Annotated in this window: 357 protein-coding genes, 8 tRNA genes, 3 rRNA genes and 20 pseudogenes (2 of these 388 only partly in view); 239 read left to right on the plus strand and 149 right to left on the minus strand. The window is 45.1% G+C overall.

The genetic code is table 11. The annotated features are described in order from the left end of the window. The 3 genes and pseudogenes from XBJ1_RS00795 to XBJ1_RS00800 all read right to left on the minus strand — a co-directional run. Positions 1-1,471, minus strand: the 5' portion of a protein-coding gene (locus XBJ1_RS00795; protein ID WP_012986797.1) for a type VI secretion system baseplate subunit TssF. It extends 287 nt beyond the left edge of the window; 1,471 of the gene's 1,758 nt are visible here — the first part of the coding sequence; it begins with the start codon at positions 1,469-1,471; its stop codon lies off the left edge, out of view. Between the two features lie 294 nt (positions 1,472-1,765). Further along, positions 1,766-1,998, minus strand: a pseudogene (locus XBJ1_RS21120) (IS6 family transposase); the annotation flags it as partial. Between the two features lie 68 nt (positions 1,999-2,066). Beyond that, on the minus strand, positions 2,067-4,409 hold the full coding sequence (locus tag XBJ1_RS00800; protein WP_012986799.1) for a Tex family protein: 2,343 nt from the start codon (positions 4,407-4,409) through the stop codon (positions 2,067-2,069). 240 nt (positions 4,410-4,649) lie between these two features. Between XBJ1_RS00800 and greB the strand changes: the two genes are divergently transcribed. From greB to XBJ1_RS00885, 17 genes are all read left to right on the plus strand, one after another. Continuing rightward, entirely contained in the window at positions 4,650-5,132 is a 483-nt protein-coding gene (gene greB, locus XBJ1_RS00805; RefSeq protein WP_012986800.1) for a transcription elongation factor GreB, read from the plus strand. 160 nt (positions 5,133-5,292) lie between these two features. Next, positions 5,293-6,012: a two-component system response regulator OmpR gene (ompR, locus tag XBJ1_RS00810; protein WP_012986801.1), complete on the plus strand. Its 720-nt coding sequence runs from the start codon at positions 5,293-5,295 to the stop codon at positions 6,010-6,012. After that, positions 6,009-7,010, plus strand: coding sequence for an ATP-binding protein (locus tag XBJ1_RS00815; RefSeq protein WP_038198216.1), 1,002 nt, complete (start codon positions 6,009-6,011; stop codon positions 7,008-7,010). The genes ompR and XBJ1_RS00815 overlap by 4 nt, the downstream gene beginning before the upstream one ends. A 184-nt stretch (positions 7,011-7,194) precedes the next feature. Next, the gene (gene pstS / locus XBJ1_RS00820) at positions 7,195-8,235 is read left to right on the plus strand and encodes a phosphate ABC transporter substrate-binding protein PstS (RefSeq protein ID WP_038198217.1); all 1,041 of its coding nucleotides are present in this window, start codon (positions 7,195-7,197) and stop codon (positions 8,233-8,235) included. Between the two features lie 102 nt (positions 8,236-8,337). Beyond that, complete coding sequence (pstC, locus tag XBJ1_RS00825; RefSeq protein WP_012986804.1) at positions 8,338-9,294, plus strand: phosphate ABC transporter permease PstC; 957 nt, start codon at positions 8,338-8,340, stop codon at positions 9,292-9,294. Between the two features lie 58 nt (positions 9,295-9,352). Continuing rightward, positions 9,353-10,204, plus strand: a complete 852-nt coding sequence (pstA, locus tag XBJ1_RS00830) for a phosphate ABC transporter permease PstA (RefSeq protein ID WP_143827704.1) — start codon at positions 9,353-9,355, stop codon at positions 10,202-10,204. Positions 10,205-10,249: 45 nt separating this feature from the next. After that, positions 10,250-11,026: a phosphate ABC transporter ATP-binding protein PstB gene (gene pstB / locus XBJ1_RS00835; protein ID WP_012986806.1), complete on the plus strand. Its 777-nt coding sequence runs from the start codon at positions 10,250-10,252 to the stop codon at positions 11,024-11,026. Positions 11,027-11,043: 17 nt separating this feature from the next. Continuing rightward, positions 11,044-11,760: a phosphate signaling complex protein PhoU gene (phoU, locus tag XBJ1_RS00840; RefSeq protein ID WP_012986807.1), complete on the plus strand. Its 717-nt coding sequence runs from the start codon at positions 11,044-11,046 to the stop codon at positions 11,758-11,760. Between the two features lie 157 nt (positions 11,761-11,917). Beyond that, positions 11,918-12,766 carry an ABC transporter substrate-binding protein gene (locus tag XBJ1_RS00845; protein ID WP_012986808.1) on the plus strand — a complete coding sequence of 283 codons (849 nt, stop codon included), beginning with the start codon at positions 11,918-11,920 and terminating at the stop codon, positions 12,764-12,766. 76 nt (positions 12,767-12,842) lie between these two features. Beyond that, positions 12,843-13,580, plus strand: coding sequence for an amino acid ABC transporter permease (locus XBJ1_RS00850; RefSeq protein WP_012986809.1), 738 nt, complete (start codon positions 12,843-12,845; stop codon positions 13,578-13,580). 1 nt (position 13,581) lies between these two features. Continuing rightward, positions 13,582-14,331 carry an amino acid ABC transporter permease gene (locus XBJ1_RS00855; RefSeq protein WP_012986810.1) on the plus strand — a complete coding sequence of 250 codons (750 nt, stop codon included), beginning with the start codon at positions 13,582-13,584 and terminating at the stop codon, positions 14,329-14,331. A gap of 379 nt (positions 14,332-14,710) precedes the next feature. Continuing rightward, on the plus strand, positions 14,711-18,427 hold the full coding sequence (locus XBJ1_RS18930; protein WP_158304276.1) for an inverse autotransporter beta domain-containing protein: 3,717 nt from the start codon (positions 14,711-14,713) through the stop codon (positions 18,425-18,427). Positions 18,428-18,909: 482 nt separating this feature from the next. Further along, a complete protein-coding gene (locus XBJ1_RS00865) occupies positions 18,910-20,490 on the plus strand; it encodes a hypothetical protein (protein WP_012986814.1) in 1,581 nt (526 codons plus the stop codon). A gap of 144 nt (positions 20,491-20,634) precedes the next feature. Continuing rightward, positions 20,635-22,212 carry a hypothetical protein gene (locus tag XBJ1_RS00870; RefSeq protein WP_012986815.1) on the plus strand — a complete coding sequence of 526 codons (1,578 nt, stop codon included), beginning with the start codon at positions 20,635-20,637 and terminating at the stop codon, positions 22,210-22,212. Between the two features lie 399 nt (positions 22,213-22,611). Continuing rightward, complete coding sequence (locus tag XBJ1_RS00875; protein ID WP_143827609.1) at positions 22,612-23,295, plus strand: hypothetical protein; 684 nt, start codon at positions 22,612-22,614, stop codon at positions 23,293-23,295. A 343-nt stretch (positions 23,296-23,638) separates the two neighbouring features. Further along, a complete protein-coding gene (locus tag XBJ1_RS00880) occupies positions 23,639-24,289 on the plus strand; it encodes a hypothetical protein (RefSeq protein ID WP_012986818.1) in 651 nt (216 codons plus the stop codon). A 339-nt stretch (positions 24,290-24,628) separates the two neighbouring features. Beyond that, positions 24,629-25,966, plus strand: a complete 1,338-nt coding sequence (locus XBJ1_RS00885; RefSeq protein ID WP_012986820.1) for an NCS2 family permease — start codon at positions 24,629-24,631, stop codon at positions 25,964-25,966. A 57-nt stretch (positions 25,967-26,023) separates the two neighbouring features. Here the strand turns inward: XBJ1_RS00885 and XBJ1_RS00890 are convergent, their stop codons facing one another. Further along, entirely contained in the window at positions 26,024-27,493 is a 1,470-nt protein-coding gene (locus tag XBJ1_RS00890) for a glycosyltransferase family 39 protein (protein WP_012986821.1), read from the minus strand. A 147-nt stretch (positions 27,494-27,640) separates the two neighbouring features. On the opposite strand from XBJ1_RS00890, the gene yihI reads away from it, so the two are divergent. Together yihI and hemN are read left to right on the plus strand one after the other, a co-directional pair. Continuing rightward, positions 27,641-28,159 (plus strand): Der GTPase-activating protein YihI, encoded by a 519-nt coding sequence (yihI, locus tag XBJ1_RS00895; protein ID WP_012986822.1) that lies wholly within the window; start codon positions 27,641-27,643, stop codon positions 28,157-28,159. Positions 28,160-28,373: 214 nt separating this feature from the next. Further along, positions 28,374-29,747: an oxygen-independent coproporphyrinogen III oxidase gene (gene hemN / locus XBJ1_RS00900; RefSeq protein ID WP_012986823.1), complete on the plus strand. Its 1,374-nt coding sequence runs from the start codon at positions 28,374-28,376 to the stop codon at positions 29,745-29,747. A 16-nt stretch (positions 29,748-29,763) separates the two neighbouring features. Here hemN and glnG read toward each other — a convergent pair whose 3' ends face one another. From glnG to XBJ1_RS00940, 9 genes are all read right to left on the minus strand, one after another. Continuing rightward, a complete protein-coding gene (glnG, locus tag XBJ1_RS00905; protein ID WP_012986824.1) occupies positions 29,764-31,194 on the minus strand; it encodes a nitrogen regulation protein NR(I) in 1,431 nt (476 codons plus the stop codon). A gap of 24 nt (positions 31,195-31,218) precedes the next feature. Then, positions 31,219-32,268 carry a nitrogen regulation protein NR(II) gene (glnL, locus tag XBJ1_RS00910; RefSeq protein WP_038198219.1) on the minus strand — a complete coding sequence of 350 codons (1,050 nt, stop codon included), beginning with the start codon at positions 32,266-32,268 and terminating at the stop codon, positions 31,219-31,221. A 186-nt stretch (positions 32,269-32,454) separates the two neighbouring features. After that, positions 32,455-33,864, minus strand: coding sequence for a glutamate--ammonia ligase (gene glnA / locus XBJ1_RS00915; protein WP_012986826.1), 1,410 nt, complete (start codon positions 33,862-33,864; stop codon positions 32,455-32,457). 511 nt (positions 33,865-34,375) lie between these two features. After that, positions 34,376-37,330: an autotransporter outer membrane beta-barrel domain-containing protein gene (locus XBJ1_RS00920; protein ID WP_012986827.1), complete on the minus strand. Its 2,955-nt coding sequence runs from the start codon at positions 37,328-37,330 to the stop codon at positions 34,376-34,378. Positions 37,331-37,986: 656 nt separating this feature from the next. Beyond that, positions 37,987-39,813: a hypothetical protein gene (locus tag XBJ1_RS00925; protein ID WP_038198220.1), complete on the minus strand. Its 1,827-nt coding sequence runs from the start codon at positions 39,811-39,813 to the stop codon at positions 37,987-37,989. Then, positions 39,803-41,362 carry a hypothetical protein gene (locus XBJ1_RS00930; RefSeq protein WP_012986829.1) on the minus strand — a complete coding sequence of 520 codons (1,560 nt, stop codon included), beginning with the start codon at positions 41,360-41,362 and terminating at the stop codon, positions 39,803-39,805. The genes XBJ1_RS00925 and XBJ1_RS00930 overlap by 11 nt, the downstream gene beginning before the upstream one ends. A gap of 101 nt (positions 41,363-41,463) precedes the next feature. Beyond that, positions 41,464-42,981 carry a hypothetical protein gene (locus tag XBJ1_RS00935; protein ID WP_012986830.1) on the minus strand — a complete coding sequence of 506 codons (1,518 nt, stop codon included), beginning with the start codon at positions 42,979-42,981 and terminating at the stop codon, positions 41,464-41,466. A gap of 38 nt (positions 42,982-43,019) precedes the next feature. After that, positions 43,020-43,157: a hypothetical protein gene (locus XBJ1_RS21695; RefSeq protein WP_158304277.1), complete on the minus strand. Its 138-nt coding sequence runs from the start codon at positions 43,155-43,157 to the stop codon at positions 43,020-43,022. Continuing rightward, positions 43,138-44,733 (minus strand): hypothetical protein, encoded by a 1,596-nt coding sequence (locus XBJ1_RS00940; protein ID WP_012986832.1) that lies wholly within the window; start codon positions 44,731-44,733, stop codon positions 43,138-43,140. Before XBJ1_RS00940 ends, XBJ1_RS21695 begins: the two co-directional genes overlap by 20 nt. A gap of 468 nt (positions 44,734-45,201) precedes the next feature. Here XBJ1_RS00940 and XBJ1_RS00945 point away from each other — a divergent pair. From XBJ1_RS00945 to XBJ1_RS00960, 3 genes and pseudogenes are all read left to right on the plus strand, one after another. Beyond that, positions 45,202-45,575 (plus strand): annotated as a pseudogene (locus XBJ1_RS00945) (IS630 family transposase); the annotation flags it as partial. Between the two features lie 285 nt (positions 45,576-45,860). Next, complete coding sequence (locus XBJ1_RS00955; RefSeq protein ID WP_041573280.1) at positions 45,861-46,898, plus strand: IS630 family transposase; 1,038 nt, start codon at positions 45,861-45,863, stop codon at positions 46,896-46,898. Next, a complete protein-coding gene (locus tag XBJ1_RS00960) occupies positions 46,899-48,008 on the plus strand; it encodes a hypothetical protein (protein ID WP_012986836.1) in 1,110 nt (369 codons plus the stop codon). Between the two features lie 213 nt (positions 48,009-48,221). Here the strand turns inward: XBJ1_RS00960 and XBJ1_RS21130 are convergent. Continuing rightward, a pseudogene (locus tag XBJ1_RS21130) lies at positions 48,222-48,418 on the minus strand (IS6 family transposase); the annotation flags it as partial. Between the two features lie 750 nt (positions 48,419-49,168). Here XBJ1_RS21130 and typA point away from each other — a divergent pair. The 4 genes from typA (at position 49,169) to fabY (ending at position 53,417) form a co-directional block, all read left to right on the plus strand. Beyond that, a complete protein-coding gene (typA, locus tag XBJ1_RS00970) occupies positions 49,169-50,992 on the plus strand; it encodes a ribosome-dependent GTPase TypA (RefSeq protein WP_012986838.1) in 1,824 nt (607 codons plus the stop codon). 257 nt (positions 50,993-51,249) lie between these two features. Beyond that, positions 51,250-51,867 (plus strand): glucose-1-phosphatase, encoded by a 618-nt coding sequence (gene yihX / locus XBJ1_RS00975; protein ID WP_038198231.1) that lies wholly within the window; start codon positions 51,250-51,252, stop codon positions 51,865-51,867. A gap of 81 nt (positions 51,868-51,948) precedes the next feature. Beyond that, on the plus strand, positions 51,949-52,386 hold the full coding sequence (gene dtd / locus XBJ1_RS00980) for a D-aminoacyl-tRNA deacylase (protein WP_012986840.1): 438 nt from the start codon (positions 51,949-51,951) through the stop codon (positions 52,384-52,386). A gap of 113 nt (positions 52,387-52,499) precedes the next feature. Further along, the gene (fabY, locus tag XBJ1_RS00985; RefSeq protein WP_012986841.1) at positions 52,500-53,417 is read left to right on the plus strand and encodes a fatty acid biosynthesis protein FabY; all 918 of its coding nucleotides are present in this window, start codon (positions 52,500-52,502) and stop codon (positions 53,415-53,417) included. Here the strand turns inward: fabY and XBJ1_RS00990 are convergent. Continuing rightward, positions 53,407-55,218, minus strand: coding sequence for an AsmA family protein (locus XBJ1_RS00990; protein WP_012986842.1), 1,812 nt, complete (start codon positions 55,216-55,218; stop codon positions 53,407-53,409). The genes fabY and XBJ1_RS00990 overlap by 11 nt on opposite strands. 203 nt (positions 55,219-55,421) lie before the next feature. Next, positions 55,422-56,807, minus strand: a complete 1,386-nt coding sequence (locus XBJ1_RS00995) for a nucleobase:cation symporter-2 family protein (RefSeq protein ID WP_012986843.1) — start codon at positions 56,805-56,807, stop codon at positions 55,422-55,424. Between the two features lie 242 nt (positions 56,808-57,049). Between XBJ1_RS00995 and gltS the strand changes: the two genes are divergently transcribed. Continuing rightward, entirely contained in the window at positions 57,050-58,264 is a 1,215-nt protein-coding gene (gene gltS, locus XBJ1_RS01000; protein WP_012986844.1) for a sodium/glutamate symporter, read from the plus strand. A gap of 122 nt (positions 58,265-58,386) precedes the next feature. Here the strand turns inward: gltS and recG are convergent, their stop codons facing one another. The 5 genes and pseudogenes from recG to gmk all read right to left on the minus strand — a co-directional run bounded on the left by recG (position 58,387) and on the right by gmk (position 63,727). Beyond that, positions 58,387-60,468 (minus strand): ATP-dependent DNA helicase RecG, encoded by a 2,082-nt coding sequence (recG, locus tag XBJ1_RS01005; RefSeq protein ID WP_012986845.1) that lies wholly within the window; start codon positions 60,466-60,468, stop codon positions 58,387-58,389. Between the two features lie 22 nt (positions 60,469-60,490). Continuing rightward, positions 60,491-60,646: pseudogene (locus XBJ1_RS19210) on the minus strand (tRNA (guanosine(18)-2'-O)-methyltransferase TrmH); the annotation flags it as partial. Beyond that, on the minus strand, positions 60,647-62,755 hold the full coding sequence (spoT, locus tag XBJ1_RS01010) for a bifunctional GTP diphosphokinase/guanosine-3',5'-bis pyrophosphate 3'-pyrophosphohydrolase (RefSeq protein ID WP_012986847.1): 2,109 nt from the start codon (positions 62,753-62,755) through the stop codon (positions 60,647-60,649). Between the two features lie 18 nt (positions 62,756-62,773). Then, entirely contained in the window at positions 62,774-63,049 is a 276-nt protein-coding gene (gene rpoZ, locus XBJ1_RS01015; RefSeq protein ID WP_012986848.1) for a DNA-directed RNA polymerase subunit omega, read from the minus strand. A gap of 54 nt (positions 63,050-63,103) precedes the next feature. After that, a complete protein-coding gene (gmk, locus tag XBJ1_RS01020; protein ID WP_012986849.1) occupies positions 63,104-63,727 on the minus strand; it encodes a guanylate kinase in 624 nt (207 codons plus the stop codon). 306 nt (positions 63,728-64,033) lie between these two features. Here gmk and ligB point away from each other — a divergent pair, with 306 nt between their 5' ends. Then, the gene (gene ligB, locus XBJ1_RS01025; protein ID WP_012986850.1) at positions 64,034-65,893 is read left to right on the plus strand and encodes an NAD-dependent DNA ligase LigB; all 1,860 of its coding nucleotides are present in this window, start codon (positions 64,034-64,036) and stop codon (positions 65,891-65,893) included. Here ligB and XBJ1_RS01030 read toward each other — a convergent pair. Next, positions 65,868-66,485 (minus strand): trimeric intracellular cation channel family protein, encoded by a 618-nt coding sequence (locus XBJ1_RS01030; RefSeq protein WP_012986851.1) that lies wholly within the window; start codon positions 66,483-66,485, stop codon positions 65,868-65,870. The genes ligB and XBJ1_RS01030 overlap by 26 nt on opposite strands. A gap of 139 nt (positions 66,486-66,624) precedes the next feature. Here XBJ1_RS01030 and XBJ1_RS01035 point away from each other — a divergent pair, with 139 nt between their 5' ends. Then, positions 66,625-67,926: a DUF3748 domain-containing protein gene (locus tag XBJ1_RS01035; RefSeq protein ID WP_012986852.1), complete on the plus strand. Its 1,302-nt coding sequence runs from the start codon at positions 66,625-66,627 to the stop codon at positions 67,924-67,926. On the opposite strand, the gene XBJ1_RS01040 is transcribed toward XBJ1_RS01035, so the two are convergent. The 4 genes from XBJ1_RS01040 to XBJ1_RS01055 form a co-directional block, all read right to left on the minus strand. Continuing rightward, the gene (locus XBJ1_RS01040; RefSeq protein ID WP_038198235.1) at positions 67,927-68,274 is read right to left on the minus strand and encodes a YceK/YidQ family lipoprotein; all 348 of its coding nucleotides are present in this window, start codon (positions 68,272-68,274) and stop codon (positions 67,927-67,929) included. It lies immediately after the preceding gene. A 363-nt stretch (positions 68,275-68,637) separates the two neighbouring features. Beyond that, a complete protein-coding gene (locus tag XBJ1_RS01045) occupies positions 68,638-69,675 on the minus strand; it encodes an IS630 family transposase (protein ID WP_041573280.1) in 1,038 nt (345 codons plus the stop codon). A 470-nt stretch (positions 69,676-70,145) separates the two neighbouring features. Next, entirely contained in the window at positions 70,146-71,402 is a 1,257-nt protein-coding gene (locus XBJ1_RS01050) for a valine--pyruvate transaminase (protein WP_038198238.1), read from the minus strand. 199 nt (positions 71,403-71,601) lie between these two features. Beyond that, the gene (locus XBJ1_RS01055; RefSeq protein WP_038198241.1) at positions 71,602-72,180 is read right to left on the minus strand and encodes a DNA-3-methyladenine glycosylase I; all 579 of its coding nucleotides are present in this window, start codon (positions 72,178-72,180) and stop codon (positions 71,602-71,604) included. Between the two features lie 213 nt (positions 72,181-72,393). Between XBJ1_RS01055 and glyQ the strand changes: the two genes are divergently transcribed. The 10 genes from glyQ to XBJ1_RS01105 all read left to right on the plus strand — a co-directional run bounded on the left by glyQ (position 72,394) and on the right by XBJ1_RS01105 (position 84,537). Beyond that, positions 72,394-73,302: a glycine--tRNA ligase subunit alpha gene (glyQ, locus tag XBJ1_RS01060; RefSeq protein ID WP_012986856.1), complete on the plus strand. Its 909-nt coding sequence runs from the start codon at positions 72,394-72,396 to the stop codon at positions 73,300-73,302. A 9-nt stretch (positions 73,303-73,311) separates the two neighbouring features. Next, positions 73,312-75,381 (plus strand): glycine--tRNA ligase subunit beta, encoded by a 2,070-nt coding sequence (gene glyS / locus XBJ1_RS01065; RefSeq protein WP_012986857.1) that lies wholly within the window; start codon positions 73,312-73,314, stop codon positions 75,379-75,381. A gap of 199 nt (positions 75,382-75,580) precedes the next feature. Beyond that, positions 75,581-75,657, plus strand: a tRNA-Pro gene (locus tag XBJ1_RS01070). Between the two features lie 678 nt (positions 75,658-76,335). Continuing rightward, a complete protein-coding gene (gene dppA, locus XBJ1_RS01075; protein ID WP_012986859.1) occupies positions 76,336-77,946 on the plus strand; it encodes a dipeptide ABC transporter periplasmic-binding protein DppA in 1,611 nt (536 codons plus the stop codon). Positions 77,947-78,089: 143 nt separating this feature from the next. After that, the gene (gene dppB, locus XBJ1_RS01080; RefSeq protein ID WP_012986860.1) at positions 78,090-79,109 is read left to right on the plus strand and encodes a dipeptide ABC transporter permease DppB; all 1,020 of its coding nucleotides are present in this window, start codon (positions 78,090-78,092) and stop codon (positions 79,107-79,109) included. A gap of 10 nt (positions 79,110-79,119) precedes the next feature. After that, entirely contained in the window at positions 79,120-80,022 is a 903-nt protein-coding gene (gene dppC, locus XBJ1_RS01085) for a dipeptide ABC transporter permease DppC (RefSeq protein WP_012986861.1), read from the plus strand. Positions 80,023-80,032: 10 nt separating this feature from the next. After that, a complete protein-coding gene (dppD, locus tag XBJ1_RS01090; RefSeq protein ID WP_012986862.1) occupies positions 80,033-81,013 on the plus strand; it encodes a dipeptide ABC transporter ATP-binding protein in 981 nt (326 codons plus the stop codon). Continuing rightward, complete coding sequence (dppF, locus tag XBJ1_RS01095; RefSeq protein WP_012986863.1) at positions 81,010-82,041, plus strand: dipeptide ABC transporter ATP-binding subunit DppF; 1,032 nt, start codon at positions 81,010-81,012, stop codon at positions 82,039-82,041. Before dppD ends, dppF begins: the two co-directional genes overlap by 4 nt. A gap of 193 nt (positions 82,042-82,234) precedes the next feature. Next, the gene (locus XBJ1_RS01100; RefSeq protein WP_012986864.1) at positions 82,235-82,942 is read left to right on the plus strand and encodes a HAMP domain-containing protein; all 708 of its coding nucleotides are present in this window, start codon (positions 82,235-82,237) and stop codon (positions 82,940-82,942) included. Positions 82,943-83,052: 110 nt separating this feature from the next. Next, entirely contained in the window at positions 83,053-84,537 is a 1,485-nt protein-coding gene (locus XBJ1_RS01105; protein WP_012986865.1) for a M16 family metallopeptidase, read from the plus strand. A gap of 69 nt (positions 84,538-84,606) precedes the next feature. Here XBJ1_RS01105 and XBJ1_RS01110 read toward each other — a convergent pair whose 3' ends face one another. After that, positions 84,607-85,497: a LysR family transcriptional regulator gene (locus tag XBJ1_RS01110; RefSeq protein ID WP_012986866.1), complete on the minus strand. Its 891-nt coding sequence runs from the start codon at positions 85,495-85,497 to the stop codon at positions 84,607-84,609. 86 nt (positions 85,498-85,583) lie between these two features. On the opposite strand from XBJ1_RS01110, the gene XBJ1_RS01115 reads away from it, so the two are divergent. Together XBJ1_RS01115 and XBJ1_RS01120 are read left to right on the plus strand one after the other, a co-directional pair. Then, complete coding sequence (locus tag XBJ1_RS01115) at positions 85,584-86,933, plus strand: MFS transporter (RefSeq protein ID WP_012986867.1); 1,350 nt, start codon at positions 85,584-85,586, stop codon at positions 86,931-86,933. Beyond that, on the plus strand, positions 86,930-87,334 hold the full coding sequence (locus tag XBJ1_RS01120) for a hypothetical protein (protein ID WP_012986868.1): 405 nt from the start codon (positions 86,930-86,932) through the stop codon (positions 87,332-87,334). Before XBJ1_RS01115 ends, XBJ1_RS01120 begins: the two co-directional genes overlap by 4 nt. Before the next feature lie 88 nt (positions 87,335-87,422). Here the strand turns inward: XBJ1_RS01120 and XBJ1_RS01125 are convergent, their stop codons facing one another. The 5 genes from XBJ1_RS01125 to XBJ1_RS01145 form a co-directional block, all read right to left on the minus strand. Further along, positions 87,423-87,629: a 2-hydroxymuconate tautomerase family protein gene (locus tag XBJ1_RS01125; protein WP_012986869.1), complete on the minus strand. Its 207-nt coding sequence runs from the start codon at positions 87,627-87,629 to the stop codon at positions 87,423-87,425. A 23-nt stretch (positions 87,630-87,652) separates the two neighbouring features. Further along, on the minus strand, positions 87,653-88,510 hold the full coding sequence (gene yhjD, locus XBJ1_RS01130) for an inner membrane protein YhjD (protein WP_012986870.1): 858 nt from the start codon (positions 88,508-88,510) through the stop codon (positions 87,653-87,655). 161 nt (positions 88,511-88,671) lie between these two features. After that, entirely contained in the window at positions 88,672-93,120 is a 4,449-nt protein-coding gene (locus tag XBJ1_RS01135) for a hemagglutinin repeat-containing protein (RefSeq protein ID WP_012986871.1), read from the minus strand. A 99-nt stretch (positions 93,121-93,219) separates the two neighbouring features. Further along, a complete protein-coding gene (locus tag XBJ1_RS01140; RefSeq protein WP_012986872.1) occupies positions 93,220-94,890 on the minus strand; it encodes a ShlB/FhaC/HecB family hemolysin secretion/activation protein in 1,671 nt (556 codons plus the stop codon). 716 nt (positions 94,891-95,606) lie between these two features. Continuing rightward, complete coding sequence (locus XBJ1_RS01145) at positions 95,607-96,125, minus strand: Hcp family type VI secretion system effector (RefSeq protein ID WP_012986874.1); 519 nt, start codon at positions 96,123-96,125, stop codon at positions 95,607-95,609. Between the two features lie 921 nt (positions 96,126-97,046). On the opposite strand from XBJ1_RS01145, the gene tssB reads away from it, so the two are divergent. The 22 genes and pseudogenes from tssB to XBJ1_RS22230 all read left to right on the plus strand — a co-directional run. Then, entirely contained in the window at positions 97,047-97,544 is a 498-nt protein-coding gene (gene tssB / locus XBJ1_RS01150) for a type VI secretion system contractile sheath small subunit (protein ID WP_012986876.1), read from the plus strand. 20 nt (positions 97,545-97,564) lie between these two features. After that, positions 97,565-99,043: a type VI secretion system contractile sheath large subunit gene (gene tssC / locus XBJ1_RS01155; RefSeq protein ID WP_012986877.1), complete on the plus strand. Its 1,479-nt coding sequence runs from the start codon at positions 97,565-97,567 to the stop codon at positions 99,041-99,043. A gap of 2 nt (positions 99,044-99,045) precedes the next feature. Next, a complete protein-coding gene (gene tssE / locus XBJ1_RS01160) occupies positions 99,046-99,486 on the plus strand; it encodes a type VI secretion system baseplate subunit TssE (protein ID WP_012986878.1) in 441 nt (146 codons plus the stop codon). After that, positions 99,487-101,319: a type VI secretion system baseplate subunit TssF gene (tssF, locus tag XBJ1_RS01165; protein ID WP_012986879.1), complete on the plus strand. Its 1,833-nt coding sequence runs from the start codon at positions 99,487-99,489 to the stop codon at positions 101,317-101,319. Beyond that, complete coding sequence (gene tssG / locus XBJ1_RS01170; protein WP_012986880.1) at positions 101,283-102,335, plus strand: type VI secretion system baseplate subunit TssG; 1,053 nt, start codon at positions 101,283-101,285, stop codon at positions 102,333-102,335. Before tssF ends, tssG begins: the two co-directional genes overlap by 37 nt. 5 nt (positions 102,336-102,340) lie before the next feature. After that, on the plus strand, positions 102,341-103,636 hold the full coding sequence (gene tagH / locus XBJ1_RS01175) for a type VI secretion system-associated FHA domain protein TagH (protein WP_012986881.1): 1,296 nt from the start codon (positions 102,341-102,343) through the stop codon (positions 103,634-103,636). Then, the gene (gene tssJ, locus XBJ1_RS01180) at positions 103,620-104,174 is read left to right on the plus strand and encodes a type VI secretion system lipoprotein TssJ (RefSeq protein WP_012986882.1); all 555 of its coding nucleotides are present in this window, start codon (positions 103,620-103,622) and stop codon (positions 104,172-104,174) included. Before tagH ends, tssJ begins: the two co-directional genes overlap by 17 nt. A 2-nt stretch (positions 104,175-104,176) precedes the next feature. Continuing rightward, the gene (gene tssK, locus XBJ1_RS01185) at positions 104,177-105,529 is read left to right on the plus strand and encodes a type VI secretion system baseplate subunit TssK (protein WP_012986883.1); all 1,353 of its coding nucleotides are present in this window, start codon (positions 104,177-104,179) and stop codon (positions 105,527-105,529) included. A 2-nt stretch (positions 105,530-105,531) separates the two neighbouring features. After that, entirely contained in the window at positions 105,532-106,299 is a 768-nt protein-coding gene (icmH, locus tag XBJ1_RS01190) for a type IVB secretion system protein IcmH/DotU (protein WP_012986884.1), read from the plus strand. Positions 106,300-106,308: 9 nt separating this feature from the next. Further along, complete coding sequence (gene tssH, locus XBJ1_RS01195) at positions 106,309-109,023, plus strand: type VI secretion system ATPase TssH (protein WP_012986885.1); 2,715 nt, start codon at positions 106,309-106,311, stop codon at positions 109,021-109,023. Further along, positions 109,023-109,817, plus strand: a complete 795-nt coding sequence (locus XBJ1_RS01200; protein ID WP_012986886.1) for a Fis family transcriptional regulator — start codon at positions 109,023-109,025, stop codon at positions 109,815-109,817. The genes tssH and XBJ1_RS01200 overlap by 1 nt, the downstream gene beginning before the upstream one ends. Next, the gene (vasI, locus tag XBJ1_RS01205) at positions 109,814-110,479 is read left to right on the plus strand and encodes a type VI secretion system-associated protein VasI (RefSeq protein WP_012986887.1); all 666 of its coding nucleotides are present in this window, start codon (positions 109,814-109,816) and stop codon (positions 110,477-110,479) included. The genes XBJ1_RS01200 and vasI overlap by 4 nt, the downstream gene beginning before the upstream one ends. A gap of 5 nt (positions 110,480-110,484) precedes the next feature. Further along, the gene (gene tssA / locus XBJ1_RS01210) at positions 110,485-111,921 is read left to right on the plus strand and encodes a type VI secretion system protein TssA (RefSeq protein ID WP_012986888.1); all 1,437 of its coding nucleotides are present in this window, start codon (positions 110,485-110,487) and stop codon (positions 111,919-111,921) included. Then, positions 111,918-115,487, plus strand: coding sequence for a type VI secretion system membrane subunit TssM (gene tssM / locus XBJ1_RS01215; protein WP_012986889.1), 3,570 nt, complete (start codon positions 111,918-111,920; stop codon positions 115,485-115,487). The genes tssA and tssM overlap by 4 nt, the downstream gene beginning before the upstream one ends. A gap of 82 nt (positions 115,488-115,569) precedes the next feature. Then, positions 115,570-116,961 carry a VasL domain-containing protein gene (locus tag XBJ1_RS01220; RefSeq protein ID WP_012986890.1) on the plus strand — a complete coding sequence of 464 codons (1,392 nt, stop codon included), beginning with the start codon at positions 115,570-115,572 and terminating at the stop codon, positions 116,959-116,961. Positions 116,962-116,976: 15 nt separating this feature from the next. Beyond that, positions 116,977-119,175 (plus strand): annotated as a pseudogene (locus XBJ1_RS01225) (type VI secretion system tip protein VgrG); the annotation flags it as partial. Positions 119,176-119,562: 387 nt separating this feature from the next. After that, the gene (locus tag XBJ1_RS22225) at positions 119,563-120,048 is read left to right on the plus strand and encodes a lysozyme (RefSeq protein WP_038179876.1); all 486 of its coding nucleotides are present in this window, start codon (positions 119,563-119,565) and stop codon (positions 120,046-120,048) included. Then, positions 120,042-120,407, plus strand: a complete 366-nt coding sequence (locus tag XBJ1_RS18935; RefSeq protein ID WP_012986892.1) for a hypothetical protein — start codon at positions 120,042-120,044, stop codon at positions 120,405-120,407. The genes XBJ1_RS22225 and XBJ1_RS18935 overlap by 7 nt, the downstream gene beginning before the upstream one ends. A 268-nt stretch (positions 120,408-120,675) precedes the next feature. Continuing rightward, positions 120,676-121,131, plus strand: a complete 456-nt coding sequence (locus tag XBJ1_RS01240; protein ID WP_012986893.1) for a DcrB-related protein — start codon at positions 120,676-120,678, stop codon at positions 121,129-121,131. 548 nt (positions 121,132-121,679) lie between these two features. Continuing rightward, the gene (locus XBJ1_RS01245) at positions 121,680-125,723 is read left to right on the plus strand and encodes an RHS repeat-associated core domain-containing protein (RefSeq protein ID WP_232503297.1); all 4,044 of its coding nucleotides are present in this window, start codon (positions 121,680-121,682) and stop codon (positions 125,721-125,723) included. Continuing rightward, positions 125,716-126,150: a hypothetical protein gene (locus tag XBJ1_RS01250; RefSeq protein WP_143827611.1), complete on the plus strand. Its 435-nt coding sequence runs from the start codon at positions 125,716-125,718 to the stop codon at positions 126,148-126,150. The genes XBJ1_RS01245 and XBJ1_RS01250 overlap by 8 nt, the downstream gene beginning before the upstream one ends. 88 nt (positions 126,151-126,238) lie before the next feature. Further along, a pseudogene (locus XBJ1_RS22230) lies at positions 126,239-126,397 on the plus strand (DNA primase); the annotation flags it as partial. A gap of 29 nt (positions 126,398-126,426) precedes the next feature. On the opposite strand, the pseudogene tnpC (XBJ1_RS01260) reads toward XBJ1_RS22230, so the two are convergent. From tnpC (XBJ1_RS01260) to tnpA, 5 genes and pseudogenes are all read right to left on the minus strand, one after another. Continuing rightward, positions 126,427-127,161: pseudogene (gene tnpC / locus XBJ1_RS01260) on the minus strand (IS66 family transposase); the annotation flags it as partial. 30 nt (positions 127,162-127,191) lie between these two features. Further along, positions 127,192-127,886, minus strand: a protein-coding gene (locus tag XBJ1_RS20425; RefSeq protein WP_143827612.1) for an IS1 family transposase whose coding sequence is annotated in 2 segments (ribosomal slippage) — positions 127,192-127,631 and positions 127,631-127,886 — 696 coding nt in all. Because the reading frame shifts where the segments join, the coding sequence is not laid out codon by codon here. A gap of 59 nt (positions 127,887-127,945) precedes the next feature. Continuing rightward, positions 127,946-128,722: pseudogene (tnpC, locus tag XBJ1_RS01265) on the minus strand (IS66 family transposase); the annotation flags it as partial. 70 nt (positions 128,723-128,792) lie between these two features. Further along, positions 128,793-129,113 carry an IS66 family insertion sequence element accessory protein TnpB gene (tnpB, locus tag XBJ1_RS01270; protein WP_158304278.1) on the minus strand — a complete coding sequence of 107 codons (321 nt, stop codon included), beginning with the start codon at positions 129,111-129,113 and terminating at the stop codon, positions 128,793-128,795. A gap of 29 nt (positions 129,114-129,142) precedes the next feature. After that, a complete protein-coding gene (gene tnpA, locus XBJ1_RS01275; RefSeq protein WP_143827613.1) occupies positions 129,143-129,517 on the minus strand; it encodes an IS66 family insertion sequence element accessory protein TnpA in 375 nt (124 codons plus the stop codon). 267 nt (positions 129,518-129,784) lie between these two features. On the opposite strand from tnpA, the gene XBJ1_RS01280 reads away from it, so the two are divergent. From XBJ1_RS01280 to XBJ1_RS01335, 12 genes and pseudogenes are all read left to right on the plus strand, one after another. Continuing rightward, on the plus strand, positions 129,785-130,312 hold the full coding sequence (locus tag XBJ1_RS01280; protein WP_012986904.1) for an SMI1/KNR4 family protein: 528 nt from the start codon (positions 129,785-129,787) through the stop codon (positions 130,310-130,312). Between the two features lie 76 nt (positions 130,313-130,388). Further along, positions 130,389-131,453 (plus strand): annotated as a pseudogene (locus XBJ1_RS01285) (RHS repeat domain-containing protein); the annotation flags it as partial. Continuing rightward, positions 131,425-132,012: a hypothetical protein gene (locus XBJ1_RS01290; protein WP_012986906.1), complete on the plus strand. Its 588-nt coding sequence runs from the start codon at positions 131,425-131,427 to the stop codon at positions 132,010-132,012. The pseudogene XBJ1_RS01285 and the gene XBJ1_RS01290, both read left to right, overlap by 29 nt. 80 nt (positions 132,013-132,092) lie before the next feature. After that, positions 132,093-132,886 (plus strand): annotated as a pseudogene (locus XBJ1_RS22235) (RHS repeat domain-containing protein); the annotation flags it as partial. 401 nt (positions 132,887-133,287) lie between these two features. After that, positions 133,288-134,019, plus strand: coding sequence for a hypothetical protein (locus XBJ1_RS01300; protein WP_038198258.1), 732 nt, complete (start codon positions 133,288-133,290; stop codon positions 134,017-134,019). An 89-nt stretch (positions 134,020-134,108) separates the two neighbouring features. After that, entirely contained in the window at positions 134,109-134,249 is a 141-nt protein-coding gene (locus XBJ1_RS19245; protein ID WP_080515930.1) for an IS1 family transposase, read from the plus strand. 40 nt (positions 134,250-134,289) lie between these two features. Beyond that, a protein-coding gene (locus XBJ1_RS20435; protein ID WP_143827614.1) for an IS1 family transposase occupies positions 134,290-134,984 on the plus strand; the annotation gives its coding sequence in 2 pieces (ribosomal slippage) (positions 134,290-134,542 and positions 134,542-134,984; 696 coding nt in all). 38 nt (positions 134,985-135,022) lie between these two features. Next, positions 135,023-135,544: pseudogene (locus XBJ1_RS01315) on the plus strand (DUF4291 domain-containing protein); the annotation flags it as partial. Positions 135,545-135,583: 39 nt separating this feature from the next. Beyond that, positions 135,584-135,871: a hypothetical protein gene (locus XBJ1_RS01320; RefSeq protein WP_012986913.1), complete on the plus strand. Its 288-nt coding sequence runs from the start codon at positions 135,584-135,586 to the stop codon at positions 135,869-135,871. 15 nt (positions 135,872-135,886) lie between these two features. Further along, on the plus strand, positions 135,887-136,912 hold the full coding sequence (locus XBJ1_RS01325) for a DUF2169 family type VI secretion system accessory protein (RefSeq protein WP_012986914.1): 1,026 nt from the start codon (positions 135,887-135,889) through the stop codon (positions 136,910-136,912). Positions 136,913-136,968: 56 nt separating this feature from the next. After that, positions 136,969-137,274 (plus strand): PAAR-like domain-containing protein, encoded by a 306-nt coding sequence (locus tag XBJ1_RS21155; RefSeq protein WP_012986916.1) that lies wholly within the window; start codon positions 136,969-136,971, stop codon positions 137,272-137,274. A 171-nt stretch (positions 137,275-137,445) separates the two neighbouring features. Next, a tRNA-Gly gene (locus XBJ1_RS01335) sits at positions 137,446-137,521 on the plus strand. A gap of 179 nt (positions 137,522-137,700) precedes the next feature. Here XBJ1_RS01335 and XBJ1_RS01340 read toward each other — a convergent pair. Then, on the minus strand, positions 137,701-138,345 hold the full coding sequence (locus tag XBJ1_RS01340; RefSeq protein ID WP_012986919.1) for a TetR family transcriptional regulator: 645 nt from the start codon (positions 138,343-138,345) through the stop codon (positions 137,701-137,703). Between the two features lie 308 nt (positions 138,346-138,653). On the opposite strand from XBJ1_RS01340, the gene XBJ1_RS01345 reads away from it, so the two are divergent. Both XBJ1_RS01345 and XBJ1_RS01350 read left to right on the plus strand, forming a co-directional pair. Beyond that, a complete protein-coding gene (locus XBJ1_RS01345) occupies positions 138,654-145,808 on the plus strand; it encodes an amino acid adenylation domain-containing protein (protein ID WP_012986920.1) in 7,155 nt (2,384 codons plus the stop codon). Continuing rightward, entirely contained in the window at positions 145,795-146,976 is a 1,182-nt protein-coding gene (locus XBJ1_RS01350; RefSeq protein WP_012986921.1) for an FAD-dependent monooxygenase, read from the plus strand. The genes XBJ1_RS01345 and XBJ1_RS01350 overlap by 14 nt, the downstream gene beginning before the upstream one ends. Positions 146,977-147,191: 215 nt before the next feature. On the opposite strand, the gene XBJ1_RS01355 is transcribed toward XBJ1_RS01350, so the two are convergent. Further along, positions 147,192-150,560, minus strand: a complete 3,369-nt coding sequence (locus XBJ1_RS01355) for an indolepyruvate ferredoxin oxidoreductase family protein (protein ID WP_012986922.1) — start codon at positions 150,558-150,560, stop codon at positions 147,192-147,194. Positions 150,561-150,894: 334 nt separating this feature from the next. On the opposite strand from XBJ1_RS01355, the gene XBJ1_RS01360 reads away from it, so the two are divergent. Both XBJ1_RS01360 and XBJ1_RS21160 read left to right on the plus strand, forming a co-directional pair. Further along, positions 150,895-150,970 (plus strand) — tRNA-Gly (locus XBJ1_RS01360). A 328-nt stretch (positions 150,971-151,298) separates the two neighbouring features. Next, complete coding sequence (locus XBJ1_RS21160) at positions 151,299-151,562, plus strand: hypothetical protein (protein WP_232503298.1); 264 nt, start codon at positions 151,299-151,301, stop codon at positions 151,560-151,562. Between the two features lie 449 nt (positions 151,563-152,011). Here the strand turns inward: XBJ1_RS21160 and queG are convergent, their stop codons facing one another. Next, positions 152,012-153,169 carry a tRNA epoxyqueuosine(34) reductase QueG gene (gene queG / locus XBJ1_RS01370; protein ID WP_012986926.1) on the minus strand — a complete coding sequence of 386 codons (1,158 nt, stop codon included), beginning with the start codon at positions 153,167-153,169 and terminating at the stop codon, positions 152,012-152,014. 205 nt (positions 153,170-153,374) lie between these two features. Between queG and tsaE the strand changes: the two genes are divergently transcribed. The 19 genes from tsaE (at position 153,375) to cysQ (ending at position 171,255) form a co-directional block, all read left to right on the plus strand. Further along, positions 153,375-153,839 (plus strand): tRNA (adenosine(37)-N6)-threonylcarbamoyltransferase complex ATPase subunit type 1 TsaE, encoded by a 465-nt coding sequence (gene tsaE, locus XBJ1_RS01375; protein ID WP_012986927.1) that lies wholly within the window; start codon positions 153,375-153,377, stop codon positions 153,837-153,839. Positions 153,840-153,853: 14 nt separating this feature from the next. Then, positions 153,854-155,179, plus strand: coding sequence for an N-acetylmuramoyl-L-alanine amidase AmiB (gene amiB / locus XBJ1_RS01380; protein ID WP_012986928.1), 1,326 nt, complete (start codon positions 153,854-153,856; stop codon positions 155,177-155,179). A 25-nt stretch (positions 155,180-155,204) separates the two neighbouring features. After that, positions 155,205-157,148, plus strand: a complete 1,944-nt coding sequence (gene mutL / locus XBJ1_RS01385) for a DNA mismatch repair endonuclease MutL (protein WP_012986929.1) — start codon at positions 155,205-155,207, stop codon at positions 157,146-157,148. After that, entirely contained in the window at positions 157,141-158,082 is a 942-nt protein-coding gene (gene miaA, locus XBJ1_RS01390) for a tRNA (adenosine(37)-N6)-dimethylallyltransferase MiaA (protein ID WP_038198273.1), read from the plus strand. The genes mutL and miaA overlap by 8 nt, the downstream gene beginning before the upstream one ends. A gap of 108 nt (positions 158,083-158,190) precedes the next feature. After that, positions 158,191-158,493: an RNA chaperone Hfq gene (gene hfq, locus XBJ1_RS01395; protein WP_012986931.1), complete on the plus strand. Its 303-nt coding sequence runs from the start codon at positions 158,191-158,193 to the stop codon at positions 158,491-158,493. Positions 158,494-158,590: 97 nt separating this feature from the next. Continuing rightward, positions 158,591-159,871 carry a ribosome rescue GTPase HflX gene (gene hflX / locus XBJ1_RS01400; protein ID WP_012986932.1) on the plus strand — a complete coding sequence of 427 codons (1,281 nt, stop codon included), beginning with the start codon at positions 158,591-158,593 and terminating at the stop codon, positions 159,869-159,871. 96 nt (positions 159,872-159,967) lie between these two features. Beyond that, positions 159,968-160,099: a hypothetical protein gene (locus XBJ1_RS22720; RefSeq protein WP_268987512.1), complete on the plus strand. Its 132-nt coding sequence runs from the start codon at positions 159,968-159,970 to the stop codon at positions 160,097-160,099. Between the two features lie 79 nt (positions 160,100-160,178). Next, entirely contained in the window at positions 160,179-161,423 is a 1,245-nt protein-coding gene (hflK, locus tag XBJ1_RS01405; protein ID WP_012986933.1) for an FtsH protease activity modulator HflK, read from the plus strand. A 2-nt stretch (positions 161,424-161,425) separates the two neighbouring features. After that, positions 161,426-162,436: a protease modulator HflC gene (hflC, locus tag XBJ1_RS01410; RefSeq protein WP_012986934.1), complete on the plus strand. Its 1,011-nt coding sequence runs from the start codon at positions 161,426-161,428 to the stop codon at positions 162,434-162,436. Between the two features lie 247 nt (positions 162,437-162,683). Then, the gene (locus XBJ1_RS01415) at positions 162,684-163,982 is read left to right on the plus strand and encodes an adenylosuccinate synthase (RefSeq protein WP_012986935.1); all 1,299 of its coding nucleotides are present in this window, start codon (positions 162,684-162,686) and stop codon (positions 163,980-163,982) included. Positions 163,983-164,202: 220 nt separating this feature from the next. Next, entirely contained in the window at positions 164,203-164,622 is a 420-nt protein-coding gene (gene nsrR / locus XBJ1_RS01420; protein ID WP_012986936.1) for a nitric oxide-sensing transcriptional repressor NsrR, read from the plus strand. Between the two features lie 55 nt (positions 164,623-164,677). Further along, the gene (gene rnr, locus XBJ1_RS01425) at positions 164,678-167,110 is read left to right on the plus strand and encodes a ribonuclease R (RefSeq protein WP_012986937.1); all 2,433 of its coding nucleotides are present in this window, start codon (positions 164,678-164,680) and stop codon (positions 167,108-167,110) included. 86 nt (positions 167,111-167,196) lie between these two features. Beyond that, complete coding sequence (gene rlmB, locus XBJ1_RS01430) at positions 167,197-167,934, plus strand: 23S rRNA (guanosine(2251)-2'-O)-methyltransferase RlmB (RefSeq protein ID WP_012986938.1); 738 nt, start codon at positions 167,197-167,199, stop codon at positions 167,932-167,934. A 206-nt stretch (positions 167,935-168,140) separates the two neighbouring features. Continuing rightward, complete coding sequence (gene rpsF, locus XBJ1_RS01435; RefSeq protein WP_012986939.1) at positions 168,141-168,539, plus strand: 30S ribosomal protein S6; 399 nt, start codon at positions 168,141-168,143, stop codon at positions 168,537-168,539. A 5-nt stretch (positions 168,540-168,544) separates the two neighbouring features. After that, the gene (gene priB, locus XBJ1_RS01440) at positions 168,545-168,862 is read left to right on the plus strand and encodes a primosomal replication protein N (RefSeq protein ID WP_012986940.1); all 318 of its coding nucleotides are present in this window, start codon (positions 168,545-168,547) and stop codon (positions 168,860-168,862) included. A 4-nt stretch (positions 168,863-168,866) separates the two neighbouring features. Next, positions 168,867-169,094, plus strand: a complete 228-nt coding sequence (gene rpsR / locus XBJ1_RS01445; protein ID WP_012986941.1) for a 30S ribosomal protein S18 — start codon at positions 168,867-168,869, stop codon at positions 169,092-169,094. 38 nt (positions 169,095-169,132) lie between these two features. Beyond that, complete coding sequence (gene rplI / locus XBJ1_RS01450) at positions 169,133-169,585, plus strand: 50S ribosomal protein L9 (RefSeq protein ID WP_012986942.1); 453 nt, start codon at positions 169,133-169,135, stop codon at positions 169,583-169,585. Positions 169,586-169,750: 165 nt separating this feature from the next. Beyond that, a complete protein-coding gene (locus XBJ1_RS01455; RefSeq protein ID WP_012986943.1) occupies positions 169,751-170,371 on the plus strand; it encodes a peptidylprolyl isomerase in 621 nt (206 codons plus the stop codon). 143 nt (positions 170,372-170,514) lie between these two features. Beyond that, a complete protein-coding gene (gene cysQ / locus XBJ1_RS01460) occupies positions 170,515-171,255 on the plus strand; it encodes a 3'(2'),5'-bisphosphate nucleotidase CysQ (protein ID WP_012986944.1) in 741 nt (246 codons plus the stop codon). A 94-nt stretch (positions 171,256-171,349) separates the two neighbouring features. Here cysQ and XBJ1_RS01465 read toward each other — a convergent pair whose 3' ends face one another. Next, entirely contained in the window at positions 171,350-171,907 is a 558-nt protein-coding gene (locus XBJ1_RS01465; RefSeq protein ID WP_038198274.1) for a YtfJ family protein, read from the minus strand. 321 nt (positions 171,908-172,228) lie between these two features. Here XBJ1_RS01465 and XBJ1_RS01470 point away from each other — a divergent pair, with 321 nt between their 5' ends. After that, positions 172,229-172,435, plus strand: a complete 207-nt coding sequence (locus XBJ1_RS01470; protein WP_012986947.1) for a DUF1107 domain-containing protein — start codon at positions 172,229-172,231, stop codon at positions 172,433-172,435. A 99-nt stretch (positions 172,436-172,534) separates the two neighbouring features. Here XBJ1_RS01470 and XBJ1_RS01475 read toward each other — a convergent pair whose 3' ends face one another. Then, positions 172,535-173,866: a hemolysin family protein gene (locus tag XBJ1_RS01475; RefSeq protein ID WP_038198275.1), complete on the minus strand. Its 1,332-nt coding sequence runs from the start codon at positions 173,864-173,866 to the stop codon at positions 172,535-172,537. A gap of 155 nt (positions 173,867-174,021) precedes the next feature. Continuing rightward, the gene (gene msrA / locus XBJ1_RS01480; protein WP_012986950.1) at positions 174,022-174,669 is read right to left on the minus strand and encodes a peptide-methionine (S)-S-oxide reductase MsrA; all 648 of its coding nucleotides are present in this window, start codon (positions 174,667-174,669) and stop codon (positions 174,022-174,024) included. A gap of 136 nt (positions 174,670-174,805) precedes the next feature. On the opposite strand from msrA, the gene tamA reads away from it, so the two are divergent. The 3 genes from tamA to XBJ1_RS01495 are packed head-to-tail and all read left to right on the plus strand — an operon-like array spanning position 174,806 to position 180,662. After that, positions 174,806-176,548, plus strand: a complete 1,743-nt coding sequence (tamA, locus tag XBJ1_RS01485) for an autotransporter assembly complex protein TamA (protein ID WP_012986951.1) — start codon at positions 174,806-174,808, stop codon at positions 176,546-176,548. Next, positions 176,545-180,312 (plus strand): autotransporter assembly complex protein TamB, encoded by a 3,768-nt coding sequence (gene tamB / locus XBJ1_RS01490; protein WP_038198277.1) that lies wholly within the window; start codon positions 176,545-176,547, stop codon positions 180,310-180,312. Before tamA ends, tamB begins: the two co-directional genes overlap by 4 nt. A gap of 2 nt (positions 180,313-180,314) precedes the next feature. After that, the gene (locus XBJ1_RS01495; protein WP_012986953.1) at positions 180,315-180,662 is read left to right on the plus strand and encodes a gamma-glutamylcyclotransferase family protein; all 348 of its coding nucleotides are present in this window, start codon (positions 180,315-180,317) and stop codon (positions 180,660-180,662) included. 69 nt (positions 180,663-180,731) lie between these two features. On the opposite strand, the gene ppa is transcribed toward XBJ1_RS01495, so the two are convergent. Both ppa and fbp read right to left on the minus strand, forming a co-directional pair. After that, positions 180,732-181,262 carry an inorganic diphosphatase gene (ppa, locus tag XBJ1_RS01500; RefSeq protein WP_012986954.1) on the minus strand — a complete coding sequence of 177 codons (531 nt, stop codon included), beginning with the start codon at positions 181,260-181,262 and terminating at the stop codon, positions 180,732-180,734. Positions 181,263-181,676: 414 nt separating this feature from the next. After that, positions 181,677-182,681: a class 1 fructose-bisphosphatase gene (gene fbp, locus XBJ1_RS01505; RefSeq protein WP_012986956.1), complete on the minus strand. Its 1,005-nt coding sequence runs from the start codon at positions 182,679-182,681 to the stop codon at positions 181,677-181,679. Positions 182,682-182,852: 171 nt separating this feature from the next. Here fbp and mpl point away from each other — a divergent pair, with 171 nt between their 5' ends. Next, entirely contained in the window at positions 182,853-184,223 is a 1,371-nt protein-coding gene (mpl, locus tag XBJ1_RS01510; protein ID WP_012986957.1) for a UDP-N-acetylmuramate:L-alanyl-gamma-D-glutamyl-meso-diaminopimelate ligase, read from the plus strand. 126 nt (positions 184,224-184,349) lie between these two features. On the opposite strand, the gene argR is transcribed toward mpl, so the two are convergent. After that, positions 184,350-184,820, minus strand: coding sequence for a transcriptional regulator ArgR (gene argR, locus XBJ1_RS01515; protein ID WP_012986958.1), 471 nt, complete (start codon positions 184,818-184,820; stop codon positions 184,350-184,352). Positions 184,821-185,348: 528 nt separating this feature from the next. Between argR and mdh the strand changes: the two genes are divergently transcribed. Next, positions 185,349-186,287 carry a malate dehydrogenase gene (mdh, locus tag XBJ1_RS01520; RefSeq protein ID WP_012986959.1) on the plus strand — a complete coding sequence of 313 codons (939 nt, stop codon included), beginning with the start codon at positions 185,349-185,351 and terminating at the stop codon, positions 186,285-186,287. Between the two features lie 112 nt (positions 186,288-186,399). Here the strand turns inward: mdh and XBJ1_RS01525 are convergent, their stop codons facing one another. Then, positions 186,400-186,666: a helix-turn-helix domain-containing protein gene (locus XBJ1_RS01525; RefSeq protein ID WP_012986960.1), complete on the minus strand. Its 267-nt coding sequence runs from the start codon at positions 186,664-186,666 to the stop codon at positions 186,400-186,402. A gap of 187 nt (positions 186,667-186,853) precedes the next feature. On the opposite strand from XBJ1_RS01525, the gene XBJ1_RS01530 reads away from it, so the two are divergent. Next, complete coding sequence (locus XBJ1_RS01530) at positions 186,854-187,201, plus strand: DNA-binding protein (protein WP_012986961.1); 348 nt, start codon at positions 186,854-186,856, stop codon at positions 187,199-187,201. Positions 187,202-187,276: 75 nt separating this feature from the next. Then, a complete protein-coding gene (locus XBJ1_RS01535) occupies positions 187,277-187,657 on the plus strand; it encodes a DNA-binding protein (protein ID WP_012986962.1) in 381 nt (126 codons plus the stop codon). Positions 187,658-187,684: 27 nt separating this feature from the next. On the opposite strand, the gene ispB is transcribed toward XBJ1_RS01535, so the two are convergent. After that, positions 187,685-188,656, minus strand: coding sequence for an octaprenyl diphosphate synthase (gene ispB, locus XBJ1_RS01540; protein ID WP_012986963.1), 972 nt, complete (start codon positions 188,654-188,656; stop codon positions 187,685-187,687). Positions 188,657-188,908: 252 nt separating this feature from the next. Here ispB and rplU point away from each other — a divergent pair, with 252 nt between their 5' ends. The 3 genes from rplU (at position 188,909) to cgtA (ending at position 190,803) form a co-directional block, all read left to right on the plus strand. Beyond that, positions 188,909-189,217, plus strand: a complete 309-nt coding sequence (rplU, locus tag XBJ1_RS01545) for a 50S ribosomal protein L21 (protein ID WP_012986964.1) — start codon at positions 188,909-188,911, stop codon at positions 189,215-189,217. A 20-nt stretch (positions 189,218-189,237) separates the two neighbouring features. Then, the gene (gene rpmA / locus XBJ1_RS01550) at positions 189,238-189,495 is read left to right on the plus strand and encodes a 50S ribosomal protein L27 (protein ID WP_012986965.1); all 258 of its coding nucleotides are present in this window, start codon (positions 189,238-189,240) and stop codon (positions 189,493-189,495) included. Between the two features lie 129 nt (positions 189,496-189,624). Further along, positions 189,625-190,803: an Obg family GTPase CgtA gene (gene cgtA / locus XBJ1_RS01555; RefSeq protein WP_012986966.1), complete on the plus strand. Its 1,179-nt coding sequence runs from the start codon at positions 189,625-189,627 to the stop codon at positions 190,801-190,803. Positions 190,804-190,862: 59 nt separating this feature from the next. Here the strand turns inward: cgtA and dacB are convergent, their stop codons facing one another. Beyond that, the gene (gene dacB / locus XBJ1_RS01560; protein WP_038198278.1) at positions 190,863-192,311 is read right to left on the minus strand and encodes a serine-type D-Ala-D-Ala carboxypeptidase; all 1,449 of its coding nucleotides are present in this window, start codon (positions 192,309-192,311) and stop codon (positions 190,863-190,865) included. A gap of 274 nt (positions 192,312-192,585) precedes the next feature. Between dacB and greA the strand changes: the two genes are divergently transcribed. Then, positions 192,586-193,062: a transcription elongation factor GreA gene (gene greA / locus XBJ1_RS01565; RefSeq protein WP_012986968.1), complete on the plus strand. Its 477-nt coding sequence runs from the start codon at positions 192,586-192,588 to the stop codon at positions 193,060-193,062. 154 nt (positions 193,063-193,216) lie between these two features. On the opposite strand, the gene yhbY is transcribed toward greA, so the two are convergent. Further along, positions 193,217-193,510, minus strand: a complete 294-nt coding sequence (gene yhbY / locus XBJ1_RS01570) for a ribosome assembly RNA-binding protein YhbY (protein ID WP_012986969.1) — start codon at positions 193,508-193,510, stop codon at positions 193,217-193,219. 134 nt (positions 193,511-193,644) lie between these two features. On the opposite strand from yhbY, the gene rlmE reads away from it, so the two are divergent. From rlmE to XBJ1_RS01650, 16 genes are all read left to right on the plus strand, one after another. After that, positions 193,645-194,274, plus strand: coding sequence for a 23S rRNA (uridine(2552)-2'-O)-methyltransferase RlmE (rlmE, locus tag XBJ1_RS01575; protein ID WP_012986970.1), 630 nt, complete (start codon positions 193,645-193,647; stop codon positions 194,272-194,274). Between the two features lie 48 nt (positions 194,275-194,322). Next, positions 194,323-196,239 (plus strand): ATP-dependent zinc metalloprotease FtsH, encoded by a 1,917-nt coding sequence (gene ftsH / locus XBJ1_RS01580; protein WP_012986971.1) that lies wholly within the window; start codon positions 194,323-194,325, stop codon positions 196,237-196,239. Positions 196,240-196,358: 119 nt separating this feature from the next. Further along, entirely contained in the window at positions 196,359-197,216 is an 858-nt protein-coding gene (gene folP, locus XBJ1_RS01585; RefSeq protein ID WP_012986972.1) for a dihydropteroate synthase, read from the plus strand. A 35-nt stretch (positions 197,217-197,251) separates the two neighbouring features. Continuing rightward, positions 197,252-198,589, plus strand: coding sequence for a phosphoglucosamine mutase (gene glmM, locus XBJ1_RS01590; RefSeq protein ID WP_012986973.1), 1,338 nt, complete (start codon positions 197,252-197,254; stop codon positions 198,587-198,589). Between the two features lie 178 nt (positions 198,590-198,767). Next, the gene (secG, locus tag XBJ1_RS01595) at positions 198,768-199,106 is read left to right on the plus strand and encodes a preprotein translocase subunit SecG (protein WP_012986974.1); all 339 of its coding nucleotides are present in this window, start codon (positions 198,768-198,770) and stop codon (positions 199,104-199,106) included. A 101-nt stretch (positions 199,107-199,207) separates the two neighbouring features. Next, positions 199,208-199,297, plus strand: a tRNA-Leu gene (locus XBJ1_RS01600). Positions 199,298-199,354: 57 nt separating this feature from the next. Next, positions 199,355-199,431 (plus strand) — tRNA-Met (locus tag XBJ1_RS01605). A 223-nt stretch (positions 199,432-199,654) separates the two neighbouring features. Continuing rightward, positions 199,655-200,107: a ribosome maturation factor RimP gene (rimP, locus tag XBJ1_RS01610; RefSeq protein WP_038184663.1), complete on the plus strand. Its 453-nt coding sequence runs from the start codon at positions 199,655-199,657 to the stop codon at positions 200,105-200,107. A gap of 21 nt (positions 200,108-200,128) precedes the next feature. After that, the gene (gene nusA / locus XBJ1_RS01615) at positions 200,129-201,637 is read left to right on the plus strand and encodes a transcription termination factor NusA (protein ID WP_012986976.1); all 1,509 of its coding nucleotides are present in this window, start codon (positions 200,129-200,131) and stop codon (positions 201,635-201,637) included. 25 nt (positions 201,638-201,662) lie between these two features. Beyond that, positions 201,663-204,437 (plus strand): translation initiation factor IF-2, encoded by a 2,775-nt coding sequence (gene infB / locus XBJ1_RS01620; protein ID WP_012986977.1) that lies wholly within the window; start codon positions 201,663-201,665, stop codon positions 204,435-204,437. Positions 204,438-204,503: 66 nt separating this feature from the next. Then, positions 204,504-204,914, plus strand: coding sequence for a 30S ribosome-binding factor RbfA (gene rbfA / locus XBJ1_RS01625; RefSeq protein ID WP_012986978.1), 411 nt, complete (start codon positions 204,504-204,506; stop codon positions 204,912-204,914). Continuing rightward, positions 204,914-205,861 carry a tRNA pseudouridine(55) synthase TruB gene (gene truB / locus XBJ1_RS01630; RefSeq protein ID WP_012986979.1) on the plus strand — a complete coding sequence of 316 codons (948 nt, stop codon included), beginning with the start codon at positions 204,914-204,916 and terminating at the stop codon, positions 205,859-205,861. Before rbfA ends, truB begins: the two co-directional genes overlap by 1 nt. Before the next feature lie 204 nt (positions 205,862-206,065). Beyond that, positions 206,066-206,335 carry a 30S ribosomal protein S15 gene (rpsO, locus tag XBJ1_RS01635; protein ID WP_012986980.1) on the plus strand — a complete coding sequence of 90 codons (270 nt, stop codon included), beginning with the start codon at positions 206,066-206,068 and terminating at the stop codon, positions 206,333-206,335. Between the two features lie 237 nt (positions 206,336-206,572). Beyond that, entirely contained in the window at positions 206,573-208,717 is a 2,145-nt protein-coding gene (gene pnp / locus XBJ1_RS01640; protein WP_012986981.1) for a polyribonucleotide nucleotidyltransferase, read from the plus strand. A 129-nt stretch (positions 208,718-208,846) separates the two neighbouring features. Beyond that, the gene (gene nlpI / locus XBJ1_RS01645; RefSeq protein ID WP_012986982.1) at positions 208,847-209,731 is read left to right on the plus strand and encodes a lipoprotein NlpI; all 885 of its coding nucleotides are present in this window, start codon (positions 208,847-208,849) and stop codon (positions 209,729-209,731) included. 170 nt (positions 209,732-209,901) lie between these two features. Next, entirely contained in the window at positions 209,902-211,890 is a 1,989-nt protein-coding gene (locus XBJ1_RS01650) for a DEAD/DEAH family ATP-dependent RNA helicase (protein WP_012986983.1), read from the plus strand. Positions 211,891-211,995: 105 nt separating this feature from the next. On the opposite strand, the gene btsR is transcribed toward XBJ1_RS01650, so the two are convergent. From btsR to XBJ1_RS01665, 3 genes are all read right to left on the minus strand, one after another. Continuing rightward, entirely contained in the window at positions 211,996-212,715 is a 720-nt protein-coding gene (btsR, locus tag XBJ1_RS01655; protein WP_012986984.1) for a two-component system response regulator BtsR, read from the minus strand. A 2-nt stretch (positions 212,716-212,717) separates the two neighbouring features. Beyond that, a complete protein-coding gene (locus XBJ1_RS01660; RefSeq protein ID WP_012986985.1) occupies positions 212,718-214,415 on the minus strand; it encodes a sensor histidine kinase in 1,698 nt (565 codons plus the stop codon). Between the two features lie 175 nt (positions 214,416-214,590). Next, positions 214,591-217,578 carry an inverse autotransporter beta domain-containing protein gene (locus XBJ1_RS01665; protein ID WP_012986986.1) on the minus strand — a complete coding sequence of 996 codons (2,988 nt, stop codon included), beginning with the start codon at positions 217,576-217,578 and terminating at the stop codon, positions 214,591-214,593. An 890-nt stretch (positions 217,579-218,468) separates the two neighbouring features. Between XBJ1_RS01665 and XBJ1_RS01670 the strand changes: the two genes are divergently transcribed. The 4 genes from XBJ1_RS01670 to XBJ1_RS01685 all read left to right on the plus strand — a co-directional run bounded on the left by XBJ1_RS01670 (position 218,469) and on the right by XBJ1_RS01685 (position 222,062). Further along, a complete protein-coding gene (locus tag XBJ1_RS01670) occupies positions 218,469-219,062 on the plus strand; it encodes a tyrosine-type DNA invertase (RefSeq protein ID WP_012986987.1) in 594 nt (197 codons plus the stop codon). Positions 219,063-220,210: 1,148 nt separating this feature from the next. Continuing rightward, the gene (locus XBJ1_RS01675) at positions 220,211-220,444 is read left to right on the plus strand and encodes an FG-GAP repeat protein (RefSeq protein WP_012986988.1); all 234 of its coding nucleotides are present in this window, start codon (positions 220,211-220,213) and stop codon (positions 220,442-220,444) included. Next, entirely contained in the window at positions 220,434-221,222 is a 789-nt protein-coding gene (locus XBJ1_RS01680; protein ID WP_012986989.1) for an SDR family NAD(P)-dependent oxidoreductase, read from the plus strand. The genes XBJ1_RS01675 and XBJ1_RS01680 overlap by 11 nt, the downstream gene beginning before the upstream one ends. A gap of 54 nt (positions 221,223-221,276) precedes the next feature. Then, positions 221,277-222,062 carry an SDR family NAD(P)-dependent oxidoreductase gene (locus XBJ1_RS01685; protein ID WP_012986990.1) on the plus strand — a complete coding sequence of 262 codons (786 nt, stop codon included), beginning with the start codon at positions 221,277-221,279 and terminating at the stop codon, positions 222,060-222,062. A gap of 48 nt (positions 222,063-222,110) precedes the next feature. On the opposite strand, the gene XBJ1_RS01690 is transcribed toward XBJ1_RS01685, so the two are convergent. Next, the gene (locus XBJ1_RS01690) at positions 222,111-223,019 is read right to left on the minus strand and encodes a LysR family transcriptional regulator (RefSeq protein ID WP_012986991.1); all 909 of its coding nucleotides are present in this window, start codon (positions 223,017-223,019) and stop codon (positions 222,111-222,113) included. Positions 223,020-223,143: 124 nt separating this feature from the next. On the opposite strand from XBJ1_RS01690, the gene XBJ1_RS01695 reads away from it, so the two are divergent. The 5 genes from XBJ1_RS01695 to XBJ1_RS01715 all read left to right on the plus strand — a co-directional run bounded on the left by XBJ1_RS01695 (position 223,144) and on the right by XBJ1_RS01715 (position 227,932). Continuing rightward, positions 223,144-224,319, plus strand: coding sequence for an MFS transporter (locus XBJ1_RS01695; protein ID WP_012986992.1), 1,176 nt, complete (start codon positions 223,144-223,146; stop codon positions 224,317-224,319). 524 nt (positions 224,320-224,843) lie between these two features. Beyond that, positions 224,844-225,833 carry an iron-containing redox enzyme family protein gene (locus XBJ1_RS01700; protein WP_012986994.1) on the plus strand — a complete coding sequence of 330 codons (990 nt, stop codon included), beginning with the start codon at positions 224,844-224,846 and terminating at the stop codon, positions 225,831-225,833. A gap of 1 nt (position 225,834) precedes the next feature. Next, complete coding sequence (locus XBJ1_RS01705; RefSeq protein WP_012986995.1) at positions 225,835-227,007, plus strand: hypothetical protein; 1,173 nt, start codon at positions 225,835-225,837, stop codon at positions 227,005-227,007. A 47-nt stretch (positions 227,008-227,054) separates the two neighbouring features. Then, entirely contained in the window at positions 227,055-227,435 is a 381-nt protein-coding gene (ubiT, locus tag XBJ1_RS01710; RefSeq protein WP_012986996.1) for a ubiquinone anaerobic biosynthesis accessory factor UbiT, read from the plus strand. Next, positions 227,429-227,932 (plus strand): GNAT family N-acetyltransferase, encoded by a 504-nt coding sequence (locus XBJ1_RS01715; protein ID WP_012986997.1) that lies wholly within the window; start codon positions 227,429-227,431, stop codon positions 227,930-227,932. The genes ubiT and XBJ1_RS01715 overlap by 7 nt, the downstream gene beginning before the upstream one ends. Here the strand turns inward: XBJ1_RS01715 and XBJ1_RS01720 are convergent. After that, positions 227,901-228,245 carry a GIY-YIG nuclease family protein gene (locus XBJ1_RS01720; protein WP_012986998.1) on the minus strand — a complete coding sequence of 115 codons (345 nt, stop codon included), beginning with the start codon at positions 228,243-228,245 and terminating at the stop codon, positions 227,901-227,903. The genes XBJ1_RS01715 and XBJ1_RS01720 overlap by 32 nt on opposite strands. A gap of 276 nt (positions 228,246-228,521) precedes the next feature. Here XBJ1_RS01720 and bhsA point away from each other — a divergent pair, with 276 nt between their 5' ends. Continuing rightward, positions 228,522-228,773: a multiple stress resistance protein BhsA gene (gene bhsA, locus XBJ1_RS01725; protein ID WP_012986999.1), complete on the plus strand. Its 252-nt coding sequence runs from the start codon at positions 228,522-228,524 to the stop codon at positions 228,771-228,773. A 116-nt stretch (positions 228,774-228,889) separates the two neighbouring features. Beyond that, the gene (locus XBJ1_RS01730) at positions 228,890-229,321 is read left to right on the plus strand and encodes a YhbP family protein (RefSeq protein WP_012987000.1); all 432 of its coding nucleotides are present in this window, start codon (positions 228,890-228,892) and stop codon (positions 229,319-229,321) included. Positions 229,322-229,445: 124 nt separating this feature from the next. Here XBJ1_RS01730 and ridA read toward each other — a convergent pair whose 3' ends face one another. Together ridA and pyrI are read right to left on the minus strand one after the other, a co-directional pair. Beyond that, entirely contained in the window at positions 229,446-229,832 is a 387-nt protein-coding gene (ridA, locus tag XBJ1_RS01735; protein WP_012987001.1) for a 2-iminobutanoate/2-iminopropanoate deaminase, read from the minus strand. Positions 229,833-229,975: 143 nt separating this feature from the next. Continuing rightward, positions 229,976-230,440 (minus strand): aspartate carbamoyltransferase regulatory subunit, encoded by a 465-nt coding sequence (pyrI, locus tag XBJ1_RS01740; protein WP_012987002.1) that lies wholly within the window; start codon positions 230,438-230,440, stop codon positions 229,976-229,978. 8 nt (positions 230,441-230,448) lie between these two features. Here pyrI and XBJ1_RS22240 point away from each other — a divergent pair, with 8 nt between their 5' ends. The 4 genes from XBJ1_RS22240 (at position 230,449) to XBJ1_RS01755 (ending at position 235,763) form a co-directional block, all read left to right on the plus strand. After that, on the plus strand, positions 230,449-230,586 hold the full coding sequence (locus XBJ1_RS22240; RefSeq protein WP_012987003.1) for a hypothetical protein: 138 nt from the start codon (positions 230,449-230,451) through the stop codon (positions 230,584-230,586). 294 nt (positions 230,587-230,880) lie between these two features. After that, positions 230,881-231,594 carry a M15 family metallopeptidase gene (locus XBJ1_RS01745; RefSeq protein WP_038198284.1) on the plus strand — a complete coding sequence of 238 codons (714 nt, stop codon included), beginning with the start codon at positions 230,881-230,883 and terminating at the stop codon, positions 231,592-231,594. A 73-nt stretch (positions 231,595-231,667) separates the two neighbouring features. Further along, positions 231,668-232,885 (plus strand): DUF819 domain-containing protein, encoded by a 1,218-nt coding sequence (locus XBJ1_RS01750; RefSeq protein WP_012987005.1) that lies wholly within the window; start codon positions 231,668-231,670, stop codon positions 232,883-232,885. A 559-nt stretch (positions 232,886-233,444) separates the two neighbouring features. Further along, a complete protein-coding gene (locus XBJ1_RS01755; RefSeq protein ID WP_012987006.1) occupies positions 233,445-235,763 on the plus strand; it encodes an FdhF/YdeP family oxidoreductase in 2,319 nt (772 codons plus the stop codon). A gap of 140 nt (positions 235,764-235,903) precedes the next feature. Here XBJ1_RS01755 and pyrB read toward each other — a convergent pair whose 3' ends face one another. Beyond that, on the minus strand, positions 235,904-236,845 hold the full coding sequence (pyrB, locus tag XBJ1_RS01760; RefSeq protein WP_012987007.1) for an aspartate carbamoyltransferase: 942 nt from the start codon (positions 236,843-236,845) through the stop codon (positions 235,904-235,906). Positions 236,846-237,415: 570 nt separating this feature from the next. On the opposite strand from pyrB, the gene XBJ1_RS01765 reads away from it, so the two are divergent. Next, entirely contained in the window at positions 237,416-238,162 is a 747-nt protein-coding gene (locus XBJ1_RS01765; protein WP_012987008.1) for an HAD-IIB family hydrolase, read from the plus strand. Between the two features lie 484 nt (positions 238,163-238,646). Here the strand turns inward: XBJ1_RS01765 and XBJ1_RS01770 are convergent, their stop codons facing one another. The 13 genes from XBJ1_RS01770 to rtcR form a co-directional block, all read right to left on the minus strand. After that, positions 238,647-239,384: an ester cyclase gene (locus XBJ1_RS01770; RefSeq protein WP_012987009.1), complete on the minus strand. Its 738-nt coding sequence runs from the start codon at positions 239,382-239,384 to the stop codon at positions 238,647-238,649. Between the two features lie 377 nt (positions 239,385-239,761). Next, entirely contained in the window at positions 239,762-240,205 is a 444-nt protein-coding gene (locus XBJ1_RS01775) for a hypothetical protein (protein ID WP_012987010.1), read from the minus strand. A 112-nt stretch (positions 240,206-240,317) separates the two neighbouring features. Continuing rightward, a complete protein-coding gene (locus XBJ1_RS01780) occupies positions 240,318-240,740 on the minus strand; it encodes a carboxymuconolactone decarboxylase family protein (RefSeq protein ID WP_012987011.1) in 423 nt (140 codons plus the stop codon). A gap of 75 nt (positions 240,741-240,815) precedes the next feature. Further along, positions 240,816-241,931, minus strand: a complete 1,116-nt coding sequence (locus XBJ1_RS01785) for an FAD-dependent monooxygenase (RefSeq protein ID WP_012987012.1) — start codon at positions 241,929-241,931, stop codon at positions 240,816-240,818. Positions 241,932-241,976: 45 nt separating this feature from the next. Next, positions 241,977-243,338, minus strand: coding sequence for an aldehyde dehydrogenase family protein (locus XBJ1_RS01790; RefSeq protein ID WP_012987013.1), 1,362 nt, complete (start codon positions 243,336-243,338; stop codon positions 241,977-241,979). A 34-nt stretch (positions 243,339-243,372) separates the two neighbouring features. Next, positions 243,373-244,104 carry an SDR family NAD(P)-dependent oxidoreductase gene (locus tag XBJ1_RS01795; RefSeq protein ID WP_012987014.1) on the minus strand — a complete coding sequence of 244 codons (732 nt, stop codon included), beginning with the start codon at positions 244,102-244,104 and terminating at the stop codon, positions 243,373-243,375. Position 244,105: 1 nt separating this feature from the next. Next, on the minus strand, positions 244,106-245,722 hold the full coding sequence (locus tag XBJ1_RS01800) for a class I adenylate-forming enzyme family protein (protein ID WP_012987015.1): 1,617 nt from the start codon (positions 245,720-245,722) through the stop codon (positions 244,106-244,108). Positions 245,723-245,834: 112 nt separating this feature from the next. Beyond that, complete coding sequence (locus tag XBJ1_RS01805; RefSeq protein ID WP_012987016.1) at positions 245,835-246,431, minus strand: anthranilate synthase component II; 597 nt, start codon at positions 246,429-246,431, stop codon at positions 245,835-245,837. Positions 246,432-246,451: 20 nt separating this feature from the next. After that, positions 246,452-247,954 carry an anthranilate synthase component I family protein gene (locus XBJ1_RS01810; protein WP_012987017.1) on the minus strand — a complete coding sequence of 501 codons (1,503 nt, stop codon included), beginning with the start codon at positions 247,952-247,954 and terminating at the stop codon, positions 246,452-246,454. Beyond that, on the minus strand, positions 247,941-249,551 hold the full coding sequence (locus tag XBJ1_RS01815; RefSeq protein ID WP_012987018.1) for an AMP-binding protein: 1,611 nt from the start codon (positions 249,549-249,551) through the stop codon (positions 247,941-247,943). The genes XBJ1_RS01810 and XBJ1_RS01815 overlap by 14 nt, the downstream gene beginning before the upstream one ends. 22 nt (positions 249,552-249,573) lie before the next feature. Then, positions 249,574-250,758: an iron-containing redox enzyme family protein gene (locus XBJ1_RS22130; protein WP_080515989.1), complete on the minus strand. Its 1,185-nt coding sequence runs from the start codon at positions 250,756-250,758 to the stop codon at positions 249,574-249,576. Positions 250,759-251,282: 524 nt separating this feature from the next. Further along, complete coding sequence (gene rnz, locus XBJ1_RS01830; protein ID WP_012987020.1) at positions 251,283-252,197, minus strand: ribonuclease Z; 915 nt, start codon at positions 252,195-252,197, stop codon at positions 251,283-251,285. A 12-nt stretch (positions 252,198-252,209) separates the two neighbouring features. Then, complete coding sequence (gene rtcR, locus XBJ1_RS01835) at positions 252,210-253,787, minus strand: RNA repair transcriptional activator RtcR (RefSeq protein WP_012987021.1); 1,578 nt, start codon at positions 253,785-253,787, stop codon at positions 252,210-252,212. Positions 253,788-254,827: 1,040 nt separating this feature from the next. On the opposite strand from rtcR, the gene XBJ1_RS01840 reads away from it, so the two are divergent. The 6 genes from XBJ1_RS01840 (at position 254,828) to XBJ1_RS01865 (ending at position 260,004) form a co-directional block, all read left to right on the plus strand. Continuing rightward, complete coding sequence (locus tag XBJ1_RS01840; RefSeq protein WP_430515363.1) at positions 254,828-255,913, plus strand: slipin family protein; 1,086 nt, start codon at positions 254,828-254,830, stop codon at positions 255,911-255,913. An 11-nt stretch (positions 255,914-255,924) separates the two neighbouring features. Beyond that, on the plus strand, positions 255,925-257,151 hold the full coding sequence (locus XBJ1_RS01845) for an RtcB family protein (RefSeq protein ID WP_038198290.1): 1,227 nt from the start codon (positions 255,925-255,927) through the stop codon (positions 257,149-257,151). 26 nt (positions 257,152-257,177) lie between these two features. Then, positions 257,178-257,975, plus strand: coding sequence for a nucleotidyltransferase domain-containing protein (locus tag XBJ1_RS01850; protein WP_038198279.1), 798 nt, complete (start codon positions 257,178-257,180; stop codon positions 257,973-257,975). A 43-nt stretch (positions 257,976-258,018) separates the two neighbouring features. Beyond that, the gene (locus XBJ1_RS01855; protein WP_012987026.1) at positions 258,019-258,564 is read left to right on the plus strand and encodes an RNA 2'-phosphotransferase; all 546 of its coding nucleotides are present in this window, start codon (positions 258,019-258,021) and stop codon (positions 258,562-258,564) included. Between the two features lie 22 nt (positions 258,565-258,586). Then, the gene (locus XBJ1_RS01860) at positions 258,587-259,210 is read left to right on the plus strand and encodes a LysE family translocator (RefSeq protein ID WP_012987027.1); all 624 of its coding nucleotides are present in this window, start codon (positions 258,587-258,589) and stop codon (positions 259,208-259,210) included. A gap of 329 nt (positions 259,211-259,539) precedes the next feature. After that, a complete protein-coding gene (locus XBJ1_RS01865; RefSeq protein ID WP_012987029.1) occupies positions 259,540-260,004 on the plus strand; it encodes a GNAT family N-acetyltransferase in 465 nt (154 codons plus the stop codon). A gap of 29 nt (positions 260,005-260,033) precedes the next feature. On the opposite strand, the gene XBJ1_RS21170 is transcribed toward XBJ1_RS01865, so the two are convergent. Further along, on the minus strand, positions 260,034-260,408 hold the full coding sequence (locus tag XBJ1_RS21170) for a hypothetical protein (protein ID WP_143827615.1): 375 nt from the start codon (positions 260,406-260,408) through the stop codon (positions 260,034-260,036). Positions 260,409-260,455: 47 nt separating this feature from the next. Here XBJ1_RS21170 and XBJ1_RS01875 point away from each other — a divergent pair, with 47 nt between their 5' ends. Together XBJ1_RS01875 and XBJ1_RS01880 are read left to right on the plus strand one after the other, a co-directional pair. Beyond that, positions 260,456-260,725 (plus strand): type II toxin-antitoxin system Phd/YefM family antitoxin, encoded by a 270-nt coding sequence (locus XBJ1_RS01875; RefSeq protein WP_012987031.1) that lies wholly within the window; start codon positions 260,456-260,458, stop codon positions 260,723-260,725. Between the two features lie 963 nt (positions 260,726-261,688). Beyond that, positions 261,689-262,762 (plus strand): PfkB family carbohydrate kinase, encoded by a 1,074-nt coding sequence (locus tag XBJ1_RS01880; protein WP_012987033.1) that lies wholly within the window; start codon positions 261,689-261,691, stop codon positions 262,760-262,762. Positions 262,763-262,803: 41 nt separating this feature from the next. Here the strand turns inward: XBJ1_RS01880 and argF are convergent, their stop codons facing one another. Continuing rightward, entirely contained in the window at positions 262,804-263,817 is a 1,014-nt protein-coding gene (argF, locus tag XBJ1_RS01885; RefSeq protein ID WP_012987034.1) for an ornithine carbamoyltransferase, read from the minus strand. A gap of 233 nt (positions 263,818-264,050) precedes the next feature. Here argF and rraB point away from each other — a divergent pair, with 233 nt between their 5' ends. Beyond that, positions 264,051-264,482, plus strand: coding sequence for a ribonuclease E inhibitor RraB (gene rraB, locus XBJ1_RS01890; protein ID WP_012987035.1), 432 nt, complete (start codon positions 264,051-264,053; stop codon positions 264,480-264,482). Positions 264,483-264,561: 79 nt separating this feature from the next. Here rraB and XBJ1_RS01895 read toward each other — a convergent pair whose 3' ends face one another. The 6 genes from XBJ1_RS01895 to XBJ1_RS01920 all read right to left on the minus strand — a co-directional run bounded on the left by XBJ1_RS01895 (position 264,562) and on the right by XBJ1_RS01920 (position 269,963). Further along, positions 264,562-265,065, minus strand: a complete 504-nt coding sequence (locus XBJ1_RS01895) for a GNAT family N-acetyltransferase (protein ID WP_012987036.1) — start codon at positions 265,063-265,065, stop codon at positions 264,562-264,564. A 244-nt stretch (positions 265,066-265,309) separates the two neighbouring features. Beyond that, entirely contained in the window at positions 265,310-266,083 is a 774-nt protein-coding gene (locus XBJ1_RS01900; protein WP_012987037.1) for an amino acid ABC transporter substrate-binding protein, read from the minus strand. Positions 266,084-266,164: 81 nt separating this feature from the next. Beyond that, positions 266,165-266,929 (minus strand): amino acid ABC transporter ATP-binding protein, encoded by a 765-nt coding sequence (locus tag XBJ1_RS01905; protein WP_012987038.1) that lies wholly within the window; start codon positions 266,927-266,929, stop codon positions 266,165-266,167. Further along, complete coding sequence (locus XBJ1_RS01910; RefSeq protein WP_038198281.1) at positions 266,913-267,620, minus strand: amino acid ABC transporter permease; 708 nt, start codon at positions 267,618-267,620, stop codon at positions 266,913-266,915. Before XBJ1_RS01910 ends, XBJ1_RS01905 begins: the two co-directional genes overlap by 17 nt. Positions 267,621-268,064: 444 nt before the next feature. Beyond that, a complete protein-coding gene (locus tag XBJ1_RS01915) occupies positions 268,065-269,048 on the minus strand; it encodes an IS30 family transposase (protein WP_012987041.1) in 984 nt (327 codons plus the stop codon). A gap of 141 nt (positions 269,049-269,189) precedes the next feature. Then, positions 269,190-269,963, minus strand: a complete 774-nt coding sequence (locus XBJ1_RS01920; RefSeq protein ID WP_012987042.1) for an amino acid ABC transporter substrate-binding protein — start codon at positions 269,961-269,963, stop codon at positions 269,190-269,192. 512 nt (positions 269,964-270,475) lie between these two features. Between XBJ1_RS01920 and XBJ1_RS01925 the strand changes: the two genes are divergently transcribed. After that, the gene (locus XBJ1_RS01925; RefSeq protein ID WP_012987044.1) at positions 270,476-271,156 is read left to right on the plus strand and encodes an AzlC family ABC transporter permease; all 681 of its coding nucleotides are present in this window, start codon (positions 270,476-270,478) and stop codon (positions 271,154-271,156) included. A gap of 17 nt (positions 271,157-271,173) precedes the next feature. Then, the gene (locus XBJ1_RS22850) at positions 271,174-271,485 is read left to right on the plus strand and encodes a hypothetical protein (protein WP_012987045.1); all 312 of its coding nucleotides are present in this window, start codon (positions 271,174-271,176) and stop codon (positions 271,483-271,485) included. A 232-nt stretch (positions 271,486-271,717) separates the two neighbouring features. On the opposite strand, the gene mazF is transcribed toward XBJ1_RS22850, so the two are convergent. Both mazF and XBJ1_RS01940 read right to left on the minus strand, forming a co-directional pair. Then, positions 271,718-272,056 carry an endoribonuclease MazF gene (mazF, locus tag XBJ1_RS01935; RefSeq protein ID WP_012987047.1) on the minus strand — a complete coding sequence of 113 codons (339 nt, stop codon included), beginning with the start codon at positions 272,054-272,056 and terminating at the stop codon, positions 271,718-271,720. A 101-nt stretch (positions 272,057-272,157) separates the two neighbouring features. Then, the gene (locus XBJ1_RS01940) at positions 272,158-272,403 is read right to left on the minus strand and encodes an AbrB/MazE/SpoVT family DNA-binding domain-containing protein (RefSeq protein WP_012987048.1); all 246 of its coding nucleotides are present in this window, start codon (positions 272,401-272,403) and stop codon (positions 272,158-272,160) included. A gap of 91 nt (positions 272,404-272,494) precedes the next feature. Between XBJ1_RS01940 and XBJ1_RS22245 the strand changes: the two are divergent. Then, positions 272,495-272,638 (plus strand): annotated as a pseudogene (locus XBJ1_RS22245) (recombinase family protein); the annotation flags it as partial. A gap of 107 nt (positions 272,639-272,745) precedes the next feature. Here the strand turns inward: XBJ1_RS22245 and XBJ1_RS01945 are convergent. The 3 genes from XBJ1_RS01945 to pepA all read right to left on the minus strand — a co-directional run bounded on the left by XBJ1_RS01945 (position 272,746) and on the right by pepA (position 277,790). After that, on the minus strand, positions 272,746-275,643 hold the full coding sequence (locus XBJ1_RS01945) for a valine--tRNA ligase (protein WP_012987050.1): 2,898 nt from the start codon (positions 275,641-275,643) through the stop codon (positions 272,746-272,748). Positions 275,644-275,656: 13 nt separating this feature from the next. Then, positions 275,657-276,121: a DNA polymerase III subunit chi gene (locus XBJ1_RS01950; RefSeq protein WP_012987051.1), complete on the minus strand. Its 465-nt coding sequence runs from the start codon at positions 276,119-276,121 to the stop codon at positions 275,657-275,659. 160 nt (positions 276,122-276,281) lie between these two features. Beyond that, positions 276,282-277,790, minus strand: a complete 1,509-nt coding sequence (pepA, locus tag XBJ1_RS01955) for a leucyl aminopeptidase (RefSeq protein ID WP_012987053.1) — start codon at positions 277,788-277,790, stop codon at positions 276,282-276,284. Positions 277,791-278,070: 280 nt separating this feature from the next. Here pepA and lptF point away from each other — a divergent pair, with 280 nt between their 5' ends. Together lptF and lptG are read left to right on the plus strand one after the other, a co-directional pair. Continuing rightward, positions 278,071-279,171: an LPS export ABC transporter permease LptF gene (lptF, locus tag XBJ1_RS01960; protein WP_012987054.1), complete on the plus strand. Its 1,101-nt coding sequence runs from the start codon at positions 278,071-278,073 to the stop codon at positions 279,169-279,171. After that, a complete protein-coding gene (gene lptG / locus XBJ1_RS01965) occupies positions 279,171-280,247 on the plus strand; it encodes an LPS export ABC transporter permease LptG (protein ID WP_012987055.1) in 1,077 nt (358 codons plus the stop codon). The genes lptF and lptG overlap by 1 nt, the downstream gene beginning before the upstream one ends. Positions 280,248-280,343: 96 nt before the next feature. On the opposite strand, the gene ampH is transcribed toward lptG, so the two are convergent. Then, entirely contained in the window at positions 280,344-281,561 is a 1,218-nt protein-coding gene (gene ampH, locus XBJ1_RS01970; RefSeq protein WP_012987056.1) for a D-alanyl-D-alanine-carboxypeptidase/endopeptidase AmpH, read from the minus strand. A gap of 393 nt (positions 281,562-281,954) precedes the next feature. Between ampH and XBJ1_RS01975 the strand changes: the two genes are divergently transcribed. Continuing rightward, positions 281,955-282,039 (plus strand) — tRNA-Leu (locus XBJ1_RS01975). Positions 282,040-282,166: 127 nt separating this feature from the next. Then, positions 282,167-282,928 (plus strand): annotated as a pseudogene (locus XBJ1_RS01980) (tyrosine-type recombinase/integrase); the annotation flags it as partial. Positions 282,929-283,078: 150 nt separating this feature from the next. Here XBJ1_RS01980 and XBJ1_RS01985 read toward each other — a convergent pair. The 7 genes and pseudogenes from XBJ1_RS01985 to XBJ1_RS02020 all read right to left on the minus strand — a co-directional run bounded on the left by XBJ1_RS01985 (position 283,079) and on the right by XBJ1_RS02020 (position 292,578). Next, complete coding sequence (locus XBJ1_RS01985) at positions 283,079-286,252, minus strand: helicase-related protein (protein ID WP_232503299.1); 3,174 nt, start codon at positions 286,250-286,252, stop codon at positions 283,079-283,081. Then, entirely contained in the window at positions 286,218-288,014 is a 1,797-nt protein-coding gene (locus XBJ1_RS01990; protein ID WP_012987060.1) for a phospholipase D family protein, read from the minus strand. Before XBJ1_RS01990 ends, XBJ1_RS01985 begins: the two co-directional genes overlap by 35 nt. Continuing rightward, the gene (locus XBJ1_RS01995; protein WP_012987061.1) at positions 288,008-289,234 is read right to left on the minus strand and encodes a DUF6361 family protein; all 1,227 of its coding nucleotides are present in this window, start codon (positions 289,232-289,234) and stop codon (positions 288,008-288,010) included. Before XBJ1_RS01995 ends, XBJ1_RS01990 begins: the two co-directional genes overlap by 7 nt. A gap of 343 nt (positions 289,235-289,577) precedes the next feature. Next, positions 289,578-290,093: a hypothetical protein gene (locus XBJ1_RS02000; protein WP_012987062.1), complete on the minus strand. Its 516-nt coding sequence runs from the start codon at positions 290,091-290,093 to the stop codon at positions 289,578-289,580. Positions 290,094-290,252: 159 nt separating this feature from the next. Then, positions 290,253-290,973 (minus strand): annotated as a pseudogene (locus XBJ1_RS02005) (IS5 family transposase). A gap of 283 nt (positions 290,974-291,256) precedes the next feature. Continuing rightward, positions 291,257-291,951 (minus strand): IS1 family transposase gene (locus XBJ1_RS20450; RefSeq protein WP_143827617.1). Its coding sequence is split into 2 segments (ribosomal slippage): positions 291,257-291,696 and positions 291,696-291,951, totalling 696 coding nucleotides; the frame shifts between segments, so codons are not numbered across the junction. 306 nt (positions 291,952-292,257) lie between these two features. Beyond that, positions 292,258-292,578 carry a heavy metal-binding domain-containing protein gene (locus XBJ1_RS02020; protein ID WP_012987068.1) on the minus strand — a complete coding sequence of 107 codons (321 nt, stop codon included), beginning with the start codon at positions 292,576-292,578 and terminating at the stop codon, positions 292,258-292,260. A gap of 991 nt (positions 292,579-293,569) precedes the next feature. On the opposite strand from XBJ1_RS02020, the gene XBJ1_RS22855 reads away from it, so the two are divergent. Both XBJ1_RS22855 and XBJ1_RS02025 read left to right on the plus strand, forming a co-directional pair. Continuing rightward, positions 293,570-293,755 carry an IS3 family transposase gene (locus tag XBJ1_RS22855; protein ID WP_071822424.1) on the plus strand — a complete coding sequence of 62 codons (186 nt, stop codon included), beginning with the start codon at positions 293,570-293,572 and terminating at the stop codon, positions 293,753-293,755. 228 nt (positions 293,756-293,983) lie between these two features. Beyond that, a complete protein-coding gene (locus tag XBJ1_RS02025) occupies positions 293,984-295,597 on the plus strand; it encodes a hypothetical protein (protein ID WP_038198297.1) in 1,614 nt (537 codons plus the stop codon). Between the two features lie 86 nt (positions 295,598-295,683). Here the strand turns inward: XBJ1_RS02025 and XBJ1_RS02030 are convergent. From XBJ1_RS02030 to XBJ1_RS22075, 3 pseudogenes are all read right to left on the minus strand, one after another. Further along, positions 295,684-295,956: pseudogene (locus XBJ1_RS02030) on the minus strand (DNA replication protein DnaC); the annotation flags it as partial. A 43-nt stretch (positions 295,957-295,999) separates the two neighbouring features. Continuing rightward, a pseudogene (locus XBJ1_RS20455) lies at positions 296,000-296,210 on the minus strand (PTS fructose transporter subunit EIIBC); the annotation flags it as partial. Continuing rightward, a pseudogene (locus tag XBJ1_RS22075) lies at positions 296,183-296,407 on the minus strand (hypothetical protein); the annotation flags it as partial. The pseudogenes XBJ1_RS22075 and XBJ1_RS20455, both read right to left, overlap by 28 nt. A gap of 706 nt (positions 296,408-297,113) precedes the next feature. On the opposite strand from XBJ1_RS22075, the gene potA reads away from it, so the two are divergent. The 4 genes from potA (at position 297,114) to potD (ending at position 301,122) form a co-directional block, all read left to right on the plus strand. Next, positions 297,114-298,229, plus strand: coding sequence for a spermidine/putrescine ABC transporter ATP-binding protein PotA (potA, locus tag XBJ1_RS02035; RefSeq protein ID WP_012987076.1), 1,116 nt, complete (start codon positions 297,114-297,116; stop codon positions 298,227-298,229). Continuing rightward, positions 298,213-299,073 (plus strand): spermidine/putrescine ABC transporter permease PotB, encoded by an 861-nt coding sequence (gene potB / locus XBJ1_RS02040; protein ID WP_012987077.1) that lies wholly within the window; start codon positions 298,213-298,215, stop codon positions 299,071-299,073. The genes potA and potB overlap by 17 nt, the downstream gene beginning before the upstream one ends. Beyond that, positions 299,070-299,849, plus strand: coding sequence for a spermidine/putrescine ABC transporter permease PotC (gene potC, locus XBJ1_RS02045; protein ID WP_012987078.1), 780 nt, complete (start codon positions 299,070-299,072; stop codon positions 299,847-299,849). The genes potB and potC overlap by 4 nt, the downstream gene beginning before the upstream one ends. Before the next feature lie 220 nt (positions 299,850-300,069). Continuing rightward, complete coding sequence (gene potD / locus XBJ1_RS02050; protein WP_012987079.1) at positions 300,070-301,122, plus strand: spermidine/putrescine ABC transporter substrate-binding protein PotD; 1,053 nt, start codon at positions 300,070-300,072, stop codon at positions 301,120-301,122. Between the two features lie 60 nt (positions 301,123-301,182). Here potD and XBJ1_RS20460 read toward each other — a convergent pair. Together XBJ1_RS20460 and XBJ1_RS02055 are read right to left on the minus strand one after the other, a co-directional pair. After that, positions 301,183-301,717: pseudogene (locus XBJ1_RS20460) on the minus strand (hypothetical protein); the annotation flags it as partial. A 188-nt stretch (positions 301,718-301,905) separates the two neighbouring features. Then, on the minus strand, positions 301,906-303,330 hold the full coding sequence (locus XBJ1_RS02055; RefSeq protein ID WP_012987082.1) for a membrane lipoprotein lipid attachment site-containing protein: 1,425 nt from the start codon (positions 303,328-303,330) through the stop codon (positions 301,906-301,908). 421 nt (positions 303,331-303,751) lie between these two features. Between XBJ1_RS02055 and XBJ1_RS02060 the strand changes: the two genes are divergently transcribed. Continuing rightward, the gene (locus XBJ1_RS02060) at positions 303,752-305,152 is read left to right on the plus strand and encodes an RtcB family protein (protein WP_012987083.1); all 1,401 of its coding nucleotides are present in this window, start codon (positions 303,752-303,754) and stop codon (positions 305,150-305,152) included. A 445-nt stretch (positions 305,153-305,597) separates the two neighbouring features. Here XBJ1_RS02060 and XBJ1_RS20465 read toward each other — a convergent pair. After that, positions 305,598-306,415 (minus strand): IS5-like element ISXbo1 family transposase gene (locus XBJ1_RS20465; RefSeq protein WP_143827618.1). Its coding sequence is split into 2 segments (ribosomal slippage): positions 305,598-306,055 and positions 306,055-306,415, totalling 819 coding nucleotides; the frame shifts between segments, so codons are not numbered across the junction. A gap of 67 nt (positions 306,416-306,482) precedes the next feature. On the opposite strand from XBJ1_RS20465, the pseudogene XBJ1_RS02075 reads away from it, so the two are divergent. Next, a pseudogene (locus XBJ1_RS02075) lies at positions 306,483-306,950 on the plus strand (helix-turn-helix domain-containing protein); the annotation flags it as partial. Positions 306,951-307,024: 74 nt separating this feature from the next. Here the strand turns inward: XBJ1_RS02075 and XBJ1_RS02080 are convergent. Together XBJ1_RS02080 and XBJ1_RS02085 are read right to left on the minus strand one after the other, a co-directional pair. Continuing rightward, positions 307,025-307,942 carry a DMT family transporter gene (locus XBJ1_RS02080; protein ID WP_012987087.1) on the minus strand — a complete coding sequence of 306 codons (918 nt, stop codon included), beginning with the start codon at positions 307,940-307,942 and terminating at the stop codon, positions 307,025-307,027. Continuing rightward, positions 307,932-308,711: a hypothetical protein gene (locus XBJ1_RS02085; protein ID WP_230578682.1), complete on the minus strand. Its 780-nt coding sequence runs from the start codon at positions 308,709-308,711 to the stop codon at positions 307,932-307,934. Before XBJ1_RS02085 ends, XBJ1_RS02080 begins: the two co-directional genes overlap by 11 nt. Positions 308,712-309,246: 535 nt before the next feature. On the opposite strand from XBJ1_RS02085, the gene XBJ1_RS02090 reads away from it, so the two are divergent. Next, positions 309,247-310,221 (plus strand): threo-3-hydroxy-L-aspartate ammonia-lyase, encoded by a 975-nt coding sequence (locus XBJ1_RS02090; RefSeq protein WP_012987089.1) that lies wholly within the window; start codon positions 309,247-309,249, stop codon positions 310,219-310,221. A gap of 82 nt (positions 310,222-310,303) precedes the next feature. Here XBJ1_RS02090 and XBJ1_RS02095 read toward each other — a convergent pair whose 3' ends face one another. Then, positions 310,304-311,578, minus strand: a complete 1,275-nt coding sequence (locus XBJ1_RS02095; RefSeq protein WP_012987090.1) for a bifunctional O-acetylhomoserine aminocarboxypropyltransferase/cysteine synthase — start codon at positions 311,576-311,578, stop codon at positions 310,304-310,306. Positions 311,579-312,071: 493 nt separating this feature from the next. Between XBJ1_RS02095 and XBJ1_RS02100 the strand changes: the two genes are divergently transcribed. Then, positions 312,072-312,659 carry an Ail/Lom family outer membrane beta-barrel protein gene (locus XBJ1_RS02100; RefSeq protein ID WP_012987091.1) on the plus strand — a complete coding sequence of 196 codons (588 nt, stop codon included), beginning with the start codon at positions 312,072-312,074 and terminating at the stop codon, positions 312,657-312,659. Positions 312,660-312,750: 91 nt separating this feature from the next. On the opposite strand, the pseudogene XBJ1_RS22860 reads toward XBJ1_RS02100, so the two are convergent. The 9 genes and pseudogenes from XBJ1_RS22860 to XBJ1_RS02140 all read right to left on the minus strand — a co-directional run. After that, positions 312,751-313,085: pseudogene (locus XBJ1_RS22860) on the minus strand (transposase); the annotation flags it as partial. A 48-nt stretch (positions 313,086-313,133) separates the two neighbouring features. Continuing rightward, positions 313,134-314,516 (minus strand): TolC family outer membrane protein, encoded by a 1,383-nt coding sequence (locus XBJ1_RS02105; RefSeq protein ID WP_012987092.1) that lies wholly within the window; start codon positions 314,514-314,516, stop codon positions 313,134-313,136. Between the two features lie 5 nt (positions 314,517-314,521). After that, positions 314,522-315,859 carry an HlyD family type I secretion periplasmic adaptor subunit gene (locus tag XBJ1_RS02110; RefSeq protein WP_012987093.1) on the minus strand — a complete coding sequence of 446 codons (1,338 nt, stop codon included), beginning with the start codon at positions 315,857-315,859 and terminating at the stop codon, positions 314,522-314,524. A 72-nt stretch (positions 315,860-315,931) separates the two neighbouring features. Then, positions 315,932-317,659: a type I secretion system permease/ATPase gene (locus XBJ1_RS02115; RefSeq protein WP_012987094.1), complete on the minus strand. Its 1,728-nt coding sequence runs from the start codon at positions 317,657-317,659 to the stop codon at positions 315,932-315,934. 83 nt (positions 317,660-317,742) lie between these two features. After that, positions 317,743-318,072, minus strand: a complete 330-nt coding sequence (locus XBJ1_RS02120) for a protease inhibitor Inh/omp19 family protein (RefSeq protein WP_012987095.1) — start codon at positions 318,070-318,072, stop codon at positions 317,743-317,745. Positions 318,073-318,243: 171 nt separating this feature from the next. Continuing rightward, the gene (locus tag XBJ1_RS02125; RefSeq protein ID WP_012987096.1) at positions 318,244-319,674 is read right to left on the minus strand and encodes a serralysin family metalloprotease; all 1,431 of its coding nucleotides are present in this window, start codon (positions 319,672-319,674) and stop codon (positions 318,244-318,246) included. Between the two features lie 317 nt (positions 319,675-319,991). Continuing rightward, a complete protein-coding gene (gene rlmM, locus XBJ1_RS02130) occupies positions 319,992-321,089 on the minus strand; it encodes a 23S rRNA (cytidine(2498)-2'-O)-methyltransferase RlmM (protein WP_012987097.1) in 1,098 nt (365 codons plus the stop codon). Further along, a complete protein-coding gene (locus XBJ1_RS02135; RefSeq protein WP_012987098.1) occupies positions 321,082-321,477 on the minus strand; it encodes a DUF423 domain-containing protein in 396 nt (131 codons plus the stop codon). The genes rlmM and XBJ1_RS02135 overlap by 8 nt, the downstream gene beginning before the upstream one ends. Before the next feature lie 55 nt (positions 321,478-321,532). Continuing rightward, complete coding sequence (locus tag XBJ1_RS02140; RefSeq protein ID WP_012987099.1) at positions 321,533-322,453, minus strand: transcriptional regulator GcvA; 921 nt, start codon at positions 322,451-322,453, stop codon at positions 321,533-321,535. 786 nt (positions 322,454-323,239) lie between these two features. Here XBJ1_RS02140 and XBJ1_RS02145 point away from each other — a divergent pair. From XBJ1_RS02145 to XBJ1_RS02155, 3 genes are all read left to right on the plus strand, one after another. Continuing rightward, positions 323,240-324,586, plus strand: coding sequence for an NCS2 family permease (locus XBJ1_RS02145; protein WP_012987100.1), 1,347 nt, complete (start codon positions 323,240-323,242; stop codon positions 324,584-324,586). Between the two features lie 262 nt (positions 324,587-324,848). Continuing rightward, positions 324,849-326,498 (plus strand): Na+/H+ antiporter, encoded by a 1,650-nt coding sequence (locus XBJ1_RS02150; protein ID WP_038198300.1) that lies wholly within the window; start codon positions 324,849-324,851, stop codon positions 326,496-326,498. 3 nt (positions 326,499-326,501) lie between these two features. Beyond that, the gene (locus tag XBJ1_RS02155; protein ID WP_012987102.1) at positions 326,502-327,401 is read left to right on the plus strand and encodes a carboxylate/amino acid/amine transporter; all 900 of its coding nucleotides are present in this window, start codon (positions 326,502-326,504) and stop codon (positions 327,399-327,401) included. On the opposite strand, the gene metR is transcribed toward XBJ1_RS02155, so the two are convergent. After that, positions 327,286-328,242 carry an HTH-type transcriptional regulator MetR gene (gene metR, locus XBJ1_RS19285; protein WP_012987103.1) on the minus strand — a complete coding sequence of 319 codons (957 nt, stop codon included), beginning with the start codon at positions 328,240-328,242 and terminating at the stop codon, positions 327,286-327,288. The genes XBJ1_RS02155 and metR overlap by 116 nt on opposite strands. Before the next feature lie 107 nt (positions 328,243-328,349). On the opposite strand from metR, the gene metE reads away from it, so the two are divergent. The 12 genes from metE to hemB all read left to right on the plus strand — a co-directional run bounded on the left by metE (position 328,350) and on the right by hemB (position 340,741). Beyond that, entirely contained in the window at positions 328,350-330,644 is a 2,295-nt protein-coding gene (gene metE, locus XBJ1_RS02160) for a 5-methyltetrahydropteroyltriglutamate--homocysteine S-methyltransferase (protein ID WP_012987104.1), read from the plus strand. 560 nt (positions 330,645-331,204) lie between these two features. Then, a complete protein-coding gene (gene udp, locus XBJ1_RS02165; RefSeq protein ID WP_012987107.1) occupies positions 331,205-331,960 on the plus strand; it encodes a uridine phosphorylase in 756 nt (251 codons plus the stop codon). A gap of 128 nt (positions 331,961-332,088) precedes the next feature. Next, positions 332,089-332,871, plus strand: a complete 783-nt coding sequence (locus XBJ1_RS02170; protein ID WP_012987108.1) for a tyrosine-protein phosphatase — start codon at positions 332,089-332,091, stop codon at positions 332,869-332,871. A gap of 77 nt (positions 332,872-332,948) precedes the next feature. Then, positions 332,949-333,479 (plus strand): DedA family protein, encoded by a 531-nt coding sequence (locus XBJ1_RS02175; protein ID WP_012987109.1) that lies wholly within the window; start codon positions 332,949-332,951, stop codon positions 333,477-333,479. A gap of 119 nt (positions 333,480-333,598) precedes the next feature. Then, complete coding sequence (gene rmuC / locus XBJ1_RS02180; protein WP_012987110.1) at positions 333,599-334,954, plus strand: DNA recombination protein RmuC; 1,356 nt, start codon at positions 333,599-333,601, stop codon at positions 334,952-334,954. Between the two features lie 75 nt (positions 334,955-335,029). Continuing rightward, positions 335,030-335,785, plus strand: coding sequence for a bifunctional demethylmenaquinone methyltransferase/2-methoxy-6-polyprenyl-1,4-benzoquinol methylase UbiE (gene ubiE / locus XBJ1_RS02185; RefSeq protein ID WP_012987111.1), 756 nt, complete (start codon positions 335,030-335,032; stop codon positions 335,783-335,785). Between the two features lies 1 nt (position 335,786). After that, a complete protein-coding gene (gene ubiJ, locus XBJ1_RS02190; protein WP_012987112.1) occupies positions 335,787-336,437 on the plus strand; it encodes a ubiquinone biosynthesis protein UbiJ in 651 nt (216 codons plus the stop codon). Then, positions 336,427-338,055 carry a ubiquinone biosynthesis regulatory protein kinase UbiB gene (gene ubiB, locus XBJ1_RS02195; protein WP_012987113.1) on the plus strand — a complete coding sequence of 543 codons (1,629 nt, stop codon included), beginning with the start codon at positions 336,427-336,429 and terminating at the stop codon, positions 338,053-338,055. The genes ubiJ and ubiB overlap by 11 nt, the downstream gene beginning before the upstream one ends. An 87-nt stretch (positions 338,056-338,142) precedes the next feature. After that, positions 338,143-338,391: a twin-arginine translocase TatA/TatE family subunit gene (gene tatA / locus XBJ1_RS02200; protein WP_012987114.1), complete on the plus strand. Its 249-nt coding sequence runs from the start codon at positions 338,143-338,145 to the stop codon at positions 338,389-338,391. Between the two features lie 3 nt (positions 338,392-338,394). Continuing rightward, positions 338,395-338,823 carry a Sec-independent protein translocase protein TatB gene (gene tatB, locus XBJ1_RS02205; RefSeq protein ID WP_012987115.1) on the plus strand — a complete coding sequence of 143 codons (429 nt, stop codon included), beginning with the start codon at positions 338,395-338,397 and terminating at the stop codon, positions 338,821-338,823. Positions 338,824-338,826: 3 nt separating this feature from the next. Further along, the gene (tatC, locus tag XBJ1_RS02210; RefSeq protein ID WP_012987116.1) at positions 338,827-339,606 is read left to right on the plus strand and encodes a Sec-independent protein translocase subunit TatC; all 780 of its coding nucleotides are present in this window, start codon (positions 338,827-338,829) and stop codon (positions 339,604-339,606) included. A 118-nt stretch (positions 339,607-339,724) separates the two neighbouring features. Further along, a complete protein-coding gene (gene hemB / locus XBJ1_RS02215; protein WP_012987117.1) occupies positions 339,725-340,741 on the plus strand; it encodes a porphobilinogen synthase in 1,017 nt (338 codons plus the stop codon). A 65-nt stretch (positions 340,742-340,806) separates the two neighbouring features. On the opposite strand, the gene rfaH is transcribed toward hemB, so the two are convergent. Next, positions 340,807-341,295: a transcription/translation regulatory transformer protein RfaH gene (gene rfaH / locus XBJ1_RS02220; RefSeq protein WP_012987118.1), complete on the minus strand. Its 489-nt coding sequence runs from the start codon at positions 341,293-341,295 to the stop codon at positions 340,807-340,809. Positions 341,296-341,679: 384 nt separating this feature from the next. On the opposite strand from rfaH, the gene ubiD reads away from it, so the two are divergent. Continuing rightward, positions 341,680-343,152 (plus strand): 4-hydroxy-3-polyprenylbenzoate decarboxylase, encoded by a 1,473-nt coding sequence (ubiD, locus tag XBJ1_RS02225; RefSeq protein ID WP_012987119.1) that lies wholly within the window; start codon positions 341,680-341,682, stop codon positions 343,150-343,152. A gap of 10 nt (positions 343,153-343,162) precedes the next feature. Continuing rightward, a complete protein-coding gene (gene fre / locus XBJ1_RS02230; protein WP_012987120.1) occupies positions 343,163-343,864 on the plus strand; it encodes an NAD(P)H-flavin reductase in 702 nt (233 codons plus the stop codon). Between the two features lie 152 nt (positions 343,865-344,016). Here fre and fadA read toward each other — a convergent pair whose 3' ends face one another. Both fadA and fadB read right to left on the minus strand, forming a co-directional pair. Beyond that, entirely contained in the window at positions 344,017-345,180 is a 1,164-nt protein-coding gene (gene fadA / locus XBJ1_RS02235; protein WP_012987121.1) for an acetyl-CoA C-acyltransferase FadA, read from the minus strand. Positions 345,181-345,191: 11 nt separating this feature from the next. Next, entirely contained in the window at positions 345,192-347,378 is a 2,187-nt protein-coding gene (gene fadB / locus XBJ1_RS02240; protein ID WP_012987122.1) for a fatty acid oxidation complex subunit alpha FadB, read from the minus strand. Positions 347,379-347,652: 274 nt separating this feature from the next. Here fadB and pepQ point away from each other — a divergent pair, with 274 nt between their 5' ends. The 9 genes from pepQ to rrf all read left to right on the plus strand — a co-directional run bounded on the left by pepQ (position 347,653) and on the right by rrf (position 357,225). Next, positions 347,653-348,987 (plus strand): Xaa-Pro dipeptidase, encoded by a 1,335-nt coding sequence (gene pepQ, locus XBJ1_RS02245; RefSeq protein WP_012987124.1) that lies wholly within the window; start codon positions 347,653-347,655, stop codon positions 348,985-348,987. Beyond that, complete coding sequence (locus XBJ1_RS02250) at positions 348,987-349,598, plus strand: IMPACT family protein (RefSeq protein WP_012987125.1); 612 nt, start codon at positions 348,987-348,989, stop codon at positions 349,596-349,598. The genes pepQ and XBJ1_RS02250 overlap by 1 nt, the downstream gene beginning before the upstream one ends. Positions 349,599-349,635: 37 nt before the next feature. Further along, positions 349,636-351,087, plus strand: a complete 1,452-nt coding sequence (trkH, locus tag XBJ1_RS02255; protein WP_012987126.1) for a Trk system potassium transporter TrkH — start codon at positions 349,636-349,638, stop codon at positions 351,085-351,087. Between the two features lie 36 nt (positions 351,088-351,123). Beyond that, positions 351,124-351,672 carry a menaquinone-dependent protoporphyrinogen IX dehydrogenase gene (hemG, locus tag XBJ1_RS02260; RefSeq protein WP_012987127.1) on the plus strand — a complete coding sequence of 183 codons (549 nt, stop codon included), beginning with the start codon at positions 351,124-351,126 and terminating at the stop codon, positions 351,670-351,672. Positions 351,673-352,065: 393 nt separating this feature from the next. Next, positions 352,066-353,608 (plus strand): 16S ribosomal RNA (locus XBJ1_RS02265). Between the two features lie 65 nt (positions 353,609-353,673). Then, a tRNA-Ile gene (locus tag XBJ1_RS02270) sits at positions 353,674-353,750 on the plus strand. 125 nt (positions 353,751-353,875) lie between these two features. Next, positions 353,876-353,951, plus strand: a tRNA-Ala gene (locus XBJ1_RS02275). A gap of 162 nt (positions 353,952-354,113) precedes the next feature. Beyond that, a 23S ribosomal RNA gene (locus XBJ1_RS02280) occupies positions 354,114-357,023 on the plus strand. Positions 357,024-357,109: 86 nt separating this feature from the next. Next, positions 357,110-357,225 (plus strand): 5S ribosomal RNA (rrf, locus tag XBJ1_RS02285). Together the 16S, 23S and 5S rRNA genes with 2 tRNA genes alongside form the textbook arrangement of a ribosomal RNA operon. A 55-nt stretch (positions 357,226-357,280) precedes the next feature. Here the strand turns inward: rrf and XBJ1_RS02290 are convergent. Then, the gene (locus XBJ1_RS02290; RefSeq protein ID WP_038198303.1) at positions 357,281-357,940 is read right to left on the minus strand and encodes a GntR family transcriptional regulator; all 660 of its coding nucleotides are present in this window, start codon (positions 357,938-357,940) and stop codon (positions 357,281-357,283) included. 352 nt (positions 357,941-358,292) lie between these two features. Here XBJ1_RS02290 and XBJ1_RS02295 point away from each other — a divergent pair, with 352 nt between their 5' ends. The 5 genes from XBJ1_RS02295 to XBJ1_RS02315 are packed head-to-tail and all read left to right on the plus strand — an operon-like array spanning position 358,293 to position 364,020. Further along, complete coding sequence (locus XBJ1_RS02295) at positions 358,293-359,543, plus strand: NRAMP family divalent metal transporter (RefSeq protein ID WP_012987129.1); 1,251 nt, start codon at positions 358,293-358,295, stop codon at positions 359,541-359,543. A gap of 10 nt (positions 359,544-359,553) precedes the next feature. Then, complete coding sequence (locus XBJ1_RS02300) at positions 359,554-360,321, plus strand: LamB/YcsF family protein (RefSeq protein ID WP_012987130.1); 768 nt, start codon at positions 359,554-359,556, stop codon at positions 360,319-360,321. Positions 360,322-360,352: 31 nt separating this feature from the next. Further along, entirely contained in the window at positions 360,353-361,951 is a 1,599-nt protein-coding gene (locus XBJ1_RS02305) for an urea amidolyase family protein (RefSeq protein WP_012987131.1), read from the plus strand. Continuing rightward, positions 361,948-363,726, plus strand: coding sequence for an acetyl/propionyl/methylcrotonyl-CoA carboxylase subunit alpha (locus XBJ1_RS02310; protein ID WP_012987132.1), 1,779 nt, complete (start codon positions 361,948-361,950; stop codon positions 363,724-363,726). The genes XBJ1_RS02305 and XBJ1_RS02310 overlap by 4 nt, the downstream gene beginning before the upstream one ends. A 60-nt stretch (positions 363,727-363,786) precedes the next feature. Beyond that, positions 363,787-364,020 carry a hypothetical protein gene (locus XBJ1_RS02315; protein WP_012987133.1) on the plus strand — a complete coding sequence of 78 codons (234 nt, stop codon included), beginning with the start codon at positions 363,787-363,789 and terminating at the stop codon, positions 364,018-364,020. A 36-nt stretch (positions 364,021-364,056) separates the two neighbouring features. On the opposite strand, the gene frdD is transcribed toward XBJ1_RS02315, so the two are convergent. The 4 genes from frdD to frdA are packed head-to-tail and all read right to left on the minus strand — an operon-like array spanning position 364,057 to position 367,360. Then, positions 364,057-364,413: a fumarate reductase subunit FrdD gene (gene frdD, locus XBJ1_RS02320; protein WP_173346405.1), complete on the minus strand. Its 357-nt coding sequence runs from the start codon at positions 364,411-364,413 to the stop codon at positions 364,057-364,059. Between the two features lie 13 nt (positions 364,414-364,426). Next, positions 364,427-364,822, minus strand: coding sequence for a fumarate reductase subunit FrdC (gene frdC / locus XBJ1_RS02325; RefSeq protein WP_012987135.1), 396 nt, complete (start codon positions 364,820-364,822; stop codon positions 364,427-364,429). A 14-nt stretch (positions 364,823-364,836) separates the two neighbouring features. Further along, positions 364,837-365,571 carry a succinate dehydrogenase/fumarate reductase iron-sulfur subunit gene (locus XBJ1_RS02330; RefSeq protein ID WP_012987136.1) on the minus strand — a complete coding sequence of 245 codons (735 nt, stop codon included), beginning with the start codon at positions 365,569-365,571 and terminating at the stop codon, positions 364,837-364,839. Next, on the minus strand, positions 365,564-367,360 hold the full coding sequence (gene frdA / locus XBJ1_RS02335) for a fumarate reductase (quinol) flavoprotein subunit (RefSeq protein WP_012987137.1): 1,797 nt from the start codon (positions 367,358-367,360) through the stop codon (positions 365,564-365,566). The genes XBJ1_RS02330 and frdA overlap by 8 nt, the downstream gene beginning before the upstream one ends. A gap of 848 nt (positions 367,361-368,208) precedes the next feature. Between frdA and epmA the strand changes: the two genes are divergently transcribed. Next, entirely contained in the window at positions 368,209-369,186 is a 978-nt protein-coding gene (gene epmA, locus XBJ1_RS02340; protein ID WP_012987139.1) for an elongation factor P--(R)-beta-lysine ligase, read from the plus strand. Positions 369,187-369,326: 140 nt separating this feature from the next. Here epmA and glpQ read toward each other — a convergent pair whose 3' ends face one another. After that, positions 369,327-370,403, minus strand: coding sequence for a glycerophosphodiester phosphodiesterase (gene glpQ / locus XBJ1_RS02345; RefSeq protein WP_012987141.1), 1,077 nt, complete (start codon positions 370,401-370,403; stop codon positions 369,327-369,329). A gap of 535 nt (positions 370,404-370,938) precedes the next feature. After that, a complete protein-coding gene (gene glpT, locus XBJ1_RS02350; protein WP_012987142.1) occupies positions 370,939-372,294 on the minus strand; it encodes a glycerol-3-phosphate transporter in 1,356 nt (451 codons plus the stop codon). A gap of 930 nt (positions 372,295-373,224) precedes the next feature. Here glpT and XBJ1_RS02355 point away from each other — a divergent pair. Then, positions 373,225-376,461: an amino acid adenylation domain-containing protein gene (locus XBJ1_RS02355; RefSeq protein WP_012987143.1), complete on the plus strand. Its 3,237-nt coding sequence runs from the start codon at positions 373,225-373,227 to the stop codon at positions 376,459-376,461. Continuing rightward, positions 376,409-376,564: an MbtH family NRPS accessory protein gene (locus XBJ1_RS19290; RefSeq protein WP_071822426.1), complete on the plus strand. Its 156-nt coding sequence runs from the start codon at positions 376,409-376,411 to the stop codon at positions 376,562-376,564. Before XBJ1_RS02355 ends, XBJ1_RS19290 begins: the two co-directional genes overlap by 53 nt. Before the next feature lie 262 nt (positions 376,565-376,826). Here the strand turns inward: XBJ1_RS19290 and XBJ1_RS02360 are convergent, their stop codons facing one another. Further along, complete coding sequence (locus XBJ1_RS02360; protein ID WP_012987144.1) at positions 376,827-377,927, minus strand: glycerol dehydrogenase; 1,101 nt, start codon at positions 377,925-377,927, stop codon at positions 376,827-376,829. A 223-nt stretch (positions 377,928-378,150) separates the two neighbouring features. Beyond that, positions 378,151-378,819, minus strand: a complete 669-nt coding sequence (locus XBJ1_RS02365) for a 7-cyano-7-deazaguanine/7-aminomethyl-7-deazaguanine transporter (protein ID WP_012987145.1) — start codon at positions 378,817-378,819, stop codon at positions 378,151-378,153. Positions 378,820-378,995: 176 nt separating this feature from the next. Here XBJ1_RS02365 and tusA point away from each other — a divergent pair, with 176 nt between their 5' ends. Next, positions 378,996-379,250 carry a sulfurtransferase TusA gene (tusA, locus tag XBJ1_RS02370; RefSeq protein ID WP_038198306.1) on the plus strand — a complete coding sequence of 85 codons (255 nt, stop codon included), beginning with the start codon at positions 378,996-378,998 and terminating at the stop codon, positions 379,248-379,250. Between the two features lie 213 nt (positions 379,251-379,463). Here tusA and XBJ1_RS02375 read toward each other — a convergent pair whose 3' ends face one another. The 3 genes from XBJ1_RS02375 to rsmD form a co-directional block, all read right to left on the minus strand. Next, complete coding sequence (locus XBJ1_RS02375; RefSeq protein ID WP_012987147.1) at positions 379,464-381,752, minus strand: zinc/cadmium/mercury/lead-transporting ATPase; 2,289 nt, start codon at positions 381,750-381,752, stop codon at positions 379,464-379,466. Positions 381,753-381,994: 242 nt separating this feature from the next. Further along, on the minus strand, positions 381,995-382,264 hold the full coding sequence (locus XBJ1_RS02380; RefSeq protein WP_012987148.1) for a DUF1145 family protein: 270 nt from the start codon (positions 382,262-382,264) through the stop codon (positions 381,995-381,997). A 20-nt stretch (positions 382,265-382,284) separates the two neighbouring features. After that, positions 382,285-382,884, minus strand: a complete 600-nt coding sequence (gene rsmD, locus XBJ1_RS02385) for a 16S rRNA (guanine(966)-N(2))-methyltransferase (RefSeq protein ID WP_012987149.1) — start codon at positions 382,882-382,884, stop codon at positions 382,285-382,287. Positions 382,885-383,213: 329 nt separating this feature from the next. Here rsmD and ftsY point away from each other — a divergent pair, with 329 nt between their 5' ends. The 5 genes from ftsY (at position 383,214) to XBJ1_RS02410 (ending at position 388,639) form a co-directional block, all read left to right on the plus strand. Further along, positions 383,214-384,611, plus strand: coding sequence for a signal recognition particle-docking protein FtsY (gene ftsY, locus XBJ1_RS02390; RefSeq protein ID WP_012987151.1), 1,398 nt, complete (start codon positions 383,214-383,216; stop codon positions 384,609-384,611). Between the two features lie 6 nt (positions 384,612-384,617). Then, positions 384,618-385,283: a cell division ATP-binding protein FtsE gene (gene ftsE, locus XBJ1_RS02395; RefSeq protein WP_012987152.1), complete on the plus strand. Its 666-nt coding sequence runs from the start codon at positions 384,618-384,620 to the stop codon at positions 385,281-385,283. Further along, positions 385,276-386,256, plus strand: a complete 981-nt coding sequence (gene ftsX / locus XBJ1_RS02400) for a permease-like cell division protein FtsX (protein ID WP_012987153.1) — start codon at positions 385,276-385,278, stop codon at positions 386,254-386,256. The genes ftsE and ftsX overlap by 8 nt, the downstream gene beginning before the upstream one ends. Positions 386,257-386,483: 227 nt before the next feature. Then, on the plus strand, positions 386,484-387,341 hold the full coding sequence (rpoH, locus tag XBJ1_RS02405; protein WP_012987154.1) for an RNA polymerase sigma factor RpoH: 858 nt from the start codon (positions 386,484-386,486) through the stop codon (positions 387,339-387,341). 161 nt (positions 387,342-387,502) lie between these two features. Further along, positions 387,503-388,639 (plus strand): glycerate kinase, encoded by a 1,137-nt coding sequence (locus tag XBJ1_RS02410; RefSeq protein WP_012987155.1) that lies wholly within the window; start codon positions 387,503-387,505, stop codon positions 388,637-388,639. Here the strand turns inward: XBJ1_RS02410 and panM are convergent. Then, complete coding sequence (panM, locus tag XBJ1_RS02415) at positions 388,630-389,031, minus strand: aspartate 1-decarboxylase autocleavage activator PanM (RefSeq protein ID WP_012987156.1); 402 nt, start codon at positions 389,029-389,031, stop codon at positions 388,630-388,632. The two genes, XBJ1_RS02410 and panM, sit on opposite strands and share 10 nt — an antisense overlap. 539 nt (positions 389,032-389,570) lie before the next feature. Between panM and XBJ1_RS02420 the strand changes: the two genes are divergently transcribed. From XBJ1_RS02420 to XBJ1_RS02450, 7 genes are all read left to right on the plus strand, one after another. Continuing rightward, positions 389,571-391,313 (plus strand): type VI secretion system baseplate subunit TssF, encoded by a 1,743-nt coding sequence (locus tag XBJ1_RS02420; RefSeq protein WP_012987157.1) that lies wholly within the window; start codon positions 389,571-389,573, stop codon positions 391,311-391,313. A gap of 12 nt (positions 391,314-391,325) precedes the next feature. Further along, positions 391,326-393,335 (plus strand): type VI secretion system tip protein TssI/VgrG, encoded by a 2,010-nt coding sequence (gene tssI, locus XBJ1_RS02425; RefSeq protein WP_012987158.1) that lies wholly within the window; start codon positions 391,326-391,328, stop codon positions 393,333-393,335. Beyond that, positions 393,335-394,546, plus strand: a complete 1,212-nt coding sequence (locus tag XBJ1_RS02430; protein ID WP_012987159.1) for a DUF4123 domain-containing protein — start codon at positions 393,335-393,337, stop codon at positions 394,544-394,546. Before tssI ends, XBJ1_RS02430 begins: the two co-directional genes overlap by 1 nt. A gap of 18 nt (positions 394,547-394,564) precedes the next feature. Then, entirely contained in the window at positions 394,565-397,690 is a 3,126-nt protein-coding gene (locus XBJ1_RS02435; protein ID WP_012987160.1) for a toxin VasX, read from the plus strand. After that, on the plus strand, positions 397,691-398,647 hold the full coding sequence (locus tag XBJ1_RS02440; protein WP_041573259.1) for a hypothetical protein: 957 nt from the start codon (positions 397,691-397,693) through the stop codon (positions 398,645-398,647). It begins immediately after the preceding gene. A 157-nt stretch (positions 398,648-398,804) separates the two neighbouring features. Next, the gene (locus tag XBJ1_RS02445; RefSeq protein WP_012987162.1) at positions 398,805-399,485 is read left to right on the plus strand and encodes a hypothetical protein; all 681 of its coding nucleotides are present in this window, start codon (positions 398,805-398,807) and stop codon (positions 399,483-399,485) included. Next, positions 399,482-400,450 (plus strand): hypothetical protein, encoded by a 969-nt coding sequence (locus tag XBJ1_RS02450; protein WP_012987163.1) that lies wholly within the window; start codon positions 399,482-399,484, stop codon positions 400,448-400,450. Before XBJ1_RS02445 ends, XBJ1_RS02450 begins: the two co-directional genes overlap by 4 nt. Before the next feature lie 568 nt (positions 400,451-401,018). On the opposite strand, the gene XBJ1_RS02455 is transcribed toward XBJ1_RS02450, so the two are convergent. From XBJ1_RS02455 to queF, 12 genes are all read right to left on the minus strand, one after another. Then, positions 401,019-402,896: a glycosyl hydrolase family 18 protein gene (locus XBJ1_RS02455; RefSeq protein WP_012987165.1), complete on the minus strand. Its 1,878-nt coding sequence runs from the start codon at positions 402,894-402,896 to the stop codon at positions 401,019-401,021. A 94-nt stretch (positions 402,897-402,990) separates the two neighbouring features. Beyond that, positions 402,991-407,097, minus strand: a complete 4,107-nt coding sequence (locus XBJ1_RS02460; protein WP_012987166.1) for a neuraminidase-like domain-containing protein — start codon at positions 407,095-407,097, stop codon at positions 402,991-402,993. Next, on the minus strand, positions 407,090-410,644 hold the full coding sequence (locus tag XBJ1_RS02465) for a Tc toxin subunit A (RefSeq protein WP_012987167.1): 3,555 nt from the start codon (positions 410,642-410,644) through the stop codon (positions 407,090-407,092). Before XBJ1_RS02465 ends, XBJ1_RS02460 begins: the two co-directional genes overlap by 8 nt. A 93-nt stretch (positions 410,645-410,737) precedes the next feature. Then, a complete protein-coding gene (locus XBJ1_RS02470; protein WP_012987168.1) occupies positions 410,738-412,378 on the minus strand; it encodes a glycosyl hydrolase family 18 protein in 1,641 nt (546 codons plus the stop codon). Between the two features lie 983 nt (positions 412,379-413,361). Further along, complete coding sequence (locus tag XBJ1_RS02475) at positions 413,362-413,664, minus strand: helix-turn-helix domain-containing protein (RefSeq protein ID WP_012987169.1); 303 nt, start codon at positions 413,662-413,664, stop codon at positions 413,362-413,364. Between the two features lie 1,548 nt (positions 413,665-415,212). Then, entirely contained in the window at positions 415,213-416,136 is a 924-nt protein-coding gene (locus XBJ1_RS02480) for a GNAT family N-acetyltransferase (RefSeq protein WP_038198313.1), read from the minus strand. Beyond that, positions 416,133-417,404 (minus strand): phenylacetate--CoA ligase family protein, encoded by a 1,272-nt coding sequence (locus XBJ1_RS02485; RefSeq protein WP_012987171.1) that lies wholly within the window; start codon positions 417,402-417,404, stop codon positions 416,133-416,135. The genes XBJ1_RS02480 and XBJ1_RS02485 overlap by 4 nt, the downstream gene beginning before the upstream one ends. Before the next feature lie 44 nt (positions 417,405-417,448). Next, positions 417,449-419,854 (minus strand): acyl-CoA reductase, encoded by a 2,406-nt coding sequence (locus tag XBJ1_RS02490; protein WP_012987172.1) that lies wholly within the window; start codon positions 419,852-419,854, stop codon positions 417,449-417,451. A gap of 1 nt (position 419,855) precedes the next feature. Beyond that, a complete protein-coding gene (locus tag XBJ1_RS02495) occupies positions 419,856-420,986 on the minus strand; it encodes an acyl-protein synthase (RefSeq protein ID WP_012987173.1) in 1,131 nt (376 codons plus the stop codon). 921 nt (positions 420,987-421,907) lie between these two features. Further along, positions 421,908-422,663, minus strand: coding sequence for a flap endonuclease Xni (gene xni, locus XBJ1_RS02500; protein ID WP_012987174.1), 756 nt, complete (start codon positions 422,661-422,663; stop codon positions 421,908-421,910). Between the two features lie 69 nt (positions 422,664-422,732). Beyond that, positions 422,733-424,100 (minus strand): nucleotide 5'-monophosphate nucleosidase PpnN, encoded by a 1,368-nt coding sequence (ppnN, locus tag XBJ1_RS02505; RefSeq protein WP_012987175.1) that lies wholly within the window; start codon positions 424,098-424,100, stop codon positions 422,733-422,735. Between the two features lie 38 nt (positions 424,101-424,138). Further along, a complete protein-coding gene (queF, locus tag XBJ1_RS02510) occupies positions 424,139-424,984 on the minus strand; it encodes an NADPH-dependent 7-cyano-7-deazaguanine reductase QueF (protein WP_012987176.1) in 846 nt (281 codons plus the stop codon). Positions 424,985-425,520: 536 nt separating this feature from the next. On the opposite strand from queF, the gene syd reads away from it, so the two are divergent. The 4 genes from syd (at position 425,521) to XBJ1_RS02530 (ending at position 428,200) form a co-directional block, all read left to right on the plus strand. Next, positions 425,521-426,072 carry a SecY-interacting protein gene (syd, locus tag XBJ1_RS02515; protein WP_012987178.1) on the plus strand — a complete coding sequence of 184 codons (552 nt, stop codon included), beginning with the start codon at positions 425,521-425,523 and terminating at the stop codon, positions 426,070-426,072. 560 nt (positions 426,073-426,632) lie between these two features. Next, positions 426,633-426,959: a YqcC family protein gene (locus XBJ1_RS02520; RefSeq protein WP_012987180.1), complete on the plus strand. Its 327-nt coding sequence runs from the start codon at positions 426,633-426,635 to the stop codon at positions 426,957-426,959. Position 426,960: 1 nt separating this feature from the next. Further along, entirely contained in the window at positions 426,961-427,713 is a 753-nt protein-coding gene (gene truC, locus XBJ1_RS02525; RefSeq protein ID WP_012987181.1) for a tRNA pseudouridine(65) synthase TruC, read from the plus strand. 34 nt (positions 427,714-427,747) lie between these two features. After that, positions 427,748-428,200, plus strand: coding sequence for a flavodoxin (locus XBJ1_RS02530; RefSeq protein ID WP_012987182.1), 453 nt, complete (start codon positions 427,748-427,750; stop codon positions 428,198-428,200). A gap of 56 nt (positions 428,201-428,256) precedes the next feature. On the opposite strand, the gene XBJ1_RS02535 is transcribed toward XBJ1_RS02530, so the two are convergent. The 4 genes from XBJ1_RS02535 to map form a co-directional block, all read right to left on the minus strand. Beyond that, on the minus strand, positions 428,257-428,643 hold the full coding sequence (locus XBJ1_RS02535; RefSeq protein ID WP_012987183.1) for a DUF3461 family protein: 387 nt from the start codon (positions 428,641-428,643) through the stop codon (positions 428,257-428,259). A gap of 78 nt (positions 428,644-428,721) precedes the next feature. Next, positions 428,722-429,546: a 2,3,4,5-tetrahydropyridine-2,6-dicarboxylate N-succinyltransferase gene (gene dapD, locus XBJ1_RS02540; RefSeq protein WP_012987184.1), complete on the minus strand. Its 825-nt coding sequence runs from the start codon at positions 429,544-429,546 to the stop codon at positions 428,722-428,724. A 41-nt stretch (positions 429,547-429,587) separates the two neighbouring features. Beyond that, positions 429,588-432,242: a bifunctional uridylyltransferase/uridylyl-removing protein GlnD gene (gene glnD, locus XBJ1_RS02545; protein ID WP_012987185.1), complete on the minus strand. Its 2,655-nt coding sequence runs from the start codon at positions 432,240-432,242 to the stop codon at positions 429,588-429,590. Positions 432,243-432,399: 157 nt separating this feature from the next. Continuing rightward, the gene (map, locus tag XBJ1_RS02550) at positions 432,400-433,197 is read right to left on the minus strand and encodes a type I methionyl aminopeptidase (RefSeq protein ID WP_012987186.1); all 798 of its coding nucleotides are present in this window, start codon (positions 433,195-433,197) and stop codon (positions 432,400-432,402) included. A gap of 382 nt (positions 433,198-433,579) precedes the next feature. Between map and rpsB the strand changes: the two genes are divergently transcribed. The 19 genes from rpsB to tilS all read left to right on the plus strand — a co-directional run bounded on the left by rpsB (position 433,580) and on the right by tilS (position 455,635). After that, the gene (gene rpsB / locus XBJ1_RS02555) at positions 433,580-434,305 is read left to right on the plus strand and encodes a 30S ribosomal protein S2 (RefSeq protein WP_012987187.1); all 726 of its coding nucleotides are present in this window, start codon (positions 433,580-433,582) and stop codon (positions 434,303-434,305) included. Positions 434,306-434,452: 147 nt separating this feature from the next. Next, positions 434,453-435,310: a translation elongation factor Ts gene (gene tsf, locus XBJ1_RS02560; protein WP_012987188.1), complete on the plus strand. Its 858-nt coding sequence runs from the start codon at positions 434,453-434,455 to the stop codon at positions 435,308-435,310. A 130-nt stretch (positions 435,311-435,440) separates the two neighbouring features. Then, positions 435,441-436,169, plus strand: coding sequence for a UMP kinase (pyrH, locus tag XBJ1_RS02565; RefSeq protein ID WP_012987189.1), 729 nt, complete (start codon positions 435,441-435,443; stop codon positions 436,167-436,169). A 132-nt stretch (positions 436,170-436,301) separates the two neighbouring features. Continuing rightward, positions 436,302-436,859 (plus strand): ribosome recycling factor, encoded by a 558-nt coding sequence (gene frr, locus XBJ1_RS02570; protein WP_038198323.1) that lies wholly within the window; start codon positions 436,302-436,304, stop codon positions 436,857-436,859. A 140-nt stretch (positions 436,860-436,999) separates the two neighbouring features. Further along, entirely contained in the window at positions 437,000-438,196 is a 1,197-nt protein-coding gene (gene ispC, locus XBJ1_RS02575) for a 1-deoxy-D-xylulose-5-phosphate reductoisomerase (protein WP_012987191.1), read from the plus strand. Between the two features lie 308 nt (positions 438,197-438,504). Continuing rightward, on the plus strand, positions 438,505-439,200 hold the full coding sequence (gene ispU / locus XBJ1_RS02580) for a (2E,6E)-farnesyl-diphosphate-specific ditrans,polycis-undecaprenyl-diphosphate synthase (RefSeq protein ID WP_012987192.1): 696 nt from the start codon (positions 438,505-438,507) through the stop codon (positions 439,198-439,200). A 9-nt stretch (positions 439,201-439,209) separates the two neighbouring features. Further along, entirely contained in the window at positions 439,210-440,073 is an 864-nt protein-coding gene (gene cdsA / locus XBJ1_RS02585; RefSeq protein WP_012987193.1) for a phosphatidate cytidylyltransferase, read from the plus strand. Positions 440,074-440,082: 9 nt separating this feature from the next. After that, on the plus strand, positions 440,083-441,435 hold the full coding sequence (gene rseP / locus XBJ1_RS02590) for a sigma E protease regulator RseP (RefSeq protein WP_012987194.1): 1,353 nt from the start codon (positions 440,083-440,085) through the stop codon (positions 441,433-441,435). 34 nt (positions 441,436-441,469) lie between these two features. Beyond that, the gene (bamA, locus tag XBJ1_RS02595) at positions 441,470-443,851 is read left to right on the plus strand and encodes an outer membrane protein assembly factor BamA (protein ID WP_038198316.1); all 2,382 of its coding nucleotides are present in this window, start codon (positions 441,470-441,472) and stop codon (positions 443,849-443,851) included. A gap of 98 nt (positions 443,852-443,949) precedes the next feature. Next, positions 443,950-444,447, plus strand: a complete 498-nt coding sequence (gene skp, locus XBJ1_RS02600) for a molecular chaperone Skp (protein ID WP_012987196.1) — start codon at positions 443,950-443,952, stop codon at positions 444,445-444,447. Between the two features lie 4 nt (positions 444,448-444,451). After that, complete coding sequence (lpxD, locus tag XBJ1_RS02605) at positions 444,452-445,480, plus strand: UDP-3-O-(3-hydroxymyristoyl)glucosamine N-acyltransferase (RefSeq protein WP_012987197.1); 1,029 nt, start codon at positions 444,452-444,454, stop codon at positions 445,478-445,480. Positions 445,481-445,604: 124 nt separating this feature from the next. Next, positions 445,605-446,057, plus strand: a complete 453-nt coding sequence (gene fabZ / locus XBJ1_RS02610; protein WP_012987198.1) for a 3-hydroxyacyl-ACP dehydratase FabZ — start codon at positions 445,605-445,607, stop codon at positions 446,055-446,057. A 3-nt stretch (positions 446,058-446,060) separates the two neighbouring features. Continuing rightward, positions 446,061-446,858: an acyl-ACP--UDP-N-acetylglucosamine O-acyltransferase gene (gene lpxA / locus XBJ1_RS02615; protein WP_012987199.1), complete on the plus strand. Its 798-nt coding sequence runs from the start codon at positions 446,061-446,063 to the stop codon at positions 446,856-446,858. Between the two features lie 4 nt (positions 446,859-446,862). After that, positions 446,863-448,047: a lipid-A-disaccharide synthase gene (gene lpxB, locus XBJ1_RS02620; protein WP_038198318.1), complete on the plus strand. Its 1,185-nt coding sequence runs from the start codon at positions 446,863-446,865 to the stop codon at positions 448,045-448,047. Next, a complete protein-coding gene (rnhB, locus tag XBJ1_RS02625) occupies positions 448,047-448,637 on the plus strand; it encodes a ribonuclease HII (protein ID WP_012987201.1) in 591 nt (196 codons plus the stop codon). The genes lpxB and rnhB overlap by 1 nt, the downstream gene beginning before the upstream one ends. A 16-nt stretch (positions 448,638-448,653) precedes the next feature. After that, complete coding sequence (gene dnaE, locus XBJ1_RS02630) at positions 448,654-452,136, plus strand: DNA polymerase III subunit alpha (protein ID WP_038198319.1); 3,483 nt, start codon at positions 448,654-448,656, stop codon at positions 452,134-452,136. A 12-nt stretch (positions 452,137-452,148) separates the two neighbouring features. Continuing rightward, complete coding sequence (accA, locus tag XBJ1_RS02635; protein WP_012987203.1) at positions 452,149-453,108, plus strand: acetyl-CoA carboxylase carboxyl transferase subunit alpha; 960 nt, start codon at positions 452,149-452,151, stop codon at positions 453,106-453,108. A gap of 227 nt (positions 453,109-453,335) precedes the next feature. Beyond that, the gene (locus XBJ1_RS02640) at positions 453,336-454,253 is read left to right on the plus strand and encodes a DMT family transporter (protein ID WP_012987204.1); all 918 of its coding nucleotides are present in this window, start codon (positions 453,336-453,338) and stop codon (positions 454,251-454,253) included. Positions 454,254-454,285: 32 nt separating this feature from the next. After that, positions 454,286-455,635: a tRNA lysidine(34) synthetase TilS gene (tilS, locus tag XBJ1_RS02645; RefSeq protein WP_012987205.1), complete on the plus strand. Its 1,350-nt coding sequence runs from the start codon at positions 454,286-454,288 to the stop codon at positions 455,633-455,635. Positions 455,636-455,972: 337 nt separating this feature from the next. Here tilS and rof read toward each other — a convergent pair whose 3' ends face one another. Continuing rightward, positions 455,973-456,230, minus strand: a complete 258-nt coding sequence (gene rof, locus XBJ1_RS02650) for a Rho-binding antiterminator (protein WP_012987206.1) — start codon at positions 456,228-456,230, stop codon at positions 455,973-455,975. A gap of 323 nt (positions 456,231-456,553) precedes the next feature. Here rof and nlpE point away from each other — a divergent pair, with 323 nt between their 5' ends. Further along, complete coding sequence (nlpE, locus tag XBJ1_RS02655; protein ID WP_232503316.1) at positions 456,554-457,246, plus strand: envelope stress response activation lipoprotein NlpE; 693 nt, start codon at positions 456,554-456,556, stop codon at positions 457,244-457,246. 85 nt (positions 457,247-457,331) lie between these two features. Here nlpE and proS read toward each other — a convergent pair whose 3' ends face one another. From proS to XBJ1_RS02680, 5 genes are all read right to left on the minus strand, one after another. Then, positions 457,332-459,053 carry a proline--tRNA ligase gene (gene proS, locus XBJ1_RS02660; RefSeq protein WP_012987208.1) on the minus strand — a complete coding sequence of 574 codons (1,722 nt, stop codon included), beginning with the start codon at positions 459,051-459,053 and terminating at the stop codon, positions 457,332-457,334. A gap of 115 nt (positions 459,054-459,168) precedes the next feature. After that, entirely contained in the window at positions 459,169-459,876 is a 708-nt protein-coding gene (gene tsaA / locus XBJ1_RS02665; protein ID WP_012987209.1) for a tRNA (N6-threonylcarbamoyladenosine(37)-N6)-methyltransferase TrmO, read from the minus strand. A gap of 20 nt (positions 459,877-459,896) precedes the next feature. After that, a complete protein-coding gene (rcsF, locus tag XBJ1_RS02670) occupies positions 459,897-460,289 on the minus strand; it encodes an Rcs stress response system protein RcsF (protein ID WP_012987210.1) in 393 nt (130 codons plus the stop codon). 157 nt (positions 460,290-460,446) lie between these two features. After that, positions 460,447-461,262: a MetQ/NlpA family lipoprotein gene (locus XBJ1_RS02675; RefSeq protein WP_012987211.1), complete on the minus strand. Its 816-nt coding sequence runs from the start codon at positions 461,260-461,262 to the stop codon at positions 460,447-460,449. Positions 461,263-461,288: 26 nt separating this feature from the next. After that, on the minus strand, positions 461,289-461,373 hold the 3' portion of the coding sequence (locus tag XBJ1_RS02680) for a methionine ABC transporter permease MetI (protein ID WP_012987212.1). The gene runs 569 nt beyond the window's last position; only the last 85 of its 654 coding nucleotides appear in the window; the start codon falls outside the window, past its right edge — the gene reads right to left on this strand; it ends in the stop codon at positions 461,289-461,291.

Consider the following 461,373-nt stretch of genomic DNA (forward strand, 5'->3'; position numbering starts at 1 on the left):
TCAGCGGACGATTGAGTTCGGCGTAAGGGTCAAACAGGCGGAGGAAATGTTTCAGGCTTTCGGTAGTAAATAACAACATCGGCGGGCTGGAGAGGCAGGAAAGCAGCGGCCAGCCGGAATTATCCTGTAACATCGACGGGTAATCGGTGGCGACCGGCGTAATATTGTGCACATTGAGATGGGACGGGGAACCTTCCTGCATCACGGTGAGGGTGCCTTTTTCCAGCGCAATGGCCTGTTCATGGTAACCCCAGGAATGACAGGCGACGGCGATCTCCGGTAAGTTCACGGCGGGTCGGCCGGTCAGGTCAAAAAAATGGAGCTGGTGCGTCAGCCTTCCCGGCAAATCACGCGCTGTCTGGAGCAGGTAGTAAAAAGTGTCAGCTTCCCCGTCTTCTGCCAGCCAGCCCATTGCCGGGGTAAACTGGTCAATGGGCAGGTAGCGGTATGGCGTGCCGCGTTGCTGTTTCTCATCAGGCTGCTGAATAACCTGAATATCGCGCAGCCGGAACAATCGCACGGACTCCCCGAGCGGCAGGGGATAGCGATGATTTTCTGGCGTCAGCGGAATGGGGAGGCTGGTCAGATTTTCCAGATGAATGGCCGGGACGCAGCCCAGCATAAAGGCATCATCAACGTCTTCCAGTGGCAATTCGCCTTCAAAACGAAAAATGAGTTCAAAGGTGCCGTCGGCATTCAACGGCACCTCACGGCAGTAGTCACTGATATCCACCGTCATAAAGTTATAAAGCTGGGGCAGCGCATAATATTCAATGAGAGACTGAAGCCCGGCATAAGTGTGTTTTTCCATCGGCAGGATGGGGGTATCGAACAGATTGTGCCAGCCATAAGGAAAACAGCTCAGTTCTCGCTGTTCACCCCGGACTCTCAGGCTGACGTCACTGATATGTTGATCCAGCCACAGGCTTAATAGCGCCGCCTGTTCACTGTCCGTACCGAGGAAAAAAGACAGTGACCCGCTTTGCCAGACGGGGGAGGGAATGCCTGTCTGGCAAAGCGTCAGCACTATCTCACTGTGTGTGCCGGTTTTCTTCACCGCCCTGTCCAGCACGATAAGGGGTTCGATATGCAGGGAACGGCAGGTTTTAAACGTGAGTAACTGCCCGTTGACATGGGCAGAAACCGGCGTGCCTGCCGGGATATCAACGGCGCCCTGATGTTCTCCGTCGGTGGGATGAAATTGCATGACCGTCGTAGGCGGAATGGGACTCAGGGCCAGCGGCCAGATACGGGAAAGAATGCCGTGGGTAATTTCGGGGAAATCATCCTCAAGTTTATCCCGTAAGTGGGCGATCAGCAGGGCAAACGCTTCGAAGACACGTTCAATATCCGGATCATGAGAGGCAAGCAGAAAGTCGGCCAGGTGAGGCGATTCTTTCGCCACGCGTTGAGCCAGTTCCCTCATATAGGCTCTTTCCCGCAGGTACATAGACTCCTTGTTGTTTTTCATTAGCTTTCTCTTTTTATCCTAATGTACCGATGAATAATTCATCGGCATGTTATGCGTAAAGTTTATATAAAATCAGTATCCTGCCAGAGGTTGGGGGTTTATTGTACGGGCTTATCAATTATCATTCTTAATGAACTTTGATTTTTTTATGATTTAGGAAAAGTCTTACTAACGATATCCATCATGGTTGAAAGGGTACTGAGGCCGGATAGCAGAGTTGTCTGGCTGGATGCGCCTGAACGGTTCTATCGCATTAACAGAGAAAGTTTGTACGGAGGTGGGGATGATGACTATTTATGGAGTCAATCGATAAAACATCTCTGCCGGTGACAATGTCTTATCTTCGGGTTGTGAGTATTGCCCTTTACGCAGCATCGAAACGAGTTCTATCCCCGCTAAAATCGTTTGTGCGCGGCGGTATTGGCCCCACTTTTATCGATAGTCACGACGGCGGGTCTGCCGTGCTGGCGTATTGCTTTACGGAAAAAACGCAGGGCTGCCGTTGCATCGCAGCGGGCTGTCAGTATCAACCGCCCCGTAAAGGTCTTTCGTCTAACTGGCTCAGGTGAGCCAGTTAGACGATGATTATCCCGAATTAACGCTTTTTGCCGAATGCAGCAGCCAGAGCATCACTCATGGCGCTGTTGGACAATGCCGTTGATCCCGGAGAGCGGGAAGTCTGGCGGTTTCTGCCATTACCATTGCGCTCGTTGCTATTACGCGGGTTACTGCTCTGAGAACCGCTACGACGTGCCGGAGCTTCGCCGGGTTGCTCATCAAGACGCATAGTCAATCCGATACGCTTGCGGTTCAGGTCAATGTCCATCACCTTCACTTTCACGATATCGCCAGTCTTGACCACGGTATGTGGATTTTCCACAAAACGATCAGACAGTGAGGAGATATGGACTAAGCCATCCTGATGTACACCGATATCCACGAAAGCACCGAAATTGGTAACGTTAGTGACCGTTCCCTCCAGAATCATGCCGGCGCGCAGGTCCTTCATGGTTTCGACGCCATCAGTGAAAGTCGCTGTCTTGAATTCAGGACGCGGGTCACGGCCGGGTTTTTCCAGCTCTTTCAGGATATCCGTAACGGTCGGGATACCGAATTTATCCGTGGTAAAGTCCTGTGCCTGCAAACCACGCAGGGCGCCAGGATTGCCCATCAGTTCAGACAGGGACTGTTCGGTAGTGGCCAGGATCTTCTCGACAACCTGATAGGTTTCAGGGTGAACGGTTGAGGCATCCAGCGGGTTATCACCCTGATTGATGCGTAGGAAGCCGGCACATTGCAGGAACGCTTTTGGCCCCAGACGATTCACTTTCAACAGTTGATTACGGTTGTCGAAGCGGCCGTTTTCATCACGCCAGTTCACGATATTCTGGGCAACCGACTTGGATAGCCCTGCGACGCGGGTCAGCAGAGCGACTGATGCGGTATTCAGGTCAACACCGACGCCATTTACACAGTCCTCAACCACGGTATCCAGCTTTTTGGCAAGCTGAGTCTGGCTGACATCGTGTTGATACTGACCAACACCAATAGATTTTGGATCGATTTTCACCAGTTCTGCCAGCGGATCTTGCAGGCGACGGGCAATGGAAACGGCACCACGCAGTGAAACATCCAAATCAGGGAATTCCAATGCTGCCAGTTCAGAGGCGGAATAGACGGATGCACCTGCTTCACTGACTATCACTGCCTGAGCCTTGACGTCAGGGTATTGTTTCTGGATGTTAGCAAAGAAGCGTTCCGTTTCACGGGATGCCGTACCATTACCAATGGCGACTAACTCGACTTGATATTTGGTGCACAGAGCGGCAACGGCAGCAGCAGCTTTGACTTCTTGCCCGGTATGCGGGTAAACGGTATCTGTGGCAATCAGCTTGCCTGTAGAGTCTACGACGGCAACTTTCACCCCAGTCCGTAACCCCGGATCTAATCCCATCGTGGCGCGCATACCCGCAGGGGCGGCCATCATCAGAGCGTTCAGGTTACGGGCGAAAACGTTGATCGCTTCATCTTCGGCTTTCTCGCGCAGCGTCCCCATCAGCTCAGTTTCCAGATGCAGCAGCACCTTGATGCGCCATGTCCAGCTCACCACGGCTTTACGCCAACTGTCAGCCGGCGCGTTATTCAGCCGCAGGTTCAGGTGATCGGTGATAATCTGTTCGCAATAGCTCTCTTTAGGAGCTTCCTCAAATTGAGGATCGGCATTCAGAGCCAGTTGCAGGATGCCTTCATTGCGCCCACGGAACATGGCCAGAGCGCGATGGGATGGAACGGTGGCAATCGGTTCATGGTGATCAAAATAATCACTGAACTTGGCGCCTTCCTCTTCCTTACCTTCGACAACTTTGGCGGCCAGATGCGCATTCTTCCACAGATATTCGCGCACTTTCACCAACAGAGCCGCATCTTCGGCAAAGCGTTCCATCAGGATATAACGTGCGCCATCCAGTGCAGCCTTGGTATCGGTAACGCCTTTGTCGGCATCAACATAGGCGGCTGCCGCCAGTTCTGGCGTTTGTTGCGGATCTTGCCACAGCAGGTCGGCCAGTGGCTCCAGCCCGGCTTCAATGGCAATTTGCCCACGGGTGCGGCGCTTGGGTTTATACGGTAAGTACAGATCTTCCAGTTCGGTTTTACTCTGCGTGGTATTAATCGCCTCTGCGAGCTCAACGGTTAACTTTCCCTGTTCCTCAATAGATTTCAGAATAGTCTGACGGCGATCTGATAGTTCGCGCAGATAACCCAGGCGGCTTTCGAGTTGGCGAAGCTGAGTGTCATCCAAACCTCCGGTGGCTTCTTTACGGTAACGGGCGACAAAGGGAACGGTATTTCCCTCATCGAACAGAGTAATGGCGGCGAGGACTTGCTGTGGTTGAGCCTGTAACTCACCGGCAATGATTCGACTTAAAGATTCATTCATAGACTGTTTTCTTCAACTTTCTTAGCGGCTGTAGATATCATCAGAATTGCACAGACAGTGCCAGATTCATCTAACATAATAATGGCATGGTTCAAACTGGCTCCATTTATACGTGCAGAGCGCGATAATTTCCAGTTTAGCGCGATATTTCGGTCATGTTGAGACAGATTTCATCGAATATCTTATGGGTTAAGATATAGTACTCCGCCATTAATCATATTTTCTCAAGTGGGTTTTTTCATGGCGAAGAGTAACTACATTACCCGAGAAGGCTGGCATGCGCTTGATCAGGAGCTGAAATATCTCTGGAAAGTCGAACGCCCCAACGTAACTCAGGCTGTTTCCGATGCTGCGGCACTGGGAGACCGTTCGGAAAATGCCGAGTACATTTATGGCAAAAAAAGATTAAGAGAAATTGACCGTCGTGTGCGATTTTTATCCAAGCGACTTGATGCACTGCAAATTGTTGATCCTGATCCGAGACAGGAAGGCAAAGTCTTTTTTGGTGCATGGGTGAAAGTCGAAAACGAAAAAGCCGAAGAACATATTTTTCGTCTGGTGGGGCCGGATGAATTTGAACCTGCCAAAAAGTGGATTTCTATTGATTCACCTGTGGCCAGGGCGCTGCTTGGCAAGCAGGTGGATGATGAAATCACCGTCATGACTCCCAATGGTATGGCGATTTACTGGATTCTGGAGATTGGCTACCAGCCGTTGGGGTAAACCACGGAGATAGGGAGCAAGGATGGCAGGCAGAACCATAAGCAATTGTTGATAATGCCGTAAACAGCCTTAAAATACATGAAGTTAGTCTCTACTGAAGTTTGGGGTTTCTGTGAGAGTAATGGATATGGCGGGCATGGAGCATCTTGGGAGCTGAAACATGCAAGAGAGTTATAAAATCCTTGTTGTTGATGATGATATGCGCTTGCGGGCGTTGTTGGAGCGTTATTTATCAGAGCAGGGTTTTCAAGTTCGTAGTGTAGCAAATGCAGAACAGATGGATCGCTTATTAACCAGAGAATCCATTCAATTGATTATACTGGATTTAATGTTGCCAGGCGAAGATGGCCTATCTATCTGTCGAAGATTGAGAAGCCAGCATAACCCGATCCCCATTATCATGGTGTCAGCGAAGGGGGAGGAGGTTGACCGGATTGTTGGCCTTGAAATCGGCGCTGATGATTATCTCGTCAAGCCTTTTAACCCGCGTGAACTGCTGGCTCGTATGCGAGCGGTGATGCGCCGTCAGAGCCATGAGTTACCGGGGGCACCAACGCCGGATAATGCGGTAGTGAAGTTTGGCAAATTCAAACTCGATCTTGGAACGCGTGAAATGTTCCATGAAGATGAGCAATTGTCCCTGACCAGCGGCGAATTTTCTGTATTGAAAGTTTTAGTTTCCCACCCTCGCGAGCCACTGTCGCGGGATAAATTGATGAGTCTGGCACGGGGAAGGGAATATGGTGCAATGGAACGCTCCATTGATGTACAGGTTTCCCGTCTGCGCCGCTTGATTGAAGAAGATCCTGCCCATCCCCGCTATATTCAGACGGTCTGGGGGCTGGGATACGTTTTTGTGCCTGATGGAAGCAAGGTATGAAAAGGCTCTGGCTCTCTCTGCGCGCTTTGTTCTCCCATGTTATTTATTTAACTTTGGTAATTGTGCTGGGCAGCCTGATGATCAGTTATCTGGCTGCCCAGAGACTGGTCGAGATGGAAAAACTCTCATTCGCCATCGTGTTCTTTTATGTCTTTGCCAGTGTTTTCACGGCGGCTTCGGCTGTTTCTATCACCTTCTGGTTTTACCTACGCGCCCAGAGACAGCCATTGAGAACGATGCAGAAAGCAGTGAGAGAGATGGAAAAAGGGAAAATAGCAGCACCACTCCCCGAAGCGGGAGCTCCTGCCATACGTTCGCTGATCAGGGCGTTTAATCAAATGTCGACAGCGCATAAAGCGCTGGAGACGGATCGCGCTAGCTTGATAGCGGGTGTGAGTCATGACTTGCGCACACCATTGACTCGCATACGGCTGGCGCTGGAACTGATAGAAGGGAAAGACAATTTTCTTCGGGAATCTATCAATCGTGATATTGAGGAGTGTAATGCGATGATCGATCAATTTATCGATTATCAGCGGTCTGGGCAAAATATGCCAATGTTGTGCTGCGAGTTGAATGGGTTGCTTGATGAAGCGATAACTGTAGAAAATGACGGCGTCGGGAATATTGAAAATCATCTGTCAGCCAACCCGGTTGTCATTATGGCTAATCCCCTGTCAATCAAACGCGTCTTGAGCAATATGTTCACTAACGCCCATCGCTATGGACAGGGATGGATTCGGGTCAGTAGTGGCGTTACGGAAAAGTTTGGCTGGTTTCAGGTGGAAGATAATGGCACAGGGATGACAGAAGAAGAAAGCGCTACCCTGTTCCAGCCCTTCACACAGGGGCAACGCGTTCACAATAATGGGGGGGCAGGTCTGGGGCTTGCCATCATCCGACGCATCGTTGATATCCATGATGGTTACATCGAAGTCGGAAGAAGCGAAAAAGGCGGGTTGTCCATGCGCGTTTATATCCCACGGGTGACGAAATAATAATGTCCCTTCAAAAGAGGCTGTCATAAAAATGTCATAATTAATACATTTTGCTGTCATTGAATTAACTTATTTTTCCCCTGAATCCTTTTTTCAGATAAAAATTATTCAGATACAGGCAAAGTTGTTGACGTAGTTTGACGCTTGTTTTTAATTAATGATGCGTATCCCAGCAGGAGGGAGTATGAAACCAATGCGTACCACCGTGGCAAGCATCATGGCAGCAGCACTTGCCATGACATCTCTGTCTTCGTTTGCTGCTTCCAGTCTGACGGGAGCGGGGGCGACATTCCCGGCACCGGTATATACCAAGTGGGCAGATTCCTATCAAAAAGAAACGGGCAATAAAATCAATTATCAGGGTATTGGCTCTTCGGGTGGTGTGAAACAGATTATTGCCCATACCGTTGATTTTGGTGCATCTGATGCCCCGCTTTCTCATGAAAAACTCGAAGCTGATGGCCTGTTCCAGTTTCCAACGGTGATCGGTGGCATTGTGCTGGCCGTGAATATTTCTGGTATTAAATCCGGCCAGTTGGTCTTGGATGGCAAAACCCTCGGTGACATTTATCTGGGCAATATCAAGAAATGGAATGATCCGGCGATTACAAAACTGAATCCCGGCCTCAGACTCCCCGATCAGAATATCGCCGTCATTCGTCGTGCGGATGGCTCTGGTACTTCCTTCGTCTTCACCAGCTACCTGTCCAAAGTGAATAGTCTCTGGAAGGAAAAAGTCGGGGTGGGTTCGACGGTTAAATGGCCGGCCGGCTTGGGGGGCAAGGGTAACGATGGCATTGCCGCGTTCGTCCAGCGTTTGCCCGGTTCCATCGGTTATGTCGAATACGCCTATGCGAAACAAAATAACCTCGCTTATACCAAATTGATTTCGGCAGACGGCAAAGTCGTTGCGCCTACTGAAGCGAATTTCAGTGCTGCGGCGAAAGGGGCGGATTGGAGCAAAAGTTTCGCTCAGGATCTGACAGCCCAGAAAGGTGACAATGTGTGGCCGATCACTTCAACGACTTTTATTCTGATCCACAAACAGCAGAAAAATGCGGCGAATGGGATTGAAGTGCTGAAATTTTTCGATTGGGCTTATGAGCAGGGCGGAAAACAGGCGAAAGATCTGGATTATTCTGTCCTGCCGCAAGACGTCATTGGACAGATACGTGCAGCATGGAAGCGCGACATAAAAGACAGCAGTGGTAATCCGCTGTACTAAAATTATCTTTATATTAACCGTTGTTGAATCGGTCACTTTGATTCATTCCCCCTTTGCGCCCTTTTGCTGAGGGGGAAATTAACCCAAATGAGAATTAAGCGTATGGCCGAACGTAAAACGGCACTGAAAGCACCAAGCAAAAATGGCGATATTATTTTCAGCGCACTGGTTAGACTAGCTGCGCTGATGACGTTATTTCTGCTGGGGGGCATTATCATTTCGCTGATTATTGCTGCCTGGCCGAGTATCAAAACTTTTGGTTTTGGTTTTCTATGGAACAAGGATTGGGATGCGCCGGCAGAGCAATTTGGCGCACTGGTGCCGATTTATGGCACATTGGTGACCTCACTGATTGCCCTGATTATTGCCGTTCCTGTGAGTTTTGGTATTGCCCTGTTTTTGACGGAACTGGCACCTAACTGGTTGAAACGTCCGCTGGGCGTGGCGGTTGAACTACTGGCCGCGATCCCCAGTATTGTTTATGGCATGTGGGGGCTGTTTGTCTTTGCTCCTCTGTTCGCCACTTATTTCCAGCAACCTGTCGGTGATGTGCTGTCGAGTATTCCCATCGTGGGAGAACTGTTCTCCGGCCCGGCTTTTGGTATCGGCATTCTGACGGCAGGCATCATTCTCGCCATCATGATTATTCCTTATATCGCTTCCGTTATGCGTGATGTGTTTGAGCAAACGCCGGTCATGATGAAGGAATCCGCCTATGGGATCGGCTGTACAACCTGGGAAGTGATTTGGCGTATCGTCCTGCCTTACACCAAGAATGGCGTGATTGGCGGCGTCATGTTGGGGCTTGGCCGGGCGTTGGGGGAAACGATGGCGGTGACCTTTATTATCGGTAATACCTACCAACTTGACAGTCTCTCTCTCTACATGCCGGGGAATAGCATTACGTCCGCCCTGGCCAACGAATTCGCCGAAGCGGAATCCGGCTTGCATACCGCAGCATTGATGGAACTGGGACTGATCCTGTTTGTGATCACCTTTATTGTGCTGGCGTTGTCGAAATTGATGATCCTGCGTCTGGCAAAGAATGAGGGGCGCTGAGATGACCACGGGTAATAATCCTCAGCCACGTGCGGTTGGCGCGATAAATACGGCGGAGATGAACAACCGCCGCCGGATGCAGGCATGGCGCCGACAGAAAAACCGTATTGCCCTGTTGTTGTCTATGGCAACGATGGTATTTGGCCTGTTTTGGTTGATCTGGATTTTATTCTCCACCGTCACCAAAGGCATTGATGGCATGTCGCTGGCGCTGTTTACTGAAATGACACCCCCGCCTAATACCGAAGGTGGCGGGCTGGCAAACGCCATCGTCGGCAGTGGGCTGCTGATTTTCTGGGCAACCGTGTTTGGCACGCCATTGGGTATCATGGCCGGCATCTATCTGGAGGAGTATGGCCGCCGCTCATGGCTGGCTGAAGTGACCCGCTTTATCAACGATATTCTGTTGTCAGCACCTTCGATTGTCGTCGGATTGTTTGTTTACTCGGTGATTGTGACAAAAATGCAGCATTTTTCCGGTTGGGCAGGGGTTATCGCATTGGCGTTGCTCCAAATTCCCATCGTGATCCGCACGACCGAAAACATGTTGAAACTTGTCCCGGATAATCTGCGCGAAGCCGCTTATGCGCTGGGTACACCGAAATGGAAAATGATCTCTGCCATTACGTTAAAGGCTTCGATATCCGGCATCATGACCGGTGTCTTGCTGGCGATAGCCCGTATTGCAGGGGAAACCGCGCCTTTGCTGTTTACCTCGCTTTCCAATCAGTTTTGGAGCACCGATCTCAGTCAGCCGATTGCGAACCTGCCCGTTACCATCTTCAAGTTTGCCATGAGTCCTTTCTCTGACTGGCAGCAACTGGCGTGGGCAGGAGTCTTGCTGATTACCTTGTGTGTACTGCTGATCAACATTGTGGCGCGTGTGCTGTTTAAGAATAAAAAGCACTGATATTTTCAATATGCAATGAAAAGGCATTTAAGAGAGAAGCAACTGATGAATAAGGCTAACGACATTGCAGGAAGCAAAATTCAGGTACGTGATCTGAACTTCTATTACGGCAAATTTCACGCGCTGAAAAACATCACACTGGATATCGAGCAGAATAAGGTGACAGCCTTTATCGGCCCGTCGGGGTGCGGCAAGTCCACGTTACTGCGCACTTTCAACAAAATGTATGAACTGTATGGCGAACAGCGGGCAGAAGGCGAAATTATCCTGGATGACACCAATATTCTGACCGATAAACAGGATATCGCCCTACTGCGTGCCAAAGTCGGCATGGTGTTCCAAAAACCAACGCCATTCCCGATGTCCATTTATGACAATATTGCTTTCGGTGTGCGTTTGTTTGAGAAACTGCCAAGGGCTGAAATGGATGAACGCGTCCAATGGGCGCTGACAAAAGCCGCATTGTGGAATGAGACCAAAGACAAACTGCACCAGAGTGGTTATAGCCTTTCCGGTGGTCAGCAGCAGCGTTTATGCATTGCCCGTGGTATCGCGATCCGCCCGGAAGTTTTGTTATTGGATGAACCGTGCTCGGCACTTGACCCGATCTCCACCGGACGCATTGAAGAGTTAATCAGTGAATTGAAATCGGAATATACCGTGGTGATCGTCACCCATAACATGCAGCAGGCCGCGCGCTGTTCTGACCACACTGCATTTATGTACCTCGGAGAGTTGATCGAGTTCAGTGACACAGACACGCTGTTTACCACACCCAGAAAGAAACAGACTGAAGATTATATTACAGGCCGTTACGGTTGATATGGGGCATATAGCGTATGGACAATCTGAATCATAGCAAACACATTTCCGGCCAGTTCAATGCAGAGCTGGAACATATTCGCACGGAATTAATGACAATGGGTGGGCTGGTGGAAGAACAGCTCAGTAAGGCGATTCTGGCGATGCACAATCAGGACGGAGAGCTGGCTCGGCAAGTCATCGAAGATGACCAGAAAGTGAATATGATGGAGGTGACGATCGATGAAGCCTGCGTCCGTATCATCGCCAAGCGCCAGCCGACCGCGAGTGACTTGCGCCTGATTATGGTGATCTCTAAGACCATTGCAGAGCTGGAACGCATTGGTGACGTTGCGAATAAAATCTGTCAGACGGCGCTGGAAAAATTCTCGCATCAGCAGCAGCCCTTGCTGGTCAGCCTGGAATCGTTGGGACGCCATGCTATCCAGATGCTGCACGATGTACTGGATGCTTTTGCCCGTATGGATCTGGAAGAAGCCATCCGCATCTACCATGAAGATAAAAAAGTCGATCAGGAATACGAAGGGATCGTCCGCCAGTTGATGACTTACATGATGGAAGATCCCCGCACTATTCCAAGCGTCATGACCGCGCTTTTTTGTGCCCGCTCCATTGAACGTATCGGGGATCGTTGTCAGAACATTTGTGAATTTATTTTCTATTACGTCAAAGGGCAGGATTTCCGTCACGTTGGCGGCGATCAACTAGAAAAACTGCTCACTAAAGACCAATGATCTTAACTGCCTGAAACGCGGGAATTTTATTCCGGCGTTTTTGGCTTTCTTATTCCTAAAAATGATAAACATATCATTTTATATTATTTCAAGTGCTATATTGAAATTGATAGCTTCTGTCGGACAATAAATATTTTATTACCAACAGGGGTGTTCAATGAAATTTCGCAATCAATCCCGCGTAGCGACTGTTGCGCTGCTGACCAGTCTGGCATTGGTTTCTGGTGTGGCGAAGGCAGATAAACTTGATGATATTAAAAAAACCGGTACGGTACGGATTGCGGTATTCGACAGTAACCCACCGTTTGGTTTTATTGATCCGCAAACGAAAAAACTGGCGGGCTATGATGTGGACATCGCCAACGCGGTTGCCAGTGATCTCGGTGTAAAACTGGAATTACGTCCGACTAACCCAGCCAACCGTATTCCTCTGCTATCTTCCAAGAAAATTGACTTAATTGCCGCTAATTTCACGATCACCGATGAACGTGCCAAACAGGTCAATTTTTCCATCCCTTATTTTGCCACCGGACAGAAGTTCATTGCCCGCAAAGGTGTTCTGAAAACCCCGGATGATATCGCTAAGCTGCGTATTGGGGCAGATAAAGGCACTGTACAGGAGATCACGCTGCGTGAGCGTTATCCGACAGCAAAAGTCATCTCTTATGACGATACTCCACTGGCATTTGCGGCCTTAAGGAATGGTAACGTTCAGGCGATCACGCAGGATGATGCGAAATTGGTTGGTTTGCTGGCAAACGTACCGGAAGCGCAAAAAGCAGATTTTGAAATTTCACCCTTCAGCATTACCCGTGAATATCAGGCGGTAGCCGCTACCAAAGGAGAAGATCGGTTGATTAATGCGGTTAACCAGACGCTGCTGAAACTGGAAAAAGACGGTGATGCAGAGAAGATCTACAACCGTTGGTTTGGTGCTGAGACGAAATCGGCTCAGCCGCGTGGTGATTTTAAATTCGCCCCATTAGACAGTCAGGCAAAACCTTAATCTACTTTAGGAAAATAACGCCTGAAACTAGCCCCGTTTTTGCGGGGCTTTGCTGTTTTTTTATGCGGTGAATGATATGTTTGAGCAATTTATTACCGAACACTTACTGGCTCCTGAATATCTGCGATGGCTCTGGCAGGGGTTCCTTATCACCTTATGGCTTTCTGTCTGCACCATCATTTCTTCTACCTTGCTGGGTTTTATGATTACTGCAGCGCGGGACAGCCAGATCAAACCGTTGCGTTGGCTGGTTACGGCTTACACCACCGTATTCCGCAATACGCCACTGTTGGTACAACTGTTTTTCTGGTATTTCGCTTCCGGTCAAATTTTACCTCAGGCCGCCATGATTTGGCTGAATACCTCCCATGAAATCCCCATTGCGGGTCTGACACTGGCATGGCCATCCTTTGAATTTTTGGCGGGGTTTATTGGCTTGACGCTCTATTCCGCGCCTTTTGTGGCTGAGGAACTGCGGGCAGGCATTCAGGGCATCGGCCGTGGGCAAAAATACGCCGCGCATGCATTGGGGCTGACGGACTGGCAGGCCATGCGCTATGTCGTATTGCCGCAGGCATTGAAAATCGCCATGCCACCCCTGTTGGGGCAATATATGAATATCGTCAAAAATTCCTCATTGACGATGGCGATTGGTGTGGCAGAGCTTTCCTACGCTTCCCGTCAGGTGGAGACGCAATCACTGCAAACCTTTGAGGCGTTTGGTGTCGCGACGGTACTTTATATCGCCGTCATTGCCATCATGGAAGGTTGGGGACAGTGGCGTCAACAGAGAATACTGGTGAGGGGATACTGATATGGACTTTACCGTTATTACGGAAAATTGGCGCTACTTGTTGCTCGGCACCTTTCCTGATGGGCCGTTGGAAGGCGCGGCGCTAACCTTGGTGATCAGTATCATGGCAGGGGTGATTTCCATTGTCTTGGGTACGGTGGCGGGGGTTGCGCTGGCGATGCTGCGTGGCTTCTGGGTTAACCTGCTCGCGGCAATATTGGGCTTCTTCCGTGCCATTCCCGTGATTATGCTGATTTTCTGGACTTACTTTCTGCTGCCGGTGGTACTGGGAATGGAAATTCCCGAAATCACCACTGTGGTCTGTGCACTGGCGTTGATCACCTCCGCTTATTTGGCGCATGGCGTCAAAGCGGGCATTCTGGCGATTGGTGAAGGTCAATGGCGTGCAGGGTTATCGCTGGGCTTCAACCGTTGGGAAGTGTTGTGGTATATCGTCTTGCCGCAGGCATTGAGAATGATGGTGCCGTCATTTATTAACCAATGGATTGCCTTAATTAAGGATACTTCATTGGCCTATATTGTGGGTGTGGCAGAATTATCATTTTTAGCAACACAGGTAAATAACCGTAGCATGGTATATCCGATGGAAGTCTTTTTATTTGTTGCGCTGGTTTATTTTGTCATGTGTTTATCACTGGAGCTCATTGCCAACTCTGTCGCCCGCCGTTTTTCGATGCAACGGCAAAGAACAACACTGTTCGGTTTCTGGCGTAAAAAAACATTGATAATGATTCCGAAAATTAATATCTGAGCCTGATCAGATATTTTATGGTTGTATTAATTCCCTGCTGTTAAAGGCAGGGGATTTTTTATATCACTATCTTTTAAGATGGCTATTGGGTAATGAAATAAGTTAAGAAATGTTTTATTTGTAATAATAAATTAATCCAGAATTTCAAAAAGCAATAATTTTTTCTTATCGGCTGATAACTATTTTTCATTAATAGATATTTAATAATTTCTTCTAATATATCAAGATGGAATAATAGCATTATCTTTTTTCTACATGGATATTTGGTGATGAGATTTTGTTGCTTATAGACATTCTGAGGTTCTCATATATGTTTTCATATTTTAGTAAAATCATTCGTTTTGTTATTGTGTTATATGTATTAATTCTACCGTCTACAATGATGAATGCCTTTGCGGATGGCAATGTTCTGATTGAAAAAACAGATAATCATCACGTAAGTAACAAAACGTCTGATATAGACTTTTCGGTTAATGATTCAAGTAAAAAATTCTTGAATTCGACGACCAATAAAAAGGATACCATACAAAAAAACGAGGATATCTCAGAACCCGATACACCTAATAGCATTGCAAGACATCTTCAGACCGCAGGCAACATGCTGTCCTCTTCTCCTTCGCAATTGGCCGAACAAGCTAAATCTTATGCCTTGGGAAAATTAAATAGTACCGTCAATAATGAGGCACAAAAATGGTTATCTCAGTTCGGTACGGCCAGAATTAATTTTGCGCTGGATAAAAAGGGAAAGCTAGAGAACAGTGCGTTTGATATATTATTCCCCCTTTATGACAATAAAGCGGACTGGTTGTTATTTTCTCAAGTCGGTTATCGGAATAAAGACAGCCGGAATACACTGAACTTCGGTTTGGGAGGCCGTTATTTTCAGAATAACTGGATGTATGGCCTGAATACCTTTTTTGACCATGATTTCACCGGCAAAAACAGACGATTGGGATTGGGCGGGGAAATCTGGGGGGATTACCTGAAACTCTCGGCCAACGCGTATTATCGCTTAAGTGACTGGCAGCATTCACGGGATCACAAAGACTATTACGAACGTCCCGCCAATGGTTATGACATTAACGGGGAATTCTTCCTGCCGGCTTATCCCAATCTGGGCGCCAAGCTGACCTATGAACAATATTTCGGTGATAACGTGACCCTGTTCAACCGGGATACTAAACAGAAAAACCCTAGTCTGGCAAAGTTAGGGCTGACGTATACCCCCATTCCGCTGGTGACGATAGGAGTGGATTATAAACAGGGGGGAAGCGGGCATACCGAAACCCAGTTTTTAGCGAATTTTAATTACAGACTAGGCGTCCCGCTCAGTGTGCAGTTATCCTCGGATAATGTCGCATCTATGCGTACGTTGGCAGGCAGCCGTTATGATTTGGTTGAGAGAAATTACAATATTGTTCTGGATCATCAGAAAAAACAAAACCTGCAATTGTCCCTGCCGGGAGAGATTGTGGGTTATAGCCATGAACAGAAGACAGTCACAGCTAAATTCCACGATTCATCTATTAAGAAGGTTGAGTGGATATCTAATGGCACGTTTACCGACAATAAAGGCCAACTGTCTGACAACAAAGATCATACTGCGACCATTACTTTTCCCAAATATTCACCTGATGGTAATAACAATTACCCAATCCTTGCGATTGGAATGCTGGAGAACAACCAGAAATTACCCCCCGTTCAGATGCATGTGATTGTCAGGCCGTTTGTGGTGAAAAAAGCGGAAGAAGGCACATCATACATCACCCCCGCAGGGCCATTACCCGCCAGTGGTAAAGATAAAGATGCCTATACCATTACGCCGGTGATTACTTTTGATACCCCGGTAGGCGCCCCGGTAAAAAATGCCACGATTGATGATGTCAAATGGATAACTGAGCCGCCTGCTGATGGTAAATCTGGGCTGAAGTTGAGTTGGGAAAAACAAGAGACAACTAAGACGGATGAGAATGGAAAGTTACAGGCCGTGACTTTAACCAGTACTAAACCCCAGCAGAATGTAAAAGTTTATTTGCAGATGGGCGATGCTGATAAAGAGAAGCAATTAGTGGGAACGGTGAGTTTTGGGGAAGATACCGCGCGTTTTCATGTAAACAGTATTCAGGTTGAACCCAAAGAAACGCTGACTGCTGACGGAATTCAAGCCTATACATATACGGCGCTGGTATTGGATGGCAACAATCAGCCAGTGAAAAGGCAGAAAATTGATAAGGTTCACTGGGATCATGATAAGGAAGATAAAACGGGATTGAAATGGAAGAGCAGGGGAGATACTACCGACGAAGAGGGGAAATTAACCGCGGAATTAATCAGCTCTGATCCGGTAAAAGATGTCATGGTCACGTTATCCATAGAAGGGAATACGGATAAATCTGCAAAAGCGGATAAATCGGTTTCTTTTGACGCAGCAAACGTCAATTTGGGACTTTCAAAAGTCAGCCCGATATTGGTGCGTGATACTTATACTTTGAAGGTAACGGCTAAGGATGCCAGTGATAATCCTGAGACAAATAAAAAGGTGACATGGCCGCAAAGTCAAAGTCTGCCGCAAGGGGTAATACTGACTCCAGCGAGTAGTATTACTGATGGTAATGGGGAGGCGACTGCGACATTAACCAGTACTGAGGAACAGACTGTGGATGTCACGGTTTCTGTAGAGGGTGTCGGAGAGAAGAAAACGAGCGTGGAGTTTAAATGGCCAACGATTACGTTCCAGCCTGCTTCGCCAAAAAATGGTGTTGTTGCTGATGGGAAGAAAGGCTATCAATTTATCGCAAAGGTCGTGGGCGCTGATGGACAAACACCTTATACGGATAAGGTGTTTCAATTTAAGTGGCATCTTCAGCTTTCACAGGATGCTGTTCAGGGAAAGACCTATTTATTGCATGAAGTCACAGATAATCAGAATAAAACATGGACAGCTCAACTAGCCAGTACCCAGACTCAGCCAAAACCCGTTGAAGGTGCAAAAGTTTGTTTGGCGATTGAGGGAGGGCCATCGACATCAATGGCTTGTTCAGAGCCAGTGAGTTTTGTTCCACTTCCCGCGAATGTTGAAATCAAATCTATTGAAGTTAATTTTGACCCTCAAAAACCATTAAAAGGTAATTGGAGTGATTCATATCTCTATAAGGCGTTGGTTTTTGATAAGAATACAAAGGAAAAACTGGCTAACTATAAATTTAAACCCAGTGAAATACATTGGAGCCGTGATCCAGACTCCGGCAAGGTTGATGATCAATCTCTTGCTTTATTTGACCAAGATCTTGAAACAGATCCCGATGGTTATTTAACGGTGAAACTGAAAAGCTATGTGGGGATTAAAGGCGTTAAGGTGAAATTGATGATATCTACTCTGTATGGTAATGAGCCTGGGGCAGCTGAAACAGCAGTCGATTTTGAAGTTGCACCACAGTTAGCTGGGCTTTATCTCTTTAAGAAAAGTGATCCAACAAATGTTAATAAGTTCTTTCCTGAACAGGAAAGACCTTACAATGCCATTGGTGGTGATATGAGAGGGGAGCTAAGAACGCTGGATAATAAGCCTCTTGATAACCCGGAATATACATGGGAGCCCAAAAGCACAGATACAATTCTACCCGGTGAAAATAAAGGTACATTTATGATCAACAATTTTGGAAAAGTGACAATCAATGCTCAAGTTAAAACATCCTATGGAAATAATTTATTTTATGAACGATGGTATGTATATAAAATTAATATGCTTAGACTTTTTAATAGGGCAGGTCAGAGAGATTCACTTTATGATCTTTTTGACGAGAAAATAAGGTGTGAAAATATTGCTTCCTCAAAAGCATATACACCCAATCTAAAAAATATCAAAGGGTCAGGAAAGGGTGAAGCGCTTTCTGAGGAGTTTCCTAATGCTTATTCTTGGGGATTATTTGATGGTTTAGACTTTCCTAATACGAGGGAAAAAGAATATTTTGCTAGATTCAGAGTTGATAAAGGTGAATCACCAAGTAATGGGTATGAGCTCTATAATGCTGCCTATGATAAAATGATGGACAGTAGCATTACTAGTGCCTTTTTAATTTGTGTGACTGGTCATTAATCTATGTATTTTACGGAAGAAAATCCAGACACAGATTTAATCTCATTGACCATGTGCTTGGTTAGATAAGCCTGATTAATATCAGATTTTATGAGAATATTTTCATTCACATATGTTGCTAGAAAAATAATATTTATTTATTATGTTGATGAATGTAAATATTAACAATGTAAATTGTTTATGGTGTTGTTTTTTGTAATATTGTTCTATAAATATGTGATAAAAAATAGTTATCATGTGATAACTATTTTTCATTATATTTTTTTAATTTAATATTGCATATTGTGTGTTAAATTTTGATAAAATTAATAATATGTGAATAAAGATTTCATTATAAATAAAACCATATAGGGAGTAAAAATATTTCTTGATAAAATTAGAGTAAAACTCTATGAAATACTGCAACTTATATATTATCTTAAAGTGCTAATGTTTATTTAAATAAACATTATTTTTTTGAAGATTAAAATGAGATTATCATTATGGCTAGTAATATAACAACATCTCCTGCTAGTAAATCAAAAATAATTGTAGGTCAATTACTAACGGCTAATATTACTTTTGAATCTGATATAGCAATGTCAACTAATATTTCTTTTGAATTAACTAATCCAGTCAATCTTACAATATCTAATACTGATTTTTCAGTGTTAGATAACTCTAAGAGTTTTACTGTTACCACTAAATTTCATATTAGCGAAAATATAAATGAAGGTGATACAGTTAGTTTTTTGATTAAACCTAATGATCATGCAATTGCACTTGGTTTTAAAAAACAAACAATTAGTTATTTTCCTCATGATGTAGACAGACATTCATTAAATATCCATTTTGATCAAACCGTCGTGGATGCATTAACTACAGATAAGCCGAATATACCACCGAATGGTCAATCATATAGTTTAGCTACTGCATTAGTCACAGATAGAAAAGGTAAGCCTCTTGCTGGAGAGACTATTACGATCATAGGAGGGTTTGCGGCTAATTTAGATAAGGTAAGAATATTTAGTTCCAATAAGAATGTGCAATCAGAAATAAAAAAGAATTCACTTTATGGTCAGTCGTCTATTGATATAAATACTGACAAATACGGAAAACTTGAATTTTATGTTTATCCAAGTGATAAATCACAATTTGTATTTGACTTACAAGCTAGAATAACAGATGCAACACAGTTTGTGTATTCAGAAGATAGGTTATATATTTTGAATGACGATCAGGGTGACCCATTTAATGCTGATCAACAGACATTAGCTCCTCCTGATATTTTAGAACGTCAAGGAGATAAGCTAACTGAAAGTGATGGCTCATCTACATTTACCGCTTTAATTGACAATTATGAAGGTGAAAGCGAGAATGATAGTATACTATTTTTTGTTGATGGAAAATATGCTCATCAACAATTTTTAACTAGCAAGAAAAAATATAATCATGGTTATACTTTCCAATTGCCTTATAGCATTTTACCATTAAATAAGTATGCTGGTTTTTCTTATATTATAGTTACTGTCGATGGAAACCTTAAATTTTCGGCTGGAATGGACATAATGTATAATGGTGGTTCAAAAAATCAGCCATTGGATAATGTACCAAGAGTTTATGACATGTGTACTGTATATTCTAGTTTTGGGTATTCCAATGCATCTGATTTAGTACTATATAATGATATGGTTAATTGTTTTACAATATCCCGCCATTTGAAGACTAAGCTTAAAGCGGGGTTATATGTTGCAATTACTGGCACCAATGATCCTACAGATAAAACTAAAGTACCGTTTGGAACTGAGGTGACATTGACTTTATACATCGATTCTTATAAGAAAAAAACAAATCAGATATTTAAAATAAAAATGCCAACTCAGCCTGATGAAGGTAGCAAAAACATAGCAACATATATAATCCCAATTCCTTATAAATATGTGAATGATGTTGTGACATTTCCTAATGGTGCGGCTGGGAGTATTTATTTTGATTATCAAATCAATGAGTCAGGTAAAATATCCTACGGAAACATTTGGATGGCATCTATTGATACGACTCTTTGTATAGACCCGGATGATTGAAAAAGTAGTTATTAGTTTTTAATATAATATGAGTGATGTTTGAAAGTGGTTGGTTGTTTTAGGTGACTCAATATTATTTTTGTAAATAAGATTATATCTTTATAAAATAAAATGAGTCATCTAAATTATAATGAGGATGGTATAATGTCTAATACGATAAACGTGTCAGTAGATGATAAATCAAATATAGTAATCGGACAGGTGTTAATTCTTAATGTTGTTTTTAAGTCTGATTCAAATATACCCATTAATTCTAAATTTGAACTCAAAAATTTAATGAATGCCACGGCATCTAACATATGTTTTTCAATAAAAAATAGCGATAATTATCATTCAGTTACTACTGAATTACATATTGATAAAAATCTCAGAACAGGTGATATAGTTAGCTTTGATATTGTACCTAACGCTCATGCTGTTGGCTTTTCGACAAAAACGATTAATTATACTGCTCATGAGGTGGACTTGGATTCATTGGGTATTTATTTTGAGGAAGATGTTATACCCGCATTGATGACAGATGAAGTTAATATACCTCCAAATGGGAAATTATATACTCGGGCCATTGCAATGGTCAAAAACATAAACGGTTATCCACTTTCTGAAGTGCCAATTACTATCATTGGAGGATATTTACCTAATTTAGATAAAGTCAAGATATTCCTTTCTAATCAAGATCCAAATACAGAGGTATCGAAACAGTCGTTATACGGAGAGCAGTCTATTGTTTTAAACACAGATAAAAGTGGCAAACTGGAGTTTTATATCTACTTAAGTGATAAGTCTCAATTTGTACTTGATTTTAAAGCGAGAGTGTCCGGTAAAACAGGTTTTGTATTTTCAAGAAATAAGTTATATATTATTGATGACGATCCTGGGGCGCCATCCAATATTGCTAAACAGACGTTGAACTCTCCTAATATTATAGATTATAGCGGTGAGCTTAGGGGAAATGATAGTTCTTCTACATTTTTGGTTTCAATTGATAGTTATAATAATGCGAAAGAAGACGATACTATATTATTTTATGTAGATGGAAAGTATTCCCAACAGAAGATTGTTGTTAATGATATCAAAAATTTACATAATTATTTTATTCATTTGCCCTATACTATTTTTCCACTAAATAAGTTTGTTACTTTTTCTTACGTTGTTGTCTCTATTAATGGAAATATCCAATCTTCAGCTGGATCATATGTTAAATATGTTGGTGGAGGAAAAAATCAACCACTGGATGATTTGACAAGAGTTTATGATATGTGTACTGTATATTCCAGCTTTGGTCCTTTTATCCCATCTAATTTGGTCTTTAAAGACGATATAGTACACTATTTTACAATATCTCGTTACATGAATAATAAAGAGCATGATGGATTATTTGTTGTCATTACAGGAACCAATGATCCTACAGATAAAACTAAAGTGCCATTTGGTTCTGAGGTTACATTAAGTTTTCGCATCGACTCTTATAAAAAACAAGTCTATAAAACATTCACTAAAACAATGCCAACTCAGCCAGATCAGGGAAGTAAGAATACAGCAACATTAATTTTTGGTATTTCTTATGAGGATGTTAGTCATGTAGAGTCAGATTCTAATAGTGTAGCTGGCCGTATTTATTTTGATTATCAGATTAATGAGTTAGGTAAAATAACTTATGGTAAAATTTGGAAAGCAAGGATAGATACTGTACCTCCTAGTCCTGATGGCGATACTGATTAAGGAGGTAGTAATTAATTTCTAATGTGGCATGAAGAAATAAACTTTATGATTTATTCATTTTTAATGAGCAGCCCAAATTCGTGAACGAAAAACCATGAGATGGGCTGCATACTATATCAATAGTATTAAAAATATTTTCTTCTGTAAGAAATTATGAGCAATTTTATAATTGTCATAATCCTGGGATTTCTAATCGAGAAATAAAAAATTTAATCAATACACTTTCTTCAGGTGGTGCTTTCGCTGGTAGTGGAATGACTGGAGTAATCAGGAATCCCGAAAGTATAGTTACATCAGGTAATTATATAATTGGTGCAATTTATTCTATTGCTGTTGAAAAACCTGCGGGTTATATTTCAAATGGATATTAATAAAAAGAGTGATAACATGAGGATCTTCATGAGTATAAAAGAATTCATTTATAATGTTAGATTGAATTCTCTTTTAATAGAATTGATGAATCTAGATCATAGATTGAAGATAAATGATTCATCATTAAAAGAAGAAATCGGATATAAACAATTTAAATATCATTTTAATCCAGTTACGTCGAAAGTGTATTTTTTATTGGGGATAATTGGATTTAGTTTGGTCTTATCATCTTCAATGCTTTTGGCGGTTCTGATTTCTTATGTAATAGATAGTGGAGTTAATAAGTTAGCTATCATCACATGTATGTTATTGGTTTTTTCTATTCTTTCATTAATATTTTTTGGTTTTTTATCTTTAGGTAAGGGAAATAAGGAAGGGATTTACATACATCGTATACTATATCAATCTACATTAGTCATTAGTGTTTTATTATTATTATTTGATAGTTCGCCATTTTTGCATTTTTTCTATTATGCATTAGTTATGGTTTTTTCTTTATTAATTAAATTTATTATGAATAGTTATTTTTATTTTAATGCGGTAAGAGATATGAAGCTTTTCAGAATTACTCATATTTTTTTGACTAAAGATACACAAGAAATATTAAACATGACTCGGAAAGAGTCTAAAAAACGTATTAAAGAAGTTGAATTTCAGAGACGGCGTGAGATTAAAGAGAAGAAAAGAGTCAAAGAAGCAGCAGGAAAATAAAATTTATATACCTATCGTCATTGGAGATGCTTGATTTCTCATTCAAATCAGATAATGTTAACCAAGCAATTAAAGATAGGATAGAACAGGGTGGTACATTAAACGTTATCTTATAGAATCTATACAGAAGGCATTGCGGAACCATCTGAGAGACTCTCTCATCGCAACTGGTGGGTTTGTAGGTAGAGGAATGACAGGAACAATTAGGAATTCAGAAAATATATTAACGTCAGGTAATTATATGATTGGTTCTATTGTCTCTGTTGCTTACGAAAACCCTGTTAGTTAGTTATCTGAATAATTATATTGATTGCATTAATACATTGATTGTGATAACAACTATATGAATATGAAAGATTTTATTTTAAATACAGAATTTAAAAAACTTTTGGGTAAGGCTAAGGATCTGGAAGCAAAAATAAAAAATGCTGATCCAGTGTTAAAAAATATCACGTTGAATGATCTTAGTTATAATAAATATTTTTCTTACCCTGGTCGGTTTAAGATAGGTTTTATAATATTTTTTATTATGATAGTTTATATGGCTTTCTTTTCAGGTGTAGCGGTAGCTATACCTAGTTTATTAATGGAAAATCCAAGTTATGAAATAAAAGCATTTTCTTTTATTTTGTCATTAATAATTAGTGCTTTTATTTCATTTTCTCATATTGGGCTTACTTTGAGTGGTTATTATTATGGTCCTGTTGTCCAAAAATATACAAATACTGTTGTATTCTTTTTTAGTTTGTTTATATCTTATTTGAAAGGAGTGTATGACTCTGATTTCTTCTATTTTTCTGCTATAGCGTTATGTTGTTTGTTTATCAAGTTAATGTTGAATAGTAAATATTATTCTGGTTTTATATTGGCTAAAATGTTCATCAGGGTTGAACGTGTTATTTTTAATGATGAATTGGATAAAATAAAAGGATTTAATAAAAAGCAGTTAAGGGAATATTCAAGATCTATAAAATCGAAAAATCGTAAGAAATAATAGATAAAAAATAAAGAAAATAGAACCGAATAGGGAAAGCTAAATGGACATAAAACATATATTAACTAACAACCAATTCAGAAGTATTTTGACTCTGTATAAAATCACAGATAATAGAATCAGAAATAGTGATTCTTTACTTGTCGACGAACCGGATATCGTCAGGATTAAGGATAAAATAACGTCTGCCAATGAATCCGCACAAAAATCATTATGTTATTTAACTCATTGATTATGCTTGCCGCAATCGTTTACTTTTTTTATCTTTTCAGGGTAACGATTTGAATAAGTTTCCTGTAGGATAGGTCGAAAACTTCGTTTTTTGGGAATAAATATCATATGAGCACACTTAATTCTGGTCCTGCAAATCAACAGGGTCTGCTTCAGCGCGTGTTTAAGTTAGAGGAACATGGCACGACGGTTCGTACTGAAATGATCGCCGGGTTTACAACCTTTCTGACTATGGTTTACATCGTCTTTGTCAATCCGCAAATTTTGGCGGTGGCGGGAATGGATATCAAAGCCGTATTTGTTACCACCTGCCTGATTGCCGCATTTGGCAGCATTATGATGGGGTTGATGGCCAATCTTCCTGTTGCTGTTGCACCTGCAATGGGGCTGAATGCGTTTTTCGCTTTTGTCGTCGTCGGAGCGATGGGCATTTCGTGGCAGGTCGCGATGGGGGCGATTTTCTGGGGCGCGGTAGGGTTGTTGATCCTCACCATTTTTCGCGTTCGTTATTGGATGATCGCTAATATCCCTTTGAGCCTGCGCATCGGTATCACTAGCGGTATCGGGCTTTTTATCGCCATGATGGGGCTGAAGAATGCGGGCATTATCGTGCCAAATCCAGACACTATCGTCTCAATCGGCAATTTCGCTTCCCATAATGTTCTGCTGGGAACATTGGGCTTTTTTATCATTGCCATTTTGGCAGCGCGTAATTTTCATGCCGCCGTGCTGGTCTCCATTGTCGTCACAACCGTCATCGGCCTGATGATGGGTTATGTGGAGTATCACGGTATTTTTGACCTGCCGCCAAGCGTGATGAGCGTTGTCGGAAATGTCGATGTCAAAGGTGCATTGGATATCGCATTGTCCGGTGTGATTTTCTCTTTCATGCTGGTTAACTTGTTTGATTCTTCCGGTACGTTGATTGGGGTAACGGATAAAGCGGGTATTGCAGACAGTAGTGGTAAGTTTCCTCGCATGAAACAGGCGCTGTATGTGGATAGTATCAGTTCGGTTGCGGGTTCTTATGTCGGAACGTCTTCGGTGACAGCCTATATCGAAAGCTCTTCTGGGGTTTCTGTTGGCGGACGTACCGGGCTGACGGCTATTGTGGTGGGTATGCTGTTTCTGTTGGTGATGTTTGCTTCCCCGCTGGCTAGTATGGTGCCGGCGTATGCCACCGCAGGAGCGTTGGTTTATGTTGGCGTATTGATGACATCGAGCCTGACACGAGTGAAGTGGAATGATCTGACTGAATCCGTTCCCGCTTTTATCACTGCGGTCATGATGCCATTCAGTTTCTCTATTACAGAAGGTATTGCGCTGGGGTTTATCGCTTATTGCGCTATGAAACTGGGAACGGGGAAATGGCGTGAAATCAGTCCTTGCGTTATCGTCGTAACATTATTGTTTGTGCTGAAAATGGCGTTTGTCGATGCTCACTAAATAGCAGGGATGATAAGAAAAAGCCGGATATGCACTACCCGGCTTTTTTAGTTATCGTTACTGATTATTTTCAGGGGTAACGAAACCGATACAGACGGTTTCAGTTTTGGCACTCGGCTGTGGCCGGAAGGAGAATTCTTCCTTGTAGCTGATGACCAACACTGGCCATTGCTTGAGTGTAGACTGGAAGTTTTCCTGTTCGCAGCTCTTACCTTTCTCTCCCACCAATAACGCACCCTCTTTCACAATACTGCTCTCTTTGATATGGCGATTATACACATTAGGGGGCTCACCATTACCTAACTCCCAAGGCTGTATTGTTTCTGGGCGGTAATGACTGTAAAACGTCAGCCATTGATGCAGATATTCTCCGCCAACATAACGCAATGGAGTCGGATAAAGCTCATTCCAGCGCTGATCCAGTTGGTTAGCGAACGTTTTTATACCAACGAACTTTTGCCCGGCACCACGGACATTGGTTATCATCACACCGACATAGCCAATCCAAACCAATACCGCAAAGACTGCCAAACCCCGTAGTGTGTTTTTCAGGGGCTTGCGGGGGAGTACCGTCAGTGAACCGACGAGCAGCGCAGGTGCTACCGTCATAAATGGTTGTAGCCACTCGGTCATTCGCCCGCCCTGATTGAAGGAAAACCAGCCATAAATCAGCAGCAGGGGCAGCAGGATAACGATATTGGCCAGCGCGTTGGATTGCTGTTTCGGCCAGCCAATCCGTCCGCCTGACAGGTAAATGAACGCACCAACGATGAGCAAGGGATAGAACACGGAAAGTACCGCTCGCGTGGTGTGCAGGTTAAAGCCTTGCTGAATCTGGGAGTCGACCCATTTAAATGCGGCGAAGTCGTTATGCACCAGCCACCAGACGTTGGGCAATATCAGCATGAACCAGAGTGCGATAGCGAGATAAAACAGGGGCTCTCTATAGCTACGGCGTACTCTGGGTACGAACAGAGAGAGCAAAAATACGGAGCCAATGATAGAAAGTGAAGAATATTTTCCCATCGTTGCCAGCCCTGTGGTGAGGGCGAATGCCAGCCACCATTTGGGATGATCGTCAATGGCTCGTAGGAAAAACAGTAGTGCCCACGGCCAGAGCATGACTAACAGGTAATTATCATTATAAGGAATGATATCGAAGTTGATGATGCCGGACAGATTCAGTGTCAGCATGGCAAGCCACGCCAGTTCAACTTTGCCTGTCAACCGGAAAGCTAATCGCCAGACACCCAGCATTCCGATGGCAATGGCAAGAAAGTGGGTCAAATACCAGTAAAAACTGAGGGAAATTGTGCTGATGTGAATGGCGGGTAGCATCACTGAGCCCACTAGCCACGGATTTTTGGGTGATCCCCATTCTCCATTTATACCCCAATTTAAGGCTTCGACAGCATCATAAGGTACAGTAGGGTCGAGTGTGTAGCTTGCGACTACCCACAAAAGCGCATAGCCCGTGATCCAAAGAAACAACGGCATGCGATAAGACGAAGTATCAAAAAAACGCATAGCGGCAAATGATCATATTGATTGAGTTAAAGTTCCGTAGAATATTAGCTGAATTTTGAACAATTAGTGAATGACATTGGATGTTATAGGTGGTTTCTGTTAGATTCCGCGAAAAATATTCTGATTAAGCGAGTAGGATCACAAGCTATGAACCAGTTAAAGAAAAAGTCACCAGCGAAATTTTCGGCTGGTAAGCAAAAAAGAAAAAGCCGTGAAGAGTTGAATGCTGAAGGGCGTGAGCGTAAACGCCAGAAAAAACACAGTGGTCACCCATCTGGTAACCGTAATCACGGTAATGACAGTAACAAGAATCGTTCTGGAGACAAGCAGGGGCAAGATCCGCGTATCGGCAGTAAGGTTCCGGTTCCTTTGATTATTGGCGAAAAAGTCGTGGTAAAACCGGTTGTGGAAAAACCGAAAGCCAGCCAGAAGCCCCGTCTGTCACCACAGGAGGAGCTGGCAATGCTGGAGCAGGATGAGTATCTGGATGAGTTGCTGGCACGTCTCGAGAAGGGTGAAGAACTCTCTCAGGAAGAAAATGCTTATGTTGACGAGAAGCTGGATCGTATCGATGAGTTGATGGAAGAACTGGGCATCAATCTGGAAGAAGATGACAGCGAAGAAGAGAAGAAAGAAGATATCATGCAGTTGCTGAAGGGTAAGTAATTTCAGCATAAATTTGTCGCGATCATAAAGGTAGATTCATTCTGATAACCTTACTTATAACCACAGTATTAGTATGTTATTTATTGTGGTTATTGGGTAAACTATGGCAGCTATTGAGACGTAAAAATTGGTTGACTCGTGCCATCGGAACACAGCGCTGTAATTCAGTAAAAGCGTTGCGTTTCGGGGGGCGAAAACAACGGAAGGAATCAGTATGTCAGAGCCAGTCATTGTTTGGGATTTACCTTTGGTTCAGAAATATAACTATTCAGGGCCTCGTTACACTTCATACCCAACAGCTCTGGAGTTTAACCAGCAGTACGATAATACTGCTTTTGCACAGGCCGCCGCGCGTTATCCCGATCGTCCACTTTCCCTCTATATCCACATTCCGTTTTGCCACAAGCTCTGTTATTTCTGTGGCTGCAATAAATTGGTCACTCGCCAGAAGCATAAGGCAGATGACTATCTGAATATTCTGGAAAAAGAAATCACGGCACGAGCCAGATTATTCTCCCAGCGGAAAGTCAGCCAAATGCATTGGGGTGGCGGGACGCCAACTTATCTCGACAAAACACAGATCAGCCGATTGATGTCGGTGCTGCGTAGCCACTTTGATTTTCTGCCGGAATCCGAGCTTTCTATTGAAATTGATCCACGTGAGATCGAGCTGGATGTGATTGACCATCTGCGCCATGAGGGTTTTAACCGCCTGAGCATGGGAGTACAGGATTTTAATAAGGAAGTGCAGCATCTGGTTAATCGTGAGCAGGATGAGGATTTTATCTTCGAACTGGTCAATCGCGCCCGCGAAACGGGTTTTATTTCGACCAGCATTGATTTGATTTATGGCCTGCCGAAGCAGACATCAGAGAGTTTTGCCTTTACATTGCAGCGGGTGCTGGCGTTGTCTCCTGATCGCCTGAGTGTGTTCAATTATGCTCACCTGCCGGACTTGTTTGCGGCGCAGCGTAAAATCAAGGAGCATGATTTACCGAGTGCGGAACAGAAGCTGGATATTTTGCAGGGCACCATTGCTACCCTGACGGGCAATGGTTATCAGTTTATTGGGATGGATCACTTTGCCCGCCCTGATGATGAACTGGCGATTGCCCAGCGGGAAGGTGTTTTGCACCGCAATTTTCAGGGATACACCACTCAGGGAGAGTGTGACTTATTGGGCATGGGCGTTTCTGCTATCAGCATGTTGGGCGATAGTTATTCCCAGAACCAGAAAGATCTCAAAATCTACTACGCGGCGGTGGAAGAACAGGGTCATGCTTTGTGGCGTGGTTTAGTGCTGACACAGGATGACTGTATTCGCCGTGATGTGATCAAAGATCTTATCTGCAACTTTCGGCTGACTTTTGCGGATATCGAACAGCGTTATGGGTTGAATTTTGCCAACTATTTTGCCGAAGACCTGCAACTGTTGGCTCCGCTAGTGGAAGATGGGCTGGTAGATATCACGGAGAAGCAGATCCAGGTATTGCCAAAGGGACGGTTGCTGATCCGCAATGTCTGTATGTGTTTTGATAGCTACCTGCGTAATCAGATGCGTCAGCGGCAGTTTTCACGGGTGATATGAGCCAGTAAATTGATAATTACGCGATCCCTAACTCCTTCAATTTCCGGGTAATCGTATTCCTTCCCCATCCCAGCAAACGTGCGGCTTCTTGTTTATGACCGTTCGTATATTCCAACGCACAATTGAGTAAGGTACGCTCCAGCAACGGCAAAGCATCGGAAAGGAGATCAGTGCGTCCTTCTTTTAAGGCGTTCTGTGCCCACTCAGCCAATTGTCGCGGCCAGTGTTCAGGCAGTGCAGAACAGGAGGAGGGAAGATTGCCGATTTGTTCCGTTGGAGGGTTCTCAATCAGATCGGCAGGCAAATCCTGTACCAGCACTTCTTTGCTGGCTGCCATCACTGTCAGCCAGCGGCAGACATTCTCCAATTGGCGGACATTCCCCGACCATGACAGGCGCATCAGAGCGATTTCGGTATCGGGATGCAGCACTTTGGCCTCAACGCCCAATTCTTTGGCAGTCTGTTGCAGAAAATGGTGTGCCAGACGGGAAATATCTTCCACGCGATCCCGCAAAGGGGGTAATTGAACACGGATCACATTCAGCCGATGGTAGAGATCTTCGCGGAACTTACCTTCCGTCACACGCTGTTCAAGGTTCTGGTGGGTGGCGGCAATAATGCGCACATCCACTTTCACCGGCGCATAGCCACCCACCCGATAAAACTGCCCTTCTGCCAGCACTCGCAGTAAGCGAGTCTGGATATCCAGCGGCATATCGCCAATTTCATCCAGGAATAGCGAGCCACCATTAGCTTGCTCGAAACGCCCGTGTCGGACTTGATTGGCACCCGTAAAAGCGCCTTTTTCATGACCAAACAGTTCTGATTCAATCAAGTCTTTCGGGATCGCCGCCATATTTAAGGCAATAAAAGGGGATGAAGCTCGTGGGCTGTGGCGGTGCAGCGCGTGGGCGACCAACTCTTTGCCCGTTCCCGATTCACCATTGATTAAGACACTGATGGAGGAACGAGAAAGCCGGCCGATAATCCGGTATACCTCCTGCATGGAGGGGGCTTCCCCAATTATCTCAGAAACAGAGGCTGCCACTTGCGGATTGCGCGATGATTGATGTTGTTCGCGGTAATGACTCAATGCCCGCTCAACCAATGTGACAGTTTCATCAATATCGAAGGGTTTTGGCAGATAATCGAATGCACCTTGCTGATAGGCACTAACGGCAGCATCCAGATCGGAATGAGCCGTCATGATAATGACGGGAAGCTGTGGATGGCTCTGTTTTATCTGGTTAAGCAGATTCAGGCCATCTAAACCCGGCATACGGATATCCGACAGCAGAACTTCCGGGCAGTTCTGTGAGAGTGCTGTCAGCACGGAATCGGCATTTTCAAAACTGACGCACTCCAGACCTGCGCCACTCAGCGCCCGTTCAAGTACCCAGCGGATAGAACTGTCATCATCAACGATCCAGACTTTTCCTCGTTGCATTATTATCCCCTATTTCTTGCTCGGTTATTTCTTGATAGGCAGGTAAATGGAAAATTCCGTGTGACCCGGCCAACTGGTGAATTCGATTTTGCCAGCGTGTTGATCGATAAGGTTACGGGCGATGGATAACCCAAGTCCAGTTCCTCCTTCATGCCCACTGACCATGGGATAAAATAGCGTATCCTGAATGTTGGGAGGAATGCCCGGGCCGTTGTCTTCAATATCAATTCTGGCTACCAGACGATAGCGTTCACCATGTAAGGTAATTTGGAACGCGGTTCGGGTTCGCAGGATGATCGTTCCACCTTTTTCCCCCAGAGCCTGTAGTGCATTGCGGGTCATATTCAGTAAAACCTGCTCAATTTGATCTGGATAATGCGCCAGCTCTGGCAGGCTGGGATCATAATCTTTGATCAAAGTGACATTGGCGGGCATTTCCAATGATACCAACTGATAAACCCGTTCAACAACATAGTGGATGCTCTGGCTGATTCGGGTTCCCGGATGCTGTGGACCCAACAATCGATCAACGAGGGCGCGCAGCCTGTCAGCCTGCTCAATAATCACTTGGGTATATTCCCGCAGGGAGGGATCGGGCAACGCTTTTGCAAGCAGTTGCGCCGCTCCCCGCAGTCCTCCAAGGGGATTTTTTATTTCATGTGCCAGCCCCCGAACCAATTCCCGCGCAGCCGCCTGCTGTGCCTGTTGTATCTGCTCTTGGCTTAAACGACGCTGGCTATCCATAGGAGCGAGTTCCAGCAGAATAAACTGTTCGGAAATGGGTTGGGCACTGAGCGACATTACATGAGAGTGATTGTTGATCACCAATATCACTTCGTTATCGGTAAAACCATGACCCCTAATCAAACTGGAACGCATCAATTCTGTGTCCAGTGAGAGATAGCTGAATAGCACCGGAAGGGGAGTACCGAATAATTTACGCGTACTTTGTGCCAGTAGTTGCATGGCTGAATGGTTGGCATAGCGGATAATCAAATCGTTATCCAGTACCAAGACACTGTTAATCAGTGAGTCGAGTATGTGTTCTGCTTTGGGAAAATCAACCATCATCATCCAACCTTTGCACTTTTTTGGTGCATTGTACCTTAGTTAAGCATAAACCGGGCAGTCTCTCCGTGCAGTCTGTGATTTGTTTATCAAGTGTCATCTGCCGTCGCAAATGTGCAGGAAAAGGACCCATCCGAAGATGGGTCAAAAGTTTCACGGCAACAAAAAGGGCAATTGTGATGCTATCAAGTATTACACGCTGTAATACAGTTCAAATTCCAGCGGATGTGGCGTCATGCGTACTCGTTCGATTTCACCATGCAGTAATTTGATATAAGCATCAATGGCATCATCAGTGAAAACACCACCACGAGTCAGGAATTCCCGGTCTGCATCCAGAGCGGCTAACGCGTCATCCAGAGAAGAGGCGACGGTTGGGATCTCTTGAGCTTCTTCTGCCGGCAGGTCATATAGATTTTTGTCCATCGCATCGCCAGGATGGATTTTGTTGATGATGCCATCAAGACCTGCCATCAGCAGGGCAGAAAAGGACAGATAAGGGTTTGCGGCCGGATCAGGGAAACGCACTTCAATACGGCGGGCTTTGGCGCTTGCCACAACCGGAATGCGGATGGAGGCAGAGCGGTTACGGGCTGAGTAAGCCAGCATCACTGGCGCTTCAAAACCCGGAACCAGACGTTTGTACGAGTTAGTGGTTGGGTTGGTAAAGGCATTCAATGCACGGGCATGTTTGATTACGCCGCCGATATAGTAAAGCGCCAGTTCGGACAGGCCACCATATTTATCACCGGCGAATAGATTAGTACCATTTTTGGACAGCGACATGTGGCAGTGCATACCAGAGCCGTTATCGCCTACCAGCGGTTTCGGCATAAACGTTGCGGTCTTACCGAATGAATGGGCCACATTGTGCACTACATATTTGTAAATCTGGGTTTCATCCGCTTTTTTGGTCATAGTATTAAAGCGGGTCGCGATTTCATTCTGGCCTGCGGTCGCTACTTCATGGTGATGAGCTTCAACCACCAGCCCCATTTTTTCCATTGTCAGACACATGGCTGAACGCAGATCCTGAGAGGAATCCACGGGAGGAACCGGAAAATAACCGCCTTTGATGCCCGGACGATGACCTTTGTTACCGCCTTCATAGCGTGTCCCACTGTTCCATGCAGCTTCAATATCATCGATATGGTAATAACTGCCCGAAATGGAATTGCCGAAACGAATGTCGTCAAACAGGAAAAACTCAGGCTCTGGCCCAAACAGGACAGTATCGGCAATATCACTTGCACGCAGGAAATCTTCCGCGCGTTTGGCAATCGAACGCGGGTCACGGCTATAACCCTGCATGGTACCGGGTTCCAGAATATCACAGCGCAGGATCAGCGTGGCGTCATCAAAGAAGGGATCTCGCATTGCGGTCGTTGGATCTGGCATTAACACCATGTCAGATTCATTGATCCCTTTCCAGCCACCGATCGATGAACCGTCAAACATTTTGCCATCTTCGAAGAAATCTTCATCAATCTGGTGGGAAGGAATGGTGATGTGCTGTTCTTTACCTTTGGTATCAGTAAAACGTAAGTCAATAAACTTCACCTGATGTTCTTCAATCATGGACAAAACATGTTCAACGGACATACTGAGTTCTCTTGGTTGACGTCAGCCTGATAATTCGGCGCAAGGGACATGCGGCGTTATCTAATGGGCTGAAATGGGCTGATGATGTGTGTCTCTGTATAGGGTCAATGTTTATAAAATTGATGCTTATGAGAAGAGTATTGCGAGAAGTGTGCCAACTTTTTAAAAGTCTTTAAGATCAGCGGATGAGTGGGTTAGTGGGTAAAAACGGAAGAAATCACAGTCAAGTTTTAAGTAAAATTGCACTAATTTAGTGAAGTAGGTGAGCAAAAAAACAAATTTGCACCATTATAGTGAAAAATAAGGGAAGTGCAGACCATTTTGACTGATAGTTTATGCTTAGTGCTACAGACGAAAAGATTGCATAATCAATTTATTAGAAGCTGAATATACGGGCGCAGTCATGATCTCAACTAGAAACATTGCTCTTGCTCATATAAAAACTCTGAAAATGCTTACCGTGGGAGGCCATTCCCACGGTTTTCTGTTAATTCCGGTGGCATTTTCTTAATTACCACGTTGTCCTTAGTCCGACTTGGCCCTTCAGATCGTAGCTGTCTGCAAAATTATTCAGGCTGGTGCTGGCTGAAGCCTGAGCATAGACGAAAGATTTTCCATTATCCCAACTATAGGAACCACCCGCCCCTCCGTCTCCCCAAGTGCGATCATTGCCACTGATAAAGGCAACATCGGCGACTTTAGCCGAGTCATTTCTTCCCAAAACCTCTTGATTAATATTGAAAAAACCATATAAACGTGTGGCTTTTTGACGATAGTCTATCGTCGTGCCTACACGAAGTTTCAGACTTTGGCTTCGGTCAAAACGGATTTTGGCTCCAAACGGATCATGAAACCCATTCATATTTATGGAAGAATATACGAGTTGTGCTTGTGGGGTCATTGACCATTTCTGATTCAAGCCAATCTCTTGTCCTGCTTCCAGACCCAATGCATACCCCAGCGCGGATTTACTATTTCCCAAAGCTCGGCCGGCAGTCTTTGAATGCAGATCGTTGTCAAAGTAGGTCATCTGGGCTAAGCCATCCACATAAAACTTATTCTTGCCGTACCACGTACTGGTCGCACCAAACGTATAACCATTTGCACGAATGTTACCGTCACCATGCGGAGAGCCTACGTCTGCATCAATCTTCGAATATTGCAGGAAGCCACCGCCCGTGACTGAACCCTGGTTATTTTCATAAAAACGTTTGTCCATACCAATCTGAGCACGAACCATGTTATAGGTGGTTGCATTCGCATCGGATGTAGAGACACGTGGCGACAATTTACCGTAAGAAGCGGTTATTCGCCCCCATACCCCAGTGGGCATCTGGCTTGTACTATCGTCAGTGCTGTCTTCGGCAGCAGAGCTTCTGAATTCACCTGTGCCAAGCACCCGATCCTTACGTCCTCCGGTTCGGTCACGCAAGGACTCTGGCGCATTCATAATCTGCAACATCCGTCCATAACTCTCGTAAACGCTAACGCCTGCCTGATATGTGGGTTTTGAATTATCCGACGATGAGCGCAGATACAACGAATTGTCGGCGCTATTCTTATAAAGACGGTAGGCATGAGCACCCGTTACAAGAGTTGGATTACCCTTATGGCTATAGTCACCAGCCAAACTGAAATTTCCGCCCGCTGCACCTTTCATATCAACAACTTTGATACCTTCGTTCGTTTTGGCACCCTTTCCACCAACATTTTTGATCACGAGATGAGTTGTACCCGATGTTTTGCCATTCACCACAAGTCTGTCAGTCTTTGAGCTATCATCTCCCAATACAGTTGATAAACTCACCGTACCGTTATTACTTCTATAGTCACCCGTAATCGTCAGCATACTCCCTACAGCGTTGCTATCTCCGCCCATCACGACTCTACCACTGTTATTTAAAGCGGGAATTGTCGTATTAAATCCCCCCATATCAAGCGTACCACGTTGCCCGATTGTATAGGATGATAATGGGCTGAAAGACTTCTCTGCGCCTTGGAGAAGTGTTCCTTGTTGGACTGTTGTCGCGCCTGCATAGTTGTTTGCCCTCTGAAAAATGGTTGTGCCGCTACCCACTTGGTGAACAGAGCCTGCACCGCTTATATTATGACCATAAATCACTTTATCGCTGCGATTGAAATAAAACTCTCCATCATTAACTATATTGCCAGAAATTTTTCCCGTTGTATGTCCGTCGCCTAAACGTAACTTATTTCCCGATGATATCTTAACAGTTCCGACATTCATGTTGTGGGTGTATGTAAAATCTAGATTTTTCGCTTTATCAGTACGGTTCATATTCCCAATAGTAACAATCGAATCTTTCGTCCCAGAAACATCTCCTTTAAGGATTGCCTTCGGGCCAGACAGATAAAGTCTGGCGCTTCCAAGCTCGACATTGCCGTCAATCGTGCCCGCATTATCAATGCCGTTGGTGATAGTTCCCTTATTATGGATAGAGAATATAATCCCTTTTATCACGCCTGTATCCGTATTCGTGATTGTCTCAATAACACCTTTATCGTCGACATAAATACCTTTTGTATTTCCATATATGGTGGAAGCGTTGGTAATCTTTTTAATTCTGGACGGCTGGATTTTCTTACTATCACTAGCCGGGCCTTGCCCAGTAACTTCAATGGCATTCACACCGGCAATTATTCCTTTACTCCCAACCTGATTATTGAGGCCTTTGAGAGTCGACCCTTGGCTAACTATAATGCCTTTATTGGATACAGCCACTGTTCCATAATTATTGAAAATTCCGACATCAGCGCCGTATGCAGCAGTCAAAGCTCCGGGAGGCAAGAAGTTACTACTACTCGACTGAGACAATATTCCATAATTATTAAGATTTGTAAGTGTTCCCCCGTTCATAATGATCCCCTGAATCGATCCTCCCTTCTGATTCTGGATGGTATCTATTTTTCCGTAATGAGGATTTTTAATAACAAGCTCAGGTATGATAAATATTGAACCACCAGCACCAGCAGGGTCTATGATTGAACCATAATTCTCCAGTGTCTTCAGGGTACCAGCAACAGTTACACCTGATAGTGCAGGGCCGCCGCTTATGGTGCTTATGGTTCCACGATTAACCAGTTTTTCAACAAGACCACTGGGAGTTACTACGAGTCCATTAGTTCCTTTCAAAATTCCGTTATTTTCAATGTTATGAACCGTAATAAGCGGATCCTTAATATCCTCATTACCGACATTGACAGCAGAGGTTTTCCCAGAGTATTTATCATATTGGCTTGCCATGAACCCTTCTGTGGGAACAATAATTGATACACCTTTATCGATAGTAAGATTTTCATTATTTGAGAGATAACAGGGTGTCGTCCTATTTTGGGAAATTGTGGGTCCACATGTTGATGCAGCTATTGCATTACCGCTTATTCCAGAAAAAAATAAAGCTACTTTAAGAGCCATTGGCAATACAGCGTATCTGTATATTTTCATAAGAGAAGTTCCTAAAAAACCTATGTTTCGTTTAAGTCAGGGAATTACGCACCTGATGTGTACTACCACCCTCAGCCAATATAATTGTGCTTGAAACTCATTATTTGGGTAATGGGCGTATAACTCGTTCTATCTTATGTGGTACATGTATCAGTATTATAGCAATTGCTATATATGCAACATTTAGACAATTATTTTAAAGCGTTAATTTAATATTTTTTTATTTTTTAATGAGATATCATCATGGCTGTTACGATAGAAGTGACTTATTGATATTGCGACCAAGCTGAATCTGTACGCAAACACGGAACAGGTAAGGCCGGCTTCCCTCGCTACTTAAAATATAATATTTAATTTTATATTGAATGACAGACAAGCTGCATAGTGGCTTTTCTGATTATTGATAATGTGTACTTGTGCAGATTCACTCTGGTAGTTATCAAATTGTGTGTCAGATCAAGTTACTATTAACCTGAATCAGGCTCTCCTTTCTTCCTTAAAATACTAATTGAACAGTAAAAAGTGCACCAACATTAATAAATTATTTAATATCAATATATGTAAGTAATAAGGCGCAATCTGTCATATAACATCAACGTTGATTGCGCCTTCTGGTTTAGAGTGAACTAACTATTATTCTGGTATCAGATATCATATTAATCCATATAATAGGTCAGCTTACCCTGTAATAGTGCTTGTACTTCATTGCTATCTCCACCACCATCAGAACCACCCCAGGTATGGACTTTGTTATCTGCTGTCAGAGCAAGAAATGCTGTTCCTGTTGAGTAGATGGCTCTTACATTCTTTATTTCAGGTTGGGGTATAAAGTTAACGTTACTAGGTTCAGCATTTTGCCAGGTTAATACGGTACCATCTTGACGTAATGCCGCAGATGCATTAGCTGAGCAAGTTATTTGAACCACATCTTTGAGAGCCATAAATTCTTCGAACACTGGGCCGTCGTTATAATTCTGTATTCCATCCCAATATATTTTTCCATGTGGAGGGGTGCCTCCTGGCATAAGAAATTTTTGTTTAGTGGTTGCTATATCTACTCCATTACTACATGAATCGCCATCGGAGCTGCTGGCTGGAACCGACCAAGCATATAATGTACCATCACGGTGAACTGCGTAATTACCGAATGGGACGTTAAAATTCATAAGAAAGGGAGTAATTGAAGCAGCTTGTATGAAATCCTGATGTGAGGGATTAAAGCCGACAAATACACTTGAATCACCCCAAGTAGAAAGATCACCACTTTCGTCTATAACGGCGAATCCCCTTGCCATTGATGTAATGTAACGTGGTTTCGAAACAGAAGAATAACGTGGATCTGGATCTAACTGCCAGTTCTCCATTGATGAGCCCCACAAACTTTGTATCTGTTCCGTACCGGGATTATATATAGTAATAGCAAAACTATTTCCTACAAAAACATTCTTTCCATCTCCAGGATAATTAAAAATACCCGTCATTGCTCCCCAGGCTTCCATCTGCTGGTTAGTGTGCGAGATAGCAAAAAAGCTATTTCCACCTGCCCCCACATCATCAAAGGAACCAGTAGGGAAGTTAGAGTGATTAGAATCACCGTGATACCATAATGTCCCTGAATCCACATTAAGCCCAGCATAAGAGGGGCCATTTGTAGTAATGGTTTTAACTCCAGATTGAGTATAGGAATTACCGAAGGTTCCTCCCCAACCAACCATGGTGTTGTCATTGAGCAGCACAGCAAAAGCAGAGGGATATTGCTCTTCCAATGGATCGTTAAAATCTGCCTTTGGAAGACCTAGCGTACCACCATTACCAAACACATTGATTGGGTTTATTTTGAGCTTGTTACCTTGCTCGTCTTGAACTGAAATGGGGAGCCACGGAGCAGAATCATAGAAAAATGGGGAATTAATATGTGAAAAAGGAGAAGTAAATGATGGTGTTCCACCTATATAAGTCCATGTTACTGGATGTGGCTTACCCTCTTTAGTCCAGGCAGTCAGCCTCTGTGGTGTTTTAAGCCCATTAGCTACAGCAAGGTCAGCATAACGAGCACCCATAACGATAAAGGGTTCTTTGTCTGATGGTGGGGTTGTCGGTGTGCCATCGATAACTTTTATGTGAGTTATGGGAGAATACGATATATTATCGTCATTATTTATTACAGTATAATGAACCAAGTATTGGCCAGGCGAAATTTTATTTTTGGGTATTTTAATCTCAAAATAAGATTCAGTATAATTACGGACTGTATAAGATTCCCCACAAATAGTGTTGAAACAGGCCATAATACTATCACGATCAAAGAAGACTTGAGCGCTGTTGTCTATTTTTATAATAATATCACCCTCAATTTTTTTTAAATCTAAAGTATCATTATTGATTTGTGGCAAAATTGGGGCTGGAAGTTTATTACTCATAATTTTCTCTCTATTATATTGTTGATATGATAATGTATTAATATCAATTCTATTAACAATCATCCTCTCCGGTAGAGGCGGTATCTATTCTTCCTATCCAAGTCTGAGAATGGGTATTTTCTGATCGTACTTGATAGCTAAACTCGATACGGCCAGCCGTGCAGTCCTTAAATTCATGGCAGTCCCTAACAAATTTTCTGGCAATATTTATAGTAGTAGTTGTAGTTTGACCATCAGGGCCAGCTACAGAAGGTATCTGTTTAGAATAAGTTTTTATTACAGTTCTAGGATTAGATTTTATATGCAATGTTAAGTCTACCATACTACCTAATGGTGGCTTGGTCTTATCAGTGATATCATTTGTTCCAGTAATTTGAACAAATAATGCGGGATCATCAAGGTCATGACTTTTAGAGATTGCTTTACAATTCACAGTATTATGTGAAGTGGCGTGCTCACAATCTTTAGGGTCTGCTTCTTCTATAATATTATTGGGATCATTAACCCCAAAACTAGAATAAACTACGCATTTGTCATAATAAACTGGCTTAGGCCATGACTCTCCTGTATATGTTAGTGTAAGGGATCTTGAATATAACGTATCTCTGCCTTGGCGAAAAACTACGTAGGAAAAGGTAGAAACTGCGCCTACTGTAAAGGCAAAATAAGGCATTGAAAAAGAAGAGTAATTCCCAAGCTCACTTAATTGCAAAAGAGGATATTCATATATTGTACTGACATTATTAATGCGAATTTTAATCATATCTCCTTTTTGCGCACCGGGGTAAGGAGGAATATCTATTAAGAAATTTGTTTGTCCATGGTTTGTTAGTTCTCCGCCATTATCATACCCTTCAATTCCAGGAGCGGCTAAATAATCATTCGGATTTTCTGGTTTATCATTTACAATATTCAATGCACTATCAGCAGGAATCTCATTCGTAATACCAAATATTCTTGTATAAAATTCAAGAGATATAGGCTGCAGTTCTTTAGCATAAATATAAAAGACTAAATTACCGTGCCAGTCGGTGGACAGAAAAATCCCTTCGTCGTTAATATTTTTTTCTATTCCTATTTTTGTTTTGTTGTCAGATTGATACAAATTGACTTTTTCTATATCTTTTGGATTTAAAGAAGAAATAAATACAAAGACTTTAGGTATAGGGTTACCTTGCTCATCTCTAACTGTTGCCATAACTCTAGTCCGTGATTTACCCTCATTTCCACTAGGTGGATAATTTGGTTGAGTTGGCACCTCTAAAGCATTTTTGTCATAAGAAAGTGTTAATGAATCATTTTTTAATGTTCTTCCAGTATACATAACTGTTGTATTTGGGAAGGAAACGTTACTTGATATATATAGTCCAAAGTTGATGCTATCCCCATCATTTATATCTGGAGATATTTCTAAAAAAAGCGTAAATAACCCAGAATCCTCATCTGAACGGGAAGAGTCTAATAATGTAACCTTATTATCTGCATTTATAATTTGAATATAAGTGTTATCTGATATTTTAACATCAGATGTCAGAGTTACATTCAAATTCAATCTTTGACCTATTATAACGCTAGAACCATAAGGGACAGAAAGAGAAACAGGACTACTCATTACATTACCTCATTATTTCTATTTTTAAGTTTGATTTTTAATGAATAAATTACCAATAAATAACAATTGTTTCATGAGTCATTTATACACTAGATTGCTTATCAATCAATAATTGGGGTGTCTATACGTCCTTGCCAGACTTTACCATATGTGAGATCATCGTCATTATCAAATCCAATTTGATAATCAAAGTAAATATCACCGCCTCTATCTGGATAAGCTAAACAATCAATTAAACAGCTATGGGGTATATTAAATATTAACTTTGCCGAATTATTATTTCCGTCTGGTAAGTTTTGCATTGTTTTTTTAAGTGAATGATGAACTGTTTTAGTACTAGAATTAATATATAAATTTAGAAAAACCTCTGAACCAAGAGGCACGTTTGAATTGTCTTTTAGATCGTTGGTTCCCATAATTTGAACAAATAATCCAGCATTGTCAGGATTGTTCCTATAGTTAGATATTTCAGTGCTATCAACATAATCCATTTCTTGTAGAATGTTATCAGGGGAAATACCAGCACTATTATAAACTACACAAGTATTGTATATTCTATTGATGTCTGGCTGGGGTGTATTAGGAACTCCTCCTTTAAAAACAATACTCAATGGATATGAATAATAAACATTTTCGTTAACAGAAAAAATAATATAATAAAATGAGCAAGCGACGTCTTTATATTTCTCGAAAATTTTATAGGGTAGTTTTATAGAATACCCACCTAAATCATCAATGCTTTCGATAGTAAATGCATAACCAGTAAATATATTGTTAACAAAGAACAATATTGTGTCTTGAGATTTTGCATTATCATACTGGTCTACTTTGGTTTTGAATATAAAAGAATTAGGCGATGTCAAGTTTTCTCCATGTATATTTTCAATATCAGGGGGATCTAATAAGCTATCATTACCTTGAGGTTGGCTACTGGCAACATATAATTCGTTCATAGAATGAATAGAAGATGTTGCATTATAAATCATTGAATCTAAAGTTATCTTAGTAGCGACTCCTATATGAGGATAAACATAAAATATCACTTCACCCTTTTCATTTGAGTTTATAAAAAAACCTTTCATAGGAGCAGAAGTAACTTCAATTTTATTTTTCTCAGAGTCATAGATATCGAAATCCTTAAAATTATATAGATAAGGAATAAATATTGGCGTTCCAGATAATGGTTGTCCATCTGAAGATTTAATAGTTGTCATGACCTTACTGCAGATTTCTCCTTGTGAAGGAAAATTAGGTTGATCTGGTGTAGGTAAATATTTTTTATAAAATTTAAGAGATAATGTTTCTTGTTGTATATGTTTAGCTACATATTCAACATGTTTTGTGCCAAAATATGAGGATTTGATATCAAAAGAAACAAGCTCACCTGAGGTGATCTTATCAGATACCAATAATCTGACAAAAAATGATCCTGATGTATTATTATAAGATGGGGTGAAGGACGAAATTTTTCCAACAGGGGAGATATAACTCGTATTTTCTAAAGAGATGGAAATAGAATTATCTATAGGTATATTGGATGTTAATTTTATTTCTGCTATGAATTCTTGACTGATGATTACATCAGAGTTTGGTTTTACAGAAACACTAACTTTAATCATATATTTATTCCTTTAAAATTAATGCATTACGTTATGAGTCATTCTTCTTTTTTAAATAAAATAGATTTAAAAATGAATTTAGGTTTATATTCTATTGTTTTTTCTTCTTCAATTTTTATGGTTGTAATAATTGTTTTATTTTTAGTAATCTTTAATTTAAGGTCTTTCTGTGTCAATTTTTCCTTGCCAAATTTTCCCATAATATTTAGTTCCAGAGTTTCCTGGGTCAGATGGATCATAAGCATAATAGTCAAAATAGATGTTTCCAGCAGAACTATTAGGATATGACTCTATATTATTTAGATAATCAATAGGAATCTCAAATATATGTGTTGCTGTATGACTGCTGTGTGGAACAGGGGTTGCAGGCATAGTAATAACTTTAAATGAATGTTGAAATTGTTTGTTATAAGAATCTATATATAATGTCACTACAACATTATAACCCAGTGGTACTTTGGTTTTGTCAGTAATATCATTAGTCCCTTCTATTTCAATAAATAACGCTGTGCTTTTTTTCTTATTAGAATCATGAGATATAGAGAAATAATTTATTAAATCACCTTGATGGATTAGAGCCGTTCCTTGTGAAGCACCAAAACTAGAATAAACAACACATGGATCGTAAATCCTATTGATATCATCAAGAGGTGCGCTCTTACCTCCTCCACTGTAGGTGAATCCTAGTGATGCTGATTTTTTTATTTTTGCATCATGTGTAACAACGATATAAGATAATTCAATATTTTCATTTTTGGGTATAATCGAGTAAGGTAAATCAATAAAATAATTACCTAGATTATTTTTATTTTCAACAATGATTTTTTGATTTGAGTAACTCCCATTGACATAGAATAATATAGTATCATTTCTATTTGGATGATTGTATGGATCAACTTCAACAGAAAAAGTTGTTGAATCAGGGTCTCCTATTAACGCACCATCTGATACTTCTAGAATAGAGGGAGGGGCTAAAAAATCAGTATTAATATTTGATAGATTACCCGGATTAGTTGGATCATCATCAATAACAAATAAACTGTTTTTTGATAGTTGAAAACTTTGTGTGTCAGTTACTCTGGCTTGTAAATTAAGTATAAATTCGGTATTGTTATCCGGATATACATAAAAAACAACCATACCATCTTGTTCTGTTTCTAAATAAAAAACTGGTCTGTTATATAAGGTTTTTTTTGTTATTTCAGATGACTGACTTTTATTTTCTCTGAAAGTTCTAACATTATCTAAACTAGTATTATGATCTGACATTATAGTGATAGGAATTCCAGATACACTTTGACCACCGTTTTTAGCTTTTATTGTGGCAAAAACTTTAGAGTATATTTTACCAGTTGGTGGAATATTAGAACTAACATTTTCTACTTTAGTTATGGCATTTAAATATTCATTTCCAAAGGTAAGGGATAATGAGTTATTGTCTATTTCCACAACAGTATAACTAAAAGATGTTGTAAGAAATCCACTTGCATTATGAGGTACAATATCAAAACTAACTGTACTTCGGTCTGCTAATTCTTTTTCAAGAGTAAATGCAATCTCTATTGAGCCTCCTGTCTGTATTGTATAACTAGGATGTACTGGCTTAAGATTAACTGATTTTATGATGTCAAATGAGGCATTAGGTGAAAAATTTCCTTCAGGAGTTTTTAAAAAAGTAATTGTCATTTTTAGTAATTGGACTTTGGCTATATTTGATTTTGTTGGTATTGATGAAATTATAGTATTTTCCACTGTATAATCCTATGATTTATAATTAAATAACAATGTTAATTTGTATTGTTTTCGGTAAAAGATTCACTATGTTTACATATTAATTTATATTAATGCACTGAATCTCATAAAGATCCCTTACTCCTCGCTCAGTGGGGAGTAAGGAAGTGTCCTGTAATTTTGAAATGTTATTAGATATTAAAATATTTTCAGCAGTTTTTTATCTATAATCATTAGATAGCCAATTTTCTTGTTGACTAAATTATTCAATATTTATCTATTTGTATAATGAAAAAAAGTTATCAGTTGATAACTAAATACTATTGGTTAGGGGAAATTCTACATTGTTCGTAACTCAATTAAATATAAGTTCATTGTAAAATTCTCTAAATAGCTGTTCCAAATAATAGATCACTTGCAGAGAACTCAATCCGAATTGGACGATCTGATTAATCGCTAAACCAAAAAAAGCATCCATCGGACTGAGTTATTCCAATCATCACATCGATACCGCGCAATGAGCGCCGTTTAATGCAAAAAACTATTCAGAAAACCCGCGATAAAATCATGCCCAAAGAATTATCGCCATACTCATGCTGTATCGCGGAGACACCGTCAGCTATGTCACGCGCTCGCGTGCAGTCGTTCTTCTGGCGCTCGCTGGATACACTTTATGGCCTGGAAGGCTTGAAACCACTCTCTTCTGGTCGTCCACGACGTTGGCCATTTGAATTGATTTGTTCTTTGCTACGTCACCTTATTTCAGATTCTCCCGACGTATTGGGTTATCAACGCTCACGCGGGGTCATTGATATAATCAATTATAAATCAATGAGATAACCGGATGGTGTTCTGCTAATGCAACAGAACCCTAAAAATAGCTTTTTAGATAAATCACCATACCCATAAAATAACTTTTAGTTATCAATTGATAATTATCTTTCATCACAATAATAAAAATATTTTCTAATATTGAGGATTAGGCTGTTAATCATAATTTGATGTACTTTTGGGTGGTTATATATGTCATCATATATTTGTAAAATCATTGGTTTTTTTATCTTTATTTGTCCATTATTTATGCCTTCTATACCCGTCGTCATTGAAGATGCTTGATTTTTCATTTGTATCAGATCATGATTGCGCCCATGAAAATTAATCTAACAGATGCCCAAAAAGACGCCCTCGAATTGATGCATGATACGACTCGCGATGGACGAGTACGTGACCGCATCAAGGCCGTGCTTTTGGCCTCAGAAGGCTGGACTGCCCAGATGATTGCTCAGGCTTTGCGGATCCATGAAAGTACGGTGAGCCGCCATCTGAAAGATTACTTCTCTGAGGAAAAACTCGCCCCTGAAAATGGGGGCTCTGAAAGCCGTTTGTCTGCCGAACAAACAACAGAATTAGTTGAGTATCTGATGGCAAATTTGATGCACACTACCGCACAAATTGTGGCCTATGTTCGGGCACGATGGCAGGTGACTTTCACTGTCGCAGGAATGACGAAATGGCTTCACCGTCAAGGTTTCAGCTACAAGAAGCCAATGGGTGCTCCGCATAAATTTGATGCGGATAAACAGCAACAGTTTATTGAAACCTACAACGCGCTGAAAGAAGAATGTGGCCAGAATGCGCCTATTTTATTTATTGATGCGGTTCACCCGACCCTGTCCACAAAATTAAGTTATGGCTGGATGAAGAGCGGGCGGAAGCACGTCAAAGTGGTTGAAACCACAGGCAGTCGTACTCGACTCAACATCATGGGTGCCCTTAATTTACAACGGATTGAAGAGACTATTGTTCGTGAATATCCGACGATTAACGCGAAAAATGTCGTCCTTTTTTTCGGCTCAATCCGGGAAACCTATCCACTTTCGCAAAAAATCCACATTATTCTGGATGGTGCGGGTTATCACCGTTCCGGAGTCGTCCAATTTTTTGCCGAGGTTTTGAATATTGAGTTGCACTACCTGCCGCCTTACAGCCCTAATCTCAACCCGATTGAGCGATTATGGAAGTATGTGAATGAGCAGGTACGAAACAATGTCTATTTTCCGGATACCAAAACATTCCGTGAAACGCTGCGCCACTTTTTTCATGTCACATTGCCAGAAAAAGCGAAAGAACTCACCACTCGGTTGACTGATAACTTCCAGATTTTAAAACCCGCATCTTCAAGTTAATTGCGTATAGATTCAATTAATTTTAAACCCCTACCAATAGATTTTGAAATTGAAAGCATTGAAGTCACTAATTTTACTAGTCAGCACTCATTACCCGGTGATGGAAACAGTGCATATGAATACCGAGCTAAAATTATTAATAAAACAAATGGTAAAAAGATATCTAATTATTCATTTGATCCTAAGCAAGTGAATTGGAGTCGAGAACCCAAAAGAAGTCCTAAATTAGTAGATGAAAAAGATCTCGTTTTATTTGACCCAGAATTTACAACTAATAGCGAAGGTTACTTAACAATAAAGCTAAAGAGTTTAGTTGGTATTAAAAATATTGAGGTTAATTTAAATATAACTTCACCACACGGTGACGTATCAAAGAATGCAAAATTGGTGGACTTTGAGGTTTCACCACAACCGGCGGGGCTTTTCATGTATAGAGAGGGTAAAAAAGACACAATTAATCTCTTCACTAAGGAGCAAGAAAGGCCATATAACGCAGTTGGTACTTTACATAATGGAGAATTAAGAACAAAAGATAATAAACTTCTTAGTAATAGCGAAAATGGTAAATTAGTAAAAGTGCATGATTATGAGTATGATGATCCAGATGGTATACTTTCGTATAATAATAAACACGATCCCAATTTTGCATTTGAAAACGTGGGAAAAGCAACAGTCAAAGCTCTAGTACAAACATTAAACCGAGATAATGAAGTAGTTTATGAAAGATTATATGCATATAACTTCAATATACTTAGACTTTTTACCGCAATAGATCAAATGAATGACCCTTATGTTCCTGGGATAAGTAATATAAGCTGTGAGAGTGATAATAAGATGGGGGGTAAAACACCAAAATTAAGCGATGTTATAGGGCCAAAAACTCTTTCTGACGAATTTAGAAATGCTTTTTCATGGGGGTTATTTCACAGAGTACAATTACCTCATGATATAGATAAAAAGGATTTTGCTAAGTTTGCAATAATAGATGAAAACGCTCCTCCGAATAATCCCTATGCTCCATATTCTATTTATGATGCAGTACATGGTAACATAATTGATCCTACAAATTCGAATGTATTATTAATTTGCCTATGGAAACAAGGGGGGTAAATTATAATTAAATAACCTATACAAGATAGAATTATATCCAATAAATTTCGATTTTCAGTGCGGCGGCAAGAGAGTAGATCTCAGGAGCATAGATAGGGTTGCGTTGCATTACGGGTTGAAAGTTATCAGAAAGTCGGTTGGCTGATTTTTTAGGCTGCTAGCAGATAGAATGGTTGTGCCGATGACAATCCTTGCCCGCATCGAGGACGTCTACCGCCGCTCCACGGTGCGCTTGTGTTGGCGTAACGCCTTATTCAGCAAAGAAATTAACCTAATGACCCAGCGATAAAGGGTTGAATGATCAATGACAATACTCCGCTCAGCCATGATTTCTTCAAGATCGTGCAGGCTGGGCGCATAGTTCAGAAACCCCGGACGCATTGGGCAATAATATCAGTGGGATTATGCAAACGTTTGAACGTTTTTCAGATAGGAGAGTATGTCGGGTTCCATCCTGAGTTTTCACAACCATAAACCAAAATGCACGTTAATGCGACAGAACCATTAATTATCAAATAGTTATTTTCTTTTGCTAATAATGAGTTATCCCTCTTGATATTTGTGTTTAGATAAATGTGATTAGATCTTTAAAATAATGAAAGTAGTATAAATCTATTTAATGGCCAATTAAAATAAACTATCACTACTGAATCTGAAAATTTCTTTCCTATTTGTTCAGTGTAAAAAATGAAATTATATTAAATTATATTTTGTTGATGACATCGATATTAACTCGTGCAAAGACATATAAATAACCCTGTAAACCACAAAAAGATATTCTTACTATCCTTATTTTAAATATTGTTATTTCTTATAAAAACCGACTGAAATAATAATATTTTAAATTAATGATTTAGTTGATTTTAATTAGTTATCACGATAGAAAAAATCTAGTGGTGCAAAGGTCAAACAGAGCAGGTATCATTAAGCCCACCGCAGAACTGTATCTTGTTGACGTTCTAGATGTACTGATTACATCCTCTCATCATGGTATCTCTTCCTGTACAGACAAACTTCTAGGGTGATGAGCTTCACATTTATTTCACTCTGTAGATATAACGTGTAAAATAACAGCATATTTGTGTTAGATGAATGCGCGTTGCGTTCTGCACGCTGTATCCGTTTAATATTTTCTCAAATAGTTAAAATGGTAAAAATACTTGTCAATTAATAACTTAAGAAACATCGCCATCATCGCTCACGTCGACCATGGCAAAACCACGCTGGTTGATAAACTCTTGCAGCAGTCGGGTACATTTGGCGAACGCGCAGCAACGACTGAGCGTGTAATGGATTCCAATGATCTGGAAAAAGAGCGTGGCATCACCATTCTTGCAAAAAACACCGCCATTAAATGGAATGATTACCGTATCAACATCGTAGACACCCCAGGCCACGCCGACTTTGGTGGTGAAGTAGAGCGTGTGATGTCAATGGTTGACAGTGTGCTGTTGCTGGTTGATGCGATGGATGGCCCGATGCCACAAACTCGCTTCGTAACCCAGAAAGCCTTTGCCCACGGCCTGAAACCTATCGTTGTTATCAACAAAGTTGACCGTCCTGGCGCACGTCCTGACTGGGTCGTCGATCAGGTATTTGACCTGTTCGTCAACTTGGGTGCAACTGATGAGCAACTGGACTTCCCGATCGTCTATGCTTCTGCACTAATGGGTATTGCTGGTAATGAACACACAGACATGGCGGAAGACATGACCCCGCTGTATCAGGCGATTGTTGATCACGTTGAACCGCCTAAAGTTGATCTGGATGGCCCATTCCAGATGCAAATCTCGCAGTTGGACTACAACAACTATGTTGGGGTTATCGGCATTGGCAGTATTAAGCGTGGTACTGTAAAACCAAACCAGACCATCACCATCATTGACAGTGAAGGCAAAACCCGTAACGGTAAAGTCGGTAAAGTCTTCAGTCATCTGGGTTTGGATCGCATTGAATCAGCTCAGGCGGAAGCAGGCGACATTATTGCGATTACCGGTCTGGGCGAGTTGAGTATCTCTGATACGCTGTGTGATACCAGTGCCGTTGAAGCTTTGCCAGCACTGGCGGTTGATGAACCTACTGTCAGCATGTACTTCTGCGTAAACACCTCACCTTTCTGTGGTCGTGAAGGTAAATACGTGACTTCCCGCCAGATCCTTGATCGTCTGAGAAAAGAACTGGTACACAACGTGGCACTGCGTGTTGAAGAAACCGAAGATCCAGATGCATTCCGCGTTGCAGGTCGTGGTGAACTGCACCTGTCCGTCCTGATTGAAAACATGCGTCGTGAAGGCTTCGAGATGGGCGTTTCCCGTCCAAAAGTTATTTACCGTGAAATCGATGGCCGTAAGCAGGAACCATTCGAGCAGGTAACACTGGATATCGAAGAGCAACATCAGGGTGATGTGATGCAGGCTCTGGGTGAGCGTAAGGGCGAAATGCGTGACATGCTGCCAGATGGCAAGGGGCGTGTACGTCTGGATTACTCTATTCCAAGCCGTGGTTTGATCGGCTTCCGTACAGAGTTCATGACCATGACTTCCGGTACGGGTCTGCTCTATGCGACATTCAGTCATTATGATGATATTCGTCCGGGTGAAATCGGTCGCCGTCAAAACGGTGTGATGATTTCTAACGGTCAGGGTAAAGCGGTTGCTTACGCACTGTATAGTTTGCAGGATCGCGGCAAGCTGTTCCTCGGTCACGGTACGGAAGTTTATGAAGGCCAGATTATCGGTATTCACTCTCGTTCCAATGACCTGACTGTGAACTGCCTGACAGGTAAGAAACTGACCAACGTTCGTGCATCAGGAACAGATGAAGCAACGACACTGTCTCCATATCTCAAGAAAACACTGGAGCAGGCGCTGGAATTTATCGATGATGACGAGCTGGTTGAAGTGACTCCACAGTCGATTCGCCTGCGTAAACGCCATTTGACTGAAAATGATCGCCGTCGCGCAAATCGCGGCAAAGAAATGTAATTTCACCGCTGCTTAATTGTGTGTGCAAATTGCGTATGAATAGCTTAGGGTGCTTCGGCACTCTGAGTTTTATTGGCGTTTCTTCCGATTAACCTCCACGCTATTAACCTGCCTGTACCTCTATTCAAAAAATTGTTAATTTTTTCAACAACTTTTAATCAAAAGCGTAATTTGTCTGTTTTTTTATCATTTCACTCTTTTTTCTTAACAAAATTATGATAAAAGTACAAAACGACAATCGTCAGTCAGGAGGGATTATGCTGTATATTTTCGATATGGGTAATGTGATTATTGATATTGATTTTAAAAGAGTACTGGCTGTCTGGAGTAACCTGAGTGGAACACCACTGGCAACATTGACCACACGATTTTCAATGGGAGAGGCTTTTGAGCAACATGAATGTGGGCAAATAACGGATACTGCGTTTGCAGAAGCGTTGTGCGATGAAATGGAGGTCTCGCTCAGTTTTGAACAGTTCACAGAAGGCTGGCATGCGCTCTTTATTGATGTCAGACAGGATGTTATTGAACTGATGAATAAATTGCGTGAACAGGGACATCGAGTTGTTGTACTGTCAAATACAAACCGCCTGCATTTTGATTATTGGCCACATCATTACCCTGAGATTGCAGCATCTACAGATTTCCTTTATTTATCCCAAGATCTGGGCATGCGCAAACCGAATTCTGACATTTTTAAATACGTGCTTGGAGCAGAAGGTGTGACCGCTGTACAGGCTGTATTTTTTGATGATGTTTTGGTAAATGTTGAAGCTGCAAGAAAAATAGGCATCAATGCTATTCATGTGACTGACAGGAGCGTGATTCCTGATTACTTTAAGGCACATGATTTCTCCCTTCCCTCAGAAACGTAACTTCTTCTGCCCTTGCCGAGGCGGTTTACCTCACTTTCCTTGCCCGTTTTGGGCAAGGATGACATGGATAACAGACAAAAAATGATTGCATTAATTCAGCGCGTAACACAGGCGAAGGTTGTTGTTGAAGATGAAACTATTGGGGAAATTGAGCAGGGACTGCTGGTTTTACTCGGCGTTGAGAAAGAAGATAACCAGCAAAAAGCGCAGCGTTTATGTGAAAAAGTAATGGGGTATCGGGTATTCAGTGATGAGCAGGGAAAAATGAATCTGAATGTGCAGCAGGCTAATGGTAGTTTGCTGGTCGTTTCCCAATTTACCTTGGCTGCAGATACCCAAAAAGGTTTAAGGCCGAGTTTTTCTGGCGGTGCTGAACCGCAAAAAGCAGATGAATTTTATCGCTATTTTGTTGAACAGTGCCGTGTAACTGGTGTAAAAACAGAAACGGGGCAATTTGCCGCAGACATGAAAGTGAGTCTGATAAATGATGGGCCGGTGACTTTTTGGTTGCAGGTATGATGTGCAGACTCACTTCAACAGAGTGACTGGTATAACAAGAAAAAAACTCATCGTTTGCTGCATGCGCTCTCCTGACTACACATGACAACACGTATAAACAAGGGGTTGTTCCTATGTACCATCTGAGAGTACCTCAAACAGAACAAGAGCTGGAAACCTATTATCAATTTCGTTGGGAGATGCTGCGCAAGCCGCTTCATCAGCCTATCGGTTCAGAAAAAGATGGTTACGATTCGATGGCTCATCATCAAATGGTGGTGGATGAACACGGTAATCCGGTTGCTGTTGGGCGTTTATATATCAATGCAGACAGTGAAGGCGCTATTCGTTTTCTGGCTGTTCATCCCAATGTGCAGCAGAAAGGGTTGGGTACATTGATCGCGATGGCATTGGAATCAGTTGCCAGGCAAGAAGGTGTGAAACGGATTGTTTGCAGTGCACGGGAAGATGCCGTTGATTTTTTTAATAAACTGGGATTTAAAAACCGGGGTTTGATCAATGGTGCCAGAACGTCTCCCATTAACCATTTCCTGATGATCAAGCCTATCATGAGTCTTGATGATATTCTGCATCGTCCGGACTGGTGTGCGGAGTTGCAGCAGGCATGGTATCAACAGATCCCTCTGAGCGAAAAGATGGGCTTACGCATTACCCAGTATACAGGGCAACGCTTTATTACAACGATGCCAGAAGCAGGGAATCAGAATCCGCATCATACCATTTTTGCGGGTAGCCTGTTTTCACAGGCCACACTGACAGCATGGGGGCTGATCTGGCTGTTGTTACAGGAACGCCAGCTGGGGGGGAACATCATTCTGGTCGATGCCAATATCCGCTACCGACAGTCTATTACGGGGCGTCCCAGTGCAATCGCTGATTTTAATAACATGAGCGGCGATTTGGCTCGTCTTGCCCGTGGCAACAAGGCACGGGTTAAACTGGAAGTACAGGTCAGCGGTGAACAGGGCGTTGGTAGCGTGTTCACCGGCACTTATCTTGTGCTGCCTGTCGAACGCTCTGTTACAGTTTAATTTTGAGGCAGGTTTTACTCTCGGCAGTTTCACTTTCTGCGCGGGTATTACCTGCCTCTGCGGTATGAGCTTCCGTTGAAGGTGCTATTGCAGCGCCATCTACGGTTCCAGCTGGAGAGCAGTTACTGCTTAAAATTAGCCCCTGAACAATGGATTGTGAATCTTTGTTTGATGATTTATCTTCAGCAGTCAGTGTGCCATTGATGGTGCCTTTAATATCATCAGCAGAGAGATTACCTGTCAGGGCGAGGGAAAAATTTCCCTCTCCCTGCATAGTAAGTGGTATCCAACCCCATCGTGGCAGGATGCCTAAATCCGCATTCATGCCCTTGAAATTAAGCTCAAAAGGTTTTTGGGCAGTTTGCTGTTCAGCTGAACCGCTAGCTTGTAGTAATCCATGACCGTTGAAAGCGTTCAGTTTATCAATCGTTAGCCTGTCATCTGTCGCGTGTAATTGCAGATAGGGACGAGTTATTTCAATTTTATTAAATGTTCCGCTGGCTGCCTGCAAAGATGCCTGACCCTCCCATAATCCCCACCTGCCATTTTTCAGAATATTCATGGTATCCACATGGCCTGAGAGAGTGGTGAGCTGAAATGGGAAATCCGGATTAACATCAATCAGCAGAGTATTATTGACGCTGATATCATTTAATGTCAGTCCTGAAATCCATCCCGGTGCGGCGTTTTTGATATCGTTCCGCCATGTGGGTGGCAGGTCATAAACTAGCCCGGTTACTGAGCTGTTATTGAACGTCAGTTGACGGTTTTTGCGATCCCACTCGGATTGGATATTGAATAATCCTTTTTGGTAGTGGGTCGTCAGATGAGCGACAGTAAAAGTATCACCAGAAAAATGGAGTTGCCCCAGCGTGTTGCTGAACTGAGCGTTATTGAATGCCATATTCATGACATTGAAATCAATCAGCCCATCTTTAGCTTCCCAGCTTCCATTCACCAGTCCCAGGTTTTTGATGGTGGTATCCAGATAATCGACAGACCAATTTTTCCCTTGCAGCTTGGCATTAGTGATATTGAGGTCTTTAACATGAATGGCCGGAAGATGACGGGTTTTTTCTTGCAACGTGCTCAATGTCATCGGTGATTGCCAGCGTATATTGCTGATCAGGAGATTATTCCAGCGCCAGCTGCCGTCAGATAATTGCCGGCCATCCCCAGAGATAGCCCCTTGCAGAAATGCTGCACCAAAAGTGTCGATAGTCAGAGTCTTATTCTGATAGCTGCCCTGCATGATAACCTTTTCAAAGGGAATACCATTGAAACTCATAGTACTGGCACTAAATTGATACTGCCCATTGCCAAACGGGTTTCCTGCGGCAGGCATCCAAGGGGTGATGCCACCCGTGATATTTTCCCCTTTAATTTGTGTGTGGGGGTTCTCTAACTGAATATTCATCTGGTTTAGTTGCAGAATGTCTGCTTGCAAGAGGGGGGGCAATTGATCGCCTGCCAGTATCAGTTTCCCTTGTTGCAATGTCAGACGGTGGAGGTTACGCGGTGTCAGCAAGTGTTGCCATTTGAGATCCAGATTAACGGTACTGACATTGAGTGAGAAAGCGCTTTGCTTATCATGGATATTCACATTGTTGAGCGTCAGTGTCGCAGGTTGCAGCCAGTTATGACTGATGCTATCAATGCTGATCTCATAGTGGCCTTGTCTGTTGAGCCATTGGTTTAATTGTTTGGTTCCCCAGTGCGTCTGGACAACAATATAAATGACGATAATTGCCAGAATCAGCAACAGCAAAAGAGTAACAAAAAATTTCCCTAACCACTTCATGATCTCACCTCAGCATGACCCCCTGATAAAGACTCTTTTATGCCGTAAAACGGATATTCACACAATAGAGATAGATTGATAATCAATCAATCAGTGTGTTTATGAAGAAATTCATGTTGATATTGCGAGGGGTTATGCAAAAAAATGAAAAAACTCCCACTGAAAAAGCGGGAGGGGAAATCAGAGGAATGAAAATCTGGCCGCTATTTTTCCTGCGGAAAAATCAGGTTCAGAAGAATTGCAGTCAGCCCACCAGCGGCAATGCCGGAAGATAGCAGATTTTTCATCCACTCAGGTGCAAACTGTAAAATCAAGGGTTGTTGGGATACGCCTAAACCAACGGCCAGCGACAACGCGATGATCATAATGGCGCGACGGTTCAGTGGCTCGCGGGAAACAATTCTGACACCGGATGCGGCGATAGTCCCGAACATGACAATAGTGGCGCCCCCTAACACGGGTTCAGGAATATGTTGTACAAATCCGGCCACGGCGGGGAACAGCCCCAACAGGATCAGCATAGACGCGATAATGTAACCAACATGGCGGCTGGCAACGCCGGTCAGTTGTATCACACCATTGTTCTGGCCAAAACAGGAATTCGGAAATGTATTGAATACTGCGGAAACTATCGAATTAAGACCATTTGCCAGTACACCTCCCTTAATGCGTTTCATATATAACGGGCCACTGATTGGCTGCTCTGAAACATCGGATGTCGCTGTAATATCGCCGATGGTTTCTAACGACGTCACCATAAAAATCAGGATAAGGGGGATCAGTAGATTCCAGTCAAAAGACAGTCCGTAATAGAACGGAGAGGGAACGGTGATAACGGGTGTGTCTGTTCTGGGTGTCGCATGAGGTAGCATACCCATGTACCAAGCCAACAGATAGCCTACCGCCATAGCAATGACCAGAGAAGCCACTCGCAGGTAGGGATTACGCTGGCGATTCAGTAGCACGATAACGGCAAGAACGGCTCCTGCCAGCAGCAGATTTTCAGGCACACCAAACGTACCATTTTGAATGGCAGAGTAACCGCCGCCGATGGAAGTCAACCCGACTTGGATTAGCGACAGACCGATAATCATCACGACAATACCGGAAACCAGCGGCGTAATGATTTTTCTGGCCAGATGCAACACGCGGGACAGCAGCACTTCGGTGATTGCCGCCATCATCAGCGTACCAAACAGAGCGGCCATCATGGTTGGGATATCTGCTCCTCCATTTTTAAGAGCCAGTCCTCCCATGATTAGTGGCGCAACAAAATTAAAACTGGTTCCCTGAATGGAAAGCAAGCCAGAGCCGACAGGCCCCCAGGAGCGGATCTGGATAAGCGATGCTACCCCTGATGCGAACAGAGACATGCTGATAATGCGTTGTGTATCCAGTTCAGGAAGCCCCAGAGCCTGACAAATCAACATGGCGGGTGTGATAACGGCAACAAACATCGCCAGCAGATGTTGGCTGGCTGCAAACAGTGCGTGTAGAAGTGGCGGTTTATCTTCTAGACGGTAAATCAATTCGCTGCCTGATGCCTCAGGTGCTTCTGATGTAGAGTGCTCACGGGATGAGGTAACCATGGTGTGAAATTCCGGATGGGAAAAAAAAACTATTTTAATGATCTGCCTTATTAAGGCAATCGTTTGCGCTAAATTTTTATAATGAATAACGATTTGATTTCGTCACATTCTTAAATTTTTTAACTTGTGTTTATCAGTAATTTTTTTTCTAATCCACCCCTTAGCTGCTCTTGGCGTTTTTATAGGATGATTATAACGTCGCATTAAATTCACATAACTTTAACAATAGATGGGGTACATCGATGTATCAGATGGATATTTATGGCACGCTCGTTGCGGCTACGCTGGTTTTGCTACTGGGAAGAAAACTCGTACAATCAATTCCATTCCTTGAGAAATATACCATCCCTGAACCGGTTGCAGGCGGGCTATTGGTCGCTATCGTTTTACTGGCCGTTAAGCAGTCCACAGATTGGGAAATCAGTTTCGATTTATCTCTCAAAGATCCCCTCATGTTGATGTTCTTTGCCACCATAGGCTTGAATGCGAACCTTGCCAGCCTGAAAGCAGGTGGAAAATTTCTGGTACTTTTTGTCTTTGTCGTGATTGGGTTGCTGTTGGTGCAGAACACCGTGGGTATTGCACTGGCGAAAATGCTTGGACTTGACCCATTAATGGGATTATTGGCTGGTTCCATCACACTTTCAGGCGGACACGGCACCGGCGCCGCTTGGGGTAAAGTATTCTCCGAACGCTATGGTTTTGATAATGCGACCGAAGTAGCAATGGCCTGTGCGACATTCGGTTTGATATTGGGTGGTTTGATTGGTGGCCCTGTGGCTCGTTTTCTGGTGAAAAATACCAAAGCGCCGGGCTTGGGGGTAGATGATGCCGAAATTCCTACTGCGTTTGAGAAACCTTATACCGGCCGCATGATTACACCATTGGTTATGCTGGAAACCATCGCCTTAATCTCTATCTGTTTGTTGGCAGGTAGTTATATTGAGAAACAGCTAGAGCATACGATGTTTGAATTACCAACATTTGTATGCGTATTGTTTGTCGGGGTAATCCTGAGTAATGGCCTATCGCTGCTTGGCTTTTATCGCGTATTTGACCGAGCGGTATCGGTACTGGGCAACGTCAGCCTGTCATTGTTCCTGGCTATGGCGTTGATGAGTCTGAAACTGTGGCAGTTGGCTTCACTTGCATTGCCAATGTTGGTGATCCTCGTGGTGCAATCGATAGTGATGGCATTGTATGCGATTTTCGTGACTTATCGCGTGATGGGCAAAAATTACGATGCTTCTATTTTGTCGGCTGGTCACTGTGGTTTCGGTTTGGGAGCGACACCGACGGCTATCGCAAACATGCAGGCAATTACGGATCGATGTGGGCCATCACATATGGCATTCCTTCTTGTGCCAATGGTAGGTGCGTTCTTTATTGATATTGTTAACGCTGCCGTTATCAAAATTTATCTATTGTTACCGATATTCCCGTCTATAGCAGGTTAATTTGATTCGTTTTTAATCTTGCCAGATAACTTGGCTAAAAATGCCGCTGAAATATTCAGCGGCATTTTTTTGCTTACATTGCTGCGGGTATTTTGGTCTTGCTGGTGCCTTGGGTATCGATATCAGGCATGACTGTATTGTGAGCGATCAGGCAGCCAGCGCTCAATCAGTGCCTTGGCATGTTCAGGATAATGCTGATGGATATAGCTGGAGATGCGCTGAACTTCAGACAGCATTCCCTGATCCCGCAGTAAATCGGCGATCCTGAATTCAGCATTGCCTGTCTGACGAGTGCCGAGCAATTCACCCGGCCCCCGGATTTCTAAATCTTTCTGGGCAATCACAAAACCATCGTTACTGTCGCGCAGAACTTGCAGGCGTATTTTCGCGGTGTTGGTCAGCGGGGTTTTATACAGCAGAACACAATGTGAAGCCACTGCTCCTCGACCCACTCGTCCACGAAGCTGGTGCAATTGAGCCAGCCCCAGCCGTTCAGGGTTATCGATGATCATCAGGCTGGCATTGGGTACATCAACACCGACTTCAATGACCGTGGTAGCAACCAATAACTGTAACTCTCCCCGTTTGAAGGCATCCATAATGGTCTGTTTTTCTGCGGGTTTCATTCTTCCGTGCACCAGACCGATTTTCAGATCTGGCAATATCAGAGCCAGTTCTTCGCTGGTGGCTTGAGCGGCCTGCGCTTCCAGAACTTCAGAATCCTCGATGAGAGTACATACCCAATAAGCCTGACGTCCTTCATCCAAACAGGCACTTTTGATGCGCTGGATAATTTCATTTCTGCGGGTATCTGGAATGGCAACAGTTGTTACTGGTGTTCGCCCCGGCGGCAGTTCATCAATGATCGAAGTATCCAGATCGGCATAAGCCGTCATTGCCAAGGTACGTGGAATCGGTGTGGCGGTCATGATTAACTGATGAGGGTGAAAGCCTTGCTCACATCCCTTCTCCCATAATGCAAGGCGCTGGTGAACACCAAACCGGTGTTGTTCATCGATGATAACCAGTGCCAGACCTGAGAATCTGACCTGCTCCTGAAACATCGCATGTGTCCCGACCACCATACTTACTTGACCGTTTGCGATAGCTTCCTGCTGTGCCTGACGCGCTTTGCCCTTTTGTTTGCCTGCCAGCCAACCCACTTGAATGCCAAGTGGTTCAAACCATTGACGGAAGGTATTGGCATGCTGTTCAGCAAGCAGTTCAGTGGGTGCCATTAATGCAACCTGCTTACCGTGAACGAGCGCCCGTAAAGCGGCCAGTGCGGCTACCAGTGTTTTGCCAGAACCGACATCCCCTTGTATCAAGCGCATCATCGGAACATTTTTTTCCAAATCTTGCTCTATCTCTGCGACTACTCGTACCTGTGCACCTGTCGGAACAAAGGGCAATTGGCTAATAAGTTGCTGTTTTAAAGAATTATCTGCGGTGAGCTGCTGGGCATGAAAGCGTTGAGCACCGGCCCTGACTGCCAGCATACTTAAATGGTGCGCCAGCAACTCTTCCAGAATCAGCCGGCGTTGAGCAGGGTGTCGTCTATTATCCAAATCAGTCAGCGAAACATCCGGCGGGGGACGATGCAAAGTATGCAGTGCGTTAGGAAGGCTGATAAGCTTGCGGCTAAACTCTTCCGGCAATAACTCGTTAATGACACAGGTATCAAGAAGTTCCAGCGCTTGCTCGATTAACTTACGCAGTGTTGTCTGACGCACTCCCTCTGTCGTGGGATAGATGGGAGTCAATGTGTCCTGCAACTGAATGCGTTCAGCGTGTTGCTGGGTTTTATATTCGGGATGAATAATCTCAGGTCCCTGATTCCCGCGCCGGATTTCGCCATAGGCAATGACGTGCTTCCCTTCTGCTAAATTATTCTTCATGGCGGCGGTGAAATTGAAAAAGCGCAGGGTCAATACGCCGGTTCCATCACTGATTTGGCAGGTCATGATGCGACGACGCCCAAAAGTGACATGGGTACGCAAGACCTCACCCGTCACGGTGGCATAAACACCGGGCAGTAAGTCATTGATGGAATATAGACGGGTTTGATCCTCATAACGGAGAGGCAGATGTAGCAGCAAGTCCTGTAGATTGACCAGCCCTAATTTGGCGAGCTTAGTGACCTGGCTGGCTCCAACTCCACGCAAGGTGGTTAAGGGGATAGCATCAAGTAGTCGGCCTTTCATGCGATTTCTCCGTCGGTGTGATTTATTTCCCTGTTAATGGTGCAGTCGTTGCCTGCATTGCTGCCCACCATGATTCACTTGCGATGATTTGCCCCTGCTGATCAATCAGTGGCTGTTCCGGCCTCTTATGGCGTGAAACTGCCGCCAATGCGGGATATCCTTCTTCGAAAAGTAACCTTTAGTTTCGGTTACGGCTGACTCGCATCACATCTGGCATAACGCGTATCTTACGCATAATATTCGCCAACTGAATGCGGTCTTGGGTCGTCAGCCTGATGAAAGCACAATAAACGCGACCATCTTTTTCCTCCGTATTCATGCTCTGAATGCTGGAGTTAGCATCGTTGATGGCCGCCGTCAGATTCGCCAGTGCGCCTTGATGGTTAAACATATCAACTTTAATTTCGGCGATAAAATCGCTGTTGACATCTTTATCCCATTCGACAGGCATGAATTTTTCCGGCTCTTTCTGGTATCCACGGATATTACGGCAGGATTCGTGGTGAATAACCAGACCTTTTCCCGGACTGATATGAGAAATGATCGGGTCGCCAGGAATTGGACGACAGCACTTTGCAAAGGTAATCAGAATGCCGTCAGCCCCTTTGATGGGCAGTTTACGGGTGCTATTGTTGTTGTTTGGAATCTTTTCCGTTGCACCCAGTAAATTCCGTGCAACAACCACACTCATAGCATTACCCAGCCCAATTTCAGCCAGCAAATCATCCAATGTGGCAAGTTTCATTCTTACCAGCTCTTTGGTGATACTTTCCTGCGGAATATCGGTAATTTTCTTTCCGTTGCCAAGCGCATGGTTGAGCAGACGACGCCCCAGACCAACCGAATCATCCCGTTTAAGATTTTTCAATAACTGGCGAATTTTGGCGCGAGCTTTGGAACTGACGACAAAGTTCAGCCATGCTGCATTCGGGCGCGCACCTGGCGCCGTAATAATTTCGACGGTCTGCCCACTACTAAGTGTTTGCGACAGTGGATAAGGCTGGCGATCAACACGTGCTCCAACGCAGGCATGACCGATATCGGTATGAACGGCATAGGCGAAGTCAACCGGGCTTGCCCCCGCCGGTAATTCAACAATCCGCCCTTCTGGCGTAAAAACGTAAATCTCATCGGGAAATAAATCAGATTTAACGCTTTCAATAAATTCAAAAGAGCTTCCTGCACTTTGCTGAAGTTCCAACAGGCTCTGCATCCAGCGTTGAGCGCGGATTTGAGCTGTAGTGCCTGATTCGCCCTGCTCTTTATATGCCCAGTGTGCCGCCACCCCCATTTCTGCCATCTGATCCATATCTTCGGTACGGATCTGGACTTCGACAGGGACGCCGTGTGGGCCGATAAGAGAGGTATGCAGGGATTGATAGCCGTTGGCTTTGGGAATGGCAATATAATCTTTCACTCTGCCAGGACGAGGCTTATACAGGCTGTGCATTTGCCCCAGTACGCGATAGCAGGTATCAAGATTGTTGACGATGACGCGAAAGGCGTAAATATCCATGATGGAGTGAAAACGCTGTTCTTTCAGGTGCATCTTGCGATAAATAGAGTAGAGGTGTTTTTCCCGTCCACTAACGGTGCATTGGATGCCAGCGTCCGTTAATCTGCCTTCAATTTCCGACAGAATTTTCTGGATCATCTCCTTGCGATTGCCGCGAGCAGCTTTAACAACCTCTTTAATCACACGATAACGGTTAGGGTGCAGTGCTTCAAATCCCAGCTCCTCCAGCTCCGTTTTCAGGTGATGAATACCCAGACGGTGAGCTAGTGGGCTGTAGATTTCCAGCGTTTCCCTGGCGATGCGCCGCCGTTTGTCAGGGCGCAGGGAGCCAAGGGTTCGCATATTGTGTGTACGGTCTGCCAGTTTGATCAGAATGACGCGGATGTCCTGCACCATTGCCATGATCATTTTGCGGAAGTTTTCAGCTTGTGCTTCCTTCTTGTTGCGGAAGTTCAGCTTATCCAGTTTGGAGACACCTTCCACCAACCCGGCGACAGCCGTGCCGAATAGCTGTTCGATATCCTGAAATGTCGCTGGCGTATCTTCAATCACATCATGCAGAAGTGCCGCCATGAGTGTCTCATGGTCAAGACGCATTTCGGCCAGAATACAGGAAACAGCGACAGGGTGAGTAATATACGGCTCACCACTGGAGCGGGTTTGCCCTTCGTGGGCATCCCGCGCAACAACATAGGCCTGTTTCAGTAGAACTATCTGATCTTCAGGCAAATATTTGAGAACAAGCTGATTCAGGCTTTCAAACAGGTACAAGGCAGACCTACCGTAAAATTAGCGACGACCTTCAGCGATGACAGAAACCGCTTTAATTTCTGCGGCATCTTGCTCTTGTTGCTCCTGACGATCACGAACATCAAGAATTTTATTGTTGATGAGGCCTTGTTCGATTTCACGCAGAGCGATAACAGTCATCTTATCGTTTTCTTCTGCTACGAGAGGATCTTTACCGCCTGATTGCAATTGGCGTGCTCGGCGAGCAGCGACCAACACCAGGTCAAAACGGTTACCAATTTTTTCTACTGCGTCTTGAACAGTTACGCGTGCCATATGTGTGCTACTCCACAGATAAATAAATGACTGGGCATAATACTGAAACTTGGTTCAGCCTGCCAATAATTTGCTGATTAAGGCATCATGCCGTTGAGCCTGACGATCTAATCGTATACGCTCTGAACGAATAATGGATTGTAAATCGGCCAGTGCCGTATTGAAATCATCATTGATAATGACGTAATCATATTCGCCGTAATGTTCCATCTCCGCGACCGCCTGAGACATTCGTTTGTCAATGACTTCATCGCTGTCTTGACCGCGACCCCGCAGGCGACGGAGTAATTCTTCCTTCGATGGCGGAAGAATAAAAATGCTACGGGCTGCCGGCATTTTCTGCCGAACTTGCTGCGCACCCTGCCAGTCAATATCAAGAAAAACGTCAACGCCACTGGCTAGCGTATCTTCGATAATTTTGCGGGATGTGCCGTAATAGTTACCAAAAACACCAGCATATTCCAAAAATTCATCATGGCTGATCATATTCTGGAATTCATCAACAGTGACGAAAAAATAATGCTCACCATGATTTTCGCCAGGACGCGTTGGGCGCGTTGTATGTGAAACAGAAACCTGAGTGTCATACAAAGGCTGAGTTTTTAATAAAGCCTGAATAAGGCTTGATTTGCCTGCTCCACTCGGCGCAGAAACAATATATAACGTTCCTTGGTTCATGATGATTTCTTGACTGATTGGGTATTAATAAATGCAAGCGCAGGAATATAAAATCCCACATAGTATACACGGATACGTCAACCCATGCAGCGTTACAATACATGCCAACGGACATTTCAACAAAATTTTTTCTTAACCCACTGACATTAATGAATCATTTTGCGAAACAATTTCAGGAAAAATAAACGGTTGCAGAAAATGATTATGTATTTTTCGAAGCGTTTCGCAAATTAGTCTTTTCCTGCTTGGTAAAAGTTCCACTGTTTTTTATTCTTTGCTCGTGTTTAAGGGACGTGTGGAGCAGGGATGCTTAATTTTCTCATCATGATATTGGCGCTGTTGTTTGGAATACCTGTGGCATTAGCGGGAATGGCAGAGCAGGTGCCAGCAGAATTTACTGAAAGCGTAGAAACCGGTAGTACAGGAAACATGGCGGATTGTCCTGTTTGGCCACAGGAGAAAATCCAACGTGAAATGCAGCACCTGACACGGCAGATGGCGGAGTGGGATCAGCTTTATCGTCAACAGGGTATCAGTGAAATCGATGACGAATTCTATGATCAACTATTGGAAATCCTGACACTTTGGCGAACTTGTTTGCATCAGACGTCAGACAGCACGTTTTCTGTTGCTGTGCCACGGGAAGGAAAACAACCTCATCCTGTGCAGCATACCGGATTAAACAAGCTGAAAGGGGTAAAAGAAATTCACCAGTGGCTACAGGGACGGTCGGTTGTTTGGCTGCAACCCAAAGTGGATGGTGTTGCGGTCACGTTGGTTTATGAAAAAGGCCGACTGGTGGGGTTAATCAGTCGTGGCAATGGTTCGGAAGGAACGAACTGGATGGATAAAAGTTCATTTATTACCGACATTCCCAAACAGATAAAAAATGCACCAGAGCGCTTGGTGTTACAAGGTGAGTTGTTCTGGCAGCAAGATAACCACCGCCAATCTGTTGCAGGTGGTCAGGGGGCGCGCAGCAAGGTCGCAGGGCTGATGATGCGCAAGTCATCTGCGCCAGAACTTGGTCAGATAGGAATATTTATCTGGGGCTGGCCAGATGGGCCAAATGAGATGGCGGTAAAGCTGGAGCGATTGGCATCAATGGGGTTTCCCACTGCACAGCAATATAGCCACCGAATTTTCAGTGCGGAAGATGCTGAAAAAAGGTGGAGCTCCTATTTTATCCAGCCACTTCCTTTTGCCACAGATGGCGTTGTCTTAAGACAGGAAACTGAGCCTACTGGCCGGCAGTGGCGTGCAGGCTCAAACAGTTGGGCGATTGCCTGGAAGTACCCATTACAGCAGCAATTGACAACTGTGAGAGATGTCAATTTCAAGATAGGCCGGACAGGAAGGATTTCCGTTTTGCTGGAGCTGGAAAAAGTGAAGCTGGATGACAGGCAGGTCAGGCGGGTCAATCTTGGTTCAGTCAGTCGCTGGAGACAGTGGAACGTTTATCCGGGAGATAAAGTTACGGTAGCGCTGGCGGGGCATGGCGTTCCGAAACTCGATAAAGTGGTATGGCGTATTGCTGAACGGCCTGATATTCAGCCACCGAATGCGCAGGACTTTCATTCGCTGAGTTGCCTTGTATCCCATGATAGTTGCCAGCAACAATTTATTGCCCGTCTGACATGGCTTGGGGAAAATCTGAACATGCAAGGCATTGGGCAAGGAACATGGGCCGCTTTGGTGAAACATGGGCTGGTGACACATTTAACGGATTGGCTGGCGCTGGATATTGCACAACTTACTGAAGTGCCAAACATAGGGATCAAACGTGCCGAGTTGATTTTTGCTCAGTTCCAGCAGGCAAGATTACAGCCGCTTTCGTCATGGCGTGAAGCGATAGGGTTGCCTTATGCCAATCGATTTACGGATGAAATGGGCTGGCAACAGGATTTACTGTTATCCAAAACAGGCGCGAAGAATTCATTAACGACAAAACAGACCGCAAAAATTGCAGCTTTTTTGCAGCATCCGGAGATTAAAACGTTAGTCCATGCATTAACTGTACATGGAATTGGAGAAAAACAGGAAAGTGAGGAAAATACGGTTGGGGAGAAGAAAGAAGTGGAGTCGGTAAGTTATTCAGAAGCAAGGGAGCAAGAACATGCCTCCGATGCTCTTAATAATGTCAGTGCTCAGAACCCTCATAATTGAAGATGGGTAAACCAAGACGATAACGGATAGCAATCAATCGAGCCGCCAGCCCTGCGGTAAGCGTAATCAGAACCACGCTGTTCGGGTGCAATGGCGTGTGTAATAACCCGATATATAGCCAAGCGGCAGCGAAAGAAACACCCGCATAGATCTCTTTCTGGAATACCAGCGGGATAGTATTACAAAACATATCGCGCAGTACCCCGCCAAAAACCCCCGTAATCACGGCAGCAATGGCGGCGATGATCGGGCTGTGGTTCATATCCAGAGCAATTTGTGCACCAATAATGGAAAAGACAATCAGACCAATGGCATCGAGAATGAGAAATAAACGGCGCAGATGTTTCATCATGGGGGCAACCCAGATAGTGATCACCGCAGCGCAGGCAACAGTCACGATGTAGGCTGGATTTTCTACCCAGCCAAGTGGGTAATGACCCAGAATAATGTCACGGACGGAGCCACCACCAATGGCCGTCACGGAAGCAATAATGATAACGCCGAACACATCCATTTTCCGGCGACCTGCGGCTAAGGCGCCTGTCATGGCTTCAGCCGTGATACCAATGATATAAAGAACACTAAGTAGCATAAGTTTGATCAAATGGAATAATGTAGAAGTAAAGTTAAAGTGTAATGTTGAAATAATAACGTCTCGACTGAAATTTTTTAGCCATATTTACATAAGATTAGTTTTTATTATGCGAAACTCCGCAAAATAAGGTAGAAAAATGGTCTTTAAGGAACGCCAGATTACATTCGACAACCGTAGCCATCAGATAACTAATATAAATATCTGGACTCCTGATAGTCAATGGCTGGTATACGACGTTCGCCCCAGTGGTGCGTCTTTTACGGGTCTCACGATAGAAAAAATTCATGTCGGCAGTAGGCAGGTAAAAGTGATTTATCAGGCGCAGGATGACGCGCATGTTGGCGTTGTGACGGTAAATCCACAGGAGCCTGTTCGCTATGCGTTCATCCACGGCCCAGAAAAGCCAGATACGCAGTGGCAGTATGATTTTCATCATCGCCGAGGCGTGATTGTCTCTGATGCCCAGCCAAATGTAGCCGTCAACATTGAGGCGCTGGATATTACTCCACCTTATACATCCGGCGCTCTGCGCGGTGGTACGCATGTTCACGTTTTCAGCCCTGATGGTAACCGTTTGAGTTTTACTTATAACGACCATGTGATGCATGAACGAGATCCCGCGCTTGATTTACGCAATGTTGCCGTGGCTATTCCTCTGAGAGCAGTCATTCCACCGAAAAAACATCCCAGAGAATATGATGGTAGTTATTTTTCAGTTATTGTCAGCCGTACAACACCGCAGCCACGTTCTGGCAGTGATGAGATCAATCGGGCTTATGAAGAAGGCTGGATTGGGCAGCGGGGATATCCCAAAGAAAATGGTCAGTGGCAGCGTTGGGCGCTGGCTTTTATTGGTGATACCTGTGCTGAGAACGGTGAAAAGATACCCGAAATTTATCTCGTTGATTTACCGGATAATAATGAGGATTATGCCATTGAGGGCAAACAGCCTTTGGCAGGAACAGAAACCACACTGCCAGCACCACCAGCAGGTGTGAAACAGCGCCGTTTAACTTTTACCCATCAAAATCGCTGGCCGGGAGTGGTAAATGTTCCCCGACACTGGCTGAGAACATCACCGGATGGCAGCAAAATCGGCTTTCTGATGAAAGACGAAGCGGGTATCGTTCAGTTATGGTACATCTCGCCAAATGGTGGCGTGCCAGTGCAGATCACTCACAGTACACATCACATACAGTCGGCATTTAACTGGGACAGACGTGGCCGATTCATCGCCTTTGTTTGTGACAACAGTATCATGCTCTGTGATAGCCAAAATGGCGAAATGCATCGGCTGACAGCACGTACTGATGATGCACCTTCTGCGGATGCGATTGTGATATCACCGGATGACCGATATGTGGCTTTCATGCGTGATATTGATGGTTATCGGCAAATTTTGGTTGTCGAAACTGGCATCACTGATGTGGGGGAATAGCTATGTTTCACTGTTCGTATTTTCTGGAGCTGTTGCTGTGGCAGTTGAGCGTTGTTCCAGTTTTTCAAGGCGATGCTTAGGTGAGTGTTCAGCTTGGTCTTTGCTGGAACGGGTATAATCATAGGGGAACAGGAGCGTATCCAGAAAGGCAGAGAACGGGAGATCTACGGCAAGTAACGGTTTCATGACCCACCCAGTACTGTCATCTTTCAGCATGCCAATGCTGGCTTTTGCTCCAGAGTAATAACCTTGATAAGGCCCGCTGTGGGTCATTATGCTGGAGCAGCCAGTGATAAGTGACCATCCCAGTGTGGTACACAACAATAGAAGCATTTTATGGTTCTTCATCGTTTCCATGATCTCAGTGAGTTAATTTGTGGATGCTCAGATGCTTTATGTGCGCTTTAACATTGTTTTTTTCAAAGCATGAAAATAAACCTTCGATACTATTTACTATAGTCAGGTAATACTCAGTTTGCTATAGCATTTATCGTTAAACTTAACGATTTTTTGTGACGGAAATTTAAATTCCACTTTCATGTTTGTTTAAATGTAAGCATAAAGGCAAATTATTGAATAATTCATTAACAATACGAATAAATTATTCAATTTAATATCGATTTAAACTATTTATTTATATTTAATGAATGTTTGGCTAAACCAATTTTTTTATTAAACAAGTAAAGTCTTTTCCAAATCGTATATACGCAATTAACTTGAAGATGCGGGTTTTAAAATCTGGAAGTTATCAGTCAACCGAGTGGTGAGTTCTTTCGCTTTTTCTGGCAATGTGACATGAAAAAAGTGGCGCAGCGTTTCACGGAATGTTTTGGTATCCGGAAAATAGACATTGTTTCGTACCTGCTCATTCACATACTTCCATAATCGCTCAATCGGGTTGAGATTAGGGCTGTAAGGCGGCAGGTAGTGCAACTCAATATTCAAAACCTCGGCAAAAAATTGGACGACTCCGGAACGGTGATAACCCGCACCATCCAGAATAATGTGGATTTTTTGCGAAAGTGGATAGGTTTCCCGGATTGAGCCGAAAAAAAGGACGACATTTTTCGCGTTAATCGTCGGATATTCACGAACAATAGTCTCTTCAATCCGTTGTAAATTAAGGGCACCCATGATGTTGAGTCGAGTACGACTGCCTGTGGTTTCAACCACTTTGACGTGCTTCCGCCCGCTCTTCATCCAGCCATAACTTAATTTTGTGGACAGGGTCGGGTGAACCGCATCAATAAATAAAATAGGCGCATTCTGGCCACATTCTTCTTTCAGCGCGTTGTAGGTTTCAATAAACTGTTGCTGTTTATCCGCATCAAATTTATGCGGAGCACCCATTGGCTTCTTGTAGCTGAAACCTTGACGGTGAAGCCATTTCGTCATTCCTGCGACAGTGAAAGTCACCTGCCATCGTGCCCGAACATAGGCCACAATTTGTGCGGTAGTGTGCATCAAATTTGCCATCAGATACTCAACTAATTCTGTTGTTTGTTCGGCAGACAAACGGCTTTCAGAGCCCCCATTTTCAGGGGCGAGTTTTTCCTCAGAGAAGTAATCTTTCAGATGGCGGCTCACCGTACTTTCATGGATCCGCAAAGCCTGAGCAATCATCTGGGCAGTCCAGCCTTCTGAGGCCAAAAGCACGGCCTTGATGCGGTCACGTACTCGTCCATCGCGAGTCGTATCATGCATCAATTCGAGGGCGTCTTTTTGGGCATCTGTTAGATTAATTTTCATGGGCGCAATCATGATCTGATACAAATGAAAAATCAAGCATCTTCAATGACGACGGGTATACGATGGTTTATCCACTGGTGATGTTTTTGATGATTATGTTACCTCAAATATTGGCGATTATTTTCTAGGCGATGTGATGTTTAAAAATGATTTTGAATAATTAAGGAAATTTTCTTGATTCATTAAATGTGCTTTAGATCACACAATATGGCTCAATCGTCTCAATTTCACATAGTAAAGGCAATTTAAGGCAAAAAAAACTTTCTTATTCAAGTTATTAGATTCTTACTTTTCTGATTAAATAGACTCAGTTCAGGGAAAGAGTATAAACAGGGATTGTTTTCCTTTCCTAATTGTGTGTGAAGAATTCTTTTTGGATTCTAATAACTACTGTCCTGTTCACAGGTAAAAGTCCTCGTTATCATCTTGCTCCCTCCCCCTAAATGAGGGAGCTTTTTTTTGTGCCCAAATCAGCGGGTCGCTTCTCTATGTGCGATCTCAATCTCTTCCGACAGAATGCGAATGCCCTCTTCGATCTTTTCCAAATCAGGTACATAGTTCATGCGCATACATTGGTGGGCATGCGGCCAGTTGTGCTCCAGACCTGGGAAAAAGAAATGACCCGGCACCATTAACACTTTCCGTTTCTTCAAACGCTGATAAAGCACTTCCGTGGTGATTGGCAGGTTTTTGAACCAGAGCCAGAGGAATATTGCACCTTCCGGCTTATGGATAAGGCAGAGATCTTCTGACATATGGCGACGAATGATCTCAATCACGTTGTCTACCCGCGTTTTATAAAATGGCTGGATGACATTTTGAGACAGGCGGAATAAATCATTGCGTCTGATCATTTCCAACGCGATAGCGGGGCCTACACCGCCCGGTGCGAGGCTAATAACACCATTCATATTACTGACGGCACTGATGATTTTTTCATTAGCGATGATAATCCCGCAGCGGGAACCCGGCAGGCCAAGTTTGGACAGGCTCATGCACAGGATAATATTGGGATTCCACAGTGGTGTCGCGTCATTGAAGATAATTCCGGGGAACGGTACACCATAGGCATTGTCGATTAACAGCGGGATCTGATGTTGTTGAGCTAGCCCATCTAAGCGCAGTAACTCTTCGTCAGTAATGACATTACCGGTAGGGTTGGTTGGACGGGAGACGCAAATCAGGCTGATATCTTCGGAAATATTCAGGTGATCGAAATCGACCCGATACTTGAATTGGCCATTGGGCAGCAACTCAATATTTGGTTTATTGGCGACAAACAGCCCTTCATCCAGACCAGAATCGGAATAGCCGATGTATTCAGGTGCAAGAGGGAATAAAACTCGCTTCATCGAGCCATCTTCACTGCGGCCAGCCAGTAGATTGAACAGGTAGAAAAAGGCGCTTTGGCTGCCGTTGGTCAATGCGATATTTTGTGGATGGATCTCCCAACCGAGCTTTTCCTGTAACTCTTGGGCCAATGCCGCTATCAGCGTATTTTTCCCTTGTGGTCCATCATAGTTGCACAGGGTTTCGGTCAATTGGCCGCTTGACACCAGATCAGCCAATATCTGCTGGAAATAATCATCCATTTCAGGAATATGGGCAGGATTGCCACCACCTAGCATAATGGTGCCAGGTGTTCTCAGGCCTTGGTTGAGATCATTCATCAGGCGGGTAATTCCTGAATCTTGTGTGAATTTGTTTCCGAATTGAGAAAATTTCATAACGGCGTTTGCGTCTGTTGTTTTATAGGAGAAGGGGACACCATACCCCGCCCCTTATTGGGGCGCAATGGGGTAAAGTCTGTTCTCTGTGTTGTTATATATTATAATATGATGATTCATTGAATATTCATTGAATTTAAACACTGGGTCTTTTGAATTTCTCCAGCTTTATATTTTAAAGTAAATTTATCACCTATCTTTATGCATTGATTTCAATTTTTCGGCACAGGCAACTCGTGAGGTGATCATTGACTAAACCTGCCGCTTGCATAAACGCATAGCAGGTTGTGCTGCCAATAAATTTGAAACCCCGTTTTTTCAGTGCATTTGACAGGTCATCAGAAATGGGGGTTCTGACAGGAACGTCTGTCCGTGATTTCCAGTGATTAATGAGTGGGGAATCATCAACAAAATGCCAGATAAATGAACTGAAATCCTCTCCTTGATCGGCCATTTGCAGGTAAATACGGGCATTGTGGATAATGGCATTGATTTTGGTACGATTGCGCACAATAGCAGGATCTTTGAGCAGTTGTTCGACATCGTTTTCATCCATGCCGGCGATTTTGACCGGATCAAATTGATGGAAGCATTTCCGGTAGCCCTGCCGTTTTTTTAGAATCGTCAGCCATGATAACCCCGCTTGCTGCCCTTCAAGGCAGAGCAGTTCAAAGAGCTGCTGGCTATTCTTCAGTGGCTTGCCCCACTCATTATCGTGATAGGCAAGATAATCCGGATCGGCGGTGACCCAACCACAGCGAATACTTTCCTTGTTGATAAATTCCATATTTTTACTCCCACAGACGATGGTGAATAATTGAACTTATATTAACTGTATAAATATACAAGTAAAGAGGCTCGGATAAGATTTTTTTATACTGCGGCAAAATTGGCGGGTGATCAGTGCTGTATATCTTACGGTCAAAGGGTATACTGACCGCTTTCGTTTAAATTCATATGTATCGCGTGATGTATCGCGTGTGGATTCAACATGCAAAAGTTTGATACCAAAACCTTTCAGGGGCTCATCCTGACATTGCAGGATTACTGGGCGCGTCAAGGCTGTACCATTGTCCAACCACTGGATATGGAAGTCGGCGCAGGAACTTCTCACCCTATGACCTGCCTGCGCGCTTTAGGGCCAGAACCCATTGCGGCAGCTTATGTGCAACCTTCCCGTCGTCCAACTGACGGTCGTTACGGTGAAAACCCGAATCGCCTTCAGCACTATTACCAGTTTCAGGTCATCATCAAGCCATCTCCGGACAACATTCAGGAGCTTTATCTTGGTTCGTTGAAAGCGTTGGGGCTCGACCCTACCGTTCACGATATCCGTTTTGTTGAAGACAACTGGGAAAACCCAACGCTGGGCGCATGGGGGCTGGGTTGGGAAGTTTGGCTGAACGGTATGGAAGTGACTCAGTTCACTTACTTCCAGCAAGTCGGTGGTCTTGAGTGCAAACCAGTTACTGGTGAAGTCACTTACGGTCTGGAACGTCTCGCGATGTATATTCAGGGCGTGGACAGCGTTTACGATCTGGTGTGGAGCGATGGCCCACTGGGTAAAACGACTTATGGTGATATTTATCACCAGAATGAAGTTGAACAGTCTACCTATAATTTCGAACACGCTGATGTGGATTTCCTGTTCACTTGCTTTGAACAGTATGAAAAAGAAGCACAGGAGCTGTTGGCGTTGGAAGCACCACTGCCACTGCCAGCTTATGAGCGTATTTTGAAAGCCGGCCATACCTTCAATTTGCTGGATGCTCGTAAAGCGATCTCCGTGACTGAACGTCAGCGCTATATTCTGCGTATTCGTACCCTGACCAAATCGGTTGCTGAAGCATATTATGCCTCCCGCGAGGCGCTTGGCTTCCCTATGTGTAAGAAGAATTGAGAGGCCATCATGATTCAACAGACTTTCCTTGTGGAAATCGGCACAGAAGAGTTGCCACCAAAGGCGCTGCGCTCGCTGGCTGAGTCCTTTGCGGCCAATTTTGAAGCAGAACTGAAAAACGCCAATCTGGGTCATGGTGAAATTAGCTGGTTTGCAGCCCCTCGTCGTCTGGCACTGAAAGTGGCAAATCTGGCTGTGGCACAGGCTGATCGCGAAGTGGAAAAACGTGGCCCGGCTATTGCTCAGGCATTTGATGCGGAAGGCAAGCCAACTAAAGCCGCGGAAGGCTGGGCGCGTGGCTGTGGTATCACAGTTGATCAAGCCGAGCGCATGGTAACGGATAAAGGCGAATGGCTGCTTTATCGTGCGCAGGTTAAAGGCCGTGAAGCGAAAGAACTGCTGGCGGATATGGTGAGCAGTTCGTTGGGCAAGCTACCGATCCCTAAACTGATGCGCTGGGGCGATAAAGAAACCCAGTTTGTCCGCCCTGTGCATACGGTCACGATGCTGCTGGGCAGTGACGTGATTGACGGTGAAATTCTGGGCATCAAATCTGATCGTATTATCCGTGGTCATCGCTTTATGGGCGAGGCGGAGTTTGCGATTGATAATGCAGAGCAATACCCGACGATTTTGCAGGAACGTGGCCGTGTTATTGCGGATTATTATGCACGTAAAGCGTTGATCAAACGTGATGCAGAGCAGGCAGCGATGCAGCTTGGCGGTGTGGCAGATCTGACCGACAGCCTGCTGGAAGAAGTGACTTCTTTGGTGGAATGGCCAGTGGTTCTGACAGCGAAATTCGAAGAGAAATTCCTTGAAGTGCCTGCCGAAGCGCTGGTTTACACCATGAAAGGCGATCAGAAATATTTCCCGGTTTACGATAAATCCGGCAAATTGATGGCAAACTTTATTTTTGTTGCCAATATTGAATCGTCTGATCCACAGCAGATCATTTCGGGTAACGAAAAAGTGGTGCGCCCACGGTTGGCAGATGCGGAATTCTTCTTTAAGACTGACCGCAAGCAGCGTTTGGAAGATAATCTGTTGCGTCTGGAAACGGTACTGTTCCAGAAGCAGCTGGGTACACTGCGTGACAAAACGGATCGTATTCAGGCTCTGGCTGGCTGGATTGCCGAAAAAATCGGTGCAGATGTCACTCATGCGACCCGCGCGGGTCTGTTGTCCAAATGTGATCTGATGACCAACATGGTATTTGAGTTCACGGACACTCAGGGCGTGATGGGAATGCACTACGCTCGCCATGATGGTGAAGCGGAAGATGTGGCTCTGGCACTGAATGAACAGTATCAGCCGCGTTTCTCTGGCGATGAGTTGCCATCCACGGCCGTTTCCTGTGCTGTGGCGATTGCCGATAAAATGGATACCCTTGCTGGTATCTTCGGTATTGGTCAACATCCGAAAGGGGATAAAGATCCATTTGCACTGCGTCGTGCGGCACTGGGTGTTCTGCGTATTATCGTTGAGAAAAAACTGCCGCTTGATCTCCAGACCTTGGCAGAAGAAGCCGTGCGTTTGTATGGTGACAAACTGACCAATGAAAACGTGGTGGATGATGTGGTTGAGTTCATGCTCGGCCGTTTCCGCACTTGGTATCAGGAGCAGGGTTACAGCGTTGATGCTATTCAGGCAGTGCTGGCGCGTCGTCCGACTCAACCGGCAGATTTTGATGCCCGAATGAAAGCGGTAACGCATTTCCGCACACTGGATGAAGCGGTTTCACTGGCAGCCGCTAATAAGCGTGTTTCCAACATTCTGGCGAAGTCAGAAGAGAAGTTGAATGACTGTGTTCTTGCTTCTGTATTGAAAGCCGCAGAAGAGATCCAACTGGCGACCCATCTTGTGGTGTTGAAAGATAAGCTGGCTCCTCTGTTTGCGGAAGGCAACTATCAGGATGCGCTGGTTGAACTGGCTTCTCTGCGTGAAGTGGTGGATGCGTTCTTCGACAACGTGATGGTGATGGATGAAGATCAACAAGTCAGAATTAATCGCCTGACACTGTTGAGTGAATTGCGTGAGTTGTTCTTGCGCGTGGCAGATATTTCATTGCTCCAGTAAATATTGCTGCATTGTTTGATTAAAAGCCTCGCCCGTTGTGGTGAGGCTTTTTTTTGCTTGTCGATGTTTTTTATCGCCACTAAGTGTCACTGATGATATTGCATTGTGCGTGTTCTGGTTGGTTTATCATCAATTAAACACTTATCTTTAAAAAGATATTGACGGTTTACGGCGCTGGCAGTAAGATGCGCTTCGTTTTCGGCGAGTAGCGCAGCTTGGTAGCGCAACTGGTTTGGGACCAGTGGGTCGGAGGTTCGAATCCTCTCTCGCCGACCAGCATTCAGAAACCCCGCTCTTTGAGCGGGGTTTTTTCGTATGTGCTAAATAAAAACTCGGCGTTAACTCATTCCTTGATCCCTATTTTAAACATCGACGTTATATCACGGTCGGTTTGATAAAATTGTTCATCTATCTGGATTTCATCTCTGAAACTGTCGGTAATTCGCTCAGGAACTGAATTTCCCTGATTCGATAATTCATTATCTTTCTCCTTGTTCATAAATTAAATTTACTCAATAAAGTGTTTCTTTAATGAATAACACGATTATTTTTATATTAATTGGTTAAATTTAAAACATTTCTTCTTTTCTATCCGTACCCGCATCTTATATTGTCCCGTCTTTTTCATAAGGCAGATTGTTCATTTTTTAAGTATTCAGTCACAAATTTCAAATTATCGCCAATAGAAATTAATTCTTTATATATCCGATATTTTCAGTGGTTTTATCTGTTAAATATGCCGACTGTCATATTTTTACATCGCAAGTGTTAATTATTTTTTTATTTTATGTTTTTTTAATGTTGCCAGTGTTATATGTGATTATGTTGACGTCAAGCATAACAATTGGTTAATTGATAAACGAACAACAATAACGCGGGTCGGGACGGCATCATTTAGGTGGAAACGCTGGACTTGGCCAAGACACGATAAACATCACAAACGGAGTTTAAGTAATGGCAACCTCCAGTAAGAAAAAGTTCAGTTTACTGAAACTGGGCATTGGCCTCGTTGCGTTAGCAGTAACAGCAAGTGTTCAGGCAAAGACACTGGTTTATTGCTCTGAGGGTTCTCCAGAAGGTTTTAATCCACAGTTATTCACTTCCGGCACAACTTATGATGCAACTTCCAGACAGATCTACAACCGCTTGGTGGATTTCAAGGCAGGTACGACAAATGTCATTCCCAGTTTGGCTGAACGCTGGGATGTGAGTGATGATGGCAAAGCCTATACTTTCTATTTGCGCAAGGGCGTGAAATGGCATAGCACTAAGGAATTCAAGCCAACTCGCGATTTCAACGCTGATGATGTGATTTTTACTTTTATGCGCCAGAAAGATAAAAATCATCCGTACCACAAAGTTTCAGGTGGCAGCTACGAATATTTTATTGGCATGGATCTGGATAACATCATCAGCAAAATAGAAAAAGTTGATGATTACACCATCCGTTTTGTGTTATCCCGCCCTGAAGCGCCTTTCCTTGCCGACCTTGCGATGGATTTTGCCTCGGTTCTGTCCAAAGAGTACGCTGATGTGATGATGAAGGCGGGAACACCGGAGAAAGTTGACTTAGATCCGATTGGCACAGGCCCGTTCCAATTGCAGCAATATCAGAAAGACTCCCGCATTCTTTATAAAGCATTCAAGGATTACTGGGAAGGCCCGGCGAAAATTGATCGCCTGGTGTTCTCCATTACGCCTGATGCCTCTGTACGTTATGCCAAATTGCAGAAAAACGAATGTCAGGTCATGCCGTATCCAAACCCTGCCGACATTTCCCGTATGAAGCAGGACAAAAATATTGTTCTGAAGGAGCAGGCTGGCATGAACGTGGGTTATCTCTCTTTCAATGTCGATAAAAAACCGATGGATAACCTTAAGGTTCGTCAGGCGCTGGCGATGGCGGTGAACAAAGATGCCATCATCGATGCGGTCTATCAGGGCGCTGGGCAAAAAGCGAAAAACCTGATCCCACCGACCATGTGGAGCTATGACGATGACATCAAAGATTATGCCTATGATCCCGCTAAAGCGAAGGAACTGCTGAAAGAAGCCGGCTTCCCGAATGGTTTTGAAACGGATTTGTGGGCAATGCCAGTACAGCGTCCGTATAACCCGAATGCCCGTCGTATGGCCGAAATGATTCAGGCTGACTGGGCGAAAATTGGCATCAAAGCCAAGATCGTCAGTTATGAGTGGGGAGAATATCTGAAACGCGCTAAAGATGGTGAACCGCAGACGGTGATGATGGGATGGACGGGGGATAATGGTGATCCCGATAACTTCTTCGGCACTCTGTTTAGCTGTGCGGCCAAAGAGAAAGGCTCTAACTATTCGAAATGGTGTTACAAGCCATTTGAGGACGTTATCAAGCCAGCCCGTGAAACGGCTGACAATGCCAAACGTACAGCGCTTTACAAACAGGCACAGGTTGTAATGCATGAGCAAGTACCCGCATTGATCGTTGCCCACTCCACGGTTTATGAACCAATCCGTAAGGAAGTGAAAGGCTATTTGGTTGATCCGCTTGGTAGGCACCTCTTTTACAACGTGACTCTCGACTAATCCTGCTCTTGATTTGTTGTGATTAACCATCCCCCAGATTGTTCTGTGGGGATGGTTTCGCTTCTCTGACAGGCAAGTTGACCCTTGTATTACACCAAACAGCCTGAGAGCTGTAACTGGTAATTAAAAAGAGAACCCAGGATATGCTGCAATTTATCCTCCGACGTTTGGGAATGGTAATTCCTACGTTTATTGGTATTACACTGCTAACTTTCGCTTTTGTACACATGATCCCCGGCGATCCGGTGCTGATTATGGCGGGAGAACGCGGTGTTTCTGCTGAGCGTCATGCCGAATTGATGGCTGCTATGGGGTTGGATAAACCTCTCTGGGAGCAATATTTTCATTATATTAATGGCATATTTCATGGTGATTTGGGCATTTCTCTAAAAAGCCGCATTCCTGTGTGGGACGAGTTTGTGCCCCGATTCAAAGCGACATTAGAGTTAGGGGTCTGCGCCATGTTACTTGCGATCTCTGTTGGTATTCCGGTCGGCGTACTGGCAGCGGTCAAGCGTGGATCTGTTTTTGATCATACGGCTGTCGGGGTATCACTGACGGGCTATTCCATGCCGATTTTCTGGTGGGGGATCATGCTCATTATGTTGGTATCCGTTCAATGGAATTTAACTCCTGTTTCCGGCCGGATAAGCGACAGCGTATTTCTTGATGATAGTTACCCGCTGACGGGATTCATGCTGATTGATACTCTGTTCTGGGGCGAAGAGGGCGACTTTATTGATGCTGTGATGCATATGCTCCTGCCTGCGGTTGTGCTGGGGACGATCCCACTGGCTGTGATTGTGCGCATGACCCGTTCCGCGATGTTGGAAGTGTTGGGGGAAGACTATATCCGTACCGCCCGCGCAAAAGGCTTGAGCCGTATGCGTGTCATTATTATCCATGCTCTGCGTAATGCCTTGCTGCCAGTCGTCACTGTCATCGGCCTGCAAGTGGGGATTATGCTGGCAGGTGCCATTCTGACAGAAACCATTTTTTCATGGCCGGGGCTGGGACGCTGGTTGATCGATGCCCTTCAGCGTCGTGATTATCCGGTGGTGCAGGGGGGAGTATTGCTAGTGGCGACCATGATTATTCTGGTCAACCTTGTGGTTGATTTGCTGTATGGCGTCGTCAACCCACGTATCCGTCATAAGAAATAAGGAGCACGTGATGACTCAAACTACTGAGCCAGCGGTATCCGGTGCGCCGAAATTGATGACGCCGATACAGGAGTTCTGGCATTATTTTAAGCGTAACAAGGGTGCGGTCGTTGGTTTTGCCTATATTGTCCTGATGCTGCTAGTGGCGCTATTGGCGAATGTGTTGGCACCCCACGGCCCGGCAGAGCAGTTCCGTGACTCTCTGTTAGTTCCACCGATATGGCAGGACGGAGGAAGCTGGCAGTTTATCCTCGGTACTGACGATGTGGGGCGCGACATTTTATCCCGTCTGATGTATGGCGCACGCCTCTCTTTGCTGGTTGGCTGCCTGGTTGTGGTGATGTCGCTGGTGATGGGCATCATATTGGGGGTATTGGCCGGTTATTTCGGCGGCCTTGTCGATACGATCATCATGCGTATTGTCGATATCATGCTGGCATTGCCAAGCTTACTATTGGCATTGGTACTGGTTGCTATTTTTGGTCCGTCGATTGTCAATGCTTCACTGGCGCTGACTTTCGTCGCCTTGCCTCACTATATTCGTCTGACAAGGGCGGCGGTACTGGTTGAAGTGAACCGAGATTATGTAATGGCTTCACAAGTGGCGGGTGCAGGAGCCATACGTCAGATGTTCATCAATATCCTGCCAAACTGTCTTGCTCCCTTGATTGTGCAGGCATCATTAGGTTTTTCAAATGCCATTCTCGACATGGCCGCCTTGGGGTTTTTGGGCATGGGGGCGCAGCCACCCACACCAGAATGGGGAACCATGCTGGCCGATGTCTTGCAGTTTGCCCAGAGCGCGTGGTGGGTCGTGACCTTCCCGGGGCTGGCTATCCTGCTGACCGTATTGGCATTTAACCTGATGGGGGATGGGCTGCGTGACGCACTCGATCCTAAGCTCAAGCAGTAGGGGTATTGAAATGGCATTGTTGAATGTAGATCAATTATCGGTGCACTTCGGTGAAGAAAATGCGCCATTCCGCGCCGTTGACCGTATCAGCTACAGTGTGGAGCAGGGACAGGTTGTCGGGGTTGTTGGAGAATCCGGCTCAGGTAAGTCCGTCAGTTCACTGGCAATTATGGGGTTGGTTGATTATCCGGGCAGGGTCATGGCAGAAAAACTGGAATTCAATGGCCGTGATCTGACAAAAATTTCTGAGAAAGAGCGTCGCCAGTTGGTCGGTGCGGAAGTGGCTATGATCTTCCAAGATCCGATGACCAGCTTAAATCCGTGCTATACCGTGGGATTTCAGATTATAGAAGCGCTTAAAGTACATCAGGGGGGGAGTCGCAAAACCCGTTACCAGCGGGCGGTTGATTTGTTGACGCTGGTGGGTATTCCTGATCCGGCTTCCCGTCTGGATGTCTATCCACACCAATTGTCTGGTGGGATGAGCCAGCGCGTCATGATTGCTATGGCGATTGCCTGTCGTCCTAAGCTGCTGATTGCCGATGAACCTACGACGGCACTGGATGTAACTATTCAGGCACAAATCATCGAATTGCTGCTGGAGTTGCAACAGCAGGAAAACATGGCGCTGGTCTTGATCACGCATGACTTAGCGTTAGTGGCGGAAGCGGCTCATCATATCATCGTGATGTATGGCGGGCAGGTAGTGGAAGCGGGCAAGGCAACTGAAATCTTCCGTGCGCCCCGTCATCCTTACACACAGGCATTATTACGGGCGTTGCCGGAATTTTCGACGGATAAATCCCGTCTGGCGTCGTTGCCCGGTGTGGTTCCGGGCAAATATGACCGCCCGACAGGGTGTCTGCTCAATCCCCGTTGCCCCTATGCGAATGAACATTGCCGTCAGGTAGAGCCAGCATTGAAAACAGTTGGGGAAAGTCAGGTTAAATGTCATATGCCGCTGGATGATGAGGGGAGACCGACAGTATGAGTGAGCAAAACATTCGTAATCAAAACAGGCGCGAACAGGAAAAGGCCACTGCCCCTTTACTCAAAGCCACCGAGTTAAAGAAATATTATCCGGTGAAGACAGGGATGTTTGCGCCTGAGCGCATGGTTAAAGCGCTGGATGGTGTTTCATTCGAGCTGGAAAAAGGCAAGACGCTGGCGGTGGTAGGGGAATCTGGCTGTGGCAAATCCACACTTGGCCGCCTGCTGACCATGATTGAAAAACCGACGGAGGGTGAGCTTTATTATCAGGGACAGGATTTATTGGTGCCAGATAAACAAGCAGAAAAATTGCGGCGCCAGAAAATCCAGATCGTCTTCCAAAACCCTTATGCCTCTTTGAATCCGCGCAAAAAAGTGGGTCAGATACTGGAAGAGCCGTTGCTGATCAACACGTCGCTCGCCGCAGCGGAACGCAAGGAACAAGTGTTGAAGATGATGGAAAAAGTGGGATTAAAACCGGAATATTATCAGCGTTATCCGCACATGTTCTCCGGTGGCCAGCGTCAGCGCATTGCCATCGCCCGTGGATTGATGTTAAATCCGGATGTGTTGATTGCCGATGAACCGGTTTCTGCGCTGGATGTTTCGGTGCGGGCGCAGGTCTTGAACCTGATGATGGATTTACAGCAGGATCTGGGGTTGTCTTACGTGTTTATTTCTCATGATCTCTCGGTGGTTGAACATATCGCTGATGAAGTCATGGTGATGTATTTGGGGCGTTGTGTTGAAAAAGGCAGTAAGGACCAGATTTTCAATAATCCTCGTCACCCTTATACACAGGCGTTGCTGTCTGCGACACCTCGTCTGAATCCGGCACTGCGTCGTGAGCGCATCAAGCTGACAGGGGAATTGCCAAGCCCGATGAATCCGCCTCCGGGTTGCGCCTTTGCCGCCCGTTGCCGTCGCGCATTTGGTCACTGTACGCAATTCCAGCCTAAGCTAAGGAAATATGACGAGCAACTGGTCGCCTGTTTTGCAATTGAACAGGACGAAAATTCATCCAGATAATCGTCTTTGACCGTGATATAACGTGGATATGATATGGATAATGCAAACGTTATTAAACATAAACGTTATGTTGCGGTCATTCTTCTGTTTTGAACTCATCAAAATAAGACGACCGCCAGAAAAATCAAGTATACTCAGTCACATTATTAAGGTGTGATAGCTCGTATTTTTTGCAGGTATTAGTTTGGATAAGATGAAATTGCGTGTCAAACGTTCATTAACTATTAAACAAATGGCCGCAGTGACAGGAGTCGCTTTGATAACTATTGCCATTTTCATTACTATCCAGTTATCACACCTGTTACAGCAGCGGAAAGATGATTATATCAGCCAGCTCAATAATGCGGCTGCACAGGTTCAAGTTCCTCTGGCAGAAGCGCTGCTGAATTCAGACCTCAATAAAGCGAAAACGCTGTTGATTGGGTTAAAGACATCAGGCATTCTGGGGCGGGCTGATGTGGTATCACCGAATAATGCCCGGGTGATGAGCTTGGATTTCGCGACTTATCGCCCTATACCCGAATTGGCAAAGCAGATTTTTGGTATTCCCGTTGAGGTACAGATCCCTTTGCATATCTATGGTATTACCCCGCAAACCGAAGCGTCACAGGGATACCTGATCTTGCAGGTCGATTCTAACCGAGTATACCGATTTGCCTTGAATACACTTGCATTAATGTTGACCACCTATTTACTACTCGCACTTATTCTTACGGTGGCGATAAGTTGGTGCGTGAATCGCATTATCATCCATCCACTACGCGATGTTGCGCGTGCTCTGAATGAAGAACAGCCGACTGCGCCCATACTTTGTCCCAAAAACCATCAGGATGATGAATTGGGGTTACTGGTTAAAGGCTATAATCGTCAGATTGATAAGCAGAAACTGCGATTAAAATGAAGCCTTGTTGATTAGTAGTGGGCATTAATGGTTTGGCATGAATAGTTAAACTGTGGCAGGTGAAGCCAGGGATAACAAGGATAAAACTAAATAGGTAGGGGTAAGTGAGAATGCAGGGCAAGAAAATCGGGTATCTTATTGGTGGCGCCATTCTGGCTACGTCTTATTTAGCACAGGCAGAGATTTTGCAGCCTGATCCGGCTTGGCAACAAGGTAAACTTGAAAATGGATTCAGTTGGCAAGCCCTGCAAACTCCACAGCGTCCCAATGACAGGATACAACTGCGTTTAATCGTGAAAACCGGTTCACTGGCAGAGAAAACGCAACAACACGGCTACACCTACCTTATTCCAAAAGTCGTATTGTTCAGCAGCAAAGATTTGTCATCGCAAAAACTGGAAAATCTATGGCGCAACGCGATTGATAGCAAAAATCCCCTTCCTCCTGCCATTGTTTCATATGATTTCACGCTTTATAGCCTCAGCCTGCCAAATAACCGCCCTGATTTACTGAAAGATGCACTGGTATGGCTGTCGGATATTGCGGGTGGTGCGGTTTTTACGCCAGAAACCTTGGCACAGGCGATGAAAGCGACCGATCATTCCGTCGCGACTTTACCCGCAGATATACAAGATCCTGTGTGGCGGATGCGGCTGCAAGGCTCGACATTGCTCGATCATGATCCGGGTGCGAGCGTATCAATGCCTGTAGATGTCAAAAAAATTGAAGCATTTTATCGGCAATGGTACACGCCAGATGCGATGACGCTGTATGTTGCTGGTCATGTTGACAGCCGGGTACTGTCAGAGCGCATTAATCAGGTGTTTTCGCCATTAAAAGGAAAACGGCAGACACCGGTAGCCGTTGCGACGTTGTTGCCGCTGAAATCAGAAACGCTTGGCGTAGTCAGTGATAAAGCTCAACAAGATCGGCTGTCTTTAGTCTGGAACCTGAACTGGCAACCGATTAACGATTCGCAGACCCTGCTTCAGTATTGGTTAAACGATTTGGCTCGTGAAGCGCTTTATCGCTACCTGCAATTGGGGCGGGAAGAAAAGCAGGCTGACATGAAGTTAGATCTGGATTGTCGCATATTGTACCAGCGGGCAAATTGCTTCTTGAATATGGATACTTCTTCGGACAAGCTGACAGAATCTACACTTTATCTGGCTTCTGAGCTGGCATCATTGCGTGAGAATGGCCTGCCACAAGAGCAATTTGATGAACTGTATGCTCAAAAACGGCTTCAACTGCAACAGCTCTTTGCGGTCTATGCCCGCACAAATACTGATCTATTGATTAACCAGCGCCTGATTTCACAGCAGAATAATGTGGTCGATATTGCACCGGAGCAATTTCAACGCTTAAGGCAGACGTTTTTATCTTCTCTGACACCACCGCTTTTGAACAAAAAACTGAAAGAGATGTTGTCTCAGGACATCTCCTTTATTCTGGTGCAGCCAAAAGATGAAACGGCCGTTAATGTGAATCAGCTCAGAAACGGTTTTAACCAGATTATGCGGCCGGGTCCCGTGCCGGAAACACCAGCCATTGATACCAAGCAAGATGCTGATATCAAAAAAGGGGCGGAGTAGCTTTAGGTTTGATAATAATCTGGTTATTATTTGACCTTGTGATGCGGTTTACGGCGAGATAGCTAAACATCATAACTTGAGTTTATCTATCAGGTAATCAATAAACACTCGGCATTTACGCTGAATCTGGTGTCCATTTGGGTATACGATTGTGACGGGCTGTTTTGGCAGTGAATATTCAGGAAAAAGTCGCACTAGATTGCCTGATTGCAGCTCGGTTTCTATCATCCATTCGGGTAAGACAGTCACACCGAACCCCGCAATAGCCATTGTTTTTATTGAGGTCGAAGAGTTGGCGTTGAATCTGGCTTTGGCTCGTATATCAATTGACGGTAAGGTGGAGTGACTTAATTCCCAGTGTGTAGGTGTTTGCAAATTACTGTTAGCAATCCAATCAACATCCTTGAGATCATTGACTGTTTCCAGTTTATTTTTTTCAAGCCAGTCAGGTGATGCCACCATATAAATTTTAAAGTCAGCAATTTTACGACTTTTAAGCGAAGAATCTCGCAATACCCCCAACCTGATGGCTAAATCCAGCCTGTCTGAAATAAGGTCATTAAGAGCAGAGCCAGCGTCATAGCTGACATTAAGTTGCGGATGTATCTTACAGAACTCGCCAATCAGAGGAAGGAGAAACCGATCACCGAACTCGATTGTTGATGTGATATGTAGGGTGCCAGAAAGTGAAAGATACTGTTCAGCCACATTATCTAAGCTGGACTGAATATTAATAAAAATTTCACTAAATTCATTGTAAAGAAACTGACCTGCTTCCGTCAGCGCAACTCCTCTGGAATTACGAATCAATAACGGTATGTTTAATGACTCTTCCAGCCGCTTAACGTGAATGCTGGTCATTGCTTTGCTGATCAACAGTCGTTCTGCTGCCCGTGTGAATGATCCACAATCCACTACAGCAATAAAGGTTTGAATCCGGTTTAATTGGTTATTCATCATGGTTAATTACAGCTAAACGGAATGTTCAATTTATATTCATAGTCTTAACGGGTCAAGAAAGCCTAAACTCCGCAGTGGAGGGCATAATGACTTATCGTTATCGTATTGCAATAATTTTTCTGGTTGGTTTTTTTATAGACTGTATCAACATTTTTATGTCAGCTATAGCTTTACCGGATATCGCACGTAATTTATCAGTTTCGGAATCAACAGTGACCTGGGTTGCGAATAGTTACCTATTGGGATTGACTCTCATTATTCCTATCAGTAACTGGTTGGCAAGTCGGTTTGGTACCCGCCAAATCATGACTGCATCCATGTTGGTTTTCTCAATAGCCGCGTTCTTTGCGGGTATGGCGACGCATTTTTTCAGCCTGGCACTATTCCGTTTTATACAAGGTCTCGGTGGAGGGTTGTTGATTCCTGTTGGACAGGCTCTGACTTTGAGCCTGTTTAAAAAACAGGAAAGAGCAAAGATTTCAACGATTATCATGGCGGTCGCATTAATCGCCCCAGCAGTCTCTCCGGGAGTGGGGGGGATAATCGTAGATCATTTCTCTTGGCATTGGGTGTTTTTCAGCAATATTCCTTTTAGTCTTATCGCAGCTCTGTTGTCATTTCTTTGGATTAAAACGGAAAAAACAACGGCTCCTAAACCTGATTTGAGTGGTCTATTTTTGGTAAGTTTGTCGCTGGCTTCTCTTTTACTCGGTTTGTCGCTCTATGCTGAAGCAAGCACTAAATTAGTGCCTTACATATTGGTTATCACAGGAGTCTTGTTTGCTTTACTTTATGTTCGCCATTACCGCCGCATCAATAATCCGGTACTCGATTTAAACATTCTGACCAACATCCGGATGCGTTTTTCAATATGGGTCTATTACGCTGTACCCGGTGTATTTACCGGAGTGAACCTGCTCAATATCTTCTATCTGCAACAAGAACTGAATTGGTCTGCGGAGAAAGCCGGATTGCTGATGCTTTTTTATGCAGCCGGTTCCTTCTGTGCGATATTAATCTGTGGCCGAATATATAACCAGTTGGGATCGGTACGTTTGTTCTTTGCCGGTCTCGTCTTACATGCCGCAGGAATTGCCATACTCGTTACTGTAAATACCCCTCAGGATCAGCCTCTTCTGATTATGGCATACCTTTTGATGGGAATCGGTGGGGGGATAGGCGCAAATACCGCGCAAACCACGGCGATGCTGGATTTTGAAGGCGAGAATTTATCCCGTGCCAGCACGATCTGGAATCTCAATCGCCAGATATGTTTTAGTATTGGCGCCACTATTTTTGCCATGATTTTTAATGTATTGCAGCATCAAACTACTCCGGCAACGGCTTACCATCTCACCTTTATTATTGCGGCAATTTCAGGTTTATTGCCCCTGTTAAAATTGCGCCAACTGGCTAAGAGTCGGGAGACTGTATGAACAACCAAAAAGAGTTAATTGCGCATCAAAGCATCATGGAACTTCACCAATGGATAGAAGACGTATTTACCAATGATCAGCAAAAAGGCGCTGTGTCTCTGGAAAAACTGCTTTCTTGCTTCAGCCCTGAATTCAGCATGATTACAACCCGTGGGCATATTGCTTTTTTTGTTCAGGTCAGTGAGCTGTTTCATCAGAATATAGGCTATAAACCCAGTTTAAAGATTGAAATCGATTCTATTAAGACACTGGTTAATACTGGCGATACGGTGGTATGCCAATACAGGGAAACACATTGCATGAATGGCATAAACCAATCACGTTGGTCTGTTGTCATCATTGAATTTAAAGAGGGAAATGCGTTATGGCGTTACCTTCATGAAACCTCGATTGTGGTTTAAACATGATGCAGTACCAAATGAGTAAATTTTCCCAAAAAGGGCGAGCAAATTCGCCCTTTACATCGATATACTATCCGTCAATTGTCGGCTACTTTTTCGCAGCAGCCCTGACTTCAGTTACACTTTTACCGCCAATGCCCCAGTTATCCGTTTCAACTTCATCAATAATGACAAACGTCGTCGCCGGATTTTTACCCAGTACATCCACCAGCAGCTGGGTTGCACCTTCAATCAATTGCTTCTTCTGCTCGGCAGTCGCACCTTCGCGGGTGATTCTGATGTTTACAAATGGCATACATGACTCCTTTTTTTGGTTTGTTATGATGTTTTCTCTGCCGTGGCAATCCAAGCAGCACAAAACAGTGTCAGACGGGCAAAGAAATAGAAAAATGCCATCAAGCCAATGACCGAGCCGAAGGCGGCGCCAGAAGGTGAACTGGCAAGTTTTGGCAACATGATCGTCATAATATATTTAATGATCTCAAACCCAATTGCGGCCATTAAGGTGCCCTGAAACAGCGCTTTCCGCTCAGGTTGATGCCGGGGTAAGATCCACAATATCCACAGAAATAACAAATAATTGGCAGAAATGGAAATGGTCATGCCTATCAGTGTCCATGCAGGGCGCAGCCATTCAATACCTTCTAATCCAAAGGCATGAACGAGGGTTGCCTGAGCAGATCCGGCGATAGAGGTCAGAGAAAGCGTTATCACCAATGCGAACAGCAGACCAAATAGGGAGAAAAAATCGCGGATATACTGAGAGTAGATTTTTTCTTTTTCTGCATGATGACGTTCCCAGACATCGCGGGATTGGGCGAGGATGGCTTCGCGTAAGTTGCCTACCCAGTTCACACCTGAATAGAGTGCGATTGCCAGACCCGTCAATCCAACCGTCGTTCTTTGATTCACCGCAGTATCAACACTGTTTTTCAGCGTGTTAGCCAGCGATGGGTCACTGATGCTGTTAGCAATACCATTGATCAACCTTGTCAGCAAATCAGGATTGGATGCCAGTACAAAACCGGCGATGGCAAAAGAGAGCATCAAGATTGGGATGAGAGATAGAAATGAAAAATAAGTAATGGCGGCACCGAACTGGCTTCCCATCCGATCATTGAAGCGCTGGGCAGCCCGAATCAAATGGGCAATAAATGGAACAAAATCTCTTGGCATTACATTCCCTTAATTCTGGTTTTGCCTAGTGTACTCATTATGTTAGCGCTATGCGCTAAATGGGTATGTGGAAAAAGAGTAACAGGCAAAACAGAAAAGGCAACAAATACGGTAGCCGCATGATGGGCTACCGTACTGAGGAACAATCGAATAAATGCTGATTAATCTAATTGATGGCCTTTGATCCCACTGTGGGTAGCAGGAGTTGCTGTATCGTGGCTCTCATTTTTTACGAAAGGAATTTTTCCGGAAAAAATATCTTTTTGTGCAGCACCGGCAAGACCTACCATGGAATCTGGCAGATTAACACCGAGGTTTCTCCCCTTATCGTATCCAGTCACAGGCTGATGCCCAATCTGCTGGGTATTCACTGATACCGTCCCTTGTGCACTGTCAATTTTACCACCGACTAAATAGGTTTTTCCTGCAACATCCAGATTAACGCCGTGAGTACCGGTCAGGGTGGATTGCTCACCAGTGGCTTCTCTGTCTAGCGTATCGTAATTGCCTTTCAGTTTACCGCTGTAACCTTTGAAAGCGGCGGTCAGTTGGTCTTTCAGTCCCGGCACCTCTTTTTTACCATCTGCTGCTGCGGTTTCAGGCGCTGTTTCTGATGAACTGCTATTGGCGGTCGGTACAGGAAGTGTAGCTTTATCGTCCCCTTTGACTGTTTTGCTGTAACCCAAACCAGCATCCAGACCGACATTCAGGCTATGTGTACTGTCTTTAAGGCTTTCAACATTGAGGTTGCCGCCGACATTACCTGTCACGCGATCGGCAGTAACATTGGTGCCTTTGAGTGAAGTATCGCCACCGCTGGTCAGCGTGACGTTACCGCCGGACACATGGCCGTTATGGTATGTCATTGTATCCAGACGATTGACACCGAATTTCACTTCACCACCAATGTTATATTTGTTATCGATGATTTTGTTGCCAGCCTCACTGCTGCCAGTGGAATTGTCAGTTGCCGCATTGACACTTCCTGCGCTATCCCCGCTTTCATTGTTTCGGGCCTTGCTGGACATACCCCCTTTGCCCTTGAGACCAACATTCCAGCCATTGTTGTTGATGGTGTCCTGAGCGGAAGTCAGTTCAATTTTCCCACGTTGTGCAGTTAAATCGACTTGCTTACCAGAGACATCAGAACCTTTCAGTGCCAGATTATTGCCTGCATTCAGGTTTACACCCTGTCCCGCTGTGAGGGTACTGGTTTGAGCCGTCGTGCTGGTCTGCTGGTCAGTGTTATAACCACCGCCAGCGCTGGCACTGAAATTCTTACCATCCGGGTTGGTTCCCACGGTCAGAGAAATCTCTCCATTGTGACCTGTACGGTTTTGCTCGTTGCGGTTAGTGGCTTGATCAAACTGGATATTTTCTTTCGCATTGATGTTTGTACTGCCACTGCCAGCATTCATGGAGGTGCCTTGGTAACGGGCGTCTCTGGTCACTTGGATATCAATACCGTTTTGTGCCTGAACCCCGCTGGTCACGGCATTAGCACTGCTGTTGGAGGTTGCCTGATAACTGCCATCACCTTTGCCATTAACGGAAATATCACTGCCGGTTGAGGTGTAAACGCGCAGACGGGCGTTGCCAGTGGTGTCAGAAGAATGGCTATCTTTACGATTGTAGGCGGCTTCACTGGTATGACTGCCGGCTGTCAGTGACACGTCTCCTGTATTGGCTTGATATTGGGTTCCTTGATCGTAAACATCACCGTTAGTGGTGACTTTGACGTTACCCGCCTGGATTGAAGTGACGACTGCGTTTGACTGGCTATTGCCGGTATAATGGCTGTTGCCTTTGGCCGCTAACTCAAGGCCGGCATTCGGTAAGCCAATTTTGGCAATGGAAGTATCCAATTTCTTCTCACTGGCCGCTTTGGCTGTTTTTTCTGCCGGACGAGTCGTTGCACTGTAATCGGCTGAACCACTGATTTCACTGTCCACCTGCAACTGATTAGTGGAGTTTGATTCCGTATTTTCTGTCGCCAGATTTTTGATGCTCCCGGCATTGGCCTGATAAACACCATTGATCTGATGCTGAGTGCCTTGCTGCTTTAACTCTCCTGTTGCATTCAATTCAAGATTGCCGGTAACTTGAGTCTTTGACACTACAGCCGTGGTTTGGTTTTGGGACTGGCCATGACTTGCGTAACCACCTTCAATACCACCACCGAGCCTATCCATACCACCGGTCAAGAACAGACCGCCACGGCCTTTTACTTGTGAGTTTTCGGTTGATGTCCTGTTTTCCCCAGAGAGTAAATTGATATTGTTCCCGGTGACTTTGGCATCCCCTTGTGTCGTCACTAATTTGGAGCCGGTGACGGTGACATTTTCGCTTGCATTGAGGGTGAGGTTGCCACCGTTCAATTCTGATGGACGCTGCGTTGTGACATCGGTTTTCTGACCATCACGCGTGTGCTCTAGGCCGATACCGACACGGTACTGCTTGTCTTCTGCTTCATGGGCGTAATATTGCCAGTTTAGATCGGTCTTTTCCTGATGATGGCTATTCTGCTCACCATAAGCCAGCACATTGATGTTGCCTGATGTATTCATTTGCAGCTCACCCGCACTTTTCACCAGACTACCAATGATATTGATATCTTTATTACTGAGTAATTTCAGGTCGGTATCGGAAACCAGCTGACTATTGGACGTGGTCTGCTGTGTATTGTGTTCTTGGTTCGAATTTTTGGTGATGTTAAATATCGTACCGGTTCTTTCATTCACTTTCTTATAGGAGTTGTTAACCACGTTATCAATGATTAATTGCCCATCATTTGCTTCAACATAAGCTCCCTGTTGTGCTCTCACTTTACTGCCGGTAATAGTGACACCATTCATTCCCGACAGCAGCAAATGTCCGTTCGCGTTGATATCAGAGATATGATGAGTTTCTTCTTTATTGAGGTTATCTTTGTTACTGCCGCCCGCAATGCCACCCCAGTATTTTTTATTCTTAGCAATGCTTTGATTATCAACAAGAGATTGAGCCGTGATTTTCGCCTGCTGACCGGCAGAAACAATCAGGTTTTTGCCGGAATTGACCTGAGAACCGATAATTTCAGCATTTGCCCCTGCATTGATGCCTAAATCTCCCCCTGCACTCAATTCACTGCCGATGCTTCTCTGGGCAGTATGGTTTTTGTTCCAGTTTCCGGTCTGCAAACCAACAGTGTGGTTCTTCTTATAGCCTTTCTCGGCTGTTACTTCTGATTCCAGCAGACCCGCCAGTTTCACATCTTTCCGGGCGGATACGGACAGTTTATTGCCAGCGCTGATTTTACTGCCAAGCACTTCTGCATTACCTTCGCTGGCTGTCAGGTGGACATTTTCATGCGCCTTGATGGTATTGCCTTCATGATGGTATTTTTCACTTTCTTCAGTAACATCGTACTGCCAGGATAATTTCCATTCATTTTTGGTGTTGCTGGTAAGCTGGTGGAGTTGCTGTCCATCCAGTTTTAGATCAGCACCGGTCAGCGTGACATTATCCCCTACAATATCGGTCGCCATAACGCGGTTATTCTGCTTGGCCACCAGCGTAATATTCTTGCCTTCCAATTGGGTACGGGCAATGGATTCACTGATTTGCTTCTGTTGGGCATAAAGACCACTGAAACTGCCTTGGTGGTTGTCACTGCCGTCTTTGTCTGATGAGGATTGATTGAGGCGTCCTTGGGACAGAACATTGTTGCCTTGCAATGTGATATCCCCGCCTTTCAGATTAGCGGCCTGCAAATTCACATCCCCGTAAGACTTAATATCAATACTGTCATTGGCCGTCATCTTGCCTTGCAGATTGACGCCGCTGCCTTCTGCGGTATTCAGCAGGCGAATACGTCCGGCCTGCATACTGCCGAGGTAATAACTGTCGAGCACACCAACATCTGCTTGTTGTGATGCCAGAATTTTTCCATCGGCTGAAATCTGGTTATTACCTGTCGTGATATTGATTATTTTGGCGGTGATTTCCCGACCATGACTATCAATTTTGGGAGCAATCAAGTTCAGAACGTCAGTATGTGACAAGCCATTGTTTTTGATACTCAGCGCATTTTGGTTGTTAAAAGTATTGAATCCTTGCAGAACGCCATTTTCAACTAACGGATTACCGACAACCAGAGAGGCCTGATTGGTATTGATAAAACCGCAGCCGTTGCAGGTAATACCATTAGGGTTTGCCAGCACATAATCGGCGGCTATCCCGAAAATTTCTTGTTGACCGAGCAAGAGTGAAGGGTTGCGGCTGATCACTTCATTTAAAATCACACTGGCGGCCTGCCCATTCAGATTGCTGTTGGCCGATAACTGGCCGGCTAATTCTGATGAGCCATCGATCAATGAGTTATTTAATACCGCCCCCATCTGATTAACGTTGAAATCCTCATATTGGTTATGGGACAGCCCTGAGTCAGAAGGTGCTACGATATTCACTACCGTAGCACCTGTATCCGCGAGGGTAACATCAGGGCGATGTCCTGCATCACCTCCGGGCGTGATTCCGTTGGCAAAACTGACTGAACAGGTTGTCAGAATAATTGCCATGGATACGGCAAGTTTTCCCGTAGGAGATAACTTGAATTTTTTTTCTTGCATATTATTACCTCTGTTTACTTTCTTCTATTGCCATGTGCAGCCCCCTGAGAATAAAACCCCAAGTTGACTACGGTTAAAAAATGCTAATTGCTACAAAAATTAAAAGGTGTAAGAAACGCGTGTTAACAATTGCATGGACTCATCCTTGTCTCTATTTTGATGGGATAATAATTTGCCTCGGCTGACCTCGATATCGGCAAGCAGACGCTGATAGCGCCATGTCAGGCCAGTACTTAATCCGGCACTACTTTGCCAGCCATTCTGACTGAGATAACCTTTGACCCGTCCGATGTCCACTCCTGCCCGCAGGTCAAGCGAACCTTTGAGTATCGGTATTGAGTGGGATAAGGTATTTCTCAGATACCAGCCGTTATCACCGGATAACGTATTTTTACTGAATCCTCGTACTGCATTGCGGTCGGTGATATTGAGCCACTCAACACCGGGTAGTCCGTTTGGGCTGTACTGGGTATAAAATTGGTTATTGAGCCGGTAGGACATATCAAATAGTCTGAAGCGCTGCTGTAAATTGACGGATAACTTTCCTTTGGTAAATTGCTTATTCAAGTTGTCGGTTGAGGTTTGCGCACTGAACCACGGTGTTCCCTGTTCAATGCCTGCGTCAAAAGTGATAAGGCCATTCGCAATGATTTGTAAGTGGCTTATGCCCAGTGAAAACACGGTTAATGTTTGACTGCTGTGACTGAGTTTGGCGCTATCGAAGTAGTTGTTGAAATTCTTGTAAACAAGCTGGGTATTCAATGTCGAGATTTGTGATTGATTGCGGTGGAATACCCAATCCATACGCATACCCGACTGCTGTGAATTCCCATACAGTTTGTGCACATTATGCTGTAGCTTTGGATGGCTGATATATCGGGAATAGCTGGTAAAACCGCTGAAAGTCGCAGCACCGTATGGAAGTGAATAGAACAGAGTCGCCGCCCGATTATATTGGGTGTCGGGGTTATCGACGGTACTGATGCCGCTGAGACTGATAAAGTCGGACAACCCCAATGGGCTGTCCATGCTGGCATTCAGTCGGCTTATCCATTTACCTGTGCTTTTTTGCCCGTAGTTATCGGTTATTGTAGATATTCTCCACGGGGTGGAATGCTGGTTACTCAGCCTGATGACTGAACCGCCATTGACCTTACCGGGCAGAATATCGAGCGTTGCTTTATTTGATTGCAGACGATTCGCCTGATCCAGCCCTTGATCAAGCTGACTAAGATTCAGTGGCTTATTCGTCAGATGAGGAAACAGCATCCGGCTATTGATCCAGCGATCACCACCTTCAATGGCCTCAATAAAACCTTCGACAACATTAATTCCCAATTCCCCATGATGGCTGGGAGGAATAAATTGCACCCGCGCCGTAATATAGCCCTTGGCAATATAGAGGTTAGTAATTTCTGCTGACAGTTTATTGATATCATTGCTGGTAATACAGTTGTCAGGCAATGTGCTGAGTGTATTCAGATCAGTCAGAGTCAGCAGCGTAATGCCCTGGAGATAGACGCCGCGGATATCCAGACATACTGGCGCTTCTACCAATACTGGAGAGACGGTCTGAGGCGAAAGGGCACCGGAACGATTGACTAATCCTTGGTGACGGCGTTGTTCAATTAACTGGTCTATTTCCCTTGAACTGTCTTGTAAAGTCCTTCTTGTCTCATCTGTCGGTAATATGACATTGAGTTCTTCAGGTGACGCTTTTACCTGAAGGGCGGTACATAATAAGATAAAAATTGCCGTCTTTTTAATCATGGGAATACCCAAATGACAATGGTTGATCCGAAAACGTACAGTGTTAGATTAGGTTTAAGTATGATTTGTTAATTAAATATTAAAGCATAGAAAATATTTTATTTTTCTCCGATTGATGTATATATTTTGCCCAATCTTGTGGTTTGTAATTATATATTTACCTTAATGATTTATTATGAATCGTTTTGGTTATGTCCTATATTATTTTTAAGGACTAAGTCAAATGCAATTCGTGCTTAATTGAAATTTCAGTAGGATAGCGATAAAACAACAAAGTCCTTTTATTACTTTGTATTTTTAATTTAAAAATTTCACTTATATCACTTTGATTGCATGTTATGGGAAGGCGTTGACATATCACTGTGTTCAATGAATTCAGCGTGGATTTTAGAAAAATTTGAGGTCAGAATGTTATATGCGGTTTTGGTGCGATTGTTCAATAAATCATCATGCAAAAGTGGGTGCTGGCGTAAAGCAGTATCAACAAGATAGCATCAGTCAGATTGGTTACGTACGTAATCATGTATTTATGCATCTCTGTTTAGCATAAAAATAATCACTATATAAAAATCTGACATTTATAGAAAATCAAAGAAACAAATATGAAAAAGAAAAATAAGAATTGACGGATGAAATAATAAGTTATTCATTTATTCAGCCAATGAATAGTATTCATTGGCTGAATGGTTATTACTTAATACTTAATTAATAAGATATTAAGCAACAATTGGCGCACGCCAGTCATCAGAACCAGAAGTACCTGCTGTAGTGTGTTCCCAGTTAATCTTACGATAAGAAAGAGACACACGAATTAATTGAGTAAATTCTGCTTTTGATGGATCTTGGCAATGTGGCATTTTGCAATCAATGTCAACAATAGTTGCATCTTCAAGTTTGGTCGTGAAGAAATGCTCTTGTTTACCTTCGATTGAAGTACGGTACCATTTCAATTCAACAGTAGGTAACATTTCGCCAGAAGCCAGTGCGTTGTAAAGCAGAGGAACGGCTTTGTTCAATGCAACGGTGAAGCGGAATGGTTTATGCGCACGCTGGCCAGAAGGCTGACCTGACTGTGGATCAGTTGGGACAGTGACAATGTGGTCAAATTCTTGAACCAGCATTTCGTCTTCGTGACCTTGAACGAAAATATTACCTACTGATTCAGCAGTGAATGCACCAGCAGTAATATTGCCCTGAGTTTTTCCATTGATGGAAATATAACATGGAGTTGGCATATGAATATCCTATAAATTTTTACCAATGTATAAGTGTAAGTGCTCATTCCGTGAGTGATAGTTTCATTCTATAATTAAATAAAACTGTCGCCGCCGAACACTCGGAGCGAATAATAAAGCTGAAATCGTGTAATGCAAAGTAATTTGCAAATTGCAAGGCAAGCTCTAATTCAATGACAAATAAAAATTTTATAATCATTGCCGTTGTGAAATTTATAGCTGAGTTTTTATAAAAAACAAACCTATTTAACTGGTCAATAAATGATCTTGATTTTTTAATTAAATTTAACTAATTAATATTTATATGTTTTTCATTTTTTAATGAAATATTTTTCATGATCATTTGAAAAATGTTAACTGGATCAAAAAATTCGATTAATTCGAACTGTAATGCCGAATAATTAATCTAAATAAAATAAATATTGTTATTGATAGTAGTTATGATTCATGATTCATTGGTTGTATTTTATTCTCATAAAAATGAAAAATATTACCTTTTATACAATTGATAGGTAATTGGCCTGCATACTCATGCAGAGCGTAAAACCAAATATTTATCTATTTTCAGGAGGATAAAAACGCTTATAATTTACTACAGGTTGACATAGGGATATTAAAAGCTGGAATAGAGGGAGTTATCAATTTATGTTTAGGCTTTACATCAAAAAAATAAAATGTCAAACTCGGGCTTGACGATTTTTCATATCGATGTTACCTCCACGATTGGATAGGATATTTCTGAGTGTTTATATATAAGAAGATATAAAATCCATCCGTGACTGACAAATACGATTGTTTTTCTTAGCCTATTTTTTTTAGGGAGATGTTTTGTATTTGTTATATGGGTAAAATTAGAATAATTCTCTCACCAATAATGGGTTGTTAGACAGTTCATGGTTGTATTAGCCAAAGGATTAAAATATGAGTAAGAATAGTCCAGGTAGCGTAGCTCCGAAAGAAAGAATTAATATTAAGTATGTTCCGAATACGGGTGACCAGACCGCAGAAGTCGAATTACCGTTGAATCTTCTGGTTGTCGGTGATTTGAAAGGAAAGAAGGAAGATACGCCAATTGAAGAACGGCAAACAGTTTCAGTCAATAAGAACAATTTCAATGCCGTAATGAATGAGGCGAACATCAATCTGACTTTTAACGTCCCTAATCGTCTTGATGAAAAAAATGAAGAAGACATGCCTGTTAATCTGGAAATTAAATCACTGAGTGATTTTTCACCGGATAATATCGCAAAAAAAGTGCCTGAATTAAATAAACTTCTGGAACTGCGTGAGGCATTGGTTGCACTAAAAGGCCCTCTGGGAAATATCCCTGCATTTCGTACTCGCTTGCAGTCGCTTCTGGATGATGAATCCGTGCGTGAGCAACTCCTGAAAGAACTTGAAATCGTCAATAAAAAATAACTGGTTAAAGGAATTTTTAAATGGCTCAGCACGAAGAAAACAGCACCGCTCTTGCTTCTGGCGCAACGACCTCCCTGCTTGATGAAATTATGTCTCAGGCAAGAATCACACCAGAAAATGACGGCTACTATATCGCAAAACAAGGTATCGCTGCGTTTATCAGCAGTATTCTGGACACAGGCGCTAACGAAGAACCGATCAACAAACTCGTCGTTGATAAAATGATCGTTGAGCTTGATAAAAAGCTGAGTGAGCAGATGGATGAAATCATGCACGCGAAGCCGTTTCAGGAGCTGGAATCCTCATGGCGTTCACTGAAAATTCTGGTGGATCGCACTGATTTCCGTGAAAACATCAAAATCAACATCATTCATGCTACTAAAGATGAAATGCTGGAAGACTTTGAGTTTTCGCCTGAAATCATTCAGTCTGGTTTCTACAAACACGTCTACTCTACAGGCTACGGTCAGTTCGGTGGTGAACCTGTTGCTGCCGTCATCGGTAACTATGCATTCACCAATTCCTCACCTGACATCAAACTGATGCAATACGTCAGTGCTGTCGGTGCAATGGCTCACTCACCATTCCTTTCTTCCGTTTCACCTGAGTTCTTTGGTGTTAACAGTTTTACCGACCTGCCAGCCATCAAAGATTTGAAGTCTGTCTTCGAAGGCCCTTCACATACTAAATGGCGTGCACTGCGCGAATCTGAAGATTCTCGCTATCTGGGTCTGACAGCACCCCGTTTCCTGTTGCGTCTGCCTTATTCCAGCGTTGAAAATCCAATCAAAAACTTCAACTATCAGGAAAATGTCAGTCGTGACCACGAGCATTTCCTGTGGGGTAACACGGCTTATCTGATGGCGAGTTGTCTGACGGACAGCTTTGCTAAATATCGCTGGTGTCCAAACATCATCGGTCCACAGAGCGGCGGTACGGTGAGCGATTTGCCTGTGCATCTGTATGAGGCAATGGGTCAGGTGCAGGCTAAAATCCCAACTGAGGTTCTGATCACTGACCGTCGTGAATTTGAACTGGCAGAAGAAGGCTTTATTACGCTGACCATGCGTAAAGGCAGCGATAACGCCGCATTCTTCTCTGCAAACTCAGTTCAGAAGCCAAAAGTTTTCCCGAATACCCGTGAAGGTAAGATTGCGGAAACCAACTACAAGTTGGGTACGCAGCTTCCATACATGTTCATCATCAACCGTCTGGCTCACTACATCAAAGTATTGCAGCGCGAACAGATCGGCTCTTGGAAAGAGCGTCAGGATCTGGAGCGTGAACTGAATATGTGGCTGAAACAGTACATTGCTGATCAGGAAAACCCGCCAACTGATGTTCGTAGCCGTCGTCCGCTGCGTGCAGCTGAAATCAAGGTACTGGATGTTGAAGGTGATCCAGGTTGGTATCAGGTGGCTATGCAAGTTCGCCCACACTTTAAATATATGGGTGCAAGTTTCGAACTGTCACTGGTTGGACGTTTGGATAAGGAATAATTATGGCTGCGCTGTACAGTTGGAACAGGGGCAGCTCTGCCAGTCTGTTCGAGCGCATTCAAGGGAAGGGCTCCGGCTCTTCCCGTCAGTCAAGGATGCGTTCACTGCTTGATTCTATAAAGAAGCATCTGAAGGAAGTGCTGAATTCTCGTCCTGGTGCCTGTCAGAGTGCTATTGATCTGGGTGTTATTGATCTCAATGACGCGACGGCAACATCGGTGGATTTTAAGCAAAGCATCGAGTGGGCGATAGAAGAGTGCATCAGAAATTATGAACCCAGAATATCAGCGGTTTCCGTCAGCGCCATCAACGATGATTCAGATCCGTTGCTGTTGAGCTTTCACATCAGCGCTGAAATCTTGTTGGATGATATCAACGATATTGTGGAATTCAGCATTCAGTTGGATAACAACCGGCGCTATTGCCTGGAGCGAACTCAATAAATGTCATTTGAAAAATATTTCAGAGATGAGTTGAATTATCTGCGACAACTGGGGAAAGAAGCCGCAGTTGAGCGTCCTCATCTTGCCGCATTTCTGTCTGAACAAGGTTCTGACCCCGACGTTGAGCGTTTGCTTGAAGGTTTTGCATTCCTGACTGGCAATCTACGGGCAAAGATTGATGATCAATTCCCCGAACTGACTCATGGCCTGCTCAATATGCTTTGGCCTAATTACCTGCGTCCGACGCCCAGTATGACTATCATCGAGTACACACCCGATGAGAGCGTCGTGACGAAAGCGACACCGGTCAAGCGTGGCACGCAGATTATGAGTAACACGCTGTCAACTCATGATGATATTTATTCGAACGAAAAATCGGGTGGTAAAAGAGACGAACAAGGCCGCTGTACTTTTACGCTGTGTCGTGATGTCTGGCTTTTCCCTCTCTCCATCCAAGACATTTCTGTCAATAACAGTAATGAGCAAGGCATCATCGGCCTGAATTTTGCGTCGAAAACTGAACTGAGCCTGCATGAACTGGAACTGGACAAACTGCGTTTTTACCTGAGCGGTGATGACTATACCACTTCTCAGCTCTACTTCTGGCTCTGTTATTACTTCAGAAAAGCAGAACTGGTGGTTGGCGATAAGGTAATCCCACTACCGGATTTTGATTTTGTGCCGGTAGGGTTTGAACGGGAAGATGCCCTGTTGCCGTACCCCAAAAACGCTTACATGGGATATCGCATTTTGCAGGAATATTTCTGTTTTGCGGAGAGCTTCCTGTTTTTTGATGTGAAGGGTTTCCCAACATTACCTGAAGATCTTAAGACCAAAGATTTCAAACTGAATTTACATTTTTCTCAGGCATTACCACCAGAAGCCAAGATTCGGCATGATACTTTCCGTCTGCACTGTACACCAGCCATCAACCTGTTTCCGATGGACAGTGAAGCTATTGAACTCAATGGCAGCCAGGCTGAATATCCATTGAAGGCCAGTTATAGCCTCCCCGATAACTACGATATTTTTTCCGTCGATGGCGTTGAAAGCTGGTTGGCGGGTGAAAATGGTGAACGCAGTCGGGCACGTATCGGCGAGCGTGTCTATACACCGTTCGAAAGTTTCAATCACCAGATTGATGACGAAGATGAACGCTCAATGCGTTATTACCGCCTTCGGGTGAAAGAATCGCCTTTCCGTCGGGGGCTGGAACATTTCATCTCATTTGTACGGGGAGATGAATCGGATCTGCTCAGACTCAAACTAAAAGAAAATGTTTCTATCAGTTTGACATGTACTAACCGTGAATTGCCGTTGCAGCTGCGTGTTGGCGACATTAATTACCCATCCATCGGCAGCCCGACATTTGCGACATTCCGCAATATCACGCGCCCGTCAGTGCCACTCTATCCTCTTCTGGATGGCGGTCTGCACTGGTCGCTACTGTCAAACATGTCGCTGAACTATATGTCATTGCTGGATAAGGACGCGCTGAAGCAGGTACTGCGTACCTATGATTTCCCGAGTATCCATAACCGACAGTCCAAACGGTCATCGCAGAAACGGCTTGATGCCATTGAAAAGATCGAGACAGAGCCGACAGATCGCCTGTTTCGTGGGCAGCCCGTTCGCGGCTTGCGCTCCACGCTATATATCCGGCAACAGGCATTCAGCTCAGAAGGCGAGCTTTATCTGTTCAGTACGATTTTGTCACGGTTTTTCTCACTGTATGCCAGCGTCAACGCTTTTCATATGTTGAAGGTAATCAATTTAGATAATCAGGAGTGTTATGAATGGCCGGTACAGATAGGTCAACACTCATTGATGTAATCACTGAGCAAGATCCTGCCACACCCTTGGCATTGGACATTTCACAGTACAACTTTTATCAGTTGGTTGAGCTGCTCAATCAGCTGGCGGTAGCGTGGGAAAAAACGGGAGAGACCGATCGTCCTGATCGTGAGTCTGTTCGTTTCAGAGCCAGTGCCAGTCTGGCATTTCCGACTCGTGACGTGATCTCACTCTCGCAGACCAGACGGGGTTATTTTGAGCTGGAAGTCTCCTTTATGGGGCTACACGGCAGTCAGTCCCCGATGCCAGGTTACTATCTCGATTCGCTGGCTTGGGAAGAAGCGCAGAACGAAAACCGACTGACGGATTTTCTCAACCTGTTTAACCATCGCTTAATCACGCTTCTGCATCAGATCTGGCGGAAATACCGCTATTACGTCTGCTTTAAGAAGGGGGGAGAAGATCATTTTTCTCAGCGCATGTTTTCCCTTGTGGGTCTGGGGAGCGATGTCAACCGCCGGATGCTGAACATTAATCACAGCAAAATGCTGGCCTATGCAGGGCTGCTGGCAAGCCCCGGCCGCTCGCCGGAAGTGATATGCAGTTTGGTTTCCCACTGTTTTGATTTACAGGATGTCACCCTGCACGGCTGGCAATTCAGAAAGGTCACTATTCCCCTTGATCAGCAGAACCGCTTGGGAAGCGAAAGGAAAGGACAGGTAATCGGTGACTCTAAACTGTCCATGCTGGGGCAGAATTTCACCATTGGTTCATGGGTCGGCGATTACAGCGGGAAGTTCCTTCTCAGCATCAATAATCTGACTCGTGATCGGTTCCTGTCTTTCCTGCCGGATGGAAAGAATTATGCCCCATTGGTGATGTTTATTTCTTTCGTCATGCGCAGTCAATTTGCATGGGAATTGCGTCTTGGTCTGGCAGAAAATCAGGTCAGCGGCATGGTATTGGGGGCGCAGCAGAATAACCATCTGGGGTGGACTAGTTTTCTCGGCGAACCGGAAAAGAAACCTTTTGTCACAATTTCAGTTATGGAATAACGACTATGGAAAAACAACAACCAACGCTTTCATTGCGGGTTCTCAACAGTGAGCAACTGGAAAGTGGCAGATCCGCCAGTTGCCTGTTTTCGGCACAGGGCGGTACGGTCGGTAGCAGTGAAAGTCACCTGTGGTCTGTTCAGGATCAGCAGGGAAATATTCATCCATCACAATTCTCCGTGCAGTGGCGGGATGGTGCATTCTGCCTGCAAGTACTCGCAGAACCTGTGCAGATCAACAATGCCGCATTAACGCCTCAGTCAAGTCTGATCCGTTTGCAGCAGGGAGATCAGATTAAGGCGGGTAATCTGTCTATTAAGATCCACATCAGTTTTTCTGATGCAGATCGTGTTGATCCTTCGACGGTATCACCTGAATCCTTGGTATCGAGTTACAGCAACCCGCTGGATGCCATGATGGAAGGCGCAGTAGTACAAAAAGCCGTGTTTGCCGACGATAACAGTATTGCTCCAACGATCCAGCATAGTTTCAGCGATGACCCGCTCAGGGTACTCGATAGCGAAAGCCTGACCACGCTGAAGCAGCAGGTTGAAGCTGATGATACTGAGCAGCTTTTGCCGCCGGATCATTTCCAATCACCCCCATTTGCTAACCCTATTTCTGATAACCGAGGCAGTGTTATGGATCAGGAGTTCCTTGATTTACCGGGTATCACTTCCGAGCGGCAGTACGCAGATATGGATGTTGATCATGTTGCCATTACCCCTCTCATGCGTGGGCTGGATGCACAGTTACCTCTGCATGACAGCCAGCAGGCTAATGATTTTCTGCAAGAGATGGGCAAAACCATGAAAGCCGCCATTGAAGGGTTATTGGCTCTCCAGCGTGAACAGCATGGACTGCGTGATAAACAACTACGCCCCATCGAAGATAACCCTCTGCGCCTGAATATGGATTATGACACCACCATGCAGGTGATGTTCTCGGATCAGAAAAGCCCGGTTCACTTGTCTGCACCTGCGGCCGTCTCGGAAAGTCTGCATAACCTGCAATTGCATTATCAGGCCAATCGGGAAGCCATTTCGGCAGCATTGGACACCATGCTGGAAGCTTTCTCCCCTGATCAATTGCTCCGTCGCTTCTCACATTACCGCCGCAGCAACGAAGTCAGAAATAAAGATGCGGCCTGGGCGTGGGAAATGTACACCAACTATTACCGTGAATTAGCTTCCAGCCGCCAGCAGGGGTTCGAAAAGCTATTCCGTGAGGTGTATGAGCAGGCTTATGACCGCGCACTGCGTCAGGGCTTAGAGGACTCCAGCAATGAAACGTTCCGCTAGTCATCGTGTATGGGCTGTAGGGATTTTATTGTTGTCAGCGATGTTGCTGAATGGCTGTAGCGGTGCATGGAACGCGACAAAGAAAGTCGGTCAAGTGATCTGGGATCCTTCCACACCAGTAGGAAAACCGGATGAACAGGCTTCTGTTGCCAACATTACGTTATTGGCCGAACCGAATATCAACCCCAATGAAAGTGGTGAAGCGGCTCCTGTTGAAATGAATCTGGTTTATCTCAGTGAAGATTCTCGTTTTTTGGCTGCTGATTATGACCAGCTTGAAAGCGACAAACTCGAAAAAGCACTGGGGAAAAATTATATCGATCATCAGGATTACACACTATTACCGGGGCAATACAAGCCCCTGTCAACGCTGATATTGGAAAAGAATAACCGTTACATCGGTGTCATCGTTCACTATGCAGATGCAAATCAATCTGAATGGAAAAAGATCATCCGAGTAAAAGACATCGGCCGCCATTACAACATCTTGGTGCATGTCAGAAATAACGACGTCGAACTTAGAAAAGAGGAGGAGTAGTCATGCCAGGCAAAAATCGGGTGATTTGGCACGAAGGATTGTTCATCAAGCCACAACATTTTCAACAACAACAAAAACATAATGATTATCTGGCTCATAGCCTCGTATCGGTGTTGGCCGCTTATGGTCACGGTTTCAGCTCCTTAAGCATCAATCAGGATCTGCTCAATTTAGGGCGCATCGGCATTACCGAAGCCAGCGGCATCATGCAGGATGGCACGATATTCTCTGCACCCAGCCAAGATCTGCTGCCAAAACCGCTGGACATCGAAAGCGTCAATGACCTGAAAAGCAAAGACATCTATCTGGCATTACCAATGTCCAGCGATACCATTCGGGAAATTGCTGACAAGGAAGCGGAAATGCAAAGCGCGGTACGTTATCGGGAACTGCCGAGCGATGTCCGTGACCTGCATACCAAGGGTGGCGATTCCTTTGCCCTGAACCTTGCGCAATTGACGCCGGTTCTGATGCAAGGCTCCGAAGATATGAGTGCTTACACGGCGATCCCGCTGTGCCGTATCAAAGAAAAACAGAAGGATGGCACTATCGTTCTGGATAGCGAATTTATTCCGACCTGTCTGTCTATCTTTGTCGCTGACAAGTTAAGACGTTTTATGGTGGAAATCGACGGCCTGCTGACTGAACGCTCAAGAACACTGGCCAAACGCATTGGCTCACCGGGTCAGCAGGGCGTTGCGGATGTTGCGGAGTTCATGATGCTTCAATTGTTGAACCGCGTGCAACCTCTGTTCAACCATTACGCAAAACAGACTGTCCTGCACCCGCTGCATTTATATACCCAACTGCTCCAGACCTGCGGTGAGCTGAGAACCTTCACCGATGCGAGTCGCTTACCGGGGAATGTGCTGGCGTATGACCACAATAATCTGACGGATACTTTCCAGGACGCGATGCATGCCATTCGTGATGCACTGAACGTTGTTCTGACACCGCGTGCAACGTCAATTGTCCTGAAACAGAACGAAGGTGGTATCCGCGTGGCAACGCTCCACGACAACGATCTGCTGCGTAAAGCCGAATTTGTACTGGCTATCAGTGCAAGTACGCCGCAGGAGCAATTACGTCGTCAGTTCGTGCAGCAAACCAAAGTCACCTCGATGGAGAAAATCCGCGATCTGGTCAGCGTTCAGTTACCGGGTGTGCCACTGATTGCATTATCCGCGGCTCCGCGTCAGCTGCCGTATCACTCTGGATACACCTACTTCCGTCTGGATCAGAAGAGTCCGGCATGGAAAGAGATCCAGCAGGGGAATTCCATCGCATTCCACGTATCAGGGGATTTCCCTGACTTAGATATGCAGCTCTGGGCTATCAGGGGCGGTAAGGAATAATCATGAGTGATATCAATGTTGGCAGTCCGTCACTGGAAAAGTCTGAGACGCTGAAAACGTTTCAGCGCCAGTATCAGCTACCGTTGCGTGGTGAAAGCCTCAACCCGATGATCGATGCGGCCACTCCCTTACTGGGAATGGTTCTGCGTTTGCAGGATATGAGTGATCAGGCACTGCCAGATAAGCTTTACCAACAGGTTGTTACTGACATTCGAGCCATTGAGCAGTTTCTGCAAACCAAGGGTTATGAACCCGGCGCGATTGTTTCATTCCGTTACGTACTATGCACCTTCATTGATGAAACCGCGTTGGGGCACGGCTGGAACAGTCAGAATGGCTGGTTGAAGCAATCGTTGCTGGTTCACTTCCATAATGAAACCTGGGGAGGCGAAAAAGTTTTTGTATTGCTCGAACGCCTGATGGGGGAGACCCAGCGCTACCAGCACCTGCTGGAGTTCATTTATCTCTGCCTCTGTCTGGGTTATCGCGGACGTTACAAAGTCAGCACCCAGAAAAGCGATGACTTTGATCGCCTGTTCCGTCGCTTGCAGCAACAGCTTCACTCACTGCGTGGAGAAGCTCCGCCGACCACGCTATATGTCGATATCAACGAGCGTGATGAGCGTTATCGTCTGAGCAGACGTTGGACCATCAAGCACCTGTTTTGGATAAGTGTAGGTTTACTGGCTGCCATTTACAGTTTCTATGCCATCCGCCTCGGTGATCAGACCCAAGACATATTAAAGCAGCTAAGTAACTTATTGAGATAGGAAGTCGTCATGATTCAGATTGATCTGCCCACTCTTGTAAACCGTTTAAACCCGATGACCCGCCATGCACTGGAAGCGGCGGCGGCATCCTGTGTCAGCCAACAGCAGCCTGAAATTACTGTTGCACAACTGTTGTTTCAGATGATCGACACACCACTCAGTGATGTGCGCCTGATCCTCAATAAGGCAGACATCGATAAAGATCTGCTGAAAGAACAACTCGATCAGATGATGCCTCATCATCAGGCGATTGTACAAACCTACCCGAACTTCTCACCGATGCTGGTGGAATGGTTACAGGATAGCTGGCTGCTGGCTTCTACGGAGATGCAGCATACTGAATTACGCGGTGGCGTCATGCTGATTGCTCTGCTGTTCAGTCCAATGCGTTATCTGACTCCACAGCCCGCGCGCATGCTGGCGGGTATCAACCGTGAATTGCTGCGTCAGAACTTTACTGAATGGACGAATGGCTCTGCCGAACAGCCTTTCAGCGGCGACGATAAAAATGGGCAGGGCGTCCATCCGGCAAACAGCGACAGCCTGCTGGCGCGTTTTACCCAGAATATGACTGAACAGGCGCGTCAGGGCAAACTTGATCCTGTGCTGTGCCGTGATAACGAAATCGATCTGATGATCGACATTCTCTGCCGTCGCCGCAAAAACAACCCGATCGTCGTGGGTGAAGCGGGGGTGGGTAAAAGTGCCCTGATTGAAGGTCTGGCGCTGCGCATCATCAATGACCGCGTACCGGATAAATTGCGCCACAGTGAACTGATGACACTGGATCTGGGGGCATTGCAGGCAGGGGCTGCGGTTAAAGGTGAGTTTGAAAAACGCTTCAAAGGCATCATGGCTGAAATTAGTCAATCATCTAAGCCGATCATCCTGTTTATCGATGAAGCGCACACCCTGATTGGTGCCGGTAACCAGGCTGGCGGACTGGATATTTCCAATCTGCTGAAACCTGCATTGGCACGTGGTGAACTGAAAACCATCGCAGCGACTACATGGAGCGAGTACAAAAAATACTTCGAAAAGGACGCAGCACTGTCTCGTCGCTTCCAATTAGTGAAAGTCTCTGAGCCAAGCGCGGAAGAAGCCACTGTGATCATGCGTGGTTTGCGCGCCATTTACGAACAGGCGCATGGTGTTCTGATCGATGATGAAGCACTGAAAGCCTCTGCGGTACTGAGTGACCGTTATCTCTCTGGCCGCCAACTGCCGGACAAAGCGATTGACGTACTGGATACCGCCTGTGCCCGTGTCGCCATTAACCTGACATCGCCACCACGTCAGATCTCCTCACTGACGACTGAATTGCACCAGATGCAAATGGAAATCGATGTTCTGAAAAGAGAACAGCGGATGGGGCTGAATGAACATGCGGACAGACTGGAAGAACTGCAAAACCAGCAGGTAGAGATCCAAGAAGAACTCGTCACGCTGGAAAAAAACTGGCGGCAACAGCAAGAGTTGGTGACACAGATCATCGAATTGCGCGGCCAACTCCTGGCGGATAGCGACGAGTCAGTTGCAGCAGAAACGACGGATAAAACCATCGAAAATGCGGTTGAAGAGACGGCTCAAGACGCGAAAGAGCAGGAAGCTATTGCGCAAGACGAGCCAGAAGCCGCCGCTGATGAGCAATCCCTGATCGAAAAACTGGCTCTGCTCAACGCACAACTGACAGAGTTACAGCAGAAGCAAACGCTGGTTTCTCCCCATGTAGACAAAACGCAGATTGCCTCGGTTATCGCTGAGTGGACGGGCGTTCCATTGAACCGCCTGTCACAGAGCGAACTGTCTATCGTGACCGAACTGCCTACCCATCTGGGACAAAGCATCAAAGGGCAGGATGTTGCGATCCAGAACCTGCATAAACACCTGCTGACCGCTCGTGCAGATTTGCGTCGTCCGGGACGTCCTCTGGGCGCATTCCTGCTGGTGGGGCCAAGTGGTGTTGGTAAAACCGAAACCGTGCTGCAAATTGCTGAACTGATGTTTGGGGGGCGCCAATACCTCACCACCATCAACATGTCTGAGTTTCAGGAGAAACATACCGTTTCCCGCCTGATTGGCTCTCCCCCGGGCTACGTAGGTTATGGGGAAGGTGGTGTACTGACCGAAGCCATTCGCCAGAAACCGTACTCCGTTGTGCTGCTGGATGAAGTCGAAAAAGCGCATCCTGATGTACTGAACCTGTTCTATCAGGCCTTCGACAAAGGCGAACTGGCCGATGGCGAAGGGCGTATCATCGACTGTAAAAATGTCGTGTTCTTCCTGACTTCTAACCTTGGTTATCAAACTATCGTTGATCATGCCGAGCAGCCAGATCAACTTAACGACCTGCTCTACCCTGAACTGGCCGCGTTTTTCAAACCCGCATTGCTGGCGCGTATGGAAGTGATCCCTTACCTGCCTTTGGGTCACGAAACGCTGAAAACCATCATTCAGAGCAAGCTGGCTCGACTGGATAGCCTGCTGTCTCAGCGCTTTAACGCCGAAGTCACGATCAGCGATGACGTATCGGAAGAGATCCTGCAACGTGCCACCCGTGCGGAAAACGGCGCCCGTATGCTGGAATCCATCATTGATGGTGCACTATTACCGCCTGTTTCATTACTGCTGTTGCAGAAAATGGCCGCAGGCACCGCAATCAGTGCCATTCGCTTAACCGTAGCAGAACATGAGTTCCATGCTGAGGTTGAGGAGGCAGAATAATGAAACAGCGGCTGAAAAGCGCGTTAGCGTTATTAGATGATGACACTATAGAACAACTGGTTGACCATTTTCTGCTGGTAAGCCAGAGCTCGCGTTTTGATGCCCTGTTAGTTTTCTTGCTTAACACCAATGAAAACAGGCTGGAATGCTACAACCTGCCGGAACTCCACCAAGCCAGCTCACGCCGGCTGAATGTAGATATTGATGACGTCAATAACCCGCTGATACAGGTTCTGCGCAAGGGAACCCCGACGGTATGGGATTCCCTGAATCACGGCGCGCGTATTGACGACGTGCATTTCCGCACGTTTGTTGCGGAACTGCCGCATAACTGCGGGTTGTATGCCATTCCCCTGTTTGACTGTAACGGACAGGCCTGCGGTGTGATTGCCATTTTTGCCGAACATGTCAGCCATTTTATCAATAATGAAAACATGTTCGGCCTCTATTGCCATGTCATGCAGCACCGCCTGAAAAAGTTGCAGGAACTCGAGCAACTGCGTGGGCAGTTACGTCAAATCCGTCAGGTATTTCAGGTTCAGCAACAGAAAGAAAAACAACTGGATGAACTGCTTGCCTCCCTGAGTGGATCGAAACCCGCAGGAGTGAGCCGTATTTCTGTGGATTACAGCCACATCGATAATCTGCCAAAGGCCATCGAAGAATTTGAAAGCGCCGTGTTGGTTCAACGTCAGCGTCAGTATGGCAATGACACCCGACTGATTGCCCAAAGTCTGGGGATTGCCACGCGCACGTTGGTTTACAAACTGGCTAAATACGGGTGTAGATTATGAATATTGTATTAATTATCAGCTCATTGCTCGCGTCATTGACGGGTGATCCCAAACTGGCGAATCTGGTTGAGCCAAAGGAAGTGGTCGCACCCAAAGAAGAATACACGGACGAAATGCAAAAATGCCGTTTTGAACCGTCTCCACTTGTCCGGCTGGCGTGCTATGACCGTACGGTAAATAACCTGAAATTTAACGCCCTGCAAATCCCGATGGAAAACATGGGGCTTGTGTGGCGACAGGCGATGGAGCAGGAAATGAAACGCACCGATTACTCTACTGGCTTCATTGTGACGCAGGGAGAAAATGGTGAGGCACCCGTGATCCTGACCACACCGGCGGTGGGGGTTCCGCCTCCTCGTCCGGTCCTGATGCTGAGTTGCATTGACCGCATCACCCGTTTGCAGGTGGCGCTGCCTAAACCGATGGGATCCGGTACGGTCACTGTGACTACGGACAAAACCCAATTCAAAACCGAGTGGTTCCTGCGGGAACACGGTTACTTATGGGAATCCAGCCGCGGCTTGCCGGGCATTGAGGAAATCAAGCGCTTAATGAACAGCGATCAGATGACCATCACGGCTCGCACTGGCAGCCCGATAACCTTTAATATTTCTCAGCTGGAGCAGGCCGCGAAACCCTTACGCGATGCCTGCCGTTGGTAACCGACATGGACATCAGAACACAATTCGACTGGTTCGGCGCCCTGCTGGCGCCCCTGTCCGACGAACAGACGGGCAAGGCACTGAGTGAGAGTGATCCCGCCTGGGAATTCATCGACGGCGAGATGGTCAAATTCGGCTCGCTGTCACATGGCACGCTGGAAGTTGACGCCCTCCAGCGACAGGCCTTGCAACTTTTCAGCGAGCACAGCAAGGACTTCCGGCTGATGGTTCACCTGCTGCGGACTTTGCAGCATGCCGGCCACCCTGCCGAGCTGATTCTGGCGATAGAGCTGCTGACAGAGTACGTAAAAAACTACTGGGAAAAAGCCTGGCCGGTCAAACCGGTATTGAAGCGCCGGCTGGCACAGCAGGTGATCAAACGGTTTGAATCGGCCCAGTCGAGCTTCACTGATCAGGCCAGTAAAAGCCAGCGCGACGAGGCACAAGGCGCTCTGGCTCATCTGGCTCAGTGCTGGCACGCCAGTGAGCCCGACCTTGCGAAAGACGTCGATCAACTGCGTACCCGCTATAACCGCCAGCCAGAGGCACGAACGGCGCCGACACAGACGGCACCTACCACCCCTGAAGCGGCGTCGGTAGCTCCGTCGCCTCAGTCTCCTGAACAGGCGCCGATGCCTGAGGTGGCGGTCAACAGTTCCAGTGATAAAGCATGGAAACAAACCCTGATGACGGTGGCGGATCTGCTGTGTGAACGGTATCCCGAATCCCCGATTGGCTATAGCCTGCGCCGCCATGCGGTCTGGCACACCATTACCACGGCGCCGATGGCGAACGCCACAGGCAAAACGCCGCTGGCGCCGGCGTCGGCGGATCGTACCGCCGATTATCTGGCGCGACTGCCGACGGCGGATAACAAATTGCTGGCGCAAATTGAGCAGAGCTTAGCCCTCGCCCCTTACTGGCTGGACGGCCATGCCATTGCCGCCCAAGCGGCGGAACAACGCGGCTACAGCCGCGTTGCGCAGGCCATGCGTGACGAACTGAAGGCGTTTTTGGCTCGGCTGCCTGTACTGAAAACCTTAAGTTTTTCCGACCTGAGTCCGTTTATTTCTCCTGACACTCTGGACTGGCTCACGCCGGAACCCGACACCAGCGGAAGCCCGGGAGCCGCGTCGGCCGATCAGGAAGCCATCTGGCACTGCTTCCAGCAGCAAGGGCTGGAAGCCGCCCTTCAGATGCTGGAAGAACACCAGCAGTCACTGACGGAGCCCCGGGATCAATTCTATGGTCAGTTGTTCACTGCCCAACTGCTTGAAGAAGCGGGCATGACCGCACTGGCACACCAGCATTACCGGAACTTGTTACACACGGGACAACACATGTTACTCACTGAATGGGAACCCAGCCTGCTGACCCTGCTGGCTGAAAAAATACCTTCGCCTGCGAAGGATACTGCGTCACACAGGAGCGTTAACACATGAAATGGCCCTCTTTGTCATCCTTGGCGCCGTTGAAATCAGCCTTGCCGGCGCTGTCAAAATTTAAATCCCTGCCGCGTCTCAAGGCCACGATGGCGCTGGCTCTGGCCCTTATCCCCTGCCTGCTGCTGATCGCGGTCTGGGTGTGGGGGCCGGAATGGAAACTGCGCAACGATACCCCGCTGGACAGTCTGGCGGCGCGCTGGCTGGCGACCGCTCTCATCATCCTGATGGTGCTGCTCTGGATCGGCATCAAAGCGTGGCGTCGCCTGCGCCAGCTGGAAAAACTCAACCTGGACGTCGAGCTGAAAGGGGTTGATCCGGTGCGGGTCGATATCGAGCACCAGGCTCGTTACCTTGATCACTGGAAAGCCCAGCTACAACGCCATCTGGACAGCTATAACTACCTGTATCAGCGTCCGTGGTACATGATGGTCGGCAGCCAGCAGAGCGGCAAAACCACGCTGATCAAGGAAGGCTATAAACTGTCCGACATCGCGGCGCCGGAATACCTGCGTCAGGATGGCGACATTGCGCTGCGGCTGCGCTGCTGGCTGGGAGAGAAAGCGGTCATCATCGATCCCGATGGCGGCCTGATTGACCAGCCGGTGCCGGTCAACAGTGACAAACCGCAGATCAACAGCCGCCTGTGGGAATCCCTGCTGAACTGGCTGACGGAAAACCGCCAGCGCCAGCCGCTTAACGGCATTATTCTGACCGTCGATACCCTGCGCCTGCTGACCGACAACCGGGAGCAACGCGATCGCTACGTGCGGGAAATCCACCAGCGCCTGCAAAACCTCCGTCTGACCTTCCACAGCCAGCTGCCGCTCTATCTGGTCATGACCAAAATAGACCTGCTGCACGGCTTCGAAGCGATGTACCCGTCGCTGGATCGCCGGCAGCGTGACCAGATCCTCGGCGTGACTTTCAGCCTCAATAACCGGGATGAAAAAGCCTGGCACAGCGAGCTGGCGCAGTTCTGGCAGCAGTGGATGGCCAACCTCAACGGGGCGATGCCGGACATGATGCTCAACGGCGTCGATGCCGGCCAGCGCAGCGCTCTGTTCAGCTTTACCCGGCAGGTGCAGGGGCTGCACAGCTATATCGCGCAGATGCTGGAAGACATCCTGTACAACGATGAACACCACCGCCCGATGCTGCGCGGTGTCTACCTGACCTCCGCCCGTCAGGTCGGCCAGATGGATGACTTGTTCACCCAGTCCGCCTCAGCCCAGTATCACCTCGGCTCGCAGGCGTTCCCGACCTGGCCGGCGGGCGATACCCTGCCGTATTTTACCCAGTCCCTGTTTGAGGAAGTGCTGCTGGCTGAGCCGAACCTCGCCGCGGAAAACCGCCTCTGGCTGAGCCGCAACCGCCGCCAGCTGTACACCTTCGCCACGATCAGTGCCTTAGTCATCGCGGCCATGTGGGGCGGCTGGCATTATTTCTACCAGAAAAACTACCGGGCCGGGGAAGAAGTGCTGGCGCAGGCGAAAAACTTCCTGTCCGTGCCGCCGCCGGACGGGGATGACCGTTACGGCAACCTCCAGCTGCCGCTGCTGAACCCGATCCGGGATGCCACTCTGGCCTACGGCAACTACCACGAGAAAAAATCCTTCCTGACCGACATGGCGCTGTATCAGGGGGACGGGGTCGGGCCGTATGTGGAAGGCACCTACCTGAAACTGCTGGAGCAGCGTTTCCTGCCGTCGCTGATGCAGGGGCTGCTGGACGACCTGAATCGGGCGCCGGCCGGCAGTGAGGAAAAACTCGAGATCCTGCGGGTGATGCGCATGATGGAAGACGGCAGCAAGCGTAACAACGGCTTGGTCGGGCAGTACATGCGGGCGCGCTGGAGCAAGGCGTTCCACGGCCAGCGGGATTTACAGGCGCAGCTGCTGACCCATCTGGATTACGCTCTGGCCCATACCGACTGGAAGGGGCAGCGCGACAAGGACAATCAGGATGCCCTCGCCCGCTTTGCGCCGTTTATTAAGCCGATGAAGCAGGCCCAGCAGGAGCTGAGTGCCCTGACCATCAACCAGCGGGTTTACCAGAACCTGCGCCTGAAGGCCCAGGATACCCTGTCCGCCCCGGTTAACCTGCGTGACCAGATTGGGCCGAGTTTTGACAGCGTGTTTATTGCCGGCAACGAAAGCCGGCTGGTGATCCCGCAGTTCCTGACCCGCCACGGCCTGACGGATTACTTTGTCCGGCAGGACAAGGAGCTGGTCGAACTGACCGAGATGGACAGCTGGGTGCTGAACCTGCCGCTGAAAACCAATAAGTACAGCGACACCGATCAGGGGAATATCCAGCGTGAGATCACCGAACTGTATGTCGGGGATTATACCGCGACCTGGCGGGCGGCGATGAACAATCTGGAAGTGCGGGACTTTGAGGATCTGCCGCAGGCCATCAGCGCCATCGAGCAGGTGATCAGCGGCGAACAGCCGATCAAGCGCGCGCTGCAAATCCTCAGTGACAACACCCGGCCGCCGGAGCTGGTGAGTGGGCTGAGCGACAAGGAAAAACAGGCGCTGCTGGCGCAGTCGGATTACCGGCTGTTAAACCGCATCAGCCGGGACTTTGCGCCGGAAACCGGGGTGCTGGTTGAGCACGGCGACAAGGGCAGTGCCCTGCAAAGCGTTTACCAGAAACTGATGGCACTGCACCGTTACCTGCTGGCTATCCAGAACTCGCCGGTGCCGGGCAAGGCGGCATTGCAGGCGGTGCAGCTGCGGCTGGACCAGAACAACAGCGACGCGATATTTGAAGTGCAGCAGATGGCGAAAAACCTGCCGGAGCCGCTGAACCGCTGGGTCGGTGATCTGGCCGAGCAGGCGTGGCGGGTGGTGATGATGGAAGCGGTGCGCTCGCTGGAAGTGGAATGGAATGAGTCGGTGGTCAAACAGTATAAAACCTACCTGGCCGGCCGGTATCCGTTCAACCCGGCGGCCACCGAAGACGTACCGCTGAGTGAGTTTGACCGTTTCTTCCGGCCGGACGGCACGCTGGATACCTTCTATAAGCAGAGCCTGAAACCGTTCGTGGAAAACAACCTGACCACCGGCACCGACGGGCGTGAGCTTATCCGGGCGGATGTGCTGAAACAGCTGGCGATGGCGGACCGTATCCGCACCACCTTCTTCACCCCGCAGAACGGGCTGGGCACGGCGTTTGCCATCGAGCCGGTGAGCCTGACCGGCAACAAACGCCGCGGTCTGCTGAACCTCGACGGCCAGCTGGTGGATTACGCGCACGGGCGCAGCAACGTGGCGCATCTGGTGTGGCCGAACTCGATGCGGGCGGGCACGGAAAGCCGGCTGACCCTGATGCCGGACCGGAGCAACGCGGCGCCGCGCAGCCTGAGCTTCACCGGCCCGTGGGCGCAGCTGCGGCTGATTAACAGCGGCAAGCTGACCAACGTGCAGCCGGGGGCGTTTGACGTGCGCTTCGCGGTAGACGGCGGCGAGATAACCTACCGCATTTACGTGGACGAATCGGACAACCCGTTTGCGGGCGGCCTGTTCAGCCAGTTCAGACTGCCGGACACCCTCTACTGAGCGGCGGGTGTCAGTCAGTATTCAGCAAGAACCATCCCCCCTGCCTCCGGGCGGGGGTTTTTTAAAAGAGGAAGGCCAGAGCATGAGCGAACACCCTGAGAATTTAATCATCCGGGCCGGCGGCAGTCCGCAGAATCTGCCGGAATTTGCGGTTATCCGCGACGAAATCAACAAAATCAGCCACCCGGCGCAGCCGGAAGTGAACTGGGTGCTGGTGGAATCGCTGTCACTGACCCTGTTCCGCCGTAACGGGGTCGATTTGCAGACGGCGATTTACTACACGCTGGCGCGGATGCAGCTCAATGGGCTGGCGGGCTTTACCGAAGGCTGTGAACTGCTGGCCGGGGTGATAGTCAGTGAGTGGGACGCCCTGTGGCCGCCGCAGCCGGCGGTGCGCACGGATTTACTGGAATGGTTCCACACCCGCACCGGCAGCCAGCTGCGCCAGATGGATTTCGGCACCGGCGACCTGCGGATGATTTACCGGGCGGAGCGGGCGTTGCAGCTGATTATCGACCGGTTGCAGCAGTCCGACCTGAAACGGCTGCCGCGGGTGGAGAACCTGCTGTGGTTCTTCCAGAACGCGGCGAAAAAACTGGAAAAACCGCGGCCGGCCGCGAAACCGGTTCAGTCGCCGGTGCAGATGCCGCCGCTGGTCTACCTGTCCCAGTCCGACACCGAGCCGGAAATACCTCCGCCGTCCGCACCGCCACGGCCTGACCGCCCGCCGGAAGCGGACAGCCCGCGGGTGCGGGTGCAGTTTCCTGAGCCGCCGCGGGGTTGGAATGCGTGGCAGGGTTTTGGCCTCGGCGCAGTACTCGGCCTGCTGGTGCTGGTCGGGGGGTGGCTGTTGTTCTATAAACCGCTGCAACAGCAGCTCAGCGCTATCACGGCGTCCCCGGCGGGTGCCCGGCTGGCGTGGCTGACCGAGCCCGCCCTGGCGGGCTATCAGGGCCAGCTGGACCGGCTGGCGGAAACCCCCCTGCTGGCGACGTGGGACGCGGCCCGCACGCTGACCGGCACGGCAGCGCAGCAGTGGCCGGATTCGGCTGAGCAAAAGAACGCCACCCATCAGTGGACACAGGCGATGACCGCCCGTATCGACAGTATCCCGCTGAAAGGCAGCTGGCACACCACCCGCGACCAGCTCCAGCAACTGGCCGACAAAATCCTGTTGCAGGAGCGTACCCGGGGCAGCTTCACGCTCTCGTACCTGAAAACCGCGGTCTATGACCTCCAGCGCAGCCACGGCAGCGAGGTGCCGCTGGAAGAACTGCTGCGCCAGCTCAACGGCCGGGTGGTGAACGGGGAACCCGTGCCGCCGGTGCTGCTGAAAGGCATTGATGACCGCTTTAACGCCCTGCTCGGCCGCTATGACCGGCTGCGTCAGGCGGCCGAAAATCCGGCTGAAAAACAGGCCGGGAAACAGACCACCCACCATGAGTCCACCGTCATCCCTGACGGCGGGCATTAATCAGGGAGACAGACGATGTCGATGAAAAAGAATATGGCAAAACTGAAGAAAGGGCGGGCGCTGATCCAGCAGGGACAGCAGGCCGCCCAGCTGGCAAAACACGTCACTGGTAAGCTGGGGGGCGGCCTTGGCGGCGCAGCCGCAGGCACCGCCGGCTTAATTCCGGGCGGCGGCTTTGGCGGGGGTATCGGGGGCGGCTCAGCAGGCACCGGCGCGGCGGGCTTAATCCCGGGCGGTGGCTTTGGCGGCGGATTGGGTGGTGCCGGGGGGGGAGCCGGGCAGGGACTGGCCGCGCGGGCGGCGAGTGGTCAGAGCGGGGCGGCCAAGGCGCTGCAAAAAGCCGGCCAGTTATTGGGCGGCGGGGGGGGCATGGCCCCGAGCGGGCTGCAGTTTACCCTGACGGCGGGCGGCCTGCCGCCGGAAACCTTTGTCGTGACGGACTTCGCCCTGACGGAAGGCTTTTCCCGGCCGTTCAGCCTGCATGTCGGGCTGGCGAGTGCCGACCCGGCGATTGACTTTCCGGCGGTGCTCGACCGCAGCGCGACCCTGACCATTCTGCAGGAGGGGGTGGAGCAGCGCAGTATCACCGGGATAGTGGCGCGTTTCGAGCAGGGCAACACCGGCTTGCACCAGACCACCTACCAGATGAGCCTCTACCCGGATTTGTGGCGCACCACCCTGCGGCAGAACTCGCGTATCTTCCAGCAGCTGGACATCGCCGCTATCCTCACCACGCTTTTGAAAGAGCACGGTATCCGCGACGTGGTGTTCAGCCTGCGCCATCCGCATCCGGCGCGGGAATTCTGCGTGCAATATCAGGAAAGCGACTTTGCCTTCCTCCAGCGGCTGACCGCGGAAGAGGGCATCTTTTATTTCTTCGAATGCGGTAACGGCCGTAACACGCTGGTGTTTGCCGATGACGCCGGCTCCGTGCCGCCGGGCATTGTGCTGGCGTACCAGCCGGGGGAAGGCAGCACGACGGGCACACCGTCGGTGGGCAGCTTTACCTGCAGTGCGCAGGTGCGCCCGGCACAGGTGCAGCTCAAGGACTACACCTTCAAAAACCCGGCGTGGCCGGCAGAATTCAGCCAGCAGATGAAGGAAGACACCTTACAGCAGATGTACTACGAGCACTACGACTACCCGGGGCGGTTTAAGGACGAAGCCCACGGCCAGGCCTTCACCCGCTACCGGCTGGAAGCGCTGCGCAGTGACGCGGTGACGGGACAGGCCAGCGGGCAGGCCATTGCCGTGCAACCGGGCAAATTATTTACCCTGTTTAACCACCCGCGTGAAGACCTGAACCAGCCGTGGCAGGTGGTGGGCGCGAGCCACACCGGCAGCCAGCCGCAGGCGCGGGAAACCGCCAGCAGCGACAGCGGCACCACGCTGCACAGCCAGTTCAGCTTCATCCGCCACAACCAGCACTGGCGGCCGGCCCCGTTGCCGAAACCGACCATTGACGGCCCGCAGATTGCCAAGGTGGTGGGGCCGGCCGGGGAAGAAATCTTCTGTGACCAGTACGGGCGCATCCGGCTGCAGTTCCCGTGGGACCGATACGGAAAAAGCGACGACCAGAGTTCGTGCTGGATACGGGTGAGCCAGCCGTGGGCCGGGCAGGGCTGGGGCATGCTGGCGATTCCGCGCATCGGTCAGGAAGTGGTGGTGGACTTCCTGCACGGCGACCCGGACCAGCCGATTGTGACCGGCAGAACGTATCACGCCAGTAACATCCCACCGGGCGCGCTGCCGGGCAGCAAGACCCAGATGGCGTTCCGCTCCAAGACCCACAAGGGGGAGGGGTATAACGAACTGCTGTTTGAGGATGCGAAGGGCAGTGAAAGGCTGGCGCTGCATGCGCAGAAGGACATGCACACCACGGTGAAAGATAACCAGAGCCTGGTGGTGGAGGCGGGTGACCGCACGCTGACTGTCCAGACGGGGGATGAGCACAAAACCGTTAAACAGGGCAATCTGACGGAGACCATCTGCCAAACCCGCAGCACCGAGGCCAACGTGATACAGGTGAAGGCGAAGGCGGGCAAAGCGGGGCTGGGAACGCAGCTGTATCAGGCTGAGGATAATATCACTCTGCAGGTGGGTAAGGGTAGCATCGAGATGACACCGGAGCATATCCGGGTGGCATTTGGCTCATCGGTTATCCTGCTGAACAGCAGCGGAGTCTTTGTGGATGGCCCGGCTATTGGGTTGAACAACGGCAGTGCAGGAGCGGGACTGCCGCCGGCCGCCGCAGACGGGGGTGACAGTGCTTCGGAGAGTGGAAGTTTGCTTCCGGCAGCGGTGATGGCGGCGGGTCTGGGACCGATGGGGATGGCGGCTCTGGGATCGATGGGGCTGATTTCTTCCGCGTCGGCGGCAACGCCAGCATCAGCACCAAGACCTATGCCCACTCCCGCCGATGGGGCAGGGAGACAGGCAGCACCTGCTGACTCTCAGGCAACGCCAGCATCCGCTCCAAGATCTATGCCTGTTCCAGTCAATGGGGCAGGGCGACAAGCAGTACCTGCTGGTTCTCAGGTAGCGGCACCATCAGCACCCCCTGTATCTGCAACTAATTTAACCACCAGCACGAAAAAGACCATGGGACAAGATGGACTGGATTTATTAAAAGGTATCGAGTCATTGAGATTAAAACCTTATGATGACCAGACAGGGAAAACCGTCACCAAATGGACTAAAGGCGCTACAATTGGCTATGGTAAATTAATTGAGAAGAAAGACTGGGATACCTATAAAGACGGTATTACCGAAGATGAGGCTGAGGAGTTATTTAAAAAGACACTGGCACCTTTTGAGAAAACCGTTAATGACGGAATTACAAAAGAGATAAACCAGAATCAGTTTGATGCCTTAACCATGTTTGCATATAACATTGGTGCAAAAGGATTCAATGATTCATCTGTTCTAAAACTGGTAAATGATGAAAATGCCAAAACCGACTATGACACGCTGGATGATGCCTGGAAGGCTTGGAATAAATCGCAAGGCAAAGTTAATCAGGGCGTAATAAACAGACGCGCAGCTGAGTTAAAAATCTATAACGAAGGAGTTTATGAAAGATGGTAAAGAAATCACTTTTATCCTTCTTAGGTGTCATGTTGCTGGCATGCTCATCTATGTTATTTGCGGCTTATACTGATGTGTTCGAAACAAAGACATATCATATTACCATTAATGTGCTTTGCCCAGAAGGAAACGTCAGTTGTGACAATGTGATCTATACGGGGGTAAGAAAGAAAGATAATGCCTCCATAACACTGAAAGGAACCACTCTAAATAAAGACTGTAATACAGGAACATGCGATTTTTATGGGTATGAATTTAAAAATAAAGATGTGACATACACAATCTATCAATATGGTTCATTGGAAATTTCAAAAAAAGGAGAAGTCATTTTCTCAGAGGATAGAATTTCTAAAGAGTAATTGATATTTCTGCCAGTAGTTATCACTGGCAGATGATGATTTTTTTCTTATATGAAATCAGAATTTGAAAGAGAAAATTACGATGTTTTTTCTCCTGCTAATGAGTCTCAGATTCAACGGCGGCCTGAGCAGTTCCGAACACCATCATGATATCTAGCTGAAAACTTGCAGTCCGGCGAGCCGCAGTTCAGTCCGCCGGATATCTTGACCCGCATTAATAACATACCGATTTTTATTTTGAAACGGTAAGCAATAAAAAGGATTGACCATGAGTGACCCGCTTGACCTTTCTCCCTTCCACTTCAACGCCGGCACTATCAAATTGCCGGCCAGCTGGCAGGATTCGAGCATTCTGGTGCTGAACAGCCCGGATGATAAAAACGGCACCAGCTTTACCATTTCCCGCGACAGCCTGCCGTGGGGGTTAGCATTCAACCAGTTTGCCGAGCGGGAAATGACCGCGATTGGCAAACAGCTTAAGGACTATGAGGTTCTGGCCCACGAGGCCGGCGAACTGAACGGCCATGAAACCGAGACGTTTGAGTTCCGCTGGCGGGCGCCGAGTGGCCCGGTACATCAGCTGATGATGATGCTCAACGCGCCCGGTCAGGTGTTGATATTCACCGGCACCTGTCAGGGGGAAATGACCCCGGCTCAGAAGGCGCAGATGCAGGCGATGATGGCGACGTTCCAGCTGCGCAGTGAGCAGAAGGGCAGCGAATAACAGGGAGAGACAACATGAGTGTTTCACAGAATGTCATGATGGGGGCGGCAGCGGCACAACGGCCGTCCCCACCCCCCGCAACCAACCGCCGTCCGTCGCCGGCCCAGGGGGACAGAAGGGTGCCGGCCCCGCCCCGGACAGAAAAATCCACCTCGGATAAGACATTAGAATTCCTGCAAAGTGAGACGTTTGAGAATGCGACGCTGGCAACCAGTGGTACCTTTGCGGTTGCCACCGGGGCGGCGGTACCTTTTGCGGTGGGATTGGCGGCCGGTGCGGCCGGTGCAGCGGCGGGGGCGTATGTCGGCGATAAAATCGGCCATGCTATCGCGGCGGGCATGGGCATGAGTACGGTGGCGACAGAAGGGGAAAATCCGGCCCGGGAAGGGGATGCGATAGCGCACCAGAACAAGAATGCGGGTTTGTGGGGCGCATTGGGCGGTATCTTGTTGGGGGCGGTGGCGGCCATCGCGGTGGCGGCGCTGGTCATCGCCACCGGAGGGGCGGCGCTGGTTGTTGTGGCCGCGGCGGCGGCGGCCGGCGGCTTTGTGGGCGGGGCATGTGCGGGTATTGGCGCCGCCATCGGCCAGTATGGCAGCAATACGGGCACCATTGTTGCGGGGTCACCGGATGTGTTCTTTGAGGGCAAGCCGGTGGCCCGGGTCGGCGACCCGGTCGCGTGCAGTGACCACCCGCCCGGCGTGATAGCCGAAGGGGCCAAGACCGTCTTTGCCAATGGGCAGGGGATTGCCCGGCTGGGCCACCGCACCACCTGTGACGCCAATATCAACAGTGCGGCCGGGTCGATTTCCATTACCCAGGCCACCGATGGCAAATATCCTATCATGGAAGAAAGCAACAAAGGTTTGCAGTGGGCGGTGGTGATTGCCGGACTGCTGCCGTTGCCGCGTAATAAGAAAGGCGTCACCAAGTCTGATAAACCCAAGGAATCGACGCAAAAGAATAGTAAAAAGCCCAAGGAAGAGGATTGCTGTGGTGATCCGGTGGACATGGCGACGGGGGATTTTCTGCAACAATGGCCGCTGCTTTCCCTGCCGGGCACCTTACCGTTGTCACTGACCCGAACCTACCGCTCGACGGCGGATTTTGCCGGGCTGTTCGGGGCAAAATGGGCGGATGACTGGTCACAGCACCTTGTTCTCGACGGTGAAGCGACGCGATTTACCGATGCGGACGGTGTGGTCTACACCTTCCATACGCCGGAGGAAAAAGTCTTCTCGGTCAACCTGCATGCCGGGCATTACCTGCTGTTTGGGGAATTGCGTGGCAGTCTGCACCTGTTTGACCGCCAGACCCAGCTGACCCTGAGCTTTGAGCAGCGGGATGGCAAACGCCGTTTGTTGTCCGCTATTAGCGATCGCTATGACAACCGTATCACGTTCCATTATGACGACTTGAACGATGAGGGGATCCCTCAGTTGGCACAGGTGACGCATTCTGACGGCTACCGTCTGTTGCTGGATTATCACCAGCACCGGCTGGTGACCGTGGAGTACCTGACGGACGAACTGCGCCAGCGACTGGTCACCTGCCAGTATGACGAACAGGGCTACCTGTCGGAATGTGCGACCTTCCAGCACAGCCACCTGTGGCATGAATATGATACTCACGGTCACATGACCCGCTGGCATGATGCGGATGCGACCGATGTGTCAATGGGCTATGACACCCGGGGCAGGGTGGTGTCGGTTTCTACCCCGCAGGGCTACTGGCAGGATCGTTTTCTGTATGACGAAGTCAACCGGGTGACCACGTATCGGGATGCGGAAGGGGGTTGCACCCGCTATTGGTATAACGGGGACGGTCAAATCACCCGTAAGCTTGACCCGCTGGAACGTGAAACCGTTCTGGAGTGGGACTTGAGCCATAAGCTCTCGGAAACCGATCCGCTGGGCAGAAAAACCACGTTCGAGTACAGCCCGTACGGTGAACTGACCCAACTGACGTTGCCTGCCGGTGAGGTGTTTATCTATGATTACGATGAGTACGGCCAGCTGGTGCAGGCCACACTGCCGGCGGGCAAAAGCTGGGGGTTTCACTACAGCGAACAGGGCGCCCTGGATGCGGTGACCGACCCACAGGGACGGCGGGAAGAATACCGTTATAACCTGCATGGAGAACTGCTGCGCCGGGTATTGCCGGACGGGACGCAGTGGCGTTATGAGTATGAGCAGCACCGGTTGCATCAGGTGTTGCAACCCAATGGGTATACCACCCGTTATGATCAGGACGGGCTGGGACGGCTGCGCGGCGTGACTGATGCGCTGGGGCAGCAGACCCGTTACCAGCACAGTGCGTTTCATGCCAGCCCGGCAGGAAGTGTGACGGAAATTGAGTTACCGGACGGGGTAAAGCAGCACATCGATTATGACAGCGAGCGCCGGGTTACGGCGGTGACGGACGGTGAGGGGAACACCACACGCTATGCGTATGGGGCATTTGATTTGCTGACCCGAATGACCCGGCCGGATGGAACCACGCTGCATTTTGAGTATGACCGCCTAATCCGGCTGAACCGCGTGACGATGGCAACCGGCGAAACATATCGTTATGAACGTGATTTGGCCGGGCAGATTATTCGTGAAACGGATTTTACCGGGCGGACGGTGGAATACATCTATGACCGGGCAGGCCGCCGCACCTTGACGCGTTACCCGAACGGTCAGTTAATCCGTTTTTGTTACACCGCTGAAGACCTACTCAGCCGGCAGGAGCACTGGCTGGCGGGAGCATCGTCTTGTGAGCTGCAGGTAGCCACCGAATACACGTATGACGTCCACCGCCGGTTGACCCGCGCGGTGTCACCGGATGCGGTGGTGGAATTTGACTATGATGAGGCGGGGAACCTGACGGGCGAACGGCTGAATGGCCGGGAAATCAGTCGGGAATGGAATGAACTCACCGGCTTGCCGGCAGTGGAAACCCTTGACGGACATACCCTGCATTTTGACTATAACCGGATGGGCGCACTGACCGGCTTCCGCTTTGACCGGCACAGTCCGTTGACACTGAGCCATGACCCGCTCGGGCGTGAAACGGCGCGTGAAAGTGGTGAAGGCTTCATCCTCGCCAGCCGCTACACCGCCACCGGGATGTTAGCGCATCAGTCGGCAGGCCGGGTCACGGCGATGTTCCGTGAAACCCTGCAACAAAATGACCCCCATTTCCCGCCGCAGGCCACGGCGGTGAACCGCAGCTGGCAGTATGACCGGGCGTATAACCTCCGGGTGATTGATGACGGCCGCTGGGGGCAGACCCGCTACCGTTATAACTCAAATAACCAGATAACCGAGACCCTGTATCAGGGGGCCCGGCCGTATGAGGAGCAGTTCCGCTATGACGCCAATGGCAACCTGAGTCAGCATATTCCGGTGGACGCGCAGGGCGCCGTGACGCAAATTACCCAGCACCAGCAGGCCGGGCGGGTTATCCGGCGCGGTGATGTCAGCTACCGCTATGATGACAGCGGGCGGCTGGTAGAAAAGACCGCACAGCGCGATGGTTTCCGGCCACAAGTGTGGCGCTACCGCTGGGATGCACTGAACCAGCTGACCCAGTGTGAAACCCCGGACGGTTCCCGCTGGTACTATCAGTACGATGCTTTCGGGCGGCGTATCCGCAAACTCAAGGTGCACGACGGAAAACTGGCGGCAGCCAATTTACAGCGCTGGCTGGACGGCAAGCCGGATCTGACGCCGAAACCCCGTACCATGATGGGGCAGGATTACCTGTGGAGCGGGGATCAGCTGATTGAGGAAACGCCATTGTATGCGGATGGCACGCCCGCCGAAGATCAGCGTATCCGCTGGCTGTACGAACCGGGTAAACTTACGCCGTCGGCGCGTTATGAACGGGGTAAATTGCATTACATCGTCAGCGATCATCAGGGTACGCCCCGGGAAATGCTGAACGAGGAAGGCGGGCTGGTGTGGGCACAGCGGCTGACGACGTGGGGCAGGGCGGAGAAATCTCAGGTGCTGGCCTCCAATGATGCGGATTATCACGTTAGCTGCAACCTGCGTTTTGTGGGGCAGTACGAAGACGAGGAAAGTGGGCTATACTATAATCGTTTTCGGTATTATGACCGGGAAACTGGGCAGTACCTGACGCCGGATCCCATTGGCCTATTGGGCGGGCTGAATCCGTATGGGTATGTGCATAATCCGACGAATTTTATCGACCCGCTGGGATTAGCAGGTGAAAACTGTGGAAAACCCAAACCAAATCGACGCCAAGCCTTAAATAAAGCTAAAGATTTAGCCGGAATACCTCGTTCTCAAAAACCAGATAGACAATGGACTGTTGGAAATGATCCAAAACGAAGAGGACAAACCAATTATCAATATTCAGAAGATCTGGGTTCTCATGGTCGCTATTACGAATATAAAGATGCACATGGGCATAAAAAAGTTGTACTTGAACATACGGCTGATCCTAGAGCAACACATCCACATGCCCATGCAGGTCAAGCGAAAACAGGCGCAGACCCAAGAACGTATGACTTTAAAGAGAATAGATATCAGAAAATAACAGACCCTAAAACGGATGATCACCATATTTATTATGAATAGTAAATTAGAAGAAAAAATGCTCTTGGCAAGAGCAAAGAGGTATATCAATAACATTCAAGGGATTGAAAAGATATCTATATCTTTAAGTAATAATGATAAGGAATTTCAGTGGCATAAAGAGATAATCAATAGTATTTTAAAAGGAAAAGAAATACCTGAATGCAAGCTAGAACTTCCTGTATCTGAGGAGGATATTTACTCATATCTGCAATCTAAAATACATATTGGTGAATGTAATAGTTACTACATGTTTTTTGAAGGAATGGTAAAGTTTTCTTTCAATATTATTGATTTAAAGAGATTTTTATCTAGCTGCTATGCATTAAAGAAAACTTTTGATTTGTATGTTTTATTACTAAATCCAATGAAAGTTATTGCAATAAGTGAAGAAGAATACGAGTTAAGTTTTTACAATAAGACTATGTAAATATCATGAAATCAGCCGGAAGATCCCCGTGATCTTCCGACTTTCTTTTTTAAGAGCAGCTCATTCCCTGCCCTTAGTTGCTTTTGTCGTCGCCAAGACCCGTACCCGCCGTGACCACATGAAATATCTCACCTTGATCCAGAGTATCGCGCTGTTGCACCAATACCAGCGGGAAATCAAAACGGCAGAACATCGCGGCAAGACACTGGAATATATCGAAGTGACCAAAGACGATATCCGGCTCGCCGTAAGCGTCAACTGTAAGCGTCAACTAAACTACACCTTGCTTATCACTTTTTTCCAGGGCAGTAGTTTTTCCAGATCCGGGGTGGGTTGGCATAACTCATCCAGGCAAGTCATGACATAATCGAAAGGGATCAATCCATTGGCTTTGGCCGTTTCAATGACGCTGTAGAGGATCGCACTGGCTTGTGCACCGCGCGAGGTATGGCTGAACAGCCACGCCTTTCGCCCGATGACAAACGGTTTGATCGCCCTTTCGGCCCGGTTATTGTCGATTGACAAGCGGCCATCCTCACGATAGCGGATCAGTTTTGCCCATTGATTGCTCAGATAAGTGACGGCCTCACCCAGCTTGCTTTTGGGGATCACCTGGGATCGGGTTTTAACCAGCCAGGCCGATAACTTATCCCAGATAGGAAGCGCTTTTTCCTGGCGGATCCGGTATTTTTCTGCCGGGCTTAACCCCTTGACCTGATGCTCGACCCGGTACAGTGACTGGATCAGGCTCAGCGCGATATCGGCTTTGCCCGTTTTGTTTTTTCCCTGCGCCTGCTTCGCTTCCATAAATTTACGGCGGGCATGGGCCATGCAACCGACCAGCCGGGCACCGGTCTGCTCATAGCCTTGATAGCCATCCACCTGCAGATAACCTTGAAAACCGGCGAGATAGTCAGCAGCGCAGGTGCCTGAACGGCTGGCCTGGTGGTCATACAGCACAATATTCGGTGTGAGCGCCGCCGGTTCGGGGGTATCAGTGCCCACACAATAGGGTCATGTATTAAATGATTAGATTAGGTATTAAAAATAATGTTCACGTTCAATAAAGGTTCCTATCACTTTATCGTGCATTTCTTCCGATTTTGAATACCCAATGGTTTTTCTATTCAGCCTTTTGATTCGGGTACGATGCGTTAAATTCGTTCTCTCTATACGCTGAGTAAACGCCTTTCCAGTCAAGTGCTCTTCCTCGGGAAGTGGGTCATAAACAACATAGTCATCCGTGCAGTAAAACCGAATAGTAAAGGAAGATAAGAGGGTAAGCAGCTTGTCTAACGTTTTTCGACTGCGATCGCCAAAAACATGAGCCACTATTCGCTTCAGGCGGGGTTCCCAAGCATACCAAAGCCAGCGTTGGTTTTTCTTATTGCCGACAAACGACCATTGCTCGTCGATTTCACAGACAATCTGGATGCCACATTCCGCAAGGGGAAGTGTCGTTACGTTTCGGGGTCTGAGGTTTTTAATGTTTTCATGACGGTGGCGGTGGCGACTTTCAGGATCCGAGCGGTGTCACGAATTCCCCCGTTATTCATCGCGATATCGACAATCTGTTCTTTAACGCCGGGTTTGCAGGCCTGATAGGTATACGCCAACTGAAAGACCTTACAGCAGCTATAACAGCGATAACGAGGATGTCCGCCATTTCCTTTCCCATGTCCTTTGACCTGTTCTGATTTGTGGCAATAACGGCAATAGACATCAACTTTGGCCATACTTCATCCTTAAAAAGCCGGAAGCATATCACAGCAACTAACCATTTAATACATGACCCACAATAGACCCACATGTAATGGGTCGTTTTTTCAGACGTCACCACCTTCACCGGGGTTTCATCCGCATGGAGAACCGGTTGTTGCAACAGCATTTCCCTGAACCTGGCCACCAACGGCGTAAACAACTGCGCGGATTTTAATATCCAGTCACTCTGGGTCTGGCGGCTGAGGTCAATGCCATACTGTTTGAACACACTTTCCTGACGGTACAGCGGTAACCCATACTGATATTTATTGGTGATAAGCTGGCTGAGCAGGCTGCTGGTCGCCATGCCTTTCTTGATGGGCATCGCTGGCAAGGAGGCTTGTTTGACAGGCGTCTGAATGCCGGATTTTTCACATTCACGGCAGGCGTATTTGGGGCGGACATGCTCAACCACCCTGATTTGAGCGGGAATGAACAACAGTTTTTCACTGCGATCTGCCCCCATCTGATGCAACCTGCCGCCACAGCACACACACTGTTTTTCTTCCTCGGCGATATCATGGAACACGGTTTCGCGCGGTAAATCTTTGGGCAGGGGGTTGCGTGTCGGCTTACGGCGGGGAGGTATGAGGGTTTCCTGTGCGGCGGCCGTTTCAGCCGGCAGCGCAATTTCTTCCGCTTCGTTAAACAACTCCCCCTGGCCGGGGAACGCTTCCGAGGAAGCCCCAAACCGTTTTTGTTGGGCTAAACGGAACTGCTCTTCCAAAAAGGCCAGCCGCTGCGACTGCTTAATCAGCAGCCGTTTCAGTTCAGCGGGGTCATTGGGCAGGGCATCAATATCAATTTTCATGGGGACATTTTATGCCATCCCCGGCGAAAAAGCGTAATTAATGCCCGTTGGTTTGATGATCATCAAGGGATCAGGCGACATGGCAATCCTGTACGGAGAAGGGCTGGTGCCCGATGACATCATAACCCGATAACAACCCGTGCAGTTGCTGCTCTGTCAGGGTCAGGGAGGCACTGTTGACGGCGGTGGGCCATTTGAATTTCGCGTTCTCCAGCCGTTTGTACCAGAGCGCAAACCCGGTTTTATCCCAGTAGAGGATTTTGAGTTTATCCCGCTTCTTGTTGCAAAAGAGGAATAACGCGGTTTGCGTCGGAGACAGTTGCATTTCCAGCTCCACCCAGACCGCCAGCCCGTTGATGGATTTTCGGAAGTCGATAAATGAGCGGCACAAATACACCTCCGGCACATCCACAAACATTTTCATGCGGCGAGCCCCCGAATAATCGCAATGATAACATGCTTATCCGTGCCGGCAGGAAAACGCAGTGTGCCATGTGGTGTCTCAAATAAGATGGGGAGTATGCTGGATGAGGCGGATTTTTTCTGAGCGGTGCTGACTTTAATAAAAGCAGACGGTGAAGCCAGCCCAGACGGCTTTTCTGGTGGATGGGAGGTGCGTTGGCGGTGGTGATAGAACCGGGTTGTCGACACACCGATTTTTTGGCAAAACTGCGGGACAGTCAGTTCGGATTTTTTCTGCTGTTCAAACAGGTCCCGCCACTCGGCTTGAGTAAACCTGGATTGGCTCATGTGAGTTTTTTCCATCATCAGAATAGGTGAAACTATTTTAATCAATGGATTTATCCTGGCTAGGTGGGGTTCCCCGTACGCTTACTTAGGAACTTAGTCACCCTTCAACAACGACCTGCTAATACTCCTTTCATGAGTGGAATCGAGGGTCGAATAAGAAAAGCCTTAGAACAAGGACAAGTTGTCGAAATGAGTTCTGTTCCTATTTATAAGGACCCTTCCAGAATACCAGCTGGTATTACAATGAAGGCTGAAGGTTCGGGCGGATTCTATGAGTATGTAACTGTTCTTAACCCTCCAGGAATGTAAATAATGAGTATCGAGAGTTTAAATAATATATTGCCCTTACCTATCCATCCAAATGAAAATGGTCAGAACAGAAAATGGTCGTTGATAGATGAGCGGCACGCTTTTCCTAAAGATTATATTGATTTTATCACTCAATATGGCACGGGCAGAATTGCCGATTTTATCACTATATTTAACCCATTTAGCGAAGATGATGATCTGAATTTTTTCAGGCAGAAGGAATGGATTATTGAGGATTTTAATTCTCTTGTTGAATCTGATCCGGATTACTATCCGTTTATTCTTTATCCTAAAAAAGATGGATTGCTTCCCATAGGCGTTACTGATAACGGTGACTATATCTTTTGGGTTGTATCATCAGATGACAGTGAATTATGGAAGGTAGCCATTATTGCTGCAAGGGCACCAGAAGTTGAATATAGACAAGAAAACTTCACTGATTTTTTAGAAGGTGTTTTATCCAGAAAGATCAAGTGCATGTCATTTCCTGACGGTTTTCCACCTAACAGTATAGAATTTGACAGAATTTAAAGAATAAGCCGGAAAGATCCCTGTGATCTTCCGGCTTTATTTTTTGGACGCGCAAGGTGCCGTGACGCGAATGACCCAGAGCCAGCAGGCCGGGCGGGTTATCCGGCGCGGTGATGTCAGCTACCGCTATGATGACAGCGGGCGGCTAGTAGAAAAGACCGTACAGCGCGATGGTTTCCGGCCACAAGTGTGGCGCTACCGCTGGGATGCACTGAACCAGCTGACCCAGTGTGAAACTCCGGACGGTTCCCGCTGGTACTATCAGTACGATGCTTTCGGGCGGCGTATCCGCAAACTCAAGGTGCACGACGGAAAACTGGCGGCAGCCAATTTACAGCGCTGGCTGGACGGCAAGCCGGATCTGACGCCGAAACCCCGTACCATGATGGGGCAGGATTACCTGTGGAGCGGGGATCAGCTGATTGAGGAAACGCCATTGTATGCGGATGGCACGCCCGCCGAAGATCAGCGTATCCGCTGGCTGTACGAACCGGGTAAACTTACGCCGTCGGCGCGTTATGAACGGGGTAAATTGCATTACATCGTCAGCGATCATCAGGGTACGCCCCGGGAAATGCTGAACGAGGAAGGCGGGCTGGTGTGGGCACAGCGGCTGACGACGTGGGGGAAAGCAGAGAAGTCGCAGGTCATTGCCTCAAATGACCCGGATTATCATGTGGGGTGCCATTTCAGGTTTATGGGGCAGTACGAAGACGAAGAAAGTGGGTTATACTACAATCGTTTTCGGTATTATGACCGGGAAACTGGGCAGTACCTGACGCCGGATCCCATTGGCCTATTGGGCGGGCTGAATCCGTATGGGTATGTTGATAATCCGGTCAATTTTATTGACCCCTTTGGGCTGGCAAAATGTCACTTAGACAATCCGAAGAAAAAAGTAAATAGTGCAGATGTAGGAGATTTTGTTAGAACACCAACCTCTCACCCAGATGATTTTACCAAAATAAAAGGTGGTAATTATAAGAATAAGAATACAAATGAGATATGGAGTAAAAGTAATACTACACATAGCGATAAAGAGGGTGAGTGGAAAGTTGGTATTGGAAAAGCAGAACCTAAACCAAGACATAAAATAACTATAGGTATGAGTGATGGAAAAATCATTAAAATTGATAAATAATAATTTTTCACTAAGTGAATTTAATTTTAGTGGATTCAGTTCATCTGTAAATTGGGTTGGTTTTTTCGAAAGAAAACATGATTTCTCTTATCACCTTATTGATGAATCCATTGAGTTATTTTCTGATTTCTTTGAAGGAAAACATGCTAGTCCGACAATCATTACTGCCCTTTCGTTTGACGATGATAAAGAAGATGACATAGAGACAATTGCGAGATATCAAGAAATTTACCATAGCGTCAAAGAAAAAAACTTATTACTTCCGATGACAGAAAGCTATGAAAATTATTTGTATGGAGAAACATTATTACCAGCACATTCATTAAGTTTTAGTTTTACAAAAAATGATTTTATCGATCTTTCAAAACTTATTATGTGTCATGCGGGGGTAATAGGTCAGGTTTGTTTTTACATAAACCCTGCCCTCAATATAGGTGTTTATCCTCATGAAGATACTGGCTTTGGTTGCATCGCACTCAATGGAGAAAAGAATACATGCATTGATTTTTTAACTTATTGTAAAAAAAATGAAAATTTCAATGTTGTTATAGATAATTAACTCAGAAAATATAAGCCGGAAAGATCCCTGTGATCTTCCGGCTTTATTTTTTGGACGCGCAAGGTGCCGTGACGCAAATGACCCAGTGCCAGCAGGCCGGGCGGGTTATCCGGCGCGGTGATGTCAGCTACCGCTATGATGACAGCGGGCGGCTGGTAGAAAAGACCGCACAGCGCGATGGTTTTCGGCCACAAGTGTGGCGCTACCGCTGGGATGCACTGAACCAGCTGACCCAGTGTGAAACTCCGGACGGCTCGCGCTGGCATTACCAGTATGATGCGTTCGGGCGGCGCATTCGGAAACTCAAAGTCCATGACGGTAAACTGGCCGCTGCGAATCTCCAGCGCTGGCTGGACGGCAAGCCGGATATGACGCCGAAACCCCGTACCATGATGGGGCAGGATTACCTGTGGAGCGGCGACCAGTTGATTGAGGAAACGCCGTTGTATGCGGATGGCACGCCCGCCGAAGATCAGCGTATCCGCTGGCTGTACGAACCGGGTAAACTTACGCCGTCGGCGCGTTATGAATGGGGTAAATTGCATTACATCGTCAGCGATCATCAGGGTACGCCCCGGGAAATGCTGAACGAGGAAGGCGGCTGGTGTGGGCACAGCGGCTGACGACGTGGGGCAGGGCGGAGAAATCTCAGGTGCTGGCCTCCAATGATGCGGATTATCACGTTAGCTGCAACCTGCGTTTTGTGGGGCAGTATGAAGATGAGGAAAGTGGATTATACTATAACCGTTTTCGGTATTATGATCGGGAGACGGGGCAGTACCTGACACCGGACCCGATAGGGCTGGCGGGGGGAGTGAATCCCTACGGGTATGTGCATAATCCCACAGGATGGGTAGATCCGTTTGGGTTGGCGGGCAAAGATTGCGATAAGTTCACTAAATTATCTTCACCAAACCCAGTACCTAAGCGTTAGGGGAGAATATGAAGAGATAATCACAGGAAAAGGTACTCCAAGGGTACATAAAGATACTGGAATTCAAAAAAACCTAGAAGATAGAAAAGGAAAAACGAATAAATTCTGGATCGGAGCTAAAGAATGGCAAGTAGTTCATTCAGGAAAAGGGCTTGACCCACACCATCGCATACTAGAACAAACATTACCGAATGGTCAAAAAATATATGGATATGTATTAAATCATGATTACGAAAAAGTCTATAAATTTCCGAGTCCTTGGTACCCCGATGGTGGTAAATATCCAGGGCACAAGTCAATGAAATGATAAACATTAAATTATTCAACAGAATGGCAATACTATGATCCACAGTAAATATTGCATATATATTAATGATGTAGAATGCGCTATAGCCGATGATATTGACTTTTTTCACCTGAGTAATCATGAAAGCGATGATTTTGGATTGATTCTATTAAGATCAAAAGAAATAAAGATGCAGAGTAGTGTCAAAGTAAAAAAAGAAGACACTATTACTATATCCTATTATATCAATGGGATATGTGCATTTGAATTTAATGGTCATATAATAGACAAAGAAAATACTCTAACAAACAGCCAAGGGTTTTCATTCGTAATAAAAACTTCTGATGAGCCACCTCTTACCATTATTGCTATTTTAAAAGAGTGGGTTAAAGGAAATGATTTTATCTACTGGAAAAACAACAAATGCATAGAAGCAAAAAATCTATGGTTAACCGCATGTTTATACTGGCAGCAAATTTTCCCACCAAAACCTAATAAAATACTTAATGCCTCACTAAGCTTAGAAGGCATCAATAATTATCTTGACTTCTTTTGCATGCTTGGAGAAGCATTTTGGGGTAAAAGAGGATATATAGGTAGAGATTTTCATGGGTTTGATGATTTATTGGGTGATCTTAGCTATGAAAAGTCAGAAATTAATATTTATATTGAAAATATGAATAAATTAAAACTTTTTTTAGAAAGAATTAGTCCTCCTGATTACAATTACCATGAAATTTTCATGGGAATTTTAGTAAATAGAAAGTGTAATATTAACAAAAAATAATTACATGATTAATCCAAAAGCCGGAATGATCGGTCATGTATTAAATGGTTAGTTGCTGTGATATGCTTCCGGCTTTTTAAGGATGAAGTATGGCCAAAGTTGATGTCTATTGCCGTTATTGCCACAAATCAGAACAGGTCAAAGGACATGGGAAAGGAAATGGCGGACATCCTCGTTATCGCTGTTATAGCTGCTGTAAGGTCTTTCAGTTGGGGTCATGTATTAAATAGTTAGTTGTTATGATAATCTTCCGGTATTTCGTGGTGGAACATGGCTAAAGTAGAAGTTGATTGTCGTTATTGTCACCAATCAGAAGATGTCAAAGGACAGGGAAAAGGTCATAGAGGTTATCCCCGCTACCGCTGCTATGCCTGCAGTAAAGTCTTTCAGTTGGCATACACCTATCAAGCTTGCAAACCGGGAGTCAAAGAGCAGACTATTGATATGGCGATGAATAACAGCGGCATCCGTGACACGGCCCGCGTATTGAAGGTGGCAACAGCTACTGTGATGAAAACGCTTAAAAACTCAACCCCCGGAACGTGACGACGCTTCCTCTTGACGGGGATGACATTCATCTTATCTGTGAAGTGGATGAGCAGGAGTCGTTTGTGGGGAGTCAGAAAAATCAGCGCTGGCTCTGGTATGCCTGGGAGCCGCGTATGAAACGGATAGTGGCACATACTTTTGGGGATCACAGCAGAAAAACATGGGAAAAACTACTGGCACTCTTGTCACCCTTTAATATCCGGTTTTACTGTACGGATGATTATGCCGTTTATGATTGTCTTCCTGAAGAAGTCCATCTTACTGGAAAGATATTTACCCAACGTATAGAGAGAACCAACCTTACCCATCGTACCCGAATAAAAAGGCTGAATAGAAAAACAATCGGTTATTCCAAATCTGAAGAAATGCACGATAAAGTGATAGGCACTTTCATTGAGCGTGAAAACTATATTTAGTGAGCATTCTAACTATTTAATACACGACCCAACAATCAGTTAGAGTATATCAGGCTTATTCTGCTACTATTGCTGACAGTGCGATTAAACATAACACGTTCGTTTCTCCCCCTTTTAGCATGACGCGTATGACATGGATTAAGCCTTCATTCTTATGGATGATGTATCGTGCTGGTTGGGGAACGAAAGATAGTGGTCAAGAACGTATTTTGGCTATTGATATCACACATGAGGGATTTAGAGAAATTTTGCAGCAGGGGGTGATTAGTCATTATGACCCTGATTTGTTTTATTCTCAGGAAGAGTGGAAAAAAGAAGTTCAACAAAGTGATGTGGTTATTCAATGGGATCCTGAACGAGACATTCATTTAAATAAGTTAGAACAGAGAACTATACAGATTGGTCTGCGTAATCAAGCAGTGGAACGTTATGTAAATAAATGGATTATCAACATTGAGGATATTACGAATAGGGCACATCAGATTCATGAATTGGTCAAAATGAATAAATTGGATATGGCTTACAATTTGTTGCCAGAAGAAACAATTTATTTGGAATGATCGATTTTTATACATGAACAAGAAGTCGGAAATATCAGCATGATCTTCCAGATTTATTCTTTTTTAAGAGCGGCTCACACCCTGACCGTCGGCGGAGTCATGAATACGGCCGTCGCCTTAAGCCAGAGCGAACAGGTGGGCGTCCATAAGTCGGTTATCGTCGGTAACACCCTGTCCATCAAGGCCGGGGATGTGATTGAGCTGCAATGCGGTGCCAGTACCCTGCGCATGGACAGCAGCGGCAAAATTACCCTTATTGGCACCGAGTTTAAGTTCGAGGCGAGTGGCCCGGTACAAATCACCGGCAAAGACATCGACCTGAACTAAGGAGGATACACCGGGATGGAATTTCGTAACCTGACCCCCTTTGCAGTGATGAACTATTCAATGCTGGATGTGGCGGATACAGAGCACCGTGTGATGGTGATGAAAATCGGTTATCAGTTGCTGCCTGACCGTCGCGGCCATTGTCTGGCCGAACTGCTGCCCGCGCCGCCGCTGTGTTTACAGGATGAATACCGCGGGCAGATGAATGCCTCACAGGTGTTGCAGGAGAGTGACCTGGCCCCGTTTAAACCGCGTTGTGACGTGATTGTTAACGGCACCGCATATGCACCGGATAACCGACCCTGCACGGCGTTTCCGGTCCGGCTGCATGTGCAAAGCAAACAGGGGCAGACCCTGCTCGACAAAACCCTGACCGTGACCGGTGAACGGGAATTTATTCGTGATGCTGGCGGTCAGTGGCAACTGACCGACCCGAAACCGTTTTCAACACTGCCGCTGGATTATCGCTACGCCTTTGGGGGCGAATGCAAAATTCAGGCGGATGATAAAGCAGTTGCACAGCTTAAGGAAAGCGATCGGCTGACATCGGCACAGCGCCAGCAACACCCTGACGGAGAAAAAGCGCCGGTTGCTCACGCCGCCTGTGAAACCAATCCGCTGGGAATGGGATTTATCACGCCGTGGTATGCCAACGCCAAACCACTTACCCGTTGCCCAGCCCCCCGCATTAGCGCGCCGGAGGTACCGTTCACGGCACCGCATTTTGCGAAACAGCTGGCGGGAACATTATCTGCCGATACACCCGCCTGCCAGCCGCAGGGGCTGGGCTTTCTCGGCCGGCCGTGGCTGCCCCGCCGCCAGCTTGCCGGCACTTACGATGCCGACTGGCGGGCACCTGCATGTCACCCTGCCGGGGCATCGTCCGTTTATTTTGCTGCGGCTGCACGACGGGAGGATGTTGCCCGTGCCGATGCGCCTCGATACGTTAATGCTCGACAGCGAGGCGCTGACGCTGCATCTGACCTGTCGGCTGAATGTGAAAACCGCGCTGCCCATTCGGGTGGCGGAAGCGCGATTTGAAATCAACCCGGATGCGCCGTTGCTCAAAATGGCCCCACCAGAAGAGGAGAAAAAGGATGGCTGATAACTACATCGTCCGGACGGCCGGTGAATGGCTGATCGTCGGCCTGTTGCCGGATGTGTGTAAAACTCCGATGGGCGCATCAACCCCGCCGATCCCCTATCCGGTGGTCGCCAAACTGGCCGACAGTTCCGCACCGGAAATGTTGTGGAAAGCCTTTGTTATACAGGGCTTGAAGCTGATATCTTTGCTCGGGAGTCAACTGTCGGTACTGTCTGGTTTGTTTATGCATATCAGGCTACTATGCGGCAGGAAAATGAGGGTAACAACGGGTGTAAAATGTCCACGTCACGTCAGTTAGCATGTATTTTGAACGTTTGGTATTGGGTTGTGTGCAAAGAGCTTGCCATCTTCTCCAAACAAGTTCATAATGGCGCCCATCTTGGTACGTAAATATATAAAACTCCTTTAAATCAAATGGTTGTAGGATGTTCGTATCTAGAAATTAAGGCTGACAGTAGTCATCAGCAATGCGGGAATAGCTCAGTTGGTAGAGCACAACCTTGCCAAGGTTGGGGTCGCGAGTTCGAGTCTCGTTTCCCGCTCCAAATTCAGGATTGTAGATTTTTATGAAAGTCTGCAAGCCACAGAAAAAAGGACCGAAAGGTCCTTTTTACGTTCCAGTGATAATGACCAAAATCCATTCTCATCCAGCGCTTTTTAGTCGGTCGTTAATAACCCCCGGCCTGCGTTTACCCGAACCTTTCGGTTATCTAGGGTAAAGTCACTAGATATCCGGCTGATTGTTTGCTGGAAAGTTGAGACCATTCTCGATAATGAGAAATACTTCATCAAGAACATCTGAGTAACGCATAGAAGAGTGTTTTTTCCGCTTCCAAACGTCATATGTAGCCCAATGCGCATAATCTAAAACGCCGGCTAAGATGCCTGGTCTAATATCTATTTTAGGGTCGGTTCCCATACGTTGAGCGATTAATGAAATGATAGGGGGTTTCCGATCCTCTCCGCGCTGAAGATTTTTTGCCCGAACTAAAGGATGGTTCCTTATCAAGTCTTGAAGGGTCATGAAACAGTTTGTATTAAAGCCATAAGAACCTCCTTCACATTTTCTCATAATTTCGACAGCGGTATGCCGTAATGCTGATAACGCGGGTTCATGAGGTGGACGGCGGATGAGCGCGGCAATAAAGTCTTTGTGTTCTGCCTCTTGGTAGTCAAGGACAACATCTTCCTTTGAGGAAAAATATCGAAAAAAAGTGCGGGTAGAAACGTCAACTTTTTCAGTGATATCTTCTACTCGAGTTTCATCAAATCCCTTAATAGCAAAAAGTTCGTAAGATGTCTTAATTAGGGCATCCCTCAGCATAAGCTTCTTCCGCTCACGGCGGCCAACTTTTTCTCTATCTGTCACGCGCCTGTTTCCTCCTGTCTGGAATAAGTGATCGGTGTTTGAGCCTCCATTATCGCATAAAAGGACACTTATGTAATAGTTAACTAATGATACTATCAGTAAAATGTCATTTGACACAATATGTCACGCGGTGACATATTGTCGTTAGATGACATATTATGTCATCTGAAATAATTTTTTCGAATATTAAGAGCCGAGATGGAGCGGTTTGGCTTGGTTCAATCAAGGGGACAGCTTCAGCCCAGAAATACTCGGTTTGTGTCGTTATTCGTAGAGCTAATGTCATTAGTCTAAATGGAGTTCAAGCTATGAGTATTGCTACCGATATTGGAGAACCGACTTCGTACGAAAGGGATTTATGGGTTGAGGAGCTACATGATCCGCACTGTCATCAGTTCACAGTGGCTCTTAGTGAATTGTTACCCAGGTCTATCGATCTTGTAAATCTGAAGGGGGTTGCTGAACAAGTTCTGGAGTCGGAGCAAGCTTCCCACAAGTCTTTTCACGAGCAAGAGGGACATCTGGTTCTGAAGAAAGCTCCTGTTGTGGTTTGTGCCGAGTTATATGAATTCAAGAATGAAGACGACTTTGCCTTATTCTTCAATGAATGGTCTCGTAAGATTTGGGATCTTTCTGTTTCACCCTTGGTCGAGATTGCGATAGGCCAAACAGATCAAGCTACTATATTAATGGTACGTGCTCATCACATCGTTGCTGACGGTTGGGGTCTGAATCTGTTGTCCAAGAAAATACTAGGTGCTTATGCAGATAATCATTTAGGTCTAAATGAACAACTTAAAGGGGTGAAACGTTACGCGACAAAATATCCAACCCTGCAAGGCAGTAAACTTGATGAGGCAATCCACGACGTCGTCGTGAAAATCGCTGATACTGATCCCGTGTTATTTCCAAAATCTGGAGCGGCTCTTTCGACATCCCCCAGCTATATCAGACCATTCAAAATATCAGCGCACGAAGTTGCTCATGGTATTGAAAATGGTTTTACTCCTTTTTTGGCTGTTTCAACGGCTCTGGCAGTTCTGCTGTCAAATGCATACGGAAGCGAGAAATTTTTCATTGGGGTGCCGTTTCTTAACAGAACCGATGCAGAAATTACGTCAGTCAGTCACCGGGCTAATATTCTTCCCGTGAAAGTCGAGGTATTACCTCAAAATACACTCAGAGCAATTTACTCGCAGATCAAAGATTTTATCGTCTTTCTGAAAGACAAAGAATCGGTTCCGTTAGGGGGTATTATTTCGGCTCTGGCAAGTTCCTCTCGTCAACTTTTTGATGTAACAATGTCCTATCTGCGTTATCCAGAATGGGGGGCAATTGCTGGATTTGAAGAAAAAACCCAGAATATTGCGCACATGCATACTCAGGATGCGATAGCGATTCATCTGTACACTTATGGCAATAATGCAGATGTTTGGGGAGATGTGTGTCTGAATAGCTCAGTATTTGACACTGAGGACTCAGCGAATGCATTCTTAGATACATTCATCCATCTTATCAATAATTTTGGTAATAATGTTGATAAGCATGTGTCGGAAGTCAACCTGCTGACATCTAAGCAAATGGAGCAGCTTCGACAGTATGAGAATGGGCCAACTAAGCAATACAGCGTGAATGAAACCGTTGTTTCGCTCTTTGAGGCTAAAGCTGAACAATTTCCTGAAAATATCGCTCTTCGAGATCAAATTGGCACATCGCTTTCTTATTCTCAATTAAATGCATGGTCATCCACCATTGCCGCTGCTTTAGAAGGACGGGGAATCGGCCAGGGGGATATTGTGGCGGTGTCAGTCGAGCGATCGCCAGAGATGTTGGCTGCAATATTTGGTGTCCTCAAAACTGGGGCGGCATATTTACCCATTGATAGCGACTATCCCGAAGATCGTATTCAATATATGCTTAACGACAGCAACGCCAAGTTAGTCATTTCTAATCTACCCCACGTTATGAAATCTGATGATCCTCGTTTGTTCCGTCTGGACGCTCTGCCAACTGAGCTACCTTCTCATCATCAATACAGAAGCAAAGCTCAGCCTCATGAACCCGCATATGTGATCTATACATCAGGTTCTACTGGCCGCCCCAAGGGTGTCATTGTCGAGCATCACTCAGTGGTTAATCGTTTAGAGTGGATGCAGGAAATACATCCGTTAACCAGTGACGATGTGATCCTCCAGAAAACGTCGATATCATTTGACGTTTCTGTGTGGGAGCTTTTTTGGTGGGCGATGACGGGAGCTTCTGTCGCACTCCTGAAACAAGGTGCACAACGCGATCCCAGAGAATTGATCCAGACAATTTCTACACTCGGGGTAACGGTAGCGCATTTTGTGCCGTCAATGTTTGAACCCTATGTGCAAACTTTGACTGATGATAGACAGTCTCTTTTATCGGTTAGCAGTCTGAAATGCCTATTTACAAGTGGTGAAGCGTTAACCCCTGCTGTCGTGAATAAATACAGGAAGCTTTTCGGTCGCGATACCCGTCCACCAAGGCTAATTAATTTATATGGCCCGACGGAGGCAACGGTTGACGTAACCTACTATGAATTAAATCTGGAACAGGATTCGGATATCAACGCAGTACCAATCGGTTTTCCGATCAACAATACCTCAGTGAGAATAGCCTCATTGCATGGGGTCAGGCAGCCTATAGGTATATCTGGAGAACTACAGATTGGCGGTGTGCAATTAGCGCGAGGTTATTTGAATCGCCCCGAGCTGACGGCAGAACGTTTTATTATCGATCAGAATGACAGTTGCAGTCGCTGGTACCGAACGGGTGATCTCGCGGCTTGGGCTGAAGATGGATCCATCCTTTACCTCGGAAGGATGGATGGCCAAGTGAAGATACGCGGTAATCGCATAGAGCTTGGTGAAATCAAAAACGCCTTACTTAACCTGCCAGAGGTGCTGAACGCGGAGGTTATCGTTGAAGATGATGCTCGGGGAAAACACCTGATTGCAGTCTATGTAGGCCGACAAGACTTGAATGAGCGTGATATTCGCGCAAAGCTTGGGAAGCAGCTTCCTTCCTTCATGGTTCCTGCAAGATTTGTCCGACTGGGGGGCATTCCCCTGACACCTAATGGAAAATTTGATCGCGCCAGTGCTCTCAGAGAGGTCAGTGGAAATAAAGCATCTCCTCAGACAGTAAAACTTGATGAATCCGAAACGATTGTTGCCAAGATATGGGAGAAAGTACTCGGTCGGTCAAACATTGGTGCAGATGACGACTTCTATACGCTTGGTGGCGATTCCATCCTGATGTTGAAAGTGAGATCAGAACTGGAAAGTCACGGGTATGACGTTGGCTTATCCGATCTGGCGCAGTATACGACAGTATGTAGCTTGGGAAATGTCCTCGAAAGTGTGTCACGTGTTCTCAGTAGCCCGAAAGAAGCCCTTCCTCCTTTTGCTCTCATAAGTGCAACCGACCAAAAGATGCTGAGTTCAGTATACGATGATGCTTACCCCGTATCTCAATTACAACTTGGTTTGCTTTTCCATAGTCGTGAGATGGAAGGTGCGAGAACTTATAAAGATGTATTCCGATATACTTTAAAGTCGGCGTGGAATGAAGCCGCATTCAGATCTGCTTTGCAAGGATTGGTTCGTAGGCACCCCGCATTACGCACAGTTTTTAACCTTAGTGACTATCATTTACCCCTTCAGCTAATCAGACCCGAGATTCTAATTGATGATGTTTTATCAATTAAAACGCCTGATGTGGTTGAGTATGAGCATACAGTTCTTGCTCATATGGATAAGTGGTCACGGTATAATTATTCGTTCTTATCGGGACCACTTTTCCACGTAGCGATATTTGCTAATAGTGAATCAAACTATATCGACTTAGTTTTCAGCTTTCATCATGCAATTCTTGATGGAGGAAGCGTTGCAAACCTGATACGTGAGCTTCTTTTGTCCTATTCTCAGGGGAATGATGGCGCTAATCTCGGTTACCCTGAAGACGAATTGCCGAATCCGTCAATTTTTGTCCAAAACGAAATAGAAACCCTTGAAGCAAGTGAGTCTAAGAATTACTGGAAAGAATACCTCTCTGGCGCGACGAATACATTGCCAATAGGCTTGGCTGGATATTCAACTGCTCCAGTGAAACGTATTTTTTCTTATCGTTTCCTAATAGATCCTGTACTTGATGTTGCACTTAATCAGCTGGCAAGAACTATTCGAGTCCCTATAAAGCACCTTTATCTTGCCGCTCATTGCACCACCATTGCGTTAATGAGTGGTAAAGAGGAGATCGTCACGGGTGTAGTGACACATACACGGCCGGAAATTAAGCACTCGGAGCGTATTCTGGGGCTATTTTTGAACACACTTCCTTTGAGAGTTGATATAAAAAATTGGAATTGGCTTCAGGTTGTTGAAGGGCTGTATCGAAATGAAAAAAGAAGTCATAAACATCGGTGTTTTCCCTTAAGCCAAATCCAAGCTGACAATGAATTGCTCTCTGTCCAGACCGCTTTTAACTACGTACATTTTCATATATTGCAGGATATTTCTGCGAAGTCAGGTATTGAAATAGTCGCCTTTGATCCGAAGGAGGAAACAAATTTCGATATTCTGGTAAACGTAATGCGCGATGTTGATGGCGAACGTACGAGTGTTCGGGTGGATCTCAATGGAAGCATTTATGCCAGAGAACAAGGGGCGGTTTTTTCCAGGCTCTTTAATCGTGTGTTAGAGCGAATAGCTTATCAACCAGAATTACCCGTATCCCTCAGCCACTCGATTACTGAAGTTGGGTGCCTTGTGGAAAGGACATCGGATAAGGTATTTATTTCACTTCCAGCCATGATTCGAAATAGCGTTCAACGTGATCCGGATGCAGTTGCCATCACGTATGATAACGTAGAGTGGAGCTATCAGCAGCTATGGGATGCGGCGACAGAGATTGCTTTTTTGCTGAGTGAACGAGGGGTCCATAAACAGGATGTGGTTGGAATTGCATTACCGAGGTCGTTTGAACAAATTGCAACTGTCTTGGCTATTCTGAGGATCGGCGCTATTTGCCTTCCAATCGACTTATCATACCCAGCCAGCCGAATCGAGCTGATATTGAAAATAGCAAATCCGGCCGTAGTTGTAACCGATCATTCTATTACAGAGTTGCCCACAAGTGTGCGCATGCTTTTCCTTGAGCATGATTCAATCGCGGCAACTGCGGAAAGAGACGATGCGACGATAGATTCTGCTGATGCGGCCTACATTCTATTTACTTCCGGCTCAACGGGTACGCCTAAAGGCGTGACGATGCTGCATAGGGGATTGACCAATCTTGTTGGCTGGCAAAATAAAATAAGTAGTGGCGCCAAGGTTACCTCTACACTCCAGTTTTCGCCTTTGAGTTTCGATGTTTCTTTCCAGGAAATACTCTCCACCCTCTCATCAGGTGCCACGTTGCATCTGATTAGCGAGATGGAGCGTCGAGATCCGGTAGCTTTGGTCAGGCATCTTGATCGTAAAGGCGTTGAGCGGATATTCCTTCCGTACATCGCTTTGCAACAACTCGCTGAGACGGCCGTTATGCTGGAATTCTTTCCGAAGAAACTGCGGGTGATTGTCTCGTCCGGAGAGCAGTTGCGTGTCACCAAAGAGATACGGACGCTGGTCGATAATCTACCTGGCGGCATATTGGAAAACCAGTATGGCCCGACCGAGACTCATGTGGTGACAAGTTACACTATGAGCAGTGATCCCAGCCAGTTCCCTGCACTTCCGCCGATTGGTATCCCGATCACGGGTGTAGGCATTGTGATCCTTGACGAGAGTTCAAATGTCGTTCCCGATGGGGTTCCTGGCGAAATCTGTGTGTTCGGAGACGCTTTGGCATCGGGATATTACCGTTCGCCGGAGGAAACCAAGAAAAAGTTTATTGCACACGCCGACGTACCAGGTGGGATGTTTTACCGGACGGGGGATATTGGCATCCGTTCAGCGTGCGGCGAGATTATCAGCCTTGGTCGCAAGGATACACTGGTCAAAGTTCGTGGCTATAGAGTAGAACTCTCTGAAATCGAGTTAAAAATTCTCGAATTCTTTGAAAAAATTAAGAAAAATGTTGAAGTAGCGGTTGTCGCTCGGCCTCGTGACGATCTGGATTCATACTTGATCGCCTATCTGGTGGGTAAGGAAGATGGTATCGCGCTGGAGGAACTGAGGCAGTTTATCGGAGCTGAGTTACCCGCATATATGGTGCCGACACACATTACATGGATAAACGAGCTTCCCAAGACACCGAGTGGCAAGCGTGATGATGCGATGCTCCGGAAACTGGATATACAGCTTGTATCAGAAAAAAATTATCGTGGCCCAGCAGGCGAGTATGAAAGCAGACTTTGCGAGCTGACCGCAGAGCTCCTGAAGATCCCCGAAATAGCCCCTGAGCAGAGTATTTTTGATTGTGGTGCGACTTCTTTGACTGCAATGCGCATAGTGGTTCTTGTTGAGAAACTGTATGGCATTAACGTACCGCTTTCAGCATTTGTTAGCGCACCAACCATTGCGAAACTTGCCATGCTTATTCAAAACGGTGGTGGTCAGTTCAAATTTGACCCACTTGTTCCACTGCGCAAAGCAGGTAACAGCAGGCCACTCTTCCTGGTACATCCTATGGGAGGAAATATTCTGTCATATCTGCGAATGCTTCCGTACCTGCCATCTGATCAGCCACTTTATGCTCTTCAAGCATCGGGTGTGGATGCGGGCTCGTCACCAATAACGACTATTGAGGAGCAGGCTGCTTTTTACATTGAGGCGATCAAGAGAATTCAGCCGACGGGTCCTTATGTGATTGGTGGCTGGTCGTATGGTGGATTTATCGCCTTCGAAATGGCGAATCAGTTAATCCGATCAGGGGAAATGGTCTCTAATATTCTGATTCTTGATACGATGGCTCTGAGCTCACAGGCAAAAGGTCAGGCGAGCGATGATGCTTTGCTTAGTTGGTTCTTCTGGGAATTGCTGTGGACATCGAAGGGATCTTCGTTACCCGTTCATGTTGTTCCTTCCTATATCGAAAGCTTGCAAGAGAAATTCGAGTACATCACTGATCATGCAACCCAGATAGGAGCGATCCCGGAAGGCAGCACAAAAGCAGTCATGCAGCGCCTTTTCGAGGTGTATAGTGCTAATTGGCAAGCCGCGGCTGAATACAACGCACAATGTCCGAATCTTGATGTGACGCTTATTCGCGCAAAGCAGCCTCTTCCTCAGATATTGCAAGAGATGCACAATACTATTCGTAGTGAATATCATGATCCTCTGAATGGCTGGGGTGGCAAGACGTCTGGCCGAGTGAACTTGATTGAAGTGGATGGCGATCATCTGACTATTATGGAAGAACCTTTCGTTGGGCCAATGGTGTCGGCAATTATTACTGAAATTAATAAAGTGAAAGGGGTGAATGCTAATGTCTAGAAAACCTTCTGCGCTCATCGTCGGTACGGGTATCGGTGGGTTGTCATGCGCGATCGCATTGAAAAAAATTGGTTGGTCTGTGCGTCTCTTTGAGAAGACGGACAGTTTACGAGCGACTGGATCGGGTTTATCGGTAATGTCAAACGCCAGTTCGGCGATGAAGAAGCTGCTTGATATCGACCTCGGGTTGAAGAATTATGGTGCTGAAGTTCGAAACTTTGAGATTCGACATAGCTCAGGATTGCTCTTGAAGCGCCTCCCTGTTCAAAAGATCTCTGATGAGCAAGGCACTCCGAGTATTTGCATATCAAGGGAAAACCTCCAGAGAGCGTTGTTGGATCAGCTTGGCGATGCGGATATTAGTTTTGGTAAACGCGTAACTGGCTATAACGAAACGAGTGATGCTGTCCATATCAATTTCGAGGATGGCACTGTTTCATCGGGAGACATTATTGTCGGGGCTGATGGGTTTTATTCTGCAATTCGTGACGCGATCGGAACAGAATCTATTATTCAGGAAGCCGGTTATATTTGCTGGCTCGCCTTAGTTAAATACTCCCATCCCAAAATTACACCCGGCTACGTTGCCCATTATTGGGGGAGAGGGAAGCGTATGGGGATTGTAGATATCGGTGATGGCTGGGTGTATTGGTGGGGAACCGCGAATATGTCGAATGATGACGCCAAAAGATGGAAAGGTACGAATAGGGATGTAGCTGAGTTTTATGCGGGTTGGCCGGATCTTGTTCAAGATATCATTAACTCAACTGACAGTGAATCCATAATCACTGTAGACGCCAAAGATAGAACCTTCCCTGAACATTGGACAAAGGGACGAGTGACTCTTCTCGGTGATGCCGCTCATCCGATGCTAACCAGTCTCGGTCAAGGTGCTGGAATATCTATAGAAGATGCTGCGGTGCTGGGGTACGTGCTTAAAAATACTGAGGACTACCGTGTTGCGCTACGCCGATATGAAGCTATTCGGCAACCGCGTGCCCGTGCAATCGTCAACACCTCGCGATCTTTGAGTGATATTGAACAGCATGACCGATTTTTCCCTTGTTTAGAGCGAGACGTTAGTATGTTGCTGACATCCAAAAAGTCCATGCGTAAACGGCTTCAGGATTCGCTGTTATTTGACGATCTCGCTATTCAAGCGCAATGAATGTGGTAGAAATATCCTTCAATTAACAGGGTGATGTCATGTCAAAAAAAGCATACTGATAATGACGCATCATCTGGATTAAGCTAAACGGCTGTATGAAGACTCGCCAACAGTGGCTTCTATGTTTTCGCAGCCGTTCATTCATTAATAATATGGCAACCGCTTAACCTCACCGTACCCAAAATATTTTTTATCTGTGCTATCACTCTGTTTTTTTATAGCTTTTCCAGTAATGCCTCCTTACGCTCCATCATGTTTTTTATCGCTTTTTGCTTAACATGACCGAAGCCACGGACTTGATCGGGCAGCTCCGCGAGTTGCTGACAGATCGCTAAATTATCGCGGTTCAGTTTTTCTATCAGAAAATCAAGTAATCGCTCATATTCGAGCAGTAAATTTCTTTCCTGTCTGCGCTCTTCCTGATAGCCGAAGATATCGAACATAGTTCCACGAAGTGGCTTACATGCGGCAAGAACGCGGAAGATAGGGATGATCCATGTGCCATATTCTCGTTTTCCTCGCTCGCCTGTACGTGGATCTTTGCGATTGAAAAGGGGCAGGCTGAAGTGAAAGCGAATGTTATCCGTATTATCAAACTGTGAGCGGAGATTTTCGAAAAAGTCGCTTTTGGCATAGAGGCGCGCGACTTCATATTCATCCTTATAAGCCATTAGTTTAAATAAATTTTCAGCGACCGCTTTGGCAATTTCTTCCGCATCAATTTGTTGCGTGACCAGTTGAATCTGAGCAACGCGACTGAGATAACGCTGTGCATATCCTTCATTCTGGTAATCAACCAAAAATTGATATCGATGCATAATAAGATCATCCAGCGTCTTAATGCTTTCTTGCGGCTTGATGTGCAGGCGCTCATTCAGGATATCTGGCTGTACAGCAGCAATGCGACCGATATGGAAAGCGCGTCGTGCACTGTCTGCGGCATTGCCCAGTGCTTGAATAGTATGGTCGATAGCAGAAAGCGTGATTGGAATCTTACCGAGCTGCCATGCATAACCGATTAATACGATATTTGTTTGGTTTCGGTCACCGACCAGATCAGCGGCCATTATTTCGGCATCAATGGAATTTAATGTTTGGCAGTGTTGGTGAAGAGTCGTCATCATTTTGGGATGATCCAGATTCAGGGTGGGAGCCCGAAGCATAGTGCCGATTTGCGTTTCATGAGTATTGAGGACGCATTTCGTTGCACTTTTTGACATCACTGTCAGTGAATTTTGTCCCGTTGCGGCCACTAAATCAGCCGCGATGATGAGATTAGCGCGCCCACGGTCAATTCTGACTTGATGTAGCTTATTCATATCATGGCATAGTCGGACATGGGTGATTGCTTCACCGCCTTTTTGTGCAAAACCCGTAAAATTGAGTAGACTGACGGAATAATTATCTGCTTCGGCCGCAATCGCCAGTAAATTCCCTGCGGTGACGATACCTGTACCACCTACGCCGACGAGCAGGATCTCATAAGGGTTATCGCTAATGATCAGTATTGGCTGGGGTAATTCACGGAGTAATTTGTCTAGATCGCCTTGCGGGATTATTTTACTGAGATCATGGCGTGGATTGGCATTTTCGACGGTGACAAAGCTGGGGCAAAACCCTTTCAGACAGGATAGATCGGAGTTGCAGACGTGTTGATCGATCTTGCGTTTAGTCCCCAGTGAGGTTTTGACCGGGATCACTGCGAGGCAATTTGATTGTACCTGACAGTCACCACACCCCTCACAGACCAACTCGTTAATCACGGCGCGTCGTGTCGCTTTCGGCTCCAGACCCCGCTTTCTCTTACGGCGTAGTTCTGTGGCACAGGCCTGATCGTAGATAATTACGGTTACCCCCGCGATTTCTCGAAAACGTTTCTGCACCTCTTCGAGGTAATCACGTTGATAAAGCGTCACCTTAGCGGTTAGCAGGTTTTTATCCTGATATTTATCAATATCATCCGTAACAATAGCGACTTCTTTGACCCCTTCAGCCAGCATTAAGGCTACAATCTGCGGTATGGTAAGATTACCATCCAGTGGCTGTCCTCCAGTCATGGCCACAGCCTGATTAAATAGCAATTTATAAGTAATGTGATTGCCTGCGGCTATTGATTGGCGAATGGATAAATGGCCGGAATGGAAATAGGTCCCATCGCCTAAATTCTGAAAGAGATGGGGACGGTTAATAAAAGGTGAATGCCCGACCCAGTCGGCACCTTCCCCTCCCATTTGAACAAGACCAAATCCCGTATTACGATCCATCCAAGCCGCCATGACATGACACCCAATACCAATTTGGGCTTGGCTGCCTTCAGGTAAACGGGTTGATGTGCTATGGGGACACCCTGCGCAGAAATAAGGTGTGCGTTTGGGAAGCGTAAGATCGTGTGGTGTTGTTTTAGTTGCCCATTCCAGAGGAACCGAGAGAAACAAATCGAGTTTGTTTAGCCATCCAGAAAGCAGGGGAGTAATCAATGAAGGACGTAACTCAATGTCTGCGGGTAAAAATTGCTGGCCAAGATGATTGTGTTTGCCTATCAGCTTAATATTTTTCTGTGAATTAACCAGATGGCGTGCCAGCAGGATCTCGACAACAGCGTTCTTCTCCTCAATAACAAAAATATCAGTGACCTGTGAAGCAAGATCGCTGAGAAGCGGTGACAGAGGATAGACTAAGCGGACATGGACAAAAGCCACCCCTTGTTTGGCAAGTTGGGAAGGCGTTAAGCCTCCGGCACGTAAGGCTTCCAGCACATCTCGATGCGCTTTGCCAACGGTGACCAGCAGAGCACGCGGATGGGCGCACGGGGCAAGGAGTTGATCGATCGGATTAGCTCTGGCGAAGGCTTCAACGGCTTTAAGTTTATAGGCCAAGCGTTTCTCAATCTGTGGGCCGGGAAGATCCGGCCAACGCCAATGCAGCCCATCTGGGCCAGAATCGATTTCAGGTGTTTTATATTCAGGAAAGGGTTTGCTTTTTCTGATAGCACTACTTTCCACAACTTCACTGATTGCTTTAAACCCGACCCAAGCCCCACTCGCGCGCGATGCCGCCCAGCCCCATAATCCTACATCGTGATAGTCAGAAACAGATGCTGGATGCAAAATCGGCATACTCCAAGCCATTAAAACGAGATCAGATTGATGGGACATGGAGGAGGAGACACAACCGTGGTCATCACCGAGGATTACAAGTACGCCCCCGTGTGGTGAAGAGCCATAAGCGTTGCCATGCCTGAGCGCATCGCCAGAGCGATCCACTCCAGGTCCTTTGCCGTACCACATGCCAAAGACGCCGATAACATTCCGATCAGGATCGGATTCGACTTTTTGAGTACCGATAAGTGCAGTGGCGGCGAGATCTTCGTTGATAGCAGGTTGAAAGCGGATATTGGATTGAGCAAGTTCTTTACCATGCTGCCATAATGCCTGATCTAAACGGGCTAAGGGAGAGCCGCGATATCCAGCAACAAACCCCGCAGTGTTGAGATTATGGCTTTTATCCAGTTCAGCCTGAGCGAGTAAAAGCTCAGCAAGGGCATCAGTACCTGTGACAAATTTAGATGGATAATGTTGAGTCATACACTTGGCCCTTTTTGAGGAGCATTATTGTCTAAGATACGACCAAAACTATCTCTAATCTATTGCCCTAAAATTATTCCGACAAGCACAAATCTTATTAGAGGTTAGTTGTATGTTTAGTGTTAATTTTTAGAATCACAAATGTTTCTAAAATAGATGTGGACTCTCTTTCACGAGTGTTTTTTGAGCGCTTGGCATAAGAGTGGATGCAAAGGACTTGTCATCTTCTTTGAGCAAGTCCATAATAGCGCCTGTTCCTGATATGCAGATATAAAAATAGTATTATTTATCATAAGCATTCAGGCATTTCAGGCTAAATACAGCCATAAGCGACGCGGGAATAGCTCAGTTGGTAGAGCACAACCTTGCCAAGGTTGGGGTCGCGAGTTCGAGTCTCGTTTCCCGCTCCAATATCTTATCTATAAACTTCTACTGATTTCTTGCATGTCTCTGAAATAATAGCCTGACCCATATTTCCTATCTCAACAAAGTTCATCGAAATTTAATAACGATTAATCCTGCTAAGATTAGCAGCTATCTGATGATACCTTCTTATTATCTGGCAAGCCAAGCCTGTCGGAAAAGCGCCAACTATTCCGGCGCTGACGGTCTGGGGCTAATCACCTCTCTGATTTTCATGAAATCCTGATATTTCAGCTAATTGTCTTTGACAAGACCATAAAGAAGCAGGTCAATATTCTGGATATTGGTCACGTTTTTCTGGTCGTTGGTCATTTTATGGCGTACACATATGTACGACCACTGCTCCAGACCGTCTACAAGTTCGATAATAGCTGGATTAATCCACTTTTGTTTGCCTACGGCCTTGCTGGAATAGCGGGGAATTTTCTTTCTGGCAGCGCCGCTACGAAACAACTTCGCTGGACTCTCGTGTTTATCACAATTGGCATAACTGCTGCAGTTCTCCTTTTTTCTCCTTTGGGGGGATCTATCGCAGGGAGTAACTACCTGATCCGTACCATCTATCACTACCATAAATAAATTGTCGATAAAGCACTTGCTATCCAGATACAACAAGTCCATAATGCCGCCTCATTTTTGAATAGGCAGAGGAAAATTTCTTCACCAGCGTCTAGAATGTGTGAGTGGATTCTGGTTTTATTGCTTATTTCTGATTCTTTTCCACTGAAATACAATTACTGTTTTTTATCCACAGTATTTAACCTTACTGCCATATTGACTTGTCTGACGATGCTCTATTTGCTGCACAGAGTTATCCACAGGCGAAATTTCTGTATCTGTATTTTTTGACCCATTATTTAAAATAATAAATCATATTTAACTTATTGATAAATTAAAATAATTTATTTCATTTAAAATGACATTGATTAATATTTAAACTTTATTTGTCTGTTGATCAACAAGGCATTTTTATTTTATTCACAAGGAAATAGACGGGTTTTTTGACAATAAATTCGACTGGTTAATTATTAAGCATCTCTGGGTATTCCTTTGGTAATTGCCCGAATTAATCGCTTCTGCTGTGATGTTTGAACTTCAATCGTATTGGCATTGCGGCGAGTTATTTGTTGATCGATGGCCCAGTGGATATGTTCATCCAGTACTTCACTTAAACCGATTCTTTTTTTCAGTGCCAGCACGATATCATCCTGATAAAGAGCATTACCTAAAGCAACGGAAATATTGCGCAGCCAGCGTAAATAACCAATGCGGCGGATTGCTGATCCTTCCGTAATACGTAGAAACTTTTCTTCGCTCCAACTGAATAAATCAAGTAATTTTGGCGTGTGCAGGGCAGCACGAGGGCTGAAATCTACTTCATCCGTTAATTGTGAAAAACGATTCCATGGGCAAATAAGCTGGCAATCGTCACAACCATAAATCCGGTTGCCCATTAACGGGCGCAATTCTTCAGGGATCACACCATCCAATTCAATGGTCAGGTAAGAAATACAGCGTCGGGCATCAATGGTATAAGGCTCAACAATGGCACCTGTTGGGCAGGTCGTCATACAGGCAACGCAACGCCCGCATTGCTCCTCTTGTGGGGCATCTATGGGAAGGGGAAGGTTAATCAACAATTCTCCGAGGAAAAACCATGAACCCGATTCTCGATTTAATATAAGTGAGTGTTTACCAACCCAGCCGAGACCAGCCTTGGCCGCCAAGGGACGCTCCATGATCGGGGCAGAATCGACAAAAGGCCGAAAATTCAGAGTTCCCTGATATTCATGAGCACTGCAATAGTCTTGAATCTGTTCACCGAGTTTTTTGAGTCGCTGACGCAATAGCTTGTGGTAGTCTCTGCCCAGCGAATAGCGGCTGACATAACCTAATTCAGGATTATTCAGTGTACTGGCAAAAGCTGCTTTGGCTGGCAGGTAATTCATGCGTACGCTGATGACCCGCAAGGTGTCAGGTAGTAGTTCATGGGGACGGGCGCGCATCATACCGTGACGAGCCATCCAATCCATTTCACCGTGGTATTGCTTATCAAGCCATTCCTGTAGTTTGGGTTCTTCTGCGGATAAATCGGTGTCACAGATACCGACTTGTTGAAAGCCAAGGGAAAGGCTCCATTGTTTGATGTTTGTTGCCAGAAGATTCAGATCAAGAGGGGTTGCCATTGAATATCAAATTACTGCTGCAAAGGGGACGTAGTTTAGCACACAGCGGATTGAATACAAAAAGTGCGGTACGTGGCAGTACGGCGGAGCAGAAGATGTTAAATGATAATGGCTGAGTTATGTTATGGTTATTGGTTAAACTATTTAACTGATAAACCTAAATCTCATTAGGCTCTAATTCAATAAATAAAATAGATACTTTTCGATGAAAGAACTCGTTTTATTACTTCCAAATGAAAATGCCACGGTTGCATTGGGCAATGCAGTGGCGGCAACCGGCGATCGCGGCTATGTTATTTATTTATATGGCGATCTGGGTGCCGGAAAAACGACATTCAGTCGTGGCTTCCTACAGGCGCTTGGCCATCAGGGGCATGTGAAGAGTCCGACTTATACGCTGGTTGAACCTTATGCTTTGCTACCGCGGCCTGTCTATCATTTTGATCTTTACCGTCTGTCTGATCCTGAAGAACTGGAATTTATGGGCATTCGTGATTATTTCCATCAGGATGCTATTTGTCTGGTGGAATGGCCTCAACAGGGTGCAGGGTTTTTACCTGATGCCGATATTGAGCTGCATTTGAGCTATGACAGCGAAGGGCGGCGCGCGCGTTTTGTCGCGTTATCTGAATATGGTGAAAATCTGCTGGATAATCTGAAGTCCTTATGAAGGAATACCCGACCATGATGAATGCTTTCTTTGTGAAAGTAATAAAGAAATGGCAAGCCCATTGGGTGATGTCCTGTGTATTGTTTGTCATGTTGAGTCAACTGATCATGATGACGGCGACAGCGGCTACGTTGTCGAATATTCATGTGAATAATAGCCCATCTGAAGCTACCGTAACGTTGGGATTCACTGGCGGGCATCCTGATTATCGGTTTTTCCCTCTGCATGCTCCTGAGCGGTTGGTGGTGGATATTCGTCAGTCTGGTCATGTCATGGGACTGCCGATGCGTTTATCAGGCCAGAATCTGGTGAAAGTGATTCGAACCAGTCAGTCCCCTGATGCACAGCATAAGCGGCTTGTATTGGAATTGGCACATCAGGCTACCGCGACTTCTTCGGTGAAAGAATCCGCCAGTGAATATCAGGTGATGTTTACGTTGAAAACTAATAGTGCAACGGCTAAAAGTACAACGAATAGCACCTCAATGCTCAAGGGAAATACTTCATTACATGAAAGTAAGCAGTTATTAGCTAATAATGCTCAGTCACCGAAGCAGGAGATAAAGCAAACTCCGGCTCATCATGACCAAGGAGTGAAAAAGCAGGCAACTAAGGCAGCACAGGGAAAATATCCGATTGTGATTGCCATTGACGCAGGGCATGGTGGGACAGACCCAGGAGCCATCGGGCAAGGGGGATTGAAGGAAAAGAACGTGACCATCAGCGTTGCACGCAAGCTGGAAGTACTTTTACACAATGATCCCATGTTCAAGCCTGTTTTGACGAGGGGTGGCGATTATTTCATCTCAGTTGCCGGACGGTCTGAGGTCGCCCGTAAGCACAAAGCCAATATGCTGGTGTCTATCCATGCGGATGCAGCACCTAACCGCAGCGCCAGAGGGGCTTCTGTTTGGGTACTATCCAACCGTCGCGCAAACAGTGAATTGGGGAATTGGCTGGAGCAGCACGAGAAACAATCGGAATTGTTGGGCGGTGCGGGAGATGTTCTATCCAATGGTATTAATCCGCTATTGAGTCAGGCTGTGTTAGATTTGCAGTTTGGTCATTCCCAGAGAGTGGGCTATGACGTTGCTGTTCAAGTATTGAGCCAGTTATCTCACATTGGCTCTTTGCATAAGCGTAGACCAGAACATGCAAGCCTGGGTGTATTACGTTCCCCGGATATTCCTTCCATCTTGGTGGAAACGGGTTTTATTAGTCATTTATCGGAAGAAGAACTGCTGGGATCTAACGATTATCAGGCGAGACTGGCACAAGCCATTCACTTTGGGCTGCGCCACTATTTTCAGGCTAACCCGTTGCAGACTTCTCCAATGTAATACTAAACCGTAAAGAAGGTTGAATATGGCTATCAGGATTTTACCCCCACAATTAGCAAATCAGATTGCTGCTGGTGAAGTGGTTGAGCGCCCTGCATCGGTGGTGAAAGAATTGGTGGAAAACAGCCTTGATGCCGGCGCTACCCGCATTGATATTGAGATTGAACGCGGTGGCGCGAAATTAATCCGCATTCGTGATAACGGCTGTGGGATAGACCAGCAGGATCTGACATTAGCACTGGCACGTCATGCCACCAGTAAAATCGCTTCGCTTGATGATTTGGAGGCGATTGTCAGTATGGGATTCCGTGGGGAAGCACTGGCCAGTATCAGCTCGGTTTCACGATTGACTCTGACTTCCCGTACTGAAAGCCAGACAGAAGCGTGGCAGGCTTACGCCGAAGGCCGTGATATGGAAGTCACCGTAAAACCCGCAGCTCATCCCGTCGGTACGACGGTTGAAGTATTGGATCTGTTTTATAATACGCCAGCACGTCGCAAATTCCTGAGAACAGAAAAAACCGAATTCGGGCATCTTGATGAAGTGGTGCGCAGGATAGCTCTGGCACGGTTGGATGTGGCGATCAACCTGCATCACAACGGCAAATTGGTTCGTCAGTATCGTCCAGCGAAAGAAGAATCTCAGCATGAGCGACGTTTGGCGGCCATTTGCGGAATGGCGTTTGTGCAGCAGGCTCTTGCGCTGTCGTGGCAGCATGATTCCTTGTCTATTAAAGGATGGGTTGCTGATCCCATGAGTGATACTGTCGGGGGCGATATTCAGTATTGTTATGTCAATGGACGTATGATGCGGGATCGGCTGATTAATCATGCTATCCGTCAGGCCTATCAAGATTTGCTTCAGGGAGAGAAGCAGCCTGCTTATGTATTGTATCTGGAGATTGATCCGCATCAGGTTGATGTCAATGTGCATCCAGCGAAGCATGAGGTACGCTTCCATCAGGCACGTCTGGTACATGATTTTATTTATCAGGGTGTGGCAGCAGTATTGAAACAAAGGGGGAAAGGAGCTGAACTGGCGCTTGGTTGTGAGGAGCCGGCTGCCAGTTGGGTGCCGGAAAACCGTCTTTCTGCGGGAGAGAACCATTTTCTCCAGCAAAATACGGCTTCACTGAAGGCATCACCGCCTTCCCGCGCCGCGGCTGCCCCCTCGGTTTCATCTGGAGGGCATGACAAAGAACAGCCTCAGCTTGATCGCCCGCATTCTGGCAATGATACGCGGCAACTTCATCATGGGGAAAATTACCAGAAGAAACAGGGCGAGTTGTACCAGAAAATGATGCAATCTGCACCAGAGGAGAAACGGCCGCTGTTTCCTGAAAGAGCTGTCTCCGTGAGGGAAAAAGCCGCTCCGATTCCTGTTGGTGCCGCACTTTTGCAGGGAAAAAACATTAGTTACAGTTTTGGCAAGGTATTGAGCATCCATGCTGCCAGTTATGCCTTGATTGAGTCTCCGTTGGGGATTGGGCTACTGTCTTTGCCAGTTGCTGAACGCTGGCTGAAACAGGTGCAGTTGACGCCAGGGGAGCTGGGGCTTAAATCGCAGCCGCTACTGATCCCGCTGAAACTGTCTCTCAGTCAGGCAGAAATCGACGCTTTAAAGCAGAATAGTGAGCTATTGAAGACTTTCGGTATTGAATCTACAGTCGCACATGGAAAAGTAACTATTCATGCGGTATCGTTGCCACTGCGTCAACAGAACCTGCCGAAACTCCTGCCGGAGCTGTTGAACTATCTAGTGGAACAACCCTCGGCCTGTGCTGAACAGGTAGCGATTTGGCTCTCCCGTCACGTTGGGAGCGAACATGAAACGTGGAACATTGCGCAAGCCGTCCAGCTTTTAGCTGACGTCGAGCGTCTTTGCCCTCAATTGGTGGAATCCCCGCCAGAGGGCTTATTACAGTTAATTGATTTACAAGCAGTGGTGGCACTTCTCAATCATGAGTGATTTAAAAACTCAACATCTACCGACAGCCATTTTCATCATGGGGCCGACAGCTTCAGGAAAAACGGCGTTATCGATCGCCTTACATCAGCATCTTCCTGTTGAATTAATCAGTGTTGATTCTGCGTTGATTTATCGTGAAATGAATATTGGTACTGCAAAACCTACCGCAGCAGAGCAGGCACAGGCGCCTCATCGTCTGGTTGACATTCTCGATCCGGCTGAAATTTATTCCGCTGCTGATTTTCGCCGTGATGCTCTGAAAGAAATGGCGGATATCACGGCTGCTGGGAGAATTCCCCTCCTAGTTGGCGGAACCATGCTATATTTCAAAGCATTGCTGGAAGGATTATCGCCTTTACCCTCTTCTAATCTTGAGATCCGGGCGCAGATCGAGCAACAGGCGGCCAAACATGGGTGGGAAGCCTTGCATCGGCAATTGCAGGAAATTGACTCCGTTGCAGCAGCAAGAATTCACCCAAATGATCCACAACGTCTCACTCGTGCACTGGAAGTTTTTCGAATTTCGGGTAAAACTCTAACTGCATTGACTGAAATGTCTGGAGAAATATTGCCTTATCGTGTTCATCAATTTGCGATCGCACCTGCAAGCCGTGAAATTTTGCATCAGCGCATCGCCGCCCGTTTTGAACAAATGATCAAATCAGGGTTTGAAGATGAAGTAAAAGCACTTTATGCTCGTAGTGATTTGCATACAGATTTACCTTCCATTCGTTGTGTTGGTTATCGTCAAATGTGGTCTTACCTTTCAGGCGAAATCTCTCATGATGAGATGGTTTATCGTGGCATCTGTGCGACACGCCAGCTAGCGAAGCGCCAGATCACGTGGCTAAGAGGCTGGGACAATGTGACTTGGTTGGACAGTGACCAACCTGAACAGGCATTGAATACAGTGATGCAGGTTATTAGTACATAAATTCATTGATTGTGTACAATTGATCAGTACAAAGCGTTATTTTTGAGTAGTTACTTTTTCGAACCAACAGGTTCTTAGTTAAGAACAACAAAATAAGGAAAATATAGAATGGCTAAGGGGCAATCTTTGCAAGATCCATTCCTGAACGCGTTACGGCGTGAAAGGGTCCCGGTTTCTATTTATTTGGTCAACGGCATCAAATTACAGGGTCAGATTGAATCTTTTGACCAATTTGTCATTTTACTGAAAAACACGGTCAGTCAGATGGTTTATAAACATGCCATTTCAACTGTTGTGCCTTCCCGTCCTGTGTCTCACCACGGCAATAATCCGAACGTGACGACTGGCGTTGGAAATTATCATGCTGGCGTTAACCCAGCAGCACCACAGGAAAGTGATGGCGCTGAATAAATCAGTGTCCGTGCCTGACGTAAATAAAAACATAGGTAGGGAGACTTTACCTATGTTTTTTCCTATGGATTTCTACTTAGCCTGAGGGGTTGCACCGTTGTTTGATCGTTATGAAGGCGGAGAATTAGCCGTTCTGGTGCATGTTTTTTTCTCACAGGAAAAAGATACGGAAAATCTCAGTGAATTCGAATCATTGGTGACTTCCGCTGGTGTTTCTCCTGTGCAGATTGTGACGGGAAGCAGAAAGGCGCCCAATCCGAAATATTTTGTCGGAGAAGGCAAGGCAGAGGAAATTGCTGAGGCTGTCAAGAACAGCGGTGCTGATGTGGTCTTGTTCAACCATGCACTAAGCCCTGCCCAGGAACGTAATCTTGAACGTCTTTGCCAATGTCGTGTCGTTGATCGCACGGGTGTGATCTTGGATATTTTTGCCCAACGGGCAAGAACGCACGAAGGTAAGTTGCAAGTCGAGTTGGCACAATTACGTCATTTATCTACCCGTCTGGTACGGGGCTGGACTCACCTTGAACGTCAGAAGGGGGGGATCGGTCTGCGTGGCCCAGGGGAAACTCAGCTAGAAACTGACCGCCGCTTGCTGCGTGACAAAATCAAGCAGATTCTGGGGCGTCTCGGCAAAGTTGAAAAACAGCGCGAGCAGGGGCGTCAGGCACGTAATAAAGCTGATATTCCCACTGTTTCTCTTGTGGGTTATACCAATGCGGGAAAATCTAGTTTATTCAACCGGATAACTTCGGCTGAGGTGTATACTGCCGATCAACTTTTTGCTACCCTCGATCCCACTTTGCGCCGGATAGACGTAAATGACGTCGGTACAGTTGTTTTGGCGGATACCGTGGGTTTTATTCGCCACTTACCTCATGATTTGGTTGCGGCGTTTAAAGCTACTTTGCAGGAAACTCGGCAGGCAAGATTGCTGTTGCATGTTGTGGATGCGGCAGACAGCCGTTTGGATGAAAACATTGTTGCAGTGGACAGTGTTCTGGAAGAAATTGAAGCCAATGAGATCCCTTCCTTGTTGGTGATGAATAAAATTGACATGTTGGAAGATTTTGTTCCACGCATTGATCGCGATGAGGAAAACCGCCCGATAAGGGTCTGGTTATCCGCACAAACTGGAGCAGGTATCCCTCTGTTATTTCAGGTGTTGACCGAATGTCTTTCAGGTGAAATCGCACACTATGAATTGCATCTGCCGCCTGAGGCAGGGCGTTTGCGCAGTCGTTTTTACCAGCTTCAGGCCATTGAGCGTGAATGGATAGAAGACGGTGGTCAAATTGGTATTGAAGTCAGGATGCCGATGGTTGATTGGCGCCGACTATGTAAACAAGAATTGAATTTACTTGACTATGTTGTCTGATTGATTGGCTCAGGAAGACAAACAAGGTATCATTTTGTCAGCCATTTCAAGGCGTTTATAGTCGTGTAGTAGCTGTAATGGGATGGCGGTGATGAAATGACTGTGACAGAATCAGTACTGTCAGAAGCATCACCCAAAAATATTGGTTGCTTACAAAACGACGAAATTTGTCGTTTCTGCCCACAGAGGCCGCTGTCAGACCTGTCAGGGACAGGCAATGGCCTGTGAAGTGGGAAGCCTCATCCGTTAGGGTGGAGAGCAGTCACCTCTGAAAAACCAGTGAAAAACTAAAAAGTGGAGCTAAAACATGGCGTGGAATCAGCCCGGTAATAACGGACAGGACCGCGACCCGTGGGGAAGCAGCAATAATAATGGCGGCAACTCCGGCGGCAACAATAAAGGTGGTCGAAACCGTGGGGCAACTAATCTCGACGATCTATTCCGTAAGCTGAGTGAAAAACTCGGTGGTTTCGGTGGAAAAAAAGGTGGAAATGGTTCTGAGCAGGGTCCTAAATTTGGTGGACGTATTATTGGTCTTGCCGTTGCTGCTGCCGTTGCTGTCTGGGTTGTAAGTGGGTTCTATACTATCAAAGAAACAGAGCGTGGCGTTGTTATCCGATTGGGTAAATTTAGCCATGTTGTGCAGCCTGGCTTGAACTGGAAAATGACGTTTATCGATCGAGTCCGAGCCGTTAACGTCGAATCTGTTCGCGAACTGGCGACATCGGGTGTCATGCTGACATCGGATGAAAACGTAGTGCGTGCTGAAATGAACGTACAGTATCGTGTGACCGACCCTGCGGCTTATCTTTTCAATGTCACCAGCCCGGACAACAGCCTGAGCCAAGCGACTGACAGCGCAGTGCGTGGTGTTGTAGGCAAATACACCATGGAAAAAATCCTGACGGCAGATCGTACCATCGTGCGTAACGATACCCAGAAAGTACTGGAAGAAACCATTCGTCCATACAACATGGGGATCACGCTGCTTGATGTTAACTTCCAAACTGCCCGTCCACCAGAAGAGGTGCAAGTGGCATTCGATGATGTTATCGCAGCGCGTGAGGAAGAGCAAAAAACCATTCGTGAAGCTGAATCCTACAAAAATGCTGTCTTGCCTATGGCTAAGGGTGATGCTCAACGCATGATTGAAGATGCCAGAGCCTATAAAGTCAGTGTGGTATTGAATGCTCAGGGTGAAGTGGCAAGTTTTGCCAAAATTCTGCCTGAGTATAAAGCTGCACCGGAAATTACCCGTGAGCGTCTTTACATTGAAACGATGGAGTATGTTCTGAGTAATACCCGTAAGGTCATTGCAAACGAAAAGAGCAATAACATGCTGGTACTGCCATTGGATCAGGTTTTTCGTAAACAAGCTGAAGTACCGAAAACGCAGTCATCAGATGCCAAAGTAGCGCCAGAGAAGAGCGGCTCTACACATTTTGCACCTGAACAAGGACAAACAGGTTATAACAACTCCAGTAATAATCATTCTAGCTATGGCAATCCCAGTAGCCTGCGTGGTGAGACGCCAAGACAAGGGAGACCATAATCATGCGTAAGTCATTCGTCTTTGCTATTGCCATTATATTGGTTGTGTTGTATACGTCGATATTCATCGTGTACGAAGGTCAGCGCGGTATTGTACTGCGTTTTGGTAAGGTTGCGCGTGATGCGGAAAATAAACCACTGGTTTATCAGCCTGGTCTGCATTTTAAAATTCCATTTATTGAGACAGTCAAAACACTTGATGCCCGTATCCAGACTATGGATATCAAAGCTGACCGTTTCCTGACGCGTGAAAATAAAGACCTGATTGTTGATTCTTACCTGAAATGGCGGATTAAAGATTTCAGCAGATATTATCTGGCGACAGGTAATGGAGAAATTGCTCAGGCTGAACTGCTGCTAAAGCGTAAATTCAGTGACCGTTTGCGTTCTGAAATCGGTCGTTTGGATGTGCGTGGTATTGTGACGGATTCCCGTGGCCGTTTAACTACCGATGTGCGTAATTCCTTGAACTTGGGAACAAATGATGGTGGCACGGCAGAAACAGCGGATAATCCTGTTGCTTCGGCTGCGGCTAATGTCGGGCAGGAAACGAAAGACAAACAACCCATTCTGAACCAGAATAGTATGGCCGAGCTGGGCATTGAGGTTGTGGATGTGCGTATCAAACAGATTAACTTGCCACAGGAAATTTCAGAAGCAATTTATCAGCGTATGCGTGCAGATCGTGAAGCTGAGGCACGTCTCCTGCGCTCACAAGGTCTGGAAGAAGCTGAAAAGATCCGTGCAGTAGCAGATAAAACAGCAACTGAAATTAAAGCTAAGTCGAATAGAGAGGCACTTATCCTGCGTGGGGAAGGTGATGCGGAAGCGGCCAAGCTGTTTGCCGATGCGTTCAACAAAGATCCTGAATTCTATGCGTTCATTCGTAGCCTGCGTGCTTATGAGAAGAGCTTCAAGAATGATGGCAATAACATTATGGTACTCAGCCCAGATAGCGATTTCTTCCGTTATATGAAAGCGCCATTTAAGCAGCACAGTAATACCAATGACTGAGTCGTTCAGATAGGCGAATTGCCTTATTAATGAACAAAAAGAAATCTAACGCGGCGGAATGAATAACCGCTGCCTAAGCCACTGTAAGAAAACTTGCAGTGGCTTTTTTGTTACTAGCATCATTACGAATGCTTACTTAACAGCCCGTTAATATGACGAAACGAAATAACAGAAGTGAGAAAAAATACTGAAAGGTGCTAAATGAGATGGTAGAATCCATTTTTAAGCAACCGAGTGAACTTTTGAAATGGGTAAGAACGTTGTCGTATTGGGCACCCAATGGGGTGACGAGGGCAAGGGTAAAATCGTCGACTTGCTGACTGAACGAGCTAAGTACGTGGTTCGTTATCAGGGGGGCCACAATGCGGGCCATACACTAGTCATCAACGGTGAAAAAACCGTTCTCCACTTAATCCCATCCGGGATCTTGCGTGAAAATGTCATTAGCATTATCGCAAATGGGGTCGTTTTAGCACCAGATGCTTTGATGAAAGAAATGAATGCGCTTGAATCACGTGGGATTCCTGTACGTGAACGCCTGCTTATTTCTGAAGCCTGTCCGTTGATCCTGCCTTATCATGTTGCACTGGACAATGCCCGCGAGAAAGCGCGTGGTGCCAAGGCAATTGGTACAACTGGCCGTGGTATCGGGCCTGCATACGAAGATAAAGTAGCACGCCGTGGCCTGCGTGTAGGCGATTTGTTTGATAAAGAAACTTTCGCGGTCAAACTGCAAGAAATCATCGAGTATCACAACTTCCAACTGGTTAACTACTACAACGAGCCTGCTGTTGATTATCAGAAAACACTGGATGATATTCTGGCTGTTGCGGATATCCTGACAAACATGGTAGTTGACGTTTCTGATCTGCTCTATAAAGCAACTCAGAAAGGTGAACTGGTGATGTTCGAAGGTGCACAGGGTACGTTGTTGGATATCGACCACGGTACCTATCCTTATGTGACTTCTTCTAATACCACAGCAGGTGGCGTCGCAACAGGTTCTGGTCTGGGGCCACGCTACGTTGACTATGTTCTGGGTATTATCAAAGCCTACTCTACCCGTGTTGGTGCAGGTCCATTCCCAACTGAACTGTTTGATGAAACCGGCGAGTACCTGCGTCAGAAAGGGCAGGAATTTGGTGCGACAACTGGTCGTAGCCGTCGTACCGGCTGGCTGGATATCGTTGCCATTCGTCGTGCGATCCAAATCAACTCCTTGTCTGGTTTCTGCATGACCAAGCTGGATGTGCTTGATGGTCTGAAAGAAGTGAAAGTCTGTATTGGTTATCGTATGCCTGATGGCAGCGTGATTGACACTACACCATTGGCAGCAGAAAACTGGGAAGGTCTTGAAGCAGTGTATGAAACTCTGCCAGGTTGGGATGAAAGCACTTTTGGCGTGAAAGATCACAGCCTGCTGCCAGAAGCAGCACTGAGCTACATCAAGCGTGTTGAAGAACTGACCGGCGTTCCTGTTGATATTATTTCTACTGGTCCAGATCGTGCTGAAACCATGATCCTGCGTGATCCATTTGATGCTTGATTGCTAGTTTAATCTTTTAAGCATGTATAACCGGGCCTTATGCCCGGTTTTTTACTTTTTGGGGATAGGCTTTTGGGTGAGAGGTTATAAAACGCAGCTCGTTTTGCTTAATTTTTAAAATGCCCACATAATGTGAACAGATAATGATAAACCAATAAACATATATTTTATTTCTTGGTTCTAAATAACCGCTGTTATATCCGGTCGTCCAGAGGTAAGTGTGCAGTTAACCAGTTTTACCGATTATGGCTTGCGCGCCCTGATTTATATGGCTTCTCTGCCTGAAGGCCAGATGACTAGCATTACTGAAGTAACTGAAGTTTATGGTGTTTCACGTAATCATATGGTGAAGATAATTAACCAGCTCAGTAATTTAGGCCTAGTTAATGCTATCAGGGGAAAAAATGGCGGCATTAGTCTGGGTAAGCCTGCCAGCGAGATCAAAATTGGCGATGTAGTCCGTTCACTGGAACCGCTTTCATTGGTTAACTGTAGTGCTTGCTATATCACGCCCGCATGTCGCTTAAAATTAGTGTTGAATCAAGCGGTAGAAAATTTTTTGCAAGAGTTGGATAAACATACTTTGGCTGATATGGTCAAAGATAATCGTCCCCTTTATCAGTTGCTTCTGGCTAAGTGAAGCGAGAATGAAGCACGGGGAGCAACAGCTTGCTGATGACAACAGAGGAATTACGATGTCAAAAGATCCTTTTCAGGAACGAGAAGCTGAAAAATACGAATCTCCTATCCCAAGCCGTGAATACATCTTGGATATACTTTCTAAACACACCACTCCGGTAAGCCGTCAGGAATTAGCAAAAGAACTTCAGTTAACCAGTGCAGATGCACAGGAAGCGTTTCGACGTCGCCTGCGGGCAATGGAGCGTGATGGACAGTTGATTTTCACTCGTCGTCAATGTTATGCATTGCCGGAAAGACTGGATTTGTTGAAAGGTACGGTGATTGGACATCGTGATGGTTACGGTTTCCTGCGTGCGGAAGGCCACAAAGAAGATTTCTATCTGCCAGCAGAACAAATGAAAATGGCAATTCATGGCGATGTCATATTGGCACAGCCTTTGCAACCAGACCGTAAAGGTCGCGTTGAAGTGCGTATCGTTCGGGTATTGGAGCCAAAAAACAGTCAGATTGTCGGGCGATATTTTGTCGATGCGGGTATGGGATTCGTTGTCCCTGATGACAGTCGGCTAAGTTTCGATATTTTGATCCCAAAAGAAGAAATTTGCGGTGCAAGAATGGGCAATGTCGTCGTCGTTGAATTGACGAGTCGTCCGACCCGCCGAACTAAAGCTATCGGTAAGATCGTTGAAGTGCTCGGTGAAACGATGGGAACGAACATGGCGGTTGAAATTGCTCTTCGTACCCATGAAATTCCACATAGCTGGCCACCAATGGTAGAAAAACAGGTGGTTGATCTTGATGAAAATGTACCGGACTCGGCGAAAAAAGGCCGTGTTGACCTGCGTGGACTGCCACTGGTTACGATTGATGGTGAAGACGCCCGTGACTTTGATGATGCGGTTTATTGTGAAAGAAAACGTGGCGGCGGCTGGCGTTTATGGGTAGCGATTGCGGATGTCAGCTATTATGTTCGTCCGCAAACACCTCTTGATACAGAGGCGCGTAGCCGTGGTAACTCAGTCTATTTCCCATCTCAAGTCGTACCGATGCTGCCGGAAATTTTGTCGAATGGGCTGTGTTCTCTGAACCCAGAAGTTGATCGCTTGTGTATGGTGTGTGAAATGACCATTTCTGCCCAAGGCAAGCTGTCTTCTTATAAGTTCTATGAAGCTGTGATGAACTCTCATGCCCGTTTGACTTACACCAAGGTATGGAAAATATTGCAGGGTGATCAAGAGCTGCGTGAGCATTACCAGCCGTTGGTGACACATATCGAGTATCTGCATGAACTTTATCAGGCACTGGAGCAAGCACGGGAGCAGCGTGGAGCCATTTCGTTTGAATCTGAAGAAGCGAAATTTATTTTTAATGCAGAACGTCGCATTGAGCGTATTGAACCCGTTACGCGCAATGATGCCCATAAACTGATCGAAGAGTGCATGATTCTGGCCAATATTGCGGCGGCACGTTTTGTTGAGAAAAATAATGAGCCAGCGTTATACCGCGTCCATGATCAGCCTAGAGAGGAAAGTATCTTAAATCTGCGTTCAGTCTTCAACGAACTGGGTTTGAGCTTATTGGGTGGAATGAAACCTGAACCGAAAGACTTCGCTCAATTGATGAAAGATGTGGCTGAACGGCCGGATCATGAATTACTACAAACCATGTTGCTGCGCTCTATGAAACAGGCGATTTATGATCCGGAAAACCGTGGTCACTTTGGTCTGGCTCTGAGTTCTTATGCGCACTTTACGTCGCCAATCCGCCGTTATCCTGATCTGGCATTGCATCGAGCGATCAAATACTTATTGGCACAAGAGAATGGTGTCGTTGAACAGCATTGGACACCAACTGGCGGCTGGCATAACGATATGGACCACATGCTGCAATTGGGTAACCATTGCTCCATGACTGAGCGCCGTGCGGATGAAGCAACAAGAGACGTGGCAGACTGGCTGAAATGTGATTTTATGCAGGATCAAGTGGGCAATGTTTTCACTGGCTTGATTACTAGCGTAACGGGTTTCGGTTTCTTTGTCAGGTTGAATGAGCTGTTTATTGACGGCTTGGTACATGTTTCAACACTGGATAATGATTACTACAGATATGATAATGTTGGCCAGCGTCTGATTGGTGAGTCTTCTGGTCAGACTTATCGGCTTGGTGATGAAGTAGAGATCCGTGTCGAAGCGGTTCACATGGATGAACGCAATATTGATTTCACCTTGCTTTCTTCGACCCGAAAGGCGCGTAATCAAGGTAAGACCGCGCGCGATAAATCGAAAAGAGGCACACCAGAACGTAACAGTGGCAAAAAAGGGTATGATCATAAAAAATCAGCCAATTTTGAGCCAGACAACGCCTCCAGTAAAAAGAAAAAAGCGGAAAAGCCTAAAGCAAGCAAGAAGAAAACGTCAGACAAAACCAAAAAGATTACTGCAAAATTGAAAGCGAAACGCGTGAAAAAAACGCAGGAAAAAAGCTGACAAATACAGAGAATCAGGGCGGCTTCTGCTGCCCTCCATTTTTCAGGTATCATTTAAGATATCAGTGAGTTAGGTATCAACCAGCCATGAGTGAAATTATCTACGGTATTCATGCCGTTAAAGCCTTACTGGATCGCGAACCTCAGCGATTCATGGAAGTTTATGTATTGAAGGGACGTGAAGATCGTCGCTTAACCCCATTGTTACGGGAATTGGAAGATATTGGTATTACAGTTCAACTGGCCAATCGTCAATGGCTGGATACTCAGACAGAAAGTGCGGTACACCAAGGGATCATTGCCAAAGTTAAACCTGGGCGTCAGTATCAGGAAAGCGATTTACCGGATTTTCTATCACAGTTAGATCGCCCTTTTTTACTGGTACTGGATGGCGTTACTGATCCACATAATCTTGGGGCTTGTCTGCGTACTGCGGATGCCGCTGGCGTTGATGCAGTCATTATTCCTCGTGACCGCTCCGCACAACTGAATGCAACCACCAAAAAAGTCGCCTGTGGTGCAGCAGAAAACGTACCGCTCATTCGGGTGACCAACCTTGCCCGTACTCTGCGTTTGCTGCAAGAAAGCAATATCTGGATTGTGGGAACCGCAGGTGAAGCTACCCATTCTCTGTATCAGAGCAAGCTTACTGGCCCGGTGGCCTTGGTGATGGGTGCTGAAGGAGAAGGAATGCGCCGCCTGACTCGCGAACATTGTGATGAATTGATCAGTATCCCAATGGCAGGTTCTGTTTCTTCTCTGAACGTATCGGTTGCGACCGGGGTTTGCTTGTTTGAAATCATGCGTCAGAGAAGCGCCCAGTAATTTTTTTGTCCCGCATGATACATTTCATTGGGGCATTATTGGAATTAAGGATAAACGCGTTTTTTCTTTCACCCGTACCTTGAGTTTTTTTTATTGTGCGGGTATAGTTACGCGTCGATTTTTCAGCCGTATTCAACACGTTCCTTGCCTCCATGGGCCACGGCTGACCCTGACAGGAGGCTAATAATCCGTAAGGAGCAATGCTAATGCGTCATTACGAAATCGTTTTTATGGTCCATCCTGACCAAAGCGAACAGGTTCCGGGCATGATCGAGCGTTACAGTGCGACTATCACTAACGCGCAAGGTCAGATTCACCGTCTGGAAGACTGGGGCCGCCGTCAACTGGCTTACCCAATCAACAAACTGCACAAGGCTCACTACGTTCTGCTGAACGTTGAAGCGCCACAGGAAGCGATTGATGAGCTGGAAACTAACTTCCGCTTCAACGATGCCGTTATCCGCAGCATGGTTATGCGCGTTAAGCACGCAGTAACTGAACCATCACCAATGGTTAAAGCTAAAGACGAACGTCGTAGCCGTGACCTGGTCTTAGAAGAAGACATGGCTGATGATGCTGATGAAGCTGGGGACTCTGAAGAGTAATTACTGTGGCAGCTAATCGTTTGGTGCTTTCTGGCACAGTGTGCAAAGTGCCGATACGAAAAGTCAGCCCATCCGGTATTCCTCATTGCCAGTTTGTGCTCGAACATCGTTCACAACAGCAGGAAGCCGGATGTAGCAGGCAATCATGGTGCAAAGTGCCCGTTATTGCCAGCGGACAGTTATTACAAGAGTTCACTCACAGTATAACGGTCGGTAGCCGAATAACCGTTTCAGGATTCATTAATAGCCATCAAGGGCGTAATGGTCTTAGTAAACTGGTTCTTCATGCCGAGCAGATTGAATTGATAGATTCTGGAGACTAGCCAAATGGCACGTTATTTCCGTCGTCGCAAATTCTGCCGTTTTACAGCGGAAGGCGTTCAAGAGATTGATTATAAAGACATCGTTACGCTGAAAAACTACATTACCGAAAGCGGTAAAATTGTACCAAGCCGCATTACCGGCACTCGTGCAAAATACCAGCGTCAGCTCGCTCGTGCTATCAAGCGTGCGCGCTACCTGTCTTTGTTGCCTTACACTGATCGTCATCAGTAATAGGCTCAGTCCATTAACGACTTTGAGAGGATAAGGTAATGCAAGTTATTCTGCTTGATAAAGTAGCGAACCTGGGTAGCCTGGGTGACCAAGTTAACGTTAAAGCGGGTTATGCCCGTAACTTCTTAGTTCCACAGGGCAAAGCTGTTCCTGCGACTAAGAAAAACATCGAATTCTTCGAAGCTCGCCGTGTTGAACTGGAAGCCAAATTGGCTGACGTTCTGACAGCAGCAGAAGCTCGTGCAGCACAAATTAACGCACTGGGCTCTGTCACCATCGCTTCTAAAGCGGGTGACGAAGGTAAACTGTTCGGTTCTATTGGTACTCGTGACATCGCTGACGCAGTTTCTGCTGCTGGCGTTGCGGTATCTAAGAGCGAAGTTCGCCTGTCTAACGGCGTTCTGCGTACCACTGGTGAGCACGAAGTTCACTTCCAGGTACACAGCGATGTATTCGCACAGTTGAACGTTAACATCGTTCCTGAAGCTTAATCTTTGATTAGCTAAAGCGAACATGTGACAAAAAACGCTGGCAATGCCAGCGTTTTTTGTTTGTATTTTTTCATTACCTATCTCGATTAAAATCCTTCGCGCGTTTACCCATTCTGGCAGGGCTGTTATGCTTGAGTCTTCATTCATTTAATAACAGGTATTTTCATGACAACACCTTCTTTTGAGTCTATTGAAGCGCGGGCGAGTTACGGCATTGGTTTACAGGTTGGGCAACAATTGCAGGAATCGGGTTTACAGGGATTGGAACCAGAAGCATTACTGGCAGGTCTGTGTGATGCTCTGGAAAATCGTTCTCCGGCTATTCCTGTAGAAGAACTGCATCGTGCGTTGCGCGAAATTCATGAACGTGCTGATAGTGTTCGTCATGAACATCAGCAGACGATGGCAGAAGAAGGCAAAAAGTTTCTGGCAGAAAATGCAGAACGTGAAGGCGTCAGCAGCACAGAGTCTGGTTTGCAGTTCTCTGTTCTGACACAAGGTGATGGTGCGATACCTGCTCGTAGTGACCGTGTTCGTGTGCATTATACTGGTCGCCTGATGGATGGCTCTGTGTTTGATAGCTCCGTGCAGCGTGGGACACCAGCAGAATTCCCAGTGAGTGGTGTTATTCCTGGTTGGATTGAAGCGCTGACCCTGATGCCTGTTGGTTCCAAGTGGGAACTCTATATCCCTCATAATCTGGCTTATGGTGAGCGTGGCGCAGGCGCGTCAATTCCTCCTTACAGCACACTGATCTTTGAAGTAGAATTACTGGAAATCCTGTAATTTTATCTTTCATCCATAAAATAGCCGGTTATCCGGCTATTTTTTTGCGCGTTTTTTGAGATAAAGTATTCGCTATTCCAGTACAAAATACGCTAAAAATGTAATCTAAAGTTATAGCTGAATAATGAATGCAGAGGTGTATGATGCTACAACAGATCTGCCAATTGGCGCGGGAAGCTGGAGCTGCCATCATGGTGGTTTATCAGGATGAGCAGCCGTTGAAAGTAGAGCATAAAATGGATGATTCACCTGTTACTGCTGCGGATATTGCCGCCCACAAGATTATTAAAGCGGGGTTGATGCGTATTGCACCGGATATCCCGTTGCTGTCAGAAGAAGATCCCCCTGTATGGGAGGAGCGCAAAAACTGGCAGCGCTACTGGCTGGTCGATCCGCTGGATGGTACGAAAGAGTTTATCCAGCGAAACGGTGAATTTACCGTTAATATTGCATTGATTGAGGATGGTGTTCCGGTGATGGGCGTCGTTTATGTTCCTGTGCTGAATGTTTTGTACGCAGGGCAGGGACATCAGGCTTGGAAGGAAACCAATGGGCAGACAATTCCTATTAAGGTTGCTGCTGCAGTGCTGCCGACTGTGGTGATCAGCCGTTCTCACATAGACGAGGAATTGAAGGATTATCTTACTCAATTAGGAACCCATCAGACAGTTTCGGTCGGATCTTCACTTAAATTTTGTATGGTTGCAGAAGGAAAAGCTCAACTTTACCCGCGCTTTGGGCCAACTAATATTTGGGATACCGCCGCAGGTCACGCTGTTGCGATTGCCGCAGGTGCACATGTCACGGATTGGGAAGGTAAGAAGCTCAATTACGCGCCGCGTGAATCTTTTCTGAATCCGGGGTTCAGAGTCACTATTTTTTAGTTATTAGTTTCTTCATTATTAAGGTGATAATGGTTCCTGTTTTGGAACCATTATGACTAAATTATAATTACTAAGGTGTTAATGGAACTACAGGTTAGTTGTTCAATTCTTCTTTGATCAGATTGAGAACATGGGTGATGTCTTCGTTGCTCAATTTACCATCTTTAACAAATTTCACGTTACCGTTTTTATCCAACACGATGATTGCCGAACTTTTGGGTTCCAGACCCCAGGCTTTCTTAGCTAAACCTTCACTATCGACAATAAACTGTGACCACGGAAACTCTTTTTTACTGTCTTCGAGACTATTACGAACGAAGACGCTGGTACCAAAAATAGCATCATCAGTATTCACGATGCTGGTTGTTTGATATTTTTCCTTTGGAAGGTCGGCTTGTTTCAACGCTTGAATCAGAGGATCATTCATCTCTTTTGCAGAACTGCGGCCAGCAATATGCTGGATGGTTCTTACTTTTCCAGGAAGTTCTGTACTGTTCCAATTTTGGTAGCTGAACTTGTCATTGTTGAGCAGTAACTCACCTTTATCTGTCACGCTGACCGTAGGGACTGGCTGTCCTACTGCGATGTTATGGGCAGATGCGAATACTGAAGTTAAGCTCAGTATTGCATATAACATAATGTTTTTTATCATATTTATTCCTTATTTAGCATGGTGAAGCATGTTATCAGGGAACATCACATTCAGCATAGCGCTTGTTAACTGGTCTGTCCTCATAAAAATAAACAAATTGATAACATTTGAAACAAAATATAAGGCAATTCCATGTTAAAGCAACATAATGCTCTATATTTTCATTACGTTACGTAAAATGAGTGATTGAATCATTTAAAATCAGGGAACAAATTTCTATATGTGTAGTCTATACATCTTACACAACAGTGATGTGTCTTCACTGATGGTGTAATGCAGAAGAAATAGTATCGTAAGCAGAATGGGAGGAGAAAAAAATAAATGAAAATCTTTCACCATTATAACCCACTGAAAGTTGCTCTTTACGTAAAAACTCTATTTCGTGGGCGTTTGTATATTAAGGACATGGGCGCTTTTGAATTTAACTACGGGAAGATCTTGCCACCCAAGATAAAAGATAAACGTCACTTGAATGTAATGAGTGAAATTAATCAGCAGGTGTTGCGCCTACAGGCCGAAATGGGGTAGTTTTTCTGTAACGGCTAACTCGCCGAACGATATGTGTCAGAGTTGACAGCGCATGATGAGTATAATTAACGGCCTCGCGGCCGTTTTTGATCGGATTTTTTACTGGACCTGTGCTTGACTGCTGGGAGATGGGTTGGATTGGGCAGGCGTGTCCACAATTTTCGTCACCAGCAATTGGTCGATTTTGTAATTATCAATATCCACCACTTCAAATTTGTAGCCGCTGAATTTCACAAAATCCGTACGCTTTGGAATTTTCCGCAGGCGAAACATCATAAATCCTGCGATGGTTTCATAATTGTTGGAGTCTGGGAAATCATCGATATCCAGTACTCGCAACACATCTTCTATTGGTGTGCCACCTTCAACAAGCCATGAATTTTCATCGCGGACAACAATCTGCTCTTCCTGCCCCTGATCAACTAAATCGCCCATTAAGGTGGTCATTACGTCATTCAAAGTAATGACTCCCATCACCAATGCATACTCGTTGAGGATGATCGCAAAATCTTCACCAGCCGCTTTGAAACTTTCTAGCGTATCAGAGAGTGAGAGCGTATCAGGAATCATCAAGGCATTGCGGGTTTGAACACCATCTTTCAAGCTGAGGCTCTGCCCGTTCAGAACACGGTTGAGTAAGTCTTTGGAATCCACATAGCCAGTAACATGGTCAATACCGCCATCACAAACGAGAAATTTTGAATGCGGATGGGTGGATATTTTTTCCTTGATACTGTTTTCGTCTTCATTCTTGTCAAAATAAATAACGCTTTCACGGGAAGTCATGGCAGAAGGCACGGTACGGGATTCCAGTTCGAAAACATTTTCAATCAGCTCATGCTCCTGTTTACGTAATACACCCGCTAACGCTCCGGCTGCAACAACGGCATAAATATCATCGGAAGTGATATCTTCATTACGTGCCATAGGAATTTTAAATATTTTGAAGAAACAGTCAGCAAGGCCATTGAACAGCCATACCAGCGGGCGAAAAGTTGCCAGACAGAAACGCATTGGATTGACAATTCTCACTGCAACGGCTTCGGGCTTAATCATGCCAATACGTTTAGGAATCAAATCAGCAAGCAGAATAAAGAAACTGGTGACGATAATGAAAGAACAGATAAAGCCAAGTTGATCGGCCCATTCCTGACGCATGAAGTTCGAGAATAGTGTTTTCAGGGCGGGTGAAAATGCAGATTCTCCCACGACGCCCGCGAGGATCGCAACTGCATTCAGACCAATTTGAACAATAGTAAAGAACATGCCTGGCGTTTCTTGTAACTTAAGCACATGGGCAGCATTGAGGTTCCCTTCATCGGCCATGAGTTTTAATTTGATCCTTCTTGAGGCGGCCAGAGAAATTTCAGATAGCGAAAAAAATGCGCTGATTGCACATAGCAAAAGTATTATTAATAAACTATTTAACATAAGGCACCCGTGTTTTATCTCCAGCGGTAGGGCAGGTTTTATTTGAATAACACCGGAGGGGAGATGAAAAATTATACAAATAAAATCTTACGGCATTTTACCGTAAGATATATAAATTTAGTCTAATGATTATAACACTGAGCTGACTAAATCGGCTAGTTTTTGTGCGTAGGGAGGAGGCATACCCCAATACCACCGAGTCCACAATACCCTTCAGGATTTTTGAAGAGATACTGCTGGTGATAATCTTCCGCAAAATAGAATGGCTTCGCTGCGTGGATCTCCGTGGTGATTGTGCGCTGGTCGCCATTTTCATTCATCGCTTGCTGGAATTGTTCGCGGGTAGCGAGTGCCTGCTCATATTGTTGAGATGAAATAGTATAAATGGCAGAGCGGTACTGTGTACCGATATCACCATGTTGACGCATACCTTGGGCGGGATCGTGATTTTCCCAGAAAAGCGTCAATAACTGCCCATAAGTGATTTTGGTTGGATCAAATACGATCCTGACTACTTCGGCATGTCCGGTTAACCCTGTGCAGACTTCTTCATAAGTTGGATTTGGCGTAGTACCACCACTGTAACCCACAGAGGTCGTGTAGATACCTTCCTGTTGCCAGAACAGGCGCTCAACTCCCCAGAAACACCCCATTCCTATATAGGCTATCTCCATGTTTTCAGGAATGTCGTTTATCGAATGCTGTGTGATGACATGGTAGGGTGATACAGTTAATGGGATTGCCCTACCCAGTAATGCATCCTGTGTGGAAACATGTTGGCTTTCGTTGGCTGAATTTGGCAAGATTCTCTCCCGTTATTTATAGATTTTATGGTTATTAGTTGCTTGTATATCTTTCAAACTTTACCAGAATTAATTTATTGCAGCATTTTTATATCGTTGGATTTTACCCCCAGATAGATAAATATTAGGAGTTTGCGTGTCACGATACCCCTTCATATTTGTGCTTTGCGTGTCTGTCGCAACTCCATCGGCCTATAGTGCAAATTTACGATTGAAAGTGGAAGGTCTTTCTGGCGAACTGGAAAAAAATGCCAGAGTACAGCTCTCAAACATAAGTACCGAGGAAGTCGCTCCCGATGCGCGCTTTCAGGCCCGTGTCGAGAAAGCCATACAGCAAGGGTTAAGGCCATTGGGATACTACGATCCCACTGTTGAATTCACTTATCAGGAGAAAACACCACCTTCCCGCCCTGTTTTGACAGCGAACGTGACACCGGGTGAACCGGTACGGGTAGTCGAAGTCAATGTTGATTTGGAAGGTAGCGCAAAAACTGATAAAGATTATGCAGCACTCATCAAAAAAAATATGCCAAAGGAAGGGGCGATCCTGAATCATGGTGAATACGAACATTTCAAGGGTGCATTGAATAGTCTGGCAGTTAGAAAGGGTTATTTTGATGCTGTGATGAAAAAAAGTGAATTAGAAGTATCACAGGAGCAGCATAAATCCTATTGGAACTTCGATTTCGACAGCGGAGATCGTTACCGCTTTGGCTCCGTGAGATACCACGGCTCGCAAATTCGTGAAAATTACCTGAACAATCTTTTGCCGTTTAAACAAGGTGAGTATTACACTTCGGATCAACTTGCGGAATTCAACAGTCGTCTGGCGAATACCGGATGGTTCAATTCTGTGGTGGTCGTGCCTGATTTTAAGGTAGGCCACACGAGCCAGGATAAGTTATTGCCACTGGATGCTTTCTTGGTTCCCAGCTCTGCCAATTATGTTGAACTAGGGGGAGGTTATGCAACGGATGTTGGCCCCCGCGTTAAAGCAAAATGGAAAAAGCCATGGCTTAACTCTCGTGGGCATAGCCTGAGTACCAATATTAACCTGTCGGCACCTGAACAAGTTATTGATGCATCCTACAAAATGCCACTCAAATCTAATCCGCTTGAACAATATTATGAGTTGCAGACAGGTTATAAACGTAAAGATATTAACGATACCATTTCTGATACGGCAACATTGAACCTTTCCCGCAATTGGGATCTCTTCACCGGATGGCAATATGGTGTCAACTTACGCTGGAGTCTTAGTCACTTTACGCAGGCTAACGTGACAAATACGACGATGCTACTCTATCCGGGAGCGACTGTCAGCCGAATTCGCCAGCGTGGTGGCACTATGCCTTATTGGGGAGATAGTCAGCGTTATTCAATAGATTTTTCCGACAAAACCTGGGATTCGAATGTGGATTTCTTGGTGTTACAGGCCCATCACGTCTGGATCAGGACTTATAAGGATAAGCACCGCTTTGTGGTACGGGGTGATCTAGGCTGGATTGAAACCAATGAATTCAACAAAGTTCCACCGGGTTTACGTTTCTTCGCCGGGGGGGATCGCAGCATCCGTGGTTATAAATACCAAAAAATTTCACCGAAAAATAGTGAGGGAAAACTGACTGGGGCATCGAAACTAGCCGTTGGCTCACTGGAATATCAATACAATATCTATGGAAACTGGTGGAGTGCGTTGTTTGTGGATACTGGCGAAGCGGTGGATGATATTAAAAAGAGTGATTTTAAAACCGGCGCAGGGATTGGTGTGCGTTGGGCCTCACCCGTTGGGCCAATTAAATTTGATCTTGCGACGCCAGTAGGAGACGCAAGCAATCATGGTATTGAGTTTTACATCGGTTTAGGGGCTGAACTATGAGGTGGGTCAAAAGGCTCAGTATGACTTTTCTGCTGCTTGTTGGCCTGCTGCTGATAACCATTGTGGGATTGGTTGGCACACAAACCGGACTGCATTTTATGATTAACAGCGCAGCACGTTGGGTTCCCGGACTGGATATCGCCAATGTCAGCGGAGGATGGCGTGATTTAACCTTAAAAGGTGTTAAATATCAGATGCCGGGAGTGAGTGTTAGTGCTGACAATTTATACCTTTCGCTACGTTTATCCTGCTTGAAACACAGTCACCTGTGTGTCAATGCGTTAACTACGGAAGGCGTGGCAGTCTCGGTGAATACGGCTGATCTTCCTCCATCAGAAAAGTCGCCTGCATCAGAGCCATTGACTGAATTGAAAACACCGTATCCTATTTCACTGGATTTGCTTTCTTTGAAGAATATCCACGTCAAGGTTGACGATATAGTGATTGCGTTGGATGAATTTAAAACAGGGGCGCAGTGGCGGGAAAAACAGCTGACATTGAAACCAACGAAAATCAGCAATCTATTGGTTGCTCTGCCTAAAACGCGGCCTGAACAAAGCGGTACAGTGCAAAAGGGCAAACAAAAGCCTGAACCTGAAAAATCATTGGGTGAAACCTTGAAAGCGCTATTTGCCAAACCTTTCTTAGCTGAATTGCCCAATGTTCCTATTCCTCTCGATATTATGGCAGAAAACATTCATGGCAGTCAGCTTCGCCTGACAGGTGATACAGATATCACGATTAATGATCTACGGTTGCAAGCCAGTAATCAGGGACAGCAGGTTGATGTGAAAACCTTCAGTGTAAGTGCACCGGAAGGCTCACTTTCGCTACAGGGGACGGCGGGGCTATCTGAACAGTGGCCAGTCAAACTGGTGATTAAGAGCAATACGAATCTGAATGAACTAAAAGGACAAAAGCTTGATTTAACCCTGAATGGTGCTCTGTTGCAGCAGCTTAATCTGGCATTGCATCTTTCAGGACCTATTATTGCCAATCTGAGTGCTCAGACTGAGTTGGCGAAGGCGGGTTTGCCTGTACGCCTGACATTGGAAAGCAAACAACTTCAGTGGCCATTGACGGGTGAACCGGAATATCGACTTGATGGTGTTAAGCTTCGACTGAATGGCAAAGCCAGTGGCTACGATCTCTCCCTCCGTTCAGATATTAAAGGTCGTGATATTCCTCCTGCATTACTAATGTTGGATGCGAAGGGTAATGAAGAATTGCTCAGGCTAACCCGTCTGCGTCTGTCTGCATTGCAGGGGAAAGCGGAGATCACTGGCATCGTTGACTGGAGCAAAGCGATTAGCTGGAATGCGAACCTGATTCTGGATGGCATCAATACCGCTAAACAATGGCCAGAGTGGCCAGCCAAAATGAATGGCAAAATGGCAATACGCGGTAGCTTGTATGGCGGCAGTTGGCAACTCCAGATCCCTGAAATTGCTCTTGATGGTTATGTGAAACAGAATATCGTCAAAGCACATGGCAAGGCGTCTGGCAATGCGGCGGGACAATGGAATATTCCTCAGTTTGACCTCACTTTTGGCCGTAATAGGCTGAATGTTCAAGGGCAGCTTACAGATGAAAAGTGGAAGTTGGATGGTGAAATTAATGCGCCACAGTTAAATGGATTACTGCCAGGATTGTCCGGTGTGGTTATCGGTAATGTGAAACTGCGCGGTAACATGAAAGCACCACAAATAGTGGCAGATTTAAATGCACGTAATGTGCGGTGGCAGAATGATCTGAAAGTGGATAGCGCCACGATTAAGGGAGATGTGCGCTCGGCTGAACAGATTGAAGGACAGCTCTCAGTTGCTGTTCATCAATTGAAACAGGCGGATTTAATCATCAATAATTTGATGCTAAATGCTAAGGGCACGGAAAAGCAGCATGATTTACATTTGAACATTGAGGGCAACCCCGTATCAGGTCAATTGGCACTCAGTGGTCGCTTTGACCGCAGTCAGGAACGCTGGCAAGGAACTATCAACAATACCTACTTTGATACTCCTGTCGGTGAGTGGCGCCTAAATAAGGCGATGGTCATTGATTACCTGAATCCACAGCAGAAAGTAACAATAGGAACACATTGCTGGCTTAACCCGAATGCACAGATCTGTGTTCCCAAACCGATTGAGGCGGGAGCCAGTGGCCATGCTGAAGTGGTGCTTAAACGTTTTGATTTGGCCATGATTCAGCCATTCCTTGATAAAATGACTCAAGTTAAAGGCGTGTTCAGCGGGAATGCCAATGTCAAATGGACGGCGGGACAGGCTTTGCCACAGGCTAAAGTCGTCTTGCAAGGAAATGGGGTTCAGCTTCACCAAATGGTTGAGGGAGCTGCATTACCTGTTGATTTTGAAACGTTAACAGTGAATGCAGGACTAACAAATGGTAAGGCAAATGTGGCATGGCTATTTAAGCTGGCAGGCAATGGGCAATTAAATGGCAATGTTCAGGTGGATGATCTGGAAGGCCGCCGCAAGCTATCTGGGAATGTGGATATTCGAGCTCTTTCTTTAAAGCTGATTAAACCGATCTTGGGTAAAGACGAAAAAGCGGAAGGAGGCTTGAATGCCAACCTGCGTTTCGGTGGTAATGTAAAAAATCCGCTGTTGTTTGGTCAGCTTAAGACGGATGACCTTCAAATCGTAAGTCACTGGTTACCTTTTGATATCACTCAAGGCCAGCTAGCTATCTATTTTGATGGTGTCCGCTCTGGCTTGGAGGGTGTTATCAAAACGCCTAAAGGGCAGCTGAACCTTAACGGCAATGCTGACTGGCGTAATTTGAACGCATGGTATGCCAAAATTGCCGCGAATGGTGAAAAATTGCGTGTGACAGTGCCGCCAATGGTGAAAATTGATGTTAGCCCTAATTTGGTACTTGAAGCTACGCCTGATTTACTGAAACTTGATGGGAATGTGGATATTCCGTGGGCACGCATTACGGTGCAGGAATTACCAGAGTCTGCTGTGGGTATTTCTTCTGACGAAGTCATGCTAGATAAAAATCTCCAGCCGATAGAAAAGAAAAAATCGTCCATTCTGGTTAAAAGTAACTTAAATATTCGCATTGGTGATGATGTCCGTTTGAATGCATTTGGTCTGAAAGCTCAACTTAAGGGGGTCTTGAAAGTCATTCAGGATAAACAGGGGCTGGGGTTGAATGGTCAAATTGATATTCCAGATGGTCGTTTCCATGCCTACGGGCAGGATTTGCTGGTACGCAAGGGCACAATTATATTTTCCGGCCCGCCGGAACAGCCAATGCTGAACATTGAAGCGATCCGTAACCCCGACTCGACGGCGAATAAGGTTGTCGCTGGTGTGAAAGTTACGGGATTGGCGGATAAACCCAAAGTTGAAATTTTCTCTGAGCCAGCAAAATCACAGCAGGAAGCACTGTCTTATCTTCTGCGTGGTGAAGGTTTGGAGAAGAGTGGTTCTGACAATAACCAAATGACTTCCATGCTAATTGGTTTGGGCGTTTCCCAAAGTGGTCAATTGGTTGGCAAGATTGGTGAAACTTTTGGTGTTTCTGATTTAGCTTTAGATACTCAGGGTGTGGGTGACAAATCTCAGGTTGTCGTCAGCGGCAAGATAACCAACAACTTGCAGGTGAAATACGGTGTTGGTATTTTTGATTCTCTGGCGACCTTGACATTACGCTATCGTGTAATGCCAAGATTGTATCTCGATGCGGTATCTGGTATTGATCAGGCTTTAGATCTGCTCTATGAGTTTGAGTTTTAAAAATGCGAGTAATTGTTTATGGCAGCCTGAGGCGCAAACAAGGTAACCACCACTGGATGACCTATGCCCAACTTCTAGGAGAACATAGGTTAGAAGGTTATGAAATTTATGACCTGGGACATTATCCAGCGGTGATCCGTGGCGAAGGGACAATTGAATGCGAAGTATATCGCATTACGCCATCCATCCTGACAGAACTGGATGCTTTGAAAAAGAATTATCAGGAATACGAAAGGGAATTGATTAAAACACCTTACGGCAGTGCATGGATCTATTTATATAGACTGCCTGTTGATGGACTGCATCGGATAACATGTGGTGACTGGATCAAGCGCCACGAAGAAGAATAAATAAAAACCTCTGCCTCTATGTGGTGGCAGAGGTTTTTTATGACCAAAACTCGCTGTTATCCCTCAGGATTATTTTTTAGCAGCGCGTTCGAAAGAAGACAGGATTTCAGCTTTAGCGGCTTCGACATTGTCCCAACCGTCAACTTTCACCCATTTGCCTTTTTCCAGATCTTTATAATGTTCAAAGAAATGGGTGATTTGGGCACGCAGCAGTTCTGGCAGATCGTTCACATCTTTGATGTGATCGTATTCTTTGCTCAGTTTGGTGTGAGGAACAGCGACCAATTTCGCATCTTCACCGGATTCGTCGGACATTTTCAGAACACCAACGGGACGGCAGCGAATAACGGAACCTGGCTGTAATGGGTATGGGGTAGGAACCAGCACGTCAACAGGGTCACCATCAAGGGACAGAGTATTGTTGATGTAACCGTAGTTGCAAGGATAGAACATTGCAGTAGACATGAAACGGTCTACAAACAGTGCGCCAGATTCTTTATCTACTTCATATTTGATCGGATCTGCATTCGCAGGGATCTCAATGATGACATAGATATCTTCAGGCAGTTCTTTACCGGCCGGTACATTGTTCAGGCTCATAAAAGGTTTCCTTTAATTTCAAACCAAAATGGAGTGCGGGCTATTATAGCCAAAACAGACTTAAAGTCCCCGCATTTTTCCAGTCGTTGAACGCCATACAGCTCAGTAATTGGGTGTTATAAAATCTGTTGTATTGGATAAAAAGTGATTATTTACTTTTTTATTGTTCACATTTCTGTCTGGTTCATGAGTCATGAACAGAATGATTTCGTGAACAAATATAAATAGAAAAAGAGTATGTATAGAACTTAAGGGAACAATATAGATAATCGGCAGGAAAAAGTGACGTTAACGTTGAGAGCAAGTCGTTGCGTTAAGCGTGTTGCTCAACAAATTAAAGGATAAGTCGCGTTGTTAATAAAGAGGCGACACTTCGCCCCTTCATTAAATTAACTATTCAATCAACAAACCTACTTACTCACCTGGAAATTCAGCCATAAAGCTTTCGGCTTTTTCCACCATTGATTTTGTTCCCACGAAGAAAGGAACACGCTGATGCAGTTGGGTTGGTGTGATATCTAGAATTCGGTTTTTGCCATCACTGGCCTTGCCGCCAGCCTGCTCAGCCAAAAAAGCAATCGGGTTGCATTCATACAGCAGACGCAATTTTCCTGTTGGATTACTTGCGGTGCTTGGATAAATATAGATGCCGCCTTTCAGCAGGTTGCGGTGGAAATCTGCAACCAGCGAGCCAATATAACGGGTGGTGTAAGGGCGCTGGGTGGCTTCGTCTTGCTCTTGGCAATATTTGATGTACTTTTTCACGCCCATCGGGAATTTGATGTAGTTTCCTTCGTTGATGGAGTACATATTGCCTTTGGCAGGGAATTGAACTTTTTCATGAGTCAGGCAGAATACGCCGAGTGAGGGATCGTAAGTGAATGTATGAACTCCGTAACCTGTGGTGTAAACCAACATAGTGGATGAGCCATAGACCACATAACCCGCCGCAACCTGACGATTTCCCGGTTGCAGGAAATCGTCTTCGGTAACTGGCTGCCCAATAGGTGTAATTCTATGGTAAATTGAGAAAATAGTCCCGACGGAAACGTTTACATCAATATTCGAAGAACCATCCAGTGGGTCCATCAAAACAACATACTTCGCATTTTCTGCACGGTCGCCATCAAAGACAACGATCTCATCTTCTTCTTCAGAAGCAATACCTGCTACTTCACCGCGCGCTTTCAATGCAGCCTTCAGTTTTTCATTGGCATACAAATCCAGCTTCATCTGAACTTCGCCCTGAACATTCGATACGCCGCTGGTACCTAAAATATCCACCAGACCAGCTTTATTGATGTCCCGATGAATGATTTTGGCACCCAGTTTGATGGCAGAAAGCAGTGCGGTCAGTTCACCCGTAGCATGAGGAAAGTCTTGCTGTTTCTCGACGATGAATTCGCCTAATGTTTTCATGACGAAAGCCCTGAATTTTGTTGTGGTTTTAGAGAGCGTGCTGCACTTGCGTGTCGCACTCATGCGCGGCAGTTTAGCTAAAGAATGGGATGATTGATAGGCTATTGCATTTCTAATCTCAGCATTGATGGTTAGAATAGTGACACACTTCATGATATTGGATAGAAATAAATGCGTATTCATATTCTTGGCATCTGCGGTACTTTCATGGGAGGGCTAGCGATCCTCGCTCGTTCATTAGGTCATGAAGTTACTGGTTCTGATGCCAATGTGTATCCCCCAATGAGTACCCTTCTGGAAAAACAGGGCATTGAGCTGATTCAAGGATATGATCCTTCACAGCTCGATCCTGAGCCAGATATGGTAATCATTGGCAATGCCATGACACGTGGTAATCCCTGTGTGGAAGCGGTGCTGGATCGTGGCATTCCTTATACATCTGGCCCACAGTGGCTACATGATCATGTTTTGCCAGAACGCTGGGTGTTAGCCGTCGCTGGAACGCATGGTAAAACGACAACCGCAGGAATGTTAGCATGGATCTTAGAAGCCTGCGGTTATAAGCCGGGGTTCCTGATCGGCGGTGTGCCGGGTAATTTTGACGTTTCAGCACAAATCGGTGAAAGTCCATTTTTCGTGATTGAAGCGGATGAGTATGACTGCGCGTTTTTTGATAAGCGTTCAAAATTTGTGCATTACGGCCCCCGCACGCTAATCATGAATAACCTTGAATTTGATCATGCTGATATTTTTGAAAATTTAGCGGCCGTCCAAAAGCAGTTCCACCATCTCGTCAGGGTTGTGCCGGGAAGTGGTAAGATTCTGGTACCCGATAATGACATTAACCTGAAACATGTGATAGGAATGGGATGCTGGAGTGAGCTGGAACATGTCGGGGAAACAGGTAACTGGCAAACGAAGAAAGTCAGTCAGGATAGCAGCATCTACCAAGTGTTCCATCAAAGTGAACAGGTTGGTGAAGTGAACTGGTCATTGGTGGGTGAACACAACATGCACAATGGTTTGATCGCAATTGCGGCTGCCCATCATGTTGGTGTTCAGCCTGCGGATGCTTGTCAGGTACTGGGCGATTTTATCAATGCGCGCCGCCGTCTTGAATTGCGTGGTGAAGTGAATGGTATCTCAGTTTATGACGATTTTGCTCATCATCCCACTGCAATTTTGGTGACACTGGCAGCGCTGAGAAGTAAAGTTGGCGGTGTCGCTCGTATTCTTGCTGTGCTAGAACCGCGTTCAAATACCATGAAAATGGGCATGAGCAAAAATGATATTGCGCCTTCTCTGGGGCGTGCTGATGAAGTCTTCTTGTATCAACCTGCCAATATTCCGTGGCAGGTAGCAGAAATTGCAGAACACTGCATCCAACCTGCTCGTTGGAGTGCAGATATTGATGCTTTGGTACGTATGATTGTTGAGGCGGCACAACCGGGTGATTACATTCTTATCATGAGTAATGGTGGATTCGATGGCATTCACGAGAAGTTGCTGACTGAGCTGGGTAAGAAAGTGCACGAGGCTTGATTGTCAAAATCGTCAGAGTGGGGGGATCGCATTAGCTGTGCGATCCTCTTTAATCTATATATTCCCAGGGTTCCGTTTGTCTGCCGCCGTGCTGCAACTTGAAATCTATTGGGTTATACGACAGGGTTAAAGTTCTTGATCAAAAAGATCGAGAATAGCCTCATAGAGCTGCTTTGTTGTAAAGTCCTGTGCTGGTGTCGTAAAAATAGTGTCATCCCCTGCAATACTGCCAAGTATTCCTTCTGCTTTACCCAGGGAATCCAGTAAGCGTGCAATCAACTGTGCAGCGCCCGGACTGGTGCGAATAACCACAACACAATGATTATAATCGACATCTAAGACCAGATTTTTCAATGGGCTTGTGGCTGTGGGAACACCTAATTCTGCGGGTAAGCAGTAGACCATCTCCATTTTTGCATTACGGGTTCGGACTGCGCCAAATTTAGTCAGCATTCTGGAAACTTTAGATTGGTTAATGTTTTCAAAGCCTTCTTCCTGAAGTGCTGCGACTATTTCACCTTGAGAGCTGAATTTTTCTTCTTTCAATAAGGCTTTGAAAGCCTTGACCAAATCTTCCTGTTTCGAAGGAACACGCATATTTCACCATCATTGAATCCGTTATGAAGCTATGATTATGCGAAAGAGTGAATTTTTATTCAAGGAAGAGAAGAAAAAACTAAAATAATAATCATAATTACATTATTTTCATTCTCCCAATATATCTTTATTAGTCGTCAGTAATACTCATGTGTACATTTTCTCTGCGTTTCCTTTCCCACATTTTGAGTATGGTAAATATATTGTTAATTAAATGGTGTTGTTTGGTTTGGGAGATAAGAGTAAGGTAATCAACTAAGTTATTAATAATATAACAGGATTAATTCTCAAAAAAGTGTCCGTTATCTCATTAACAGATAAGCCTTTTGTCTAGAATAAAATAACTTTGGTGTTTCATCATCAAGCCATTAGGTAGATAATCTGTCTGTTAACAGATTGTTCTTAATACGTAGTGATCAGTGGGGCTGAGAATCTATCCCATACATGCATTGAATGTAGGGAAATAGGTTCAGGCTCTTAACCAGACAGGTTTAAGTTTTTTACAGCACTTATTTAAGGAGTATCAGGATGAAAGTTGCAGTTCTCGGTGCAGCCGGTGGTATTGGTCAGGCACTTGCCCTTCTACTCAAGACCCAGCTTCCTTCAGGTTCAGAACTTTCCTTGTATGACATTGCTCCGGTGACTCCAGGTGTGGCAGCCGATCTTAGTCATATCCCAACGGAAGTGAAAGTCACTGGTTTTGCTGGTGAAGATGCAACCCCTGCATTGGTAGGCGCAGATGTTGTATTAATCTCTGCAGGTGTGGCGCGTAAACCAGGCATGGATCGTTCAGATCTGTTCAATATCAATGCGGGTATCATCCGTAATCTGGTTCAGCAGGTAGCTAAGGCTTGTCCAAAAGCATTAATCGGTATTATCACGAACCCTGTGAATACTACTGTGGCGATAGCGGCTGAGGTTCTGAAAAAAGAAGGTGTTTACGACAGAAACCGTCTGTTCGGTATTACAACGCTGGATATCATTCGTTCCAATACTTTTGTTGCAGAACTGAAAGGTAAGAACTCTGAGGAATTGGAAGTGCCTGTTATTGGTGGGCACTCTGGTGTGACTATCCTGCCATTGCTGTCGCAAATTCAGGGCGTCAGCTTCACTGATGAAGAAGTTGAAGCGTTAACCAAACGTATTCAGAACGCAGGTACTGAAGTGGTTGAAGCGAAAGCAGGTGGCGGATCTGCAACTCTGTCTATGGGGCAGGCAGCGGCACGTCTGGGTCTTTCTTTGATCCGTGGCTTGCAGGGTGAAAGCAATGTCATCGAGTGCAGTTATGTAGAAGGTGATGGTAAATATGCCCGTTTCTTCGCTCAGCCTGTTCGTTTAGGTAAAAATGGTATCGAAGAACGTTTAGATATCGGCAAACTTAGCGATTTTGAACAGAAGTCACTGGATAGTATGTTGGGCGTTCTCAAAAAAGATATCGAATTAGGCGAGAAATTTATTAACGGTTAATTCATTTAATTTGTAATTTATTAATATACGAATTAAGTTAAATATATTAGATAACTGAAACCGCTAGCTCAAAAATAACTAGCGGTTTTTCTTTCAATAATTATATTGATAGCTAATTATTCTTTTTTTCTCTAATTTTCCTTTCTAATAGTTCTCCTGTATGTGGATCGAAATAACGACTAGGCCATATTTCAGCCGGATGTAATCCTAAGTAATTCGCTATTATCCATTCTCCCTTAGGCCATGGGCGAGAAAGTGTATTCGCCAAAGTTGATGAGCTTAACCCTGCTTCGCGTGAAACGGCAGCCAGTGTCGTTCCGCGTTTACGTAAAGCAGCAATAATATCAGCAGGATGCCAATCCGATTTCATAGAAATCATTTTTTTAATCCTTTCCTATTAAATTTGAAGCCACATTAGTGGTATAACTAAAGCGTTAGTGTGAAATTAATAACGAACACGAATCTGTTATTAAGAAAATAAAATAACATTATTTTTCCTAAAAATATTTCTAATTTTTTCTTAATAACTTCTTTTTTGAACTTGGTTACAAAAATAGAGAAACATTATGAAAAAAGAGTGGTATACGGCAATGGAGTTGACCGGTGTAGGTGAGTTACCTAGATCACCACAAGGAGTTAATGCCAGAGCAAAACGTGAAGAATGGTTGAGACAGAAACGAGCAGGTGTTCAAGGCAGGGCTATTGAATATCACTATTCTTGTTTTCCTGAATCAACATTGTCGGCTCTGGAGCTTCATGAAATATCACCTGAATATCAGGTTCAGAAACAAGATCCTCTATCCATTTGGGTGAGTGCATTTAATTTACTCTCCGATGAAGAAAAGGAGGCGATTACAGAAGTGATATTACGAGATGGCATAAGAAGTTTTTTGGAAAAAATCATAGCTACTTGAGGCAGCTTTTGAAAAGCCAAATGTTTAAAATTTGGCTTCCTCTACACTGCTCCGATGTAAAGCGAGGATAAAAAGATGAAAAAAGATTGGTATTCTGCAAAAGAACTCATTGGCCTCGCAGGTCTGCCATCGTCTCCCCAAGGCGTCAATTTGATGGCAAGGCGCGAAGGTTGGGAGCAACGCCGTAAGCGCGGAGTACAGGGGAAAGCTCTCGAATATCATGTCAACAGCTTGCCCGAAGAAGTTCTGAATGTACTGGCCGTCAGTGAAAGTTCGGTCGAGTATTATCGGAATAAGCGTCAGGATCCGTTCATGATTTGGATTGAAGCTTATTATCAATTAACCAAACCCGAAAGGGAACGCATGGTTAAGTTCATTTTGAGGAAAGGGCTGGCTAGCCTAGTCCAATACATAGGAATTCAAGAGGTTGAAAATAAAGACAGTATCCCAGATTGAGCAATCTGGGATACTGATTAGCTCAGATCAGGAAAGTCGCTGTACCGCGACATGGGCTAATCCCACAAGGGCCGCCTTATATGGAGACTCATCCAGTACTTGTAACGCTGAAATGGCTTTATCTGCTTCTTCTTCCGCCCGTTGGCGGGTGTACTTAAGTGAACCACACTGTTTCATTGTTGCTAGTACGGTATCTAACAAATGGCGGCCATTGCCTTGCTCAATGGCACTGCGTATCAGTGCAGACTGCTCCGGGACTCCATGATGCATGGCATGCAGAAGGGGCAGTGTAGGTTTGCCTTCGTTTAAGTCGTCCCCTGTGTTTTTACCGAGTGTGCTGTCATCTGAATCGTAATCCAGCAGATCATCAATCAATTGAAACGCCGTGCCAAGATAACGGCCATAGTCACGCAGTGCAGCTTCCTGCTCTGGTGTCGCACCGGATAAAATGGCCGCAGAGTGTGCCGCTACCTCAAACAGGCGAGCGGTTTTACTGTAAATCACACGCATATAATCATCTTCTGAGGTATCAGGATCATTGCAGTTCATCAACTGCATCACCTCACCTTCGGCAATGACATTCGTGGCGTCGGACATCAATTTCAGTACCCGCATAGAATCGAGATCAGTCATCATCTGAAACGATCGGGTGTAGATGAAATCACCAACCAGAACACTGGCCGCATTGCCATACATAGCGTTGGCTGTCGCTTTGCCTCGGCGCATGTCGGATTCATCGACAACATCGTCATGCAATAGCGTTGCAGTGTGAATAAATTCGATTAAGGCGGCAACTTTGATATGTTTTTCTTTTTCACAATGAAGTGCTTTTCCGGCCAGTACCGCAATCATTGGGCGAATACGCTTACCACCGCCGCTGATAATGTAGTAGCCAAGTTGGTTGATCAGCGCAACATCAGAATTTAATTGATTAAGAATGGTTTCATTAACCGCTGCCATATCATCAGCGGTAAGTTTAATTATTGATTCTAAATTCATGTTTTGGCTTTGGACTCTGATTCAGAGCTGTGCTCATTAAATTAGCATATCAACAGATATCACGATGTATCGATTGTACTTGAAAAACCGTTCAAATAAATGACAATCGAAAAACTCTGTTTTTTTCTCATCTGTTCTAATTCTGCACTTGTCTTCGAATCGGTTTTTGCGTAGAATTCGCGCCCTATTGTGAATATTTTATAGCGCGCTCTGGAAAGATATTTTAGGGGGTGCGCGGAAAGCGGAGTTTATATGTACGCAGTTTTCCAAAGTGGTGGTAAACAACACCGAGTAAGCGAAGGTCAGACAATTCGCTTGGAAAAGCTGGACATCGCAACCGGTGAAACTGTTGAGTTTGACCAGGTTCTGATGGTCGCTAATGGTGAAGATATTAAGATCGGCGCTCCAGTAGTTGAAGGCGTTAAAGTTAAAGCTGAAGTTGTTGCTCATGGCCGTGGCGAGAAAATTAAAATCGTTAAGTTTCGTCGTCGTAAACACAGCCGTAAGCAGCAGGGCCACCGTCAGTGGTTCACTGATGTTAAAATCACTGGCATCGCTTAAGATTTTAGGAGAGCAGATTAATGGCACACAAAAAGGCTGGCGGCTCGACTCGTAACGGTCGCGATTCTGAAAGCAAACGTCTGGGTGTAAAACGTTTTGGTGGTGAGTCTGTTTTGGCAGGCAGCATCATTGTTCGTCAACGTGGTACTAAATTCCATGCAGGCAGCAACGTAGGTTGTGGTCGTGACCACACCCTGTTCGCATTAGCTGACGGAAAAATTAAATTCGAAGTTAAAGGTTCAAAAAACCGTAAGTTTATCAGTATCGTAGCTGAATAAATTTTTTGAGTCTCAATCGAATCGGAAGCCCTGCAATGTGTGTTGCGGGGCTTTTTATATTCTGAATTATGCCATCTCTGGGTACAGCAGCCATCCAGCTTTACGGTGGTTATCCTACGGAGAAAAGTGATGAAATTTGTAGATGAAGCCAGCATACTGGTTGTAGCGGGAGATGGTGGCAATGGTTGTGTCAGCTTCCGTCGAGAAAAATATATTCCAAAAGGTGGGCCAGACGGCGGTGATGGTGGTGACGGCGGTGATGTTTATCTGCTGGCAGATGAAAATCTCAATACGCTGATTGACTACCGCTTTGAAAAATCCTTCCGTGCTGAACGTGGTCAAAACGGACAAAGCCGTGGTTGTACCGGTAGACGTGGCCAAGACATTACCATCAAAGTCCCAGTAGGAACCCGTGTGCGCGATATCGCGACTGGGGAAGTCCTTGCGGATATGGTGCGTCATGAGCAGCGTCAGATGGTTGCTAAAGGGGGGTTCCACGGTCTTGGTAATACCCGCTTTAAATCTTCTGTTAACCGTGCTCCCCGCCAAAAAACTATGGGGACGCCAGGTGAAAGCCGTGAGCTGATGCTGGAGCTGATGCTGCTGGCAGACGTGGGAATGCTGGGGATGCCTAATGCAGGTAAATCCACCTTCATTCGCTCTGTTTCGGCGGCGAAACCTAAAGTGGCGGATTACCCATTCACGACACTGGTGCCAAGTCTTGGCGTCGTGCGGATGGATAACGAGCAAAGCTTTGTAGTGGCAGATATTCCCGGTTTGATCGAGGGTGCGTCAGAAGGTGTGGGTTTGGGTATTCGTTTCCTGAAACATTTGGAACGTTGTCGTGTCTTACTTCACTTAATTGATCTCTGCCCGCTCGATGAATCTGATCCGGTTGAAAATGCCCGTATCATTATCAAAGAACTGCATAAATACAGCGAAAAACTGGCAGAAAAACCGCGTTGGCTGGTATTCAATAAAGTCGATCTGACCGATCCGGAAGAAGCTAAACAGCGGGCAAAAGCCATTGCTGATGAGCTTGGCTGGGAAGGTGATTATTACATGATTTCAGCTGTAAATCGTCAGGGTGTGAAAGAGCTTTGCTGGGACATCATGGAATTCATGAAAGCTCAGCCTCGCCATATGGACGTGGAGGCAGAAGCCCAGCCGGAAAAAGTTGAATTCATGTGGGATGATTACCATAAGGAACAGTTACAACAATCATCTGATGCGGATGTTGACGATGATTTGGATGATGACTGGGATGAGGGAGACGAAGAAGGCATAGAGTTTATTTATAAACACTAGATCTTCGTTCCTGATGTATAAGAATGATAAAAGGGCGCTTTTTAAGCGCCCTTTTTCGATCAATGATTTTGGTATAACGATTTATATAAATGGCTTTCGAAACGAGCCAAAGGAATACGGCGGGTACGTTGATCGTCAGGTAAAACAGAATAAGAAGAGATAAATTGGACAAAAGCAATCTTCTGCCCGCTGGCAGCGGTAATAAAGCCTGCAAGATTATAAACCCCTTGCAGTGACCCTGTTTTTGCAAAGACTTTACCATTTACACCCGCTTCATGGAGTCCCGGACGATAGGACAGAGTACCGTCATAACCTGATTTTGGTAGCATGGAGATAAAGTCGAGATCATCATTATGTTGCGCGATAAATTGCAAGATCTCCATCATGGTTGCTGGTGTGATTAAATTGTGGCGTGAAAGGCCGGAACCATCAACCATGATGGTACTGCCTAGATCGATGCCTGCTTTTTGTTTCAGTATGTGACGAATGGCATCAGAACCAGTCCGCCATGTTCCGGGCACGTTGAAATAGCGATGGCCGAGGGTGCGAAAGAGGGTATCGGCAATCATGTTATCTGATTTTTTCAGCATGGTTTTGAGCAGAACATGCAATGGAGCAGATTCATTCAAAGCGAGAATCTTCTCTGGTTGCTCAGGATCTGATTGGCGACGTAGGTGACCTTTTAGCTCAATGCCAGCGATATGTAGTTCATTTTTCAAAATGGCACCTGCATAACTAGCTCCATTCTGGATGGCGAATGCCAGTGGTAGTGGCTCACTGCGTTGTGTCAGACAGCCTGTCAGAGTAAATCTGTTTAATTCACCTGAAGTAACATCCAGTTCACAGTATTTTGCTTCTGGAGAGCCTTTAGACAGCGTTTTTACTTCACTGAATATATTGACAGGATAAAAAGAAGGAACACGGACAAACGCCAGTTCACCGGGTTGTTCTGAACTGTACAGCGAAACAGAAAAGCAGTTTTTATCGACAATTGCGGCGGCTGGAGGTGCACTGAAGCATTGGGTCATGTCATTCCACACCCAACCCGGAGCTTTATCATGGCTTGAGAAAATTGAACTGTCTATGATGAGGTCGCCATCAATCTGTTTTATGCCGGATTGTTTCAACGTTTCTACCATATTGCGCAGTTGCGAACGTGTCAGCGTTGGATCACCAACAAAACGGGCAGTTAGGTTGCCTCTCAATATCCCATCTGAAATATCAGCATTACTTTCCAGTGTGGTGATAAAACGGTAATCCTTGCCAAGCTGTAACAGGGCTGCCAATGCCGTCACAATTTTCTGCGTACTGGCAGGTAATGCCAATTGCTGCCCATTATAATCAAGTAAGGGCGTTTTTGAGCCAATTTTCTGGGCAATAAATGAGAAGTCAGTTCCCGCAGGCAAATATTGAGCATCTTCTTCTATTGAGGAAGCATTTGCACTGAAAATGCTCAGACTAAAACTGAGCATACAAGCTATTCTGCTGGTAATCTTTAAAAGAGCCATAGATCTCGCATATGAAGGTGAAAGTATTCTAAAAATATTTACATCAATAATACTAAGGTGAAATTCAGGAAAAAGTAAACGATGATCCATTATCAACTCTACGTTAGAATAATAGATTAGCAGGCAAAATAGATATGTGAACTTCAGGGTATACTGTAGTTTGCTCTCTTTTTATTGTCTGGAGACTCGCCTGATAAGGTGTGCTCATTATGCTGTTATTGCAAAAATCAGGAAGATGTTGTTTGGTCTTAGGATTGATTTAGAGGTTTGATAAATGAAACAAATTCCGATGACGGTACGTGGCGCGGATAAATTGCGCGAAGAATTAGAAAATCTGAAAAATGTACGTCGCCCTAAAATTATTACCGCAATCGCTGATGCGCGTGCGCATGGTGATTTGAAAGAAAATGCGGAATATCATGCTGCTCGTGAGCAGCAAGGGTTCTGCGAAGGCCGTATTCAGGAAATCGAAGCTAAACTTTCCAATGCGCAGGTGATTGATATCACGAAGATGATTAATAATGGTCGTGTGATCTTTGGGGCAACGGTAACGGTATTGAATATGGGTTCTGATGAAGAACAGACTTACCGTATCGTGGGTGACGATGAAGCGAATATCAAAGAGAACCTGATTTCGGTGAATTCACCTATTGCTCGTGGGCTGATTGGTAAAGAAGTGGATGATGTTGCTGTGATCAGTACGCCAGGCGGCAAAGTGGAATATGAAGTTCTGAATGTCGAGTATCTCTGATGTTGGGAAACAGTTTAATCCTGCCTGTGAGGGTGAGAAACTGTTACAGAGAAATCGTGGCAAGCGGCCATTATGCTGATATGGAAATAAAAAAGGCCTGAGATGGCCTTTTTTATCATGGTAGATATGGCACTTTTGTATAAATATGCTGTGATTATTTCGGTAAACTAATCCTGCGTTCTTTCGATGGACGGTAGAGAACTAGCATTTTCCCAATGATTTGCACATTATATGCACCAGTTTCACGAACAATCGCTTCAGCGATCAAAGTTTTGATTTCACGGTCTTCGCCTGCAACTTTGACTTTGATAAGCTCGTGATGCGAAAGAGTTTGCTCGATTTCAGCCAACACGCCTTCAGTCAGCCCGTTGTTACCAATCATAACGACAGGCTTTAATGAATGAGCGAGACTTTTCAGGTATTGCACTTGTTTCTTGTTAAGAGTCATCGTTTTTTTGCTTATGTTGGGATTGAAAACGGCCTATTCTACCGCCATCTCGTATCTATCACCATAAAAGTATGGCGTGATTTGATAGGAGAGTGCAAAAATATAGCTCTCTATTCGTATAGTTGGAAAGAACAATGGCCAATAAAAAACGCTCAGCAAGCTCTAGTCGCTGGTTACAGGAACATTTTAGTGATAAATATGTTCTTCAGGCGCAGAAAAAAGGGCTTCGCTCTCGCGCTTGGTTTAAACTTGATGGGATACAACAAAGCGACAAAATCTTTAAACCGGGTATGACCGTTGTTGATTTAGGCGCTTCTCCGGGAGGGTGGTCTCAATATGTAGTCAATCAGATTGGTGATCGTGGGCGGGTGATTGCTTGCGACCTTTTACCAATGGATCCGATTGTTGGAGTTGATTTCCTTCAAGGCGATTTTCGTGATGAACTTGTATTGAAAGCATTGCTTGAGAGAGTGGGTGATAATAAAGTCCAGGTTGTCATGTCGGATATGGCTCCCAATATGAGTGGAACCCCCGCGGTCGATATTCCTCGATCCATGTATCTGATTGAGTTAGCGTTAGGTATGTGTCGTGATGTGCTGGCCCCTGGCGGCAGTTTTATCGTTAAAGTGTTTCAGGGAGAAGGCTTTGATGAATACCTGAGGGAAATACGCTCCCTTTTTACGAAGGTTAAAATTCGTAAACCAGAAGCTTCGCGGGCACGATCGCGTGAAGTATACATTGTAGCGACAGGGCGGAAACTGTAGTACCCTGACTACTATTTGTTAACACAGTTGTAATATGAGGTTAATCCCTTGAGTGACATGGCGAAAAACCTGATTCTCTGGTTAGTCATCGCAGTTGTCTTGATGGTATTGTTCCAGAGTTTTGGTCCTGGCGACTCTAGCGGTCGTAGGGTAGATTACTCTAATTTCATCAGTGAGTTATCTCAGAATCAAGTGCGAGAAGTACGTATATCGGGTCGTGATATTGATTACAGTAAGAAAGACGACGGTAAAAAATACAGCACTTACATGCCAATTCAGGATGAGAAGCTGCTGGATACTCTACTGAATAAGCAGGTGAAAGTTATTGGTGAACCACCAGAACAACAGGGCCTGCTCGCGACTCTCTTTATTTCCTGGTTCCCAATGCTATTGCTGATTGGCGTCTGGATATTCTTTATGCGCCAAATGCAAGGTGGTGGCGGTAAAGGGGCGATGTCTTTTGGTAAGAGCAAAGCCCGCATGTTGACAGAAGATCAGATTAAAACCACGTTTGCGGATGTTGCTGGCTGCGACGAAGCAAAAGAAGAAGTGGGAGAACTGGTGGAATATCTGCGTGAACCTGGCCGTTTCCAGAAACTGGGTGGTAAGATCCCGAAAGGTATCTTAATGGTTGGTCCTCCTGGTACAGGTAAAACGTTGCTGGCAAAAGCCATCGCAGGTGAGGCTAAAGTGCCTTTCTTTACCATTTCCGGTTCTGACTTCGTTGAAATGTTCGTTGGTGTGGGAGCTTCCCGTGTTCGTGATATGTTTGAACAGGCGAAAAAATCTGCGCCTTGTATCATCTTCATCGACGAAATTGATGCTGTAGGCCGTCAACGTGGTGCTGGTCTGGGTGGTGGACACGATGAACGTGAACAGACACTGAACCAGATGCTGGTTGAAATGGATGGTTTCGAAGGTAATGAAGGCATCATCGTTATTGCCGCAACTAACCGTCCTGATGTGCTGGACCCTGCATTGCTGCGTCCGGGTCGCTTCGACCGCCAAGTCGTTGTTGGCCTGCCAGATGTTCGCGGTCGTGAGCAGATTTTGAAAGTGCATATGCGCCGTATCCCGCTGGATACCGACGTTGACGCTTCCATCATTGCTCGTGGTACACCAGGTTTCTCTGGTGCAGATCTTGCGAACCTTGCGAACGAAGCTGCCTTGTTTGCCGCTCGTGGCAATAAGCGCGTTGTTTCCATGGTGGAGTTTGAAAAAGCAAAAGATAAGATCATGATGGGTGCAGAACGCCGTTCCATGGTCATGACGGAAGAGCAGAAAGAATCCACGGCTTATCATGAAGCAGGACACGCCATCATTGGCCGTCTAGTGCCAGAACATGATCCTGTTCATAAAGTCACGATTATTCCTCGCGGTCGTGCATTGGGTGTGACTTTCTTCCTGCCAGAAGGTGATCAGATCAGCGCGAGCCGCCAGAAACTGGAAAGCCAGCTTTCAACATTATACGGTGGCCGTCTGGCAGAAGAAATTATCTACGGTGTAGACAGTGTTTCTACTGGCGCATCCAACGATATTAAGGTGGCGACATCCATTGCCCGTAACATGGTGACACAGTGGGGCTTTTCGGAAAAACTGGGCCCACTGCTGTATGCGGAAGAAGAAGGCGAAATCTTCCTTGGCCGTTCGGTTGCTAAAGCAAAACACATGTCGGAAGATACTGCGCGTTTAATTGATCAGGAAGTGAAAGCTATCGTCGATCGTAACTATCAACGCGCCCGTAAAATTCTGATGGATAATCTGGATATCCTGCATTCGATGAAAGATGCGTTGATGAAGTATGAAACCATTGATGTATCTCAGATTGATGACTTGATGAATCGAACAACAGTGCGTTCACCAGCAGGTTGGGAAGGTGACAACAATAATGGCGGTAATAACCGTCATAATATGTCATCTCCGCAGCAGACTGTGAAACCTGCGGATGGTAATCCAACCGCATAATACAGTTAACAACCTTTATCAAATTAAGGGCAATTACAGACTGTTGCCCTTGGATTTGACAGACTGTACTTATTAAACCCCAGATCTTTCTGGGGTTTTGACATTAAGGCACCCTAGCGATGAAACTGACAGCCAGAGGCAGTGTCCTCGATCTTTCCCGTCCACAAGTAATGGGGATTCTGAACGTTACTCCTGATTCTTTTTCAGATGGAGGCAATCACAGTACCTTTGATGCCGCGTTGCGGCACGCAGCCACAATGATCGAGGAAGGTGCAGCCATTATTGATGTGGGTGGAGAATCGACACGCCCTGGTGCCGTGGATGTGAGTGAGCAGGAAGAACTGGATCGCGTTGTCCCCGTGGTTGAAGCACTGGCGCGGCGTTTTGATGCATGGATCTCCATCGATACCTCAAAAGCCATAGTGATGCAGGAATCTGCTAAAGTCGGGGCTCATATGATCAATGATATTCGTTCGTTGCAGGAGTTTGGTGCACTTGACGCAGCAGTAAAGACGGGATTGCCTGTTTGCCTGATGCACATGCAGGGACAACCCAGCACTATGCAGGCAGAGCCATACTATGAAGATGCCGTTTGGGAAACCAAAACATTTTTGACGAGGCAAATTGATCGCTGTGTTGCGGCAGGCATCGCAAAAAACAAACTGATCCTTGATCCAGGCTTCGGCTTCGGGAAGAACTTATCGCATAATTATCAGCTATTGGCTCATTTGGAAGAATTCCATCATCTTGGCTTGCCTATTCTGGCTGGAATGTCACGCAAATCAATGATTGGCCAATTACTTCATGTACCACCGCAGGAGTGTGTAACAGGAAGTATCGCCTGCGCTGTGATTGCAGCGATGCAAGGTGCCCAGATTATTCGTGTGCATGATGTAAAAGAAACCGTACAGACAATGCAAATTGTTCAGGCAACACTGTCAGCGAAAAACATACTGGCTGTCAAGAACACGCTGTGAGCAAAGAACACGTTCAGCAAAGGAAGAAAAAATTTATGAGTAGCCGTAAATATTTTGGTACTGATGGTATTCGTGGCAAAGTGGGTGATAGCCCAATTACCCCTGATTTTGTTTTGAAACTCGGTTGGGCTGCGGGAAAAGTACTGGCGCGTCATGGTTCTCGCAAGATTATCATTGGTAAAGATACGCGTATTTCCGGCTATATGCTGGAGTCTGCTCTAGAAGCAGGGTTGGCAGCAGCGGGTCTATCAGCATCTTTTACTGGCCCCATGCCAACACCAGCTGTGGCCTATTTGACACGTACTTTCCGCGCAGAAGCGGGAATTGTCATTTCAGCCTCTCACAATCCTTACTATGACAACGGTATTAAATTCTTCTCTATCGATGGAACCAAACTGCCTGATAATGTTGAAGAAGCCATTGAAGCTGAAATGGAAAAACCACTGACCTGCGTAGAATCTGCTGAGTTGGGGCGTGCCAATCGGATTGTTGATGCGGCTGGTCGTTATATTGAATTTTGTAAAGGCACATTCCCGAGTGAACAAAGCCTGAATGGATTGAAAGTTGTATTAGATTGTGCCAATGGTGCAACCTATCATATTGCCCCGAACGTTCTCAGAGAGCTGGGTGCGAATGTTGTGACCATTGGCTGTGAGCCGAATGGCATCAACATTAATGAAGAGTGTGGTGCAACAGATGTTCGCTTGTTACAGAAGCGGGTACAGGAAGAACAGGCTGATGTTGGTCTGGCATTTGATGGTGATGGTGATCGCATTATCATGGTTGATCATCTGGGACAGAAAGTGGATGGAGACCAGATCCTCTATATCATTGCACGTGAGGCATTGAGACAGGGGCAACTGCGCGGTGGTGCGGTTGGTACTCTAATGAGCAATATAGGGCTGGAATTGGCTCTTAAACAGCTTGGCATCCCATTTGAGCGAGCAAAAGTGGGCGATCGCTACGTACTGGAAAAATTGCAAGAAAAAGGTTGGCGTCTAGGGGCGGAAAATTCCGGTCATGTGATTTTGCTGGATAAAACTACGACTGGCGATGGCATTGTGGCAGGATTGCAGATACTGAGCGCGATGGTACGGAATAATATGAGCCTGCATGACCTTTGCAGCGGCATGAAACTTCTGCCACAAATTTTGGTAAATGTCCGTTTTGCAGGTGACAACGATCCTCTGCAATCAGAATCTGTGCTAGAAGCCGTTAAATCGGTTGAGGCTGAATTGAACGGCCGTGGTCGAGTACTGCTACGTAAATCGGGCACAGAGCCACTTATCCGTGTGATGGTGGAAGGTGAAGATGAAGAATTGGTCACTGCATTGGCACACCGTATTGCTGATGCCGTGAAAAAAACAGGGTAATTTGTTGATTTTTTCTTCGAACAACGCCAGTATTTGAAATTAACCTTGCTTGTCTGAAACGCTTTGGTTAGTATTCACACCCGCTCAATAAGTTAATTTTTCTAATTATGAGCGGGTGATGCAGTATAACGTTGCTACAGAATTGTGGTAAATCCCCACGAGGAAACAGGTACGACATATGTATGAAGCTCTTTTAGGTGTATTCTTGCTGGCTGGTCTTGGAGTAATTGCTCTGGTTCTGCTACAGCAGGGTAAAGGTGCTGATATGGGTGCTTCTTTCGGTGCGGGTGCGTCTGCAACACTGTTTGGTTCATCGGGATCTAGTAATTTTATGACCCGTATGACGGCTATTTTTGCTACATTGTTTTTTGTTATCAGTTTGATTCTGGGTAACATGAGCAGCAACCGAACTGGTTCAGACAGTAAGTGGGAAAATCTTGCTGAGCCTGTAAAAGTTGAAAAACAAGCAGAAGTACCAGCATCGCCAGCAAAACCAAATAGTGATATCCCACAGTAATTTTCAGTAAAAGAATTAAAATGGAGTTGTTAGTTTAACCAGGTTATTAGTTTAAGCAGTAAGTATAAGCGACAGGTTGAAATAACAGTTCTATAATCAGTGCCGAGGTGGTGAAATTGGTATACACGCTACCTTGAGGTGGTAGTGCCTAAACAACGGGCGTACGGGTTCAAGTCCCGTCCTCGGCACCATAATCTAGAAACTTGCGTTTTTAGTATTATCAGCGTAAGATTTGCCACGTTTTCGAACGCGGGATGGAGCAGCATGGTAGCTCGTCGGGCTCATAACCCGAAGGTCGTCGGTTCAAATCCGGCTCCCGCAACCACTTCTTAACAACATATACCTTTTCAAGAGTTATAATTCAGCAGCCATAGAGACATCGATCCTGATTTGAAAGGTTGTTTTGATAGGTATAAAAGAAGTTGGTTGAGACCACTGGCAGTAAACAGGGTCCAGTTACATAAAGCCCCGAGTATCGGGGTTTTTTGTTATTTGACAGCAGAACTACTGGGCTAATATAGCCCTTTTTTTATGTCTTGGGGGTGGGCTTGTCCACATTAGAGCAAAAATTAACAGCGATGATTTCAGCACCAGTTGAAGCTTTGGGGTTTGAATTAGTGGGCCTGGAGTTTATCCGTGCACGTGTATCAACACTGCGGGTCTATATCGATAGTGAGGAGGGTATCACTGTTGATAATTGTGCTGATGTGAGCCACCAGGTCAGTGCAGTACTCGATGTCGAAGATCCGATCTCAGTGCTTTATAACCTGGAAATATCTTCACCAGGACTTGAACGTCCACTGTTTAAGGCTGAACATTACCAGCGTTTTATGGGTGAAGAAGTTAGTCTGGTTTTACGTATGGCAATGCAGAATCGCCGTAGATGGCAAGGTATTATTAAAGTTGTCGATGGTGAAATGATTACGGTTACGGTGGATGGAAAAGACGAAGTGTTCGCACTGAGCAACATCCAGAAAGCGAACCTGGTACCCCACTTTTAAAGTTCGGATGAGGCAACTAGGATGAATAAAGAAATTCTGGCTGTTGTGGAAGCGGTTTCTAATGAAAAATCTCTCCCTCGCGAAAAAATCTTCGAAGCATTAGAAATTGCACTGGCGACAGCCACCAAGAAAAAGTATGAGCAGGAAATTGACGTTCGTGTCTGCATCGATCGTAAATCCGGTGATTTCGATACCTTCCGTCGTTGGGTGGCGGTTGAGGAAGTAACTCTGCCAACCCGTGAAATCACGCTGGAAGCTGCAAAATATGAAGACCCAGAAATGGAACTGGGTGGTTATATTGAAGATCAAATTGAATCAGTAACTTTTGACCGTATCACTACCCAGACCGCAAAACAGGTTATCGTACAGAAAGTGCGTGAAGCTGAACGGGCGATGGTGGTTGATCAGTTCCGTGAGCAGCAGGGCGAGATCGTGACTGCTCAGGTCAAGAAAGTGAACCGTGAAAATATTACCCTTGATTTGGGTAATAACGCTGAAGCGGTCATTTTACGTGAAGATATGTTGCCACGGGAAAACTTCCGTCCAGGTGACCGTGTGCGTGGTGTCCTGTATGATGTTCGTCCAGAAGCTCGTGGCGCACAGCTTTTTATCACCCGCTCTCGTCCTGAGATGTTGGTTGAGCTGTTCCGCATTGAGGTGCCTGAGATTGGCGAAGAGATCATTGAGATTAAAGCAGCCGCCCGTGATCCAGGCTCTCGCGCGAAAATCGCAGTAAAAACCAACGACAAACGTATCGATCCAGTTGGTGCCTGCGTAGGTATGCGTGGTGCGAGAGTACAGGCCGTTTCCAGTGAACTGGGCGGTGAAAGAATTGACATTGTGCTGTGGGATGATAACCCTGCACAGTTTGTCATTAATGCAATGGCTCCGGCGGATGTTGCATCTATCGTAGTTGATGAAGATAACTGCACGATGGATGTTGCCGTGGAAAGCAGCAATCTTGCTCAGGCGATTGGCCGTAATGGTCAAAACGTCCGCCTGGCGGCACAACTGCTGAAAAAACATCGTGGTGATGACAAGTGGGAACTGAATGTCATGACTGCGGAAGAGCTGCAAGCAAAACATCAGGCAGAAGCACATGCTTCTATTGATACATTTACCAAGCATCTCGACATTGATGTAGATTTCGCCACCGTATTGGTCGAGGAAGGTTTCTCTACGCTAGAAGAACTGGCTTATGTGCCAATTAATGAACTTCTGGCAATAGAAGGCCTTGATGAGGAAACCGTTGAAGTTCTTCGTGAACGTGCAAAAGCGGCCTTGACGACGCTGGAACTGGCTCAGAAAGAGAGTCTTGGTGATCAGCAACCTGCCGAAGATTTATTGAATTTATCTGGCATGGATCGTACTTTGGCGTTTAACCTGGCTGCCCATGGCATCTGTACTCTGGAAGATCTTGCCGAGCAGGGTATCGACGACTTATCTGATATCGAAGGACTGAGTGATGAGAAAGCAGGAGAACTCATTATGGCAGCCCGTAATATCTGTTGGTTTGGCGATGATGCATAAATAAACTGTAGCAGGAAGGAACAGAATGACAGAGGTAACCGTAAAATTACTGGCAGAAGAGATCCAGACATCGGTTGAACGCCTGATCCAGCAATTCGCTGATGCTGGCATTCAGAAAACCGCAACTGACTCTGTTTCCCAGAGAGAAAAAGAATCTTTGCTGGCACACTTGAACCGCGAACAAGGCGGTTCTGGCGGCCAGCCAGGTAAATTGACACTACAGCGTAAGACTCGCAGTACACTAAACGTTCCTGGCACCGGTGGCAAAAGTAAATCGGTAGCGATTGAAGTCCGCAAAAAACGCACATATGTGAACCGTGACGCGATTGAACAATCTCCAACGGAAGAACAGGCGAAGCGTGAAGCGGAAGAGCAGGCTCGGCGCGAGGTAGAAGAAAAGGCGCGGCTTGAAACTGAAGCGAAAAAATTCGCGGAAGAGCAAGCTAAACGTGATGCTGAAGAACAGGCAAAACGTGAAGCAGCAAAGAGCGCTCAACGTGAAGCAGAAGAAAAAGCTAAACGCGAAGGGGTTGACATGACTCAGCGTGAGGCGGCGGAAAAAGAAAAAGTGACTAAGCAACATACCGAAAACAAACCAAAATCAGTTCAGACTGAGCCTGCCGTGCAAAGTGAAAAAGCGCGCCGTGAAGCCGAAGCAGCAAATTTAAAACGCAAAGCTGAAGAAGAGGTGCGCCGCAAAGTTGAAGCGGAAGCGAAACGTGTCGCGGAAGAAGCGCGTCGCATGGCAGAAGAAAATAAAGATAAATGGTCAGAAACCGCTGAACCCAGCGAAAATACTGATGATTATCACGTAACCACTTCCCAACACGCCCGTGCTGCGGAAGACGAAAATGACGCTAAAGTTGAAGGCGATCGCCGTACCCGTAGCCGTGGTGGCAAAGCTACACGCCAGAAGAAGAATAACAAACATTCTGAATCGAAAGCTGATCGCGAAGAAGCACGTGCAGTTGGCCGTAACAAAGGCAAACAGCGCAAACCGAGTACCTTACAGCAAAGCTTCACCAAGCCAGTTGCCGCGGTTAACCGTGATGTTGTGATTGGTGAAACCATTACCGTAGCTGAACTGGCCAACAAGATGGCGGTCAAAGGTTCCCAAGTTATCAAGACCATGATGAAGATGGGCGCTATGGCGACCATTAATCAAGTTATTGATCAGGAAACTGCACAGCTAGTTGCTGAAGAAATGGGGCACAAAGTTATCCTGCGTCGTGAAAACGAACTGGAAGAAGCGCTGATGAGCGATCGTGACACAGGTGAAACGCTGGCTGAGTCACGTGCGCCTGTTGTTACCATCATGGGTCACGTTGACCACGGTAAAACCTCACTGCTGGACTACATTCGTTCTACTAAAGTAGCTTCTGGCGAAGCAGGTGGCATTACCCAGCATATCGGTGCGTACCATGTACAAACTGAAAAAGGTATGATCACCTTCCTTGATACCCCAGGACATGCTGCGTTTACTTCTATGCGTGCTCGTGGTGCCAAGGCGACGGATATCGTCGTTCTGGTTGTCGCCGCGGATGATGGCGTGATGCCTCAGACCGTGGAAGCCATCCAGCATGCCAAGGCAGCTAACGTACCTGTTGTTGTTGCTGTGAACAAAATCGATAAGCCAGATGCTGATCCAGATCGCGTCAAGAATGAACTGACACAATACGGTATCATTCCTGAAGAATGGGGTGGTGAAAACCAGTTCATGAGCGTTTCTGCCAAAGCAGGTCTCGGTATTGATGAATTGCTGGAATGTATTCTGCTACAGGCTGAACTGCTTGAACTGAATGCTGTTCGTACTGGTATGGCTAATGGTGTGGTCATTGAATCCTTCCTGGATAAAGGCCGTGGCCCAGTTGCAACCATTCTGGTTCAATCAGGTACTCTGAATAAGGGCGACATCGTCCTGTGTGGCTTTGAATATGGCCGTATCCGTGCGATGCGTGACGAACTTGGTCTTGAAGTCACGTCTGCTGGTCCATCCATTCCAGTCGAAATTCTAGGTCTTTCCAGCGTACCGTCAGCGGGTGATGAAGCGACTGTGGTACGTGACGAGAAGAAAGCTCGTGAAGTAGCCTTGTACCGTCAGGGTAAATTCCGCGAAGTGAAACTGGCTCGCCAGCAGAAATCTAAACTGGAAAACATGTTTGCCAACATGGAAGAAGGTAAGGTATCTGAACTGAACATCGTTCTGAAAACCGACGTTCAGGGTACATGTGAAGCGATCTGCGACTCACTGCTGAAACTGTCTACTGATGAAGTGAAAGTGAAAATCATCGGTTCTGGTGTCGGCGGGATCACTGAAACTGATGCGACTCTTGCCGCAGCGTCTAACGCAATCATTCTGGGCTTCAACGTCCGTGCGGATGCTTCTGCACGTCGTATTATTGAAAGCGAAAGTGTTGATCTGCGTTACTACTCCGTTATCTATAGTCTGATTGATGAAATCAAACAGGCAATGAGCGGTATGCTGGCACCAGAATACAAACAGCAGATCATGGGTCTTGCAGAAGTCCGTGATGTCTTTAAATCACCGAAGTTTGGTGCTATCGCTGGCTGTATGGTGACAGAAGGCTCCATCAAGCGTAATAACCCTATCCGCGTCCTGCGTGACAACGTGGTTATCTACGAAGGTGAGCTGGAATCCCTGCGTCGCTTTAAGGATGACGTTAACGAAGTCCGTAATGGTATGGAATGTGGTATCGGTGTGAAGAACTACAATGACGTCCGTGTTGGTGACATGATTGAAGTCTTTGAAATTATTGAAATCAAACGCTCCATCGTTTAATACCATCATAGATTCATTCCATTCTTGGGGGGCTTTATGCCCCCCAAAATGTCAGGAGATAAAACAATGGCAAGAGAATTCAGCCGAACTCAGCGCGTTGCACAGGAAATGCAAAAAGAAATTGCCATCATTTTACAGCGCGAAGTTAAAGATCCCCGTATCGGTATGGCAACAGTCTCTGGTGTTGAGGTTTCCCGTGATCTGGCTTATGCCAAAGTATTTGTGACTTTTTTGAATGTGTTGGTCGAAGGGCAAGATTCGGATATGGTTAACGTGGGCATTAAGGCCTTGAATGAAGCTTCTGGTTTTATTCGTTCCTTGCTGGGCAAAGCCATGCGTCTGCGTGTTATCCCTGAACTGACGTTCTCTTACGACAGCTCTCTGGTAGACGGAATGCGCATGTCAAACCTTGTCACTAAAGTCGTGAAAAACGATGAGCAGCGTCGTGTTTCTACGGATCACAACGAGGAAAAGTGATGGGGCGTCGTCGTAGGGGCCGTGCGATACACGGCGTATTGCTGCTGGATAAGCCGCAGGATATTTCCTCTAATGATGCGTTACAGAAAGTAAGGCGGATCTTCGATGCCAGCAAAGCGGGTCATACGGGTGCGCTAGATCCACTGGCTACCGGAATGCTGCCAATTTGCCTTGGTGAAGCGACCAAATTTTCCCAGTTCCTGCTGGATTCTGACAAACGCTATCGGGTAATTGCCCGTTTGGGACAGCGCACAGACACTTCGGATTCACATGGAAAAGTCATTTGTGAACGTGAAGTGCAGATTACCCAGCCCCAGCTTGCAGCCGCATTGGATACATTCCGTGGTGATACCATGCAGGTTCCTTCCATGTATTCTGCGCTGAAACATCAGGGAAAACCGCTGTATGAATATGCCCGTCAGGGAATTGCAATTGAGCGGGAAGCGCGTCCGATTACTGTTTACGAATTGCAGTTCATTCGCTGGGAAGGTGATGAGCTAGAGCTGGAAATACACTGTTCCAAGGGAACGTATATCCGTACTATCATTGATGATTTAGGCGAACTATTGGGCTGTGGTGCGCATGTAATTTATCTGCACCGTTTGCAGGTTGCCAATTATCCTACTCATAGAATGGTGACACTGGAACAGTTGCATGAATTAAAAAAACAGGCTGAAGAACAAGAAGTTGATGCGGGAGAATTGCTCGATCCATTGTTACTGCCAATGGATACAGCGGTCGCACATTTTCCAGTCATTCAGTTGGCATCAGTTGTTGCTGCTTATCTTAAGCAGGGGCAGCCAGTTCGCAGTAAACACAGTTTAACATCCGGTGAATGGGTGAGAGTCACTGAAGGGGATGAAAACAAATTCATCGGCATCGCGGTGATTGATGATGGTGGCTTGGTGGCTCCGCGTCGTCTGGTGGTAGAAATAGAACAATTATAAAAACTAATCGCATAAATTGTGTGGTTTAAAACAGGCAATTTGGTACAGATAAGAAACAGGCAAATTGTACTGGAACGTGGAAATGATGATCACTGGGCTGTCTTGCGCTTCCCCTATTTGCAGCGTAGAATAGCGCGTCTATATGTGAGTTGCTGAATTAGAGATCGGCACTCATGATTTTTAATCTATATTTGGAGTTATACTATGTCTCTAAGCACTGAAGCAAAAGCGCAAATCGTTGCTGAGTTTGGCCGTGGCACTAATGACAGTGGTTCTAGCGAAGTTCAGGTTGCCCTGCTGACCGCTCAAATCAACCACCTGCAAGGCCACTTTTCAGAGCACAAAAAAGATCACCACAGCCGTCGTGGTCTGCTGCGCATGGTTGCACAGCGTCGTAAGCTACTGAACTACCTGAAGCGCAAAGATCTTGCACGTTATACTGCACTGATCGAGCGTCTGGGACTGCGTCGCTAATTGATGAGTTTCAGTGAAAAGGGGCCTAATAGGGCCCCTTTTCTTCTAGGAAGCGGAACGTTAAAAACTTAAGTTCTGTTTCTGAAATTTTAACCTCTTCCGTTACAGGGACTCGCGCGGCTAATGAGAGTGCTTAAGGGAATTAAGTGTTGTCATTAGTCGTGAGGGTGTAGCAAAAAGAGAATGTCTATTGTTGCTGATATTTAGAGTCGGCAACACTAACCAAGGAATATGATTTTGCTGAATCCGATTGTTCGTAAATTCCAGTATGGTCAGCATACAGTGACCATTGAAACAGGCATGATGGCTCGTCAGGCGACAGCAGCCGTTATGGTAAATATGGATGACACTGCGGTATTTGTTACCGTTGTTGGCCAGAAAAAAATGAAAGCAGGTCAGGATTTCTTCCCACTGACCGTTAACTATCAGGAGCGTACTTACGCTGCTGGTCGTATTCCAGGAAGTTTCTTTCGCCGTGAAGGCCGTCCAGGTGAAGGTGAAACCCTTGTTGCCCGTTTGATTGACCGTCCTCTGCGCCCACTGTTCCCAGAAGGTTTTCTGAACGAAGTTCAAATCATCGCAACAGTTGTTTCTGTTAATCCACTGGTGAACCCTGATATCGTTGCCATGATTGGTGCATCCGCTGCACTGGCACTGTCAGGCATTCCATTCAATGGCCCAATTGGTGCTGCACGCGTCGGTTACATCAACGATCAGTACGTGTTGAACCCAACCAGTGATGAACTGAAAAACAGCCGTTTAGATTTAGTGGTTGCGGGTACAGCAGGCGCGGTATTGATGGTCGAATCTGAAGCGGAGCTGCTGACTGAAGAGCAGATGCTGGGTGCCGTTGTCTTTGGTCACGAACAGCAGCAGATTGTGATTGATCACATCAATGCGTTAGTTGCTGAAACGGGTAAAGAGAAGTGGGACTGGGCACCAGAATCTATCAACCAGCCACTGCATGATCGCGTTGCTGAACTGGCAGAAAGCCGTCTGGGTGATGCTTACCGTATTACCGAAAAACAAGAACGTTACGCTCAGGTTAATACCATCAAAGAAGAAGTTTCTGCGATTATCGTTGCAGAAGCAGTAGAAAAAGGTGTTGAACTGGAAAAATCAGAAGTTCTTGACGTTCTGTCTGTTCTGGAGAAAAACGTCGTTCGTGGCCGTGTCCTGCGTGGTGAGCCTCGTATTGACGGCCGTGAAAAAGACATGGTTCGCGCACTGGACGTTCGTACTGGTGTACTGCCACGTACTCACGGTTCATCCCTGTTCACCCGTGGGGAGACTCAGGCGTTAGTTGCAGCGACACTGGGTACTGAGCGTGATGCCCAAGTTATTGATGAACTGATGGGCGAACGAGCCGATCGCTTCCTGTTCCATTACAACTTCCCTCCGTACTCTGTTGGTGAAACGGGTATGGTCGGCTCACCAAAACGTCGTGAAATTGGTCACGGTCGTCTGGCGAAACGTGGTGTTTTGGCTGTAATGCCAACCGCTAACGAATTCCCATATACTATTCGCGTAGTGTCTGAAATTACCGAATCTAACGGTTCTTCTTCTATGGCTTCTGTCTGTGGTGCTTCACTGGCACTGATGGATGCTGGTGTACCTATTAAGGCTGCTGTTGCTGGTATCGCTATGGGTCTGGTGAAAGAAGGGGATAACTTTGTTGTTCTGTCTGATATTCTGGGTGACGAAGATCATCTGGGTGACATGGACTTTAAAGTCGCGGGTAGCCGTGATGGTATCAGCGCATTGCAGATGGATATCAAAATTGAAGGTATCACCAGCGAAATCATGCAGGTTGCTCTGAATCAAGCCAAAGGTGCTCGTCTGCACATTCTTGGCGTGATGGAACAGGCTATCCAAAGCCCACGTAATGATATCTCTGAATTTGCGCCACGCATTCACACCATTAAGATCAATCCAGACAAGATCAAAGATGTGATTGGTAAAGGCGGTTCAGTGATCCGTGCACTGACAGAAGAAACTGGTACAACCATCGAAATCGAAGATGATGGTACTGTGAAGATTGCAGCCACTGACAGTGATAAAGCCCATCACGCTATCAGACGTATCGAAGAGATTACTGCTGAGGTTGAAGTTGGCCGCATTTATAACGGTAAAGTGACCCGTATTGTTGACTTCGGTGCGTTCGTTGCTATTGGTGGTGGTAAAGAAGGTCTGGTACATATTTCTCAGATTGCAGATAAGCGTGTTGAGAAAGTGACAGACTATCTGCAACTCGCTCAGGAAGTGCCTGTCAAGGTACTGGAGATCGACCGTCAGGGTCGTATTCGTCTGAGTATGAAAGAAGCTGTGACCAATATCACTACCGATGAAGCACTACAATCACCAGAATCATCAGTAGAATAAATTTGACGTAAAGAACGGCGTCCTGTAAAAAGGGCGCCGTTTAGTCAATTTTGGGCAGGACGCCTGAAATATACAATGTGGGTGGAGTAACAGGGCATTCTGATTAATGTCTGACTTCGGGAGTAGGAAATGAATTCTTTTCTGCGCTGGTGTTATGTTGCGGTTATCTTTCTCCTTGTGGGATGTGGCAGCACTGGATGGCGTAAAAATGAAATGATTGCTATTCCATTACAACCGACATTGCAACAAGAGGTTATCCTGGCTCGTATGGAACAAATACTTGCCAGTCGCTCTCTTACAGAAGATGAGTATGCACAGCTTTTATATGAGAGAGGTGTGTTGTATGATAGCCTCGGGCTGAGGGCATTGGCGCAGAATGATTTTTCAGTGGCTTTGTCTATCCGTCCTGATATTCCTGAAATTTTCAATTATTTAGGGATTTATTTTACGCAGGCAGGCAATTTTGATGCTGCCTATGAAGCGTTTGATTCTGTTTTAGAGCTTGATCCAACTTACAACTACGCGCGAATGAATCGCGGCATTACACTGTATTATGGTGGCCGCTATCGTTTAGCGCAGGATGATCTGCAGGCGTTTTATCAAGACGATCCAAATGATCCCTTCCGTTCGTTGTGGTTGTACCTTGTGGAAGATAAAATCGATCCCAAGGTTGCAATGACCAATTTGTCACGCCATTTTGACAAAGCGAACCGGGGGCTATGGGGCTGGAATATTGTTGAGTTCTATTTAGGCAAAATCAGTGAAAAAACACTGATGGATCGCCTGAAGGAGAATTCATCAGATAACACTTCGCTCGCTGAGCATCTCAGTGAAACTGACTTCTATTTAGGTAAGCATTACCTAAGTCTGGGGGATGAGGATAACGCGGTTGCGTTATTCAAGCTGACGGTAGCTAACAATGTCCATAATTTTGTTGAGCACCGCTATGCATTGTTGGAATTAGCGCTGCTAGGCCAGAGACAAGATGACCTATCGGAATCGAACCAACAATAGCTGACGAACATTTTCATGACAGATTTTTAAGTCCACATCTTGATAGGTGGGGGCTTGTTTGTTCGTTTAATAACATAATTTGAGCCAGTTCACATTTTAAATGAAAATGATAGAAATTCTTTTCACTGTGTTATGTAGACTGGCCGCCACGATTAATAAGGCACCATTACATGACCACTGAGACTGAAATCTCTTTTGCTGATTTAGGTTTATCAGCACCTATTCTTGCTGCATTGGGAGACATGGGCTATGAGAAGCCTTCCCCTATTCAACAACAATGTATTCCTCACCTGTTAAACGGTCGTGATGTGCTGGGTATGGCACAGACCGGTAGTGGTAAAACTGCAGCATTTAGCTTGCCTTTGCTGCACAATATTGATGCTGAGCTTAAAGCTCCACAGATCCTTGTGTTAGCGCCAACCCGTGAACTGGCGGTACAGGTTGCTGAAGCATGTTCAGAGTTTTCCAAGCAAATGCGTAGCGTAAATGTTGTTGCACTCTACGGTGGACAGCGTTACGACGTGCAATTGCGTGCACTGCGTCAAGGGCCACAGGTTGTGGTAGGCACGCCGGGTCGTCTGTTGGATCACCTGAAACGTGGTACTTTGGATCTGTCCAACCTGAAAGGTCTGGTACTGGATGAAGCCGACGAAATGCTGCGCATGGGCTTTATCGAAGATGTTGAGAACATCATGAGCCAGATCCCTGCTGAGCACCAGACTGCATTGTTCTCAGCAACTATGCCTGAAGCGATTCGTCGTATTACTCGTCGTTTCATGAATGATCCACAGGAAGTTCGTATTCAGAGCAGTGTGACGACTCGTCCAGATATCAGCCAAAGCTACTGGTCTGTACATGGCGTGCGTAAAAACGAAGCGCTGGTACGTTTCCTTGAAACAGAAGATTTTGACGCTACGATTATTTTCGTGCGTACCAAAAATGCAACGCTGGAAGTAGCAGAAACCCTGGAACGTCATGGTTATAACTCTGCGGCATTGAATGGTGACATGAATCAGGCGCTGCGTGAGCAGACACTGGAACGTTTGAAAGACGGCCGTTTGGATATCCTGATTGCGACAGATGTAGCGGCTCGTGGTCTGGATGTTGAGCGCATCAGTCTGGTCGTGAACTACGATATCCCAATGGATGCGGAATCATATGTACACCGTATCGGCCGTACTGGTCGTGCTGGTCGTGCTGGCCGTGCTCTGCTGTTTGTTGAAAACCGCGAGCGTCGTCTGCTGCGTAACGTTGAACGTACCATGAAACTGACCATCCCAGAAGTTGAACTGCCGAATGCAGAACTTCTGAGCCAGCGTCGTCTGGAGAAATTTGCGGCTAAGGTTCAGCAGCAACTGGAAAGCAGCGATCTGGATCAATATCGTGCCCTGTTGTCTAAACTGAGCACTAACGATGAGCTGGATATGGAAACGCTGGCAGCGTCATTGCTGAAAATGGCACAGGGTGAGCGCCCACTGATTCTGCCACCAGACCCAGTTCGTCGTCCTCGTCGTGAATTCAATGATCGTGATGACCGTCGCCGTGATGGTTTCAGCAGTCGTGAAAGAAATGACAGAGGTGACAGAAACGACCGTGGCGACAGAGCTGACCGTGGCGACAAAGGTGATCGTCCGCGCCGCGAACGCCGTGATGTGGGAGACATGGAACTGTACCGCATTGAAATAGGTCGTGATGATGGTGTTGAAGTGCGTCACATTGTTGGTGCAATCGCCAACGAAGGTGATATCAGCAGCCGTTATATCGGTAATATCAAGCTGTTCGCTACTCACTCCACCATTGAGCTGCCAAAAGGAATGCCGGGGGATTTGCTGTCTCACTTCACACGTACCCGCATCCTGAACAAGCCACTGAATATGCAGTTGATGGGTGATGCACAACCGTTTGAACGTCGCGAACGTCGTGGCGGTGGTAGTGGTCGCACTGGTAACGGTAGCAACGCTAGCAATGGCGGTAATGGTAGCACTGGCGGTAACGGTAGCAACGGTGGTAATGCACCACGTCGTGATCGTGAGGGTTTTGGTAATGGTGGTCGTCGTTTTAGCACTGAACGCCGTGGCGATCGTGTTAATTCCCGTGGCCGCAGTGGTGATGAGAGCAATAGCGCACCACGTCGTCGTCAAAACAGCGGCAACGCATAAGCTGATAAGACACAGTGCATTGAAATAATGCCTTGAAGATAAAGCCCCTTTTCCTAACAGAGAAGGGGCTTTTTAATATTGAAGACATTATGCCCGGAAAAATGATTAATTTAACCCCAGAACTTCTTTTAGTGGTTTTAAATACCGGCGACTGACTGGGATATGCTCATTATTTCGTAACACCAGTTCTGCCTGTCCATTTTCTCCAAAAATGATTTCCCGCAAATGAGTCATATTGACCAGATATTGGCGATGGCAGCGAGTCAAAGAAGTCCGGGTTTCTAGCGTACGCAGGGTTAACTCGGTAAAACCTTCCTGTTTATTGGCGCTCATCACATAAACTCCACTCAAGCGTGAGGTGACATACAGCACCTCATCTAACTGCATCAGCCATATCCGGTTGTGCCCTGTACAGGGAATATATTTAAGCGGTTCATCTTCCTGTTGCAGATCTGCCAGATTTTGCTTCTGATAGCCTGAACGCAGTCGCTGCAACGTTTTGCTCAGACGCTCCTTTTCCGGTGGTTTCAGCAAATAATCAAACGCGTGTTCTTCAAAGGCTTGCACTGCGTATTCATCAAAGGCCGTGAGAAAAACAATATAAGGGCGATGCTCAGGGTCAAGCAGCCCCACCATTTCAAGCCCGGTAATGCGGGGCATCTGAATATCGAGGAAAACCACATCCGGTTTCAGGCGATGGATAGCACCAATCGCTTCCACCGCGTTGGCACACTCACCGATGATTTGAATATCCGTTTCCTCTTCTAGCAGGTAACGCAGATTCTCTCGAGCCAGTGGTTCATCATCAACAATCAATACATTCATATTTACACTGCTTTGTCAGTTTCTTTTTCCAATGGTAAACATAAAATGACACGGGTAAATTTTTCTGGTTGGCAATCAACACGCATACCATAGCGCTCACCATAGCGAAGCCGAAGACGTTTATCTACCAGACTCATTCCAAGTCCATCCCCTATTTTTTTTAGACAATAAAGTCCTGCATTATCTTCAATCTCAACCAGTAATAAATTAGCTTTCTGATGGGCTCGGATAGTAACTCGGCCTGTATCCAGTAACTGTGAAGTGCCATGTTTTATGGCGTTTTCTACCATGGGTTGCAGGGAAAAGGCGGGCAATTTTGCGCAGCGCAGGGATTCAGGTATCGCTATGGCAATCTGGAGACGCTCACGGAAACGGGCTTTCTCTATTTGTAAGTAAGCATTCACATGCTCTATCTCATTTTCCAGCGTGGCAATTTCCTCTGGTCGTTTCAGATTCTTGCGGAAAAATGTTGAAAGATATTGTACAAGCTGCCCGGCCTGCTGGCTATCCCGCCGGATCACCGCCTGTAACGTATTTAAGGCATTAAATAAAAAGTGAGGATTTACTTGCGCGTGAAGTAGCTTTACTTCTGATTGCAGCAAAGATTGCTTGTTCCGCTCGTATTGTCCGGCAAGAATTTGGGCAGAAAGCAGGCTGGCAATGCCCTCACCTAATGTACGATTGATTGAACTGAATAGACAATTCTTAGCTTCATAAAGTTTGATGGTGCCAATCACCTGTTGGTTTTCTCCCCGTAAAGGGATCACCAAAGCCGAGCCGAGTTTACAGATTGGGCTGAGAGAGCAGCGATAGGGCGTTTCATTACCATCGGCATACACGACTTCATTATTTTCTATCGCACGGTGTGATTGCTCGGAAACAATGGGAGTACCAGACAAATGGTGATCGGAGCCAATGCCGATAAACGCCAGTAATTTATCCCTGTCGGTGATTGCAACCGCCCCGATCTCTAACTCCTGATAAATAACCTTTGCTACGCGCATACTGTTATCCTCATTGAACCCTTTACGCAGTATTCCTTCTGTACAGACGGCGATTTTCAGGGCTTGGGCAGAAAAGGCGCTGGTATATTTTTCAAAGATGGCGCGCCTGTCGAGCAGTATCCGAATGAACATGGCCGCTCCGATGCTATTGGCAATGATCATGGGAGCGGCGATATTTTTCACCAACTTAAGAGCATCACTGAACGGATTGGCAAGCAGCAGGATAATGCTCATCTGGATACATTCAGCCAGGAAGGTGACGATGGCGGCAGTCCACGGATTCAGCAGCTTATTGATTTGTCCCCGCTTCATCAGATAACTGTGTACAAGGCCGCCCAGTATGCCTTCTACAATAGTGGACACCATACAACTAAACGCGGTCATTCCACCAAGGGAATAGCGGTGTAATCCCCCGGTGAATCCTACCATAGCCCCGACCGCCGGCCCGCCGAGAAAGCCACCCAGTACAGCACCGATGGCGCGGGTATTGGCGATGGAATCATTGACACTCAATCCAAAATACGTCCCCATAATGCAAAAAATGGAGAAAATGACATAACACATCAGCTTATGTGGCAAGCGAACGGAAACTTGCAGCAGGGGGATAAACAGAGGCGTTTTACTCAGCAGCCAGGCGATAACCAAATAGACACACATTTGCTGAAGTAGTAACAAAACAAGATTAAATTCATGCATATTTTTCTATTTTCATTATGTGATTAATTTTTATAAATAAATTTAGAGCGCCATTATCAAAGGTTAAATTTAAGCCCGTCAATAGGACATTGGGAAGAGAAAGTCATTCTGTTGAGAAGATAGAGGATGAGCCGCCCCTTTGAGAGGCGGGTGTGTATGTCAAATATTAATTGTTTTACTGACGACAAATGACATAATCGCTGACAATGTTGTCCTCAATGGGATGTGCAAATCCATTGTCTATATTCACGGCAATATGCACTTTGTTACCCTCTGCAGGCGTTGAAGAACGATAAGAGCGATGTTGTGGCCAGCCGTGCAGATCGTGCATTTCATTTGCCGAATATGCACGATACAGGCTCTGTAAGTCCTCTTGTGTTGGCAAATTGGCATGTATTTTTCCGCAGTACCATTCAGCGCCTTTGTAAACCCGACGTGGCCATATCTCACCGCTTTCAAAAAATGTGGCCAACCCTTTCATCTTTCCTTTCAGTTCAACTTGCAACTGAGGGCGCATAAAGACAGCGCCATTGGCACCCATTACTGATTCGGACATATGTCCCCAAAAGTTTGCCAGAGGGGTATCGGGGCTGGTCGGGACGGTAAAGATGAGCTCCTGAGTTTTAGGTTTTGCAGAACCATATGCTGTTATCTTAAAAGAAGTTTTTACACCGTTCCCGTTTGGATCGGTGATAGGAATAGACAGTACGCCCTGCTCATCTGTCACGCCTTGATAAAGAGCAGGTTTGCCGCCTATCAGCACGGTAATCGTCTGAGGTTTATTCTGGCGGTTTATTGCTTGGGTCGCTTGCACCTCAACGGCCACATTTCTGACGGGTTGCCCGTGATTGAATGTCTGTACGGTCAAAGTTATTGTGTTGCTTTTTTTAGTATTATCAGTATTCACTGTGGCAGCGATATCATCCGCAATCCCTCTGACTTTTCCGCCTTCACTGCCGCCGTGAGTACGGTTGCCACTCTCTTGGCTCATGCTGGTATTAACAATCATAGTATTCCCGATGAGTCCAAGACCATTTTGTGCCTGCACTGCAACGGCTTTTACCCGGCCAGCATCTGACAGTTCCAATGTATAGTTAGGGAGCTTGCCTGATTCGACGATCGTATGACTGTTAGTAATATCGATATTACCTTTGTCACCCCATACATAGCGGGATTTATCCACTTTTTCGCCCCCATTAGGGTTAAAAGTATAAGTTGCACTCAATTTTTGCCCGATCTCCAATTTACCAACAATAGTCAGATTTTTGACAAACGGTGCGTCAGGATGCACAAATGTGATTTTTAATGGTTTGATATGAACTCCATCCACTTCAGGCGTAATTTTTAGTATCCCTATTTTTTTTCCAGCCGTGAGTATGGCTTCATAGACACCTGGTTGAGTTTCTTTTATTTTTCCGATCGTCGGATCGCTGCCTTCTCCACCCAACTGATTAGTAACCCATTTGATATCGTCGGCAACATCACGGATTGGCTTACCCTCTTTATCCTCTAAGGTTAATTTCAGCATGGTGGTGGCACGGTCATCAGCCAGCAGTTCATTATCTTTTGCTGTGAAAGTGGACTTATTGTCACGTACTGCGGCTGGCAGCACCTGTACTTGAGTTTCTACCCGCTGAGAAGCATTGCCGTGCTCATCATAGGCCACGGCACTGAGAATATAAGTATTGTTGCCCTGATGGTGGTATTCCGGCAGAGTCAGCAGATAATGAGAACCGCCTTGGCGCTCGATCTCACCCCCATCGGCAAACAGGTTTACGGCTTCCCACTGAATATTTTTCAGACCATATTTACTGACCACGGTAAGGTGAAGCGGCTTGATATCACCAGCATGTCCGGTAATCAGACGGTCCATTGTAAGATGGATAACTTCACGCTTGCGGTATTCCAGAACAATCTGGTTATTGCGGTCGACCAGATCATAGCGACTGCCTTGCAGGGTGCGCTTGAAATCCGTGGCATCGGGATCAATTTGCTTCTCCCATGGTGTACCTATTTCATAGTTCAACTCTATATTGAACAGGGTTTCTCCACCACCGGAAGTATTTTGCTTCCGATCAATGCCGAAAGTCAGCAATGGGATCGGCGTATAATTAATTCCTACGGTGAAGGCAGAAGGATCTTTCTGGCGATGATTTTGATTGAGTAACCCAACTTCATCCCCGAAGTAATGTTCATACATCAACTTGCCACCGAGTTGTGGCAAAGCAGGTACATAGCCCTGAATCCGCAGGTCAAAGCCATTAGCCGGGCGCTCATCGTAATCGGTCAGAAGAGGGGATTCTTTCCAATTGCTTAAGCGAAAGTAACCATTAGCACCCAGCTTCAGATAATCGCGGGCATATTCAGCACCAAGCCCTATTCGGGTATTCTCTCCGGTAAAGTCATAGTCAAAAAAGGCGTTGTATCCCAGCATTCCGCCGTCAAAGAAACGGCGTTGTCCAACACCGAGATTGATGGTATTGCGTTTATCCAGCCGACGCAGGCCGAATTGGGTGAACGTCAGTTGGTTCTTTGTATCATACAGGGGGAGTAGCATATCAAGCTGACTGCCATCTAATCGACCCCGATCACTTATATTTATCTGTACCCGTGCGGTGCCGTAGTGCCCCAGCCAATTCTGAATCTGCTGATTGACTTCACTGACTGCGAGACCGTTTAACTGAATTTTTGCGCTATTGCTTATGTCATTACTTTTCAACACATCGCCAACGCGAATAGCGGCATTAGACAGACGGCTATTTGTCTCATCTTTGCTGTCAGATTCGTCTAACGGAGAATAATTACAAGGCAGAAATTTATTGAGGCGAGGTCGGGGTACATCAATTTCATCACCGATACCCAATGTTGAAAAGGGTTTGCTAAAGGTACGCAATTGATTGATTTTTTTTAGATCATCGACGGTTAGGCTATAACGTTTAGCTATTAAATCGATCGTTTCCCCGGATTTCAGGATATAAGGTTTTATCGGTAGTGCCGTCAATTGTTGATCGTGAGAAGTCGTATGCGTTTTGGCTGCGGCGATAATGGGAGTAAATGTACCTGCTACTGGAAACGCCAGTTGGATGATAATGTTCGCCCAAGCCATTCGTTTCAGCAAAGGATACTGATTCTGTGGCCACGACTTATCGAATTTTCTGTGCATAGCTATACCTATAACAATAAAAAAACGCCAGTAATGCCGAAAATAGAATGCTGACCAGACGACATTGGCTGACTTGATACATCATAAGGCAGTTAACAAAATCTATTAATTAGTTAATGATTGGGTTATTTGTCTGATTTATGTCTTATATGTAGATTTTTATTCCAACATAAAATCATTTTTTGATCAATATAACTTTTGTTAGCAAACATATTAAATATAATGGAGATCAAGAAGAAGGATTTGATGGTTTTATGAAGAGTATCTTTTGATGGTAAAGATATGTTTTTTTAATTAATTTAATTAAAACATATAGTTATGTATTTATTACTCAATTGGCTGGGTATCCTGGAGAGGATAAAATAAAAACAACTTTAAATATAAATAAATATGATCAATTAAAACGGTGTGATTAATTGCTACTAATTTTTGTTTTCATTTACCAATGGCAGACAGCCCAATTTTGTCTATGAATTGTTCTATTTGACGCATAGGTTAAAATTATTTTTTATCTCTCACGATCAAACAACGAGTATTGCGTTATTTTTGAGATTAAAAAATAGACACAAAATAATATTGCTAATTTATTATGTAAGTCTGACTACACTGTTCATTGCTTTTTATAATTATTTATTGTGCTTTTTGTGATTTAGGTTTTATTTATATTCTGCAAAATTTCAAATAGGTCATATACTTACTCAAGCTAAAAATTTTGACGTAACAGATTGAAAAATGATCTCCAAACCATTGTTTACTGATGCTCATTGATCAGAGGGAAGTTTATTGCCATAAAACGGAAAACATAAAAAAATTTTTGTTGTGCTGACATTCTGCTCAAACAGAATGTATTTAATTAAAGTAGTGCTGGATTCGCTTTATTGGAGATAGTCATGAGAAAATATATAACACAAGACGAATGGAATCGTGTTTTTTCTGTATTAAACAATGGTACAAATAAAGAGCGCGATCAGTGTCTGCTATACTTAACTTATATTCATGGCCTACGTGTGAGTGAGTTGACTTCATTAAAAGTCTCCGATATCGATATCGCAGGGAAAACCATTTATATAAAGCGGTTAAAAAATGGATTTTCGACAACACACCCTATCTCAAAAACAGAAAAAGAACTTATCTTAAAATGGCTTAAAATCAGAAATAACAACTCGGTATATTGCGCTTCTTTGTGGCTGTTTCCTTCACGAAAAGGCGGAAAATTATCACGTCAGTGGGTTCATGTTTTAATGGGGCGATACGGAGAACAGGCGGGTTTATCCATTAGGTTGCACCCACACAAGTTGCGACACTCCTGCGGGTTTGAATTGGCTAATCAAGGATTAGATACCCGGCTGATTCAGGATTATTTGGGGCATCGTAATATTCGTCACACCATGCATTACACTGCCAGCAATCCAGAACGGTTTCAGAAAGCCTGGCAGCAGAATCAACAATTGAAAATTGATAGTGGTAAATATCCTGCCCCTTGATAACCGATTAAATTTAAAGCTACTCTATGATCACACCTGCATTTTTCTTTTAAATGGGCGTATCAATTTTTTTCCGAAAACAACATATATTGCCTGAATAGGGCGAATATTCTAACAGCACATAAATAAAAAATAGACCGGAAGATCACCATGATCTGTCCGGTTTTGTAGCTATTTTACACTAATGGTATCGATAAATTTAAGGAATAAGAAATGATATTTTTATAAAAAATAATTTTACTCCCAGCTATTAACTATTTGTTTGATATTATTCTATAGGGTAATTATCAGTATTTATTTACACGAAATTTGATAATGCACAGATGATATTTATTTTTATATTGTCCTAATGTCAATTAAGTACACTATTAGCAGTAAGAAATACTGATTGGAATGAATAACACGACAAAATAGCATCTATTTATTCTGTCAAATCGTTATATAAGCATTATTTTAAATAGTGATAAAATTGTAATATGAAATTTTACTGTATGATTAGTCATTATCCGTATAGTTGATTTCATCATCTCATTTGTAATGCATATCTATTTTGAATAAAAATAAATAATACCGATGTTAATTAATTTTTATTGGAAATAATTACCATTGATATGGTAATTATTGTTACACATCGTTGCTGTTTAATTATTTCTATAGTGACTATTTTGTAGTGAGGTATTTTACACGGAGATTAATCTGCATGTGTCATCTTCATTCTAGGTTTTCTGGATCATTTTTCATCCGGGGCGTTCATCGGGATATCAGCGCTACGATTGTCATAACTTGCGATCCGTTGAGTGATTTTGGATTACTGAGTAGCCCGTAAAACTGGACGAAGTTCCTTTCAGGTGATCGATTTTTTTGAAAAATAATTTATAAGATACTTCAAACCTGAGAAATGTCACCATAAGGAATGAATGCCAAAAATTGAAAATTAAATCAATGAGATTTTATTGTTTCTATTCTAAATTATATATGATGATTTTAAATTTATGATCTCATTATTTCATAACCATTTATTATTATCTTATTTTTTATTTTTATATAGAGTCTTGTGATGTATATTCATGACGAAAATTCATAATAGAAGTTCTTATATTGTAATGCAAATTTCCATGTATTTAAGTTAATATCATAAAGTTATAGAAATGCGTAAAGATGAACACTTTGATCCAATTCTTATATCCACCGGGCAGCATGATGAGATGTTATATTTTACTCTTTCGGTAGCGGCGGCGGACTTCAATCAAGATGGAAAGTTTGACTTCGCAACTATTGCCTATTCGGTGCCAAATTATTTTGTCGCAAAACAAGCACGAATCGTTGTACATATTAACCAGATCAAACGAGATGTTGCTGTAGGAGATACTGATGGAGCGTAGTTTAGCGGGTAAAGCAGTAATCATCACTGGGGCAGGTTCAGGTATTGGGCTTGCTGCTACCACGGAATTTTTAAATGCGGGGGCGTATGTTATAGGAGCGGATATTAACCTTGAGAAACTTTATGAGTTGCAGAGAGGGGAATACCTATTTCCTTATCAGTTTAATGTCAGAGATCCCTCAGATATTGATGGTCTTATCAATACAGCCATCAGCCAATTTGGGAAGATAGATATCCTGATTAATAATGCTGCATTAGTAGAACCGAGGAAAAGTTTTCTTGATGTAACCGATGACGACTGGAATTCTACAATCGAAACCAATCTGCTTGGTTACATCCGAATGGCTCGCGGTGTACTACCTTATATGTGCAATCAGAAAAAGGGTATTTTACTCCATATCGCTTCTGAAGCAGCATTAATGCCAAATTTGATTCTCCCTGATTACAGTATCTTGAAATCTTCAGTTCTAACTCTGTCTAAGGTGATATCAAGGGAGTTTGGAAAATATGGCATTCGATCTAATGTTATTTCTCCAGCTTTTATTCATACCTCTATCTACGATAAACCTGAAGGATTGATAACTCAGCTTGAACAAAAGTATAAAGTTGGACGTGAAGAAGCATTGCAACGTTATATTGAAGAAGTTGATATCGCTGTTGGTCGGTTAGGGCAACCTGAAGAAGTGGCGGTTTTACTCTTATTTTTGGCCTCAGAATCTGCTGCATTCATTACTGGGGCAAATTATTTAGTCGATGGCGGAGTGACTCCTTTTATCTAATTAAAAAATAGGTTAAGACTCATTTTGGCTGACAGAAGATGAATAGAGGGTTATATGAATATAAATTTAAAAGGGAAAATTGCATTAGTAACAGGTTCTACAGCAGGGATTGGATTAGCTATTGCTCAGGGTATGCATAAGGCTGGTGCTTCTGTCATTTTGAATGGAAGAAGTGAAGAGAGGCTCATACAGGCGGTTAATAAATTTAACTGCTTGGATCGCGTTTTTACTGTAGCTGCTGATGTTGGCACCAAAGAAGGCTGTGAACTCATTAACAAAAATTTTCCGGATATTGATATTCTGGTTAATAACGCCGGAATTTTTTCTCCTAAGCCAATTTTTGAAATTAGCGATGATGAATGGATTAATTATTTTAATATTAATGTCCTAAGTGGAATTCGTCTGGCACGTTCATACATTCCACTTATGATTGGGAAACGATGGGGACGTGTGGTATTCATCTCAAGTGAGTCAGCCTTACAAATCCCGGTAGAAATGCCACATTATGGCCTGACCAAGACGGCTCAAGTCGCAGCAGCAAGAGGATTCGCACAAGCTGCTACAGGAACAGGAGTCACTGTCAACAGCGTTTTACCTGGACCCACTGAAAGTGAAGGGGTAGAGCGATTTGTCAGAGAACTTATCACGGACCCAACACTTTCAATGGAAGAAGCAGGAAAACGCTTTATTGAAACAGCACGTCCCGCATCGTTGCTGGGTCGGTTAGCCACTGCTGAAGAAGTCGCCAATGCTGTTCTCTTTTTAGCTTCACCACTCGCTTCTGCAATAACGGGTACTGCCCTGCGTGTTGATGGTGGCGTCATTCAAAGTATTTTGTAAGATGGCAGGAACAAGTCGGGATGATTATCAGTTTACCGGCTTGTTCAGCTATTTTTCCCACGGGGGAATTCTCCATTCCTCGGTGAGAAACTCGATGAAGCTTTTGATACGCTGCGGAACAGGCCGTTTCCCGGCTCTCACTAGATTAATTGGCGAGGTTTCTTCTTGCCATTCCGGCAGTATCTGGATGAGTTTTTTTGCGCGAATTAAATCGACTACATCCCATGTTTCTCGCAGTGCTATACCTAAACCTGCCGTACACCAAGTTCGCAAGACATCACCATTATTAGCGATTAAATCACTTGAGAGTGAGATAGCTTTAGTGCCTTTCCTATCGTGTAGTGACCATATTGTACTCTTATTTCCGGAGGCGGAAAAAAGCAGGCAATGATGGTTAATCAGCTCTTCTGGGTGCTGAAGTTCGCCATGCAGTCTGAGGTAATCAGGTGATGCGACTAAAATTCGTTTGTTATCTGTTAAGCGTCTGGCAATTAAACCTGAATCAGTTAAATTTGCGACTCTGATAGCTAAATCCATCTCAACTTTATAAAGATCAACAATTTTATCTGTCAAATGCAAGATGAATCCTACTGATGGATATTTTTTTCTAAACTCTGCAATTGCTGCCGCGACATAAGTTCGACCAAGCGGTACTGGCGCGGTAAGTCTAATCAAACCTGTGAGAGATTCACTTCCATCCTTGGCAATTTCAGTCGCTTCTTCCACCAGTGTCAGCGCCGCCCTCACTTTTTCAGCGATTGCTTTGCCTTCAGGAGTAATGCGCAATGAACGGGTACTTCGTACAAAGAGAACTACGCCAAGATTTTTCTCCAGACGTGCAATCTGTTTACTGACAGTGGTGGGAGACAGTCCCAAGGCTTGAGCGGTAGCAGTGAAACTGCCTGTGTCGATGATTCTGATAAATACACTTAGATCTTCAAGGTTACGAAGTACCACTAGTGACGTCCTATCATAAGTTTTTATCCATTATGAATATTTATTGCACTAAATGGAAGCCTGATACTGGTGACTTACTTTGAATTCAGGTTGGCGCGTTTTGAGCGTATAAGGAGAATTTTTAATGCCATTCGTGATATACGTATTTTCGCTTTGTGCATTCGCGATAGGGTTTACGGAGTTCATCACTATTGGGCTGATATCGGTGATGTCAGCAAATCTTGACGCAGATGTAACCAGTATCGGGTTAACGGTGACAGCCTATGCATTAGGTGTTGTGATCGGGGCACCTATTTTGACGGCACTGGCATCTAATTGGTCGAGGAAACGCTTACTTCTTACCGCAATGTTGGTATTTACTATTGGAAATCTGATAGCAGCTGCATCAGCAAATTTGGCTCTTCTTTTAGCTGCACGTTTGTTATCTGGTTTGGCACACGGGGTCTTTTTTGCTGTGGCTTCCGGTGTTGCGACTCGGCTGGTTCCATCTGAACGTGCCGGAACAGCCCTCGCTTTGGTATTCGGTGGTGTTACCATTGCCATGTCTTTAGGGGTGCCGGCAGGAACTTGGCTTGGTAGTATATTGGATTGGCGAGTGATATTTTTAATTATCTCAGCCTGCGGGTTGCTGGGAACGCTTGGTATTGGATTTAAAATGCCAAAAGATGCCGGAGAACAGATTGTGAAGACATCTGCTAGCTGGCGCCATCTAACCATACTTTTTGATCGACGTTTACTGGCAGGGGCGAGCGTTCCAATGCTTTCCTATACCGCTTCTTTTGCTTTGTACACCTTTATTACCCCTATACTACTGAGTATTACAGGGGTAAGTGTTGAAACAGCCAGTGGAGTATTGCTTGCTTATGGTATTGGTGCTGCTGTTGGTACGGTTTGGGGTGGGCGATTGACTGATCGACAAGGAATGGATCTCGCATCACTGATTCTTCTTGTCGGTATTGCGGTTGTGCTTGCCGCTATGAGTTTCAGTCTGACCCATTCTCTACTGATGATTGGCTTGACGGCTCTACTCGGATTGGCCACTTATGGAGCAATTCCGCCATTGCAGTCAAGGATACTCATGCTGGCGAAACGTCACACACCCTATGCAATGGATATCGCGTCAGGAATGAATATCGCGGCTTTTAATGCTGGGGTCGTTTTAGGCTCTGTGATTGGTGGCGCGACAGTACGAGAGTGGGGATTAGAAACATTAACATGGATAGGGGCAGTGACGGGTGTATTGGCTATCGTATCCCTTGTCTGGCAAATGGTTATTCCATCTATGCGTGAGCAACGCTGAATCACGATAATTATTCCATTAAACTCTCCCCCAGCATATTATTTGCCGACCTCTGTACTATAGGGTCGGCTTTAATCAATAGATTGAAGTGGAAATCTGTTACATCGCGTCAATGAGGAATTGCGTAATATTCCATTTCGTATCAGGAATTTTTTCTAATGAAATTTATAAAATAAAGTCATTATTTGTTTTTATTATTTATTTAAATGATTTCACTAATTCTGATTATTATATATTTAATAGTGATGCTGTTTTTAATATAAGCATTACATTTGTTTGTGATCTGTATCTTAAATTTTAACAAAATGTTAAATCTGGTTTGATCTTTGAAATTTATATAAGTAATGTACAATTGTCTGATTGGTTCAGACAATCAAACTAGACCAAGGAGATAACTTATGAACATGAAAAAAGTAAGTAAAAAAAGTAATAAAAAATTAGGTGGAGTAATGTGCGGCTAATTTTTTGAGTTGGAGCCAGCATATTTGCTGGCTCTATATTTCATTTAATCTAGGAGCCTCATTATGGCTAGTAAGAATTATTTAGAAACACCTAAATTTATTCATAATTTATGGACTCAAAATGAAGACGATGAATATTACTTGCGTTTTACCAAAGGGTTATATGAAGTAGACAAAAATGATGCAAGAGATTTTATGACAATACGCGGATATTGCACTGGGAATAATACAATAACAGATATTCATGAAAAAACAGGAATGCCAAAAGATAGAATAGTTGACATAATTTCATCTCTTCATGAAATAGGAATGTTAAGGAATGAAGAAATTGTCAGTGAAGAAAATTTTTTTGATAAGATCATTATTGCCTGTGAGATGTGGGCAGAGCAAATAGAAGAGACACATTTATTCAATAAGTTTTTATATGGTGACGTGAGCTATAATGTCTTGCTAGGTTTTATGCTGGAAAACTACCATTATATTAAATTATTTCCGGAAACAATATCTTCTGCTATAAAAAACACGACAAATGAGAGTGTGAAAAATATATTGGAAGAGTATCGGTTACAGGAAGCTGGACATGAAATATTTATGTTGAGATGTTTATTAAAAATGGGAATGAGAAAAGAGGAAGTAGAAACGTCGATTCCTTTAGTCTCGACTTCAAATCTTATTAATATGATGAAATATTTGTTTGGTAAATATCCTGAATCTGTATTTCTGGTGGCAAAAGTTATTGAATCTCATGATTATGATGAAAATGAAGTAAAGATTGCTATTGATAATATTAATAAAACGTATAACCTTAAACAAGGTACGCTGGAACCTTTCTTTGAGCACTCTAAGATAGATTATGAACTTGGGCATTCTCAGCTTCTGGAAAAAGCTAAATCACTAATTAATTTCAATGATGTTGATAAAGTTTCATATGTTCTAAATGCAATTCATGATATTAAACATGCTATTGACTTGCAATGCTTAGAAATAGAGGAGTATTATACAAAGCAAGGGAATTATATACCTCGACAACGAGTAGACTATTTCGGTGTTTAACATGATCCCAATATTAATATCTGCATTAACATCTGGTGTATCAATGGCAGTTTTTTTTACTGCCATCTCTTGGTTTGTAGAGGGAAGTTTTCATTCAACAACGTTAGTATCTGTTGTTCTTTCGTCAGGTTATATATTGACTTTTTTTATTCTGCCAAAAATAGGTTTTTTTATTGATTCAAACTCTGCTAAGAAAGCGTTAAATAATATTTATATTCTAGGTCTTTTAAATAGCGTTGTTTTTTTATTTTTAACAAATATAAATTTGAATGAAATTGTTCTTATAGCCACCGTTATTATACTTACAAGTATATTTACATTCATTCGTTCATCCGATCAGGTAATAAGAGCAACTTACATAAAAAGAGTTGTTTCTAGCGAAGAACTTTATAACGCTAATAAAAACCTTGAATTAATTAGGCAGGGAATTACTTTTCTGTCTGGCGGTGTGGCCTTCTTTATTTTAGAAGATAAATCGATAAGTAATGTCTGTATTGTAAGTATTTTTTGTTTTTCTATTTCTATATTTATAAATGTTTGTGTTAAAAAAGATAATACAGATAAATTTGATCGTGTTATTGAAAATAATAGTAGAATTAAAAATACTTATAAAATAGGATATGATTTCTTTAATGGTGAAGTAAAAAGACACGTTGTTCTGTTGTCAATATTTCCATATATTTGTGTCGTATCATTAAATTCAATATACCCTGCTTTGTTTAATGTTATAAATTCTCAGATACAGTATTACGCGCTGTTAGTTGTTCCATATGGGGTAGGGGCTATAATGGGTAGTTTGATTGGCTCAAAGCGATCATATTTGTCACTAAAAAATAACTATATCATATTCGGAACTATCTCTATAATAGGTCTTTTTTTACCTGTTTTTTTTAATCACCTTTATTCTGTTTATTTGTGTCTTTTTCTAATTGCGTTAAGTCACTCACGTATTCGGGTAATAAGAAATACAATTATTATGAATGAAGCAGGTAATCAAATTCTAGGAAGATTATTATCATTCAATGAAATGATATTTATCACTCTTTCTGTTGGATTGAGTGTATTGCTGGGTGTATTGTCTGATTTTCTAGGTTTTTGGGTTGCATGGTTTATGGTGATTTTTTTGAATGTGACTGTGTTATTTTTTATCCTTCTTTCGAAGGATAAAAAATAGGCTTATGATGTAAGCGCGTTACTTTTCACGAAAAAGGAGTCTGAACTGTGTTAGGTAAAATCCACTCCCATTTAGTCAGTCAAGAGCCAACATTACTGCGTCTTTCATTGAAGGTGACTCCTTTTGCTTTACCGCATCAGGTGCTGGAACAACTGCTTGGCTGGCAGTTCCACGGGGTATTGGCTGAGGGAGAACTGGCGTTTTTGGAGTCTCGCAGGGAAGATCCTGATACACTGTTTTTTCAGCATCGTTTAAGGATTGAAGGAAATACAGAATTGGGACTGCATGTGAAAAATTTGGTGGATGCCATTAGGCTGGGATCCATGCCATCCATTCTCCGCTTGGGTTTATTGTGTCTGGCTGAATTTATCAAAGCGGGACAAAAAGAGGGCGTTGATCAGCACGATCGCGCATTATCGTCATGTTAATCAGGGTCGAAATTCCGGTCGATGCCATGGGTATTGATCGCTTGTTACGTCAATCCTTTGAGACATCGGCAGAAGCTGAGTTAGTTTATCGATTGAGAGAAGATGGTCTGTTGACGTTGGGTATTGTTGCGACTGACGATGAAGGTTATGTGATTGGCTATGTCGGTTTCACATCTGTTGATGTCAATGGTCAGGATCATCAATGGGTTGGGCTAGCGCCATTAGCGGTGGCTGAACCGTACCGTCGTCAGGGAATTGGTGAAAAATTGGTTTATGAAGGGCTGGATAGTCTAAATGAATTTGGCTATGGCGCGGTTGTTGTATTGGGGGAGCCTGCGTATTACCGCCGTTTTGGTTTCAGGCTTGCCAAAGAATACCAATTGCATTGCCAATGGCCAGAGTGTGAGGATCACTTCCAGATATACACGTTGGCGGATGTCTCACTGGAAGATTGTCACGGTCTGATTACGTATTCCGACCATTTTGATCATGAGTGATGACTGACTGAGCTATTTTTGGCACCAACATCTCGGACAAATAGGTTGCTATACAGACAGGTTGGAGAGTGATCAGCCTTTCTTTTTGTTTTTTACTGAGTTTCTTCACGCGATATTCCAACTTCAGGGCCATGCCTTGATCTTCCACCAAACTGTGGTAGACCAATGTTAATGGCCCTTTTCCTTTTAAGGCTTTGGCACCTTTTCCAGACACGTGCTGCATAAATCGACGGGCGATATCTGTGGTAATCCCAGTATACAGAGAATTGTTTCGAGTTCTTATCAGATAGAGATACCAGTGGGTTGATTTCATATCATTATTTATTTTAAATAATTTGCATGCTTTTATTATCCTATGAAACTCATTCATTATTTGGTGATAACCTAAATTATTACCTTTATATTATGATAACTTAATGAATTATTTTAAATTATATTCTATCTGGCATGGAATTACAGTATTATTTGTTCAAAATAATTGAAATAGTACAGCAATAATTGCTAATTATCATTTTCAGAAGAAGCGTATAACATGATCCACATCACAGAGATAGCCCCCTTAATTTAAAAGTGAACTGAGGATCGAAAGATGAAATCTGTAAAATATATCGTCTGTATTTTGGCATTAAGTGCTATTTCATTTGGCTCTATGGCTGCAACTGAAGTGCAATATGCTAAAGGAGAGAAGGTTGGGGTTGTTTCAGTTACTGGTGCAGAGACACTGGATAGTCTGACTGCTGAGTTATCCAAAAAAGCTGATAAAGCGGGTGCATCATATTTCCGTGTTATTTCAGCAAATGGTCAGAATAAACTCAGTGGAGTTGCTGAAATCTATAAATAATTTATAGTGCATCCATACTGACCCTGCATGATTATATAAATATCAGAACACGTGGCTGGCTGAATATCCAGTTGTGTTCTGATATGAACAGGTAAATATAATAGGTATGGAACTATATGGAATTAAATGAAAATTTCTTAACTATTCGTCGATATCTCGCCAAACAACATGTCTTCACTCTCTGCACTTCCTCATCACAAGATCTATGGTGTGCGAGTTGCTTCTATGCGTTTGATGCCGATAGTATGGCATTCTGGTTTATGACCGAACCGGATACCCGCCACGGCCAGATGATGCAGCAAAATCCAGTAGTTGCCGGCACTGTCGCAGGGCAAACCCGTAACATTGCCCAAATCAAAGGTATTCAATTCCGTGGTGAAATCACACCGCTGACAGGCGAAGCCGAAACTCTTGCCAGAGCACGTTATTGCCGTCGTTTTCCCGTCGCCCTCGCTGCAAAATCCCCTATCTGGCGACTCAGCCTAAGTGAAATAAAAATGGTGGATAACACCCTTGGTTTTGGCAAAAAACTACATTGGCAACGTTAATGTCAGAGTAAAAAATTGATCTAATATAAAGAAAGAATAAGTTATTTTGCCGCGCTGATGGCAGATAAGATCGAGGAAATTACAGCTCTGATACTGAAGCTATCAGAGCTGAGAGAGCAGAGAATTAGCTGCGAACCGCAATGGCTTCGATTTCGATTTTCACGTCTTTTGGCAGACGGGCAACTTCAACACATGAACGAGCAGGGAATGGCGCGTTATGTTCAGTGAAGAACGTTTCATAAGCTGCGTTTACGGTGGTGAAGTCATTCAAGTCTTTGACAAATACCGTCGTTTTCACGATATCAGCCACTTTCAGACCAGACTGTTCGATGATCGCCTTGACGTTCTCCAGAGATTGGCGAGTTTGGGCAGTAATGTCTTCAGGGATGTCACCGGTTTTTGGATCAACAGGGATCTGGCCGGAAGTGATAACCATACTGCCCAGATCAACACCCTGAACATAAGGGCCGATTGCTGCTGGTGCATTCTCGGTATGAATGGAACGTGACATGAAAAACTCCTGTTTAACGTCTGAATGAAAAAATATGAGAGCCAACCATTATAGTGACCTCCAGTCCTGCTTCAACTGGTACAGGACAGCTTATACCCTTCGTCTTGAAATCCCTTGGATATAGGGTTCATCTTGGCAGAATGCTAGTCGTTGTTAATGACTGCCTGACGGTCAAATTCCTTCTCACAGTATTTGCAGCGGACTATCACATCATCGGCGGTTGGAATGACATAAAAGCTGCTCTCAACGGGCTCATTGTGACTGATACAATTACTGTTCGGACACACGAGGACATTGTCTATCTGCTTTGGCAAATTGATGGGTATCTTCTTCACAACTTCGTAATTTTCAATATTATTGACGGTAGCATGGGGAGCATACATCGCGAGCTGGTTCGCCTGCTGCTCTGTGAGAAAGGTATTTTCAATTTTGATCAGATCTTTTCTGCCGAGTTGATTGGAAGGCAGGTTCAAACCAATGGTAATGCGCTGCTCTGTTTCTGTGAGTTTAAACAGAGACAATAATTTGAAACCGATGTGAGCCGGAATGTGATCGATAACGGTGCCACATTTAATAGCTTCTACTTGTAATTGATGGTCTTGGGTCATGTTGTGTCATGAATACCGTTCAGGTATTCCTCCTCCGGATATTAGGGGATCAAGGGCATGTACCTATTCTGTCACATAAGATTTGGCATTTCACCCTGCATAAATCGGTCTTTGACGCATCCAGCGATACCTTGTTTGAGCTGTGAACGATAGCGGATGGAATAAAAAAATATTAATTAAAAGCCCCACTTATTTGTCTCAATAATATTAGAAAAACACATGATTTATTATTATCTGTTTAATTTAATAGACTATTTTAGTTATTTGAATATGTAGAAAATAAGAATTGATGGGATGTGTTTTTGTTGCTAATCTGTAAATATATTGTTATTGGTTGTAAAGTAAAACTAACGATTTAATTCGTATTTTAAAAATAACAAATAAAAGTCTATTTATTCAAATATGACAGTATAAGGGCGAATATGTTTCTATCTATTGCTATGGAAAATAACACCGTGGATAAAATCGCTGTTGAAAAACTTTTTGATTGGGAAGTAATTAATGGAATGCCTATCAATGAATGTCATGAACCTTTAGAGATAATTACTGATACAGATAAATTAAGACAGCAATCTGCTTATTTTTTTGCTGGTATAAAAGGCTCCATTGAATATTGCACCGTAAGAGAAAATGTCGCCCGAAAATTAGTGATTGCATCACAGCTGCTACCTCCTCATTTAGGGCTTTTGGTATTAGATGGCTGGCGTTCACGGGAAACTCAGCAGGCATTACAGGAGCAAACACAGATAAAAATAGCTGACCAATATCGCCATTTATCTGTTGAAGAACAAAAGGCACTTTTGCAGCAGTTTGTGGCTCCTGCGCCTACGGAACAGCACCAAATCAGTCCCCATCTGACGGGGGGATCCGTGGATGTGACGTTATTTGATGTGGCATCTGGCAAGCCCCTGTTTCTGGGAACTGAATTTGACGAAGTGACTGAGCTGTCTTATACGGCGGCGTTAGAAAAAGAACCCGAAAAAAATATGCCGGCCATTTTATATCGTCGGTTATTGTATAACGCCATGATTCAGGTTGGTTTTACTAACTTACCTACGGAATGGTGGCATTATGATTACGGCAATTCCCTGTGGGCATTTTATAAAAACGATATTGCCATTTATGGTGCTGTGGATGGAACGCGAAACAGATAACTAAATCGTTAATTATGTAATAAATGACAAAATAAAAATTATTTTATCGACTTGAACAACACCAGGGAAAATAATGAACAATACTTTAATTACCTCTGATAATTCATTAATGCTTTGGGCCTTTATTATGATTGCGGTTGCTGTGGCAATTATGGTAGAGCAGCGATACCGATGGGCATCTAAAATACCCGGTGCAGTTATCGCACTGATCATTGCAGTATTCGCGTCTAACTTAAATATCATTCCGACAGAAGCTCCTGTTTACGATGCAGTTTGGGGATATATCGTGCCATTAGCAATCCCCTTGCTGTTATTCAAAACCAATTTACACAGTATTATCAAAGAAAGCTGGCGATTACTGATCTTATTTTTGATTTCTTCCGTTGCCACGATGATTGGCGCGATAGTTTCTTTCCGGCTTTTTAAGGAGCATATCCCGGAACTGGATAAAATCAGCGGTATGATTTCGGCTTCATATACAGGAGGTGGGGTCAACTTTGCGGCAATGGCCGCCAAACTGGAACCTTCCCAAAGTATGACGGCATCCACTATCGTGGCCGATAATATGATGATGGCAGGTTACTTTATTATCCTGATAGCATTATCTGGCTGGACAGTAGCCAGGAAGTTCTGGGGCAGTCCTCATACTGACGCGATAGATAACGATCCAGACTTGGATAAATCCCAGACTTTTGCAGCCGCTTATTGGAAGCCGAAAAATATCGCTCTGAAAGATATCGCCTTATCGCTGGCATGGTCGATTTTTATCGTTGCGCTGTCATTTCAGTTATCTACATGGCTAAAAGCCCTGCTGGGGCAACCAAACAGTATTTATCAGGAACTGCTTTTCAGTTTGATATCCGATAAATACCTGATCCTTACAACTGTGACGTTTACTCTCGTCTCGATCTTTAAAGAAACATTCAGCAAACTGAATGGCACACAGGAATTGGGGACTTACGCTATTTATATGTTCTTTGTCGTGATTGGCATTCCGGCATCAATTGAAGCCATCATTAGCCATGCACCACTGCTGTTTGCTTTTGTTTTTGTAATTGCCATGATCAACCTGTTACTGACCTTTGCTGCGGGAAAAGTGTTTAAATTTAGTCTGGAAGAGAACATTCTGGCCTGTAACGCCAATATCGGGGGGCCAACAACGGCAGCCGCTATGGCAATTAGCCGCGGCTGGGTCAATCTGGTCGGCCCGATTATGGTGATTGGTACAGTCGGTTATGTGATTGGCAACTATGTGGGGACTTTTGTGTACTTTATTGTGGGGCGGATGTAATTGAGGTTGTACTACGATAAATATCACTCATTTTTATTTAACTAAAATATTTATTGATATTTATCTAAATAATGAGAGCCTAATGGAATAGGCTAATTTTAATTTTTGAAATTATTATTTTAATCTACCATCTATAATAATAATCCATTGTTTAAATTAATTTTTTCTTTGAATTGATTAAGTAACGCCTTGAGGCCTAAACGTCTCAATCGTTATCGTAAGCATCACGAAAATCATCCCAAATTCGTAGTCAGTTATAAAACAGTTGCCTATAAAATTACCAATAGAAATAGTATGGTTAATTTGAGGAGCTGACATCGTACTCTCAATAGCAATAGATCGGTTTTTCCGTTGCCTAAGAACGGAATAAGTATCACAATGGATCATTATTAAAGAAGAAATCACGGTTTAGATTATAGCTATATCATGAATATTACTGCTCGATTCTCTCCTATGATTAAAACCGTGGTTATCCTTCAATAAGCCAACTCGGTGTTATTGGTTCACCTGCTATCATGTGGCCAATTTTTTGACCACTAGGTTAAAAATAGAGATTTTTATGAAATTCAAATCAAAAATAGAACCTTATCACTCCGCAGCGGGTGGTTGGGGTTCACTAGAGGCAACAACACGTTTTGTTTTTGATAGTAAACAAGCCTTAAAAAATATGGTTAACCTGATGCGCATGAACAAAGCCAAAGGCTTTGATTGCCCGGGATGCGCGTGGGGAGATGACAACAAAAGCCTGTTCAGTTTCTGTGAGAACGGGGCTAAGGCAATGACTTGGGAGGCGACTCGCCGGCATGTCGATCAGGCATTTTTTGCGGCTTATAGCGTCAGTAAACTCTACCAACAGAGTGACTACTTCCTTGAATATCAGGGGCGGGTTGTTGAACCGATGCGTTATAACCATCAGACGGATCACTATGAACCGATTAGCTGGGATGATGCTTTTACCTTGATAGCCAAACACATTAAGGCGATGGAAAACCCTAATCAGCTAGAGCTGTATACATCCGGTCGAGCCAGTAATGAGGCGTCATGGCTTTATCAGTTGTTTGGCCGCGTGTTGGGAACGAATAACTTTCCCGATTGCTCAAATATGTGCCATGAAGCCAGTGGTTACGGCCTGCTGAAAAGTTTGGGTGTGGGTAAGGGAACCATTCGGCTGAATGATTTTGATCATGCTGATGCCATCTTCGTTTTCGGCCAGAATCCCGGTACAAACCATCCACGGATGTTACACAGTTTACGCCATGCGGCTGAACGCGGCGCTCGGATCGTCACCTTTAATACCCTACGCGAACGGGGTTTAGAACGTTTTGCCGATCCACAAAAGCCGCTCGAAGTGATTACCCCAAAGGCAGGCGCTATCAGCCATCGTTATTATCAGCCCAAACTTGGCGGAGATATGGCGGTGGTCAGGGGAATGGTCAAGGCACTGTTAGAAACTCACAACGCATTTCTGGCGGCTGGCAAATCAGGTATTTTTGATCTGGAATTTATTTCGACTCATACGGAAGGTGTGGACGCTTATTTGCAAGAAGTTGCAGTAACGGAATGGGCATTTATTGAGAACCAATCCGGTCTGACGCAGGCACAGTTACGTGAGGCGGCCACCATTTATCAGCATGCGGATCGGGTTATCTGTACTTGGGCAATGGGGATAACTCAACATAAGCACTCTTTGGATACTGTCCGTGAAATCGCAAACCTTCAATTGCTGTTTGGGCAGTTGGGTAAAAGCGGTGCGGGGCTGTGTCCGGTGCGTGGTCACAGTAATGTGCAGGGTAATCGCACGATGGGGATTAATGAACAACCCACGAAGGCTTTCCTTGATAGCATGGCTGAACATTTTGGTTTCGAACCCCCTCGCGCCCACGGTCATCATGTTGTGAAAGCATTGAGTGCCATGCTGCGTGATGAAGTAAGAGTATTGATTGCTCTGGGAGGAAACCTTGCGGCGGCTGCGCCAGATAGCCCGCGCACAGAAGAGGCGCTTCGGCACTGTGATCTTACGGTTCATATCAGTACAAAACTTAATCGGAGTCATCTTATTACCGGTAAAAAAGAGGCGCTTATCCTGCCGGCGTTGGGGCGTACTGAACAGGATATTCAGCTCAGTGGAGCGCAGTTTATTACGGTAGAAGACTCTTTCAGCATGGTGCATGCCTCAGAAGGGCTGAACAAACCTTTATTTGATACTCAACGTTCTGAGACGGCGATTATTGCGGGCATTGCCAATGCAGTTGTAGGAAATACAGCAACGATTAACTGGTTAGAATTAGCCGGGAATTACAATAAAATCCGCGATCACATTGCTGCGACCATTCCGGGGTTTGCTGATTTTAATAAAAAATGTGAACAGCCCGGCGGTTTCTACCTTGGTAATGCAGCGGCGGAGTTACGTTTTTCTACACCAAGTAAAAAGGCGCAGTTCAGTGATGCTTCACTGCCGGAAAGTCTCTTCCCGCAACTGGGCGAAACAGACGTTCCGTTTACTCTGCAAACCTTACGCTCTCACGATCAATATAACACGACTATTTATGGCTTGGACGACCGCTATCGTGGGGTTTATGGTCAGCGGGAGGTGCTCTTTATGAATCCAGAAGATATTGCTTTATTGGGGTATCAAGCGGGGGATCGGGTTGATATCGAGACAGTATGGAATGATGGTATTGAGCGCAAAGTGTATGGTTTTAAACTGGTTCCTTACGCCATTCCATGCGGGAACCTTGCGGCCTATTACCCGGAAACCAATCCATTAGTGCCGATGGATAGTATTGGCAATGGTACGGGCACACCAACATCAAAATCTGTGCCGGTTAAATTATCACTGACTGAGATAGGTGAAGCGGAACCTCAGCGCCTTGTATAATTCTTTGTAACTCAATGAGAAATACGCCTCCAATCAGGAGGCGTTATCAGATTCGTCCAGCGTTGCTAGGGTGAGTTTCTGCTGGTCGATCATCTTGCCATTGCGCTGAAAGGCCGCTGGCGGCAAACTAACCTATCTCATCATTTTTCTATGACGACATTTTCATTCAATACCAGTGCCAGCAATGCCTGACGGGCGAAAATGCCGTTACCTGCCTGCTGGAAATAGTAGGCATAAGGGGTTTTATCGACATCTACGGTGATTTCATCGATACGTGGCAGTGGATGCAGCACTTTCAAATTCTCTTTAACATTAACCAGATCAGCGGCATGCAGCACGAACTGAGCTTTGATATTGGCGTACTCGGAAGGGTCAAGACGCTCTTTCTGCACACGGGTCATATAGAGGATATCCAGTTCAGGCATGACATCTTCAAAATTATGGTGAATGCTGTAGCTGACCTGCTTCTCATCCAGCATATGCAGGATATAGCTTGGCATGGCCAAAGCATCCGGGGCGATAAAGCAGAAATGGTTGCCGCTGAATTTTGCCAGTGCCTGTGTTAACGAGTGGACAGTCCGGCCATATTTCAAATCACCAACCATAGCAATTTTCAGGTTATCCAGCTTGTGTTGAGTCTCTTGAATGGTGAACAGATCGAGCAGAGTCTGGGTTGGGTGCTGGTTTGCACCATCACCGGCGTTAATGACAGGAATATGGCCGGAGAATTCAGAAGCAAGACGAGCGGCGCCTTCCTGTGGATGGCGCATCACAATTGCATCGGTATACTGGCTGATAATAGAAATGGTATCGGCCAGTGTTTCCCCTTTTTTACCCAAGGAAGTATTGTTGCTATCAGCAAAACCGACAACGGAAGCGCCGAGTCGCTGAATGGCTGTTTCAAAAGAGAGGCGGGTGCGTGTAGAGGCTTCAAAAAAGCAGCTTGCGATCGCCTTGTGTTTTAGTAATTCAGTCTGTGGATTGGCTTTCAATGCTGCTGCCGTCTGCAATACCAATTCCAGATCCGTGCGACTCAGATCATTAATTGAAATGATATGCTTGCGATATAACGGATTAGCCATGTTTACGTTCCTCTTTTTACTCATAGCCCTGCCTGTCCAGGCAAAAAAAAGCCCCTCAAATGAGGGGCTTTTTCAATGATCGGTTTTGCAATGGGAAAAATAATGCGCCCAAGCTGCCAGCAGGCAGTTTTTCGTTAGCTTGATGCTTTGTAACATCGTGTGTGGTGCAGTATTTCATATTTTCTCCCAGCAAATCGTCGCGCATTATACTCACGATAGCATTCATCGCAAGGTTTGCCGGAAGAAATTTTTATTCTGTATGATGTGGGGGAAGGCTGGTGATTGAGAGAGGAAACCTAAACCTACAGTCGTAAGCATTTAAGAATCAAAAAAACAAAAATCAGACTAAATTTTTTTCAAAAATTGCTATACCCGAAAAAATTTAATAAATAAAATTGATCACTTAGCTCATCGATTTATTAATGAAATTATTTTACAGAAAATTAATCCACAATTAGTTTTAATTTGAATATAACTAAACTAGTTCGCATAATATGTTGTTGCCTTCCATTTTTTTTGTTATCTTTTTTTCATTTTACATACAATGATGCTATTTATGAGAATCTGAGAATGAAAACATATATTTTTGATTTAGATGGAACCATTATTACTAATGGACAACCAATACATAATGTGATTGCCGAAAAAATAAAACAATTATGTAGTAGTGGTTCAGTTATTTTCGCATCAGCCAGACCTATCAGAGATATGCTACCGTTGCTACCGCATGAACTTCATAATTGTCTTATGATTGGGTGTAATGGAGGGATGGCTTGGCAGAATGGTGATTTTTTATTTTCACATAGTTTTAATCCAGAACATTTTTCTAGAGTTATTGCATTCTTGAAAGAAGAAAAGATACCATACGTTATTGATGGAGTATGGTATTTTTCTGTTTCTGAAATAAATCATGATTTCCACAACTATATGAGGACATTATCTACTTATGAGAAAGAAGAAAAAGAGCTATTAAGTGAAAAGATAACAAAAATTTTGGTATTAGATGGAGAAAGCAGAACTAAAATCGATCGATTTCTTGAACGTGAAGGTTTTAAATACAATATTAACCATCATAAGGCAGATAACCTATTTGATATAACACCTCAATCTGAAGATAAGTACCAATCCCTCTGTAAATTGGGTGTCGATTTCAATAATGCTATAGTTTTTGGTAATGATGAAAACGATTACGCAATGCTTGATAATGCAAAAATTTCAGTTTTTATAGGCGCAATGAAAGATTACCCTAACGCAAATTTTTATTGTCGTACAGAATATATTCCATCTATATTAGGTGAGGTCACTGATTCATTTTAAAGAGGTGCTAATAAATTTTATTTAAATAAACAACAAATCGCATTAGAATGCATAGAAAATCTTATTTATCTTCAAAAAATAGTATGTGGCTGTATCTCTTGTGAGCCAATAATAAAATTGGAATTATATTTATCTAAAATAATATCATGGAACACTGTTTAAAAAATATGGAATGGAGAATTTGATCACGTTGTGCTGGGTTTGGGGGAGTTTGATGAGGATGGCAATGTGAGTATATCTCATTTTGTTTTAGAAAAAAGAAAGCACTAAAACGACTTTCTTATATTTGTTTCCGTGCTAGTGATAAAAAAGATGTTAAATATTTAGCGGGGTAATATGAGTATTGATCAGGAATTTATTATTAATTTTTGTACTACTGCGTGGTATCGATGTTATGATTGGCATAACTCAGTCCGATCGGTGCTTTTAGTTTGGCGATTAATCAGAACGCCCCATTTGGATTGAGCCCCTCTCTGGTATTCCATTATTCGAAATAATTATTTCTTTTTATTTGAACTCTTAAAAATAAGCCTAATCGAACCAGTATTTCAATTGCTTGGCGTTCAATAATAAATTCCATAAGCATTTTTTTATTGCTAATACCGATTATTTCGAAAGCCCTTTTTAAGTGCGTTTTCACTGTGTTGCTTTCTATAGATAATAATCTTGCTATCTCTTTAATTGATGTATTCAGAGTGGAAAGAGAGAGGCATTCTATTTGTCTGCAAGATAACTGATATCCTAATATATTATTAATTAAATTATATATTTCGATATTTCTTATATCAAGTGTTGGAGAGCAGGGTAAACCTATAAGTTGTGAAATAATATTTTGAATATTTATTTTTGTATGGTAATCGATAATTTTTCCATCGTTCATAACAATTTCTGTTGTTCCCTGGCAAGTAACCTGTTTACCTGTCGCAGAAATTGAATAAAATTCACCAAGATGTTTTCCTTCGGCTTCCCAATCAATAATAATATTTTCATTATGAACGTAAAGGTTATTTTCTTTATATACCAAATTAGGAAAGGCTCTGTGCCAAATTTTCAATAGTGCTATAAAAGATTCAATTCCAACATAAGTTCCAATAGGGCTTTTGATAACTGTATCTTTTTGTATCATTTGTCTTAAAATATTTGTTGTTGTTTTTGACACCAAAATTTCATTCATGAAATCCCTGGCTTGAATTATATTCATTTCTTTTTGATTAAAAATCATAAATTTTTACTCTTTTATTATTTGTTATTCTTGTTTCTAATTAAAATATTTTATTTTTAGTTGAATTAAATATTTTGGATTATTAAAGTAATTCATATGCGTAATGTCAAGGTGTAATAATTTTATGAAATAAAACTTATAGGGTTTTATTAATTATGATGTGATTCTTATCTTTTTGAATATTAATGCTATTTTATGTTTTTTGTTATATTTTTAGTTTAAAAATTGATATGGGGATATTAATTTATATTGTAATAACTAAGTGTAATTAAATATAATTGGAATAGTTTCTATAAATAACTATAAGTAGAATGGTACTGATTTATATAATCAATACCATAGGAAGTGGATGTTGCTCTGACGTATACTAAGGAAAATTAATTTAATTGCTTTTTATCTTCACTCACTCTGAATTTTTCAAAACAGTAGAGTAGAAGTGAACAGGAAAATGCAGATAAAACGCTATAGTCAAACACGCTTTTAAGTAAGCCAGTCGTTGTCATTGTAACAGCAAAAATTAACAACAAGGCTGCGCTGACTAAAGCGGTTTCTTTGATTTTAAAACCTATTATTAGGAATATGGGTAGAGCAACTTCAAGAATAGTGGCTCCCCAACCAAAAATAGGGATCATAAAATCGGGTGCCCAAGGGGTCAAATGCTTAACAACGCCAAGGAATACCGTGAAATTACCCCACGTAATCTGTGGATCTCCATATTCACCACATAAACCAAATCTGTCAGCTACTGCGACCAGATATGCAATCGCAAGTGAATAACGTGCGATTAAAGCCGCGTATCTTAATTGAGTTCCGTTTAACATAGGCTTCTCCTGAATTTTATGATTATAGTGCTTCCTGGAAGAAATAATCCAGGAAACATATTATTCAACAGATTAATCAAGCAACTATCTTTATCAAAAGAACTATAATTTATTAGCTGTGATCACCGATGCTTATTGCCATTCTGTTTAAGGCATTCATTACTGATATGGCTGAGGTCAGATCAACAAGTTCTTTTTCTGAAAATAATTCTTCAAGACGTTCTCTAAGATCATTAAGATCTTTGTCCCTAAGACCAATGGTTAATGCTTCACACCATTCCAGTGCCAGTACTTCTTTTTGATTGTAAATACGGGAGTTAAACCAACCGGGTAACTTATCCAGCTTTTCTTCCTCAATACCTAATTTACGCCCCATTTCTGCATGGAGTCTGCAACAGTAAGCACAGCCGTTAATTTGTGAGGTTCGCATTTCAACCAAAAGAATAAGTGATTGGTCTAATTCACATTTCTGTATTTCATCATAACATTTATACAGAGGGTTCATTATTTTAGGTGAAATTTTTGCGTAATTCATTGGTGACTCCCATTTACTATTTCAATTGATATAAAAAGATGAATAAAATATAAATCTGATTCTTTGAAAACCTTATTATAACAGGTTTATGGTGAGTTCATCGCGTGATAGTCTACCACTTCTCAAAAGCAAAGATATAGAGAATTCTAATGGGTCATTTTCAATTAATGATTCAACATTTTCAAACCAAGATTGAGAACTTTGTGCTGCAATATGTAAATTAGATGATTCATTTTGACGATTGTGCTGATAATCTGTAAAGCAGGCTGAGTCCAGTTTATTGCTTGATTTCAGATTTTCTGCCAGAGCAATGGCATCACCTATTGCTAGCTTAGTCCCAGAACCAATGGAAAAGTGGGCGGAATGCGCTGCATTTCCTAATAAAACTTTTTTATCGTGAGACCAGTGTTTGCTGACTGGTGTAACAAAACGCCGCCAATAGGCTTTTTCACGGCACGTATCATTGATTTGCAATGGATGGCCGCATAAATGTCGGTGAAAGACCTTTTCAAGAAATGCAATGGTTTGTTTCTCATCCATATGTGCAAATCCTGTTTTTACCCAAGTTTCATGAGTACATTCGACAACAAATGTAGAATGATTATTCTCAAATTTGTAACAATGTGCCCAAAACCAACCCGTTTCTGTCTGCTCGAAAATAAAGTTAAAGGTATCGTTAAATAGATGTGAAGTTCCTAACCATAAATATAGGTTCTTTCCTTCATTAATGTTAGTGTCGAATTCATTTTTTAACTGATGCCTTATCTTACTGTTGGCGCCATCACTAATAACAGTCAAATCAGCGGGGAGGTTAATAAGATCTTCAGCATTCAGTGAAGAGTCGTAATTAATCTTGATACCCAGATCCAGTGCCTTTTTCCTAAGGGTATTGATCATTTCTAACCGACTGATCGCAAGGAATTGGTATCCAGATGAACGGAACGTTTTTTCTTTTATATAAATATCAATATGGTTTAATGTTGAAATATGAGGTCTGAGCTGTTCAACAATACTGGGATCGATATTGGCTAACTGCTGTAACATCGGCTCAGAAAGTACAAGCCCCCAACCCGTTGTAACATTTGATAAGTTACGTTCGTATACAACGACATCACGGTTATGATCCTGCATTTTTGCCAGAATGGAAAACACTAACCCTGCGGGGCCTGCACCAATACACTGTATCTTCATTATATCTACTTCCCAAATTACGTAAATTCGCAAGTATTAGCAAAATCAGTGTAGGCCGTGTGCGACACGTTTGATATTGACTAAGTGCTTCCAGATGATCGGATCGGTTGAATGATTGTGGCCAAAAGTCCCACTGCCTTGCATGAATGATACAGGTAGCTCAGTGGTTTCCCCGAGCATGCCCTGTGTTGCTGATGTATTCACCAAAATGCGTCCGGCAGGCATGACGGTTGAAAATTGATGAATTTCTTCTGGATCTTCGCTGTGTATTACAGCCGTATGCCCTGCTCCCTCGTTACAAATCAACGAATAGGCAAGAGAAACTCCATTTTCTTCATCAGCAGTATATAGAGTAAGTACTGGCGCCATTTTTTCATTGCTGAGAAAATCATGCCTGCCTATTTCTGCGGGTATAACAAGCAATTTAATGGGATAAGTGCGTGAAATGTTGGCTTTAGCAGCCAAAGATGCCGCGCAGACACCAATATTTTCACGGCTTACATACTGGGTTTCTGGATTAAATAACGTCTGGATAGCCTGCTCAACTTCGCTGCTTGTCAAGATTGCCGCACCATTGGCTTCCAGAGCCGAGATCAGGTCATTTTTGCTTGCAGGATGTACTATGAGGTTGCTCTCTGAGCCGCAAACGATGCCGTTATCATATATCTTGCCATTAACAATATTGGCGGCAGCTTTCTGAATGTGAGCGGAACGGCTGATATAGACAGGGACATTGCCAGGCCCTACGCCAAACGCGGGTTTACCAGAACTGTAAGCCGCATGCACCAGATTTCTTCCTCCTGTCGCAAGGATCATGTCTACACCGGGGTGCTGCATCAGCATATGGGTTTTATCATGGCTTGGAGGCGTGCAGACTTGAACCAATGAAACGGGCAATCCGTGCTCGGTAAGAACCTGTTGTACCAGACCAATAAATTCATCTGCCAATTTGCCAGTTTTACCGGGATAACTGAAAATGATGGCGTTGCGAGTTTTGATGGAAAGCATGATCTTGAAAAGCGAGTTTGGAATCGGATTTGTTAATGGGACAACGGCAAAGATCAATCCAACTGGACTGGCATATTCAATAAGCCTTTGGGTTCCACCAAGACGACCATGGGTTTTGGTGCCATATAATCCCTTAAATACTTGGTTCACTACCAAAGCTAATTTGTGTTCTTTATCGTCGGCATTGCCGATACGGGTCACAGCAAGCTCTTTTTCAGCCCATTCCCGGCAGTGAGTGGAAAATATTTTTGCCAAATGGTGAAGAACGTTATCAATATCTTCATCTGACTGTTTTTCCAATTCTTTTTGGGCGATTTTTCCCTGAACAACCAGATTGTCTATATAGGACGCTGTTTCAGTTTGCTGAACGGTGATATCGATATTTTCATTTATTGTCATGATGTTATCTCCATACATTTTTTATCTTAGGACATTACCAATCAATAGTCTGGCGAGCTGAATAAAAATGGCCGTGTTGTTCTCTGCCCTTATCTAAGGCCAGCCAAACAACCGTATCAGCACCTTCGGCAGCAGAATTTGGTGCCTGTTCTGAACTAATTTGGCTATCTAAGCCCGTTCTGCACCAACCCGGGCTGCATACACTGACAGAAATCTTCGAATCACGAAATTCTTTCGCCCATTGTAACGCGAGCATGTTCAGAGCGGCTTTGGAGGCTCGATAAGCTGGACCTTCGATTCTGTTATATTTTGAATGCGGGTCAGCAGCTTGGGATAACGCGGCAAGATCGGTAGATATAAAAATGAGTCGAGCTTCTTCTGAACGATTGAGTAAGGGTAAAAATGCTTGGGTGACGAGCCAGGGGCCAACCAAATTGACCGTCAGACTTTTATGGATGTCATCCAGAGAGGTTTCGCTGGGTTTTTGGATTGAATCCAGAAAAACACCAGCATTATTAATCAGTACATCAAGGGTCGTATTGGCGCTGAGCAGTAAATTTGCCGCAGATTTTATGGATTCTGGATCTGTGACATCCAAATGAAGCAAATCGGCGGTTATTCCCATTTGGGTCAATTGTGAAACACTATGTTCAAGCGCAGGTATATCACGGCCTGAAAGTATTACCCGATGGCCTCGTTCACCCAATTTTTTCGCAATTTCAAATCCGATGCCTCTGTTGGCACCCGTAATTAAGCAAGTTTTCATATTAATTTCCTTCTTCAGTTACCATTGAATTATCTTCAGGCATACGATCTCTGATTTTTCTTTTGAGTTTTTTCCCTGTGACGCCGAGATCGTTGTCAGCGGATTGATAAACAATATTGTCGATCAATGGCCATTGTTTTTCCTGATGACAGGCGTTGATGTTTTGTAACAGTGTGGCCGGCGAAATTTCGTGCCCTGCTTTCAGCTCGACGATAGCCGTTGTCTGTTGATCGCCATTGGGCAGGGAGGTAGCGACAATGCTGATATCAAAAATACTATCGATATTTTTCAACAGCCACTCTTCACATTGGGTACTGTAAAGTGGCCCTTGGGGAGTCTTAATCCAATCTGATGTACGATCAACGTGGTAAAAGAAACCGTCGTTGGTACGGTAAACCAAATCACCTGTTAACCAATAACCATTAACCCGGTTTTTCTCGGTCAGGAGATGGTTATTCCAGTAACCCGTGGTTACTGATTTTGAAATAACGCCCAACATACCGACTTGGTTATTGGGGAGAACATTTCCGTCTGCATCAAGTATGGCAGCATCAACCCAGGAAAAAGGTATTCCAATACAACGATCATATCTGTCTGTTTTTGGTTGATGAATATTTCTGAACATGGCAAATGCGAATTCTGAAGAGCCAAGATTGTCGATGAAGAAAGATCCACGCGCTTTTTTGCCATCAACGAAATGATGACCATAAGAAATCAACTTTCGTATATGGGGTTCGTGATTCGCGTCACCTGTGGAAACCCAGTGGGAAATAGAATTAAGATCCCAGTCATCGAGGTCTTCTCTGCATAGATCAACAAATATTTTGGGAAAAGCAGCAACGGTGTCAGGTTTAATTTGTTCAATGGAATCTAAAATGTCAAAAGCGGTTTTCTTTGATTGAATATGTATTGCCGCACCTCGTGTCAATGTCAACATGATCAATGTCATAGAGGCTCCGTGAGAGTGCGGGAACATGGATAATATTTGTTTTCCGCGTTGCTTAGCGACTTCTTTCAAAATACCGTGAAACATAGATTCATGGGTAAAAATAACTGGCTTTGGCAAACCGGTTGTGCCGGAAGTATGCCCTAACAGAATAATATCGTTTGCATGATGTTGGTAATATCTTGAAATGGGTTTTTTTAATAAATTCAATTCATTGGGAGTAACAAACTGGATGCCAGCAGCTTTATCACCCAGTGAGTGAATTCTTTCTTCCGTTGAAATAATAAATTTTGTTCCGCTATTCTGCATAAACGACATAGCAATATGACTACTGAGATCGCCATTCACAAAAATAGGAAACGAGCCTATATTGTTCAGTGCAATAAAATGAATTAAATAGTCAATAGTATCATCAAAATATAATGCCACTGGTTCCCGTTTTTGGACGCCTAGTGCAATATAAGCCCCTGACAACTGATCTGATATCTTAACAAGATCATTAATTTCAAACTGTGATTTTTCTTCTTCTGGATTATCATATGTTGGTACATCACATGTTATTTTTGGACTCATTTCTCGTTCGCTAAAATAGTTATTTAGGTGATGAATAAAGTTACCGGCACCAATATTTTCCGAACTAATAATTTTTTTTATTTCTTCTGGCGTAATCATTGGTCAATATTTCCTTTAAGATCAATGTATAAAATGATTTATTACATTATGATTATTTGTAAGACTATATAATTTATGGCAAGTATATAGCTACTGATATTGCCAGCGCGGATTATTGTATTCTATTCATCGGCTTCCATTCTTGTGTTATCTTGATGAAATTTTTAAGCATATCCAGTCCGAAATCAGAGAGAATAGATTCAGGGTGGAATTGTACTCCATATATAGGAAAATCATTATGTTTGAGTGCCATAATGTCATTGTATTCATCACATGACCTTGCTGTCACGGTTAAACATTCCGGCAAGTCATCTACTACCAATGAATGATAACAACCAACTTTAATATCTTGGGGTAAATTGGCAAATAAGTTTTTATCATTATGGGTGATTGTTGAAGTATGGCCATGATACACTTTATTGGCTCTGAGAACTTTCCCACCAAATTCTTGTGCTATACATTGATGACCAAGGCAAATACCTAAAATTGGAATTTTTCCAGCAAAATGTTGAATGGCAAGTGTTGATATTCCTGCTTCATTCGGGGTACAAGGGCCGGGTGAAATAATTAATCCAGTCGGGTTATGTTGTTCGATATATTCTAAGGTAATTCGATCATTTTTTTTGACTAAAACCTCTATACCAAGCATACCCAAATATTGGGCAATATTATAAGTAAAGGAGTCATAGTTATCTATAATGAAATACATGATTTATTTCCTATACCATTTCATAAAGAAAATTGCTCTGCTTGATATGCTGCATGCATCATCATACTATTTTTTTCGATCGTTTCTTGCCACTCACGTTCCGCTCTGGAAGCATCGATAATTCCAGCACCGGCCTGTACATACAGTTGTCCCTGATGAAGTAACCCTGTCCGGATGGTGATAGAGAGATTAATATCGCCGTTCCAAGTGATGTAACCTAAGCAACCACCATAAACGCCCCTGCCATAGGGTTCTAATTCATGAATGATCTCCAGAGCCCGGATCTTGGGTGCTCCACTGAGTGTTCCCGCCGGAAAAGTGCTGCTGATGACGTCTATTTCATCGATACCATCCATTTTTTCACCGGATACTTCCGACACTATGTGCATAACGTGAGAGAAATACTCAACACTTAACAGGTTATTGACCGTAACACTGCCTGTCTTAGCTACGCGTCCAATGTCATTGCGTGCCAGATCAACAAGCATAATGTGTTCGGCAATTTCTTTATTATCTGCAAGTAGCTCGGCTTTCAGTGCATCATCTTCTTGCTGGTTCATGCCACGATGCCGAGTTCCTGCCATCGGATGGCTGATCAATTTGTTTTGATGCAGGGAGACCATCATTTCAGGGGATGCGCCGACAATATGGCTATCTTCGACATTCATCAAATAACAGTACGGTGTGTTTGTCATACTGGTTAGTGCTTGATAAAGCTGTATGGCATTGGCTTTTAATGGTCGGGACATGGCTTGGGATAAAACAACCTGCATGGCATCACCTGCCTTGATGTACTCCTTGATCTTGTTGACGGCCATTTGAAAGTCATGCTGTGGAAAATGAGACTCCATGTCCTTGAACCAAGTCGTTCTATCAGTGGTAGTAGAAGGACTGAAGTTAGCCTGTTGTTGATAGGGGATCTTTTCCAGTTCACTGATAATCTGGTTTATTCTTAGATTTGCATCAGTAAAATTTTGAGATTTAGTTGGTTTTGCATGGACAATGACATAGATGAGATCATTTATATGATCTACAACGATCAATTCTTGACTGACTATTTGTAATATGTCCGGTAAATCAACTAATGTTTTTTTACGTGTATTGGCTTGGAGCTTAGGCTCGATGAGCCGTGTGGTTTCAAAGCCAAAATAACCAAACAACCCACCAGCATAATTGGGTAATTGATCAATTTTTGGTACACGATAGCTTGTCAGTATTTGCCGCAGAGCATCCAGTGGGGGAATATCTGTTATATGAGTCTGAGCATTATTTTCGTCAAATACTTTGATTGAATAATCTTTAATTTCGATCCGTTGATGACATGGAAGCCCAACAATAGAATAGGTTGCTCTATATTTATCTTCATATTTTTCAGATAACTCAAAAAGATAACTATAGCTTTTGTTAGCTAAGGTTTCGTAAATGCTAATAGGAGATATCTGTGTTTTTTTGATATTTTTCCATACTGGCACCAAATTATATCCTTCTTCACCATAAGCAAGAAATTCATTAAGATTGAGCATAATTAATTCTCCGAGGATGAGAAGACATATTTTGGTCAGTAATTTTTTGGCGTGCTATTTCGATCATCGACTTACGATCAATTTTACCGTTTCCATTCAGTGGGAATTGTTCTAAATTGAGATAAACATAGGGATGTTTATAACTTTCTACTTGGTGGCTGATAAAATTGGCTATCTGTTGGCTGATTGCTTCAAATTCACTGGAAGAAGTTTTCAGACATAAAACAGGTCTGCATTCTTGGATACTATCCATCCAAGGGATCATAAATGCATCACCAATTTCTGGAAAAGCGGAATGGACGAGTTTTTCTATTTCTACCGGCACCAACCAGCGTCCTAATACCTTGAACTGTTCATCTTCACGGCCGTGATAATAAAGGAATCCTTCGTCGTCTTGCGAAAATAGATCTCCAGTGCGATACCAACCGTTGGAAAACTTGATCTTTGTATCTTGATGGTTATTCCAATATCCCAGAGCTAAGGATTCTGAACTCAGCATAAGCACGCCAGTTTCCCCAGCCGGAACGGTTTTTCCATCTTTATCAACAATCTTTCCTGTACACCCGGCAATAAATTTTCCAATGCTTCCTGATCGGGATGGATGACCATAAGTTGTCGCAAAAGCATGGCATGTTTCAGTCGCGCCAAATGCATCATGTATCACTATATTGAGCCGCTGAAACCAGGATTCTTTTAGAGGTGCAGGTAACATTGAGCCAGAAGAAACGACCAGACGAAGATGGCAATTTTGTTTAAATTCATCATCTTCAAGTAATAAACGAAATATCATCGGCCCCGCCAACAGAACAGTTGGTTGAAATTGTTTAATATTATCCGTAACCCTTGTTATTGAAGGCCAAAGGCTATCTATAATTGCAGTGGCGCCGATAAATAGCGGGAAAAATAGGGTATTTCCCATACCATAACCAAAAAATGTTTTTGGTGTTGAATAGATAATGTCTGTTGTAGTTAAACCTAATTGATGTTTAGAAAAATGTTCACAGGAAGACAAAATTGATGTAACGCTGTGAATCACTCCCTTGGGTTTTCCAGTCGATCCTGAGGTATATTGAATGAAAGCAGGCTCAAAATGGGTTTTTTCCAAAAAATCATGCCATTTATCATTGGTGTTTTCAGGCATCCAATCACAGAATGCCGAAAGATCGGCACTCCTTTTAATACGGATAGTATTTTCTTTCGCTTCAGCTGCAATAGATATTTGATTATCCTCATCGAGGAAAATAAAAGGGGTATCAAATTCCCCCAGTATGTAATCAAGAGTATTAGCCGGTAATTTCGGGTTAATAACGACCGGTAACGCTCCAATTGCTAAACTGGCAAAAAAAATAATAGCTAATTCCCGGCTGTCATTGAGGCAGAGGATGACTGCTGTATTTTTTTCTATTTTTTTTAACGACATAGCAGAAGCACTTTTTTGGACAAAAAATGCAAGCTGGGAATAACTCAATGAGCCGTCTGGCCCGATAAAACAGTCTTTATCAAGAGACGAGTTTTCCATGACAAATCGTTGCGCTAAATTTATTGATTTAGTTGTGCTAGCAATAGCTTCAAATGTAGAAAATGTGGCTAATGACATAATAAATCACCTTCTTTATTAATTATTCTAATTCTTCACGAAGTGCGATGTTACCAATATTTTGTAATAAAGGAGCATTTTCACAAGCAATATAAAGGCATTGATTCTGATTCACACTGCTATGTTTATGTTCTACCCAGGATGGGATATAAATGGCATCTCCTGCTGACCAAGCAACATCATTATTTCCTATTTTTGATACGCCATCCCCTTCAATGATATAGATGACAGTTTCATAATTATGTCGGTGCAGATTCGTCGATTGTCCGGGTTCAAGATGACCTAATGTCATACTGATTGTTTTAGTGGGCAAATTGACGATATTGACTTTATGTTTTCTTTCTTCTGAAAATTTATTTTCACCATGACTATGACTGTTAATGACGTTTTTATGAATTAGTTTCTCAGGAATAGAAGGTGTTGATTTGTGGTTGACACGCCAAAAATCAGAAGAATTAAAGGAAAGATCATTTTTTTGATTATTTAAGTCGGCCTTTTCTACATTGTTCTTACGAACAATTTCACTTTCCCAGACACTATCCAGCATTTTGACGCGTTTTCTTATCATTTCACTGCCAATATTGATGGCTTTGAGGCGTAATGATTCGTCCTGCCTAGTGAGTCTATCTATGATCTCAAACATTTTAATAGCATGATCTTCATCTTCTTCAATATGGAGTGTGAAGAATTCTGTTGCATCCTTATTGTAATTCAATGTCATTAAACGATTTAATACGGGCTTATAAATTAAGGGAACGATAGCTTCTGCGCCAAGGCACATGGCTGACAGCCCCTCTAACGGATCATCTGAAAGACAGAAAGAAAACATAGCGTCAACCATAGCGGTTGTATTTTCAAAAGGTTTTTGACTATTGATATCAGCACCGACAGTCTTCAATGTTCTCTGAAAAAGCTCAGCATGAGTGATTTTGTTTTCATCCTCTAATCCCATTTCTTCCAGTAAATTGTGAAGAAGATCTTTTATATCTTCAAATACGTCTAATTTACTTATAAGCGCGATTAAATAACGTGTAAAATGACGAGAATAGTAGCAATGTTGAATTAGGAATGTTTTTAACATTTCTTCACTAGCTGTACTATCATTAAATGACTGGAGTACAGGGTGATCTGTCAGCTTTTTTAATTCTTTTTCATCAAGCCAGTCAGACCAGATATTATCTGTGTTTTCTGTAAAAATATTATACATACTTTCTTTAATATCTGTTTTTATGATTGAATTCATTATTGACTCTCTGGTTTTTTAATTAAAAATTGCGATGAAATAAGAAATTTGGATTTATTTTCCAAGTTTTTATCATCGTTATTTTGGTTGTTAGTTAATTTATTTAATGTTAATTTTTATTTATAATTTCCTTCAGTATATATATTATTTACCTACCAATAGGCGACACTAGCTAAATGCTAGCTTTGATGCTTGCATATTAAGTGGAGGTGTCATTGCGAGCATTATATTGGTTAAAAAAATGTTAATATGTCACCTAAAAATGGTGACAAAAAATAAAATGATAAAAAATGGTTTTATTATTTCATAAATTATGAATTTATTAAAATTAAGTGTTTATAAAACAATAAGTTAATGAAATATATTAAAATATGAAACTACTATTTTAAATATTATTCGTAGACTGGATCTAAGGAAAGCTTTGTATCGTTGTCGGGTAAACACATTTGATCTTGATAAGAGTATCAAATGTGCAAATTGATGCTTTATTAAACTATAAATATCGCAAAGTCTTCTGCCAAATCGGTATTGGGGAATATTTCCCGACATTCCGCTAATAATCGCGGGCAATCTTCTATACCATAACGTCCGCTGATATGTGTTGCGATAAAGTGTTTTGCTTTGGCATCGCGCGCCAGTGTCGCTGCTTGCTTTGTGGTGGAATGCCCATTGTTATTGGCCTTTTCGGCAAGTGCATCTTCCAGCGTAATTTCATGCACCATCACATCAACATTGGCCGCCAGCTTCAGTGCTTCGGGCGTTGGTGTCGTATCGCCGAAAATGGCCAGCGACTTACCGGAAATCGGTGCACCCAGATAATCTTTGCCACACACCGTACGGCCATCTTCTAATGTCACTGTACCTCCTTGTTTTAAGGTCTGCATCCACGAGCCACGGGGAATATTATCCTGATTAAGTCTCTGGGTATTTAGACCCCCGGGTTTGTCATGTTCTTCAATGCGATAGCCATAGCATTCCACGCGATGGTTAAGGGCGTAAGCCGTGACTTTCAACTCGCCATCATCAAACAGCAGTCCGGATTGCACTTCGACAATATCCAGTGGATAAGTGAGGAAGGAGCCGCTCAACTGCAATGTGGTTTCTACAAACTGCCGTATTCCCTTTGGCCCGTATAGCGTCACGGGATCGGTGGAGCCGCCCATCGAACGGCTGCACAGTAACCCCGGTAGGCCAAAGATATGATCGCCATGTAGATGGGTGATAAAAATCTTCTCCAGTTTCGGGATCTTGATAGAGGAGTTGAGGATCTGGTGCTGTGTTCCCTCACCACAATCAAACATCCACAGCGCATTGCGGATACCCCGTAAATCCAGAACCAGACTGGTGACATTGCGCTCTTTCGTAGGAACCCCCGCGCTGGTGCCTAAAAATTTCAGTTCCATTTTATTTATCTCCTAATCATTTTGAATGCTATCCCAGCCCAGACCGAATCGGGCAAGGTACTTGCGTAACCTATCGGCATCATTGGGCTGCTTCTTTTGTTGGCGGGAAACGGCGAACAGCTTGCGGCCCGCTTCGGATAAACTGGCAGACTCACGGCAGATTTTAATGACCGTTTCCAACTGTTGGCGGTCAAACAGATCAACTTCCGGCAAATGATTCGGCAGCAGGGAAGAAAGCCCATTATCCTGCCAATTCTGTTTGAGCCGCGTAATTTCCTCTTCAACCAAATGCTGATTGATGCGTCCGTTTTCGGCGAATGTTGCCATACGTGTGACGGATGCGCCTAACTCACGGAAGTTGCCCCGCCATTGCGCCTGTTCTGAACAGGCAAAATGCAGGTAAATCAGTCGCGCTTCCTTATCGAAGCGAACCTGTGTCTGCTGCATCTGTGCATATCGGGCAAGTTCATACTCAATGTTCGGCTCAATATCTTCACGACGCTGCGCCAGACCGGGGAGTTGGTAAGTCCACATATTGATACGGGCGTACAGATCTTCACGGAATTTCCCTTGTACCACCCAAGTGTGCAGATCGCGGTGAGTACCGGCAATTAACTGAAAATTACTGTGAACTTCTTTATCAGAACCATAAGGCAGGAAGCTTTTCTCTTCAATAGCCTTTAGCAGCATAGCCTGCTCATCCAACCCCAGTTCTGCCACTTCGTCAAGAAACAAAATGCCGCCATCGGCTTCACGCAGTAGCCCTGTACGCGGCTGAATGGCACCCGTAAACGCTCCTTTAACATGACCAAATAGTGTGGACATTGCATTATCACCGCGCAGGGTCGCGCAGTTTACTTCCACAAAACGGCCTTGAATCAAATGGCGGGATTGCCGCAACTGATAGATCCGGCGAGCCAGAAAAGACTTACCTGCACCTGTTGGCCCCGTCAGCAAAATTGGGGCGGAAGAACGCAAGGCGACACGTTCAACTTGGTCGATCAAGCGGTTAAAATTAGCATTGCGCGTGGCGATACCCGATTTCAGAAATGCGACCTGTTCCTGCTGTTCATGCAAAAAACGGCTGGTCAGGGTGGTATAGCGGCTGAGATTCAAATCGATAATGGTGTAGTTGCCTTCAGGATGGCTCTCACGATCGCCATTTCTAGGGGAAGTCTGGAGCAACTGGGCGGGCAGGTAACGGGCTTCGGTCAGCAAAAACCAGCAAATTTGGGCGACGTGTGTGCCTGTTGTGATATGTACCAGATATTCTTCATTTTCAGTATCAAAAGGATAACGCACGGCAAAATCAAGCTGAGCGGTATAGACTTCTTCAAAATCCCACGCGTCTTCAATTTTGAGCTCTTGCAAAACCACTTTCGTTTTTGGCGAAGTCTCTGCGATATCCTCCTTCACTCTTTGTGCTAAACCATAATCATTGGTTTGGTAGAGTAGTTCCAGCCTGTCAATCGGCAACTCCGCTTGCTGGCACATACCAATCGTAGGGCGCCATTTTGTCCAGCGATTGGCCTTTTTGCCCCGTCTATCCAACTTCGTACCCAAAATCCCAATGACAACTCTGCGTTTCATGCTCTCCCCTGTGATGCAATTATCTAATTTTATAAACAACGATATGAAAAGATAAAAAAAATCGACTGTAAAAACAATCACTAAAACAGATTCAAATAAAAATAATTAATTTTCAAATAGATATAAATATTTCTGTTTTTTTTCAAAGTTGGCATGCAATTGGCAATAACTCGTATGTCCGCACACTGAAATAGCATGGGGTTAAACCCAGCCGGTACATGGGTGATGGCATGAGGTCATTGCGCCACATGTATTCCGTCAGTAGAAAGACATTTCGTGAACAACATAGGGTTACGTTGGGTTCGAGTCCCAGGTTCACTCCATATAAGGGATATGGTCTTTTACTTTCCCGGTAAAACACAAAATAAAACGTAGAAGTAAAACCCTGTGGCTGCCCGTCGAGAGCCACCATTCTGAAGACCCGGCTGATGTCGCTGAGCCAAGGGCAGGATACTGAGCTACCGCTGTTTGAGTACCGATGTGTTCCCCCCTTGGTTTCGCCCTGATGTTCGGTTTTCCGAGTGAAGGGAATATAAAAAAGGAAAATAACAATGATGAAAAAAATCAAATTATTGCAGGGACAAATTGGCTTACTGGCAAAAGAGGGTGAATACCAACAGATTTTAACGGCGGGTAAATATCGTTTCATCGATTGGTTTAACAAGCTGAGACTGACGGTATTTGAACTTAATAGCAACGAAATTGAAGCAAAACTGGCAGAACACTTGCGCCAGTACCATACGGATTGGGTTGCTCAGCATTGTGATGATATTCAGCTTACTGAAGATGAGATCGGGCTGCTGTATGAACATGATTTACTGACCGAAATCCTGCCACCAGCGACGCGTCGTTTATATTGGAAAAACGGTGATCAGCGCCGGATTGAAGTATGCCCAACCACGGAACAAGAGGTTTCCTCACAGTTGGTTTCTCTATTACAGCCTTCAAAGATACGTAAACGCAATGTGAAGGGATTGGAAAGTGTGCTGATTACTCAAATTCCGGCATGGCATATCGGAGTTTTGAAAAGCGATGGCATCGTGCAGCAGTTGTTGCAGCCAGGCCTAAAAGGTTATTGGCGCTTTGGTCACGATATTTCTGTAGAGCTTGTCGATACTCGTTCATGGCCACAAGTTGAAGAAAGTTTGGCGGAGTATTTTCGCCATCAGCATATTGATTGGGTAGAACAGTATTGTGATGAAATCCAGATTGCTGATGATGAGATGGGGCTGCTGTATGAACACGACGTATTGGTGGAAATTCTATCCCCCGCGACCCGCTACTTATATTGGAAGAACGGTAATCCACGTTGCGTTGAGGTACTTAAGGCCTCGGAACTGGAGGTTTCCTCCGAGCTAGCTTCTGTGCTGGTGTCTTCTATGGTGCGTAAACATAGCGTGAAAGGCATAGATAGCGTATTGATTGCTCAAGTTCCAGCGTGGCATGTCGGCATTTTGAAAGTTGATGGCGTGGCGCAGAAGTTATTGCAGCCCGGCCAGGCGGGTTATTGGCAAGTTGGTCATGATGTGACGGTTGAAATTGTCGATACCCGATTACAGGCATTGGAGGTGGGTGGGCAGGAAATTTTGACCCGGGACAAAGTGAACTTGCGCATTAATTTATCTGCTAACTGGCGTTATCACGACGTGCTGATGGCTTACGAGCAATTGAGCGAGCCAGTGGCATATCTGTACCGCGAACTGCAATTTGCTTTGCGTGAAATGGTGGGAACCCGTTCATTGGATGAATTGCTGGAAGATAAACAGGCGATTGATGAACTGATAAATGAAAAAGTCCAGCGGATAACAGCGGGTTTTGGTTTAGAAGTGGTCTCTCTCGGTGTAAAAGACATTATTTTACCCGGCGAGATGAAGACTATTCTGTCGCGGGTAGTAGAAGCAGAGAAAGCAGCACAGGCCAATGTGATCCGCCGTCGTGAAGAAACTGCGGCGACCCGTTCACTGTTGAATACCGCGAAAGTGATGGAAAACAACCCGATTGCTCTGCGTTTGAAAGAGCTGGAAACACTGGAAAGCATCGCTGAACGAATCAATCAAATTTCGGTATATGGCGGTTTAGATCAAGTTCTGAATGGACTGGTACAAATTAAAGGAGAACAAAAATGACAACGATTGAAATGAAAACCAACGCTTACAATTTATTGACGCAAGAAAATGGTGCTCAAATAAAAATGTGGACTAACGGAGTCCCTGTTGATCCGAAAGCCATTACCCAATTACAGAACACGGCCAAGATGCCTTTTGTATTCAAACATCTGGCGGTAATGCCGGATGTTCATGTCGGTAAAGGATCGACCATTGGTAGCGTGATCCCAACACGTGGAGCCATCATACCCGCAGCGGTTGGTGTGGATATCGGTTGTGGAATGATTGCAGTGCGTACTTCCCTGGTGGCATCAGATTTGCCGGATAGTTTGCTGAATATCCGCCATGCCATCGAAGCGGCTGTACCACATGGACGTACTGTGAATCGTGGTGGTCGTGATAAGGGTTCTTGGCATCGCGCGCCGGAACTTGTGGATCAGCATTGGGCGACGTTGGCGGATGGTTTCAAATGTATTACCGATAAATACCCAAAATTACTGAACACCAATAACCATCAGCATTTGGGAACACTGGGAACCGGTAACCATTTCATCGAATTGTGCCTTGATGAAGCAGATCGTGTCTGGGTGATGCTGCATAGCGGTTCCCGTGGGGTGGGTAACGCCATCGGTAACTTGTTTATCTCATTGGCGCAGAAAGATATGCAGCAGCATATTGCGAACCTGCCAGACCGTGATTTGGCTTATTTCGAAGAAGGTAGTCGTTATTTTGATGATTACATGGAAGCGGTTGGTTGGGCACAGGATTACGCTCGCCAGAACAGGGAAGTGATGATGCACCACGTGCTTGAAGCTTTGTCACGCGAGATCCCAAAACCGTTTACGACACAGGAGGAAGCCGTGAACTGCCATCATAACTACGTTCAGCGTGAACAGCATTACGGTGAGGAGGTTTTGGTAACACGTAAAGGTGCGGTATCTGCCCGTAAAGGCCAGATGGGGATCATTCCGGGTTCAATGGGCGCGAAAAGCTATATCGTCCGTGGCCTTGGAAACGAAGAAAGTTTCTGTTCATGCAGCCACGGAGCGGGGCGTGTAATGAGCCGTACTGAGGCGAAAAAACGTTTCACCGTAAGCGATCAAAAGCGCGCAACTGCGCATGTAGAATGCCGTAAAGACAGCGATGTGATTGATGAGATCCCAATGGCGTACAAAGATATTGATGCTGTGATGGAAGCTCAGTCATCGCTGGTGGAAATTGTGCATACCCTGCGTCAGGTAGTTTGCGTAAAAGGATAAAAATAGTCATAGGAAAAATGGAAGTAATGGAAAAGAAAACAACAGCAGTTAGCTCTGTCATGCGTACCCGTATCAAACAGGAATTGGCTGGCATAGAGAAAAGGTATGGCGTGCAGATACTGTACGCCTGTGAATCCGGCAGTCGTGGGTGGGGCTTTGCCTCACCCGACAGTGATTACGATGTGCGGTTTATTTATGTCCATCCCGTGGATTGGTATCTCATTGTAGAAGCAGGGCGGGATGTGATCGAACTGCCGATCAGCGATGAGCTGGATATCTGCGGGTGGGAACTGCGTAAGACACTAAAGTTACTGAAACAGGCGAATCCAACTTTAATGGAATGGTTAGATTCGCCAATTATTTATCAGGCAGATCCGGCCGCTACCAATGGATTAAAAACGATGGTGCCGCATTTCTTTTCGGGTATCAAAGCGCGCTACCACTATCTTTCGATGGCAAAGAAAAACTTTCGAGGTTATCTGCAAGGTGAAGAAGTTCGGCTAAAAAAATACTTTTACGTATTGCGCCCATTACTTGCTGTTCGCTGGATTGAGATGGGGAAGGGCGTACCGCCGATTGATTTTGAAACGCTGGTGGCAGGTACAGTCGATGATCCTCAATTGAAAGCGGAAATTAGTGATCTATTGCGGAGTAAAAGATTAGCGAATGAGTCAGAATATGGCCTGCGTAAGCTGAGGGTTCACGCCTTTATTGAATCAGAACTTGATGAAACATTGTCTCGTTGCGAACTCAAGGATAAGCGTGAACGCAGCTATGCACTACTGGATGATTATTTAAGGCGTTGGGTGATGAAGCGAGTATAAAGAGACACCTTCAAACAAGAGAATTCATATTAATAGGTAAAAAATGGCTCAAGTCGATACCAAAATAAGCAAATTTTTAAGCTATGTGTTACGCCATCAACCTGAATCTATTGGCCTAACGCTGGATAATGAAGGGTGGGCAGATATCGGTGAGCTGATTAAATGTGCGGAGAAACATGGTAAGCACTTGAATTATGCGCTGATCGCAACGATCGTCGAAACCAATGATAAAAAGCGATTTGCCATTTCTGACGATCAAAAACGAATCAGAGCGGTACAGGGGCATTCAAACCAAAAGGTCAATATTAGTTACCAAGCGCAAGTCCCGCCGACGGTTTTGTATCACGGTACAGCCATCCGTTTTCTGGATTCGATTTTCCAGCAGGGATTGGTGGCAGGCTCGCGCCATTACGTGCATTTATCGGCAGATGAAGCCACAGCCATTAAAGTCGGGCAGCGTCATGGCAAGCCGGATATCCTAAAAATTAACGCCCAGTTAATGCATGAACAGGGCTTTAAATTCCATCAGGCAGATAATGGCGTTTGGTTGACAAAATCGGTGCCGGTCAAATATATAAGCTTCAATTAAATTCTTATTTTCGGAGATTACCATGTTGGTTACTGATGCTCTGCTGGCATTCATCGTTGCCGCTACATTACTCACATCAACTCCGGGTTTGGACACGGCTCTGGTTTTAAGGACAGCGGCCGTTGAGGGCGGCAAAAAAGCCCTGCACGCTGCTTTAGGTATTAATGCAGGATGTTTTATTTGGGGCGCGATGGTGGCATTTGGCCTTGGCACATTAATTGCCGTCTCCGAACAGGCATTTAATATTCTGAAATGGTGTGGTGCGCTTTACTTATGTTGGCTGGGTATTCAGATGATTGTGCGTCCCAGCCAGAGCCTTGCAGGAGAAACCGCTTCCTCCCCTGTTAAAACGCAGAACTGGTTTATCAGAGGTATGCTGGGCAATGTGCTCAACCCCAAAATAGGCGTATTTTACGTCTCCTTCCTGCCCCAGTTTATTCCTCAAGGACATTCACCCGTATTATGGATATTTGGCTTAGTGAGCATTCACATATTACTCGGCACGATATGGTCATTATTGCTGATATATGCCACCCGCCCGCTTTCCCATCTATTACGTCGTGAAAATGTTATTAAATGGATGAACCGTGCGACAGGGGGATTATTTCTGTTTTTTGCGTTTAAGTTGGTGTTGAGCCGGAGATAACATCTGAAATCTCAATTGACGTATATTTTTTGTTTCTATGGGTGGCATTCATCGTTGCCGCTCCAGCAGTTCGGGAATCTCTACAGGCAGAACAGGTGCTGAAACTCCAATTACAGGCAGAGGCATTAGCCCGACCGGAGCCTGTATAAATACGGAAGAGATCAGACCCTGACTATGGGTCAAGTATGTAGGGTTTAACCTAACTTATTCAGTAATGTCAGGTAATAGACTTTGGGTTTTCAAGGATGAAACACCCCATAAATTAACGTCTTGTAAACGCTTTTTTTAATGATATTTCAGAAAAATTATTTTTTATCTAGGGAGTTAAAATGATTGAATTAAGAGAAATGACAACTGCTGAGTTTGAATTATTCCGCTTACTTTTTATAAATGAGTATGCATTAGACTTAGCTTCAACACGAGGTTATCCGGCAGACGTATCACTTAAAAAAGCCTCTCAGTTGATTGATGTAACCCAATCCCAAGCAACAGAGAAAGTGATAAACAAATTCTGGTGTATTGTGAAATCAGATCATGAGCTGCCAGTGATTGGTTATCTATGGATAGAACTTAAAGAGAAAGCTGCGTGGGTTTGTGATTTTAGCTTATTACCCGAGTGGCGTCATAAGGGATTAGGTAAGGCAACTCTGGATAAAATGAAAAGTAATCTCATATCTATGGGTATCACAGAGGTAGGGTTGAGAGTCGCTCCCAATAATCCAGTTGCTAAAGCACTATACGAAAAAAGTGGTTTTCATATCACTGGGTTTAATATGTCTAAAACTCTAAGTTAAAGCCGCCTACTCAGGCGGCTTTAACTTTTTTAAGCACGGCCGCCCTGAATTACACTCAGGCCATTGGTAAGAGTTTCTTTATGATTATTTACCATACCTTTCCAGCCGAACTGAGGGTTTAAACGGTAACTGTGATTACGCCCGATTTTGGGTCCTTGCAATATCACATCAAGTTCGATGAGCGCCTTTACTGCTCCGTTGCTCCTGAAACTCCCACCTCCCAAAATCGGGTCAGATATTTGTTCCACAACTCCAGCAATCGAGTGCAAGCCGACTCCTGACATTTCGTGCAATCGTGTTCTGAAAATGACACTCAATATCTGGTCGAGTAGCCTGTGGGTGAGATCCTCTCGGGCTACTCGACCAGTTAGTTGGCTATTTTGCGTACTGGTTGCTCTATACACTTTTAGCTATAATAGCTATTTGAGCCATTTTAGACGGTAGGTGATGTATGGAAATTATTCCCGCACAACTGGCTAAGAACCAGTTTGGTGATCTGCTTATGAAAGTTCAGCGTGTGGCCGTGGTTATCTCTCCTGAAGAGTATGATCAGTTCACACAGCTCAAGTTACAGAATTTAAAAGCCGTTCTGGCTGAATCTATTGCACAAGCTGATCGTGGCGAATTGCATAGTATTGATGATGTATTTGCCCCGTTCACGGTTGAGTTTCCCCGTAGAGAACCACATTATTTACTACCGGGAAGTTTCGACTGGTATTGAAGTGTTGGCGGTGTTGCATCAGACGCAAGATCCACATAACCATCTATAATGGAGAGCATAAAACGTTGGGCATTTTATTTTTTATAATTTAAAGATTGATAATTTTATTTTATAGAAAATAGTTATTTAAAAAATAATGTTCTAAAAAGAATGTAGCGCAGTGACCAGATCTATTTAAAAATGTAATTTAACATTTTGTTAAAGATTATTTTTAAACAAAATTTAAATAGATAAAAACTATCATCCTCAATATGTTTATTGAGAAATTTAGTCAAACTAATTTTTTCCATGTCAAAAGGATGTGTTGAAACTTCTCTATAATAATTTTTTGTCTTTTTCAATAAGGGTTGTTTATTGAGTCTAATTCATTTTCTGAACCTTTAAAAGCGTTGCTGGTAGGGCTAGAAGCCTTTACCAAAGCATCATTATCGCAATACAGAGGGAGAACATCAGCGCTGGTTACAAGCAACACGTAAAAAATCCACCATTATTTCACCCTGTAGTACGTACGCATCCTGTGGCAGTAAAATGTGTACAGTTTTTGCTGAACAGAACAGTTTTTCTTGCTTTTCCAATAAATGTCACGAAGACGGACTTTTGCCGCAATTCAAAAAAATACCTCATTTCTGGTGTAAAAAACACTCATTTATTCGATAAAAAATTAATTCCAATGAAAAATAAACATTTGTTTGGTAATACATTTAGCTACCATAACATATTGTTATTAATGTAATAATTTTAGAATAAAATCTAATAACCTAGATGGATTTTTTTATCATGCTGATTTTTGTTAATTTTACAGAATAATACTTGTGATGAAAATCACGATTTATACCACAAAATACATCTTATAAAAATTACGATCACTTCCGCATAATAAGAACGAAATATAAAAATAATCTTTACTGTTCGTCAGAAATGAAATAAAAACATTAACACTAAAAAAATAATCAGGGGCATGATATGCCAAGCAGGGAAAACCAGATATTACGACTTATCAAGCAAGATCCTTTTATTCAGCAACAAGAAATTGCTGATATTCTTGGGGTTAGTCGTTCATGTGTAGCAGGACACATTATGAATATGAACAAAAAAGGTCATATAAAAGGCAAAGGATATATTTTTCCTAGCCCTAATAATGCTTATGCTGTCACAATTGGCGCAGCCAATATGGATTTCACCAGTTATGCCTCTGAAAAGTTAGTGTATGAAGATTCCAACCCAGGGAAAATAATATCGACGCCGGGAGGTGTCGGAAGAAACATTGCACAAAATATTGCTGCACTGAAAAGTGAAAGCCATTTCATTTCTGTTGTTGGTAATGATTATAATGGCAAGGTATTATTCGAACAAACGAAACTAGCTGGTGTTAATATTAGATATTTCCATAAATTAGATGAAGAAAAAACATCGATCTGTAATTCCATCATTGATGAAAATGGCAAATGCATAGTCTCTGTTAATGACATGGACATTATGGAAAAGCTCACGCCCACATTATTATCTCAGTCCGAAGAGTTAATCCGACGTGCTAGTGTATTAGTCATTGACTGTAATCTGACAGAAGGAGCATTGGAATGGCTATTTAATCATGCTGGAAATGTGCCGATTTTTATTGATACCGTTTCCACATTTAAGGCGACTAAGATCCGCCATTGGCTATCTTATATCCACACCCTGAAACCCAATCGATCTGAAGCTGAAATTCTCAGTGGAATAGAAATTGAGACCCAAAAAGATGCCGCTATCGCCGCATCCTGGTTCCATCAACAAGGTGTTCAACGTTTAATTTTAAGTATGGGTGCGGAAGGTGTGTACTACAGTGAACTAGATAATAAATCAGGCTATTCACGTGCGATTACCACCAGTGTGCTCAATGCCAGTGGAGCTGGTGATGCGATGATGGCAGGTCTTGCCCACTGTTGGTTACAGAGTATGTCTCTGGAAGACAGCATTCGTTACGCACAACGATGTTCTGCACTCACGCTGTCTTCAGAGGATACTTGGATACTACCCAATAAGTCGTCTATACCTTGAAAAACAAAAAGCGGTGCTTATTCGCACCGCATTAACACCCATCAAAAACTAAGTTCTTTCGCTAGCGTTGCTACCATCACTGCCTTAATCGTGTGCATACGGTTTTCTGCCTGATCAAACACAATACTGTGTTTTGATTCAAAGACTTCACTAGTGACTTCCAGCCCACCATACAGATTGAACTCCTCAGCCAGTTGCTTGCCAAGCGTTGTTTCTTCATCGTGGAACGCAGGAAGGCAGTGGAGGAACTTCACCTCCGGGTTCTCCGTCAGTTGAATGACATCCATATTCACTTGATAGGGCTTTAGCAGCGCAATGCGCTCTTGCCAGACTGTTTTGGGTTCTCCCATCGAAACCCAAACATCAGTGTAAAGAAAATCGGCATCTTTAACGCCGGTCGCAATGTCTTCTGTCAGGGCGATCCTGCCGCCGGTTTTTTCTGCCAGAGTTTGGCATTCGGCAATCAATGCTGCATCCGGCCAGCACGTTTTGGGAGCGACCAGACGCAGCTCCATACCGGTTAATGCAGCGGCTTCCAGCATTGTATTGCCCATGTTATTGCGGGCATCGCCCAAATAGGCAAGTTTGATTTCAGTCAGTGGCTTCTGGCTATGTTCTTGCATCGTCAGTAAATCGGCTAACAGTTGAGTCGGGTGGAATTCATTCGTTAAACCATTCCAGACCGGAACGCCGGCGTATTTCGCCAGCGTTTCGACAACTTCCTGACCATATCCACGGTACTGAATGCCGTCATACAGACGCCCAAGTACCCGTGCGGTGTCCTTGATGGATTCTTTATGTCCAATCTGGCTGCCATTTGAGCTTAAATAGGTGACGCTGGCACCTTGATCATGAGCAGCGACTTCAAAGGCACAGCGTGTACGGGTGGAGTCTTTCTCAAAAATCAGCGCGATATTTTTACCTGACAGTAAAGGCGACTCTTTACCTGATTTTTTATTCGATTTTAATTCACTCGATAGTGTCAGAAATACATTAATTTCTGAAGGAGTATAGTCATGTAATCTTAGTAAATTGCGTCGATAAAATGGATTCATGCTGTATTTTCTCCATTAGAGTGATATTGAATTTATATTCAATATATATCGATAAAAAATTCAATTACAACCCCTGTGATGTGTATTTGTCATTTCAATGAAATTAAAACAATTTGTCATGCCATAGTTCACGGTCTGTATTTCCTTTTTGACGAAATTGGATAGCTATATCCTTCGCAGGAAAAAGATGGGAGAATGCGCAACAGGACAGCCAAATGACGGAGGGGATTGGCATGGCAGACCCACATGCTTTAGAAGAACAGCGCGAAGAAACTCGCTTGATCATTGAAGAATTATTGGAAGATGGCAGCGATCCTGATGCGCTTTATATTATTGAGCACCATTTTTCGGCGGAAAACTTCGATCTTTTGGAAAAAGCCGCCGTTGAAGCATTCAAACTCGGTTATGAAGTGACGGATGCGGAAGAGCTGGAAACTGAAGATCGTGTTGTGCTGATGTGCTGTGACATCATCAGTGAAAGCCGTCTGGATGCTGAACTGATTAATACTCAGGTTGAGCAGCTCATGAATCTGGTTGAAAAGCTCGGTGTGAATTACGATGGTTGGGGGACGTATTTTGAAGATCCCAATGCGCCCGATGATGAAGACGAAGACGAAGACGAAGCTGAAGATTTCCCTGAGCAAGACGAACGCAAACTTCACTAAGTTTTTCTGACGAGATTGTCGAAATAAATGCCCCACTTGGTCTGTGGGGCTGACTGATTAGTGACCACCTTTGTAAGCGTTATAGCACTTTGATCATCCTGATCTCACAGTCACAGTGGCCGGTATTGCCGAGTGGCTCACCAAGATGGCTGAATCCCAGTTTTTCATACAGTTTAATGGCCGTTTGCAGGATCTCAGTCGTTTCCAAATAACAACGTTTAAAACCCTGTTCTATACCGAATTCCAGCGACTGTTTCACGATTTGTCTGGCAATACCTTTTCCCCGCAGTACTGATGAGAGATACATCTTCTGTAACTCACAGGTATCATCATCACCGCCAGCCAGTGGAGCAACGCCTCCGCCGCCAACGACTTCCCCATCCATTTCGATGACCCAGTAAGCGCTGCGTGGCTGGTTGTATACTTCGTACAATGTATCCAGAATCGGATCTGCGACGGCAAAACCTCGGTCTGCGGTCAGGCCATGTTCGGCGGATACTTGACGGATAACGGCAGCAATGCCGGTATTATCTTGTGGAGTAATGGGGCGAATGACGTAGTTTTGTGTTGTTGTTGCAGTCATTATTTCCTCTTTATATTTTTTATTTTGACTTAAAATTCTCCCGAAACAGGCAGCTTGTTGGGGGGAGATATGACTCAAGGAGGATAAGGGGATTGGAGCCACACTTGAGGATACCGTTAACTTTATAAGTCACTATCAGCTTGATATTAATTGAAAAAACAAATAAGTAAACAGGATAAATTCGCTGAATTTATTGATGAGCGGCGTGATGAAAACGCCGCTGATTGAGGAATTGAGAGGCAGGTTATTTGGAAATATCAGTGCCGAAGTATTTTTCGGAAATACGGGCATAAGTCCCGTCATCTTTCATGTCTTGTAGTGCCTTATTGATGACGGCGATCAGTTCTGGATCTCCTTTACGGAGCAGAACGGCCGATTTGCTTGCATCAGCTTGCTGGGCGACGATTTTCACTGGTGCATCAGGACGCTGTTTTTTGAAATCCAGAAACGAAAGGCGATCATTCAATGTCGCATCTGCACGACCCGTAGCGACCAAATCAATGGCTTGGTTAAAGCCGTCGGTACTGACTAAATGAGCCCCATTAGAGGTTGCTAGTTGCCCATAGTTACTGGTCAGGGACTGGGCTGAACGTTTTCCTTTGATATCAGCGAAAGTTTTAATATCACTGTTATTATCGCGAGTAATCAATACGACTTGGGAAGCGGTATAAGGAATGGAGAAACTGTACTTCGCTTCTCGTTCAGGTGTGACACCCACTTGGTTGATCACAGCATCAAAACGTTTAGCATCCAGCCCCGCAATCAAACCATCCCATTTGACTTCCATGAATTCTGGTTTGACATTCAGGCGGCGTGCAACTTCACGGGCGATATCTACATCAAAACCAGTTAATTTATTGGCCTGATCGTGATAGGTAAAAGGAGGGTATGTCCCTTCTGTTCCAACTTTAAAGACACCAGAGGCTTTTATCGCGTCCAGATCCTTTCCGGCATAACTGGGGGCGGAAATTGTAAGGGCTGTGGCACCCGCCAGTAACAAACTCAGGAATGCTTTCATTGTATTTCTCCAAATCAATAATGTGTCACTATGCTTATTTGAGCTTAACGGGTTTACGCTGAGTCTAAACGTCACAGCCCGTTATATTTCCCAATCAGGTAAAGTTTCCGTCAGGGTTGAGATAAACTCGCCAGTGCGTTGCTTATTCGGGCGGGTAAACATGGTTTGTGCTGTTCCCGATTCGACAATTTCGCCTGATTCCAGAAAGATAACATTGTGGGCAAGATTGGCGGCCAGACGCAGATCGTGTGTCGCCATTACCATGGTCGTGCCTTCTTCTGCCAAGTGTTTCAGAACAGAAACGACTTCTTTCGATAATTCAGGGTCAAGGGCTGAGGTCGGTTCATCACAGAGCAGCACTTTGGGAGAGGGAGCCATTGCTCTGGCAATAGCCACACGTTGTTGTTGACCACCGGATAATGTGTTCGGCCAGACATCTGCCTTATGGGACATACCCACTTTTTTCAGTAATTCCTGCGCCCGCTCTCTGGCGCGTTCGAGTGGCCATTTTTGTACATAAATCAGCCCTTCTATGATGTTTTCAATCACTGTAAGGTGAGGGAAAAGCTGAAAATTCTGGAATACCATGCCCGTTTGCAGGCTGAACCGTTGGATTTCCCTGTGCGGCAGGCGTTCTTTGCCGGTGAAGGTTATCTGTTCTTTGCCAATTTCCAATGTACCCGCCTGTGGGATCTCCAACAGATTGATGCAGCGTAGCAGGGTACTTTTTCCACTGCCAGAAGGCCCGATCAATGCTGTCAGGCTGCCTTCTTTAATGGTCAGGCTAATGTTTTTCAGCACCTTTTGTCCGTCGAAACTTTTTTCAATGTTAGAGAGCTGAATCATTTTTCGCTTCCTTACTGCTGCGGTGTTGGGAAAATTGTTGGGAGAATTTCTTTTCCAGACGAACTTGTAGTGCTGACAGTACTGAACTTAACAGCAAATAGAGGATAGCGGCTTCGGTATACAGGATCAGCGGTTGGTATGTGACGGCTGCAATGCGCTGTGCAGCCAGAAACATCTCTGGAACAGTGATGACGGAAGCCAGTGAGGTATCTTTTACCAATGAAATAAAGGTATTTGACAGTGGTGGAATAGAAACCCGTGCCGCCTGTGGCAGTACGATCCGGCGCAGTGACTGCCACCAACTCATGCCGATGGAGTGAGACGCTTCCCACTGCCCTTTAGGCACCGAAATCAGTGCTGCTCGGATCACTTCAGAAGTATAAGCACCGACATTAAGAGTAAAGCCGATGACGGCAGAGGTGAAAGCTTCCAGCGTAATGCCCACACTGGGCAGGGCATAAAAGATCAGAAACAATTGAACCAGCAAAGGTGTACCACGGATCAGCCAGACATAAAACCGAACGACTGCAACCAGTGGCTTTGACCCATACAGGCGGATTAAGGCGACGATAAACCCCAAAGAAATCCCCAATGCGAATGTAATCAGCGTGAGGGGAATGGTAAATGTCAGGCCAGCGTAAAGCATCGGCCAAAGGGAATCCAGCGCTAAACTGAGCCATGATGGGGTCATATATTCTTCCTGTTTATAGGGTGGATAGACATATTTATACAACATATCAGAGCCTATCTGATCAGAATAGCGGGTTTAGCTACAGAGATAGGTTGTTGTTCAAAAAGTCTTTATTTTTTGCATAGTTCTTTTAATGATGATATTGCAATACAATGCCATCTTTATATAAAATAAAGTTATAGCTTAGAACCAAGAGTAAGTCAGTGATCTTGATAAAAATGATAAATTCATCGATTATGGCAGACGTTTTTTATAGAGCTGGTTGTTGCAGTTTGAGATACAGCTAAGTTAATAATGCCTATTATGATAATATGTTTTATTGAGGGTGGGGTTAACATAATATAAAGGTGATGATTTTATTTGGTGTTTTTATTATATGTAACTTGATTAAATGATAGATCCTGTAAGAAAACCGAGATTAAAAGTGTTTCTTGGATTCACATATTAAGCGCAACACCGTAATGGACGAAGTAAATGAGAGGATATTCCTTTAAATAACTCATTCGGTGTTTTGTAATCTCGTGTTTTACGAGGACGATTATTTAATCGGTTTGCCACAAGGTTAATCTCCCGCTCTGATACCTTATTAAAATCAGTTCCTTTTGGGAAGTAATCTCTGATTAATCCATTCGTGTTCTCATTTATCCCTCTTTCCCAGGGGGAATACGGGTGAGCAAAATAAATTTTTGTCTCTAAATTTTTACTGATCAGTTCGTGTTCGGCAAATTCGAGGCCGTTATCAAAGGTCATTGTTTTAATTTTATGTTTTATCAGTGATAAATGTCTTGTTGCCGCTTTTGCGACCCCTTCTGCTGTTTTATTTTCAAGTTTAATTATGATAGTAAATAACGATTTTCGTTCAACTAATGTCAATAATGCACTTTTATGATTTTTACCCACGATAGTATCTCCTTCCCAATCACCAATACGCTGCTTTTTATCAACAAGTTTGGGACGCTTATCAATACTGACTCTGTTTTTAATTTTTCCTCTGCGCTCATAACTTCCATAGCGTTTACGATACGGTTTTTTCGCAATTCTAAGATGTTGCCATAAATTACCACCATTAATTTTATCCTTATAAATCAATCGATAAACTGTTTCATGATGCAAAGATATTATATTTTCCCTTTTGAGATAACCGACTGTTTGTTCAGGACTTAAATCTTGCCAAATTAACTGTTTGATCCACATTTCTATCTCTGGTTTCATTTTTACTGCTTTTGTAGCACACTGTCGGCGCGCTACGGCCTTAAGCTGAGCTTGTTCAGGCGTATATTTCTTTGCCTCCCGATTTCGTCTCAATTCCCGGCTAATCGTTGATGGGTTTCGATTGAGTGACTTTGAAATCTCCCGTTGTGAAAAACCGGCTTCTTTCAGGCTGAAAATCTGATATCTTTCTGTTTCGGTCAGTTGTTTATAGGCCATAGCGCATTTTCCTTTGGCGAGAAAGATGCCTACTATAGCAACTGACCGCCTTTCTTAGAAATTGCACTTATTATGCGAATCCAAGTTTTTTAATTTAAATGGTTTATGAATAATTAAAAAACACCCATAATTTTATTCTGATTATTCAGCCACCTCTCCGCCAAAATAATTATCCCAAATCTGCTGATAAGTGCCATCGTTTTTAATTTCAGTAATGGCTTTATCAACAGCGGCTTTTAATTCAGGATCACTTTTACGCAGCAGCACGGCGGTTTGTGCTGCGTTGGTATCGGCCGCTACAATTTTTACCGGTGCATCCGGGCGATGTTTTTTATAGTCGAGATAAGAAAGTTTATCATTGATAGTGGCATCTGCCCGACCTGTGCTGACCAATTCCACTTCCTGACTAAAGCCATTGGTTCCGATAATTTCTGCACCATAATGGCGGGCAATCTGGGCAAAGTTATTAGTCAGGGTATGGGAGGAGGTTCTGCCTTTTAAATCCCTGAAAGTTTTAATGTCGTTATTATCTTTTCGGGTAATCAGCACAGCCTCAGAAATGACATAGGGCAGGGAAAAGCTATATTTTTTCTCGCGTTCTGGTGTAATAGCAATTTGATTCATGACGGCATCGGAACGTCCGGCATCAAGGCCACCAATCAAACCATCCCACTTGCCTTCAATAAATTCGGGTTTTACTTTCATACGCAGAGCAATTTCGCGACCAATTTCCACATCAAAACCGGTTAACTTGCCGGAAGCATCATGATAACTGAAGGGCGCATAGGCTCCTTCTGTCCCGATTCTGAATACACCTGTGGATTGGATATTATCAAGAGTGGACTTTGCATAAGCCAGTTGGGTGATGCCTAATTGGATGATAGTTGCCAGTAGTATATTCAGAATTATATTCATTATTTCTCCAAGAGTTATAATTAAAAAATCACACTTACTATGATAATGGGAATGATAGAATTTTCGTATATAAAATAATGTTATATCTTATTTGGGATATTTTTCTCATGATTTCATCTGTTTATGCTGAAAATAACAGTAGAAATACATTCTTATTAGCGTGTTATTCAGATTATTAAACTATTTCTGTAACTAAAATATTCACCATTATTAGAATGAGTTTTGTTCATTATATATTGATTGATTATTCTCATATTGAAGTATGTCACAAATATCACTAAACCAGTTGCTATGATATTCGACCTGCTATATCTTGGCCTGTAAATGAATAACTTATTGAGTATTATGTCATTTTATAGTAAAACCTTTATGGCCATATCCTTCATCTTTCAGGTTGCTGCCGCGATGCAACCCGAAATCTATCGGGTATATATTGCTGATATAAAATTCGTCGATTATTCTACAAATTTAAATATAGGTGCCAAGTGCTGAATCCATTATTTAGGAAAGGCATGGTTGATTCTTTACCTGTCTGTATCTCCTTTTTTCTTATCTTTGCTTCGATTGGAGCGTTGTATCAACGTCACGGCATTCCATTAATGGAAACGTTGGTCGGTTCGTTGCTGATCTATGCGGCACCATTGCAGGTGGCTGCGGTAGGGTATCTTGCCGATGGGGCAGTGCTTTCTGTTATTATTTTGGCATTGCTGATCAATTTTCGCTTTTTCTTGATGGCAATGGTGATGTCACAATATTTTCAGGGTATTCCGAAGCGGAATATTTTACTGGCGATGTTAGGATTCAGTGCCAGTACTTATACCGTGGCGCATTCACATATTTCCGCAGAGAATATCAAGGGTGGAAAATCCCAGTTTACTTTCTATTTGGGAATTGCTATACCCTGTTTTGTCATTACATTTTGTGCCACCTTACTGGGATATGTTTCTGCGGAATACCTTAATTATGAATCCCTCTCGTTATTTCTGATGATGCTGGTTCCCATTCATTTTGCTTCTTTAACCGCCAAACGTGCAGGCAAGGATATGTCAGTCATGGCGACGGTTATGGGGGGGTTGTGTGCGCCATTGTTGAATGAAGTGAACATGAAATTAGTGGATCTGGTGATACCGATTTTGTGTGGAGTATTCATCGCACTATTTGAACGGAAAACCAGAAAGGATAGATCATCGTGATGCTATTAATAATAGTAATGGGATTAATTAGTTTCTTATTGAGAGTGACTCCATTTTTGATGAATAACAATAAATCATTCAAAGCCGATAGTTTGTTTATTACATCGTTGGATTATGCTATTTGTTTTATTATTGGAACTATTATCGTCAATATTTCCTTGAATAATTTATCACTAAGTGAATTAATTAATCAGTTTAATATTAATTATTTTATTTCTTTAGTCACGATTGTTTTGGCATATTTCATCAGCAAATATATGTGTTCAATATTAAAAATCCTGTTTTTTTCGCTGGTATTTTTTATCGTTATTCATTGGCTGTTGCGTTAATACAGCCTAGCCACTGCAATATTAAATGCAGTGGCTTAACTTGAATGAAGTTCATTAAACTGGTTGGCTTATTCAGAGTACAACTCCACATGGCTTTTGTATGTAAAATGGCCTATACGTTATGTTGATTATCATTGTGAAAATAGGATATTCCCGGATAAGGGGTTACCTCAGGGAATGGAGTTTAAAGCACTCTAAGCGGGTAGCATGGGTCATAACGCTCTGAAACTTATCAGCCTATTAACGCTTTAGCTTTTGCTTTAACCTCTGAAAGTACGGAAGCCGATACTTTTCCTTTTATTTTAGCATTGCGTTCGCGCCAGTCTAAACTTTTTACCTGATCAGCCAGTACTGCACTATCCCCTTCACCTTCACCTTCTACTTTTACTTCAAAAGGATAGCCTTTGATCTTAGTGGTCATGGGGCAACATAACATCAGCCCTATCCGACCATTATAAATAGCAGGGCTAAGAACCAATGCAGGGCGGTGTCCTGCTTGCTCGTGCCCTGCTTGCGGATCAAAATCAAGCCATACAATATCGCCAGCTTCTGGTACATATTTTGATTTCATTGAAACTCATCCTCTTTGCCTTTCCAACAATTTGATTACAAAACTTATTCCTTCTGAGGTTCTGATTACATCCAAAGGATTAAAACAGTGACTTATCCTAATTACAGTAGCTCCTTGCCAGTTGGTTTTCCGAAGGAAATTTCTTCATGAATATTTTCGTTTGTAACACCGGAAAGTAACGCATCAAGCGTATATTCTTTAGCGCGCACAGGTACAATCACGATACGCCCATCTTCTACAGTAATTTCAACAGTATCATCGACGTTCAGAGACGCTGCTTTCATAATTGAAACCGGAAGCCTTACTGACGGGCTATTACCCCATTTTTTAACGATAACTTGTGACATTGTTATGCCCTCACAACGTTTATGTAGTTTTTATATATTAAACAATAAACCGAACGTGTCAACATTGTCGATACATTATAGTTTGTTATCCGGTGTTCGATTTAAGAGTCTGACTGATGCTATAGATACTGGTATGTCTTCAGACCGTTCTTTCTTTCATGTGATGGCGGGTCTGGCGGAAATGGAGCGAGAACTTACAGTTGAATCTATCCGCGCAGGACGGGAAACAGTCAAAAAACATAAAATTAAGTTCATATAAACGGTCGTTAAAGTGGACTATGAAAAAAGCCACTGCAACTAAATGCAGTGGCTTATACTTGAATGAAGTTCAATCAAGAAAGATTACAGCGCAGCAATCGTCTCTTTCTGTGCCAGTAATTTCTCTTTTGCCGCATGGTTGATTGCCAGACGTTCACGCTCTTTGGCGACAACGGCCTCCGGCGCACGGCTGACAAAACCGTCGTTAGCCAGTTTGGCTTCAATAGCGTTGATTTCTTTATCCAGCTTCTCGATTTCTTTATCCAAACGTGCCAGCTCGACGTCTTTATCGATCAGACCGGCCATTGGGATCAGTATTTCTGTACCGTTGATCAGCTTGGTGACAGAAACAGGGGCTTCTTCGCCCGCCGCCAGAACGGTGACGGAAGTAAGACGACCCATCGACTGAATGAAGTTGAGGTTTTCAGCTACACGGCGTTGTGCATCCGCATTGGCATCACGCAACAGAACTTCCAGCGGTTTGCTGGGTGCGATGTTCATTTCTGCACGAATGTTACGTACCGCAATAATGGCTTCTTTGATCCATTCCAGATCGTTCAGCGCCAGCTCGTCCACTTTCGTCTGATCAAATTCAGGGAAGGGTTGTAGCATGATGGTATCTGCATTGATGCCTTTCACCACTTTCACACGTTGCCAGATGATTTCGGTGATAAATGGAATGATGGGATGTGCCAGACGTAACAGGCCTTCCAGTACTTCAATCAGTGTATGGCGAGCCGCACGAACTTCGGCCTCTGAACCTTTGTTGATAGCCGGTTTTGACAGTTCCAGATACCAGTCACAGAATTGGTTCCATGTGAATTCGTAAAGAATGTTGGCGGCAATATCAAAACGGTAGGTATCCAACGCTTCACGGTAGGTTTTCACGGTCTGGTTAAATTCAGCCAGAATCCAGCGGTCGGCCAGTGACAGGGACATTTCTCCGCCATTTTGACCGCAATCCTGCCCTTCGGTATTCATCAGCACGAAACGGCTGGCGTTCCATAACTTGTTACAGAAGTTGCGATAACCTTGCAGGCGCTTCATGTCCCAGTTGATATCACGTCCGGTAGAAGCCAGTGCCGCCAGTGTGAAACGCAGGGCGTCAGTACCGTGGGCTTCGATGCCTTCGGGGAACTGTTTTTCCGTACGTTTGCCGATTTTCTCGGCCAGTTGTGGCTGCATCATGTTGCCGGTACGTTTTTCCAGCAGATTTTCCAGCGAAATACCGTCGATCATATCCAGCGGATCGATAACGTTCCCTTTGGATTTTGACATTTTCTGGCCTTCGTCATCACGGATCAGGCCGGTCATGTACACGGTTTTGAATGGAACCTGCGGTTTGCCGTTTTCATCTTTGATGAAATGCATGGTCATCATGATCATGCGGGCAATCCAGAAGAAGATAATGTCGAAGCCACTGACCAGCACATTGGTCGGATGGAAGGTTTTCAGGGCTTCGGTCTGCTCAGGCCAACCGAGAGTGGAGAATGTCCACAGGCCAGAGGAGAACCAGGTATCCAGCACGTCTTCGTCCTGAGTCAGGGTAATATCCGCACTCAGATTGTTTTCACGGCGGACTTCTTCTTCATCGCGGCCAACATAGACGTTGCCTTGAGCGTCGTACCATGCAGGGATGCGATGACCCCACCATAATTGACGAGAGATACACCAATCCTGAATATCGCGCATCCAGGAGTAGTACATGTTCTCGTACTGTTTTGGCACGAACTGGATATCACCATTTTCAACGGCTTCAAGCGCCACTTTTGCCAGCGGAGCAGTGCGGACATACCATTGGTCAGTCAGCATTGGCTCAATTACCACGCCGCCACGGTCGCCGTAAGGTACGGTCAGATCATGAGGCTTGGTTTCTACCAGCAGACCCTGTTTTTCAAATTCGGCCACAATCGCTTTACGGGCAGCGAAACGCTCCATGCCACGGTATTCGGCAGGAATATCAGCCGAATAAACGTCAGAAGATTCACCATTGGTATCGAAAATTTCCGCTTCGTCACGGATATCGCCGTCAAATGTCAGAATATTGATCATTGGCAGGCTGTGACGCTTACCGACTTCATAGTCATTGAAATCGTGCGCTGGTGTGATTTTCACGCAGCCGGTGCCTTTCTCCATATCCGCATGTTCATCGCCTAAGATAGGAATGCGACGGTTCATCAGAGGCAGGATGATCTCTTTACCAATCAGATCCTTATAACGTGGATCTTCTGGGTTAACGGCAACGCCGGTATCCCCCAGCAGGGTTTCCGGGCGAGTTGTGGCGACAATCAGATAATCTTTACCTTCGGCAGTTTTGGCGCCGTCAGCCAGCGGGTAGCGCAGGTGCCACATGGAACCCTTCACTTCGCGGTTTTCGACTTCCAAGTCAGAAATCGCGGTACGCAGTTTCGGATCCCAGTTGACCAGACGTTTGCCACGGTAAATCAGGTCTTCCTGATACAGGCGGACAAAGGCTTCTTTAACCGCTTTTGACAGGCCTTCATCCATGGTGAAGCGCTCACGCTCCCAATCCACGGAGTTGCCCAGACGGCGCATCTGGTTGGTAATATTACCCCCCGATTCCGCTTTCCATTGCCAAATTTTGTCGATAAAGGCGTCACGGCCATAATCGTGGCGGGTTTTGCCTTCTTCGGCTGCGATTTTACGCTCAACGACCATCTGCGTTGCGATACCTGCGTGGTCAGTACCCGCCTGCCACAAGGTGTTTTTGCCCTGCATGCGCTGATAACGCACCATGGTATCCATGATGGTCTGCTGGAAAGCATGCCCCATATGCAGGCTGCCAGTGACGTTTGGCGGAGGAATGACGATGCAGAAACTTTCACGGCTGGTATCGCCATTCGGTTTGAAATAACCGTTCTTTTCCCAGTGGTTATAAAGAGGTTGCTCTATCTCTGTCGGATTATAGGTTTTATCGAGAGATGGCTCAGATTGCGTTTGATTAGCGGGTGTCTTTTCCATTTTGTCTTGATATTTAATAGGTTGGCGGTGTTGCCATGGTCAAATTAAAGCTGACGCTACGATAAACTTTATATCGTTCGCGCGCTAACTGTTTCAGATTTTCATCAATAGGGACGAAGTCTATCACTTCATGGAAAGCTGTGGCAAAGTCTGCAAAGTGAGGAAGCAGTGTTACCAGAATATCGCGGGGAGCATTGCTTCTTTTCTGCGGCCAGCACAACTCCACAGGAGCCCCATAACGAGGGCCTTCTCCGGCAAGGTTGTGTGGTACAAATTGACTTGGCTCCCGCTGCCATAGTGCTTCGTCCAGTTTTTCGGCCTGCTGCTGGCTTTCGCAAGCAATCAGAACCCGCTTCCCTGCCCGCCACTGATCAGCGGCAAGCTGGCATGCCAGCCATTCATGTGGCTGTAATTCATCAGAAGACGATAATTGTTCCTGTGAGAGCTTTTCCAATAAATAGAAGGTGGCGTTTTTCATAGTCTCATGATTACAGAGAATGGGTTACAGAAAAATGATGGGAAAAGCGATACAAAAGGGTATTGCAGCCGCAATACCCTTAATTCCGTTGATTCCCTTGATACCTCTAGACTACACCTTTTATGTCGAACTATTAGGCGACAAAAAGGGGGCAGGGGTATTAATCATCCGCATTCAGACCTGCACGATTTAACAGGAATTGTGCTAAGAGCGCAACCGGACGACCTGTTGCTCCTTTGGCTTTACCTGAACGCCATGCTGTGCCTGCAATATCCAGATGCGCCCAATTGTATTTGGTCGTAAAGCGGGACAGGAAACAGCCTGCGGTAATCGTCCCGCCAGCGCGTCCACCAATGTTTGCCATATCTGCAAAATTGGAATCGAGCTGCTCGAAATATTCGTCAGCCATTGGCAGGCGCCATGCACGATCTCCAGCCTGTTCTGAGGCATTCAGCAGTTCATGTGCCAGCGGGTTATGGTTGGACATCAGCCCGGTATAGTGACTGCCCAGCGCAATAACACAAGCGCCAGTCAAGGTAGCCACATCAATAACCAGTTCTGGATCGAAACGCTCAACGTAGGTCAACACGTCACACAGCACCAGGCGGCCTTCTGCATCGGTGTTCAGGACTTCAACTGTCTGGCCGGACATGGTGGTCAAAATGTCTCCCGGACGGAAGGCACGTCCACCCGGCATATTTTCACATCCCGCCAATACACCAATAACATTGAGCGGCAGTTGCAGTTCTGCAATAACCCGCATGACACCATAAACAGAAGCTGCGCCACACATGTCATACTTCATCTCATCCATGCCTTCGCCTGGTTTGAGAGAAATACCACCGGCATCGAAAGTCAGCCCTTTGCCCACCAGTACGATGGGTTTCGCATTGGCGTCTTTGCTGCCTTTATACTCGATCACGGACATCAGGGATTCATTCTGGGAACCTTGACCGACCGCCAGATAAGAATTCATACCCAGCTCTTTCATCTGCTCTTCGCCAATCACCTTGGTATTCAGGTTGTCGGCAGTGTCAGCAAGCTGGCGCGCCTGTGATGCCAGATATGCGGCATTACAGATATTCGGCGGCATGTTTGCCAGATCTTTCGACGCTTTGATACCCGATGCAATGGCAAGGCCATGCTGAATGGCGCGTTCGCCGCTGGTTAATTCACGGCGGGTTGGCACATTGAACACTATCTTACGCAATGGGCGGCGCAGTTCGTTTTTACTGCTTTTAAGCTGATCGAAAACATAGAGTGATTCTTTTGCTGTTTCGACCGCTTGACGCACTTTCCAGTAGTTATTGCGTCCCTTGACGTGTAATTCGGTCAGGAAACAGACCGCTTCCATAGAGCCGGTCTCATTGAGGGTACTGATGGTTTTCTGGATAATCTGCTTATACTGGCGCTCATCCAGCTCACGCTCTTTTCCGCAACCAACCAGCAAAATGCGCTCAGACAGCACATTAGGAACATGATGAAGCAACAGGGATTGACCCACTTTGCCTTCAAGTTCACCACGGCGTAGTAAGGCACTGATATAACCGTTACTTATTTTGTCAAGTTGCTCTGCGATAGGGGAAAGACGACGAGGTTCAAACACGCCGACAATAATACACGCACTGCGCTGTTTCTCCGGACTACCGCTTTTTACACTAAACTCCATGCGTTCTCCTGAATCTTAAAGACAAAGACGGATACAATCGCTAAAATATCACGTTGCGCATTAATTCATCCCAAAGAAAATTCACTGTTATGTTAAGCTCACCGCATTATTTTTTGGTACTTAGCTAACGATAAGTGTGTTCTAATTGGGGACCAATATATGGGATGCTTTGGTATCATTTTAGCAATGGGGAAGCCAAACTGATGCATATAAATGGTAGATATACGACGAAGTTAGCGACTTTCCTGCAAAAAGACAAGTTTTCACAGGCGTAATAAGCGTGATCATCATTAGATATCTAGTACGGGAAACTCTGAAAAGCCAAATCGCAATACTTTTCATCTTATTGCTGATCTTCTTCAGCCAAAAATTAGTTGAAGTATTGGGTGCGGCGGTTGAAGGAAGTGTTCCCGCAAATTTGGTTCTATCCTTGTTAGGTTTAGGTGTGCCGGAAATGGCGCAGCTTATTTTACCCCTGAGTCTGTTTCTTGGGGTATTAATGACGTTCAGCAAACTCTATACCGAAAGTGAGATTACCGTCATGCATGCCTGTGGGTTGGGCAAAGGTGTGTTGGTAAAATCGGCCTTGATTCTGGCCTTGTTCACATCAATGCTGGCGGCGGCTAACGTTCTCTGGTTCACTCCGTGGTCTTCTAAATACCAAGAGCAAGTGTTGGCGGATGCAAAAGCTAACCCAAGTCTTGCGGCCATTATGGAAGGTCAGTTTAAGCCTTCCCGTGATGGCAACATGGTGCTGTATATCGGTGACGTCAAGGGCAATAACTTTGAGAATGTGTTCCTTGCTCAGCTCCGACCGGTGAATAATCAGCGCCCTTCCGTGGTGATTGCGGATGGCGGCCATATGGAAGAGCGTCCGAATGGTAATCAGGTCGCGGTACTCCATCAGGGGGTGCGTTATGAAGGCACTGCACTGATGCGTGACTTCCGCATTACCGATTTCAAAAATTATCAGGCGGTGATTGGGCACAAAGCCGCTGATATTGATAGCGATAAAGTTGAGCAGAAGACATTCTCCCAGCTCTGGCACAAGGGTGACGAAGATTCCCGTGCAGAGCTGCACTGGCGCCTGACCCTGATTGTGTCGGTGCTGGTCATGGCGCTGCTGGTGGTTCCATTGAGTGCCGTGAACCCGCGGCAGGGGCGTGTGCTCAGTATGCTGCCTGCTATGCTGCTTTACCTGATTTTCTTCCTGCTGCAAAGTTCCCTGCGCTCCAATGGCGGCAGGGGTAAACTCGACCCCGCATTCTGGATGTGGTTGGTCAACGGAGCCTATTTTGCCTTGGCGCTGGCGCTCAATATGTGGGATACCGTACCCATGCGCAAACTGCGTTCTCGCTTTAAGAATCAAGGAGCGGCCTGATGTTTGGGGTACTGGACAGATATATTGGGCGGACTATCCTGCAAACCATTTTGATGACGCTGTTCACGCTGGTGTCGCTTTCCGGCATCATCAAGTTTGTCGATCAGCTTCGCAAGGTTGGGCAGGGGGAATATAGCGCGTTTGCTGCTGGCATCTATACGCTGTTGAGTGTTCCTAAAGATATCCAAATCTTCTTTCCGATGGCGGCGCTGCTTGGAGGGTTATTGGGTCTGGGGGCGCTGGCAACACGCAGTGAACTGGTGGTTATGCAGGCTTCTGGTTTTACTCGCCTGCAAGTGGCGGGTTCAGTCATGAAAACCGCGATCCCGTTGGTATTTCTGACAATGGTGATCGGTGAATGGGTCGCTCCACAGGGGGAACAAATCGCCCGTAACTATCGTTCCCAGAAGATGTTTGGTGGCTCCCTGATGTCCACTGCCAAAGGGATGTGGGCGAAAGATGGTAATGATTTTGTCTATATTAAGAGTGTAGACAAGGATAATGCCCTGAGAGACGTCAGTATCTATCATTTTGATGACAACAAAAAACTGCTGTCAGTAAAATATGCGGCTACGGCGGTGTATGATCAAAATAACAGGCAGTGGAAATTATCGCAGGTTGAAGAGTCTGATTTACGTCAGATTGGCCGGATCACGGGCTCACAGCGTATTTCTGCTGAATGGAAAAGCTTGCTGACACCGGAAAAACTGGGCGTAGTCGCTCTTGATCCGGATGCACTCTCCATTCGCGGGCTTCAGCAGTACATTACTTACCTGAAGCAGGGGCAACAAGATGCCGGTCGTTACCAGCTCAATATGTGGAAGAAAGTCTTTGCCCCTCTGTCTGTTGCGGTCATGATGCTGATGGCACTTTCCTTTATCTTCGGGCCACTGCGCAGTGTGGCAATGGGAGTCAGGGTCATTGCGGGTATCAGTACAGGCTTCATATTTTATGTCTTGAATGAGATATTTGGCCCATTGAGCTTGGTTTACAGCATGCCACCGCTATTGGGAGCGCTGCTACCGAGTCTGTTATTCTTTGTAGTGAGTGTTTACTTCCTTCTGCATCGAAAATAACGTTCATCACAAATCACAGCCTGAGCTTTACACTTACAAATCTCAGGCTGTGATTTTTCAAGAACATTCCTCTAACACACGATACTCACGACAGAACTATAACTTTCCATGATTTCGTGACAGTGCTGCGACCAATTCATTCACCCCGTTAGTGACACGACTGAACTTGCTTTGTTCCTTGCGCGTCATCACCACAAACACACCGATATTTTGCTCAGGGATCATCGCCATATAGGTATTGAACCCGCCGCCGCCGCCGGTTTTCTGATAGATGCCCGGCACCCCTTTTTTGGCATCCATATATACCCAGCCAAGCCCGATCCCGTCTGCTTGACCCGCGACATCCATTCCTGTGATTGACGTCAGATTTTCACGTTTAAAATAGATACCCTGCTCACGGCTGGCGGTCTTCTTCCTCAATTGATTGTGGGAGGATAAAAACTGCTGCATCCAGCGCTGCATATCTACGGGAGTCGAATAAATCCCGCCACTGCCTGCTGCGGCGATGGTACTGAGACAGGGACTGGGCTTAACCCCTTCCATTAAACGAGCACATTGGGAACGAGAGGGTGTCAGTGTCGTATCCTTCATGCGATAAGGGCGGGTGATCTCTTCTTGTAGCAGCCGGGTATAGGGTTCCCCCGTGGCTTTAGAGAGCGCATCCGCCAGTAAATCGTAAGCCAGATTGGAATACGAAGCCGTTGTACCGGGAGCGGCATTCATACCTGCTGTTTTCAGCCAAGCCCAGCGATTTGATTGTGTTGGCCAGATAAACACCGGCCGCCCCCATTTTCCGCCCGGCTGCTCTCGTGGCAGGCCGCTGGTATGGCTGGCCAGATGATACAGGCGGATCGGTTGAGTTATCGCATAATCGGGTACACGCACACCATGATAAGTGTATTTCTGCAACGGATCGGTGATCTTGAGGCGTTCCTTCTGCGCCAGCTTAATCATGACCTCGCTGGTCATCAGTTTCGTTATCGAAGCAAGGCGGATCACCGAATCCTGTCGCGGACGGGCTCCACTCCCCGGATAAGTCTCCCCGAAACTGCGATGCACCACCTGATTATTATCGATAATCACCATTGCCATCCCCAACGGATTACCTTCATCAAAGATTGACTGTGCATACTGGTCGACCAGAGATGAGGCCATTTTCTTGGTATTATCATTACCCTCAAAAACTTGCCATTTTGTGGTTTTTTTGCCTGATTGCGGAAAATTATTCTGGTGTGCATTATCGGGGGCAGCACAAGCCGAAAGCGCCCATGACAGGGCTGAAACAGCAAAAAGTTTATATAACTGTTTGTTCATTTTTTGGATTAACCAATCAGGGAGCGTTTAATTGGAACAACATTGTTATTTCTTTTTCTTAAACAGCGCGATGACAGCGCCAATAATGATACCCACAAGGATACCTATAAAAATATAGCCGATAATAGACATGATTGTTTACCTCAGAGCGGTATGTTGTTGTGGAATTATATAAGGTGTTTAAAGGTTGTCTATTGGTAGACGGGGATTGTGGGCGAATGATTTGTGCTGCTTGAAAGGAAGATGGTCGGGTTTTGAGCGTTTTTAATGGGAAAGGATTAGATATGCTTTTTTTTTCGACACTTGAACAAGATTGAAAGGATAAGTGTTGCGAATGGACTTCTGACAGGTATAATGACCTCCGTTTTCCGAGTACTTCTCGAATACTTCAGTGCCGAAGTGGCGAAATCGGTAGACGCAGTTGATTCAAAATCAACCGCCTTCGGGTGTGCCGGTTCGAGTCCGGCCTTCGGCACCATATAAATTAAGACGCTAAAAAGCGTCTTTTTTTACGTCTGAAATCCAGTCCCCGTAAAGCTCTTCCCGCTTTTCCATTCAACATAAGTCAACCTGATTCAATCTACATCAACTTACTGATGCGGGTACAACTGCGGGTAACGTTTGAAGTGGTTGCCAGAGACTGGCACGCCAGCAATCAGAAATGGTCGGCATCGCATAGCGCTCGTGTATTGAAAAGTCTCGAAGATAATATCTTCGCTGCTATCGGTAAGCGGAACATTGCAGAACTGAAAACGCGAGACCTACTTGTACCCATCAAAGCAGTCGAGTCATCCGGACGCCTTGAAGTCGCCGCCCGTTTACAGCAGCGTACTACCGCGATTATGCGCTTTGCCGTTCAGAGCGGCTTAATCGACTATAACCCTGCGCAAGAGATTGCCGGTGCGGTTGCTACAGCGAAAAGACAGCATCGTGCTGCTCTGGAACTTAATCGCATTCCTGAATTACTTCACCACATCGATCACTATTCTGGCAGGCCGTTAACTCGACTGGCAGTTGAACTCACTTTGTTGGTTTTCATCCGTTCAAGCGAGCTGCGTTTTGCCCGCTGGTCAGAAGTGGATTTTGAAAAGGCTATGTGGACGATTCCAGGTGAGCGTGAACCACTTGAAGGTGTTAAGCATTCTCAACGTGGTTCGAAGATGCGGACTCCTCATCTTGTTCCCTTGTCGCAACAGGCTCTAGCAATTTTGGAAAAGATTAAAAGCATGAATGGGAATCGAGAGCTGATTTTTGTAGGCGATCACGATCCGCGTAAACCCATGAGTGAGAATACGGTGAACAAGGCTCTGCGAGTGATGGGTTATGACACGAAAACGGAAGTATGTGGGCATGATTTTATCACACTACAGAGTGCCGGTAATACCGATTTAGATAACCTAGAGCGAAATATTCAGGGAAAAATCCAACATACGGATAATCCAAGAGAACTGGTTGCAACAGAATTGGCTCTTAACTTGCTAACTGAACAAATTGCATCATCCGATGTCCTCAGTGGATCACACCTTTGGTGGTTCAAGAGAAATGAGCCACTGTGCTAAATCCGTTAAAGACTCATCGCCAATGTGTTTCAGGCCGAACAGCAAGTCTTCCTGGCGCGGCTGGCCGAAGACAATACGGTAGAGTGCAAGTTCTCGCTTGAGCCGCTTAAACTTAATGCTCTCTTTGCTGTACGGCAGTATGGGAACCCGGCGCTCGACGCGAGAGGTTCCTTCTTCAAAAATCCAGTAGGGAATCAAATCCGACTGTCCCGCTTTGCGCTGACTTGCCGCAAGTGCGAAGAGCTGTGTCCATGGATCTGCACTTTCTGCCAGCGAATGAAGTGCACTCAAACCATAATGCTCGGCAATATTCTTCCTTACCGCATGGCCCTTATAACGATGTACTCGTCCTTCACGCTGCTCCATATCGACTGGGTTTGACGGAAGATTCCAGTGCATCACCGCGTGGCACCAGGTGTGAAAATCGAGTCCCTCTTGCCCGATTGAAGTGGAAGCCAATACAAAGGGGTGAAAGGGGGAGTTAAACGCATCTTTTACCGACTCTGCATGCGCGACGGCCTGATCCGTGTCGTCCCGCAGTTGGCCGTAGCGTAAGGCAAAGCGGCAGCGTGTGTACAAATCGCTCCAAGTATAATTACCGCCTTTCGTCTTGAGCTCATCAACGTTCAATTGCGTGGTACGCAGTGAAACCACAGCCTGAATACGGGGTGCAATAGCCGCCAGTTGCGCTTCGGCGGGTTCATGCTGCAACCCCATCGACTCCAGCAGTGTATGAACATACTCATCCAGCATGGCCTGAATGTTGCCATCGATGCCATAACGCAGCGTCAGCCGCCAGTAAGTGTCATCGCCTGAGCCGCGTAGTAGCGAAATACTCTCTGCCTGGTTGTAGAGCGAACGAAATCCTGAAGCGATCTGCGCTGCTGCGGACAATATCTCAGCCGAATCGGTTGCCAGGCCTGTGTCGATACGGCTGAGCGCCCGGAGGGCACATGTTCCGGGGCTGGCAAGCGCGAAGTCACAGAGAACCTCTGCCAGATCGTCAGGACGTGGGCCGAGGGATATCTTACCATTTGCCACCTCGGCAAACTGGTCGATATGTTCCTGGAAGTTTTCGGCAGGGTCATTTTGGGATGGCCCGGTATACCAGCCATGTTCGCCCAGCCACCAGTCTGGCGTTTCGGTACGGGCATCCAGCAACGCCGGGGCTGCCCAGTACCAGCGTTCGTCCGCACGAGACCCCGGTCCGCCATTGGGCAGTGTCTCAAGCAGCGCTTCACATTTCACCGTTGCAATTGCTCTCACGGCCTTTACACTCAGCGGCTCACCGGGGTTTTGGCGAGCAATTTCAAGCGGATCGATATGGCGGGCAAGTGTTGGTGACGGTAGCATCCAGGCTATAACGGGCATTCCGGTGAGGCGGCCATCTTTCGATGATTTTGCAAAATTGAGTAGCGATTTTACTTTTTTTTTGAACTGGCTGTGTAGAATCAGGGGAGCAGCACCAACCATTCGTCGTTCAGCTTCATAAGAGCAGACAGTGGCAATCGCATTAGGTACTGCGCTCCAGGCGGAAAAGACCAGCGTTTTGGTCAGACTCTCTTTGTTGGCATACACCCCATTTGGTGTTGTGTAAGGCAGTGAAGGTGGCATCCACAAAAGCTGCCACATACCTTTATCCAGCGTATCTTCAAACAGCATCCGCATTCGTGGATTTGCAGCATCTAATGGCTGGTAGTGTTCCCGCTTTTTTTTCGTCAGCAAGTGAGGTTTTGCTGATTTAACGAGTTTACGCAACGTATCTGAAGGAGATTTCAGTGCCTTATCTATAAGGGTACGTAATTCGTAATGTTTTAGGAAATTGAAAAGATAAGGCATCGATTTCCAGTATTCGAGGATATCGCGAGCTTGCACTTCCATGGCTACGCCATCAACGGCCGCAGCGTGATAAAGGTCGGTGGGCGTAATGATTGCTGGTTGCAAGACTTCCTTCGTCATCGCATCTAGCTTTTGTGTCATCGTTACCCGTTCGGTACGGCACATAACCTGTAATAAAGCGTGCTCAAGTGCATTTTTTGTCTCCGCTGCGTTTTCTGAGGTGTGCAACGCGGTACGGTGATCGAGCAAGTGCTGCTGAATATCTTTGATTTGACTGTCATCGTTATACAAAAACTGCAATGTACGGATAAAGTCGGCGTAATGATTATCCTCTTCGCTTTCCTGGTCGAGGGTAAACATTTTATACGGGGTCGCCGAGAGTAAGAGCACGCGTACGTCCGGCTGTTCAAAGAGTGCCTTTGCCAGCAATGCAGCTTCATCATCACCATCTAGCAAGGCTTTAAATCGCTGAAACTCATCAAGGATAACCAGATCGGGTTCCAGCGCAGATAAGCACACAGAAGCCAGTTTGCTTCTGAGTTTGCCGATCAGTGCGTAGCGCAGTTCAGAATTGTGCGTCTCGCTGTCCTCATCGTCATCGGCGAAATATTCGCACCCCTCCTTCAGCAGATCATACAGTTCGGCATCGTCTAACACCTTGCGACGAAAATCCTTTGCTAGTTCCCTGTCAATGTCGTCGACAGAAAGCTGGTCAACTGCGGAACACCAGCCATGTCGGCTAGCTGTTGCCTGGAGCAGGTTAAGCATCCCCATGCGTAAACGTTCACGACGCTCGCCTTTAGCCAGCGGTAAATCGTACAAAATGCGATACAGGATCGCGCGCTCTTCTTTATGACCTCCACGGCTGCGGGTGTGATCAAGGGCGGTGTTCGGCGTCAGGCTGATAAAATTAATTCTGTTTTTGCGCAGAGACCGTACCTGTTTTGGTAGGAATGTCAGTCGCGTTGAGTGTGAAAACTGCGTTTCATTGCTGACGTTTAGGCGCTTGATATTCTGCGTTGCGATGGCCGCATTTGAACAGATATAAATAATGTCGATACGGTCGACTTTATCCTGCAAATGTTCGATTGTTTTGGCGATGATGCCCCGAGCAACCATCGTTTTTCCCAGACCCACTTCATCAGCTACCAAAAAGCGATTTTGCTGTCTATCACCGTAAAATTGCTGAAAAACATAATTCACAGTGCGTTGCTGAAAATCTTTCAATCCCGTTAGTGGGGCGATAATACTGGGATGCTTATCGGCCATATCGTCCTCCCATGGCTGATTCAAATACGGCCCACAGAGCAAGAAAATCTTGCGGAATCATGTCGTTCTTCCCTTTTCGCATATTTTCCACCAGCGCGGCGATATCGTTTAAACGTTCGGGTTCGCGGCTATAGATACGTGTCAGCTCTTCCAGAACGCTGAATTCCTCTCCATTGGCTAGCCCTGTAAAGAAATGACCATCACCGAAGGTATTTTCGGCAAAGAAGGATTGATGCCCCGTTTCACCTATCAACATCAACAAGTAACGTAGAAAATCCTGATTCCGCATGCTGCTTTGTAAAATCATTGCGTTGTGATCGGGGGGTAAGGAATCAATTGGCAGATTGAGAACGAACCTGAGCGATACGTCTGGGTGCGATGTTTTAAGGGAAAACGCTGTCAGTCCGGTAATTGCTTGGACTGAAAACTCTCCGAGTTCTCTTTTATTCTCCTTATTCGGGTCCTGTAGATTGCAGCTTAACACTTCTGATACCGTTATGGGCCATGCTGTTGCCTGCACAACTCCCGGTAACTTAGGAATCTCGCCAATAAGCCACAATGCCCAGCTTTGGTCGTTTTGACCGGGGTGACCATGAAGACTCAATGTAGCTTCAGCAAGCAACGTACGCGCCTGTTCAAGATGGCATTCTGCTTTGACACGCAGGGCATCGGGCTCAAACGGCTGGGCAGGGTCGAAATCTTGCAGATAGCTTCCCATCCCGTCGCTGCTAAGGAGGTCATCAATAGTGCCCGTGTGCTTTTTCTTACCCTTGAGCGAGACTAAAATTTCGCAGTTTGTTTTCCCCAGTAGCGCCGCGCTGGTGGCGTTCGCTGAGCCCAGAACCAGTTCGCTGTCTCGGCCATTTTCAAATAGATACGCTTTGGCATGCAGACCGGAGGCAATGATCTCATCAGGTGAGCTCTCGTCGTGCATCTGCCCTTCGGCTGCGTCGTCAAGATGAAGCTGGCGCGTGAAAAGGTTGAGCGTCTTTTTACTCAAGGCGAGCAGGGTGTCAGGTCTTGAAATCAGGGCATCAGCTTGTTGGCAATGTTCCACGATGTGGCGCAGGGCCTCATCGGTGCAAAACGGTGATATAACCACCGCACGATCCGCTTCGGGTGGCTTCCATTCGTAACCTTCTCCGGGCAGGAAAAACGCGACTTTATCAAAACCAGCGGGACATTCCCATTCAATATACAACAGTTCATCTGCGAAGCGCTGCGCCTGCTTCCGGCGATGTTTCGCCATTTTTCCCGTCGCCCGTTTGGGCAATACGGAGAATAAATGCACCAGTGCTTTATTGGCACTTTGCTTACGTTTTACAGGGTAGCCGTCCAACTGCAAAGAGAGGTCCCAGGACGAATCAGTGGTTAAATTTCGGCTCAGTACTACCAACCGATACATGACTTCGTCTGTTTCAGGATTGATAAAACGAATCGCCCAGATTTTGGGGTGAAAGACCCCGCGGCCTTTGGCTTTTGATTCAACAATCATATCTTCAAGCAACCCGAACAAAGGGTTGGGCTTGAGCTTTGTGGGAACTTGAATGCGGCCTTTTTGAACGTATACCGTGATACGTTCGGAATAACGACGAATGGCTTCAAAAATGGATAGCGGATCCTGAGCGCGATTGCTGTCGGTTGCTGTGAAAGCCAAATAGACCGGTGCCTGCAGTAAAAATGCCGGGTCGAGTGAGAAGCTTGTAGCTATGGCTTCGTCAAACACCATACCGGGAGGAGAAGTCAGTGCCGAAGTATATAAGCTGCGATTGTTGGGATTTAGCATTCTTCTCTCCTGAGGCCGTGCGCCAGATCCTTAAGAACTATTTGGACGTTATGCCAGCGGTAAACCAGCCGCAGGGTTCCGGCATAGCCACTCCATTGCTCCAGAGAGCGTCTGTTTTTGAAGCGCGAACGTGGGCCTTTGAGGGTTATTTCGCGAGCACGGATTAGATCACAAGCTTCTTTACTGGTGAGTAATGTCACAGGGGACTGTTGGATAAGAGCAATCCACTGTTCCACAAAGCGGCGGGTTTTTAGGCTAATGCTATAGCCCGGTTCGGCGGTGAGTTCCCACATGCGGCCGAGCGACCAGGTAGCGATTTCCTTACGTGGGAGTGCAGTAAACCAGTCGACGAAGTTGTTATTGTGTTGAGACAGAAGGTCGTTATCTGAACGCTCTTTGGCGAGCAAATAGTTATAAAGCAGGGCTGCACCGTGCATCGTATAAGAAAAAAGCCGCGCGTGAGTCAGCAGTTCCTTGAGTTCATCTGGGAACCTCGCGTAATCAGGGTGTTCCCATGGTGAACTCACATCTGCCGGTTCGCTATGCAGCGTCAGCCAGGCCAACAGACTGCCTTTGCATGACAATTGAATACGATCGCGAAGAAAGCTGGCTTCCTGGCGTGTTAGTGCAAACGTTGCATCATTAGGAAAGTTGGGCGGTGGCGCAGGCAGGCTGGAGTGCCAGCTCTGGGCTGGTTTATACGCGCTTGTGTCGCCCATATCACCCCGATTTTTTTCAAGGTATTCTCGCTCGCTGATTTCCGTACGTTCGCGATACAATTCATCCACACGCCGATGATATTCTTCCTGCGACCACATAGTCTCGCGAATACCCCAGCGCCGCAGCCCGGACCAGTAAACGGAGCTGGGCAAGCGTTTAAGCTTCTCGCGTGAGTTTTTACCAAATGTACCGGCCGAATCTTCGAGCCGGGAGAGTGTGATAATTAAGGCGCGTTCGTCACGGTCGGCCTGAGTACCAAAGTTTGCGGCGGGTATGCGTTTATTCTCGAGGCGCAGATAGATCCATGGAACAAAAAGCATGTAGCGTAAACGGGTCTGGATGGTGCTGGTTCCTGGAAATAACTGTTCAGCAAAACTATCTCGGATCGAGCCAATACCCAATTCATCACGGCTCTCTTTTTGTTGAAAGAGCGCAAGAATATTTAACGTTTTAGCCTGTGTGTCTGCATCGTGATCAAGCCAACCTAACGCGGATGCCATATCTAATTCCTTGGTTAAATTTATTATCTGTTGCTTGCTTTTGCATGCATTTCCAACCGCTCGTTAATCGTCTGTTTTAGGCCGATACAAATATCTCATAGATAATCAATATTCACTCACTGAGTTTTTCCTCGCAAGTGAGATGTCTGGGTCGTTCTGGCACCGATCATTATCATTGGGAGCGATAAAGGTTCAGCAAACATAATCAGACGTCAGTAGAACGGCGTTAGTCATCCCCAAAAGGGTAGACTGACGCCATCCGGTTCAATAGCTTAAAGGGATTAAGAAGGGGATAGCTATGTAGTTGTCACTCTATGAGATGTTGGAGTAAAAACTGTGATACTCAGAAATCAATTCTGCGTGGGCGCCCGGGGACTTCATTGCAGCCGTACAGCAGCAGGCCATGTTTCTGCTGAATTTTGGTCATATACGCCAGTACCTGTCGGATATTGGCGATACTGCCCGGATCGCTGTAACGTACCGGGATATTGATATCGGCCTCGTAATGCTCTTTAAACTCGCATCGGTGATACCAGCCATCCCGGTCAGTGATATCGCTCCATTGCAAACCGGCTTGCTGAGCCCAGGGATATGTGTTCTGAGTTTTGCTACCATCCAGCCAGAACACGACATGGGCATGGTAGTGATGATCTTCAGTCCATTCGATAACCCAGAAGAAACCGACCACCGCTTCGAGTTGCCGATAATCTCGCAGGAAAAACTTAGCGGTATGATCCTGGTAAAATAGATCTGTTCGGAATGCACGCAGGCAGGAATAGTGCTCTACCAGTTTGTCGATATGGTTGTTCAGGAGTGACTGTAGAAACCAGTCTGGCTCCCATCGTTTTTTGTTTTGCATAGGATAAATTTCTTTAGTGCTGGCGAGGACCAGCTAGTGGAATGCACCAGGCCTTCAGGAGGGGCCATGGCTGGGGATCTACATAGATTAAGAGGATGAATGTAAAAAGGGAGTGCCTATTAATTATATTAGGGGCTGTTGACGTTTTGAGTTCATCATTTACTCAACCCACATAGGCAGCCACACAATGGTAAACGCCAGTGCTAACGTACTGGCATAATTGCGTGCTAATTTATCGTATCTTGTGGCTATTGCCCGGAAATGTTTAATTTTGGCAAAGGCATTTTCCACCAAATGCCGGTGACAGTATAAATAGTCATCAATGTTTTTATCTGCTCTACGGCTATTTTTTCTATAAGGAATGACCGCTGTCGTAACCTTTGTCCGCTATCACAAAGTCCGAAGGGGGCGATTGTTCGACTAAACTTTCCGCATGAACAATGTCATGCACTTGTCCCCCGGATAATTCAAAATGAACAGGCAAGCCGTAACTATCGACGGCTAAATGAATTTTGGTAGAAAGTCCTCCCCGACTTTTACCAATGGCTTCATCTTCCACAGAAGCGGCACCTGAACTATGTTGATGAGCCCGAACAATACTGCCATCAATGAACAACCATTCTGTATCTGTATTCTCAGATAATAATTTGAATAATAAATTAAAAATAGCTTTCTTAGACCCATCATTAAAGCGCTTAAAAATGGTGTTCCATTTGCCAAATTCAGTGGGGGCATCTCGCCAGGGACAGCCTGTTCGCATCCGGTAAAGGATCCTCTCGAAAGTCAGATAATGTTCTTCTTTGTGATATACATATCCACTTTGTTGCATCAATACAGCTAGCTTATTCCATAAAGGTTTTGATAACATTGTTCTTGGCATGATGGTCTGGGGTAATGGTTTTTTCGCGAAGACAATGATACCAGAGCATCATGCTGTTCAAATTCTCCTCATAAAACGTCAACAGCCCCTAGTAACATCACGTTTTATGGGCGACAGGCTGCAACGAAAGGATCTCTTGTTACTTGTGGAAATCATTCGGGTAATTTTTCTATCGTAGGTGGTGTGAATTGCTTTTTTTATATGGGAACTAAACTGGCTGGAACGTTAGATAGCCAGAGCACTTGCCCTTGCGGGGTCATGTATTAAATGATTAGATTAGGTATTAAAAATAATGTTCACGTTCAATAAAGGTTCCTATCACTTTATCGTGCATTTCTTCCGATTTTGAATACCCAATGGTTTTTCTATTCAGCCTTTTGATTCGGGTACGATGCGTTAAATTCGTTCTCTCTATACGCTGAATAAACGCCTTTCCAGTCAAGTGCTCTTCCTCGGGAAGTGGGTCATAAACAACATAGTCATCCGTGCAGTAAAACCGAATAGTAAAGGAAGATAAGAGGGTAAGCAGCTTGTCTAACGTTTTTCGACTGCGATCGCCAAAAACATGAGCCACTATTCGCTTCAGGCGGGGTTCCCAAGCATACCAAAGCCAGCGTTGGTTTTTCTTATTGCCGACAAACGACCATTGCTCGTCGATTTCACAGACAATCTGGATGCCACATTCCGCAAGGGGAAGTGTCGTTACGTTTCGGGGTCTGAGGTTTTTAATGTTTTCATGACGGTGGCGGTGGCGACTTTCAGGATCCGAGCGGTGTCACGAATTCCCCCGTTATTCATCGCGATATCGACAATCTGTTCTTTAACGCCGGGTTTGCAGGCCTGATAGGTATACGCCAACTGAAAGACCTTACAGCAGCTATAACAGCGATAACGAGGATGTCCGCCATTTCCTTTCCCATGTCCTTTGACCTGTTCTGATTTGTGGCAATAACGGCAATAGACATCAACTTTGGCCATACTTCATCCTTAAAAAGCCGGAAGCATATCACAGCAACTAACCATTTAATACATGACCGCTTTTTAGCGGCTTAAGTTATCCATTTATAATCAGCAAAACACTGATAACGCACCTCACTCTTCCATTGCGATCCGCACGGCTTCGTCCATTCGTTTCAGCCTTCGCGGTTATGCTCTGTCGGTGGCAGGGTACAGTTAATGCGCAGGAAAATGAAATGTAATAATTGTTGGAAAGAATATTTGGATGCCACATGCTCTGGCTTATTACCAGTTTAGGGAACCTAAAATCCTGCCTACTATCCCTCCTTACACAATCTTCACCGCAGTCCCCGAGACAGTGACCATCAACATGCCGCCATTTTTACCAACCGTCTCATAGTCAATATCAATACCGACAACCGCATTGGCTCCTAGCGCTTGGGCTTGTGCATTCATTTCCGCGAAGGCGATTTCCCGTGCATTTTTCAATTCTTTCTCATAAGCGCCAGAACGTCCGCCGATGATATCTCTCACCCCAGCAAAAAAATCCTTAATAATATTGACCCCAAGAATCGTTTCCCCTGTGACGACACCCAGATATTCCGTGATGGTATGACCTTCCAGCGTAGGTGTTGTTGTATTTTTCATAATCGATCTCCGTTTGATATTACATCACTTATGTTTTTTGTTGGTACTCAGGTGGCCTTATTTGCCACCTGAGCTTGCTATATTACCGCGGGAGCTTGCCGATCACTACGAATGTCATACGTTGTGGCTGATACTAATCGTGATAATAGGCTTTAGCCTGCTCACTAGACGCGTGGCGCACTGTACCAAGGGAGACAATCGGGTCTCGTTCGGTCGGCTACGTGATAGCGCAATTGCTCTCATTGTTGATTGATCCGAAAGCCGATATCTTGTCGTAAACCAGATCCTGTGAAAGCGGATAAAGAAGCGATTGCGACTATTCAACGATCGGCTCCATTCTCCGCGTCACCTCAGGATTTAGTATAAGATGGGGGTGGAATTTGTCGCCACTATCACGTTTGATGCAGTGGCTATGTAGGATTTTACGATACGCCTCATCTTTCAAGTTGCTGTTTTGTTGGTTGTAACTTGAAATCTATTTTGGCTGAAAAGTCAGAAGCGAGAAATGGTTTCTACTACCAGTTTAAGAAACGTCGCTTTTACTTTTTCCGCTGTTTCAATGACTTCTTCATGACTAAGAGGCTGTTCTAGAATGACGATTTTATCGACTATTAGTAGACACGATGCTAAGTGAGTCAAATCATTCATAAGGGTGATTCGCTTGACAAAACAGTATCAGCAAATGCAACAGGATTTCCATGTCACAGTGCTAAACTAGAAATAGGGCGGTAATATCACCTAGCTGAGCACAAGTGAAGGCTGGTTGTTCTGGCCGTGGTTATCGATAGGGTGGTTATTGAGTGAGGCATGTCTTCTTGAATGAAGGTACAACTGGCCTGTGATGCACTAATTATGTGCTTTGGCTACATAAACGCCAAAGTATGTGATTGTGTACGCTGGCAGAGGAAATCAATACTGGTCGGAGGATTATTAGGCATTATTGATAAAAGGTATGACTTGCATTGCAGTATGAGTGCTAAAGCCTGCTGATATGATAATACACGTCCGTGCAGAAAGTTTTTTCCATTCGTTAGAAGTTGAATTTATACATGGTGAAAGCTTCGCGATACGAATGGTTATGTGTCAGACAGTTTTTGACTATATAGAAGGGGATTATAATCGTCGGTGTTATCACAACGCTAACAGTGGTCTCAGTCGAGAATCATTTGAGAAATAGAATTTTGCTTAGTTTGGTGTCCATTATTTGTGAGTAAAATCACAATACTATAATAAAGTTTTGTCTAATTTACAGAAAACAAATAAAAAACACAAATGAATAACCTATGATTAATGTAATCATAGATCAACATAAAACAGAGGCTTAGTCGATGAGAAACAAAAAAAGGAAAAATACAAAAAAAAAGAATCCATTTATCCATTTGAAATAAATGGAGATATTTTATCGGTGTGCAATAGTATTATAGAATTTCTGGATGAAAATGAGATAACAGAACATCCTGACTATTATATAAGTAAAGCGATTTTAGCAAGAGAGAATAGAGAGTATATAACTGAAAGGCAGTCGGTGCTTCATTTACTATTCTTCATAGAAAAAAAACCTATTCTTATAAGTGAACTCTTGAATAAAATAGATGATATGAATCTTACAGATAAAACACAATTCCTTCTCGGGATAAATAAATCAACATCTATTTTACATCCATATATTAGAACTATTATTACTTTTATCCTCTCAGGCACTAAGCAGCAGATAAATTCTTACTTTAATTGTTTTCTGGGACGTTCTCCAAAATATGGTGAGATACCGCCATTCCCTGCCGTTGATACTTTATCTATTGATATCTTGCTTAATTTCTATGAAGCAACACATAGATTCTTAGTCAACACCTCTTCAGGGCTAGCTATTCTTGAAAAGATGACGAAACTTATCTATGCAGTTGCAAAAGAAAAATCTAGTCAAAGTGTGCTTTTCTTTATGTCATATTTTAATACAGATATAAACCCCCGTTATGCTATAGATATAGCAAATACTTTCTTTGATGCGGATAACATTTCATTAGAAAATAGTGTGTATACTCAATCTTTGGCATATAACACAGCTTTAACTGCAACAAAAATTGGAGATATCAGTGAAGCAGAACACTGGCTGGATTATATCGATGATGATGATAAAAAGAATAGAATTATATCGATCGTCACAGAAATAGATAAAAAACAAAATGCAAGAAAAAAACACCCATTAAATCCGAAGAATATTAAAATAAAAAACATTAACGAAATTGAAACGCTTGATCTTATATCAATTTGTTCATTTCTTGATGGTTGTGGTGATGATTGGGGTTTTAAAGAACTCTATCGATCAGGTAGTTACATTTTTCCATCAAAAATATTGACAACTGAGATGTTTAAGTCGCTAGCTGTCAAAGGAATAATAACTCTAACTCAACAGGATTTTGATAACATTGAAAACAAATTACTCAATGATTTTGACCATATTGTTAATAATTTTAAGTTCCATTTAAATGTTATAGGGATTATTGATAATAGAAAGATCTCCATTAAGATATTCCTAGAGGAGATAGATAGAAGAAAAGATAAATTTGATGCGTCCTTTGAAATGTGGAAGGAAATTTCTACTGGATATTTTCATGACGCAATGGAGTATTATTTAGGAAATATAAGAGATAGTTGGTCAAATGAGTTCATGCTCAATGAAAAAACTATTGAAAGACTCTCGACTACGTGTTTGAGTGCAAAAGATCTCTCTTATATAGCAAGTTCATCTGTTAGGTATTCCGCAGGACAACATGCCATTAAATATACACAAAGCAATAGACACACCTGCAATACTTTAATTAGCAGTATTAATAAAAATATTGACTGGGTTGAAAGCGATAAATTTCTAGGAAAAGCGTACCCTAGAGGCAAAAAACAGCCAGTTCTATCCTCTGAAAGGATTATCGAGCATATTACTAATATTAATCCAGATGATTTATACAACAATGTACCAAAATTGACAGAACCAGTCATCAAAGATGAAACTGAAAGTGATAAATAAATTGTAAGCCCCTGTAATCAGGGGTTATTTTAGTCATTTATATAAATAACGTATCGGCATTAGCTCTAATCAAAGCGGATATTCACTCAGTATTCATTTCCTTTAATACGACTACGATAACTGCCCCAATTAAATATAACCCATAGGCTATCACCAAGACGCATACGATCCATTACCCTTTCACCAAGTAGAGTATTCATACCATTCATGTCAAGATTTGACAACATACCAGTGGGACGCTTTGATGATGAACGACGATCTACTATCTGATTGATAGTCACTTTTTCATAGCGTGACTCTATCTGCATGCCTATCTCATCAATTACAAGTAAATCAACAGTACTCAGCTCTTGCAGCAACCCCCCTCTCTATCAGCGTTGTTAGTGGGGGTGACAACTATGCTGACAGAGAGGGGTAACCGGAGAGCACTGGCACCATTAGCGAAAGTGCGGAGCTGGCGCCGATTTGCATCAGGGCTGCGGCCAGTGTGCCGGATTCTTTAAATTCTTCTATGCCGAAGACAAATGACAGGGAGATGCACACCCCCCGCGACGACCATCGGCAGTATGTAGGAAACGCCGGTCATTAAGTGCTGGTGAGCGCCACGATGTTCATTGTGTTGTGCTGCACCGCGTTATCAGGCGCAGAATTGCCGATGATAATCACCAGCTCTGCGTTGTTCACGTCTGTGACAAAGGAAGGGCCGTGTTGGTGGCGATGGTCATCAATACTCCAACGAGTTGCTGTTGTCCCATGTGGAATGGCAATGCCGTTACCAAGATAGGTTGAGGACGGTATTTCACGCTCTAAAATAATCTCTATTCATTCTCTTAATATCGCATCAATGTTCAAATGAACTCACCTTTTGGAGGTGAGGAGATGATGCGATCCTGATTACCTGAATAGGGTTATTTAATTGTTTTTATTTGTGCAGATAGTCAATGCTGATTATCGACAACAATGCGCACGTATCGCCAAAAAGTTAGGGTGTAAAGTAGGGGATCCGGATTATTTTCCTAGAGGGTGATAGCGATCTTACTTATTTAAATTTTATTAATTTCAAAAAAGAATCGGATGGCGCGTTTTTGTCGAGGGGGAAAGAAAAGATAGCAGGGCCTGTATAACGCCGGAAGTGTGGCAGAGTAGCATAAACGGTGTTTTCAAGTGAGTTTTAATGGAGGGAAGAGCGGGTTTTCGTGTCTGAAGGATCTTATTGAAAGTAAAGAAAATTAAAAGTGATTGTAAAATGCCCGATAGGAAATTATTTCCAGGCGTGTAGACTGGGTACAACATGGAGTGCGATGTTATCATTTATGAAATGATAACAAAAAATGACATATTGTTATTGTTTCGGCTTTCAATTTCAGCTTACTGCGTTTATTATGCGCGCTTCGTAATTTCAACCGGCGCTACTGGTTTGAGCTTCAGCGGAGAAACGATTTTTCCTGCTGGCTGACACAGTCTTTTCCCGTGGCGGTTCTATCTGCATTATTCCAAGGGATAGATGATAGCATAAATGACTGAGAATACCTCTCTGACACCACTCGTTGAACTAAACACCCTGAGTAAGGGTTTCGACGGCAAACAAGTTATTTCACAGCTCGATCTGATTATCAATGATGGCGAGTTCCTGACCATTCTTGGGCCATCCGGTTGCGGCAAGACCACTGTACTCCGTCTGATTGCCGGGCTGGAAGATGCGGATAGCGGCAAAATTTTATTGGAAGGGCAGGATATTACTGATATTCCCGCCGAGCACCGTCACGTTAATACGGTGTTCCAAAGTTACGCGCTGTTCCCCCATATGACCGTATTTGAAAACGTCGCTTTTGGATTGCGCATGCAGAAAACACCGGCAAAGGAGATTGCCCCGCGTGTTGAAGAAGCGTTGCGCATGGTGCAGCTTGAAGAGTTTGCCCAGCGGCGTCCGGCTCAGCTTTCTGGCGGTCAGCAGCAGCGCGTGGCGATTGCCCGTGCGGTTGTGAACAAGCCGAAAGTCTTGCTGCTGGATGAATCGCTGTCGGCACTCGACTATAAGCTGCGTAAGCAGATGCAAAATGAGTTGAAAGCACTTCAGCGCAAGCTCGGCATCACTTTTATCTTCGTGACCCATGATCAGGAAGAAGCGCTGGTGATGTCAGACCGGATCGTGGTCATGCGTGATGGGTACATCGAACAGGATGGCACGCCGCGTGAGATCTACGAGGAGCCGAAAAATCTGTTCGTTGCCCGCTTTATCGGCGAAATCAATATCTTTGATGCCAAGGTGCAGCATCGCATTGATGAGCAGCGGATACGCGCTGACGTCGAAGGCCACGAATGTGATATTTTCACTTCGTTGCCCGTCACCGCCGGACAAATACTGAAAGTGTTGCTGCGCCCAGAAGATCTTCGGGTCGAAGAGATCAATCATGGCGAGCAGGTGTCGGGTCTGGTTGGTTATGTGCGTGAACGTAACTACAAGGGCATGACGCTGGATTCGGTGGTCGAAATGGAAAATGGCAAAATGGTCATGGTGAGCGAATTCTTTAACGAAGACGACCCCGATGTTGACCACTCCCTGAACCAGAAGATCGCGGTCACTTGGGTAGAAAGCTGGGAGGTTGTGCTGGTCGATGAAGAAGACGCGTAAATTATTCCAGAATATCGTCATCACGGGCATGGTGTCTTGGCTGATGCTGTTCGTCTTTATGCCGAACCTGATGATCATCGGAACCAGCTTTCTGACCCGCGATGACGCCAATCTGGTACAGATGGTATTTTCGCTGGACAACTATTCCCGCCTGTTCGATCCGCTGTATGCCGAAGTCTTGCTACACTCGCTGAATATGGCTATCGTCGCGACGTTATGCTGTCTGGTGATCGGCTACCCGTTCGCCTTTTTCTTGGCTCGGATGCCGGAGAAGCTGCGTCCGCTGATGCTGTTCTTGTTGATCGTCCCGTTTTGGACGAACTCTTTAATCCGCATTTATGGTTTGAAGATGTTCCTCAGCACTCGTGGTTATCTTAATGATTTCCTGCTGTGGCTGGGAATAGTCGATAAACCGCTGCGCATTATGTATACCTCCGAAGCCGTTGTGCTGGGGCTGGTTTATATCCTGCTGCCGTTTATGGTAATGCCACTCTATTCCAGTATTGAGAAATTGGATAAACCCTGTCTGGAAGCCGCGCGTGATCTGGGGGCGGGAAAATTGCAGACGTTTATCCGCATCATTATCCCTTTAACGATGCCGGGTATTATTGCGGGTTGCCTGCTGGTACTGTTGCCGGCAATGGGGCTGTTCTACGTGGCTGACCTGATGGGCGGGGCGAAAAACCTGCTGATCGGTAACGTGATAAAAAGCCAGTTCCTTAATATTCGCGACTGGCCGTTTGGGGCGGCAACCAGCATATGCCTGACGCTGGTGATGGGGCTGATGCTGCTGGTTTACTATCGTGCGGCTAAACTGCTGAACAAGAAGGTGGAACTGGAATGATCGGACGCCTGTTGCGTGGTGGTTTCATGACCCTCGTTTATGCTTATTTGTATATCCCGATCGTGATCCTGATCGTCAGTTCGTTTAACCAGTCACGGTTCGGTATTAGCTGGCAGGGTTTTACCACTGAATGGTATAACCTGCTGTTCAACAATGACAGCTTGCTTCAAGCGGCGGGACACTCCCTGACGATGGCGGTCACTTCCGCCACATTTGCCACTCTGATTGGTTCACTGACGGCGGTTGCCTTGTACCGTTATTCGTTCCGTGGCAAAAAGTTCGTGAGCGGTATGTTGTTCGTGGTGATGATGTCGCCGGATATTGTCATGGCGATTTCATTGCTGGTGCTGTTTATGCTGCTGGGCGTTTCACTGGGATTCTGGTCACTGCTGTTTTCGCATATCACGTTCTGTCTGCCATTTGTGGTTGTGACGGTTTATTCTCGTCTGAAAGATTTTGACGTCAAAATGCTGGAAGCGGCGCGGGATTTAGGGGCGGGTGAGTTGACCATTCTGCGTAAAATTATCCTGCCACTGGCGATGCCGGCAGTGATGGCAGGTTGGCTGCTCAGTTTTACCCTGTCGATGGATGATGTGGTTGTTTCCTCATTCGTGACGGGGCCAAGCTATGAAATCCTGCCCCTTAAGATTTATTCAATGGTAAAAGTGGGCGTTTCGCCGGAAGTTAACGCATTAGCGACTATTTTGCTGGTAATGTCACTGATATTGGTGCTGTTCAGCCAGTTTATTATGCGTGATCGTACTGGCAAAGCTTAACGTTGATTTGGGCGTGGTCACAAGCTGGCCACGTCTTCACTTTATTTGTAACATCGCTTTTTACCCTGAAAAATCAGAATTTCTTGCCAAAACGCCAATAAAACACGGGATAATTGGCTTTACCCCATGAAATGTCGCTTCTATAATAGCCGCTTTTCAAAGGATAGGTTCACTCTGGGCCTATACATGACTAACGCACCAACTGTGAGGGAAACACTGCATGAAAAAGTGGTTCTATCTGCTAGCCGCTGGGATGATGGCATTTAGCATTGGTTCGGTGAATGCCGCTGCCGCTGATGATGGCAAAACGCTGTATTTCTACAACTGGACTGAATACGTTCCGCCTGGTTTGCTCAACCAGTTCACCAACGAAACTGGGATTAAGGTGATTTACTCCACCTATGAATCCAATGAGAGCATGTATACCAAGCTGAAAACCTATAAAGACGGCGCTTATGATTTAGTTGTGCCATCCACTTACTTTGTCTCAAAAATGAGTAAAGAGGGGATGCTGCAAAAGATTGATACGAGCAAACTCAGCAATTTCAAAAATCTTGATCCGAATCTGCTGCATAAGTCTTTTGACCAGAATAACGAATATTCTATCCCCTATATTTGGGGAGCGACGGTCATTGGTGTCAACAGCGATAATATCGATCCAAAAACCATCAGCTCTTGGGCCGATTTTTGGAAGCCTCAGTATCAAAGCGGTCTGGTGCTGACTGATGATGCTCGTGAAGTCTTCCAGATGGCATTGCTGAAGCTGGGCTATTCCGGCAATACGACCAATCCGAAAGAGATTGAAGCGGCTTATCAGGAACTGCAAAAACTGATGCCAAACGTACTGGCATTCAACTCTGATAACCCAGCCAATCCATTTATGGAAGGTGAAGTTGATTTAGGTATGGTGTGGACAGGCTCTGCCTATGTAGCACGCCAGTCGGGAACACCGGTTGATATTATCTGGCCGAAGGAAGGCGGAATTTTCTGGATGGATAGTCTGGCGATCCCTGCCAATGCCAAGAATGTTGATGGGGCGATGAAGCTGATTAACTTCCTGTTACGTCCAGAGATCGCGGCACAGGTTGCACAAAAAATCGGTTATCCGACGCCGAATCTGGCAGCGAAAAAATTACTGCCGGCAGAAATCACGGGAGACCCGTCACTGTATCCTGATGAAGCCATTATCCAGAAAGGGGAATGGCAGAGCGATGTTGGCAACGCCAATATCCTGTACGAAAACTATTTCCAGAAACTGAAAGCGGGTCAATAACCTGCAACAGTCTGAATAGCAGAGGAGCGGGTGGCTCCCCTTTTTAATCTGTGCGGATTGTTGCTTAAAGACTTGGCTGCGATGCCAAATGACGAACTCTTCCAGCGGGTAATATTCTTTTTGCTGAGGGAGCAAGATTGGCTGATCGGCAAAATTCCAGAAAAGCTGCTCCACCATCTGGCCGCCATTAATACCTTTTGAAACGATTAACTTCATACTATCGTCAAGACCAATTGAACCCATATCGAATCCTCCTATCACGCCATATTCAATCAACTCGCGCTTTGGTGGTTCTTTATTGCCTTTTTGGGGTGTGCAGCGTTCGGTATTCTGCAACTCCCAGAACCCATCGCCGCGTAACCGCCAGAATGGCATGGTTGGATAATGGTTTTTGCGCTTTGGCCCAAAATTGTTGAGTAACTCCAGTAATGGCTGGTGGATTTCTTCCCCGTAGTTAAACAGTCGCCCATGCTTTTTTTGGTATTGAGAAAGTACATACAGCAGTAATAATGGCTTATGTGGCGCACGTTGATCCCCCCTTGCGCCATACCGAAAGGCTTGAGATAGCGGTTTGCAGTTTCTTGATCGTAAGCATGTGGGCTTTCTGACTAACGGGTAAAGGTATTGCGATCATGCTCGCAAAACGGGGAGAGGGCAAGGTGTTCAACATGTAGACGTCCTGCCCGCTCTGAATGGGCAGGAGGCAAATAAGGTTTTATCAATACCCATGCGTCATCATCTTGTTCCGGTATTAAGACCAGATGATAATACTATCAGTTTGCCTTAAGGTCGCAGCTTTGAAGGTGAGTACCCTTGCAGCTTAGTAGGATCTAAATGACGTAATACGCTGAGGAAAGCCATTCGTTCGACGGTGCTATGAATATCAGTGGCCACAAATATCTCATAAACCATACCATTATGGTTAATAAAATAACTATAGCCGCTTTCGGAAGATGGAGAAATATTGTAAACAAAAACATTCTCAATCCATTTTCCTCTAGGGTATTTATTCTTAAATTCAGAAATAACTTTTTTCATAGGTTTTGGATGAAAATAAAAATAAATTTTGGAGCTAAATGATTCTGATGGAAACCTTACCAATATGGAATTGAACCAATCTTTATCTTTGGAAAAATCTTTAGTTTCAGCCAACTTATCATTCATTTTTTTGATAAGAACCTTATGGATTTCTTGACTGTCAAAACTATCGGATATTTTTATTCCGTATTTGTTTTCAAAGTCAGTTTGAGATAGAGAAACATCCTGTATATTGGCGATTTCTCCTCGGTACTGCTCATCCATAGTACGTAGCATAATATAGGATTTTTTTATGGTTTCTAATTTAGGTGCGTTAGCAAGACCGATAAAATAATGTTGGGATTTTTCATCGTATTGATAATAAACTGCTTCCAGTTCACCGTGCATATTGTAGTAAATAGCGCCCTGTTTATCTTGATATAATATTTCATCTTGTATCTCTAACCATGATGAATAATCGAATTTATCTTTGAGGGATTTAATAATAAATAATTCACCAATAAGTTGACTGTTTTGATTTTTGAAATTATAAATTGTATTATCTTCACTCTCCAAATCAATACGTAATCCACCCATGTTACGAAAATATATACCAGAATTAATTTCATTTAAAGAGCCTGATTCTATCGGCTCGAGTTTAATACTAAAATCGTCTAAATAGGTTAACTGACCAAAGAAATCCTTAAAAACAAGTTCAGCCAGTTTTTCTTTCTGTGCAGCATATAATTTTTGTTTTTTAATTTCTGACTCTTTGAATTTATTTTGTATATCAAGAAGTCTTTTATCATTTTGTTTAACTTTATCTAATTCAAAGGTAATTATACAATTGTAAAAACCACAGATTCTCTTTTTATCACCAACTAGTTTGACACCTGAAAACGTGTTTTTCAGAGTAAGCATGTCATGGCCAATCTCAAGCCTGTTATCCTTGATCGCTGTTTTTTCTGGTTTAACACCGGTAAAGTAGCTGGCCTCATCAGGAGTCAGAAAAAAATACATATAATCTTTTTCTCCTTTGATTTTCTTTGCAATTAATTCCTTGAAATCCTCAAGCCCTTCGTCTTCATCAAAAATGACGTCAATATTTTTGATAAGATAATAACCTTCGTCAGCATCACCACAACCTGACAAAAATAACGTAAGTACAAACACTAAAAAAAACCTTTTCATTTTCCCTACCTATTTTAATCCCGAATTGTATTTAACACTAATAATAAAATAATGTTAACATTATTCATTAAATTTATTTGAATTTTAAGCGATCTAATCTCGTTAATTCAAGATATTAAAAAACACCCATTAATTCTGAGCCTGTTTCTGCTTAATCAACACATACGATTCAACCATTAAATAAAATGTGAATCTGTCTGCTAGAGTCATTCTGGTGGTAATTTACCTTATTAAACGAAATACATAATTTGGGGGGGTTACGGTGATTTTTTGTCGGTATCAGAAAGGCCTTTACAATCTCAGAATTCATGGATAGAGTAACGCCGCTAAAATCTTCCTGAATTGAGCTGCTGCAGGAAAAACAACACTTCTTCCCCATGAAAACGGAAGAAGCAATTTTTTGTTTTTCTAGGTAGCCAACATGTCTACGTTTACTCGTTTACAAAAACGTTTATCCCGTCAGGGAATCGAAACCCAGTACGAAAATAATATCTATCGTTTCAATAAAGAGCAGATTGAAGCTGAAGTTCTACTGCCTGAATCCTTGCCGTTGGAAGAAAAGGCCGTACAGCAATTACTTGACCTTGCTTCCGTTCACGTACCCGGTAGCGACGCGAAAGTGTGTCGTACCAGAGCGACACCGGATTTTCATCCGGGAGCGGTGGCGCCAGTGGGCTGTATTGTGGCAACGACAGAGGATCTGGTGATCCCTGCTGCTATTGGGACAGACATCAACTGCGGTATGCGCCTGCTGACAACGGGTTTGAGCTATGCAGAAGCGAATAGCCAAAAAGAAGCCTTGATTCAGCAGCTAAAAAATACCCTATTGATGGATCAACGTGATGTACCCGTCACTCCAACCTCATTCAGTGCCTTGTTTGACGAAGGGCTGGCGGCATGGTTACAGGAATTGCCCCAACAGGGGGTCTGGCAACAGGCCGATTTCAAGCGCATGCATACTGAATTAAACGCGATACTGAGTACTCAGGCAGTACAGGCGCATAGCCGATACGCACCTGAAGCCTTTTTCGAGCACCGTGAAATTATCCGTCCAGCCAGCTTGGGTACAGTGGGTTCAGGCAACCACTTTGTTGAACTGCAAATCGTCGATACTATTCTGGACAGGCACGCGGCATACGCGGCAGGTCTGCATGAAGGTGAGGTATTGATGATGATCCACACTGGTTCACGGGATGTGGGCTTTTACATCGGTCAGCGTTGGGTGGATAAAGCGAGAGCTTTATGGCCGGTTACGGCAAAATATCCATCTTCTGGCCTGTTTGGTCTGACAGATGAACACGCTCAGGAATATTTTCTGGCGATGGGCTGTGCGGCGCGTTATGCGTGGGCGAATCGCATTGTTTTGACGGAACTGGTGCGCGCGGCTTGGAAACAGATTTTTGGGCAGGATAAAAGTAAGCTGATTGTGGATCTCTCGCATAATATTATCTTTCCTGAGCAGGGTATGAACCTCCATCGCAAAGGTGCCACACCTGCACGAGCTGGGGAATTGGCGTTAATTCCCGGCTCAATGGGGGATTATTCTTACCTTGTATTGGGGAAAGGCAATGAAGACTGGCTGTGGTCGTGTTCACACGGAGCCGGGCGTTCGATACGCCGTCAGGCAATGCGGAATAAAGTGCCTGATCTACAAAAAAATAGTCGATTGCCGTGGCAGTGCATCACTTTGAAAAGTGATCGCCTGCGTGAAGAAGCGCCTGAGGCTTATAAGCCAATTACGCCGGTAATTGAGATTCAAGAACAGGCTGGATTAATTCAGCCCGTTGCAAGGGTCAGGCCGTGGATCACGTTCAAAGCTTGATATCTGATTGAAAATGCAAAGGCTGGTTTTTACCGGCCTTTGCATAATATGAATAATAGGTTTATTTGTTTATAATTTATCTGTTTTTTTGGTTATTTTGTCGTTTTATTGTCATTGGTGTTTCATTTTTTAATAAAATAATTTTTGAAATAAAAAACTGTATTCTTAATATGTAAAAAGAATAATTTTGGTGATTGAGAAATGCAGGTGTTGGGATAATAAAAACAGCAAATATAAAAAAACTTTGAGTGTGTTAATTATTTATTTTTGAAGATGTTTTCATCTATTTCTGTTAGTCTTTATTTATTCTTAATAAAAAATTGATTTGGTTATGAATAATACTCAACAACAAGATAGAGTTAAGAAAAATTGTATAGATATTGGTAACAAGGTAAAACGATTGCGTTTAGCTAGAAATATTTCTTTAAACGAACTGTCTAAGAGCCTATCCCAATAGGATTATATTCCAGACAATTAAACTACAAGCCAAATGAAGCATGGCTTCATAATTTTCAACCCGTTTTTCCCAACGGACCAGAATCCGACGAAAACGATTAAGCCAACTGTGTGTCCTTTCAACAACCCAACGGTTCACTTTAAAATCCTCTTGTTCGGCCAGCGCATCTTGTTCTTCTTTTCTTGATTGTATGCAGGGGACGTATCCACGGGTTTTTAATTCTTTTTCCAGCCATTCCGCCTCATAAGCTTTATCCCGATGGAGTTTGGTTCCATAACCCCGGCGTCCTGTCTGTAAACCGTCCAGGGTGGCTATAACAAGTCTGATATCATGAATATTAGCGGGCGCAACGGCAATCGCTAATGGCAAGCCCTGTCCATCCGTGAGCAAACTTCGCTTTACGCCTTGTTTTCCCCGGTCTGTTGGGTTGCGGCCTGTTTTTTTGAGCCGGCCAGGGGCGCTTTAGTCAAACAGCCATCCAGTGCCAATTTGCCCCAGTCGATAGCCCCTATTTTTTCACTGGCGAGTAAGCCATTTTGCCAGAGTCGCTCAAAGACGCCTCCCGCCACCCATTCCTGAAAACGGCGGTGAGCACTGCTTGAAGAACAAATCCCTGTGGCATTGAGGGCATTCCACTGGCATCCGGTTCGTAACACAAAAAAGATAGCATTCATAGCGGCCCGATTATCGACACGGCGGCGATGGCAGCCCAAAGGGTGATGGGTTTTATGTGGAGGGAGTAAGGGTTCAATTTTCTGCCAGAGTTCATCAGAAATGAACCATTGGGCTATTGATTTCTTATTCATGAAAAAATCCCCTAAATGTAAAAAAACAGGCTGACTATAATATCAAATATCTCCTATTGGGATACACTCTAAGTTGTCTGGTGTATCCAAGGCCGCACTATCTCAATTGGAGTCGGGCAACTCTAATCCTCGAATTGATACGTTAGATGCTATTGCAATTGCGCTACGTCTTCCGCTGGGAGATTTATTTGGCAGCAATAATGAGCGCTACCCCTATCTGGAAAAAAAGATTCCAATGAAGGATACATATTCCCAAGTGATGAAGTTTCGTATCGGCTTGGGGAGTGTTGCTGAAATATGGCATTTACAAATGAATCCAGGGGTTATTATTAGTAGTCCCGCTCATACAGTAGGGACTCATGAACACATTATGATTCATGATGGTGTATTAATGTTACGACTTTCAAACGATGAAAGTGTGATATTAAATCCCGGTGACTTTTATGCATTCTCTGGTGATGTCATACATTCCTATATATGTATTGATGTTGCCGTTAGTGCAACAGTAGTCATGTCTTATTCAATTCAAAGTTAATAATGATGGGGGAAAGATTGCCCCCATCATGTCAACATAATTATCTCTGCTCACTATCTATATGAGAAGGTTGATTACTCATAGCGTTTTCCTTCCACGATACGTCCTAGCAGAGCGGCACAGACAATAATGGCTCCGCCGAAGCCCTGCAAAATACCGATAGTTTCTCCCATAATTGTGACAGCAAACAGGGCTGCAAACCCGGGCTCCAATGACAAGATCAGGCCAACCCGAGTAGGGCTGGTGATGTTTGCTGCATAAAGCTGCATCAGAAAAGCAAAAGCAGTTGCGAGCAAACTCAGAAACAGAATATATCCCCAAACATTGAATGTGATGGTTGGAATGAGGAGCAATGATGCTGAATCAGTCATTAAAACAAAGGCTAATCCAAGTACGGAGACTGTCACCAGTTCAATCAGGGTGATATTAACTAATGAGTAGGATTTACCGGATGTCTGCTTACCAAACATAAAGATTTGGAAACCGCGAATCAGCGCTGCAAGCAGGATCAACCAGTCACCGTTATTAAAGCCAAAGTTGTCTGTATTGGAAAAACTTAATATCCCACCGCCGACTAAAGAAATAAAACAGGTAAAGTAAATAAACTTACTTTGCTTACGTTTGCCCAATATACGTTCAAAAAAGGGGACGATGACGACAGACAAGGCAATAAGGAACCCAGCATTAGACGCTGTAGTGTACTTTACTCCCAAGGTTTCAAACGTCAGGATGGCGTACAGCAGGCAGCCGAATATCAGGCCATTAATAATTTCTCCGGGTTTGATGTTATGCAGGCGTATTCGAGTGCCAAAAAACATAAAAGGTACGGCCAGAGCAAAGCGCAGCATCAAAAATAACGGTATAGTCACTCCGGCTTGAATGATCAATTGCATCAGCGAATAGCTGGCGCCCCAAGAAAGGGCAACAGCCAGTAGTCCCAGATCCAGCAGATAGAGACGCCTACGGGATAAGGGTAATGCATCATGAGACATTGTCAGTCCTTAAAATAATATGGCTGGCGTCGTAGCTGATACGTAGAGTTTCCTTTTTGAACTTGACCGACTTAATAGTAAATTCATTGATTTTATTCAGATTATCAACATGTGTGCCTGCACAGGGCATGGGTTCAGTACCTTCAATTAAACACAGCCGGGTATCCGCTTCATACCAAGTTGTTACTTGCCCGCCATCACGCAGTCTAGTGTTGATAGTTGTTTCGATATTTTGTAAAGATAGTTGATCGGAGGGTATGGCACTGGAGCCCATAGGAGAGAACTCAACGCGTGATTCTCCGGGAAAGTGGTGGCCTTTGATTGCCATCCAGCCATATTGACGCATTTCCCAGTTCAGCAGGTGACCAGCAGTGTGTAGCGCTGCATGACATATACGAGCCTCTTCTGATAGTTTTGAGTTCAATTGTGCACCTGGTGGGGCATGAAGTGCGGATTCCGGATACACGACTACCTGCCCTGTAGCCTGCTTTCTAACCTTCACGGGGATGTTATTTACCCAGCCAATATCAGCGGGTTGCCCCCCGCCTTGTGGATGAAATATGTTGTTGTTTAGAGCAATCCACTGTCCCCATTCATCAGAACCATTGGCGATGACTTCTCCAGTGGAGAGGAAACAGTATGTATTGTTGAGATAGCATTGAATTTGAGTCATTAAAACATTTTCTCTCATGGATGTGTTGAGCGGTATAAAAGGTTGACCAAGCAGGTTATGAGAGGCAATCCGGTTGTTGGTTTTTAGCAGTTTCAAAGAAACGATGTAGCATTGTCGCCTGCCTATGTGTTGTTGAGCGTGTCTGAGCCACAGTTACCGCTTTAATTGTTCGTAATTAAAATACAATGGATAAGTAAAACGAACAAATGTTTCTTATGTGTTAATAAAGAGATGAATTATTTTATATTGTTAATATAGTATAATTTAATAATCAGTATTATGAATTAAATTTGTTGTGGACTTTTTGCCGTATAGAGATGATCTTAATAAGATTTTGTGGGAGTTATTTCTAATAGTAAATAATATATTATTGAACTATAAATATTTACTACGGGCTCTACCATGAAATATAGGAGATAATTGATCTGTGGATTACTTTGCTTTATGTGTTAATGATTGATAATGAAAAATCACTAAAAATAGCTATTAATGGGTATATAACAGAGATAGGGTAAATTAACAAAATGATGAAATTTTACTGAGTCTTTATAAAAAATATAAAATTAATTATAGTAATAAGTCCAGCATGCTAAAAATATAAAGTATTTTTCTCAGTTCAGGAGCTTAAAAAATGAATTTCATTCCAGATTATCATGATGTGGTAGAAGCGCATTCCCGAATAAAAAAATATATCAATAAAACCCCTGTTTTTACGTCAAGGACTGTTAACCAACTCTTCAATGCTGAAGTCTATTTTAAGTGTGAAAATTACCAAAGAATGGGAGCATTCAAATTTCGTGGAGCTATGAATGCACTATATCAATTTAGTGATGAACAGAAAAAAGCGGGAGTCGTTACTTTTTCGTCTGGAAATCATGCTCAAGCTATTTCTTTGGCTGCTAATTTACTCAATATTCCTGCTACTATTGTTATGCCACAGGATGCTCCGAAGGCCAAAATTGCAGCGACAAAAGGTTATGGTGGTAAAGTAGTAATTTATGATAGATATACTGAAGATTGTGAGGAAATAACTCGTAATTTAGCGAATCAGTACGGTTTAACGTTTATTCCACCTTACGATCATCCACACATCATTGCTGGTCAAGGAACATCAACTAAAGAATTGTTTGAAGAAGTGGGAGAATTAGATGCCTTGTTCATTCCTCTTGGTGGTGGAGGATTATTATCAGGTTCTGCACTTTCTGCTGTTCATTTTTCTCCAAAATGTCGGATTTTTGGAGTAGAGCCTGTAGCAGGTAATGATGGTCAGCAATCTTTTAAAAAAGGTGAAATTGTTCATATTGCAACACCAAAAACCATTGCGGATGGAGCACAAACACAGCATCTAGGAAAATACACTTTTCCTATTATTCGTCATCTGGTTGAAGATATTCTAGTTACTTCAGATGATGAATTGATTGATGCTATGTACTTTTTAGCAGAACGAATGAAAACAGTTGTTGAACCTACAGGGTGTTTAGGGTTCTCTGCTGCAAGAAAAATGCGAGAAGAGTTAAAAGGGCAACGAATCGGGATTATTCTTAGCGGTGGAAATATTGATATGGAACGGTATTCTAACTTTTTATCTAATATCGGTAAAATCTGATTTTATATTTTTCATAATTTCACCGGTATCAATATCTGTTGATACCGGTGTTTTATTATTTCTTTGAATAATAAATTAATGACTATTTTGCGGCATCTAACGCCTGTGAAAGATCGGCAATAATATCATCGCTGTGCTCTATTCCAATGGAAAGACGAATCAAATCTCGTGATACCCCTGCTTTTACCATTTCTGCATCGTTTAACTGGCGGTGTGTGGTTGATGCCGGATGGCAGGCCAGAGATTTGGCATCGCCGATGTTGACCAGACGCACGATCAGTTCCAGTGCATCAATGAAACGTGTGCCAGCTTCTTCTTCTCCTTTGATACCGAATGACAGCACAGACGAAGGTTTCCCCCCCATGTAACGTACCGCCAGTTCATGCTCTGGGTGTTCAGGCAATCCGGCGTATTTAACCCAAGATACTTGAGGATGCTCATTCAAGTATTGTGCGACTTTCAAGGTATTTTCAGTATGGCGTTCCATGCGAAGCGCTAATGTTTCAAGCCCTTGCAGGATCAGGAACGCACTGAATGCCGAAAGTGTGGCACCAGTACTGCGCAGTGGCCCAACACGGCAGCGGGCGATATAGGCGGCTGCACCAAAATGTTCGGTATAAATAATTCCGTGATACGACGCATCCGGTGTGCTGAGAATAGCAAAACGATCTTGATGTTCTGCCCACGGGAATTTGCCTGAATCGACGATAATACCGCCAATGGTGGTGCCATGACCGCCGATATATTTGGTCAGAGAATGGATAACGATATCTGCACCATGTTCAAACGGACGGCATAAGTAGGGAGTTGCGACGGTATTATCGACAATCAGCGGGATACCATATTTATGGGCAACATCTGCCATTGCTTGGATATCAATGATATGGCCACCGGGGTTTGTGATGGATTCGCAATATACTGCTTTGGTTTTCTCATCAATCAATGCTTCGATGGCTGCGATATCGTTGTGATCAACGAAACGGGTCTCAATCCCTATGCTTGGGAAAGTGTGCGCCATCACGTTATAGGTTCCACCATACAGTTTTGCCACAGAAATGATGTTATCTCCCGCTTGGGCAATGGCTTGGATAGCATAGGTGACGGCTGCCATACCTGAAGCAACAGACAGCGCACCAATGCCACCTTCCAAGGCCGCAATGCGTTTTTCCAACACATCATTGGTTGGGTTCATCATGCGGGAGTAAATGTTACCTTCAACTTTTAAATCAAATAGATCAGCCCCATGCTGGGTATCATCGAAGGCGTAAGACGTTGTCTGGTAGATGGGAACGGCAACTGCTTTGGTGGCAGGATCTGGCGAATAACCCGCATGAATGGATAGAGTTTCTAATTTCATTGTCATTTCCTGTAATTAATTGAAATCGTTAAGTGAATTCGTATTTACGTTAGAAGCTGCCAATCAAAAGTAGTGGCGATTTTATCTACACTGATGCAATGGCTCCTTTTAATTAAATATCTGGGAAAAGCAGTTTGACGCTTTTCTGAATCAGAAGACATCATGAAAATATTTCATATAGAGAAAAACATCAATGTCATGACGTTGATTTATCCTTTTGCTAACTAATTAAATTACAACAAAATTTATTGCTGATTGACAAAATAATAGAGGTTATTGGTGTATGCCAAAAATAAATATTAAAATAGATCAATTAGATATCGAGTTTTAGTCAAAGTTCATTTTAGTTTTTTCAGTGAAATACAATGATAAGTAAATGATCAAGGCAAAATATCAATAATTCAATACTAATCACATTAGTAGAACTTTTTACCGATGTATTCCATAACTTATCTATACTTTTATCGGTAAATCACATCGAAGGTAATTAATAATGGTAATAAAAAAAGCACTTCTTGCTACCTTAGCCGTCTCTGGCGTTATGTATGGCTCATTGGCTTATGCGGATTCGCATACTGTCACTGTAGGTTATGCGCAAAGTAAGGTTCAGAATTTTAAAGATATTCGCGGGGTAAATTTGCATTACCGTTATGAATGGGATTCTCCAGTCAGTATTATTGGATCGTTTACTCATATGAAGGGCGATAGAGATTATAAATTTAGTTTTAAACATAATGGCAAGAATTATACTGGAGAGGATAGTCTTGATATGAAATATTATTCACTAATGGCAGGCCCTGCTTACCGCATCAATGACTATCTAAGTGTATATGGTTTGCTTGGTTTTGCACATTCAAAAGCTGATGCAACTGAAGGGGCTTATCATCTACGCAACACAGTCGAAGTTGAGGCCAGTAAAATGAATAGAAAATCGACCAACTTCGCCTATGGTGCTGGTGTAGAAGTTAATCCGATACAAAGTCTCAGCCTTTATGCCGGTTATGAAGGCGCATCAGTAAAATATAATGATAACCGTGAGGAAATTAACGGGTTTAATCTTGGTGTAGGTTATCGTTTTTAAATAAAAATCTGGAATGTCACTGTATTTATTATATATAAAAGCAAAGTGTGATTTCAATGTTGAATGAGCTTTGCTTTTTTATTATTTAACCTCAGCCTTGTTTAAAAATAGCGATATCACAATCCCGTAAATTCAAGCTCGGTTTTTCAGGTTGGAATGTATAAGCAATTAAGCCTGTGACAAATACCCTTTATCGCCATACCCTGTTAACCCTTATACCAGTGCTTTGACGGGATGACGATCATCTTTATTTCCTGAGGTCGGCTTAACCGCTAAAAGTTCAACACAATCATTGATAACTCAATGAAGTTTAAAGCCATAAAACCCGCCTGTACTTGTTTTCCCTCGCTATGCGACGCCTTCAAATACGCGATGACGGGGAATACGGAGGTTATGACAAACAGCAATTTGGGTTGAATTACTAAACTACCACCGACTTTAGTCGGTGGTAGTTTAGTAAATGGAAAAATTTAATCACTCAAAATATCCCGAAGCCAATTGAATATGCTCTCCATTCAATTGCCCGGCTTCACTCAATAATCCAATCCAGGATTTCATATATTGATATTTCGCCTGAGAAAGATCACGACGAGCGATGTAGAGCTGTTGCTCCGCATTCAGGATATCCACGTTAACCCGCTGCCCCAGTGCCACACTTTTCTGCGTTGCTTTAACCTGTAATTCAGCCGCTTCCACTGCCGATTCATAGGCACGTATCCGCTTCTCGCCGTTCATGCAGGCGTTATAATTGCGTCGCAGCGCATTCAGGGTTTCTCCCGCTTCGGCATCCATCTCATATTTGGCTTTGCTATAATTCGCTGCTGATTGACGCACTGCCGCCGACGTTCCTCCCCCATTATAGAGATTCATCGACACCCGCAAGCCGATTGAATCGGTACGGTATTTTTGATCGACGATGTTATCGCTGCTGGATTTATTTTCGGTATGGGAAGCATATAACTCCAGTTTTGGCAGATAACCTGCCCGATTGCGCTCAATGTCCTGAGCCGCAACGGCCACTTTCTGGCGAGCCTCCGCCAACTGCGGATTCTGGCTCAATGCTATCTGCTCCCAATCGGCATAATGTGCAAAAGCCAGTTTTATGATCTTGAAGTTCTGGACAGGTGACAGGCGATTGACCGGCAAATCGTCTGGTAAAGGTATACCAACCAGCAATTGCAAGTCACGGATTGCCGCATCCAGTTCATCTTTGACAGTTAACTCATCCGCCACAACCTGACTGTAATGGGCTTGGGTTTCCGCCACATCAGTGCGTGTGCCTTCACCGGAAGCAAACAATTTCTGATTGCGTTCCAGTTGTTCTTCATAAGCCCTGCGCTGCTGGGCAACCTGCGCCTGCCTGTCCTGCGCATAAGCGACATCCACATAGCTGTTTACTACCCTGACTGCCAGTTGTTGGGTGTCTACCCGAAAACGGGCATCACTCATCAGCACGTAGGCCTGACGGGTTTTGTAACGCGCCCACGCCTCGAAATCCACCAGCGGCTGAGTCAATACAAGCGAACCACTGTAACTGTGATACTGGCGGTTGCGACTTTCCGTGATCATATTTCCCCTTTGCCCTGAAGCTGAAGAAGAGGACTCCATTTTCTGCCAATTCTGGGGAACATATTGGTAGTTAAAAGCGAGCTTGGGCAGTAATTCCGCCCGCCCAAGGTTTTTCTCTTCCTGCCCCGCTTCCTGCGCTTTTATCGCCGCCTGAAACGTCGGATCGTGTTGCAGTGCCAGAGCGTAAGCCTCCGTTAAGGAAAGCGCCTGAACCGTACCTGAAAACAACATCAGCAGAAACAACGGTAAAAACAGGACACGCCCTGTAACACTATAAGATCTGAACATCCCTGTTACTCCTCAATCAGTGACGTTGACGCCCTGTCCATCAATGGTTTGAATAGATAACTCAACAGTGATCGCGAACCCGTTTTAACGAAGACTTCAACCGGCATCCCCGGCTTGATATGCAGCCCTGCCAGTTGTGCCATCCCCTCTGGTGTCACTCTGACCCGCATCTGGTAATAAGGTTCTCTTGTCACCCCATCCACCAATCGGTCGGCGGAGATCACTGTCACTTTGCCTGTCACTTTCGGCGTCTGGTTCTGATTGAATGCGGTGAACATCAAATCCACATCCTGCCCCATTGCGACTTTATCAATCAGATGTACCATCAGGCGCGCTTCGACTTCTAACGCACTCTGGGCTGGCAAGATTTCCATCAATTTTTCCCCGGAAGCCACAACGCCGCCTTGGGTAAATACTGTCAGCCCCATTACCGAGCCACTCACCGGGGCGGTAATTGAGGTATGGGATAAATCAAACTGAGTTGTTTCCAGCTTGTTTTTCAGCTCATTGGCCTGCACCTGCACATCCGAAAGCTGGCTACGGACTTCACGTTGATAATCTGCCTGCCGCTGGATAATCCGCTGCCGGGTTTCCTGACACTGTTTTTCAAGCTGACCAATGCGTCCCGCCATCTCGGCCATGCTGCCACTTAACTCACTTTGACTGCGCTGCAATTCCAGATAACGGTTACGGGGAAAGTAACCCTCTTCGGTCAGCGGCCGCAGATTGGTCACTTGCTCTTTAAGTGAAACCTGCTGCTGCTGTTTATTTGTCAGCGCGTTCCGCAACCCTTTGAGCTGAAAACTCAGCCCCTCTTCAGCCTGCTGCATCCCCGCCAGATCACTTCTCAGCATCTCACGACGTGACAGGAAAAGCTGTTTCTGTAATACCAGAATATCCTTAATGCGTGGTTCCGATTGTTGATCCCACAACGTAGCCGGAAAGGAAATCACCTCCAGTCCTTGCTGCTCGGCCAGCAATCGGGCTTCCGTCGCCAGAGTGGTATGCAATTGCTGTTTCAGGGAGTCAATTTGGGCATTAACCTGCACCTGACTGAGCTGCACTAGTACCTGTCCGGCTTTAACCTGTTCCCCTTCCGATGCCAGAATTTGTCTGATGATGCCATTGGCTGGCGACTGCACGGTTTTACGGTTGCCATCCACCACCACAATACCGGAGGAAGCAACACCTTTATCGAGCGGGGCAAAGGCCGCCCAGACGAAAAACCCCAAGAGGCCAATACCGATGACCAGCCAGCCCAGCCGCAGGTAGCGATTCGCATCCAGCGGCAATAATCCCGATTCATCATTTTTCGCACTTTTTGCGTTGGTCTGATAGGACATCTTCACTCCCAGGCAGAAACTTCCCCCTGCCCACTGATTAAAACCGTGTCATAAAAACATGGCAGAGCCACATTACGAGGCACGTTCGACTGTTTTTGACTGCGACAGCGCCGCCATAACTTGCTGAGATGGGCCAAACATTTTCATTTTTCCCTGCACCAACAGCAAAATTTTGTTTGTTTGTGAGAGCAAAGAAGGCCGATGCGTGATCACTACCACTGTTTTGCCCTGTTCCCGCAATTGCGTAATCGCCTGACTCAGCGCCTTTTCACCGATATCATCCAGATTGGAATTTGGTTCATCCAGCACCAGCAGCGACGGATTGCCGTACAATGCCCGTGCCAGCCCAATCCGCTGCTTCTGCCCACCGGACAATCCCATTCCTCCAGTGCCAATCACCGTGTCATAACCCTGTTCAAGATTGAGTACCAGTTCATGGACACCCGCTTTTTTGGCCGCTTCAATGACTTTTTCAGGATCCACGTCATTAAAACGCGCAATGTTTTCCGCAATCGTGCCACCAAATAGTTCGATGTCCTGCGGCAAATAACCTATCGATGCCCCCAGTTCATCCTTGTTCCATTGGTAAATATCGGCATCATCGAGCCGCACAACACCTTCCTGTGACGGCCAAATCCCCACCAGCAGGCGAGCCAGCGTAGATTTCCCCGACGCACTGGGGCCAATCACGCCCAACACATCGCCGGCATTCAGGGAAAAACTGATATCCTGCAAAACCTGTTTATGATTCCCCGCCGTTTGTCTGGCCTGTGTTTTACTCGGTGGTATTGCGGCAACTTTTTCCAGCAACAAAATACCTTTAGGGGCAGGCAGTGACATACCGCTTTTACGTTCTGGCTGCGCCTTCAGCAATTTATCCAGTCGCTGCCATGACAGACGAGCGGCGCTCCAGCTTTTCCACGCTTGGATCAACTGCTCAATCGGCGACAATGCCCGTCCCATCAAGATAGAACCCGTGATCATCATACCCGGCGTGATATTGCCTTCAATCGCCAGCCAGCCTCCCAAACCGAGGATCAACGACTGCAAGGCCATGCGCACTGTTTTGGTCAGTGCGGTGATGGATGCTGCCCGTTCGCTGGCAATACGCTGGAAATTGAGAAAGCGCTCATGCAGGCTAAACCATCGCTGACGCAGTGCCGGCAACATACCCAAGGCTTCAATGACTTCCGCATTACGCAGATTAGTACTGGCAAGATTGGCAGAGCGCAGGGAGAGATGACTCGCTTCCGATAAAGGCGACTGAGACAGCCATTGGTTCAGTACCGCCAACGTGATCAAAATGATCGCCCCAACCAGCGCCAGCAGTCCCAAGTACGGGCTAAACAGAAAAATAACCCAGAGATAGATCGGGAACCAAGGCACATCAAAAAAAGCAAACAGCGCATTGCCCGTCAGGAACTGGCGGATAGTTGCCAAGTCATTGAGCATTTGCCCGGCATCGGTGGAGCCATTTTTCAGGTTGGACTCATACGACGCGGTATAAACACGCTGGTTCAGGCACATATCAAACTGGCTGCCGATGCGGATCACCACCATGCTACGGATATATTCCAGCCCGCCCATAATAGCGAACATGCCGAGCGTGATCAGGGTCAGCATCAGCAGAGTCATTTCATTACTGGATGGCAGGACTCGATCATATACCTGAAGCATATAAATAGAGGGAACCAACATCAGCAGATTGATAAATGCCGTAAATAAGCCAATAGTCCAGAATACTTTGCTGCGTGCACGGATAACATCCGTGATTTCATCCTTTGGAAAGCGTAGTTTCACTGCAATCCCTTCATCATTAACTGAAGCAAAAACGATTTATTTACCCAGTCATTTGTTATTTTTATTTTATTTTGTCACTGCATTTACTTTGTCACAGAATGCGTGCCACTGAATGTCATAACGAGTTCCCGCCCATCAACCAGGTATGCCACCCATTGCTCGGACTCATGGCCAAAAAAGGCCAGACTATTGCCATCATCGTCAGTCAGAGTGATACCATCAGGTGTAGGACGCCAGCCCTCTACAGGGTTCCCCATCAGTTCGGTCAGGCAAGAATCACCTTTCAGCGCCCAAATTGACCCCTCAGGCAAACGGGTATCCGTTAATTCAATACTGCATACCTGATTGCCATCTGATAGCTGCCATAACCCTTTCAGTTCAGCCGGTTCAGGAAGTCTCAAACTACTCGCCATACATCCTCCAATCAAAAAAAGAGAAAACATTATCGATAAGGCCAATTTAAATAAACAAGACTTCGCTATACGCCTTTGCACCTTGTGTAACACGGTAACTTCCTCCCCGTAATACTGCCGTATTATTAATACATACGGCAGTATCGCGCTATCGTGATATGCCAGTCTGCATTAGACGATAAAATCAGCTTCAGCTACAGGCTGACCGATAATTTTCACCAGAAAATCATGACTGGCTAAGTCACCACCAAGGCTGATAGACATATCGGTTATATCGGTCACTTTGTCGTAAGTCAGCAGGACTTCACCCGCCCTACCAGAGAATGAATCAACAAATTTGATATCACCCTTACCACCAAAGTTAAAGTCTGAGAGATCAATCTTGTCTTCACCGGAAATAAAATCATGGATCCAGTCAGGATTGCCTTTCAGTGACTCTTTGCCATTCAGATAAACAAAAGTATCCTTGCCTGCGCCACCCCAGAGGTCATCGCCGCCCAAGCCACCATAAATGATGTCATCGCCGTCGCCGCCTTTCAGCACGTTATCAGCACTGTTGCCTACCAGAATGTCATCGCCGCTGCCACCGATCGCATTCTCAATGGTTACGCCACGGGCAATAGATACGTTGCCTTTCAAGCCACCGACATCCGAGAAAGCCCCTTCATTCAGGTTAATACGTTGATTCTGAGTAAAACCGGAGAAATCGAAAGTATCATTACCATCCGCATCCCAGACACTGAATACCAGTTTGCTTTTGGCATTGGTTGCAGTCATGAAATCACGGTCGGTATTGGAGTTGAAACCATATACAGTATCACCTGTACGAGTTTCAGTATTGGCTCCATATAACTGCTGAATGGCGGAGATATCATTCAGCAGTGGGGCAGATGAGAATGCTCCTTTGTAGTCCTGACCGGTGTATTTTTCACTGAAATAGCTCATGACGGTATAGGCACGGCTATCTTCGAAGTACTCCCCCACACTAATATAGGTTGGTCTGACCGCATCAGAAGCATCGTACTCGGCAGGATGATCCAGACCCAGCGTATGCCCGATTTCATGGGTAAATGTCTGGCGGCCATAGCCATTCACACCAATGTCATTGTCTATGAAAGTACGACTCTCCGCGCTATACCAGGAATAAGTCGTATTCTGCCCTTTTGGTAAAGTCGCAAACGCATAGTCGTCAGTTATACTATAATCAAAGAAACCAAAAGTAATATTGGCTTTAGAAAGGCTGCTGACTTCATTAAATTTTACATTGGCAACATCAGACCACGATTGTAAAGACAATAGTGCGGCCTCTTTCTGCTCATCATTAAAGGAACTGAATCCAGCAATACCAAATCTTGGCATCACGGAAGGAGCAGATTCTAGAAAGTGATATGATAATTCCACTGCACCGGAAGAGCCGACTTTATTCGTCCAATGATAATTGGTTCGTACAAGTTCATCGGGAGCTTTATTTCCCAGCGGTGTATGTGCGACACGAATACCCGGATCGGAATTTGGAACGTAGGCTGTGAGAAGTGCATTAACATCCTGAACGGACTTGGAATCAGATAACCCCACATAGGTATATTTATTCTTTGAGGTCATATAAATCTCCTGTAAAAACAATATTTATATCTAAAGCCCGAAATTTTCATAATAACGGGAGTAAGAGTTTTTTATTCTTTCTAAGATTCCCTTAAAAAGAAGACTCTCGAATAAAATAGCGTGAGTTTCATTCGGTGTAAAAATAATTAATATATCTTTTTAGAATACAAATAAATTAAATTTAATTTATGTAATAAATTATTAATTTTAAAATGAATTTTTTTGATAACAAAAAAACAGTATTATTTATTAATAAATAATACTGTTTTTATATGCTGCGAATTGATCCTAAGAAAGGATTATCTATTTCTCAATAATTAAAAATCCCGGGTCATTGCATATGCAGACCAAATACGACGAACATGTACCGTGACCTCTTCACGATCGTGGTACAAGTGCTTGGCCTGAATTTGGGCATTAACTCCATTTTCTTTCAGTTGCTGTTCTATCTTCTGCAAGATCTGAGCAACTTCCTCATAACGCTTTTTCATCGGCAACTTGAGGTTGAAAATGGCTTCACGACACCAGCTTTTCACTAGCCAGTCTGTCATGAGATGGGCAACCTTAGCAGGCTGCTCAACCATGTCACAAACCAGCCAGTAAACATTTTTCACTGTGGGTTCAAATTTGAAGCCATCCACACGATGATGTTTCACCTGCCCGGTGTCCATCAAACTATCAGCCATCAAGCCATTATCTACCGCATGAACTATCATCCCGCGTTTCACGAGCTGGTAAGTCCAGCCTCCCGGACAAGCACCAAGATCCACTGCATACAGCCCACTGCCCAGACGTTCTTCCCACTCGTCATGTGGAATGAATACATGAAAAGCTTCTTCCAGCTTCAGCGTTGAACGGCTCGGAGCATCTGACGGAAACTTCAGACGGGGGATCCCCATATAAAAACGGGAATTGTTGTTGCTGTAAGAATAGCCGACGTAACAACAGCCCGGAGCAATAAACAAAACATGAATCACCGGGCGGTTAGCACTTTCCTTTGCCAGCAAGAATTTTTCCTGACGCATGGCATGACGCAGCGGAACCGTAAACTTACGGCAGAATGTCATCAACTCTTTACTTTCATCATTATCCGGCACTTCTACGCGCAGCTCACCTGCACGTTCAATAACCCCCGTCAACATCCCAAGGATAGGGGTAATACGATCTTCCTGAGGTAAATTTTTGAGCAATTCACCCACAACCACCATCTGGCGGGCAAAGATCAATTCACCGAACGGAATTTCACGGATCAGACGATCCGCATCATCATGCTGATAACACTCAAACAACACATAACCGCTGTTTTCTTTTACGCGGGCAAAACCGTAAATTCCTTTCTTACCCGCCTTATCAGTAATTTCTGCCGCACACTCTTTTTCAAACCCGGGGCGGCAATATAAAGCAACTTTATTCATGGCTAGGCGCCGATTTCCTTAGACGCAGAGCGCCAATTAATATACATAACCAACCAATGAGAAAACTAAACCCACCGATGGGTGTCAGATAAACCAAAAATTTTAGCGGTAAAAAGGCCAGACAATAAAGACTGCCACTAAATAACACTATTCCCGCAGCGAAAAAAATACCCGCCCAGCCAAACGGCTTCGTTGGCTGCCTCATCAGTAAAGCAGCCAGCACCATCATGACCAGTGTATGCAACCCTTGATATTGCAGGCCGGTATGGATCCATTCCATTTGGCGTGACGTCAGGACAGGTGCCAGCATATGTGCACCCATCGCCCCCAATGCCACATACAAAAAACCGCTGATACCAACAAAAATAAGCATGAAACGACTGCTCATCGCTCCGCTCCTGTTTCTGGATATATGACGTGATACGCCTTCACACATCCGGTTTTCATTCGTTAGTGATAAATCCTAACCTTGCCTGTTCACTCGCGGCCTGCATCAAGATCCATTTCCGAAAAGCCGCAATCTTGCCCAATTCTGCCTGATTATCATGGCAAACCAAATAAAATGCATTCTTGCTGACCAAAACATCATTGAATGGGCAGACAAGGCGCCCCGCATCAATTTCATTTTGTGCCATCACATTATTGGCAAGGGCAACCCCCTGCCCATGCACCGCCGCCTGAATCACCATTGAGCTATGGCTGAATATCGGCCCCTGCTGAACATTGATCTGCTGCTGCATATCAAGCTGGCGAATATAGGCCTGCCAGTCCCGCCGGGAAGAATCGTGCAACAAAGTATGCTTGGCCAGATCTGCCGGTATTTTTAATGGGCGTTCCCCCATCAGTAAAGAGGGAGAACAAACGGGTAGCAGATATTCAGGATAGAGACGATCTGTCCGCATGCCTGGCCAATTGCCTCTGCCATAAAAAATCGCAACATCAACATCATCTGCCAATTTATCTTCTTCCCTATCCACCGCCTGAATCCTGACATCAATGCCCGGAAAACTCTGATTGAAACCAGAAAGCCGTGGCACCAGCCACTGAATGGCAAAGCTCGGTGACAAACTTACCGTCAGTGCACCTTTGGCACTGCGAGCCTGAAGTTTGCGGGTTGCATCATTGATAGCAGTGAAAATTTCTTTGATATCCAGATAGTAACTCTGCCCGTCTTCCGTCAGCAGTAGTGAACGGTTACGGCGACGAAAAAGTTTCAATCCCAGAAAGTCTTCCAGACTTTTCATCTGGTGACTTACGGCCGCCTGAGTTACAAATAATTCTTCTGCTGCTTTAGTAAAACTAAGATGACGAGCTGCAGCATCAAAAACGCGTAACGCATTAAGGGGTGGTAAACGTTTAGACATGTTCGTTTCTTATATGATAGTGGCGATACCGATACTTCTTTTCTCTCAGGTATTAGTTTTTGTAATCCGAATCATTATAATTTGTCCATTGATGATATACCAGCAAATCCCTATAGTGTGCGCAACTTCCTAAGCCGGAACGAAAAGTAACTCTGTAGTGATACATTGAAGCTTTTGGCTTTGTAGTTGTGATGTTGTGTTTGCAAGTTGTCTGGTAGACCAGACTTTGTAGCATATGCTACTGTTTTTTTTCACTTCCTGTACATTTACCCTGTCTGTCCATAGTGATTTTTTTAATGCACCGCAATTGCGGTGCTTTTTTTCTCAACTTTCCTGTAAAATTATCCCCACTTGGTTAAAGAAAAAATGATTCTTACCGACCACAAAAGAATCTAAATATGCCACGTGTTTTGATAAAATCACCATGTACTAATTTTTCTCGATTTAAATGGCACATTTTTTCAATTCACGTGGCGCGCTACATACACAATTTGATGAACAGGCTTAAACAAGTAGATCTTTTTAGTGTGTTCTCAGTACATACGGAGATAACTCACAACAAATTTTATGATTATCTCTTGATTCTCATCCCTTATTCACTGGATAATCATTCGCCTCAAATTCTCTCTCCATTTTTTTATCTGAAAAGCCAAACGATTGCGTATTGAAGTGGCTGTACTAATGAGTACAGCACCAATTTTAAGTATCTTACGACGTAATCGTTTTCGTTAGGCAAAGTGGAGAGATGATAGCGTTAGAAATTCAACATAATGGCAGGGGAAAGACATGTCTGGCATGCAGGCACCAACTCAATGCAAACTCGATAAGTATTTTAAGATTACTGAACGCGGAACGACGGTACGTCAGGAAATTTTGGCTGGATTGACGACATTTCTGGCGATGGTGTATTCCGTTATCGTTGTGCCGGGCATGCTGGGGCAAGCCGGATTTCCTCATACAGCGGTCTTTATTTCTGTATGTTTGGTGACGGGTATCGGCTCATTATTGATGGGATTGTGGGTTAACCTGCCGATGGCAATTGGCTGTGCAATCTCGCTGACCGCATTTACAGCGTTCAGTCTGGTTTTAGGACAGCAGGTGAGTATTCCCGTGGCGCTGGGTGCTGTTTTCCTGATGGGATGCCTGTTTACGGTGATTTCAGTGACGGGGATTCGGTCTTGGATCTTGCGCAATATGCCAATGGGAATTGCTCATGGAACCGGTATTGGTATCGGGCTGTTTCTGCTGCTGATTGCGGCAAATGGTGTGGGGATGGTGATTAAAAATCCTCATGCCGGTTTACCGGTTGCTTTTGGCTCATTGACTGCATTTCCCGTAATAATGACGTTATTAGGTCTGGCGGGGATTATTGGTCTGGAAAGGAAGAAAGTACCCGGTGGTATTTTGTTGGTCATTATCGTTATCTCAATTATCGGCCTGATTTTTGATCCCGCAGTGAAATATCAAGGATTTTTTAAGCTGCCAACGTTGGGAGAAGATGGGTTGTCTCTGATGTTTAGCATGGATATTGTGGGAGCTTTGCAGCCTGTAGTGTTGCCGAGTGTCTTGGCATTGGTGATGACAGCGATATTTGATGCGACAGGGACAATTCGAGCCGTAGCAGGGCAAGCTAACCTATTGGATAAAGGCGGCCAGATTATCAATGGAGGCAAAGCTCTGACGGCTGATTCCGTAAGCAGTATTTTTGCAGGCGCGATGGGTTCTTCTCCTGCTGCTGTCTACATTGAATCCGCTGCGGGCACTGCCGCCGGAGGCAAGACGGGCTTAACCGCCGCGGTTGTGGGTATTCTGTTCCTGCTGATTTTATTCCTTTCTCCGTTGTCGTACCTGGTTCCGGCCTATGCGACAGCCCCTGCTTTGATGTATGTCGGGCTACTGATGCTGAGCAACGTGCGGAAGCTGAATTTCGATGATTCTGTCGAAGCTATGTCAGGATTACTGTGTGCGGTGTTTATTGTACTGACTTGTAATATCGTCACCGGCATTATGCTAGGGTTCAGTGCTTTGGTTGTCGGGCGAGTTTTCTCTGGTGAGTGGCGTAAACTGAATATCGGTACGGTGATCATTGCTATCGTGCTAGTGATATTTTATGCCGGAAATTGGGCTATCTAAATAAGAAAATCATGCGCAGCCGGTCAGGGTTTGCGCATACTTCCTCCTGTCGGATAAATTTTAAAACGTGTTAATTTTTCAGCACACTCCCGCCGATAAGTATAAAATAGACTAATGACTTACTGATCATTGATTCACAATGTGATTGTTTTTTGATTTTCTTTAATAACTTTAATATTTATGGTTATTACGGCTGTTATTAGAGTGAAAAAAAAGTCACAATCTCTTCACCGACGGATTTTTGGCAATTTGTAAGGGTAATATGGAAATATTTTTTACTATCTTGATCTTGATTTTGGTGGTGTCAGTTTCAGGTGTTCTTACTAAAATGATCCCGTTCCGCATTCCCTTGCCGATAGTGCAAATAGCTATGGGAGCACTACTGGCTTGGCCTCATTTTGGTTTACACGTTACTTTCGATCCTGAATTATTCCTCGTTTTACTTATCCCTCCTTTATTATTTGTTGATGGCTGGAAAACACCGACCAGAGAATTTTTTCAACATGGGCGTGAAATAGTCATTCTGGTTTTATTCTTGGTATTAGTGACGGTTGTCGGTATTGGCTACTTGATTTACTGGTTGCTGCCGGGTATTCCTCTTATTGCTGCTTTTGCTCTGGCTGCGGTGCTGTCACCAACTGATGCGGTTGCGTTGTCATCAATTGTTGGAAAAGGGCGCATCCCGAAAAACATGATGAGTGTGCTGGAAGGTGAAGCGTTGATGAACGATGCTTCTGGTCTGGTTGCACTGAAGTTTGCCGTGGCAATTGCCATGGGAACGATGGTATTTACGGTCACTGGCGCCACAATAGAGTTTTTCAAAGTTGCGATTGGTGGTCTGCTGTCCGGTATTGCCATTACATGGCTGTACAGTAAATCGTTGCGATTGATGAGCCGCTGGAGTGGCGATGATCCAGCAACTCAAATCATGTTTATGATGCTGCTGCCATTCGCTTCCTACATGATTGCTGAACATATCGGCGTATCGGGTATTTTAGCTGCGGTGGCTGCGGGTATGACTATCAGTAAATCTGGCGTAATCCGCAATGCACCTCTGGCTATGCGACTGCGTGCCGATAACGTATGGGGAATGCTGGCCTTTGTCTTTAACGGCCTTGTATTTGTCATGCTGGGGCTACAATTGCCGGGTATCTGGGAAACGTCTGTCGAGCAGGCTGAACTTGATCCGCAAGTTGAAACGTGGATGCTGTTTGCTGCGGTTGGCATCATTTATGTGGCGTTGGTATTGCTGCGGTTCTGTTGGTTATGGTTGATGAAAAATGCCAGCAAGGTGTTAATGAAGAAAAAACCGCTGGAATTTGCTTCTTACACTATGCGTGAATTGTGTCTGGCGTCGCTTGCGGGTGTACGTGGTGCGATTACGCTTGCGGGTGCGTTATCTGTCCCGCTTTTCTTGCCGGATGGAGATCCATTCCCAGCGCGTTATCAGTTGATTTTCATCGCAGCGGGCGTGATCCTGTTCTCCCTGTTTGTCGGTGTTGTTGTCCTGCCACTGTTGCTGCGTGGTATGAAAGTGGGAGATAAGCAGGCGGATATCAATGAAATCAGAATGGCGAAAGCAGCAATGGCTGAAGTTGCGATTGTCAGTATGAATAAAATGGAAGAGCGCTTGTCTGCCAGCACCGAAGAAAAACTGGATGCAGAGGTAGTGAGTGAAATTGCTTCCCGAGTCACGGGTTATTTGCGGCGTCGTACCGTGGGTAAAGATGAAATCGAACATAACTTGCTGGTTGAGGAGTTGGAACGACGTTTCCGTTTGACGGCATTAAGGGCCGAAAGGGGAGAGCTGTATCATCTACGTGCAACCCGTAAGATTAGTAATGAAACACTCCAAACGCTGCTGCATGATTTGGATTTGCTTGAAGCATTACTTGTGGTTAAAGATCAATAAATTATGTGGCTGTTAACGATCACAACTTTTTTGTGGGCTGCCTCATTCAGCCTGATTGGTGCTTACCTTGCTGGTCAGGTTGATAGCTGGTTTTCCGTGTTTATCAGAGTTGTGCTGGCGGCCTTGGTATTCCTGCCGTTTTTGCGCTGGCGTGGGTTATCGCTGAAAGTGATCTCATTGTATATGGTCGTGGGAGCCTGTCAGCTTGGCGTGATGTATTTGTTTGTATTTCATGCCTACCACTACTTGACTGTCGCTGAATTTTTGCTGTTTACGGTGATGACTCCGCTGTATGTCACACTGATATATGATGTGATGGGACGTCAGCGATTGCGTTGGGGCTATGCGATGAGTTCTTTGCTGGCAGTGGCTGGCGCAGCGATTATCCGTTATGACCGATTGAGCGAATCTTTTTGGATTGGTTTGATACTGGTGCAGTTGGCGAATATTTTCTTTGCGATAGGTCAGGTTGGCTATAAGCGTTTGATGGAAGTGTATCCGATACCGCAGCGGGTCGCGTTTTCGTGGTTCTATCTGGGGGCTTGTGTGGTCGCAACCATTGGTTGGCTGCTGTTTGGTGATCCATATAAATTGCCGACAACACAATTACAATGGGGCGTCCTGATCTGGTTAGGTGCAGGCGCTTCTGGCATTGGTTATTTTATGTGGAACTATGGCGCAACCCAAGTGGATACCGGAACACTGGCGATTATGAATAATATGCTGGTTCCGGCCGGGTTGTTGGTCAATTTTTTAATTTGGCAGCAGCATCCTGATTGGCTGGGTTTTACCATAGGAAGCAGCCTGATTGTTGCATCTCTTTGGGTGCATCACCGTTGGATATTGAAACCCGTTTTACAAACGGCAAATTGTCCACCGCGTGCTGGCGCGCAGAACGAATAAATGTATTAATGGCAGGTTGGTGCTGTTCTCCTTCTCGGCAGGCAGCATACAATCTGCTCCATAATCCTTCTCCCAACGTTTTTGTCACAACCAGCCCCTGCCTTTCGAATGTTTCTACTGCCCAATGGGGTAATGCAGCAATGCCTAAGCGAGCAGCCACCATCTGGATCAGTAACAGAGTATTATCGACGCTTTTTAATGTCGGGGTAACACCTGCTGGCTGGAGGAACCGCCGCCAGATATCAAACCGTTGGCGCTGGACGGGATAAATCAGCAGCGTTTCGGGAGCGAGATCTTGTGGATAGATATCGCGTTTATTTGCTAATGGGTGATCCGGAGCAAGCACGAGTTTCACTTCATAGTCAAACAGCGACGTATAGTTCAGCTTGCTGTCTGCAATAATATCTGAGGTCAGTACAATATCCAGTTCCCGCTGTTGCAGTGCAGGCTGCGGATCAAACGTCACACCGGATTTAAAATCCACACTAACCTGCGGCCAGCTTTCACTAAAACGCTTCAGTGCTGGCGTCAGCCACTGAATACAGCTATGGCATTCAATGGCAATGCGCAGATTAATTTCTTCCGGTTCACTGCATTCACGCAGGGAAGCCGTCACCAGAGGGAGTACCTTCCCCGCCAGTTTTAACAGCACTTCCCCTTGAGGCGTAAGGCGCAATGGCTGGCTTTTGCGAATGAAGAGTTTGAATCCCAGCCGATGCTCTAGTTCACTGAACTGATGAGAAAGAGCAGATTGCGTCTGATGCAGATGATTTGCAGCCGCAGCCAATGAACCGCAATGACTCAATGCCTGTAGTGTTTTTAAATGTTTTATTTCGATCATGAAAAACCTTCAAGTTGATGATGAATAATTTGCGCTTGTGGTTTATACAGTACCTGTTGATTATAGAAGTGTAAACATCTAGACGGCTAAAATTTGCGGGTGACGACATGACAGTTTTGAATCATACATTAGGTTTTCCACGTATCGGCTTGAAAAGAGAGCTAAAAAAGGCGCAAGAAAATTATTGGGCAGGCAAGATTTCTCAACAGGAATTGCTGGAAACAGGTCGTGAATTACGTGCACGTCACTGGCAACAGCAAAAAGAGGCGGGAGTTGATTTAGTTCCGGTAGGTGATTTTGCTTGGTATGACCAAGTATTGACGACTAACTTGCTATTGGGCAACGTGCCACCACGTCATCAGAATGAAGATGGTAGCATTGATCTGGATACGCTGTTTCGTATTGGCCGCGGTCGAGCTCCAACAGGCACACCAGCGGCTGCTTCTGAAATGACTAAATGGTTCAATACAAATTATCACTATATCGTACCTGAATTTCAGCAGGGGCAAGAATTTAAATTGACCTGGACTCAATTACTGGATGAAGTGGATGAAGCACTGGCATTGGGACACAAAGTCAAACCTGTTCTACTGGGGCCTGTAACTTATTTATGGCTCGGCAAGGTGAAAGGTAAAGCCTTCGACCGCCTCTCCCTGTTAACGGATATTCTTCCTGTCTATCAGCAAGTATTAGCAGAATTGGCAAAACGGGGCATCGAATGGGTGCAGATTGATGAGCCGGCACTGGTACTGGAACTACCGAAGGAATGGCTGGAGGCTTTCTCGACGGCTTATCAGGCGCTGCAAGGACAGGCTAAATTACTGCTGACAACGTATTTCGATAGCATCAGCCATAATCTGGCGACGATCAAATCACTGCCAGTACAAGGGCTGCATGTCGACTTAGTTGCAGGGAAGGATTCCCTTGATGAATTGAATAAATCTCTGCCGGAAACGTGGTTGCTTTCATTGGGGGTTATCAATGGGCGCAACGTCTGGCGAGCAGATTTGAGTGCTAAATACCAGCTTGTGGCATCGCTGGCAGGCAAGCGTGATATTTGGATCGGCACGTCCTGTTCATTGCTGCACAGCCCGATTGACCTGAACGATGAAACCGGGCTGGATGAAGAAGTTAAAAGCTGGTTTGCCTTTGCATTACAGAAATGCGCAGAGCTGTCTTTGCTGGCACAGGCACTGAATGCACCGGAAGGCAGCAAACAGGCTGAACTGGATGCTTACAGTGCGCCAATCCGTGCACGCCGTAGTTCCACAAGGGTGAACAATCCGACGGTGACTGAGCGCATCACGGCGATCAAACCACAGGATAGCGAGCGTAATCTGGTTTATCCAGAACGAGCCAAACTCCAGCGTGAACGTTACAATTTACCGTTGTGGCCGACCACAACTATCGGATCATTCCCACAAACAACGGAAATTCGTAGCCTGCGTCTGGATTTCAAAAAAGGTCGTGTGGATAACACGCATTATCGCACCAATATTTCTGAACATATTAAGCAGGCGATCAATGAACAGGAAAATCTGGGACTGGATGTGCTGGTGCATGGTGAAGCCGAACGTAACGACATGGTCGAGTATTTCGGTGAACATTTTGATGGTTATGTCTTTACCCAAAATGGCTGGGTACAAAGCTACGGTTCCCGTTGTGTTAAGCCGCCAGTAATCATTGGCGATATCAGCCGTCCGGAAGCCATTACTGTAAATTGGGCAACATATGCACAATCCCTGACAGATAAGCCTGTCAAAGGAATGTTAACAGGGCCGGTGACTATCCTCTGCTGGTCATTCCCAAGGGAAGATATTAGCCGCGAAACGATTGCTAAACAGATTGCACTGGCCTTGCGTGATGAAGTTGATGATTTACAAAAAGCAGGTATTGGTATCATTCAGATTGATGAACCAGCACTGCGTGAAGGTTTGCCGCTGCGTAGGGAAGAATGGCAGGAATATCTGGAATGGGCGGTGGATGCTTTCAAACTGAGTGCCGCGATTGCGGAGGATGATACTCAGATCCATACCCATATGTGTTATTGCGAGTTCAATGACATCATGCTTTCCATTGCAGCACTGGATGCGGATGTGATCACCATTGAAACGTCTCGTTCAGATATGGAATTGTTGGATTCATTTGAAGATTTTTCATATCCGAATGAGATTGGGCCTGGTGTGTATGATATCCACTCACCTAACGTGCCTAGTGTCGAATGGATTGAAGCGTTGCTGCGTAAAGCGGCTGACCGTATCCCAGTGGAACGTCTGTGGGTTAACCCGGATTGCGGCCTCAAAACCCGTGGCTGGACTGAAACCCGTCAGGCACTGGCGAACATGGTCGAAGCGGCGAAACGTCTGCGTGCTTCCGTGAACAATACTTCCGTAAATAACTAAACTGAAGAACGCCCGCTACAGCAAATAAAATGTGGCGGGCGAAAAAATTATTTCCCCAATATCTCCTGAGCCGATCCACGAATGGATTGTGCTACCCACTCAGCATATTGATGATTTGATCAAAAAAGCCCATCGTAACTCCCTTCTTGTTGATGATTTATTGGTTTGACCACATAAAGCACTTGCTTAGATGCATTAATAAGCATAAAGCAATAGTCATGTTATTAAATAAAGATAGATGCAATATGTAATTATTACATTTGCATAATATTGCAGATCCACCCCACTTTTGCGGGATTAAAACAGAATATGGCGGGTTATACCGAGGTTTTGCCGTTTGATGCTTGTTGACTCTGTGACGGAGTAATAAGTATTGGCCTTATTTGAATCTTATACTCAGTCCGTCATTTTGGATTATGAATGTGATTTTTATCACAAAATTATGTATGTGTTTCTTTATCTTTATCAATTAAAGATGATTTTTATCACTAAAAAGTGTCAGATTAGGCACTAAATTTAGGTATCCCTGTTTTTGAATTATTTCCGTTGAGGAGCTCGATATGTCTGATGTATTTCATTTAGGTATCACCAAAAGCGATCTGCAAGGAGCGACTTTGGCTATTGTTCCAGGCGATCCCAACCGTGTTGAAAAAATTGCAAAATTGATGGATAACCCTGTTCATCTGGCTTCTCATCGTGAATTTACGACATGGCGCGCAGAAATTGACGGAAAGCCCGTGGTTGTCTGCTCCACGGGTATCGGTGGCCCTTCAACGTCAATTGCTGTAGAAGAATTGGCGCAATTGGGGGTGAGTACTTTCCTGCGGATCGGGACAACCGGTGCGATCCAGCCGCACATTAATGTGGGTGATGTATTGGTCACGACAGCGGCAGTTCGTCTGGATGGGGCTAGCCTGCACTTCGCACCAATGGAATTCCCGGCGGTGGCTGATTTTGAATGTACCAACGCACTGTATGCAGCGGCAAAAGCATCAGGATCGGCCACCCACGTTGGTATAACGGCTTCTTCCGATACGTTCTATCCGGGGCAGGAGCGTTACGATACATACTCTGGTCGTGTCGTCCGCCGTTTTCAAGGCTCCATGCAAGAGTGGCAGCAAATGGGGGTGATGAATTATGAAATGGAATCAGCCACTTTGCTGACGATGTGTGCAAGTCAGGGGCTGCGCGCTGGTATGGTGGCAGGGGTGATCGTCAACCGGACGCAACAGGAAATTCCAGATGTGGAACTGTTGAAAAAAACCGAAAGCAACGCTTTGGGAATCGTAGTTGATGCCGCCCGCCGTTTGCTGTAATCGCTTTCATTAAGGGCCAGAACACTCTGGCTCGATCTTTCTGCTTATCTTTCTTTCATTCTAAAATCTGATAATGTCATAACGCTTTTTATCAATAACGATCTATTTAAATCATAACAAGAGTAACTATGACCACAACATTGCTATCCCATCCTTCATTACTCCCCTTACATGGTGGCATTAACTTCCGTGATTTCGGTAATAAGACGCTGCATAATGGTGCAAAAATTAAATCAGGGCTGTTATTCCGCTCTGGCTCTTTGGACATGTTGACTGAAAATGATCAGACTTTTTTGATGAGCAAAAACCTTTTCCAGATCATTGATTATCGTGATAGCAGCGAAATTGAGGATAAACCAGATCGAGTGTGGCGTGGGGCGAATTATCATCATGCTCCGGCCAATCCACTCTCTAAGGAAGTTGATGCCAATCTGGAAAAATTGGGTCAGGAACGTCTGGAGCAGTTTGATGAACGAGCATTCATGCTGCGTTTATACGAATTATTGCCAATCAGCAATCCTGCTTACAAAAAGCTGGCTAATCTATTGGTGCAACCAGAGAAAGGCGGAATTTTACAGCATTGCGCAGTGGGTAAAGACAGAACTGGCGTTGGATCTGCGCTGGTGCTGTTTGCTCTGGGAGCAGATTTGGATACGGTAATGGAAGACTATTTAGTCACCAACGTTACGCTGGCACCGTATCGGGAATATCTCTTGAATGAACATGCAAAAGTCATGAGTGACCGTGTGATTGAAAAATTTGCTTATGTTTATTCAGTGCAGGAAGAGTTTTTACTAACGGCCTTAAATAGTATTAACCAGCATTATGGCAGTGTGGATATCTGGCTGGAAAAAGATATCGGGCTGGATATGACAGCACGTGAAAAATTACAAAGTTATTTTCTTGAATAAAAATACTGAGTTAGCATTGGTTTATATATCAGGTGCTAACTTGGTACATCTGATGAATTGATACAGGAACAGCTAATTTGAGTTTGCATGAAATTATCGAACTGGTCACAGACTTCGTAAAAGCCCATGAATATTGGGCAATCCCCATTGTTTTTCTACTTGCTTTTGGTGAATCTCTGGCATTTATCTCCCTGCTGTTGCCTGCGACGATCATTTTATTAGGATTGGGGGCGTTGATTGGTGAAAGCGGGTTAAATTTTTGGCCAATATGGATAGCGGCAGCAGCGGGAGCCTTTTTTGGCGATTGGGTTTCCTATCTGTTTGGTGCCCACTACAAGGACAATGTCGGCAAGATGTGGCCACTGTCACGTCATCCGCAAATGTTAGTGCGCGGCCATCGATTTTTTGAACGCTGGGGAGTTTGGGGTGTTTTCATCGGGCGTTTTTTTGGTCCATTGAGAGCTGTTATACCACTGGTAGCGGGTATTTGCGCCATGCCGAAACGTCATTTCCAGCTTGCCAATTTTGCCTCTGCGCTGATTTGGGCCTTCGGTATTTTGGCTCCGGGAGCGTTTGGTTTACGCTGGCTGGCAGAATGGATGGGCTAATTGCGAGCCGCTTTGCAAACTGAAAGAAACTCATTAAAGAATCTGGACATCTATACAGCATCTATTTAACTTACATTAAGGTGAAGTTAACCGGGGTGAAGTCAGTGGGAGGCGTATAGGTGGATATCCAGTGGTTATACATGCTGATTGGCAGTTTAAGTGGATTGCTGGGCGGAGGGATTTTCGTCTGGCTTTCTGTTCACCAGCGAATTCAACAGAAAGAGTTGGAACTGCGTGAACTGCATAGTCAGCTTGCTATCAGCCATGAAAAGTTAGAACAGTCCCACTATTGGCGTACTGAGTGTGATCAATTAAATCAAGAACTGCTGGCACAGCGCGAAATCAACAGTGTACAGGAAGTTGAATTACGAGAATTAAGCACACGGCTTGAAGAGAGCAGGCTGGCCGCAGAAGAAAAACAGCGTCTATTGATCAATAGTGAACAACGCCTCAATACCCAATTTGAAAATCTCGCCAATCGTATTTTTGAGCAGAATCGGCGTCGTACCGATGAATACAGCCGCCAAAGCCTTAATGACCTCCTGATGCCTTTTCGCGAGCAGCTTGACGGGTTCCGTAGTCAAGTACAGGATAGTTTCGGACAGGAAGCTCGCGAACGCCATACTCTGACCCATGAAATCCGCAATCTCCAGCAACTTAATGCACAAATGGCAAAAGAGGCGATCAACCTGACGAAAGCTCTGAAAGGGGATAATAAAATGCAGGGCGATTGGGGCGAAATGGTGTTGGCACGTGTTTTGGAATCTTCCGGTTTACGTGAAGGATATGAATTTCATACACAGGTCAACATTAAAACAGAAAACGGTGAGCGCTTTCAGCCTGATGTCATCGTGCATTTGCCGCAGGAAAAAGATGTCATTATTGATGCCAAAATGTCACTGATCGCCTATGAACGTTACTTTAACAGTGATGATGACACGCAGCAGGCACAAGCGTTACAGGAGCATATAAACTCAATCAAAGGACATATTCGGGGGCTGAGCCGGAAAGATTATCAACAATTGCCCGGTTTACGGTCGCTGGATTATGTTTTGATGTTTATCCCCATAGAACCGGCTTATTTGGTGGCACTTAATCAAGCACCTGAATTACTGGATGAAGCATTGAAACATAATATTATGCTGGTTAGTCCATCAACACTTCTGGTTGCCGTGCGTACCATTAATAATCTTTGGCGCTATGAATATCAGAGTCAGAATGCACGCCTTATTGCGGACAAAGCAACCAGAATGTATGACAAGATGCGGTTGTTTGTGGATGATATGCAAGGGTTGGGACACAGCCTCAATAAAGCACAGGAGAGTTACCATCTGGCAATGAAAAAACTGGCTGAGGGGCGGGGAAACCTGATTAGTCAGGCTGAAGGGTTCCGTGATTTAGGTGTTGATGTTAAGCGCCCTATTGATTCACAGCTTATTGATAAATCTTTCCAATCATTGCAGGTTAATGAATGAAGTGTGGATAGGGTTTTGTCAGAAAGGCTGGTACACTTGCTATAAATTTTTTTGAATAAAAAGCGGGCAAATAACATGGCTGATCAATCGAAAAAAACTACAGATTTTGGTTTCCGCACCGTAGAAAAAGATGAAAAACAAAATATGGTGGCCGAGGTATTTCACTCTGTCGCTTCGAAATACGACTTAATGAATGATTTGATGTCATTTGGCATTCATCGTATCTGGAAACGTTTCACCATTGATGCAAGTGGAATTCGCCGTGGTCATAAGGTGTTGGATCTTGCGGGAGGAACCGGGGATCTGACGGCGAAGTTTTCCCGCATCGTGGGAGAGAAAGGTGAAGTCGTACTGGCGGATATCAACGAATCGATGTTGAAAGTGGGGCGTGAGAAACTACGTGATATCGGTATCGTAGGCAATGTTAATTATGTTCAGGCCAATGCGGAAGAACTGCCTTTTTCAGACAATTACTTTGACTGTATTACCATCTCTTTTGGCCTGCGCAATGTGACGGATAAAGAAAAAGCCTTGCGCTCTATGTGCCGAGTACTTAAACCCGGTGGGCGTCTTTTGGTGCTGGAATTCTCCAAACCCATGCTGGCACCTTTGAGCAAAGTTTATGATGCTTATTCGTTCCATGTTTTACCCCGAATTGGCCAGATGATTGTCAAGGATGCGGACAGTTACCGTTACCTGACAGAATCCATCCGTATGCACCCTGATCAGGAAACATTAAAATCTTTGATGGAAGAAGCGGGCTTTGACCAAGTTTCTTACACCAATATGACCGGGGGGATCGTTGCACTGCATAAAGGATTCAAATTCTGAAATGGAGACGCCCGAATTAAGTGACAACCTGAATTCTACGGTGTTGTTTCCGGTGCTGACTGCGTTTCTGGAAACGACTCTGAATCATCTTCTGTACCGTGAAACCGTATTGAAGTCCTCCCGCATGAGGCTGGCAGGTAAGGTACTGTCCATTGAATTGAAAGAAATTAAAACACCACTGGTATTGATATTCAGTGAAAAACAGGTGGATGTTTTGAGCCAATGGTCAGAGTCTGCCGACTGTTCGATGAAAACGACGTTCACTGCGTTACTCAAATTGCGAGATCGTCACTGTCTTTCATCTCTGATTAACAGTGGTGAAATTGTTATCGAAGGGGATATGCAAGTTATGCAGCAATGGTCGGCTTTGCTGGATATGTCTGAGTGGGATCCTGCTCATTATCTTTCCCCTTATGTTGGCGATATTGTGGCAGAAGGCCTCAGCCGGGTGATGAAGGGAAGCATTAAACTTGCCAGTAATGCCATTACAAGGCAGAAAACCTACCTTACAGAATCATTGACGGAAGAGTGGCGAGTGGCGCCCAATCCGCTGGAAGTGGCTTACTTTAGTGAAGAAGTCAATGCAGTTGCCAATGATATGTCTCATATGGAAAAACGGCTGGCGGCACTGGAGGGAAAATATGACTCCTAGTGAGATAAAACGCCTTTACTTTATTGTTCGGGTCTTTCTTTCCTATGGCTTAGATGAGCTGATCCCCAATATTCGTCTGACATGGCCGTTGCGCTTCGGGCGTTATTTCTTGTTCTGGCTTCCCAATCGACACAAGGATAAACCACTCGGTGAGCGGTTACGCCTGGCATTGCAAGAACTTGGCCCAGTGTGGATCAAGTTTGGTCAAATGCTTTCTACCCGTCGGGATCTGTTTCCTCCAGCTATCGCCGATCAACTCTCAATGTTGCAGGATCGGGTTGTTTCTTTTGATGGTGCCGTGGCTCGCAAATCCATTGAAATTGCTTTGGGGGGACCGCTGGAAACATGGTTTGATGATTTTGACTCACAGCCATTGGCTTCAGCTTCTATTGCACAGGTGCATACTGCTCGGCTTAAGGAGAATGGTAAGGAAGTTGTTCTTAAGGTGATCCGTCCAGATATCCTGCCTGTTATTAAAGCGGATGTCCGTTTAATGTACCGTATGGCGCATCTGGTTCCTTTACTGCCCGATGGCTATCGTCTTCGCCCGCGTGAAGTTGTGCGTGAGTACGAAAAAACGTTGCTTGATGAACTGAATTTATTGCGTGAAGCAGCAAATGCGATCCAACTGCGTCGCAATTTTGAAGATAGCTCAATGCTTTACGTGCCAGAAATTTATCCTGATTATTGTCGGGAGAATGTACTGGTCATGGAGCGTATTTATGGCATTCCCGTGTCAGACATTGCTATGTTGGAAGCACGGAACACGGATATGAAACTGCTTGCGGAACGTGGTGTGCAGGTGTTCTTCACGCAGGTATTTCGTGACAGTTTTTTCCATGCGGACATGCATCCCGGCAATATTTTTGTCAGTTATGAACGGCCGGAAGATCCGACTTATATCGGCATTGATTATGGTATTGTTGGTTCATTGAACAAAGACGATAAGCGCTATTTGGCAGAAAACTTCATTGCTTTCTTCAATCGTGATTACCGCAGAGTGGCTGAACTTCATGTGGATTCTGGTTGGGTTCCAGCCGATATTAATGTGGAAGATTTCGAGTTTGCTATCCGTACGGTCTGTGAACCTATTTTTGAAAAGCCGCTGGCTGAAATCTCATTTGGTCATGTCCTGTTGAATCTCTTCAATACGGCTCGCCGTTTTAATATGGCGGTTCAACCTCAGTTGGTTTTGCTGCAAAAAACGCTGCTGTATATTGAAGGCTTAGGGCGCCAGCTTTATCCTCAGCTTGATTTATGGAAAACAGCAAAACCTTTTCTGGAAGATTGGTTACACGATCAGGTTGGTATTCCGGCGATTGTGCGCGCATTTAAAGAAAAAGCGCCATATTGGGCTGAAAAATTACCCGAATTCCCTGAGCTGGTTTATGGTGCTCTTCAACAGCATAAACGTTTGCAGACGAGCATTGATCAGATATCGCAGCAATTACAGAAACAACAGGTCAGCCAGAAAAAATCTCTCTATTTACTGGGGATCGGCGCGACATTGTTTATCTGTGGTAGTCTGTTTTTCATGACTGACAAGATTCATCTATCGTGGTGGTTGATGGGGGCGGCAGTCATATCGTGGATATTTGGTTGGCGCAGGCTTAAGTAAAGGTTATTTTGCCGTAGCCTTAATAGTGTGGTTGCGGTATTTTTGAACATATTAGTCGTTATTATTCCCTATGAATAGAGGTCAGTCATGATAAGCATCCCACAATTACTCATTATTGCTGTCATTGTCGTATTGCTATTTGGTACCAATAAGCTTCGCTCTCTGGGTTCAGACTTGGGAGCATCGATCAAAGGTTTTAAAAAAGCGATAAGTGATGATGAAAAGTCAGATCAAGCTGAGAAAAATAGCCATGATGCTGATTTTGACACCAAAAGTATTGCTGAAAAGTCCACTGTTGCCGAAAAATCAGAGAGCAAAAATAAAGAGCAGGTATAAACCGTGTTTGACATTGGTTTTAGCGAACTGCTGTTGGTGATGGTGATTGGTCTGGTTGTTTTGGGGCCAGAACGCTTGCCTATAGCAGTCAAAACAGTAGCTGGCTGGATACGGGTATTACGCTCGCTGGCGGCTAATGTCCAGAATGAACTTGCTCAGGAGCTAAAAGTGCAAGAGCTTCAGGACAGCTTAAAAAAAATGGAAGAAAAAGTAGATTTGCAATCATTGTCCCCAGAATTAAAGGCATCGATGGACGAGTTAAGGGAGGCTGCTGAATCGCTGAAAAAATCGTATCAGCTGACTCCTGAAGAGGCTAAAGCGTTAGAAGAGGATGAAACACATTTTCATTCTTCTGTATCTCACTCAGTACCAGAATCGGCGTCAAAACAAAATAAAAATCAATCTCCTGAAAAAGCCAATAGTGAACACTAAAACATGTCTGTGGATGATACCCAACCTCTTATCGGTCACTTGATTGAGCTGCGTAAGCGGATTTTAAATAGTTTGATTACCGTGCTGGTGATTTTTCTGGCACTGGTTTATTTTTCTAATGATATTTATCGGCTTATTGCTGCACCGTTAATGGAACAGTTACCGAAGGGAGCAAATATGATTGCGACAGATGTCGCATCGCCTTTCTTTACGCCAATCAAACTGACTATTATGGTGTCTATCGTTGTATCGGCACCGATGATCCTGTATCAGGTCTGGGCATTTATTGCACCAGCATTATATAAACACGAGCGCCGTTTGATCATGCCCCTGCTGTTTTCCAGCAGTGTACTGTTTTATCTGGGCATGGCATTTGCTTACTTTGTGGTATTTCCCATTGCATTTGGTTTTTTTGTCAAAACCGTGCCAGCAGGGGTGGTCATTTCGACAGATATCAGTAATTACCTGAGTTTTGTCATGGCCCTCTTTATGGCGTTTGGTGTTTCATTTGAGGTGCCGGTAGCCATTATTTTGTTGTGTTGGAGTGGAGTTGTAACGCCTGAATCCCTGAAAAGAAAACGTCCTTACATTTTGGTTGGTGCGTTTGTGGTTGGCATGTTGCTAACACCTCCGGATGTTTTCTCGCAAACTTTGCTGGCTATCCCGATGTATCTGTTATTTGAAGTGGGAATTCTGCTTTCTCAGTTTTATGTGGGTGGACGAAAATCAGGCAGAGCAGAAAACGAATCTGAATATGATGAAGGTAACAATCCAGAAAAATAACTAGCCATCTGCCATTGATGATTATCGCTAACTGAATGATGGTGTTAAGATTATTAGCGGAGCGATGACAACATTAACCCGGCGTATTGTCGCTGGGTTTTACATTAGGAGAGCAGTAATGAGCTATGTATTTCCAGGTACGTTTCCTGGTCGTCGTATGCGCCGTGTACGTCGTCATGATTTTTCCCGCCGTCTGGTTGCTGAAAATCAACTCACTGTCAATGATCTGATTTATCCCGTTTTTGTTATGGAAGGGATTAATCAACGTCAAGAAGTGTCTTCTATGCCAGGAGTGTATCGTCTGACAATTGATCTTTTGCTGAAGGAAGCCGAAGAGATTGCCCGACTGGGTATTCCTGTTTTGTCTCTGTTCCCAGCCATTGAAGCAGACAAAAAATCACTGGATGCGCAGGAATCCTATAACCCTGATGGTTTGATTCAGCGCTCTATTCGTGCATTGAAAAATGAGGTTCCTGAGCTGGGATTACTGACAGATGTGGCACTGGACCCATTTACCACGCATGGACAGGATGGTGTCATTGATCAGGATGGGTATGTCATCAATGATATTACCAAAGAGATTCTGGTTAAGCAGGCGCTATCCCATGCTGAAGCTGGGGCTGAAATCGTTGCACCGAGCGATATGATGGATGGCCGTATTGGTGCCATTCGTGATCAGCTTGAGGTCGATGGCTATATCAACACGCAGATTATGGCTTACTCAGCCAAATATGCCTCTTGTTACTATGGGCCATTCAGAGATGCAATTGGCTCTAGCGGTAATTTGAAAGGCGGCAATAAGATGACCTATCAGATGGATCCAGCAAACAGCGATGAAGCGTTGCAGGAAATTGCACAGGATTTGCAAGAAGGGGCGGATAGCGTCATGGTCAAACCAGGTATGCCTTATCTGGATGTGATCCGTAGGGTGAAAGATACTTTTGGTGTGCCAACATTCGCTTATCAGGTTTCTGGTGAATATGCGATGCATGTGGCTGCTATCCAAAATGGTTGGTTGAAAGAACAGCCAGCCATTATGGAATCATTGCTGTGCTTCAAACGTGCGGGTGCCGATGGCGTACTGACTTATTTTGCCAAGCGTGTAGCACAATGGTTGAATGAGCAGAAATACTGATTATTTTTAATGAAATAGATAAAAAACAGATAATAAAAACGGGCAAAGTAGCCCGTTTTTGCTGATTAAATTTTAATGAATTGCTTATTATCTAATATTTTGGATACTTCTTTGTTGAGAATATTTAATAGGAGAATTGAGCGGGTTTCTCCATCCGGCTCATTATAAATTGCTTGAATACCTTCGAAAATTCCTTCAGTTATCAGTACAGTATCACCAGTAATTGGGGTTTCAGGTGCGATATATTCCTGTTCTGTTGCGGACATTAATTCATCAATCAACGTTTGTGGGACAACAGCAGGATAAGTGCTGAAACGAATAAAATGATTGACGCCTCGCGTTGAATTGATAGTCGTGGTATGAATAATCTCTGGATCAAAATTCACAAAAAGGTAATTGGGAAAAAGGGGTTCAGTGACGGTAGTTCTTTTACCCCGAACGATTTTTTCAATTTTGGCTGTAGGTGTCAGGCAAATAACATCCTGTCTCTCTAAATGTCCTATTGCTCGAGAAATTTGCCCGCGTTTACAGTACAGAAGATACCAGCTTCCCATAATATTCCGACTCCATTACACAATATGTCTAGCATAACAAAACCAAGGCTTCAGGATCATCAATAAAGTCAGAATGTGTGTAACGTGTATACCTGATAGATTGCAAATTACAGCGCAGTGGCAAGTGAATGAACGCAGTCAACAAAACAGCAATTTGAAAGATGAGTGAAGGATTCAGACTTTTTCAGCACGGTAAAACATTCCCTGAATAATGTGATACACAGGCATTAGTTGATTGGATACCATTTTGCTGCATCTGAGCAGTTAAACTCACAAAATATAAATAAATGCATTTATTTTTAGTAAGTTATGAGTTTGCCTTGTAACCACCATGGGAGGGTTTATAATGTTCTTCCTCCTTAAAAACCGGCACAAATGAATAATATGAAATACCGTGATCTACGAGACTTTCTTTCCTTGTTGGAACAATCAGGTGAATTAAAACGAATTCGTATGGAGGTTGATCCTTATCTGGAAATGACAGAAATCGCGGATCGTACTCTTCGTGCCGGTGGTCCTGCCTTATTATTTGAAAATCCAAAAGGGTATTCAATGCCAGTATTGTGCAATCTGTTTGGGACACCTAAGCGGGTTGCTATGGGAATGGGGCAGGATGATGTCAAGGCATTGCATGATGTTGGCAAATTACTGGCTTTCCTCAAAGAGCCAGAGCCGCCAAAAGGTTTTCGTGATCTGGTCGATAAGCTGCCTAAGTTCAAGCAAGTTCTGAATATGCCAACCAAGCGCCTCAATTCTGCACCTTGTCAGGAGCAAGTCTGGACGGGAGATGAGGTTGATCTTACCCGTATTCCTGTTATGCATTGCTGGCCAGAAGATGCTGCGCCATTGATAACATGGGGGCTTACTGTTACCAGAGGGCCAAATAAAGAGCGCCAGAATTTGGGTATCTACCGTCAGCAGGTTCTGGGTAAAAACAAGCTCATTATGCGTTGGTTATCACACCGTGGTGGAGCGCTCGATTTTCAGGAATGGTGTCAGGCTCATCCGGGAGAGCGTTTCCCTGTTTCTGTTGCGTTGGGTGCTGATCCTGCCACGATATTGGGTGCTGTGACTCCAATTCCTGATACTTTATCTGAATATGCCTTTGCTGGATTGTTGCGTGGGCATAAAACTGAAGTGGTTAAGTGCTTGTCCAATGATCTGGAAGTTCCTGCCAGTGCGGAAATTATCCTTGAAGGGTATATTGAACCGGACGAAATGGCACCGGAAGGGCCATATGGCGATCACACAGGTTATTATAATGAAGTGGATATGTTCCCAGTATTCACTATCACCCATATCACCCAGCGTCGTGACGCTATTTATCATTCCACTTACACTGGCCGTCCACCGGATGAGCCTGCGGTACTGGGTGTGGCGTTGAATGAAGTTCTGGTGCCAATACTACAAAAACAATTTCCTGAAATTGTCGATTTTTACCTGCCACCAGAGGGGTGCTCCTATCGGCTTGCGGTCGTTACGATGAAAAAACAATATGCAGGCCATGCCAAGCGGGTCATGATGGGAGTCTGGTCATATCTACGGCAGTTTATGTACACAAAATTTATTATCGTTTGTGATGATGATATCAACGCGCGAGATTGGAATGATGTCATTTGGGCGATAACTACGCGAATGGACCCGCAGCGAGATACTGTCTTAATGGAAAATACACCGATCGACTATCTCGATTTTGCATCACCGGTTTCTGGGTTAGGCTCAAAAATGGGATTGGATGCAACCAATAAATGGCCAGGAGAGACACAAAGGGAATGGGGGCGCCCGATAGTCATGAGTGATGAAATTCGCGCCCGTGTCGATGAAATTTGGGATAAATTAGAAATTTTGAAGCGATAAGAGGGAACGCATGACAACACTGAGCTGTAAAGTCACATCGGTTGACTCCATTACAGATACCGTTTATCGGGTTCATTTATTACCTGATTCGCCTTTTTCTTTTCGTGCGGGGCAATACCTGATGGTAGTTATGGATGAAAGAGATAAGCGTCCGTTTTCCATGGCATCGCCACCATCAGAAAAACAGACGATCGAGTTGCATATAGGGGCTTCTGAGTTAAACCTGTATGCAATGGCGGTGATGGACAGGATCCTGGATCAGAGAGTGATCGATATAGATATTCCACATGGTCAGGCATGGTTTCGTGAAGATAGTGAAAACCCGATGTTATTGATTGCCGGGGGAACTGGATTCTCTTATACCCGCTCTATTTTACTGTCAGCACTGGAAAAAAATCCGAACCGCGATATCTCGATCTACTGGGGAGGGCGTGAATTACATCACCTCTATGATCTGGGAGAATTGCAGGGATTGAGTGAGTGTTATCCCAATCTGGCTGTGGTGCCTGTGGTTGAACAGGTTGATGAATACTGGCAGGGCAGAACGGGTACGGTCTTGAGTGCAGTCTTAGAAGATTTTGGCAGTTTGGCGAACCATGACATTTATATTGCTGGGCGTTTTGAAATGGCTAAAATTGCCCGTGAACGCTTTTGTAGTGAACGTGATGCGTCTATTGATCGCATGTATGGTGATGCGTTTGAGTTTATCTGATCTGAGTGTTTTTGACCCGACCGTTCGATAACAATAAAAAAACCCGCCCCTGACAGGCGGGAAACGACGGCAACAACTTAATTTCGAGTGATGCAATAGATAAGACAGACAAGGGAAAATGTTAAAAATCTCAATCGTCAGATACTGAACAGCTAAACTCTTTCGATAATTGTAGCAATGCCTTGCCCTAATCCAATACACATAGTTGCCAGCCCGAACTGTACATCTTTGCGTTCCATCAGGTTAAGCAGGGTAGTTGTGATGCGTGCGCCAGAACAGCCTAATGGATGGCCGAGAGCAATTGCACCACCGTTCAGGTTGATCCTATCGTCCATACTATCCAACAGATTCAGCCCTTTCATACAGGCCAGTGATTGGGCTGCAAATGCTTCATTTAATTCAATAAGGCCAATGTCAGCAAGACTCAGGCCTGCTTTTTTCAATGCCATCTGTGTTGCAGGTACAGGGCCATAACCCATGATGGAAGGATCACAGCCAACAACTGCCATCGAACGGATCCGGGCACGTGCTTTCAACCCTAATTCTTTGGCTTTGCTTTCACTCATGATAAGCATCGCAGATGCGCCATCTGAAAGTGCTGAAGAGTTACCCGCCGTGACACTGCCTGTGACAGGATCAAAGACCGGCCGCAGCCCAGCCAGATTTTTCAGGTTGGTATCGGGACGGATCACTTCATCAAAATCGATGAACTTCAGGTTGCCATCAGCATCGTGCCCATGAATTGGTGCGATTTCGTTAGAAAACGCTTTTGATTCTGTCGCTTGTGCGGCTCGTAGATGAGAGCGCAGGGCGAATTCATCTTGCATTTCGCGGCTGATACCGTGCATTTTTGCCAGCATTTCTGCGGTTAAGCCCATAACGCCTGCGGCTTTAGCAACATTGCGGTTTAATTTCGAATGAAAATCGACACCGTGAGTCATGGGAATATGCCCCATATGCTCAACACCGCCAATCATCGCAATGCTGGCATCTCCAGTCATGATCATGCGGGCACCGTCATGCAATGACTGCATTGAAGAACCACACAGACGGTTAACGGTCACAGCAGGGACCGAATGGGGAATACCTGCCAGCAATGCGGAATTACGGGCAATATTGAACCCCTGTTCCAGCGTTTGTTGCACACATCCCCAAGAGATATCGTCGATATGCTCAGGTTGTACTGATGGGTTGCGCTTGAGTATCGATTTCATCAGATGTGCAGAGAGATCTTCGGCACGGACCTGACGGAATACACCACCTTTTGAGCGCCCCATTGGGGTACGAATACCATCAATAATGACTACGTTTTCCATGTTTTCAGACCTCACGCTTTTTCACCTGGATTAACAGCAATTTTGGCTGCGGCAGGGTAGTAACTTTCATTGCTTTCGGATTTCGCTTTCAGGCCAGCGGGAACGTGATACATTGCGCCTAAGTGGGCATAACGTTCAGCCAGTTTCACATAAGCTGCGGTTCCCATCGTATCCAGATAGCGGAAAACACCACCGTGGAATGGCGGGAAGCCTAAACCATAAACCAGCGCCATATCTGCTTCTGCAGGACTGGCAATGACACCTTCTTCCAAGCAGCGAACGACTTCGTTAATCATTGGGATCATGGTACGGGCAATGATATCTTCACCAGAGAAAATTTGTTTCGGGTGACTTATACCTGCCAGCAGTTGATCGACGGTTTCATCTTGCTCTTTTTTCGGCTTGCCTTTTTTGTCTTGGGTGTATTTATAGAAACCTACGTCATTTTTCTGGCCGTAACGCTGATTTTCAAATAATACATCAATGGCATCGTGATAATCGCGAGTCATACGCTCTGGAAAACCTTGTGCCATGACAGCTTGAGCATGATGGGCGGTATCAATGCCAACAACGTCGATGAGATACGCGGGACCCATAGGCCAGCCAAACTCTTTCTCCATGATCTTGTCGATTTGACGGAAATCACCGCCATCACGCAGTAACATGCCGAAGCCTGCCAGATAAGGAAACAATACGCGGTTGACGAAAAAGCCTGGGCAATCATTGACAACAATCGGTGTTTTTCCCATTTTGCTGGCGTAAGCCACAACAGTAGAAATGGTCTTGTCTGAGGTTTTTTCTCCACGGATGATTTCAACCAGCGGCATACGGTGAACTGGATTGAAAAAATGCATACCACAGAAATTTTCCGGACGTTTCAATGATTTTGCCAATTCAGTGATTGGGATCGTGGAGGTATTGGAGGCTAGAATGCAATCATCGTTGATATGTGATTCCGTTTCTGCCAAGACCGCAGCTTTGATCTTCGGGTTCTCAACAACGGCTTCGACAACAATCTGAGATTGCTCAATGCCCGCATAACTGAGTGTTGGCTGAATGGATGACAGAATCTTAGCCATTTTCATAGCATCCAGACGTCCACGCTCAAATTGCTTATGCAATAACTTAGCGGCTTCATTGACACCTAAATCCAGCGCTTTCTGATTAATGTCTTTCATCAGAACAGGAACGCCTTTGCGTGCAGATTGATAGGCGATACCACCACCCATAATACCTGCACCCAGTATCGTTGCATGTTGTGGCACTGTGACTTCTTTCAGATGCTTTTTCGCCAGACCTTTGACATATTGGTCATTCAGGAAGATGCCGACCAAGGCACGGGCAACAGTGGTATGAGCCAGTGGAACAAAACTTTCTGCTTCTAGTTTCAAGGCTTCATCGCGACCCAATGTCGCTGCTTTTTCAATAGTTTTTACAGCAGTAATTGGCGCTGGATAATGTGGACCTGCGACTTTCATCACCATTCCTTTCGCCACGGTGAAGCTCATGGTGCGTTCAACATCATTGAGGTTCAGTGGGGAAAGTTTAGGTTGGCGGGCAGCTTGCCAATCCAGATCGCCTTTGATGGCCAGTTCCAGAATAGAAACAGCAGCATCTACCAGCTTTTCAGTCGGCACAACGGCGTCAATCAGACCATTTTTCAACGCTTCTTCAGCACCAATATCTTTACCTGCGGTGATAATTTCTAGAGCGTTATCTGGGCCAATTAAACGTGGCAGGCGAACAGAGCCACCAAAGCCCGGGATAATGCCTAATTTAGTTTCGGGTAATCCGATGCGAAGATCTGGGGATGCAACACGAAAGTCAGTTGACAGCACTACCTCACAACCCCCGCCAAGTGCATAGCCGTTGATCGCAGAAATAGTAGGAACAGGGAGATCTTCAATACGGCTGAAAATATCATTGGCGAACTTCAGCCATTCCTGAAGTTTTTCTTTTGGTGCATCGAATAATGATAAGAATTCTGTGATGTCTGCACCAACAATAAAGGCTTGTTTTTCAGAACGTAGCAACAGCCCTTTTAATTTAGTTTGTTGCTCAAGGACGGCAACAGCTTTATCCAATGAAGCAACGGTCTTTGTATCTAATTTATTAATTGCAGCTGGTGCATTGAATATCAGTTCTGCAATGCCATCTTTCAGCCAGTTTACTTGAATAGTGTCACTTAGGTAGAGCATGTCAATCTCCTCAATGAGTGCATACCATCTGGTATGACCAGATACGGTTGATTGTGATTAGTGTGTTAATCGAATGCAAACCAATGATGAATTTTTTGTAGAGCGGATCACAGGTAAGATTTATGATGGATGACAATATTTTTTATTATAGTTATGAAAAATATAAATATTGTCAGTCAACCGCACTAAGGTGAGATTTCCCCATGGTGACACTAAAAATAATGAATTGTGGTAAGATTTATACTCCTGCCAGATAATCAAAAGGTTTATAAAAATGGAAAAGTTGGCATCTCTGTACCACGAACATATTAAAATCTTACAAAGACGTGCCCGCGAAATACTGGCACGAAATCAGCTTGACGCTCTACTTATTCACTCTGGCGAGTCATTACGTGTTTTTCTGGATGACTGCGATTATCCTTTCAAGGTAAATGCACACTTCAAGGCTTGGGTGCCTGTGACTAAAGTACCCAATTGCTGGCTATGGGTTGATGGTGTTAATAAACCTAAACTCTGGTTTTATTCACCCGTAGATTATTGGCATAGCGTGGAGGCTTTGCCCAATAGCCACTGGACTGAAGAAGTTGAGTTAATCCATCTGGCAAAAGCCGATGATATCAAAGCAGAATTGAGTGGCTTATCAAAACAGAATACAGCTTATATTGGTGAGCAGACTGAGCGTGCAAAGAACTTGGGTATTCTCGAACACAATATCAATCCCAAAATGGTCTTGGATTATTTGAGTTACCATCGCTCATATAAAACAGATTACGAGCTGGTCTGTATGCGTGAAGCGCAGAAAACTGCCGTAAATGGTCATCTGGCCGCATACGACGCATTTACATCTGGTGTGAGCGAATTCGAAATCAATATGTTCTATTTGATGGCAACAGGGCACCGCGATACAGATGTCCCTTATAATAATATTATTGCCCTGAATGAAAATGCGGCCGTTTTGCATTACACCAAATTACAACAGACGTTACCTTCCGAAATTCGCAGTTTTTTGATTGATGCTGGTGCAGAATATAATGGCTATGTTGCTGATATCACCAGAACTTATGCAGCAAAACATAACAACGATTTCGCTTCACTGATTAAAGATTTAAATGGGGAACAACAAGCGATTATTGGCTCGATCAAGGCGGGTATTCGGTATACTGATTATCATATCAATATGCATCGTCGCATAGCCAAGTTGCTAAAAAAACACGGGATCATTAATGGAATCACTGAAGAAACTATGGTTGAGAAAGGGCTGACAACGCCATTTTTCCCACATGGACTTGGCCATTCACTGGGTCTGCAGGTGCATGACGCTGCTGGATTCATGCAGGATGATACCGGAACCCATCTGGCCGCGCCGACATTACATCCTTATCTGCGTTGCACACGTATTTTGGAGCCGAGGATGGTTTTGACCATTGAACCGGGTATTTATTTCATTGAAACGTTATTGGCACCGTGGCGTGAAAATGAATACAGCAAACATTTCGATTGGAAAAAAATCGACATGTTTAAGCTTTATGGTGGTATTCGCATTGAAGATAACATCGTTATTCACGACGGAAAAATTGAAAATATGACCAGAGATTTACAGTTGTCGTAATGAAGCCTTATTTGATCCCTGCGGCTTCAGTCAATTTCACTGAAGAAATAAAGAAAAGTCGTTTCATCACTCTGCTGGAACACACCAGCGGGGTGAATGAGGCAAAGTTATTTATCCAGAGCATCAAGGAGCAATACCCGGATGCCCGACATCATTGCTGGGCTTTTGTAGCAGGTGCGCCGGATGATTCCCAGCAATTAGGTTTTTCAGATGATGGAGAGCCGACAGGAACTGCTGGTAAGCCCATGATCGCGCAATTAATAGGAAGCGGGATGGGAGAAATCACTGCCGTGTCAGTTCGCTATTTTGGTGGTATCAAACTTGGCACGGGAGGATTGGTTAAAGCCTATGGCAATGGTGTGCAGCAGGCACTGAAATTACTGGAAACAGAATACAAAGTACCGCAGAAACTGTATCAATTGCAGTGTGAATATGCCTATATCTCGATGGTAGAACAATTGCTACAAAAATTCTCAGGGCAAGTGATTGCTAGTGAATATGCTGAAAACGTTACATTGCAAGTTTCACTGCCAGCTACCCTTGCGGGGGAGATAGGTGATAAATTACGTGACTTAAGCCGTGGTGCTCTGTTTTTAACACCAAAATCATAATTATTTTGTCCTACCGGATTTTTGAGGAACCAGCCGAATGCATTTTCGCGCCATAACCCGTATTGTCGGGCTACTTGTCATTCTTTTCTCTGTCACAATGATTATTCCGGGATTGGTGGCATTGATTTATCGAGATGGCGCGGGTAGGGCATTCAGTCAGACATTTATCTTTGCTCTCGTGATTGGTTTAATGTTATGGGTGCCTAATCGGAACCAAAAGCATGACCTTAAACCGAAAGAGGGTTTTTTGATCGTTGTCTTGTTCTGGACAGTTCTGGGAAGTGTCGGTGCATTACCTTTCATTTTCTCAGAGAAACCTAACCTTTCAGTGACTGATGCCTTTTTTGAATCATTTTCAGGCTTGACGACAACAGGGGCAACTACACTTATTGGTCTCGATTCTCTGCCGAAAGCTATCCTCTTCTATCGACAAATGCTGCAATGGCTTGGGGGAATGGGGATCATCGTATTAGCTGTAGCGATTCTGCCCTTGCTCGGTGTCGGGGGAATGCAGCTGTATCGGGCAGAAATGCCGGGGCCATTGAAAGACAATAAAATGCGCCCCCGCATTGCGGAGACCGCAAAAACACTCTGGCTGATCTACGTCTTGCTGACCATTGCCTGTGCAATAGCGTTATGGGCGGCGGGTATGTCGATATTCGATGCGATTTCCCATAGTTTTTCTACAATCGCGATTGGTGGGTTTTCGACACATGATGCCAGCATCGGTTTTTTCAATAGCCCGGCTATTAATACCATTATTGCGATTTTCCTGCTGATCTCTGGCTGTAATTTTGGTTTGCATTTCGCCGTACTTTCTGGACGAAGTTTGAAAGTTTACTGGCGTGATCCGGAATTCCGCATGTTCATTACTATCCAATTGGCATTATTGGTGATCTGTGTGCTGATATTGTGGCAACAATCCATTTACGAATCAGGATTAGATGCACTGAATCATGCTTTCTTTCAAGTGGTTTCGATGGCAACCACGGCTGGATTTACAACAGTCAGTTTTGCCGATTGGCCTCTATTTCTGCCTTTTCTTCTCTTATGTTCTGCATTTATCGGAGGATGTGCGGGATCGACGGGTGGGGGATTAAAAGTTATCCGTATCTTGTTGTTGTTCCTGCAAGGCTCCCGTGAACTAAAACGTCTGGTTCACCCGAACGCCGTATACACCATTAAATTGGGACAAAGAGCATTGCCGGAACGAATTATTGAAGCAGTGTGGGGTTTCTTCTCTGCTTATGTGTTGGTTTTTCTTATTAGCATGCTGTTACTGATTGCAACAGGCGTTGATGAGTTTTCCGCTTTTTCTGCCATAGCCGCAACATTGAATAACTTGGGGCCAGGGTTGGGAGCCGTCTCTGATAACTTTACCACCATGAATCCGGCGGCTAAATGGATATTGGTCGTAACCATGCTGTTTGGACGTTTGGAAGTTTTCACTCTATTAGTTCTGTTCACACCGACTTTTTGGCGTGAATAACTGTGAAGATCAGTCTTTGTTTAAAAAGGTATATTTATGAATTGCTTACTGCTTTATTCCACTCAGGATGGACAGACTAAGAAAATTATTACTTATATCGCTGAAAATCTCCGTCGCGCGGGGGCTGAGTGTGACTTAAGAGATCTGGCGACAATAAAGCACATTAATTTGAAACCTTATCATAAGGTGATGATAGGGGCGTCGATACGCTATGGCCATTTTAATTCCGTATTACATAAGTTCGCTATTCGGCACCAAAAACAATTGAATCAAATGCCGACGGCGTTCTTCGGGGTCAACCTAACGGCAAGAAAACTAGAAAAGAGGACACCAGAAACCAATGCTTATTTACGCAAGTTCTTGATGAAGAGCCCTTGGAAGCCAAATTTATGTGATGTCTTTGCTGGCGCGTTGCTTTATCCCCGCTATCGTTGGCTGGATCGCATCATGATTCAGTTTATTATGCGGATGACAGGTGGAGAAACTGATACAACAAAAGAGATTGAATACACTGATTGGGAGCAGGTCGATCTCTTTTCTGGGAGGTTTCTGCAAATATCATGTGAAAAAGTGCCTCAAAAATAGCCTTTTTGCTGGTTGTTACAGCGTTTTGAGGAAAAAAAACACGAATGGAAAGAAAATTCAAAAAAACTATTGCCAGGCACGGAAAAGTCCCTATAATGCGCCACCACTGACCGACGCTGAGCGAAGACACGCCGCCGAGGACAGCGGGAGAAAAGCCCTGAAAATAAAGGCTTGACACCCGGCGAGGAAAGCGTAAGATACGCAGCCTCACGGCACGGAGCCCTGCTCCGGTCGGACCGCTCTTTAACAATTTAATCAGACAATCTGTGTGGGCACTCACAAGACAGTATCGACAGCATCGCAAGATGCCGAAAACTTTAAAGTCTTAAAGAGTGACTAAAACAGTTAATTCATTACGAACTAACAGTAACAATTCTTTGAGCATCAGACTTTTAATTGAAGAGTTTGATCATGGCTCAGATTGAACGCTGGCGGCAGGCCTAACACATGCAAGTCGAGCGGCAGCGGGGGGAAGCTTGCTTCCCTGCCGGCGAGCGGCGGACGGGTGAGTAATGTCTGGGGATCTGCCCGATGGAGGGGGATAACCACTGGAAACGGTGGCTAATACCGCATAACCTCTTTGGAGCAAAGTGGGGGACCTTCGGGCCTCACGCCATCGGATGAACCCAGATGGGATTAGCTAGTAGGTGGGGTAATGGCTCACCTAGGCGACGATCCCTAGCTGGTCTGAGAGGATGACCAGCCACACTGGGACTGAGACACGGCCCAGACTCCTACGGGAGGCAGCAGTGGGGAATATTGCACAATGGGCGCAAGCCTGATGCAGCCATGCCGCGTGTATGAAGAAGGCCTTCGGGTTGTAAAGTACTTTCAGCGGGGAGGAAGGCAACAGCGTAAACAGCGTTGTTGATTGACGTTACCCGCAGAAGAAGCACCGGCTAACTCCGTGCCAGCAGCCGCGGTAATACGGAGGGTGCAAGCGTTAATCGGAATTACTGGGCGTAAAGCGCACGCAGGCGGTCAATTAAGTTAGATGTGAAATCCCCGGGCTCAACCTGGGAACGGCATCTAAAACTGGTTGACTAGAGTCTCGTAGAGGGGGGTAGAATTCCACGTGTAGCGGTGAAATGCGTAGAGATGTGGAGGAATACCGGTGGCGAAGGCGGCCCCCTGGACGAAGACTGACGCTCAGGTGCGAAAGCGTGGGGAGCAAACAGGATTAGATACCCTGGTAGTCCACGCTGTAAACGATGTCGATTTGGAGGTTGTGCCCTTGAGGCGTGGCTTCCGGAGCTAACGCGTTAAATCGACCGCCTGGGGAGTACGGCCGCAAGGTTAAAACTCAAATGAATTGACGGGGGCCCGCACAAGCGGTGGAGCATGTGGTTTAATTCGATGCAACGCGAAGAACCTTACCTACTCTTGACATCCTCAGAATCTGCCAGAGATGGCGGAGTGCCTTCGGGACCTGAGAGACAGGTGCTGCATGGCTGTCGTCAGCTCGTGTTGTGAAATGTTGGGTTAAGTCCCGCAACGAGCGCAACCCTTATCCTTTGTTGCCAGCACGTGATGGTGGGAACTCAAGGGAGACTGCCGGTGATAAACCGGAGGAAGGTGGGGATGACGTCAAGTCATCATGGCCCTTACGAGTAGGGCTACACACGTGCTACAATGGCAGATACAAAGAGAAGCGACCTCGCGAGAGCAAGCGGAACTCATAAAGTCTGTCGTAGTCCGGATTGGAGTCTGCAACTCGACTCCATGAAGTCGGAATCGCTAGTAATCGTAGATCAGAATGCTACGGTGAATACGTTCCCGGGCCTTGTACACACCGCCCGTCACACCATGGGAGTGGGTTGCAAAAGAAGTAGGTAGCTTAACCTTCGGGGGGGCGCTTACCACTTTGTGATTCATGACTGGGGTGAAGTCGTAACAAGGTAACCGTAGGGGAACCTGCGGTTGGATCACCTCCTTACCTGAATGATAGTGATTGTGCAGTGTCCACACAGATTGTCTGATGAAAATAGAGTATCACGGTATAGGCTTGTAGCTCAGGTGGTTAGAGCGCACCCCTGATAAGGGTGAGGTCGGTGGTTCAAGTCCACTCAGGCCTACCAGACACGTTGACTCCTGGCCCTTTCCAGGGTGACCCGGTGCGGATGCAGCGGTGTTATCTGCGTTGAAACGGCGGGCGGGGAAACGGTCTGCACAGTTGTCTGACAGGCCGGTGATAACACTGTATGGGGCTATAGCTCAGCTGGGAGAGCGCCTGCCTTGCACGCAGGAGGTCAGCGGTTCGATCCCGCTTAGCTCCACCATACAAATCATTTCAGAACCCATGGGGAAAACACCCGTGTGTTGTGAAATTTTTGCTCTTTAACAATCTGGAACAAGCTGAAAATTTGAAACAATCAGTGCCGTCATGGACGGGACTGGTGAGTCTCTCAAAACGCACACCCGAAGACACCTTCGGGTTGTGAGGTTAAGCGACTAAGCGTACACGGTGGATGCCTAGGCAGTCAGAGGCGATGAAGGGCGTGCTAATCTGCGATAAGCGCCGGTAAGGTGATATGAACCGCAATAACCGGCGATACCCGAATGGGGAAACCCAGTGCAATCCGTTGCACTATCCTGGCCTGAATTCATAGGGTCCGGAGGCGAACCGGGGGAACTGAAACATCTCAGTACCCCGAGGAAAAGAAATCAACCGAGATTCCCCCAGTAGCGGCGAGCGAACGGGGAACAGCCCAGAACCAACATCAGCATCAGCGTCAGGAGAACGGTCTGGAAAGGCCGGCAGTAAAGGGTGATAGCCCCGTATCTGAAGACACTGGTGGTGTGAGTTCGACGAGTAGGGCGGGACACGTGGTATCCTGTCTGAACATGGGGGGACCATCCTCCAAGGCTAAATACTCCTGACTGACCGATAGTGAACCAGTACCGTGAGGGAAAGGCGAAAAGAACCCCGGCGAGGGGAGTGAAATAGAACCTGAAACCGTGTACGTACAAGCAGTGGGAGCCTTGATTTATCAGGGTGACTGCGTACCTTTTGTATAATGGGTCAGCGACTTATATTCTGTAGCAAGGTTAACCGTTTAGGGGAGCCGCAGGGAAACCGAGTCTTAACTGGGCGTTAAGTTGCAGGGTATAGACCCGAAACCCGGTGATCTAGCCATGGGCAGGTTGAAGGTTGGGTAACACTAACTGGAGGACCGAACCGACTAATGTTGAAAAATTAGCGGATGACTTGTGGCTGGGGGTGAAAGGCCAATCAAACCGGGAGATAGCTGGTTCTCCCCGAAAGCTATTTAGGTAGCGCCTCGTGAATTCATCTTCGGGGGTAGAGCACTGTTTCGGCTAGGGGGTCATCCCGACTTACCAACCCGATGCAAACTGCGAATACCGAAGAATGTTATCACGGGAGACACACGGCGGGTGCTAACGTCCGTCGTGAAGAGGGAAACAACCCAGACCGCCAGCTAAGGTCCCCAAGTCATGGTTAAGTGGGAAACGAAGTGGGAAGGCTCAGACAGCCAGGATGTTGGCTTAGAAGCAGCCATCATTTAAAGAAAGCGTAATAGCTCACTGGTCGAGTCGGCCTGCGCGGAAGATGTAACGGGGCTAAACCATGCACCGAAGCTGCGGCAGCAACACTTAGGTGTTGTTGGGTAGGGGAGCGTTCTGTAAGCCTGCGAAGGTGTGCTGTGAGGCATGCTGGAGGTATCAGAAGTGCGAATGCTGACATAAGTAACGATAAAGCGGGTGAAAAACCCGCTCGCCGGAAGACCAAGGGTTCCTGTCCAACGTTAATCGGGGCAGGGTGAGTCGACCCCTAAGGCGAGGCCGAAAGGCGTAGTCGATGGGAAACGGGTTAATATTCCCGTACTCGGTGTTACTGCGAAGGGGGGACGGAGAAGGCTAGACCAGCCGGGCGACGGTTGTCCCGGTTCAAGCGTGTAGGTGGGAAGAATTGGTAAATCCGTTCTTCCGTGAACACTGAGGCGTGATAACGAGGCACTACGGTGCTGAAGTGGTTGATGCCCTGCTTCCAGGAAAAGCCTCTAAGCATCAGGTAACAGTGAATCGTACCCCAAACCGACACAGGTGGTCAGGTAGAGAATACTCAGGCGCTTGAGAGAACTCGGGTGAAGGAACTAGGCAAAATGGTGCCGTAACTTCGGGAGAAGGCACGCTGGCGCCAGGTGACGGGACTTGCTCCCCGAGCCGAGGCCAGTCGCAGATACCAGCTGGCTGCAACTGTTTAATAAAAACACAGCACTGTGCAAACACGAAAGTGGACGTATACGGTGTGACGCCTGCCCGGTGCTGGAAGGTTAATTGATGGGGTTAGCGGCAACGCGAAGCTCTTGATCGAAGCCCCAGTAAACGGCGGCCGTAACTATAACGGTCCTAAGGTAGCGAAATTCCTTGTCGGGTAAGTTCCGACCTGCACGAATGGCGTAATGATGGCCAGGCTGTCTCCACCCGAGACTCAGTGAAATTGAACTCGCTGTGAAGATGCAGTGTACCCGCGGCAAGACGGAAAGACCCCGTGAACCTTTACTATAGCTTGACACTGAACCTTGAACCTTGATGTGTAGGATAGGTGGGAGGCTGTGAAGTGCGGACGCCAGTCTGCACGGAGCCATCCTTGAAATACCACCCTTGAATGTTTGATGTTCTAACGCAGGCCCGTTATCCGGGTCGCGGACAGTGTCTGGTGGGTAGTTTGACTGGGGCGGTCTCCTCCCAAAGCGTAACGGAGGAGCACGAAGGTTAGCTAATCACGGTCGGACATCGTGAGGTTAGTGCAATGGCATAAGCTAGCTTGACTGCGAGAGTGACAGCTCGAGCAGGTACGAAAGTAGGTCATAGTGATCCGGTGGTTCTGAATGGAAGGGCCATCGCTCAACGGATAAAAGGTACTCCGGGGATAACAGGCTGATACCGCCCAAGAGTTCATATCGACGGCGGTGTTTGGCACCTCGATGTCGGCTCATCACATCCTGGGGCTGAAGTAGGTCCCAAGGGTACGGCTGTTCGCCGTTTAAAGTGGTACGCGAGCTGGGTTTAGAACGTCGTGAGACAGTTCGGTCCCTATCTGCCGTGGGCGTTGGAAGATTGAAAGGGGCTGCTCCTAGTACGAGAGGACCGGAGTGGACGCACCACTGGTGTTCGGGTTGTCATGCCAATGGCACTGCCCGGTAGCTAAGTGCGGAAGAGATAACCGCTGAAAGCATCTAAGCGGGAAACTTGCCTTGAGATGAGTCTTCCCTTGTCCCTTGAGGATACTGAAGGAACGTTCAAGACGAGGACGTGGATAGGCTGGGTGTGTAAGCGTAGCGATACGTTGAGCTAACCAGTACTAATGAACCGTGAGGCTTAACCTGACAACACCGAAGGTGTTTTGGTGAGAGAGAGAGACGCAGTTTCAAATGAAAAACAGCAGCTTGTTCGGGATTGAACACAGAATTTGTCTGGCGGCCATAGCGCGGTGGTCCCACCTGATCCCATGCCGAACTCAGCAGTGAAACGCCGTAGCGCCGATGGTAGTGTGGGGTCTCCCCATGTGAGAGTAGGGCACTGCCAGACATCTATTTAGCCAGAGAAGCCACCCACCGGGTGGCTTTTTTGCGTTTGAGACATTTTATTCGTTATTTTTACGAGTATAAGCCGCCAATACTGTTCTTTCTGATAACTCTAGATAATCTTTCATCTTTTTAGCTGCTAATTCTGTCTGACCAGAATCTAAAAGCTCCAGTATATGTGCATTTTTATCAATATAAGGGGCATACAGTAGCTCAGGATCATTCAAAAGCCCAAAAGCCAAACGAAGTTCTGCTGAGATATTGCGGTAGAAAGTAATCAATCTTTTACTGTCAGTTAATTCTACAATTGCGGTATGGAAATGCATATTTGCGGTGCCGACGCCAACCCAATTTTGGTTATTCCGATATAGTTGCGCACTGGTCACGGCCTCTTTCATTTTGGCAACGCTGGGGTGCATGGAATATGCCTGAGTGAGAGCCTGACATTCAATCAGTCGTCGAACCTGATAGATATCAATAATGGATGCAATATCGGGAATCGCTACAAATACACCGCGATTGGGTTGGTGTTTCAGCAATCCTTCTTGCGTTAGAACGCGGAATACTTCACGTAACGTATTGCGTGAAATCTCAAGCTGTTCACTGAGAATGGCTTCTGATAAGCGTTGCCCCGGTAACAACTCCCCAATAACCAATTTATTCCGTATTGTTTCAGCAATTTTCTTACTCAAAATTTGGGGAGAATTCTCTTTTTTCATAGTCATCCATTGGGTTTATAGCTGAGAAAAAGCGCTTTCGATGATCAAAAGTTAATCTTCACATATTCCCTGATAACCAGCAAGTTACCGACATTGGATTATTATAGGGAATGTATTGCACTGAAATGATGCATCTTGGTACTTTCCTTGATAATTGATGTTGAAAAAGTGATCTGTATTGAACTTTTATCACCTATAAAACGATTCTATTTGCTCATTTTCTCAACATGATCTATTTATTGTTCAACAACTATATGTGAAATATTTAACAATAATGTTATTTAGTTCCACAATGTATGAATATTGCTTAGGAAATAATAAATACGATAACAATGACAGGGGGACATAGCCTATGGCAATACAGGAAACAGTAAAACAAGAAACGGTTAATTTTGTGGTAAATCGGCGGTCGTCTTTAATGGCCGCGGTTTTTTTGATGGCAACATCGGCGATTGGGCCTGGTTTCATTACGCAAACAGCAACATTTACTGCAACGATGGGTGCCGCTTTTGCTTTTGGTATTTTGGCCTCGATCCTGATTGACTTTGTGGTACAGCAAAATATTTGGCGAATTGTTACCTTAACCAAGATGCAATCGGCCGATATCGCCAATGCAGCGATCCCCGGAAGCGGTTATTTATTGGCTGCACTAGTGATGTTTGGAGGATTAGTTTTCAACGTTGGAAATATTGCTGGCGCAGGGTTGGGGCTTAATGCTCTGATTGGTTTAGAACCTAAATGGGGCGGATTATTAAGTGCCTTGATGGCGATTTATATTTTTGCCTCGCGTAGGGCTGGGGTTGCCATTGATCGGATTATTGTCGTATTGGGCGTAGTTATGATAGGGCTGACTCTGTTTGTTGCGATAGTTTCCAATCCTCCTGTGGGGGAGGCGTTGCGGCAAACGGTTCTGCCTGATGACATCAATTTTGCGACTATTACGACAATTGTGGGGGGAACAGTCGGTGGTTACATATGCTATGCCGGAGCCCATCGTTTGCTGGATAAAGGTATGACAGGCGTAGAGAACATTGATGCTGTATCCAGTGCGGCAACCAAAGGAATTTTAGCAGTAGGACTGATGCGTTATTTTTTATTTTTGGCAATATTGGGAGTGGTTGCCAGTGGTGTCACACTCGATATTGCCAGTGAAACGGCAAATCCTGCTTCACAAGCTTTTCAGGTCGTAGCGGGTGAATTTGGGTTGCGTATTTTTGGCTTGATTCTGTGGTCTGCGGCAATCACCAGTGTTATTGGTGCGGCTTATACCTCTATCTCTTTTGCCCGCGTATTTAAAAAACAGTTGACTGATCGTCATCTCAATATAATTACTCTCTGTTTTATTACCCTCTCATTAGCAGTTTATTTATTGATAGGAACACCTCCAGCTGCTTTGCTGGTGTTTGCAGGCGGCTTTAATGGGCTGATTTTACCCCTTGGTTTGACTATCTTTGTTTATGTTGGCTGGAAACGGGCTGATCTCATGGGAGGATACCATTATCCCCGCTGGTTACTATGGTCAGGGGTCGTCACCTGTGTACTGACATGGTATATGGGAGCGATGTCTATTAGTTCAATTTTCGCTTTTCTGAAAGCAGCTTAAGAGAATAATAATGATAAAAGCAATTGATTTAAATAGTGATCTTGGTGAAAGTTTTGGTCAGTGGAAAATGGGTAATGATGCAAAAATGTTGGGTATTGTCAGTAGTGCAAACGTCGCTTGTGGTTTTCATGCTGGAGATCCGGTAGGTATTTTGCAGACACTTAAATCTGCAAAGGAAAACCAAGTTGCTATCGGAGCCCATATATCTTATCCCGATTTAGTCGGTTTTGGTCGGCGTAATATGGATATTGCCAGCCACGAATTGACAGCAGATGTGATTTATCAGATTGGTGCTCTGCAAGGTTTGGCTCTAGCAGCAGGGACAAGTGTTCGTTATGTGAAACCGCATGGTGCGCTGTATAACACGATCGCTAATAATGAGCGTCAGGCACTTGCTGTTATTGAAGGCATTTTGGTGATTGATCCTAACCTTGCTTTAGTTGGATTGGCAGGATCAAACATTCTCCGATTGGCACAGGAAAAAGGTTTGAAAACTATCGCCGAAGCTTTTGCGGATCGTGCTTATACCGCAGAAGGGGAGCTAGTTTCCCGTCGTGAAGCCGGTGCGGTGTTACACGATGTAAATCTCGTCGCACAACGCATGTTGCAATTGGTGACTGAAGGTGGAGTAGATTCCATCGATGGCAAATTCACACCTATCAAGGCGGATTCCATATGTGTGCATGGGGATAGTCCGGGGGCTTTGGATATGGCAAAACAGGTAAAAAAAGTTCTGCAACAGGCAGGGATTACCATTCAGTCATTTATCCACGCATAATCATACGGGTTTATGATCTCAGGAGATCACTTTGCGTTTTTTACTTGTTAATTTCAATACAATACTTGTTGAACTCAGTGGATTGCCAGAAACATTGGCGTTGTTTGATTCACTGAGTATTGTTCCGGTATTGGGGATTGAAGAGATTATACCTGCGGCGAGAACCCTAATGATTCGTTTTCGTCCAACGAAAATCTCAATTCACCAACTCGTAGCAGAAATTGGCCACCGTGACTTGCATGAGTGCAGTCATCCTCAAGGAAAACAGATTGAAATTCCGGTGCACTATAATGGTGACGATTTAGCGGAAGTTGCTGAAATACTGGGGTGCACGGCTCAAGACGTTATCCGCCAGCATACCGAAAACGAATATACAGTGGCTTTTAGCGGATTTGCGCCTGGTTTTGCTTATATGGTATCGGATATGGCACAGTGGAATATTCCCCGTCGGCAAACACCAAGAACCCGTATTCCTGCGGGTGCCGTTGCACTGGCGGGAGAATTCAGTGGTATTTACCCTCAGGCGAGTCCCGGTGGTTGGCAGATTATCGGCATCACAACCGAACGTATGTGGGATCTTTCCCGTCCTGATCCTGCTCTATTACAGCCGGGTTATCGTGTCAATTTTCGGGATGCTGGACGTGCCACTGTAACGGTAAGTTTGTCAGAGACCTCACGCACCAATCCGGTTTTTCAATCTGAAACTTCTCGCTATTTAGAAATCCGGAGTGTGGGATTGCAAACCCTGTTTCAAGATTTAGGACGTTTTGGCAAATCGGGATTGGGGATCTCAGAATCCGGTGCTATGGATAAAAGTGCTTTGCGAAGTGCAAACCGTATTGTAGGTAATTCTTCCGAGCAGGCGTGTCTGGAGATAGTACAGGGTGGTTTTAAAGCGGTTGCCTGTGGGCAGATGATGGTTGCTGTTACAGGTGCGCTATGTCCTATTGAGATAAAAACTCCGCAGGGTGAACTCATTCATGTAAGTGCTTACAAACCCATTGACTTAAGTGATGGTGATGAAATTATCTTGGGAAGACCTGATGCGGGAACGCGTTCTTATTTGGCCGTGCGGGGTGGTTTTACGATCCCTTCTGTATTATCCAGTCGCTCATTTGATACGCTATCTCATATCGGGCCTGAGCCACTAAAAGCCGAAGATAAATTGGTCGTGGGAACAACGTCTCATTGCGCTGCGGTGTCTTTTTCTGAGACGCTTGCTTTTGTGATGCCAAATAAAAATGAGATTGTGGTATTGGATGTGCTCCTTGGCCCTCGCACTGACTGGTTTACTCAAGAGTCGATTGATTTATTACGAAACCAGATTTGGCAGGTGACGCCACAATCCAACCGGATTGGCTTAAGATTAAATGGTGAGTGTTCACTATCACGCATTAAGTGCCAAGAACTGCCTAGCGAAGGAACCTGTGCCGGAGCCATTCAAATTCCTGCCAGTGGTCAGCCTGTGCTGTTTCTGTCTGATCATCCATTGACAGGAGGATATCCCGTCATTGCTTCTGTGGCACATTATCATCTTGATCTTGCAGGTCAGATCCCGGTCAACGCCAAAATTCGATTTAATCCCATCATACAATTTCACGAATTATCAGGGAGTGAAGACTTGCGATGAACACTATTGTGAACAATGTAAATAAGAATCCAAACAAAGTGCTGATTGCCAACCGTGGTGAGATTGCCGTTCGTATTATTCGAGCCTGTCGTGATTATGGTGTGCAGACTATTGCTGTTTATGCGGATGCTGATATTAATGCTCAACATGTGCAATTGGCAGATGAAGCTTACGGTTTATCGGGGAATAGCCCCGCAGCAACCTACCTCAATATTCCACGTTTATTGGCGATAGCGAAGCAGTCGGGAGCAACGATGGTGCATCCCGGATATGGATTCTTGTCTGAGCGAGCGGAATTTGCCCGTGCCGTTATGGACGCAGGATTGATTTGGATTGGCCCTAATCCAGAAACCATTGATGAACTTGGCGATAAGGTTAATGCTCGTAAGATTGCCCATAAAGTTGGTGCGCCTTTGGTAGTCGGTACGTCAGAGCCAGTCAAAGATGCACAGGAAGTTGTCGCTTTTGCAGAGGAACATGGCTTGCCGATAGCCATTAAAGCGGCATTTGGCGGAGGGGGACGTGGGCTGAAAGTCGCTTGGCGACTGGATGAAGTGGCAGAACTTTATCACTCGGCAGTACGTGAGGCGACAGCTGCATTTGGCCGTGGCGAATGTTTTATCGAACAGTTTCTTGATAAGCCGCGTCATATAGAAGCACAGATTATTGCGGATAAACAGGGTCATGTTGTGGTGGTTGGCACTCGTGATTGCTCCTTACAGCGCCGCAACCAGAAATTAGTGGAAGAAGCCCCGGCACCATTTTTGACTCAACAACAACGGGAGCGTATTCATCAGGCGGCAAAAGCGATTTGTGCGGAAGCCAATTATGTGGGAGCGGGTACAGTTGAATTCTTACTAAGCGCCGATGGAACGCTCTCTTTTTTAGAAGTGAATACTCGCTTACAAGTAGAGCATCCTGTCACGGAGGAAACGGCAGGTATCGATCTCGTGATTGAGCAGTTGAGAATCGCGGAAGGTCATCCATTGAGTATTCAGGAGACACCAGTTCCAAGAGGCCACTCATTTGAGTTTCGCATCAACGCTGAAGATGCAGGCAAAGGTTTCCTACCGATGTCAGGGGTTATCAGCGAATTTACCCCGCCTTCGGGGCCCGGTATTCGTCTGGATTCTGGCGTGATCAGTGGCTCCACTATTCCTGCGACCTTGGATTCTCTGATGGCGAAGTTGATTGTCACAGGCACAACCCGTGAACAGGCCATCTCGCGCGCACGTCGGGCACTACGGGAATTCAGAATCCGTGGTGTGGCTTCTGTGTTGCCTTTTCATCAAGCCGTGATGGAACATCCTGATTTTGTTTCTGATGAGATCTTCAATGTTCATACCCGTTGGATTGAAACGGATTTTGCGAATGAGATTGAAGCGTTACCACGCCAGATTGTGACAGAAGATAACAGCATCACGCGTACATATATTGAAATTGATGGCCGCAGGCATGAGCTCGGGTTGTCTGCCGATTTATTTGCGGGATTTTCTCATTTGGCACCTGTTAGGGAACAGCAATCTTCCCAGTCTGCAATAAAGGAAAAAATGCCGGCAGACTCTCGTCAGGTGAAGGCACCGATTTCCGGTATTTTGCATTCTTGGATTGTGAAAGAAGGTGAGCAGGTTAATGAGGGCGAACTCATTGCCGTGATGGAAGCCATGAAAATGGAGGTGCAAATTAATGCACACCGTGCAGGGAAAATCACATTCTGTGTACAGGCGGGGGATTATCAGGATGCAGAAAGCACTCTGGCCCATATTGAATATTGAATCGGTAGGAAATAACAATATTGAGTTGTCAGATTCTGCGGTGATTAATAATCATACTGTTTGGTTAAGACAATATCTCAGAAAGTAGCTCGTGAAAGCTTAGGATTTCCAGAATTCTTTGAAGGAGGGGTTTATGTCACCAAAAATGGTGTTTCTGAATTATTTGTTCAAACGGCGAATGAACGAGATGCCGAATTGCAGGAAAGAGTGCTTGAGCGTCAGGTTCATGCACTATTAAAACTCATCAACACTGAAGCACTTTATCGTCATCAAATCCTTCATTCTCTCCAATAAATAAGCCCACCTTTTGTGGGCTTCAACCAACCTCAATTACAGCGTAAACACCCCAATCAAGGCAACCACACTCAAAATAGCGGCTGTACCATAAAACACCCCTTTACTAGCTGGAATATGGATTTGCAGATCGTGCATACCGTGGTGCAGACGGTGCATTCCGCACCAGAGCGGCAGGCTGATCATCAGCAACAAAAAGATGCGGCCAATGAAACTCTGACAGAATGTCAGAACACGATCATAAGAGAGGGCTTCCGGTGCCAGTCCCAACGGGATCAGAAAGCCCAGCAGCAGAACCATCGCCGGCCCGACAATGGCGCTCCACATACCGCCGGCACCAAATAGACCCCAGAAAATCGGTTCATCGGAACGCTTAGGTCGTTGATTCATCAGATCCTCCCCGGGATTAGTAAAATAGTGCAACGCCGAGAATCACGGCGGTGGCAATGATAGTGATTGCCCATAATAGTTTGATAATCGGCTCCGGCGACATTTTTTCATTTTTGACAATGATATTGAGGGCTTTCGGAGCCAGTTCAAACCACGTTTTCGTATGCAGCAAGGTCGCCAGTAAGGTGATGATATTAATCACCAGTACCGCCGGATGTTGCAGAAAAGAGACAAAACCCGCCCAACTTTCTGGTCCATCTTTCAGGGCAAACAGACCATAGAGCACCAGCAGGCTGAACCAAATGGCAGGAATGGCAGTGCCTTCGCGTATCATATAAAAACGATAGAAGCTCAATTTATGCCACCAATGGGATTCCATACCGCGCACATAAGGTTTACGTTTAGTCGTCATTACTCTCTCCTCCCTCATTGTGGTTTCAGCATGGAGATAAGGAAATCTTTGGCACTTTCCGCTTTGCTCTGCTGAATTGCACCCGCCGGATCGACGTGTTTTGGGCAAACTTCAGAGCAGTAACCGACAAAAGTACAAGACCACACGCCATTGTCACTGTTGATCTGAGGCATCCGTTCTTTCTTGCCGTGGTCACGGTTATCAAGGTTATAACGGTGTGCCAGCGTGACTGCGGCAGGGCCAATGAATTCAGGATTCAGACCGAATTGTGGGCAGGCGGCATAGCACAGGCCGCAGTTGATGCAGCCTGAAAACTGGTGATATTTCGCCATTTGTGCCGGTGTTTGCACATTCGGGCCATCAGCAGGCTTGCGATCATTACCAATGATATAAGGCTTGATAGCTTCCAGACTCTCAATAAAGTGAGTCATATCGACAACTAAGTCTCGTTCAATGGGGAAGTTGCCGAGCGCTTCAATTTTCATCCCTTGCGGATAATCGCGCAGAAAGATTTTGCATGCCAGTTTTGGCACTCGGTTTACCATCATGCCGCAGGAACCGCAGATCGCCATGCGGCAAGACCAGCGGTAAGACAGATCGGGAGCCAGATTGTCCTTAATGTAGCCTAACGCATCCAGCAAGGAGGTTTGCTCATCATAAGGCACCTCGTAGGTGACGAAATGAGGTTCGCTGTCGATTTCCGGGTTATAGCGCATGACTTCCATTTTCAGGTTTTTCATCTCAGCCATTCGCCTGCTCCTTCTGTTGTTTATCTTGTGCTGCGGCTTCACCACCATAGACCCGCTTCGCGGGTTTAGATATGGTGATTTTCACATCACTGTACTCCAAACGTGGTGCACCTTCTGGGTTATAGAACGCCAGCGTATGTTTCAAGAAATTCTCATCATCACGCTCTGTACAACCTGCATCAAGGCGCTGGTGGGCTCCACGGGACTCTTTGCGGTTCATGGCAGAATGCGCCATACATTCAGCGACATCCAGACCAAAGCCCAGTTCAATTGTGTAGAGCAGATCAGTATTGAACACACTGGAACGGTCAGTGATTTCGATATGCCTGAAGCGTTCCTTCAATTCCGTAATTTTATCCATGGTTTTCTGCATCAGCTCTGGAGTACGGTAAATCCCACAGCCTTCTTCCATTGAAATACCCAGTTCATCACGGATTTTCGCCCAGCTTTCAATACCTTTCTGATTCAGCAGCTTATTGAGTTTATTTTCGATATCACGGGCTTGTGCATCCAGCGCGTTTTCATTGGCAGGTGTGGTTTGCTGAATATGTCTGACGGCTTCTTCACCTGCCAAACGGCCAAATACCACCAGTTCTGCCAATGAATTGGAACCGAGGCGGTTTGCCCCATGCAGGCCGACGGAAGCGCATTCGCCAATAGCAAACAGTCCTTTGATACGGGTTTCACACTGCGGGTTAGTTTCGATTCCACCCATGGTGTAATGTGCCGTTGGGCGAACAGGAATTGGTTCTTTAACCGGATCAACACCGACATAGGCTTTTGCCAACTCACAGATGAATGGCAAGCGTTCGAGCAGTTTTTTCTCACCTAAATGGCGCAGATCCAGATGAACCACATCACCACGCGGCGTCGCGATAGTACGGCCTGCCTGCCATTCATGCCAGAAAGCCTGAGAAACTTTGTCTCTTGGCCCCAGTTCCATATATTTGTTTTCGGGTTGACCAAGGGGCGTCTCTGGCCCCATCCCATAATCCTGTAGATAGCGGTAGCCATCTTTGTTCACCAGAATGCCACCTTCACCACGGCAGCCTTCTGTCATCAAAATACCAGAACCCGGCAGGCCGGTTGGGTGATATTGTACAAACTCCATATCACGCAGTGGTATGCCGTGGCGGAATGCCATTCCCATGCCATCTCCCGTGACAATGCCGCCATTGGTATTATAACGGTACACGCGTCCTGCCCCGCCCGTTGCCATAATGACCGCATTGGCGCGGATCTGAACTTTCGTTCCTTCCATCATATTCAGTGCAACCAAACCGCGCACCTGCCCTTCATCTACCAGAATATCGAGCACAAAGTGCTCATCGAAGCGTTGTATTTGCGGGTATTTCAGGGAAGTCTGGAACAGCGTATGGAGCATATGAAAGCCGGTTTTATCTGCGGCAAACCATGTCCGTTCGATTTTCATGCCGCCGAAACGACGCACGTTCACGGAACCGTCTTCCTTACGGCTCCAGGGACAACCCCATTGCTCCAGTTGGATCATTTCTGTCGGGCAGTGTTTGACGAAATACTCAACCACATCTTGTTCACATAACCAGTCGCCACCCGACACGGTGTCATTGAAGTGAAAGTCATAGGAGTCATGAGATTGAGTGACGGCGGCTGATCCGCCTTCTGCGGCCACGGTGTGGCTGCGCATGGGATAAACTTTTGAGATCAGGGCAATCTTGAGTTGGGGATTGGCTTCAGCGGCAGCGATGGCTGCCCGTAAGCCTGCGCCACCGGCTCCGATAATGGCTAGATCGGCATTGAAGGTTTGCACTGCGCTTCTCCATTGTTCAAGTGGGTGGTTCAAATGAAATGAGTTAAAATCGGCTAAAGGAGCTCATGCGTTATCACTCGTCACTTTCTTTATCTATGTTATTTCACAGTGATATTTTTCTTGTTTAAGCGAGTGTTATTGATAATTTGCTATGCCTTAACGATTTAGGGTCACTATCTGTTACTTTTTGTATGGATTAAGTATAGCCAATTGTAAAGAGAGTAAATTTGATATAAATGCGGGTTTTGTGGGATTTTGCCAAAATAATGTGATATAGATCACTTTTCTGTGGTTTTTTAAATTATTTATATAGGAAATTATTCTTATTATAAATATAAGTAAAATCATTATGAAATATTTGTTAACACTATCTGGAATAATGCTACGATAGCGATCTTCTTATTTCTAGAAAATAGTTTTGTTTTTTTATTTTTGACAATAAGAAATTAGATTAATTTCTTGGTTTTTTTTCTGGCAGCTATTTTTTTGCACAGAAAACATATTATTAATAATAATTTTGGATTGTTTTTTAATTAAATATTTTTATCAAAATCATTAATTAGTGCTTCGTCATAGAAAGTAAATTAATCCGAACTTTATGATTTTTTTGATATTGTTCTCACCGAAGTCTTGCGATTCATAGTGTATAAATTTTGGTTTAATGTTTACTAAAAAATTATTTTTTATGTCCCGCTGTTTTCCACATGAAGGACAGGGGTATTCTGTTCACTTTTATAGTGGAGAATGGCAAGTAAAAATGATATTCACTAATCTGATGTTGAAAATTTGTCTAGTGGACTTGATATGAGTAAACTGCGCGTTTTGTTTTATTTTGGAGTCATTGGAACATGAATGAAGTCACGGATTGGCAGCCAAGTGCCCCTATCGCCAATTTATTGAAAAGGGCGAAGATTCTTGCGGAGATACGGCGCTTTTTCGCAGATCGTGGGGTGTTGGAGGTTGAAACCCCTACCATGGGTCAGGCGACCATCACTGACATCCATCTTGTGCCTTTCCAGACACGGTTTGTCGGGCCGGGAGCGGCGGATGGTCTGACTCTGTATCTGATGACTAGCCCCGAATACCACATGAAGCGTCTTTTGACAGCAGGAAGTGGTTCCATTTATCAGATGGGTCGCAGTTTCCGTAATGAGGAAGCGGGTCGCCACCATAATCCTGAGTTCACTATGTTGGAATGGTATCGTCCACATTACGACATGTATCGCTTGATGAATGAAGTGGATGATCTGTTGCAGCAGATCTTAGAGTGCGAAAGTGCAGAATCCCTTTCTTACCAGCAGGTGTTCATTCGCTATCTGGAGATTGACCCGCTTACCGCGAGTAAAGAAAAACTGCGTGAAGTGGCAGCGAAGCTCGATCTCAGCAATATCGCTGATCAGGAAGAAGATCGGGATACCTTGTTGCAACTGCTTTTCACTATGGGTGTTGAAACGCATATCGGGCTTGAAAAACCGACATTTATTTATCACTTCCCGGCTTCACAAGCGTCTTTGGCTGAAATCAGCAAGGAAGATCACCGTGTTGCAGAGCGTTTTGAAGTCTATTTCAAAGGCATGGAACTGGCGAATGGCTTTCGTGAACTGACTGACAGCCATGAACAGCGCCTGCGTTTCGTGCAGGATAATCGTAAGCGTGAAGCGATGGGATTGCCTGTTATGCCGATTGATGAACGTCTGCTTAAAGCCCTTGAACACGGGATGCCTGAATGTGCCGGAGTCGCTTTGGGAGTGGATCGCCTGATCATGCTTGCGCTGGGTGCTGAACGGATCAGTGAAGTGATTGCCTTTCCTGCTGGGATTTCCTGACGCGACTATTAGCGTCAGAGGTTTTTTATCCAACGATTTTATTGCTGAAGGTGCAGCTTCCGGCTGCACCTTTATTGCCCTTCACCTTTCAAATTGCAGTGCGGTGGCTGCAATTTGAAATCTATTGGGTATCGTATTGATTATTTATGTTCGTGGCGTTTTTCCAGAAATTTCACGGCTAAGTCAGGGAAATCGGTGAAAGCACCATCAACATTGGCTTTGTCGAAAACGATATCGAATAACTGATTGCCGCTGGTGGCATATTTTGGCAGTTGATCGACACGGATAGTGTATGGATGAACGGCAAGATGGCTGGCGTGTGCTTCTTGCACCAAACCCGTTAGCTTAATGTTGTTTGGTGTGGAGTCATTGGCGATGAGCATGTGATAATCAGGGCCAATGCCATCGGCATATTTTGCCACTTCTTTCATGGCACCCGGTTTAAACATCCAGTCATAACTATAATTTACCCATGAGCCATCTTGTTTCTGCTCATAAGTTTCTTTCCAGTCGGTGTAAGCGATGAGCTGTATCAATTTCAGATCCATGCCCATTTTCGGTTCCAACTCATTTTTGATGCGTTTGAGTTCATTGGCATCAAAGCATTGCAGATAAACTTTATCGCTCTTTTTGGTGTAGCCGTATTGTTTCAGGACTTCCAGTACCTTGGCGGTGATATCTTTACCTTCCTGGTGGTGGAACCATGGGGCTTTGATTTCAGGGTAGATACCTATGTTTTTGCCAGTAGATTTATTCATACCCTGAATAAACTCAATTTCTTCCTGAAAAGTATGAATGCTGAAATCTGATTTTCCCATTGGGAAACGTCCGGGATAGCTCTGTACTTTTTTACCCCCCTCGATATCAAAACCTTCGGTAAATCTCAGGGACTTAATTTCCGGCAAGGTAAAATCAATAGCATAGTAACGGCCATCAGCACGGGCACGGTTTGGAAAGCGCTCTGCCACATCTGTTACGCGGTCAAGATAATGATCATGCAGCACGATGAGTTCATTATCTTGGGTCATAACGAGATCTTGTTCCAGATAATCAGCACCTTGTGCATAGGCCATAGCTTTGGCTGGCAGTGTGTGCTCAGGCAGATAGCCGCTGGCTCCACGATGGGCGATCACAATCTTATCAGCTGCATGTGCAATACCGGACATCGACGACGCTAACAGCAGACCTGCCATGATGGCTTTGATAGGGGTTTGCATTGGAGTTCTCCACATTTATAGTAATGTATAGTAATAAAAATCTTAAATAAAAATGATGTTATTTTTTTAGCTTGTTTTTTTAAAACAGCAAGAAGAATATGATGATTATTCAATGCAGCTTTTTATATAAAATAACGACATAACACAATGCTGAATACTGATTTTATCTGTGGTATGTCACAGTTTTATGACAGTCGTGTTCATTCTTTAAACGTGCTGTTGAAGTTGTATTTTTGATTCAATACGATATATAGATAGGTAAACTAATAATGTCATAAATTTGGTTTAGTTTTATAAATATTTAATCTAAATAACTCCTTGGAAATAAAATGATTATGACCATGAAGAGCAATATATAAAGTAAAAATCAGTAATATATTTAACCAAATATGACATGAATAAGTAAACCTGTAATTAGGGAGCAATGGATTAGTTCAGTCAGTTGGGTTTGGCAATTAATTTTTCAAGTAACCGCAGTATCAGAAGTAGTACTGCGGTCAATTTTACGTGTTATTACCGTTTATGTGGCGGCAATTTACTGGCTAGCTATACGAGCGATTTCCTGCTTATGTTTATTCTCGCTTAACATGACAAACAACAGTAGAACGACGGACAGGGCACTGCCGCCGATCATGACCATAAATCCGCCGTCCCAACCGAAGAAGTCAACGGTATAACCGACAATGATACTGGCCGCAACCGAACCACCGAGGTAGCCAAACAAACCGGTAAAGCCTGCCGCTGTTCCCGCCGCTTTTTTCGGTGCCAGTTCAAGAGCGTGCAGGCCAATCAGCATCACTGGTCCGTAAATCAGGAAGCCGATAACCAGCATACAGATCATATCAATATTTGGGTTACCCGCCGGGTTCAACCAGAATACGATGGTGGCGATAGTCACCAGTGTCATAAAGAATACGCCGGTGGCACCACGGTTGCCTCTGAACACTTTGTCAGACATCCATCCACATAGCAGCGTACCGGGAATACCCGCATATTCGTAGAGGAAGTAAGCCCAGGACGATTTATCCATAGCAAAGTGCTTTACTTCTTTCAGGTAGGTTGGTGACCAGTCGAGGATACCGTAGCGCAGCAGATAAACGAATACGTTGGCAATTGCGATCATCCACAGCAATTTGTTAGGCAGAATGTATTGCAAAAAAATCTCTTTTGCAGTCAATTCCTTTTCATTTTTGTCCGTATAGTCAGGCGGATAATCGTTTTTATACTCTTCTATCGGCGGTAAACCACAGGATTGTGGAGTATCGCGCATCAAGGAAAATACGATAATTGCGACAAGGATGGCGGCAAATGCAGGCATATAAAATGCGGCTTTCCAGTCCTGGAACCACGCCATACCCAGCATGAACAGTAACGGAGGCAAGCCGCCACCAACGTTATGTGCACAGTTCCAGATAGAAACGATCCCACCACGCTCTTTCTGTGACCACCAATGAACCATAGTACGGCCGCAGGGAGGCCAACCCATGCCCTGAAACCAGCCACACAGAAATAGCAGAACAAACATGACGGCAATGCTGGAAGTTGCCCACGGCACGAAACCCATAAACAGCATCACTGCTGCGGCGAGTATCAAGCCGGCAGGTAAGAAAATACGTGGATTGGAACGATCAGAAACGGAACCCATGATAAATTTTGAGATACCGTATGCAATCGAAATCCCTGACAAAGCGAAGCCAAGATCACCTTTGGAAAAACCTTGTTCCGCTAGGTGAGGCATTGCCAATCCAAAGTTTTTCCTTACTAAATAGTAAGCCGCATACCCAAAGAAGATCCCCATGAAAATTTGCCAGCGAAAGCGACGGTAGAGTGGATCTATTTCTTGCGCGGGCAGCCGGGCTTTGTGGGGTGCCGGTCTAAAAATACTTAACATGTTTGTCTCCACATGACTTTTGGTGTTAGCGAATTACCATCTCTGAGCGATGATGATGTTAAACGAAGAATTTTCATTAACTATTTTCTATATAGAAGGAAATAATAGCCAAAATAATATGCTATATCTGTGATGTATCGCTGACCTGTAGATATAATTTCGCAAAGACCGCAATTTTGAGTGATTTGTTAGAGTTTTGAAATATAATTTACCGATAATATAGTGACCTACGTCACAATAAAACGCTTTGCTTGTTACTTATGAGCGTTTAAAGTTCGTTTATGTTCCTTTCTTAAAGTTAATCCATATTATTGGCAGGGGTTAATACTCAGTAAATATAAAGTTGTAAAAATATGAAATAATATTTTCATAAAATCATACAGACATAAATTCATAAATAAAGGGTGACATTTATCGTCGGGATTTTAACGGGCTATCACTATTTAAATAATGCCTCTGTTTAGTCGTGTAGCTTATTTTTATTTACATGTTTGGCGTTTTTTATAACGCAGTTACAAATAAAATGTTTGGATTTAAAACTCAAAATAATAGATATTACTACAAGTAGGTATTCATATTCATGATGTCAGTTATCATGAAATTTTGAACATCTATTTTTTAAAATAAGATAATAATATCAAGGTAATACCAGATTGTATAAGGCGTAATACAATCTGTCAGCCAATAAATAGCCTTTTTATTTGTAGGTTAATTAATTAAAGATTACATAATAATATTAGTTAATAAAATTATTAAATTAGCATGAAATTTTATGCAATTTATTTTTACGATTCAGTTGAATGTCGACATAAGGTATTTGCAATATCTGAATATAGGCGAAAACTGAATATTAATGACTAACAGCATTGATGTCTCCATTCATCATAAAAAGTGATGAAATAAAATGGAAGACAGAAAGAGAACATCATTATGAATACACACACACACAAGGCAATATTACACACAGCATTCACTGAGCAAACATTTTCACCCGATGACAATATTAACAGTAGTAATATCAGTCATAGGATAGCAGCACTTGAACCATGGTTTGATAACGTGCCATCTCGCTTGGCAAAACTGGCGAAAACGATACCGAATGACATTGCGGTTTCTGATCCCTATGAAACCCTGGTATTTGGTGAATTACAGCAGCGTGTTGAAAATGCAGCAAATATTTTGCATCAGTACGGTGTTAAAATGGGGAGCAACGTTGCTATTGCTGCCGAACGGGGAATTCCATGGTTTGTTACTATGCTGGCGGTTTGGCGAATTGGGGCGGTTTATATTCCCCTTAATACGATGATGCCAGAAAAACGTCTGAATGATATTCTCGCCAGCCTGTCGGAAAGTGTTCTCGTATCGGATGATACGGTATCTGCGGGGCTGAAGGCATCAACATTAATCCCTTTGCACGCCCTTCTGAATAATACCCGTGAAATAATTAATGATGAAATAACAGAAAACATCGATATGCCTGCATTGGGTGATCACCCGGCTTATGTGATGTTCACTTCTGGCTCTACTGGGTTGCCAAAAGCGGTACAGGTGCAGCATGACAATCTGGCTGCCTGTCTGTGTGCATTCGGCAAGTTACTGTCAGTCAATCAGCATGATTGTATGCTCACCCTGACGACCTTTTCTTTTGATATCTCATTAATGGAATTACTACTGACTGTCGTTCATGGCGGCAGTATCTACATTACATCAATCGATACTCAGCGTGATGCGATGGCGTTGTCGCAAATACTGTCTGATCCCCAATTCACCTTTGCACAAGCGACACCTGTTACTTGGTTAATGGCCTTGAATGCTGGCTGGAAACCTCGTTCAGAGTTGAGCATGCTTTGTGGGGGAGAGGCGTTGTCACAGGATTTGGCCGATCAATTAACGGCATCCGGTGGCACTTTATGGAATCTCTATGGCCCAACCGAAACCACTATCTGGTCAACAGCATTTCGCATGAGAAAAGGAGATAAGGTTCAATTGGGTGGGCCGATCCCCGGCACAACCATCACAATTGTAGACAAATACTTGCGACCGGTGCCGAAAGGAACGGTGGGTGAAATCCTTATTGGTGGGCTTGGGGTGACGGCTGGATATCGCAATAACCCGACCGAAACGGCTAAACGATATGTACCCGATATGACACAAAGAGGTAAAAGAGCGTATTTGACCGGAGATATGGCACGTATGCTTGAAGATGGCTCTCTCATTTATATGGGAAGGCAGGATGATCAGGTAAAAGTGCGTGGATATCGAATCGAGTTGGGTGAGATTGAAACCGCATTAAGAAAACAAAATGGCGTACAGGATGCGATTATTCGTGTTATCGGCAGTGGCGATCTTGCCAAAATTCAGGCGTTTGTACTGTTCGATCCCAATAGGGTTGTATCCGAAGATTGGGTACATGAAACCCAGATTTCACTCAGGGAAGTTCTGCACGAAGCCTGGATACCTGCCGAATATTATCGTATCCCTTACATCCCACTGACGAGCAGTGGCAAACGTGATAGAAAACGGTTAGACGAAGTCGCAGAACGGTTGAATGCCAGCTATGACGTTGTACTGCCTCAAACAGAAACTGAAAAACAGGTTTATGCAATTTGGCGTGACCTGCTGGCGACAGACGTATTAGGTGTCACCGATAATTTCTTTCAGGTTGGGGGGCATTCTATTTTGGTTGCCCGCATGGTGGAACGGATTGAAAAAGCCTTTTCACTCCGGATACCGATTTCAGGTATCTATGTTGAACCTACGGTTGCCAGAATCTCGTCTATTCTGGATGAAATGATAGAAGCGTATCAGGCAAATCCGGCTAATGCCGGGGGAGTCTACCACAGTGAGGCGTTAATTCAGCAACATGCAGAAACGCTCAGAAAAGATGTCTACCTGAAAGAAAGCGTGTGCCCTGATGGCCTGCCTCATGCGAACTGGTATCAGCCGGATACGGTATTGCTCACCGGCGCTACGGGATATCTTGGTCTGCATTTGCTGGAACAATTGCTGAAACAGACTGCGGCCAGAATTATCTGTTTGTGCCGTGACTCTGATGAAGAACACGCCCGAGACAGAATCAAGGCCGGGTTTGACAAGTACCAGATTGATGTTGTTAACGGACTTGAGCGCGTAGATGTCATTATCGGAGATTTGGGGCAGCCACGCTTTGGCTTGTTACCGGAAACATGGGCACAGCTCGCTGAAAACGTTGATGTGATTTATCACAACGGGGCGTTGGTTAACTTTATCTATCCTTATAGCGCACTGAAAAGCATTAATGTCGATGGAACCCGAACCGCGCTGGAATTTGCCTGCACAGCACGACTGAAACATTTCCATTATGTCTCTTCCGTGAATGCCCTGTTTGCCACAGAATCACCCCGTCCATTTATGGAAGATGATCGTACTATGAGCGAATCGGTACGGGATCCTTCTGGTTACTCAGGCAGTAAGTGGGTATCTGAAGGGATCATTAATATTGCCCGTAAGCGAGGTGTACCTGTCAGTATTTATCGTCCGGGTCTGATCCTTGGGCATACTCTCACAGGAGCCGCACAAGGCAATGATTATCTCGTTGCTTCCCTGAAAGGTTATCTGGCAATGGGCTTTTACCCTGAACATGGATTGCTGCTTGATATTGTACCGGTTGATTATGTCGCTGCATCGTTGGTTCATATCTCCAGTCAACCGGAATCCGATGGTAAATTCTTTAATTTGTTTAATCCGGTTCAAGTCTCGATCCGGCAATTTTTCGATTGGGTACAGGAGTTTGGCTATGTGCTCAACCCAATCCCCTTCAATGAGGGTAAAGAGAAGATCCTTGCACTGGATGATACTCACCCATTGTACCCATTGATCCCGTTGATTAGGGACATGACAGAGAAACCTTATCGCGCGTTAGATCCGGCTTATGTTCATGAAATTCACCCAGAACTGGAGTTGAAGCAAACGCTGGCATTATTGGCCAACACTGACATTAAATGCCCCGTCATTACGGCCGGATATGTCCATCAAGTATTGCAATATTTGATAGATACAGGTTTCTTACCCGCAGCACTGCCAGAAAACTTCAAGCCGGAGGCCTATCTTGGAACAGCTAACAGGAAACGAAGCCATGAATTGGATAGTCGTCGTGAACAGCAGAAAAAAGTATTCGGTCTGGCCTGAGGCCTATGTGCTTCCAGTCGGATGGGTGGCCGTCGGGATGACAGGTTCTAAAGAAGAATGCCTCAATCATATTGCCGGTATTTGGCCGAAGCCAACAAACTAGATGACGGATATTAAGTCATATTAATAAATATTCATTATTAATAGCAGGCATGCTCCAGAAGAAGCATGCCTTTTATTTTTCTTCCACTCTATGTGTGCTTTGAATTCGTTTTTGTTCCTTATCAAACAACAACTGTAGATTTTAAATATATTTTGCCATTGAAACAGACTCCGCTTATACCCCGTCCTTCAGTTAGCTAAGACACTCAATAATAATGTCTTAGCTAACTGAAGGACGGGGTTTTTATGGCGCATTAGATAAATTAATACAGCCAATCCATGCCCATGCGATCTGCGGCCATTATTGCTGCATAGACCTGTTCTGGGGTGACTTTAAACGGCATATTGTGAATAGTTTCACCTTCGGCACAACTGGCCTTGGCAACTTCCATGATTTTCTGGTGCAATTTCTCACTGTCCCGCAAGCCGAGTTGCTCCAGAGTGACAGGAAGACCGACTTGAACACAGAAATCGAGCACGGTTTCCAACTCTTCATTCGGGCTGTTTTCCAGCATCAATTGTGCCAGTGTGCCGAACGCCACTTTTTCTCCGTGATAGAGATGATGACATTCCTCCAGCACGGTGAAGCCATTGTGAATGGCGTGGGCAGCGGCAAGTCCTGCACTTTCAAAACCGATACCACTGAGATAAGTATTCGCCTCAATGATATTTTCCACTGCCGGAGTACTGACACCCGCTTCCACCGCGAGTTTTGCCTTATAACCTTCTGCCAGTAAGGTGTCGTAACACAGTTTGGCCAGAGCCAGCCCAGTATTGGATGTTGCACCCCCCGCCATTGTTGGTTTATGAGCAGCGCTATTTGCCCGGGCTTCAAAATAGGTGGCAAGCGCATCTCCCATTCCTGCCACAAGCAGACGAACCGGTGCTTTGGCAATAATACGGGTGTCCATCAGTACGATATTAGGGTTTTGTGGATACAGCAGGTAGCCATCAAATTCACCCAGCTCGGTATACAGAACGGAAAGGGCACTGGTTGGGGCATCTGTGGAAGCGATGGTAGGGGAAATTATTACAGGTAGCCTGCATGCATGCGCTATAGCTTTGGCGGTATCAAGAGTCTTGCCGCCCCCGATCCCAATTACGGCCTGACATTGGTGACTCGCTGAAATGTCTGACAGGCGTTTGATTTCGCCACGGCTACATTCACCGTTGAAGATCTCAAAATGGCTGGTGACTGCGTGTGCTTCCAGACTTTTGCTAACGGCATCTCCAATGAGGCTCATTACGAAATTATCGGCAATCACAAAAACGTGATCAGCAAGTATTTTGGTGTATTGGCCGATGTGAGATAACGCACCTGGCCCTTGGATATATTTGGATGGAGACTGGATCACTTTCAGCATAAGAAATATTCCTTCTTCACTGGAAACTCAACATGAGCTGTCATAACACTGGCGTGTGGCAGATCATTAGCAGTTTCGAATAAAAGTATTTGTTTGCCTGTCCGCCAACACTATACGATAAGATATACAGGGAAGTTATGAGCCAAAGCAGGAAATGAGCGATCTGTGAGATAAAATCGAAAGATTTATTTACGCCCTGATTGATTCGGGGCGTAATGTTGCTTCAATGATTTTTGACCAGAGTTTTATCTGTTGAATGAGAGAAAGAAAATTTCAGGATTAAATTCAAAAGGACACCATAAGCTGGCAGGAAGAAAAGCATACAGATGAACAGCTTGAAAGCGTAATCCACCAGAGCAATCTCTACCCAGTGCGTCGCCATGAATGCATCGCTGCTGCGATAAAATGCGATAAAGAAAAATGCCAGTGTATCGAGCAAATTACCAAAAAACATGGCGGCAGTCGGTGCTATCCACCAGCGGCGTTTCTGACGCAGGCGATTGAAAACTCCCACATCCAATATCTGACCAAGGACATAACCCATAAAGCTCGCGGCTGCAATACGGGCAACAAACAGATTAAAGGTTCCTAATGTCCCGAATCCCTGCCACGTTCCTTGAAAAAATAGAGCAGAAATGAAATAGGAAATCAGCAGCGCTGGCAGCATAACCGTGAGGATGATCTTACGTGCCAATGGTGCACCATAAATGCGTACAGTCAGATCGGTTGCCAAAAAGATAAAAGGAAATGTGAATGCTCCCCAAGTGGTATGAAAACCAAAAATGGAGACAGGCAATTGCACCAGATAGTTACTGGAAGTAATGATCAAAATGTGGAAAAGCGAAAGCCAGATCAACGCCGTGGCTTTCTGCTGCGTGGTCAAATGAAACATATTGTACCTTTTTGATGAATGGGGTAAGGGAACCCAAAAAAACAAACTTTCTTTGCCTGAATGATCAGGTGAAACGCATCATACGCGCGTTGCGCAACAAAAGCAAAGTGCGGCAGTTGATGATATTTTGTAATATAATCCATCGCCATAGTGTGTTTGAACCTACAGAGATTGTTATGTCCAATGTTTTTGCTAACCCTGACAAAACGCTTGATACGCAGGGGTTACGCTGTCCTGAGCCAGTGATGATGATACGTAAGATCGTTCGCCATATGGATGCTGGCCAGACACTATTGATCATTGCTGATGATCCGGCGACGACCCGTGATATTCCGGGTTTTTGCCGTTTTATGGAGCACGCCTTGATTGCTCAGGAGACAGGGCAAACTCCTTATCGGTATTTGATCAAAAAAAACGAAAATGTAGCTTAGGTGACTGGCAGAAAAAGTGGGCTGTGCTAGGCTTTTAATATGGCACTTGGATAGCATCAATCACCTCACTGGGTGCCATATTTTCTTTTTCCTTAATAGCATTTTTGAGTTACTGTAATTTTGAAAAGGTGCATTCTTTGCACCTTTTCAATTTATCTTTTTGATCTTTTGATTAAGACGTCTGGGTTCTTAACCAATCCGCGGATTAATCAATCATCGTTTTTGTGACTTAACCCGTAGCAGCCGGATGGCGTTCGCTGTAACCAGCGCCGTGGCACCTGAATCAGCCAGCACGGCCATCCACAGACCCGTGATCCCCAATAGACTGGTAATAAGGAATATCGCCTTCAAGCCTAACGCAATGGTGATATTCTGGCGGATGTTATAGTGCGTTGTCCGGGACAGAGCGATCATTTCAGGCAAACCGGTCAGTCGATTGTGTGTTAAGGCGGCGTCCGCTGTTTCCAGCGCAACATCAGTACCACTCCCCATGGCGACACCGATACTGGCCGCTTTCATGGCAGGGGCATCGTTGATGCCATCACCGACCATCATGGTATGGTGTTTTTCATTTAGCTCAGTGACGGCTTTTACCTTGTCTTCCGGCAACAGACCCGCGCGATAATCGATCCCCAATTGAGCTGCAATAGCGGCCGCAGCACGAGGGTTATCGCCAGTCAGCATCACAGCATTGACGCCTTGTTTTTTCAGGGCGCGGATTGCGTCTATGGCATCCTGACGCAAGGTGTCCTGCATGGCAATCAAACCCACAAATTGCTCACCCTGTACCACGGCAACCGCCGTTTTACCGTTGCTTTCCAGCTCTGTGACCCTTTGTTTCCATGCGGTGGATAACGTGTTTTCCGGCAGTCGCCCCGGAGCCGCGACCAGAATTTTCTGCCCTGACAATCGCCCTTCAACCCCGATCCCAGCCAACGCTTTACGGTGTTCAGCTTCGACAACCGTCACACCTTTATTTTCTGCCGCGTTGAGGATAGCTTTTGCCAATGGGTGGTGCGAGCCACTTTCGACCGCTCCTGCCAGCGCCAGCAGTGTTTCTACGCTGATGTTTTCCACGGGTTCTATTTCCGTGACCCGGGGTTTTCCTTCGGTCAGTGTGCCGGTTTTATCCAACGCAATGGTGGTAACTGAACCGAGCTGCTCCAATGCCGCTCCGCCTTTGATTAAAGCACCACGACGGGTCGCTGCCGCCAGTGCAGAAGTGATCGCGGCGGGTGTTGAGATAACCAGCGCACAGGGGCAGCCGATTAATAGCAGGGTCAATCCACGATAGATCCAAGTTTCCCAAGGCTCGGCAAGGAGGAGGGGAGGGATTACTACGACCAGTACAGAGAACAAGATAATCAGCGGTGTATAAATACGGCTGAATCGATCGATGAAGCGCTCAATGGGAGCACGGCGCTCTTCCGCTTCTTCTATCAGTTGAAGAATGCGGTCGATGGCATTGTGTCCCGGTTCAGAGAACACTCTCATTTGCACTGCGCTATCGACAGAGAGGCAGCCCGCAGCAACTTTTTCTCCCTGCTGGCGTTCAACTGGAATAGATTCACCTGTCAGAGCACTTTCATCAAAACTGGCGAACGGACTGAGTAGTTCGGCATCGGTAGGTAAACGGGCACCCGGCGCAATTTCAATAATATCCCCCGGACGCAGGTCAGCAGCCGGAACGGTTTTCTTTTCTCCTCCTGTCACCCGCAGCGCCTGTTCAGGAACCAGAGCCATCAAGGCACTGACACCACGGCGGGCACGCCCTGCGGCATAAGATTCCAGTACTTCTCCCACTTTGAACAGCAGAATAACCATTGCTGCCTCTGCGGTGGCATCAATGAATAGGGCACCGATAGCGGCGACACTCATCAAGGTTTCAATGGCAAAGGGAGTTCCTGAACGGATCAGTTTGATGGCTTTGGTGGCGACCGGGTATAACCCAATCAACGTGGTAACAATGAATGCAATCTGTCCAGCGGGTGGATTTATTTTTGTAATGCCCCAACTGATGACCATTAATGCTATAAGAATGAGAATTGGGGAAAAGGTTTTCCAGTGATTTGCTGCTGGAGGCAATCTAATCGTCGAATCCGTTTGCTTGATTTCAAAACCCGCCTGTTTTACCGCTTGTTCGACGGCTGCGCGAATATCAGAATCAGCATCGACCACCAGTTTTTCCGTAGTAAACAGCACCCTGACCTGTTTAGCTTCAGGCAATTTTTTAACCGCATTTTCGATTTTGCCTGCACAGCTTGGGCAATCCATGCCGTGGATTATCCAGTTAAAACGCTGGTTGGCGGTTAATTCAAGAGGGGTTGTATCCTGTATGGTAGGGGCATGGTCGTGTGAACAGTGTCCTCGATCATGTTCATGGGCGTTGTGTGAACTTTTATCTTCTTTGCCATGAACGCCGTGGGAATGTTTATGGTCTTTATTTTTGTGAGACAAAGAGCCGTGCTGTGATTGCTTATGTTTTTTGAATATGGAGAACATAGGCGGCCTCTCAATAGAGTTAATTCAAATGGGTTACAGTTCACTCTACACTCTGGAGTAAGCTCCAGAGTCAAACTTAAAACAATGAATTTTTTTGATGATTTGTGCTTTTTGAAATGAAATCATTTATCCCCTCTTTTTTTGTTATTTGATCAGATAACCAGTGAGTGAATAATCAAAATAAATGATACCGACAGAATACCGTCGGCATCACTGACACCAAATAGAAAGGGAATGGGACGTTATTTTTTATCTTGACGCTGTTTTTTTTGCCAAGTAAGTAACTCAAACACACCAAAAAAGAAGATCTTGGTCTGAAGAAAAACAGAAAACTTTTGATCTTTGGGTTGGGAGTTTTTTAATAGTAAAAGTTGGAAGGCATGCATTATCACTGTGAAAACCATGGCGATATCCATAAAATATCTCAATGGTTTAGGAAAGGGATGGATCAAATTGAAAATCATAATTCCCCAAACGAGAACCATGATAACTTTTCCTAATTGAATAAACATCATTAACTCCAAAATCGTATTTAAGCAGATCTGTCGCCAGACTGCTGGCGGCGGATATACAGTCGGTAAGCAACTTGGCCGGCAATTTTTTCCCGATGTAATTGCCAGTTTGCGGGGGCTTCTGTTGCAGTAGATTCTGATTCCGCTTCAACATAAATCCAACTCTCTTCAGCCAGCCAACCGTTGGCTTCCAGTAAGTTGATTGTTTCAACAAGCATCCCCTTGCGAAATGGGGGATCGAGAAAAACCACATCAAAAGGTGTACCTGTCTGGTTGAGATATTGCAGGGTGTTTCCCTGTACCACATTAGCATTTTCGGCCTTAAGTAAGGCTAAATTGGCTGATAATTGTTTTGCTACATGACGATCATATTCAAGCAAGGTCGCGTGACTTGCGTTGCGCGATAAGGCTTCAATCCCAAGTGCTCCGCTGCCGGAGAAGCAATCCAGGCAGCGAGCTTCCTGAATGATGGGCATCAGCCAGTTAAAGAGTGTCTCACGGACACGATCAGTCGTCGGACGTAGCCCCTCACTATCAGGAACGGGTAATTTTCTCCCGCGCCATTTTCCGCCAATAATGCGGATTTGTCCCAAAGACGCACTCTGTGATTTTTTAGTCATAATTTATATAGTTTAAGCATTTGTCATCCGATGCTATTTGCATAATAGACGGCGGATACAAAAAATGAGAATGAAGAAACATATTGATTAATTTACCACGAAATCCACACATAGATATGTGTTGTGATGTGATGAAAATGTTAGACTGGATTTTATCACCGTTAGAACCTATCGCAGCAGGCGTAGTGGTTGAAAAACAAAGCGTCTGCGGCGATAGGTTTTTAGCTTATCCTAATAAGTATTAATTGCACCCGCAAACGGGTAAAGAAAATAGCTTAATGGGATAGGTTGTTAAACGCCATAATTAACCGCGAGGAGTGTAGTGCCCAATGGCAGAAGAGCAAAAAAAAGGTTTCTTCTCTTGGTTTGGACGTGGTCGTCAGGAAAAGAAACAGCAAGAAGAACAACTTGAACAAGACAAATCAGCGGCGGAAGAAGCGGAGCAGCAACGTTTAGCCGAAGAAGCCGCCCGTCGCGCAGCGGAAGAAGCGGAGCAGCAGCGTTTAGCCGAAGAAGCCGCCCGTCGCGCAGCGGAAGAAGCGGAGCAGCAGCGTTTAGCCGAAGAAGCCGCCCGTCGCGCAGCGGAAGAAGCAGAGCAGCAGCGTTTAGCCGAAGAAGCCGCCCGTCGCGCAGCGGAAGAAGCAGAGCAGCAGCGTTTAGCCGAAGAAGCCGCCCACCACGCAGCGGAAGAAGCGGAGCAGCAGCGTTTAGCCGAAGAAGCCGCCCGTCGCGCAGCGGAAGAAGCGGAGCAGCAGCGCCTAATAGAAGAATCATCCATATTACCCAAAGAGCAGGATCGTCCGAGCAAAGAAGGCTTTTTTGCGCGTTTGAAACGTAGTTTGGTGAAAACCCGCCAGAATCTGGGTTCCGGATTTTTAGGGTTATTCAGCGGCAAGAAAATTGATGATGATCTGTTTGAAGAATTGGAAGAACAGTTACTGGTTGCGGATGTTGGTGTCGAAACTACCCGTAAGATCATTAACAATTTAACCGCTCATGCCAGCCGCAAAGAATTAAAAGATGCGGAAGCGTTATACACGAAACTGAAAGAAGAAATGTCAGATATTCTGGCAAAAGTTGATAAGCCACTGGATATAGAAGGTAAATCACCTTATGTCATCCTGATGGTGGGTGTGAATGGTGTTGGTAAGACGACAACCATCGGTAAATTGGCGCGTCAGTACCAGTCTCAGGGCAAATCCGTCATGTTAGCGGCGGGAGATACCTTCCGTGCGGCAGCAGTGGAACAATTGCAGGTCTGGGGAGAACGCAACAAAATCCCGGTAATTGCACAGCATACCGGCGCAGATCCGGCCTCAGTCATTTTTGATGCGATCCAATCTGCCAAAGCGAAAGGCGTTGATATTCTGATCGCTGATACCGCAGGGCGCTTGCAGAATAAATCCCATCTGATGGAAGAACTGAAAAAAATTGTCCGTGTGATGAGAAAGCTGGATGAAGAGACCCCGCATGAAATTATGCTGACTCTGGATGCCTGCACAGGCCAAAATGCGGTCAGTCAGGCTAAACTCTTTCATGAAGCGGTTGGATTGACGGGGATCTCACTGACCAAACTGGATGGTACTGCCAAAGGGGGAGTTATCTTCGCTATTGCCGACCAATTTGATATCCCTATTCGTTACATCGGTGTTGGGGAAGGCATTGAAGATCTCCGTCCATTTAAGGCTGACGATTTTATAGAGGCTCTTTTTGCCCGAGAGGATTAACTATCAATGATTCGCTTTGAACAGGTCAGTAAAGCCTATCTGGGAGGGCGGCAAGCGCTGCAAGGGGTGGATTTTCATCTGCTTCCAGGGGAAATGGCATTCTTAACCGGTCATTCAGGAGCGGGTAAAAGCACGCTGTTGAAACTTATCTGCGGTATAGAACGCCCAAGTGCAGGCCATATTTGGTTTGGGGGGCATGACATCAGCCGATTAAAAACCCGTGAAACCCCTTTTCTTCGTCGTCAGATCGGCATGATTTTTCAGGATCATCATCTCCTGCTGGATCGCACGGTTTACGAGAACGTTGCTATGCCGCTGATCATCTCAGGGGCAAGCGCCGAGGATATTCGCCGACGGGTATCTGCGGCGTTGGATAAGGTAGGCTTGCTGGACAAAGCGAAAAATTTTCCCATTCAGCTTTCTGGGGGGGAGCAGCAGCGTGTTGGTATTGCCCGCGCTGTTGTAAACAAACCCACCGTCCTGCTGGCGGATGAACCCACAGGAAATCTGGATGGGGAACTGTCTGAGGGGATCATGCGCCTGTTTGAAGAGTTTAACCGCGTTGGTGTGACGGTTCTGATGGCGACGCATGACGTAGCTCTCATAGAACGAAGAAATTACCGTATCCTGACGTTGAATCAGGGGCGTATGCAAGGAGGACATCATGGTTAAAAATGTCCGTCATTCAGCGAAAAAAATGACACCGCCTAAACCCAAGTCCAAGTCACTGAAAGGGGGCTGGCGCGTACAGCAGCGTTACGCGTGGAAAAGCACCTTGTCAGATATGCTGCGCCAGCCGCTGGCGACGTTGCTGACTATCATGGTAATTGCCATCTCATTGACCTTACCGAGCGTGTTTTACATTGTCTGGAAAAATGTCAACCAAGCGGTGGAGCAGTGGTATCCCGTTCCGCAACTTACGGTCTATCTGGATAAATCCTTGAACGACGGCGGCGCCAGACAGGTGATTGAGCAGTTGAAAGTCATTGATGGTGTGAAATCGGTGAATTACCTGTCCCGTGAAGAAGCCGAGAATGAATTTCGTGCATGGTCTGGCTTTGCCGGTGCTTTAAATCTTCTGGAAGAAAACCCGCTACCCGCGGTCGCGATTATTTCCCCTCAAATGGATTTTCAAGATTCGACGGTATTAACAACATTGCGTGATCGGGTTTCCCAGATCAAAGGTATTGAAGAAGTCAGAATGGATGAGAGCTGGTTTACCCGCCTCACTGCCTTAGCAAACCTTATTGGCCAGATTGCTGCTGTAATAGGTATTTTGATGGTGGTTGCGCTGCTTTTGGTTATTGGTAACAGCGTTCGTCTCAGTATCTTTAGTCGCCGCGAAACTATCAATGTCATGAAACTGATTGGCGCAACAGATGGCTTTATTCTGCGTCCCTTCCTCAATGGTGGCGTATTGCTGGGGGGATTAGGCGCGATTTTTTCTCTGATCCTTTCATCGTTACTGGTTTGGAAACTTTCCAATGTCGTTACGGACGTTGCAGGTGTTTTTGGTACTACCTTTAAATTGTACGGTTTGGGATGGGATGAATCCCTGTTGCTGGTACTGATTTCGGGCATGATAGGCTGGCTTGCGGCATGGTTTGCGACTATTCAGCATTTACGCCGTTTCAGGCCGGAATGAGTCCATTTGTTGGTCTTCAGGTGAACTTTTGGGCTGCATTACGGTCGAAGAAATTGTGGTCGAAAGTACAGTTAGCAATTTGTATCCATATTCATACCATTTAGATGATTTGAATATGAGCTCTATGATGGTAAAATAGACATATCTTTGGCTTGAATAAACCTTATCGGTGGGCTCAGGCAAAATTTACAAGGCCATCAATTTGGATCTGATTTGAGAGAATTTGAATGACAAAAGAAATGCAAACTTTGGCACTAGTTCCACAAGGTAGTTTGGAAGGATACGTCCGTGCCTCCAATGCTTATCCTATGCTCTCCGCAGAAGAAGAGAAAGAACTGGCAGAAAGGCTGCATTACCAGGGAGATCTGGATGCAGCGAAAAAGCTGATTCTGTCTCACTTGCGCTTCGTTGTTCATGTCGCTCGCAGTTATTCTGGCTATGGTCTGCCACAGGCGGATTTAATTCAGGAAGGCAACATTGGCCTGATGAAAGCGGTTCGTCGATTTAATCCAGAAGTAGGCGTTCGTCTAGTTTCGTTTGCTGTTCACTGGATCAAGGCAGAAATCCATGAATATGTACTGCGTAATTGGCGCATTGTGAAAGTCGCAACGACAAAAGCTCAGCGTAAACTGTTTTTTAATTTGCGTAAGGCTAAACAACGTCTGGGGTGGTTTAATCAGGATGAAGTTGATTTGGTTGCCAAAGAATTAGGGGTGACCAGCAAGGACGTCCGAGAGATGGAATCCCGCATGTCGGCGCAGGATATGGCGTTTGATATGTCCTCTAATGATGACAGTCATGACAGCCAGCCAGTGGCTCCGGTGCTCTACTTGCAGGACAAGGCTTCTGACTTTGCCGATGGTATTGAAGAAGACAATTGGGAAAACCACGCTGCGGATAAACTTTCTATGGCGATAGAAGGGCTGGATGAGCGTAGCCAGGACATTATCCGCGCCCGTTGGCTGGATGATGACAACAAATCCACCTTGCAGGAACTGGCGGATAAGTATGGTGTATCGGCCGAGCGTGTTCGACAGCTAGAAAAGAACGCAATGAAGAAATTGCGGCTGGCGATTGAAGCGTAAACTCATCCCTGACGAATTAAAAAGCGATAATTTATTTATCGCTTTTTTTGTGTCTGCTGCCCTATAAGACGTTAATGGGTTTCCTCATATCTTCAGTCTCCACTTCAATCTTTGGTGTAGGTGTTGCTGGCCAGAAGCATCAGAGCATAGAGGACATTGCTATGAAAATCGTAATTGCTCCTGATTCATTTAAGGAAAGCCTGAGCGCCTTGCAAGTAGCGGAGGCGATAGAGCAGGGGTTTCGGGAAATCTTTCCACAGGCAGCTTATATCAAATTGCCAATGGCGGATGGCGGCGAAGGTACGGTGGAATCTCTGGTGGCTGCAACGGGCGGGCAGATAATTTCATGTTCAGTAACCGACCCCTTGGGGCAGCCGGTTGATGCTTTCTTTGGTTTGCTGGGGGATGGGAAAACCGCCGTCATTGAAATGGCCGCCGCTTCTGGCTTACATCTTGTGCCGATGGAACAGCGCAATCCTTTGATAACGACAAGTTACGGTACCGGAGAACTCATTCTGGCAGCGCTGGAACACGGTGCGCAGAAACTGATTTTGGGTATTGGCGGTAGTGCGACCAACGACGGTGGTGCAGGAATGATGCAGGCACTGGGTGCGCAGCTCTGGGATGGTGATTGCCGTATTCTGCCATTGGGGGGGGCGGCACTAACCCGATTGGAAAGCATCGACCTTTCTGGTCTTGATCCACGTCTTAGTCAGCTTGAGATCACTGTAGCCTGTGACGTGAAGAACTCATTATGTGGTGAATCAGGGGCATCAGCGATATTTGGCCCACAAAAAGGGGCGACACCGGAAATGGTCAAAGCGTTGGATTCGGCATTGCACCATTATGGGATGAAAATTGAATCACTGACGGACAAAAAAGTGATTGATGTTGCGGGAACAGGCGCTGCGGGAGGTATGGGCGCTTCCCTGTTAGGTTGTTTGGGCGCGAAATTGCAGTCGGGTATTGAGATTGTCATTAATACCCTGAAACTGGAAGAGGCCATTCAGGGGGCGGATTTGGTGATTACGGGTGAAGGTCGTATGGATAGCCAGACCATACAGGGCAAAACACCGATTGGAGTTGCCCGTGTCGCCAAAAAGTTTGGTATTCCCACCATCGCTTTGGTTGGGGGAATGAGCTGTGATTACCATGTTGTGCATCAGCACGGGCTGGATGCAGTCTTTTCCATTGTACCGGGTGCTTGCTCTCTTTCCGATGCCCTTGCCAATAGTACTGATAACTTACGGGTAACGGCACGTAATGTTGCTTCGGTCTGGCGTATGGCTTATTCGTAATAATAGGCATTATTTTGTGCATCATAGCGGAAATCGCAGGCATCCATAAAATCCCGCAACGCTGGAGCGTGGATATCAGGAAAATGATTCAGGCTCCATTCCCAACGGTTGATCTCCGGGAATGCGGCCTTGACCTGCTCCAGCAGATAAGCCCCAACGCCACGCCGACGGGTCACTTCCCGTACACAAAAATCTTCCAGTATTCCTGTTGATGAATTGAGCGTCACTTTAACCGCGGCAAGCAATCGGCCGTTAAATTGTGCTACAAACAGTTTTTGATCACCTGCTAACAGCACTTCCCACTCCTGCGTATCTTGTTCCGGCCAAATTTTTTTCAAATCAATCTTATCCTGCTGGGATAAAACACTTATTGGTTTAATTGTTAACTTCATATATTCACCGACCTCAATGAAATAAATTCCAACATTAATCGTAATTTATCTTACTTTTTCCAATTTTTTTGGCAAAAAATTTTAACAGCATGAATTTTCTAAGTTAAAAATTAATCCCACTGCATATCAGTAGCACATCATACCATTCTTTGAACAAAATCTGCTTTGGCACGGGTTCCTTCCGTGGGGAGCAGTACCGCTCTAAAGCTTTTAATGGTGAACGCATTAACTCATCAAACTAATTTATTAATTTCAAATAATGATATTGAGAATCTCTAATATTTTGCGATGAATAAAGGGGAATAAAGACACAATATATAGGCTTTTTTTGGGTTTGACATACCCTCGGCAACGTATATATTAAGCATTTATTTTTAATTGATAAGAATTTATAAAGATTTTTCACTTACCTGAAATTAATAAACTCAACATATACCTTATGTATTTCAGGATGCCAACAACACTGCAACTTGAAGGACGGGTATAAAGGCAAAGTGGTCATTCTCACAACATGCCGCTTTAAGGAAAAGGAGTCAGTTGTGAAATCGTTTGAATATTATTATCAGCAGGAATTTGATTATTTAAGACAACTAGCAAAAATTGTGAGTGAAGAAAAACCGCACCTTCGTGATGTACTGGGTGGTGGGGATCCTGATGTCGAAAGACTTTTTGAGGGTGCTTCTGTATTAACGGCGCGCCTGAAGCACAACATCGAGGATGGCTTTCCTGAACTGACGCGGCCATTGTTGCAAAAATTACGTGCCCAGCCGCTGAAAGGCCTTCCTGCAACCAGCATTATCCAGTTCGACAGTCATGGACAGGGAGATTCCGATTTTTCCATCCCGGCAGGAACCGAGGTTTATACCGAGGCCGGTCAGCCATTTGTGATGTGTCGTCCGTGCCCGATTGCCCCCCTGACATTGGTTTCCCGTGAAATCATACATCAGATACAGGCGACCAAAATCATCCTGAAATTTCGTTACACCGGTAAAGACGCGGAGTGGCAGACCAGACCGATAAGCCTGTTCCTGAGCAGTGACGAGCCAGTCGCCGATATACTGATGCTGGGGCTTATGCAGTATTACACCGATACCGAGCTGCACCACAACGGCCAGGTTTATAAAGCGCAGGGAGAGCGGTTTGAAGCCCGTTCCGGTGCATCCCGTCTGACACTATCATCGGCCAAAGATGACAATTGGGCACCCCAGTTGCTCATAGAATCGCTCTATCTGCCCCATATCAACCAGTTTGTGGATTTACCCCTGCCAGTAATGGCGAAACAACTCAAACTGGCGGAACATCGCGAATTCAGTGTGGAATTGACATTAAATACGCTACTGCCGTTATCGGCGGAACAAATCGAATCGGCATTTCAGCTACATTGTGTCCCTGTTGTCAACATGAAGCGCAACTGTCAGGTCACACTGCCTTTTGCCGCCGAAACCGCCCGTTATCCTCTGCCGCTGGCACTCAATCAGGGAATTTTGCATATCGCTGGCATTGAGTTGAAAAATGAGCCGGGCAGTGAAGAAGAGCACCGTGGGGGTGAGTATCTGTTCTATCCGGCAAGCCTGTTGACCGGCATGGAGCGTTACCACTCGGAATATGATAACGCCGGCTTCTACGGGCTTGAAACCGCCCATGATGAATGGAATGGAGTCCGCTATCAGGTAGTGTTCTATGACAGTGAAGGAAAATTAATGCATAAACCGCCTGAGCGCGAATTTATCTGTCATTTTTATGGTTTTGAACAGAACCTACCCCCCCTGATATCCGGGGTGATTTCTCTGGGCGGTGAGAATGTTCCCGAGATTTTGCAATTAAAAAACATCACGCCCACTTCACGCACCTATCCCCCCATTACCGACAGCCTCCGCTATTGGCATTTCCTGTCACACTATGCCACGGGCAGCTATGCCTTAGAGAGCGTACGATCGGTCAGACAACTGTTGCAGGATTTTGACCTGTACCCCGAGGGGGATCGCCCGGTCAGCCGCAGCATCCGGCGCATGATTGACGGGATCAGCAATATCACCGCGAAATGGGGCGACAGGCTTATCCGGGGCAGACCCGTCCGCTGCCTGCTTATCACTCTGGAAATGGATGAATCAGCCTATACCAGTGCCGGTGAAATGTACCGGTTTGCCAACGCGTTATACCAATTCTTCCCGTTCTGTCTTGCCCAGGGATCGTGGCTGAGAATGCGTGTCATCAGCCAGCCTTCAGGGACGCAATGGTATCTGTCACCTTCAATGCTGGAAGGTTATCGCTCAATCATGTAAGGAATTTCTACAATGGATGGATTAGTTTTTACCTGCCGGATAGGCCGACTGCCGCAAACCACCTTTCAGGTCGTAGATTTCAGTTTACAGGAAGGGTTATCGCAACTCTTTCACCTGACCATGACCGTCGTCAGTTCACTGAATAATGTGGCGCTCAGCGAGCAGCTTGGTACCAGCGCTTCTCTGACCGTCATACGTGATGGCGTCACTGAACGCACCGTCAACGGCATTGTGGCGGGGGCAGAGCAGGGCAATACTGACGGGCTGCGTACCTATTACACCTTTATTGTCCGCCCTGAAATGTGGCTGATGACGCTCAATCAGGATAGCCGGATTTTTCATTACCAATCCGTACCGGATATTCTCGCCCGGCTGCTGAAAGAGCATCGCATCAAGGCGGAGAGTAAATTCTATAAAGATCACCAGCAACATGCGATACGGGAATACACCACCCAAAAACGTGAATCTGCCTATGATTTCTGGTGCCGTCTGGCGGCCGAAGAGGGCATCATGTTCTGGTTTGAAGAGGACAAACTGTTCTACAGCAACTCTCACCTTGGCATGTTGGCGGCACTGACCCTGACCTACAACGTTCAGGCCAATACCGACAACAGTGATTCAACCGCATGGCAGTGGAATTACGGCGAATACCTGTGCCCCGATGAAACCCGCCATAAAGACAACAACTTCCTGCGCCCCTCCTATCCATTGCAACATACCGCTGCACTGGAAAAAGGCATGGGGCATTCGGTTTTTGAAAGTTATGGCCGTTTTCAGAAGGATGCCGAAGGCCGCCCCTTTACCCAATTGCGGCTGGAACAGTTGCAGAACCAGAGCAAAGTGGGGAAAGCGGTCACCAACTGCATCAAATTGCGTCCGGGTCGGATCTTTATGCTGCAATCACACCCGATTGGCGCCATGAATGATAGCTGGCAGATAGTCACTGTTTCCCATCAGGGGCATCAGCCACAAGCCTCCGGTGAGGCCGGGGAGGGAACCACCCTGACCAACCAGATTTCCTTTATTCCGGGCAGGCAGGATTGGCGCCCGCCTTTCCGCTATAAGCCGCTGGCGGATGGCGATGAAGTGGCCACTGTCGTGGGGCCGGAGGGGGAAGAGATCTACGTCGACAAACATGGCGCTATCAAAGTGCATTTCCACTGGAACCGTTACGATGAAGCGGACGACCGGGCATCCTGTTGGGTGCGGGTGGCGCAGGGCTGGAATGGTGATGGCTATGGTTTTATGGCGATCCCGCGCATCGGTCAGGAGGTGATTGTTTCCTACCTAAACGGAGATATTGATCGTCCGATCGTCACCGGCTGTACCTACAACGGGCGCAACCGCCCGCCGCTGGATCTGCCGGCGGAAAAAACGCGCACCACCTTCAAGACCCGCACCCACAAAGGTGAGGGATTTAACGAATTGCGCTTTGAAGATGCGAAAGGGAGTGAAGAGATCTATATCCACGCCCAGAAAGATCAGCTTATCGAGATAAACTACGATAAAACCCAGCGTGTGGGTCACGATGAAAGCCACCATGTCCTGAACAATCGCAAACACGAAATCGGCAATGACGAATTCATCCGGATCATGCATGAACAGCACATCCAGATTGACCTGAACCAGTTTGAAACCATCACCAAAGATCGCAAAACCCGCATCAACAACAACTGGCAGGAAAATATCTTTGCGGATCACCGGCAAGAAGTGGGGCGGGACAAAACCGCCAAAATTAACAACAACTATACCCTGAATGTGGTCAACAACATCCAGAGCCTGACGAAAGTCCATACCCTACAGGCCAGCGAATCCGTGCTGATCAAAGGCAAGGCAGGGTCGATTAAGCTGGATGGTTCAGGGGTAACGATCACCGGCAAAATCACCTTGCAAGGGGAGGTGTCGGTAACGGGGGGCAGCCCGGGCACGGTGCCGTCACTCAGCGGATCAGCCAATGAAGGGTTGGTCATGGCAGAGGATTGCCGGGAAAAAGCCCGTAAACAGCAGGAGTCATCGGAATAATGTCCTGGATACCCGATTATGCCGAACATTGGGTGGTGGATTATGCCTATACCACGCCACAAGGCGAACCTGACTCTGCCCGGGCGATTGTCCATGCAGCGAGCCAGCCGCAGGCGCTGTCGGCGCTGGCGGAATATGTCCTGCAGGCGGGAGATTCACCGGGGCAATACCAAAGTATTCAGCCGTTGCCTGAATACCTTGCCGCCAGCGCTGAGGTCGAATTGCCGCTATTGCGGCAGTTCCGGCAGGGGGTGGAGCGGAATGCCCGGGTGATCCCGCTGAACGAACACAATAACAATCCCCTCCTGCCGGCCGCGCGTGGCGTATTGCAGTTCGCCGTGACGGAAACCCTGCCCGCCAGTGCGCGTGGGCAATACCGCTATATGGTGATTGATGCCACGGTTTACCGTCGGGTCATGGGCAGTTTTATCGTGCCAGACCTGATGGTTTCCAACCTGCGATGGGAAAGCCTGTTTCAGGGGGAAACCCAAATCACGCTCGAAGACAGCGCCCCTTATTTGGTGGAGTTAACGGATGACCCAACGGTGCACTCGGCTTTTCAGCACAAGATCACCCGACCGATCACTCCGGAACCGGGCATTTTTATCGACAGTGACCAGCCATTTCCTGTGATCCGTAATCACCTGCGTAAATTCACCTATCTGAGAAATGAACAACACCAATCCTGGGTGTTTTACCGTTTTTATGTGCCGCAAGGCTTGCTCCCGCTACTGAGAAGCCTGCCGGATGAACAACTGATGCACTTTATGCGCCCGATAATGCAGATCGGTTATTTCGACAGCCAGACGGGGCAGTACTACGCCCTTTCTGTGGCAGAAAACAGTCTGAATCAGGAAAAAACGGCTCCCGTGGCCATCAACCGCTCTCTGGTTGACATACTGGCGGGGCAGACCCAAGCGCGGGCGGTGACGCAGATAGTGAAATTCATTGCAGAGACCCAGCCTGAACTGTCGGCCGAACAGCAAGAACAGCTGCCCGCCTTTGTGGTGCAACAGGCCAATCTTGCGTGTCTGGCGGGATTCGCCCATCAGCGTTCCATTCTGTATCTGGTGGCGGGCAGAAGTCTGGCACGGGGTAACGAAGCACTCTGGCAGCGGGCATGGCAGCATGCCTGTGCCGAAGCACAGGCGCAGGAGGTGCGGGCGCTGGCTTGTTATGAATATTGTTTTAAAAACCGGGCATTAAGTTAACACAAGGAGATAAGATAAATGGAAAAATCGATATTAACGAGCGCGGGTGACGCTCTTGAGACCGCCGCGAAAAAAGTGGCAGAAACGTTTGAAAAAATGGTCGATGAGGCGAAGGCACGCATACCTCATGAGCTGGACATGGATACCGTTGTCAGGCCCTGTGATGCCAATATCCGGCCGGTTTATCCTGTCAGATATGCTTATATGAATTTTTTTGGTGACACATGGATAGACGCTCAATTACCGCCGCCAATAAGTACGTTTATTGATCCTGATGATGATTCATTAAGTGCCAGCGTTCTGGGGGGTTATAGCATTCGCATGCCCAGACCGGGCTGGATCTATGTCAAAGAAGAAGGGGCGATTAAAACCCGGGGCTCCCAACAGAATGGCAATTTACTGATTTTCAAATTCAGCCCTGAAATTGTTACCTTAGAGGGCAAAAGGGGGATGGTCACAAAATACACCAAATATGAGCAAAAAGCCGGCAGCTCATCGTGGGAAGAAATCCACCCTGCCAGCGGTACAGCAGGATTAGGCTATCCTTTTCTGGCGATTGATAAAGATGTGACCCAAATTAGCCTCATTTACAGTGAAGTCGAGCTGGCTAAATCTGTCCTGAATAAGATGGATAACGATAAAAACTTCCGCAAGAATGCGATGCAATTTGTGGATTTAGACAGTGAGGTATCAGATTATGCCATTGATGCCAGACAAGAACATTTCGACGGATTAGTGGAAGATTTCAAAGATCCTGAAAAACAATTTCAGGCATACAAAAATCAATTATCCGATCCGCTTTTACACGCTGCTGATTTGGGGGATATCACGACGGAAGGCAGTTTTTTCATGGATGCCGATATGGAAATGCGTTATATCGACAGTCTTATCTGCCCTTATTACAAAGATAAAGCGAAGATTGTGGTATTGCATGATCCGGTGGGATATCAGCGTGATATTTTAATGGCCTATATGTTACTTAATCTTTGGGAGCTAAGCTATAGTGCAACTAATATGTATCCTCTTACGATAGGGAATTTTGTTGAGATATTAGCGGCATCAAAAAATAAAGAAGTTAAAAAATGTGTTGAGGAGTGTATTCACCAAGAAAATTGGAAAACTTGGTGGCCTAAATTAACTACGCCGATTAAGAGTGTAAAAGATAGAAAGAAAGAGATTCTTGAATTTTATAAATGTTTTTCTGAAAGTGAAATGATTGCAGGTAAATTAGGTGGGCTTACACATTATTTTAAGAATTTTTTCTCCGTATCTGATAAAAAGGACATTTATACCGAAGGTGATGCAAAAGAATTTGAACGATTCTGTATTTTACACGCTGAATTAATGGAGCCGCTAAAGCATTCAGAAGAGGGATTGTTGGCGATGGAAAGTATTATTGCGGGTCCATTGGCTATAGACGGAAATAGTGCGTGGGAAGTTGCCCTCAATGGAATAGTGAATTCATTGGGCCATGATGGCGTTGATAAAGGTTCCATTGCAAGGTTCCTCAATCGGGGAATAGATATAATACTCAGTGTCGTTGGCAATTTACTGGCTAGACTGTATGTATTTACAACAGAGCTATCATATAAAGGGGTATTACATTTACATGTGTTGAGTGTTAAACAGGTAACGCATAAACTTGTGCCTAAAATCTTAGATTATTTTGGGCTTGAAATAAAGCAAGGACACTATCTCGAATTAACCGAGAAAGAATATTATACGTTTCTAAAAAAAATTGAAGAATATGAAAATCAAGGAGTATCAGGTGAAATTAAGAAAGGCATGGCTCATGCTGAGTCTGGCTTGAAAAGGTTTGTAGGAAAAAAAGTGTTTGACTGGTCTAACCGGTTGGATAATTACAATAATAATATAAAGATAAAAATACCGCTGATTAAATTTAAAAGGCCTGAGTTAAATCCTCAGTTTAAATTTTTTTATAATGCAAATAAGTCTGCGGGCTACTTATTGAGCTCTGGATTAAGTGGTTTGGATTTATTGATGAAGAGCTATATGTTATATAAATTGACATCAATGTCTCGTTTCGACAAGAATGCGCCATTTAATGCAAACAGACTTCCTTATTATTATGTTTCAAGCTATGCTAATACTATATTAGGTGGGTTAATTGCTGCGAAAGGTGTTTCCGCTATTGGTGGAGATGCTATTAAAGTTGCAGCTAGCCTGGCGGGTAAATTGAATAGCCCCGCAGCAAAAGCGTTATTGGATTCTGCATCACGCAGGCTTCTGTTAGAAAGTGCTTTAATAACAAAATGGGTAAATAGTGGATTAATTGCTACAGGGTTTGTGAGTGGAGTACTTTCTTATTACGATGCCTACAACTCTTTTAGTTTTGGTAATGATAAAGAAGCTTATTCTCATATTTCAATAGGTACAGGATCAATAATAATGGCTGTAGGATGGTCTATGGCGGTAGCCGCATCGGAAGTGACTTTTGGCGTCAGTCTTCTGATTGCGCTAGGCGCTTCACTAATGCTTGGTGGAACATTCGCAGCTATATACTTCAATTGGATAGATTTGGAAACGTTGTTAAGTAACTGCTTTTGGGGGAATGGGAGTAAATATGCTTTTTGGAGTACGAGTGAAAAACGTTTAAGTTTAGAAAATCAATTTAAAAGAATAAAAATTATAGATAAGGAAATTAAAGATATATATCTGGTCGAATTTCAGGAGTTTTTAAATATTTTTATTAAACCAACTTTAAATATTGAAAATAATAAACAAGGAAAGGTGATTTACAAATTTATACTACCTAACTTCAAATGGGGGAAATCAGATATATACCATGAAGTTATTCCATCAGCTTTGTCAGATGGCTATAGTGATCCTGATGCTTCAATAATTGAACGTGGTTATAGCAGGCATCATTATTCTGTGGTGAAAGATAATTTTGATAAAGCAATAGATATCGCTCGTAAAAATCGTGAAAATCTAATTTATGACGAGGAGAGTGGTTTAACTACACTGACCGTAGAAGTAGACGAAAAATATTCTGTTTATATGAAAGTCTTTTGGTATTATAAGCCAACAGAAGATACTGTTTCTCCTCTTCACTATAAATTGGGAAAAGAGCCAATATTGGAAAATGCGGTTTATGGATATGAAGATGAGGTATTACGTTAAATGAGTAAATTAATAAAAAAACTTTTTAGAGTGAAGACGCTTCCAACAGAGCCATTATCTACTTTTGGTACTCCTGTTCTGGAGCAAAAACTAATTCTGCTGGATAATAAAACTGTAAAACGTGCAGGATTTTTGGATTCAATAAATAGCAAGGAGTGTCATTTCCGTCATAATCTTATCAGAGCAAGAAAAGAAATTATAATACCCGTGTTTGTTGGGTTTATGTTAGGTTTTTCTTTTTTTATTAATGACAACATTAAGGCATGGAATGCTTCGGAAAAAACTATCCTTCTGCTTTTAAAGAGTGCAAAGGAAAATTATGGGGAACAATTTTATTTAAATTCTGAAGCATCTGCATCTACTAAATTATTGAAGATAGTATCAAATAATAAAAAGGTATCATTAATGGAATACTTATATATTAGTTATTCTAAGGATAGTATTTATGGAGAGGAAAGAGCTAGAAGGTCTCTTATTTTAGATTCAAGTTTCGGATTATTTTTCCTTAGTGCCAATATTCTTATTATCAGCATTTTTTTGAGATTACGTAAGCCTGCAAATTTCATCATTGATCATGAAAGACAACTTTTTTATACCTGGAAAAAAGGGAAAGTGTATGTATCTCGCTATAAAGAATTAGGCGTAGCGTTTGCTAATAATATTTTGCATTTCAAATGTTATGGGCTGAACGAAAAGAATGAACTGACATATCAGTTTTTTATCCCTTATCTTAGTCTTTTCAACTCAGACGAGGATAAAATTTATATTTTGGCATTTATGTCAAAATATTTATTACAAGGAAAAGAGGCTGTCAGTTCAGTTGATTTTAAACGCCAAGAACAATTACCGTGGTTTCGTAAGCAAATAAAACCAGCAGATTGGGAAACTCAGATTACGGCAATATTAGCTGAATTAGATAGGTTTTGGCCACCGAAAGGGGCGACTGAACCTAAATAATAGTTGGGGAAAATATTAATACAGTAAGTTATATTTTTTCCAGAAAAAATAGCACCGAAAATATTATAATTATCTCGGTGCTAATTTTAAAGTTTTAAAGATTGTATTGTAAATAGTTGCTTTGTTATTTATATTAAATTGTTATGTGGGATTTTTTATGGCTAAGGATAATGAAATTAAATTATCAAGAATATCAACTGTTTGCGATCCTCTTTTGAAGGAAAATATTGGAATATTAGATAAGGAGCAGTTAGAAAATGAGGGGGTTTTTGAATTAATTAATGATAAAAATTGTGTAATAATTAATGAGATAAATAATCATCGGATACATATTATTGTTCCTGCTCTTATTGGTTTTTTATTGGGGTTTTGTTTCTTTGTTAGTGATTATATTAATGAATGGAAATGTAATGAAAAGGGGTATTTGAGAACGCTTAAATATGCCAAAAAGTATTATGGTGAAAATTTTTATTTAAATTCTAAAATACCAGAATATATGAAAGCGTATGAATATATTTCTGATGCGGAGAGTGTATCTTTATTGCAATATTTTCATATTCGTTATACGGATAGTGGGTTCTATAAAAAATCCACAGTGCGGTATGATTTATTACTGGAAGGAGGTTTTTTCCTGTTTTTCCTTACTGCGAATTCTTTTCTTTTGTATTTGCTGTTTTTCTCTCATAAAGTAGCTCCACTTGTTATTGACAGAGAAAAGAAAATTTTTTATACGTGGGGAAAAGAGAAATTGTTTCTTCTCTTCACTATAAATTGGGAAAAGAGCCAACATTGGAAAATGCGGTTTATGGATATGAAGATGAGGTATTACGTTAAATGAGTATATTAATTAAAAAAATATTCAAGAAAATTTTTAGAGTGAAGGCACCTCCAACAGAGCCATTATTTACATTTGGTGATCCTGTTCTGGAGCAAAAACTAATTCTGCTGGATAATAAAACCGTAAAACGTGCAGGATTTTTGGATGCGATAAATAGCAAGGAGTGTCATTTTCGTCATAATCTTATCAGAGCAAGAAAAGAAGTTATAGTACCTTTGATGATTGGGTTTATGTTAGGTTTGGGATTTTTTATTAATGACTTTGTTAAGGGATGGAAAGCTAATGAAGAGGATCTTCTTTGGTCTGTTCAGAATGCAAAAAAACGTTATGGAGAGCAATTTTATTTAAATCCAAATGCACCTGCATATACTAAGTCATTACGAGTAATATCAGATGATAAAAAAATATCTCTAACGGAATATTTATATATTTCTTATTCAAAAGATAGCTATTATGGTGAAGAAATGGCTAGGCGATATTTGATTATAGATGCCAGTTTCGGATTATTTTTCCTGAGTGCCAATATTCTTATTATCAGCATTTTTTTAAGATTACGTAAGCCTGCAAATTTCATCATTGATCATGAAAGACAACTTTTTTATACCTGGAAAAAAGGGAAAGTGTATGTATCTCGCTATAAAGAATTAGGCGTAGCGTTTGCTAATAATATTTTGCATTTCAAATGTTATGGGCTGAACGAAAAGAATGAACTGACATATCAGTTTTTTATTCCTTATCTTAGTATTTTCAACTCAGACGAGGATAAAGTTTATATTTTGGCATTTATGTCAAAATATTTATTACAAGGAAAAGAGGCTGTCAGTTCAGTTGATTTTAAACGTCAAGAGCGATTACCGTGGTTTCGTAAGCAAATAAAACCAGCGGATTGGGAAACTCAGATTACGGCAATCTTAGCTGAATTAGATAGGCTTGAGCCACCGAAAGGGGCGACTGAACCTAAATAATCGTTGGAAAAATATTAATACAGTAAGTTATATTTTTTCCAGAAAAAATAGCACCGAAAAATATTATAATTATCTCGGTGCTATTTTGAAAGATTCTAATGTATTCGATAAAAACCCAATTAATAAAATTGGTATGTTTAATCTGATATTATAAATTGAAAAAGAATATGTTAAGTATTTAAATATTTCTTAGTGCTATATGCTAATTGAGTCAACCATAAAGACTGACTAATGCGGTAATCAATATTGTAGAGCCGAGTACGAAGGAAACTGCAACATAATAATGCTGTTACTGAAAAAGGCAATCTTCTTATTAATGAAGAAAATTCACTTATCAGCTAATTCTTACCTCATTGCGACAGAATTTTTAATAAGTTTCCTGTGATCTTATTGGTACAGCAATAAATCCCATCTTGACCGTTGCATAGGGTTGCTACATATCTCAGAAGAGAATACGGATAAAATCGTTTCAGTGTTGAATTTGTCTTTCTGTGACAAGATTATGAATCTGATTTTATGACCAACTACGCCAGCATGTTGGTACTGGCGTTTATCAATGAATCAAGCTTTAGCGCGAAGATTTCAATTCACGGAGCGATTTTAAATAGTAGGGTTGCCCCGGATTATATAACGGCCCCATATCGATAGTTTCATGATTAGATTTGGCGATATATCCCATACCTTCTCTGGCAGCATTGGCCAACAGACCGCAATCCTGATCACCAGACCAGGAAAAGATCCCTCCCAGTTGATGCCCGGTGACATATTCTCCTTTTTGTTTCACCGTGCGGGGAGTATCCAGTGAGATGAAATGCCCCTGTTTTTCACTGAACAGGAAATCTGCATCAGCATTGGTATCTGTCATTAGTACAAACCCATTTTTTCCCGTACTCAGTGTATGTTCACTATCCATGTAGTTATTGACAATATCGAAGAATTCCGGCGCCCCTTTTTCCATTGTGCCCAGAGCATCACCCGGCTTATCGTACAAACGCGTTTCCAGCTTGGCACCTTTACCCGAACGTCCATAGTTGGCATAACCCAAGTTAATTATACTCAGAGGAATACCGAGATCTTGATGCAGGTAATTAATCGCCGCTTCTGCCGAGAGATCATATTCTCCATTAGGATCGGGCTCGTTAGGGGAATAGAGGTTGGTATGATGCCCGATATAATTGGCCCATCCGGTGCCAAAAAAGTCGTAACTCATCAGGAAGATATTATCCAGCCCATTTTTAACTAATTCAGCGATATTTGACTTAGCAAGTTTGGCTTTTACCCCACTACAGGCAATAGAAATTTCTTTACTGCCTGTACCGAACCGATTATCCAGTGCCGTTCTCAGCTCTTTAACCAGCAAGGCATAATTTTTGCCGTCGTTTTCACTGATAATATTGTGTACATCTCCCTCAGCACCGGGGTATTCCCAGTCGATGTCAACACAACTGAACATCGGGAAGCGTTCAAAAAAATCAACCACACTGTTGATGAAAACAGTGCGCTGTCCTTCATTTTCGGCCATCTTGGAGAAATAACTCGATAAACTCCAGCCCCCGATACTGAATGCCAGCTCAAGTTTGTGTCCTGCTGCCCGCGCGCGCTTTTGTAATTCCCGTAATCCTCCCAGCAAACCCGCCGCTTTACTCTGCTGATAATAGGGCAGAAAAGTCCCCGCATTAATTGAAGTATTTTTACTCGATTCCGGCAGACCGACGTTACGGGCAGTGCCTAAATCGCCGTAAGGGTCCAGTGGCACGATATGGCCTTCGGTGATTTTCTGGTCAGTCTGGGAATTCCAGCCGTCCCAGACTTCCTTAACTTTTTCTTTCTTAACGCCAATATCCCCACAGATACCCAAGAAGCTGAAAATCAATTTGTCGTAAGTTGTCGGATCTATCGTCGATAGATTAAACCCTCTGCCGCGATCCTCGGGGTTTTCATTCTTGTCATCAAGACGGGCATCATATTGACACCAGTCTGTAATGTAAGCGGAAAGTTTGGGTTTAGCCGGGTCACGCTCATATTGGTTATACATCGGTTTACAGACACGGGTCGCGGTATAAGAGAGATTTGTGCCTGAGCCATCGGGCTTGTACTTCACCTTCTCGTAAGTTTCTTCCGTGTATCGGTCAGATTGCAGAACGGGGGATGGAATCTCTTCTGTCGGGTTTATCGTACCATCCGTTGGATTGCCATGTGTGTTGATCTCTTCTGCTGTTGCCGCACGGACGTACTGCCAGGCATTGTGCGGCGAACTTTTCTGGCCAGATTGACCCGGTACATGCCAGCGTTCAACCCAGTAAGTATTGGTATAAACGTTGCTGTTAAAAATCACGTTATAAACCCGCCCGCCTTCCTGTTGGTTCCAGGCCGTTAAGGGATCACCAATAACATCACTGATATCGGACATTGCTTTTGATGATGTGTAAGTATATTTGTTAGCCATGAATAAACTCCGATAATTTTTCCTGTTCAGCCCCCTGTTCAGGAGGCTGGTTAATCATGAAAATCGCCAGTCACAAGCTGAACCTGTGCTGTTATTAATCCGTGATCTTTTGTTCTACCAACAATTTCTGAACGGCTTTACCGAATGCAGAGGAACCGATTTTTGCGGTATACCGGACATGCAGGATCACATCGGTCAGACTGTCGAGATTTTGCGAGTTATTGGTAAAACCGAATGTCCAACTTGATTCAACACCCGCACCTTCAAATGGCAGGAAACGCTCATCATCAAAATTCAGTGTGAACATGCCGCTGTCGTTTATGCCGGTGGATAAGGAAATCTGCTGGTTGGGGTGGATGCTGCGTGCCAGATAAGGCGAATCAGCATTAATCCCTTCTTTCACCAGCTTTTCCATTGTCTGAATGTCGGCTTTCACCATGCGGGTATTGACGCCCAGAGAGAGTTGGGCGCAAATGTCCTCATAAGGCCCGATTAACATAGGCAGAGAAACTGAGACAGATTTGATCCGGCGATTGGCAAGGTTAGGGTAATCTTTAGCAAAGTCTGATTCTTGCAGGTTAAAAGTAATGGGAGAGTGCTGTCTCAGGGTTGCAAGATCGTTTTCCCATGCTGTTTTCCGCAATGCCTTGAGAGAGATAGTTTTAGTAATCTCTTGCAAGCGTGAGTTTTGTTCAACATAAGCGCGTTCCATTCTTTGCAGCGCCAGTTTCAGTGTTTCACCAGACATTAATCCCTGATAGAGATCATTCCAGCTACTGCCTTCAATAAAGGTCTGCTCTGAATCCAATTCGTACTGTAATGAGGCTTCTGCGGAGAGGCAAAGTGATGAAACGGCATCATAGGCTTGCAGGTACAGGTTTGACAGTTGGCTAATCATCCATGTGTACAGGCTTTCATTGGTAAAGCGGCTGGAGAAATAATCTAACAGCGCCAGCGATTTTTGCTGTTCCGCCTCAACCTGTGCCAACCGTTTCATGGAAGCAGTCAATTGCAGGTTTTGGACATTGATTTGCTGATCAATGGAATTGACTTCCCATTCCGCCTGTTTGTATTGCATTTCCCATTCTTGGCGGCGCCGGCGGTATGATTCAGACACATTCAGACTATCGGCTTTGATACTGTCAGATTGATGTTTGATCATGACCATTTCGGCCGCCGCACTCAGTGCAGCTCCCCAGCGCGATCCGCCCACGGCCAGCCCATAGATATTAGGTAGCATATCCAGTGCAGCCGCGCCGGTACGCAAAGTTTGTGCTGCCAGTAACGCCGAAGCGGATTGGGATTGCAGTTCAATCACCTGTTGCTCTGTTGACGAAATATTTTCGTCATACAATCCCTTAAAGTGTTCATGTCGCTCTTGAGCCGATTTTTTGCTGACCTGTAAAACCTCAAGGCTGGCTTGATTGATGTTGATTTCCTGCTGTTGAAGATCGATTGAGAAGCGGTAGAGATCACTATTCTGGAGCATCTGGAATTTTTCAAAGCTCAAACTGTCTTTGCGTTCCAGCAGGCTCAGTAAGGTGCCGCCAAACTGTATCAGCGTTTCAACGCCGGCTCTGGCACGTGCCAGCATCGGTTCAAAACGGTAATTAGGTGTTTTGAAATTCATCCGGCTGGCATTGCGGGCAGTGACTACGCGCTGGTAACGCAGGTTCATCAGGTCGCGTGGCGAGATCTTCCCATCATAGAGTGCCATGTTGATTTCTTTGCCATCCAGCGTCAGGTTGTGCCGTAAATTGTAAATCCGGTTTTCCATACGATCCCAAATCGCCGTCAGTTCATTGTTGATCGGCTTCATGAACAGATCATTATCAAGGGCGCGGATCGTGTTGTCATGAACGACGGGAATATGGGGCAATGGCTGGCTTTGCATCTCCAGTTGGCGCAGCTCACTGTTGTCATATCGGTAGAGAGCATCTTCAAGGGACAGCGGTTGCCAGAAGCTTGCCAATTGCACATCAGGGCGGCGGCCAAGCAGCGAACTGGCGGTTGCATAACTCAAACGGGCAATGGTTCTTGCCGTGGGTTGGAGCTTCCGGTATTCCATGTCACCGTCATCAATCAGGTTTCTGACCAGAAAATAGAAAATCGCCTTGCGATAATGTATCGGTTCACCGGAAGCAATCGCATCGGGATCACTCGGCTGCATCAGGCTGTAGTTTTTCTTCGGCTCATCAATTAATGGGCGGCTGTTCCAGTAACGCGGCTTTCCTTGTTTCAGAGCCGGTTGATCCTCATTTTCATAAGGATCAAAAATATACTTGAGCCAGCGGTTAGCTTCTTCATAACGCTGCTCAACATTGAAACGCCATGCCACCATGAAAGGCATATGGAAGAACAGTTCCCAGAAATAGATGCCATTGGCACCCTTGAGGTCAATCGGTTCTGTGCCACTGCCAGAAATCGACTCTTCAGGCAGGTTCTGGGTATCCCAACTGAGCACCAGATCCAGTTTCTGGCTGGCTTTACTGACCAGCTCCTTGGCAAACAGGGTATTTAAGCGGATCTGTTTATCGGTATACCAAACGGGAGTCGGTGGATTTTCGGGGAATTGCAGGTATTGGGTTTGTTTGGTTTGTTTGATCTGGAATTTTTCACGAACCAATTTACCCACGCTCAAGATGACTCTGATTCTGCCGCCAATATCGTCGGCATTTGCTTTCGGCAAACTGAAACCGGTGACAATCGTGATGTCGCTGAGGTCATCGCTGTGACACCGTTTGACTCTGGTACTAAGCTTGATTTCCCCTCGCTCAAAATCTTCTTTTGTCAGTACCTGGTAGTTCAGCCAGCATCTGTTTTTATTTTTGTCTTCCAGCCAGATGCAGTACAGGATGTTTTTGCTCAGGCTGAAATCGTATTTGTAGGTGGAGATGGCGGTCAGATACATATCCAGTGAATCTTCCACATAGTCAGCTTTGAGGTCGAAATCCTGTTCGTCACCCAGTTTGCCCTCAAATTTTCTTTCCTTCTCAATCGGCCATTGCCTATTAATATGGACGGGATAAAGGATCAGCTGCTTGAATTCATCCATACCACCATTCTGGGGATCACGGAAGAAGAACCAAACCAGTTTGTCACCATAATCATCTTGGTCAGAGAGTTTGGTGCTGGAGGGAGGCAGATCCGTGGAAGCCATCAGCATGTTATCGCAGATGTAACTGAATACTACGTCATAGTCATAAGGGACTTTGTTTTCTATACCATGACGGCGGGTAAATGCCACCAGTACCAGACGGTCTTCTTTACCCGTCCGGTCAAGCACCGCAATCATTTTATCCATCGCATCATCAAGCACCTCTTCGCGTACGGTGGTGCCGCTGCTCCATGTACCATCAAACCCCAGATGTGCCAGATTGAGTTTGGTGCGGTATCGGATGATGGTTTTGCTTTCGTCGTTTTTGTTTTTCTCTTCTTCTTTTGAGACTTCAAACCAGCTTATGTAGAGACGGTTATTCATGATGACCGGACGGACAACCCCATTACGGGCATTTTCTAACGGCACACTGATCGGCTTCCATTCGCTCCAGGCGGTTGGATACAGCTCATTCGAGTCCGTATTACGCTGTTTCATGTCCAGTGTTCGCCAGAAATAGCGATAAGGCTGGGTACGGGTTTTAGCAATGAAATAGGTTTTGTCATTGGCAAGATCAATGCCATCTTCATAACCAGAAATAATTTCCAGATTACTGACTTCTTCAAAATTGTTCAGGTAACCAAGAACTGCCTTCTGAGCGACGTTATCTGTCAGTTTTCCCTGATTCAGCACACTTTCCAATTGGAAGAAAAACTCGGTTTTGGTCAGCCGCAAGGTAGGATCAACATAAATTTCGGGGTATAACCTGAGTTGCTGATTGGCAGACCAGTAACCGTAACGGTTGGCAAACTCCTGCCAGTCGTAGGTTTCTTCCTGAGTCATGGAAAGACCCGGTTCCAAATTGAGCACAATACGGTTGATATACTGCTGTATCGATTGGGTTACGTGAGACACGCGCGATGTGATGACTTTCGAAGAGACTTGTGTATCCAGTAGCAGAAAATCATAGAGATCATCGACGTTCTTGATTTTGTCGCGATAAAACTGGAAATCTTTTCCCTTGGGAACAATTTGCCCAAGGTAGTAATCAACGAGCGCATCACGCAGATCTTCTTGTAATTTTGCTTCGATGGAATTAGACATTCTCGTTATCTCCTTGCGCTTTTAATGCCGCCATGACTGCTTCACCGACGCTCTGGTAAAGGCTGAAATCAGTATTGAGTGTTAATGTACCGGCATCCCATAACGTTTTGACTGACAGGCTGGTGGTGACTGCAAGCTGTTGTAATCGGCGTAACCAATCGATATGGAGTAAGTTTTTGGCCTGCGGAGGTGTCAATCCGCGCAATGTGCAGGCCAGATGAATCTCATCGGCATGCCAGCCCAGAATATCTGCCAAAATCTCTGCACATTTTTCACTTTCATCCTCGTTGTTTTTGACTGCTTTTCCATTGGCCTGTGGTTTGTTGGCGTAAGAAAAATAGTCATGGATTTTGTCTTCGTTCTGATTGGCGTTGTTCACGAGGTCTTGGTAGCGGGTCAACAGATATATTTCATCCAGTGACAATGCATTTGATGTTTTACTGTTTGATAAACCGAGCCATTCTGGTTTTGTCAGGCGCAACAAAAGTAGGTTTTTATTGATTTTCAGGGTACTGATGATTTGAGTATAAATTAACAAACTGTAGGTCAAGTCGGTGAATTGATGACTGATCTCAGCGGCGGTTTCCGGGACACCTGTCAAAATCATCTCCAGAACGAGATAAACATTGCTGCCTAACCAGCGAAGCTGTAAGGGAACCAGACTTTTTTCTACGCCATATTCCGCCGCAATCGCGCTGGATAACAGATTTTCCTGCGCATTTTTGGCCTGAATCAGCAGTTGGGTCACGATATTGATGACATTATCCTGTGGTGTTTTCCCTTCTTTGAACAGTGCCTTGACCTTTTCCCTGATCTGGATTTCATCTGTTTTATCCCACTCAGGCGGAATATCCAGAACCAGCCCTTGTGCATTGAGAAGTCCGCCCTCTGCTGTTAATAGTTCCCACCAGTTGATCGTTACCAGCTCTGGGCGGGTAAAATCAGATGATGACAGGAGCACACTATCGGACAAGCCAACCGCGATACCTTTAAAAAAGGTCACCATGCTGTCTGTTGGCACGACAGGCAGCACTGTCTGCCCCAACATCAGGGAAAGTTTTGCCGCTGTGATTTTAGTTTTCGCCAGCCAGCGGCTCACGGCTTCCATTTTCATGATGACGATGAGAATATCGTCCTGACGCGTCGAGTCTGCGGTGAAAATGGGTTGTTGTGCCAAATAGCGGTGATTGCCGGTCAGAATATCGATCAGGAACACGCCGTCTTCCGTGGAAAGACCGAAAATGCGTGGAATGCTGACCAAACGGTAAAGTCTGGAAACAACATCAAGATTGCGCCTTAATTGCCCCGTCAGCGTATCCTGAGTTGGTGTGAGCGCACTTTCAACCATGGGGGCAATCAATTGAAAAGTTACCGTGGAAATTCCCAGCCCGGCGCAGAGTTGCTTGACGGTTTTGGCATCATCGCCCTGAGTTGCCGTATAGTTGAATACCTCATCATCCAGTGTTAACGGCTGATCAAACAGTTTCGTCTGATTAAAGATCTGGTCAAAGAACGGTACGCTGTCACTGGTTGAGAATGGCGTAATCTGGTGTAGCCAGCCCGCAAACATTTCGGGAGTGACTTGGTATTGCGTATTGAGATGCCTGAACAGCCCCAATTCCTTCAATACATTGTCAGTAATTCTCATGTCCAGATTATCGGCTTCTGCCTTGATACCGGAAGCCAGCAGAAGATCAAGCTGGTGGTAAGGCAGGCCAAGCCAGCGCTGCAAGCGGATAAAGCGGTTCAGCCGATCATAGCGGAAGTTGGATACAGCTTTGATTTCACGCCCGTTATCCGCCCGAATGATTTCCAGAGTATCTCGTTGTCCGGCATTAATGTACACCCCGCCATAATGATAAGCGGCCGGGAAGGTAGCGGTGCTCTGTCTGTTGAAAAAAATCGGGTTGGAAAAGTGTACATTAGGGGAAACGATAGGCTGGTAGTTACCGCTGCTGAATAGATTTTCAATGTGAGTAGCTTGCGTTCCGGTTTGATCGCCAAAAATGGCGATTTTCTTAAGCTGGGCGCTTTCTTCTTCTGAAAGACCATAATTATTGATAAAGAAGTCATTCGCCTGCGGTGATAATTCGGAAGATGATGTACCTGATTTGGCAATCGCAAGACGATAACTCATTGCCTGAAATATAACGCCGTCTATTGGCCCGGTGGGTTGATTTTCACCTGATGGTATTTCTTTGGGCGTCGCTGCATAAATGGTCATATTACCAAAGTATGGGCCATCATCCAGATTGCCAATGTCTGAGTTATCGCTTTCCACATAGGTCAGCTTTAACTGGCGGCTAAAGGGCGGAGAGTTGTCAAACGGCTCCATCCTTGCCTTGACGCGGTAGTAAGTGAGAACGTTTTCTGCCCGTAGCTTGACCGAGATGGTTTTGTCTGCCTGATTTTTGCAGGTGATGGAAATTCTATCGTAGGCACTGGGCGAATTTTCGACCAGTTTAGTCGGGCCTTCAACACTGTCATCTTGAGCAACAATATAAGCATGCCGCGAAATATCTTTGTCAGGCACAAGTTCTGTCGTACTGCTGCTGTAATAGGCTTTGATGAGCTGATCCCGTGACAGCAGGTTTTCAGAGAAAGGGGCAGCTTCGGTCAGTAGGCTGATTTGTTCATTGCTCAACTGTGAATAAGCCAGCAAGATCTGATCATATTTTGAAATTTCAGTATGCCACGGGAAATGCGTATCGACTTGCCGGATCACGGTACCCAATTCATTTTTGCTTTCTGCCAGCCCCCGGTTGATCTGCTGAGTCGGCAAGTTATAGGGCAACGTAAAGGGAAAACGTGTTTCTCCCAATACCTGATTAACCGGTTTATTGGCTTCCCCTGTCTGGTCAATATATATTCTGGCACTTTCAGACAGTACATCATTCACGATGGTCAGAGCACGAAGCTCTTTATAAAGAGCGTCACTATCAAGCATCAGATATGAGATATCCGACCGCCTGCTTGCCAGCAAAGTTGCCTGATTGGTGCCATCCACTTCAATCTGCTGAATAAATTTATACAGATCCAGCAGATAGTTGGCAGGGCTATCAAGGGATTCGATAGCATCCGGCTGACAGAAGTCATCCCAGGGTTCTGGAAACAGGCCACTATAATCAGGCAATTTTCCTGTTTGCTCGCTGGCATTCTGATTATCTGTCGCTGTTGACAGGAAAGCCGCAGTCTGTCCATCGTATTGTCTGAGCGGGTTCTGCCGATAGTGTTGAACCAGTTGGTTAGCCATACTCACTGCTTTGTCAAAGATGATTTCAGCATGACCCGCAAGAGATTCATTGTGGCGTTTAATGAAACGCTGTTTTGACAGCCTGACTATATCGAAGATGGAGTGATAGCCCAGATTTCTGAGTGAATCGACTAACGAAACAGATGATGGGGTATTGTGCTGTTTTACTGTGGTGAGTGAATATTTTTCGGGTAATGCTATTTCAGGTAATGGTATTTCAGCTACTGCCGCCAATAATGGTGATACTTTTTTCATATTCTGCTGTTCATCAGAATAATCGTGATTCTTGTCCATTTTTATTATCCCATTTCAATTATTCGGCCATATTCATCAAACCGTCATTAATCAAATAACCATTTAGATACTGTATTTCAGAGGTTATGTTGATTAAACACAGTCTTTGCATTGGGGTTCTTTGGGTTTATCGTAAGAAGGGAGATCATCGTTATCGAAATAAAACGGTGACATATCGATAACGCTTTTCTTAACGGGACGTCCCAGACCTTCGTGGGCAGCGTTGGTTAATAAGCCATTATCCTGATCACCGGACCAAATAAATAAGCCGCCCAATCCTTTTTCTTTGACGTAGCGGGCTTTTTCTCTGACTGAACGTGGCGTATCCAATGACATAAAAACTTTGAGATCTTGGTTATAAAGATAATCTGCCTTAGCAACATTATCTTGAATGATTTCATAGCCATTACGACCTATGCCATTTTCGAAATCAACATAGTTATAGATAATGTCAGTCCATTCAATAACCGCGGATTCGAAAGTGCCGACGATATTGCCTTGTCCGTTATAAGTTCCTTGAAGCGGGCTTTTGCTGGTAATGTTTGCGCCTTTTGCATTGCGTGTATAACCGGCATAACCAATGAAAATCTTTTTCTTGTCAACACCCTGAGTGATTAAATGCTGAACGGCATCGTCAATAGAATATTTGGAATGTTGGTCATTTTTGTTGCGATAAAGGTTGGTATGGTGAGAAAGTTTGCCATCACCCAGAGTAAAGAAGTCATAGGTCATCAGGTTGATGCCGGTGACACCTGCTTCCATCAGTTCTGGAATATGGGCATCATCAATTTTTTGAGGATCGGCTGAAGCTGCAATACTAATACCTTGTAAATTGGGGATCTTGGCTGCCGTTAATTCCTCAATTAGTTTTTTATAATAGACATAATCATCTTTATCAAATGGGTTTCCCATTCCCGCCGAGCCGGGGTATTCCCAGTCAATATCGATATGATTGAACATTGAGAAACGACAGAATAGATTTTTGACTCCATCAATAAACTGTTTACGATAGGCATCACTGCGACAAATTTCATAAAAAGCACCACTCATTGACCAGCCGCCGATACTGACGGAAACCTCCAGATTGGGATCAGCTTTTTTCAGTGAATTGAAACCACCCAGTAATCCTGTGGCTTTCTCTTGGTTATAGACATCTTTAGCCGCTCCAGATGCCCCACTATCGAAACCGCAGTTAAAGTAAGTGCTGACATCACCCCACGGGTCGATTGGAATAGGCCATCCGGTGTAATTTTTGAGGGTTTCAGCCTCATCGGCTCCGAATCCCCAATCTTTGGCAGCTTTCAGAATTATGTTTCCTTTCGGCCCTTCATCACCAACGATGCCGGCAAAACTGAATATCAATTTCTTAAAGGGGCTGCCATTGGTTGAATCGCCTTTAATGCGGGTCAAATCGGCACTGCGTCCCCCCTGATTTCTGAATACTTCATCCGATGGTGATGCCTCCACTGCCCTTCCATCATATTGTGCCCAGTCCGTGAAGTAACACGCGATACTGAATTCATCATCATCGTGATAAGTGTTAAACACCGTCTTAGCCATGCGGGTGGCGGTATAGGTCAGAATATCGGTGCTTGTTGCCGGGTCATAACCGTTTAATTGATAGGTTTTTTGTGTTGCTTCCTTGCCATAACCCTGAACAGGGCTTGGATGTTGATATCCCGGATCAGTTTTATAAACTAACTTGCTTTCGGTATCTTTTTCTGTGTTATCCATTTTATACTCCATTATTGTTACATATCTTTGAAAAAATCAGATACGTTCTCTGCGATGATCAATGTTAAAAATGATGGAGTTGGTCAGATGGCGATGATTTATTTTATTTAAGTCTGTAATACAATTCATTAATAACATTTTAATAACATAGAACGTAATTAATCTATAAATAGCAATTTAAAACTAAGCTAAAGATAATACGTTTTCTTATCAAATGACTTAAACAATTTTTTTTATGTGTAGGCAGTAAAAAATAGAAGTGTTATTTTTTATCTGGAGTATTTTAGAATGTACAGGAATAGATAACATTGATGAGATTATGGATAGCATTATTATTTTAAATGATTGAATCATAAAAATACTAAAAAATAAAAATTGCGATTTTTTCTATTTTACGATTTGAGAAATAGGATAAAAATTTCTTTTAGAAATGAATTAAACAATATTTGTCATCATGCCATAACGTACCTTTGTTAAGGTTATCAAAAATGTGGCGACTATTAGCATAGTCGGCATTTTAATCTGTTTTCAGTCTGCATGTTTCAGTGTGGTTTGTGGCTTGTTTGGATATGGGCACAAACCCCGTGTAATCGGTGCTAGTCTGGCTGATGCTGTTTGATAGGATCTGACGGAAATGATCCTTCATTCTTTTATTTTATGTGGGGAGTACAGGTTTGGTCTCTGGCAGCCAAAACAGATTCCCTATGATTAACAGGCCACCAATGATTGTCGCCGCAACAACTGGAATGGCACCTGACTCAATGGCCTGAATAACCAGAAAGCAGAAAAAAGGGGGTTGAAAGTATTGAAAAACTCTCCGGAAAAGGAATTGGCTATTATCAGGCAGTTTATTACGGAGATGGTTGGTGTGATGGGTAATCTTTGGAAGTGTAGATAAAATAATCAGGAAAGCCAGAAGCCTCCGATTTGCCAGATTGAATCAGGCTGTACAGCAGGCTTCTGACGAGTTTCTCTGGCCTCATTTAACGACCATTTTTTCCTATAACTGTTTCAGCAATGGGAATATATTGATCAGTGAGTTTATTGACTGTGCTGTCCTCTTTTTCATCTTTGAAACATTCTTCAAAGAACCAGCTAATTGGAGTACCCAACTGCTTAGAGATAACAACAAGATGATTTATATTAATCCGGTTTGTTCCTCTTTCATAACGAGAAAGCTGCTGCTGGCTAATGCCAATTTGTTTTGCCAATGCCGTTGCGGTAATACCCAGCTCTTTCCTTTTGGTACAAATACGTTTTCCGACTAATGTATTAGCGTCTACCATATCTTATCCTTTCAATTTAAATCAGTAAGTTATGGCGTTATCAAGGATCATTTTCCTGGCGCTTCAAAATGGTTTGGCTTTTTCCTCACCAGTTGCGCCTATTGTTACACCTGATCCGCCGTTTTGTTTTTCTGACATTCACTTGGTTTTTTTAATGACATGACCTTTTTTATTAACGTGTTGTAAAAACAGTGCCCTTACCAAGATAAGGGGGGCTTCTATGACACGGGTTGTATTCTTTGTTTTGATGTCACCCTGCATTTTGCAACTTCCTCATCTACCACCGGGTTAAACCGCATTTTTACTCTCCTTACTCGAGGGATAACTAACCTGCTTCCTAACTTTTTTCTTATGAGATTTATGTAATTTTAAATTTATTAACGTATTGAATGTAAAGTAAATAAAGTTTTTAAATACTGAAAATTAGTAAAATAAAATTAATACATATTTAAATGCGTATTATTGTATATATATTGGTTCTATTAAGACCTTTCTTCAGGCTAGAAACTGGACAAAATATATCAAACTGTAAACATAATCCTATATAACTTATCCTAAGTCAAATTTCGTTACATATTACAACTCATTCCGCTTAAGCAATTATAATCCATGAATTTTTTTTGTTATTCACCTATTTAATCTCTTTGCAATAGTATTGATAGCTAAAAATCGTTACTTATTGGCATCCAAGTAAAACCAAGTTAATCAGAATTAATATTCTTTTAAATTGACATATCCGAAATTAAACTCCACCAAACATTCATCATATAGATTATAAATCTAAACTGGACAGTTTGATATAAAATGTTTTGTTTTTTAACAAAATTCTATTTATTTAAGTTAGTTAAAGATATTTTTGCATTTTAATAGATTATTATCGGAAATTTTTCTAATTCTTATTATAAATATCATTTATTATCATTTTTTCCACTAAATAATCTTTCAGAATCTTAAAAATAATGGCTTACTCGCATTTTAGGGTATTATCAAGATGTGGATGTTTTTTCGACAGTCATGGATGGTGGTTTTCTATTTTTTATAATAAAAACAATATGATAATTATTTTTTTATGACAGGGTCATTTTTTATCAAGTGACATTCATTCTTCTTCATATTCCATCCTTGAATAATTACACCTTCGAGTGTGTTTTTGTATTGAACACTTCATTTATATAAGAACACTCCAGTTTTTACATAGTGGTCTGAGGTGTTCTCTTACTCATGGTTGCGTTTTTATATGGGGAAATGACGGAACGTAATATGGAGCCTATACACCATGTCAGATCACAACGAAATCTTATCTGACAAATGGCTGGATGGAGGGATATCTGGAGGCAGACAGGAACAGATCTCGGAAGTAGAATGATTCCCTTCATCTTTCAAATTACGGCTTCATTGGCACCCAGTCACATTGTTATCTATGTAACTGGGGATTCATTCACTTACTACTGCGCTGCATATTGCTTAACGCGGCATGCTGGTCGGCGATATCGACGTCCAGTTCTCTCAGCCGTGTTGTCACCTGTGTCTGATGATGATGATAAAAGTCTACCTTTCGGCACAGGCAAACAAACTTTGCTGATGTAGATTGTGGGCAAACTGGCAACTTAGAGTCAGTTCTTTTCTGCTATGCCCCCGAACCAGAAGCATTTCCCAACGATGATGGTGACCAGGCACAAACCCTGTGCAGGCAAATCCGGCTTGTTGCAAAATTTGTACCGCGTGGAGAGTCTCTTCTCCGACCGGTAGTTTCACATATATCAGCTTATGCGCCGGCAGTTCTGTCACTTCTTTTACCCGCTCCGTTGTCTGTGTTTCTATCCAGACTTCTAGTCGCCCTCCATGACTGGCGATTCTAGTACCCGTATCTATTGGAACCGCGGGTTTTAGCGGTTCTTGACCAAATATTTGAGTGACCGATGTCAGCCACGTTTGCCAATTCACTGGCCAGTGTAATTCTGGAAACGGCCAGCGTTGCAAAGGCAGGCAACCGAGTACAATACTTTCCGGACGTGCTTGATCAAAGGGAGATATCACATAATCCGGTAATAAGCCTGTGGTGTGAAAACCCAAATTTTGAGCCAGACGCTGGCTGTGATTATGCGACGATACCTGTTTAATCGTGAGCATACCTAATCCCATTTCTTTGGCTTGATCACACAAATATCGACCCAGCGCGGTTGCGATACCCTGTCCGCGCGCTTGTGGATGTACCGCGATAAGCGAGAGCTCTGCACTTGATGGGCAACGCCCATTCCGCCACAATGTCGCGTGTCCTAACACTTGTCCATTCTGTATTGCAACGGCAGAATACCAGTGTCTGGCCGCATTATAACGACTCAGCATGGTTGGCAGGTAGACTTCCGGATAGACGTAATCTTCGCCGTAAACGACCCGAAACAACGCGCTGACTCCGGTGGAATCTTCTTCCCGGAATAAGCGAATCAACGGCATGACTGGATTTATTTTCATGCTGTCTTCTCTTCTGCATTATAACAACGATGATCCACGACCCGTATCAGCTTGCCGGAACGGGGGTGAGTCACCATATTTTCCAGAGCACAAGAGGCTACCTCCACCTGTAATCCCCCTTGGCTACAGAGTTCTGCCATAGCGGGTTGGGCCGTGACTAACGCCTGATGGATTGATGTTGTTGATGGCATCTGTGGTGAGTCGCTGGCTAATAGCAGTGTTATCTTATCTATGCCGTCCTGACGGCTTAATAATAGCTGCCAAGCCAGTATTCCTTTCTGTTGTTGCAGTAAACGGGCAATCTGATCGGGAAACAGGGATAACGTAGAAACCCGGATACGGTGAGCACTTCCAGCCCGACCCTGCAAAGCAAATTTGCGGTTCAGTCTTCCCGAACCTTCACACCAGCAGGCCAGATCGCCTGTGGGGTAGCGGATCACCGGCATTAGACGACGTTGCAGGTTAGTCACAACTAACATGCCATTGCGCCCAGACTCAGTAATGGGCTGACCATTGGATTCGTCAATAATTTCGACAATCGAATCTTCATCAAAAACCCGATGTTCACCGTGGTGACAGTCAGGAGAGGCGGCACCAATCAGACCTGCATCAACACTGGCACATCCGATTGAACTAATGCGTGCGTTGGGAAACACTATATTCAAAAGAGCCAGTTGTTCCGGAAACAGGCTCTCGCCGCCGTACAACAGGCGATCAATATTGGGCATAAACTGGCCTGAACGCTGCAAGGTACTGGCAAAACGTAACAATTGTACCGGTACTCCAGCCAGTACATTAATCCCTAAGCTAACAATGGCGTCAGCCAACGCCTGATCCTCGACTGAACAGGTAAACGGATATTCCACCACCGGAACCGGTGAATGAGATAACGCTCCGTGAATAAACAACAGGCTGGTATACAGATCTCCGGCAAAAAAGAGATTGGCAACACGGTCGCCAGATTGTAATTGTTGTGCAAGACCCTGACCGAACGAGCGCACAAAGGCTTGCCATTCGCTACGACTGAACACCGACAACCTACCTTCGCTGGTAGAGCCGCCGGTTTTAAAAATATGCCCACTGTTGATAGGGCCGGTGAGTACCGGCCAATTCTCCAATGGCTGCGATTGCTGCCAGTAAGCAGCAGGATCGATTAAAGGTAAGTCCGTCAGTGCCCAGCCGGATTGTGGCAAATCACTATAAAGATCCCTAAAAAAGGGTGCGTGGTGACGGGCGTATTCCACTAAATCGTGTAATGATAAAGTCATGATTAGCTCAAAAAGTCGTTTTGGAATCTATTGGATATATTGTTTCAGGCGCGATAATCCAGCACTAACGGCGTTTTGCCACTTTGGGAATGGCGGCGGAACTGTCCGGCTGGTGTAGACGTGATTTCCAACTGCAACAATTCACTACTGACAACCTGATTCAGCATTTCATGTCGTAGTAGATGTTGACGTACTTGGTTAATATCGCCATCAGCCAACACATGGATATATTCGCCACCCTTATCGAGGTTTCCGACTAACCATTGCACCGGAAACGCCAGATCGGCTGACAATGCCGTAGGATTCACAAAAATAGAACCTACCCGTATCAACCCACCATGCCGGCCTTTCAGTCTAAAGCGTGGTGTCGGTAATCCGCAGGTACAAGTTTCCGGCAACCAGTGGCCTAAATCGCCCACTTCATAGCGTTGAACGACCTGCCCTTCCCGTGCCAGAGGGGTAAACACCAGTCGGCCTGTTTCGCCTGACTGAACAGGTTGTTCACTGTCCAGATCTAATATCTCCAGCCACTGAATATCAGATAACAGATGGAATTCGCCCTCGTTGCAACAAGTGCAGGCATGACCCAATGGACCCGCATCAACAGAACCATAAATTGCCGAGCGGATCACCTGCACGCCAAAACTGGATAAGAATTGACGCCGTTCTTCACTGACATGTTCGCCACCAGCGAAAATTTTGCGCACACCACCATAAGCGCGTAACGCGGCCTCTTCACGTTCAAACAGCTGATATATCGTGCTTGGCATTCCTACCAACGTATTAACGCCTTGCGTGATAATAACTTGCAGGATCTGGCTAAAATCGTCGTCTATCGGGCCACCCATCGGGTAATGCGGCACGGACAATTTATCCAGAACAGTGAAAAAGCTAAGTAGGCCACCATACAAATTGCCGCCGTACAGGAGATTGATGACGCGATCCTGTGCCGGGTCGAGACCGGCGGAAAATAGGCCATCTGCCGCGGCCTGCATTTGGATGTGATAATCTCTGTGGCTGAATCCCGCTAATTTTGGCGCGCCTGTACTCCCGCCGCTGCGGAAAAACACTTGTGCTTTCGGTGTTGTGCCGCTCTGCTGAAACTGTGCTTTGCCCATGATTGGCAGCCCTGCCAGATCCGGCGGCCTGACGGATAATTTATCCAGTGTGACATGGTTTGGCAGTTGTTCTGCTTTTACACTGACTGAGACCCTGCGTGCAAGTCGCGTCAATGCATAAACACCATCATGAGGTTCTCCTTCATAACCCTCATGCATAGCGCCGGGCTGACATATCCGGCTGACACCCGCCGCCAGCAACTGACGGCTCAAGGCCGGCAATTCGTGTTCTCCGGCGATTAAGCCACAACTCTGTAAATAGGGGCGCCACGGCAGCAATACGTTGATCAACTGAGCGCGTGGTACAGGACGAATTTGCAGAGTACGGTACAGTGGAGATGCCGCCAGTTCCCGACGTTGAGTCCACGCGACTCGCCATCCTGCGCCTTCAGTTACCGAACCGGCAACGTCGGCAAACGTGTGATCCAAGCGCAGAAATGCCATCTGACTGCTGATTTCAGCCGCTTCTTGGATATCTGGCTGTAAGGCTGGCCATTCCGGTGCGCGTCGTTCCAGTGCCGAAGCCACGGCATCAGCCACTTTGCGCAAAACATTCTCGTCGGTACTATCGACCAACAGACACTGTGGGCTGGAACAAGCTTGTTGGTCAAAACGGCAAACATCATCAGCCAGAGCATCGTAGTCAGCGTTGCTGGCGACCATTGGGTCAAGATAGGCAAAACTGATGCGATGTCCCCAATCGATCCAGCGGCAACCCGGTCGTAACTGGCTGCGGATAGCCGTCAATGCGGCATTACTGCCCCAGGCAGACACGGCATCGGCGCAGGCAAGTAATTCTGACAATTGATCGGACGGTAGCGGCATTACGGAGACGTAAGACGCTAATTTGCCACTGAGATCATGGCGCAGAAATTCAGCCAATATCCGTGCATTGAGGCCATTATCACTGCTACTGGGGCGCAACCAGTTGATATTGCCAACTAACAGACTTTCTAATACAGCCATAAATGGCAGCAATGGCGCGTTGGCAGGAGTGATATGCACCACTAACCCCAAAGGTTGCCAAGTCTCAAAGCGTGGCTGGGTATAATCGAAACGGCGCAGGGAAAACGGCTGTTCTCCCAATTCATGGCGCAGTTTTTCTTCCAGTGCATCACGACGGCAAAAGTGGCGTAATGTGCTGATTGTGGCTGAATCCAGTGCAAAATCCGTTGCCAGCGTATCGAGATTATTGGCAAAACGCTCGGCACAATCCAACACTTCTTGCACAGTCGGAGGACAAGCCAAGGCGTCGGCAAGACGGTTTTTAAGATCGGCTAATGTGGCCGCCGGTTCCAAGTTAGAGATAACCTCGCCATTAACTAAATACATTTCAGGATTCCTTAATCAACTCAGAAGCGGCAATCGCACAACTACGGTTTTTACTTATACCGGCACGTCCCAGCAGTTCAAACCAATCGGTAGCCAATCCACATCCACACTCTGCGGCAGGATGCAATACCGCTAAATCGCTCACCACGATACTGTGTGCCGGACTGGAAGTGATATAAGGTGATATCAGGTGCAGAAAACCCGGTTTACCATAGGGTTGCACCGCCATGCTGGCGGTATCACGGACATAAGCACGGGCATAGGACGGCACATGAAAATGGTGATTTTGACACTCAACATAAGGCACCGGATGCTCAACTGAACCATAGCCATCCCGGCAGCGTTCATCAGGAATGCCCAGTTGTTCATGCAAACGCCGGTACAGCTCGGATCTTGAAATGGCTTTATCAGCGTGGGTTTTCCAGCCGCCACCTAAAAAGACCAAAGATTCGGGATGCAACTGTAGTGGGGGTAAATTCATTTCCCGCATCCGTTCCAGCGTGAACCAGAGGAAGGCCGGGAAGCCTAAGAAACGCACTGGCAGCCCTTGTGCGGCAAATTCCTGCAAGGCGCGGATCACACCAAATGGGTCGAATTCATTGCTTTTCCCATTGTGGCGCAGTGCATAACAAGCTTGTGATACGGGGGCGTACTGACACAGATATTGATCGGTATAGGCGGTTCCCAGCGTAATCGCTCCGGCGGGTTCATAGCTCAACAGTATGTAGTTACAAGGCTGTTGCGGTGTATTCCAGCCGTAATATTCGAAAATACGTTCAACCATTCTCTGGGCTGCCTGTATGCTGCGGGTATCGTACCGCATACGGCTCTTTTGACCGGTTGTCCCGGATGAGGTCAATTCCAGCGCATCGATACCGGTGTGACTCAGCAGCAGCTGATGTTTGAAATAATTGGCGAAAATAGGTGGTAAATGCGACCAGTCATGTAATTTTTCTAATTTTTGAGCATCCAAACCATTTGCTTTCAACCATTGATAGTAACCGGGGCTGTTTTCACAATGATACTGTGTCAATTCACGCATAGCCGCGTCAAATAGTTGGTCACAATCGCTATCGGCACGATAGGGATGATCAAGCGAACAAAGGGCGTCAACATAAGCAAGAGAAGTCAAAAGTCATCTCCAGAAAAAGAAAGAAAAAAGGGGAAACTCCCTTCAATAATAAGTAAATTGATTTACCATCCAGCAAGCAAAAAAGGACTAATAATCCACTAAGAGAAAATTATGGCATGGCAAATACAATTACGTGATTAAATGAAAATAAGTCACTGTTTTTAGATATCTAATATTTGAAATTGTTAATTCCTTGTAAATAAGATGGCGAAAAATATAACAATTATATTTTTATAAAATCCCATATAATAAATGATGAATATTCAATTAAATTATCCTTGAACTCATCTAAAATTAGTGATATTTAAATGGAGAAATAAATAATTTAACCTCATATTTTTGTTTAATGTTTAGTCAATAAATGAAATTATAAAATCTATGAAAATTAATATTGGTAATGATAAATAACAACGTTATTTAATTACCAATTAGAAATTATCCCGTCATAAATATAATAATAAAATTCAGGGAATAAGATTTTTATTTTTAACGGCCAAGTTAATTTTAATCCAGAGAATAGCTAACATATTCTATATTTCTATTAATTGATGAGGAATATTCGGAATTAATCATGGCATTATGGTAAACGAAAATTGAGAGTCTATATCTAATATTATTAGAGTCTAAGAAATATTTTTTGATATTGCTAAAAGTAATTAACATAGATAAAAAAATAAAATAATTTAAAAACAATTACTTGGGTGTAAGTGTTGTATATTTTTGGTTTGTTTTTTTTATTGGAAATCGTCGCTGGATTAATTGCTTATACATTCTAACCTAAAAAACCGAGCTTGCATTTACGGGATTATGATATCGCTATTTTTAAATGAAGCTGAGGTTAAATAACAAAATACTGCCATAACCACTTAATTTCGGCAGTATTTTGACTTCAATGAAGATAGTGCAAAGTACAACGGTTACTTACCTGTGATCTAACCGCAATTGCTGTAAATTGCCATTGAGTGATAAATCAGTGCGCAGTGAAGCTACTTCACGGCTGATGTACGCCATTTCTTTATGGGTCGCCAATTTATTGCGCCATTTATCCGGTTGGGCTTCCAGATATTGGAAAAGGTTATCCAGCGAGCCAGCTTGTTGCAGCAGAATGGCCGCTGTTTTTGGACCGATCCCCTGAACACCGGGAATTTTACTGCTACTGATCCCGGACAGACCCCAATAATCGGGGAGCTGGGCAGGGGAAACACCAAACTCCCGCTCAACAAAGGGTAAATCCAGCCAGCGTTTTTGGAAGTAATCGCGGATTTGGATAGTCGGTGAAAGTAGCTGGCAGTAGCCTTTATCCGTTGAAACAATGGTGACGCGATGCCCTGTAGAAGTGACTTTGGTTGCCAGTGTTGCCGCCAAGTCATCTGCTTCATGCCCTTCGGCATGCCAGCAAGCGACGCCTAGTGCGTTGAATGCCTGTTTAATCAGCGGCATTTCCTGCTGTAAATCGTCGGGCATGGCAGAACGCCCGGCTTTGTAATCGGGAAGAAGCTGGTGGCGCCAGCTATGGCCACGGTCATCTTCATCGAATACCGCAACGGCGTGAGTCGGAGAAGAATGGGTAATTAATTGCTTTAACGCATGTTCACAGGCGGGAGCACAAGGGCTTCCCTGTACCGCATGGATGCGTCGGATCAAGTTCAGTGCGTCTACAATCAAAAGATGTATCATGGTCGTTATGCTCCGTCCGTGGATTGATTCCTTGGCTTCAGTCTCATTGGGTTTTAATGAGGACGTGACTTATTTGATGATTTCATAGCACGGCTCATAAGCTGTGCCTCCAGGCAGTTTCATACGATCCTGCCGGACAAAATCTTTCAGTAGCTCATCCATACAGCGCATAATATCCACATCACCGTGGATTTTAAACGCCCCGTCTTTTTCAATGGCATGAATACCCGCTTCTTTCACGTTGCCCGCCACAATGCCGGAAAAGGCACAGCGCAGAGCAGAAGCCAGTTTTTCGGAAGGCTGATTCGGATGCAAATTCAGGTTAGCCATATTGCTATGGAATGGCTCGAACGGATGCTGCAAATCATGGCTGATTTTCAGTGACCAGTTAAAGCTATAGGCATCTCCGGTAGAGCGGCGATGTTCTTTAACCTGCGGCATGGTCTTTTTCATCACTCGGGCGACTTCTGAAGGATCATCCATAATGATGCGGTAGTACTGCCGAGCCTGTTCTCCCAAGGTATTGACGATAAACTGATCGAGCACATGGAAGTAATCGGCACTCTCTTTTGGTCCGGTCAAGATCAGTGGCAGCACTTGATCTTTATTATCAGGGTTCATCAAAATACCCAGTAGATAGAGCAGCTCTTCTGCTGTTCCCACCCCTCCCGGGAAGATAATAATGCCGTGAGCTATGCGGACAAATGCCTCCAGCCGTTTTTCGATATCCGGCATGATGATCAGTTCATTGACCAGCGGATTTGGGGGTTCTGCGGCAATAATGGAAGGCTCTGTAATGCCGATAAAGCGGCTTTTCTGGTAACGTTGCTGAGCATGCCCGACCGCAGCGCCTTTCATGGGTGCTTCCATTGCACCCGGCCCACAGCCCGTACAGATATTCAGTTCGCGCAGCCCCAACTCGTTACCCACTTTGCGCCCATACAGATACTCTTTTTCATTAATCGAGTGGCCGCCCCAACAGACGATCATATTCGGATCTTCTGAGAGATGAAGCGCTTTGGCATTGCGCAGAATAGAAAAAATGGTGTTGGTAATGTGCATACCATTTTCCATATTCAGATGGTGTACTTTCTGTGCATGGTCAATCTGCGCATGAACAAACAGAATATCCCGCAGAACCGCGAACAGGTTGGCTCGCAGAGAGCGAATGATTTTGCCATCAACAAAAGCGTCTTTTGGTGGATTGACGAGTTCTAGTTTGACACCCCGTTCTCTACGCAGGACGTTAATATCAAAATCTTCATGTTTTGACAGCAATTCTTTGCTGTTATCTGTTTGACTGCCGGAGTTGAGTACCGCCAGTGAGCAGTTACGGAACAGGCGGTATAAATCACTGCTTGCGGTATGCTTGAGTGTATCGACTTCAAGTTGAGAGAGTAAATCCATTGACCCTAACGGGCTGACATGTGTAATCAAGAACGACTCCTTTATGCCCCTGGTGGGGTTTTCTCAATTTACTGGCGAGCCAGTCTTCCTGTTTCTGGGATAAATGCTTCGTTACTGCGCCACGGATTGATATCTAACCCTCCCCGGCGGGTATAGCGAGCATAAACAGTGAGTTTTTCAGGTGCGCATAATGCAATTAAGTCATTGAAAATACGCTCAACACACTGTTCATGAAATTCGTTGTGATGGCGGAAAGAAACCAGATAGCGTAATAATTTTTCCTGATCGATTTTGGGGCCTTTATAGCGGATCTGTACGGAACCCCAATCGGGCTGATGTGTGATCAGGCAATTTGATTTTAGTAAATGGCTGACCAATATTTCGTCAACGACCGATCCTGTTGCTGCACCGTTAAGATAATCGCGACTGAATTGATAATCATCAATTTCAATGTCCTGATTATCGATACATTTTCCTTCAAACTCGGCGATTGGCTGCTGGCTGAAATCGTGCAGGGGATGTAAAACAACATTCACCTCACCGTTTGCGCAGACGGATAAATCCTGTTGCAGTGTTTTTTGCACGGTATCCCAATCCGCAAAGCGGGTTTGATTGAAACTATTCAGGTAAAGCTTAAAACTTTTTGATTCAATGAGGCTCACACTGGCCGCATTCAGGCTGACATGGCCGATGGCAACTTGAGGGACACCGCGTGTGTTGAGCCAGGAAAGCTCGTACAGCGTCCAGATATCAGCACCGTGAAACGGTAGATTATCAGGAAACAGCCCAAGTGGTTCACGGTTCATACTGCGTGGAACCGCTTGCAGTAAAGTAGGATCGTAGTGATCGCGGTAAGGGGTGGGCTTACCCAGAGTAAGTTGGGCTAGTGCCTGATTATCCTGATACAAAGACATAGAATTCCTCAAAATGAATGATGGCAACTGAGATAGATTGTAGTGTATCAAGGAATTTCAAAGGTTCGTATTTTTATTGTACATTATTCACTGTGCTTACCGAGTTAGCGTAGGACTTCTGTGCGAGGCTGAGTCTTTTATTTTCGATGGAATTATGGATTTGTTTTTTTCCATCAATGATGTGGGTCATAATGTGATACTCAGACCTTTTCCTATTCTTTAATTTGTTTATTCTATTAGTGATTTTATCAGGGTAGCAATTCAAACAAATATTCATGTTTTTTATTGAATATTTATTTAAATAATATAAAAATAATAAGAATATATCTGAAGATGTATTATAAATATTATTTTTAATTATATCGATAAGTGATACTTTAATTTTATGATAATGGAGTGATTTCATTTTAATATTTTATTTATTTGAACTAATTGATGGAATGATGGCATCATTTTCCGGTTGTTATTTTGCTGAAAACTGTATAGGAATAAGCGATATAATGTGATGAACTTAAAATGATGGATGAAAGAATCATATGATCTCCAATGTGACAGAAGCACTTTCTGATTTTACCCGACGCTATGTTGAATTGTGGCAGGAAGAGACTGGGCTGCCGCCAGTCAGTAGTGATCTTTATGGTGTTCCTTCTTCGTGTATTGAGCGGACAGGGGACGGGGTTGTGTACTGGTTGCCCAAGCTATTTTCTGTTCACGAAAAACTCAGCAAAGTGGAGACCGCGCTGGATATTCGCTTACAGGATTCGATTCATGATTATTATGTTACGCAGCTTGCTGGTGACATGACCGCCAGTTTTGAGGGGCAGAATCTCAGTTTGATTCAGGTATGGAGTGACGATGATTTTATCCGTTTGCAGGAAAATCTGATTGGGCACCTCGTGACACAGAAACGGCTTAAGCTTTCCCCGACGGCATTTATTGCGACGATTGATTCGGATATGGGCATGATATCTGTGTGTAATCTGACCGGGCAGGTCGTTCTTGAACAGTTTGGCAAACCTGAGCGAACGATCTTATCTGCCGATTTGGCGAGTTTTCTGTCGGTTATCAAGCCAGCCACATCGCTATAGGTGCAGACATCAGTTTGTTTTTTTGTGAGAGATGTCTCACATGGATCGTAAGATATCTCTATTAATCATGGAGTGAATATCATTTGCTAATATTATTTTTATTTTATATCAATAGCATGAAAATGATGATCACGATCTCCATTTTGTAAAGTCACTTACTGAGCCAATTCAGGTGGCTTGTTTCAACTCTCTGAATAATAGATCCTTTCACTGTTCTGTTAGGAACCACAGTAAAAAAATAACCAGGGAAGATACCAACAGGAAGTGGGTTCAAGGATGATGAGGTATAGGCAGGAACGCCAATACTATCAATATAATGATTTTGTAAGGAATAACTGACAGGGACGTATTTTGTCAGGGAATGAGCAGGGAGCGACCAATTTAGCCGGATTGCTATGACAATCAGTAAGAGGGGAGATTTTATCTCCCCTCTTTTTGTTTCATTTTATCTTGCCGCAAGTTTTCCGCTGAAATCATATCAGTGATATTCTTATTGCCCTCCAATGATGTGGTGGCAGCTTCTGTCATCTGATCAATAGCCAAGTATCAGACGAAATATCATGAATATCGAACAACAAATTCTACTTAAATTACAGCTAATTGAAGCTGACATGAAAGCGGCTGGCCTGTGGCGGAGTCACCCTCCCAAGCCGGAAGCTTTTGAAAGTACCGAGCCCTTTTCGCTAGATACGATGTCCGCAGAAGAGTGGCTTCAGTGGGTTTTAATTCCAAGAATGCGAGCCATGATAGAACAAAACGCCAACCTTCCGACGGCATTTGATATCACACCTTATTTCGAAGAAGTCTATAAGGAAGAAGCAGAACGTTATCTGCCGCTGCTTGAACATCTTCGGGAATTGGACAGCCTGTTTACACAGGATATTTGATATGCTGGATATCATTTATCAGGACGATCATATTGTTGCGGTCAATAAACCTGCGGGTTGGTTAGTGCATCGCAGCTGGCTTGCCCGCCATGAAACGGTTTTTGTCATGCAGACGCTGCGTGATCAAATCGGGCAACATGTTTTCCCCGTCCATCGACTGGATAAACCGACATCCGGCGTTTTGCTGATGGCGCTGTCAAGTGAGGTGGCAAGAACGCTTTCCCAACAATTTGAATGTCACCATATACAAAAAACATATCACGCCATTGTACGCGGTTATGTTGAAGGTGATGGTATTATCGACTATGCACTAATGGAAGAGCTGGACAAAATTGCTGATAAATTCGCTGATACTGACAGGGAAGCACAATCAGCAATCACCCACTATCGTTCATTGGCAAAAGTTGAATGTCCGGTAGAAATAGGGCGTTACCCAACATCACGGTTCAGCCTGCTGGAACTGATGCCAAAAACCGGGCGTAAGCATCAATTACGACGGCATATGTCGCATCTCCGGCATCCCATCATTGGGGATACCACACATGGCGATTTGCGACAAAACCGAGGAGTTGTTAAGTATTATCAGACTGGCAGGTTAATGCTGCACGCCAGTCAACTCCAATTGGCGCATCCGGTGACAGGAGAAGATCTGCTTCTGACTGCCAGATGGGAAGCTTCGTGGCAGCATTTGCTGGAGCAATTTGGCTGGCAGGGTATTGTACCTGAGTTAGAATGTCCAACCACTCATGAATGAACGCAGTACAAATAGGCTAAAGAGATCAATATTTATGGCAAAGATTGGTGTTTTCGTTGGTACAGTTTATGGCAATGCGCTGGCAGTTGCGGAAGAGGCGCAGCAAATCCTTCAGCAGCAGGGGCATGACGTTGAGGTTTTTGAAGATGCGACCTTGACGCAGTGGCAAGAGTACCAGCAACAGGTTGTTCTGGTCGTCACATCGACAACCGGACAGGGCAATTTACCCGATAATATCCAGCCACTTTATTCAGATATGAATGATAAGTTGGGCCATCAGCCCGATTTACGTTATGGCGTTATCGCTCTTGGTGACAGTAGCTATGACTTCTTTTGTGGCGGTGGCCGCACATTTGATAAACTGTTACAGGAACAGGGAGCAAAGCGTGTGGGCGAAGTTCTGCTGATTGATGGTATTGACGTGGTTGAACCAGAAGTCTTTGCCCAGAACTGGGTTGAGGAGTGGGGCGCTTTACTGACAGAATAAATGCCACACCGCTTATGCAGGGAAGGATAAGCGGTGTAATGACACAGCTGGCGTGATTACTTGCGAGTCAGTTTTTCTAAATCCGCTTCAATTTCTGCAATCTTATTGGCAACAACATGCTCAAGGTGGCGGAGATCGTCGAGGATCTTGTGTTTCAAATCCACTTCCACTTGGTCATGCCTGCAAATTTGATCCAGTTCTTCAATTACATAACGCAGGTTAGTGTTAATCTCTTTGACTTCTTTGTAACCTTGCGCTGAATTGTCGTCAGAGATAGTTTTGAGTTGGCGTGGATATTTGAATTTAACACTTTTGGCAAAAAATTCGCCTTTATCCTTACGGAAATAAATCTTCAGAATATCGTTATTCGCTTCCTGACGGAGGCTATAGCGATCAATATCTTCAGGATGGGTGATCCCCAAACTTTTCAAGTTATCGTACATAGAGCGCCTCACCTAATTGAGTGCTAAAAAATAGAGATATTAAAAAAATAGCGGATTTATTATCCGCTATTTTAAAATTTAGTCTATGTTTCTGAGCAGCTCATTAAGGCCAACTTTACCACGTGTTTTGGCATCGACCTTTTTCACGATAACCGCGCAATACAAGCTGTAACTACCATCTTTGGAAGGAAGATTACCTGATACCACAACAGAACCGGCAGGAACCCGGCCGTAATGGATTTCGCCTGTTTCACGATCATAAATCTTGGTGCTCTGACCAATATAAACTCCCATAGAGATCACGGCACCTTCTTCTACGATAACGCCTTCTACAATTTCAGAACGTGCGCCGATAAAGCAGTTGTCTTCAATGATAGTCGGATTGGCTTGCAAGGGTTCCAGAACGCCACCGATGCCAACACCGCCAGACAAGTGAACGTTTTTGCCGATCTGTGCACAGGAACCCACTGTAGCCCAAGTATCCACCATCGTGCCTTCATCCACATAAGCACCGATGTTGACGTAAGATGGCATCAGTACACTGTTGCGGGCAATATATGCCCCTTGGCGAACTGCGGCAGGGGGAACGACACGAAAACCTTCTTTTTCGAAACGAGCTTGATCATAATCAGCGAATTTCATCGGAACTTTGTCGAAATAGCGGCTTTCAGCCCCTTCGATGACCTGATTGTCATTAATGCGGAAAGAGAGTAATACGGCCTTTTTTAGCCATTGATGTGTTACCCATTGCCCTGCGATTTTTTCAGCGACACGTAATTTGCCGCTGTCCAGCATCTGAATCACCTGATTGACGGCGCTACGGGTTGCTTCATCAACAGTGCCGGGGGTAATGTTAGTGCGGTTTTCAAACGCATTGTCGATAATGGATTGTAATTGCTGCATCAGTATGGTGTTCCTAATTGTCAGTCAAATTGAGAATATTGTTATACTTTATCCTTGGTGTTAAGGGCTTCTGTCAACCTTTCTGATAATTCTCCCTTGATTTTGTTATCCAGCTCCTGATGGTCTTTATCTGCCAGTATAAAAAAGTCTTCAACGCGTTCTCCAATGGTGGTAATCCGCGCGCCATGCAGGGAAACGCCCAGTTCGGCGAAAATATTGCCTACGCGTGCCAGCAGACCGGGTTGATCCAGTGCAACTAATTCCATATAAGAACGGCGGGCATTTTGTGTTGGTAAAAAACTCACTTTGGTCGGCACATCAAAATGACGCAATTTAGCGGGCAGATTACGCGCTTTGGGCGCTTTCGGATGCGGATCATTCACGACTTTCAATAATGCCCGGCGGATAGGTTCATGACGATCGAGCGCCAGCGGATGACCATTGGGCTCCAGTACAATGAAGGTATCCATCGCCATTTCATCGCGATTGGTAAAGATTTGAGCATCGTGGACACTGAGGTTGCGTCTGTCCAACTCTCCGACTACAGCCGCGAAAAGCGAAGGTCTGTCCTGACACCAGATAAAAATTTCGGTTCCACCATGGGAAAATGCGGTGCTGATTAACACCATGGGCTCTGCAGATTGATGTTGGATCAAATGGCCGGCATGCCAGGCCAGTTGATCCGGCGTATGGCGCAGGAAATAATCCGCATGACAGCGGCTCCAGATATTGTGTAATTGCTCTTCGTCAGCTCTTTCTTGTCGCAGTAGCGCCAATGCCTGCAAACGATTATGGCGGACACGTTCACGCAAGTCAGGTGTATTCTGTATACCTTGGCGCAACTGGGTTTCAGTGGCGAAATAGAGTTCGCGGATCAGGCTCTGCTTCCAACTGTTCCACAATTTAGAGTTGGTGGCGCAGATATCTGCGACGGTAAGGCAGAGCAGGTAATTCAGTCGGTTTTTATTTTTGACCTGGCCGGCAAATTGTTGGATGACGTCAGGATCTTGAATATCCCGCCGCTGTGCAGTGACTGACATCAGCAAATGGTCGCGAACCAGCCATTCTACTAATTCGGCTTCACGGGTAGTCAGGCCATGTTGGCGTGCAAAGGTAAACGCATCTTTGGCACCCAGTTCAGAATGATCGCCATTACGCCCCTTGGCGATATCATGAAAAAAGGCGGCCAGCCGTAAAAGTTCCGGCTGAGGAATGCGGGGATACAGTTCGACACATAAGGGATGGATCACACGGTTGTTTTCATCAGCAAAACTTTCGAGTTTTTGCAGTACCCGAAGGGTGTGCTCATCAACGGTATAAGCGTGGAAAAGGTCAAATTGCATCTGTCCGACAATATTGCTCCAGAGCGGCATATAAGCACCTAGAACGCTATGGCGGTGCATCGGGATCAGTGCGTTTTTAACGGCACGAGGATGGCGCAGGATATCCATGAAAAGTTTTCGTGCTTCGGGCAACTCACACAAAGGATGTTTGAGGTTTCTACGGGCGTAGCGAAGCTGGCGTAATGTCGTGGAATAGATCCCCTTAATTTCCCGATGTTCAGCCATGTGATAAAACATTTTTAAAATTGAGGTTGGATCTTGGATAAACAGGGTTTCATCGCTTAAGTCGATAAGATCCCCCCGCAACTGAAACGCTTCGTTCAAGGGACGTGGTTTTTCATCGGGCTGTAATGTCAGAATCGCTTCATCAAAGAGTTGAAGTAGCATGTCATTCAATTCACTGACACGGCGGGTCACGCGGTAGAAATTTTTCATCATCCTTTCGACAGGTTGATTGCGTTCTCCTTCATAACCGAGCAATTGGGCAACATTGAACTGACGTTCAAACAGTAGCCGGTTGTCATAGCGCGTGACGACTAAGTGGAGGGCAAAACGGATGCGCCAGAGAAAATTCTGGCATTCATTTAATTCATTGCGCTCCTCACGGGTCAGGAAGCCGAAATCCACCATTTCATCCAGTGAGGCTGCCCCAAAATGGCGGCGAGCAACCCAAAGCAGGGTATGAATATCCCGTAGCCCGCCGGGGCTGCTTTTGATATCCGGCTCTAGATTATAACTGGTGCTATGGTAACGCTGATGGCGTTCCCACTGTTCGCGGAGTTTTGCTGCGAAGAACGTTGAGGAAGGCCAAAAATCATCGCTGAAAATGTGCTTTTGTAACCGCAGGAACAAAGGAAGATCACCGCAGATCAAACGTGATTCAATCAGATTTGTGGCAACGGTTAAATCCGATAACCCTTCATGCAGGCACTCTTCAAAGGTTCTGACACTATGGCCCACTTCCAGACGGATATCCCAGAGCAGGGTTATGAATTGCCCGATATTGTGGGCTTGATCTTCAGTCAGTTGGCTTTCGCTGAGAATCAATAAATCAATATCGGAGAGAGGATGCAATTCGCGTCGGCCATAACCACCTACTGCAATCAGGGAAAGTGAAGTGTTCTGATCGAAACCGTGAGCCTGCCATAGTCGCGTCAGGAGACGATCAATATAATCACTGCGGGCTGAAATCAGTGCTTCTGGTGAGATCCCTGCCTTGAATGCCTGCTGGAGCCACAATTGAAATTCATCAACATGCTGTTTCAATACTGGGCACTGAAGATCATCGAGGGAAAATTCCACAGGAGACAGGGGAGGAATGGGCGCGTGTGCAAAGGTGATATCAACTGACATATGCAGAAACCTATGATGAGAAAAACGTGAGATGAACAGACGTTATTGGCAGATAATGAAGCCCTTGGGGACAGTTTATGTACAAGGGCTTCGTTTATCAACGCCGTCTTATCTACGTGATTTCTGCCAATGATTGCAAAATCGCGCCAGCCGGAAATTATTCGTTAATCAGCACCGCTGAGATATGAGGTTCTTCTTCTTTGCGCAATGTCATGATTTCACAGCCATTTTCGGTGACTACGATGGTGTGCTCATACTGAGCAGACCAGCCGTGATCTTTGGTTTTGACTGTCCAGCCATCTTTCATGGTGCGGATACGGGAATCGCCGGTATTGACCATCGGTTCAATCGTGAACGCCATCCCTTTCTGCAATACAACGCCGCCATCATCAGCGTCATAATGGAGTACGTGGGGTTCTTCGTGGAAGACCCTGCCGATACCATGACCGCAGTATTCGCGGACGACAGAGTAATCCTGCCCTTCCACATATTGCTGGATCGCTTTGCCAAGGCTGCGCAGGCGGATGCCGGGTTTTACCATTTTCAGCGCAAGGTACAGGCTTTCCTGGGTAACGCGGCACAGACGCTCACCCTGAATAGTCGATTTGCCGACAATGAACATTTTGGAGGTATCGCCGTGAAATTCCTCTTTGATGACAGTGACATCAATGTTGACGATATCGCCTTCTTTCAGCACCTTGTCATCGCTGGGAATACCGTGACAAATCACATCATTGACGGAGATGCATACGGATTTCGGGAAACCGTGATAGCCAAGACAGGCAGAAATTGCCTGCTGTTTATTGGTAATATGATCGTGGCAAATACGATCAAGCTCACCAGTGGTCACACCAACCTTAACGTAAGGTTCGATCATTTCCAGAACTTCGGCTGCCAGACGTCCGGCAACGCGCATTTTCTGGATGTCTTCATCTGTTTTGATAGAAATAGCCATGAAATCGGTCCATTCAAGTCGGAACTTTACCCGACTGCTTGATGTTAACTAAGGAAAAATGCTGGTAGTTATGGTATCAGTCCACAGAATATCTGCCAATAACCGTTGATAGATCTGCCTACCAGAAAGCGGTAACAAATGTTGGAATTTGGGGGCTGTTTGTGGTATAAAGCGCGCCGGCATTCTGCATAATTGTTTCTGCCAGATTCGGTTTTTCAGAGATGCTAAATTAACTCATTTGTGTAAATAACACACACGGATCGACACATACACCGGGGTGCTCTCATGTGGTTCGCTCTTCTATGAATAGCTTCGCAGTCAAAGAGTCGGTGTTATGGGATCTGTGGAGGCATAACCCCAATTAACTTTATAGAGGTTTAAAATGGCAACTGTTTCCATGCGCGATATGCTGCAAGCGGGCGTTCACTTCGGTCACCAGACTCGTTACTGGAACCCAAAAATGAAACCTTTCATCTTTGGCGCTCGTAACAAAGTTCATATCATCAACCTGGAAAAAACTGTTCCAATGTTCAATAGTGCATTGGCAGAGCTGAACAAAATTGCTTCCCGTAAAGGCAAAATTCTGTTTGTTGGCACCAAGCGTGCGGCCTGCGAAGCAATCAAAGAAGAAGCACTGGGCTGTGACCAATACTTTGTTAACCACCGTTGGTTAGGTGGTATGCTGACTAACTGGAAAACTGTGCGTCAGTCAATCAAGCGTCTGAAAGATCTGGAAGTTCAGTCTCAGGACGGTACTTTTGACAAGCTGACCAAGAAAGAAGCGCTGATGCGTACTCGTGAGCTTGGCAAACTGGAAAACAGTCTGGGCGGTATCAAAGACATGGGCGGCCTGCCTGATGCTCTGTTTGTTATCGATGCTGAACATGAACACATTGCTATCAAAGAAGCAAATAACCTGGGTATCCCAGTATTCGCTATCGTTGATACTAACTCTGATCCAGACGGCGTTGATTTCATCATCCCTGGTAACGACGACGCAATCCGTGCAGTAAAACTGTACTTGGGCGCTGTGGCTACTGCTGTTCGTGACGGTCGTTCACAAGATCTGGCTGTTCAAGCTGAAGAAGGTCTTGTAGACGCTGAATAATAAGGCATGCTCATTCTTGAGCCCTTATTGACCAGGTATTGAAATATATTGGTTAGGGGGCCTGTCACGGCCCCCTTTACATATCTGATATAGAACTATCCACGCGGAATATTATCTTCCCGCGAGACACATCGAGGAATAAAACAAATGGCTGACATTACCGCTGCTCTGGTAAAAGAACTGCGTGAGCGTACTGGCGCAGGCATGATGGAATGTAAAAAAGCACTGGTTGAAGCAAATGGTGATATCGAGCTGGCTATCGATAACATGCGTAAATCAGGTCAGGCAAAAGCCGCTAAGAAAGCAGGCCGTGTTGCGGCTGAAGGTGTTATTCTGGTTGAAGTTGCAGCTGACGCTAAATATGCGGGTATTGTTGAACTGAACTGTGAAACTGACTTCGTTGCTAAAGACTCTGGCTTCCTGGCGTTTGGTAAAGAAGTGATTGCTGCCGTTATGGCGGACAAAAATGCTGATATCGATGCACTGAAAGCTCAGTTCGAAGAACAGCGTGCTAACCTGGTAGCGAAAATCGGTGAAAACATCAATATCCGTCGCGTTACTATTCTGGAAGGTGACGCAGTAGGTTCTTACCTGCACGGTGCTCGCATCGGTGTTCTGGTTTCCGCTGAAGGCGCAAGCGAAGAACTGATCAAGCACGTTGCAATGCACGTTGCTGCAAGCAAGCCAGAATACGTGAACCCAACTGACGTTCCTGCTGATGTCGTTGCGCGTGAACACCAGATCCAGATGGATATCGCAATGCAATCAGGCAAACCGCGTGAAATCGCAGAGAAAATGGTTTCTGGCCGCATGAACAAATTCACTGGCGAAATCTCTCTGACGGGTCAAAACTTTGTGATGGATCCAAGCAAAACGGTTGGTGACCTGATGAAAGAAAATAATGCTAAAGTTATCAACTTCATCCGTTTTGAAGTCGGTGAAGGCATTGAGAAAGTTGAAGCTGATTTCGCAGCGGAAGTTGCTGCAATGAGCAAGCAGTCTTAATGTTTTGAACGGAACCGCCGATTGGCGGTTCCGTTTTATCTCATGATGAATTTTTACATCTGGGCTGCATAGCATGGATGTGTAATTGTAATAAATCCCCAATATCCTTATCTGCTTAGGACTGAACACCATGGCAACCAATGCAAAACCCGTATATCAGAGAATCCTGCTTAAGCTCAGTGGAGAAGCCCTGCAAGGCGCAGAAGGTTTTGGTATCGATGCCAGCGTTTTAGACCGCATGGCTCAGGAAGTCAAAGAACTGGTTGAGCTGGGTATTCAGGTCGGTGTCGTTATTGGCGGAGGTAACCTGTTTCGCGGAGCCGGTCTGGCCGAAGCAGGAATGAACCGTGTAGTCGGCGATCACATGGGCATGTTGGCAACCGTAATGAATGGCCTGGCAATGCGCGATGCCTTACACCGCGCCTATGTGAACGCTCGTTTGATGTCTGCCATTCCACTGAATGGAGTGTGTGACAATTATAGCTGGGCTGAAGCTATCAGCTTACTGCGTCACGGTCGTGTTGTTATTTTCTCTGCAGGTACTGGCAACCCATTCTTTACGACAGATTCCGCAGCATGCTTGCGCGGCATTGAAATTGAAGCGGATGTTGTGTTAAAAGCAACCAAAGTTGATGGGGTCTATTCTAGTGATCCTGCTAAAGATACTGAAGCTGTTCTTTACAGTAAGCTCACTTATCAGGAAGTACTGGAGCGTGAACTGAAAGTCATGGATCTCGCCGCCTTTACTCTGGCTCGTGACCATAGTATCCCAATTCGTGTCTTCAATATGAACAAGCCAGGCGCACTTCGTCGTGTTGTGATGGGGGAAAGTGAAGGTACGTTGATTTCTCACGGATAATGCTCAGAGACACCGATGAAATTTGACGGTATGATCAGCGTACTAATGCGCCAAACTTAATGATACAGGGCCATGATATCTTATGTTGATATTCGTGGGCTACAAAATAACCAGATCCCAAGGGTTTGTAACGTGATTAATGAAATCAAGAAAGACGCACAAGACCGCATGGAAAAAAGCGTCGAAGCACTGAAAAACCAAATCAGCAAGATTCGTACTGGCCGTGCTTCTCCCAGCCTGTTGGATGGCATCAGCGTCGATTATTACGGCTCTGCGACTCCATTACGTCAGATTGCCAGCGTCGTTGCTGAAGATGCACGTACTTTAGCGATAACGGTTTTTGATCGTTCTATGACGCCGGCTATCGAAAAAGCGATTATGGCTTCCGATCTGGGTCTGAACCCATCTTCTGCTGGAACCATTATCCGTGTTCCACTGCCAGCACTGACAGAAGAGCGTCGTAAAGATCTGATCAAAGTTGTGCGTGGCGATGCAGAACAAGGCCGTGTGTCCGTGCGTAATATCCGTCGTGACGCCAATGATAAGGTTAAGGCACTGCTGAAAGACAAAGAAATCAGTGAAGATGAAGAACGCCGTTCACAAGACGAAATTCAGAAATTGACTGACAGCTTCATCAAGAAAATTGATGAAGCATTGGCAAGTAAAGAAACTGAATTGATGGATTTCTAATTGCCATTTCACGAATATAACGCCGCAGTCCTTGCGGCGTTATTCTTTGCATCACATTTCTTTCTCAGGCGATGGACATACCGATCGAGACGGCTCAAACTATTGACATTTTATGTCAGTAGAATACTCAGAGTATTAAAATGAAACGCTTAACTATCCTTGGCTCAACGGGCTCGATTGGGAAAAGTACCCTTTCTGTTGTCAGAAATAACCTGGATAAATTCCAAGTTGTGGCACTCGTCGCTGGGAAAAATATTGAAATCATGGCACAGCAGTGTCTGGAGTTTCGTCCTCAATATGCGGCAATGGCGGATGCGCACTCAGCAACGGTATTACGGCAGTTATTACAGGAGCAGGGAAGCCAGACAGAAGTGTTATCCGGTAGGGAAGCCATTTGTGATTTAGCTGCGTTGGATGATGTTGATCAAGTCATGTCCGCGATTGTCGGTGTTGCCGGGTTATTGCCGACGCTGGCGGCTATCCGCAAAGGTAAGCAAGTCTTGTTGGCCAACAAAGAAGCACTCATTACCAGTGGGCGTTTGTTCATGCAGGCGGTGAATCAATATCAAGCGCAACTGTTGCCCATTGATAGTGAACATAATGCCATCTTCCAGAGCTTGCCTGAATCTGTTCAGCACAATCTTGGAAATGCAAGCTTAAAACAACATGGTATCTCCAGTATTATCCTGACGGGATCAGGTGGGCCGTTCCGCAGAACCCCTCTGGAGACATTGCTTGATGTCACACCTGATGAAGCCTGTGCTCACCCCGTCTGGTCTATGGGACGCAAAATTTCTGTTGATTCCGCAACCATGATGAACAAAGGGCTGGAATATATCGAAGCTCGTTACCTGTTCAATGCCTCTGCTGATGAAATTGAAGTGCTGCTCCATCCTCAATCAGTAATCCATTCGATGGTTCGTTATCAGGATGGCAGCATCATTGCTCAGTTAGGAACGCAGGATATGTGTACCCCAATAGCTTATGCAATGGCTTATCCCAATCGTATCGTTTCTGGCGTAAAACCTCTGGATTTTACTGAACTGAGCACACTCACTTTTGAAGCGTTGGATTATCGGCGTTATCCTTGTCTGAAACTGGCCATTGATGCTTGCCATGAAGGTCAGGCGGCAACAACCGCGTTGAATGCCGCCAATGAAGAAACGGTCAGTGCTTTCTTGAAAGATGGGATCCGCTTCACTGATATCGCGATGATTAATCGGTTGGTCGTCGAAAAATTAAATTTACCTGAACCTGAAAGCATCGAAGAGGTCTTAGAAATCGATAAAGTCGCTAGAGAATTAGCAAAAGAAACGATTAAGGCCTGCTCCAAATAGCGAATTTTGCTAATAAGTATATATTTGTTTGCGTTTTGGCAAATGGTATAGTTCGCGGGTAAATAATAGTTGTTATAATAGCCAGTTCAATATTTGTCACACGTTTTCTGAGTGTGTGCCAAAGATAGAGGCTTTCATTCGGGCCATGCCCCAGAAATAGCCGTGGTAAGTGTTGACACGGCTTTTTCATGTTTGGAAGTATTTGAACCCATAGAAGAACCAGCTTAGTTATTTAAGGATCATTTTGAGTGATATCTTCCAGTGACTGTAACTCATTGCTAACGTTACCCAGACATGTTGCCATTATTATGGATGGCAATGGCCGCTGGGCAAAACAACGTGGGAAGTTAAGGGTTTTTGGCCATCGCGCCGGTGTTAAAGCTGTGCGGGTTGCCGTGAGTTTTTCGGTTAAACACAATATTGAATCACTGACATTATATGCTTTTAGCAGTGAGAACTGGAATCGCCCACAGCAGGAAGTCAGTTCATTAATGGAATTGTTTGTTTTTGCTCTTGATAATGAAGTGAAGAGCTTGCATAAGCACAATGTGAAATTGTCTGTTATTGGTGATATCAGTCGGTTTAGCTCACGGTTGCAGGAACGTATTCGCCGTTCAGTTGAATTGACGGCGGGCAATACCGGATTGCAGCTTAATATTGCCGCCAATTATGGCGGGCGTTGGGATTTGGTTCAGGGCGTTAAGCAAATCGCTGAAAAAATCAGGGCAAATGAGCTGGAGCCCGAGGAAATTACTGAAGCCACAGTGGGCAGCGTCATCAATTTGAGTGAGCAACCCGAAGTTGATCTGGTGATCAGGACGGGCGGCGAACACCGTATCAGTAATTTTCTGTTATGGCAGATAGCTTATGCAGAATTGTATTTTACCGATATACTTTGGCCTGATTTCGATGAAACTGTTTTTGAAGGTGCCATTAATGCCTTTGTTAAACGAGAACGCCGATTCGGCGGAACAATACCAGACGATGCCGAAGTGGGATCATAGGAGGAAAACTTGCTGAAGTACCGTCTTTTAACTACGTTGATATTAATTCCAATTGTTATTGCAGCACTGTTTTTACTTCCTCCATCCGGGTTTGGATTGGTTGTTATTACAGTCTCAGTACTTGCCGCATGGGAATGGGGGCAATTTGCCGGCCTTTTCACACAAGCCAAACGTATTACGCTGGCCGTGTTATTTGCCGTAGGGCTGCTGGCCTTACAGTACTCTTTGTCAGATTTTTCCCACCTCATTGAAAAACCACAGATTGTATATCTGTTGTGGGCTGGTATGATTTGGTGGGCTGCGGCTATCCTGTTGGTCACCACTTATCCTGCTTCTGCCTCAATCTGGAAGTCATCAACTGCACTACGCCTGTTGTTTGGCGTTCTGACTATCGTGCCATTTTATTGCGGAATGATGGTGCTCCGAACTCAGGGATATGAAAACAACACCTATCATGGTGCATGGTGGCTATTGTATGCGATGCTGCTGGTATGGGGAGCCGATTCCGGTGCCTATGTTTTTGGCCGGACACTGGGTAAGCACAAAATGGCACCGAGAGTGTCTCCGGGTAAAACACTTGAAGGTTTGGTCGGAGGAGTATTGACTGCTGCGCTTATTTCGTGGTTGTTCGGTAAGTTTGCGCCAGTACCGGTAATGCCTGAAAACTTATTATTGATTTCTGCTGTGGTTGTGATTGCCTCTGTCTTCGGTGACTTGACTGAGAGTATGTTCAAAAGAGAATCAGGCATCAAAGACAGCAGCCTGCTGATCCCCGGGCATGGTGGGGTCATGGACAGGGTAGATAGCCTGACAGCAGCAGTTCCTGTGTTCGCGGGATTGGTACTGTTAATTTCTTCTGGATTTGGGCTCTGAGGCTACGTAATGGATATTCTCTGGAATCTGGCTGCATTTATTGTTGCATTGGGTATTCTTATCACAGTGCATGAGTTTGGTCATTTTTGGGTTGCCAGACGGTGTGGTATCTACGTTGAACGCTTTTCCATCGGGTTTGGTAAAGCGCTCTGGCGTCGCACAGATAAGCAGGGAACCGAATACGTTATTGCTCTTATCCCTCTGGGGGGATATGTCAAAATGCTTGATGAGCGGGTTGAGTCTGTTTCTCCCGAACGTCGTCATATGGCATTCAACAATAAAACCATTGGCCAGCGCGCGGCAGTCGTCAGTGCAGGGCCAATCGCTAACTTTATTCTGGCAGTCATTGCTTATTGGTTGGTTTTTGTGATTGGCGTGCCTTCTGTGCGTCCGGTGGTTTTGGATGTTAAGCCAGATTCTATTGCCGCTCAGGCAAATATTTTGCCCGGAATGGAACTAAAAACGGTTGATGGTATCGAAACCTTTGATTGGAATTCGGTACGTCTGGCCTTAGTGAGTAAAGTGGGTGAATCTTTTGTGTCAATGGATGTGATGCCAATGGATGCTGCTGCCAGCATGCAAAAAACATTAGATTTACGTGACTGGGCATTTGATCCATCCAAGCAGGATGTCTTGCTGTCTTTGGGCATTATGCCTGTTGTACCACGAATCAGCTCTCAGGTAGAGAACGTTTATCCGGACTCTCCCGCTGAAAAAGCAGGTTTACAACGTGGGGACAGGATCGTTAAAGTCAACGGTCAGAATGTGGATGTCTGGCACACTTTTGTATCTTTTATCAGGAAAAATCCGAATGTTCCTCTAAAATTGGACGTTGCGAGGGCAAATAGCATCATTCCTCTGTCTTTGACGCCAGAGGTCAGGCGGTTGTCCAATGGGCGTGAGGAAGGCTTCGCTGGTGCCGAACTTCACGTTATTCCTCTGGCGGATGAATATAAGGTAATTCAACAATATGGGGCTTTCTCTGCCATTTATCAGGCAGGAGACAAAACTTGGCAATTGATGAAGCTGACTGTCAATATGATCGGTAAATTAATTGTGGGGGATGTGAAACTCAATAACCTGAGTGGCCCTATTTCCATTGCCAAAGGCGCTGGAGTATCGGCTGATTCTGGCTTGGTGTATTATTTGATGTTTTTGGCGCTGATTAGTGTCAACCTTGGGATCATTAATTTGTTCCCATTACCCGTACTAGATGGTGGACACTTGCTTTTCCTTGCTATTGAGAAGATCAAGGGAGGGCCAGTCTCCGAGCGTGTACAAGACTTCAGTTATCGCATTGGTACTATATTACTGGTGTTATTAATGGGGCTTGCACTTTTCAATGATTTCTCCCGCTTCTAAGGTGGGAGACCGGTTAGGAAAACGCATAACAACGATGGCGATGAAAAAGTTGCTCATAGCGTCGCTGCTGTTCGGCAGCGCCACTGCATACAGTTCAGACGGATTCGTGGTTCGGGACATTCATTTTGAGGGTCTTCAACGTGTCACTTCTGGTGCAGCATTACTGAATATGCCAGTTCGCGTAGGTGATACAATCAGCGATGAGGATATCAGTCGCACGATTCATACACTGTTCGCGACTGGAAACTTTGAAGATGTCCGTGTCTTGCGTGATGGCAATACACTCGTCGTTCAGGTTAAAGAACGGCCAACCATCGCCAGCATTACTTTCTCCGGTAACAAATCGGTGAAAGATGACATGCTCAAGAAAAACCTTGAGTCCTCTCGTGTTAGTGTTGGTGAAGCTCTTGACCGCACCATGCTGTCTAATATGGAAAAAGGGCTGGAAGATTTTTACTACAGTGTTGGTAAATACAATGCTACGGTGAAAGCCGTTGTCACGCCGCTGCCCCGTAACCGTATTGATTTGAAACTCATATTTTCAGAAGGGATCTCAGCGCAGATCCAGCAGATTAATATTGTCGGCAATAAAGCATTTTCTACAAATGAATTGCTCAACCGTTTCCAGCTCAGGGATGATATTCCTTGGTGGAACTTTATGGCTGACCAGAAATACCAGAAACAGAAATTGGCGGGTGATCTTGAAACTTTGCGCAGTTTCTACCTTGATCGAGGTTATGCCCGCTTCAATATTGATTCGACTCAAGTCAATCTGACGCCAGATAAAAAAGGTATCTATATCACCGTGAATATCAATGAAGGCGCTCAGTACAAGATCGCCAGTGTTGATTTGAACGGTAATTTGGCCGGTTATCAGTCTGAAGCCACAAAACTGACCAACATTCAGCCTGGGTCGCTGTATAACGGTACAGAAGTGACCTCGATGGAAAAGGCAATTAAAAACCTGCTTGGTCGTTATGGCTATGCCTACCCACGAGTGATTACACAGCCTGAAATCAACGATACAGACAAAACGGTTAAGTTACATGTTAATGTGGATGCAGGTAACCGTTTCTATGTGCGTAAAATCCGCTTCGAAGGTAATGATATTAGCAGAGACTCTGTGCTTCGCCGCGAAATGCGTCAAATGGAAGGGGCATGGCTAGGCAGCGATCGCGTTGAACAGGGCAAAGAGCGTCTGGACAGACTGGGCTTTTTTGAAACGGTTAATGTGGATACAGAACGTGTATCCGGTAGCCCAGATTTGGTTGATGTGGTTTATAAAGTCAAAGAACGCAATACGGGTTCTATGAACTTTGGTGTTGGTTTCGGTACTGAAAGTGGCATGAGCTTCCAGGTCGGTCTTCAGCAGGAAAACTGGCTGGGAACGGGTAACTCTGTGGGGATCAGTGCCAGCAAAAATGACTATTCGACCTCTGCGGATTTGTCCTTTACCGATCCTTACTTCACAGTGGATGGCGTAAGTCTGGGCGGTCGTGTGTACTATAACGATTTCCGTGCAGATGATGCCGAACTCTCTGGTTATACCAATAAAGCCTACGGTACTGAAGGTATTTTGGGCTTCCCGCTGAATGAAAATAACAGGTTGGCCATGAGATTGGGCTATGCCCATAACTCACTGTCGAACATGCGTCCACAGGCAGCGATGTGGCGTTATTTGAAAAAAATGGGCAAAGAGCCACCTTTGAAGGGCAAGGCATCGTTCGATTCCAATGATTTCCCACTGACATTCAGTTGGATATATGGCAACTTTGACCGTGGTTTCTTCCCAACTTCGGGTTTCAAGTCTTCAGTGGATGCCAAAGTGGCTCTGCCAGGCTCAGACAACCAGTACTATAAACTTACTTGGAGCGCTACAGGTTATTATCCGATTGATGATAAAAATTCATGGATAATGATGGGGCGCACCCGCATGGGCTATGGTGGCGGTCTTGGTGGCAAGGAAATGCCATTCTATGAAAACTTCTATGCTGGTGGTTCTAATAGTGTCCGTGGTTTCCGTTCGAATAATATCGGTCCAAAAGCGATTTATTTAGGTGAGAACAAAGAACCAGAAAAAAATAGTCCATCCCGTGATGCTGTGGGGGGGAATGCGTTAGCGACTGCCAGCTTTGAGCTGATTACGCCAACACCGTTCCTGGATGCGAAATATGCCAATACTGTACGGACTTCCTTCTTTGTTGATGCGGGAACCGTGTGGGATACCAACTGGAACAATATTTCCCCTGGTCTGCCTGACTACAGCAAGCCAAATAATATCCGTGTTTCGGCCGGTATTGCATTGCAATGGTTGTCACCGTTGGGGCCATTGACCTTCTCTTATGGGAAGCCAATCAAGGAATACGAAGGTGATAGAGCGGAGCAGTTCCAATTTAACATCGGCGGCACTTGGTAGTAATTAATCGTTTTTGGCGGAAAATCGCCTTATTACTAGATAAGGTGATTGTTAATTTTCCAACATGTAAAAAATAGCGTGGGTCAAAGGAGTTTATAGTGAAAAAAGTATTGTGTGCGGCAAGCTTTGGTATCGCATTAGCTTTCTCTGCGGGTGTTCAGGCAGCGGACAAAATCGGAGTCGTGAATGTTGGTGAAATCATCCAAAAGTTACCGGCTCGTGAAGCTGCTGTAAAACAGTTGGATAGCGAATTTAAAGGCCGTATATCCGAGTTGCAGAGTATGGAAGCTGATATGCAGACCAAGGTGCAGAAACTTCAGCGTGATGGTTCAACCATGAAAGCCAGCGAACGCACAAAATTAGAGAAAGAAGTGATGGCACAGCGTAACGACTATGCCCAGAAGGCGCAGTCTCTTGATAACGATAGCCGTCGCCGCCAGATGGAAGAGCAGAACAAACTCCTGACGCGTATTCACGATGCCGTTAAAGTGGTTGCAGGTAAAGAAGGTTACGACGTTGTTCTTGATGCTAATACCGTATTATATTCCGTATCGGGTAAAGACATTACCGCAGATGTACTGAAGCAGGTTAAATAAGTAGATGGTTTCAATTCGATTAGCTGATCTCGCTCAGCAGTTGAATGCGCAATTACATGGTGATGGCGATATCGTCATCACCAGCATTGCGCCAATGTATTCAGCAAATAGCGAACAAATTACATTTTTATCTGACAGCCGTTACACTGACAAACTTGCAGAATGTCAGGCAGCGGCTGTTGTGCTGCGTGAATCTGATCTTACTCATTGTAAGGTCGCTGCACTGGTTGTTGATAATCCTTATCTTGCCTATGCACGTATGGCACAAATCATGGATACGACGCCACAACCTGCGCAGGATATTCATCCATCAGCCGTGATATTTTCTGAAGTGCAATTGGGAAAAAATGTGGCGGTTGGTGCAAATGCTGTTGTCGAATCTGGCGTTATTCTGGGTGACAATGTCATTGTCGGTGCGGGTTGCTTTATTGGCAAAAATACGCGTATTGGTGCAGGAACCCGCCTTTGGGCCAATGTATCGGTATACCATAACGTTGAAATTGGCGAACAGTGCCTTATTCAGTCAGGCACTGTGATCGGGTCGGATGGTTTTGGCTATGCCAATGACCGTGGCAACTGGATTAAAATTCCACAGTTAGGCTCAGTGGTCATCGGTGACCGCGTTGAAATCGGTGCTTCTACGACTATCGATCGCGGAGCGCTGGATAACACAGTTATCGGTAATGGTGTTATCATTGACAACCAGTGCCAAATCGCTCACAACGTCATAATTGGTGACAACACAGCCGTGGCTGGTGGTGTCACTATGGCGGGTAGCCTGAAAATTGGTCGTTATTGTATGATTGGTGGAGCCAGCGTCATTAATGGGCATATAGAAATCTGTGATAAAGTGACCGTGACTGGTATGGGCATGGTGATGCGTCCAATTACAGAGCCTGGTGTATACTCGTCTGGTATCCCATTACAACCGAACAAAGTTTGGCGTAAAACTGCTGCTTTAGTCATGAATATCAATGAAATGAATAAACGGCTTAAATCTGTAGAACGCCAGCGTGAAGGTGAAAACGAGTAATCATACAAACGTTTTTTGGTTGTGTTTTTATTTTTTGCGGCCTGCCTGATAACTCTGCATTTGGAGTTAACGCAGGCCGTGTCGTTAATACTATGATTCTTATATAGACAGGAAGAGTATTTAGATGAGTGATAATCGTACTCTGCAAATTGAAGAGATTTTGGATTTGCTACCTCACCGCTACCCGTTTTTGCTGGTAGACCGTGTTTTGGATTTTGAGGAAGGTAAATTTCTACGCGCAGTCAAAAATGTATCATTTAATGAACCATTCTTTCAGGGGCATTTTCCGGGTAAGCCAATTTTTCCAGGCGTCCTGATCCTTGAAGCAATGGCTCAGGCAACCGGAATTCTGGCATTCAAAAGCGTTGGCTCGCTGGCTCCGGGTGAGTTGTATTACTTTGCCGCTATCGATGGCGCTCGTTTCAAGCGTCCGGTTCTGCCAGGTGATCAAATGGTTCTGGAAGTTGAATTTATTAAAGAACGTCGCGGTGTTGCGCGTTTTAAGGGCGTAGCAAAAGTCGATGGAGAAGTGGCTTGCGAAGCTGAAATGATGTGTGCTCGCCGTCGTGAGGCTTAATATATGATTGATCAAACTGCTGTTATTCATCCCTCGTCCATTGTTGAAGAGGGTGCAGTTATTGGTGGCAATGTCCGTATTGGCCCATTTTGCTATATCGGTTCTCAGGTTGAGATCGGTGAAGGGACTGAAGTTAAATCCCATGTTGTGATCAACGGGATCACCAAAATTGGCCGTGATAACCAGATTTATCAATTTGCCTCTATTGGTGAAGTAAATCAGGATCTCAAATATCAGGGTGAGCCGACTCGCGTTGAGATCGGTGATCGTAACCGTATTCGTGAAAGCGCATCGATTCATCGTGGCACCGTTCAGGGTGGCGGTTTGACTAAAATTGGCAGTGACAATCTGCTGATGATTAACACCCACATTGCCCATGATTGCATGATTGGTGATCGCTGTATCATTGCGAATAACGGCACGCTGGGTGGGCATGTCATTCTGGGCGATTACGTCATTATCGGTGGAATGACAGCTGTCCATCAATTCTGTCAGATTGGCTCTCATGTTATGGTAGGCGGTTGCTCTGGTGTTGCGCAGGATGTCCCGCCTTATGTCATTGCACAGGGAAACCATGCCACACCTTTCGGGTTGAATATTGAAGGCTTGAAGCGCCGTGGATTTGATAAAGAATCGCTGCATGCAATCCGTAATGCCTATAAAGCGCTTTACCGTAGCGGAAGAACGCTGGAAGAAGCCAGAATAGAAATTGAGCTTCAGACGGCAAATAACCCACATGTGAAAGCATTCAGTGATTTTCTGGAAAATTCAGCAAAATCCAGCCGTGGCATCATTCGTTAAGTAGATGAAGGATACTCCTTTGGCTACCTTCTCTTCTGTTAACAATCAGCGCCCGCTGACAATTGCTTTGGTTGCCGGAGAAACGTCCGGTGACATTCTTGGAGCCGGGCTGATTCGCGCATTGAAAGCTCAAATTCCTGATGCTCACTTTGTGGGTGTTGCTGGCCCTCTTATGCAGGCGGAAGGTTGTGAAGCCTGGTATGAGATGGAAGAGCTGGCAGTCATGGGGATCGTTGAAGTATTAGGACGCTTGCCCCGTTTGTTGAAAATCCGCAAAGATTTAACAGCACGATTTACCGCGTTGAAGCCGGATGTCTTTGTTGGTATCGATGCCCCGGATTTTAACATCACGTTGGAAGGGCGATTGAAACAGCGAGGGATTAGGACGATTCATTACGTTAGTCCATCAGTATGGGCGTGGCGTCAGAAACGGGTTTTCAAAATCGGCCGGGCAACGGATCTGGTACTGGCATTTTTGCCATTTGAAAAAGCGTTCTATGATCGATTTAGCGTTCCATGCAAATTTATTGGCCACACGATGGCTGATTCGATGCCACTGCAAACGGATAAAATGGCAGCCCGGGAGGCTTTGGGTGTTCCCTTAAATGCCCATTGTCTAGCGATACTGCCGGGTAGCCGCCATGCAGAAGTTGAGATGTTGAGTGCTGATTTTCTTAGAACCGTGCAGTTGCTGAGGAAAATTCTTCCTGATCTGCATGTATTGGTTCCATTGGTGAATGCCAAGCGGCATCAGCAGTTTCAGCGTATTAAAGATGAGATTGCGCCGGATTTATCTGTCCATATGTTGGACGGTAACGCCGGTAAAGCCATGATCGCCAGTGATGCGACTTTACTGGCCTCAGGTACGGCTGCGCTGGAGTGTATGCTGGCCAAATGCCCGATGGTGGTGGGCTACAGAATGAAACCTTTTACATTCTGGCTGGCAAAGCGGCTGGTGAAAACGCCGTATGTTTCTCTGCCTAACCTGCTGGCAGGCAAAGAATTAGTTAAAGAACTATTACAGGACGAATGTGAGCCACAAGCATTGTCTGAGGCATTGTTGCCTCTCTTGCAAGGTGGTGCTGATGTGGAAGCGTTGAAACAAACGTTTCTGCATTTGCATGAAAGCATTCGCTGTGATGCCGATGAACAAGCTGCACAAGCGGTTCTGGAATTAGCGAGAAGATAATGGATTTTGTTTATCCTCAGGCGAATTTGATTGCCGGTGTTGATGAAGTTGGGCGTGGCCCACTGGTCGGGGCAGTGGTTACTGCGGCAGTTATTCTTGATCCTGCCAAACCGATTACAGGCTTGATGGATTCGAAAAAACTTACAGAAAAGCGGCGTGAAGCACTTTATCTGGAAATTAAAGAAAAGGCGCTGTGCTGGAGCCTTGGTCGCGCTGAACCAGAAGAAATTGATCAACTCAATATTCTCCACGCTACCATGCTTGCCATGCAGCGAGCGGTGGAAGGTTTAGCTATCACACCGGATTATGTCCTGATTGATGGGAACCGTTGTCCCGCATTGCCGATGTCGGCACTGGCGGTGATCAAGGGGGATAGTCTGGTGGCGGAAATAAGCGCTGCTTCTATTTTGGCAAAAGTGACACGTGACAGAGAAATGGCTGAGTTGGGTAAGCAATTTCCTGATTATGGTTTCGCGCAACACAAAGGTTATCCGACCGCTTTGCATCTGGAAAAACTGGCTTTGCTGGGCGCTACGGAACATCATCGTAAAAGCTTTGCGCCGGTCAAACGAGCGCTGGGTCTTGGATAAGTAATCTGGGCAAACTATGACAGAACCACGTTTTGTACACTTACGTGTTCACAGCGACTATTCAATGATTGACGGTTTAGCCAAAACAGGGTCACTGATAAAAAAAGTGGCTAAATTGGATATGCCTGCTTTTGCGATCACTGATTTTACTAACCTGTGCGGCTTGGTGAAATTCTATGGCAGTGCCCATAGTGCAGGTATCAAGCCGATTATAGGCGCTGATTTTTATGTGGAAAGTGATCTGCTGGGGGATGAATATGCCCATCTGACGATCCTTGCCCGTAATAACGAAGGTTATCAAAACCTAACCTTTTTGATCTCCGAAGCTTATCAGAAAGGCTATGGTGCGATTGGTCCGACGATCAAACAAGAATGGCTGATAAAATACAAAGCCGGCTTGATTCTTCTGTCTGGTGGGCGAATGGGGGATGTCGGCAAATTCTTACTGCGCGGAAATCGGGCGATGGCGGATCAGTGCCTCGATTTCTATCAGGAACATTTTCCGGACAGCTATTACCTTGAATTGATCCGTACAGGACGTCAAGACGAAGAAAATTATCTTCATGCTGCCGTCGAAGTGGCAGCAGAAAAAAACTTACCTGTTGTGGCAACTAATGACGTTTGTTTCCTGGAAAGTGACGACTTTGAAGCCCATGAGATTCGGGTTGCCATTCATGATGGCTATACGATGGCTGATCCAAAACGCCCTAAAAACTATAGCCCTCAGCAGTATCTGCGCAGTGAACAGGAGATGTGTGAGCTATTCTCTGACATTCCTGAAGCGCTGCAAAATAGTGTCGAAATTGCTAAACGCTGCAATGTGACTATTCGTCTCGGTGAATATTTCCTGCCACAGTTTCCAACAGGGGATATGAGCACTGAAGACTATCTGGTTGAAAAGTCGAAGCAAGGCCTGGAAGATCGTCTGAATTTTCTCTATCCCGATCCGCAAATCAGAGCGGAAAAACGTTCCGAATACGATGAGCGTCTGGATATAGAGCTGGAAGTTATCAACCAAATGGGCTTCCCCGGCTATTTTCTGATCGTGATGGAATTTATCCAATGGTCGAAAGATAATGGCGTACCCGTAGGGCCGGGGCGTGGTTCCGGTGCGGGTTCCCTTGTCGCCTACGCCTTGAAAATTACCGATATTGACCCGTTGGCATTTGACTTGCTGTTCGAACGTTTCCTCAACCCTGAACGTATTTCGATGCCTGACTTTGACGTCGATTTCTGTATGGAAAAACGTGATCAGGTGATTGACCACGTTGCGGATATGTACGGGCGGGATGCGGTATCGCAGATCATCACTTTCGGTACGATGGCGGCAAAAGCCGTTATTCGTGACGTTGGGCGTGTATTGGGGCACCCATATGGCTTTGTTGATCGAATATCGAAACTAGTGCCTCCTGATCCTGGCATGACGTTGGAAAAGGCATTTGCGGCTGAACCTCAATTGCCTGAAATTTACGAGGCGGATGAAGAAGTCAGGGTGCTGATTGACATGGCTCGCAAATTGGAAGGTGTCACCCGTAACGCCGGTAAACATGCGGGTGGTGTGGTCATTGCCCCGACCAAGATCACTGATTTTTCACCGATTTACTGTGATCCGGAAGGCCTGAACCCCGTCACTCAGTTTGATAAGAACGATGTGGAATATGCGGGTCTGGTGAAGTTTGACTTCCTTGGCCTGAGAACCTTGACCATTATCAACTGGGCGCTTGATATGGTGAACGCCCGTCGTACTCATAAAAATCTGGAACCGATTGATATTACGGCAATTCCGCTGGATGACCAGATAAGTTTCGATATGCTGCAACGCTCTGAAACTACGGCGGTGTTCCAACTTGAATCCCGTGGGATGAAAGATCTGATCAAACGCCTGCGTCCCGACTGTTTCGAAGATATGATCGCATTAGTGGCGCTGTTCCGTCCGGGGCCATTACAATCCGGTATGGTGGATAACTTTATCGACCGTAAACACGGGCGGGAAGAGCTTTCATACCCAGATGTTGAGTGGCAGCACGAATCCTTGAAGCCCGTACTGGAGCCAACATACGGTATTATTCTGTATCAGGAACAGGTGATGCAGATTGCTCAGGTGCTGGCAGGTTATACCCTCGGTGGTGCAGATATGCTCCGTCGCGCAATGGGTAAGAAGCAGCCGGAAGAGATGGCTAAACAGCGCTCGGTATTTGAAGAGGGCGCGATAAGCCAAGGTATTAATGGCGAACTCGCCATAAAAATCTTCGATTTGGTGGAAAAATTCGCGGGTTATGGTTTCAACAAATCTCACTCTGCTGCCTATGCGTTAGTTTCTTATCAAACCTTATGGTTAAAAGCTCATTATCCGGCAGAATTTATGGCGGCCGTGATGACGGCGGATATGGATAACACAGAAAAAGTCGTTGGGCTGGTGGATGAATGCTGGCGCATGGGGCTTAAGGTTTTACCACCGGATATCAACAGTGGTCTGTATCATTTCCATGTCAATGACGAAAGCGAAATTGTTTACGGCATTGGTGCGATTAAAGGTGTGGGTGAAGGGCCGATTGAAGCAATCCTCGAAGCACGTCAAAAAGAGGGGCATTTCAAAGAACTGTTTGATCTGTGTGCGCGTGTTGATACCAAAAAGCTGAACCGTCGTGTGATGGAAAAGCTGATTATGTCAGGAGCGTTTGACAGGCTGGGACCACATCGTGCGGCCTTGATGTCTTCGTTGGAAGACGCGTTGAAAGCGGCTGATCAACATGCTAAAGCAGAAGCCATTGGCCAGACAGATATGTTTGGTGTGCTGGCTGAAAAACCAGAGCAGGTTGAGCTTTCATATGCCAGTACACCGAAATGGCCAGAACAAGTCGTGTTAGATGGTGAGAGGGAAACGCTGGGGTTGTATTTAACGGGTCACCCGATCACAAGTTATTTGAAAGAGATTGAACGATATACGAATGGATTGCGTCTAAAAGATGTGAGCCCGACACCTCGTGGTCAAGTCACGACTGTGGTAGGTTTGGTGCTGGCATCCAAAATCTTGACAACCAAACGAGGCAATCGGATTGGCATCTGTACTTTGGATGATCGTTCAGGACGGCTGGAAATCATGCTGTTTTCTGATGCACTGGAAAGGTATCAGCATTTATTGGAACAGGACAAAATTTTAATTGCTACCGGGCAAGTCAGCTTTGATGACTTCAGCGGCGGCCTTAAAATGACAGTCCGTGAATTAATGGATATCAGTGAGGCGCGTGAAAAATTTGCACGCGGGATAGCTATCTCGTTATCAGACAGGCAAATTAATAAACAATTATTTAATCGTCTCCGTGGCGTATTGGAGCCGCATCGTTCAGGTACGATACCAGTTCATCTTTATTACCAGCGGGTAGATGCCCGTGCCCGTTTACGATTCGGTGCAACATGGCGGGTAACGCCGACGGATACCCTTTTGACAGATCTGCGAACTCTGCTGGGTAACGAGCAGGTAGAATTAGAATTTGACTAAAATAGGAACGTTATGAGTCTGAATTTTCTGGATTTTGAACAGCCGATTGCCGAGTTGGAAGCGAAAATTGATTCGCTCACCGCAGTTAGCCGTCAAGATGAAAAGCTAGATATAAATCTGGATGAAGAGGTCCAGCGTCTGCGAGAAAAAAGCCTTGAATTAACCCGCAAGATTTTCTCTGATCTGGGGGCATGGCAAATATCTCAACTGTCACGTCACCCGCTCCGTCCCTATACGCTGGATTATATTCAGCGCGTTTTTACTGACTTTGAAGAGCTGGCGGGTGATCGTGCCTATGCGGATGACAAGGCGATAGTTGCTGGTTTGGCACGGCTTGATGGGCGTCCGGTCATGGTGATTGGTCATCAGAAAGGCCGTGAGACAAAAGAAAAGATCCGCCGTAACTTTGGTATGCCATCGCCAGAAGGTTATCGCAAGGCGTTGAGATTGATGGAGTTGGCAGAGCGTTTCAAACTGCCGATCATTACCTTTATTGATACTCCTGGCGCGTATCCGGGCGTAGGGGCTGAAGAGCGTGGACAATCAGAAGCCATTGCCCGTAACCTGCGTGAAATGTCCCGCCTGTCCGTACCTGTCATCTGTACGGTGATCGGTGAGGGCGGTTCTGGTGGTGCGTTGGCACTCAGTGTGGGTGACAAGGTGAATATGTTGCAATACAGCACCTTTTCTACCATATCTCCGGAAGGTTGTGCTTCCATCTTATGGAAGAGTGCCGAAAAAGCTCCACTGGCAGCCGAAGCGATGGGTAATACCGCACCACGCCTGAAAGAGTTGAAATTGATTGATTCCGTTATTCCGGAACCACTGGGCGGGGCGCATCGTAACTATGATGCGATTGCTCAAGCATTAAAAGCGCAATTACTGGCTGATTTTGCTGATTTGGATCATCTGAACAGCGAAGAATTAGTTAATCGCCGTTATGAGCGTTTAATGCAATACGGTTACTGCTAAGTCCTGAAAGCTGTTTTTATTACAATCCAGCTTTATTTTTAATATTGTTATTTGCAGGTGGACAGTACTGGGGAGAGATAGAACTTCAGTATTTCCACCTGTTTTATTGTTTATAGGTAATGAAATCAGCACTCTCCATACTGTCTGGTATTATCATTCTGACAAAATTGGGATGAAATAGGCTGTTTTATCAGCTAGACTCGAAAAATAATAAATTGGGTTTTTCTATGGACAAATATAAATATATTATTTACGCGTTTTCCTGTGTGTTGATCTGGAGTTTTGTTCCCTCCATATCCCGTTTGGGTCAAAAAGGGATGGACCATTTCCAATATTTGTTCTGGTCAAATATTCTATCCGTTCTGGCGGTTTTCTTTGTTGCTGTCCTGATGGGTAGAAATTTGAAACAACTTTTATTTATTCCCTTTCCAGTTATGTTTAAAGTTTTGATATTAGGTACTCTGGACTGTTTCTTCTATTTATTGCTCTATTACGGTTATTCCATCGAAAACGGCGTTGCTGTCTTGGTCGTTCAATATAGCTGGCCGCTGATGATCATCGGGTTGTCGTTTTTACTGTTAAAAGAAAAATTGTCAATCCGGCAGATGATTGGCATCACGCTTGGTTTTATTGCCGTTGTGATCACGTTTACGCAAGGAAATATTACCCGGATTGCAGTAGAACATCCGCAGGCTCTGTTGCTGGTATTCAGTGGGGCATTTTGTTTTGCCTTGATGTCTGTGTTATCGAAACATTTCGCGATTGACCCTTATATAAATACATTTTGGGTATTTGCTTGTTCTACCTTAGTATCGGCGGTGTTTTTATTGGTATTTAGCAGCTTCAATTGGCCAGTGGGTGATTCACTGATGCCAACGCTGCTCAACGGCATCATATTGAATGGCGTATCCTATATTATCTGGTTTAAGGCTATGAATAGCCCTGATTCGCCTAAAATTGCCTCAATCTTATTTTTATCACCGGTGTTGTCGATGATATGGCTTATTCTGTTCTTTGGTGATGCATTTGTCCCCGCTTATGTTGTGGGTTTAGTGCTTGTTATCATATCGGGGCTGCTCTGCATCAGTGCAAAGACCGAACCTGCGACACAGAATAAATTGAGTGATGATTTGATTGAGGATTGATACCGCCAAATGAAAGAAGGTTTTCACTCACAATGATCAATACTCATATACCTCTGTTAACGATGTTAATCGATCAGTTAGGGCGACATAAAAAAGTCTTGGTTGGATTTAGCGGTGGATTGGATTCCACCGTATTGCTGCATTTGCTGGTTCAGTTACGTTACCAATCCCACAGCGGAGTCATTCGTGATCAAATAGAGCTAAGAGCAATTCATATCCATCACGGTTTAAATCCAAAGGCGGATAAGTGGGTTGAACATTGTCGCCAGATTTGTGCCGACTGGAAGGTCGATTTTCGGGTCGAAAAAGTCAGCCTTGATATCCGGCAAAATGGCATTGAAGCGGCGGCTCGTGATGCCCGTTATCAGGCATTCCAGCATGAATTGCAACAGGGTGAAATTTTGGTCACGGCGCAGCATCTTGATGATCAGGCAGAAACCTTTCTGCTGGCATTGAAACGGGGGAGTGGCCCTGCCGGATTATCATCTATGCCTTCTTCCATGCCATTTTCTGGAACAACGCTGATTCGTCCATTGCTGAATGCCAGTCGTGCAGAACTCGAAACGTATGCACAAACACAGAGGTTGCAATGGATAGAAGATGATAGCAACCAAGATGATCGTTATGATCGCAATTTTTTGCGTTTGCATATTATGCCATTGCTTAACCAGCGCTGGCCTCATTTCCCTCAATCTGCTTCTCGCAGTGCCAGCTTGTGTGGAGAGCAAGAACAATTGTTGGATGAATTGCTTAATGAATCGTTGAATGAGCTGATAACTCCGGAAGGTGCGATAGCCATTTCACCGTTGGTGGATTGTTCTGAGGCCAAGCGTAATGCTTTATTACGTAGATGGTTCAATCAGCATGGTGTGAAGATGCCTGCGCGTGAACAACTCCAGAAAATTTGGTCGGAAGTGGCGCTTTCCAGACAGGATGCCGAGCCACGTTTTAGATTGGGGCAGCACGATGTTCGCCGTTATCGGCAACAACTCTGGCTGGTTCCTCAATGCCAATCGTTGGCAGGAACTCTACTTGAATGGGATATAGCACAAGAACTGCGATTACCCGATGGTTTGGGCATGCTGGTGTTGTCAGAAGAAAGTGGTATTAATGTCAGAATGCCCGATAGAAATGAGCGGGTAACCATTCGTTTTGGTGTACAGGGAAATATTAGCATCGTGGGTCGTCGGCATTCCCGGCACAGTAAAAAATTATGGCAGGAATTAGGTATCGCACCTTGGCTTAGGGAAAGAACACCATTGCTTTATTATGATGAAAAATTGGTTGCAGCATTGGATGTTTTTGTAACCAAGGAGGGACAGCCTTTGGCGGAAAAGGAGATACTTTCAATCAAATGGGACAGAATGCCGTATTCTGCTTAATCTACCTATTTCAGCCTTAAATTAACGCAACCTCCTATAAAGACATCCATAAACACTTATATTCTGGATTTACGTACCATGCTCTATTTATCAATTTACCCTCAGTATCTATTAAAGGTTACTGAAGGTAAATTTTATTCTTTACTGAATATATATTATGGGATTTGATTTATACCACAGTGATAAATGAACAAATTGCTGGAGTCATAGCTGGAAAAACCAAACGTAGATAAAAATAGTCATTTGAAAAGAAAGCCCTCATTTGATATATGAGGACTTTGTGTGTGATTTTGTGTATCAATGTGAGCTTTCTGAACACGGTCAGGTCGAGCAATGCTCAATGCTCAATAACAATCGTACCAATTTCCGGGTTGCTGAAACTGATGATGTGATCCAACCTTAATTCACGGGTTTCTTCATTTGATTCTACGAGAATATATTCGACTTTTTTTCTTAAAATCAGCTTACTAGCTTTTCCTTCAAATATGCCACCACCTTGCAGTTGGATGTGTAAATGAAGCTGGTGCTGGCAAGCTAGCTCAAGGTTATCATAATCATCACAATTAATTGGTTGATATTCAGTATCTATAGACATATTTTCTCACCACTATGTTAGTGGCGGTTATTGTGCCGCCCGTGATTGACCAAGATCAAACGCAAAAATGCTACCTACGACTATAGCACAGTAAACTTTCCGTGATTACTGAATTAAGTCTGTTGAATTGCGTTGGAAAGCAAGTAGATTAAATCTAAGTCTTATCATTACGCAACGAAATTACGTCATATTATTTGATTTTTTTCCCTATGCATTTTGAGATACGGTACAGTAATGTCAATCTTGTTAAGAAAAGTTCATGTTTTACATGGTATGGACGTTATGAATATTAGGTTATCTGCTGGATTTATTGGATGAAAATGATGATGAATAAAAAAATATTGCTCGCTGTGGGAGTGTTAACCGCGGTTGGGTGTCAGAACAAAGTGGCCTCTCAAGATAATGCTACGCTTCAGGAGAATACACTTCAGAATAAATTGCAGACAGCTGAGAGAGTGTTTACTGGCGTTGTACCTTGTGCGGACTGTACAGGTATTGAGACTACTTTGCAGCTTTCAAGTGATGGCTCATATATATTGGGGCAAATTTATCTGGAAGCTAAAAATGAAGAAAACACTTTTTTCGAAACAGGTCATTGGATAAAAAGCGGCAAAAAGATAGATTTGACGCATGAGGATGGTAAGAAATCTTATTATCAGATGAAAGGTGAAAATCTGGTCATGCTGGATATCGACGGTGAACCAATCCAGTCAAATTTCAATTATGAATTGGGAAAAGTTACGCCGAAAAAGATGGCGGGGGAATACAGCTATATAGCTGACAGTGCGACATTTACAGAGTGTCGTACCGGAAAACACTATGATGCGTCTGAAAATATCGATTTGGAACGTGGCTACAGTGCGACTGGTGTGGAAGGGGGAGAGCCTGTTTATGTGGAAGTCGAAGGTTACTACTCGCTTCGGCCTTCGATGGAAGATGGTATGTTTGATCATGCACTGATTCAAACAGGCAAAATCCATTTTGATAAGTCAGCCTCTTGTCAGACCAGAAAATAACAAAACTTAGCCGTTATACATAAAAAAACCTGCGTATTGAATACGCAGGTTTTTTCTGAACTTGAACAAAGGCGCTTAAACAGTATTAATGCTGTTTAATTTGTTCTTTCAGATATTCAATAATACCTTCCAGTTTAAGCATTTGCTTATCACCATTACGACGGTATTTGTATTCAACTTCGCCGTTATCCAGATTACGATCGCCAATAACCAGAGTATGCGGCACACCGATCAGTTCCATATCAGCAAACATGACACCTGGGCGCTCTTTGCGATCATCGAAAATCACATCAATACCATTGGCACGTAAGTCTGCATATAATTTTTCAGCAACTTCCTTCACCCGATAAGATTTGTGCATATTCATAGGTAAAAGAGCGACTTGGAATGGAGCAATGGCATCTGGCCAGATAATGCCACGATCATCGTGGTTCTGTTCAATAGCTGCGGCAACAATACGGGTTACGCCAATGCCGTAACATCCCATTGAGACAACTTGATTGTGACCATCTTCATTTTGTACAGTGGCTTTCAGGGCATCAGAGTATTTGGTGCCTAACTGGAAGATATGACCGACTTCAATACCACGTTTGATTAGCAGTGTACCTTGACCGTCTGGGCTAGCATCACCTTCAAGGACATTACGGATATCGGCGATTTCAGGCAGTGGTAAGTCACGTTCCCAGTTAATGCCGAAATAATGTTTATCATCAACATTTGCGCCTGCGCCGAAGTCGCTCATGACAGATACGCTACGGTCAATGATAACAGGCATAGGCAGGTTTACTGGCCCTAAGGAACCTGGGCCTGCCTGTACAACGGCACGAATTTCTTCTTCGGTAGCGAAACTCAGCGGACTTGCCACCAATGGTAGTTTCTCTGCTTTGATTTCATTCAGTTCATGGTCACCGCGTACCAGCAATGCGACCAGTTGATGACTGCTTTCTTTTGCCGCATGGACGATCAGAGTTTTGACGGTTTTCTCAATCGGCAAGTTGAATTGTTCGACCAGTTCAGCAATGGTTTTAGCATTTGGTGTCTCTACCAAATGCATATCTTCTGATGGGACAGCTCGTTCGTGGGATGGCATAACTGCTTCAGCCAATTCAATATTGGCTGCGTAGTTAGATTCTGTGGAGAAGGCAATATCATCTTCACCGCTGTCAGCAAGAACCTGAAATTCATGGGAAGCACTCCCGCCGATAGAACCGGTATCTGCCAGAACAGCACGGAAATCCAGCCCAATACGGGTAAAGATTTTGCTGTAGGCATCATACATTTTATCGTAAGTCTCTTGTAGAGACTCTTGGCTGGTATGGAAAGAATAAGCATCTTTCATAATGAATTCGCGTGAACGCATGACACCGAAGCGCGGACGGACTTCGTCACGGAATTTGGTTTGGATCTGGAACAGGTTCAGTGGAAGTTGTTTATATGAAGTCACTTCATTACGAACCAGATCGGTGATGACTTCTTCATGAGTCGGCCCGAGAACGAAAGGACGGGCACCACGATCTTCAAAACGCAGTAATTCTGGGCCATATTGTTCCCAACGGCCACTTTCCTGCCACAAATCTGCCGGTTGAACTACCGGCATGGAAACTTCAATCGCCCCAGCATTATTCATCTCTTCACGAACAATGTTTTCGACTTTTTTTAATACACGGACACCTGTAGGCATCCAGTTGTACAGACCTGAGGCGAGTTTACGTGTCATGCCGGCACGAAGCATCAGTTTATGACTGACAACCTCCGCATCAGCAGGCGTCTCTTTTAAAGTAGAGAGCAGATATTGGCTAGTACGCATAGTAAGTTTCCATTGGACAGCAAATTGCTTCTGGGCGACAAGATTGTGCCACCCAACCCAGAAAATAAAGATAAACCGCTAGTCTACCAGCGAGTTTGCTATGTCAAAAGGGGTTTTAACGGTGTTCAATAGAAACCACTTCCGTCATGGCGTCACGTATCTGCCAGCGAACATTGAAATCCAGAATATGAACTGCATATATCCGGTTTTCCTGTTCTTTCTTACGATAGGCCGGGCGAGGATCCTGCGCCAATATCTGACTGATGAAACGTCGTAAATGAGGATAATTTGCCTGATGGGACGATAGTTGATGTTCAGCTATTGGCAAGAACGAGACTTCCATTCCGGTGTCTGGCGCCTTCTGTGCAAAACCCGCTCTGGCTTCTGGGCGAGATTCGGCAAAAGGCAGATAGGGCTTGATATCGATAACGGGTGTACCATCAACTAAATCCAGACTGCCAAGTTCCAGTATGACCCGATTGTTCTGGCATTGAATACCTTTCAATTCTACCAGCGACATACCAATCGGATTGGGGCGGAATGTCGAGCGGGTAGCAAACACGCCCATTTTGGCATTTCCCCCCAAACGGGGTGGGCGAACTAATGGATTCCAGCCACCATTCATAGTTTGGTGAAAAACAAAAATAATCCATAAATGACTGAATTGTTCAATCCCACGTATCGCATCAATCTGGTTATAAGGAGCCAGCAACTCTAGTTGTCCCGCCCCATCTTCTACCAAACCCGGTTGGCGGGGAATGGCAAACTTCTCTTTATAAGGAGAATGGATGGTTCCTATTTGAGTAAAATGAAAATCGGCCATGAGCGTTTTTTTAATCATCGTTATTTAGTGGTAAGCAGGGCAGATCCTTCACAAATCGCAGTCTGGTAGCAGTTGTGATTAGACAGTATTGCGCATTGATGAAGTAATACTGCATCAGCTTTCAGAGATGCGGCTTTTACCAGCATGTTTTTCCGTGCAACTGCAATGCTGGCAGGCGGATCTTGTCGTGTAGTGCGACAGGATTCCCCGAAAACGATGCCTAAATTTTTAAATGGAGTGCCTAACAGTTCTTCTGTCTTAGTGTATAGCTGAACGTAAGACGACACTTTACTTTTCTTGGCTGGCTGATGTTTCAACTTTGAGCCTGTCTGAGTAGGTTTTTCGACCTGAGTTGACAGAGAAGTACACCCAACCATAAATAGTGTTATGAAACAGATAGGTAGCATACGCATCGCGTTGAATCCTTATTCTGGTAAGGCCGGTGAGTGGGGGACTGTGAATGTCGATACATGAAACTGCGATAAAAAGCGTTTGGCTCCCCCAATCAAAATAGGGCGGATAATAATATCCGCCCTATAATTTTAATCTTGATTGACTGAAGATGAAAGGTTACCAGCCTTTTAGCGCACCACCCTTGAAAATTCTCTGGGCAGCTTGTTCTACTTCCTCAGATTGATAGGCTTTAACAAACTTTTGAACATTTTCAGCGTCTTTATTGTCTTCACGGCTGACAATGATATTTACGTAAGGTGAATCTTTGTCTTCCACAAATAAACCATCTTGTTCTGGCGTCAAACCAACCTGACCCGCATAGGCATTATTGATAATAGCAAAGGCAATTTTTTGATCATCTAGCGAGCGTGGTAATTGCGGTGCTTCTAACTCTACAATATCTAAGTCCTTAGGGTTATTGATAATGTCCAAAACGGTTGGTAGTAGACCCACTCCTTCTTTTAGCGTGATTAAGCCTTGCTTTTGTAATAATAAAAGCGCCCGGCCTTGGTTGGTTGGATCATTTGGTATCGTAATCTGATTACCATTTTCTAGCTCACCCAGAGATTTAATTTTTCTTGAATAAGCCGCGATTGGATAGATGAAAGAGTTACCAACAATAGTCAGCTTATAATTGCGTTCTTTCACTTGCTGATCTAAAAAAGGTTTATGTTGGAAAACGTTAACATCAATATCTCCTTTGTTCAGTGACTCATTTGGCAGAACATAGTCATTGAACGTAATCAGCTCAACATCAAGTCCATATTTCTCTTTGGCCACTTTTTTGGCAACTTCTGCCACTTCAAGTTCAGGCCCAACAATTACCCCAACCTTAATGTGGTCTGGATCTCTTGGTTCCTGATCGCAGCCTGCAAGAATTAATGTTCCTAATAATGCACTGATTGCAACGATGGATTTCAATTTTACTGACATAATTTACCTCTGTTTAAGTCACTTTATTATTTGTGATTAACTGCTATAATCAAGCGATCACCGCCTAACTGAATTAAGAACACTAAAACAATCAACAATGCTAAAACAGTA

It is taken from the genome of Xenorhabdus bovienii SS-2004 (genome assembly GCF_000027225.1).
Classification (GTDB): Bacteria; Pseudomonadota; Gammaproteobacteria; order Enterobacterales; family Enterobacteriaceae; genus Xenorhabdus; species Xenorhabdus bovienii_C.

Coding starts and splice junctions, on each gene's coding strand:
- XBJ1_RS00800 (WP_012986799.1), bottom strand. CDS start 4,409: ATGAATGAATCTTTAAGTCGAATCATTGCCGGTGAGTTACAGGCTCAA.
- greB (WP_012986800.1), top strand. CDS start 4,650: ATGGCGAAGAGTAACTACATTACCCGAGAAGGCTGGCATGCGCTTGAT.
- ompR (WP_012986801.1), top strand. CDS start 5,293: ATGCAAGAGAGTTATAAAATCCTTGTTGTTGATGATGATATGCGCTTG.
- XBJ1_RS00815 (WP_038198216.1), top strand. CDS start 6,009: ATGAAAAGGCTCTGGCTCTCTCTGCGCGCTTTGTTCTCCCATGTTATT.
- pstS (WP_038198217.1), top strand. CDS start 7,195: ATGAAACCAATGCGTACCACCGTGGCAAGCATCATGGCAGCAGCACTT.
- pstC (WP_012986804.1), top strand. CDS start 8,338: ATGGCCGAACGTAAAACGGCACTGAAAGCACCAAGCAAAAATGGCGAT.
- pstA (WP_143827704.1), top strand. CDS start 9,353: ATGAACAACCGCCGCCGGATGCAGGCATGGCGCCGACAGAAAAACCGT.
- pstB (WP_012986806.1), top strand. CDS start 10,250: ATGAATAAGGCTAACGACATTGCAGGAAGCAAAATTCAGGTACGTGAT.
- phoU (WP_012986807.1), top strand. CDS start 11,044: ATGGACAATCTGAATCATAGCAAACACATTTCCGGCCAGTTCAATGCA.
- XBJ1_RS00845 (WP_012986808.1), top strand. CDS start 11,918: ATGAAATTTCGCAATCAATCCCGCGTAGCGACTGTTGCGCTGCTGACC.
- XBJ1_RS00850 (WP_012986809.1), top strand. CDS start 12,843: ATGTTTGAGCAATTTATTACCGAACACTTACTGGCTCCTGAATATCTG.
- XBJ1_RS00855 (WP_012986810.1), top strand. CDS start 13,582: ATGGACTTTACCGTTATTACGGAAAATTGGCGCTACTTGTTGCTCGGC.
- XBJ1_RS18930 (WP_158304276.1), top strand. CDS start 14,711: ATGATGAATGCCTTTGCGGATGGCAATGTTCTGATTGAAAAAACAGAT.
- XBJ1_RS00865 (WP_012986814.1), top strand. CDS start 18,910: ATGGCTAGTAATATAACAACATCTCCTGCTAGTAAATCAAAAATAATT.
- XBJ1_RS00870 (WP_012986815.1), top strand. CDS start 20,635: ATGTCTAATACGATAAACGTGTCAGTAGATGATAAATCAAATATAGTA.
- XBJ1_RS00875 (WP_143827609.1), top strand. CDS start 22,612: ATGAGTATAAAAGAATTCATTTATAATGTTAGATTGAATTCTCTTTTA.
- XBJ1_RS00880 (WP_012986818.1), top strand. CDS start 23,639: ATGAATATGAAAGATTTTATTTTAAATACAGAATTTAAAAAACTTTTG.
- XBJ1_RS00885 (WP_012986820.1), top strand. CDS start 24,629: ATGAGCACACTTAATTCTGGTCCTGCAAATCAACAGGGTCTGCTTCAG.
- XBJ1_RS00890 (WP_012986821.1), bottom strand. CDS start 27,493: ATGCGTTTTTTTGATACTTCGTCTTATCGCATGCCGTTGTTTCTTTGG.
- yihI (WP_012986822.1), top strand. CDS start 27,641: ATGAACCAGTTAAAGAAAAAGTCACCAGCGAAATTTTCGGCTGGTAAG.
- hemN (WP_012986823.1), top strand. CDS start 28,374: ATGTCAGAGCCAGTCATTGTTTGGGATTTACCTTTGGTTCAGAAATAT.
- glnG (WP_012986824.1), bottom strand. CDS start 31,194: ATGCAACGAGGAAAAGTCTGGATCGTTGATGATGACAGTTCTATCCGC.
- glnL (WP_038198219.1), bottom strand. CDS start 32,268: ATGATGATGGTTGATTTTCCCAAAGCAGAACACATACTCGACTCACTG.
- glnA (WP_012986826.1), bottom strand. CDS start 33,864: ATGTCCGTTGAACATGTTTTGTCCATGATTGAAGAACATCAGGTGAAG.
- XBJ1_RS00920 (WP_012986827.1), bottom strand. CDS start 37,330: ATGAAAATATACAGATACGCTGTATTGCCAATGGCTCTTAAAGTAGCT.
- XBJ1_RS00925 (WP_038198220.1), bottom strand. CDS start 39,813: ATGATTGTTAATAGAATTGATATTAATACATTATCATATCAACAATAT.
- XBJ1_RS00930 (WP_012986829.1), bottom strand. CDS start 41,362: ATGAGTAGTCCTGTTTCTCTTTCTGTCCCTTATGGTTCTAGCGTTATA.
- XBJ1_RS00935 (WP_012986830.1), bottom strand. CDS start 42,981: ATGATTAAAGTTAGTGTTTCTGTAAAACCAAACTCTGATGTAATCATC.
- XBJ1_RS00955 (WP_041573280.1), top strand. CDS start 45,861: ATGAAAATTAATCTAACAGATGCCCAAAAAGACGCCCTCGAATTGATG.
- yihX (WP_038198231.1), top strand. CDS start 51,250: ATGCTGTATATTTTCGATATGGGTAATGTGATTATTGATATTGATTTT.
- dtd (WP_012986840.1), top strand. CDS start 51,949: ATGATTGCATTAATTCAGCGCGTAACACAGGCGAAGGTTGTTGTTGAA.
- fabY (WP_012986841.1), top strand. CDS start 52,500: ATGTACCATCTGAGAGTACCTCAAACAGAACAAGAGCTGGAAACCTAT.
- XBJ1_RS00990 (WP_012986842.1), bottom strand. CDS start 55,218: ATGAAGTGGTTAGGGAAATTTTTTGTTACTCTTTTGCTGTTGCTGATT.
- XBJ1_RS00995 (WP_012986843.1), bottom strand. CDS start 56,807: ATGGTTACCTCATCCCGTGAGCACTCTACATCAGAAGCACCTGAGGCA.
- gltS (WP_012986844.1), top strand. CDS start 57,050: ATGTATCAGATGGATATTTATGGCACGCTCGTTGCGGCTACGCTGGTT.
- recG (WP_012986845.1), bottom strand. CDS start 60,468: ATGAAAGGCCGACTACTTGATGCTATCCCCTTAACCACCTTGCGTGGA.
- rpoZ (WP_012986848.1), bottom strand. CDS start 63,049: ATGGCACGCGTAACTGTTCAAGACGCAGTAGAAAAAATTGGTAACCGT.
- gmk (WP_012986849.1), bottom strand. CDS start 63,727: ATGAACCAAGGAACGTTATATATTGTTTCTGCGCCGAGTGGAGCAGGC.
- ligB (WP_012986850.1), top strand. CDS start 64,034: ATGCTTAATTTTCTCATCATGATATTGGCGCTGTTGTTTGGAATACCT.
- XBJ1_RS01030 (WP_012986851.1), bottom strand. CDS start 66,485: ATGCTACTTAGTGTTCTTTATATCATTGGTATCACGGCTGAAGCCATG.
- XBJ1_RS01035 (WP_012986852.1), top strand. CDS start 66,625: ATGGTCTTTAAGGAACGCCAGATTACATTCGACAACCGTAGCCATCAG.
- XBJ1_RS01040 (WP_038198235.1), bottom strand. CDS start 68,274: ATGAAGAACCATAAAATGCTTCTATTGTTGTGTACCACACTGGGATGG.
- XBJ1_RS01045 (WP_041573280.1), bottom strand. CDS start 69,675: ATGAAAATTAATCTAACAGATGCCCAAAAAGACGCCCTCGAATTGATG.
- XBJ1_RS01050 (WP_038198238.1), bottom strand. CDS start 71,402: ATGAAATTTTCTCAATTCGGAAACAAATTCACACAAGATTCAGGAATT.
- glyQ (WP_012986856.1), top strand. CDS start 72,394: ATGCAAAAGTTTGATACCAAAACCTTTCAGGGGCTCATCCTGACATTG.
- glyS (WP_012986857.1), top strand. CDS start 73,312: ATGATTCAACAGACTTTCCTTGTGGAAATCGGCACAGAAGAGTTGCCA.
- dppA (WP_012986859.1), top strand. CDS start 76,336: ATGGCAACCTCCAGTAAGAAAAAGTTCAGTTTACTGAAACTGGGCATT.
- dppB (WP_012986860.1), top strand. CDS start 78,090: ATGCTGCAATTTATCCTCCGACGTTTGGGAATGGTAATTCCTACGTTT.
- dppC (WP_012986861.1), top strand. CDS start 79,120: ATGACTCAAACTACTGAGCCAGCGGTATCCGGTGCGCCGAAATTGATG.
- dppD (WP_012986862.1), top strand. CDS start 80,033: ATGGCATTGTTGAATGTAGATCAATTATCGGTGCACTTCGGTGAAGAA.
- dppF (WP_012986863.1), top strand. CDS start 81,010: ATGAGTGAGCAAAACATTCGTAATCAAAACAGGCGCGAACAGGAAAAG.
- XBJ1_RS01100 (WP_012986864.1), top strand. CDS start 82,235: ATGAAATTGCGTGTCAAACGTTCATTAACTATTAAACAAATGGCCGCA.
- XBJ1_RS01105 (WP_012986865.1), top strand. CDS start 83,053: ATGCAGGGCAAGAAAATCGGGTATCTTATTGGTGGCGCCATTCTGGCT.
- XBJ1_RS01110 (WP_012986866.1), bottom strand. CDS start 85,497: ATGATGAATAACCAATTAAACCGGATTCAAACCTTTATTGCTGTAGTG.
- XBJ1_RS01115 (WP_012986867.1), top strand. CDS start 85,584: ATGACTTATCGTTATCGTATTGCAATAATTTTTCTGGTTGGTTTTTTT.
- XBJ1_RS01120 (WP_012986868.1), top strand. CDS start 86,930: ATGAACAACCAAAAAGAGTTAATTGCGCATCAAAGCATCATGGAACTT.
- XBJ1_RS01125 (WP_012986869.1), bottom strand. CDS start 87,629: ATGCCATTTGTAAACATCAGAATCACCCGCGAAGGTGCGACTGCCGAG.
- yhjD (WP_012986870.1), bottom strand. CDS start 88,510: ATGCCAAGAGATTTTGTTCCATTTATTGCCCATTTGATTCGGGCTGCC.
- XBJ1_RS01135 (WP_012986871.1), bottom strand. CDS start 93,120: ATGCAAGAAAAAAAATTCAAGTTATCTCCTACGGGAAAACTTGCCGTA.
- XBJ1_RS01140 (WP_012986872.1), bottom strand. CDS start 94,890: ATGATTAAAAAGACGGCAATTTTTATCTTATTATGTACCGCCCTTCAG.
- XBJ1_RS01145 (WP_012986874.1), bottom strand. CDS start 96,125: ATGCCAACTCCATGTTATATTTCCATCAATGGAAAAACTCAGGGCAAT.
- tssB (WP_012986876.1), top strand. CDS start 97,047: ATGAGTAAGAATAGTCCAGGTAGCGTAGCTCCGAAAGAAAGAATTAAT.
- tssC (WP_012986877.1), top strand. CDS start 97,565: ATGGCTCAGCACGAAGAAAACAGCACCGCTCTTGCTTCTGGCGCAACG.
- tssE (WP_012986878.1), top strand. CDS start 99,046: ATGGCTGCGCTGTACAGTTGGAACAGGGGCAGCTCTGCCAGTCTGTTC.
- tssF (WP_012986879.1), top strand. CDS start 99,487: ATGTCATTTGAAAAATATTTCAGAGATGAGTTGAATTATCTGCGACAA.
- tssG (WP_012986880.1), top strand. CDS start 101,283: ATGGCCGGTACAGATAGGTCAACACTCATTGATGTAATCACTGAGCAA.
- tagH (WP_012986881.1), top strand. CDS start 102,341: ATGGAAAAACAACAACCAACGCTTTCATTGCGGGTTCTCAACAGTGAG.
- tssJ (WP_012986882.1), top strand. CDS start 103,620: ATGAAACGTTCCGCTAGTCATCGTGTATGGGCTGTAGGGATTTTATTG.
- tssK (WP_012986883.1), top strand. CDS start 104,177: ATGCCAGGCAAAAATCGGGTGATTTGGCACGAAGGATTGTTCATCAAG.
- icmH (WP_012986884.1), top strand. CDS start 105,532: ATGAGTGATATCAATGTTGGCAGTCCGTCACTGGAAAAGTCTGAGACG.
- tssH (WP_012986885.1), top strand. CDS start 106,309: ATGATTCAGATTGATCTGCCCACTCTTGTAAACCGTTTAAACCCGATG.
- XBJ1_RS01200 (WP_012986886.1), top strand. CDS start 109,023: ATGAAACAGCGGCTGAAAAGCGCGTTAGCGTTATTAGATGATGACACT.
- vasI (WP_012986887.1), top strand. CDS start 109,814: ATGAATATTGTATTAATTATCAGCTCATTGCTCGCGTCATTGACGGGT.
- tssA (WP_012986888.1), top strand. CDS start 110,485: ATGGACATCAGAACACAATTCGACTGGTTCGGCGCCCTGCTGGCGCCC.
- tssM (WP_012986889.1), top strand. CDS start 111,918: ATGAAATGGCCCTCTTTGTCATCCTTGGCGCCGTTGAAATCAGCCTTG.
- XBJ1_RS01220 (WP_012986890.1), top strand. CDS start 115,570: ATGAGCGAACACCCTGAGAATTTAATCATCCGGGCCGGCGGCAGTCCG.
- XBJ1_RS22225 (WP_038179876.1), top strand. CDS start 119,563: ATGGGACAAGATGGACTGGATTTATTAAAAGGTATCGAGTCATTGAGA.
- XBJ1_RS18935 (WP_012986892.1), top strand. CDS start 120,042: ATGGTAAAGAAATCACTTTTATCCTTCTTAGGTGTCATGTTGCTGGCA.
- XBJ1_RS01240 (WP_012986893.1), top strand. CDS start 120,676: ATGAGTGACCCGCTTGACCTTTCTCCCTTCCACTTCAACGCCGGCACT.
- XBJ1_RS01250 (WP_143827611.1), top strand. CDS start 125,716: ATGAATAGTAAATTAGAAGAAAAAATGCTCTTGGCAAGAGCAAAGAGG.
- XBJ1_RS01280 (WP_012986904.1), top strand. CDS start 129,785: ATGAGTATCGAGAGTTTAAATAATATATTGCCCTTACCTATCCATCCA.
- XBJ1_RS01290 (WP_012986906.1), top strand. CDS start 131,425: ATGGAAAAATCATTAAAATTGATAAATAATAATTTTTCACTAAGTGAA.
- XBJ1_RS01300 (WP_038198258.1), top strand. CDS start 133,288: ATGATCCACAGTAAATATTGCATATATATTAATGATGTAGAATGCGCT.
- XBJ1_RS19245 (WP_080515930.1), top strand. CDS start 134,109: ATGGCCAAAGTTGATGTCTATTGCCGTTATTGCCACAAATCAGAACAG.
- XBJ1_RS01320 (WP_012986913.1), top strand. CDS start 135,584: ATGATCTTCCAGATTTATTCTTTTTTAAGAGCGGCTCACACCCTGACC.
- XBJ1_RS01325 (WP_012986914.1), top strand. CDS start 135,887: ATGGAATTTCGTAACCTGACCCCCTTTGCAGTGATGAACTATTCAATG.
- XBJ1_RS21155 (WP_012986916.1), top strand. CDS start 136,969: ATGGCTGATAACTACATCGTCCGGACGGCCGGTGAATGGCTGATCGTC.
- XBJ1_RS01345 (WP_012986920.1), top strand. CDS start 138,654: ATGAGTATTGCTACCGATATTGGAGAACCGACTTCGTACGAAAGGGAT.
- XBJ1_RS01350 (WP_012986921.1), top strand. CDS start 145,795: ATGCTAATGTCTAGAAAACCTTCTGCGCTCATCGTCGGTACGGGTATC.
- XBJ1_RS01355 (WP_012986922.1), bottom strand. CDS start 150,560: ATGACTCAACATTATCCATCTAAATTTGTCACAGGTACTGATGCCCTT.
- XBJ1_RS21160 (WP_232503298.1), top strand. CDS start 151,299: ATGGCGTACACATATGTACGACCACTGCTCCAGACCGTCTACAAGTTC.
- queG (WP_012986926.1), bottom strand. CDS start 153,169: ATGGCAACCCCTCTTGATCTGAATCTTCTGGCAACAAACATCAAACAA.
- tsaE (WP_012986927.1), top strand. CDS start 153,375: ATGAAAGAACTCGTTTTATTACTTCCAAATGAAAATGCCACGGTTGCA.
- amiB (WP_012986928.1), top strand. CDS start 153,854: ATGATGAATGCTTTCTTTGTGAAAGTAATAAAGAAATGGCAAGCCCAT.
- mutL (WP_012986929.1), top strand. CDS start 155,205: ATGGCTATCAGGATTTTACCCCCACAATTAGCAAATCAGATTGCTGCT.
- miaA (WP_038198273.1), top strand. CDS start 157,141: ATGAGTGATTTAAAAACTCAACATCTACCGACAGCCATTTTCATCATG.
- hfq (WP_012986931.1), top strand. CDS start 158,191: ATGGCTAAGGGGCAATCTTTGCAAGATCCATTCCTGAACGCGTTACGG.
- XBJ1_RS22720 (WP_268987512.1), top strand. CDS start 159,968: ATGACTGTGACAGAATCAGTACTGTCAGAAGCATCACCCAAAAATATT.
- hflK (WP_012986933.1), top strand. CDS start 160,179: ATGGCGTGGAATCAGCCCGGTAATAACGGACAGGACCGCGACCCGTGG.
- hflC (WP_012986934.1), top strand. CDS start 161,426: ATGCGTAAGTCATTCGTCTTTGCTATTGCCATTATATTGGTTGTGTTG.
- XBJ1_RS01415 (WP_012986935.1), top strand. CDS start 162,684: ATGGGTAAGAACGTTGTCGTATTGGGCACCCAATGGGGTGACGAGGGC.
- rnr (WP_012986937.1), top strand. CDS start 164,678: ATGTCAAAAGATCCTTTTCAGGAACGAGAAGCTGAAAAATACGAATCT.
- rlmB (WP_012986938.1), top strand. CDS start 167,197: ATGAGTGAAATTATCTACGGTATTCATGCCGTTAAAGCCTTACTGGAT.
- rpsF (WP_012986939.1), top strand. CDS start 168,141: ATGCGTCATTACGAAATCGTTTTTATGGTCCATCCTGACCAAAGCGAA.
- rpsR (WP_012986941.1), top strand. CDS start 168,867: ATGGCACGTTATTTCCGTCGTCGCAAATTCTGCCGTTTTACAGCGGAA.
- rplI (WP_012986942.1), top strand. CDS start 169,133: ATGCAAGTTATTCTGCTTGATAAAGTAGCGAACCTGGGTAGCCTGGGT.
- XBJ1_RS01455 (WP_012986943.1), top strand. CDS start 169,751: ATGACAACACCTTCTTTTGAGTCTATTGAAGCGCGGGCGAGTTACGGC.
- cysQ (WP_012986944.1), top strand. CDS start 170,515: ATGCTACAACAGATCTGCCAATTGGCGCGGGAAGCTGGAGCTGCCATC.
- XBJ1_RS01465 (WP_038198274.1), bottom strand. CDS start 171,907: ATGATAAAAAACATTATGTTATATGCAATACTGAGCTTAACTTCAGTA.
- XBJ1_RS01470 (WP_012986947.1), top strand. CDS start 172,229: ATGAAAATCTTTCACCATTATAACCCACTGAAAGTTGCTCTTTACGTA.
- XBJ1_RS01475 (WP_038198275.1), bottom strand. CDS start 173,866: ATGTTAAATAGTTTATTAATAATACTTTTGCTATGTGCAATCAGCGCA.
- tamB (WP_038198277.1), top strand. CDS start 176,545: ATGAGGTGGGTCAAAAGGCTCAGTATGACTTTTCTGCTGCTTGTTGGC.
- XBJ1_RS01495 (WP_012986953.1), top strand. CDS start 180,315: ATGCGAGTAATTGTTTATGGCAGCCTGAGGCGCAAACAAGGTAACCAC.
- ppa (WP_012986954.1), bottom strand. CDS start 181,262: ATGAGCCTGAACAATGTACCGGCCGGTAAAGAACTGCCTGAAGATATC.
- fbp (WP_012986956.1), bottom strand. CDS start 182,681: ATGAAAACATTAGGCGAATTCATCGTCGAGAAACAGCAAGACTTTCCT.
- mpl (WP_012986957.1), top strand. CDS start 182,853: ATGCGTATTCATATTCTTGGCATCTGCGGTACTTTCATGGGAGGGCTA.
- argR (WP_012986958.1), bottom strand. CDS start 184,820: ATGCGTGTTCCTTCGAAACAGGAAGATTTGGTCAAGGCTTTCAAAGCC.
- mdh (WP_012986959.1), top strand. CDS start 185,349: ATGAAAGTTGCAGTTCTCGGTGCAGCCGGTGGTATTGGTCAGGCACTT.
- XBJ1_RS01525 (WP_012986960.1), bottom strand. CDS start 186,666: ATGATTTCTATGAAATCGGATTGGCATCCTGCTGATATTATTGCTGCT.
- XBJ1_RS01530 (WP_012986961.1), top strand. CDS start 186,854: ATGAAAAAAGAGTGGTATACGGCAATGGAGTTGACCGGTGTAGGTGAG.
- XBJ1_RS01535 (WP_012986962.1), top strand. CDS start 187,277: ATGAAAAAAGATTGGTATTCTGCAAAAGAACTCATTGGCCTCGCAGGT.
- ispB (WP_012986963.1), bottom strand. CDS start 188,656: ATGAATTTAGAATCAATAATTAAACTTACCGCTGATGATATGGCAGCG.
- rplU (WP_012986964.1), top strand. CDS start 188,909: ATGTACGCAGTTTTCCAAAGTGGTGGTAAACAACACCGAGTAAGCGAA.
- rpmA (WP_012986965.1), top strand. CDS start 189,238: ATGGCACACAAAAAGGCTGGCGGCTCGACTCGTAACGGTCGCGATTCT.
- cgtA (WP_012986966.1), top strand. CDS start 189,625: ATGAAATTTGTAGATGAAGCCAGCATACTGGTTGTAGCGGGAGATGGT.
- dacB (WP_038198278.1), bottom strand. CDS start 192,311: ATGGCTCTTTTAAAGATTACCAGCAGAATAGCTTGTATGCTCAGTTTT.
- greA (WP_012986968.1), top strand. CDS start 192,586: ATGAAACAAATTCCGATGACGGTACGTGGCGCGGATAAATTGCGCGAA.
- yhbY (WP_012986969.1), bottom strand. CDS start 193,510: ATGACTCTTAACAAGAAACAAGTGCAATACCTGAAAAGTCTCGCTCAT.
- rlmE (WP_012986970.1), top strand. CDS start 193,645: ATGGCCAATAAAAAACGCTCAGCAAGCTCTAGTCGCTGGTTACAGGAA.
- folP (WP_012986972.1), top strand. CDS start 196,359: ATGAAACTGACAGCCAGAGGCAGTGTCCTCGATCTTTCCCGTCCACAA.
- glmM (WP_012986973.1), top strand. CDS start 197,252: ATGAGTAGCCGTAAATATTTTGGTACTGATGGTATTCGTGGCAAAGTG.
- secG (WP_012986974.1), top strand. CDS start 198,768: ATGTATGAAGCTCTTTTAGGTGTATTCTTGCTGGCTGGTCTTGGAGTA.
- nusA (WP_012986976.1), top strand. CDS start 200,129: ATGAATAAAGAAATTCTGGCTGTTGTGGAAGCGGTTTCTAATGAAAAA.
- infB (WP_012986977.1), top strand. CDS start 201,663: ATGACAGAGGTAACCGTAAAATTACTGGCAGAAGAGATCCAGACATCG.
- rbfA (WP_012986978.1), top strand. CDS start 204,504: ATGGCAAGAGAATTCAGCCGAACTCAGCGCGTTGCACAGGAAATGCAA.
- truB (WP_012986979.1), top strand. CDS start 204,914: ATGGGGCGTCGTCGTAGGGGCCGTGCGATACACGGCGTATTGCTGCTG.
- rpsO (WP_012986980.1), top strand. CDS start 206,066: ATGTCTCTAAGCACTGAAGCAAAAGCGCAAATCGTTGCTGAGTTTGGC.
- nlpI (WP_012986982.1), top strand. CDS start 208,847: ATGAATTCTTTTCTGCGCTGGTGTTATGTTGCGGTTATCTTTCTCCTT.
- XBJ1_RS01650 (WP_012986983.1), top strand. CDS start 209,902: ATGACCACTGAGACTGAAATCTCTTTTGCTGATTTAGGTTTATCAGCA.
- btsR (WP_012986984.1), bottom strand. CDS start 212,715: ATGAATGTATTGATTGTTGATGATGAACCACTGGCTCGAGAGAATCTG.
- XBJ1_RS01660 (WP_012986985.1), bottom strand. CDS start 214,415: ATGCATGAATTTAATCTTGTTTTGTTACTACTTCAGCAAATGTGTGTC.
- XBJ1_RS01665 (WP_012986986.1), bottom strand. CDS start 217,578: ATGCACAGAAAATTCGATAAGTCGTGGCCACAGAATCAGTATCCTTTG.
- XBJ1_RS01670 (WP_012986987.1), top strand. CDS start 218,469: ATGAGAAAATATATAACACAAGACGAATGGAATCGTGTTTTTTCTGTA.
- XBJ1_RS01675 (WP_012986988.1), top strand. CDS start 220,211: ATGCGTAAAGATGAACACTTTGATCCAATTCTTATATCCACCGGGCAG.
- XBJ1_RS01680 (WP_012986989.1), top strand. CDS start 220,434: ATGGAGCGTAGTTTAGCGGGTAAAGCAGTAATCATCACTGGGGCAGGT.
- XBJ1_RS01685 (WP_012986990.1), top strand. CDS start 221,277: ATGAATATAAATTTAAAAGGGAAAATTGCATTAGTAACAGGTTCTACA.
- XBJ1_RS01695 (WP_012986992.1), top strand. CDS start 223,144: ATGCCATTCGTGATATACGTATTTTCGCTTTGTGCATTCGCGATAGGG.
- XBJ1_RS01700 (WP_012986994.1), top strand. CDS start 224,844: ATGGCTAGTAAGAATTATTTAGAAACACCTAAATTTATTCATAATTTA.
- XBJ1_RS01705 (WP_012986995.1), top strand. CDS start 225,835: ATGATCCCAATATTAATATCTGCATTAACATCTGGTGTATCAATGGCA.
- XBJ1_RS01715 (WP_012986997.1), top strand. CDS start 227,429: ATGTTAATCAGGGTCGAAATTCCGGTCGATGCCATGGGTATTGATCGC.
- XBJ1_RS01720 (WP_012986998.1), bottom strand. CDS start 228,245: ATGAAATCAACCCACTGGTATCTCTATCTGATAAGAACTCGAAACAAT.
- bhsA (WP_012986999.1), top strand. CDS start 228,522: ATGAAATCTGTAAAATATATCGTCTGTATTTTGGCATTAAGTGCTATT.
- XBJ1_RS01730 (WP_012987000.1), top strand. CDS start 228,890: ATGGAATTAAATGAAAATTTCTTAACTATTCGTCGATATCTCGCCAAA.
- ridA (WP_012987001.1), bottom strand. CDS start 229,832: ATGTCACGTTCCATTCATACCGAGAATGCACCAGCAGCAATCGGCCCT.
- pyrI (WP_012987002.1), bottom strand. CDS start 230,440: ATGACCCAAGACCATCAATTACAAGTAGAAGCTATTAAATGTGGCACC.
- XBJ1_RS22240 (WP_012987003.1), top strand. CDS start 230,449: ATGAATACCGTTCAGGTATTCCTCCTCCGGATATTAGGGGATCAAGGG.
- XBJ1_RS01745 (WP_038198284.1), top strand. CDS start 230,881: ATGGAAAATAACACCGTGGATAAAATCGCTGTTGAAAAACTTTTTGAT.
- XBJ1_RS01750 (WP_012987005.1), top strand. CDS start 231,668: ATGAACAATACTTTAATTACCTCTGATAATTCATTAATGCTTTGGGCC.
- XBJ1_RS01755 (WP_012987006.1), top strand. CDS start 233,445: ATGAAATTCAAATCAAAAATAGAACCTTATCACTCCGCAGCGGGTGGT.
- pyrB (WP_012987007.1), bottom strand. CDS start 236,845: ATGGCTAATCCGTTATATCGCAAGCATATCATTTCAATTAATGATCTG.
- XBJ1_RS01765 (WP_012987008.1), top strand. CDS start 237,416: ATGAAAACATATATTTTTGATTTAGATGGAACCATTATTACTAATGGA.
- XBJ1_RS01770 (WP_012987009.1), bottom strand. CDS start 239,384: ATGATTTTTAATCAAAAAGAAATGAATATAATTCAAGCCAGGGATTTC.
- XBJ1_RS01775 (WP_012987010.1), bottom strand. CDS start 240,205: ATGTTAAACGGAACTCAATTAAGATACGCGGCTTTAATCGCACGTTAT.
- XBJ1_RS01780 (WP_012987011.1), bottom strand. CDS start 240,740: ATGAATTACGCAAAAATTTCACCTAAAATAATGAACCCTCTGTATAAA.
- XBJ1_RS01785 (WP_012987012.1), bottom strand. CDS start 241,931: ATGAAGATACAGTGTATTGGTGCAGGCCCCGCAGGGTTAGTGTTTTCC.
- XBJ1_RS01790 (WP_012987013.1), bottom strand. CDS start 243,338: ATGACAATAAATGAAAATATCGATATCACCGTTCAGCAAACTGAAACA.
- XBJ1_RS01795 (WP_012987014.1), bottom strand. CDS start 244,104: ATGAAAACTTGCTTAATTACGGGTGCCAACAGAGGCATCGGATTTGAA.
- XBJ1_RS01800 (WP_012987015.1), bottom strand. CDS start 245,722: ATGATTACGCCAGAAGAAATAAAAAAAATTATTAGTTCGGAAAATATT.
- XBJ1_RS01805 (WP_012987016.1), bottom strand. CDS start 246,431: ATGTATTTCATTATAGATAACTATGACTCCTTTACTTATAATATTGCC.
- XBJ1_RS01810 (WP_012987017.1), bottom strand. CDS start 247,954: ATGCTCAATCTTAATGAATTTCTTGCTTATGGTGAAGAAGGATATAAT.
- XBJ1_RS01815 (WP_012987018.1), bottom strand. CDS start 249,551: ATGTCATTAGCCACATTTTCTACATTTGAAGCTATTGCTAGCACAACT.
- XBJ1_RS22130 (WP_080515989.1), bottom strand. CDS start 250,758: ATGTATAATATTTTTACAGAAAACACAGATAATATCTGGTCTGACTGG.
- rnz (WP_012987020.1), bottom strand. CDS start 252,197: ATGGAACTGAAATTTTTAGGCACCAGCGCGGGGGTTCCTACGAAAGAG.
- rtcR (WP_012987021.1), bottom strand. CDS start 253,787: ATGAAACGCAGAGTTGTCATTGGGATTTTGGGTACGAAGTTGGATAGA.
- XBJ1_RS01845 (WP_038198290.1), top strand. CDS start 255,925: ATGAAAACCAACGCTTACAATTTATTGACGCAAGAAAATGGTGCTCAA.
- XBJ1_RS01850 (WP_038198279.1), top strand. CDS start 257,178: ATGGAAAAGAAAACAACAGCAGTTAGCTCTGTCATGCGTACCCGTATC.
- XBJ1_RS01855 (WP_012987026.1), top strand. CDS start 258,019: ATGGCTCAAGTCGATACCAAAATAAGCAAATTTTTAAGCTATGTGTTA.
- XBJ1_RS01860 (WP_012987027.1), top strand. CDS start 258,587: ATGTTGGTTACTGATGCTCTGCTGGCATTCATCGTTGCCGCTACATTA.
- XBJ1_RS01865 (WP_012987029.1), top strand. CDS start 259,540: ATGATTGAATTAAGAGAAATGACAACTGCTGAGTTTGAATTATTCCGC.
- XBJ1_RS01875 (WP_012987031.1), top strand. CDS start 260,456: ATGGAAATTATTCCCGCACAACTGGCTAAGAACCAGTTTGGTGATCTG.
- XBJ1_RS01880 (WP_012987033.1), top strand. CDS start 261,689: ATGCCAAGCAGGGAAAACCAGATATTACGACTTATCAAGCAAGATCCT.
- argF (WP_012987034.1), bottom strand. CDS start 263,817: ATGAATCCATTTTATCGACGCAATTTACTAAGATTACATGACTATACT.
- rraB (WP_012987035.1), top strand. CDS start 264,051: ATGGCAGACCCACATGCTTTAGAAGAACAGCGCGAAGAAACTCGCTTG.
- XBJ1_RS01895 (WP_012987036.1), bottom strand. CDS start 265,065: ATGACTGCAACAACAACACAAAACTACGTCATTCGCCCCATTACTCCA.
- XBJ1_RS01900 (WP_012987037.1), bottom strand. CDS start 266,083: ATGAAAGCATTCCTGAGTTTGTTACTGGCGGGTGCCACAGCCCTTACA.
- XBJ1_RS01905 (WP_012987038.1), bottom strand. CDS start 266,929: ATGATTCAGCTCTCTAACATTGAAAAAAGTTTCGACGGACAAAAGGTG.
- XBJ1_RS01910 (WP_038198281.1), bottom strand. CDS start 267,620: ATGACCCCATCATGGCTCAGTTTAGCGCTGGATTCCCTTTGGCCGATG.
- XBJ1_RS01915 (WP_012987041.1), bottom strand. CDS start 269,048: ATGGCCTATAAACAACTGACCGAAACAGAAAGATATCAGATTTTCAGC.
- XBJ1_RS01920 (WP_012987042.1), bottom strand. CDS start 269,963: ATGAATATAATTCTGAATATACTACTGGCAACTATCATCCAATTAGGC.
- XBJ1_RS01925 (WP_012987044.1), top strand. CDS start 270,476: ATGGTTGATTCTTTACCTGTCTGTATCTCCTTTTTTCTTATCTTTGCT.
- XBJ1_RS22850 (WP_012987045.1), top strand. CDS start 271,174: ATGGGATTAATTAGTTTCTTATTGAGAGTGACTCCATTTTTGATGAAT.
- mazF (WP_012987047.1), bottom strand. CDS start 272,056: ATGAAATCAAAATATGTACCAGAAGCTGGCGATATTGTATGGCTTGAT.
- XBJ1_RS01940 (WP_012987048.1), bottom strand. CDS start 272,403: ATGTCACAAGTTATCGTTAAAAAATGGGGTAATAGCCCGTCAGTAAGG.
- XBJ1_RS01945 (WP_012987050.1), bottom strand. CDS start 275,643: ATGGAAAAGACACCCGCTAATCAAACGCAATCTGAGCCATCTCTCGAT.
- XBJ1_RS01950 (WP_012987051.1), bottom strand. CDS start 276,121: ATGAAAAACGCCACCTTCTATTTATTGGAAAAGCTCTCACAGGAACAA.
- pepA (WP_012987053.1), bottom strand. CDS start 277,790: ATGGAGTTTAGTGTAAAAAGCGGTAGTCCGGAGAAACAGCGCAGTGCG.
- lptG (WP_012987055.1), top strand. CDS start 279,171: ATGTTTGGGGTACTGGACAGATATATTGGGCGGACTATCCTGCAAACC.
- ampH (WP_012987056.1), bottom strand. CDS start 281,561: ATGAACAAACAGTTATATAAACTTTTTGCTGTTTCAGCCCTGTCATGG.
- XBJ1_RS01990 (WP_012987060.1), bottom strand. CDS start 288,014: ATGCTAAATCCCAACAATCGCAGCTTATATACTTCGGCACTGACTTCT.
- XBJ1_RS01995 (WP_012987061.1), bottom strand. CDS start 289,234: ATGGCATCCGCGTTAGGTTGGCTTGATCACGATGCAGACACACAGGCT.
- XBJ1_RS02000 (WP_012987062.1), bottom strand. CDS start 290,093: ATGCAAAACAAAAAACGATGGGAGCCAGACTGGTTTCTACAGTCACTC.
- XBJ1_RS02020 (WP_012987068.1), bottom strand. CDS start 292,578: ATGAAAAATACAACAACACCTACGCTGGAAGGTCATACCATCACGGAA.
- XBJ1_RS22855 (WP_071822424.1), top strand. CDS start 293,570: ATGATAATACACGTCCGTGCAGAAAGTTTTTTCCATTCGTTAGAAGTT.
- potA (WP_012987076.1), top strand. CDS start 297,114: ATGACTGAGAATACCTCTCTGACACCACTCGTTGAACTAAACACCCTG.
- potB (WP_012987077.1), top strand. CDS start 298,213: ATGAAGAAGACGCGTAAATTATTCCAGAATATCGTCATCACGGGCATG.
- potC (WP_012987078.1), top strand. CDS start 299,070: ATGATCGGACGCCTGTTGCGTGGTGGTTTCATGACCCTCGTTTATGCT.
- potD (WP_012987079.1), top strand. CDS start 300,070: ATGAAAAAGTGGTTCTATCTGCTAGCCGCTGGGATGATGGCATTTAGC.
- XBJ1_RS02055 (WP_012987082.1), bottom strand. CDS start 303,330: ATGAAAAGGTTTTTTTTAGTGTTTGTACTTACGTTATTTTTGTCAGGT.
- XBJ1_RS02060 (WP_012987083.1), top strand. CDS start 303,752: ATGTCTACGTTTACTCGTTTACAAAAACGTTTATCCCGTCAGGGAATC.
- XBJ1_RS02080 (WP_012987087.1), bottom strand. CDS start 307,942: ATGTCTCATGATGCATTACCCTTATCCCGTAGGCGTCTCTATCTGCTG.
- XBJ1_RS02090 (WP_012987089.1), top strand. CDS start 309,247: ATGAATTTCATTCCAGATTATCATGATGTGGTAGAAGCGCATTCCCGA.
- XBJ1_RS02095 (WP_012987090.1), bottom strand. CDS start 311,578: ATGAAATTAGAAACTCTATCCATTCATGCGGGTTATTCGCCAGATCCT.
- XBJ1_RS02100 (WP_012987091.1), top strand. CDS start 312,072: ATGGTAATAAAAAAAGCACTTCTTGCTACCTTAGCCGTCTCTGGCGTT.
- XBJ1_RS02105 (WP_012987092.1), bottom strand. CDS start 314,516: ATGTTCAGATCTTATAGTGTTACAGGGCGTGTCCTGTTTTTACCGTTG.
- XBJ1_RS02110 (WP_012987093.1), bottom strand. CDS start 315,859: ATGTCCTATCAGACCAACGCAAAAAGTGCGAAAAATGATGAATCGGGA.
- XBJ1_RS02120 (WP_012987095.1), bottom strand. CDS start 318,072: ATGGCGAGTAGTTTGAGACTTCCTGAACCGGCTGAACTGAAAGGGTTA.
- XBJ1_RS02125 (WP_012987096.1), bottom strand. CDS start 319,674: ATGACCTCAAAGAATAAATATACCTATGTGGGGTTATCTGATTCCAAG.
- rlmM (WP_012987097.1), bottom strand. CDS start 321,089: ATGAATAAAGTTGCTTTATATTGCCGCCCCGGGTTTGAAAAAGAGTGT.
- XBJ1_RS02135 (WP_012987098.1), bottom strand. CDS start 321,477: ATGAGCAGTCGTTTCATGCTTATTTTTGTTGGTATCAGCGGTTTTTTG.
- XBJ1_RS02140 (WP_012987099.1), bottom strand. CDS start 322,453: ATGTCTAAACGTTTACCACCCCTTAATGCGTTACGCGTTTTTGATGCT.
- XBJ1_RS02145 (WP_012987100.1), top strand. CDS start 323,240: ATGTCTGGCATGCAGGCACCAACTCAATGCAAACTCGATAAGTATTTT.
- XBJ1_RS02150 (WP_038198300.1), top strand. CDS start 324,849: ATGGAAATATTTTTTACTATCTTGATCTTGATTTTGGTGGTGTCAGTT.
- XBJ1_RS02155 (WP_012987102.1), top strand. CDS start 326,502: ATGTGGCTGTTAACGATCACAACTTTTTTGTGGGCTGCCTCATTCAGC.
- metR (WP_012987103.1), bottom strand. CDS start 328,242: ATGATCGAAATAAAACATTTAAAAACACTACAGGCATTGAGTCATTGC.
- metE (WP_012987104.1), top strand. CDS start 328,350: ATGACAGTTTTGAATCATACATTAGGTTTTCCACGTATCGGCTTGAAA.
- udp (WP_012987107.1), top strand. CDS start 331,205: ATGTCTGATGTATTTCATTTAGGTATCACCAAAAGCGATCTGCAAGGA.
- XBJ1_RS02170 (WP_012987108.1), top strand. CDS start 332,089: ATGACCACAACATTGCTATCCCATCCTTCATTACTCCCCTTACATGGT.
- ubiE (WP_012987111.1), top strand. CDS start 335,030: ATGGCTGATCAATCGAAAAAAACTACAGATTTTGGTTTCCGCACCGTA.
- ubiJ (WP_012987112.1), top strand. CDS start 335,787: ATGGAGACGCCCGAATTAAGTGACAACCTGAATTCTACGGTGTTGTTT.
- ubiB (WP_012987113.1), top strand. CDS start 336,427: ATGACTCCTAGTGAGATAAAACGCCTTTACTTTATTGTTCGGGTCTTT.
- tatA (WP_012987114.1), top strand. CDS start 338,143: ATGATAAGCATCCCACAATTACTCATTATTGCTGTCATTGTCGTATTG.
- tatC (WP_012987116.1), top strand. CDS start 338,827: ATGTCTGTGGATGATACCCAACCTCTTATCGGTCACTTGATTGAGCTG.
- hemB (WP_012987117.1), top strand. CDS start 339,725: ATGAGCTATGTATTTCCAGGTACGTTTCCTGGTCGTCGTATGCGCCGT.
- rfaH (WP_012987118.1), bottom strand. CDS start 341,295: ATGGGAAGCTGGTATCTTCTGTACTGTAAACGCGGGCAAATTTCTCGA.
- ubiD (WP_012987119.1), top strand. CDS start 341,680: ATGAAATACCGTGATCTACGAGACTTTCTTTCCTTGTTGGAACAATCA.
- fre (WP_012987120.1), top strand. CDS start 343,163: ATGACAACACTGAGCTGTAAAGTCACATCGGTTGACTCCATTACAGAT.
- fadA (WP_012987121.1), bottom strand. CDS start 345,180: ATGGAAAACGTAGTCATTATTGATGGTATTCGTACCCCAATGGGGCGC.
- fadB (WP_012987122.1), bottom strand. CDS start 347,378: ATGCTCTACCTAAGTGACACTATTCAAGTAAACTGGCTGAAAGATGGC.
- pepQ (WP_012987124.1), top strand. CDS start 347,653: ATGGAAAAGTTGGCATCTCTGTACCACGAACATATTAAAATCTTACAA.
- XBJ1_RS02250 (WP_012987125.1), top strand. CDS start 348,987: ATGAAGCCTTATTTGATCCCTGCGGCTTCAGTCAATTTCACTGAAGAA.
- trkH (WP_012987126.1), top strand. CDS start 349,636: ATGCATTTTCGCGCCATAACCCGTATTGTCGGGCTACTTGTCATTCTT.
- hemG (WP_012987127.1), top strand. CDS start 351,124: ATGAATTGCTTACTGCTTTATTCCACTCAGGATGGACAGACTAAGAAA.
- XBJ1_RS02290 (WP_038198303.1), bottom strand. CDS start 357,940: ATGAAAAAAGAGAATTCTCCCCAAATTTTGAGTAAGAAAATTGCTGAA.
- XBJ1_RS02295 (WP_012987129.1), top strand. CDS start 358,293: ATGGCAATACAGGAAACAGTAAAACAAGAAACGGTTAATTTTGTGGTA.
- XBJ1_RS02300 (WP_012987130.1), top strand. CDS start 359,554: ATGATAAAAGCAATTGATTTAAATAGTGATCTTGGTGAAAGTTTTGGT.
- XBJ1_RS02310 (WP_012987132.1), top strand. CDS start 361,948: ATGAACACTATTGTGAACAATGTAAATAAGAATCCAAACAAAGTGCTG.
- frdC (WP_012987135.1), bottom strand. CDS start 364,822: ATGACGACTAAACGTAAACCTTATGTGCGCGGTATGGAATCCCATTGG.
- XBJ1_RS02330 (WP_012987136.1), bottom strand. CDS start 365,571: ATGGCTGAGATGAAAAACCTGAAAATGGAAGTCATGCGCTATAACCCG.
- epmA (WP_012987139.1), top strand. CDS start 368,209: ATGAATGAAGTCACGGATTGGCAGCCAAGTGCCCCTATCGCCAATTTA.
- glpQ (WP_012987141.1), bottom strand. CDS start 370,403: ATGCAAACCCCTATCAAAGCCATCATGGCAGGTCTGCTGTTAGCGTCG.
- glpT (WP_012987142.1), bottom strand. CDS start 372,294: ATGTTAAGTATTTTTAGACCGGCACCCCACAAAGCCCGGCTGCCCGCG.
- XBJ1_RS02355 (WP_012987143.1), top strand. CDS start 373,225: ATGAATACACACACACACAAGGCAATATTACACACAGCATTCACTGAG.
- XBJ1_RS19290 (WP_071822426.1), top strand. CDS start 376,409: ATGAATTGGATAGTCGTCGTGAACAGCAGAAAAAAGTATTCGGTCTGG.
- XBJ1_RS02360 (WP_012987144.1), bottom strand. CDS start 377,927: ATGCTGAAAGTGATCCAGTCTCCATCCAAATATATCCAAGGGCCAGGT.
- XBJ1_RS02365 (WP_012987145.1), bottom strand. CDS start 378,819: ATGTTTCATTTGACCACGCAGCAGAAAGCCACGGCGTTGATCTGGCTT.
- tusA (WP_038198306.1), top strand. CDS start 378,996: ATGTCCAATGTTTTTGCTAACCCTGACAAAACGCTTGATACGCAGGGG.
- XBJ1_RS02375 (WP_012987147.1), bottom strand. CDS start 381,752: ATGTTCTCCATATTCAAAAAACATAAGCAATCACAGCACGGCTCTTTG.
- XBJ1_RS02380 (WP_012987148.1), bottom strand. CDS start 382,264: ATGTTTATTCAATTAGGAAAAGTTATCATGGTTCTCGTTTGGGGAATT.
- rsmD (WP_012987149.1), bottom strand. CDS start 382,884: ATGACTAAAAAATCACAGAGTGCGTCTTTGGGACAAATCCGCATTATT.
- ftsY (WP_012987151.1), top strand. CDS start 383,214: ATGGCAGAAGAGCAAAAAAAAGGTTTCTTCTCTTGGTTTGGACGTGGT.
- ftsE (WP_012987152.1), top strand. CDS start 384,618: ATGATTCGCTTTGAACAGGTCAGTAAAGCCTATCTGGGAGGGCGGCAA.
- ftsX (WP_012987153.1), top strand. CDS start 385,276: ATGGTTAAAAATGTCCGTCATTCAGCGAAAAAAATGACACCGCCTAAA.
- rpoH (WP_012987154.1), top strand. CDS start 386,484: ATGACAAAAGAAATGCAAACTTTGGCACTAGTTCCACAAGGTAGTTTG.
- XBJ1_RS02410 (WP_012987155.1), top strand. CDS start 387,503: ATGAAAATCGTAATTGCTCCTGATTCATTTAAGGAAAGCCTGAGCGCC.
- panM (WP_012987156.1), bottom strand. CDS start 389,031: ATGAAGTTAACAATTAAACCAATAAGTGTTTTATCCCAGCAGGATAAG.
- tssI (WP_012987158.1), top strand. CDS start 391,326: ATGGATGGATTAGTTTTTACCTGCCGGATAGGCCGACTGCCGCAAACC.
- XBJ1_RS02430 (WP_012987159.1), top strand. CDS start 393,335: ATGTCCTGGATACCCGATTATGCCGAACATTGGGTGGTGGATTATGCC.
- XBJ1_RS02435 (WP_012987160.1), top strand. CDS start 394,565: ATGGAAAAATCGATATTAACGAGCGCGGGTGACGCTCTTGAGACCGCC.
- XBJ1_RS02440 (WP_041573259.1), top strand. CDS start 397,691: ATGAGTAAATTAATAAAAAAACTTTTTAGAGTGAAGACGCTTCCAACA.
- XBJ1_RS02445 (WP_012987162.1), top strand. CDS start 398,805: ATGGCTAAGGATAATGAAATTAAATTATCAAGAATATCAACTGTTTGC.
- XBJ1_RS02450 (WP_012987163.1), top strand. CDS start 399,482: ATGAGTATATTAATTAAAAAAATATTCAAGAAAATTTTTAGAGTGAAG.
- XBJ1_RS02455 (WP_012987165.1), bottom strand. CDS start 402,896: ATGGCTAACAAATATACTTACACATCATCAAAAGCAATGTCCGATATC.
- XBJ1_RS02460 (WP_012987166.1), bottom strand. CDS start 407,097: ATGTCTAATTCCATCGAAGCAAAATTACAAGAAGATCTGCGTGATGCG.
- XBJ1_RS02465 (WP_012987167.1), bottom strand. CDS start 410,644: ATGGACAAGAATCACGATTATTCTGATGAACAGCAGAATATGAAAAAA.
- XBJ1_RS02470 (WP_012987168.1), bottom strand. CDS start 412,378: ATGGATAACACAGAAAAAGATACCGAAAGCAAGTTAGTTTATAAAACT.
- XBJ1_RS02475 (WP_012987169.1), bottom strand. CDS start 413,664: ATGGTAGACGCTAATACATTAGTCGGAAAACGTATTTGTACCAAAAGG.
- XBJ1_RS02480 (WP_038198313.1), bottom strand. CDS start 416,136: ATGAAAATAAATCCAGTCATGCCGTTGATTCGCTTATTCCGGGAAGAA.
- XBJ1_RS02485 (WP_012987171.1), bottom strand. CDS start 417,404: ATGACTTTATCATTACACGATTTAGTGGAATACGCCCGTCACCACGCA.
- XBJ1_RS02490 (WP_012987172.1), bottom strand. CDS start 419,854: ATGTATTTAGTTAATGGCGAGGTTATCTCTAACTTGGAACCGGCGGCC.
- xni (WP_012987174.1), bottom strand. CDS start 422,663: ATGATACATCTTTTGATTGTAGACGCACTGAACTTGATCCGACGCATC.
- queF (WP_012987176.1), bottom strand. CDS start 424,984: ATGTCTTTGTATCAGGATAATCAGGCACTAGCCCAACTTACTCTGGGT.
- syd (WP_012987178.1), top strand. CDS start 425,521: ATGATCTCCAATGTGACAGAAGCACTTTCTGATTTTACCCGACGCTAT.
- XBJ1_RS02520 (WP_012987180.1), top strand. CDS start 426,633: ATGAATATCGAACAACAAATTCTACTTAAATTACAGCTAATTGAAGCT.
- truC (WP_012987181.1), top strand. CDS start 426,961: ATGCTGGATATCATTTATCAGGACGATCATATTGTTGCGGTCAATAAA.
- XBJ1_RS02530 (WP_012987182.1), top strand. CDS start 427,748: ATGGCAAAGATTGGTGTTTTCGTTGGTACAGTTTATGGCAATGCGCTG.
- XBJ1_RS02535 (WP_012987183.1), bottom strand. CDS start 428,643: ATGTACGATAACTTGAAAAGTTTGGGGATCACCCATCCTGAAGATATT.
- dapD (WP_012987184.1), bottom strand. CDS start 429,546: ATGCAGCAATTACAATCCATTATCGACAATGCGTTTGAAAACCGCACT.
- glnD (WP_012987185.1), bottom strand. CDS start 432,242: ATGTCAGTTGATATCACCTTTGCACACGCGCCCATTCCTCCCCTGTCT.
- map (WP_012987186.1), bottom strand. CDS start 433,197: ATGGCTATTTCTATCAAAACAGATGAAGACATCCAGAAAATGCGCGTT.
- rpsB (WP_012987187.1), top strand. CDS start 433,580: ATGGCAACTGTTTCCATGCGCGATATGCTGCAAGCGGGCGTTCACTTC.
- tsf (WP_012987188.1), top strand. CDS start 434,453: ATGGCTGACATTACCGCTGCTCTGGTAAAAGAACTGCGTGAGCGTACT.
- pyrH (WP_012987189.1), top strand. CDS start 435,441: ATGGCAACCAATGCAAAACCCGTATATCAGAGAATCCTGCTTAAGCTC.
- ispC (WP_012987191.1), top strand. CDS start 437,000: ATGAAACGCTTAACTATCCTTGGCTCAACGGGCTCGATTGGGAAAAGT.
- ispU (WP_012987192.1), top strand. CDS start 438,505: ATGGATGGCAATGGCCGCTGGGCAAAACAACGTGGGAAGTTAAGGGTT.
- rseP (WP_012987194.1), top strand. CDS start 440,083: ATGGATATTCTCTGGAATCTGGCTGCATTTATTGTTGCATTGGGTATT.
- bamA (WP_038198316.1), top strand. CDS start 441,470: ATGGCGATGAAAAAGTTGCTCATAGCGTCGCTGCTGTTCGGCAGCGCC.
- lpxD (WP_012987197.1), top strand. CDS start 444,452: ATGGTTTCAATTCGATTAGCTGATCTCGCTCAGCAGTTGAATGCGCAA.
- fabZ (WP_012987198.1), top strand. CDS start 445,605: ATGAGTGATAATCGTACTCTGCAAATTGAAGAGATTTTGGATTTGCTA.
- lpxA (WP_012987199.1), top strand. CDS start 446,061: ATGATTGATCAAACTGCTGTTATTCATCCCTCGTCCATTGTTGAAGAG.
- lpxB (WP_038198318.1), top strand. CDS start 446,863: ATGAAGGATACTCCTTTGGCTACCTTCTCTTCTGTTAACAATCAGCGC.
- rnhB (WP_012987201.1), top strand. CDS start 448,047: ATGGATTTTGTTTATCCTCAGGCGAATTTGATTGCCGGTGTTGATGAA.
- dnaE (WP_038198319.1), top strand. CDS start 448,654: ATGACAGAACCACGTTTTGTACACTTACGTGTTCACAGCGACTATTCA.
- accA (WP_012987203.1), top strand. CDS start 452,149: ATGAGTCTGAATTTTCTGGATTTTGAACAGCCGATTGCCGAGTTGGAA.
- XBJ1_RS02640 (WP_012987204.1), top strand. CDS start 453,336: ATGGACAAATATAAATATATTATTTACGCGTTTTCCTGTGTGTTGATC.
- tilS (WP_012987205.1), top strand. CDS start 454,286: ATGATCAATACTCATATACCTCTGTTAACGATGTTAATCGATCAGTTA.
- rof (WP_012987206.1), bottom strand. CDS start 456,230: ATGTCTATAGATACTGAATATCAACCAATTAATTGTGATGATTATGAT.
- nlpE (WP_232503316.1), top strand. CDS start 456,554: ATGATGAATAAAAAAATATTGCTCGCTGTGGGAGTGTTAACCGCGGTT.
- proS (WP_012987208.1), bottom strand. CDS start 459,053: ATGCGTACTAGCCAATATCTGCTCTCTACTTTAAAAGAGACGCCTGCT.
- tsaA (WP_012987209.1), bottom strand. CDS start 459,876: ATGGCCGATTTTCATTTTACTCAAATAGGAACCATCCATTCTCCTTAT.
- rcsF (WP_012987210.1), bottom strand. CDS start 460,289: ATGCGTATGCTACCTATCTGTTTCATAACACTATTTATGGTTGGGTGT.
- XBJ1_RS02675 (WP_012987211.1), bottom strand. CDS start 461,262: ATGTCAGTAAAATTGAAATCCATCGTTGCAATCAGTGCATTATTAGGA.